General features: G+C 34.1%; 390 protein-coding genes, 1 tRNA gene, 4 pseudogenes and 1 riboswitch (2 of these 396 only partly in view). Of the genes and pseudogenes, 243 read left to right on the top strand and 152 right to left on the bottom strand.

Annotation, left to right across the window (positions count from 1 at the left end):
- From BSF42_RS02825 to BSF42_RS02810, 4 genes are all read right to left on the bottom strand, one after another.
- A protein-coding gene (locus BSF42_RS02825) for an exonuclease domain-containing protein (protein WP_095951597.1) crosses the window boundary here: on the bottom strand, window positions 1-1,165 show its 5' portion. It extends 197 nt beyond the left edge of the window; the window shows 1,165 of its 1,362 coding nt (coding positions 1-1,165); the start codon lies at window positions 1,163-1,165; its stop codon lies off the left edge, out of view.
- 74 nt (window positions 1,166-1,239) lie between these two features.
- Complete coding sequence (locus BSF42_RS02820) at window positions 1,240-1,899, bottom strand: YggS family pyridoxal phosphate-dependent enzyme (RefSeq protein WP_095951596.1); 660 nt, start codon at window positions 1,897-1,899, stop codon at window positions 1,240-1,242.
- A gap of 13 nt (window positions 1,900-1,912) precedes the next feature.
- A complete protein-coding gene (locus BSF42_RS02815) occupies window positions 1,913-2,800 on the bottom strand; it encodes a 3-hydroxyacyl-CoA dehydrogenase family protein (RefSeq protein ID WP_057118437.1) in 888 nt (295 codons plus the stop codon).
- A gap of 90 nt (window positions 2,801-2,890) precedes the next feature.
- Window positions 2,891-3,856: a Gfo/Idh/MocA family protein gene (locus BSF42_RS02810; protein ID WP_095951595.1), complete on the bottom strand. Its 966-nt coding sequence runs from the start codon at window positions 3,854-3,856 to the stop codon at window positions 2,891-2,893.
- A gap of 211 nt (window positions 3,857-4,067) precedes the next feature.
- On the opposite strand from BSF42_RS02810, the gene BSF42_RS02805 reads away from it, so the two are divergent.
- Window positions 4,068-4,709: a protein-L-isoaspartate(D-aspartate) O-methyltransferase gene (locus BSF42_RS02805; protein ID WP_095951594.1), complete on the top strand. Its 642-nt coding sequence runs from the start codon at window positions 4,068-4,070 to the stop codon at window positions 4,707-4,709.
- 26 nt (window positions 4,710-4,735) lie between these two features.
- Here the strand turns inward: BSF42_RS02805 and BSF42_RS02800 are convergent, their stop codons facing one another.
- From BSF42_RS02800 to smpB, 3 genes are all read right to left on the bottom strand, one after another.
- On the bottom strand, window positions 4,736-5,743 hold the full coding sequence (locus BSF42_RS02800) for a helix-turn-helix domain-containing protein (RefSeq protein ID WP_095951593.1): 1,008 nt from the start codon (window positions 5,741-5,743) through the stop codon (window positions 4,736-4,738).
- 83 nt (window positions 5,744-5,826) lie between these two features.
- Window positions 5,827-6,465 carry a hypothetical protein gene (locus tag BSF42_RS02795; protein WP_095951592.1) on the bottom strand — a complete coding sequence of 213 codons (639 nt, stop codon included), beginning with the start codon at window positions 6,463-6,465 and terminating at the stop codon, window positions 5,827-5,829.
- An 81-nt stretch (window positions 6,466-6,546) separates the two neighbouring features.
- Window positions 6,547-7,002, bottom strand: coding sequence for an SsrA-binding protein SmpB (gene smpB, locus BSF42_RS02790; RefSeq protein ID WP_095951591.1), 456 nt, complete (start codon window positions 7,000-7,002; stop codon window positions 6,547-6,549).
- A 144-nt stretch (window positions 7,003-7,146) separates the two neighbouring features.
- Between smpB and BSF42_RS02785 the strand changes: the two genes are divergently transcribed.
- Together BSF42_RS02785 and BSF42_RS02780 are read left to right on the top strand one after the other, a co-directional pair.
- Window positions 7,147-7,785 (top strand): outer membrane beta-barrel protein, encoded by a 639-nt coding sequence (locus BSF42_RS02785; RefSeq protein ID WP_095951590.1) that lies wholly within the window; start codon window positions 7,147-7,149, stop codon window positions 7,783-7,785.
- A 105-nt stretch (window positions 7,786-7,890) separates the two neighbouring features.
- A complete protein-coding gene (locus tag BSF42_RS02780) occupies window positions 7,891-8,112 on the top strand; it encodes a VF530 family DNA-binding protein (RefSeq protein WP_095951589.1) in 222 nt (73 codons plus the stop codon).
- A gap of 3 nt (window positions 8,113-8,115) precedes the next feature.
- On the opposite strand, the gene BSF42_RS02775 is transcribed toward BSF42_RS02780, so the two are convergent.
- From BSF42_RS02775 to BSF42_RS02765, 3 genes are all read right to left on the bottom strand, one after another.
- Window positions 8,116-8,670: a DUF3575 domain-containing protein gene (locus tag BSF42_RS02775; protein WP_095951588.1), complete on the bottom strand. Its 555-nt coding sequence runs from the start codon at window positions 8,668-8,670 to the stop codon at window positions 8,116-8,118.
- Window positions 8,671-8,781: 111 nt separating this feature from the next.
- Window positions 8,782-9,330 carry a GNAT family N-acetyltransferase gene (locus BSF42_RS02770; RefSeq protein ID WP_095951587.1) on the bottom strand — a complete coding sequence of 183 codons (549 nt, stop codon included), beginning with the start codon at window positions 9,328-9,330 and terminating at the stop codon, window positions 8,782-8,784.
- 3 nt (window positions 9,331-9,333) lie between these two features.
- Window positions 9,334-10,185, bottom strand: a complete 852-nt coding sequence (locus tag BSF42_RS02765; protein WP_095951586.1) for an aldose 1-epimerase family protein — start codon at window positions 10,183-10,185, stop codon at window positions 9,334-9,336.
- A 185-nt stretch (window positions 10,186-10,370) separates the two neighbouring features.
- On the opposite strand from BSF42_RS02765, the gene BSF42_RS02760 reads away from it, so the two are divergent.
- The gene (locus BSF42_RS02760; RefSeq protein ID WP_095951585.1) at window positions 10,371-12,641 is read left to right on the top strand and encodes a M1 family metallopeptidase; all 2,271 of its coding nucleotides are present in this window, start codon (window positions 10,371-10,373) and stop codon (window positions 12,639-12,641) included.
- Window positions 12,642-12,740: 99 nt separating this feature from the next.
- Here the strand turns inward: BSF42_RS02760 and BSF42_RS22405 are convergent, their stop codons facing one another.
- Window positions 12,741-12,908 carry a hypothetical protein gene (locus tag BSF42_RS22405; protein WP_172426639.1) on the bottom strand — a complete coding sequence of 56 codons (168 nt, stop codon included), beginning with the start codon at window positions 12,906-12,908 and terminating at the stop codon, window positions 12,741-12,743.
- Window positions 12,909-13,109: 201 nt separating this feature from the next.
- Here BSF42_RS22405 and BSF42_RS02755 point away from each other — a divergent pair, with 201 nt between their 5' ends.
- The 10 genes from BSF42_RS02755 (at window position 13,110) to argH (ending at window position 24,122) form a co-directional block, all read left to right on the top strand.
- Complete coding sequence (locus tag BSF42_RS02755; protein ID WP_026729464.1) at window positions 13,110-13,757, top strand: GNAT family N-acetyltransferase; 648 nt, start codon at window positions 13,110-13,112, stop codon at window positions 13,755-13,757.
- Window positions 13,758-13,812: 55 nt separating this feature from the next.
- Entirely contained in the window at window positions 13,813-15,006 is a 1,194-nt protein-coding gene (locus BSF42_RS02750) for an argininosuccinate synthase (RefSeq protein WP_095951584.1), read from the top strand.
- Complete coding sequence (argC, locus tag BSF42_RS02745) at window positions 14,999-15,976, top strand: N-acetyl-gamma-glutamyl-phosphate reductase (protein ID WP_095951583.1); 978 nt, start codon at window positions 14,999-15,001, stop codon at window positions 15,974-15,976. Before BSF42_RS02750 ends, argC begins: the two co-directional genes overlap by 8 nt.
- Before the next feature lie 80 nt (window positions 15,977-16,056).
- Window positions 16,057-17,196 (top strand): aspartate aminotransferase family protein, encoded by a 1,140-nt coding sequence (locus tag BSF42_RS02740; RefSeq protein ID WP_095951582.1) that lies wholly within the window; start codon window positions 16,057-16,059, stop codon window positions 17,194-17,196.
- 150 nt (window positions 17,197-17,346) lie between these two features.
- The gene (locus BSF42_RS02735) at window positions 17,347-18,540 is read left to right on the top strand and encodes a glutamate-5-semialdehyde dehydrogenase (protein ID WP_253250965.1); all 1,194 of its coding nucleotides are present in this window, start codon (window positions 17,347-17,349) and stop codon (window positions 18,538-18,540) included.
- Between the two features lie 218 nt (window positions 18,541-18,758).
- Window positions 18,759-19,520, top strand: coding sequence for a glutamate 5-kinase (gene proB, locus BSF42_RS02730; protein ID WP_095951647.1), 762 nt, complete (start codon window positions 18,759-18,761; stop codon window positions 19,518-19,520).
- Between the two features lie 83 nt (window positions 19,521-19,603).
- Entirely contained in the window at window positions 19,604-20,551 is a 948-nt protein-coding gene (locus tag BSF42_RS02725) for an N-acetylornithine carbamoyltransferase (RefSeq protein WP_095951580.1), read from the top strand.
- 102 nt (window positions 20,552-20,653) lie between these two features.
- Window positions 20,654-21,427 carry an acetylglutamate kinase gene (gene argB, locus BSF42_RS02720; protein WP_095951579.1) on the top strand — a complete coding sequence of 258 codons (774 nt, stop codon included), beginning with the start codon at window positions 20,654-20,656 and terminating at the stop codon, window positions 21,425-21,427.
- 204 nt (window positions 21,428-21,631) lie between these two features.
- Window positions 21,632-22,702: a M20 family metallo-hydrolase gene (locus tag BSF42_RS02715; protein ID WP_095951578.1), complete on the top strand. Its 1,071-nt coding sequence runs from the start codon at window positions 21,632-21,634 to the stop codon at window positions 22,700-22,702.
- A gap of 139 nt (window positions 22,703-22,841) precedes the next feature.
- Window positions 22,842-24,122 carry an argininosuccinate lyase gene (argH, locus tag BSF42_RS02710; protein WP_095951577.1) on the top strand — a complete coding sequence of 427 codons (1,281 nt, stop codon included), beginning with the start codon at window positions 22,842-22,844 and terminating at the stop codon, window positions 24,120-24,122.
- A gap of 81 nt (window positions 24,123-24,203) precedes the next feature.
- Here the strand turns inward: argH and BSF42_RS02705 are convergent, their stop codons facing one another.
- A complete protein-coding gene (locus BSF42_RS02705) occupies window positions 24,204-25,520 on the bottom strand; it encodes a T9SS type A sorting domain-containing protein (protein ID WP_095951576.1) in 1,317 nt (438 codons plus the stop codon).
- A gap of 266 nt (window positions 25,521-25,786) precedes the next feature.
- Here BSF42_RS02705 and BSF42_RS02700 point away from each other — a divergent pair, with 266 nt between their 5' ends.
- Window positions 25,787-26,785 (top strand): DUF2157 domain-containing protein, encoded by a 999-nt coding sequence (locus BSF42_RS02700; protein WP_095951575.1) that lies wholly within the window; start codon window positions 25,787-25,789, stop codon window positions 26,783-26,785.
- Window positions 26,782-27,948, top strand: a complete 1,167-nt coding sequence (locus BSF42_RS02695; RefSeq protein ID WP_095951574.1) for a hypothetical protein — start codon at window positions 26,782-26,784, stop codon at window positions 27,946-27,948. Before BSF42_RS02700 ends, BSF42_RS02695 begins: the two co-directional genes overlap by 4 nt.
- A 121-nt stretch (window positions 27,949-28,069) precedes the next feature.
- Here BSF42_RS02695 and ytxJ read toward each other — a convergent pair whose 3' ends face one another.
- On the bottom strand, window positions 28,070-28,459 hold the full coding sequence (gene ytxJ / locus BSF42_RS02690) for a bacillithiol system redox-active protein YtxJ (RefSeq protein ID WP_095951573.1): 390 nt from the start codon (window positions 28,457-28,459) through the stop codon (window positions 28,070-28,072).
- A gap of 201 nt (window positions 28,460-28,660) precedes the next feature.
- On the opposite strand from ytxJ, the gene clpB reads away from it, so the two are divergent.
- The 5 genes from clpB (at window position 28,661) to BSF42_RS02665 (ending at window position 34,670) form a co-directional block, all read left to right on the top strand.
- Entirely contained in the window at window positions 28,661-31,258 is a 2,598-nt protein-coding gene (gene clpB / locus BSF42_RS02685) for an ATP-dependent chaperone ClpB (protein WP_095951572.1), read from the top strand.
- A gap of 414 nt (window positions 31,259-31,672) precedes the next feature.
- On the top strand, window positions 31,673-32,557 hold the full coding sequence (locus BSF42_RS02680; protein WP_095951571.1) for a DUF808 domain-containing protein: 885 nt from the start codon (window positions 31,673-31,675) through the stop codon (window positions 32,555-32,557).
- A gap of 341 nt (window positions 32,558-32,898) precedes the next feature.
- Window positions 32,899-33,309 carry a hypothetical protein gene (locus BSF42_RS02675; protein ID WP_095951570.1) on the top strand — a complete coding sequence of 137 codons (411 nt, stop codon included), beginning with the start codon at window positions 32,899-32,901 and terminating at the stop codon, window positions 33,307-33,309.
- A 133-nt stretch (window positions 33,310-33,442) separates the two neighbouring features.
- Window positions 33,443-33,694, top strand: coding sequence for a hypothetical protein (locus BSF42_RS02670; RefSeq protein WP_095951569.1), 252 nt, complete (start codon window positions 33,443-33,445; stop codon window positions 33,692-33,694).
- A gap of 85 nt (window positions 33,695-33,779) precedes the next feature.
- Window positions 33,780-34,670, top strand: coding sequence for a carbon-nitrogen hydrolase (locus tag BSF42_RS02665; RefSeq protein ID WP_026729496.1), 891 nt, complete (start codon window positions 33,780-33,782; stop codon window positions 34,668-34,670).
- A gap of 330 nt (window positions 34,671-35,000) precedes the next feature.
- Here BSF42_RS02665 and BSF42_RS02660 read toward each other — a convergent pair whose 3' ends face one another.
- A complete protein-coding gene (locus tag BSF42_RS02660; RefSeq protein ID WP_095951568.1) occupies window positions 35,001-36,260 on the bottom strand; it encodes an OmpA family protein in 1,260 nt (419 codons plus the stop codon).
- A gap of 202 nt (window positions 36,261-36,462) precedes the next feature.
- Window positions 36,463-37,980, bottom strand: coding sequence for a choice-of-anchor I family protein (locus tag BSF42_RS02655; RefSeq protein WP_095951567.1), 1,518 nt, complete (start codon window positions 37,978-37,980; stop codon window positions 36,463-36,465).
- Between the two features lie 186 nt (window positions 37,981-38,166).
- Between BSF42_RS02655 and BSF42_RS02650 the strand changes: the two genes are divergently transcribed.
- The 3 genes from BSF42_RS02650 to BSF42_RS02640 all read left to right on the top strand — a co-directional run bounded on the left by BSF42_RS02650 (window position 38,167) and on the right by BSF42_RS02640 (window position 39,811).
- The gene (locus tag BSF42_RS02650; RefSeq protein WP_095951566.1) at window positions 38,167-39,207 is read left to right on the top strand and encodes an agmatine/peptidylarginine deiminase; all 1,041 of its coding nucleotides are present in this window, start codon (window positions 38,167-38,169) and stop codon (window positions 39,205-39,207) included.
- A 78-nt stretch (window positions 39,208-39,285) separates the two neighbouring features.
- A complete protein-coding gene (locus BSF42_RS02645) occupies window positions 39,286-39,531 on the top strand; it encodes a hypothetical protein (protein WP_141248425.1) in 246 nt (81 codons plus the stop codon).
- Window positions 39,521-39,811: a type II toxin-antitoxin system RelE/ParE family toxin gene (locus BSF42_RS02640; RefSeq protein WP_095951564.1), complete on the top strand. Its 291-nt coding sequence runs from the start codon at window positions 39,521-39,523 to the stop codon at window positions 39,809-39,811. The genes BSF42_RS02645 and BSF42_RS02640 overlap by 11 nt, the downstream gene beginning before the upstream one ends.
- 132 nt (window positions 39,812-39,943) lie before the next feature.
- Here BSF42_RS02640 and fahA read toward each other — a convergent pair whose 3' ends face one another.
- Window positions 39,944-41,227 (bottom strand): fumarylacetoacetase, encoded by a 1,284-nt coding sequence (fahA, locus tag BSF42_RS02635; RefSeq protein WP_095951563.1) that lies wholly within the window; start codon window positions 41,225-41,227, stop codon window positions 39,944-39,946.
- Window positions 41,228-41,336: 109 nt separating this feature from the next.
- Between fahA and glyA the strand changes: the two genes are divergently transcribed.
- The 4 genes from glyA (at window position 41,337) to BSF42_RS02615 (ending at window position 45,129) form a co-directional block, all read left to right on the top strand.
- Window positions 41,337-42,611 (top strand): serine hydroxymethyltransferase, encoded by a 1,275-nt coding sequence (gene glyA / locus BSF42_RS02630; protein ID WP_095951562.1) that lies wholly within the window; start codon window positions 41,337-41,339, stop codon window positions 42,609-42,611.
- Window positions 42,612-42,756: 145 nt separating this feature from the next.
- Window positions 42,757-43,350, top strand: a complete 594-nt coding sequence (locus tag BSF42_RS02625; RefSeq protein ID WP_095951561.1) for a tRNA-(ms[2]io[6]A)-hydroxylase — start codon at window positions 42,757-42,759, stop codon at window positions 43,348-43,350.
- A gap of 233 nt (window positions 43,351-43,583) precedes the next feature.
- Window positions 43,584-44,624, top strand: coding sequence for a GMP reductase (locus BSF42_RS02620; protein ID WP_095951560.1), 1,041 nt, complete (start codon window positions 43,584-43,586; stop codon window positions 44,622-44,624).
- 1 nt (window position 44,625) lies between these two features.
- Entirely contained in the window at window positions 44,626-45,129 is a 504-nt protein-coding gene (locus BSF42_RS02615; protein ID WP_095951559.1) for a GNAT family N-acetyltransferase, read from the top strand.
- 20 nt (window positions 45,130-45,149) lie between these two features.
- On the opposite strand, the gene BSF42_RS02610 is transcribed toward BSF42_RS02615, so the two are convergent.
- Entirely contained in the window at window positions 45,150-45,728 is a 579-nt protein-coding gene (locus BSF42_RS02610; RefSeq protein ID WP_095951558.1) for a pentapeptide repeat-containing protein, read from the bottom strand.
- Between the two features lie 158 nt (window positions 45,729-45,886).
- On the opposite strand from BSF42_RS02610, the gene aspA reads away from it, so the two are divergent.
- The 7 genes from aspA to BSF42_RS02575 all read left to right on the top strand — a co-directional run bounded on the left by aspA (window position 45,887) and on the right by BSF42_RS02575 (window position 53,932).
- The gene (gene aspA / locus BSF42_RS02605; protein WP_095951557.1) at window positions 45,887-47,296 is read left to right on the top strand and encodes an aspartate ammonia-lyase; all 1,410 of its coding nucleotides are present in this window, start codon (window positions 45,887-45,889) and stop codon (window positions 47,294-47,296) included.
- A 159-nt stretch (window positions 47,297-47,455) separates the two neighbouring features.
- Window positions 47,456-48,727, top strand: a complete 1,272-nt coding sequence (locus BSF42_RS02600; RefSeq protein WP_095951556.1) for a BamA/TamA family outer membrane protein — start codon at window positions 47,456-47,458, stop codon at window positions 48,725-48,727.
- Between the two features lie 130 nt (window positions 48,728-48,857).
- A complete protein-coding gene (locus BSF42_RS02595) occupies window positions 48,858-49,475 on the top strand; it encodes an outer membrane beta-barrel protein (RefSeq protein WP_095951555.1) in 618 nt (205 codons plus the stop codon).
- Window positions 49,476-49,640: 165 nt separating this feature from the next.
- Window positions 49,641-50,315 (top strand): response regulator transcription factor, encoded by a 675-nt coding sequence (locus BSF42_RS02590; RefSeq protein WP_095951554.1) that lies wholly within the window; start codon window positions 49,641-49,643, stop codon window positions 50,313-50,315.
- A gap of 1 nt (window position 50,316) precedes the next feature.
- Window positions 50,317-51,699 (top strand): HAMP domain-containing sensor histidine kinase, encoded by a 1,383-nt coding sequence (locus BSF42_RS02585; protein WP_095951553.1) that lies wholly within the window; start codon window positions 50,317-50,319, stop codon window positions 51,697-51,699.
- A gap of 83 nt (window positions 51,700-51,782) precedes the next feature.
- Window positions 51,783-52,505, top strand: coding sequence for a hypothetical protein (locus BSF42_RS02580; protein ID WP_095951552.1), 723 nt, complete (start codon window positions 51,783-51,785; stop codon window positions 52,503-52,505).
- A gap of 479 nt (window positions 52,506-52,984) precedes the next feature.
- A complete protein-coding gene (locus BSF42_RS02575; protein WP_095951551.1) occupies window positions 52,985-53,932 on the top strand; it encodes a bestrophin family protein in 948 nt (315 codons plus the stop codon).
- 244 nt (window positions 53,933-54,176) lie between these two features.
- Here the strand turns inward: BSF42_RS02575 and BSF42_RS02570 are convergent, their stop codons facing one another.
- Window positions 54,177-55,601: a PLP-dependent aminotransferase family protein gene (locus tag BSF42_RS02570; protein WP_095951550.1), complete on the bottom strand. Its 1,425-nt coding sequence runs from the start codon at window positions 55,599-55,601 to the stop codon at window positions 54,177-54,179.
- Window positions 55,602-55,793: 192 nt separating this feature from the next.
- On the opposite strand from BSF42_RS02570, the gene BSF42_RS02565 reads away from it, so the two are divergent.
- From BSF42_RS02565 to BSF42_RS02545, 5 genes are all read left to right on the top strand, one after another.
- Window positions 55,794-56,708, top strand: coding sequence for an EamA family transporter (locus BSF42_RS02565; RefSeq protein ID WP_095951549.1), 915 nt, complete (start codon window positions 55,794-55,796; stop codon window positions 56,706-56,708).
- Between the two features lie 251 nt (window positions 56,709-56,959).
- Complete coding sequence (locus BSF42_RS02560) at window positions 56,960-59,218, top strand: acyl-CoA dehydrogenase (protein WP_095951548.1); 2,259 nt, start codon at window positions 56,960-56,962, stop codon at window positions 59,216-59,218.
- Between the two features lie 238 nt (window positions 59,219-59,456).
- A complete protein-coding gene (locus tag BSF42_RS02555) occupies window positions 59,457-61,103 on the top strand; it encodes a DUF6377 domain-containing protein (RefSeq protein ID WP_095951547.1) in 1,647 nt (548 codons plus the stop codon).
- A 208-nt stretch (window positions 61,104-61,311) separates the two neighbouring features.
- Window positions 61,312-63,528, top strand: coding sequence for a glycoside hydrolase family 3 C-terminal domain-containing protein (locus BSF42_RS02550; protein ID WP_095951546.1), 2,217 nt, complete (start codon window positions 61,312-61,314; stop codon window positions 63,526-63,528).
- Between the two features lie 253 nt (window positions 63,529-63,781).
- On the top strand, window positions 63,782-64,909 hold the full coding sequence (locus BSF42_RS02545; RefSeq protein WP_095951545.1) for an acyltransferase: 1,128 nt from the start codon (window positions 63,782-63,784) through the stop codon (window positions 64,907-64,909).
- A gap of 1,494 nt (window positions 64,910-66,403) precedes the next feature.
- Here the strand turns inward: BSF42_RS02545 and BSF42_RS02540 are convergent.
- Together BSF42_RS02540 and BSF42_RS02535 are read right to left on the bottom strand one after the other, a co-directional pair.
- Window positions 66,404-67,510, bottom strand: a complete 1,107-nt coding sequence (locus tag BSF42_RS02540) for an NADH:flavin oxidoreductase (protein WP_095951544.1) — start codon at window positions 67,508-67,510, stop codon at window positions 66,404-66,406.
- A 6-nt stretch (window positions 67,511-67,516) separates the two neighbouring features.
- Complete coding sequence (locus BSF42_RS02535; protein ID WP_041518777.1) at window positions 67,517-67,819, bottom strand: helix-turn-helix transcriptional regulator; 303 nt, start codon at window positions 67,817-67,819, stop codon at window positions 67,517-67,519.
- A 289-nt stretch (window positions 67,820-68,108) separates the two neighbouring features.
- Here BSF42_RS02535 and BSF42_RS02530 point away from each other — a divergent pair, with 289 nt between their 5' ends.
- From BSF42_RS02530 to BSF42_RS02520, 3 genes are all read left to right on the top strand, one after another.
- A complete protein-coding gene (locus BSF42_RS02530; RefSeq protein ID WP_095951543.1) occupies window positions 68,109-68,597 on the top strand; it encodes a TlpA disulfide reductase family protein in 489 nt (162 codons plus the stop codon).
- Window positions 68,598-68,801: 204 nt separating this feature from the next.
- On the top strand, window positions 68,802-69,206 hold the full coding sequence (locus BSF42_RS02525; RefSeq protein WP_095951542.1) for a lysozyme inhibitor LprI family protein: 405 nt from the start codon (window positions 68,802-68,804) through the stop codon (window positions 69,204-69,206).
- A gap of 59 nt (window positions 69,207-69,265) precedes the next feature.
- Entirely contained in the window at window positions 69,266-69,739 is a 474-nt protein-coding gene (locus BSF42_RS02520; RefSeq protein ID WP_095951541.1) for a hypothetical protein, read from the top strand.
- A 1-nt stretch (window position 69,740) separates the two neighbouring features.
- On the opposite strand, the gene BSF42_RS02515 is transcribed toward BSF42_RS02520, so the two are convergent.
- Window positions 69,741-70,124 carry a hypothetical protein gene (locus BSF42_RS02515; protein ID WP_095951540.1) on the bottom strand — a complete coding sequence of 128 codons (384 nt, stop codon included), beginning with the start codon at window positions 70,122-70,124 and terminating at the stop codon, window positions 69,741-69,743.
- Between the two features lie 202 nt (window positions 70,125-70,326).
- On the opposite strand from BSF42_RS02515, the gene galA reads away from it, so the two are divergent.
- From galA to BSF42_RS02490, 5 genes are all read left to right on the top strand, one after another.
- On the top strand, window positions 70,327-73,149 hold the full coding sequence (gene galA / locus BSF42_RS02510) for a beta-galactosidase GalA (RefSeq protein WP_095951539.1): 2,823 nt from the start codon (window positions 70,327-70,329) through the stop codon (window positions 73,147-73,149).
- Window positions 73,150-73,397: 248 nt separating this feature from the next.
- Window positions 73,398-74,267: an AraC family transcriptional regulator gene (locus tag BSF42_RS02505; protein ID WP_095951538.1), complete on the top strand. Its 870-nt coding sequence runs from the start codon at window positions 73,398-73,400 to the stop codon at window positions 74,265-74,267.
- A gap of 192 nt (window positions 74,268-74,459) precedes the next feature.
- Complete coding sequence (locus tag BSF42_RS02500; protein WP_095951537.1) at window positions 74,460-74,876, top strand: cupin domain-containing protein; 417 nt, start codon at window positions 74,460-74,462, stop codon at window positions 74,874-74,876.
- 26 nt (window positions 74,877-74,902) lie between these two features.
- Window positions 74,903-75,307, top strand: a complete 405-nt coding sequence (locus tag BSF42_RS02495; RefSeq protein WP_095951536.1) for a cupin domain-containing protein — start codon at window positions 74,903-74,905, stop codon at window positions 75,305-75,307.
- Between the two features lie 98 nt (window positions 75,308-75,405).
- Entirely contained in the window at window positions 75,406-76,458 is a 1,053-nt protein-coding gene (locus tag BSF42_RS02490; protein ID WP_095951535.1) for an NAD(P)-dependent alcohol dehydrogenase, read from the top strand.
- Between the two features lie 242 nt (window positions 76,459-76,700).
- Here the strand turns inward: BSF42_RS02490 and BSF42_RS02485 are convergent, their stop codons facing one another.
- Window positions 76,701-77,288, bottom strand: a complete 588-nt coding sequence (locus BSF42_RS02485; protein ID WP_095951534.1) for a DUF4142 domain-containing protein — start codon at window positions 77,286-77,288, stop codon at window positions 76,701-76,703.
- Window positions 77,289-77,492: 204 nt separating this feature from the next.
- On the opposite strand from BSF42_RS02485, the gene BSF42_RS02480 reads away from it, so the two are divergent.
- From BSF42_RS02480 to BSF42_RS02460, 5 genes are all read left to right on the top strand, one after another.
- Complete coding sequence (locus BSF42_RS02480) at window positions 77,493-78,305, top strand: hypothetical protein (protein WP_095951533.1); 813 nt, start codon at window positions 77,493-77,495, stop codon at window positions 78,303-78,305.
- A 226-nt stretch (window positions 78,306-78,531) separates the two neighbouring features.
- On the top strand, window positions 78,532-78,771 hold the full coding sequence (locus tag BSF42_RS02475) for a Rho termination factor (protein WP_095951532.1): 240 nt from the start codon (window positions 78,532-78,534) through the stop codon (window positions 78,769-78,771).
- A gap of 41 nt (window positions 78,772-78,812) precedes the next feature.
- Window positions 78,813-79,907: a DNA topoisomerase IB gene (locus BSF42_RS02470; RefSeq protein WP_095951531.1), complete on the top strand. Its 1,095-nt coding sequence runs from the start codon at window positions 78,813-78,815 to the stop codon at window positions 79,905-79,907.
- 86 nt (window positions 79,908-79,993) lie between these two features.
- Window positions 79,994-80,155: a DUF1328 domain-containing protein gene (locus tag BSF42_RS02465; protein WP_095951530.1), complete on the top strand. Its 162-nt coding sequence runs from the start codon at window positions 79,994-79,996 to the stop codon at window positions 80,153-80,155.
- A 91-nt stretch (window positions 80,156-80,246) separates the two neighbouring features.
- Window positions 80,247-80,891, top strand: coding sequence for a DUF5661 family protein (locus tag BSF42_RS02460; RefSeq protein WP_095951529.1), 645 nt, complete (start codon window positions 80,247-80,249; stop codon window positions 80,889-80,891).
- Window positions 80,892-81,672: 781 nt separating this feature from the next.
- Here BSF42_RS02460 and BSF42_RS22400 read toward each other — a convergent pair.
- The gene (locus tag BSF42_RS22400; protein WP_172426638.1) at window positions 81,673-82,203 is read right to left on the bottom strand and encodes a hypothetical protein; all 531 of its coding nucleotides are present in this window, start codon (window positions 82,201-82,203) and stop codon (window positions 81,673-81,675) included.
- A gap of 189 nt (window positions 82,204-82,392) precedes the next feature.
- On the opposite strand from BSF42_RS22400, the gene BSF42_RS02450 reads away from it, so the two are divergent.
- From BSF42_RS02450 to BSF42_RS02440, 3 genes are all read left to right on the top strand, one after another.
- Window positions 82,393-82,965, top strand: coding sequence for a ferritin-like domain-containing protein (locus tag BSF42_RS02450; RefSeq protein WP_095951528.1), 573 nt, complete (start codon window positions 82,393-82,395; stop codon window positions 82,963-82,965).
- 64 nt (window positions 82,966-83,029) lie between these two features.
- Window positions 83,030-83,761: a DNA-formamidopyrimidine glycosylase family protein gene (locus BSF42_RS02445; protein WP_095951527.1), complete on the top strand. Its 732-nt coding sequence runs from the start codon at window positions 83,030-83,032 to the stop codon at window positions 83,759-83,761.
- Window positions 83,758-84,471 carry a DUF72 domain-containing protein gene (locus BSF42_RS02440; RefSeq protein WP_095951526.1) on the top strand — a complete coding sequence of 238 codons (714 nt, stop codon included), beginning with the start codon at window positions 83,758-83,760 and terminating at the stop codon, window positions 84,469-84,471. Before BSF42_RS02445 ends, BSF42_RS02440 begins: the two co-directional genes overlap by 4 nt.
- 116 nt (window positions 84,472-84,587) lie before the next feature.
- On the opposite strand, the gene BSF42_RS02435 is transcribed toward BSF42_RS02440, so the two are convergent.
- Window positions 84,588-85,088 carry a pyridoxamine 5'-phosphate oxidase family protein gene (locus tag BSF42_RS02435; RefSeq protein WP_095951525.1) on the bottom strand — a complete coding sequence of 167 codons (501 nt, stop codon included), beginning with the start codon at window positions 85,086-85,088 and terminating at the stop codon, window positions 84,588-84,590.
- Window positions 85,089-85,284: 196 nt separating this feature from the next.
- On the opposite strand from BSF42_RS02435, the gene BSF42_RS02430 reads away from it, so the two are divergent.
- Complete coding sequence (locus tag BSF42_RS02430) at window positions 85,285-85,716, top strand: response regulator (protein ID WP_095951524.1); 432 nt, start codon at window positions 85,285-85,287, stop codon at window positions 85,714-85,716.
- Between the two features lies 1 nt (window position 85,717).
- Here the strand turns inward: BSF42_RS02430 and BSF42_RS02425 are convergent, their stop codons facing one another.
- Window positions 85,718-88,927: a PAS domain S-box protein gene (locus BSF42_RS02425; protein ID WP_095951523.1), complete on the bottom strand. Its 3,210-nt coding sequence runs from the start codon at window positions 88,925-88,927 to the stop codon at window positions 85,718-85,720.
- A 210-nt stretch (window positions 88,928-89,137) separates the two neighbouring features.
- Between BSF42_RS02425 and BSF42_RS02420 the strand changes: the two genes are divergently transcribed.
- Window positions 89,138-89,479: a hypothetical protein gene (locus BSF42_RS02420; RefSeq protein WP_095951522.1), complete on the top strand. Its 342-nt coding sequence runs from the start codon at window positions 89,138-89,140 to the stop codon at window positions 89,477-89,479.
- Window positions 89,480-89,964: 485 nt separating this feature from the next.
- The gene (locus tag BSF42_RS02415) at window positions 89,965-90,795 is read left to right on the top strand and encodes a hypothetical protein (protein ID WP_095951521.1); all 831 of its coding nucleotides are present in this window, start codon (window positions 89,965-89,967) and stop codon (window positions 90,793-90,795) included.
- 59 nt (window positions 90,796-90,854) lie between these two features.
- Here BSF42_RS02415 and BSF42_RS02410 read toward each other — a convergent pair whose 3' ends face one another.
- A complete protein-coding gene (locus BSF42_RS02410; protein WP_095951520.1) occupies window positions 90,855-91,121 on the bottom strand; it encodes a SemiSWEET family sugar transporter in 267 nt (88 codons plus the stop codon).
- A gap of 388 nt (window positions 91,122-91,509) precedes the next feature.
- Window positions 91,510-92,358 (bottom strand): SDR family oxidoreductase, encoded by an 849-nt coding sequence (locus BSF42_RS02405; RefSeq protein WP_095951519.1) that lies wholly within the window; start codon window positions 92,356-92,358, stop codon window positions 91,510-91,512.
- 394 nt (window positions 92,359-92,752) lie between these two features.
- On the opposite strand from BSF42_RS02405, the gene BSF42_RS02400 reads away from it, so the two are divergent.
- From BSF42_RS02400 to BSF42_RS02380, 5 genes are read left to right on the top strand one after another with little or no spacing between them, the layout of a single operon-like run.
- Window positions 92,753-93,967: a response regulator gene (locus tag BSF42_RS02400; RefSeq protein ID WP_095951518.1), complete on the top strand. Its 1,215-nt coding sequence runs from the start codon at window positions 92,753-92,755 to the stop codon at window positions 93,965-93,967.
- A gap of 28 nt (window positions 93,968-93,995) precedes the next feature.
- On the top strand, window positions 93,996-97,562 hold the full coding sequence (locus BSF42_RS02395; protein ID WP_095951517.1) for a response regulator: 3,567 nt from the start codon (window positions 93,996-93,998) through the stop codon (window positions 97,560-97,562).
- 18 nt (window positions 97,563-97,580) lie between these two features.
- A complete protein-coding gene (locus BSF42_RS02390; protein WP_095951516.1) occupies window positions 97,581-97,946 on the top strand; it encodes a response regulator in 366 nt (121 codons plus the stop codon).
- A 7-nt stretch (window positions 97,947-97,953) separates the two neighbouring features.
- Window positions 97,954-98,763: a protein-glutamate O-methyltransferase CheR gene (locus tag BSF42_RS02385; protein ID WP_095951515.1), complete on the top strand. Its 810-nt coding sequence runs from the start codon at window positions 97,954-97,956 to the stop codon at window positions 98,761-98,763.
- A complete protein-coding gene (locus tag BSF42_RS02380; protein WP_095951514.1) occupies window positions 98,745-99,341 on the top strand; it encodes a chemotaxis protein CheB in 597 nt (198 codons plus the stop codon). Before BSF42_RS02385 ends, BSF42_RS02380 begins: the two co-directional genes overlap by 19 nt.
- Window positions 99,342-99,953: 612 nt before the next feature.
- Here BSF42_RS02380 and BSF42_RS02375 read toward each other — a convergent pair.
- Together BSF42_RS02375 and BSF42_RS02370 are read right to left on the bottom strand one after the other, a co-directional pair.
- Complete coding sequence (locus BSF42_RS02375) at window positions 99,954-100,715, bottom strand: porin family protein (protein WP_095951513.1); 762 nt, start codon at window positions 100,713-100,715, stop codon at window positions 99,954-99,956.
- Between the two features lie 9 nt (window positions 100,716-100,724).
- A complete protein-coding gene (locus tag BSF42_RS02370; protein WP_095951512.1) occupies window positions 100,725-101,846 on the bottom strand; it encodes a hypothetical protein in 1,122 nt (373 codons plus the stop codon).
- 235 nt (window positions 101,847-102,081) lie between these two features.
- Here BSF42_RS02370 and BSF42_RS02365 point away from each other — a divergent pair, with 235 nt between their 5' ends.
- The 5 genes from BSF42_RS02365 to BSF42_RS02345 all read left to right on the top strand — a co-directional run bounded on the left by BSF42_RS02365 (window position 102,082) and on the right by BSF42_RS02345 (window position 111,235).
- Window positions 102,082-102,405 (top strand): DUF6660 family protein, encoded by a 324-nt coding sequence (locus tag BSF42_RS02365; protein WP_253250962.1) that lies wholly within the window; start codon window positions 102,082-102,084, stop codon window positions 102,403-102,405.
- 304 nt (window positions 102,406-102,709) lie between these two features.
- The gene (locus BSF42_RS02360; protein WP_095951511.1) at window positions 102,710-105,844 is read left to right on the top strand and encodes an efflux RND transporter permease subunit; all 3,135 of its coding nucleotides are present in this window, start codon (window positions 102,710-102,712) and stop codon (window positions 105,842-105,844) included.
- A gap of 43 nt (window positions 105,845-105,887) precedes the next feature.
- Window positions 105,888-107,135 carry a TolC family protein gene (locus tag BSF42_RS02355; protein WP_095951510.1) on the top strand — a complete coding sequence of 416 codons (1,248 nt, stop codon included), beginning with the start codon at window positions 105,888-105,890 and terminating at the stop codon, window positions 107,133-107,135.
- A 2-nt stretch (window positions 107,136-107,137) separates the two neighbouring features.
- Window positions 107,138-108,406: an efflux RND transporter periplasmic adaptor subunit gene (locus tag BSF42_RS02350; protein ID WP_095951509.1), complete on the top strand. Its 1,269-nt coding sequence runs from the start codon at window positions 107,138-107,140 to the stop codon at window positions 108,404-108,406.
- Window positions 108,407-109,234: 828 nt separating this feature from the next.
- The gene (locus BSF42_RS02345) at window positions 109,235-111,235 is read left to right on the top strand and encodes a heavy metal translocating P-type ATPase (protein WP_095951508.1); all 2,001 of its coding nucleotides are present in this window, start codon (window positions 109,235-109,237) and stop codon (window positions 111,233-111,235) included.
- 65 nt (window positions 111,236-111,300) lie between these two features.
- Here BSF42_RS02345 and BSF42_RS02340 read toward each other — a convergent pair whose 3' ends face one another.
- From BSF42_RS02340 to BSF42_RS02300, 9 genes are all read right to left on the bottom strand, one after another.
- Complete coding sequence (locus BSF42_RS02340; protein ID WP_095951507.1) at window positions 111,301-111,699, bottom strand: tautomerase family protein; 399 nt, start codon at window positions 111,697-111,699, stop codon at window positions 111,301-111,303.
- A 36-nt stretch (window positions 111,700-111,735) separates the two neighbouring features.
- Window positions 111,736-112,386, bottom strand: coding sequence for a VOC family protein (locus tag BSF42_RS02335; protein ID WP_095951506.1), 651 nt, complete (start codon window positions 112,384-112,386; stop codon window positions 111,736-111,738).
- 221 nt (window positions 112,387-112,607) lie between these two features.
- Window positions 112,608-113,750 (bottom strand): cytochrome-c peroxidase, encoded by a 1,143-nt coding sequence (locus BSF42_RS02330; RefSeq protein ID WP_095951505.1) that lies wholly within the window; start codon window positions 113,748-113,750, stop codon window positions 112,608-112,610.
- 205 nt (window positions 113,751-113,955) lie between these two features.
- On the bottom strand, window positions 113,956-115,425 hold the full coding sequence (locus BSF42_RS02325; RefSeq protein WP_095951504.1) for a hypothetical protein: 1,470 nt from the start codon (window positions 115,423-115,425) through the stop codon (window positions 113,956-113,958).
- On the bottom strand, window positions 115,412-116,899 hold the full coding sequence (locus BSF42_RS02320) for a RagB/SusD family nutrient uptake outer membrane protein (protein ID WP_253250960.1): 1,488 nt from the start codon (window positions 116,897-116,899) through the stop codon (window positions 115,412-115,414). Before BSF42_RS02320 ends, BSF42_RS02325 begins: the two co-directional genes overlap by 14 nt.
- 1 nt (window position 116,900) lies before the next feature.
- Entirely contained in the window at window positions 116,901-120,257 is a 3,357-nt protein-coding gene (locus BSF42_RS02315) for a SusC/RagA family TonB-linked outer membrane protein (RefSeq protein WP_095951503.1), read from the bottom strand.
- Between the two features lie 7 nt (window positions 120,258-120,264).
- Window positions 120,265-121,374: a FecR family protein gene (locus BSF42_RS02310; protein WP_095951502.1), complete on the bottom strand. Its 1,110-nt coding sequence runs from the start codon at window positions 121,372-121,374 to the stop codon at window positions 120,265-120,267.
- 67 nt (window positions 121,375-121,441) lie between these two features.
- The gene (locus BSF42_RS02305; RefSeq protein ID WP_095951501.1) at window positions 121,442-122,041 is read right to left on the bottom strand and encodes an RNA polymerase sigma-70 factor; all 600 of its coding nucleotides are present in this window, start codon (window positions 122,039-122,041) and stop codon (window positions 121,442-121,444) included.
- Between the two features lie 1,009 nt (window positions 122,042-123,050).
- The gene (locus BSF42_RS02300) at window positions 123,051-123,656 is read right to left on the bottom strand and encodes a hypothetical protein (RefSeq protein WP_095951500.1); all 606 of its coding nucleotides are present in this window, start codon (window positions 123,654-123,656) and stop codon (window positions 123,051-123,053) included.
- Between the two features lie 159 nt (window positions 123,657-123,815).
- On the opposite strand from BSF42_RS02300, the gene BSF42_RS22395 reads away from it, so the two are divergent.
- Entirely contained in the window at window positions 123,816-123,959 is a 144-nt protein-coding gene (locus BSF42_RS22395) for a hypothetical protein (RefSeq protein WP_172426637.1), read from the top strand.
- A gap of 248 nt (window positions 123,960-124,207) precedes the next feature.
- Here the strand turns inward: BSF42_RS22395 and BSF42_RS02290 are convergent, their stop codons facing one another.
- The 6 genes from BSF42_RS02290 to BSF42_RS02265 form a co-directional block, all read right to left on the bottom strand.
- The gene (locus tag BSF42_RS02290; RefSeq protein ID WP_095951498.1) at window positions 124,208-125,557 is read right to left on the bottom strand and encodes a DUF3526 domain-containing protein; all 1,350 of its coding nucleotides are present in this window, start codon (window positions 125,555-125,557) and stop codon (window positions 124,208-124,210) included.
- Window position 125,558: 1 nt separating this feature from the next.
- Entirely contained in the window at window positions 125,559-127,010 is a 1,452-nt protein-coding gene (locus BSF42_RS02285; RefSeq protein WP_095951497.1) for a DUF3526 domain-containing protein, read from the bottom strand.
- A gap of 5 nt (window positions 127,011-127,015) precedes the next feature.
- Window positions 127,016-129,313: a TonB-dependent siderophore receptor gene (locus BSF42_RS02280; protein WP_095951496.1), complete on the bottom strand. Its 2,298-nt coding sequence runs from the start codon at window positions 129,311-129,313 to the stop codon at window positions 127,016-127,018.
- Window positions 129,314-129,340: 27 nt separating this feature from the next.
- Window positions 129,341-130,036, bottom strand: a complete 696-nt coding sequence (locus tag BSF42_RS02275) for an ABC transporter ATP-binding protein (protein ID WP_095951495.1) — start codon at window positions 130,034-130,036, stop codon at window positions 129,341-129,343.
- Window positions 130,037-130,257: 221 nt separating this feature from the next.
- Window positions 130,258-130,608 (bottom strand): hypothetical protein, encoded by a 351-nt coding sequence (locus BSF42_RS02270; protein ID WP_095951494.1) that lies wholly within the window; start codon window positions 130,606-130,608, stop codon window positions 130,258-130,260.
- Between the two features lie 151 nt (window positions 130,609-130,759).
- Window positions 130,760-131,194 carry a DUF1810 domain-containing protein gene (locus BSF42_RS02265; protein WP_095951493.1) on the bottom strand — a complete coding sequence of 145 codons (435 nt, stop codon included), beginning with the start codon at window positions 131,192-131,194 and terminating at the stop codon, window positions 130,760-130,762.
- A gap of 372 nt (window positions 131,195-131,566) precedes the next feature.
- On the opposite strand from BSF42_RS02265, the gene BSF42_RS02260 reads away from it, so the two are divergent.
- A complete protein-coding gene (locus BSF42_RS02260; protein ID WP_095951644.1) occupies window positions 131,567-132,316 on the top strand; it encodes a 4-hydroxy-tetrahydrodipicolinate reductase in 750 nt (249 codons plus the stop codon).
- Window positions 132,317-132,718: 402 nt separating this feature from the next.
- Here the strand turns inward: BSF42_RS02260 and BSF42_RS02255 are convergent, their stop codons facing one another.
- Complete coding sequence (locus BSF42_RS02255) at window positions 132,719-133,996, bottom strand: acetyl-CoA C-acetyltransferase (protein WP_095951492.1); 1,278 nt, start codon at window positions 133,994-133,996, stop codon at window positions 132,719-132,721.
- Window positions 133,997-134,236: 240 nt separating this feature from the next.
- On the opposite strand from BSF42_RS02255, the gene BSF42_RS02250 reads away from it, so the two are divergent.
- Window positions 134,237-136,636 carry a TonB-dependent receptor gene (locus BSF42_RS02250; protein ID WP_095951491.1) on the top strand — a complete coding sequence of 800 codons (2,400 nt, stop codon included), beginning with the start codon at window positions 134,237-134,239 and terminating at the stop codon, window positions 136,634-136,636.
- Between the two features lie 259 nt (window positions 136,637-136,895).
- On the opposite strand, the gene BSF42_RS02245 is transcribed toward BSF42_RS02250, so the two are convergent.
- From BSF42_RS02245 to BSF42_RS02225, 5 genes are all read right to left on the bottom strand, one after another.
- Entirely contained in the window at window positions 136,896-137,918 is a 1,023-nt protein-coding gene (locus BSF42_RS02245) for an LLM class flavin-dependent oxidoreductase (RefSeq protein WP_095951490.1), read from the bottom strand.
- A 120-nt stretch (window positions 137,919-138,038) separates the two neighbouring features.
- Window positions 138,039-138,446, bottom strand: coding sequence for a DUF1634 domain-containing protein (locus tag BSF42_RS02240; protein WP_095951489.1), 408 nt, complete (start codon window positions 138,444-138,446; stop codon window positions 138,039-138,041).
- On the bottom strand, window positions 138,433-139,269 hold the full coding sequence (locus BSF42_RS02235) for a sulfite exporter TauE/SafE family protein (protein ID WP_095951488.1): 837 nt from the start codon (window positions 139,267-139,269) through the stop codon (window positions 138,433-138,435). Before BSF42_RS02235 ends, BSF42_RS02240 begins: the two co-directional genes overlap by 14 nt.
- A 319-nt stretch (window positions 139,270-139,588) precedes the next feature.
- Entirely contained in the window at window positions 139,589-140,023 is a 435-nt protein-coding gene (locus BSF42_RS02230) for a DoxX family membrane protein (protein WP_095951487.1), read from the bottom strand.
- A gap of 155 nt (window positions 140,024-140,178) precedes the next feature.
- Window positions 140,179-140,733, bottom strand: a complete 555-nt coding sequence (locus BSF42_RS02225; protein ID WP_095951486.1) for a GNAT family N-acetyltransferase — start codon at window positions 140,731-140,733, stop codon at window positions 140,179-140,181.
- A 244-nt stretch (window positions 140,734-140,977) separates the two neighbouring features.
- Between BSF42_RS02225 and BSF42_RS02220 the strand changes: the two genes are divergently transcribed.
- The 6 genes from BSF42_RS02220 (at window position 140,978) to BSF42_RS02195 (ending at window position 147,112) form a co-directional block, all read left to right on the top strand.
- Entirely contained in the window at window positions 140,978-141,991 is a 1,014-nt protein-coding gene (locus tag BSF42_RS02220) for a zinc-binding alcohol dehydrogenase family protein (RefSeq protein WP_095951485.1), read from the top strand.
- 149 nt (window positions 141,992-142,140) lie between these two features.
- The gene (locus BSF42_RS02215; protein ID WP_095951484.1) at window positions 142,141-142,527 is read left to right on the top strand and encodes a DoxX family protein; all 387 of its coding nucleotides are present in this window, start codon (window positions 142,141-142,143) and stop codon (window positions 142,525-142,527) included.
- A gap of 291 nt (window positions 142,528-142,818) precedes the next feature.
- On the top strand, window positions 142,819-143,556 hold the full coding sequence (locus BSF42_RS02210) for a type II CAAX prenyl endopeptidase Rce1 family protein (RefSeq protein WP_095951483.1): 738 nt from the start codon (window positions 142,819-142,821) through the stop codon (window positions 143,554-143,556).
- A 36-nt stretch (window positions 143,557-143,592) separates the two neighbouring features.
- The gene (locus BSF42_RS02205; protein ID WP_095951482.1) at window positions 143,593-144,762 is read left to right on the top strand and encodes a sensor histidine kinase; all 1,170 of its coding nucleotides are present in this window, start codon (window positions 143,593-143,595) and stop codon (window positions 144,760-144,762) included.
- Window positions 144,762-145,469, top strand: coding sequence for a LytTR family DNA-binding domain-containing protein (locus BSF42_RS02200; RefSeq protein ID WP_095951481.1), 708 nt, complete (start codon window positions 144,762-144,764; stop codon window positions 145,467-145,469). Before BSF42_RS02205 ends, BSF42_RS02200 begins: the two co-directional genes overlap by 1 nt.
- 1,229 nt (window positions 145,470-146,698) lie before the next feature.
- Complete coding sequence (locus BSF42_RS02195; protein WP_095951480.1) at window positions 146,699-147,112, top strand: beta-hydroxyacyl-ACP dehydratase; 414 nt, start codon at window positions 146,699-146,701, stop codon at window positions 147,110-147,112.
- A gap of 16 nt (window positions 147,113-147,128) precedes the next feature.
- On the opposite strand, the gene BSF42_RS22620 is transcribed toward BSF42_RS02195, so the two are convergent.
- The 4 genes from BSF42_RS22620 to BSF42_RS02180 all read right to left on the bottom strand — a co-directional run bounded on the left by BSF42_RS22620 (window position 147,129) and on the right by BSF42_RS02180 (window position 150,303).
- The gene (locus BSF42_RS22620; protein WP_216360273.1) at window positions 147,129-147,593 is read right to left on the bottom strand and encodes a hypothetical protein; all 465 of its coding nucleotides are present in this window, start codon (window positions 147,591-147,593) and stop codon (window positions 147,129-147,131) included.
- A 24-nt stretch (window positions 147,594-147,617) separates the two neighbouring features.
- On the bottom strand, window positions 147,618-148,196 hold the full coding sequence (locus BSF42_RS22615) for a hypothetical protein (protein ID WP_216360272.1): 579 nt from the start codon (window positions 148,194-148,196) through the stop codon (window positions 147,618-147,620).
- A gap of 121 nt (window positions 148,197-148,317) precedes the next feature.
- Window positions 148,318-149,514, bottom strand: coding sequence for an NAD(P)/FAD-dependent oxidoreductase (locus BSF42_RS02185; protein WP_095951479.1), 1,197 nt, complete (start codon window positions 149,512-149,514; stop codon window positions 148,318-148,320).
- Between the two features lie 30 nt (window positions 149,515-149,544).
- Window positions 149,545-150,303: an AraC family transcriptional regulator gene (locus BSF42_RS02180; RefSeq protein ID WP_095951478.1), complete on the bottom strand. Its 759-nt coding sequence runs from the start codon at window positions 150,301-150,303 to the stop codon at window positions 149,545-149,547.
- Between the two features lie 338 nt (window positions 150,304-150,641).
- Between BSF42_RS02180 and BSF42_RS22315 the strand changes: the two genes are divergently transcribed.
- Entirely contained in the window at window positions 150,642-151,184 is a 543-nt protein-coding gene (locus BSF42_RS22315; protein ID WP_141248424.1) for a hypothetical protein, read from the top strand.
- A 96-nt stretch (window positions 151,185-151,280) separates the two neighbouring features.
- Here BSF42_RS22315 and BSF42_RS02170 read toward each other — a convergent pair.
- The 3 genes and pseudogenes from BSF42_RS02170 to BSF42_RS02160 form a co-directional block, all read right to left on the bottom strand.
- Window positions 151,281-151,733, bottom strand: a pseudogene (locus tag BSF42_RS02170) (transposase); the annotation flags it as partial.
- 116 nt (window positions 151,734-151,849) lie between these two features.
- Complete coding sequence (locus BSF42_RS02165; protein WP_095951476.1) at window positions 151,850-152,227, bottom strand: hypothetical protein; 378 nt, start codon at window positions 152,225-152,227, stop codon at window positions 151,850-151,852.
- 268 nt (window positions 152,228-152,495) lie between these two features.
- Entirely contained in the window at window positions 152,496-153,128 is a 633-nt protein-coding gene (locus tag BSF42_RS02160; protein ID WP_095951475.1) for a nitroreductase family protein, read from the bottom strand.
- Window positions 153,129-153,235: 107 nt separating this feature from the next.
- On the opposite strand from BSF42_RS02160, the gene BSF42_RS02155 reads away from it, so the two are divergent.
- Entirely contained in the window at window positions 153,236-153,592 is a 357-nt protein-coding gene (locus BSF42_RS02155) for a helix-turn-helix domain-containing protein (RefSeq protein WP_216360271.1), read from the top strand.
- Window positions 153,593-153,594: 2 nt separating this feature from the next.
- On the opposite strand, the gene BSF42_RS02150 is transcribed toward BSF42_RS02155, so the two are convergent.
- The 3 genes from BSF42_RS02150 to BSF42_RS02140 all read right to left on the bottom strand — a co-directional run bounded on the left by BSF42_RS02150 (window position 153,595) and on the right by BSF42_RS02140 (window position 155,353).
- Entirely contained in the window at window positions 153,595-154,068 is a 474-nt protein-coding gene (locus tag BSF42_RS02150; RefSeq protein ID WP_095951474.1) for a MarR family winged helix-turn-helix transcriptional regulator, read from the bottom strand.
- Window positions 154,068-154,556: a GNAT family N-acetyltransferase gene (locus BSF42_RS02145; RefSeq protein WP_095951473.1), complete on the bottom strand. Its 489-nt coding sequence runs from the start codon at window positions 154,554-154,556 to the stop codon at window positions 154,068-154,070. Before BSF42_RS02145 ends, BSF42_RS02150 begins: the two co-directional genes overlap by 1 nt.
- Window positions 154,557-154,759: 203 nt before the next feature.
- Complete coding sequence (locus tag BSF42_RS02140; protein WP_095951472.1) at window positions 154,760-155,353, bottom strand: hypothetical protein; 594 nt, start codon at window positions 155,351-155,353, stop codon at window positions 154,760-154,762.
- 239 nt (window positions 155,354-155,592) lie between these two features.
- Between BSF42_RS02140 and BSF42_RS02135 the strand changes: the two genes are divergently transcribed.
- Together BSF42_RS02135 and BSF42_RS02130 are read left to right on the top strand one after the other, a co-directional pair.
- A complete protein-coding gene (locus BSF42_RS02135; protein WP_095951471.1) occupies window positions 155,593-156,672 on the top strand; it encodes a nitronate monooxygenase family protein in 1,080 nt (359 codons plus the stop codon).
- 224 nt (window positions 156,673-156,896) lie between these two features.
- On the top strand, window positions 156,897-157,805 hold the full coding sequence (locus BSF42_RS02130; protein ID WP_095951470.1) for a DUF4440 domain-containing protein: 909 nt from the start codon (window positions 156,897-156,899) through the stop codon (window positions 157,803-157,805).
- A 199-nt stretch (window positions 157,806-158,004) separates the two neighbouring features.
- Here the strand turns inward: BSF42_RS02130 and BSF42_RS02125 are convergent, their stop codons facing one another.
- The 3 genes from BSF42_RS02125 to BSF42_RS02115 all read right to left on the bottom strand — a co-directional run bounded on the left by BSF42_RS02125 (window position 158,005) and on the right by BSF42_RS02115 (window position 159,411).
- Window positions 158,005-158,424, bottom strand: coding sequence for an arsenate reductase ArsC (locus BSF42_RS02125; RefSeq protein WP_095951469.1), 420 nt, complete (start codon window positions 158,422-158,424; stop codon window positions 158,005-158,007).
- A gap of 131 nt (window positions 158,425-158,555) precedes the next feature.
- Window positions 158,556-159,026, bottom strand: coding sequence for a DUF6428 family protein (locus BSF42_RS02120; protein ID WP_095951468.1), 471 nt, complete (start codon window positions 159,024-159,026; stop codon window positions 158,556-158,558).
- Window positions 159,027-159,084: 58 nt separating this feature from the next.
- Window positions 159,085-159,411: a helix-turn-helix transcriptional regulator gene (locus tag BSF42_RS02115; RefSeq protein WP_095951467.1), complete on the bottom strand. Its 327-nt coding sequence runs from the start codon at window positions 159,409-159,411 to the stop codon at window positions 159,085-159,087.
- Between the two features lie 137 nt (window positions 159,412-159,548).
- On the opposite strand from BSF42_RS02115, the gene BSF42_RS02110 reads away from it, so the two are divergent.
- From BSF42_RS02110 to BSF42_RS02045, 14 genes are all read left to right on the top strand, one after another.
- Window positions 159,549-160,853, top strand: a complete 1,305-nt coding sequence (locus BSF42_RS02110) for an alginate export family protein (protein WP_095951466.1) — start codon at window positions 159,549-159,551, stop codon at window positions 160,851-160,853.
- Window positions 160,854-160,952: 99 nt separating this feature from the next.
- Window positions 160,953-161,157: riboswitch (cobalamin riboswitch) on the top strand.
- A 113-nt stretch (window positions 161,158-161,270) separates the two neighbouring features.
- Window positions 161,271-163,319, top strand: a complete 2,049-nt coding sequence (locus tag BSF42_RS02105) for a TonB-dependent receptor (protein WP_095951465.1) — start codon at window positions 161,271-161,273, stop codon at window positions 163,317-163,319.
- Window positions 163,316-164,461 (top strand): DUF5074 domain-containing protein, encoded by a 1,146-nt coding sequence (locus BSF42_RS02100; RefSeq protein ID WP_095951464.1) that lies wholly within the window; start codon window positions 163,316-163,318, stop codon window positions 164,459-164,461. Before BSF42_RS02105 ends, BSF42_RS02100 begins: the two co-directional genes overlap by 4 nt.
- Before the next feature lie 4 nt (window positions 164,462-164,465).
- A complete protein-coding gene (locus BSF42_RS02095) occupies window positions 164,466-165,749 on the top strand; it encodes a cell surface protein (RefSeq protein ID WP_095951463.1) in 1,284 nt (427 codons plus the stop codon).
- 37 nt (window positions 165,750-165,786) lie between these two features.
- Window positions 165,787-167,028, top strand: a complete 1,242-nt coding sequence (locus tag BSF42_RS02090; RefSeq protein WP_095951462.1) for a hypothetical protein — start codon at window positions 165,787-165,789, stop codon at window positions 167,026-167,028.
- 4 nt (window positions 167,029-167,032) lie between these two features.
- Window positions 167,033-168,247 (top strand): hypothetical protein, encoded by a 1,215-nt coding sequence (locus tag BSF42_RS02085; RefSeq protein WP_095951461.1) that lies wholly within the window; start codon window positions 167,033-167,035, stop codon window positions 168,245-168,247.
- A 228-nt stretch (window positions 168,248-168,475) separates the two neighbouring features.
- Window positions 168,476-168,754, top strand: coding sequence for a hypothetical protein (locus tag BSF42_RS02080; protein ID WP_095951460.1), 279 nt, complete (start codon window positions 168,476-168,478; stop codon window positions 168,752-168,754).
- Window positions 168,755-168,933: 179 nt separating this feature from the next.
- Window positions 168,934-169,881 (top strand): DUF4465 domain-containing protein, encoded by a 948-nt coding sequence (locus BSF42_RS02075; RefSeq protein ID WP_095951459.1) that lies wholly within the window; start codon window positions 168,934-168,936, stop codon window positions 169,879-169,881.
- Window positions 169,882-169,983: 102 nt separating this feature from the next.
- Complete coding sequence (locus BSF42_RS02070) at window positions 169,984-170,622, top strand: NAD(P)H-binding protein (protein ID WP_095951458.1); 639 nt, start codon at window positions 169,984-169,986, stop codon at window positions 170,620-170,622.
- A gap of 176 nt (window positions 170,623-170,798) precedes the next feature.
- On the top strand, window positions 170,799-172,784 hold the full coding sequence (locus BSF42_RS02065) for a GAF domain-containing hybrid sensor histidine kinase/response regulator (protein WP_095951457.1): 1,986 nt from the start codon (window positions 170,799-170,801) through the stop codon (window positions 172,782-172,784).
- A 75-nt stretch (window positions 172,785-172,859) separates the two neighbouring features.
- Entirely contained in the window at window positions 172,860-173,225 is a 366-nt protein-coding gene (locus BSF42_RS02060; protein ID WP_095951456.1) for a response regulator transcription factor, read from the top strand.
- Entirely contained in the window at window positions 173,225-174,439 is a 1,215-nt protein-coding gene (locus BSF42_RS02055) for a YaiO family outer membrane beta-barrel protein (protein WP_095951455.1), read from the top strand. The genes BSF42_RS02060 and BSF42_RS02055 overlap by 1 nt, the downstream gene beginning before the upstream one ends.
- Before the next feature lies 1 nt (window position 174,440).
- Window positions 174,441-175,262 carry a hypothetical protein gene (locus BSF42_RS02050; protein WP_095951454.1) on the top strand — a complete coding sequence of 274 codons (822 nt, stop codon included), beginning with the start codon at window positions 174,441-174,443 and terminating at the stop codon, window positions 175,260-175,262.
- Window positions 175,263-175,276: 14 nt separating this feature from the next.
- A complete protein-coding gene (locus BSF42_RS02045; RefSeq protein WP_095951453.1) occupies window positions 175,277-176,710 on the top strand; it encodes a glycosyltransferase in 1,434 nt (477 codons plus the stop codon).
- Window positions 176,711-176,882: 172 nt separating this feature from the next.
- On the opposite strand, the gene BSF42_RS02040 is transcribed toward BSF42_RS02045, so the two are convergent.
- Genes BSF42_RS02040 through BSF42_RS02025 form a run of 4 tightly spaced genes read right to left on the bottom strand, consistent with a single transcriptional unit; the run spans window position 176,883 to window position 184,862 of the window.
- Complete coding sequence (locus BSF42_RS02040; RefSeq protein WP_095951452.1) at window positions 176,883-179,300, bottom strand: ABC transporter permease; 2,418 nt, start codon at window positions 179,298-179,300, stop codon at window positions 176,883-176,885.
- A gap of 1 nt (window position 179,301) precedes the next feature.
- Window positions 179,302-181,710, bottom strand: coding sequence for an ABC transporter permease (locus BSF42_RS02035; protein WP_095951641.1), 2,409 nt, complete (start codon window positions 181,708-181,710; stop codon window positions 179,302-179,304).
- Window position 181,711: 1 nt separating this feature from the next.
- A complete protein-coding gene (locus BSF42_RS02030; RefSeq protein ID WP_371614927.1) occupies window positions 181,712-184,150 on the bottom strand; it encodes an ABC transporter permease in 2,439 nt (812 codons plus the stop codon).
- Between the two features lies 1 nt (window position 184,151).
- Window positions 184,152-184,862, bottom strand: a complete 711-nt coding sequence (locus BSF42_RS02025) for an ABC transporter ATP-binding protein (RefSeq protein ID WP_095951639.1) — start codon at window positions 184,860-184,862, stop codon at window positions 184,152-184,154.
- 285 nt (window positions 184,863-185,147) lie between these two features.
- Between BSF42_RS02025 and BSF42_RS02020 the strand changes: the two genes are divergently transcribed.
- From BSF42_RS02020 to BSF42_RS02005, 4 genes are all read left to right on the top strand, one after another.
- Complete coding sequence (locus BSF42_RS02020) at window positions 185,148-186,497, top strand: sigma-54 dependent transcriptional regulator (RefSeq protein WP_095951451.1); 1,350 nt, start codon at window positions 185,148-185,150, stop codon at window positions 186,495-186,497.
- 1 nt (window position 186,498) lies between these two features.
- Window positions 186,499-187,833, top strand: a complete 1,335-nt coding sequence (locus tag BSF42_RS02015; protein ID WP_095951450.1) for a PAS domain-containing sensor histidine kinase — start codon at window positions 186,499-186,501, stop codon at window positions 187,831-187,833.
- Between the two features lie 118 nt (window positions 187,834-187,951).
- The gene (locus BSF42_RS02010) at window positions 187,952-188,545 is read left to right on the top strand and encodes a biliverdin-producing heme oxygenase (RefSeq protein WP_095951449.1); all 594 of its coding nucleotides are present in this window, start codon (window positions 187,952-187,954) and stop codon (window positions 188,543-188,545) included.
- Window positions 188,546-188,550: 5 nt separating this feature from the next.
- On the top strand, window positions 188,551-190,827 hold the full coding sequence (locus BSF42_RS02005) for an ATP-binding protein (RefSeq protein WP_095951448.1): 2,277 nt from the start codon (window positions 188,551-188,553) through the stop codon (window positions 190,825-190,827).
- A 230-nt stretch (window positions 190,828-191,057) separates the two neighbouring features.
- On the opposite strand, the gene BSF42_RS02000 is transcribed toward BSF42_RS02005, so the two are convergent.
- Together BSF42_RS02000 and BSF42_RS01995 are read right to left on the bottom strand one after the other, a co-directional pair.
- Window positions 191,058-191,945, bottom strand: a complete 888-nt coding sequence (locus BSF42_RS02000) for a DMT family transporter (protein WP_095951447.1) — start codon at window positions 191,943-191,945, stop codon at window positions 191,058-191,060.
- 86 nt (window positions 191,946-192,031) lie between these two features.
- The gene (locus tag BSF42_RS01995; protein WP_095951446.1) at window positions 192,032-192,550 is read right to left on the bottom strand and encodes a GNAT family N-acetyltransferase; all 519 of its coding nucleotides are present in this window, start codon (window positions 192,548-192,550) and stop codon (window positions 192,032-192,034) included.
- A 66-nt stretch (window positions 192,551-192,616) separates the two neighbouring features.
- Between BSF42_RS01995 and BSF42_RS01990 the strand changes: the two genes are divergently transcribed.
- Entirely contained in the window at window positions 192,617-193,480 is an 864-nt protein-coding gene (locus tag BSF42_RS01990; protein WP_095951445.1) for a LysR family transcriptional regulator, read from the top strand.
- Here the strand turns inward: BSF42_RS01990 and BSF42_RS01985 are convergent.
- From BSF42_RS01985 to BSF42_RS01955, 7 genes are all read right to left on the bottom strand, one after another.
- Complete coding sequence (locus BSF42_RS01985) at window positions 193,448-193,930, bottom strand: GNAT family N-acetyltransferase (RefSeq protein ID WP_095951444.1); 483 nt, start codon at window positions 193,928-193,930, stop codon at window positions 193,448-193,450. The two genes, BSF42_RS01990 and BSF42_RS01985, sit on opposite strands and share 33 nt — an antisense overlap.
- A 204-nt stretch (window positions 193,931-194,134) precedes the next feature.
- Entirely contained in the window at window positions 194,135-194,461 is a 327-nt protein-coding gene (locus tag BSF42_RS01980) for a multidrug efflux SMR transporter (RefSeq protein WP_095951443.1), read from the bottom strand.
- A 73-nt stretch (window positions 194,462-194,534) separates the two neighbouring features.
- Complete coding sequence (locus BSF42_RS01975; protein ID WP_095951442.1) at window positions 194,535-195,095, bottom strand: Crp/Fnr family transcriptional regulator; 561 nt, start codon at window positions 195,093-195,095, stop codon at window positions 194,535-194,537.
- A 152-nt stretch (window positions 195,096-195,247) separates the two neighbouring features.
- Entirely contained in the window at window positions 195,248-196,732 is a 1,485-nt protein-coding gene (locus BSF42_RS01970; protein ID WP_095951441.1) for a TolC family protein, read from the bottom strand.
- A gap of 3 nt (window positions 196,733-196,735) precedes the next feature.
- Window positions 196,736-199,852 carry an efflux RND transporter permease subunit gene (locus BSF42_RS01965; RefSeq protein ID WP_095951440.1) on the bottom strand — a complete coding sequence of 1,039 codons (3,117 nt, stop codon included), beginning with the start codon at window positions 199,850-199,852 and terminating at the stop codon, window positions 196,736-196,738.
- Between the two features lie 50 nt (window positions 199,853-199,902).
- The gene (locus tag BSF42_RS01960) at window positions 199,903-200,994 is read right to left on the bottom strand and encodes an efflux RND transporter periplasmic adaptor subunit (RefSeq protein ID WP_095951439.1); all 1,092 of its coding nucleotides are present in this window, start codon (window positions 200,992-200,994) and stop codon (window positions 199,903-199,905) included.
- A 231-nt stretch (window positions 200,995-201,225) separates the two neighbouring features.
- Window positions 201,226-201,585: a hypothetical protein gene (locus BSF42_RS01955; RefSeq protein ID WP_095951438.1), complete on the bottom strand. Its 360-nt coding sequence runs from the start codon at window positions 201,583-201,585 to the stop codon at window positions 201,226-201,228.
- Between the two features lie 230 nt (window positions 201,586-201,815).
- Between BSF42_RS01955 and BSF42_RS01950 the strand changes: the two genes are divergently transcribed.
- Window positions 201,816-202,175, top strand: a complete 360-nt coding sequence (locus BSF42_RS01950; RefSeq protein WP_095951437.1) for a nuclear transport factor 2 family protein — start codon at window positions 201,816-201,818, stop codon at window positions 202,173-202,175.
- 49 nt (window positions 202,176-202,224) lie between these two features.
- Window positions 202,225-202,449, top strand: coding sequence for a hypothetical protein (locus BSF42_RS01945; protein WP_095951436.1), 225 nt, complete (start codon window positions 202,225-202,227; stop codon window positions 202,447-202,449).
- A 352-nt stretch (window positions 202,450-202,801) separates the two neighbouring features.
- Here BSF42_RS01945 and pgl read toward each other — a convergent pair whose 3' ends face one another.
- The 9 genes from pgl to kaiC form a co-directional block, all read right to left on the bottom strand.
- Window positions 202,802-203,518: a 6-phosphogluconolactonase gene (pgl, locus tag BSF42_RS01940; protein WP_095951435.1), complete on the bottom strand. Its 717-nt coding sequence runs from the start codon at window positions 203,516-203,518 to the stop codon at window positions 202,802-202,804.
- A complete protein-coding gene (zwf, locus tag BSF42_RS01935; RefSeq protein ID WP_095951434.1) occupies window positions 203,499-205,037 on the bottom strand; it encodes a glucose-6-phosphate dehydrogenase in 1,539 nt (512 codons plus the stop codon). The genes pgl and zwf overlap by 20 nt, the downstream gene beginning before the upstream one ends.
- A 27-nt stretch (window positions 205,038-205,064) precedes the next feature.
- Window positions 205,065-206,474: an NADP-dependent phosphogluconate dehydrogenase gene (gene gndA, locus BSF42_RS01930; RefSeq protein ID WP_095951433.1), complete on the bottom strand. Its 1,410-nt coding sequence runs from the start codon at window positions 206,472-206,474 to the stop codon at window positions 205,065-205,067.
- Between the two features lie 988 nt (window positions 206,475-207,462).
- Window positions 207,463-208,536 (bottom strand): calcium:proton antiporter, encoded by a 1,074-nt coding sequence (locus tag BSF42_RS01925; RefSeq protein WP_095951432.1) that lies wholly within the window; start codon window positions 208,534-208,536, stop codon window positions 207,463-207,465.
- 218 nt (window positions 208,537-208,754) lie between these two features.
- Window positions 208,755-209,159, bottom strand: a complete 405-nt coding sequence (locus tag BSF42_RS01920; protein ID WP_095951431.1) for a response regulator — start codon at window positions 209,157-209,159, stop codon at window positions 208,755-208,757.
- 1 nt (window position 209,160) lies between these two features.
- Window positions 209,161-210,417, bottom strand: a complete 1,257-nt coding sequence (locus BSF42_RS01915) for an ATP-binding protein (RefSeq protein WP_095951430.1) — start codon at window positions 210,415-210,417, stop codon at window positions 209,161-209,163.
- A gap of 1 nt (window position 210,418) precedes the next feature.
- Window positions 210,419-210,718: a circadian clock KaiB family protein gene (locus BSF42_RS01910; protein ID WP_095951429.1), complete on the bottom strand. Its 300-nt coding sequence runs from the start codon at window positions 210,716-210,718 to the stop codon at window positions 210,419-210,421.
- Window positions 210,719-210,720: 2 nt separating this feature from the next.
- Window positions 210,721-211,014 carry a circadian clock KaiB family protein gene (locus tag BSF42_RS01905; RefSeq protein ID WP_095951428.1) on the bottom strand — a complete coding sequence of 98 codons (294 nt, stop codon included), beginning with the start codon at window positions 211,012-211,014 and terminating at the stop codon, window positions 210,721-210,723.
- Between the two features lie 5 nt (window positions 211,015-211,019).
- On the bottom strand, window positions 211,020-212,693 hold the full coding sequence (gene kaiC / locus BSF42_RS01900; RefSeq protein WP_095951427.1) for a circadian clock protein KaiC: 1,674 nt from the start codon (window positions 212,691-212,693) through the stop codon (window positions 211,020-211,022).
- Between the two features lie 840 nt (window positions 212,694-213,533).
- Here kaiC and BSF42_RS01895 point away from each other — a divergent pair.
- Complete coding sequence (locus BSF42_RS01895; protein ID WP_095951426.1) at window positions 213,534-214,577, top strand: beta-ketoacyl-ACP synthase III; 1,044 nt, start codon at window positions 213,534-213,536, stop codon at window positions 214,575-214,577.
- Between the two features lie 216 nt (window positions 214,578-214,793).
- Here BSF42_RS01895 and BSF42_RS01890 read toward each other — a convergent pair whose 3' ends face one another.
- From BSF42_RS01890 to BSF42_RS01850, 9 genes are all read right to left on the bottom strand, one after another.
- A complete protein-coding gene (locus BSF42_RS01890) occupies window positions 214,794-215,309 on the bottom strand; it encodes a hypothetical protein (protein WP_095951425.1) in 516 nt (171 codons plus the stop codon).
- A 98-nt stretch (window positions 215,310-215,407) separates the two neighbouring features.
- A complete protein-coding gene (locus tag BSF42_RS01885) occupies window positions 215,408-216,265 on the bottom strand; it encodes a helix-turn-helix domain-containing protein (protein ID WP_095951424.1) in 858 nt (285 codons plus the stop codon).
- A gap of 200 nt (window positions 216,266-216,465) precedes the next feature.
- Window positions 216,466-219,261, bottom strand: coding sequence for a pitrilysin family protein (locus BSF42_RS01880; RefSeq protein WP_095951423.1), 2,796 nt, complete (start codon window positions 219,259-219,261; stop codon window positions 216,466-216,468).
- A gap of 363 nt (window positions 219,262-219,624) precedes the next feature.
- Window positions 219,625-222,222, bottom strand: coding sequence for a S9 family peptidase (locus BSF42_RS01875; protein WP_095951422.1), 2,598 nt, complete (start codon window positions 222,220-222,222; stop codon window positions 219,625-219,627).
- Between the two features lie 23 nt (window positions 222,223-222,245).
- Window positions 222,246-224,225: a TlpA disulfide reductase family protein gene (locus BSF42_RS01870; RefSeq protein ID WP_095951421.1), complete on the bottom strand. Its 1,980-nt coding sequence runs from the start codon at window positions 224,223-224,225 to the stop codon at window positions 222,246-222,248.
- A 9-nt stretch (window positions 224,226-224,234) separates the two neighbouring features.
- Window positions 224,235-225,590, bottom strand: coding sequence for a RagB/SusD family nutrient uptake outer membrane protein (locus tag BSF42_RS01865; RefSeq protein WP_095951420.1), 1,356 nt, complete (start codon window positions 225,588-225,590; stop codon window positions 224,235-224,237).
- Between the two features lie 17 nt (window positions 225,591-225,607).
- Window positions 225,608-229,165: a SusC/RagA family TonB-linked outer membrane protein gene (locus tag BSF42_RS01860; RefSeq protein ID WP_095951419.1), complete on the bottom strand. Its 3,558-nt coding sequence runs from the start codon at window positions 229,163-229,165 to the stop codon at window positions 225,608-225,610.
- A gap of 177 nt (window positions 229,166-229,342) precedes the next feature.
- On the bottom strand, window positions 229,343-230,398 hold the full coding sequence (locus BSF42_RS01855) for a FecR family protein (protein ID WP_141248423.1): 1,056 nt from the start codon (window positions 230,396-230,398) through the stop codon (window positions 229,343-229,345).
- Window positions 230,399-230,473: 75 nt separating this feature from the next.
- On the bottom strand, window positions 230,474-231,019 hold the full coding sequence (locus tag BSF42_RS01850; protein ID WP_095951417.1) for an RNA polymerase sigma factor: 546 nt from the start codon (window positions 231,017-231,019) through the stop codon (window positions 230,474-230,476).
- Between the two features lie 457 nt (window positions 231,020-231,476).
- On the opposite strand from BSF42_RS01850, the gene BSF42_RS01845 reads away from it, so the two are divergent.
- On the top strand, window positions 231,477-234,542 hold the full coding sequence (locus BSF42_RS01845; RefSeq protein ID WP_095951416.1) for a PAS domain S-box protein: 3,066 nt from the start codon (window positions 231,477-231,479) through the stop codon (window positions 234,540-234,542).
- Between the two features lie 12 nt (window positions 234,543-234,554).
- Entirely contained in the window at window positions 234,555-235,013 is a 459-nt protein-coding gene (locus tag BSF42_RS01840) for a response regulator (protein WP_253250958.1), read from the top strand.
- 21 nt (window positions 235,014-235,034) lie between these two features.
- Here BSF42_RS01840 and BSF42_RS01835 read toward each other — a convergent pair whose 3' ends face one another.
- Window positions 235,035-235,226 carry a hypothetical protein gene (locus BSF42_RS01835; protein WP_095951414.1) on the bottom strand — a complete coding sequence of 64 codons (192 nt, stop codon included), beginning with the start codon at window positions 235,224-235,226 and terminating at the stop codon, window positions 235,035-235,037.
- Window positions 235,227-235,433: 207 nt separating this feature from the next.
- On the opposite strand from BSF42_RS01835, the gene BSF42_RS01830 reads away from it, so the two are divergent.
- The 8 genes from BSF42_RS01830 to BSF42_RS01795 all read left to right on the top strand — a co-directional run bounded on the left by BSF42_RS01830 (window position 235,434) and on the right by BSF42_RS01795 (window position 244,037).
- Complete coding sequence (locus BSF42_RS01830; protein ID WP_095951413.1) at window positions 235,434-235,802, top strand: hypothetical protein; 369 nt, start codon at window positions 235,434-235,436, stop codon at window positions 235,800-235,802.
- 325 nt (window positions 235,803-236,127) lie between these two features.
- Window positions 236,128-237,051 (top strand): hypothetical protein, encoded by a 924-nt coding sequence (locus BSF42_RS01825; RefSeq protein ID WP_095951412.1) that lies wholly within the window; start codon window positions 236,128-236,130, stop codon window positions 237,049-237,051.
- Between the two features lie 4 nt (window positions 237,052-237,055).
- Window positions 237,056-239,035, top strand: a complete 1,980-nt coding sequence (locus BSF42_RS01820; protein ID WP_095951411.1) for a TonB-dependent siderophore receptor — start codon at window positions 237,056-237,058, stop codon at window positions 239,033-239,035.
- Window positions 239,036-239,040: 5 nt separating this feature from the next.
- On the top strand, window positions 239,041-239,427 hold the full coding sequence (locus BSF42_RS01815; RefSeq protein WP_095951410.1) for a hypothetical protein: 387 nt from the start codon (window positions 239,041-239,043) through the stop codon (window positions 239,425-239,427).
- 32 nt (window positions 239,428-239,459) lie between these two features.
- On the top strand, window positions 239,460-240,335 hold the full coding sequence (locus BSF42_RS01810; protein WP_095951409.1) for an MbnP family protein: 876 nt from the start codon (window positions 239,460-239,462) through the stop codon (window positions 240,333-240,335).
- Between the two features lie 61 nt (window positions 240,336-240,396).
- A complete protein-coding gene (locus BSF42_RS01805) occupies window positions 240,397-241,413 on the top strand; it encodes a cytochrome-c peroxidase (RefSeq protein ID WP_095951408.1) in 1,017 nt (338 codons plus the stop codon).
- A 231-nt stretch (window positions 241,414-241,644) separates the two neighbouring features.
- Window positions 241,645-242,007: a BlaI/MecI/CopY family transcriptional regulator gene (locus tag BSF42_RS01800; protein ID WP_095951407.1), complete on the top strand. Its 363-nt coding sequence runs from the start codon at window positions 241,645-241,647 to the stop codon at window positions 242,005-242,007.
- Entirely contained in the window at window positions 242,004-244,037 is a 2,034-nt protein-coding gene (locus BSF42_RS01795) for a M56 family metallopeptidase (protein ID WP_095951406.1), read from the top strand. The genes BSF42_RS01800 and BSF42_RS01795 overlap by 4 nt, the downstream gene beginning before the upstream one ends.
- Window positions 244,038-244,129: 92 nt before the next feature.
- On the opposite strand, the gene BSF42_RS01790 is transcribed toward BSF42_RS01795, so the two are convergent.
- Window positions 244,130-245,587, bottom strand: a complete 1,458-nt coding sequence (locus BSF42_RS01790; protein ID WP_095951638.1) for an NAD(P)/FAD-dependent oxidoreductase — start codon at window positions 245,585-245,587, stop codon at window positions 244,130-244,132.
- Between the two features lie 158 nt (window positions 245,588-245,745).
- On the opposite strand from BSF42_RS01790, the gene BSF42_RS01785 reads away from it, so the two are divergent.
- The 3 genes from BSF42_RS01785 (at window position 245,746) to BSF42_RS01775 (ending at window position 247,387) form a co-directional block, all read left to right on the top strand.
- Entirely contained in the window at window positions 245,746-245,949 is a 204-nt protein-coding gene (locus BSF42_RS01785; protein WP_095951405.1) for a hypothetical protein, read from the top strand.
- 187 nt (window positions 245,950-246,136) lie between these two features.
- Window positions 246,137-246,814 (top strand): hypothetical protein, encoded by a 678-nt coding sequence (locus BSF42_RS01780; RefSeq protein ID WP_095951404.1) that lies wholly within the window; start codon window positions 246,137-246,139, stop codon window positions 246,812-246,814.
- A gap of 126 nt (window positions 246,815-246,940) precedes the next feature.
- Window positions 246,941-247,387 carry a hypothetical protein gene (locus tag BSF42_RS01775; protein ID WP_095951403.1) on the top strand — a complete coding sequence of 149 codons (447 nt, stop codon included), beginning with the start codon at window positions 246,941-246,943 and terminating at the stop codon, window positions 247,385-247,387.
- A gap of 101 nt (window positions 247,388-247,488) precedes the next feature.
- Here BSF42_RS01775 and BSF42_RS01770 read toward each other — a convergent pair whose 3' ends face one another.
- Window positions 247,489-248,712 (bottom strand): DUF763 domain-containing protein, encoded by a 1,224-nt coding sequence (locus tag BSF42_RS01770; protein WP_095951402.1) that lies wholly within the window; start codon window positions 248,710-248,712, stop codon window positions 247,489-247,491.
- Window positions 248,713-249,258: 546 nt separating this feature from the next.
- On the opposite strand from BSF42_RS01770, the gene BSF42_RS01765 reads away from it, so the two are divergent.
- Both BSF42_RS01765 and BSF42_RS01760 read left to right on the top strand, forming a co-directional pair.
- On the top strand, window positions 249,259-252,435 hold the full coding sequence (locus BSF42_RS01765; RefSeq protein ID WP_095951401.1) for a SusC/RagA family TonB-linked outer membrane protein: 3,177 nt from the start codon (window positions 249,259-249,261) through the stop codon (window positions 252,433-252,435).
- 12 nt (window positions 252,436-252,447) lie between these two features.
- Complete coding sequence (locus tag BSF42_RS01760) at window positions 252,448-253,872, top strand: SusD/RagB family nutrient-binding outer membrane lipoprotein (protein WP_095951400.1); 1,425 nt, start codon at window positions 252,448-252,450, stop codon at window positions 253,870-253,872.
- 126 nt (window positions 253,873-253,998) lie between these two features.
- Here the strand turns inward: BSF42_RS01760 and BSF42_RS01755 are convergent, their stop codons facing one another.
- Window positions 253,999-255,462, bottom strand: a complete 1,464-nt coding sequence (locus BSF42_RS01755) for a glycoside hydrolase family 125 protein (RefSeq protein WP_095951399.1) — start codon at window positions 255,460-255,462, stop codon at window positions 253,999-254,001.
- Window positions 255,463-255,771: 309 nt separating this feature from the next.
- On the opposite strand from BSF42_RS01755, the gene BSF42_RS01750 reads away from it, so the two are divergent.
- The 3 genes from BSF42_RS01750 to BSF42_RS01740 all read left to right on the top strand — a co-directional run bounded on the left by BSF42_RS01750 (window position 255,772) and on the right by BSF42_RS01740 (window position 259,026).
- Window positions 255,772-256,731, top strand: a complete 960-nt coding sequence (locus BSF42_RS01750; protein WP_095951398.1) for a YheT family hydrolase — start codon at window positions 255,772-255,774, stop codon at window positions 256,729-256,731.
- 275 nt (window positions 256,732-257,006) lie between these two features.
- Window positions 257,007-257,606, top strand: a complete 600-nt coding sequence (locus BSF42_RS01745; RefSeq protein WP_095951397.1) for a hypothetical protein — start codon at window positions 257,007-257,009, stop codon at window positions 257,604-257,606.
- A 130-nt stretch (window positions 257,607-257,736) separates the two neighbouring features.
- Window positions 257,737-259,026 carry a hypothetical protein gene (locus BSF42_RS01740; RefSeq protein WP_095951396.1) on the top strand — a complete coding sequence of 430 codons (1,290 nt, stop codon included), beginning with the start codon at window positions 257,737-257,739 and terminating at the stop codon, window positions 259,024-259,026.
- A gap of 166 nt (window positions 259,027-259,192) precedes the next feature.
- Here BSF42_RS01740 and BSF42_RS01735 read toward each other — a convergent pair whose 3' ends face one another.
- Window positions 259,193-261,820 (bottom strand): glycoside hydrolase family 3 protein, encoded by a 2,628-nt coding sequence (locus tag BSF42_RS01735; RefSeq protein WP_095951395.1) that lies wholly within the window; start codon window positions 261,818-261,820, stop codon window positions 259,193-259,195.
- A 280-nt stretch (window positions 261,821-262,100) separates the two neighbouring features.
- Between BSF42_RS01735 and BSF42_RS01730 the strand changes: the two genes are divergently transcribed.
- The 15 genes from BSF42_RS01730 (at window position 262,101) to BSF42_RS01655 (ending at window position 291,370) form a co-directional block, all read left to right on the top strand.
- Window positions 262,101-263,132: a LacI family DNA-binding transcriptional regulator gene (locus BSF42_RS01730; RefSeq protein WP_095951394.1), complete on the top strand. Its 1,032-nt coding sequence runs from the start codon at window positions 262,101-262,103 to the stop codon at window positions 263,130-263,132.
- Between the two features lie 324 nt (window positions 263,133-263,456).
- Window positions 263,457-264,164, top strand: coding sequence for an NUDIX hydrolase (locus BSF42_RS01725; RefSeq protein WP_095951393.1), 708 nt, complete (start codon window positions 263,457-263,459; stop codon window positions 264,162-264,164).
- A gap of 802 nt (window positions 264,165-264,966) precedes the next feature.
- The gene (locus tag BSF42_RS01715; protein ID WP_095951391.1) at window positions 264,967-268,056 is read left to right on the top strand and encodes a TonB-dependent receptor; all 3,090 of its coding nucleotides are present in this window, start codon (window positions 264,967-264,969) and stop codon (window positions 268,054-268,056) included.
- 12 nt (window positions 268,057-268,068) lie between these two features.
- The gene (locus BSF42_RS01710; protein ID WP_095951390.1) at window positions 268,069-270,009 is read left to right on the top strand and encodes a RagB/SusD family nutrient uptake outer membrane protein; all 1,941 of its coding nucleotides are present in this window, start codon (window positions 268,069-268,071) and stop codon (window positions 270,007-270,009) included.
- Between the two features lie 89 nt (window positions 270,010-270,098).
- Window positions 270,099-271,829, top strand: coding sequence for a glycoside hydrolase family 43 protein (locus BSF42_RS01705; RefSeq protein WP_095951389.1), 1,731 nt, complete (start codon window positions 270,099-270,101; stop codon window positions 271,827-271,829).
- A 138-nt stretch (window positions 271,830-271,967) separates the two neighbouring features.
- Window positions 271,968-273,200, top strand: a complete 1,233-nt coding sequence (locus BSF42_RS01700) for an SGNH/GDSL hydrolase family protein (RefSeq protein ID WP_095951388.1) — start codon at window positions 271,968-271,970, stop codon at window positions 273,198-273,200.
- Between the two features lie 77 nt (window positions 273,201-273,277).
- Window positions 273,278-274,954, top strand: a complete 1,677-nt coding sequence (locus BSF42_RS01695) for a sialate O-acetylesterase (RefSeq protein ID WP_216360270.1) — start codon at window positions 273,278-273,280, stop codon at window positions 274,952-274,954.
- Window positions 274,955-274,998: 44 nt separating this feature from the next.
- Window positions 274,999-277,527, top strand: coding sequence for a glycosyl hydrolase 115 family protein (locus BSF42_RS01690; protein WP_095951387.1), 2,529 nt, complete (start codon window positions 274,999-275,001; stop codon window positions 277,525-277,527).
- A 220-nt stretch (window positions 277,528-277,747) separates the two neighbouring features.
- Window positions 277,748-280,030 (top strand): glycoside hydrolase family 127 protein, encoded by a 2,283-nt coding sequence (locus tag BSF42_RS01685; protein ID WP_095951386.1) that lies wholly within the window; start codon window positions 277,748-277,750, stop codon window positions 280,028-280,030.
- A gap of 54 nt (window positions 280,031-280,084) precedes the next feature.
- A complete protein-coding gene (locus BSF42_RS01680; protein WP_095951385.1) occupies window positions 280,085-281,665 on the top strand; it encodes a glycoside hydrolase 43 family protein in 1,581 nt (526 codons plus the stop codon).
- A gap of 120 nt (window positions 281,666-281,785) precedes the next feature.
- A complete protein-coding gene (locus BSF42_RS01675) occupies window positions 281,786-283,729 on the top strand; it encodes a glycoside hydrolase family 97 protein (RefSeq protein ID WP_095951384.1) in 1,944 nt (647 codons plus the stop codon).
- Between the two features lie 647 nt (window positions 283,730-284,376).
- Entirely contained in the window at window positions 284,377-287,385 is a 3,009-nt protein-coding gene (locus BSF42_RS01670; protein WP_095951383.1) for a TonB-dependent receptor, read from the top strand.
- Window positions 287,386-287,397: 12 nt separating this feature from the next.
- Window positions 287,398-288,894 (top strand): RagB/SusD family nutrient uptake outer membrane protein, encoded by a 1,497-nt coding sequence (locus BSF42_RS01665; RefSeq protein WP_253250955.1) that lies wholly within the window; start codon window positions 287,398-287,400, stop codon window positions 288,892-288,894.
- A gap of 137 nt (window positions 288,895-289,031) precedes the next feature.
- Entirely contained in the window at window positions 289,032-289,994 is a 963-nt protein-coding gene (locus BSF42_RS01660; protein ID WP_095951381.1) for a glycoside hydrolase family 43 protein, read from the top strand.
- An 80-nt stretch (window positions 289,995-290,074) separates the two neighbouring features.
- Window positions 290,075-291,370, top strand: a complete 1,296-nt coding sequence (locus BSF42_RS01655; RefSeq protein WP_095951380.1) for a glycosyl hydrolase family 8 — start codon at window positions 290,075-290,077, stop codon at window positions 291,368-291,370.
- Window positions 291,371-291,515: 145 nt separating this feature from the next.
- Here BSF42_RS01655 and BSF42_RS01650 read toward each other — a convergent pair whose 3' ends face one another.
- Entirely contained in the window at window positions 291,516-292,259 is a 744-nt protein-coding gene (locus BSF42_RS01650; RefSeq protein ID WP_095951379.1) for an SDR family oxidoreductase, read from the bottom strand.
- Between the two features lie 104 nt (window positions 292,260-292,363).
- Between BSF42_RS01650 and BSF42_RS01645 the strand changes: the two genes are divergently transcribed.
- On the top strand, window positions 292,364-292,711 hold the full coding sequence (locus BSF42_RS01645; protein ID WP_095951378.1) for a helix-turn-helix domain-containing protein: 348 nt from the start codon (window positions 292,364-292,366) through the stop codon (window positions 292,709-292,711).
- 433 nt (window positions 292,712-293,144) lie between these two features.
- Window positions 293,145-294,308 carry a zinc-dependent alcohol dehydrogenase gene (locus tag BSF42_RS01640; RefSeq protein WP_095951377.1) on the top strand — a complete coding sequence of 388 codons (1,164 nt, stop codon included), beginning with the start codon at window positions 293,145-293,147 and terminating at the stop codon, window positions 294,306-294,308.
- A gap of 88 nt (window positions 294,309-294,396) precedes the next feature.
- Here the strand turns inward: BSF42_RS01640 and BSF42_RS01635 are convergent, their stop codons facing one another.
- The 4 genes from BSF42_RS01635 to BSF42_RS01620 all read right to left on the bottom strand — a co-directional run bounded on the left by BSF42_RS01635 (window position 294,397) and on the right by BSF42_RS01620 (window position 297,842).
- On the bottom strand, window positions 294,397-296,127 hold the full coding sequence (locus tag BSF42_RS01635) for an FAD/NAD(P)-binding protein (RefSeq protein WP_095951376.1): 1,731 nt from the start codon (window positions 296,125-296,127) through the stop codon (window positions 294,397-294,399).
- 109 nt (window positions 296,128-296,236) lie between these two features.
- A complete protein-coding gene (locus tag BSF42_RS01630; protein ID WP_095951375.1) occupies window positions 296,237-296,419 on the bottom strand; it encodes a hypothetical protein in 183 nt (60 codons plus the stop codon).
- A 67-nt stretch (window positions 296,420-296,486) separates the two neighbouring features.
- Window positions 296,487-296,768 (bottom strand): hypothetical protein, encoded by a 282-nt coding sequence (locus tag BSF42_RS01625; protein WP_095951374.1) that lies wholly within the window; start codon window positions 296,766-296,768, stop codon window positions 296,487-296,489.
- A gap of 237 nt (window positions 296,769-297,005) precedes the next feature.
- On the bottom strand, window positions 297,006-297,842 hold the full coding sequence (locus BSF42_RS01620) for a T9SS sorting signal type C domain-containing protein (protein ID WP_095951373.1): 837 nt from the start codon (window positions 297,840-297,842) through the stop codon (window positions 297,006-297,008).
- Between the two features lie 1,312 nt (window positions 297,843-299,154).
- Between BSF42_RS01620 and BSF42_RS01615 the strand changes: the two genes are divergently transcribed.
- The 3 genes from BSF42_RS01615 (at window position 299,155) to BSF42_RS01605 (ending at window position 303,017) form a co-directional block, all read left to right on the top strand.
- The gene (locus BSF42_RS01615) at window positions 299,155-299,853 is read left to right on the top strand and encodes a DUF1826 domain-containing protein (RefSeq protein ID WP_095951372.1); all 699 of its coding nucleotides are present in this window, start codon (window positions 299,155-299,157) and stop codon (window positions 299,851-299,853) included.
- Window positions 299,854-300,230: 377 nt separating this feature from the next.
- Window positions 300,231-302,042 carry a DUF6119 family protein gene (locus BSF42_RS01610; protein ID WP_141248422.1) on the top strand — a complete coding sequence of 604 codons (1,812 nt, stop codon included), beginning with the start codon at window positions 300,231-300,233 and terminating at the stop codon, window positions 302,040-302,042.
- Window positions 302,043-302,189: 147 nt separating this feature from the next.
- Entirely contained in the window at window positions 302,190-303,017 is an 828-nt protein-coding gene (locus tag BSF42_RS01605; RefSeq protein ID WP_095951370.1) for a DUF3800 domain-containing protein, read from the top strand.
- Between the two features lie 78 nt (window positions 303,018-303,095).
- On the opposite strand, the gene BSF42_RS01600 is transcribed toward BSF42_RS01605, so the two are convergent.
- On the bottom strand, window positions 303,096-303,497 hold the full coding sequence (locus BSF42_RS01600; protein WP_095951369.1) for a helix-turn-helix transcriptional regulator: 402 nt from the start codon (window positions 303,495-303,497) through the stop codon (window positions 303,096-303,098).
- Between the two features lie 183 nt (window positions 303,498-303,680).
- On the opposite strand from BSF42_RS01600, the gene BSF42_RS01595 reads away from it, so the two are divergent.
- The 12 genes from BSF42_RS01595 to BSF42_RS01535 all read left to right on the top strand — a co-directional run bounded on the left by BSF42_RS01595 (window position 303,681) and on the right by BSF42_RS01535 (window position 314,534).
- The gene (locus tag BSF42_RS01595) at window positions 303,681-304,241 is read left to right on the top strand and encodes a hypothetical protein (protein WP_095951368.1); all 561 of its coding nucleotides are present in this window, start codon (window positions 303,681-303,683) and stop codon (window positions 304,239-304,241) included.
- A gap of 410 nt (window positions 304,242-304,651) precedes the next feature.
- Entirely contained in the window at window positions 304,652-305,713 is a 1,062-nt protein-coding gene (locus BSF42_RS01590; RefSeq protein ID WP_095951367.1) for a serine hydrolase, read from the top strand.
- 2 nt (window positions 305,714-305,715) lie between these two features.
- Window positions 305,716-306,606 (top strand): class A beta-lactamase, subclass A2, encoded by an 891-nt coding sequence (bla, locus tag BSF42_RS01585; RefSeq protein WP_095951366.1) that lies wholly within the window; start codon window positions 305,716-305,718, stop codon window positions 306,604-306,606.
- 302 nt (window positions 306,607-306,908) lie between these two features.
- Window positions 306,909-307,289 carry a response regulator gene (locus BSF42_RS01580; protein WP_095951365.1) on the top strand — a complete coding sequence of 127 codons (381 nt, stop codon included), beginning with the start codon at window positions 306,909-306,911 and terminating at the stop codon, window positions 307,287-307,289.
- A 277-nt stretch (window positions 307,290-307,566) separates the two neighbouring features.
- A complete protein-coding gene (locus tag BSF42_RS01575) occupies window positions 307,567-308,151 on the top strand; it encodes a Crp/Fnr family transcriptional regulator (protein WP_095951364.1) in 585 nt (194 codons plus the stop codon).
- Window positions 308,152-308,238: 87 nt separating this feature from the next.
- Window positions 308,239-309,336 carry an SDR family oxidoreductase gene (locus BSF42_RS01570; protein ID WP_095951363.1) on the top strand — a complete coding sequence of 366 codons (1,098 nt, stop codon included), beginning with the start codon at window positions 308,239-308,241 and terminating at the stop codon, window positions 309,334-309,336.
- 379 nt (window positions 309,337-309,715) lie between these two features.
- Entirely contained in the window at window positions 309,716-309,952 is a 237-nt protein-coding gene (locus BSF42_RS01560) for a hypothetical protein (RefSeq protein ID WP_095951361.1), read from the top strand.
- A 271-nt stretch (window positions 309,953-310,223) separates the two neighbouring features.
- The gene (locus BSF42_RS01555; protein WP_095951360.1) at window positions 310,224-310,808 is read left to right on the top strand and encodes a TetR/AcrR family transcriptional regulator; all 585 of its coding nucleotides are present in this window, start codon (window positions 310,224-310,226) and stop codon (window positions 310,806-310,808) included.
- A gap of 58 nt (window positions 310,809-310,866) precedes the next feature.
- Window positions 310,867-311,919, top strand: coding sequence for an aldo/keto reductase (locus BSF42_RS01550; protein ID WP_095951359.1), 1,053 nt, complete (start codon window positions 310,867-310,869; stop codon window positions 311,917-311,919).
- Window positions 311,920-312,313: 394 nt separating this feature from the next.
- Window positions 312,314-313,033, top strand: a complete 720-nt coding sequence (locus tag BSF42_RS01545; RefSeq protein WP_095951358.1) for a hypothetical protein — start codon at window positions 312,314-312,316, stop codon at window positions 313,031-313,033.
- Window positions 313,034-313,433: 400 nt separating this feature from the next.
- Window positions 313,434-314,015: a Crp/Fnr family transcriptional regulator gene (locus BSF42_RS01540; protein WP_095951357.1), complete on the top strand. Its 582-nt coding sequence runs from the start codon at window positions 313,434-313,436 to the stop codon at window positions 314,013-314,015.
- Between the two features lie 147 nt (window positions 314,016-314,162).
- A complete protein-coding gene (locus tag BSF42_RS01535; RefSeq protein ID WP_095951356.1) occupies window positions 314,163-314,534 on the top strand; it encodes a helix-turn-helix domain-containing protein in 372 nt (123 codons plus the stop codon).
- Between the two features lie 182 nt (window positions 314,535-314,716).
- Here BSF42_RS01535 and BSF42_RS01530 read toward each other — a convergent pair whose 3' ends face one another.
- Window positions 314,717-315,370: an SRPBCC family protein gene (locus BSF42_RS01530; protein WP_095951355.1), complete on the bottom strand. Its 654-nt coding sequence runs from the start codon at window positions 315,368-315,370 to the stop codon at window positions 314,717-314,719.
- 566 nt (window positions 315,371-315,936) lie between these two features.
- Window positions 315,937-316,950: an SDR family oxidoreductase gene (locus tag BSF42_RS01525; RefSeq protein WP_095951354.1), complete on the bottom strand. Its 1,014-nt coding sequence runs from the start codon at window positions 316,948-316,950 to the stop codon at window positions 315,937-315,939.
- A gap of 294 nt (window positions 316,951-317,244) precedes the next feature.
- Here BSF42_RS01525 and BSF42_RS01520 point away from each other — a divergent pair, with 294 nt between their 5' ends.
- From BSF42_RS01520 to BSF42_RS01510, 3 genes are read left to right on the top strand one after another with little or no spacing between them, the layout of a single operon-like run.
- The gene (locus BSF42_RS01520) at window positions 317,245-317,730 is read left to right on the top strand and encodes a (2Fe-2S)-binding protein (protein WP_095951353.1); all 486 of its coding nucleotides are present in this window, start codon (window positions 317,245-317,247) and stop codon (window positions 317,728-317,730) included.
- Entirely contained in the window at window positions 317,723-318,742 is a 1,020-nt protein-coding gene (locus BSF42_RS01515) for a xanthine dehydrogenase family protein subunit M (RefSeq protein ID WP_095951352.1), read from the top strand. Before BSF42_RS01520 ends, BSF42_RS01515 begins: the two co-directional genes overlap by 8 nt.
- A gap of 27 nt (window positions 318,743-318,769) precedes the next feature.
- On the top strand, window positions 318,770-321,007 hold the full coding sequence (locus tag BSF42_RS01510) for a xanthine dehydrogenase family protein molybdopterin-binding subunit (protein ID WP_095951351.1): 2,238 nt from the start codon (window positions 318,770-318,772) through the stop codon (window positions 321,005-321,007).
- 56 nt (window positions 321,008-321,063) lie between these two features.
- On the opposite strand, the gene BSF42_RS01505 is transcribed toward BSF42_RS01510, so the two are convergent.
- A complete protein-coding gene (locus tag BSF42_RS01505) occupies window positions 321,064-322,047 on the bottom strand; it encodes a hypothetical protein (protein WP_095951350.1) in 984 nt (327 codons plus the stop codon).
- Between the two features lie 304 nt (window positions 322,048-322,351).
- On the opposite strand from BSF42_RS01505, the gene BSF42_RS01500 reads away from it, so the two are divergent.
- Window positions 322,352-322,729, top strand: a complete 378-nt coding sequence (locus BSF42_RS01500) for a response regulator (protein ID WP_095951349.1) — start codon at window positions 322,352-322,354, stop codon at window positions 322,727-322,729.
- Between the two features lie 146 nt (window positions 322,730-322,875).
- On the opposite strand, the gene BSF42_RS01495 is transcribed toward BSF42_RS01500, so the two are convergent.
- Entirely contained in the window at window positions 322,876-323,634 is a 759-nt protein-coding gene (locus tag BSF42_RS01495; protein ID WP_095951637.1) for an SDR family oxidoreductase, read from the bottom strand.
- Between the two features lie 28 nt (window positions 323,635-323,662).
- Window positions 323,663-325,843 carry a hypothetical protein gene (locus tag BSF42_RS01490; RefSeq protein ID WP_095951348.1) on the bottom strand — a complete coding sequence of 727 codons (2,181 nt, stop codon included), beginning with the start codon at window positions 325,841-325,843 and terminating at the stop codon, window positions 323,663-323,665.
- A gap of 476 nt (window positions 325,844-326,319) precedes the next feature.
- On the opposite strand from BSF42_RS01490, the gene BSF42_RS01485 reads away from it, so the two are divergent.
- Complete coding sequence (locus BSF42_RS01485) at window positions 326,320-326,919, top strand: ferritin-like domain-containing protein (RefSeq protein WP_095951347.1); 600 nt, start codon at window positions 326,320-326,322, stop codon at window positions 326,917-326,919.
- 155 nt (window positions 326,920-327,074) lie between these two features.
- Here BSF42_RS01485 and BSF42_RS01480 read toward each other — a convergent pair whose 3' ends face one another.
- Window positions 327,075-327,731 (bottom strand): DUF6766 family protein, encoded by a 657-nt coding sequence (locus BSF42_RS01480; RefSeq protein WP_095951346.1) that lies wholly within the window; start codon window positions 327,729-327,731, stop codon window positions 327,075-327,077.
- Between the two features lie 269 nt (window positions 327,732-328,000).
- Between BSF42_RS01480 and BSF42_RS01475 the strand changes: the two genes are divergently transcribed.
- Window positions 328,001-328,618 carry a hypothetical protein gene (locus BSF42_RS01475; RefSeq protein WP_095951345.1) on the top strand — a complete coding sequence of 206 codons (618 nt, stop codon included), beginning with the start codon at window positions 328,001-328,003 and terminating at the stop codon, window positions 328,616-328,618.
- Between the two features lie 170 nt (window positions 328,619-328,788).
- Window positions 328,789-329,334: a DUF4255 domain-containing protein gene (locus BSF42_RS01470; RefSeq protein WP_095951344.1), complete on the top strand. Its 546-nt coding sequence runs from the start codon at window positions 328,789-328,791 to the stop codon at window positions 329,332-329,334.
- A gap of 79 nt (window positions 329,335-329,413) precedes the next feature.
- Here BSF42_RS01470 and BSF42_RS01465 read toward each other — a convergent pair whose 3' ends face one another.
- Entirely contained in the window at window positions 329,414-329,974 is a 561-nt protein-coding gene (locus BSF42_RS01465; RefSeq protein ID WP_095951343.1) for a DUF4199 domain-containing protein, read from the bottom strand.
- Window positions 329,975-330,634: 660 nt separating this feature from the next.
- On the bottom strand, window positions 330,635-330,934 hold the full coding sequence (locus BSF42_RS01455; RefSeq protein WP_095951341.1) for a hypothetical protein: 300 nt from the start codon (window positions 330,932-330,934) through the stop codon (window positions 330,635-330,637).
- Between the two features lie 305 nt (window positions 330,935-331,239).
- Here BSF42_RS01455 and BSF42_RS01450 point away from each other — a divergent pair, with 305 nt between their 5' ends.
- Window positions 331,240-331,431, top strand: coding sequence for a cold-shock protein (locus BSF42_RS01450; protein ID WP_095951340.1), 192 nt, complete (start codon window positions 331,240-331,242; stop codon window positions 331,429-331,431).
- A gap of 88 nt (window positions 331,432-331,519) precedes the next feature.
- On the opposite strand, the gene BSF42_RS01445 is transcribed toward BSF42_RS01450, so the two are convergent.
- Window positions 331,520-331,789 carry a hypothetical protein gene (locus BSF42_RS01445; RefSeq protein WP_095951339.1) on the bottom strand — a complete coding sequence of 90 codons (270 nt, stop codon included), beginning with the start codon at window positions 331,787-331,789 and terminating at the stop codon, window positions 331,520-331,522.
- A 378-nt stretch (window positions 331,790-332,167) separates the two neighbouring features.
- Between BSF42_RS01445 and BSF42_RS01440 the strand changes: the two genes are divergently transcribed.
- The 10 genes from BSF42_RS01440 (at window position 332,168) to BSF42_RS01400 (ending at window position 344,671) form a co-directional block, all read left to right on the top strand.
- Window positions 332,168-336,199: a PAS domain S-box protein gene (locus tag BSF42_RS01440; RefSeq protein WP_095951338.1), complete on the top strand. Its 4,032-nt coding sequence runs from the start codon at window positions 332,168-332,170 to the stop codon at window positions 336,197-336,199.
- A gap of 274 nt (window positions 336,200-336,473) precedes the next feature.
- Complete coding sequence (locus BSF42_RS22390) at window positions 336,474-336,614, top strand: hypothetical protein (protein WP_172426636.1); 141 nt, start codon at window positions 336,474-336,476, stop codon at window positions 336,612-336,614.
- Window positions 336,615-336,751: 137 nt separating this feature from the next.
- On the top strand, window positions 336,752-337,540 hold the full coding sequence (locus tag BSF42_RS01435) for an SDR family oxidoreductase (protein WP_095951337.1): 789 nt from the start codon (window positions 336,752-336,754) through the stop codon (window positions 337,538-337,540).
- Window positions 337,541-337,766: 226 nt separating this feature from the next.
- Entirely contained in the window at window positions 337,767-338,573 is an 807-nt protein-coding gene (locus BSF42_RS01430) for a phytanoyl-CoA dioxygenase family protein (RefSeq protein ID WP_095951336.1), read from the top strand.
- Window positions 338,574-338,725: 152 nt separating this feature from the next.
- Complete coding sequence (locus BSF42_RS01425) at window positions 338,726-339,412, top strand: CDP-alcohol phosphatidyltransferase family protein (RefSeq protein ID WP_095951335.1); 687 nt, start codon at window positions 338,726-338,728, stop codon at window positions 339,410-339,412.
- Between the two features lies 1 nt (window position 339,413).
- The gene (locus tag BSF42_RS01420; RefSeq protein ID WP_095951334.1) at window positions 339,414-339,845 is read left to right on the top strand and encodes a GtrA family protein; all 432 of its coding nucleotides are present in this window, start codon (window positions 339,414-339,416) and stop codon (window positions 339,843-339,845) included.
- A 213-nt stretch (window positions 339,846-340,058) separates the two neighbouring features.
- Window positions 340,059-340,634, top strand: a complete 576-nt coding sequence (locus BSF42_RS01415) for a DUF4833 domain-containing protein (RefSeq protein ID WP_095951333.1) — start codon at window positions 340,059-340,061, stop codon at window positions 340,632-340,634.
- A 361-nt stretch (window positions 340,635-340,995) separates the two neighbouring features.
- Window positions 340,996-341,400, top strand: coding sequence for a hypothetical protein (locus BSF42_RS01410; RefSeq protein ID WP_095951332.1), 405 nt, complete (start codon window positions 340,996-340,998; stop codon window positions 341,398-341,400).
- Between the two features lie 398 nt (window positions 341,401-341,798).
- The gene (locus BSF42_RS01405; protein ID WP_095951331.1) at window positions 341,799-343,160 is read left to right on the top strand and encodes a mercuric reductase; all 1,362 of its coding nucleotides are present in this window, start codon (window positions 341,799-341,801) and stop codon (window positions 343,158-343,160) included.
- 8 nt (window positions 343,161-343,168) lie between these two features.
- Window positions 343,169-344,671, top strand: coding sequence for a BCCT family transporter (locus tag BSF42_RS01400; RefSeq protein ID WP_141248421.1), 1,503 nt, complete (start codon window positions 343,169-343,171; stop codon window positions 344,669-344,671).
- Window positions 344,672-344,677: 6 nt separating this feature from the next.
- On the opposite strand, the gene BSF42_RS01395 is transcribed toward BSF42_RS01400, so the two are convergent.
- Window positions 344,678-345,064, bottom strand: a complete 387-nt coding sequence (locus BSF42_RS01395) for a VOC family protein (RefSeq protein WP_095951329.1) — start codon at window positions 345,062-345,064, stop codon at window positions 344,678-344,680.
- Between the two features lie 229 nt (window positions 345,065-345,293).
- On the opposite strand from BSF42_RS01395, the gene BSF42_RS01390 reads away from it, so the two are divergent.
- Complete coding sequence (locus BSF42_RS01390) at window positions 345,294-345,485, top strand: cold-shock protein (protein ID WP_095951328.1); 192 nt, start codon at window positions 345,294-345,296, stop codon at window positions 345,483-345,485.
- A gap of 177 nt (window positions 345,486-345,662) precedes the next feature.
- On the opposite strand, the gene BSF42_RS01385 is transcribed toward BSF42_RS01390, so the two are convergent.
- Complete coding sequence (locus BSF42_RS01385) at window positions 345,663-346,367, bottom strand: SDR family oxidoreductase (RefSeq protein WP_095951327.1); 705 nt, start codon at window positions 346,365-346,367, stop codon at window positions 345,663-345,665.
- 239 nt (window positions 346,368-346,606) lie between these two features.
- Here BSF42_RS01385 and BSF42_RS01380 point away from each other — a divergent pair, with 239 nt between their 5' ends.
- Window positions 346,607-346,786: a hypothetical protein gene (locus BSF42_RS01380; protein WP_095951326.1), complete on the top strand. Its 180-nt coding sequence runs from the start codon at window positions 346,607-346,609 to the stop codon at window positions 346,784-346,786.
- A 202-nt stretch (window positions 346,787-346,988) separates the two neighbouring features.
- Here BSF42_RS01380 and BSF42_RS01375 read toward each other — a convergent pair whose 3' ends face one another.
- From BSF42_RS01375 to BSF42_RS01350, 5 genes are all read right to left on the bottom strand, one after another.
- Window positions 346,989-347,213 carry a hypothetical protein gene (locus tag BSF42_RS01375; RefSeq protein ID WP_095951325.1) on the bottom strand — a complete coding sequence of 75 codons (225 nt, stop codon included), beginning with the start codon at window positions 347,211-347,213 and terminating at the stop codon, window positions 346,989-346,991.
- A 481-nt stretch (window positions 347,214-347,694) separates the two neighbouring features.
- Entirely contained in the window at window positions 347,695-349,266 is a 1,572-nt protein-coding gene (locus BSF42_RS01370) for a Na+/H+ antiporter (RefSeq protein ID WP_095951324.1), read from the bottom strand.
- A 25-nt stretch (window positions 349,267-349,291) separates the two neighbouring features.
- Entirely contained in the window at window positions 349,292-349,450 is a 159-nt protein-coding gene (locus BSF42_RS01365) for a helix-turn-helix domain-containing protein (protein ID WP_371614880.1), read from the bottom strand.
- Window positions 349,451-349,559: 109 nt separating this feature from the next.
- On the bottom strand, window positions 349,560-351,101 hold the full coding sequence (locus BSF42_RS01360; RefSeq protein WP_095951323.1) for a hypothetical protein: 1,542 nt from the start codon (window positions 351,099-351,101) through the stop codon (window positions 349,560-349,562).
- A gap of 425 nt (window positions 351,102-351,526) precedes the next feature.
- Window positions 351,527-352,264, bottom strand: a complete 738-nt coding sequence (locus BSF42_RS01350) for a hypothetical protein (RefSeq protein WP_095951321.1) — start codon at window positions 352,262-352,264, stop codon at window positions 351,527-351,529.
- 442 nt (window positions 352,265-352,706) lie between these two features.
- On the opposite strand from BSF42_RS01350, the gene BSF42_RS01345 reads away from it, so the two are divergent.
- Window positions 352,707-353,843: a hypothetical protein gene (locus BSF42_RS01345; RefSeq protein ID WP_095951320.1), complete on the top strand. Its 1,137-nt coding sequence runs from the start codon at window positions 352,707-352,709 to the stop codon at window positions 353,841-353,843.
- A 392-nt stretch (window positions 353,844-354,235) separates the two neighbouring features.
- Complete coding sequence (locus tag BSF42_RS01340) at window positions 354,236-354,979, top strand: trypsin-like serine protease (protein ID WP_095951319.1); 744 nt, start codon at window positions 354,236-354,238, stop codon at window positions 354,977-354,979.
- A gap of 160 nt (window positions 354,980-355,139) precedes the next feature.
- Here BSF42_RS01340 and BSF42_RS01335 read toward each other — a convergent pair whose 3' ends face one another.
- Complete coding sequence (locus tag BSF42_RS01335; protein WP_095951318.1) at window positions 355,140-356,396, bottom strand: MFS transporter; 1,257 nt, start codon at window positions 356,394-356,396, stop codon at window positions 355,140-355,142.
- A gap of 681 nt (window positions 356,397-357,077) precedes the next feature.
- Between BSF42_RS01335 and BSF42_RS01330 the strand changes: the two genes are divergently transcribed.
- Genes BSF42_RS01330 through BSF42_RS22825 form a run of 3 tightly spaced genes read left to right on the top strand, consistent with a single transcriptional unit; the run spans window position 357,078 to window position 358,756 of the window.
- Window positions 357,078-358,040, top strand: coding sequence for a DKNYY domain-containing protein (locus BSF42_RS01330; RefSeq protein ID WP_095951317.1), 963 nt, complete (start codon window positions 357,078-357,080; stop codon window positions 358,038-358,040).
- A 25-nt stretch (window positions 358,041-358,065) separates the two neighbouring features.
- Entirely contained in the window at window positions 358,066-358,584 is a 519-nt protein-coding gene (locus tag BSF42_RS22830) for a hypothetical protein (protein ID WP_371614876.1), read from the top strand.
- Window positions 358,535-358,756 carry a helix-turn-helix domain-containing protein gene (locus BSF42_RS22825; protein WP_371614874.1) on the top strand — a complete coding sequence of 74 codons (222 nt, stop codon included), beginning with the start codon at window positions 358,535-358,537 and terminating at the stop codon, window positions 358,754-358,756. Before BSF42_RS22830 ends, BSF42_RS22825 begins: the two co-directional genes overlap by 50 nt.
- Before the next feature lie 110 nt (window positions 358,757-358,866).
- Here the strand turns inward: BSF42_RS22825 and BSF42_RS01320 are convergent, their stop codons facing one another.
- The gene (locus BSF42_RS01320; protein WP_095951316.1) at window positions 358,867-359,415 is read right to left on the bottom strand and encodes a TetR/AcrR family transcriptional regulator; all 549 of its coding nucleotides are present in this window, start codon (window positions 359,413-359,415) and stop codon (window positions 358,867-358,869) included.
- Between the two features lie 216 nt (window positions 359,416-359,631).
- On the opposite strand from BSF42_RS01320, the gene BSF42_RS01315 reads away from it, so the two are divergent.
- Both BSF42_RS01315 and BSF42_RS01310 read left to right on the top strand, forming a co-directional pair.
- Complete coding sequence (locus tag BSF42_RS01315; RefSeq protein WP_095951636.1) at window positions 359,632-360,690, top strand: NAD(P)-dependent oxidoreductase; 1,059 nt, start codon at window positions 359,632-359,634, stop codon at window positions 360,688-360,690.
- Window positions 360,691-360,708: 18 nt separating this feature from the next.
- The gene (locus BSF42_RS01310; protein ID WP_216360269.1) at window positions 360,709-361,134 is read left to right on the top strand and encodes a DUF2141 domain-containing protein; all 426 of its coding nucleotides are present in this window, start codon (window positions 360,709-360,711) and stop codon (window positions 361,132-361,134) included.
- Window positions 361,135-361,406: 272 nt separating this feature from the next.
- On the opposite strand, the gene BSF42_RS01300 is transcribed toward BSF42_RS01310, so the two are convergent.
- Window positions 361,407-362,828, bottom strand: a complete 1,422-nt coding sequence (locus BSF42_RS01300; RefSeq protein WP_172426635.1) for a PLP-dependent aminotransferase family protein — start codon at window positions 362,826-362,828, stop codon at window positions 361,407-361,409.
- Window positions 362,829-362,953: 125 nt separating this feature from the next.
- Here BSF42_RS01300 and BSF42_RS01295 point away from each other — a divergent pair, with 125 nt between their 5' ends.
- Entirely contained in the window at window positions 362,954-363,985 is a 1,032-nt protein-coding gene (locus BSF42_RS01295) for an NAD(P)-dependent alcohol dehydrogenase (RefSeq protein ID WP_216360268.1), read from the top strand.
- A 306-nt stretch (window positions 363,986-364,291) separates the two neighbouring features.
- Here BSF42_RS01295 and BSF42_RS01290 read toward each other — a convergent pair whose 3' ends face one another.
- Window positions 364,292-364,921, bottom strand: a complete 630-nt coding sequence (locus BSF42_RS01290; RefSeq protein ID WP_095951313.1) for a nitroreductase family protein — start codon at window positions 364,919-364,921, stop codon at window positions 364,292-364,294.
- 268 nt (window positions 364,922-365,189) lie between these two features.
- On the opposite strand from BSF42_RS01290, the gene BSF42_RS01285 reads away from it, so the two are divergent.
- The 5 genes and pseudogenes from BSF42_RS01285 to BSF42_RS01265 form a co-directional block, all read left to right on the top strand.
- Window positions 365,190-366,242 (top strand): DUF1852 domain-containing protein, encoded by a 1,053-nt coding sequence (locus BSF42_RS01285; protein WP_095951312.1) that lies wholly within the window; start codon window positions 365,190-365,192, stop codon window positions 366,240-366,242.
- A 30-nt stretch (window positions 366,243-366,272) separates the two neighbouring features.
- Window positions 366,273-367,304, top strand: coding sequence for a methionine synthase (locus BSF42_RS01280; protein ID WP_095951311.1), 1,032 nt, complete (start codon window positions 366,273-366,275; stop codon window positions 367,302-367,304).
- 166 nt (window positions 367,305-367,470) lie between these two features.
- Window positions 367,471-368,463 carry a bile acid:sodium symporter family protein gene (locus BSF42_RS01275; RefSeq protein WP_095951310.1) on the top strand — a complete coding sequence of 331 codons (993 nt, stop codon included), beginning with the start codon at window positions 367,471-367,473 and terminating at the stop codon, window positions 368,461-368,463.
- Window positions 368,464-368,693: 230 nt separating this feature from the next.
- Entirely contained in the window at window positions 368,694-369,146 is a 453-nt protein-coding gene (locus BSF42_RS01270; RefSeq protein WP_095951309.1) for an Lrp/AsnC family transcriptional regulator, read from the top strand.
- Window positions 369,147-369,264: 118 nt separating this feature from the next.
- Window positions 369,265-369,465 (top strand): annotated as a pseudogene (locus BSF42_RS01265) (OmpA family protein); the annotation flags it as partial.
- 75 nt (window positions 369,466-369,540) lie between these two features.
- Here the strand turns inward: BSF42_RS01265 and BSF42_RS01260 are convergent.
- Window positions 369,541-369,833, bottom strand: a pseudogene (locus tag BSF42_RS01260) (alpha/beta fold hydrolase); the annotation flags it as partial.
- A gap of 382 nt (window positions 369,834-370,215) precedes the next feature.
- On the opposite strand from BSF42_RS01260, the gene BSF42_RS01255 reads away from it, so the two are divergent.
- Both BSF42_RS01255 and BSF42_RS01250 read left to right on the top strand, forming a co-directional pair.
- On the top strand, window positions 370,216-371,055 hold the full coding sequence (locus tag BSF42_RS01255; protein WP_095951307.1) for an SDR family NAD(P)-dependent oxidoreductase: 840 nt from the start codon (window positions 370,216-370,218) through the stop codon (window positions 371,053-371,055).
- Window positions 371,056-371,128: 73 nt separating this feature from the next.
- Window positions 371,129-372,061: an AraC family transcriptional regulator gene (locus BSF42_RS01250; RefSeq protein WP_095951306.1), complete on the top strand. Its 933-nt coding sequence runs from the start codon at window positions 371,129-371,131 to the stop codon at window positions 372,059-372,061.
- Window positions 372,062-372,116: 55 nt separating this feature from the next.
- Here BSF42_RS01250 and BSF42_RS01245 read toward each other — a convergent pair whose 3' ends face one another.
- Window positions 372,117-372,524, bottom strand: a complete 408-nt coding sequence (locus BSF42_RS01245; protein WP_141248420.1) for a hypothetical protein — start codon at window positions 372,522-372,524, stop codon at window positions 372,117-372,119.
- A 1,360-nt stretch (window positions 372,525-373,884) separates the two neighbouring features.
- Here BSF42_RS01245 and BSF42_RS01240 point away from each other — a divergent pair.
- The 8 genes and pseudogenes from BSF42_RS01240 (at window position 373,885) to BSF42_RS01205 (ending at window position 384,398) form a co-directional block, all read left to right on the top strand.
- Window positions 373,885-379,023, top strand: a complete 5,139-nt coding sequence (locus tag BSF42_RS01240) for a gliding motility-associated C-terminal domain-containing protein (RefSeq protein WP_095951304.1) — start codon at window positions 373,885-373,887, stop codon at window positions 379,021-379,023.
- A 23-nt stretch (window positions 379,024-379,046) separates the two neighbouring features.
- Window positions 379,047-379,988: a type IX secretion system membrane protein PorP/SprF gene (locus BSF42_RS01235; protein ID WP_095951303.1), complete on the top strand. Its 942-nt coding sequence runs from the start codon at window positions 379,047-379,049 to the stop codon at window positions 379,986-379,988.
- A gap of 499 nt (window positions 379,989-380,487) precedes the next feature.
- Window positions 380,488-381,120: pseudogene (locus BSF42_RS01230) on the top strand (NAD(P)H-dependent oxidoreductase).
- A gap of 26 nt (window positions 381,121-381,146) precedes the next feature.
- Window positions 381,147-381,581 (top strand): MarR family winged helix-turn-helix transcriptional regulator, encoded by a 435-nt coding sequence (locus BSF42_RS01225; protein ID WP_095951302.1) that lies wholly within the window; start codon window positions 381,147-381,149, stop codon window positions 381,579-381,581.
- Window positions 381,582-382,004, top strand: coding sequence for an organic hydroperoxide resistance protein (locus tag BSF42_RS01220; RefSeq protein ID WP_095951301.1), 423 nt, complete (start codon window positions 381,582-381,584; stop codon window positions 382,002-382,004).
- A gap of 817 nt (window positions 382,005-382,821) precedes the next feature.
- Window positions 382,822-383,175, top strand: a complete 354-nt coding sequence (locus BSF42_RS01215; RefSeq protein ID WP_095951300.1) for an MmcQ/YjbR family DNA-binding protein — start codon at window positions 382,822-382,824, stop codon at window positions 383,173-383,175.
- 213 nt (window positions 383,176-383,388) lie between these two features.
- On the top strand, window positions 383,389-383,970 hold the full coding sequence (locus BSF42_RS01210; protein WP_095951299.1) for a hypothetical protein: 582 nt from the start codon (window positions 383,389-383,391) through the stop codon (window positions 383,968-383,970).
- Window positions 383,859-384,398 (top strand): hypothetical protein, encoded by a 540-nt coding sequence (locus tag BSF42_RS01205; protein WP_095951298.1) that lies wholly within the window; start codon window positions 383,859-383,861, stop codon window positions 384,396-384,398. Before BSF42_RS01210 ends, BSF42_RS01205 begins: the two co-directional genes overlap by 112 nt.
- A 189-nt stretch (window positions 384,399-384,587) precedes the next feature.
- On the opposite strand, the gene BSF42_RS01200 is transcribed toward BSF42_RS01205, so the two are convergent.
- A tRNA-Arg gene (locus tag BSF42_RS01200) sits at window positions 384,588-384,661 on the bottom strand.
- Window positions 384,662-384,776: 115 nt separating this feature from the next.
- On the opposite strand from BSF42_RS01200, the gene BSF42_RS01195 reads away from it, so the two are divergent.
- Together BSF42_RS01195 and BSF42_RS01190 are read left to right on the top strand one after the other, a co-directional pair.
- Window positions 384,777-385,289 carry an adenine phosphoribosyltransferase gene (locus tag BSF42_RS01195; RefSeq protein ID WP_095951297.1) on the top strand — a complete coding sequence of 171 codons (513 nt, stop codon included), beginning with the start codon at window positions 384,777-384,779 and terminating at the stop codon, window positions 385,287-385,289.
- A gap of 8 nt (window positions 385,290-385,297) precedes the next feature.
- Complete coding sequence (locus BSF42_RS01190) at window positions 385,298-386,068, top strand: hypothetical protein (RefSeq protein ID WP_095951296.1); 771 nt, start codon at window positions 385,298-385,300, stop codon at window positions 386,066-386,068.
- Window positions 386,069-386,075: 7 nt separating this feature from the next.
- On the opposite strand, the gene BSF42_RS01185 is transcribed toward BSF42_RS01190, so the two are convergent.
- From BSF42_RS01185 to BSF42_RS01170, 4 genes are read right to left on the bottom strand one after another with little or no spacing between them, the layout of a single operon-like run.
- Complete coding sequence (locus tag BSF42_RS01185) at window positions 386,076-386,726, bottom strand: response regulator transcription factor (RefSeq protein ID WP_095951295.1); 651 nt, start codon at window positions 386,724-386,726, stop codon at window positions 386,076-386,078.
- Window positions 386,716-387,498 (bottom strand): sensor histidine kinase, encoded by a 783-nt coding sequence (locus BSF42_RS01180; protein ID WP_095951294.1) that lies wholly within the window; start codon window positions 387,496-387,498, stop codon window positions 386,716-386,718. Before BSF42_RS01180 ends, BSF42_RS01185 begins: the two co-directional genes overlap by 11 nt.
- The gene (locus BSF42_RS01175) at window positions 387,471-388,118 is read right to left on the bottom strand and encodes a hypothetical protein (RefSeq protein WP_095951293.1); all 648 of its coding nucleotides are present in this window, start codon (window positions 388,116-388,118) and stop codon (window positions 387,471-387,473) included. The genes BSF42_RS01180 and BSF42_RS01175 overlap by 28 nt, the downstream gene beginning before the upstream one ends.
- Before the next feature lie 5 nt (window positions 388,119-388,123).
- On the bottom strand, window positions 388,124-388,555 hold the full coding sequence (locus tag BSF42_RS01170; RefSeq protein WP_095951292.1) for a hypothetical protein: 432 nt from the start codon (window positions 388,553-388,555) through the stop codon (window positions 388,124-388,126).
- Window positions 388,556-388,813: 258 nt separating this feature from the next.
- Here BSF42_RS01170 and BSF42_RS01165 point away from each other — a divergent pair, with 258 nt between their 5' ends.
- From BSF42_RS01165 to BSF42_RS01155, 3 genes are all read left to right on the top strand, one after another.
- Window positions 388,814-390,829: a hypothetical protein gene (locus BSF42_RS01165; protein ID WP_095951291.1), complete on the top strand. Its 2,016-nt coding sequence runs from the start codon at window positions 388,814-388,816 to the stop codon at window positions 390,827-390,829.
- 77 nt (window positions 390,830-390,906) lie between these two features.
- Complete coding sequence (locus tag BSF42_RS01160) at window positions 390,907-393,060, top strand: hypothetical protein (protein ID WP_095951290.1); 2,154 nt, start codon at window positions 390,907-390,909, stop codon at window positions 393,058-393,060.
- Complete coding sequence (locus tag BSF42_RS01155) at window positions 393,057-393,881, top strand: N-acetylmuramidase family protein (protein WP_095951289.1); 825 nt, start codon at window positions 393,057-393,059, stop codon at window positions 393,879-393,881. The genes BSF42_RS01160 and BSF42_RS01155 overlap by 4 nt, the downstream gene beginning before the upstream one ends.
- A 209-nt stretch (window positions 393,882-394,090) precedes the next feature.
- Here BSF42_RS01155 and pheT read toward each other — a convergent pair whose 3' ends face one another.
- Complete coding sequence (gene pheT, locus BSF42_RS01150; RefSeq protein ID WP_095951288.1) at window positions 394,091-396,511, bottom strand: phenylalanine--tRNA ligase subunit beta; 2,421 nt, start codon at window positions 396,509-396,511, stop codon at window positions 394,091-394,093.
- Window positions 396,512-396,785: 274 nt separating this feature from the next.
- Between pheT and BSF42_RS01145 the strand changes: the two genes are divergently transcribed.
- Entirely contained in the window at window positions 396,786-398,291 is a 1,506-nt protein-coding gene (locus BSF42_RS01145; RefSeq protein ID WP_095951633.1) for an aldehyde dehydrogenase family protein, read from the top strand.
- Window positions 398,292-398,508: 217 nt separating this feature from the next.
- The gene (locus BSF42_RS01140) at window positions 398,509-398,883 is read left to right on the top strand and encodes a DUF779 domain-containing protein (protein ID WP_095951287.1); all 375 of its coding nucleotides are present in this window, start codon (window positions 398,509-398,511) and stop codon (window positions 398,881-398,883) included.
- A 101-nt stretch (window positions 398,884-398,984) separates the two neighbouring features.
- Here the strand turns inward: BSF42_RS01140 and BSF42_RS01135 are convergent, their stop codons facing one another.
- The 5 genes from BSF42_RS01135 to BSF42_RS01115 form a co-directional block, all read right to left on the bottom strand.
- Window positions 398,985-399,908: an AraC family transcriptional regulator gene (locus tag BSF42_RS01135; protein ID WP_095951286.1), complete on the bottom strand. Its 924-nt coding sequence runs from the start codon at window positions 399,906-399,908 to the stop codon at window positions 398,985-398,987.
- A 72-nt stretch (window positions 399,909-399,980) separates the two neighbouring features.
- A complete protein-coding gene (locus tag BSF42_RS01130) occupies window positions 399,981-400,844 on the bottom strand; it encodes a bestrophin family protein (protein WP_095951285.1) in 864 nt (287 codons plus the stop codon).
- A gap of 218 nt (window positions 400,845-401,062) precedes the next feature.
- The gene (locus BSF42_RS01125; RefSeq protein WP_095951284.1) at window positions 401,063-402,373 is read right to left on the bottom strand and encodes a TolC family protein; all 1,311 of its coding nucleotides are present in this window, start codon (window positions 402,371-402,373) and stop codon (window positions 401,063-401,065) included.
- A 61-nt stretch (window positions 402,374-402,434) separates the two neighbouring features.
- The gene (locus tag BSF42_RS01120; protein ID WP_095951283.1) at window positions 402,435-405,533 is read right to left on the bottom strand and encodes an efflux RND transporter permease subunit; all 3,099 of its coding nucleotides are present in this window, start codon (window positions 405,531-405,533) and stop codon (window positions 402,435-402,437) included.
- A 123-nt stretch (window positions 405,534-405,656) separates the two neighbouring features.
- Window positions 405,657-406,715 (bottom strand): efflux RND transporter periplasmic adaptor subunit, encoded by a 1,059-nt coding sequence (locus tag BSF42_RS01115; RefSeq protein ID WP_095951282.1) that lies wholly within the window; start codon window positions 406,713-406,715, stop codon window positions 405,657-405,659.
- A 488-nt stretch (window positions 406,716-407,203) separates the two neighbouring features.
- Between BSF42_RS01115 and BSF42_RS01110 the strand changes: the two genes are divergently transcribed.
- The 4 genes from BSF42_RS01110 to BSF42_RS01095 are packed head-to-tail and all read left to right on the top strand — an operon-like array spanning window position 407,204 to window position 409,742.
- Window positions 407,204-407,803, top strand: coding sequence for a thioredoxin fold domain-containing protein (locus BSF42_RS01110; RefSeq protein WP_095951281.1), 600 nt, complete (start codon window positions 407,204-407,206; stop codon window positions 407,801-407,803).
- A gap of 29 nt (window positions 407,804-407,832) precedes the next feature.
- On the top strand, window positions 407,833-408,687 hold the full coding sequence (locus BSF42_RS01105) for a hypothetical protein (RefSeq protein WP_095951280.1): 855 nt from the start codon (window positions 407,833-407,835) through the stop codon (window positions 408,685-408,687).
- A gap of 51 nt (window positions 408,688-408,738) precedes the next feature.
- The gene (locus tag BSF42_RS01100) at window positions 408,739-409,083 is read left to right on the top strand and encodes a hypothetical protein (protein WP_095951279.1); all 345 of its coding nucleotides are present in this window, start codon (window positions 408,739-408,741) and stop codon (window positions 409,081-409,083) included.
- Window positions 409,084-409,142: 59 nt separating this feature from the next.
- Entirely contained in the window at window positions 409,143-409,742 is a 600-nt protein-coding gene (locus BSF42_RS01095; protein ID WP_095951278.1) for a PAS domain-containing protein, read from the top strand.
- Window positions 409,743-410,070: 328 nt separating this feature from the next.
- Here BSF42_RS01095 and recG read toward each other — a convergent pair whose 3' ends face one another.
- A complete protein-coding gene (recG, locus tag BSF42_RS01090) occupies window positions 410,071-412,179 on the bottom strand; it encodes an ATP-dependent DNA helicase RecG (protein ID WP_095951277.1) in 2,109 nt (702 codons plus the stop codon).
- A 229-nt stretch (window positions 412,180-412,408) separates the two neighbouring features.
- Here recG and BSF42_RS01085 point away from each other — a divergent pair, with 229 nt between their 5' ends.
- From BSF42_RS01085 to BSF42_RS01075, 3 genes are all read left to right on the top strand, one after another.
- Entirely contained in the window at window positions 412,409-412,822 is a 414-nt protein-coding gene (locus BSF42_RS01085; RefSeq protein WP_095951276.1) for a hypothetical protein, read from the top strand.
- Window positions 412,823-412,899: 77 nt separating this feature from the next.
- Window positions 412,900-413,439, top strand: coding sequence for a DUF1697 domain-containing protein (locus BSF42_RS01080; protein ID WP_095951275.1), 540 nt, complete (start codon window positions 412,900-412,902; stop codon window positions 413,437-413,439).
- Window positions 413,439-413,831: a DUF4348 domain-containing protein gene (locus BSF42_RS01075; protein WP_095951274.1), complete on the top strand. Its 393-nt coding sequence runs from the start codon at window positions 413,439-413,441 to the stop codon at window positions 413,829-413,831. Before BSF42_RS01080 ends, BSF42_RS01075 begins: the two co-directional genes overlap by 1 nt.
- Before the next feature lie 4 nt (window positions 413,832-413,835).
- Here the strand turns inward: BSF42_RS01075 and BSF42_RS01070 are convergent, their stop codons facing one another.
- A complete protein-coding gene (locus tag BSF42_RS01070; protein WP_095951273.1) occupies window positions 413,836-414,579 on the bottom strand; it encodes a diphthine--ammonia ligase in 744 nt (247 codons plus the stop codon).
- Window positions 414,580-414,667: 88 nt separating this feature from the next.
- Here BSF42_RS01070 and BSF42_RS01065 point away from each other — a divergent pair, with 88 nt between their 5' ends.
- From BSF42_RS01065 to BSF42_RS01055, 3 genes are all read left to right on the top strand, one after another.
- Window positions 414,668-415,375, top strand: coding sequence for a transposase (locus tag BSF42_RS01065; RefSeq protein ID WP_095951272.1), 708 nt, complete (start codon window positions 414,668-414,670; stop codon window positions 415,373-415,375).
- An 8-nt stretch (window positions 415,376-415,383) separates the two neighbouring features.
- On the top strand, window positions 415,384-417,444 hold the full coding sequence (locus tag BSF42_RS01060) for a M1 family metallopeptidase (protein ID WP_095951632.1): 2,061 nt from the start codon (window positions 415,384-415,386) through the stop codon (window positions 417,442-417,444).
- A gap of 168 nt (window positions 417,445-417,612) precedes the next feature.
- Window positions 417,613-418,512, top strand: coding sequence for a patatin family protein (locus BSF42_RS01055; protein WP_095951271.1), 900 nt, complete (start codon window positions 417,613-417,615; stop codon window positions 418,510-418,512).
- Window positions 418,513-418,604: 92 nt separating this feature from the next.
- Here BSF42_RS01055 and BSF42_RS01050 read toward each other — a convergent pair whose 3' ends face one another.
- Entirely contained in the window at window positions 418,605-419,126 is a 522-nt protein-coding gene (locus BSF42_RS01050; protein ID WP_095951270.1) for a hypothetical protein, read from the bottom strand.
- A 124-nt stretch (window positions 419,127-419,250) separates the two neighbouring features.
- Between BSF42_RS01050 and BSF42_RS01045 the strand changes: the two genes are divergently transcribed.
- The 5 genes from BSF42_RS01045 to BSF42_RS01030 all read left to right on the top strand — a co-directional run bounded on the left by BSF42_RS01045 (window position 419,251) and on the right by BSF42_RS01030 (window position 424,165).
- Window positions 419,251-420,018: a TSUP family transporter gene (locus BSF42_RS01045; protein WP_095951269.1), complete on the top strand. Its 768-nt coding sequence runs from the start codon at window positions 419,251-419,253 to the stop codon at window positions 420,016-420,018.
- A 235-nt stretch (window positions 420,019-420,253) separates the two neighbouring features.
- Window positions 420,254-420,403: a hypothetical protein gene (locus tag BSF42_RS22385; RefSeq protein ID WP_172426634.1), complete on the top strand. Its 150-nt coding sequence runs from the start codon at window positions 420,254-420,256 to the stop codon at window positions 420,401-420,403.
- A gap of 255 nt (window positions 420,404-420,658) precedes the next feature.
- Window positions 420,659-422,992: an ATP-dependent helicase gene (locus tag BSF42_RS01040; protein ID WP_095951268.1), complete on the top strand. Its 2,334-nt coding sequence runs from the start codon at window positions 420,659-420,661 to the stop codon at window positions 422,990-422,992.
- 31 nt (window positions 422,993-423,023) lie between these two features.
- Entirely contained in the window at window positions 423,024-423,521 is a 498-nt protein-coding gene (locus BSF42_RS01035) for a hypothetical protein (protein WP_095951267.1), read from the top strand.
- Window positions 423,522-423,544: 23 nt separating this feature from the next.
- Window positions 423,545-424,165 (top strand): L-threonylcarbamoyladenylate synthase, encoded by a 621-nt coding sequence (locus tag BSF42_RS01030; protein WP_095951266.1) that lies wholly within the window; start codon window positions 423,545-423,547, stop codon window positions 424,163-424,165.
- Window positions 424,166-424,335: 170 nt separating this feature from the next.
- On the opposite strand, the gene BSF42_RS01025 is transcribed toward BSF42_RS01030, so the two are convergent.
- The 3 genes from BSF42_RS01025 to BSF42_RS01015 are packed head-to-tail and all read right to left on the bottom strand — an operon-like array spanning window position 424,336 to window position 426,695.
- Window positions 424,336-425,169, bottom strand: a complete 834-nt coding sequence (locus tag BSF42_RS01025; protein ID WP_095951265.1) for an OmpA family protein — start codon at window positions 425,167-425,169, stop codon at window positions 424,336-424,338.
- A gap of 32 nt (window positions 425,170-425,201) precedes the next feature.
- Complete coding sequence (locus BSF42_RS01020) at window positions 425,202-426,221, bottom strand: glycosyltransferase family 2 protein (RefSeq protein WP_095951264.1); 1,020 nt, start codon at window positions 426,219-426,221, stop codon at window positions 425,202-425,204.
- Between the two features lie 21 nt (window positions 426,222-426,242).
- The gene (locus BSF42_RS01015) at window positions 426,243-426,695 is read right to left on the bottom strand and encodes a type I restriction enzyme HsdR N-terminal domain-containing protein (protein WP_095951263.1); all 453 of its coding nucleotides are present in this window, start codon (window positions 426,693-426,695) and stop codon (window positions 426,243-426,245) included.
- A gap of 103 nt (window positions 426,696-426,798) precedes the next feature.
- Here BSF42_RS01015 and holA point away from each other — a divergent pair, with 103 nt between their 5' ends.
- From holA to ettA, 3 genes are all read left to right on the top strand, one after another.
- Window positions 426,799-427,803: a DNA polymerase III subunit delta gene (holA, locus tag BSF42_RS01010; RefSeq protein WP_095951262.1), complete on the top strand. Its 1,005-nt coding sequence runs from the start codon at window positions 426,799-426,801 to the stop codon at window positions 427,801-427,803.
- 64 nt (window positions 427,804-427,867) lie between these two features.
- Window positions 427,868-428,050, top strand: a complete 183-nt coding sequence (locus BSF42_RS01005) for a CAL67264 family membrane protein (RefSeq protein ID WP_095951261.1) — start codon at window positions 427,868-427,870, stop codon at window positions 428,048-428,050.
- A gap of 68 nt (window positions 428,051-428,118) precedes the next feature.
- Entirely contained in the window at window positions 428,119-429,810 is a 1,692-nt protein-coding gene (ettA, locus tag BSF42_RS01000) for an energy-dependent translational throttle protein EttA (protein ID WP_035680920.1), read from the top strand.
- Between the two features lie 116 nt (window positions 429,811-429,926).
- On the opposite strand, the gene BSF42_RS00995 is transcribed toward ettA, so the two are convergent.
- Both BSF42_RS00995 and BSF42_RS00990 read right to left on the bottom strand, forming a co-directional pair.
- Complete coding sequence (locus BSF42_RS00995) at window positions 429,927-430,340, bottom strand: thiol-disulfide oxidoreductase DCC family protein (protein WP_095951260.1); 414 nt, start codon at window positions 430,338-430,340, stop codon at window positions 429,927-429,929.
- 283 nt (window positions 430,341-430,623) lie between these two features.
- A complete protein-coding gene (locus BSF42_RS00990; RefSeq protein WP_095951259.1) occupies window positions 430,624-432,789 on the bottom strand; it encodes a DNA mismatch repair protein MutS in 2,166 nt (721 codons plus the stop codon).
- A 200-nt stretch (window positions 432,790-432,989) separates the two neighbouring features.
- Here BSF42_RS00990 and BSF42_RS00985 point away from each other — a divergent pair, with 200 nt between their 5' ends.
- Entirely contained in the window at window positions 432,990-433,655 is a 666-nt protein-coding gene (locus tag BSF42_RS00985) for a uracil-DNA glycosylase (RefSeq protein ID WP_095951258.1), read from the top strand.
- Window positions 433,656-433,875: 220 nt separating this feature from the next.
- Here the strand turns inward: BSF42_RS00985 and BSF42_RS00980 are convergent, their stop codons facing one another.
- The 4 genes from BSF42_RS00980 to BSF42_RS00965 form a co-directional block, all read right to left on the bottom strand.
- Window positions 433,876-434,250 (bottom strand): DUF4258 domain-containing protein, encoded by a 375-nt coding sequence (locus tag BSF42_RS00980; protein ID WP_095951257.1) that lies wholly within the window; start codon window positions 434,248-434,250, stop codon window positions 433,876-433,878.
- A 36-nt stretch (window positions 434,251-434,286) separates the two neighbouring features.
- Window positions 434,287-435,486 carry an alanine dehydrogenase gene (locus BSF42_RS00975; protein WP_095951256.1) on the bottom strand — a complete coding sequence of 400 codons (1,200 nt, stop codon included), beginning with the start codon at window positions 435,484-435,486 and terminating at the stop codon, window positions 434,287-434,289.
- Between the two features lie 108 nt (window positions 435,487-435,594).
- Window positions 435,595-436,002: a tRNA (adenosine(37)-N6)-threonylcarbamoyltransferase complex ATPase subunit type 1 TsaE gene (tsaE, locus tag BSF42_RS00970; protein ID WP_095951255.1), complete on the bottom strand. Its 408-nt coding sequence runs from the start codon at window positions 436,000-436,002 to the stop codon at window positions 435,595-435,597.
- A gap of 91 nt (window positions 436,003-436,093) precedes the next feature.
- Window positions 436,094-437,647 (bottom strand): bifunctional response regulator/alkaline phosphatase family protein, encoded by a 1,554-nt coding sequence (locus BSF42_RS00965; RefSeq protein WP_095951254.1) that lies wholly within the window; start codon window positions 437,645-437,647, stop codon window positions 436,094-436,096.
- A 224-nt stretch (window positions 437,648-437,871) separates the two neighbouring features.
- On the opposite strand from BSF42_RS00965, the gene BSF42_RS00960 reads away from it, so the two are divergent.
- The 15 genes from BSF42_RS00960 to BSF42_RS00890 all read left to right on the top strand — a co-directional run bounded on the left by BSF42_RS00960 (window position 437,872) and on the right by BSF42_RS00890 (window position 452,648).
- Entirely contained in the window at window positions 437,872-439,101 is a 1,230-nt protein-coding gene (locus BSF42_RS00960; RefSeq protein WP_095951253.1) for an HD domain-containing protein, read from the top strand.
- 39 nt (window positions 439,102-439,140) lie between these two features.
- Window positions 439,141-440,184 (top strand): UDP-3-O-(3-hydroxymyristoyl)glucosamine N-acyltransferase, encoded by a 1,044-nt coding sequence (gene lpxD, locus BSF42_RS00955; protein WP_095951252.1) that lies wholly within the window; start codon window positions 439,141-439,143, stop codon window positions 440,182-440,184.
- Window positions 440,177-441,565, top strand: coding sequence for a bifunctional UDP-3-O-[3-hydroxymyristoyl] N-acetylglucosamine deacetylase/3-hydroxyacyl-ACP dehydratase (locus BSF42_RS00950; protein WP_095951631.1), 1,389 nt, complete (start codon window positions 440,177-440,179; stop codon window positions 441,563-441,565). Before lpxD ends, BSF42_RS00950 begins: the two co-directional genes overlap by 8 nt.
- 74 nt (window positions 441,566-441,639) lie before the next feature.
- On the top strand, window positions 441,640-442,425 hold the full coding sequence (gene lpxA / locus BSF42_RS00945; protein WP_095951251.1) for an acyl-ACP--UDP-N-acetylglucosamine O-acyltransferase: 786 nt from the start codon (window positions 441,640-441,642) through the stop codon (window positions 442,423-442,425).
- Window positions 442,426-442,562: 137 nt separating this feature from the next.
- Window positions 442,563-443,129, top strand: coding sequence for an elongation factor P (gene efp, locus BSF42_RS00940; RefSeq protein WP_029270178.1), 567 nt, complete (start codon window positions 442,563-442,565; stop codon window positions 443,127-443,129).
- 121 nt (window positions 443,130-443,250) lie between these two features.
- Window positions 443,251-444,180: a UDP-3-O-(3-hydroxymyristoyl)glucosamine N-acyltransferase gene (locus BSF42_RS00935; RefSeq protein ID WP_095951250.1), complete on the top strand. Its 930-nt coding sequence runs from the start codon at window positions 443,251-443,253 to the stop codon at window positions 444,178-444,180.
- A gap of 1 nt (window position 444,181) precedes the next feature.
- Window positions 444,182-444,544, top strand: coding sequence for a nuclear transport factor 2 family protein (locus BSF42_RS00930; protein WP_095951249.1), 363 nt, complete (start codon window positions 444,182-444,184; stop codon window positions 444,542-444,544).
- A gap of 86 nt (window positions 444,545-444,630) precedes the next feature.
- Window positions 444,631-445,503, top strand: coding sequence for a succinate--CoA ligase subunit alpha (gene sucD, locus BSF42_RS00925; protein ID WP_095951248.1), 873 nt, complete (start codon window positions 444,631-444,633; stop codon window positions 445,501-445,503).
- A gap of 178 nt (window positions 445,504-445,681) precedes the next feature.
- Window positions 445,682-446,110, top strand: a complete 429-nt coding sequence (locus tag BSF42_RS00920) for a hypothetical protein (RefSeq protein WP_095951247.1) — start codon at window positions 445,682-445,684, stop codon at window positions 446,108-446,110.
- 216 nt (window positions 446,111-446,326) lie between these two features.
- Window positions 446,327-447,073, top strand: coding sequence for a 3-oxoacyl-[acyl-carrier-protein] reductase (fabG, locus tag BSF42_RS00915; protein ID WP_095951246.1), 747 nt, complete (start codon window positions 446,327-446,329; stop codon window positions 447,071-447,073).
- 144 nt (window positions 447,074-447,217) lie between these two features.
- Window positions 447,218-449,245, top strand: a complete 2,028-nt coding sequence (locus tag BSF42_RS00910) for a hypothetical protein (protein ID WP_095951245.1) — start codon at window positions 447,218-447,220, stop codon at window positions 449,243-449,245.
- A gap of 91 nt (window positions 449,246-449,336) precedes the next feature.
- Window positions 449,337-450,122: a hypothetical protein gene (locus BSF42_RS00905; protein ID WP_095951244.1), complete on the top strand. Its 786-nt coding sequence runs from the start codon at window positions 449,337-449,339 to the stop codon at window positions 450,120-450,122.
- A 151-nt stretch (window positions 450,123-450,273) separates the two neighbouring features.
- Entirely contained in the window at window positions 450,274-450,696 is a 423-nt protein-coding gene (locus BSF42_RS00900) for a YgcG family protein (protein ID WP_095951243.1), read from the top strand.
- 3 nt (window positions 450,697-450,699) lie between these two features.
- Window positions 450,700-451,596 (top strand): LysR family transcriptional regulator, encoded by an 897-nt coding sequence (locus BSF42_RS00895; protein ID WP_095951242.1) that lies wholly within the window; start codon window positions 450,700-450,702, stop codon window positions 451,594-451,596.
- 74 nt (window positions 451,597-451,670) lie between these two features.
- Window positions 451,671-452,648, top strand: a complete 978-nt coding sequence (locus tag BSF42_RS00890; RefSeq protein ID WP_095951241.1) for a YeiH family protein — start codon at window positions 451,671-451,673, stop codon at window positions 452,646-452,648.
- Between the two features lie 4 nt (window positions 452,649-452,652).
- Here the strand turns inward: BSF42_RS00890 and BSF42_RS00885 are convergent, their stop codons facing one another.
- Window positions 452,653-453,603, bottom strand: a complete 951-nt coding sequence (locus BSF42_RS00885) for a glycoside hydrolase family 68 protein (RefSeq protein ID WP_095951240.1) — start codon at window positions 453,601-453,603, stop codon at window positions 452,653-452,655.
- A gap of 172 nt (window positions 453,604-453,775) precedes the next feature.
- Between BSF42_RS00885 and BSF42_RS00880 the strand changes: the two genes are divergently transcribed.
- Window positions 453,776-454,774 carry a zinc dependent phospholipase C family protein gene (locus BSF42_RS00880; protein WP_095951239.1) on the top strand — a complete coding sequence of 333 codons (999 nt, stop codon included), beginning with the start codon at window positions 453,776-453,778 and terminating at the stop codon, window positions 454,772-454,774.
- 79 nt (window positions 454,775-454,853) lie between these two features.
- On the opposite strand, the gene BSF42_RS00875 is transcribed toward BSF42_RS00880, so the two are convergent.
- Window positions 454,854-456,995 (bottom strand): LTA synthase family protein, encoded by a 2,142-nt coding sequence (locus BSF42_RS00875; protein WP_095951238.1) that lies wholly within the window; start codon window positions 456,993-456,995, stop codon window positions 454,854-454,856.
- 200 nt (window positions 456,996-457,195) lie between these two features.
- Between BSF42_RS00875 and BSF42_RS00870 the strand changes: the two genes are divergently transcribed.
- From BSF42_RS00870 to hisD, 4 genes are all read left to right on the top strand, one after another.
- A complete protein-coding gene (locus BSF42_RS00870; RefSeq protein ID WP_095951237.1) occupies window positions 457,196-457,858 on the top strand; it encodes a response regulator transcription factor in 663 nt (220 codons plus the stop codon).
- Between the two features lie 3 nt (window positions 457,859-457,861).
- Window positions 457,862-459,262, top strand: a complete 1,401-nt coding sequence (locus BSF42_RS00865) for a HAMP domain-containing sensor histidine kinase (RefSeq protein WP_095951236.1) — start codon at window positions 457,862-457,864, stop codon at window positions 459,260-459,262.
- A gap of 310 nt (window positions 459,263-459,572) precedes the next feature.
- A complete protein-coding gene (gene hisG / locus BSF42_RS00860; RefSeq protein WP_095951235.1) occupies window positions 459,573-460,430 on the top strand; it encodes an ATP phosphoribosyltransferase in 858 nt (285 codons plus the stop codon).
- 103 nt (window positions 460,431-460,533) lie between these two features.
- Window positions 460,534-461,373, top strand: partial view of a histidinol dehydrogenase gene (gene hisD, locus BSF42_RS00855; RefSeq protein WP_095951234.1) — the 5' portion only. 444 nt of this gene lie beyond the right edge of the window; 840 of the gene's 1,284 nt are visible here — the first part of the coding sequence; the start codon lies at window positions 460,534-460,536; its stop codon lies beyond the right edge, outside the window.

Below are 461,373 nucleotides of genomic sequence, written 5' to 3'. Positions count from 1 at the left end.
TTCGCCCTCTGTCGATCAAAATCATGTTTTTGTTTTCGAAACTATTTTCAGAAATAAACTGCTGTACTCTTAAATTATAAACTTCAGGAGTAATTTCGCCAACGCACGCGCCGTCGCATTCTTTAATTTTATATTGAAAACACTCTTTTTTGGTTTGATATAATCCTGTCAGTTTTTGACATAAATGATATTTTGCCGTGAATTTAAAAAGCGCGTTTTTACCTTCCTGCAAAGAAACAAAGGAGGTGATTTCTTTTTTGCGTCCGTCTGCTTTTTCTAGTTTTAGATTGATATAACCGTTTGCGTCTTTTTCGGCGTACAATGCAAAAGGGAAAAAAGATTTTTTCTGCGAACGATTGTGAATAGGACGATTTACTTTTACTTCCTGACTTTCTTTTAAAAGCGCAATTAATTCACTTCCAGTTTCGTCGTATGTTATAGTAAAAACTTCAGCTTGAATTCTTTTACTTTTAGTTGTAATTCCAGTAAAATGCTGGTTGATTCTCTTTTTTATATTTTGGCTCTTGCCAATGTATATTAATTTACCGCTTTCGTTATAAATATAATAAACGCCTGTTTTAGCTGGCATTAAGTTTAAAAGGTCTAGCAATTTTGGTGCGATTCCTTTTTCTACTTCCAATTTTATAAAATCTTTTACTATTGTTTTTTCGACATCTTTTTCCAAAAGCATTTTAAACAGCTTTGTGGTTGCCATTGCGTCTCCGCTTGCGCGATGTCTGTCGGCCATCGGAATTCCGAGTGCGCGCACTAATTTTCCTAAACTGTATGAGGGCTGTTCTGGAATTAATTTTTTAGCCAATTCTACGGTACAAAGTGTTCTGGCTTCAAAATCATAGCCTAAACGTCTGAACTCTGTTCGTAAAATTCGGTAATCGAATGAAGCGTTATGAGCTACAATAACGCAGTCTGATGTTATTTCAATAATGCGTTTTGCCACTTCGTAAAACTTGGGAGCAGAGCGTAACATAGCATTATTGATTCCAGTCAGCTTTACAACGAAAGGCTGAATCGGAATTTCAGGATTAACAAGGCTTATGAATTGGTCGACTACTTCGTGTCCATCAAATTTATAGATGGCGATTTCGGTAATTCCTTCTTCATTAAACTGGCCTCCAGTAGTTTCTATGTCTAGTATTGCGTACAAATTAAGTGTTCAGTCTCAGTTTTAGTATTCAGTTTTTTCGTAGAGACGCATTGTTGTGCGTCTTTACAGCGGTATTAACGTCCGCCAAAAATGCTGCTTCCAATGCGTATCATTGTGCTTCCGCATTCTATAGCTAATTGGTAATCTCCGGACATTCCCATTGATATGGTGCTCAGGTTGCAGTTTTCAGTTTTCAATTCTTTTATCGAATCAAAAATGAATTTTAAACGGGTAAATTCTTTTTTAATTTGGTTTTGATTTTTTGTGAAAGTTGCCATTCCCATTAAACCTAAGATACGAATATTTTTTAACTCTTTAAACTGCACAGAAGTTAAAAGTTCGTTTAATTCGTTCTCATCTAAACCGAATTTAGATTCCTCTTCGGCAATGTATATTTGAAGAAGACAATCTATTGTTCTATTGTGTTTTAAAGCTTGTTTATTGATTTCCTGTAATAATTTCAAACTATCAACGCCATGAATTAAACTCACATAAGGTGCCATAAATTTGACTTTATTAGACTGAACATGACCAATCATATGCCATTGAATGTCTTTTGGCATTTCTTCCCATTTCTCTGTCATTTCTTGGATTTTGTTTTCTCCAAAAATGCGCTGGCCAGCTTCGTAGGCTTGCAATAAGTCTGAAACAGGTTTAGTTTTTGAAACGGCAACTAATGTTACATGTTCAGGTAAACTTTCTTTAATTGTATTTAAATTCGATTGAATCGACATGATATTTCTTTTTTTATAAAAACTGCTTAGAGATTTTCTCTGCTTTTTTACTTTCGCTGTAATCGTAAAAACCTTCACCAGATTTCACGCCTAATTTTCCGGCTCTTACCATATTAACTAAAAGTGGGCAAGGAGCGTATTTTGGATTTTTGAAACCTTCGTACATTACATTTAAAATAGCAAGACAAACGTCAAGACCAATGAAATCAGCTAATTGAAGCGGTCCCATTGGGTGTCCCATTCCTAATTTCATTACCGTATCGATTTCATAAACTCCTGCAACTTTATTGTATAACGTTTCGATAGCCTCGTTTAGCATTGGCATCAAAATTCGGTTAGCTACGAAACCTGGATAATCGTTTACTTCAACAGGAACTTTTCCTAATTTTTCAGATAAATCCATGATAATTTTAGTTACTTCATCGCTGGTATTGTAACCGCGAATGATTTCAACTAATTTCATAATCGGCACCGGATTCATAAAGTGCATTCCGATAACACGTTCTGGATGCGCAACAACAGAACCAATTTGTGTAATCGAAATTGAAGAAGTATTGGTTGCCAAAATGGTATTATGAGAACAAGCTTCGTTTAACTGTTTGAAAATGTTTAGTTTTAGTTCCACATTTTCTGTAGCAGCTTCTACAACTAAATCAACACCAACAACACCGTCTTTAATATCAGTATAAGTAATAATATTGGTAATAGTTTTGGCAACATCTTCCTGTGTAATAGTGCCTTTTGCGAGCATACGGTCCAAATTGGCCGCAATAGTTGCCATTCCTTTATCTAATGATTTTTCTGAAACGTCGATTAGTTTTACGGTAAATCCGCTTTGTGCAAATGTATGGGCAATTCCGTTACCCATTGTTCCTGCACCAATCACAGCTATAGTTTTCATTTTATGTATTGGTATTATATTTATGATTTAGCCACGAATTCACCAATTATTTCGTGAATTCGTGGCTAATTTATTTTAAAATTACGTCTTTTATTTATCGAAACAATCAATAATTTGATAAGCAACACGTAAGGCATCTGTGGCTTGTTCAAGTGTTACAACAGGAGTTGTATCGGTATTAATTGCGTTTGCAAACGATTCTAATTCGTCCAAAATAGCGTTGTTTTGCTCTACATCTGGATTCGTGAAATAGATTTGTTTTTTTATACCTTCGGCATTTTGGAGAATCATGTCAAAATCTCCAGGAACTTCTGGCGCATCTTTCATACGAACTACTTCGCATTTCTTTTCTAAAAAGTCAACTGAAATGTAGGCATCTTTTTGAAAAAAACGAGATTTACGCATGTTTTTCATTGAGATTCTACTTGCCGTTAAGTTTGCTACGCAGCCATTTTCGAATTCAATTCGAGCATTGGCAATATCTGGAGTGTCGCTAATTACAGAAACGCCGCTGGCATGAATATCTTTTACTTTTGAATTGACAACACTCAAAATCGCATCAATATCATGAATCATTAAATCCAGAACGACAGGAACATCTGTCCCACGCGGATTAAATTCGGCCAAACGATGTGTTTCTATAAACATCGGGTTTTCGATCATGTTTTTTGTTGCAATAAAAGCAGGATTAAAACGCTCGACATGTCCAACCTGACCTTTTACATTGTATTCTTTTGCTAGAGCGATAATTTCTTCCGCCTCATCAACAGTGTTAGCGATTGGTTTTTCTATAAAGATATGTTTTCCTGATTTGATTGCTACTTTTGCGCATTTGTAGTGCGAAAGGGTTGGAGTAACAATGTCAATCACGTCGACAGCGTGAATGAGTTTTGCAATTGTGCTGAAGTTTTTATAGCCAAATTCTTTAGAGATTCTTTCGGCATTTTCTTGATTTTCATCATAAAATCCAACTAATTCGTATTTGTCAGATTGTTGTAATAAGCGTAAATGTATTTTACCAAGATGACCAGCACCTAAAACTCCTACTTTTAACATGAGAATGTATTTTAAACAAAAATAGAATTTATTTGTTGAATGTAAAAATGAATTTAACTAATTGTGAGTTGTGAATTATGAATTGCAAATTATCAGCTAGAGCTTTTGACTTTCTGCTTTTGACTTCGATGTTATTAATTTATTATTTAAAAATCAATATTTGATTTCCTTTTTAGATTCTTTACTTTTGCGAAAATAAAACCTACCCATTTTGAAAGACACTGCCAAACATCAAGGACTTCGTAATCAATTAGTAAGCACTTTAGAACAAAAAGGAATTACTGATAGAGCGGTTTTAGAGGCGATAAAAAAAATCCCAAGACACCTTTTTTTGAATTCAAGTTTTGAAGATTATGCTTATCAAGATAAGGCATTTCCTATAGGTGCGGGACAAACTATTTCGCAGCCATACACTGTTGCTTTTCAATCTCAGTTATTAGAAGTAAAAAAAGAGCACAAAATTCTGGAAATAGGAACGGGTTCGGGTTATCAAACTGCTGTTTTGTTTAACCTTGGTGCCAAAGTTTACACTGTTGAAAGACAAAAGGAATTATTTAAGCAGACTTCTATTTTGTTTCCAAAACTAAATATTCGTCCAAAGCATGTTTCTTTTGGAGATGGTTACAAAGGGTTGCCAAATTACGCACCTTTTGATAGTATTATAGTTACAGCTGGTGCACCTTTTATTCCACAGCCATTAATGGCACAATTGAAAATAGGAGGAAGACTTGTTATTCCGCTTGGCGAAGATGTACAGATTATGACTTTATTAATTAGAAAGAATGAAACTCAATTTGAAAAACATGAGTTTGGAGAATTTAGATTTGTTCCTTTATTAGAAGATAAAAATTAATACAAAGCCCAATTTATTGGGCTTTTTTATTTAACTGTTAAACTTATAGCTCGCTGTAGATTTTGTTTTTCAATTCTAAGAATGTAATTAATAAAAATACATTTATCATTCTTACTTTGACTTTCTTTCAAAATAGAAAAATATTCATTGATACTATTTTGATTTCCCTCAATTGAAGCATACAGATAATTGTTTTGAAGTAGAATCCAGTTTAAGATTAAATTCGCCATTTGAAGATTTCCATGATCAAAAGGATTAATTTCAAGTATTTTCAGATGTGCTTCAGTTGCCAGAATTATGGGATGAAGATTATTTTTATGTGTGTCATACCAATTAAAGAATAAATTCATTTCACGTATAACAAATGAATCATTTTTATATTTTCCTGAATTTTCAGATTCAATTCCCCTAAAAATTAGATTGTGAATTGTGAGAAATTCTTTTTCATTTAGATATACTTTCTTCTGACTTAAATCTTTGATGTAAGTTGTCGTTTCTTGAAAATTAATAGCTTCAAGATGATTTTGCATGCTTTTGCCTGTAATGGTTAATCCATCATTTATAACAGATTTAGTTTCTTCCAATGTCAAAGAATTTCCGTTTAGGCTGATACTTTTAAAAATAAATTCTAACTCTAATGTTTTTGAAATTTGACGTAATTCAAAATGATTGAAAGACTGAATTTTATTTTTTAAGATTTCAATTTCATCTAAAATAGTTTGAACAGAAGATATTATGATGGAGTTAATTTCTTTTTTATTGTTTTGAATTTCCTGTTCAGCCAGAAGTAGTGCTTTCAAAGCAAATTCTTCATCGCCAATTTCATAAAGAATTTTTTCTTTAAGCCAGGCAATCATTAAGGTTTCATAATCAATTTCTAAAAGTTGAGCGAGTTTTGAAATTTGATCTTTGGTTGGTTTTCTTGTTCCAGATTCAAATTTACTAATCAATGCCTGATCAATAGAAGCTAGCTGAGCTAATTCGCGGGTCTTTAAGCCTTTTTGTTCTCTGGCATTTTTTAAAAGCGATTTCATTTATGAAGAATTTAGTCTTGACAAATTTAGTCAATTTTGTAATACAAAAAAAGCAACATTTTGTTTGCTGCTTTTCTATTTGTTTATTTTGGTAAAGATCCGTCTTTTCTCATTTCCTTGACTACTGCCTGCATAATAGCATCAACTGTTTGGCCTAAATCTGTCACATATTGTGATTCTGTAGTTCCTGTCCAGATTAATTTGTTTTCTTTTAATGAAAAAATATTGGTCTCAACCATATACGAAGTTGTTTCTTGATAGTATCCTGGATCATAAAAGTTTGGAGAATACATTCCGTACCAATTTCCGAAACCGTATCCGTACATTCCTGTGTACATTCCGTCAAAACCTCCGTAATACATTCCAGTGTAAGTCCCCGGAACGTAAGTTGTTTCCTTTTCCTTGCTTACTAATCGCATTGTAATTACCCCGTCAAAATTTTCATCTTGAAGAATTTTCAGCTTCTGCTCCTTTGTAAGGTCTTTGGTGCTTTCGTTTAAGTATTGATAGGAAGTTTTGAAAATTTCGTTACCAGCAGCAATTCTATTTTCTGCAACTCTTCTTGAAGCTTCGTCTTTAACTAAAACGACAACTAAAACTTTTTTGAAATTTTCTTGAGAAACAGTGATTTTTGGATCTCTCCAGCTGTTAACGATAGAAGTATTACTTGCACAGCTAGAAAATATAACTACAGCGGAAAACAACAATAAGTACTTTTTCATATTTTACAGTTAAATGTTTACAAGTAAAAATAACTATAAAATATTAATAAATAGGTGTTTAAGTAAAATTAAAAAAGCTTTTTAATTAAAAGCTTTTTTAATTCGATCTAGATCACGTTTCGTATCTTGTTCTTTTAACGATTCACGTTTATCATAGTTTTTCTTTCCTTTACAAAGACCAATCTGTAATTTGGCTAAACCTTTTTCATTCGTAAATAATTTCAGAGGAACAATGGTAAGTCCCTTTGCCTGAACATTTTTATGGAGTGTTTTTAATTCTTTTTTATTCAAAAGCAATTTTCGCTCGCTTCTTGATTTATGATTGAATTGATTTCCAAATGAATACTCTTCGATATAAGTATTAATAGCAAAAAGTTCCATGCCACTGAATTCACAAAAACTTTCGGTAATGTTTGCTTTTCCTAAACGTATAGATTTAATTTCTGTTCCTGCCAAAACAATTCCAGCAGTGTACGTATCGATTATTTCGTAATCGAATCGGGCTCTTTTGTTAAGTATATTGACTGATTTTATCATGGTTGCAAATGTAAGACAAAATTGAAAAAAAATGTGGCAGTTAAATATAATTAAAGTTTTTTTTTAATCTATGATTTTAATCAGTCTTGAGCAAAAAGCTTACGCATAAGTTTGCCTTGTAATTTTAAAAAAAAACGAAATAAAATGAAAAAGATTGTAACATTAGTGAGTATGGTATTAATCGGTTTAACTGCTAAAGCTCAAGATTCGTCTCAAGGACTAAAAGGAGCATGGTTTGCAACCTCTCAATTCGGTTATCAACAAACGAAAAAGGCAGATGCTAAAAACACTACTTTGTCTGTGTTGCCAATTGTTGGCACATTTGTAACGCCTTCTGTTGCTGTCGGTGCGGGAGTTGGTTTTATTAACATTAAAGCAGAGTCTGATGCTGGAACTGCAGCTAAAACAAATCTATTTGTAGCGCAGCCTTTAGTTAGAAAATATTGGAATGTTGCGGGTTCACTTTATTTCTTCGGACAATTGGCAGTGCCTATTATTACTGGTAAAGAAAAAGAAAGCGAATTAAAAGTAAATCAAGTTGGTTTATCTTTATCAGGCGGATTTGATTATTTCGTAACTAAAAATTTCTCAGTAGAGTTTTCTTATGACTTAGCCAACTTTACATCGACAACAATTGATCCGAAAACGGGAGAAAAAACAACAGTTACAAATTTCGGTCTAGCACACGCAGCAAATGTAGATCCGTTTTACAATACAGCTTTAGGAGGAAGTAACCCAAATTTAACTTCTCCAATTTCTGTTGGATTTAAATTCTTATTCTAATTTATTCTTTATTTGATTACTGTAAATTCTATTTAGTAATTTTGCAAAAAAAGAAAGACCGTACTTTTTTAGAGTACGGTCTTTTATATAATTTAAAAAATTAAAATGCAAAATCAGTCAAAAGATCCTTTACACGGAATTACACTTCAAAAAATTCTAGAAACTCTAGTAGCTCATTATGGTTTTGAAACTTTGGGAGAGTTAATTCCAGTTAAGTGTTTTCAATCCAATGCAAGTATAAAATCTAGCCTTACTTTTTTAAGAAAAACAGATTGGGCTCGAAAAAAAGTAGAAGATTTATACGTAAAATCACTGCCAAAATTCTAGCTCTTATAATTTATACGAAATCATAACTCCTCCACGATAAGGAAGCCATTCACCACTTTTATTATAGTTAGGGGCTTTGTCATATCTTCCAGGAGTTCCGTCGTTATAATAGCCATGATAGAACCCTTGGTGCCAGCCGCCGCCAACAAAAAAGTCAAGTAAAAATTTATCACTTAATTTTAGGTTGTAACCTACAGTTGCTCCCAATCTATATCCAAAACCATCTTCGTATTTATTAGTATCCCAATAATTCCATTTTTGTAACTCGTATTTATCTGCACCTATGTGACCTCCAATATAGAAACCATTGTATTTCTCCTTAAAATGGTAACGAACTTCTGGAGTTACAGTAACAAATTTCATAGGATTGTTTCCGTTAAATGATTCCCAAAAAGAAGCCATAACGTCAACGCTAAAGGTCATTTTTTCTCCAATGCTAGTTTCAATTCCTATATTAGGGACTGCAAGTAAAGCGGTTGCACCATTAAATTTTACAAAAGTCTGACTTTGTAATTGCAGACAAAACAAAAGAACAATTAGGGCGGGTATTTTTTTCATAAAAATGTTTTCGATTCAAAACAGCTGTTTTTTAGCCAATTTCGAGCGCAAATATAACGTATAATGGCAAGGAACTATTGTGTAATAGGTTATTTTAACAAGAGTAAAAATCTATTTTTCTAATAATGAATATATTACCTTGTCTAAAAATTTCCCTTCATAAAATTCAGATTCTTTGAGATGAGCCTCTTTTACGAATCCGCATTTTTGTAATACTTTTTCAGATGCATAATTTTCAGGATCAATTACAGCTTCAATCGAGTGTAATTTTAAATTTTCAAATCCATACTTTATCAACACGTTTACAGCTTCGGGAATAATCCCTTTTCCATGAAATTCAGGTAATAACATATAGCCAATTTCGGCACGATAATTTTCAGGCTGCATTCTGTAATAGCCAATTATACCTAAAAGTTTAGGATTGTCTCGTAATGTAATTCCCCAGTTGATTCCAATATTTGTTTCTATTTTTTCTTCGATCATTGCAATGTGTGCCAGCGCATCGTCATTGTTTTTAACCAATGGTCTTGGGATATATTTCATAGTTTCTGCATTCGAACGTAATTCGAAAACTTCATTGACATCATCATTTGTAATTCTTCTTAAAACTAAACGTTCTGTTTCTATTACTGGAAAAGGATGGAAGTTAAATTCTAACATTTGTTATACTATTTTAATACTAAATTTTGAATAAAAGCTTTGAGTTGCTTCTAAAACTAAAACACCTTCTTTTTGAAATAAATCACCTGAATTATCTGCAGTATCAGAATAGCCAAACCAAGGTTCAATGCAAATAAAAGGTGCATTTTCTTTTGTCCAAATGCCTAAACTTGTAAAATCTTCAAAGTCAACCTGTACATAAGGTTTTGAGTCTTTAATAATGGTAAGTGAATTTGATTCTAATGTTTTAAAAACCAAAGCATCGTTTTCAAAAATTTTATAGTTTAACGGAACTAAATTTTCTGTCGTTTTCAATATTTCAGTTTTATCCGAAATTAAATCATTTTCAAGAAGATTATATTTTAAAGGTTCGTCTTTTTCGAATTTTAAAGCATAGTTTTCAAAATTACCAGGCAATGCAATTGCAGGATGAGCTCCAATTGAAAAAGGCATTTTTTCTTTTCCTTTATTATTAACTTTATATTCTATAGTTAAAGAATTTTCGTTTAAAATATAAATAAGCTGTAACTCAAATTCAAAAGGATACTTTTTTAAAGTTTCTTCGTTTGATTGTAAAGAAAATACAGCTTGGTTTTCGCTTTTATCAAGTAGTTCAAATTCCATATCACGAGCAAAACCATGACGGGATAAATTGTATTCGGTATTGTTTATTTTATAGGTGTTATTTTTTAAAGTACCAACAATTGGAAATAGAACAGGCGAGTGCTTTCCCCAGAAATCAGGGTTTCCTTCCCAGATGTATTCATTGTTTTGATTGTCTTTTATAGAAAATAACTCAGCTCCAGAATGTTTTATAGAAGCGCTTAGTGTTGAATTTGAAATAGTTGTAGTCAAAATAGCAAGTGTAAAATGAATATTTTTTATGTTGATGTAAATATATTTTATAAAATTTAGTTTTCTAATAAAATGACCGAAATTATTTTATTGATAAAATTTTGCTAAAATTGAATTTATGTTTGGAATTTTCTCTGTAAATAGCTTTTTTTTTCATTAATTTGCTACATAAACAGCTAAAAAATATGAAAAAGCAATGTGCAAAAGCCATTTTAACCGCGGCTTTATTTTTTGGGATTTCTTCAATCTGGGCGCAGCAAACCCCGTCAGCGACAGCAGCAAATCCGGTAAATAATTATAATTATCATGATGCATTTGGTCCGCATTTTTATACAAAAAATGCAACTACTACGCGTGCCGCAAGCGGTCAGCCTGGGCCAGAATACTGGCAGAATAGAGCCGATTACCAGATCACAGCAAAATTAAATGCAACTACAAATGAAATTGTAGGTACAGATGAGATTACTTATACAAATAATAGTCCGGATAAATTATCATTTGTATGGTTGAATTTAGATCAGAATTTATTTAAAGAAGATTCTAGAGGAAATGCTGTTGTACCTTTAACAGGAAGCCGTAACGGTGCTCAAGGGCAGGTATTTGATGGTGGAAACAAAATCAAATCGGTAAAAGTAACGGCTGTTGGAAAAAAGAAAACAGAAGTTGAAGCAAAATATATTGTTACAGACACAAGAATGCAGATTTTTCTTCCAGAAGAATTGGCAGCAAAAGGAGCAGCTGTAAAAATTAAAATCGAATTCTCATTCACTGCGCCATTTGAAGGTTCTGATAGAATGGGAGTTTTAGAAACTAAAAACGGAAAAATCTTCACTATTGCACAATGGTACCCTCGTATGTGTGTTTATGATGACGTAAGAGGCTGGAACACTGCGCCTTATTTAGGAGCTTCTGAGTTCTATTTGGAGTATGGTGATTTTGATGTGAAATTAACTGTTCCTTCAAATCATTACGTAGTGGCTTCTGGAGAATTATTGAATGGTCAGGAAGTATTTTCTGGCGATCAGTTCAAAAAATATAAAGAAGCATCTGACAGCGATAAAACTGTAGTTATTCGTTCGGCAGAAGATGTAGCAGCAACAGCAAATACAAACGCTGGAACAGAAAAAACTTGGCATTATAAAATAAAAAATGCACGTGATTTTTCTTGGGCATCTTCTCCAGCTTTCATTTTAGATGGAGCAAAAATTAACCTTCCAAGCGGTAAAAAATCTTTAGCCTTATCAGCTTATCCTGTTGAAAGTGCAGGGCAAGCAGCATACGGACGTTCTACAGAATATGTAAAAGCATCGATCGAGCACTATTCTAAACAATGGTTTGAATATCCTTATCCAGCTGCGACAAACGTTGCAGGAAATGAGGGCGGAATGGAATATCCTGGAATTGTATTCTGTGGATGGAAATCGAAAGGACAAGATTTATGGGGAGTTACAGATCACGAATTTGGTCATATTTGGTTCCCAATGATTGTTGGTTCAAACGAAAGATTATTCGGATGGATGGATGAAGGATTTAATACTTTTATCAATTCATTGAGCACAGCTGCATTTAATAATGGAGAATACAAAGAACCTGCATCAGATTTACATCAAGAAGCAGAATCTTTCACTCGTCCTGATTTAGAAACTATTATGAGTTCTCCTGATAATATGAAAGAAAAAAATATCGGTATGTTGTGCTATTTCAAACCAAGTGCTGGTCTTATTCTTTTAAGAGAACAGGTTTTGGGAAAAGAGCGTTTTGATACTGCGTTTAGAACTTATATTGAGCGTTGGGCTTACAAACATCCACAACCAGATGACTTTTTCAGATCTATGGAAAATGTTGCTGGTGAAGATTTAAGCTGGTTCTGGAGAAGCTGGTACGTAAATAACTGGAGATTTGATCAAGGAATCAACTCAATTAAATATGTAAAAAATGATCCTTCAAAAGGTGTTGTAATCACGGTTGAAAATTTTGATAAAATGCCAATGCCAATCGTTTTAGATGTTAAAACAAAAAGCGGAAAAGTTTCGAGAGTAAATCTACCGGTAGAAATTTGGCAGCGCAATAACAGCTGGTCTTTCAAACATAATTCAACAGAAGAAATTGAAAGTATAACTCTTGATCCTGATCACGTTTTCCCAGACAACAACGAGTCTAATAATGTTTGGACTGCTGGAAAAGGAAAAGTAGAGAAAGCTATTATAATTGATGGATTTGTAGGTAGTTATGTTACAGCTAAGTCGCCTTTGACTATCAATTTGGTAGATAGAAATAGTGTTTTAACTGCTGAACTTCCAAACTATCCTAATTTTTCTTTGGATCCTGTTCCAAATGAAAAAGATACTTTTGAATCGCCTAGAGCTGGATTAAGATTTAAATTTAACGAAGCTAAAACTGGTTTCGATATGACAATATTAGGAAATGGCCAAGTAATGCAATTTACTAAGAAATAATATTTAAACTTTTAAAATATTCAAAACCCGATAATTAGAAATAATTATCGGGTTTTGTTTTTGTGTATATTAACAAAACCAAAAAAAAATGTTAGAATTTTAATTTTTTGTTTTGGAAATAAAAAAATAGTGTACTTTTGCACCGATGAATAAAATAAGTTTACATACAACTTTTTTGTCACGGACAAACTCACCTAGTACTTCTCCCGAAGTACGGATACTATCTCTATAGTATTCACTGAGTTTTATAGCCGTATATTTATTCATATCCATTTTTCATTTTGAAATCACATAATTTGTCCATTGGACAAACATATCCTAAAAGTATTTATTATTTTGTAGATTTTCTTAATCAACTTTTTGATTTTGAGAATGTTACTTCTATTTTGCTTAATTTTATTGGATTCAATTCTAGATTTCAAACTAAACAGTATTCTTTAATTTTTAACTCTAACTTCAATTATTGAAATGAAGATCTCTATTGTGGTTACCCAGGAAGAACACTTCAAATTCGCACAAGAAATCTGCGATACGATAGAATCATCTGCCTTGCTGAGAGGTACAGGGATTGCTAAAAGAACTCCTGAGTACATTCAGAAAAAAATGTCGAATGGTGATGCAATGATTGCTCTGGCAGACGGGAAATTTGCTGGTTTTTGTTATATCGAAAGCTGGCAGCACGGAAAATTCGTGGCACATTCGGGATTAATTGTACATCCTGACTATAGAAGTTTAGGTTTGGCGAAAAAGATAAAATCAAAAGTTTTTGATTATTCTTTGAAGAGATATCCAGATGCTAAAATATTTGGAATTACAACGGGTCTTGCTGTAATGAAAATTAATTCAGAATTGGGTTATAAACCAGTTCCGTTCTCAGAACTTACAACTGATCCAAGCTTTTGGGCAGGCTGTAAAACTTGTACCAATTTTCCTATTCTGCAAAGCAAAGAAAACAAAATGTGCCTTTGTACCGGAATGTTATACGACCCCAAAGAAAAACAAAAAACACCGCCAAGACATCCTTTTAACGAGGCTGTTTTAAGCAGACTTAAAAAAATTAAGCAGGCTTTATTCTTAAACAAAATATTGTCGTTTATTTTTTTATTTAAAATTTAATCAAAAAGAAATCTCAAACTGCTACATACGAAAGTATTAGCCTAAATTATAAAAAATGAAAAAAGTAGTATTAGCTTATAGCGGAGGATTGGATACCTCGTATTGTTTGAAATATTTAAAAAATGAAAAAGGATACGAAGTTCATACTGTACTTGTTGATACAGGAGGATTTGACGCAGAAGAATTATCAGCTATTGAAAAAAGAGCTTACGAATTAGGAAGCGCACAGCACGCAAACCTTACAATCGTAGATAAATATTATGATAAAGCTATAAAATATTTGATTTTCGGAAACGTATTAAAAAACAATACTTATCCGTTATCAGTGAGTGCAGAGCGTGTTTTTCAAGCAATTGAAGCTATAAAATACGCTAAAAAAGTAGGAGCAAGCGCGATCGCACACGGAAGTACAGGCGCAGGAAATGACCAAATTCGTTTTGATTTAATTTTCCAAACTATTGCTCCGGAAATTGAAATCATTACGCCAATTAGAGATTTAAAATTATCAAGACAAGAAGAGGTAGATTATCTGGCTCAAAACGGAGTTCACTATTCTTGGGAAAAAGCACAATATTCGATCAATAAAGGACTTTGGGGCACAAGTGTTGGAGGAAAAGAAACTTTAACTTCAAGTCAGCCTTTGCCAAGTGATGCTTATCCTTCGCAATTACAAAAAGAAGGAGAAGAGAAAGTAAGATTGCATTTTGAACAGGGAGAATTAGTTGGAATAAACGGTAAAACGGATAAACCATCCAATAACATTGTAGCTCTTGAAAAACTGGCAAATGCTTACGCAATAGGTAGAGATATTCACGTTGGAGATACAATTATCGGAATTAAAGGAAGAGTTGGTTTTGAAGCCGCTGCTCCGTTAATCATCATTAAAGCACACCATTTATTAGAGAAACATACGCTGGGAAAATGGCAGCAATACTGGAAAGAACAACTAGGAAACTGGTACGGAATGTTATTTCACGAAGGTCAGTTTTTAGATCCAGTTATGAGAAACATCGAAACGTTTTTGCAAGACACTCAGAAAACGGTAAACGGAACTGTAACAGTTTCTTTAAAACCATACCATTTCTCACTTGACGGAATCGAATCTAAAAATGATTTGATGAACACAGGTTTTGGTCAATATGGAGAAATGAACAATGCATGGACGTCTGACGATGCAAAAGGATTTATCAAAATTCTAGGAAATGCACAAAACATATTTTCATCTGTAAATCAATTGGATCATGATTAATGTCGGAATAATTGGTGGTTCAGGCTACACGGCTGGAGAACTCATCAGAATTTTAATGTATCACCCAAAAGTAAACATCGATTTTGTTTACAGTACTACAAATGCTGGAAAACCACTTTCTGTGGCGCACCACGATTTGATGGGCGATATCGAAATGAATTTTACTGATGTCATAAATCCAGAAGTAAATGTGGTATTTTTATGTTTGGGACACGGAAAATCAATTTCTTTTTTACAAGACAATAAATTCGCAAGCCACACTAAAATTATCGATTTAGGAAACGATTTCAGATTGAATAAAGATGCTCATTTTGAAGGAAAAGATTTTGTGTATGGTTTGCCTGAATTGAATAAAGCAGAAATTAAAAAAGCAAATTATATTGCAAATCCAGGTTGTTTTGCTACAGCTATTCAATTGGCTTTGTTGCCTTTAGCAAAACATAATTTATTGAACAATGATGTTCATATTAATGCTACTACAGGTAGTACGGGCGCAGGTGTAAGTTTATCTGAAACTTCACATTTTAGCTGGAGAAACAATAATATGTCGCATTACAAAGCTTTTGAACACCAGCATTTAGGAGAAATTGGAGAAAGTTTAGTGCAATTGCAGGATGATTTTGAAAGCGAATTGCTTTTTATTCCAAATAGAGGAGATTTTCCAAGAGGAATTTTTGCAACATTATATACTCTTTCAGATGATAGTTTGGAACAATTGGTTGCTAAATACGAAGATTTCTATAAAAACGAACCTTTCGTGACAGTTACCACAACAAACATCAACATGAAACAAGTGGTGCAGACGAATAAATGTATCATCAGTTTATTGAAAAAAGGAAACCGGGTTTTAATAACATCAATCATAGATAACTTAACCAAAGGTGCTTCAGGACAAGCAATTCAAAACATGAATTTAATGTTCGGATTAGAAGAAACCACCGGTTTACATTTGAAACCAAGCGGATTTTAAATTGTTGATTATGTGGTTAATCGTTTATTCGGTTAATCGATTAAACAAATCAACGATTAAACAATTAAACAAAAACAAAAATGAACTTATTCAACGTTTACCCATTATATGACATAACTCCAGTAAGAGCTATCGATTGTACAATTTACGACGACAAAGGAGTAGAATATTTAGATTTATACAGCGGACATGGTGTGATTTCGATTGGACACACACAGCCAGATTATGTATCAAAATTAAAAAATCAATTAGACCATTTAGGATTTTATTCTAATGCAATTCAGAATCCTTTGCAGGTAGAATTGGCTCAGAAATTAGGAAAACTTTCAGGTTTAGAAGATTATGAATTGTTTTTATGCAGTTCTGGTGCTGAAGCCAATGAAAATGCTTTAAAATTAGCTTCTTTCCACAACGGAAAATCAAGAGTTATTGCTTTTGATAATTCTTTCCACGGAAGAACTTCTGCAGCAGTTGCCGTTACAGATAATAAAAAAATTGTGGCACCAATCAATGCACAGCAAGTTGTTACTTTTTTACCTTTAAACCAAATTGAATTAGTTGAAGCTGAATTGGCTAAAGGAGATGTTACAGCAGTAATTATCGAAGGAATTCAAGGAGTTGGAGGTTTAGACCAAGGAACAACTGAATTTTTTCAGGCTTTAGAAAAAGCGTGTAAAAAACACGATGTTGTTTTGATTTTAGATGAAGTACAATCAGGATACGGAAGAAGCGGGAAATTTTTTGCTTTCCAGCATCACGGAATCAACGCTGATATTATTTCGGTTGCAAAAGGAATGGGGAATGGATTTCCAGTTGGGGCGATTTTAATTTCTCCAAAATTTGAAGCAAGTTTCGGATTATTAGGAACAACTTTCGGCGGAAGCCATTTGTCTTGTGCTGCGGGAATTGCAGTTTTAGATGTAATGGAAAAACTAGATTTACAAAAGAATGTAAACGAAGTTTATGAATATTTCTTAGAGAAAATCAAAGAAGTTGAAGGCATCAAACAAGTAAAAGGAAGAGGATTAATGCTTGGAGTAGAATTTGATTTTGATGTTGCAGCTTTAAGAAAAAAACTGATTATCGAAAAACACATTTTTACTGGAAGTGCAAACAATAAAAATCTGCTTAGAATTTTACCTCCATTAACAGTAAAAAAATCTGATATTGATACGTTTGTAAAAGCTTTAAAAGAAAGTTTAGAAGAATTAAAAAACTAATTCTCGTTACATTAAACCTGACGGGTTTTTAAAACCCGTCAGGTTTAGAAACACAAAGTATAATATCCTAACAGGTTTCCAAAACCTGTTAGGTATCAATAAGTTTCGATAAAAAGAAACAACCAAAAAACAACCAACCAACTAGAAATTATGAATCCATTATCAATTGAAAAACGCAATGCGGTTTTGCGAACTATGGCAAAGCTGGTCGAGCAGGAGCGGAATGAGATTATCTTAACAAATCAGGAAGATCTTGCCTATTACGACGGTTCAGATTTAGCGATGGAAGAACGTTTAAAAGTAGATGATAAAAAAGTCGATGAGATGATTTTATCATTGAATCAATTGGCTTCTCAGGAAGATCCGGTTGGCGTTGAGCGTTTTCATTTTACACATGATAATGGAATAAAAGTTATAAATAAGACTGCAGCTTTCGGAACGATCTTAATTATTTACGAATCTCGCCCAGACGTTACAATTGAAGCGGGCGGAATTGCTTTTAAATCTGGAAATAAGATTTTATTAAAAGGTGGAAAAGAATCTTTACAATCAAATTTAAAGATTGTGAGTCTTTGGCACAAAGCTTTAGAAGAAAACGGAGTTTTAAAAGACTGGGTTGAATATTTAAATTTTAATCGTGCAGAAACTCAGGCTTTCTTAGAAAAACCAACTCAAAAAGTAGATTTAATTGTTCCAAGAGGAGGAGAAAAACTAATTGAGTTTGTAAAAGCACACGCAACCTGCCCAGTTATAGTAAGCGGACGTGGCAATAATTTTGTATACGTTCATAAAGATGCTGATACAGATTTGGCTTTAAAAATAATTTTGAATGCCAAAACATCTAAAATCTCGGCTTGTAATGCAGTTGATAAAGTTTTAATCGATTCTAAACTGCCAAATTTTGAAGGATTTACGGCTATTTTAATTGAAGAATTAAAAGAACATAAAGTTGAAGTAATCGTTGATAAATCTCTTGAGAATTTTGAAGATACAGAAACACTTCAAAATGAAAATATTTGGTACGAAGAGTTTTTAGATTATAAAATCGTAATCGGAACAATTGATTCTGAGGAAAATGCAATTGAAAAAATTAATAAATATTGCGGCGGGCATTCGGCAGTAATTATTACAAAAGATGATAAAGCTGCACAAGAATTTATGGATGCCGTAGATGCAGCAGCAGTTTACCAAAATGCTTCAACCCGTTTTACAGACGGTGGACAATTTGGTTTAGGTGGTGAATTAGCGATAAGTACAGATAAATTGCATCAGCGCGGACCAATTGGTTTACAGCATTTGGTTACAAATAAATGGTATGTATACGGAGAAGGGCAGATAAGATAATTTAGATTTTAGAGTGTAGATTTTAGATTGATTATTAACGATTTTTGATTTCAGATTATTGGAATTTGGTCCCGAGGCTTCGGGATAAAATTTGGAATTTATTTAAAGACAAAGCTTTGCAACTTATCATTTGTAAACACAAACAATAAAAAAACCTTGCGCCCTTTGCGCTAAAAATGACTTAGTGCCTTAGCGCCTTCGTGGCAAAAATAAAAGACATGGCAAAAAAACGGATTTTATTAAAAATAGGAAGTAATACTTTAACCAAAGAAACCAATCATATTTCGCGGGGAAAGATTGAAGACCTCGGAATGCAGATTGCAGCTTTAAACAAAGATTACGAATTTGTAATTGTAAGTTCTGGAGCCATCGCGGCGGCAAAACAATTTGTAAAGCTGGAAAGTAAAGGAAAAGAAATTGCATTGAAACAAGCCTTAGCCTCAATTGGCCAGCCTCATTTAATGCGGATTTTCCATGAAAATTTCAGCGATTTAGGATTATTGACATCGCAATGTTTATTGTCTTATTCAGATTTTGAAAAACAACAGTCGAAAGTAAATATTGTCAACACAATAAACGTTTTGGTCGAAAACAATTACATTCCGATTATCAACGAAAATGATACCGTTGCCACAGATGAAATTCGGTTTGGCGATAATGATAAATTAGCCGCTTTAACAGCCGTTCTTTTAAATGTTGATATTCTGATAATTGCCACTAATACAAACGGAATTTACACGAAAGATTCAATTCACGATGAAATTCCTGAAACGATCAAATTGGTAAATGATTTAAAAACTTTGGAAAAAGAAATTGGCGAATCAAAATCATCACACGGAACAGGAGGAATGCAATCCAAAATAGAAGCTGCTGGAATAGCAAAAGCAGCGAATATTGAAACTTGGATCGTAAATGGATTAAATGATAATTTTATTTTAAAAGCATTAAAAGACGAAATACCTTTTACTAAAATTGTGTAGAATGTTTATTTGTTTAATCGTTAATTCGGTTAATCGATTGATCAAATAAACAGTTAAACAAATAAACGATTAAACAAAAAAAAATGAACTATATTTCAATAAAAGACATTAACTCATTATCAAAATGGGTAAAAGGCGCATTAAAAATCAAAAAAAATCCGCTTAAAAATCAAAGTTTAGGAAAGAATAAGACTCTTGGAATGTTATTCTTCAATCCAAGTTTAAGAACGCGTTTGAGTACTCAAAAAGCCGCTTTAAACTTAGGAATGAACGTTATGGTAATGAATTTTACCAACGAAGGCTGGACTTTGGAGTTCGAAGACGGAGCGGTTATGAATTCTGGCGCTTCAGAACATATCAAAGAAGCTGCAGAAGTGGTTTCTCAATATTGTGATATTATCGCAATTCGTGCTTTTGCAGGTTTAGTAGATAAGGAAAAAGATTATGCTGAAACCGTTCTTTCAGGATTTTTGAAATACGCTACAGTTCCAATTGTCAACATGGAAAGTGCTGTTCGTCATCCATTGCAGTCTTTAGCAGATGCTATTACGATGGAAGAATTCAAAACCAAGCATAAACCAAAAGTAGTGCTTTCTTGGGCGCCTCATCCAAAAGCTTTGCCTCAGGCCGTAGCCAATTCATTTGTAGAAATGATGCAGCTGCAAAAAAATATGGATTTTGTAATCACGCATCCAGAAGGTTACGAACTAAGTCCAGAAATCACAAAAGACTGCACAATTGAATACAATCAAGATAAAGCTTTCGAAAATGCCGATTTCGTTTACGTAAAAAACTGGAGTAACTTCAACGATTACGGAAAAGTGACCAACAGCGATTCAAATTGGACCGTTACTGCCGAAAAAATGGCTTTAACCAACAACGGAAAATTCATGCACTGTCTTCCAGTTCGTCGTAATGTAATTGTAAGCGACGAAGTTTTAGATGGCGAAAATTCAATCGTAATAGAACAAGCGAATAACAGAACATATTCTGCACAATTAGTTTTACAAAAAATTCTGAAGAAATTGTAAATTTAGGTGCAAAGGCTCAAAGTGGCAAAGGTTCAAAGGTTTTACAGCCTTGAGAAAAAACTTTGTTCCTCTGAACCTTTGTCCCTTTGAACCTTGAAAGAAATGAACGTATCAGTAATAAAAATAGGTGGAAACATCATCGACAACCCAGCAGAATTAGAACAATTCTTAACCGATTTTTCTAAAATCAGCGGTTATAAAGTTTTAGTTCACGGCGGTGGAAAATCGGCGACTAAAATGGCGCAAAGTATTGGTTTGACTCCTCAAATGATTGACGGACGCCGAATCACCGATGCTCCGATGCTTGATGTTGTCGTGATGATTTATGCAGGAGAAATTAATAAAAATGTTGTGGCGCAGCTGCAGGCGAAAGACAATAATGCAATGGGATTTTCCGGAGCTGATGGCAATTTGATTCAGTCGGTAAAAAGAAATCATCCAACAATCGATTACGGATTTGTGGGCGATGTTAAGCAAGTCAATACTAAATTATTAGCCACTTTGTTGGAAACTGGAATCGTTCCCGTTTTCTGTGCCATTACACACGACAAAAATGGTCAATTGTTAAATACAAATGCCGATACGATTGCAAGCGAATTGTCAATTGCCTTATCAGAAGTTTTTGATGTTACATTAACTTACTGTTTTGAAAAACAAGGTGTTTTACAAGATTCTGAAGATGATTCATCTGTAATTACAGAAATTAACGAAGCTTTATATAATAAATTAAAAGAGGAAAAAGTAATCCATTCCGGAATGATTCCAAAATTAGATAATTGCTTCAATAGCTTGTCAAGAGGTGTTCAGAAAATCAAGATTGGGCATCACAAGATGTTGCAAAATCCAGATGTTTTGCATACAACGATTACATTATAAAAAGGTTGCCACGAATTACACGAATTTTTACGAATTAAATTTGAATAAAGAAATTAGTGCAAATTCGTGTAATTCGTGGCAAAAAAAATAGAATTGCGCTAGTCATTTTAAATATTAATTTAAGAAATTTGCGCAAATTAAAATTGTCACAGATTAATTAAAAACTTTGTGACTTCGTGCCTTCGCGGCAAAGAAACCATAACTATGAAAAATATTGCAACGCTTACCCAGGAAGCAATTAGTTTATTAAAAAGCCTGATTGAAACGCCTTCATTTTCAAGTGAAGAAGACCAAACGGCACTTTTAATAGAAAACTGGTTCAATCAAAACGAGATTCCTTTCAAAAGAGAAAACAATAATGTGTGGGCTTTCAATAAGTATTTCGACGAGAATAAACCAACACTTTTACTAAATTCACATCACGATACTGTAAAACCGAATCAGGCTTACACCAACGATCCGTTCAAAGCGATCGAAAAAGACGGTAAATTATTTGGTTTAGGAAGCAATGATGCGGGCGGCTGTCTGGTTTCACTTTTGGCAACGTTTGTACATTTTTACGAAAATCAAAATTTATCACATAATATTGTAATTGTGGCTTCCGCCGAAGAAGAAAGCAGCGGAAAAAACGGTTTAAACAGCGTTTTAAAACATTTACCAGAATTAGATTGTGCTATTGTTGGAGAACCAACTTTAATGCAACTGGCAGTAGCTGAGAAAGGTTTATTAGTTTTGGATGTAAAAGTAAAAGGAACTGCAAGCCATGCAGCACATCAAAACGATGATAATTCATTATACAAATCAATTCCTGTAATGGAATGGTTTAAAAACTATAAATTCGATAAAATCTCAGACGTTTTAGGTCCCGTAAAAATGACCGTAACGCAGATCAGCGCTGGAAAACAGCATAATGTAGTGCCGTCAGAATGCGATTTGGTTGTTGATATTCGTGTAACAGATCGCTACACCAATGCCGAAATTCTGGAAGTAGTAAAAGAAAACGTAAATGCCGAAGTAACGCCAAGATCAATGCATTTAAATGCATCGTCTATTCCAGTCGCGCATGGTTTGGTTCAAGCCGGACTCGCTTTAGGAAGGACAACTTACGGATCACCAACGCTTTCAGATCAGTCTGTTTTAAGCTGTCAGTCTTTAAAGTTAGGACCAGGAGAAACATTACGCTCCCATTCAGCAGACGAATTTATTTTTGTAAATGAAATAGAAGAGGGAGTCGATTTGTATATCAAAATACTAACAGATTTCTTTAAATTATAAGAAAAAGAAAAACCGCCACGAATTCACAAATTAATTTTTTACTATCTAAATCAGATATTAATTCGAATTAATTCGAAAAAAAAACGAAAAGATTTGAAAAAATAATTCGTGATTTCGTGGCGAAAAAAAAACATAACCTATGAAACTTTGGGAAAAAGGAATACCAACAGACAAACAAATCGAACAGTTCACAGTAGGAAACGATCGTGAACTGGATTTAGTTCTGGCAAAATACGATGCTTTAGGCTCTATTGCACACGCCAAAATGTTAGGTCAGATTGGTTTATTAACTGAGGAAGAAACAACTTCTTTAGTTGATGCATTAAACGATATTATCGCTGATATTGTAGTTGGAAATTTCGAAATCGAAGACAGTTTCGAAGATGTACATTCTAAAATCGAATATCTGCTAACTGAAAAACTAGGTGATGCAGGAAAGAAAATCCACACTGCGCGTTCACGTAATGATCAGGTTTTAGTTGACGTTCATTTGTATTTAAAAGACGAATTAAAAGCTATAAAAGAGCAAGTGAAAACATTGTTTGACTTGTTAATGGAATCTGCAGAGAAACACCAAAACGTTTTATTGCCGGGTTATACGCATTTGCAAATCGCAATGCCATCGTCATTCGGAATGTGGTTTTCTGCTTACGCTGAAAGTTTAATTGATGATGTCACCATGTTAAACGCAGCTTCAAAAATTGTAGATCAGAATCCGTTAGGCTCTGCTGCAGGTTACGGAAGTTCGTTTCCAATCAATAGAACATTTACAACAAAAGAATTAGGATTTGAAACGTTGAAATACAACGCTGTTGCGGCACAAATGAGCCGTGGAAAAGCGGAGAAAACCGTTGCTTTTGCGATGACAAGCGTTGCAGGAACTTTATCAAAATTTGCGATGGACGTTTGTTTGTATATGAGCCAAAACTTTGATTTTATTGGGCTTCCGGCGCATCTTACAACAGGTTCAAGCATTATGCCTCATAAAAAGAATCCAGATGTATTCGAATTAATCAGAGGGAAATGCAATAAAATTCAAGCGCTTCCTTATGAAATTACTTTAATTACCAATAATTTACCAAGCGGTTACCACAGAGATTTACAGCTTTTAAAAGAAGGTTTGTTTCCTGCAATTCAAAATCTTAAAGCTTGTTTGGATATTGCAATATTTTCTATCAAAGATATTACGGTTAAAGATCATATTTTAGAAGATAAAAAATACGATTATTTGTTCACGGTAGATACTTTAAACGAAATGGTAGTAGAAGGAATGCCTTTTAGAGATGCTTACAAAGCCGTTGCTGAACAGTTGGAGGCAGGAACATATAAATCTCCAAAAGAAACAAAACATACACATGAAGGAAGTATCAATAATTTATGTTTAGATGCAATTAAAGATAAAATGAAAGCAGCTTTTTAATATTGTAAATTGTGAAAAGTAAGATGTAAAATGCAAAAAGGTCATTGATTTGTTTCAATGACCTTTTTTTTATGGAATAATTTAGTTCTTTACAAGCTTAAAAGTTTTGCTTCTGTTTTCTAGTTGCACTTTACACACGTAAAAACCTTTAGCGAGATTTCCAACATTCAATTCTAATTTTTCATCAGGAGAAATACTTTCAGAATGTGTATATACTTTTGCACCATTAGAAGAAAATAAATTAACCTGAGCCAGTCCATTATCAGAACTTGAAAAATCTATGTTTAAAAGACGATTTATAACCGATGGATAATATTTAAGTTCGAGATTGTTTGTGTTATCATTCAATCCTAAATTGTTACAGCTCTTTGACAAAGCGCCTTGAGCAGTAACCTGAAGCGTTGCTCCAGCTCCGCAAGAAGAATTAGACACGAATCCCGCAACATTTGCAATAGCTAAAACATTATAGGTATAAGACGGTTTCGTAACAGCAGTTCCAGAATTTGCAGGAGCATTTAGACAATCTGTGAAAGCGACTCCAATTGTTCCGCCATCTGTACTAACGTAATTTTTAAAAGCAGTTCCAATTTTAGCAAAATCAGTTCCTTCAACATAACAAGTTGTGTTATTATTTCCGCCTCCCAATCCAATTGCCAGCGAACCAGAAACGGAAGTATTATAATAGCAGTTTAAAATATGAAGTTCTGCATTTCTTGCTCTCGGCATTCTTTCACGACAGCCTTCTGCCCAATAACAATTTTTAAAAGTAATGCTGTAATGACCATCAGCAGGAGCATCTGTTTTAGAAGAACCCACAAGATTTGTAAATCGATGATCGTCTGCACCGCCGGATCCGCCAGATTTTGGAGCTTTCAAATAAATAAATTTACACCAAGAAATAGTTACATTATCTGCCGTGCCTTTGTTATCAAAATTACCATCCATTCCGTCTTGAAATTCGCAGTGATCAACCCAGATATTTGTGGCTTCAGAAGTTAAATTATCATGTCCGTCAACATCGTACGCGCCCGGTCCTTCAAAAATTAAATTCCTAATGATAATATTACTAGAACCAGGTTTCAAATTTAAAATTCCAGAACCTGCTGCAGTCTGATCCAGATTTACTAGTCGAGCGCCAGGAAGTCCGATAAGGGTTTTATTATTTACCAATAAACTCGTGTATGAACAAGTAATAGTTCCCGAAACCAAAATGACTTGCGGAGTAGTTAATTTTAATTTTGCTGTTAAATCAGCGTAAGTAGACACTGTTACTGGAGATGTACTTCCTCCGCCAGTTGCTGAAGCTCCAAATCCTTCGGGTGAACTCATAAAATAATTTTGAGCAAAAAGAAAGGAGCAAGGCAGCAGAAGTGCCAATACTATAAGCTTTGTTTTCATTTCAGTGTGGTTTTTTGTGGTTTAAATAGTAAATGTAATCGATTGCACAAATGTAAAAGAATAAAAATAATTTCAAATTAATTTATCAAATAATTATACTATAAAGTTTTGATTATAAGAATTATAAGTGTTTTTTTTACACTATTGTTTTATATTAAATTACTAATAGTGAGAGTAAAACAATATTATGATGACTAAAAGGTTTAACTATAAGGAGAAAATTCATGCTAAATACATATATTTGATAATCACTTTAAATAGTATCAATGAAAAAATTTAAAGAGCAGTCGACTCTAAATCTTTTTGAGAAAGGTTTGATTACCGAAAATCAATTTGAAGAAGTCAAGGCTTATCGAAATTTGAACATCTTTTCTTTAAACGCCGAGTTAAAGCTATTTCTTTATTTATCTGTTTTATTATTTACCTCAGGAATCGGAATCCTGATTTACGAAAACATAGATACCATTGGTCATATTGCTATTCTTTCGCTTCTTTTGGTTGTAATAGCGTTCTGTTTTTTCTACTGTTTTAAAAATTCCAAAGGTTTTCAAAAAACAGAAACCACTTTCGAACATCCCGTTTTAGAATATTTAGTACTATTAGCTAATATTTTAACTTGTATTTTTATTGGTTACCTCCAATTTCAATATAAACCTTTTGGAGAACATTACGGTTTAGCGACTTTAGTACCAACCATAGTCAGTTTCTTTTGTGCTTATTATTTCGACAATAAAAGTGTTTTGACTATCGCTGTAACTGGTTTGACGGCTTACATCGGACTTTCGGTAACACCTCAGGATTTATTAAACGACAATGATTTTTATTCCAATGAAAGTTTAAGTTATTCTGCTGTTATGTTGGGAGTTTTACTGATATTGTGGACGATTTATAGTAATCGAATTTCATTAAAAACGCATTTTAGTTTGATCTTCCTCACTTTCGCATTACATATTATCAGTATCTCTTCTTTGGCCAATTTACTGCATCATTACAGTTTAATCTGGATGATTTTTGCGGTTATTTTAGCTGGTTCTACATTTTATTTTTACAAAATCAGCTACCAATTAAAGGCCATGTCTCTTTATGTTTTTATGATTGTGTATGGGTATATAGGTGCAAATATACTTTTGTTTAGGATTTTTGAGAACGTTGATTTTTCTAATATTTGGGAATTATTTCTTTTTCTATTGCCATTATATTTCATCGGTTCAATTGTAATGTTCATCAAATTAATTAAAAACTTTCATAAAGAAATTGCAGCATGATAGTACACAACAAACAGTTATTGAATAATGAAGCTTTGGTTGATGAGGCTGCAACTTTATACAAAGGTGGTTTTATAAGTAAGGAACAAAGAAAATTTATAGAGAAAGAACTACCCGTTTTTAAAAGTCAAGATAATATTTTAGTTCGAATAGGTTTCTTTTTGCTGGGATCTTTATTATACAGCTCAATATGCGGAGCGCTTTCTATTTTTGGAATAAGTTCTGAACGTATATATTTTGAAATATGCTTTTATCTTTTTACGATAATTGGTTTTGTGGGATGCGAAATGCTGGCAAAACAAAATTTTCGCAATCATGGTTTAGACGATGCGTTTATTTTAGGCACAATTATGAATCTAGGCGTAGCTATTGCCATTACAACAGAAGGATATGAAATGGTGATCGCTTTTTTTGTCGCTGTTTGTGCAATCTATATGTTTTTGAGATATCTGCATTTGCTGTCCATGTTGGTTTTCTGTTTTGCGATAACAGCTTTTTTATTTTTCGGAATGTTTGAATTTGGCGATATAGGAAAAACGATTCTGCCTTTTACAGCCATGATTTTTGCTGCTGTTTTTTATTTTCTAACAAAGAAATTAATCCATAATCTAAATGAAAGTTATTATTACAACGGACTTTTACTAGCCAACAGTTTCTGTCTGGTGCTGTTTTATCTTTCTTGTAATTATTTGGTAGTTAGAGAGCTTTCTGAAGAACTTTTAGGAACCGAAGTTAAACCTGGAACAGATATTCCGTTTGCATTTTTCTTTTACGGATTTACTTTCATTGTTCCAATAGTTTATTTGGTCCACGCCTTAAAAACAAAAGATAGAATAATGCTTTGGATCAGCTTTTTGGTAATTGCATTTTCAATTTATACGATTAGATTCTACTATGCCGTTTTGCCTGCAGAAGTAGCGCTGACTCTCGGTGGTTTGGTTTTATTTGTGATTGCGTACTTTTCTATTAAAAAATTAAAAGAAAAAGAAAGCGGTTTAACCTTTAAACCAGATCGAATCAATCATTCAGATACTCTTTTAAATGCTGAAGCTTTAGTTGTGGCTTCTTCATTTGGAATGAAACCAGAAGTAAAACCACAAGCTTCTCCAATGGAATTTGGAGACGGAGGCTTTAGTGGAGGCGGTTCTGGAGGAAGTTATTAAGTAATGGTAATTATTAATTGTTAATTGTGAAAAGTAAAATGTAAAATTAAAATGTGGGACATAAACTTTGTTTAGTTTACATCTCACATTTTACAAATATCATTTTAGATTTCACACTAAATTATATTTTGCTTTTCAATGCCTGTGCATCAATATCGCTGTGCGAAACATTGTAAACGGCTTTTCCGTTTTTGATTAAAATTAATTGCGGAGATTCATGATATACGCCGAATCTACTTGCAATTTCATTTGAAATATCACGGTGCGCGATCAAATCTAAGAAATAAGCATCAACAACTCCTTCAAGATCATAATCTCTTTCAAATTGTTTTAATGCCATTCGGCTGATACTGCATCTTGTGCTGTGTTTAAAGATTACAACAGGTTTTTCGATAGAAATTTCCTGAACTTCCATTAATTGAATAATATCTGTTAATTCTGTCCAGTTTACTTTACTTTTTGGAGCTTCTGAGTTCTCTGAACTTCCGAAGATTGAATTGAAAAAACTCATATTTGGCTTGTTTTATGACTTTTTGACATTTAAAAATGAGATAATTATCTGTTTTAGTGCCTTTTTGTCTGTTTTTTTGATATGGAATATAATTTGACTATTCCAGTACAAAGTTAGAATATTTGAGTTAAAAATGTATCTCAATAAATTGTAACTTTAATCTTATTGAATATCAAACAAATAAATCAAATCGATAAAAATATGAATATTAACAAGTTTACTATTAAATCGCAGGAAGCCATTCAGTTGTCGCAGCAATTAGCACAGCGAAACGGCCAGCAGCAAATTGAAAATGAACACATTTTCAAAGCTATTTTTGAAGTTGATGAAAACGTGGCGCCGTTTATTTTGAAAAAGTTAAACGTAAACGTGCCTTTGTTTTTACAAATTTTAGACAGTACAATTCAGAGTTTTCCAAAAGTTTCAGGAGGTGATATTTTACTTTCCAGAGACGCAAATAAAGCTTTGAATGAAGCTGAAATTATCGCACAAAAAATGAACGACGAATATGTTTCGATCGAACATTTAATCTTAGCCATTTTTGACTCAAAAAGTAAAGTTTCTCAGATTTTAAAAGATCAGGGAGTTACTGGAAAAGGTCTTAAAGCAGCAATCGAGGAATTACGTAAAGGCGAAAGAGTAACTTCGGCATCAGCAGAAGAAACATACAATTCGTTGAATAAATATGCTAAAAACTTAAACGAATTAGCACGTACAGGGAAACTAGATCCAGTTATTGGACGTGACGAAGAAATCCGCCGTGTATTGCAGATTTTGACTCGTAGAACAAAAAACAACCCAATGCTTATTGGTGAACCTGGTGTTGGTAAAACCGCAATTGCAGAAGGTTTAGCGCACAGAATTGTTGATGGAGACGTTCCAGAAAATTTAAAAGATAAAATCGTTTTCTCATTAGATATGGGGGCTTTGATTGCAGGAGCGAAATTCAAAGGAGAATTTGAAGAACGTTTAAAATCGGTTGTAAAAGAAGTAACTTCTGCCGAAGGTGATATCGTTTTATTTATAGATGAAATTCATACGCTGGTAGGAGCAGGTGGAGGAGAAGGCGCAATGGATGCCGCTAATATCCTGAAACCAGCTTTGGCTCGTGGTGAATTAAGAGCGATTGGTGCAACGACTTTAGATGAATATCAAAAATATTTTGAAAAAGATAAAGCGCTTGAAAGACGTTTTCAAAAGGTTTTAATTGACGAACCAGATACAGAAAGTGCAATTTCAATTTTACGCGGCATCAAAGAAAAATACGAAACGCACCATAAAGTACAGATTAAAGACGAAGCAATTATTGCAGCGGTTGAACTTTCGCAGCGATATATTACCAATCGTTTTTTACCAGATAAAGCAATTGACTTAATGGACGAAGCGGCTTCTAAACTTCGTATGGAAATCAATTCAAAACCAGAAGAACTGGATGTTTTGGATCGTAAAATCATGCAGTTGGAAATCGAGATCGAAGCCATTAAGCGTGAGAAAGAAGAAAGTAAGCTGAAGATCTTAGGAATGGATTTAGCGAATTTAAAAGAAGAACGCAACGAAATCTACGCCAGATGGAAATCTGAAAAAGATATTGTTGACGGAATTCAGGCTGTAAAACTGGAAATTGAAGACTTTAAATATGAAGCAGAACGTGCAGAACGTGAAGGTGATTACGGAAAAGTAGCTGAAATTCGCTATGGAAAAATAAAAGAAGCGCAGGAACGTCAAGAAGCTTTGCAAAAACAATTATTAGAGTTTCAATCTGGAACTTCTTTAATCAAAGAAGAAGTAACCAGAGAAGATATTGCAGAAGTTGTAGCAAAATGGACTGGAATTCCAGTTATGAAAATGCTTCAGACAGAAAGAGAAAAACTATTGCATTTAGAAGACGAACTGCACAAACGTGTAGTGGGGCAGGAAGAAGCAATTGAAGCGGTGAGTGATGCCGTTCGTAGAAGCCGCGCCGGTTTGCAGGATATGAAAAAACCAGTTGGAACATTCTTATTCTTAGGAACAACCGGAGTTGGTAAAACGGAATTAGCAAAAGCATTAGCAGAATATCTTTTTGATGATGAAAATGCCATGACGCGTATCGATATGAGTGAGTATCAAGAACGCCACAGTGTGAGCCGTTTGGTTGGTGCGCCTCCAGGATATGTAGGTTATGATGAAGGTGGTCAATTGACAGAAGCGGTTCGTAGAAAACCTTATTCAGTAATTTTGTTAGACGAGATCGAAAAAGCGCATCCAGATACATTCAATATCTTATTGCAGGTTCTAGATGAAGGACGTTTAACCGATAACAAAGGTCGTCTAGCCGATTTCAAAAACACAATTATTATCATGACTTCTAACATGGGAAGCCAGATTATACAAGAAAAGTTTGAGAATCTAAAAGGCGGTGTTGAAGCAGCTACAGAAGCAGCTAAAAACGAAGTTTTAGGATTATTAAAACAAACTGTTCGTCCGGAATTTATAAACCGTATTGATGAAATCGTAATGTTTACGCCGCTTACAGTTGAGAATATTTCAAAAATTGTAGGCTTACAGCTTAAAAGCGTTACCAAAATGCTGGCATTACAGGGAATTACTATGGATGCAACTCCAGAAGCAATTGCTTACTTGTCAGACAAAGGATATGATCCTCAATTTGGGGCAAGACCCGTAAAACGTGTGGTTCAAAGAGAGGTTTTAAATCAGCTGTCAAAAGAAATTCTGGCAGGAAACATAACAACAGAAAGCATTATTTTGTTAGATGCTTTTGATGGCAAATTGGTTTTTAGAAACCAGACAGCTAATTAATTTTTTCATTGTTACTCTTAAGAAAGCATCAGTAATTGTACTGGTGCTTTTTTTTATCCGTGAATTCTGAAACTTTTCTCCTTATTCGTGTAACAATTTTTCAATCAAAATAAATGAATTTTATAACTTCAAACAAATCAAGCAAAATTCAATTATTAATTTAAAAAAAAGAAGCTATGAATAATATATTTAGAGGTTTAATCGCAGGATACGGTGCAAAAAAGTTAGGTGGAGGATGTTTCGGAACTATTTTAGTTTTTATAATTATCTGGGTAATTTTAGGACAGTGCAGTTAATTTTTCTGCAAAACTACAATACAGAAAATTACGAATAAAAAGCAAATTTTTGATGTCAAATTGTTGGGAAGATTACATCAAAATGTCTAGATTCGCATCACTAAAATAAATTTAAAAAATGGCTTCAGGTTTTTTCGTTCTATTAGATGATATCGCAGCAATTATGGATGATGTTGCAGTAATGAGTAAAGTCGCTGCAAAGAAAACAGCTGGAATTCTAGGTGATGATTTAGCAGTAAATGCTGAAAAAGCATCAGGATTTGCTTCATCAAGAGAACTTCCGGTTTTATGGGCAATCAGCAAAGGCTCACTGCTTAATAAAATCATTATTCTTCCAATTGCGTTCTTGTTGAGTGCTTTTTTACCAGTTGCTATTATTGTCATTCTAGTTTTAGGAGGATTATTTTTAGCTTATGAAGGAGCCGAAAAAATATATGAATTTATATTTCCGCACAAACACGAAGAATCAGAAGGAATTACCGACGAAGTTTTAACCGAAGAAGAAATTCTTGCAGCCGAAAAAGGAAAAATTAAATCGGCAATTATAACCGATTTTATTCTTTCTGTAGAAATTGTAATTATCGCTTTGAGTACAGTAGTTGAAGAGCCCTTAATACAGCAAATAGTTGTAACTTCCATAATTGCATTAATTGCAACTATTGGTGTTTATGGTATTGTTGCGCTTATTGTTAGAATGGATGAAGCAGGTTATAAGCTTATAAAATTTAGTAAAAGAGAAAAAAGTATATCAAAATTTATTGGTAATATCTTAGTAAAAGCACTTCCATTAATTATTAAAAGTTTAACCGTAATTGGTACAATAGCTTTATTATTAGTTGCTGGGGGTATCTTCGTGCATCACATTCCATTTTTTCATCATTTAGCAGAAAAAATTAATATTCCTGCCATCATCAAAGAATTTACAATTGGACTTATTCTTGGTCTTGTAGTTTTAGCATTCGTTAATCTCTTCAAGAAGATTTTTAAAAGGAAAACAGTTTAAATTAAAACTAAATATATTTTAAATTAAAACATCAGTTAACGCTGGTGTTTTTTTTGTTTTATGAGCATAGTAATTCATTTTCAAAAGTACTTTTTGTCCCGCTATCCGCTATATCTTTTCCCTGCTAAAGGAGCAGGAAAAAGGATACCGCTTCTATCGGGGCTACGCAATATCTTTTCATTTTTATAAGATATAGATTCATTTTGAAAACTTTTTTTAATCAATAAGGTTTTGATTTATAAGTGTTTAATCTGTAAATGATTTTTTTAACATTTTTACCAAAGCAACCATTGCAACTTTGCCGCATCTTCATAGTAATTAACAATTAATTATTATTTTATATGAAAAGTTTTAGATTAAAATCATTTTTAGTAGTATTATTTTTATCAATTGCATTCATTTCATGCAGCAGTGATGACGATGACAAAACACCAGCTCCAACTACAAAAGCTGCATTAGTAACAGAAATTACAGGACCAGCAACAGGAAAAGTAAATGAAGAGCTTTCGTACGATGTTACTTTTGTAGCAGATAATGCTTGTGGAGAATTTGACAGAATTAGCGAAGTTTTAATTGATAAAGTTAAAGGGCTACAGGTTGAAGTAAAATACGCGTCAGAAGTTTGTACGCAACAAGTTCCATCACCAAAAAAGACTGTTTATAAATTTAAATCTGATACAAAGGGAACTTTCGAAATTAAATTCAAAAAATCAGAAACAGAATTTTTGATTCATAAAGTTTTCATAGAGTAAACGACTTGCTTAGTTGATTTTTTTTAGGTTGTAAAACCATTTTGCAGAAGTTTAATTAAAACTGATGTGAAATGGTTTTTTTTTTGTAGTTTTTATCTTATTATTATTTTTTAATAACCAATATATATCTTTAATGGAAAAAACAATAATTACAGAACTAAATGCAAAAACAATTTCTGTCTTAAAGAAGGTTTTACAGTTACAAGAAGAAAATCGTGAACAAATTAGGGAATTCTATAAGAAAGAAATTGTTGCTTTTTCAATTTTGGGTATTCCTATTAATAAAGTAGATTATAAGGAAGAGTTGAAAAATGCAAAATTGGAAATAATTAATGGAAACATAGTTAGTCAAGAAGAATTAGAATGCGAATCTAGGAGTTGGTAGTGTGTATAATGAAATGTTTTTCAATCTTAAAGATACTTTGCCATTCCTTTAAAAAGTATTATTTTTGCACTCTAAATTTTATGTCATGCCGAAAAGAAAATATAAAATATCAGTAATTCAGTTAAATCTGAATGACGTTGCCGAAAATAATCTAAAAAAATGTATCAGCTGGGTAAGAGATGCTGCAAGTCAAGGAGCAGAGGTTATTTTACTTCCTGAACTATATAGCAGTCATTATTTCTGCCAAAGTGAAGACGTAGACAATTTTGCATTAGCAGAACCACTTTACAGCACTTCATTTATTGCTTTCAGCGAATTGGCAAAAGAGTTAGGAGTAGTAATTATTGTTCCTTTCTTCGAAAAAAGAATGGCTGGAATTTACCATAACAGCGCTTATATCATCGATACAGATGGTACAGAAGCAGGTTTATACCGTAAAATGCACATTCCAGACGATCCGCATTTCTATGAAAAATTCTATTTCACTCCAGGTGATTTAGGTTTTCAAGCAATTGAAACTAAAAAAGGAACAGTTGGAACTTTAATCTGCTGGGATCAATGGTATCCAGAAGCGGCGCGTATTACAGCTTTAAAAGGAGCAGAGGTTTTATTTTATCCAACAGCAATTGGATGGCATCCAAAAGAAAAAGAACAATACGGAGAAAACCAATATGGAGCTTGGATGAACGTAATGAAAGGCCACGCGGTTGCAAATGGTGTTTTCGTTGCAGCTGCAAACCGAATTGGTCTTGAAAAATATATTGAAGGAACAGAAGGAATTCAGTTCTGGGGAGCTTCTTTCATTGCTGGACCTCAAGGTGAAATTTTAGCGCAGGCTTCTCATGATAAAGAAGAAATCCTAATTGCAGAAGTTGATTTGGATTTACAAGAAAATGTTCGTCAAAACTGGCCATTCTTCAGAGACAGAAGAATTGATGCTTTTGGTGATATTACAAAAAGAGCAATCGATAAATAATTTAATTTATTTAAAAGATAAAAAGGGCAAATGATATTTTGCCCTTTTTTTTGCTATCTTCTGAGAAGTGAAATGTTTATAGCAAAGAATAAATGTTTAAAAGATAAAGCTCCAGCGGAGCGACATGTTTTTACAATCAATTGCAGTCCGCTCCGCTGGAGCTTTTTTTCATTGTTTTGTAGAATTGCTATAAATATTTTGCTCCGCTGGAGCTTTAAATAAGTATTCAAAATCTAGTCTTTTTTTTTAACTCTTAGACTAATTTCTTTGTATAACAAAAAGGCGGTTTCAAAATTTTGAAACCGCCTTTTCTATATATAATATTTAGAATTATTTCACTTGGAAAGTAACTCTTCTCACGATTTGACGTGCCTCTTTAGAGTTTTTGTTAACAGAAGTATCTTCTCCGTTAGCAATCACGTTTAATCTAGAAGCATCGATTCCAGCGTTTTCAGCTACTTTTTTCACAGCTTCAGCTCTTTTTCTAGATAATTCTGTGTTGTAGTTTGTGTTTCCAATTTCATCAGCATAACCAATAATGTCAGCAGATTTCCCTGGATTGTTTTTCAAGTATTTCACTAAGAAATCAACACCAGATAAAGAAGCATTTGTAGGTTTAGATGAGTTGAAATCGAAGTAAACATTTACATAACCACCGTTAATTAATTCTTCAACAGTATTGTTTGTAGCGCTTCCACTTCCTTTCTTTTCGTAAGTTTTATCTAAATAGCTTTCTAACTCATCCGGCACACCATTTTGATTAGTATCAATAGATTGTCCTTTTGTGTTAACAGCTACACCTGCGATTGAATTTGGTTCTAAATCGTATAAATCAGCAACACCATCTTTGTCTGAATCTATAAGACCAGTTTCGATTAAGTCCACTCTTTTTTCCAATTCACCAATTCTGTCTTCTTCACCAACCCAGTCAGCATGTTTTTCGTTCTTACCTAGGTAGAAAGTTAAACCAACAGAAGCATTTAATAAAACACCATCAAAAGATCCAGTTGTTGTGTTACCCATTCCGTCAAAATTCCAGTTTTGTCTTCCATTAACAATTCCTGTAAGATCTCCAGTTAAAGCCACTCTGTTGCTTAATTTGATTTGTCCAGTTAAACCAGCGATTCCGTGAGCCATGTAATCTTGACCACCAAAACCTGTTTCAGTACTAATTTGTGCAACTCCAAAACCACCATGCGCCAAAAGACCAATTGTGTTTGTCCAAGTTTCAAAATTTAAAGCACGTCCAACATTTACAACTCCTTGTAAACTCGCTCTAACGTAACGGCTTTCAAAATCAGGAGTATCTTTTTTCTCTTTAAATTGATCGTATCCAACATCTAATTTCAAACCAAATTTTGGATTAAACATATATCTAACACCTAAATCTCCGTGAAAGAAGTTTGCAGATTCTGTAGCATAACCTGGAGTCATTGCTCTTGTAGGTTTGTTAACACCACCGTTAAGTTCGATAGACCACTTGTTGTATTCTTGATCTACACTTGGTGTGGTAGAAGTCGGAGCCATATTTTGTGCGCCTGCCGCAAAGGATAGTAATAATAAGGATACTGATACTAATTTCTTTTTCATGATATCAAAAATTAAATTGTTTTTATTTTAAACTCATGAGCAAAATTAAAGGTCGAATTTCAGAATCTGTTCTATATGGTCTTACATAATTCCCATCTTTTTACTTTTAATTATGTAAATACGTTAATATTAGCTTAATAGAAACCAAAAAAAAAGAACAAAATTCACATTTTGTTCTTTTAAGGATTTGTTAAATCTTGAATTATTTCAAATCTGGCTGAAAAATCTTTACAGTTCCGTCGCCTTCGCTGCTAACAACTAACAAGCTTCTTTTTGTTGGACTTTTAGATGCTGGAATAAATAAAATCCCCTCTGGAGCATCTCCAGTTTTTACAGTTTGTAAATATTGAGGTGAATTTGGATTCGTAACATCATAAGTCATAAAAGCATCAGATCTTTCAAGTCCAACGAACAAAATATTTTGAGTTCCCATTTTAACAGCCAGTACAGCTTCTGGTTCAGAACCTTTATCATCGCTTCGTTTGTCATCGTAAGTTCCTAATTCGTTCGTTTTTTTATCTATATCATTTTTACTGTCATAAACGATTTTTCCAGTATTTCCGTTCCAGATAGAAAAAGAACGAGCGCCAAAACTAACCATTTCGTCTAAATCACCATCTCCGTCCGTGTCTCCCATATCAGCAACAAGATTCAATCTTCCTAAATTAGCGTCAAGTTTTAAAGTAGCAGCGTCAGGAAAAACTGTTGCATCAAGTTTTAAGCTTTTCATACGCTTAATATCTGTATTAGCAGTATATTCTCTGGCATCACCTTCATTTGCAGTAACAAAATAAGGAACATTATTTGCAGAAAAGTGGCTGATAGCATCCGGCATATATATTCCTTTTACTTTCCATGGGTTAAAAGCAATCTTGTCATCACTGTCGCTTACATCAATAGCATCTTCAGCAGTATTAAAATCTTTTAAACCTAAAGGATAAATAGCCGTTATAGTTTTTGAAGTTAAGTCAACTTTTGCAACACCGTTATTTTCTTGCAGCGTAACCCAAGCCGTTTTAGAATCATCAGAAATAGTAATGTATTCCGGTTCGATGTCTTGAGCAAAGCTTTTAGCAGCCTTTGAAATTCTAAATCCCTCTTTTGCCAATGCAGCTGCCTGACCGCTGAAAGAAGCGAAATCCAGAGTCGTTACACTATAAGTACTTGTTTCGATAATAGAAATAGTTCCGTTTGGATCTTGTGAATAATCTGTATTTGGTTCCCCTTCATTAGCAGTCATAATATATTTTCCATCAGGAGAAAATGTAATCATATCTGGCAACGCTCCAACCGTAACTTGTTTGATTAAACTATAATCTGAAGTATTGAAAACAACTACTTTTCCGTTAGCCTGCTTATTTGCAGTAGATTCTAAAGCAACGGCAAGTTTTCCATCAAAAACAGAAACACTATTGGCAGCGCCTTCATAAGCAGCTAAATCAATTTTTCCAATTTTTGTTGGTTTTGTTGGATCAGTAATATCAATAACATCAATTTGGTTTACACCGCTGTTATTTACAGTGAATAATCTTTTTGTTTTTTCGCAGTATGCAGAGATTTCAGCAGCAGCTTCTCCACCAATAGTAATAGAACCAATTTCTTTAAAAGCTGCTGGATTCTCGTTTACAACAACTTCAGGTTCCGTGTTTGTGTTTTCGTCATTATTACAGCTTGCCATAATAAAAAGAGCAGCTAATAAGGAAATAGATAATTTTTTCATGTGTTAGTTTTTAGTTTCGGCAAAAGTAATTACAGCTCCTTTGTCAAATATTAAGGATGTATTATTTAATCTTTAACTTAATTTTTGCAAGATATTTTTTGTGAAATTAAATATGATTTTTATTCAATAGTTTTATAATCCTAACGAATGCTTATCTTTGTACACTTTCAAAATTAGAACCTCTTTATGTCAACAAATAATAGAAGATTTCCAGCAGAGTGGGAAAAACAACAAGGAATTGTACTTTGTTTTCCGCATAATGGCAATGACTGGCCAGGAAAATACGAAGCTGTTCAATGGGCTTTTGTAGAATTTATAAAAAAAGCAGCCACTTTTGAAACAGTTTTTTTGGTCGTAGCCGATGAAAAACTAAAAGAAAAAGTAGCCGAAATGCTTGAAAGAGCCCGCGTAAATATTAAAAACGTTTCTTTTATCATTCATAAAACCAACAGAAGCTGGATGCGTGATTCTGGACCTATTATCGTAAAAAATGGTTCAAAAAGAGAAGCTTTGAATTTTAATTTTAACGGTTGGGCAAAATATAAAAACTATCAATTAGATAAATTTGTTCCGGGTAAAGTTGCCGATTTTATTGACGTGCCATTAACTCAGGTTACCTATAAAGGAAAACCTGTAATCGTTGAAGGCGGTGCAATTGATGTTAACGGAAGAGGAACTTTATTGACCTCTGAAGAATGTTTAATGCACCCAACAATTCAGGTTAGAAATCCAGGCTTTACAAAAGAGGATTACGAAGCTGTTTTTAAAGAATATCTTGGTGTGACAAATGTAATCTGGCTTGGAGATGGAATTGAAGGCGATGATACACACGGACACATCGATGATTTATGCCGATTTGTAAATGAAGATACAATCGTTACAATTGTAGAAACGGATAAAAACGATTCTAACTACAAACCTTTGCAGGATAATTTAAAACGTTTGCAAAATGCTAAGTTAGAAGATGGAAAATCGCCTATAATTGTAGCGCTTCCAATGCCAAAACGTGTTGATTTCGAAGATTTAAGATTACCAGCAAGTTATGCTAATTTCTTAATTTTGAATAATTGCGTTTTAGTTCCAACATTCAATGACAGCAACGATAGAGTAGCTCTAAATATATTGGCAGAATGTTTTCCAGACAGAGAAGTAATCGGAATCAGTTGTATTGATTTCATCTGGGGATTTGGAACTTTGCATTGTTTGAGCCAGCAGATTCCAGCTTAGCTGCGAAGAAACAAAGCAGCAAAGTTTTAAATACAGTTGAAATTAGAAAAACTTAAATTTGAATTAAATATAAGAAAAATGGAAACAAAAGAATTAAGACGAAAACTCATAAATGATTTTGGAAAATTCATCGAAGACGATTCTAAACTGGAAATTTTAGAAAGTGTTTTTGATGCCATAAATCTCGAGGAAAAAAAATCAATTGTTCCAGATTCTCATTATGATATTGTTGCAGAAGAAAGAGAAAAATATATTTCAGGAGAAAATAAAACTAGTTCTTGGGAAGAAGTAGAAGAGCGATTGATTGCTAAATATGGTCTTTAATCTTAAAATTTTACCATTAGCAGAAAAAGAAATTGATAAATCTATTAAGTTTTACGAAAGCAGAAGTAAAGGTTTAGGCAAACAATTTCTATCTTATTTGAAATCTTATCTAAAAGTAATAAAGGCTAATCCGGAATTATTTGAAATAAAAAAGAAACCATATTATAGAGAATTGCCTTTGGTCAAATTTCCATTTGTAATTATTTATGAAATTATCGGAATCGATATTATTATTCATTCTGTATTTCATACTTCCAGAAGTCCTCAAAAGAAACCTTAATTTTATATTTGTGGTATCGAAAATTTCGGGATTTTGCAAAATTATTCAAAACATAAAAAAAGCTTGTTAGAAAATACTAACAAGCTTTTTTATTATATAAATACGTTACAATTAATGTGTTTTATTTTCTCTTCATGGTCTAATAAATGGAGGTAAAAGCTGACTTGCAACTTCTCCAAAACCAATTCTTACTTCGGCATTTTCGCAGAAACCTCTAATAATTACCGTGTCATTATCTTCAATAAACTTACGTTCACTTCCGTCATTTAATTTCAGCGGATTTTTCCCGCCCCACGTTAATTCTAACATAGAACCAAAACTGTCAGGAGTTGGTCCAGAAATAGTTCCTGAACCCATCATATCACCAGAATTTACGCGGCATCCGTTTGAAGTATGATGCGCCAATTGCTGGCTCATTGACCAGTATAAATATTTAAAATTAGATTTAGAAATTACAGTTTCTTCTGCATCTTCAGGTTTTAAAGAAACCTCTAAATGAATATCGAAAGCTTTCTTTCCTTTTGTCTGTAAATAAGGAAGCGGCGACGGATCTTGTTTAGGTCCTTTTGTTCTAAAAGGCTCCAAAGCATCCATAGTTACAATCCAAGGTGAAATTGAAGTTGCAAAGTTTTTTGCTAAAAATGGTCCTAGAGGCACATATTCCCATTTTTGGATATCTCGCGCGCTCCAGTCATTTAATAAAACCATTCCGAAAATATAATCTTCAGCTTCATATGTAGGGATATTTTCTCCCATAATATTCACATCGGTTGTAATAAAAGCCGTTTCCAATTCAAAATCTACTAAACGAGACGGACCAAAAACAGGATATTTTTCCCCTGCCGGCAACGTTTGTCCCATTGGTCTGTGAACCGGAATTCCAGACGGAACAATCGTAGAACTTCTTCCGTGGTAACCAACTGGAATGTGTAACCAGTTTGGAAGAAGTGCATTTTCTGGGTCTCGGAACATTTTCCCTACATTGGTAGCGTGTTCTTTACTAGAATAAAAATCTGTGTAATCACCAATTAAAACAGGTAATTGCATCTCTATATCGTCGATATTAAATATAACAATATCTCGGTCTTTTGTTGAATCTCTTAGCTGTGGATTGTTTTCGTCAAAGATCTCAGCGATACGATTTCGAACCAAACGCCATGTTTTTTTTCCGTCAGAAATAAAATCATTCAGCGTATCCTGCATAAACATATCATCTGTTAAATCTATTCCTTCAAAATAGTTTAATTGTTGTAAAGCCCCTAAATCTATAGCGTAATCGCCAATTCTTGTACCTACAGTAACGACATTTTCTTTGGTAAGAAACACACCGAAAGGGATATTCTGAATAGGGAAGTCGCTAGTCTCTGGCACTTCTAACCATGATTTTCTACTGGTATCGTTGGCGGTTATAGGCATGTTTAATGTTAATTATTTGTTGAAAAATTGTATGTCAAATATATCATAATCTAGCAGTTTGACAAACGTTTTTTTGTATTTTTGCGTGAAATTAACGAAAAACATAGAAATGCAACGCGACGAACAAATTTTTGATCTTATCCAAGAGGAAAAAGAAAGACAAATTCACGGACTTGAGCTTATTGCTTCAGAGAATTTTGTAAGTGATGAAGTAATGGAAGCAGCTGGTTCTGTTTTAACTAACAAATATGCTGAGGGTTATCCTGGCAAAAGATACTACGGCGGTTGCGAAGTCGTTGATGTTATCGAGCAGATTGCTATTGACAGAGCTAAAGAATTATTTGGTGCTGAATACGCAAACGTACAGCCTCACTCAGGATCTCAGGCAAACACTGCTGTTTACCATGCGTGTTTAAATCCTGGTGATACTATTTTAGGTTTCGATTTATCTCATGGTGGTCACTTAACTCACGGTTCTCCTGTAAACTTCTCTGGTCGTTTATACCGTCCTGTTTTTTACGGAGTAGATGCAGAGACTGGTCGTTTAGATTATGATAAAATTCAAGAAATAGCAACTAAAGAACAGCCAAAATTAATTATCGCTGGAGCTTCGGCTTACTCTCGTGATATGGATTTTGCTCGTTTCAGACAAATTGCTGACAGCGTAGGAGCAATCTTATTTGCTGATATTTCTCACCCTGCAGGTCTTATTGCAAAAGGATTATTAAATGATCCAATTCCTCATTGTCATATTGTTTCTACAACAACTCACAAAACATTGAGAGGACCACGTGGAGGTTTGATTTTAATGGGGAAAGATTTTGAAAACCCACAAGGTTTAAAAACTCCAAAAGGAGAAATCAGAATGATGTCTTCTTTATTAGACTTAGCTGTTTTCCCAGGAAATCAAGGTGGACCTTTAATGCACATTATCGCTGCTAAAGCAGTTGCTTTTGGTGAAGCGCTTAAAGATGAGTTCTTTACTTATGCAATGCAATTACAAAAAAATGCAAACGCAATGGCTGATGCTTTCGTAAAAAGAGGTTACAATATTATCTCTGGCGGAACTGATAACCACATGATGCTTATTGACTTAAGAAATAAAAATATTTCTGGTAAAGAAGCTGAAAACGCATTAGTAAAAGCTGAAATTACAGTAAATAAAAATATGGTTCCTTTTGATGACAAATCACCATTTGTAACATCTGGAATTCGTGTTGGAACAGCTGCAATCACAACTCGTGGTTTAGTTGAAAAAGATATGGAAACTATCGTAGCTTTAATCGATAAAGTTCTTACAGATCATACAAATGAAGATCTTATCGAGGAAGTTGCTGAAGAAGTAAACGAATTAATGAGCGAAAGACCAATTTTTGCATATTAAAAAATAGTCGTAAAGTCTTAAAGTCGAAGGTCAAAAGTCTTGAAATGGAATGTAAAATTCTATTTTAATTTTGATCTTCGACTTTTCTTTTTAGGTTTCTAATGACTTTATGACTTTCGACTTTTAAACTTTAAGACTTAAAAAAATGGGCGTACTAAGATTACAACTGCCAACCGACCCAAGATGGGTAAATATTGTTGAGAAAAACATAGAAGAAATTTTGACGGATCACGCTTGGTGCGAGCAAAAAGCGGCTACCAACGCGATTACAATTATTACCAATAACTCTGAACATCAAGATTTGGTAAAAGATTTATTGGCTTTAGCCAAAGAAGAAATCGATCATTTTGAGCAGGTGCATAACATCATCATCAAAAGAGGACTAAAATTAGGACGTGAGCGTAAAGATGATTATGTAAACGAATTATACCAATACATGAGAAGAAGCGGTGACGGAAGCCGTGTTTCTGGTTTGGTTGAAAGGTTATTATTCTCAGCAATGATCGAAGCCAGAAGCTGTGAACGTTTTAAAGTCCTTTCTGAAAATATTCAGGACGAAGAATTAGCTGTTTTTTACAGAGAATTAATGGAAAGTGAAGCGGGACATTATACCACATTCATTACATACGCACGCAAATACGGTACAGGAATTGATGTTGAAAAACGCTGGAGAGAATGGCTTGCATTTGAGGAATCTATTATTACTAATTACGGAAAAGGAGAAACGATTCACGGGTAGTTTTTAGTGTTCAGTTTTTAGTGTTCAGTCTCAGTCTCAGTTTTACAGTTGTCAGGCTGAGTGATAGCGAGGGTTCGGGAGAAATTCACGAAAATTAAAGAAATAAAAATCCGTTTAAATCGGCGTTTTCGCGAAAGCGAATCAGTTTAATCGGCGTTCATTTTTTAAGTTTTTATAATCTTCAATCTAAATTCTAAAATTCTTATATTTGAGAGTAACCAAAATCTTGAACCATGAGAATAGAAACCGACCTAAAATTAGGATTTAAAGACGTAATGTTTAGACCCAAAAGATCAACGCTCAAAAGCAGGTCGGAAGTTTCATTAGAACAAAACTTTAAATTTTTGCACAGCACAAGTTCTTGGACAGGAATTCCGATCATGGGGGCTAATATGGATACCGTTGGTACTTTTGAAATGGCTCAGGTTTTGGCAGGAGAAAAGCTTTTTACAGCAATTCATAAACATTATTCATTAGAAGAATGGAATAATTTTCTGCAAAAAGTAACTCCAGATTTTTACGATTATATTGCTGTAAGCACAGGAACAGGAAAAGAAGATTTTGAAAAAATCGGAAAAATAATTACAGCAAATCCGTCGCTGAAATTCATCTGCATTGATGTTGCAAATGGCTATTCAGAACATTTTGTACAATTTTTAAAAAAGACACGAAAACAATATCCAGATAAAATAATTATTGCTGGTAATGTAGTTACGGGAGAAATGACTGAAGAACTATTATTAGCGGGAGCCGATATAGTAAAAGTGGGAATTGGACCCGGTTCTGTGTGTACAACGCGTATAAAAACAGGAGTGGGTTATCCGCAACTGTCTGCTATTATTGAATGTGCCGATGCTGCGCATGGTTTAGGCGGACATATTATAAGTGATGGAGGCTGTACAACTCCGGGTGATGTAGCCAAAGCTTTTGGCGCTGGAGCCGATTTTGTAATGTTGGGCGGCATGCTCGCTGGACATACCGAAAGCGGAGGAGAACTAATCGAGGTAAAGGGAGAAAAATTCAAACAGTTTTATGGAATGAGCTCCAAAACGGCAATGGATAAACATTCTGGCGGAGTTGCTGAATATAGAGCAAGCGAAGGAAAAACAGTTCAAGTGCCTTTTAAAGGAGATGTAATTCACACTGTTTTAGATATTTTAGGAGGAATTAGAAGCACTTGCACTTACGTAGGAGCTTCAAGATTAAAAGAATTAACAAAACGCACGACTTTCATCCGCGTAAGCGAACAGGAAAATCAAGTTTTTACAAAATAATATGATTAAAATTACTGAAGCATCAATTGAAGATATTGCTAAAATTCAAAAGATTGCAAACATAACTTGGCCCAATACGTATGGCGAAATTTTAACTGCAGCACAATTAGATTATATGTTAGATCTAATTTATTCTACAGAAGCGCTATCTAAGCAAATTTTGAATAATGAACAGCTGTTTTATATGGTTTCAGATTCTGAATCAACAATCGGTTTTATTGGAATTGAGCACAATTATAAAAACGAAGCCATTACAAAAATCCATAAAATATACCTTCTGCCCGAAACACAGGGAAAAGGTTACGGAAAAATTGTTTTTAATTCGATTGAGAAATTGGCTTCAGAAAATAATTCAAAAGAACTTTTATTAAACGTAAACCGTTTTAATACCGCTTTAAATTTTTATAAAAAACTAGGTTTCGAAATTAAAGAAACAGTCGATATAGAAATTGGAAATGGGTATTTAATGGAAGATTATGTAATGGGGAAAGAAATCTTGAAATAGTTTTTCGGCAAACGGTTGTGTTAACTCACAACCACATCATGCTTAAACAATAAACCTTTTACCTGTTTCAAAGAAAAAATAGCTTTTTTAAGTTTAGTCTTCGATGGATCAATAGTATAATTATAACTCGTCTTAAAATCGGCTTTATTGGCGATGGCTTTATTAAACTCGGAACGATACAAGTCACAATTATCAAATACAACTCCTGTAAGATCTGCAGCCATAAAATCGACGGCAATTAAACTGCAATTGATAAAAGGGGTTCCTTTTAGTTTTAAGGTATAAAACTTTGAAAAATCCAAAATACAGTCATTAAAGCGAACTTCAAAAATCAGTTTATCGCACATAGCGAAATTTACTTCTTTAATTTCGCAGCGATTGAAAGTAACGGTTCTAAAAGCTACATAATTGATTTTAGACTCATTAAAAATGCAGTCATTAAAGACACAATCGATAAAAGTAACGGCTAAAAAAGTGCAGGCAGAAAAATTACAATCATTAAAAACGCAGCATTCAAAATCTTTAAAATTAAGATCGTCTTTGGCGTAAGTAATTGTATTGCATTCTTTATCAAGAAAATATTCGCTTTCTTTTTTCAACTCTGTTTTGATAATTATTTGAGGGTGAAAAGGTAATAATTTAGAACAAAATATTCTTTCTAAATCGGAAATGATTTTGATTTCATTCACATTTTTTATCCATAATTTGATGTAGCTTTACGCTTATTTTTTAAGTTAAAACGTATCAATTTTATTATATGGAACCAACAAGAAAGGAACATGATTTTTTAGGAGAACTAGAAATCCCTAATCATTTATACTACGGAATCCAGACTTTTAGAGCGGTAGAAAATTTTAATATCACCGGAATTCCAATTTCAAAAGAACCTTTGTTTATCAAAGCTTTAGGATATGTAAAAAAGGCTGCCGCATTGGCTAATAAAGATTGTAATGCAATAGATGCTAAAATTGCAGAAGCCATTTGTTACGGAAGCGATCAGGTTATTTCGGGTAAATTTGATAAAGAATTTGTAAGCGATTTAATTCAGGGCGGGGCAGGAACTTCAGTAAACATGAATGCCAATGAAGTAATTGCAAATATTGGTCTGGAATATTTAGGTCATAAAAAAGGAGAATATAATTTTCTGCATCCCAACAATCATGTCAATTGTTCGCAGTCAACAAATGATGCTTATCCGTCTGCATTTAGAATTGCGTTGTATTTGAAAATGGAAAATTTCATTAAAACTTTAGCAGGATTAGAAGTTGCTTTCGCTAAAAAAGGCGAAGAATTTAAAGAAGTCTTAAAAATGGGAAGAACGCAATTGCAAGATGCTGTTCCTATGACTTTAGGGCAAGAATTTAAAGCGTATGCAACCACAATTGGTGAAGATATCCAGCGTTTGAAAAATGCCCAAGAATTATTATTAGAAATTAACATGGGCGCAACAGCTATTGGAACAAAAGTAAATGCACCAGAAGGTTATCCTGAAATTTGTGTAAAATATTTAGCAGAAGAAGTTGGAATACCTTTGACGCTTTCGCCAGATTTAATTGAAGCAACGGTTGATACAGGCGCTTACGTACAAATTATGGGAACATTAAAACGTTCTGCAGTTAAAATTTCTAAAATTTGCAACGATTTAAGATTGTTGAGTTCAGGGCCGAGAACGGGTTTAAATGAAATTAATCTGCCGGCACGCCAGCCTGGTTCTTCAATTATGCCAGGAAAAGTAAATCCAGTAATTCCAGAAGTGGTAAATCAGACTTGTTTTTATGTAATTGGTCAAGATTTAACGGTAACTATGGCGGCAGAAGCAGGACAATTACAGCTCAATGTAATGGAACCAGTAATTGCTTTTGCTATGTTTACTTCGTTAGATTATCTTTCAAATGCTATTCAAACTTTAATCGATAAATGTATTAACGGAATCACAGCAAATGTGGACCATTGCTATAATATGGTAATGAACAGCATTGGAATCGTTACACAGTTGAACCCAATTATTGGTTACGAAGAAAGTGCCAGTATTGCAGGCGAAGCTTTAAAAACAAACAAAAGTGTACATCAAATTGCTGTTTTAGAACGAAAGCTGATTACTCAGGAAAAATGGGATGAAATTTATTCGTTAGAAAATTTAATACATCCAAAGTTTATTACAAAATAAGATATTTTTTAAAATCATATTTATAAGCCGTTAATTTCTTTAGCGGCTTTTTTCTTTCTAAAAAATCTGGTTTTAATTAAATTTAAGTTGTAAGGTTTTGAAAATTAGAAGTATATTTACGTTAGGTTGATGATTATTGCTAAAAATAAACTTTTTTAAATGGTGAAATTTTTTAAAAATAATGCCTTTCTATACAAAAAGTATAAAATCTTCGGGTTATTGTTTTTCATTTCATGTAGCCTGTTTTCTCAAGAAGAAATTTTAAATCCAGAAATTTGTCCTCCTAAAACCATTTTTGATATTTTTAAAAAGCATGACGACGCTTTGGTTGTTAAACCCACAAAAAACAATTTCTTTTTGGTAATTCCCGCAATTGGTTCTCAGCCCGCGACGGGATTTTTTTTTGGTGCAGTTGCGCAATATACTTTCAAGGGAAAAGAAGAAAAAGATAAATATTCGATTGCGAATGTTGGAATTACTTATACAGTGAAAAACCAATGGCTGGTGAATATCAAAAACAATATTCTGCTTAAGAATAATAAAATCTTTTTAAGCGGCGATTATCGTTTATATCTATTCTCGCAGCCCAATTATGGTTTAGGAACCGATATTATACCACATCGCAGTAAAAAAGAAAACTTTAGTATCGATTCTATCGCTCAAGATATGGATTACAATTATTTAAAATTTCATCAAACCGTTTCTTTTGAAGTTAGAGAGAATTACTATGTCGGAGGCGGTATAAACATCGATTGGTATTCGAATATTAATGACAAGGAATTAGATGTTGCAAATGGAAATTTGACTTATCATTATAACTACAGCCAAAAATACGGCTTCGATAATTTGGAATATTTTCTAAACGGAGTAAGTCTAAATTTGGTTCATGATTCACGAGATAATCAGGTAAATGCTTCGAGAGGCTGGTTTGCTAATATCAATTATCGTTTTAATCCTGTATTGTTTAAAAATCAGGATTACAGCAGCGTTTTGTTTGCAGAATACAAACATTTTATTCCAGTTTCGCATAAAAATCCGCACTATATTTTAGCCATTTGGACGTATGGACAATTTGTGACCCGAGGAAAAGTTCCGTATTTAAATTTACCGGCAATTGGCTGGGATCAAAGGAGCAGGAGCGGCGAAGGTTATACTCAGGGATTATTTAGAGGAAATGGACTAGTTTATTTATCTACAGAATTCAGGTTTCCTATTACTTGCAATCAATTATTAAGCGGTACTGTTTTTACCAATTTTGTTACTGCCAGTAATTCAGATACCAATCTTTCGCTTTTTAAATCTATTCAGCCTGCGGCCGGAGTTGGTTTAAGACTTTTAATTGATAAGGCGACCAAGACAAATCTAATTTTAGATTATGCGTGGGGAAATAATTCAAAAGCCTTTTACTTAAATGCTGGAGAAACATTCTGAATTGCTATAATATTTTAACTACCAATTGTTTAAGTTTTATTAATTAGCTTTTTTCTTTCAAAATATATGCATTTTTTGAAAGAAAAAAGCTAAATTTGATTTATCCATTTAACAAATCAAAATCAAAATTATGAAACAGTACAGTTTATTATTAGTTGCGTTTCTGTCGGTGATAGGAATGCAGGCTCAGGATGCAAGGTCTTTTTCGCTTAATTTGTATGGCGGTTATAATTTTTCAGACAAGCTGGATTACGATGGTTATTCTGCGACAATTGAAGACGGTTTTCAATATGGAGCAGGACTGGAGTATTTCTTTATACCAAACAACTCTATTGAATTAAAGTATTTAAGATCAGATGTTAAAATACCATTTTATGGTCCTGCTGGAAATCAATTAAATACGAATGATAAGGGAGCATTTAATTTCATTCTAGCAGGTTATACGTATTATTTTGATACAGGATCAAATCTGCTTCCTTATTTGGGTGCAGGTGCAGGTGTTGGAATTGTGGAATCGCCTCAGGGCGGAAGTGGCACATACTTTGCCTGGGATGTAAAGGGCGGGGTAAAAATTAAAACTGCTTCATCGGTCTCTGTAAATATTAATGCGTATTTGCAATCGATGTCTGCAGCAGTTGGCGAAAGTTATTATTGGTCTTATTGGGTTGGGCCAGTTGCAGTTGAAGATTATATTTCGACTTTTCAATTTGGCCTTGGAGCAGTCGTGAGTTTTAATTTCAAAAATTAAAAATTACAAGTTTAAATCTAAAATAGATAACAATAAGCAGGCTGTTTGGTCTGCTTTTTTTATGTATTGTCGTAATTGTTCATAATTAAATCATAATTTCTATCCGTAATAAGTACTATTTTTGAACTCAATTCTTATTTTTGTTGTATATACAACCTTCTCAACATGAAATTACTAATAGTCGAAGACGAACCAAATCTATTATCTATTCTGCGTAAAGGATTTGCCGAAAATAATAATGAAGTAAGTGTCGCTCTCGACGGTAAAACCGCTCTGGAGATGATTCATAATTATACCTTTGACGTTGTAATTTTAGATGTAATGCTTCCGGATATCAACGGAATTGAAATTTGCAGAAGACTGCGTGCCAGCAAGAATTTTGTGCCAATTTTACTTCTTACAGCTTTAGGAACTTCAGAAAATATAGTAACGGGTCTTAATGCCGGTGCCGATGATTATTTGGTAAAGCCTTTTAAATTTGGAGAATTAGATGCCAGAGTTAATGCGCTTTACAGAAGATCGCATCAGGAAACAGAAAAAATTGATACCATTACTATTGGTGATCTTGAAATAAACGGACGTGCAAAATCGGTAAAAAGAGGCAGTGAAAACATTGTTTTAACAGCAAAAGAATTTAAACTGTTGTATTATCTGGCAAAAAATACGGGTCGAATTGTTTCAAGAGATCAGATTTTAGATAATGTCTGGGATATTAATTTTGATATGAATACCAATGTTGTCGACGTATATATTACATATTTAAGAAGAAAAATCGATAAGCCTTTTGATAGCAAACTTATTCATACCATGAAAGGATTGGGCTATGTTATAAAACCATAAAATGGACATTAGAAAAAAAATTACTTTTAACTACGTTGCCCTTTCTACCTTTAGTACATCGCTGCTTTGTATCATTGTATTTTTCTTATTTAGAGAAAACAATCGCTATCACTTTTTAAAGCGTCTGGATGACAGGTCAAAAATTGTAGCTTCAATTCATTTTCAAAAAGATCCAGAGAAGATTAAATATTATAAAAATCTTCAAAAAAATGGTTTAGAGGAATTAATTGAAGAAGAAGAATACGTATTAAAAATAAACAGTCATAATAGTTTTGATTATAATACCAATCTTAACCTTCCTAATGCCTTTTACACTAATATTTTAAGCACAGGAAAAGATTCTTATGAGAAAGATAATAAATATTATTTAGGTCAGATTTTTGAAGAAAGCGGACAAAAATATATTGTAATTGTCGGCGCGAGAGATCGTAAAGGAAAAGACACAACAGTTTATATTGTCAAAATCATGCTTTTTGGAGGGATCGGTTTTGTAATTCTGGCTTTTCTTTTAGGCCGATTTTTAGCAAAACGTGTAATAAATCCTGTGGCAAGAATTACAAAAGAAGTAAAAAGAATTAGTGCTTCTAATCTTCATAATCGTCTTCCAGAAGTTAAAAATTCTGATGAAATCTCCGATTTGACTAATACTTTTAATAATATGCTGGACAGACTGGAAACGTCTTTTGAAATCCAGGCAAATTTTATTAATAATGCTTCTCACGAATTAAAAACGCCAATAACCACTATTATTGCTGAGGCAGAAATTATGCTGTTGAAAGAGCGTCAAGTGGAGGAATATGTCGAATCTTTAGAAAATATCTACAGTCAGGCATCAAGATTAGGAAACTTAACCGAAAGTCTGCTAAAACTGACGCAGACTGGTTATGATGGTCAAAAACAAGTTTCTGATATTGCTCGAATTGACGAATTATTAATGGATGTAAAATCGGATCTGGATAAAATATTTCCGGGTAACCGAGTGAGCATCATCCTTAATTTTGCACCAAAAGATTCTAATTTTCTATTGCTTCCCTGTAACAGACCGTTGCTGGAATTGGCAATCAATAATATTATTACCAACGGTGTCAAATACTCCGATAATAATGAAGTTTTCGTTAACCTTTCGGCAAATGAAGAAATGATTAAAATCACGATAAATGATATCGGAATCGGAATTCCGCCAGAAGATATTCCACATTTATACGAACCTTTCTTTAGAGGTAAAATTGCGGCTAAATATATAGGCTATGGTTTAGGACTGCCTCTGGCTTCCAAAATCATCAGAATGCACGATGGAGAACTACAGGTCCAGTCGGAGCAAGATAAAGGAACAATTGTTACGATTATCTTTAAAAAACTGAAGATTAAAAAATCTAATGTTTAATCTTAGAAAATTCTAATTTTAGATTAAGAAAGGTCTAATTAACGGATAGTTATTTTGTATGTATAAACTAAACGATTATACTTATGAAAAACTTTCTTATACCTACGACTTTAAAAGATGATACAATCTCGGCTGTTAAATCTGCGGTGAATCAGTCAAAAGATACTGAATCAGAAATTATTTTAGTATTAGTTTCAGAAGCTCCAGATACCTTTTCATCTTCAAGTTTTTTAAGAGAAATGAGATCCGGACTAACTAAGAGTCAGGAAGAGGTTCTGGAAACCTGCCGTTATATTATCGATCATACTCCAAATGTAAAACTGAAAGTTCATAATCAATACGGACTTTCGGCGCCAATTTTTAAGCGTCTTATTGAAGCTTTTTCTGTAAAATTGGTTATTCTAACCTATTCTTATAAACAAGAAACAAAGAGGATACACCAATATTTAGTTCAATTGGCAGGAAATCAAAAATGTCCGATTCTTCATTTAAGTACAGAGATCAACAAAGAAGTTTTCAGTAAAGCACTTTACGTAGAAAACTCCAGTAAAAGTATTCATGTTAAAGATGTACAGCAGTATTTAAGTGAAAATTTCTCATTCGAAATTGTTAGTCAGACGGCCAATTTTGAAGATAATTACGAAAATGTAGCGCCATTTTTATCAGAAGCAATTTCGAAGCATAATATCGATATGCTGGTAGAAACCCGAAAAGGCGAAAAAATCAAATTTAAAAAAGTCAAAAAAGAAAATGTTAATGAGAAATTGGGACTTCCAGTTCTTTCATTGTACGAAGAGGTTGTTTAGTTTTTTGGTTCTTTTTTAGTACTTAGTTATTAGTGATTAGTGATTAGTCCTTAGTCCTTAGTACCTAGTGATTAGTAATTAGTTTTTAGTTTTTAGATTTTAGTCTTGAGGGAATATTTATAATTCCTGAATTTAAAATCTAGAACAGATAAATAGTGTAAACTATTATTGAACTAAAGAGAATTACGAAAGTATAATCACTAACAAATTTACCAATCACAAATTACTAATTACTAATTACCAAGGACTAGGTACTAATCACTAAAGAATAATTATTAATTACCAAGGACTAGGAACTATCCACTAGAGACTAGGAACTAATTACTAGGAACTAATTACTAAGAACTAATTACTAAGAACTAATTACTAAGGACTAATTACTAAGGACTAATTACTAAGGACTAATTACTAAGGACTAATCACTAAGCACTAAAAAAGAACTAAAAAAAGACAGCAATATTTAATTTAAAACCGAAAATATGTTATTAAAGAAAAGAATACCAATGAAGTACGTTCTCGGGAAAATTAAGGTAGAAATTGTTCTGGTATTGGCATATACAGTACTATTTGAAATTTTTCATCATTATTTTATAAATCTTCCCGTAGATATTCCAATTGCGATTCCAACCATGATTGGAACCATTATTTCCTTATTACTAGCGTTTAAGTCCAATCAGGCTTACGACAGATGGTGGGAAGCTAGAATTGTTTGGGGAGCGGTTGTAAACGATTCCAGAACATTAATCCGTCAGGTTTTGACGTTTTATAAAGATCCTGATTTTTCTGTAGAAGCCAGCGAATTCAAAGAAAACTTTGCCAAAAGACAAATTGCCTGGTGTTATAGTTTGGGGCAGTCGCTTCGAAACAAAGATGCTGTAAAACCACTTGAAGGATTGATGAGTGAAGAAGAAATAAAATACATCAAAAATCATCAAAACGTTCCAAATGCGATTTTAATGCTGCATGCCAGAGATTTACGAAACGCTAAAAATGATAAGAAAATCAATACTTACCAGCAGGTGGAAATAGACAATACGTTGTCTAGACTTTGTGATGAAATGGGAAAATGTGAAAGAATTAAAAACACCATTTTTCCAACAACATACAGTATGTACATCCGATTGACATTGTGTTTGTTTATTTTGTTACTGCCTTTTGGATTAACAAGTGTTTTGAGCTGGTTTGCGATTCCGTTGATTACAGCAATTGGAGGAGCTTTCTTTTTGATCGAAAGAATGGCGATTCACTTGCAAGATCCATTTGAAAACAGACCAACAGATACGCCAGTTACGACTATCGCAAATACAATAGAAAAAAATATCAAGCAAATGCTGAATGAATACCAAAGCGAATTTGATATTCTAAACGAATTTGAATTGAACGACGAACCTAAGAAAGTGGAAAAAGGCGCTTATTTCGTCTTATAAAAATTTAATTTTGGTCTTCTTTTAATTGTTGGCTGGACAGTGTGTAGTTGCGCTGTCCAGTTTTTTTATTTATAAAAAAAACTCATAGTTCTGTCACTTCGACTGAAAGGAGAAATTAAAAAATATATTACCAACGCAAACATCTTAAACATAGCCCGCGGTTTTAACCGCGGGGATGCATAGAAGAATTTGATTGTGCTCCCGCGTTTAAAACCGCGGGCTATATTGATAATATTTGGATTTTTTACAATTGACTTTTCGCAAGTTTTCCTAGCGTTTGTATTGCCATTCTCACTTCGTTTGACCAAGGAAGCCCAAAACTCAAGCGCATACAATTTGAAAATTGATTTTGAAATGAAAAAATTCTTCCCGGTGCAATGCTGATATTGTGCTTTAAAGCCAAATGATAAAAAGCAGCAGTATCTATTTTTTTATCTAATTCGACCCACAGAAAAAAACCGCCTTGAGGCTGGCTGACCTTTGTTCCCGCAGGAAAAGATTCTAAAATAGTATTGATATAATTGGTACAGTTGCGATTTAAAATCTGACGTATTTTTCGAAGATGATTTTCATATCGGCCATTTTTCAAAAAATCACCAACAACTTCGTGCGTAATAGTAGGGTTAGAGATGGTGTGATACAACTTGGTTCTTAAAATTTCTTTTTTGAATTTTCCAGGAGCAACCCATCCCACGCGATAACCCGGTGCCAAAGTTTTAGAAACCGAACTGCACGAAAGTACAATACCGCTATCATCATACGTTTTACAACTCGACGGACGGCTGGTGCCAAAGTACAAATCACTGTGAATATCATCTTCAATTAAAGGAACATTATAAAAATCCATTAAACGGACAATTTCTTTTTTATGCTCGTTGGGCATCATACTGCCCGATGGATTACTAAAATTACTCATCAAAACGCAGGCTTTAACCTTATTAGAAGCAAGCGTATTTTTTACCGCTTCTAGTTCGATTCCTGTAGTCATGTTGGTAGGAAGTTCCATGACATACAAACCTAAAGATCTTGCCAGCTGAAGAATACCAAAATAAACAGGACTTTCTGTAATAATTGTATCTCCTGGTTTTGTCAACGTCAATAAACAATCTGAAATAGCAGAAATACAGCCTGGAGTTGTAATAATATCATCTTCAGTCAAAGAACCGCCCCAAGTAAAGGACCAGCGTGCAATTTCCTTTCGTAAATTACTATTTCCCTGAATTTCCTCATAACTCGTACCGCTGTTTGGAAGCTGACGCATTGCCTGAACCATTCCTTTATTCAGTTTTGCAATTGGAAGTAATTCATTTGATGGAAAACCAAGCGAAAGCATCGTAAGATCTTTTTTACGCATATCACCATAAACCAGATCAACTAAATCTTCACGCTCTATATTTTCAACGCTTAAAATTGGTGAACTTGAAGAAGGCTCTGCAATAACCCTTGCCGAAATGTTACTTACATAATAACCCGACTGTGGTCTTGATTCGATCAAAGAACGGCTTTCAACTTCGTAATAGGCTTTACTTACGGTACTCATGCTGTAACCCGTTTCTGCACAGACTTCTCGAATGGAAGGAAGTTTGTCTCCCACATTCAAAAGACCTGATTTGATCTGTTTTTCGATACGATCCGCAAATTGAAGATATAAATAGCTTGGGTTTTTCATATGAAGTTAATATTTGCTTTTTAATCGAATATGGTATCGCCATTTTTAATTTTGATTTATTACTTGGAATCATGGCGATTTCATAAAAAAATAAAACTGTTATGGTGCAATTTACAAAAACTGTATCTGTATTGCTGTTTTATTTTTTAGAAATTTGCTTCATCAAAATAAAACAATTCAAAAAGAAAGTTTGTGAAAACAACAAAGTATTACATAGCAGCAATTTCAGCCTTTATAGTTTGGGGACTTTTTAGTTTGGTTTTAAGGCCTATTCACGATTATCCTTCATTAGATATTCTGTTCTTTCGTGTTTTCAGCTGCGCGATTTTAATGCTTTTGATTGCTTTCCTATTTAAAAGAAAACAACTAAAAGAAACGATTGAAATCTTTAGAGGCTTGTCAAAATCAGAAAAAAGAAAATCGATTTTACTTAATATTGGCGGAAGTGCCTTTTTGATGGCGAATTGGTTTACATTCATTTATGTAGTGAATCATGTCAGCCTAAAAGCGGCTTCTCTGGCTTATCTTGTTTGTCCAATACTAACAACTTTACTTGCTTATTTTATACTGCATGAAAAACTGCTAAAAACACAATGGCTTTCTGTCGGATTAAGTATTTCGGGATGCTTGATTCTTTCCTATAGTGATATAATGGATATGCTTTTCAGCATCATTATTGGGCTAACGTACGCTGCATATTTGGTGAGCCAGCGTGCTAATAAAGGTTTTGATAAATTTGTTGTATTAACGTTTCATATCACATTGGCTGCTTTGTTTTTAGTACCATTTTATCCAAGTTATGGAGGGCCGGTTCCAACAGAATTTAAGTTTTATTTCTGTATTGAAACAATCGCAATCTTATTTACAATTGTACCTCTTTTCCTGAATTTGTACGCGCTTTCTGGAATCAATTCTTCAACAGTTGGAATGTTATTAAACATCAATCCGATGATTGCATTCGGATTGGCAGCCTTTGTTTTTAAAGAAAATATTAGTCCTTTACAAATTACAGCATACGGAATCATTTTTACTGCAGTGTTGGTTTTTAATTCACATCATATTTTTGCAATAAAGCAAAAATGGACGGCAATATCCAAAGGCTCTTAATAATTAGTTTTCATATTTTTTATTGGTTTAAAATCGAAAATTACCAGAATCTTAACAGGATGTTTAAACAGGAATGATTATTTTTCATTCCTGTTTTTTTATGCAGTAAAGCGTAAAAAAAGGGTTGTTACGAATTACACAAATTTTCACGAATTATATTTAGTTTTTAATTCCTTATTAAAATAAAAATTAGTGGAGAATTTGTGTGATTCGCGGCAAAGATAAAAAACAAACCGAATCCAAATATTGATATGAAAAATACCAAACTTCAAGCCTTTACTCCATTGTTTTATTTAGTGTGGTCAGATGATTTATTGACACAGAAAGAATTTGCTACACTGCATGAATTTATCAATTCGCTTAGTGTTTTATCAGAAGAAGAAAAAAAATATTTGCTTTCTAAAGCAGATATTTCGAATCCACCTTCGCGAAATGAACTCAAAGAATGGAAATTGGATATTGAAAAAAGCATTCAGGACAAATCTTCTATAAAATCGATTTTCGATATCGCAGATGCATTATCTGGAACAGAATTAGACCTATCTCCAATAGAATCTGATTTTATAAAATTAGAAAATGATTTAGGAATTTTAGGCGAAGAAGCACTTCAAAACTTCAAAACGAAAGCTGGTTCTTTTACTGCAGATTCTCATACCAACGCCTCTTTTGATATTCAGAAAATTACCAAAATTTTGGATGGAAAAGAAGCTGCAATTATTGAAAAAGTAAAATCGGTTATTTCGAGACCTGAATTTGCATATGAAACTTCAACCGATATCAATGTATTTAGAGAGACGGTTTACAAATGGTGTAAAATTTTAGCCGATGAAAATCTCGGAAATATGGCTTATCCAAAACGATATGGCGGCGGAGAAAATATAGCCGATTATTTTGCGATTATGGAAACGCTGAGTTACCACGATTTAAGTTTGGTAATAAAATTTGGCGTTCAGTTTGGACTTTGGGGAATGAGTGTTCAGTCTTTAGGAACAGAAAAACATTATGCTAAATATTTACAAGATATTGGTTCGCTAAAACTTCCAGGATGTTTTGCCATGACCGAAACACATCACGGATCAAACGTAAAAGGATTAGAAACTACAGCAACATACAATCATAACGAGCAGACTTTTACCATTCATACACCAAATAAAAATGCCCAAAAAGAATATATCGGTAACGCAGCAGTTCATGGGCAAATGGCAACTGTTTTTGCAAAACTGATTATTAATGATCATGATTATGGTGTAAATGCATTTGTAGTACCATTGCGCGATCCGAATGGAAATGTGGTAAAAGGTGTAACAATTGGTGACTGCGGTCATAAGATGGGATTAAACGGTGTAGATAACGGTACTATTAGTTTTGATAATGTTGTGATTCCGAAAGAAAATATGCTGGATCGTTTTGCATCGGTAAATGAAAATGGAGAATTCGAAAGTCCAATTCCAAGTGATAACAGAAGGTTTTTTACCATGTTAGGAACTTTAGTTGGAGGAAGAATCGGGATTCCGCGTTCAGCTTTGGCCGCTGCTAAATCTGGATTGACAATTGCCATTCGCTACAGCGATCAAAGAAGACAATTTGGACCAGAAGGCGGATCTGAGGTTCCGATTTTAAATTACAGAATGCACCAGCGCAGATTGCTGCCACCTTTGGCTAAAACATATGCCGTTCACTTTGCACTTCAGTACCTAACAAACAGATTCTTAAATAAAACGGAGGCTGAAATGCAGGAAATTGAAGCTCTTGCCGCTGGAATGAAATCGTATTCAACATGGAGCACGAGAGATATTCTGCAAGAATGCCGTGAAGCCTGCGGTGGAAAAGGCTATTTATCTGAAAACAGAATTGATGCTTTAAAAAATGACACCGAAATTTACACCACTTTTGAAGGTGATAATACCGTTTTGATGCAGCTGGTGGCTAAAAATCGTTTGTCAGAATTTAGAAAAACATTTGGTGAATTAGGCTCTTTGGGAATCATAAATTATGTTTATGAAAATGCTAAAACGGCATTTACAGAAAAAAATCCTATTGCAACCCGCAGAACAGATGATGAACATTTGCTTGACAGCGAATTTCATTTACAGGCTTTTGTACACAGAGAAAAAACTATTCTAGCGTCTGCAGCAAGACGTATTAAAAAATTAGTCGACGGAGGTTTAGAAGCTTACGATGCATTTAATGTCGTACAGCATCAAATGATAGACGTTGCGCAGGCTTATTTGGAACGCGTTGTTTTAGAGCAGTTTCAACTTGCGATAAAAGAAATTGAAGATCCAGAATCTAAGGCTATTTTAACGAAGCTAAATCAATTATATGCGCTTTCGCAAATTGAAAAAAATAAAGCTTGGTATTTGGAAGACGGATACATGGAAGCGGTAAAAACGAAAGCCGTTCGTAAAATAGTCAATCAGCTTTGCTGGGATATACGTCCAGATGCAGTGGCTTTGGTCAATGCATTTGACATTCCAGAGAGTTGTCTGGCTGCACCAATTGCAATTTAATATTAAAAAAAATAAGTCTGGCTTTGTCAAAGTTTTAAACCTTGGCAAAGCTTTTATTTTTGCACAAATAAGGAAAATGGAATAAAATTATTTATGCATAATTGATATATGCGATTTTTTATTTTATATCAAATATAAGAAAACACCCTCTTTTAAGTACATTTTTTCCCCAGCTAAATAAATCACTTTTTCTATTTTCACTTTGTTATATTTGTAATTCCCTTTATACTGACTCGACTTGAAAAGATATTTTTTATTTTTCTTAATTGCTATAATCAATCTTCCAGTTTTTGCATTGGATAATACTGATGCTATTTTAAAAGAACTAAATGATGCTATTAAAAATAAACAGCATTATGTAAAAATTAAAGAAGAGAGAATCCTGAACTTCAAGAAAATAAAATCAGATAATCTGACACCCGAACAAGAATATAATTACAACAAAGCATTATATCTGGAGTATCAAAAGTTAAACTCAGATTCGGCTATTCAATATGTAAAAAAGAATTTAAAAATAGCTGAACAGCTTGAAAGCAAAGAGCTTTTTAATTTAGCACAGCTGCAATTGGTAACGCTTTATTCTTCTTCTGGCAAATACCGCGAATCTGAAGCTATTTTAAAAAGTATAAATAAGAACAAATTGGCAGTTTCTTTACTTCCCAATTACTACATTTCATATCGTGAATTTTTCGAACATTATGCTGCCAATAGTTATAGTCCAGAATATCGAAAACAAATTGGAAAATATCGAGATTCGCTATTAAGTGTTCTAAAACCGAACACATTAGAATATCAAATTAATAGAATTCAGCAGGAAATTTTCATTCATAAAAAATATGAAAAATCCAAAAAGGAATTATTGACTTTATTGAACAATATAAAAGAAGAAAATCCGCAGTATGCAATGGTTACTTATTTGCTGGGCAAAATTTCAGAAGCCACGCATCAATTAGAATCAAGAAAAAAATACTACGCACTTTCTGCAACTTCCGATATTAAAAATGCCAATAAAGACAATGCCTCACTGCAAGAATTAGCATTGGTTTTTTATGAAATCGGCGATGTCGATATGGCGTACAAATTGACACAATCGGCAATTGAAGATGCACTTTATTGTAATGTTCAGTTTAGGACATTATTAATGTCAGAAGTTTATTCCATTATCAATACGGTCTATCTTGAACGCGAAGCACAGCGAAAAAGCGACTTACAAATCTATTTACTTTGTATAAGTCTGCTCTCTTTATTTTTATTGGTTGCCATTGTTTACGTTTATAAACAAATGAAAAAGGTTTCCAGAATTCGAACAGAACTATATGAAACCAGTCAAAAATTAGCCGAATTAAACAAAGATATCACCGAAAAAAACAGTCAGTTGCAAGAAAGTAACCTGCAATTGTCTGAATCTAATTTAGTTAAAGAAGAATATATTGCTCATTTTTTCAATCTTTGTTCTACTTATATCAACAAATTAGAAAATTACCGTATTATTCTAAACAAAAAAGCTGCCGCAAAACAGTTTGATGAAATTTACAAAATCTTAAAATCAACCACTCTAGTTGATAACGAGTTAGAAGAATTATACAAGAATTTTGATATTATCTTTCTTAACTTATATCCAACATTCGTAAAAGATTTCAATGCGCTTTTAATTCCAGAAGAGCAGATTGTCCTTAAACAAAACGAATTATTAAATACCGAACTTCGAATTTTTGCATTGATCAGACTCGGAATTACAGATAGTGTCAAAATCGCGGCATTTCTTCGTTACTCCTTAAGTACTATTTATAACTACAGAACCCGAGCTCGTAATAAAGCTGCGGTTTCGCGAAATGATTTCGAAGAAATGGTTATGAAAATCGGTTCAATATCATTGAAAGTGTAAATATTTATTTTAAAACTACTACTTTTTTTAGTGTATATTTTTTATTAAATTATTGTAAATCAATTATTTGAATTTTTAATTCACTACTTTTTTGTGTCTAAAAATGTAACATGTACTATAACGTTTTAGTTTTACAATATGATAGAAAAGTATTTTTTACGAAAACGTACTTTTATATTATAAACCTAATGCTTTAATAAATACTGTTATGTTTAAAAACGTTAAAACAATTGTTGTTTTACTTTTACTAAGTACTTTGGGTGCGAATGCCCAAAACAAAGTGCCCGTTTATCTTGATGATAAAAAGCCAATTAATGAGCGTGTAGAAGATGCACTTAAAAGAATGACAACTGAAGAGAAAATTGCCATGATTCATGCGCAGTCTAAATTTAGTTCTCCAGGTGTACAACGTCTTGGAATTCCAGAAAACTGGATGACAGATGGACCACACGGGATTCGTACAGAAGTAAAATGGGACGAATGGGATCAGGCAGGATGGACAAACGATTCTTGTATTGCTTTCCCGGCCCTTACGGCACTTTCATCAACATGGAACAAAGAATTGGCATCTTTATATGGTAAATCTATTGGAGAAGAAGCACGTTTCCGTAACAAAAACGTATTATTAGGTCCAGGTGTAAACATCTACAGAAGTCCATTAAACGGTCGTAACTTCGAATATATGGGAGAAGATCCGTTTTTAGCTTCTAAAATGGTTGTTCCTTATATTAAAGGAGTGCAATCGAATGGAGTTGCTGCCTGCGTAAAACATTTCGCTTTAAACAATCAAGAAACCAATCGTAATTCGGTTAACGTAATTGTTGACGACCGTGCATTATACGAAATTTATCTTCCAGCTTTTAAAGCCGCGGTTCAAGAAGGAGACGTTTGGTCCATTATGGGATCTTACAACAAATACAAAGGACAGCAATGCTGCCATAATGAATATTTGTTAAATGATATTCTTCGTGGAGAATGGGGTTTCAAAGGAGTTGTAGTTTCAGATTGGGGTGGAGTTAACGATACCAAACAAGCAATCCACAATGGTTTAGATATGGAATTTGGTTCTTGGACAAACGGACTTTCTTGGGGAACAAGCAATGCTTATGATAACTACTATTTAGCAAAACCATATTCTGAAATGATCAGAAAAGGAGAAATTGGAACAAAAGAATTAGACGAAAAAGTACGTCGTATCCTTCGTTTGTCTTTCTTAACTACAATGGATAGAAATCGTCCTTTTGGATCTTTTGGAACAGAAGAACATGCTTTAGCTGGTCGTAAAATTGCTGAAGAAGGAATTGTATTATTACAAAACACAAATAACATTCTGCCAATCAATCTTTCTAAAACAAAAAAGATTGCTGTAATTGGAGAAAATGCGATCAAAATGATGACTGTGGGGGGAGGAAGTTCTTCACTTAAAGCAAGATACGAAATTACACCGCTTGAAGGTTTAAAGAAAAGAATCGGAAACCAAGCTGAAATTGTTTATGCTAGAGGTTATGTTGGAGATCCGACAAGCAATTATAATGGAGTTATAGCTAAAGTTAGTCTAGAAGAAAAGCGCCCGCAGGCAGAGTTAACTGCTGAGGCTTTAAAAATTGCTAAAGATGCTGATATTGTTCTTTTTATCGGAGGTTTAAATAAAAGTGAAAACCAAGATGACGAAGGACACGATCGTAAACAATTAGGATTACCTTATGGTCAAGATAAATTAATCAGCGAATTAGCGAAAGTAAATAAAAACATTGTTTTCGTAAATATCTCTGGAAATGCTGTGGCAATGCCTTGGATTAAAGAAGTTCCGGGAGTTGTACAAGGATGGTTTTTAGGAACTGAGGCTGGAAATGCTTTGGCAAATGTTTTAGTTGGAGATGTGAATCCGTCTGGAAAATTATCGTTTACTTTCCCAGTAAAATTAGCAGATAATGGAGCTCACGCTTTAGGAGAATTTCCTGGCGGAGATGAAGTAAAATACAACGAAGGAATTTTTGTTGGATACCGTTGGACTGACAAACAGAAAGTTAAACCATTATTTTCTTTTGGACATGGATTAAGCTACACAACTTTTGCTTACGGAAAAGTAACATCAGATAAAAAACAAATTAATGCTGGAGATCAAATTACATTCTCGGTTAATGTAAAAAATACGGGAAGCAGAGAAGGAGCAGAAGTGGTGCAATTGTACATTACAGATGTTAAATCTTCTTTAGTGCGTCCTATTAAAGAGTTAAAAGGTTTTGAAAAAGTTTCGCTTAAAGCGGGAGAAGAAAAAACAGTAACTTTTACAATTGATAAAACAGCTTTAAGTTTCTTCGATGATAAAAAACATGACTGGGTTGCTGAATCTGGTGATTTTGAAGCAATCATTGGAGCATCATCAACTGACATAAAGTCTAAAGTGAATTTCTCACTTAAATAAGTTTTTTTATTTCTAAAAATTGGTTGGTTTGTAAAGCTGCAAGTGTAAAAATTTGCAGCTTTGCTTTTGTGGCATATTAGTTATATGATCTCTATAAGTAGAAAAAATTGAAGCCAAATTCGAAAACTTCTCCATCAAATACTTGCCAGATCAACCAAAAGCAGAATGGCTTAGAAACCACTTATAAATGATTGATATTTGTTAATTATCAATTATAAAATTAACCATTAACCATTAATAATTAACCATTATTATGAATGATATTAAACCAAAAAAGCATTACGAAATTCTAGACGGTCTGCGTGGTGTTGCAGCTATTCTGGTAGTAGCTTTTCATATTTTTGAAGCTTTTGCTGGAGGAAACCGTTTTGTACAAATTATCAATCACGGCTACTTAGCAGTTGATTTCTTTTTCCTCTTATCTGGATTTGTTGTAGCGTATGCTTATGACGACCGCTGGGGAAAAATGACACAATGGGAATTTTACAAACGCAGATTAATTCGGCTGCAGCCAATGGTAATTATTGGAATGGTCATTGGCGCCATTTTCTATTATTTCCAAGCATCTGATATATTGTTTCCAATGATTGGAGATATGGCCGTTTGGAAAGTTATTTTAACCATGATAATCGGCTTTACATTATTACCAATTCCGCCTTCTCTAGAAATTAGAGGATGGGGAGAAATGCACCCTTTAAATGGTCCGGCTTGGTCACTTTTTTTCGAATATATTGCCAATATCCTGTACGCCTTAATCTTTCGTAAATTTTCGAATAAAGTCCTGTCAGTTTTTGTATTGATATTTGCCGGACTGTTAATTAATTATACTGTTTTTGGACCAAAAGGTGATGTAATCGGCGGATGGTCGTTGAATTGGGAACAAATGAATGTTGGGTTTACTCGTTTATTATTCCCGTTTTTTGCTGGTGTTTTATTGAGTCGTTTAGGAAAGCTGCTACACGTAAAAAATGCTTTTTGGATTTGCAGTATCTTAATCACAATTGTATTGACGTTACCGAGATTTGGAGATGAAAACAATCTTTGGATCAATGGTTTGTATGAATCTTTCTGTATTATTTTAGTTTTTCCAATTATCGTTGCTATTGGCGCAGGCGGAGAAATTAAAAATGAATTTTCAATTAAAATATGTAAACTTTTGGGAGATATTTCATATCCAATATACATTACACATTATCCGTTAATTTATTGGTTTACAGCTTGGGTAGTCGATAATAAAGTTTCGATGAAAGACGGATATATGGAAGGAATCGGCGTTTTAATCGCCAGCATTATTATGGCATTCGTATGTTTAAAATTATATGACGAACCAGTTCGAAATTGGCTGCAGAATAAATTCCAAAAAAGAAAAGTTTCTCTTTAGAGGTTCAAAGGTTCAGAGTGGCATAGGTTCAAAGGAAAAGACTTTGTCACTATGAACCTTTGCAACTTTGAACCTCAAATAAAAATATTGAATCTCTTAATTTTGTTAGTTATAGATATTCAATAAAGGGATGAAACGTTATTGTTTCATCCCTTTATTTTTATAATTTGATATTGAAATTAAAATTTAGAAATATAGACATTCATAATCATTATAATAAAATGGATTTTTATGATGAAACATTCTAAAAATTATAGTTGTCCATTTTAAATTCTACTATTATTCTTTGTGGATATTCTTTGCGTAGACGCACTGCTGTGCGTCTCTACGATATACGATGGGGTTATTTATATCTTTTTAAACTTATTCTAAAAATTATCCTCCAAAAAAATAAACACACAATAATATTTAACACGTTGATAATCGTAGAGATGCACTGCAGTGCATCTAACACACAGTATGTCCGTCTAGAATTTAAGCCATTTGATGTAAATATTTTTTTGAATCTGATGTTGATGATTAAAAAAGGGATGAAAACAATGTGATAATGTTTCATCCCTTTTTAAATTCTAATTTATTCTTTGTCGATATAATTTGTGTAGACGCACTGCTGTGCGTCTCTACGATATACGATGGGGTTATTTATATCTTTTTAAACTTATTCTCCAAAAAATTAAACACACAATAATATTTCACACGTTGATAATCGTAGAGATGCACTGCAGTGCATCTAACACACAGTATGTCCGTCTAGAATTTAAGCCATTTGATGTAAATATTTTTTTGAATCTGATGTTGATGATTAAAAAAGGGATGAAACATTATCACAATGTTTCATCCCTTTTTAAATTCTAATTTATTCTTTGTAGATATACTTTGTGTAGATGCACTGCAGTGCGTCTCTACTACATACGATGGGGTTATTTATATGTTTTTAAAATTATTCTCCAAAAAATTAAACACACAATAATATTTCACACGTTGATAATCGTAGAGATGCACTGCAGTGCATCTAACACACAGTATGTCCGTCTAGAATTTAAGCCATTTGATGTAAATATTTTTTTGAATCTGATGTTGATGATTAAAAAAGGGATGAAACATTATCACAATGTTTCATCCCTTTTTAAATTCTAATTTATTCTTTGTAGATATACTTTGTGTAGATGCACTGCAGTGCGTCTCTACTACATACGATGGGGTTATTTATATGTTTTTAAAATTATTCTCCAAAAAATTAAACACACAATAATATTTCACACGTTGATAATCGTAGAGACGCACTGCAGTGCATCTAACACACAGTATGTCCGTCTAGAATTTAAGCCATTTGATGTAAATATTTTTTTGAATCTGATGTTGATGATTAAAAAAGGGATGAAACATTGTGATAATGTTTCATCCCTTTTTAAATTCTAATTTATTCTTTGTCGATATACTTTGTGTAGACGCACTGCTGTGCGTATCTACAATATATCATGGGTATAGATTTTATTATTCTAAAACTAATTCTCCCAAAGCTTCTTTACTAAAACCTTTCAATTGATCTGTTTTTCCAGCTTTAATTTTAGCTACCCAATTTGGATCAGATAAAAGAGGTCTTCCAACAGCAACCAAATCAAAATCGCCTCTGTCGAAACGTCTGTTTAATTCTTCTAGAGAAGTTGGCTGTGAACTTTCTCCGGCAAAAGCACCAAAGAAATCTCCAGAAAGTCCAACAGAACCAACCGTAATTGTTGGCACTCCAGTTACTTTTTTAGCCCATCCTGCAAAGTTTAAATCAGATTCTTCAAATTCTGGTTCCCAAAATCTGCGCTGCGAAGCGTGTATAATATCAACACCAGCATCTACAAGAGGCGTTAGCCAAGCTTCTAATTCCTGCGGATTTTTAGCTAGTTTATAATTGTAATCAGAAGGTTTAAATTGAGAAAAACGCATAATAACAGCGAAATCATTTCCCACTTGTTTTCTAATTTCTTTTACTACTTCGATAGCAAAACGGTTACGTTCCGGCAACGTTTTTCCACCGTAAATATCTTCACGTAAATTCGTTTCAGCTCTAAAGAACTGGTCTATCAAATAACCGTGTGCACCGTGAATTTCGATGGTATCAAAACCTAATCTTTTAGCATCAGCAGCAGCTTTACCAAAAGCCAGAATAGTATCTTCAATATCTTTTTCAGACATAGCAACTCCATTTCTAAAATCGGGACGGTTTAAACCAGACGGACCTTCAAAAGGAACAGGCGGCACCCATCCAGAATGATGGTTGTCCATAATTCCCATGTGCCAGATTTGTGGTCCCATTTGTCCGCCGGCAGCGTGAACTTCATCTATAACTTTTTTCCATCCGTTTAAAGCTAGATCTCCGTGAAAATGCGGTACGTTAGCATCATTTGATGATGAAGGTCTGTCAATAACAGTTCCTTCAGATAATATTAAACCAACTTCGCCTTCAGCTCTTTTTTGGTAGTAAGCAGCTACTTCATCAGTTGGAACTCCGTTTGGAGAAAAAGCGCGCGTCATTGGCGCCATTACGATTCGGTTTTTCAGATTTAACGTTTTTAAGTTAAATGGTGAAAACAGGTTGTTTGTACTCATAGTAATTTACAAATTAGATTGAATTAATTTACTGAGTGCTTCAAAGGCACCTTCGTTGCGTTTATAGTAAGTCCATTGTCCAACGCGTTTCGATTCTATAAAACCGGCACGTTGTAAAATAGACAGATATTCTGAAACTGTAGATTGCGTTAAACCAGCCTTAGCTTGAATCTGCCCAACGCAGACTCCGTGCTCAAATCCAGCATGCTGCAATTGATCAGGAAAGTTGATTTCTGGTTCTTTCAGCCATTCAAGCATTTGCAATCTGGACTTATTAGATAATGCTTTAAAGATTTCTATATTTTCCATGGTGCAAATATATCGACTTTTCCCGATATACCAATTAAGTAAAAAATATTTAGGATAATTTTATGATGAGAGGAGCTAAGTTTGAAGATTTAAGAAAGAAAAATTATATTTGCTTTTATGTGAATTCTAATAGACAATCTTATTATCCTTAGAAACGAAATATTACGTAAGGAAATCGTCAAATATTTAAGAATTACTTTGTGGAATTTCTAGTGTGATTCTTTGTCCCTCAGAATGACAAAACAAATTGATAAAATGCCCCAACAAACAAATAAAACTTAATCAAACTATGAAAAAAACTTTACTCATTTTAGGATTTTTGTGTTGTATATTAACCAATTCAAACGCCCAGGTTGTAGGAACTGATATTGGTGATATTGCTCCAGAAATTGATCTTCCGGATACAAAAGGAAATAATGTCGTACTTTCTTCTTTTAGAGGAGAATTGGTATTAGTAGATTTTTGGGCTTCATGGTGCGGACCTTGTATTAAAGAACAGCCTGCATTATTAAAATTACATAATGCTTACACTGGCAAATTCTCAATCTACAGTGTTTCTATGGACACCAAAAAACCGCTTTGGCTGGCAGCAATTGCAAAAGGGAAACTACCTTGGACACAAGTAAGCGACCTTAAATATTGGACATCTCCAGTTGTTGGTGATTATATGTTACAGTCTGTTCCTTTGAATTTTTTAGTAGATAAAAACGGAATTATCGTAGCCAAAAATATCCACGGAAAAGCATTACAAGATATGGTAAAAAGTATTGTGGAGTAAATTAAGTTGTTTTTGTTGCAGGCTTGATGACGTAACCGCAACGTTCGCTAAGATTTACGCTATGAATGCAAAGTTTATAAAGTTAGCGTGCTTTGCGAAACCTTTGCGCTCCTTGCGGTTAAATAACACAGAGTGAAGCAGTCTGAAACAAAGAAAACCTGAAACCTGAAACAAGGAAAAACCTGAAACCTGAAACAAAAAAATATGATTCAAAAAGCACTTTTATTATTGTTTATTTTGATTTCGATGAAATCTAATTCACAGACACTAGAAACAGTTTCAAAATTAAAATTGGAGTATCAAAAATGTTTAGATAAAGGGAACGCTATGAGTAATTGTTCTCATGCATATTACAACCAATCGGACAGTTTGCTAAATGTTGTTTATAAGAATTTAAAAACTAAAATAAGTCCAAAAGAGCAGACTAAATTGAAAAAAGAGCAGTTGGAGTGGCTTAAAAAGCGCGATCAATATTTTCAGCAAATATATGCTGATACCAAAAAGCAGGGCATTTTTACCGAAGGAAGCAGAGATTTTGATATGGTTATTTATGATGAAGAAGCCAATTATGTTTTTGCTCGAGTAAAAGAACTTATTCGGAAAATCTAAAAGAATGTTTTAAGCTACAAACATAAAGGTTTGCAAATCAAATTTCAAATTCGGAATTAATGGAATCAAAATTAAGCATCGATGAATTCCGATTCAGATTAAAAAACAGTACAGAACTTGGTTCTCCAAAAGTACTTGTGGGACAGTCAAGAATATTTCCTTTATCAGGACCAATAAAGCCCTTTTATGGATTTTTTGATGATAAAAGTTTCAGTTTAACTATAAATTCGGCAAAGTCCACGGCAGTTTTTCTTGTAAGGGGCAACTACGAGGATGTTAATAATAGACTTAAAGTAAATTATAGTGTAGAACCAATTAGCAAATTCCAAGCCGCTTGGGTGAAATTTGCTCCAATAGTTCTGATACTGGCCATTAATATCTTTTTTCTTTTTTTTGCAAAAGGACTCAGACGCGCGTCTACAATCGTTAATTTATTTTTACTTTTTATGGCCTTCTATTCCAGATGGAAAGAAGAAAGGAAAAGGAAAAATTTGGAAAGAAAATTTATCAGTATTTTTGAAATTAAACCCTAAATCAATTGAGTCTGTCTTCAAGATTTCTGACCCCTCCAAAATTACTTTTTAATAATTCCCTAATCTGAAATTGTGTTTTGTTACGGCTAAAATTCTGCCATTCCTTAAAATCAAAAATATGAATTTCTTTCGCATTCGGATTCGTAACAAACGAAAGTCTTGCAATAGAATACTTATAATATTTTAATTGATGCGATATATGGCGGTCAGGTACAACGACAAGAATCGTTTCCCATTCTAGAAAATTTTTCGGCACATCAGCTCTTTCGGTTAAACCTAAAGCTTCCATAAAGGCAATGATCTTTTGATCATTAAGCTTGTCAATTTTTTGATCAACGCGTTTAATGGTGCTAATAAGTTTATTTTCATCTTTTATAACACTCATAGTATTCTCTGTTTTTTTAAATTTCTACATAAAATTACATCAAATCAAAATCATTTCGAAAAGTATAGCCAATAGAATGATTCTAAATTTTTAAACACTATTTTTAGAAGCTTATTGTGTATGTTTTGATAAAATACTATTAATGTGTTTTCTCTAAAAGCATTATTTTTATCATTATTGAACTTTACTAACGACCACATCTATGAAAACTACCTCTCCGCAAAAAATTATTTTGTACATTTTTCTTTTATTTTCAATTAATGCCCTGGCACAAAATAAAACAGCCAGAGAATTAATTTTAATTGATAAGGACTGGAGGTTTTCATTTGGTCATTTGTATGATACCAAAAAAGATTTCGGACATGCAGAAGGTTATTTTTCCTATTTAACTAAAACGGGATTTGGAGATGGACCCGCTGCAAAAGACTTTGATGATCGCGCTTGGAGAAAATTAGATTTGCCACACGACTGGGCAGTAGAACAATCCTTTAGCGAAGGCGCCAGTTTCAGCCACGGATTTAAAGCAGCTGGTAAAAACTTCCCTGAAAAAAGCATTGGCTGGTATAGAAAAAAAATAAATATTCCCGAAAGCGATCTTGGAAAAACCATTTCATTAAAATTCGACGGCGTTTTTAGAAATTCAAAAGTGTTTTTTAACGGATTTTATTTAGGAACTGAGCAAAGCGGTTATAATGGTTTTGAATATGATGTAACGGCTTATGTCAATTATGGAAGCGAAAATACAATTGTTGTCCGCGCCGATGCTTCAATGGAAGAAGGATGGTTTTATGAAGGAGCCGGAATTTACAGACATGTTTATCTGCAGAAAACAAATCCGATTCATATTGCAGCAAATGGAACTTACATAACTACAGAACTTAAAAACAATGATGCATCAGTTACTGCCGATGTTACTATCGAAAATAAAGGAAATTACAAAGGTTCTATCGAAATCCTCCAGACCATCTTTGATGCTAAAAATAAACAGATTACAAATAGTACTGAAAATACACTGGCTCCAGAATTTTATAAAAAAACAGCTTATAGCTCCAAATTATATGTCAAAGAACCACTTTTATGGAGTGTTGATACACCAAATTTATATCGTTTAGTAACTGAAATTAAGCAGAACGGAAATACGATTGATCGTTATGAAACGCCATTCGGAATTAGGACTATTGAGTTTAATGCGGAGAATGGTTTTTTCCTTAACGGAAAACCGCTAAAATTAAAAGGAACAAATAATCACCAAGATCACGCAGGAATTGGAACGGCACTTCCAGATGAAATTCAGTATTATAGAATTAAAAAGCTGAAAGAAATGGGTTCGAATGCATATCGTTGTTCGCACCATCCGCCGACACCAGAACTGCTGAAAGCTTGTGATGAATTAGGAATGCTCGTAATTGATGAAACGCGTTTAATGGGAATTAACGATTATCATTTGAATGATTTAAAACGAATGATCGAGCGTGACCGCAACCATCCGAGCATTATCTGCTGGTCGGTTGGAAACGAAGAATGGAATATCGAAGGCGGAATTGCTGGCGAACGTATAACAAATGTAATGCAGGATTTTGCCAAAAGCATTGATGATACAAGACCTGTAACAGTAGGAATCAGCAGTGGTTTTAAAAGCGGTATATCTTCTGTAGTTGAAATTATGGGCTACAATTATCTCGGAAACGGCGATATTGATGCGCATAGAAATCAGTTTAAGCAACAGCCGGGAATGGGAACAGAGGAAGGTTCGACTTTTGCAACCCGCGGTATTTATTTTACAGATGATGCCAAACATTACCAAAGTGCTTACGACAAAAAGCCGCGCCCCACTTTTTATACGATTGAAGAAGGCTGGAAATTTTATGCAGAAAGACCTTATTTAGCTGGAGTATTTTTTTGGACAGGTTTTGATTATCGCGGTGAACCAACACCTTATGGATGGCCGTCGGTAACATCGTATTTTGGAATGATGGATGTTTGCGGTTTCCCGAAAGACAATGTTTTTTACCTGAAATCGTGGTGGGGAAAAGAGCCTGTTTTGCATTTGCTCCCACATTGGAATTGGAGCGGAATGGAAGGCAAAGAAATTGACGTTTGGGCGTATTCGAATTGTGATGAAGTGGAGCTTTTTCTAAACAAAAAAAGTCTCGGCAAAAAGAAAATGGAACAAAACGGACATTTAGAATGGAAGGTAAATTATGCGCCGGGAACTTTAGAGGCAATTGGTTATAAAAATGGAAAAAAAGTTTTAACTGAAGTTCAGAAAACCACTGGAAAAGCATTAAATGTAAAATTATCATTAGATAAAGAAAATGTTTTAAAAGGGAATGTTTCGGTGGTAACCGTTGAGATTACTGATAAAAACGGTTTACATGTTCCAACTGCAAACGACGAAATTGCTTTTTCAATTAAAGGCGGAAAAATTTTAGGCGTAGGAAATGGCGATCCAACTTCATTAGAAAACGATCAGTTTATTGATAACATGTCGTTAATTGCTATCAGTAATTTTATGGAACAAAAAGAAACAACTGCATCTTTACCAGAGAAACTACCAATCTATACTGAAAGTAATTGGGCAGAAGCCTTTAAAGATCGCGATTATAAAAAACAAGCTCCTTCGTATATTTATAAAGGACAATTTGAATTGAAAAATAACGCTTCTACAAATGTGGTGAGTTTCTTTTACAAGAAGATAGGAGTAGAAACAGTAGTTTTTATTAATGGAAATAAAGTAGAACCAAGTTCAGAAGATCTTCAAAAATATATTTTGAATACAGCTATTTTGAAAGAAGGAAAAAATACCATTCATATTGCCGCAACTCCATTACAAAAAATAAAAGACTGGGATGTTATGAATACAGATCCAGGAATTATTCAAGTAATAATTCCCGCAGAACCTTATAAAAGAAAACTTTTTAACGGCTACGCACAAATCATTATCCAAAAAGACGAGAATGCCAAAGAAGTTATTTTATCCGCTGCCGCGAAAGATTTACGAGCAGTAAGTTTGAGTGTAAAATAATTCTCTCGCAGATTTTGCAGATTGAGCTGATTCTTAAAAATTTATAGAAATCTCCTGAATCTGCAAAATCTGCGAGCAAAGAAAATAAAAACTTTGCGTCTTAGCGACTTTGCGCGATTATTTCAGCAAGCTTTAAAAAAACTTAGCGAACTTAGCGTAAACCTTAGTGCTTTTGCGGTTAAACCTCAAACCTGAAACCTGAAACTAAAAAACAAAATAATATTGTTTGATTTTCATAACTTTGCAAAATGAATAATCAGACAGAAACCCAGAATTGCGATTTTACTTCAGATTTAAAGCTGAAAGGTTTTAAGGTATATCAGATAAATGGAGATCAAAGTAAAATTCCCGTTTACAGTCGCAGGGATTTTTATAAAATCTGCATTAATACCAGTAAAAGCGTTATACAATACGCCGACCGCGGAATAGAAACCGACGGAACAATTCTGTTTTTTGGTAATCCGATTATTCCGTATTCTTGGGAAACTGTTTCAGAGAGTTACGAAGGATATGCCTGTGTTTTTACAGAAGAATTTCTAAGAGCAAAAGACCGTTCAGAAACCTTACATGAATCGCCTTTGTTCAAAATTGGAGGAACACCAATTTTTTCTTTAAATGCTGAACAAAAGGTTTTTATAGATTCATTATTTCAAAAACTGATCAAAGAATACGAAACCGATTATGTTTTTAAAGACGACTTAATGCGCAGTTACGTCAATTTGATTATTCACGAATCGATGAAAATGCAGCCTTCTGAGAATTTCTTCAAACATAAAAATGCATCTTCGAGAATTACGTCTTTATTCTTAGAATTATTAGAAAGACAATTTCCAATAGAAACCAAAAACGAACCCTTAGCATTAAAAACGCCGCAGGATTATGCACAAAGTCTTGCCGTACATGTTAATCATTTAAATCGTTCGGTAAAAGAAGTGACAGGAAAACCAACAACCGCACATATTACAGAGCGAATTATTGGCGAAGCCAAAGCTTTATTGCAGCATACGGACTGGAGTATTTCAGACATTGGTTATTCGCTTGGATTTGAATATCCGAGTTATTTTAATAACTATTTTAAGAGACTTACAGGAACAGTTCCAAAATCACTTCGAATGTAAATTGTTTCAATTTCATAATTTTTTGTTTGAATATTGTTATTTTTAAGAAACATTGTTGGCCTAATTTTGCCCTTGAAATTACAGTATTAATCTTTTATCAGTTTTTAACAGACTAAATAATACTTCATAAAGCGACTTCTAGCTTTCTCCAATTTAGTTTTCTGATCCTGATAATTCCAAAACGAAAAATTTATGAAAACATCAGACAATGAACATAATAATGCCATTTTTCCAAACGGAGATTTAGCGCCATCAGAATACTTTACAGGAAAAGCCTGGGTTAAAATGCTTGTTCCAAATGATCCCGTTTTAAACACTGCTGTCGGAAATGTTGTTTTTGAAGCCGGCGCCAGAAACAATTGGCACACACATCCCGGCGGACAAATTCTAATTGTAACCCACGGAACGGGATATTATCAGGAAGTAGGAAAACCAATTCAGTTACTGCAGGTTGGAGATGTGGTCAACATTCAACCTGAAATAAAACATTGGCACGGCGCTTCTCCTGAAGGTGAATTCACACATATCGCCATCAGTACTAATACAGAAAAAGGAATTGTGGACTGGCTGGAACCAGTAACTGATGAAGAATACCACAGTTTTAATTAAATCCAACTCAAAAAATAAGTAAATTTATGTCAACAAATTATTCAGCCGTTATCGAAGAAGGAAAAGTCCCTAGCACATATATGACGGGTGACGTTTCCTATAAAAAACAGAGCAGTGATATTCATCCTGAAAACACTGTAATTAAGGAAGTTACTTTTGAAGCCTGCGCAAGAAGTAATTGGCATAGCAACGCAGGTCTGCATATGCTGATTGCAAAAGAAGGAGTAGGATATTACCAAGAAAGAGGAAGCGCAGTTCGAATGCTTCATAAAGATGAAGTAGTTACCATTTTACCGGGAGTAGAACATTGGTACGGAGCAACTCCATTTGAAAAATTCTCTTACGTTGCCATTATCACAGAAATAGATAAAGGCCACGGAACCTGGCTGGAACCAGTAACCGATGGAGAGTATTTTCTTTTAAGCTACTAAGATTCTAAGGTTCTAAGATGCTATCCCGAAGCTTCGGGACTAAGTTTTTGAACCTGAAACTTGAAACCTGAAACAAAAAAAAAACAAAAATCTAAAATATGGAAACAAAAAGTATAAAAGCCTTTGGTACAGAAGCTGCCGAAGCACCATTGCAAACCTTAGATATTAAGCGTAGAGCGGTACAAGCACATGATGTAGAAATTGAGATTTTATATTGCGGTATCTGTCATTCAGATTTGCATTCTGCTAGAAACGAATGGCACGGAACGATTTATCCAATTGTTCCTGGGCATGAAATCGTGGGAAGAGTTGTAAAAGTGGGTGATCACGTAAAAAACTTTAAAGTAGGACAATTGGCAGGAGTAGGCTGTATGGTTGATTCTTGCAGAGAATGTGAGCATTGTAAAGAAGGTTTAGAGCAATTTTGCGATCCAGGAAATACATTGACGTTTAATTCACCTGACGTTCATTTGGGCGGACAAACTTTTGGAGGTTACTCTCAAAGTATTGTTGTAGATGAAAATTATGTATTGCATATTTCAGATAAATTGGATCTTGCTGGAGTTGCACCTTTATTGTGTGCAGGAATCACGACTTATTCTCCGTTAAAACACTGGAAAGTTGGTCCTGGTCAAAAAGTTGGAGTTGTGGGAATTGGCGGTTTAGGTCATATGGGAATAAAATTAGCAAAAGCTATGGGCGCTCATGTTGTAGTTTTTACCACTTCATTATCTAAAACAGAAGATGCAAAACGTTTAGGAGCAGACGAAGTAGTTTTATCTACAGATCCAGAACAAATGGCTAAACATGCCAAAAGCCTAAACTTTATTTTAGACTGTGTATCGGCAGAACATGATATCGATGCCTATTTAAATTTACTTAAAGTAGATGGAACACTTACATTAGTCGGTGCTCCAATGGAACCGCTTCCTGTAACCTCATTTAGTCTTTTAATGGGAAGAAGAAGTTTCTCAGGTTCCAATATTGGAGGAATCGCAGAAACTCAGGAAATGTTAGATTTCTGTGCAGCACATAATATCACAGCAGACATCGAAATTATCGGTGTAGATGAGGTAAATAATGCTTACGAAAGATTATTAAAAGGAGATATCAAATATCGTTTTGTGATTGATATGGCTTCTTTGAAGTAGGGGTAAAGGTTCAAAGGTACAAAGGTACAGAGGGGCAAAGGCTCAAAGTTGAAAAGGTTTAAAGTGACAAGTTTAAAATTTTGCGAAATTCGAAACTTAAAAAAAGGGACAAAGATTATCAAAATCTTTGTCCCTTTGTTCCTCTGAACCTTTGCAACTCAAAAGAAAAAAAATAAAACCCCTCAAGCAATTCAACTCTTGAGGGGTTTCTTAAAAATAAATAATAACCAATTAAATTTATTTTACTTTTTGTCTAGGTTTTGTTTTAGCAATTTAGCATGTTCTAAATGTGCTGTTAAACCCGCAATACTGTTTGATGCCCAAGTTTTTACATCTTCGTCATGTGCATCTTTAGAAGCATCTTGAAGTTTTTTAATCGCTTTTTCGTGACCATCGATCATCATATCGGCGAATTTTTTATCAAAATCAACTCCAGTTTTTTCGTTTAATTTGTTGTACTCTTCTTTTCCTTCTTCAGTTAAAGAAGTTGGTAAAGTAAAGTTTTTAGCTTTTGCTAAAGCGCTTACTTCAGAAGCTGATTTAGTGTGCTCATCAACAAGCATTTTACCAAATTTTTTCACTTCTGGGTTAGTACTTTTAGTTTGTGCTAGTTTTCCTATTTCGATTTCTGCTAGATTAATTTCTGCTTGATCTACTAAAAATTCAGAATCATCTTCTTTACTGTCAATAGAATCAAATTTAGCCTCGTTTGCATCTTCTGCTACTTCTTTTGGATCTTCTTGTTTTGTTTCGTTTTTACAAGATTGAAGGAATAAAATTAGTAATCCTACTCCTAAAATTGTTTTTCCGGCTAATAGTAACTTTTTCATGATTTTAATAGTTTAAATGTTATAATGTAAAATTATTCAGAACATGTAAGAAAATTTTACAGAATTTTTAAGGATTGTTATATGATTTAAATTAAAGTGTAGCGTATACGGTTTCCCGTAAAGAAAAATCATAATAAATGTTAATATTTGTTTTGTAAAAAGGTTGAACAAATTAAAAACAAGCTTAAATAATCCAAATCATATATGGGAAATAAAAAGGACAATCCGATTACACAGCTTTTATTGGGATTTTTTATCATTGGGTTAGCAGTGTTTTCGTATAGATTATTTGGCAGATTAGCTACCGGTGATAATAGTGCCATGTCTGTAGCCTGCGAATTATTTGGTAAATATCTGGTGTCTGCTTATTTGTTTATAATCGGAATTAAGACGGTTTTTGCGGGTATAAAAAGTACTATAAATAAAGAAGATGATGAGGAAATTGAATTAGAAGTAGATGATGATGATGATACTGCAGATGAAGAAATATCAAATTCTGAACAGCAAATTAATAATGAGCCTCAAAACATTACTGTAGATCTTAAAAACGAAGAATTTGGCGTAATTAAGACGGTTAACTATAAGACAGATATTATAGGTAACAAAATTAGAACGGAAATCAACACTCATATTGATTATACGAATTATGTTTCTGATGTAAAAAACAAACAATTGTATTTCGAAACTATAATCTATCTCATGATATTCATAAAAGAGAAAGATAAAAGTGTGGATATTGAGGCCAATAAATTTTATAGGCTGGCACTAGAAAATGTAGATGAAATCGAAACTTTAGATATAATAGAATTGGAAAAAAAGATTCTTGAGAATGTGCAAAAGTGTAGAATACAATTTAATGACGTTGAAGTGAATTCATTACTTAAAAACAGTGTGAATATTTTAAAAGGTAAATTTGCTATTAGTCCAAGTATAATCAGCTTATATTTTAATTTATTTGAATTGATGAAAATTCGAGTAGTAAGTAAAGAAGAATATTTCTATAGTTTATTGAACTAACATAAATGTAAAAATTTTTAAAATCCCAATTTCACAAGAATTGGGATTTTTTTTGCATCTAATATTCTAATATTTCAGTAAAACAGATTTTATATTTCCACTTTCACAATTCACATCCCACAAATATGAAATTTCAAACCATAATTCTATAACAGAATCGTCTTGCTTTTTGAAGAACTTTGACATATCAGATTTTAAGAAATGTCTAACCTTAAAAATTAGAGCCATGCCAGATCCAAAAATTAAGAATGAAGAACAATATGAGGCGCTTATAAAAAAAGGTTACAGTAAAGAAAAATCGGCACGAATTGCAAACACGCCTGATTCAGGAAAAAAAGGTGGAAATGCAAAACCTTATGAAGAATGGACAAAAGAAGAACTTCAAAAACAAGCCGCTATAGTAGGCATAAAAGGAAGATCTTATATGAACAAAAAAAGTCTGATTGACTCATTAAGAAATAACTAGAAATTGAACAAAACGATCTCAGTGATAAATAATTAAATACCATGAATGCAGCGAACAGAAAAGAAGTATTAATGAATCAGCTGATTAAGGCACCACATTTAGTAATCGAAAAACTAGACTTGGAATACATCAATGATAATCAGCTCACAATTGTTCGTTGTCGTGAAGGAGAAAATTTCGTCTATAAAAAAAATGGACGAAGTGTAAAAAGCAAAAATGAAATTAAACGCATAAATAGTCTGGTACTACCGCCCGCATGGGAAAATGTCCGAATTACCGATATTACAAACGGACACTTACAGGCAGTTGGAACAGATCTTAAAAATAGAAAGCAATATCGTTATCATCCAAAATGGAATCTGCTTCGAAACCAAACTAAATTTTACAAAATTGCAGAGTTTGGAGCTAAGCTTCCTGCGATTAGAAAACAAGTTGACAGCGATTTGGAACAAAAAGAATGGTCTAAGGACAAAGTTACGGCTTTGGTAATTCGATTAATGGAAGAGACACATATTAGAATTGGAAACGAAAAATATGCCAAAGACAATAAATCGTACGGACTTTCGACTTTAAGAAAACGCCACATAAACATCAATAGAAATTCACTTCGATTTGAATTTATTGGTAAAAAAGGAAAACAGCACACCATTACAACCCGAAATAAGCAATTGGTAAAACTGGTAAGCCGCTGTGAAGAAATTCCAGGCTGGGAAGTTTTTAAATATTACGATAAAAATGGTGAAAGAAAAGTGCTCGACAGTCATATGGTAAATGAATATCTTCACAATATTTCGGGAGAATATTTTAGTGCAAAGGATTTTAGAACTTGGGCTGCATCCATTATTTTCTTTGAAAGTTTAATGGAAATGGGAGTGACTGATGATGAAAAAGAAGCTAAAAAAAATGTCGTAGCAGCATTTGATTTAACGGCAGAAGCATTAGGAAATACCAGAAAAGTCTGTAAAGATTATTACGTTCATCCACTTTTGATTTCGACTTATGAAGATGGCTCTATTCAAAAATATTTTGATAAAGTTAAAAAAAGCCGAAGTACCAAAAAGTATTTTACAAAATCAGAAATCGCGTTTTCTGAACTGATCCAAAATTATGAGATCAATTTAGAATCTTCGTGTTAAAATAAAAAATAGAGTTACAGTATCTTTTAAAAAACTGAAAAGTTTGAAAAACAAACAAAATCATTATTAACTAAAAAACTATTATTATGTTACGTTGGACAGTCACATTCATTATTCTAGCCATAGTGGCGGGAATATTTGGTTTTGGTGGAATCGCCGCTGGAGCCGCAGGTATAGCTAAAATTTTATTCTTTATATTTTTAGTCTTATTCGTTATTTCATTAATCAGCGGAAGAACGAGAGTTTAATAAAAATAGCAATAAATAAAAGAACAAAAAAACGACACATTTATTTTGATAATGTGTCGTTTTTTGCAGTTTCAATAATAAAAAAACAGTCATGGGAACAAAGAGCGGCGCTTATCAGGATGTCTATATTAAAAGAGAAGACACGATGGTAAGTTTGAAAAATGATGTTACAGATTTTTGTGAAAAATATATAAAACCAGTTCACCCAGAAAACTGGGATTGGTCGGTTCGAGATTTTGATAATCCGGCAAACGATCCAACAGTTGCTGAGGCAAGAGCTATAGGAAATGTTGTTTTTAAAGATTTAAATGACAAAAAAGAAACAGATGTTGATCTTTCGACAATGAATAATGTTCATGCGATAAAAGCTTATTTGGATCCAAATAGTAAACACGAAGCTTTTAATATGGAAGAATTTGCTTTTGCATTAAAAGTAGAATTGGAACATGGAAAAATAAAAGATGTAAATGTTACCAATAACCATCCATTTTTGACGGCTATGATTGCACTGGCACACATGACCGAAAGTTTAACGTATTACAAAAGATTAAAAGTGATGGAAGCAGAGGGAGAAATCTATGAAATTCTCCGAAAACTGGAAAGTTCATCAGATAAAGAGAAATGGCATAAAGAATTGAGTAAAGCAGAACAAGAACTTAGTGAAGCGAAGGCCGGACTTGCAGAACGTCTGGCTAAAATGGACGATATTCCAGTATTGGAAATTATTGGAGATTAGTTGAATTTTAAACTCGAGAAAAAGAGGCTGTCTACATAGTAGACAGGCTCTTTTTTGATTTTAGGCTATTACTATAAAGACTGGGTTTCCCAGCGGAAAGATATCTTAAAACTTTAGCATTAACTCGCATTATCGTATTTTAACTATGAATAATTCATCTATTATAACCTTTGTCAAAATTTCAAACTCTGACAAAGGTTTTTTTATTTAAAATATTCATTTCGCAGGTCAAACATAGCCCGTGGTTTCAACCACGGGGACACAATATATAAATTGCCTTTCATGCGAACGCAATATAAATTCTCACTGTGGTTCAAACGACGTGTACACAATATCTAAATTCTGCATCAGTTCAAACCACGTGAAGGAAATATTATTTACTACATTTTACATGGTAGAAAACGACGCGACCTAAATATTATAAAAACATAGCCCGTGGTTTCAACCACGGGGAAACAATGTATAATTCTCCCTTTGGTTGAAACGACGTGAACGAATATATTAACTACGTCTCCCGTGGTTGAAAACGATGCAAAAGAAATAGATTATCTACATCTCCCGTGGTTGAAACGACGCGAACTAATATTATAAAACATAGCCCGTGGTTTCAACCACGGGCTATGTTTTATAATATTATGAATAAAAAATATAGATCTTTTCTTTTCTAATCTTTTGCCTAATCTCCAGCTTTTATTAGATTCTTGTTTGAATTAAAATCAACAAAAAAGAGACTGTCTATAAATAAACAGTCTCTTTTTTGCTTTCTAAAGCTTTTAAAAAATTATAATCTACGCGGGTCAGTATCAGGATAATCTTCTTTATCATCATTTTCCTGAACATCATCTTCGATATAATCATTTTCAATTTCATCTTCTTCCTCATCATCAATATCTTCCAAAACATCTTCAGTTTCATTGAAGTCGTTTTCAAAAGTATCTGCAGGATTATCAAATTCGTCATTTTCTACTTCTTCATCAAGATCTTCTTCGATGTATTCATCTTCGTCTTCATCGTCTAGATCATTTTCATCTTCCAATTCCACCTCATAGATAACATCTTCGTCATTGTCTTCAAGGTCTCTGTCGGTATGAAAATCATCGTTTAGATCGTCTAAATCATCGTCATATCCTTGATCTGGATTATGACTATCTCGAACGGTGTAACCGCGTTCTGCGTCTTCTGCTCTGCTTTTTTGAGTTTCACTTGTGTTTAAATCGTAAAGTTCCTCATTCATCACATTATTTCTGTCTGACTTATTCGGATTTCCAGGATCCCTAGGAAAAGTTCCGTTTCTTTTATCTGTAGTATTCATGATATTGAATTTTTAGTAATTTATATATACAAAACTAACTCCTAACAGCGTGGAATATCTTATAGGATTTTTTAAGGTAATTGTATAATTAACAGATGTTTAGAATGCAATTTAAACGCAAAATAGTATAACCAGTCTGATTTTGGACGTGCTACTTTTACCATGTTATTAATTATAAAAAATCACACCATGAAAACTACAGAAAGTAAAAAGACCACGTCTTCAAAAGAGACTATTAAAAAAGGGGTTACAAAGCCTAAATCAAATGCAGCTTCTGGATTAACCGAATTGTTCGAAGACGGATTAAAAGATATTTACTGGGCTGAGAAAGCATTAACCAAAGCTCTTCCTACAATGGTAAACAATGCTTCTTCCGTAGAATTAAAAGATGCAATTGACAATCATTTAACCGAAACAGAAGAACAAATTAAACGTTTAGAGGAAGTTTTTAAAATCATTGGAAAGAAAGCTACAGCCAAAAAATGCGATGCAATGGAAGGCTTAATCGAAGAAGCAAAGGGAATGCTGGAAGAAACTGAAGTTGGAGTAGTGAGAGATGCTGCAATTATTGCTGCAAGTCAGAAAATTGAACATTACGAAATCGCAACGTATGGTACTTTAAGACAGTTTGCTGAAACTCTTGGCCTACCGGAAGCAGCTACATTGCTGGAACAAACGCTTGATGAAGAAAAGGGAGCAGATAAAGTACTGACAGAAGTTGCTGTAAATGCTGTAAATCTCGAAGCAGCAGAAATTGAATAAAGAATTTAGAATGTACTAAAAGTGCAGTTTTCGGACTGCACTTTTTAATTTAAATATATATTTTATGCCCGAAGGTCCATCCATAGTAATCTTAAAAGAAGAAGTACAACAATTTACAGGACAAAAAGTGATTTCTGTTTCTGGAACTGCCAGTATTGATATTTCTCGCCTAAAGGATAAAACCATCATCGCCTTTAAAACTTGGGGAAAGCATTTTCTAATCTGTTTTGACGATTTCACAGTTAAAATTCATTTGCTAATGTTTGGAACGTATAGAGTTAATGAACGTAAGGAAACCAAACCGAGATTAAGTTTAGTTTTTGAAACGGGTGAATTAAATTTTTATACCTGTTCTGTCAAAATATTAGAAGGTGACATCAATTCACATTATGATTGGAGTGTTGATGTGATGAACGACGACTGGAATCCGAAAAAAGCGCAAATAAGTTTAGAAGAAATGTCAGATAAAATGATTTGTGATGTTATTCTGGATCAAAATGTTTTTGCGGGAGTAGGGAATATCATTAAAAATGAAGTTTTGTACCGTTGTTATATTCATCCAGAATCACTTGTGGGAGAAATTCCTCGAGATGATCTCAGCCAGATTATTGCAGAATGCTCTACCTACAGTTTTGAATTTTTATACTGGAAAAAGAAATTTGAACTCAAACAGCATTGGGAGGCTTATACCAAACCACTTTGTCTGCGATGCAATCTTCCGTTTTTGAAAAAGCAGACCGGCGAACGAAAACGGAGAAGCTTTTTCTGTACTAACTGTCAAAAATTATATAAATGAAAAATCAAGTATTAATAGGGTGCTCCAGTTTTTATAATAGTTTTTGGAAAAATATTTTTTATCCGCAAAATCTGCCTTCCAAGAATTGGTTTGACTTTTACTGCCAGCATTTTAACACGTACGAGTTTAATGGCAGTTTTTATAAGTTTCCAACGATAAAAATTTTTGAAAATTGGTATAATAAAACACCCGAATCGTTTTTGTTTTCGATTAAAGTGCCCAAAGAAATTACCCATATAAAAAAACTGAAGGATTGCGAAAGTCTGTTAAACGACTTTTATAATGTCTGTTCTGCCGGCATGAAAGAGAAATTGGCAGCGGTTTTATTCCAATTTCCTCCAAGCTACGTTTTTAGCACAGAAAAATTAGGAGATATTATATCAAGCTTAGATTACAATTTCCAAAATGTAATCGAATTTCGGCATGAAAGCTGGTGGAATGAGGAAGTTTGGAATTCTTTCAAAGAAAATAATATTACATTTTGCAGCGTAAGCCATCCTGATTTACCGCAAACTATTTTCAAAGATTTTCCATTGCTTTATCTTCGATTTCATGGTATTCCCAAGATGTTCCATTCTAGTTATTCTACAGAAGAATTATTGGATGTGAACCATAAAATTAATTCGAAAAAAGGATTTGCTTATTTTAATAATACTGCCAGTGAAGCTGGAATATTAAATGCCTTGGAATTAAAAAGAATGAATGTTTAGATTTTGTTTTAACCCCAAAGTCCGCAAAGATTTACGCAGAGTTCGCTAAGATTATTTTCTTTGCGAGCCTTTTCTAAATCTTTGCGGACTTTTAGGTTAAATACTTAAATTAAAGCTTACAATTTCAATGTTCCTTCAATTCCATCATCCATTGTTTTACCAGTAACATATGCGGCCGTCATTTTGGCAATTGCTACCATTTTCCCGTTTTTGTTGTTCCAGTAATATCCGTCTTCCGGAACTACTTTAATGACACTTAAATTTGGATCATTTTCGCCACCCGGCATCCAGACTTTTACAATAGGATCGTATAATTCTTTAATCGTTTCTCTATCATACTCAATAGTTGCTGTTCCGTGAAGCGTTAAAAACTTATCATGAGGTTCAGCAAAAAATAATTCTACTGTCGGATTTAAAGAAATCTCAGCATTGTGACTGCTGTTTCTGTCTGATAAAAACCAAAGCTGTCCTAAATCATCAATTTTCTGAACCGACATTGGTCGTGACTGCAGTCTGTATTCATTGTACGTACAAAACATGCAAGTTTTAATATTCTCTGCAAGATCTTTTATTTTATCTACTGCAAATTCATCTGTAAGGTCTTTATGATCGCCCATAACGTTATATTTTTAAATTAGTATTGTCTTTTATTCTATAAGTAAAATTGGTTATTTTAAATCTTTTCAGCTTATATAATTCAACTTATAAATTATGAGATTTCAATTTGTATTTTTTGTAAGAATTTAGACTGATATTGACTGGGTTAGATAAAAATATTTTATATTTGGCTATTAAAATGACACTCGAAAACACATGAAGAACTATACTATATTTTATACTGATGACGACGAAGATGATTTAAGCATTTTTGCGGACGCAGTAGAATCAATACCACAAAAAATAACGCTTCAGACTTATTCTGGAGGAGAGAAATTACTAGACGCAATTTTTAATCCGCCTCCAACACCTTATGTTGTTTTTTTGGATTTAAATATGCCTGGAAAAAACGGTTTTGATGTGTTGGAAGAAATTAAAAAATCTGGGGATAAAAAAGATATTCCCGTAGTAATTTATTCGACTTCCAGCGAGCCTGGAATTATTGAAAAATGCAGAAACCTAGGTGCTAATCGTTTCATTACAAAGCCTGTTCTAATGAAGGATATTATAAAATCAATAGAACACGCCTTGCAGATTGACTGGCATCAATTTGTACCAAATAAATCTAATTTTGTTTATAAATACTAACTTATTCCGATAAGTCAGGAATATAAATATTGAATTCAGAACCTTTATTTTGCTCGCTGGAAACCGTAATAATTCCTTTATGGTTTTCAACGATCTTTTTTACTATTGCCAGTCCAATTCCGGTTCCTCTATATTCGCTTTCGGTATTTAAACGCTGGAAAACTTCAAAAATTTTGTCTTTGTACGCAAGATCAAAACCAATTCCGTTATCCGAAACTTTGATATGATGGTACATTCTATCTTTAAATTCAGCATCTGGCAGTGAACTTCCTTTTACTAATTCTGATGTAATTTCTACTATTGGCGGGACATCTTTTCGTGAAAATTTTAAGCCATTTTCGATCAAATTATGCAGTAATTGTCTAAATTGAAACTGAATAAGGGTTGCTTCTCCCAAATTATGATATTCAATCACCGCCTGTTTTTCCTCAATTCGATCCGAAAAATCGCTTATTACTTCCTCAGTAATTTCGTCAATATTCACTACTGTAAAAACGCGGTCAGCAGAATTGGCTCTGGAATACGCTAATAAATCTTGAATTAAATTTTGCATTCTTTTCGCAGAAATTTCAATTCTGGTTAAATAGGTGCGGGCGCTTTCAGAAATATTCTGCTCATCCAAATCAGAAAGTCTGCTGGCAAAAGTCTGTATTTTTCGCAGCGGTTCCTGAAGGTCATGGCTCGAAATATAAGCAAACGACTGCAGTTCGATATTCATATTTACCAAGTCTCTGTTGGTCAATTCCAGCTGTGTAGTACGATCGATAATCTGCTCTTCCAATTGATTGGTAAAGTTTTTTTGATCTTCAATATCAGTACTGCTTCCAACCCACATTTGGATATTATTTTTTTCGTCTAATTGCGCAATCGCTCGGCTGAGCTGCCATCTGTATTCGCCGTCATAACGTTTAAAACGGTGAACAAATAAAAAGTCGTTTCCTGTCTTTACAGAATGCATCCAGAGTTTTACATTTTCCTCGCGATCATCAGGATGAACAATTTGCAGCCAGCCATTTTTTTCAATTTCCTCTTTTGATAATCCAGAGAATTTGAAAACAGTTTCATTAAAATAATTTAAATTCCCCAGCGTATCACTAGTCCAGATAAGCTGAGGCATAGAGTCGGCAAGAAGCCTGAATTTGGCTTCATTCTTCATCAATATCTGCTGAATATTTTTTTCATCTGTAATGTCCATTATAGTTCCTATCATTTTTACAGGATCCTTATTTTCATCAAAAAATATTCTGCCGTGTACTTTTATCCAGCTTATAGTATTGTCTAGTTTTTGAATACGCGCCTCGTATTTGTAAATGCTTGTTTCTAATGCTTTTTCAAAAGCTTCTACCAGAATAGGCTCATCTTCAGGAAGAACTCTTCCTCTAAGATCCTGATGAGAAATTTTTTGATCTTTTTCAAAACCAAAAAGATCCAGAATATTATCGCTGTAGATTATTTTTTTATTTTGAAGATTCAAGTCCCAAGTCGCAATTTCTCCAATCTCTGCAGCTAATCGTGCTCTTTCTTCGGCAGTTTCTACTTTTTTTCGGGCTTTAACTTTAGAAGTTACATCATTAACGGTAACCATAACGCCAGAAGCCTGCCCATTTTTTTCATAGAGTGCCGTATATTCATAATCAAGATAGAATTTTTTCAGTTTTCCTTTAATGTCGACGTAAGCAATTGCTTCATTTTCCTGTATGGTCTTTCCGTTCGAAACCACTTCATTCAATAATTCGGGATATTTTTGATTTTCTAATTCAGGAAAAACTTCCAATAGAGGTTTTCCAATGGTATCTTTCTCTTCTTTCTGCCAGATGGTTTTGGTCATAGTGGTATTAGCCATTTCGATAATATGGTTTTTGCCTCTAAAAATTGCCATTGCAATCGGAGATTCCATTACGATATTTCGAAATGCTTTTTCACTTTCAGTCAGTAAATATCTAGCTTTTACTTCTTCTGTAACTTCATAAGCCACAATGATGACACCAGTAATAACATTACTTTCTTCTTTTAAAGGATAAAAAACAAGATTAAAATAGCCTAATTCCTCTTTATTGTAACGATTTAATTTGACAGGAAGTTCATCTGTATAATAAGGAACGCCTGTTTCAAAAACGTTTTTCAATAAAGGCAATATGGTCTCTTTTGCTTCAGGAACCGATTCAAAAATGGGTTTCTCTAATACATCTTCTTCATTTTTATCAATGATATGCAGATAGGTACTATTAGCCATTTCGACAATCAAATCTGAACCTTTTAAAATACCAATTCCGAGCGGTAGTTGTTTTACGATGTTTCTAAAACGTTTTTCACTTTCTTCAACAGCAGTGCGCGAAAGTACCTGAAGCGTCACATCATTGGCAACAGCCAGAATACCAGAAATTGTTCCGTCAGATTCTTTTAAAGCTTCGTAAGTAACATTTATGAAATTGGTTACAGGTTTGCCTTTTCGGTTTAATTTTACAGGAAGTTCATTTGCGGTAAATGTCTCGCCAGTGGTGTAAACATTTTTCACAATTTCCTCTAAACCTTGATTGGCTACTTCTGGCAGTGCAGCGAAAACAGGTTTATGCAAAACTTGTTCTTCTGTTCGTTCCCAAATTTCGAGCATGAATTTATTGGCAATTTCTATAATATATTCTGCACCTCTAAAAATACACATCGCATTTGGAGCCTGAAGAATATTATTAAGATACCGTTTATTGCTTTCTTCCAGCTTTTTATGAATATTTATTTTATCCGTAGTTTCGTTGCAAATTACCAGAACTCCCGCTATTTTTCCATCATCGCCGCTTACGGGACTGTAACTAAATGTCCAGTAAACATCTTCCATTTGACCATTTCTGTAAATAGGCAGCAACTGGTCTTCGTGCCAGGTAGCTTCTCCAGTTGTAAGTACTTGATCGATTAAAGGTTGGATGAAATCCCAAATCTCCGGCCAGAATTCAGCACCTTTTTCGCCAAGAATTGCAGGATGTTTGCCATCGTTACCAAGACTTGGACGATAAGCGTCATTGTAAAAACAAATATGATCAGGTCCCCAAAACAAAAACATTGGGAATTTTGAGTTTAGTAAAATGCCTAAAGTCGTACGAAGACTTTGAGACCAAGATTCTACTGGGCCAACTGCAGTTTTACTCCAATCCTTGGCACGGGTAAGTTCTCCCATTTTGCCTCCATTGCCCAAAAAATCATAATTAGTAGTAATCATTAATGTGTTATTTATTATCTGATAATAAACGATTGTTTATTAATTATTTAAATGTAGTGATTCTAGCTTTAATCTAAGCTTTGCTAAAATTAATAAAAAATAAAATTTCACTGAAAGTGTATTTTTGAATGAGGTAAGATAAAAATCATTTGAGTTAATTTTATCTCTTATCAATACGGAAATTTGATAAACAGATTAAAACAAAAAGACATGAAACGAGAAGATTCAAAACACGAAATCGACTATATAAAAAGATATCAGGAAGATGGCTACACGACGAATTATTTATTCGAAAACGACAGTCTTATAAATTCTGAAACAAAAACAGTCTACAAACCAGAAGATATTTTTATTGTGGCACATCATCGTTATGAAGGGATGAGCGATCCAGATGATATGTCGATCTTATATGTAATAGAAACAAAAGATAATGGGAAAGGAACTCATTTATTAGGATACGGACCAACAGCAGATCTAGAAGAAGCGGAATTTTTTAAAGACATTCCAAAAGCTAACTATTCTAAAAACTCTGATGTTAATGAACTGAATTAAGAATAAAAATAGATTGGTATTTTTATTTTGCTGATGAGCAGTTGTTTCAAATTTATTTGGAGCAGCTGCTTTTTTTTTTTTTTTGAGGTTCAGAGGTTCAAAGGTTCAGAGGTTCAGAGAGGCAAAGGGGCAAAGGTTCAAGGTGTAAGGAGTAGAGCAGCTCAAACGTTTACAGCGTAAAAAAACCTTTGCACCTCTGTACTTATGAACCTTTGCCCCTAATGTACAGAAGTGCAGAGGTGCCGAGCTAGAAAGGTTCAAGCTGTAAGGAGTATAATAGCTCAAACGTTTTACAGCGTAAAAAAACCTTTGCACCTATGTACCTCTGAACCTTTGCCACTTAAGAAAATAATAATTATGAAATATCTCACGAAAATTGTATAAAGGTTTGACTGACAATATAAACGAAATTTGAATTAAGAAATTAAGTTTAAAACCAAAGTTAGTTTGTAACGACTAACACCTTTAATAAACCAAACCATACAATGAAAAAACTTTACATAAATACTGGAGGCTTTGATGCTGTTTTTAATAACCTTAAAGATAGTTTTGGCGGTGACTTATTAGTTACAGCTAATGAATACAAATTAACATTCAAATCAAGATGGGCAACTGGAAGCATTTCAGGAGTTCGTTTTGAAAAAGAAATGACCTATTTAAATTTTGATTTAACATTTAATCAAGATGTTAATTTAAGTATAGAATCAAATCCATTTTCGCCGGTATTTTTTGTGTATTGTGAAAAAGGAAACGTTGTACATAGTTTTGGTGCAAATGGAGAAATCAAATCTTTAAAAAAGCAGCAGTCTGGTATTATGAGTAATTCCTCATCTATCAACAGTGTTTTATACTTTCAAAGTCATCAGCATATTCAATTTTCATTAATTGGAATGCCTACGATTGTAGAGAGCAAAGAGGCAGGGTTGGATTATGCATCTCAAGTGAGAAAAATATTTACCCATGATTCTGGGAATTACATTTATATAGGTGCCGAAAATCAAAAAATAGGAGAAAAGTTTCAAGAACTTAAAACAATTCCGCAGCAGGGAACAGTTCGTTATTTGTTGATGAAAAGTATTTTACGTGAAGTTTTAGAACTGGAGATAGCGCAGCATAGTTATAATTATTTAAGCACATTTGATCCTATTGTAAATTTTGCATCTAAGCAAATTGGCGAGATCAAAAAACTTTCACATGTAAAATTAACTACCATTATGGCTCCGGCATTGTTTTTTAAACGAATGGTACAATCAAAAGCCTTAAAAGAAAAATACCATATAGAATTAGAACCATTCAATCAAAAATTAGCTAGCTAGTAAGCATACCATATTCTTCATTTTCAAAAAAACAGCTTTATCGAGCTGTTTTTTTATTTCTAAGATTTATCTTTTTCGTAATAGATAATAAAATAAACCATGATAAGGTTTAAGATAAATGAAACACTATTCGTGATTATAATGGGTAAATCGTTTTTCAAAATGCCGTAAACAATCCACACCGCAATTCCGAAAGTAAGTATAGCAAACATTTTAAGCGAAATTTCTTTTACTTTTTTAGTTTTCCAAACTTTCAAAATCTGCGGAATGGTGGAGATTGTTATGCATCCTCCTGCAAAAAGTCCTATAATGTCTATGTAGTTCATTTTTTTTAAGGTTCTAAGGTTCTGAGATGCTGAGGTTCTGAGGTTCTGAGGTTTTTTGGTTGAGTTCTCGCAAAGTCGCAAAGTTTTTATTGCCACAGATTGTAATGATTAAATTGATTTTTTCCTCATTTTGTCATCCTGAGGAACGAAGGATCACACAAGAAACTCTACAAAGATTGGCGATTCTCTTTGAAGAATATTGAATTTGATCCTTCGTTTCTCAGGATGACAAACATTGCGCTTAATTAATACTTTAAAAAAAAACTTTGCTCCCGAAGCCCCGGGACTGCGACTTTGCGAGATTAAAACAATTCAGTATAAAAAAATCTCCAAAATCTGCGAGAAACAAAAACCTTTGCAACTCTGGGAGATTTTAAAAAAAGCAATATTATGCCCCAACCAATTCTCCACCATTAATATGGATAAACTGGCCAGTAATATAACTGCTGTCTTCAGAGGCCAAAAACACATAAGCAGGCGCAACTTCAGAGGGCTGTCCGGCTCTCTCCATCGGATTATCTTTTCCAAAATCAGATAATTTATCAAAACTTGCTACAATAAGCGGTGTCCAAATCGGACCAGGCGCTACACCATTCACGCGTATTTTCCTCTGCGCCAGCATACCCGACAGCGATCTTGTAAAACTCACAATTGCGCCTTTTGTACTGGCATAATCGGCCAAATGCTCGCTGCCGCGAAAAGCAGTTACAGAAGTTGTATTAATGATTGTATCACCTTCTTTTAAATAATCAAGTGCTGCTTTGGTAATATAAAAATAAGGGTAAATATTGGTTTCAAAAGTTTTATGAAGCTGAGCAGCAGTAATTTTTTCCAGTTCTTTTTGAGGAAATTGTACCGCAGCATTGTTTACTATAATATTAATATCCTTAAATGTAGTATAGCATTTTTTGATTGCCGCCTTGCAAAACTTTTCATCTTTCAAGTCACCGCTTATTAAAAGGCATTCTCGTCCTTCTTTTTCTACCATTTCTTTCGTTTCACGCGCATCCTTATCTTCCTTTAAATATACAATGGCAATATTAGCGCCTTCTCGAGCAAAATGCACCGCAACACTTCTTCCAATACCGCTGTCGCCGCCAGTGATAAAAGCAGTTTTGCCTAGTAATTTTCCACTTCCCACATAATTATCTCTAATAATTTCCGGTTCAGGTTTCATCATGTGTTCATTACCAGGAAGATTTTGTTTTTGCTCAGGGAATGTTTTTGTTTTTTTCATGATTATATTTCTGTTTAGTACGTTTTATTCATTTTAAAGTTAGCCTATAGCCACAAGAACAGTTGCTTTAAAAGGTATTTTAATTGCCTCAATAAAACTAAAACAGAAGTTATTGTATGAAAATACGGTAATTTGTTAATGAAATTCAAATAACAAGAAAATTCTAAAGACTTAATAATCACATCAAAACTCACAAAATACAACCAAAGGTGGGAATTTTGTAACGAATTTCGATTTAGATAAAAAAGCTTCTCCTAATTTTTTTTATACATTTGAGAATTTACATATTGTTTTTAATAGATACTTATGTAAATCAGCAAAAAAATAAGAAAATTTTTAAATTCATTTTAAATTCAGGAATTTTGATTCACAACCAATTTAGCTTCAACACGGCATGGTATTAATTGTAGACGATATAAGGGCCAATATCATTGCCTTGAAAAAAACATTAGAGCTGCATAACATCGAAGTCGATAGTGCCGAATCTGGAGAAGAAGCGTTAAAGAAAATTCTAAAAACAGATTATTGTCTGATTATTATGGATGTTCAAATGCCGGGACTTGACGGCTTTGAAGTAGTTAAAATCCTTTCTGGAAACAAACGTACAAAAGACATTCCCGTTATATTTCTTTCGGCACTTAATACCGAAAAAAAGTATATTTTTAAAGGCTATGAAACTGGTGCAGTGGAGTATATCACCAAACCAGTCGATTCTGATTTGCTAATTTTAAAAGTAAAAACCTTCATAAAAATATACGAGCAGCAACACGAACTTAAAGCAATAAAAGACCTGCTTTCTAAAGAAATTAAAATTAGGAAAGAAGCACAGGATAATCTTGAAATTAAAATTGCGGAAAGAACGAAAGAACTGGTTCAAAAAAATGAAGAACTCGAACTTCGAAATCACGAATTACAGCAGTTTTCCTGGGTAGTTTCGCATGATTTGAATGAGCCAATCCGGAAGATTCAGATCTTTATTAAAATTATAAAGGACCTTTACTTAAAAACCGATGACAAAGCAATCGACTATGTCAATCGAACGATAAAATCGGCAGAAAGAATGCAGACCTTGATTACCGATCTTTTAGCGTATTCAAGACTTTCGGCACAAGTAAAACCAGAAAAAACAGATTTGAATGAGGTGCTGCAGGAAGTACTTTCCGATTTTGATTATCTGATAGAAAACAAAAATGCTGAAATCAAAACCAATGAACTTCCAACAGTAGACAGTATTCCAAGTCAGATGCGTCAGGTTTTTCAAAATCTGATTGGAAACGCATTAAAATTTTCAGGAAGCGAACAAAAACCGCTGATCGAAATTACTTCTGAAATTATCGCAGATAAATCATTTGAAAGTCCAACTTCGCCGGAAGGCAGTTTTTGCAGAATTACGGTAAAAGACAACGGAATTGGCTTTGATGAAATCTATTTAGATAGAATTTTTATTATCTTTCAAAGCTTAAACGACCGTATGACCTACGAAGGAACTGGAATCGGATTGGCAATTGCCAAAAAGATTATTGAAAAACATAACGGCTTAATTACCGCTAAAAGTAAACAAGGCGAAGGTGCAAGTTTTATAATTGTACTTCCGTTAACCCATAAATAACCAATAAACAAAATAGTACAGAATTTATATGGACAGTAATTTTAAAAGAAATTTACTAATCAGTTCGTCGATTTCCCTGCTGATTTTAATGATTAGTTCGACTGCATCTTTTTTAAGTATAAAAAGTCTTCTTGACAGCAATGCCTGGGTCAACCATACGCAGGATGTTATTTATAATTTAAATACTGCTTCATCTATTATCACAGATGCTCAAACGAGTATGCGGGGGTATTTAATTAGTGGTAATAAAGAGTATTTAGAAGAACATTACAACGCAGAAAAAGAAGTTAATACTTATTTTGAAAAGTTGGATGAATTAACTGTTGATAATCCTGCACAGCAAAAAAGACTAAATGAGTTAAAACCGCTTCGTGCTAATTTTTTCAAATATCTTCACAATCAAGTTGTAAAAAAACAGCTAGGAGGCGCGAATGTTACCTTTGATCTTCAAGAAGGTAAGAAGATGATGGACGAACTTCGCAGCAAATTTAAAAGTATTGAAAAAAGCGAACAAGTTCTGCTAAAAGAACGTATCGCAAATTCGGAACGATATGGGAACTACAGTTTTGTTTTAATTATTGTTGCTTTTATAATTGCAATGATTATTACAGTTGTATTTTTTGCAAGAATTCTAAAAGATCATAATGAAAGAGCGCTTTTACAAAAAGAATTAGAGCGCAAAGATGTTGAAACTGCCGAGAGATTAGAAGTAATCAGCGGAATTGCAACACAAATTTCTGCTGGGAATTATGATGTTCAGATTGATGATAAAAAATCGGACACTTTAGGCGCATTGGGTGCTTCGATTCATAATATGAAAGATTCGTTAAAAGATTCTTTCGAGTTATTATCCCAAAAAGAATGGTTGCAAACAGGTATTGCTTCTTTAAATGATAAAATGCTGGGTGAAAAAACGATTCAGAAATTATCAAAAGACGTAATTGAATTTTTATGCCAATATACCAATAGCAGCGCTGGGGTTTTATATGTTATAGATGGAGAAGAATTGACTGTTTCTGGTGGATACAGCTATATTCCAAGTAAAAATAGAGAACGAATCAAAAAAGGCGAAGGCTTGATTGGTCAGGCCATAACTTCTGGAAAAATGTTGGAATTGAAAACATTATCTCCAGATGATATTCAGATAAATTATGCTTTAGGGCAAATTAAACCAACACATATTGTTGCGGTTCCATTACTAGATTTTAAAGTAGAAGGAGCTGTAGAATTAGCCAGCATTTACGGATTCTCTCTACTACAGCTGGAATTTTTGAACATGGTTTCCAATAATATCGGAATTGCCTTAAAAGCAACTCAGAACCGTAAAAGAGTGATGGAACTCTTGGAAGAAACCAAATCACAGTCTGAAGAACTTCAAATTCAACATAGCGAACTAGAAGCTATAAACGCAGAATTAGAAGCACAAACTGAAAAATTACAAGCTTCTGAGGAAGAACTTCGCGTACAGCAGGAAGAATTGGAACAAACCAATGAAGAGCTGTCCGAAAGAAGTGTTTTATTGGAAGAAAAAAATACAGAAATTCAGAAAAAATCAGAAGCTTTAGAATTAACTACACGTTATAAATCGGAGTTTTTGGCTAATATGTCACACGAATTAAGAACACCTTTAAATTCGATTTTACTATTGAGCCGTTTGTTGTCTGAAAATAACAACAAAACAATGATCAATGAAGAAATTGAATTTGCTAAAGTAATCCAGAGTTCAGGAAACAGCTTATTAGGATTAATCGACGAAATTCTTGATTTATCTAAGATTGAAGCGGGTAAAATGGATTTAGAATTCTTGGATGTTTCGACTAAAGAAATTACAGACAACCTTCATAATTTATTTTATCTTGTTGCTAAAGAAAAAGGAATCAATTTCGAAATTATAACTAAAGATGCACCAATTGTCATTAAAACAGACAAAATGCGTTTGGAGCAGATTCTGAAAAATTTAATTTCAAATGCTATTAAATTTACTGAAAAAGGTACCGTTAGTATCGAAATTAAAGTGAATACAGATGATGATAAAGTTATTTGTTTCATTGTAAAAGATACCGGAATCGGAATTCCGTTAGACAAACAGCCGTTGATTTTTGAAGCTTTCCAACAAGCCGATGGTTCAACTAAACGTAAGTACGGCGGAACAGGCTTAGGATTGTCAATCAGTCGAGAATTAGCTAAATTATTGCGAGGAGAAATTACACTGCATAGTAAAGTAAGCGAGGGAAGTACTTTTACATTATGTCTTCCAGTATTAGGTTTTGCGATCAATAAAATTTCAGTAAATAAAATTTTAGAAGCAGAAGTAATTGAAGAGGAAACAGAAGAAAAAGAGGTAAAACCAAAATACATCAGCGAAGTTATTCCTGCAGAAATCGAAGATGACCGTGATTCAATTGTCGAAGGAGATAAAGTAATCTTGATTGTAGAAGACGATATTAATTTTGCGAAATCATTATTGGCTTTTACGCAGAAAAAAGGATACAAAGGAGTTGTTGCGGTAAGAGGAGATTACGCTTTAAATTTTGCTTTAATCTACAGACCAGTCGGAATTTTACTTGACATCGAATTGCCAATTAAGAGCGGTTGGGAAGTATTAGAAGAATTGAAAAATCATTCTCATACCAAACATATTTCGGTTCATATTATGTCTTCGCATAAATTGAAACAAGAAAGTTTGTTAAAAGGAGCGGTAGATTTTTTAGACAAACCCGTTGCTTTTGATAGAATTCCAGAAGTTTTTATGCGAATTGAACATATCATCAACAAAGAATCTCAAAAGGTTTTAATTATAGAGGATAATGCGCAGCACGCAAAAGCACTGGCTTATTTCTTAGAAACTTACAATATCAATTCAGAAATAAAAAGCGATGTATCTGAGGGTTTAACGGTTTTGACTGATAAAGATGTAGACTGTGTAATCCTAGATATGGGAATTCCAGATAAACAGGCTTATCAAATTCTAGACGGCGTTAAGAAAAGCCCAGGATTAGAGAATCTGCCGGTAATTGTATTTACAGGAAAAAGCTTGTCGATTAAAGAAGAATTAAAAATTAGAAAATACGCCGATTCTATTATCGTGAAAACGGCACATTCTTACCAAAGAATGCTGGATGAAGTCTCACTTTTCCTTCACTTAGTAGAAGAAAAGAAACAAGGAGACAGCAAAAAAGAAAGCCACAAAAAACTGAATTCATTAAACAATATTCTATTCGAGAAAAAAGTATTAATTGTTGATGACGATGTTCGTAATATTTATTCGCTTTCTAAAGCTTTAGAAGCATTTAAAATGACGGTTATTACGGCTTTTGACGGAAAAGAAGCGATCAAGATTTTAGATGAAAACCCAGATACAGATGTTGTATTGTTAGATATGATGATGCCAAATATGGATGGTTACGAAACAGCAGAAAAGATCAGAAGTAATCCTAAATTTCTTAACTTAGCAGTAATTGCTGTAACAGCCAAAGCAATGACGGGCGACAGAGAAAAATGTATCAAAGCAGGAGCTTCGGATTACATTACAAAACCTGTCGATGTAGATCAGTTGTTATCGTTATTGCGAGTTTGGTTATATGATAAAATCTAATCTTTAAAAATACTGTAAATGGAGAAGAAAAAAGTATTGATTGTAGATGACGATTCTAGAAATATTTTTGCTTTAGTAAATACTTTAAAAGCAAAATCCTTTGAGTGTTTATCTTGTTTAAGTGCTGAAGAAGCTTTAAAAATTTTAGCAAATGACAGTTCAATAGACGCTGTTTTAATGGACATGATGATGCCCGAAATGGACGGTTATGAGGCAATTCCGCTTATAAAAGCAATTCCGTCACAAGAAGCTACTTTTGTAGTTGCCGTAACCGCACAGGCGATGGCAGGAGATAGAGAAAAATGTATAGAGGCTGGGGCAGATGCCTATATCTCAAAACCCGTAGATGTTGATAAATTATTACAGATCTTGGGTGAAATTTAAATGAATTATGATTGAAGATATTGAATTAGAAACTCTTATAAATGAAGTTTACGAATATTACGGTTTTGATTTTGGAAGCTATTCCAGAGCCTCACTTAAAAGACGTGTAAATAGAGTTTTTTATTTAGATGGATTTAAGCATTTTCACGAGTTTTTATCAAAAGTCAGAAGAGATCCCGAATACTGTAAAAGAATGATCGATGAAATAACGGTCAATGTTACAGAAATGTTTCGCGATCCGTCATTTTATTTGACACTTCGAAAAGAAATTCTGCCTTTATTGGGAACAAAACCATTTATCCGAATTTGGCATGCAGGATGTTCTACAGGCGAAGAAGTCTATTCGATGGCTATAATGCTGCAAGAAGCAGGTTTATTGCATAAATCGATATTGTATGCAACAGATATTAATGCAACGGTTTTAGAAACGGCAAAAAGCGGTATTTTTCCACTTAGAATGATAAAAGATTATGCAGATAATTATAGAGATTCTGGCGGACAAGAAGACTTTTCAGATTATTACATAGCCAATTATGGTTTTGCAAAGTTTAATGAAAGCCTTTCTGAAAAGATGGTTTTTTCGCAGCACAATTTGGTTTCAGACACTTCTTTTAATGAGTTTGACCTTATTTTGTGCCGTAATGTTTTGATTTATTTTGATAATAATCTGCAAAAAAGAGTTATAAATCTTTTTGATGACAGTCTTGCAACCTTAGGTTTTCTGGCACTTGGAACAAAAGAAACAATCAAATATTCTATCTCTCCATCGAAATACAAACAGTTTGAAAAAGAGAAAATATGGAGAAAAATAAAATAATAGAAAATTGTAAAGTACTCATAATTGGAGGTTCAGCGGGAAGTTTGCAGGTATTATTACATATTTTGCCTTTCGTAGAAAATTCAATTTCTTTTGCTATTGTCATTATCGTTCACAGAAAAAATTCGGACGGACAAACGCTCGAAGATCTAATTAATTTAAGATCAGGAGTAAAAGTTAAAATAGTTGAAGATAAAATAAAACTGCAAAAGGGTTTCATTTATATAGCACCTTCGAATTACCATTTACTATTTGAAAAAGACGAAACACTTTCCTTAGATACTTCAGAAAAAATAAATTACAGCAGACCAAGTATTGATGTTTCTTTCGAATCTGCAGCCGAAATATACGGCTCGCATCTAATCGGAATATTACTTTCTGGTTCTAATTCTGATGGAACTGTTGGGTTAAAAGCGATTCAGGCCGCGGGTGGAAAAACGGTGGTTCAAAATCCGCTTTCAGCAGAAATGTCTTTCATGCCAAATAATGCGATTTTACACACCAATCCCGATTTTGTTTTGAATACGGAAGAAATACTTGAATTTATAACTAAGATAAATAAAGAAGCTGCTGAGTAATTTCATTCACGGCGATTTTGAAAAATCCTCAAAAGATTTTAAAAATAAACGATATGTCGTCCCTCCGGGACTTTATTTATAATTAGATAAATTATGCTATAAATATTTCGCTTCTCTGAAGCTTTTCGGTTAATAGCGATCTAGAATTATTCTCAAAGAACAAAATAAGAAATAATTAGATGAATTATATATAATATACCTTCTCTAAAGCTTTTCGATTTTGAAATAGTAATCTATAATTATTCTCAAAGAACCAAATATTTGTAGAGATAATTAGATGAATTATATATAATATACCTTCTCTAAAGCTTTTCGGTTTTGAAATAGCGATCTATAATTATTCTCAAAGAACAAAATATTTGTAGAGATAATTAGATAAATTATATATAATATAATTTATCTAAAACTTTTTATTTATATGGATTAGAAAGTTACTCCGAAAAGGAAGAAGTATTTGTATTAATAATTACTAAAATCATCCAATTAAGGTTAGTCCCATAGGGACGAAATATTTATAGAAATATTTTGTAAAATCAGCAATAGCTCCAGCGGAGCGAAATTTGATATTTAATTCGAAATGCCTTTCTTTAACTATACCGAAAATAAAATAATTTATTTTTTTTCATCTTCAGGCAATATAACTTTATTCATTTCGGCATCTTTTTCAGCTCTTCTTTGTGCAGCTTTTCCTTTTCCAATTGGAATTCCTGCTGTTAAGTATAAAGAACGGTTGTAGACGTTTGGACCATCACCTTTCAGAACAGGAACTAATCCGTAATAGTATTGAACGGTAACATTTAATCCGTTGCCAACATTCATATGATAGCCCGTTCCTAAAGCGATTCCTGCATCTATAACCCGAATCTGATCTCTGATTTTTTTCTTATATGTAACATCGTTATCATTAATCTTGTTTGTAAATTCATCAAAAGCAGAAGCCAGCAATCCTAATTGAGGTCCAGCTTTGACATATATTCTATTTTTAAATTGGTGTTTAATTAAAATAGGAACATTAAAATAACGAATTTCCCGATTTACACTTCCGCCTTCAAAAGTATTATCCAAGTTTACATCCTCTAAAGAATAAACAGGAATATGCCGTGCACCCATTGGCGATTTAACGATTACGCCTGTATTAATCATCCACGCGGGATTTTGTCTGGATCTAATATCAAAGTAAAACCCAAGATTAAAACCAGGATTAGTTCCTGAACTATTAAGATCAGATATATCCGAAAGATTAATACCGCCTTCGAGACCAAACTCTAAAAAAGGAGAATTAAGTTTGTCTCCAAAAATTAAGGAAATTAAAACCTGAGAACGTACAGAAGCCATGCTCAAGAGCATAATTAGTAATAGTAAACCCTTTTTCATAGTACCAGATTAAAGTCTAAAACGATATTGAAGACCACCTAAAAATTGTGTGCGGCTTCCTAAAAAACCAGCTTCAAACCTAAACATTATATGTTTATTGTATTGATATTGAGTTCCCATAATAAAGTTCCACATATCTTTTGGAGCTTTCTGAAGAGAGTATTGCACTGATGAAGATTCCGCCGTACTCAAAGCTCCGTCTAAAGTTGTTAGGAAAGTTCCAGCTCGTTCCAGCGCACGGTTTGCAGTATCATGTTTGGCCGTATTTACGGGATTTGCCTGTTGTGCAGGAGTTAACCCATTCCACCAATTATCGACACTTGTTTGGTTTTCAGAAACTTTTGTCAGTCCATCATCCACTTTTGTCTGTGCATTAGTTAGATCAAATATATCTGATAAAGGAATATTTCCATTGGTATCTCCTGAAATATGAACTCTGAAACCTCCAACCCAAAAAGCAATGTTTTCATCTTTTTTATGAAATTTAAATGTTTTTCCCAAACGAGGTCCAAAGACATACGAAAAGGCAGGTTTGTCCAGCGAACTAATATCGGTCCAGGCCATATTCATATCTAATGCCAGCCAGCCCCCGCCAATTCCAATTGTGGGAGTCATTCCAAATCCAAAAGTAGTGGCATTAAAATTCGCTTTAGTGCTGAATGAAGCTACCTGAGACCAATTATTATCAGCATCTGGAACCCAAATACCCGCATTAATTTTTGTTGCAGTATTTGCTTTACCAAAAATACCATAGATATTTAAAAATGGAAGCAGCCATATATCTGGTCTGATAGTTAAGGCACCAGCTTCTACAGAAGATTTATCAAAACGAACAATTTCATCTAAATTATAAAGCGGACCATTATTAAATCCCACTTCCAAGTCATTTATATTTATTTGAGAATCCTGCCAAAAATAATTTATAGACAATCCGGCAGAATAGGGAAGATTATAACCTTTTTGGGCAACTTTTTCTCCCCAGATGGGCAGGGCATACGGATAATCTTCGATTTTTAAACTGTCTTTAAGTACTTGATTTTTTTCTCCTACGATTTTATCGGTATAGACTTGACCGAAAAACGGAACACTAAATAATAAGAAAAAGGCTGATATTAGTTTTTTACATTTCATTGATTAGAGTGTTGAATTGATTAAATAAAACTGCTTGAAATAATGATGTACTAATGTATTCTGAGGGAATTTCGGCTTATCTTTTGACTTACTGGAGTATAGAATATATGTTTATTAGTGTTAAAGTTAACTAAAAATTCTTTTGGTGAGAATTATTTTTAAATAAAAGTAATTTATAATCAGTGATTTATAATATTTTTTCTAACGAAAGGAATAATGTACTATTTTTACAGTCATGAAATGGATAGCAATACTAATGTCAATTTACTTGATGGCACTTTCAAATATGCCCTGCGCAGACATGGAAGTGAATAGTGCTATGCATAAAACAGCTCAATTTTCATCAGAAGAAAACCATTCTCATAATAAAGACAACGATTTATGTTCTCCATTTTGTGCCTGCAATTGCTGCGGAGCACAGGTTTTAAGTTACCAATCTGCTGTAAGTTTTGATTTTCCTGTAGCTTACAATCTCATTTTAAAATCTTTACCAAGTTATAATTCTGTTTTTACTTCCAATTTCTACGGAAGTATTTGGCAGCCACCTCAAATAGCATAATGATGCTCGGTTAATTCCGAGTTAGAGCGTTGTGGACTTTCCACAAATTTATCAGACAAATTCTTGTCTAGTTTTTTATGGATCAATTCGAAAAACGGAGAGAAAAATTACCACGGAGCACGCAAAGTTTTTTACTATTTTAATTGAAGTAAAAAAACAAAGTTCACAAAGCCTTGCGGACTTAAATTTTGCAAACTCTACTTAAATCGTAGTGAACTCTGCGGTAAAAAATAGTTAGGACATACTATTTTATTTCTCCACAACATTTAGAGACGATCCTTTTTCACGTCATTATAGTATTCAAATGTTAGATAAAATCATTCAGTTTAGTATACGAAACAAATTCGTTATACTATTATTTACCCTCGTTTTAATAGCGTGGGGAAGTTATTCGCTTAAAAATCTGCCGCTTGATGCCTTGCCCGACGTAACTAATAATCAGGTACAGATTATTACTACGGCGCCTACTTTGGCAAGTCAGGAAGTTGAGCAGTTAATTACCTATCCTTTGGAAAGAGCTGTAAAAACAGTTCCAGAAATTATAGAACTGCGCAGTATTTCCCGTTTCGGATTGTCTGTTGTCACAGTTGTTTTTGAAGACGATGTAGATATTTACTGGGCTCGCGAACAGATTTTCCAGCGTTTAAAACAAGCCGAAGAAAACATTCCTGATTATGTAGATTCACCAGAATTAGCGCCCATTACAACAGGTTTAGGCGAAATTTACCAATATGATGTTTACGCCAAAAAAGGTTATGAAAATAAATACAGCGCAGTCGAATTAAGGACCATTCAAGACTGGATTATTATTCCGCAGCTACAGGGAATTAGAGGCGTTGCAGACGTAAGTACCTGGGGCGGAAAACTAAAACAATATGAAATTGCTGTAAACCCCAATATGCTTAATAGTCTGGGCGTTACAATAACTGAAATTTTTGATGCCTTAGAAAAAAACAATCAAAACACAGGCGGTGCTTATATTGAGAAAGATCAATACACCTATTTTATCCGCGGAGTTGGAATGGCAAAAGGCGTAAAAGATCTTGAAAATGTAGTCGTTAAAAATCGTAACGGTTCGCCGGTCTTAGTGCGCAATGTGGCTCAGGTTCGCGAAGGCGTTGCTTTACGTTATGGTGCTTCGACAAAAGACGGAAAAGGAGAAATTGTTTCTGGTTTGGTTTTGATGCTAAAAGGCGAAAATTCCAGTGCAGTTGTAAACAGGATTCACGAGAAAATGGCTCAGATTAACAAAAGCCTGCCTGAAGGAGTTGCCGCAGAAGCCTTTATTGATAGAGGAAAACTAGTTGATAATTCCATAAAAACAGTCGCGAAAAATTTATTAGAAGGCGCTTTAATCGTAATTTTTGTATTGATTTTATTTCTAGGAAATCTTCGTGCGGGATTAATTGTGGCTTCCGTTATTCCATTAGCGATGTTATTTGCTGTTATTTTAATGAATGCCTTCGGCGTAAGCGGGAATTTAATGAGCTTAGGCGCCATAGATTTCGGAATTATAGTGGACGGCGCGGTAATTATTGTAGAAGCCACGATGCATCATCTTCAGAAATTAAAAAACAAAAAAGAACTGACTCAGGATGAAATGGATGAAGAGGTTTACAATTCCGCTTCTAAAATACGAAATAGTGCAGCCTTTGGAGAAATCATCATTTTAATTGTCTATCTGCCAATTCTTGCTTTGATAGGGACAGAAGGCAAAATGTTTAAACCAATGGCGATGACGGTTAGTTTTGCGATTATTGGGGCTTTTATTCTTTCTCTAACCTATATTCCGATGATGAGTGCTTTATTTCTTTCTAAAAAGACAGAACATGCACCCAATTTTAGCGATCGAATGATTGCCTGGCTGGAGAATCGTTATATGCCATTTTTAAATAAAGCACTAAAATTTAAAAAGGTTGTCCTTTCGACCGCCATCGGATTATTTGTTTTTGCTTTTGTGATTTTCCAAAATATGGGAGGCGAATTTATTCCCACAATCGAAGAAGGAGATTTAGCCATTAATGCTACCATTATGACTGGAAGTTCGCTGACGCAAATGGTAGAAACGACTACAAAATACGAACAGCTTCTAAAAGCTAAATTCCCTGAAATCAAAACCATTGTTACCAAAATTGGAAGCGGTGAAATTCCAACTGATCCAATGCCCATTGAAAGCGGGGATTTGATTATTGTTTTAAAAGACAAAAAGGATTGGAAAGGAAAATACCATAATTGGGAAGAATTGGCCAATGCGATGAAAGAGGAAATGGAAATAATTCCAGGTGCAAATATCGAAATTTCACAGCCTATTCAGATGCGTTTTAACGAATTAATGACAGGAAGCCGATCTGATATTGCTATTAAAATTTTTGGAGACGATTTGGAGATTCTAGACGCTAAAGCAGCAGAATTAATTTCGAAGATAAAAGCCGTCGAGGGAATTGGAGATCTAAAAGCCGATAAAGTAACGGGTCTGCCTCAAATTACCGTAAAGTACGATTACGATAAAATTGCATTGTACGGACTCAATATTTCGGATATAAACCAGATCATCCGTTCTTCATTTGCGGGAGAAAGTGCTGGGAAAATATATGATGAAAGCAAAAGGTTTGATGTCGTGGTACGAATGGACGAGAACAATCGTGCCGATATTACAGATGTCAGCAATTTGTTTATTCCGCTTCCAAACGGACAGCAGGTACCGCTTTCTCAGGTTGCTTCGGTAGAATACGAGCAAGGTCCGGTGCAAGTCATCCGCGAAGACGGAAAAAGAAGAATTACTGTTGGATTAAATGTTCGCGGGAGAGACATCAAAAGTGTTGTTGAAGAAATTCAGGCAAAACTAGATAAAAGCTTTAAACTTCCTGCAGGCTATTATGTCACATACGGCGGACAGTTTGAGAATTTAATTGAGGCATCTAAAAGACTTTCGGTTGCATTACCAATTGCTTTGGGGCTCATTTTAGTGCTTTTGTATTTTACTTTTAAAAGCGTCAAACAAGCTTTATTGATTTTTACGGCAATTCCGTTATCTGCAATTGGAGGCGTTTTTGCGCTTTCGCTGAGAGGAATGCCGTTTAGTATTTCTGCCGGAATTGGTTTTATAGCCTTGTTCGGAATTGCCGTTCTAAACGGAATTGTATTGATTTCTTATTTCAATCAATTGAAAACAGAAGGGGTTTTAGATCCGCTGCAAAGAATTCTTATCGGAACCAGAACCAGATTACGTCCAGTTTTAATGACAGCTGCCGTAGCTTCTTTAGGATTTTTACCAATGGCATTATCTACAAGCGGTGGGGCAGAAGTACAGAAACCTTTGGCAACTGTCGTAATTGGCGGTCTTTTCTCAGCAACTTTATTGACCTTAATTGTTTTACCGATTTTGTATTTAATGCTGGAGAGATTTAACCGCAAAGATTTTAACCGCAAAGAACGCTAAGGTTTACGCAAAGAACACAAAGAAAAATTTAATAAAAGTTACAATGAATTCAATATATAAAATCAGCGCAATTCCCTTTGCGAACTTTGCGATAAGTCTTTCGCGAACTTTGCGTTTAATTGTGTTTCTATTAGCAAGTACAGTAGCATTTTCACAGAAATCGATCAGTCTTGAAAAAGCAATCGAACTCGCCAAATCAAACAACATCGATTTAAAAATTGCCGATAAGGAAATCGAAAAACAAACCATTTTAAAGAAAACAGCTTTCCAGCCCGATCCGCTGCAAGTGCAGTATCAAGGAGGGCAGTTTAACAGCGCCGATTTCGATCACAATGTTTCGGTACAGCAGTTTTTTCCGTTAGGAAATGTTACAAAAGCCAATAGACAATTACAGGAAGAATTGGCGAAATTGGCTGAAAAACGAAAAGCATTGTCTTCTTATGAAATAGAAAAAGCTGTGACTTTGGCTTATTATCAATATTTGTATGGAATTTCGATTCAGAAGTTAAACTCAGAATTAAATGAAATTTATACCAAATTTCTAAAGAACGCCGAACTCCGTTTTAAAACTGGGGAAGGCGGGAATATAGAAGTGATAAGCGCTAAAGCGAAAGTGAAAGAAATTGAAACCCAAAAAGCACAATTAGAATACGATTTAGCGATTTATCAGAAACAGCTGCAGTTTTTTGTTCAGACTACTCAAAAAATTATTCCAGAGGAAAGTACAACGCTTCAATATGCTTTTGTAGAAAGTAAAGATAATTCGAAAGCCGCGCTTTTAATAACCGATTTTTATGAACAGCAGATTTCAGTTTATCAAAAGGAAGCAGGAACTTTTAAAGCTCTGAGAACCCCAAAAGTTGGTTTAGGCTATTTTGCTCAGACTATAAACACAGAATCTTTATTTCAGGGTTTTACCGCCGGACTGCAGATACCGCTGTTTGGAGGCGTGAATACAACGAAAGCGAAAGCATCTGAAATTAGTATCTCGCAGTCGCAATTGGCTTTAGATAAAAGTAAAATGATCTTAAACCTGCAGCAAGAAGAATTGCAGCATAACTTCTTGAAACAGCAGAAAAACTTAGCGTATTACCAAAATGAAGGATTGCAATATGCCAATCAGATTATCGAAACGGCACAGAAAAGTTATGCCAATGGCGATATGAGTTATTGGTCGTATATCAGTTTTTTAAATCAGGCAATTGATATAAAAAAACAATATGCAGAAGCGACCCACAGCTACAACCAAAGTGCTATCGAACTTCAATTTCCAACCATCAAAAACAATTAAAAATGAAAATAGATTTAAGAGCAGATTTAACCGCAAAGTTCGCAAAGATATTTACGCAAAGTTCGCAAAGTTTAATTTCCTTGCGTGTCTTGCGCTTTGCCCTTGCGTGCCTTGCGGTTACCTTAATCGCATGCAATAAGAAGAAAACCGAGGAAATTACTAAAGAAGAAAAATCGCAGACCGAAGTTTCTTTAACCGAATCCCAATATAAAACGGTCGGAATTGAAACTGGATTTGTAGAAGACCGAAACCTCAATAAAATCATAAAAGCCAATGGTTATACTACAGTTCCACCGCAGAATTCCGCAGAGGTTTCGACTTTAATTGGCGGAACAGTAAAGGATATTTATGTTTTAGAAGGAACATTTGTAAATAAAGGAAAAGTTTTGGCAACGATTCAAAATCTGGAAGTTATTGAAATGCAGGAAGATTACCATTCTGCTATTGCCAATGTTGAATACTTACAGTTAGAATACAACCGCCAGAAAACGTTGAGCGACGAAAATGTAAATCCGAGAAAAATATTTCAGGAAGTAAAAGCCAAATTAGCAGCCGAAAAAGCCCGCGCGCAGGCAGCAAAAAACAAGCTGGATGCATTGCATGTCTCGACTAAAGGAAGTACTTCTTTAGTCCCAATTGTTGCACCAATAAACGGCTATGTAGGGAAAATCAATATTGCCAAAGGCGCTTTTGCCAATACAGGAGTTTCGCTTTTTGAAGTGGTCGACAACAGTCAGATGCATTTGGATTTGAATGTTTATGAGAAAGATCTGGGATCAATTTCGGTAGGTCAAGTAATTGATTTTGTATTGACCAACCAGTCAAACAAATCAATTAAAGGAAAGATTTTCGGAATCAATAAATCATTTTCTAACGAAAGTAAAACCGTTGCTGTACACGCTAAAATTGATCCCGCCGACGCAAAAGGTCTTATTCCAGGAATGTATGTTTCTGCCAATATCAATATTACAAACGCAACGGTTCCAGCTCTGCCGAAAGATGCCGTTGTTAGAAATGCTGACAAGTATTTTGTTTTTGTACAAGAGGAAAAACATACCAAAGAAAAACACGAACATACAGCAGCTGAAAAAGAAGAAAGCCATGAAAATGAAATTCATTTTAAAGCTTTAGAAGTAATTCCTGGCACAACAGATTTAGGTTTTACAGAAATTAAGTTTGTTGATAAGATGGAACCCAATGCTAAAATTGTTACGAAAAACGCTTTTTATCTGCTTTCAGCAATGAAAGGCGGAGGAGAGCATGAACATTGATTTTTTTTTAAGGTTCTGAGCAGCTAAGGTTCTAAGATTCTGAGTTTTTTTGACGGCGAAATTTGCTCGCAGAGTCACAAAGGTTTTTTAAAGAATTAAATTGAATTGCCTCCAGCTTTAGCTGGAGGTGTAAATATGAATAAGAAAGAGAGGCTTTAGCCAAAATGCGAAAGTTTGGCTAAAGCCATTACACTTAAAATTTAAGTAACCTCCAGCTAAAGCAGGAGGCAATTCAAATAGAAGCTGCTCAATTTATATCTTACGTAGAAATCACACAAAACGAGAAAAATCATTTTTATCCTTTTAATCTGTGGCAAAAAACGCTTTTAATCTGCTTTCAGCAATGAAAGGCGGAGGAGAGCATGAACATTGATTTTTTTAAGGTTCTGAGCAGCTAAGGTTCTAAGATTCTGAGGTTTTTTGACGACGAAATTTGCTCGCAGAGTCACAAAGGTTTTTTAAAGAATTAAATCGAATTGCCTCCAGCTTTAGCTGGAGGTGTAAATAAATAAGAAAGACAGGCTTTAGCCAAAATGCGAAAGTTTGGCTAAAGCCATTACACTTAAAATTTAAGTAACCTCCAGCTAAAGCAGGAGGCAATTCAAATAGGAGCTGCTCAATTTATGTCTTACGTAGAAATCACACAAAACGAGAAAAATTATTTTTATCCTTTTATCTGTGGCAAAATAAAAAACTTTGCGCCTTAGCGTTTTTGCGAGATTATAACATTTTCACTTAATGCTAATTGCCACAAATTGCTTAAATTTAGAACATTATTTAACAAAGTTTCAACTTGAAACTTGAAACAAAAAAACTGAAACTTCAAAAATGATACATCAAGATAAAGAAGTAAAAAATATAAAAAGCAAACCCAAACCATCCTGCTGCTGTTCTCACGACGAACCTGTACATATTGAGAATGACGGACACGACCATGACGGACACAATCACGAGCATAATGTAGAAGGCAGTTTATTTAAGTTGTTTCTTCCCGCCATAATTTCCTTTGCTTTATTACTGATTGGAATTGCTTTTGACAACTATTTTCCTCAAACTTGGTTTACAGGATATGTAAGAACGATTTGGTATGCTATTGCTTATCTTCCAGTTGGGCTTCCGGTTTTAAGAGAAGCGTATGAGAGCATTATAAAAGGAGACGTTTTCTCAGAATTTTTCCTGATGTGTATTGCGACGATTGGTGCATTTGCAATTGGCGAATATCCAGAAGGAGTAGCCGTAATGTTGTTTTATACAATTGGAGAAACATTTCAGGGAATGGCGGTTAGTAGAGCAAAATCCAGTATTAAAAGTTTACTAGACCAGCGCCCAGATGAAGTCCATATTTTAGAAAACAATACTGCGGTAAAAGTAAAAGCAAAAGAGGTGCAGATTGGAGCTGTTATCCAGATGAAAGCAGGAGAAAAACTAGGTTTAGACGGTGAATTATTATCAGATTCTGCTTCGTTTAATACCGCAGCATTAACGGGAGAAAGCAAGCCCAATACGAAAAAGAAAGGCGAAACCGTTCTGGCTGGAATGATAAACGGAAATACAATTGCTGAAGTCAAAGTAACAACCGCATATAGCGATAGTAAATTATCTAAAATATTAGAATTGGTTCAAAATGCTACAACAAAGAAAGCGCCTGCTGAACTTTTTATTAGAAAATTCGCCAAAATCTATACGCCAATTGTAGTGTATCTGGCAATTGCAATTTGTTTAGTGCCAATACTTTTTGTAGATAATTATGTTTTTAGCGACTGGTTGTACAGAGCTTTGGTTTTCTTGGTAATTTCTTGTCCTTGTGCTTTGGTTATCAGTATTCCGTTAGGGTATTTTGGCGGAATCGGCGCGGCGAGTAAAAACGGAATTCTCTTTAAAGGCAGTAATTTCTTAGATAGTATTTCGACGATTCAGAATGTTGTGGTTGATAAAACGGGAACAATGACCGAAGGTGTTTTTAAAGTTCAGGAAGTTATTATAAAATCCGATTTTGATAAAGAAGAAATTCTGAAACTGGTAAATGCTCTAGAAAGCAGAAGTACTCATCCCGTCGCAACAGCAATTCACAATCACGTGGGACCAATCGATGCTGTAATTGAATTGAAAGATATTGAAGAAATTTCCGGACACGGATTAAAAGCTTTTCATAATGGAAAAGCATTTTATGTTGGGAATTTCAAACTTCTGGATAAATTTAATATTAGTTATGATATTGATCCATCTTCAGTAGTATATACCACAATTGCGATTGCTTATGACGGGAAATTTGCAGGTTATCTGACAATTGCAGATGAAATTAAAGAAGATGCTCAGGAAACCGTTTCAAAACTAAAATCATTAGGAGTGAAGCTAACCATGCTGAGCGGTGATAAAACGAACGTTGTCCAATTTGTTGCTGATAAATTAAGAATTTCAAATGCTTTTGGTGATTTACTTCCAGAAGACAAAGTCAATAAAGTAAACGAAATTAAAGCCAAAAACGAAACTGTAGCTTTTGTGGGCGACGGCGTAAACGATGCGCCTGTAATTGCTCTAAGTACTGTTGGAATCGCGATGGGAGGTTTAGGAAGCGATGCTGCAATCGAAACCGCTGATATTGTTATTCAGGATGATAAACCAAGCAAAATTGCAATGGCAATTAATATTGGGAAACAAACCAAAAAGATAGTCTGGCAGAATATTACACTGGCTTTTGTCGTAAAAGCTTTTGTACTAATTCTTGGCGCAGGCGGGCTTGCAACAATGTGGGAAGCTGTTTTTGCCGATGTTGGTGTTGCTTTACTAGCGATTTTAAATGCGGTTAGAATTCAGAAGATGCGGTTTTAAATGATAAATTTAAAAGCAAAAGCCCAATTCATTCTATTTGAATTGGGCTTTTACTTTTAATGAATTTACTTTTTCAAATGTTTCTGTTCCTGAATTTCGCCATTTCCAAAAGACCAATTTTCAAGCCCATTATTTTCTAAAAGAATGATAATTACATTATTAATTAGAATGGAGGTTGTTGAAGAAATTCTTGTTCCAATTTGATGATAGAGCTTCTTTTTTTGTTCCAGTGTTCTACCTTGTCCTGCTGTTATTTGCACATATATTATTTCATCAGAATGTGAGATTCCGAGATAACTTTCTGGATATTTTATTTGATGAGTTTCTAATTCTTCAATTACATGGAAATAATCAGCTTCAGGAATATGAAATTCTTCTATTAAAGATTGATGGACTGATTGTGAAATAGTATTCTTTGTTTCCAACGAAAGTTTCTTCGGTAAACTGATTCGGACAAATGGCATTTTTAGGAGTTTTAATTTTGATAAAAATAAGGAATATTAAAGTTTTAAATCTATAGTTGTTCCCTTGTTTTCTAATTTAATTGCTGTTTCGTTACTTTCAGAAGGAGTTTGAGTTGGATACCAGCTTCGGTTTGGTTTTACCAAAATAAGCAGGCCTTCGTCATCTCCAATAGCGGAAAAAAATTCGCTGTTATCATTTTTAGAAAAGAAGTTTAATCCGTATTTTTCAATTAACTGATTTCCCAATGCAAGCGGATTTTCGTTCACGATTCCGATCTCGCTGATATTTAAAATGGATTTAGAACTGAATTCTTCTGTCTGAGAATTATTAAGATCGTGTCTAGCGATAAACTCTAATAAATTTCCATTATTGTCGTAGAAATACACGGCATTGGCATTCCAATTTTCAAAATTGGCAATTACATTCTGATCTTCAATGACAATTAGATCTATTTTGCTTTTACACCATTTTATAGCTTCGTCAAGTTTGTTTTCGGGAATATTAAAAGCAAAGTGATAAATAGAATTAAATTGAGGATTTTCAACGAATTCTAAAATGGAATTTCCGGCTTTAATTGTTACTGAATTTGAACTTTTTTCTAAGATTGTCAATTCTAAAACATCTTTATAATATGCAGTAGTTTTTTGAATATTGTTGGTTTGAATTTGGATTTGTTCTAATTTCATAATGGTATTTTTTATTGAAGAAAAAAAGCTTCTTTCGTTTATAACAAATTTAAAGAATGCTTAACGAGTTTTGATTAATGAGGTATTTTATACTTCGATGAAAGTATAGCAAAATAATATTATTTTTAGTTTCTTTTTATATAAAAAAGCCCACTCTCATAAAGAAAACGGGCAAAATATATTTGAAAATAGTTGGGGCAAAATACAAATCATTCACTAAATTATTTCGGCATTTCTGGAACCATAATTCTTCTGGTCGGCGTACTTAAAGTTTCGATAAAAGCCAATAAATCGCTTATTTCTTCTTTACTTAAATTCAACTTTCTAAGTGCAGGATCTACTTTCGGAATTAGAGAATCTCTTGGAGTTCCCAGATATTTTTTCTGAACCGGCGATGGATTTCCTAAATTGTACAATTCGACAACATCCAGCAAAGTTGGAAAATGACCGTGGTGCATCCAAGGTTTTGTATTTGCGACTTCTCGAAGCGTCGGCGTTCTGAATTTTCCAATATCTTTTACATCTTTTGTCACATTATAACGACCGAAGTCTTCATTTTTTGTTCCGAATAAAGTCTGTCCGTCGTTATGAAATTGATTGTCGCTGAAATAAGGCGTATTATGACAATTGATGCATTGCGCTTTGGTTCTAAATAAATGCATTCCTTTAACCTGCTGATCTGTATAAATTTCTGATTTCCCGCTCACAAACTGGTCAAACTTACTTTTCGGACTATTGATTGATCTTTCAAACGTAGCGATCGCATATTGAATTCGCTCTAAAGTCACTTTTTTATTTCCAAAAGCTGCCGTAAATAAAGCATTATAGCCTTTAATTTTAGCGATTTTATCAACCGCAATTATGAGTTTTTCATTCATTTCCAACGGATCCGAAACAGGAAACTGCGCCTGATCTTCTAAGCTTGAAGCACGTCCATCCCAAAACAAAGAAGTGGCGTACGCCGAATTCAAAATTGTCATAGAATTGCGTTTTCCAGTCTGGCGGTCATGTCCAAACGAGCGCGTCAAATTATCAGTCCATCCCAATTCTGGATTATGGCATGAAGCACACGCAATTTGTCCGCTTCGCGATAACCTCGGATCAAAAAACAAAATCTTCCCCAAACTTTCCTTTTCCTTAGAATACGGATTGTAAGCAGGATAAGGAACAGCAGGAAGCACTCCAATATCGTGAAATTTAGATTTATCAATACTTTCATGTAATTCCGCAGCAGGCCATTTTGAAGCGTCGCCACCAGAATAAATTCTTCGTAATTCCTGAATATCAATGTAATCTGGTTCTTCAATGCTTTTATAGGCCGTCAAACTCAGCAGGAATAGGAGAGGGATAATTAGCTTTTTCAATTCTTTTTTATTTTTTGTTTTTTGTTTTTTGTTTTTTTTGTTTCAAGTTTCAGGTTTCATGTTGTTGCAGAACGTGAAACATGAAACATGAAACATGAAACATGAAACATGAAATTTGTTTTTTTAGACACCAAAAGCTTTGTCAAAGTTTTAAACTTTGACAAAGCTTACTCATCGCAGCTGAAAACTGCGACTGAATACAAAACTAAAGCGTAACTTCCTTAGGGCATTCGATAGTTAAAGGAGTTGGTTTGGTGTAAACTCGGTTATTATACATTCTGTATTGCGTCGAAACTGTTCCTCCAAACAGTTTGTCGTTTGTTAATTTTAGTTCAAATGAAATTTCATATAGACCGTTGCTGATTTCTTTATAGGTTCCCTCACCAGAAATCGCGATTTGGTAGGTATTTGCTGCGCTGGAGCCAATTGTAATGTCCTGCGGAATTACCAAAACTGTTCCTTCGGTTTTACTGTTTCCGTTTGCAGGGAAAAATTCTAAAGCTGAGGTAATATTAAATCCCGGAGAAATTGCGGCAGAATTACTTTCGTTAGAAAACCATCTTTTTAGACCGAAAGAATTTATTGTATTAGTTCCGCTCGCCACATTAAATCCAATTTTGAAAGCATCATGATATACATCATCATTAGGGTTTGCGGTTCCTTTATCGCTGTAAAGAATCGCATTTTCGTTGTCTTTGGAAACAATAATAGGGAAAGTTAAAGCATTAAAAGTCTGCCAAGTACAATTTCCGTTGTTGTTGAACCAATGTTCTCCGTAGGTTAAATAAAACGCATTGGTTGGATCTGTAAATTTCGATGCAGGATATGCCTGAACATCTCTTGGGGATTTAATTGGTTTTACAATGTTCAAACTAATATTTCCAGTTGCTATATAATTAGGAGTGTTTACTAAAGTGATTTTGGTTTCATAACGGGCATCATCATTTTGAATATCCTCCAAAAGAGTGAAATGATACGTTATTGAACTTCTGTTATTACCGTAATCATCATGAGTTAAAGAATATTCAAAACCGTTTTGGAATTTAAAAATAGGATTGTTTTCAATTTCTGACGGAATAAATCCGTTAGGGAAATTGACTTTAAAATCAATTTTTTCTCCAACTTCACCTTTTATTACAAACTGATTTACTGGAAAAGTATAAGTGGTACTAATTTCACCTAAAGTAATTGTAAAAGCATCATTTAATGCATAAGAATTTAAGTTTCCAATGTGAATTGACGGATCTGATGCATTTTCCAGTTTTAATGAAATGGTTTGTTGGCCTGCCCATCTTTTTTCAAAAGAAACAAAAATGGTATCCGTTAATTTATTTCCCTCAAATAATAACTCTGTTGCAGGATTCAGACTAAAACTGTTTACATCTCCAGATGTTGCTGCACTAAAATTGACTTTAACAGGAGATTTTAAAGTTGTCGAAGTCAAAGTTACCGGCACTTTTAAAGTTTTGATAGACTTGTTTTCGTACGTGCTTATGGGCAGTGCAGAGGTGTTTTTTGAAGGATATTCTAATGGTATGTTACTTGTGCTTACCAAAAAGTTAAACCTCACAAAAGGATCAGTACTTGTAGTATCTAATCTGTAATCGTCTTTTGAGCAAGAAACTAATATTGCAGCAATAATGCTGATTGTAGCTATAAATTTAATACGATTCATTTTGTTTTAAATTATGGTTAAGGTTAAGGTTACTTTTTGGAATTGGCAGAATATATTTTGGTGAAGGATAGTTGATACTGCAAACTGATGATAAACAGCCGTCATTTCTAGAAACATCCTTATGATTTCTGGCGATATCAAAAAAGGAATGACCTTCAAAGCAAAGTTCTTTTCTTCGTTCCAAAAATACAGCATCTTCCAGATTCTCAGAATCTTTTACCGCACTAGCATTTGCTCTGGCTCTAATAGTATTGATGTCTTTTTTGGCTTGATCTGTATTGTTAAGCTTTAAGGCAGCTTCTGCTCGAATTAAATATTGCTCACTTAGTCTAAAAGCGACATATCCCGGATTTCCTTGGAATTTTTTTGTGAAATAATAGTTTAATTCTACTGGCTGCAGATTAACCAAGGTTGTTAATGGCTGTATCAAAAATAATTGTTTACGGATATCTGAAGTTTCATATAGATCAATTAAATCTTGTGAAGCTACATACTTTGAAAAAGTTGTACTATTGGTATAACCAAAATAGGATGCTGGTGAAATGCTTGCTGTGGATTCTTCATTTCGTGATAATGTAAATTCCATTAAAATTTCAGAAATCGGAAGATCTGGTTGATCCCATTGAGCAATATAATTCGCTGATTCAACTAAACTTACACCAGAATTTGAGATGACATCATTTGCTGTTTCATAAGCTTTCTGCCAGTCATTTTTAGACAAATATACTCTTGATAATAAAGCTTTTGCGTTATTTTTATTGAAATAACTATAAGAAGGTCCGTTTAAAAGAATATTTTCAGAATATAGGTTTACAGCACTTTCAATATCTTCAATAATATGGGAGTAGGTACTTGCAGCAGTTTCTCTAGAAGCATATTGAAGTCCATTAGTGATAGATTTCGTATTGTAAACAATTCCTAAATGAGAAGCATCTGAAGTATAACTGTAATTTTGACTGTAAAATTCGCTTAATAAAAAATGCATATAGGCTCTTGCTGTCAAAGCTTCAGCTTTTATCTGATTTTTTTCGGCTTGTGTTGCATCTTTTAAGGCATCTACAAATTCTATAATTAAATTTGCTTCATTGATAACCTCGTAACCACCGCTGTAAAAACTAGCTAGATTAGAAGCCAAAGCCTGATCATTAAAGGAATAAAAACCTTCTATAGCAGTAGGGACAGTAATTATTCCATTTCTACTTTTATCAGTAGAATAGGTGGGTGAAAATTTCAGGTTGCCTCCTTGCAGCTCTGAATATACTACAAAAGTTGGGCTCGTATGAATTTCCCTAATATCTAAATAGAGTCCGTTTAGCGCGGCCAAAACTCCTTTTTTACTTCCTAACTGTTCATTAATAGAAGTTTGTGTACCAGGTTCTTGTTCTAAAAAGTCACTGCAGCTTTGAAGTGCACAAAGCAGCATTAAAATAGCAGGAAATTTTAATATTGTAATATTTTTAAAGTATTTCATCATTTTAAAATTTGGTGTTAATGCCACATGAAATAGTTCTGGCTTGTGGATAGGTATAACTAAATTCTCTGATGCCATTCAATCCAGAAGGGCTTTTCTCTTTGTACCAGTACAATAAATTCGAAACATCTGCAAATACAGTTAAGTTGTCAAGAAAAGTATTTTTTACAGGAACATTATAACTTAGATTGATATTGCTGATTTTAATATACGTAGCATCAAAAACATATTTACTCATATTAGGGATCAAAGTATTATTACCCGGAGAAGGCTGCGTAACATTATCTCCTGGATTTCTCCAATAATCATAGGCGTTTACAGACATATTTCTATTGGATGTGATTCTGTATTTACCAATAATATCATCAGTAACTAATTTGTCTCCACCCCATTGAAAAGCTCCAGTTATAGATAAGGTGATACTATTATTTAATGAAAATCTATTGCTAAAACCTCCAAATGCTTTAGGCTGTGTATTTCCAATTGGTTCCCAGTCTGCATTTGTAAATAATTGATTATAAGTTGCAGAATCGTAAACCTGACCATTTTTTCTAATAAGATCTCTACCTGTGGCAGGATCAACACCAATCCAGTTAACTCCCCAAATTGTACTTGTGCTGTATCCGATTTTTTGTGCCAAAGCAATATTCGCCTGAGAATAATCGCTTCCTAAACCTAATAAATCGGTGACTTTATTTTCTACTGTTGAAATATTGAAAGAAGTTGACCATTTAAACTTTCCTTCTTGTAACCATTTTATTCTAGTAGTAAATTCAAAACCTTTATTATACATGCTTGCAGCATTTAATTCTAAAGTATTATAACCATTTTCTACCGGAATATCTCTGGCAACAATCAAATCAGATAAATCATCGTAATAATATTCTAATGATAATTCGATTCTATTAAATATGTTAAAGTCAACTCCTGCGTTGAATTTCGTATTTTTCTCCCAGCTTAAGTTTCCATTTGGTGCATCACTTACAGTTGCATAGTCTTCGCCATTATATCCATTTTGAGAAAAATTATACAAACCTTTTGAACGGTAAGAACCAATTCTTGAATTACCAGTTGATCCGTAGCTTAGTTTTAACTTCAAAAAATTAACCCAAGAGTTCGTTTTTAAAAAGTCTTCATTGCTGATTATCCACGCTAAACCGGCACCACTGTTTAAAGCTACATTCGTATCGTCTCCAAAAACAGAACTTTCGTCACGTCTAATATTTCCTAAGAAAAAGTATCGTTTTTTATAGTTGTAGTTAAGCTGAGAAAACAAAGAAACTCTTGATCCGTTGCTGATCTCATATCGATAAGACTGTTTAGCGTAGGTTTCGTCTGCAGCCGTTAAAAGATTATCATCTTGTATTGCATCTGAAATTGCATTAACCACATTCGGATTAACAAAACCTGTAGCTGCAGCATAGTTAAATCTTCCTTTTTCTTCTGCTAGTTCAAATCCTAAGACACCATCTACGGCATGATTTTCGGTTATTTTTTTGTCAAATAATACTTGACCCTGCCAGTTCCATTTGGTAGACTTACGTTCATTTGTGGCTCTTCTGCCCCAATTCGGATAAGTCTGTCCATCTAAAAGGAAAGTACCGCTGTTTCTGCCGCTTTCATTTTCTCCAGAAAAATAACGATCCTGTTCTTTGTCTTTGTAATCAATTCCAAATAAGGTCTGGAATTTTACAGCTTTATTTAATTCATAACCTAAATTAAGACTTCCTAATACACCGTAAGTATTGGTTTGATTTGTATTTTGAGCAATTGCTGCCAACGGATTTCCTCCGGTTGCTCCTGTTACTCCAGATAATGAGTAAGATCCATCTGCGTTATAAGGCGACGTTGTTGGAATGTAGGCATACGAATAATAGGTGTTAGGAGCATCTTTTTTGATGTAACTTGGATTTAAGGATACATTTACATCCCATTTATCTTGTCTGTAACCTAAATTGATTCCTGCATTTAATTGTTTCGTTGTATTGCCTAATTGCGGCTCATCAATATCTAAGTAACTAATATTGGTTCTATACGAGAATTTAGAATTTGCTCCAGAAACATTAAAATTATATTTATTATAAATTCCCGAGTTATTTAATAAATCAAACCAATCTGTATTTACTCCGTTATAGGTAAGAAGCGCACTGCCAGGAGAAGTGTTTCTTAAATATTCGTTTCTCATTTCAGTGTATTGCTCGCCATTTAAATATTTTATCTGATTTATAGCAGACGAAACTCCCAGCTGATTTGAAAAACCAAATTTAGTTTTACCAATTTTTCCTTTTTTAGTAGTAATTAAGATTACTCCATTGGCTCCGTCTGCACCGTACAGACCAACTGCAGCAGCATCTTTAAGAACCGTAAAAGTTTCAATGTTTTCTGGTGCTATTTGCGCTAGAGGATTAGATAAATCTTCAGAAAATGCCGACTGTCCATTAAAAAAAGAACTGTCAATATAACTTTCATCAGACATAATAACTCCGTCAATAATTATTAAAGGTTGCGTAGAAGTACCAAAAATTGTTGTTCCCAGAGGCTTTAAGCTTCCCTGACCACGAATGTTGATTTTTACAGGTCCGCCAACTCCAGACGTATTTTCTATTAAAACACCTGCAATTTGTCCTTCAAGCATTTTATCCACACTCTCTGATGCTTGTTGCACCGGAATATCTTTGGCTTGTAAAGTGGAAATACTCCCAACAATTTCTTCTTTTAATTTAGTAGTTCCATAAGATGAAGTAATCACAACCGGATTTAATTCATCAGCCGCTTCCTGAAGATAAAAAGTAAACTGTTTTTTGTCTTCGGCTTTTTGTGACTGAGGTTCCATTCCTAAAAATCCAACTTCAAGAATTAGATTCGGAATATCATTTCCTTTTAACTCATAAACAAATTTTCCGTTGAAATCCGTAATAGCGCCCATTCCAGTACCTTTAATACGGATTGTTGCTCCTGGAAGCGGTAATTTGTCTTTTGCATTATAAACAGTTCCGCTTATAAATCTTTGTGTTTCCTGCGCAGAACCTGAATCATTATTAGAGCTTGAATTCGTCAATAGAACCTGTTTCTTATGAATGTAAAAAGAGATATTCTTTCCTTCAAATAACTTCGTTAAAGTCGTTTCCAAAGATGCATTATCTACATTAATATCGGACAATTGTTCGGCATCAATTTTTCGGGCATTATAAATAATTCGAAAATCAGTCTGTTGTTCAATCGATTTGATAATAAGACTTATAGGTTTGTTTTTTACATGTAATGTAATGGTTTTATTTTGGGAAAAAGCTGAAAAACAGGATAAAAGAAAGCCTAAGAAAAATAGAATTTTTCTTGAATTGGGATGTATCGTTAATGTCATGTTTTATTTAGTTATGGAAAATTGGTGTAATAGTAATGGTGTTTTCTTTAATAGAATAATTAAAAGGTGTGTCACGTTTTAGAAGATCTAAAATATTGGCGACACTAGATTCACTAATTTTTATTGAACCTGTAAAACTCTGTTTGGCCAAAACAGCATTTTCATTGATAATTTCAACGTCGTAGGTGCGTTCAATAATTTTTGCAATGGCAGCAAATGGGGTATCCTTGAATGCAAGTTCGCCTTGAGTCCAAGCTTCGTAAAAAGAAACATCAACAGTTTTTGTGACGATTTTCTTAGACTCGCTCTGCCACACAGCCATTTGAGATGGCTTTAGCAAAACAGCGTTTATAGAATTACTTTCTTCACACATCTGAATACTTCCTTCAACCAAAACACTACTCACAGTTTTGTCTTCTGGGTAAGCACTCACATTAAATCTTGTCCCGAGAACCTCAATAGCCGCTTGATCAGAATGTACAATAAACGGATGCTCTTTATCTTTGGCAACCTCAAAAAAGGCTTCACCAGTTAAATAAACATTTCTTTTGCCGTTAATTCCAAATTGTTCCGGATAGCGAAAAGTAGTTCCAGAATTTAAACTTACAAGGGTACCATCTGAAAGTTTAAGTTTGAATCTTTTACCGTAAGGAACTTTAAGCGTGTGATATAAAACCTCCTTATCGAGAACTTTTCCGAAGTATACAATTCGATCAGAAAATTTTCGGGCGATCAATTCGCCTTTGTCGTTTACTAAAGCGTTCTCCTCTTTATGCGTAAAATATTCTAATCGTCCATCGCCTAATTCCAGAACAACTTCTTTAGAATCTGCTGTTCTTTCATTAAAATAAAAAGCAAGCCTTCCTAAACCAAATAAAACCACAAGAATGGCCGCGTATTTAAAATACTTTCTGGTATTGTTTTTTGGTTTAAATGAAATTACCGGAGTGGTATCACGTGAAATAGTTCCAGTAAGTACTGTTAAGGCCCAAGTCTTTTTTAAAGTTATAAATTGCTTTTTGTTTTCTTTTGAGGAATCAATCCATTCAAAAAGTTGTTGAACTTCTTGTTCTGAAGCTTCATTAGATAAGTATTTATAAATTAGTTCCGATGTCATAAATGCGTTTTTAAACTTCTCGCTATAGTAAGTACACTTCAGAATTAAAATACCCTACCTTTTATTCTTAATTATTATAAATAAGGATAAAGATCAGAAACAAATAATCCGATAATTTGGTCTTTAAAATCTTCAAAGCCTTTGTCATATGGGCTTCTACAGCTTTTAAAGTAACTTCCATTTCTTCGGCTATCTCTGCATTTTTTTTATTCTCAAAGCGTTTTTTTATAAAAACTTCGCGAGTTTTGGGCGGTAATTCATTTATGGATTCCTGAATAATGCGCTCCAATTCTGTTAATTCTAATGTGTCGAACTGAAGCGAATTTAAAACTTCGATATCCAACTCTCTTTCTTTGTGGTTAAGCAGGTCATTCTTAAATTTATCCTTCACTTTATTGTGGCGAATTAAATTCAAGCATTTTGATTTGGCATAGGTAAATAAGAAAGCTTGGATTCCGTTAATAGATTCTACGCTTTCTCTGTTCTGCCATAAGTGTAGTAAGGCTTCTTGAGCAAGATTTTCAGCTTCGTCCTGATCATAAATAAACTGAACGCTGAAAGATTGGATTCTCCTAAAATATTTATTGTAAAAAAACTTAAATGCAGTTTCGTCTCCTTCTTTAAAGGATTTGAAAAGATCTAATTCGAAACTGGCATTGTGGTTCATTAAACGAAATTTACTTTGGAAAAGCAATATTAAGTAAATTTTAAAATCTACTCAGATTTGCTGCGAAAGCGGCAAATATAAAAGTTTATTTATATTAATTCTAAATAAAATATAATTATTGAATGTTTGGAGAAATTTTATTCAGAATAGGTTTAGAAATGTTTTTTACCGCAAAGGTTTCTTTTGATATGCTGGGGTATTTTACCGCAAAGAGCGCAAAGATTTTTTGATATGCTAGGGCTATTTTAACGCAAAGCACACAAAGGTTTTTTTGATATGCTGGGTTTTACAAAAACACAATACCGAAGCCTCGGCACGCAAAGCTTTGAGTAAAAACTTTGAGAACCATTTGAAAACATAGCCCTAGGTTTCAACCTCGGGAGACATGTTGGTGGTGAATTGATGACGTTCATTGGTTGTGCATAATAAACCATTTGAAAACATAGCCCGAGGTTTCAACCTCGGCAGACATGTTGGTGGTGAATTGATGACGTTCAATTGGTTGTGTATAATAAACCCTTTCAAAACATAGCCCGAGGTTTCAACCTCGGGAGATATGTTGGTGGTGAATTGATGACGTTCATTGGTTGTGTATAATAAACCTTTTCAAAACATAGCCCGAGGTTTCAACGTCGGGAGACATGTTGGTGGTGAATTGATGACGTTCAATTGGTTGCTTATAATAAACCTTTTCAAAACATAGCCCGAGGTTTCAACCTCGGAAGACATGTTGGTGGTGAATTGATGACGTTCAATTGGTTGTGTATAATAAACCTTTTCAAAACATAGCCCGAGGTTTCAACCTCGGGAGACATGCGTGGATAAATTTCATTACGCTCCAATGGTTGAAACCATTGGCTATGTTTACCATTTTCGGGAATCTTTGCGAACTTTCACCGTAAAGTAAATTATCCTTAAAGCTTTGAATAGGATCTTTGCGAACTTTGCGTAATTCTTTGCGAACTCTGCGGTTAAAAAAACGTTCCTAAATTAGTCGCAAAGAAAAAAATCAATTAACGATCAGTTCTATATTTTCAGATAATCTTTCCGCCAATTCAGGTTTGTCACTGTTACTTATTATCCACGGAACGAGTTTTCCTTTGGCTATAATTTTTTCCTTAGAATAAACTAAACTGAAATATTCTCGTGGATCTGTAGAAGATTTTACGTCCTCAGAATAATATCTTGATTTTTGTAAAGAAGGATATTTATCTAATAAATAATCGTTTATGGTAAAGGAAGAACTCCCTTTGTACAAATCTTCAGGTAAAATGGGTGTAATTGTAACTTTCTGAATACTTTCTTTTAAATCCTTATAAGCTTCTTTTTTAGTCGAAAAACCAGATCGTATTTTATCCTTTTCAGATAACTGGCGAATCACAGAAAGTCTCACATAATCGCCGTTTATTTCAATTACTTTAAAAATAAAATAATTGGTCTGCATGCTCTGACTTCCGTTTGAACCTCTTTGTTTGCTGAAAATAAAACTGCCTAGCTGTAATTTATGTTCGGGTGTGTTAATCGCTTTTTTCCATTTGTACGGATTGTAAACCAATTGTCTAAAGGCATATAAAATGATAATAATAAGAAGACCTGCAAAAAGTACTTTTTTCATGGAATGGAAATTTCATTAAAAATACTAAAACGGGGGTATTTTAACGCAAAGCACACAAAGGTTTTTTTGATATACTGGAGTATTTTACCGCAAAGAGCGCAAAGGTTTTTTTGATATGCTAGGGGTATTTTACCGCAAAGGGTGCAAAGGTTTTTAGATATGGAGGGCTTTATAAAACATAATCCCGAAGCTTCGGGACGCAAAGCTTTATGTAAAAAACTTCGCGAACTTTTGAAAAACATAGCCCGAGGTTTTAACCTCGGGAGATATGTTGGTGGTGAATTGCTGACGTTCAATCATTGAATCCATTGGTTGTATACGATAAACCTTTTGAAAAACATAGCCCGAGGTTTCAACCTCGGGAGACATGCATAAATTCATTGCGCTCCAATGGTTGAAACCATTGACTATATTTGCCATTTTTGGGAATCTTTGCGAACTTTCACCGTAAAGAAAATTATCCTTAAAGCTTGTCAAAAAAAACTTTGCGAACTCTGCGTAAACCTTTGCGTTCTCTGCGGTTAAAAAACACAGTATTATCGGTCAAAAAATTAAACAGCTTTTCTGTTTAAATTCCTCCATCCCAAAACAATCAATAGTAAATTGAAAATTAGTAATGGCAAAAATGCCTTAGCAAAACTTATTTGAGTTGGATCATTAAACGTTTCAACTTTAAAATCATCCCATTTTTGAGCATTTACAGGAGCATCTGAGAAGATTTTTGGATAAAAATGCAATCTCATTTTTTCATGGAAATGCTGTGTTTCTTTTAAAAATAAAAGCTGATTTCCTAAATCGGCGTGGGCAATTTCATTTAGTTGTAACTGCGTATGAAGCGTGGGAATAAATTGTGCAATTCTCTGGCTGGCAAGATTTCTCTGTTGCAATTTGGTTTCCAATTCGCGAGATTCTACAGCCGATTCGTCGTCGCCCATTTGCTGCATAGCGTAATACCAAAGCCAGCTGAATTCTTTGTCTGCCGGAATCTTATATTCTCTAAACTGAGGATAATGTTTGTAAAATTTATCAACAGTTTCTTGTTTATTCATATCCCATTTTTCATGATACGCATTTCGCTGTTTCAAAGTCAATTCTAAAGCTTCTGGAACTTTATACTGATTTACGATATAAGCGTTAATTCCTGCAGGAACAATGATAATTAAGAATAACCAAATCGTTAATAGTAAAACAGCATTAAAATTGGAATGTTTTTGCAGCGAAACAATAAAGAAACATACTGAAAACCAAAATAAGATATATAATATTCCCAATCCGTAGAAGATGAAAAAAGTTTGATCCAACGGAATATTTAAGAATAAAACGGCAGCCAAAAATAAAATAGTAAACAATGCGATTAAACTCAAAATCCTGACATAGAATAACTTTAGAATATAAAGAAAAGTGTTTTGACTTTGCGTTGCTACAATTTTCCAAGTTCCGCTTTCTTTTTCTTCAGAAATAAGATTATACGAAAAGGAAATTATTAAAAGCGGAAAAAGATAAATCAGCACAAAACTAAAATCGATATTTCCTGACAGAAGATTGTTCGGATTATTGAGTTCTGCATCGTATTTCTGACCTTCTAGACCACGAATCGTAACGCTTTGAATAGAAGGATTAACATCGCGCTGTCCGATTGCTAAACTGTTTATAGGCAATGTTTTATTGACTAATGAAAACTTGATGTAATACAATAAAAGTCCGATTTCGTCTTTATGAAAAGAGGCATTTCGGGCAATGTGTTCTTTCTGATAAAGGGAAGCTTCGCGAATATTATTCTCTTGCTTATCCTGAAACTGTTTTCCAATTAAAAGACTTATAAAACCAATGCACAACAAAAAAAGCAGCCCAATTTTGGTTCCTTTAGATCGAATGAAATTTTTAAAGAGTAATGCTAACATATTAAATGGCTTTAAGTTTTTTGGATGCGATTCTGATTAAAATGAAAAGCAGTGAAATCCAGAGAATAATTGAAATAATCGAGATAATTTCGTTTTTAAGAACCGTTCCGATTTTCTTAGGCTCATAATGAAATTCTTCTACATCGGCCCAATGTTCTTTACCAATTGTAAGTGGTTTATCGTTTGGTCCGGGCTTTTTATTGCTGATGTATTTAATCTGCAGTCCATTCATTTTCTGCGCCATGGCATAACGATAATCTTCAGCTTGTTTCTGAAAATCGATATACGATTCGTAATCCGTGTTAGATAATCCCATCGATAAATTTTTCATTGCGATGTAGGGATTCAAAAAGGAAACTGTTTTCGAAAAACTATTCTGTTTTTTATAAATTTTTAGAAGTTCAGCCAAATGTTCGTTGTAAATTTTGGAGCTGATTCTTTCCCCTTCGGTCATGATATAACCAGAATAATTGAAAGGAAGTTTTTGTACCGAATCGACTTTGTAAGCGCGAAGAAGCGAATCTTTTATCGCTTTATAATGCGGATCATTAGGATTATGACTGTCTCCTTGTTTCAAAATATCTTTTTCGATATCACTGTTAAACTGAATCTTAGATGGTGCTTCGTAAATGTAAGCTCCAATCGCCTGCGTGGTTCTTGGCAGAATAATGGTAAAAAGAAGCCAAATTCCAATAAGTGTGATCAAAGCTTTCTTAGAGGTTTTGCTTACTGCCGAAATTAAAACTGCAATAACACAGAAGAATAGGAGATAAGCCAAATGAAAAAGGATAAACAAAAGCATTTTTGCGGTTTCGTCTGCAGTAATGCTAAAATCTTGAAGGAACAGCCACACTAAAACCAAAACAATAATTGTTGGAATAAAAAGCATCATGATTACACTTGCAATTCCCAACGTTTTTCCAATTAAAAGCTGTTTCCAATTGATGCCCTGCGTTAAAAGGATTTTTAAAGTTCCATTTTCACGTTCATACGCGACAGCATTAAATCCGAGGAAAAAAATGAGAAGCGGTAGCAAAACCTGCAAAACCATGGCAATACTGATTTCGCCAAAACGAAGCATACTGTTAGAAAAACCAGCTTCAGAAAAATTGGCTGTATTTTGTTTGTGAGCTTCAAGGAAAATCGCATTTCCAAAAAATGGTTCCATTCCGAACTCGAAAACGCTTAATGGGGTACTTTTTCTAAAAGCAAAATTTCCGTAATGTGCCATTCTATGCGGATTTTTATCTGGATTTTTCAACCAGTCCTCTCTAGATTCGTGCTGGTATTTTTCGCTCGTTTCGTTTTGACTTATGTAATTGTCCCAGCCCGTAAATGCTGCATATAATAGTAAAATACCAATGAAAATGGTAATAATATAAACAGCCGAATTTTTAAAAATAGAATTCTTAAAATGTTTGGCTATAAGGATTTCTGTGTGAAATAATTTCATATAAATTAAAATTTATAAGTTACGGTAATGCTCACGTTTCTTGGACTTCCAGGAAACAAACGCAGATAATTCTGCGCGCCTAACCAATAGGTTTTATTAAGAAGATTGCCTGCGTTTACAGCAATCTGCATATTGCTTTTATTAGGTTTGTAATAAAGAGCGGCATCAAAAATGGTAAAATCAGGCAGTGTAAAATCTCTTGTAAACCAAGGCACTTTACTGCTTTGATACTGCATTCCCAAACCAATTCCGAAATCATCTAAAGCAGAATCAGAAGCGAAGTTGTAACGTGTCCACAGATTCGCACTGTTTTTTGGCGTATTCTGCTTTCTTTGACCAATTAATGAAATGTTGGCATCATTGGTAATTTCCGCATCGATGTAACTGTAAGAAGCGTTAATCTGCCAGTCTGGAGTAATATATCCAGCCAGATCACATTCAAAACCACGGCTTCTTTCAGAACCTCTGGTTACTAGTAAATCTGGATTTGCAGGATCATTAGCATTCATTAAAATATTTCGCTGCTTGATTTCGTAAACCGCGGCATTAAAACTTACCGTATTATTAAAGAAAACGGCTTTCATACCAAACTCTTTCAAATCACTTTCCAGCGGTTTAAAAAGGCTTCCCGCCGATAAACTTCCTGTTTGAGGCATCAGAGTCGTCGTATTGGACTGTGGCTGATACCCTTCTAGATAAGTAGTATAGACATTAATTTCATTATTGATGGCGTATGTCACACCAATTCGGGGCAGTAAAGCCGATTTTTTAACTGTAATTTCATTATTGGTTTTATAATTCGTAATGTCTTCAAACCATTCGTTTCGAAGTCCCAATAAAAAAGTGAATTTTTCCCACTGGATCTGATCCTGAATGTAAACTGCATTTGTCGTGGTAAGAGCAGACGGAAGCGCTGTACGAACATTCATAACATAATTCTGCGTGTTTCTTAATGCGTAAGACGGATTGTTTAAATCAAAGAAATTGACATTTGGTTTTGGCAGTACAACGCCGTCTACCGTTACCGTTTTATAATTAGAAGCATTTGCAGGAACAAAAGAACTAGCAACAGTTCCGTCATTTAATAAATAACCTCTTGCTGCATTTTGCCCGCCGCCAATGTTTTTATTCCAACTGCTTAAATCATAACCCGTTAATAGTTTATGATTGAGTTTTCCTGTTTTAAAATCAAAATTAAAGTAAGCACTCAAATTGTCAACATCCCAATATTGCTGGCGTTGTACAAACTGCATCATAGCCAGACTTGTAACTGGCTGATTGTTCATATCTACAGCAAAACCATTTGTTGTACGGTGCTCCTGCAGGTTTTCTGTCCATGTTTGTTTCATGTAAGAAGCATTAAAACCAATTTTAGATGAGAATTTATGAGCTAAATTAGTCATCAAAATCATTTCTTTCGATTTAAAATAATCTCCAGAAGCTCCCAAATTCAGGCTGATTGGGGTTTTATTTAAATCAGTTTTACCTGCAACAGCGCCAAAAATAGGCTGACCGCGGTCTAAAACTCCAGTCATGTCACTTAAAATCAATTCGGTATTTATCGCCGTTTTTTCATTCGGAATATAACTGAAAGAAGGAGAAATCAAAAATGACTTATTATTAACCAAATCACGAAATGATTTCGCTTCCTGATACGCTCCGTTTACACGATATAAAAGAGTTTTGGATTCATTTAAAGGGCCTGTAAAATCTAATGTGCCGCGTAACGTACTGAAACTTCCAACGGTTAGACTAACTTCTTTTCGGTCTACTGCCAAAGGTTTTTTCGTCACCATATTAATGCTTCCGCCTGGGTCAACAGAAGAAAAGGTAGCGCTCGATGGTCCTTTTATAACTTCAACGCGCTCGATATTACTCGTTAAAGGCTGTAAAAAGTAATATTGACGCGTTCGCATTCCGTTGATAATCTGTCCTTCTTCATTTTGACTTATCCCGCGAATCGTATATTGATTGTAATAACTCGCCGGAATTACACCGCTGGCCATTTTTACGACATCGGCCAGATAAATGGCGCCTTTATCGGCAATTAATTCTTTGGTTATAGTCGAAATAGACTGCGGAATATCTTTATTTAAAGCTGCCGTTTTCGTTGCAGAAAAAGAGTAATCGCTGTTATATTTTCGCGTCGAGCGTCCAATAATTTCAACCGTTTGCAATTCATTTCGCTTGGCTTCCAGTTCCAAAGAATCTTTAATAATGCTGTCTCTGACTTTTCCGTTATTTTGAGCATTTAGAATCGAGAAAGTACTTACTATAAATAGCAAAGAAAATATATGTTTCATTTTATAAATAGAAATCAACGTTTCCTTTTAAACCGTTTGTAAATACAAATCTTCCAATTCGTTTGCAGAGATTTTAGAGGCCTCAATTACGGTAACCAAGTTTCCCTGCTTCATAATTCCGATGTGAGAAGCCACTTCACGCGCTCTGAAAATATCGTGGGTTGCCATTAAAATTGCAGTTCCATCTGCCGAAAGTTCCTTTAATATTTGAGAAAATTCATTAGAGGCTTTCGGGTCCAAACCACTTGTTGGTTCGTCCAATAAAAGTACTTTAGCCTTTTTAGCGATTGCAATGGCAATTCCAACCTTTTGGCGCATCCCTTTAGAATAACCGCCAAGATTTTGATCGTGTGCTTTGGTTTGCAAACCGGCCTTGTTTAAGAAATATTCGAGTTCGCCTTTTGAATATTTAAATCCTGCCAGCGAAGAGAAAAATTTAAGATTTTCCAGACCCGTTAAATTCGGATAAAGCATTACTGTTTCTGGAATATAAGCGACAAATTCTTTAGTCGTTTTTGCATTTAATGTAACGGGAATATTGTTGATGGTTAAAGAACCTTCAGAAGGTTCAATAAAACCTAAAAATAAATTGATAGTGGTCGTTTTTCCAGCACCGTTCTGCCCTAAAAGAGCAAATATTTCACCTTCTTTAATAGTTAAATTTAAAGCGTTCAAAGCAGTGTAATCACCATATTTTTTGGTTAGATTTTCAGCTGTAAGCATAATTATATTGATTTGGATTTTTGTGAATAAAAACAGATCTCACAGCCTATAAAAAGCTGGAATTCTTTAAAAATATTAATGGAAGTTTACAAAGGTGTATTCGCGAAAGCGCAAGTATCAAATGAATATGAAATTCTATCTTGAATTAAAAACCAGAAGAAAATATTTTCCTTTTAATTTTAAAAAGCAAAAAAAATGAAGCGCTAAAATAAACTTGTAAACTAAAGTAGAGCAGGAGGTGCCCTTAAAGCAAATAAACTGCCTTTGAAGAATGTGGAAACCGATTTGGTATAAGTAAATACAGGTTTCGTTTCGATTTTTATCTTTTGAAAAAGCACAGCTTCAGCAGCATTTGGAATAAATGTACTAAATGCAAAATGACACACATGACATTGGTTGTCAGTAGTATGACTATGCGTTATTTCTTTCTGATTGGCACTGGTATGATGCTGGCACGGTTTTTCTGAAAGCTGTTTGAAAAAATGCTCGTAAGAGTGCACCGTCTGAAACAGCATTGCGCACAATACTGCAAAAGATGCTAAGAAATTTACAATTACGATTCTCTTTTTCATTAGTGGTATTTCTGTGCCAAAATTTAAGTATCTAATACTGAAATATTTAATCGCAACAGTGTTGCAAATATAGTTATCTTATTTTTAAATGCTGTAAAATGCTATATTTTTTATAATAAATTTTAATATAAAGCCTTTAAAGACAACCAATTCACAGGTTATTGTATAAAAGCTGCAGGGTATGGAAATCAGATGATCCGTCAAAATATTTATGCAGGACTTCTTGAAAAATAGGTTCTGAGTTCTGAACGCTTGCAAATAACGTCATGCAGGATTGCAGTTTTTCAACATCAGTATTTCCGAATATGTCGGTTACGGTGTCTTCTTCTTTTTTGATTAATTCGGCTGTGATTTCTACAAGATGTTTTCCTAAAATTGGGTGTTCTAGAAAAGCAATTGCTTCATCTGCATTTTTGATTTCGTAGAATTTCGAAGTATCACTCGAACCCATTCCTTTAATTTGTGGAAAGACAAACCACATCCATGGAGATTCTTTTTTACCATTTTTAATTTCGTCCAAAGCTGTCAAATACAATTTGTTCTGAGCATCTAAAAAACGAAGCAATTCATTGTTGTTGTAGGCCATTACTTACTGCTGTTTATTTGGGGGTTCTGGCGATAAATCTACTGAAAATAAGTTTACTTATATATTACCAAATTCTTTTTTTTGTGGTATTTTTTTATGTCAAAAAGAAGCTGTAAAACGATTTTAAAAGGTGAATAATTACAGTTGAAATATTTCACGAGAAATTTTAATTAATAAATAAAAACGTATTAATGATGCCGTTTTTTGTTATAAAAATCATTTTTTACTAGAATTTCTGTTGTGATTTTCCTATTTTTACTAAAATAGCAGTTATAAAACTGTTTTTATAAATTAAAATTTGAATTGATATTTACCACTTTACAATATCAATTTTTCTAACGGGCACTTCGCTCATTTAAAAAACAAATGCTTATGAAAATAGGATTAATCGGATTCGGAAAAACTGGAAAATCAGTTGCTTCAATATTATTAGAAAATAAAAAATTCTGCCTAGAATGGGTTTTAAGACAAAGTACAGTGTTGGAACACAGATCGGTACCAGAGTTTTTTGGAGTGCAGTCAGACGAACCCGGCCTAATCTATTCTAGTTCCAAAACTTCAATCGATGAATTGTTAGAAAAACATCCGGTTGATGTAATTATCGATTTTTCTTCTCATCAGGGAATTTATACGTATGGCGAGGCAGCTGCGAAAAATAACGTAAAAATCATTTCGGCAATTTCACATTATAAAGAAAAAGAACTTCAGTTTCTAAAAAAACTGGGACAGAAAACAACTGTTTTTTGGTCTCCAAATATCACTTTGGGCGTTAATTACTTATTATTTGCTGCCAAATTTTTAAAGAAAATTGCTCCGTGGGTTGATATTGAAGTAAATGAAGAGCACTTTAAAGCAAAAGAAGGAACTTCTGGAACAGCTATAAAAATTGCTGAAGCTCTGGATGTTGACAAAGAAAATATCAATTCGGTACGTGCTGGAGGAATTGTTGGAAAACACGAAGTTATATTTGGCTTTCCTTTTCAAACGGTTCGAATTATACATGAATCAATTTCCAGAGAGGCTTTTGGAAATGGTGTCATCTTTGTTGCCGAAAACATAAAAGAAAAAGAAAACGGCTTGTATAATTTTGAAGATATTCTGACGCCTTACTTTACGGTTTGATAAAATTAAAAATTAAAAATTAAAAATTAAAAATTAAAAAATCTCTTTAATCTCCAAAATCTGCTGGAGAACGAAATAAGTAATCAGTATTTAAAATAGTAAAGCTTTAGATGGAATAATATAATTACTCTTTTACTGACACCACTGGAATCCGATTTATTTATGGTCGATGGAACAGATGATTATCGCATCAAAATTGTTTCTGAAAATAATGCTGTGACCGCAATTAAAAGGATTTATCGCGATAGGCAGGAAAGATTATTTAAGAAAGATTAAATTTTATGTCAGCTTTATTATAAAAAAAGAATCTGCCAAATCTGCTAAATGTGTGAGTAATTTTTTACTCGCAGATTTAGCGGATTTTGCAGATTTTTATAAAGTAAATGATTTCTAAATAAGATGTTATTTTTCGATTATCATTGTAACTCCTTGTCCGCCGGCCGCGCAAATAGAGACAAAACCCCTGCCAGAACCTTTTTCGTTAAGCAATTTTGCCATTACGCCAATAATTCTGCCGCCCGTTGCAGCAAAAGGATGTGCTGCAGCCAGACTGCTTCCTTTTACATTTAGTTTTTCCCTGTCGATAGCTCCTAAAGTTTTCTTCAAACCAATCGATTGACTGAGTTCAGGACTTTCCCAAATTTTTAAAGTAGCTAAAACCTGTGCAGCAAAAGCTTCGTGAATTTCATAATAATCAAAATCCTGAAGATTTAATCCCGCTTTTTCGAGCATTCTCGAGGCTGCAAATAAAGGTGCTAATAAAAGATTCTGCTGGTTTTTGACATACTCGATCGCCGCAACTTCTGCAAACGAAATATAAGCTAATATAGGAAGTCCCTGTTCTTTTGCCCATTCTTCGCTTGCAAGTAAAATGCAAGAAGCTCCATCTGTTAACGGGGTGGAATTTCCAGCTGTCAAAGTTCCGTTTGCTTTATCGAAAGCTGGATTTAATTTGGCTAATTTTTCAAGCGTACTGTCTTTTCTAAGATTATTATCTTTTTCTAATCCGTTGAAAGGCGTAATCATATCATCAAAAAATCCTTCGTCGTATGCTTTTGCCATATTCAAATGACTTTTTAAAGCAAATTGATCTTGTTCTTCTCGAGATATTTTATAATGTTTTGCTGTAATTTCAGTATGCCCGCCCATAGAAAGTCCAGTTTGTGATTCTTCGTTTTTTGGAACTAACGGACTAAAATCTTTCGGTCTAAGTTTTAAAAACAATTTGATTTTTTCTCCTAAAGATTTCGCTTTCCTCGCATCTAACAATACTTTTCTAAGTTTTTCGCTGACAGCAATCGGCATATCACTAATAGAATCTACACCGCCAGCAATTCCAGATTCAATTTGTCCCAGAGCAATTTTGTTGGCAATATAAATGGCACTTTCAATTCCAGTATCACAAGCCTGTTGTAAATCGCATGCTGGAGTAGCGGGGTCTAGACTGGTTTGCATGACACATTCACGAATCAAATTGTTATCATAAGTATGTTTTATAACTGCACCGCCGGCAACTTCGCCTAATAACTTTCCCTTTAAATTGTATTTATCGATAAGTCCGTTTAGTGAGGCCGTCATCATTTCTTTGTTTCCAACAGAAGAATAAGCCGTATTGGCTCTTGCAAAAGGAATTCTATTATAACCTACAATGGCTATTTTTCGTATTGTATCTGGTTTCATATCAGTGCTTTTAGTGAATTTTAGGTTGAGTTTTTGGAATTATAAAGATAAAAATAGAATTCGGTTTAATACTTAATCTACATTACTATTATCAGGAAATAACTTAAAATTTGCGCAGTTTCAATTTAATTTTATTGCTAATTTATTACAAAATGTTAGATTTATTTAGAATGAATAAAAATAATTTGGAAAAGTTAAGATTAGAACATACTTTTGATCCGAAATTTTAAATAAACCAAAATGAAAATAGTTTTTAATCCAAGAATTTACATTTTTATGTTGTTTTTCAGCTCATTAAGTATGATGGCGCAACAGCTTGGAAATATAAATGGAAAAGTTTCTTTAAGCGGCAATAAACCAGCAGAAAATATTTCTGTAAGCCTAAAAGGAACTAAGTATTCAGATGTGACCAGCGAATCAGGATATTTTGAAATCAAAAATGTGAAACCAGGACCTTACACTATCGTTATAAAAGGTGTCGGTATACAAAGTATAGAAGACAATATTGTAGTGAGTTCAAAACAAACTACAACAAAGAATTTTTCACTTTCAGAAAGTCAGCAGGATCTTGATGAAGTAGTCATTACTAAAAATAAATACAAGCAAGACAAACCTTCAATGTCTTTGCGTCTTCAAACTCCAGTGTTAGAAATTCCGCAAAACATACAAATTGTAAGTGCTCAAACATTAAAAGATCAACAGATTACGAGTATGAGCGACGGAGTAATTCGCAACGTGAGTGGTGCCGTTCGTTTAGAACACTGGGGCGATTTGTATACCAATATCACAATGAGGGGTTCGCAAATTCAGGCTTTTAGAAACGGTTTTAATGTGGTTTCTTCTTTCTGGGGACCTTTAACAGAAGACATGAGTTTTGTTGACCATATCGAATTTGTAAAAGGACCAGCTGGATTTATGCTTTCCAGCGGAGATCCTAGTGGTTTGTATAATGTAGTAACAAAAAAACCTACTGGGGTTACAAAAGGAGAGGTTAGTGCTTTAGTAGGAAGTTTTGATTTCTACAGAGTAAGTATAGACCTCGATGGTAAACTGGATAAAAAAGGAAAATTATTGTACAGATTTAATGGTGCGGCTCAAAAAAAAGGATCTCATCGTCCGTTTGAGCACAATGACCGTTATGTTATTGCACCAGTTATTTCATATCAATTTGATGATCGAACAAAATTAACTTTTGAATATAATTTTCAATATGCAAATATGACAGAAGTTGGTTCTTACTATGTTTTTGGACCAAAGGCAGGCGGTTATGCTACTATGCCCCGTGATTTTACCATGACGGCGCCAGGTTTACCAGATACCAATATTCAAGATCACAGTGGTTATTTACAATTCGAACATAAGTTTGATGATAACTGGAAATTGACAGCTCAGACTTCTTATTTCAAATATATGCAGCAAGGATACAGTTCTTGGCCATCTGCAGTAGGACCAGCAACAACTCCAAATGGAGATATTAGTAACGGTGAGATTATTAGAAACGTTGGTATCTGGGATGCGGATAGTAATATGTTTCTAGGCCAGATTTTTGTGAATGGAAAATTCAACACTGGTGGTGTTTCTCATAAAGTTTTGGGAGGTGTAGATTTAGGAGACAAAGATTATATGGCAGATTGGGGACAATCTCATGACCTTGATACCGCTGATAATCCTTTTAATATTTTTAACCCAAATTACGGAACTCCTTCGAATGGTTTACCGCAATTTGATCATGATACGCCTTTAAGCCAAAGGGCAGGAGGACTTTATGGTTCAAAATATGCAGCTGGATATATTCAGGATGAACTTGGTTTTTTTCAAAACAGATTAAGAGTAACACTTGCAGCAAGATATACGTGGATTAAACAGACTAACAGCTATGACGACCCACAGGAAGATAGTCATATAACGCCACGTTTCGGAGTAAGTTATTCGATTACGAAAGACTTGGCAGTTTATGGATTATATGATCAAGCTTTTACACCGCAATCTGGAGTTGTTAGAGATGGAGAGTTGAAGCCTTTAACAGGTAATAACGTAGAATTTGGTATTAAAAAAGATTGGTTTGATGGTTCTTGGAATACTACTTTGTCTGTTTATAATATTTTGAAAAAGAATGAATTAACAGCTGACCCTTTAAGTACGCCGTCTAATCCAACAAAAATTGTATTAGGTGAAAAAAGAGCGCAAGGGTTTGAGTTTGATCTAAGAGGGAAATTATTTGATGGTCTTAACCTGATAGCAAATTATGCTTTTACAGAATCTACTGTTACAGAATCTAATGTAGAAGGGATTAATGTAGGAGATGTTGTTCCTGGATATTCAAAACATACTGCAAATGCTTGGTTAAATTATACCATTCAATCTGGTAAAATGAAAGGATTTGGCGCTTCTATTGGTGGGACTTTCCTTGACGGACGTCAAACTGATACATGGGGTGAAGGTCTTGAAAAATTACCGTCATATTTTAAATTGGACGGAGGCTTGTCTTACGAAATAGGAAAAGTTAAAGTTACGGCAAACGTATTTAATATTCTCGATAAATATCTATACAGCGGTTCTTACTATGAGTGGTTACAAGCTTACTATTGGCAGTCTGAGCCCGGAAGAAATGTTAGAGTTGGTGTAACTTATAAATTTTAAGGTACTGAGGTTCTGAGATGCTAAGACTATAAGTTTAATAGGCTTTTGAATTGCCTCCAGTTTTAACTGGAGGTGTAAGTTTTGATTACAAAAAAGGCTTTAGCCAAACTATTGAGGTTTGGTTAAAGCCTTTTACTTTTCTTAATATTCTCATACAGCTAAAGCTGATACATCCAATTATTTCGAAATTGTGATTTAAATTTCATAAATAATAATCTGCTAAATCATTTTACTCTGTGAAATCTGCGGCAAAAAAAAACTATCCCTTCTTAATCAAAGGAATCAGTTTTGTTCCAATTAATTCAATAGCGCTCATTAATTGTTTGTGGGTTAATCCAGCGTTGTCCATTTGAAATGTAAATCGATCAACACCTCCAAGTGCTTCACTATGACGTAGAATTTTCTCTGCAGCCCTTTCTGGACTTCCCACAATTAAAACACCCAGATCATCAATTAATCCGTCAAATTTGTCTTTTGTTACTGGAGGCCAGCCGCGTTCTCTTCCTAATTTGGTCCATAATTCGGCATAACCTGGATAATAATCTGCGATCGCATTTTCTGTTGTGGTACCGATATATCCTGGCGAATGCAATCCAACTTTTAATTCTTCTGGTTTATAACCTGCTGCTTGTCCAGCCTGACGGTATAAATCGATTAAAGGTTTAAAACGATGTGTTTGTCCGCCAATAATGGCTACCATTAACGGAAGTCCTAACGAACCCGCTCTAACAAAAGATTCGGGTGTTCCGCCGACTCCAAGCCAAATCGGTAATTTTTCTTGTATAGCTCTCGGATAAACAGGAAGATTATGGATAGCGGGACGAAATTTTCCTTCCCAAGTAACAAATTCATTGTCACGAATCTGTAAAAGTAAATCTAGTTTTTCGCTGAAAAGCGCATCATAATCATTTAAATTATAGCCGAAAAGAGGATATGCTTCAATAGAAGAACCACGCCCGACTACAATTTCTGCTCTTCCTTTGGAAACCAAATCCAAAGTAGCAAAACTTTGATACACCCGCACAGGATCTGCAGCACTTAAAACGGAAACCGCACTTGCTAATCTTATATTTTTGGTTCTTGCCGCCGCCGCACTTAAAATAACAGCTGTGGCAGAATCTAAAAACTCTTTTTTATGATGTTCTCCAATCCCGAACACATCAAGGCCGACTTGATCTGCAAATTCAATTCTCTGCAGTAACTGTTCCATTGCGTCAACACTGCTTAAAGTATTGTTATCGCCATACATTGCCGAAGCAAAACTGTCTATTCCTATTTCCATATATGTTTTTTTTTTGAGGGCTTTAAGCTTTAGGCTTTAGGCTTTAGGCTGTAAGCTATAAGCTATAAGCTGTAAGCATTGGAAAGCCTATAGCCTATAGCCTATAGCCTACAGCGTCAATCAATGTGAGAAGCCGAATGAAATACTAATAATAATGATTACAATAACGATTAAAGTAATCCCTACATATAAATAATCTTTTTCCAATAAAAAGGAAAACAACGACAGTAAAACCCTTAAAACGGGTGTTAAAAAGAGTAAAATAATCCCCGTAAAGATTAATGATGCACCATCTCCCTGAATTGCTCCTTGATAAATATCGGCAATCACTTCAAATATATTGCGGTCGTTTTCCTTAAAAACAGAATAATCTTCTATCTGGGTGCCATTGTGCATTAAATACACGATACCGCCCATAAAAGCTACTGCTAATGAAATCCAAACGCCATAACGAAGCAAGTTTCCTATGATTGTCTGGAAATCTTTTTCTCCAAATTTTTCTTCTTGTACCATGTTAGATTTTTCCATTAAGTCCGCTATAAATCATGTTTACTGCCAAAACAAAAATGAGGCAGGCAAAAAAGATTCTCAATTTTTTCGGATTTGTTCGTACTAATATTTTCGCTCCGGCCATTGCCCCAAACAAAACACCAATTACAACCGGCATACAAATTCCAGGTTCAATATATCCTTTTTGAATATAAATTACAGAACTCGCCATTGCTGTAACCCCCATCATAAAGTTACTCGTTGTAGTTGAAACCTTAAACGGAACTCTCATAATATTGTCCATTGCGATTACTTTAAATGCACCAGAACCAATTCCTAGTAAACCAGACATCATTCCGGCAATTCCCATCATACTGAAACCGCCCAAAACATTTTTGGTTCCGTAACTAATGATTTCGCCGTCATGTGCAGGATAAGTGCCTTCTAGTTTTAATTTTTTAGCCAGCGGACTAGATTCTAACACAATATGTTCTTCTTTTTTTCGAAGCGAATTAATAGCTGAGAAAATCAGTGTTAAACCAAACAAAACCGCTATGAAAGAAGTAGGAGCGATAGTCGAAAGCAGCGCACCGCAGACAGCACCAATTGTCGTAGCGATTTCGAGAAAAATCCCCATACGCATGTTGGTAATTCCTTCTTTTACATAAGCTGCAGCAGAACCTGAAGAAGTTGCAATAACAGAAACCAAAGCGGCTCCAATTGCATAATGAATGTCGACTCCGAGAATAATTGTAAGAAGCGGAATGATTATAATCCCGCCTCCCAAGCCTGATAATGAACCGATAAAGCCCGCTAGAAAAGCGCCAAGAATCATTATAAGCGTAAAGGTAAGTATTGTCATTAAGATATGTTTTTGTATCTGCTAATTTACGAATACAAATTTGTTCAAAGCAGTATAATGACCTTAAATATACCTTAAAAATTAATTGTTAATGGCTGGTTGTTAATTGTTGATAGTTTGTCGTTGATTGTTAATTGCTAATTGTTTGCAATTCGTGTGTCAACTTTGTCAAAGTTTAAAACTTTGACAAAGTTTGCGTAAAGTCAACCATCAGTCATCAGTCATCAGTCATCAGCCATCATCCATCAGCCATCATCCATCAACCATCAGCTATCAAGAATTAACAATTAACAATTAACCATTAACCATTAACAATTATCTAAATCCTATTATCAACAGCATAAGCCGTTTTACCAATATTAGCCAGCAGAAGAGCTGCGGCCGCACTGGTCCAAACAGAATAATCAAAAGGAGCTTTGAATGAAACCGAAACTGCCATGGCAAAACCAAAAAGAAACATTAAAAAAGTTGTTCCTAAAGCAGCAAGTCGGGTTTTAAAACCGAATAATAATAAAAGGCTCAGTAAAACTTCAAAGAAAGTCGCGATCCCGCCTAGAACTTCTGCAGTAGATTTGCTTGCAAAAGAATTAAGGGTTTGGGTGTAAATTACAAAGTTTTCCCAGTTTCCCCAGACAACTCCGTTTGAGCCTGGTGCGCCCCAAATTCCAAATCGATCAGCAACGGCTGAAAGCATTGTGATTCCTAAAACTATTCTTAAAATTAAACCTGCTTCTAATATGGTTATGTTTTTCATTCTAACGTATTAATTTGTATTCAATAATTAAACGAATTCTCCTTTCAAAATACAGAAAAGTCGTCTGGTTATTTTTTAATAACGACAGAATCAACGCCAAATTGTTCAAAATAGCCGATAAAATGCATAATCGACAGCAGAACCAAGTTTTAATTCTAACTTATTTGAAGATGCTCAAGCTTCTTTCCAACTAAAGTTTTTTGTCCCACAACTTTAAATCCGAGTTTTAAATAAAGTTTTTTTGCCAGCGGATTTTCTTCTTCTACCAATAATCCTAAAGTCTGTTTATTCGTCTGTACATATTCGGTAATCAAAAAATGAAGTATTTGAGAACCAATTCCTTTTCCCTGATGATTGGGATTTATGCCCAAAGAATCGATATAGAATTCGCCCGCTTCGGTTTCAGATTCAGGATTAAATTCAGGATTATAATGATCTCGAACGTATTCAATTATTGGTTTTCGTAACCTTTCGATGTCTTCACCTTTATATATATCTACTGCACCAATGATTTCGTTATTTTCTTCGGCAATATAACAGTTCTCATACGAGTACTGATTGTTTTCTCTTTCAACGAAGTATTGCAGAAAGTCTTTCGCGGCAGCGTACTCTTCTTTTTTGATAAACTTATAAATGATATCTTCCATTGCCAATAATAATATAGGAGCAAGGTATTTGGAGTCGGATTTTTTGGCTTTTCTGATATGCATTTTTAAGATGTTTAATAAAACAAATTTAAAGTTTATTTAAATGTGTAGTGCTTTGTCAAAGTTTAAAACTTTGACAAAGCTGCCTAGTCTTCAAAATACATAAAGCTATGTGTAAAATTTAAAAGCTAAATCTGCGTGACAAAAAGTCAAATTTTTACCAATATAGTATAGAAATATACCACAATTAAGATTTAAACAGCTCGTATCTTTGTTATGTTATTAAAATTAAAAAACTCGTAAACATATGAAAGCTATAGGATTCAAAACATCATTACCGATAGAAAACCCAGAAAGTTTTATTGAATTTGAAACTGCAAAACCCATACCTGGCGCTCGCGATTTATTAGTAAAAATTGATGCGATTTCAGTAAATCCAGTCGATTTTAAAGTTCGTCAGAGCAGTGCAAAAGATACAGTTTTAGAAACACCAAAAATTATTGGCTGGGACGCTGTCGGGATTGTGCAGGCAGTTGGAGAAAAAGTGACCTTATTTGAAGTTGGAGATTTGGTGTATTATGCTGGAGATATTACTAAACAAGGAAGTAATGCCGAATATCAAATTATAGATGAAAGAATTGTAGGCAGAAAACCAACATCATTGAGTATTCAGGAAGCGGCAGTTATTCCGTTAACAGCTTTGACAGCTTGGGAAATTTTGTTTGACAGAATTAGAATCAGCGCTGAAAAAGACAAAGGAAAATCAATTTTAATTATTGGCGGCGCAGGCGGAGTGGGTTCCATTGCTATTCAATTGGCAAAGAAAATCGCTGGGTTAACTGTTATTGCAACAGCGTCGCGTCCGGAAACAATTGATTGGTGCAAAAAGCAGGGAGCCGACTTTGTAGTAGATCATAAAGATTTGATTTCTTCTGTTCGCAAAGCTGGTTTTGAGCATGTTGATTTTATTTTAGATTTTGTAGACACCAATGCTTATTGGGATAGCATGGTTGAATTAATTAAACCCCAAGGACATATCGCATCGATTACTGGAAGCAGTGAACCAATTATTTTAAATAAATTGAAAAGCAAAAGCGTTTCTTTTTCTTGGGAATTGATGTACACCCGTTCGATGTATCAAACTGAAGACATGATTGAACAGCATCATATTTTGAATAAAGTTGCCGATTTATTAGATGAAGGGATTTTGAAAACAACTTTAAATGTAACACTAAAAGGATTTACAGCTGAAAATGTAAAAAAAGCACACGAGCTTTTGGAATCGGGCAAAACGATTGGAAAAATTGCCATTAAATTTTAAGTCTTTTTTGAAATAGCGCGTAGAAGTGCTTAAAGTATTTATTTAGAATTATTTTAAATAATACGTTTTGCAACATAACAAATTTTTGTATTTTCGTTGCCTTGCAAGTCAAAATGTAAGTAAATTTTAAACCCAAAACTTAAATTGTTATGATTTCAAAAAACACAGACTTAGGATTATTAGTATTGCGTATAAGCGTTGGTGGATTGATGCTTTTTCATGGTATTGCCAAACTTATTCATGGTATTTCATTTCTGGTTGAAAATATGGGGGCATTTGGATATGCTGTCTACATTGGTGAAGTTTTAGCACCAATCGCTATTTTATTAGGATTCAGAACGAGAATTGCTGCTGTTCTTTTGGCAATAACTTGTGTAGTGGCAATTGCAACAGCTCACGCTCAGGACATTTTCTCAATCAGCGAACACGGAGGTTATGCAAACGAATTACTGATGCTGTATCTTTTAGGTGCTGCAGCCTTGTTTTTTACTGGTTCTGGTAAATATGCAGTTTCCTATTCTAATAAGTGGGACTAAATTATTTCAATTAAAATATACAATTTGTATAGAGCCCTGAACTATTTGGTTTGGGGCTTTTTTATTTTAATTAAAAATTAAAAATTAAAAATTAAAAATTTGAACTATCTACCTTTAACCATTAATTATCAATTAACTATTATCTATTAACAATTAACAATTATCAATTTAACTCTTATCGGATAAAATAACAATTTCACGGAGAGAAGTATAGGTTCTACCGATCGTACTTTTAATTTATAGACTCCAGATATACTTTTGATCAAAATTAAAACCTTAAAAATCAAAAATATGTCACCACTAACACCGTTTATCTGGATCTTATTAATATCTCCGTTACTTATTATCGCTTATTTCAAAACTGAAAAAACAAACTTTAAATACCTAGCACTTTTCATTCTTTATTTCCTTGCCGATATGTCGCTGCAGTATTACGGAAAAGAATTATTGCCCTTAGACTCTTTCGGATTAAAATTCAATTGGTCCGGAAAAACCTTGAGTTTCGCTTTATCCTTAATTGTGCTGTTTTCGGTTTCTAAAGAAGAAAGAATCAAAATCGGATTTACCTCTCGCACTAATTCAAAAAGCGCTTTAAAATTGGGCTTATTAGTATTCATAGGCTTTACTTTATTTGATATTGTTTTTAAGCTGATAATATTTCCAAAAGGCGGTGCATTTGATTTCGAAACCTTTGCTTTTCAAGCGACTATGCCGGGTTTAACAGAAGAAATCGCTCTTAGAGGAATTTCGTTATGGCTTCTAAACAAGGCTTTTGTACCAAAATGGAATTACCGAGGTGTCCAATTAGGATGGTCGTTCGTGATTATTACCATTTTATTTGGAGTTTCGCACGGCGCTGTTCTGGATCAGAACTTTCATTTAAAGTTTGATGTAATCACAATCGTATATCTTACTCTAATTTCGTCTTTTAGTGTAGGTGTTTTAAGATGCTTTTCTGGAAATCTGATGTATTCAATTTTGGGACATAATACGATTAATTTGATCAATGCGCTCATTAGAATTTTATAAAAAGTTATATTTGAAACTGCTTTACAATTGTATTATATGCCAAATGCCACATCTGCTTCTGGATACTTTTTAGACAAAGTTGCCTCTTTAAATTTCGATCAGTTTTTTACTAAAAGAAATCGGGTCTTACTGCACATTTTCATGTGGTCAGCATTCTCTATATTGTTGTTTCTGAGTTATGTAATTGGTTATCATTTGGTCTATTTTGAAGCTATTCTGTTGACGATCCGAATGGCTGTAGTGAATATGGTTGTATTTTACATGTTGTTTTATCTCTTGCTGCCAAAGATTTTTTCGGGAAGTAAAACTAGAATTATAATCCTGTTCGCACTGCTTTTTCCAATTTCGATCTTTGTCTGGATGGCGGCAACATACTTTTTCTCGTTGTTTTATAATGCTTTAGGCCTCGAAATAACTTTTGGTGAATTGAAAGGTGTAATTAAAATGAGTGCTGAGCAGACTTTTTTGCAGGCAGTTTCATTGAAAAGAATGCTTTCGCAGACGATTATAATCATTTCGCTTCTTTCTCCTTTTTGTTTTGCTAAGATTTTGGTTGAAATTACTAGACTTTACAATAAGAAATTTCAAATACAGAAAGAAAAAACTGCTTTGGAAATTCAGAATATCCAAATCGAAAAAGACTTTCTGAAAGCACAGCTTAATCCGCATTTTTTGTTTAATACTTTGAATAATTTGTACGGCTTGACGGTAAGAAAAGACGATTTGGCGCCAGAATTAATTCTGAATTTGTCTGATATTATGAGTTATACTTTGTACGAATCGAATACCGAAATCGTTCGTCTCGAAAAGGAATTGGATTTTATAAAGAATTATATCGCTTTAGAAAAAATGCGTTATACGGATGAAACCGATATCCAGATTACGATAGAAGGAGAAAGACAAACAGCCGGACTTTTCGTCGCACCGCTTCTCACTTTTACCTTTATAGAAAATGCTTTTAAATACGGATTAAAAAACGCTTCAAATGCATTTATAAAACTCGCTATTAAAATTGAGGGCGATACTTTTTATTTTTGTTTAGAAAATGATTTTGACGAAAGTCTAACGAATAAAGAGTTTGGTGGCATAGGAGTGGAGAATGCCAGAAAACGCTTGGAATTGTTGTATCCAGAACAATATGAATTAGAAATAAAAAGACTTCAAAATTCCTTTAAAGTCGATCTGAAAATAGTTTTAAGAAAGTAATGGAAAAGTTAAAATGCATTGTAGTAGACGATGAACCAATTGCAAGAGATATTGTAGAGTCTTTTATTGGCGAAATTCCATTTTTAGAATTAGAATCTTCATTTGCAGAACCGGCAAAAGCTTTAGTATACCTGCAGGAAAACACAGTTGATATTATTTTTAGTGATATCGAAATGCCCAAATTTACGGGATTAGAATTGGCACAATCGCTTACAAACCCTCCTGTAATTATATTTATAACGGCACACCGCAATTTTGCTTTGGACGGATTTGAAACCGGCGCGGCAGATTATCTGGTAAAACCCGTTCGTTTTGATCGTTTTCTAAAAGCGGTAAACCGAGCCAAAGAATACCTTTCGCTCAAAAAAAATGCAGCAATACATCAAGTCAATTCCGATCGGATTTTTATTAAATCAGAAGGGAAATTGATTAAAATTCTGCTCAGCGAAATTCTATATGTAGAAGCACAGGGAGATTATTTAAAGTTTGTAATCAATGGCGCTTCGTACACCATTTTAGGTACATTAAAAGCAATGGAAGAGGTTTTGAAACTCCCAATGTTCTTTCGCGTACAGCGTTCTTTTATCTTAAATCTAGAAGCCGTTCGAAGCCTGAACGGAAATGTAGTCGAATTAATCGACGGAAAAACAATTTCTGCTGCACTCAATAAAAAGGAAGAGCTATACCAATTGCTAGGAATTAAGTAGTTTTTACCGCAAAGTACTATTTACAATTTAAAAGCAGAATTTTTATCATAACTAGGCTTTAGATAATGATGAAAAAAGGTTTTTTAGATACAGTAATAATTAAAGTTATTAATTGTAATCTAATACTTTATATGATTCGATTTAATATATTGGAATATATGTTTATACGTTTTTAATATATACTGTTTAAAACAACTTAATTGGCAGAATATTTAACTGTGAAAATAACTAATCTTACGAAAAGGAATTGCTTTTTGGATGCTTCTAATTACTCAAAATAGCTTCAAAATAGGAAGGGAGTTGTGTTGTAGTTTTTTTTTTGTCAATTTTCTGCTTCCAAAGTAATTTTAAGTGTGTTTTTTAAGGAGTTTAAAGTGAGATCTAAAATTGATTTTCTTTCGCTTTAATCAAGCGTAAGATTAGATGTGTTTTCGATGTTGTTTTGTTAATTCTTAGTTATAAATTTTCTCTATAGTGGTTATTTAAATAATTGACTTTTAGGTATTAATATTCTTTTGTTTTAATTAAAAGTTTAAGTATAAAAATTGAACATAAATTTCATAGCATGAAACTGTTTTACGTTTTAATCTGCTGTTTTTAAGAGAAAAAAATGGCTAAAAAGAAGTCTAAAAATACTTTTGGTAATTGCACAGCTTTTCTGTAATAATCAAATTTATTTTGCCCCAAATACAAATCGCAAAAGATTATTGATTTGAGAAGTTTTCCTGATTGAAATTCGGCGGATTTTACTGTAAAAATTAAGACGCTTTTGTGTAAAAGTTAATGGAACTTAAATTTTAGATTATCTGAATTGTTTTAAGTCATTTTAAGCCTTTAATATTTAATTAAAAGGCCCGAAGTCGGTTTTATTGTTTTCGTTGATTAAAGTAATTAAAATACAGCTCCAGTAGTTTGTTGATACCTTTTTCTATAACAGAATTAAATTCATAGTCTATCTATTTTTAGTATTAACGATATTTCGCCAAAGAAAAAGCAGGAATTATCAATAAAATTTCAAAGACAATAAAATCGAAGCTGACGTGGTAAATTTTGTTCGCTTAAAATAATGATTCTGATGATTTTAGAGTTAATAACGAGAAAATCGATGTGTAAAAATATCTCTTTTATTTGGGAGTTACTGCCCGTTTTTAATTTGTATTTAGTCGAGATATGCCTTAAACTATTGTCTATTTCGGTTCAGATTCGTAAATTGTTGAAAATTACAAAACATGAATCCAAAAATAGAAGATTTAATTCCGCACAGAGCCCCATTTTTATTTGTTGATGAAATTATATCTTACACCACCGAAACAATTATCGGTTTAAATACTTTTACGCAGGAAGACAGCTGGCTTCAAGGAAGTTCTACAGATTTTAACTACGTTCCAGGAACTATTTTGATTGAAGCAATGGCACAATGCGGAGGCGCCGGTGTAAAGTTACTAGGTATTGCAGATGGTGTTTTTGGCTTGGTGAGTATGGATAAAATTGAATTCTTTGCGGGTGTTGAATTTGATAAACTGGTTAAATTTGTAGTAAAGAATATCCGCTTAAGCGAAAAAATTATAAAGCAATCTGGAGAAGCTTTTTCAGGAGATCAATTGATTATGAAAGGTGAATGGATGTGTGTTAAACTTCAATGATTTTAAAACAAAAAGATTAGAAAGCTTCGCCAATTCTAAAATAAACGCCCCAGTCTCCTTTGCCCACTGCACCATCTAAACCTACATTAAATTTTGATTTTTTAAACGGATTGTAGCGGTATCCAACTCCAGCGCCTGGATAAAGTTTCCAGTCAAAGCTTGGAGTATCAGAACCGTAAATAGTGGCAAGACCTGCAAAGCCAACGAGTCCCATTTTTTCTCCAAAATTGTAACGATATTCCCCTTGAATATCTAATAAACCAGAACCGCGGTATTTGCCTTCAGAATAGCCTCGAATATCAGTACCGCCAATAGTGCTTTGCTGTTCAAAAGCTACATTACCGAGTCCGAATTTGCCGTATAAACGAACAGCAATCACGTCTTTATCGTTTCGGCTGGGAAAGTATTTGTTGGCCTGCAGTGAAACACGATTGGAAGCCAGCTCATTATCTAGGAATTTCGGATATGTTGACCAGTCCAATCTAATTTTATAGCCTTTAGTAGGTTAATAAACAGCATTTCTCGTATCGTATAATAAATTTACAACCAAAGCATTACTGTGCGAAATGGAAGATGGCGAAATATCATCTTCATAAACCGTATTATAATAGGCGTAAGTGTAGGAGAGGCCCGCGTAAAACTGTCCGAAAACCTTGCGTTGTCCGCCAATACTTAGAATCGTGGTTTTGGTTCCGTAATCGTAAAAATCGGGCTGATCAATATCATCTACAAAAAATTGCGAATTCTGATTTCCTGTAAAAAAGAACAATTTCAAACGCCATTTATCTTCATTCAAATACCATTTGTTAAAGAAAGCCAAGAAATAAGATTTGTTTGTCGTGTAAATGGCTGACATTCCAGATAATGATTTTGGCGCAATGGTATCCGTATGATTTATCCTGTACATCGCCATAGGAATGGCACCAAACATAAAATCAAGGTTTCGATTGTAACTTAAATACGGCATTACTCTTAATTCTATTTTCTTTTCTTTTGCTTTTTTAGGAACAGAATCATTTGTGTTTTGTCCAAAAGAAAATGTAATGAAAACTGCAAAAAAGACAAGGGAAAGAAGATGCCTCATAGTTATAAATTTTGTAGTGAAACTTATATTCTGGCTGTAAAAATTTTTAAATCTTACTATTTGTGGTGCTTGTAAATTTAATTAAAATAAATGTAATTGATTGAAATAAAATAGATTATGTTTAATTTGTTCTTTTGAAAATGGAAACTAGCTGGGCTAAAGCATTTTTAGAATGAATACGTTCACCATTCTCCAGAGTATCTTTTGTAGCGATTGCAGCTCGTTCGAGCATTCGTTTTTCAAAATGGTAAAGAGCAGTTTTTATGCCATTAAATTGATCACTAGTTAGAAAATCAGCCAATTCAGCCGCATCAAGCAGGGCAAGATTAGCTCCTTTACCAGCAAATGGAGGCATGCGATGCGCGGCGTCTCCAATCATCGTAATATTATGTTGGGTTTTCCAAGTTTGATTTACAGGAAAATAATACTGCGGACGCGGGATAAAATGCAATTCACTGCTCTTAAAAAGTTCATGCCATTTCGGACTCCATTCAGAATAGATCTCTTTAAACCATTCAAAAATCTTTTGATTGTCTTTAAAATCTAAATCATTTTCTGCCAGCCATTTCTCTGGTATTTTACTGCTTAGCAGAAACATGAGTGATCCATCGCCTTTTGTGCCGTACATGATGGTTTGTTCGTTGCTGAGAGCTAGTACTTTCCCGCCTTTCGAAAACTCAAAAAGATCTGGAGCATTTTGTTGGGCGTTATATATCGTTCCTTCAATCATCGTAATTCCAGAATAAATCGGTTTTTCTGTACTTAGATAAGCACGAACTTTAGAATTTGCGCCATCTGCAGCAATTACTAAAGCGGCAAAAACAGTATTTCCGTTTTTAAAATGTAATTTCCAGCCCGTATTTTCTTTTTCCATAGAAAGAAACTGGCTGTCCCAAACCATAGTTTCAGGCAGAAGTGAATTCAATAAAATGTTTCGAAGCACGGCACGGTCTATTTCTGGACGCGGTTTTGAAATGTTTTCCAGCGAATCTTTATTGGTTTCTGAAATGGATTTCAGAGTTGCTTTTTCGATATTGTGTTCATCAAAATGCAGTTGAAAATCTTTATCCAGAATACGCGCTTTACTCGCATTGGGGCGAATATTAGCGTAAAATTCATGTAATAGATTGGCTTGTTTCATGGCTTTTAAACCTGAATCTTCATGTAAATCTAGTGGAGAACCTTGTACGCGAACTTCCTGATTGAAGTCTCTTTCATAAACTTTTACATTAATGTTTTTCATTTGTAAAAGTCGGGCAAGGAGTAAACCGCCCATTCCGCCGCCAACAATGGCAACTTGTTTATTTTGTAAATGCATAGTTTAATTTTTAAAATCTACGCAGCAAAATTATTGTGACGAAAGCGCTGATAATAGTATAAATCGGTCATTTTTGTTCTGAAACAATTCTTTCGGAAGCGAGCCTGAAATTTTTTTGATCTCTTTTATAAAATGCGTTTGGTCTGAAAAGTTTTCTTCTGGAAAAAGTTTTCCCTTTGCAATATGTTCCAATGAAGCTCGAAAACGCAGAATAGAGCAATATTCTTTTAGTGAAATTCCGAAATAATGCTGAAAATAACGGTTAATCTGACGGCTGCTCCAGTTGGATTGTTCAGATAAATCTTTTACACTCATCGCTCCTTTGGTTTTATAGATGAGGCTGAATAGCTTCTGTTTTCGACTGTCTAGCTCTTTTACTAATAAGGATTCAAGTTTGAGTGACGCCTTTTGGCAGAACAATTCAAAGTCTTCTAAATCATTTTTATTGAAGTTCCAAAAATCAGTTTCCAATGCTTTCGCAGAATTTACAAGAGCTGCGATAGATTCATGAAGAATATATTCAGCTGCAGGAAGTTTAAAACTAATTACAAAAGACAGGCTGTTGGCAGGAATTCTCCCTTTTTCGTACTGTTTTGTTCCTAAGCCTAAAAGCGTAATTCTAAAAGCTTCGTCCGATGATTCAAATAAGGATAAATCAATGCGGCCGTCAGGAAGACCAATTGTTTCTAAAGTTTGATCAGATATATTACGGACAAACCAAAAGCTGTCCACAAAATCGGAAAGATTTGGACTGGGCTGCATTGATTGGTATTCTAAACTGTCGTGCATTTTAATAGAAACATAGATTGGCGCTGACTTTTAAGAAAGCAAGACGAAATTATGCAAAATGCTGTTGATTTCTTTACAATCAACCGACTTTTTAAAGGCTCGTAAAAGCTTTTTTGTCTTTTGAAAATGAGGGATAAAAAACTTAACATTGAATAACTTGTTGTTTTTTAGCTGTTTGCGGTTGGTTTTTAGTGGTTATTAAAAACTTAACATTGGCGAATGTGTATTTCCATCTATCTTTGATTATTATTTTTTAATGTTAATTTAACAATTTGGTAATATTAAAAATTAGCATAATTCAAATTTGATTATAATAAATTCTAAAAATTAAGATAATAATGACGAAAAACGTACTTACGAATGAGCTCGATCAAGAGGTAGATGCTAATCCAGTTATTTCTACAGAAGAAAACGAGCAAAATCCAACTTTAAATTCGGAAAACGAATCAGTTGCAACTGAGGAAATTCCAGAACCAAAGGCAAAAACAAAAAGAGCTCCTAAAAAAGCAAAAGAAACTACTGAAATTGTGACTATTGAAGAAACAAATACAGACGAGAATGCGGTATCGCTAGAAACTGGGGAGCCGGCAGAAGAAAGTGAAAATAAATCTAAAACTAAAAAGAAGGACAAAAAGATGAAAGAAAAAGAGAAAAAACAGGTAGCTGAGAAAAAAGATAAACTTAAAAAGAAAAAAGCGGCCGTAGCTAAGAGAAAAGAAAAAGCGAAAGACAAAAAGAAAGAAAAAGCAAAAAAAGCTAAACTTAAAGCAAAAGCTAAAAAGAAAGACAAAGCCAAAAAAGCAAAGGATAAAGCTAAAGCAAAAAAGATTGCTAAGAAAAAAGCAAAAAGATCTAAAGCAAAAAAGAACAAGAAAAAGTAATGTTTGATTGTTAAAGGTTAATTATGAATGATGATTTTAATTTTTAATCTTTAATTTTTGATTATTAAAAGACAAAAAGTGCCTCTAATCAGAGGCACTTTTTGTCTTTTTCTTTATCATGAGAGTATCAATTTTTTGAAGAAATTCAGGATCAAATTCAGAATAGGCTCTTAGTCTGTATTTTTCATCTCTAATTTTCATAACCAAACGTATTTTTTGTACCATCAGCCATATGGGCTCGTAACGTTTGTGTCCTAAGAGGTATTGAATTTTTAGAATAGACATTTTTCTATGGGTTAATGTCATTAATTCGATGCAGATCATCCAGTAACGAATAGGTAAGTTGGAGTTTTCCATGACCGTTCCGGAACGAAGGCTGATTCTGCTGCCACATTTTTTGCATTGAAATTTTAAATCATTTCTTCTAAAAGAATGCGCGTCATGACTGCATTTTCTGCACGTGATACCATTTTCTAAACGTTTATTTTTAAGCTCTTCAATACAAGTAGCTTCGTCTGGATATTTTTCAAAGTAGGTTCTCAGCTCCATTTACAGCTTCTTTTTTTTTCTAAATATATAACTTTTATAGAAGTTTGAAACTGCTGTATAAAAAAAAGGAACATTCAAATTGAATATTCCTTTTTTGGGGTAAAAAATTACAGGTACTACAGTTTCGTCGCTATTTCTTTTTTGTATTTATTTAAAATAGATTTCGTCATTCCTAAATTGGCTTTAGTAGAGTCTACTGCTAAATAAATAAAATACTGCTGATTGTCTGATACATCAATAATATGCATTTGAGTACTAAGGGTAATCATAATGTTGTCAACTACTTGACCTTGTAGATTTAAAGCCTTAATTGCATTCATTTTTGCTTTCACTACTTCTAGATTGTAAGCCGATGCTAATTCAGGATCAAAATCTGCAAGAACAGAATGAGAATAATATGACATACCACTTGCGATTTCAGCTACAGAAACGGCGATAAAACCAGGGACGTTTTTCTTTAGGTCTTCACCAAATTGGGTTAAAAAATCTGACATAATGTAGAATTTTATTGTGTTGTAAATAAGATTGAATTGTTTTGGATGAGCAAAATTAATTATAACATATTATTTAATTATCCGCCTTGCGTACCTATTTTTATTTGATGCGTAAAAAAGGAGCTGTTGAAAGATTACACTTTTTAAAGATTTATCGAATTAAAATTTATTTCGTCTGGAAATGAAATGTTTAAAATAAAAAATTGCTTCATAAAAAGCATTATCTGCAATTTCAGAAGCAATTTTAACAAAGAAAAAAATATTCTTTTTATTTGATTTCTGTAATAAATTCGTCTTGTGGTGTTCTCACTTTTTTCAAGTTTACCAGCCAGTCGTTAGCTTCGTCTCTATAACCAAGAGGTAAAACTAAAACACTTTTAAGACCAAGTTCGCTTAAACCTAAAAGTTTATCCACTTCAGCAGGAATAAAACCTTCCATTGGTGTAGTGTCAACTTGTTGTTCTGCCGCGGCAGCTACAGCGACACCAAATGAGATATAAGCTTGTTTTGCTGCGTGATTAGCATGCCATTCTTGACCAAGAGGTTCGTACATTCCCCAAAGTCTTGCTTTGTATTCGTCCATTGCATCTGCAGGAATTCCTCTTTCAGCAATAGTTCTGTCAAATACAGCAGATATTTTTTCTAAACTGTAACCGTCCCAAGCAGCCCAGATTAATACGTGAGAAGCATCTGTAACCTGACTTTGGTCAAAACTTACCGCTCTTAGTTTTTCTTTTAATTCTTGGTTTGTGATTACAAAAACTTTGTACGGTTGTAATCCAGAAGAAGAAGGAGCCAATTGTGCTGCTTCAAGAATGTAATCTACTTTTTCTTGCGGAACAGCTTGTCCGTTCATTTTTTTTGTAGCGTAACGCCACTTTAGTGCATCTATTAAGGCCATTTTTTTCAATTGATTAAAATTCTATCCAAATGTAAAAACTTTAAGTGTATTTTTGTCATCTTATTACCAAAAGTAACTGTAACATCGAGGTAACTCACTAACATTTTATGATAAAAGAACCAGAATACGATCAAAAAAAATGTACACAGCATATTATGTCAGTGCATGATGCCATGTATATCTTGAACGGAAGATGGAAAATTTCCATTATAGCCTCCTTATGTTTTAATACTTTACGATTTAGCGATTTACTGCGCGAAGTCGAAGGGATTTCGGGTAAAATGCTGAGCAGGGAATTAAAAAACCTCGAAGAAAATCAATTGGTTACACGAACAGTTTTAAAAACACAGCCCATAACAGTCGAATATGAATTGACGGAATACGGGCATACTTTAAAAGAAGTAATAGAATCTTTGGCGAAATGGGGATATAACCACCGAAAAAGAATTACCGGTAAACAATAATATCAGCTTTTGAGTTCAGATATTCTCTGAAAGAAACCTTGATTGGCTAGCTTTTGTTCTGCCTCTTCAATGGCTTTCAGGAGATTGTTTTGATTATCGCTGATTTCGTTTAAGGTATTCTTCATAACGCTCCAAACCGGCTGCATTTTCACCACCAATTCTTTTCCTTTTGGGGTAAGAACAATCAGTCTTTTTCTTTCGTCTAATTTGTCTTTTTTCGAACTGATGATTTTTTCTTTTTCCAATTCCTTTAGCAGACTTATGGTTGAAGGATGGCTGTAACCAATTTCTCCCGCTATTTCTACAACGCTGAGCATTTCTTTGATATGAAGCGTATAAATAACAGGAAACCATTTAGGTTCAAAATCAATATCATAAGATTTGTAAACAAGTGCTCCGTCCTTTCGCAATTGCTCGCTCAGGCGTTGTAATCGGGTCGAGAGGGCTAATATGCCTATTTCATCAATTATATTCATTACTTCGAATTTAGCTGCAATTGGCAGAATACATTATCTGGTTTCATGATTGGGAAATCTACAGGCAGGGCTTCTTTCGGAATCGTTACAAAATGGTTCTTTTCGTAAAAACGCAAAGCCGCCTGCAATATCGTAACAGTTCCTAAATATAAGTTTTTAATCCCATTTTCTTTGCTGTAAGCAATTAATTGCTCCAATAAATGCTGGGCAATAGCAAATTCTTTTCCCCGGTATTCCTTCTTTACAAACATTTTTCTAATAGCTCCGGCTTCAGGACTGAATTTTACCAAAGCAATCGTTCCCACTAGTTTTTCATCAATAAAAGCACCTAAAAAAGTTCCTCCAGGTTTAAAATAAAAATTCTCAATCTCCAATAAATCTGGCTGATCTTCGATAGTAATAGGAACATTAAACTCTTTTTGCTGAATATTTAAAATCAGGTCTACGATTTCTTTTTCGTATTCATTTTGTATGGGCTGAATCTGCATTTTTGTTTGAAATTTTATATAGGTACAAAACTACGTAGTTAACTACATATAAACAAATAAAAAACTGCTGAAGTCAGCAGTTTTAAGTGTTTTTTATGATAATTTATTCAAAAGGCATTACAAATATTATGTTTGTTAATGCAAGTGAAACGCCTTTTACGAGGATTAAATCTATAATTCTATGTGTTTAAAAAATAAATAAATTATTCTTTAACTAAAACAATGACAGCTTTATAACCTGTACCAACATTCCATTCGCTGGCAGAAATAACAGCGCCTTTGTCATCGATAACTTTAAATTCGGCTGTATTTGGCGAAGCAAAACCTTCGTTTAAGGCTTCAATGTCAATTTTGTTGATTCCTTTAACCAAATTTATTTTCACGCTTTTAAATTCACCATCCAAAGAAACTTCAGGTTCAATAACTTTATCGTTCAAATATACTTTTACTTTATCGCCATCAACAAAAGCAGCATCGCGGTACATAACCGTAGAAGTAACAGCATTGGTATTGACGTTTCCTAAAAATTGATTTCTTCTATAAAAAATCCCTTCAACATTTGATTCCTGTTTGTACAGGTTTGTATCTTTAAAAAGTTCATCTGGATTAACCTGTAATGGCGCAGGTTTCTCTACAATTGCCGGCGGATTTTCTTTTGGAGAAACCTCTCTCGGCGGGATCACTTCTTTAACGGCAGGATCTTTTGCCGGAATTGCCTTGAATTTATTATTTAATTCTTGAGCGTAAATCTGCACTGAAAAAGAAGCAAGGGCAGTTATCAAAAATATTTTTTTCATACTTTGTAAATATTAATCTTGGGGTATAATTATTAAAAATTAGACGAATTATGTCTTTCTATATAAACATTTTATGCTGGTAAATATTGTATTATTTAGGAATAATTGTAGAAAAATTAACTTCTATTAGTCTCAAATTTATCTTTTTCTATAAAAAACTGACTTACCTTTATATTATTATAAAGTCTTGAAATACGGGGCTGTCAGCAGATTCGCTTTCGCATTAAAAATCAAAAGTTATGGAATGGAAAAATAATTTAACCGATCTATTCAAAATCGATTATCCAATTATACAAGCGCCAATGCTGGGCGTTACAACTCCAGAAATGGCAGCATCGGCTTCAAATGCAGGTGTTCTGGGATCGCTGGCACTTGGAGATCTTCCGGCAGAAAAATGCATCGAATTAATAAGAGCGACAAAAATGTTAACAGATAAGTCTTTTGCGGTAAATATTTTTGTGAATAAAATTGATGTCATCACACCAAAATTGGAAGCAGTTTATGAAGAAACCAAAGCATTTTTAAAAGACTTTACAGCAAAATCTGGATTATCGGCAGATTTTCCGCTTTTAAGCGAAATAAAATTAACAGATTATCACGATCAGATTGAAGTAATTATTCAAGAAAACTGTCGCATTGTAAGTTTTACTTTTGGGAATTTAGATACCGCAAGTATTTCAAAATTAAAAGAAAATAATGTGCTTTTAATTGGAACATGTACATCTGTTCAGGAAGCTGTAATGCTCGAAAACAGCGGTATTGATATTATTTGCGTTCAGGGAATTGAAGCGGGCGGGCATAGAGGAAGTTTTCTCGAAGAAACTATTCCGCAAATAGGAGGGCTGTCACTGCTATCGCAAGTAACTGAAAATGTAAAAACACCCATAATTTATGCGGGCGGGATTTATAATGCCAAAACGCTATTGGCGGCTACAATGCTTGGCGCAGATGGTTTTCAAATTGGAAGTCTGTTTTTAGGTTCAAATGAAAGTGCTTTACAAGATTTTGAAAAACAGCGTCTTAGAAATTTAAAAGAAAATGAAATTGTGCTGACTAAAAGCTTTTCTGGCAGATACGCGCGAGGAATTAAAAATGCTTTTATCGAAAAAGTGGAAGATACAACCTATATTCTTCCTTATCCATATCAAAATAAATTGACGGCAGAATTGAGAAAAACAGCTAAATTGACTAAAAATCCAGATTTTGTAGGTATTTGGGCAGGACAATCTATTAATGGTTACAGCGAAATTTCAACAGGAACTCTTATTAGAAACTTGATTGAAGAAACGGAGCAGTTTAGTTTAAAGTCTAAAGTCTAAAGTCTAAAGCCTAAAGTCAAAAGGCTAAAGTCAAAAGTCAAAAGTCTAAAGTCTAAAATCTAAAATCTAAAATCTACAATCTACAATCTAAAATCTAAAGTCTACAATCTAAAGTCTACAATCTAAATTCTACAATCTAAAGTCTAAAATCTAAAATCTAAATATTTTTATATTACTGATTGTTAATGTTTTATATTTGTGTTTTGAATTAAATACAAATCGATATGATTAAATTTAGTTTTACCTTTTTTCTTTTTGCATGCGGTGTTTTTGCACAAGAAAATAAAATAAATGCCACTATTCAGAAGCAGATTGAATTGTATAATTCGTCTTTTGCAACCGCTTTAATTGGAGGCAATGCCGATGCTTTGGCAAAAGCATATACAGACCAAACTATTTTTATGCCAGAACACAGCAGGCAGAGAACAGGAAACAAAAGTATTTCTGATTTCTACAAACAATGGCTAAAGCAGGCTAAAGTTACTTCGTACCAAAGAACCATTTTAGAATTGCAGGATTTCGGAGATTATGTTTTGGAAATCGGAAATTTTACCGAAAATTTGGAACGTGAAAACTTAAAACCATACACTTATGAAGGAAAATATATGGTTTTATGGAAAAAAGTTTCCGAGAATAAGCCCATGACAATTGCTGCAGAAATATGGGGCTCAGACACTTATTTTGATGACAGATTTATTCCCGAAATAGAGGATTCGGCAGTTCCTGTTACAAGAGAATTTGTATCATCTGATAAATTAACTTTGGAAGTAATAGAAAGAAACGCTTCGATAAAACAATTGGTAAAGAATAGGTTAGGGGGCGAACATGCCAAAATGTTTATGCCAGATGCGATGTATTTAACCTATTATACTCCAATTTTATCGGGCGAAAAAGATATTACAGCCTATTTTACAGAACACGAGAAACCAGGTACAGTAAGCATCGATCAAATTTCAATTAAGACTTCTGGAGTTATTGTAACTAAAAAAGCAATAGTAGAATTTGGTTATTACAGCGTCGATTGGAGTGATGGAGATAAAAGCGGCAATGTAAAAGGAAAAAGTATAAATGTTTGGAAAAGAAATAGTAACGGACAATTAATGCTTTATAGACAAATGGTAAATCATGATTAATTGAAATATTTTTTAACCAAAAGCCCCAGCGTGGTAAAATATTTATAGAACTTAAATTCGACAAAAGAAAAAAGTTCCAGCGGAGCGACACATTTTTTTTAATTTATATGTCGCTCCGCTGGAGCTTTAGATTGTAGGTATTTATTCTATAAATATTTCGCTTCTTCGAAGCTTGTAAAAATAGAAATTATAGCCCTTTTCAGTTTAAGTTATTATTGACAAAAGCCTCGCAATAGTCTTTTATTAATTGTCGAACGCTTCTAAATTGTTCCATTATTTCTAAATCTGTTCCCGTTGCTTTCGCAGGATCTGGGAAATTATAATGAAATTTATACGCGTTCGTTGGAAAAAACGGACAGCGTTCTTTAGCATTATCGCAAACCGTAATTACAAAATCAAAGTCGATCGTCTTGTATTCATCAATATTATTAGAAGTGTGATTCGAAATGTCAATTCCGTCTTCCAGCATTGCTGCAACAGCTTTCGGATTTACGCCGTGAGTTTCAACGCCAGCGCTGTATACAACTGCTTTATCTCCGGCAAAATGCCTCATATAACCTTCTGCAATCTGGCTTCTACAGCTATTTCCCGTACAAAGTATTAGTATTTTTTTTTCCATTTTTAAACGAATAACCAAATGATGTTGATGATACAAAATTTGGGTTCAAACCCAAAAACGAGTTGTAACACAATAACAGAAGTGGTAATGATAATTGGTTTTTTATATGTAATGATCAGCTTTTTCATTGCTTAACAGCAGCCAGAATTTGGTGTACAGTAAGAAGCATTATCGGTTGCTTCTCTTAGAATTATTTTTTGCTTTTCTGTTGGAATACCGCATGCATCTTGTGCCAAACAAGCCGTTGTTTTGTTTTTAAGGACAAAGTTTTTTCCATTAAAATCCAGATCATACTTGCCAATAGTTACGTTTTGATATTCTACTTCTATTTCAAGATCTTGAATATGAAGCTTATCTTCGGAAAGTGTAATAATATGCAATAATTTATTTGGTTTCAGGCGATGCTCAAAATCGTCTGCATTCCAAAGCTGAAAGTTTACCACTTCTTCATTTCTGATCACGCCTCCACAGTCTATAAAGTTCTTTTTAATAATTCCAACTTCTGTTACGTGGAAATGTTCAGGAACAAAAGTGCCGTCTTCTAATTGAAATTCAACATTTTCTAATGTTGGTAAAATTTGTTTTACTTCTGATAATTTCATGTTGTTTTTATTTAATCGTTTTAATGCAATATTGCGATATATCTAGTCAAAAAAATGCTTAACAGCATTTTGATTTTGAAATAGTCTGAGTGATATTTAAAAAATAAGTATTTAAAATGTCTATTGTTTTTTCATCAATACAATAGCAGATAGAATTTCCAGAAATATTTCCTTTAATGATGCCTGCATTTTTTAACTCTTTCAAATGCTGGGAAACCGTAGGCTGAGCAAGCGGCAGTTCGTTTACAATATCGCCGCAGATACATTCATTGACTTTTAATAAATATTCTAGTATGGCGATTCTGGCAGGATGTCCCAATGCCTTAGCTATTACAGCAATTTGATTTTGTGCATCTGTAAAGTGTTCTGTTTTAGTCGCTCCCATAATTTATTATTTAATATTGCAATATTACGATAATAAAATTGAAAGTAAAGCATAATTATTTAGAAATAAAAAAAATCTGATCATAGAGATTACTATACTATTATATTTGTATAGTAATTCTATCGGTCAATATTTAAATGAAATTCAACGACTTATTTAAAACTTTTTTCGTCTTATTCTTCTGTTTAGCCATTATAGGTAAAGTAAAGGCGCAGGAAAAAAGCAGTTTTTCGCAGCAATTTCAAATGAATATTGAAATACGTCCACGAGCAGAATACACTTCAAATTATATTCTTCCGCCAAATGACTCAATCGATCCCTACTTTTATATTACACAGCGAAATAGAATTTCAATGCAATTTACTAGTGAAAAATGGTTTGTAAAATCTGACTTACAGGAAATTCACGTTTGGGACAAAGAAAATTCTAATTCAAAAGTCGGCAGTATAAATTTTTATCAATTGTTTTTTGAAACTAAATTTAGAAACATAAATTTTCGTTTAGGAAGACAAAGTATTTTATTAGATAATGGAAGGTTATTTTCTGATGCTCCTTGGGCACAGCAGGGAAGATCGCATGAAGGAATTCGAATTATGAAATATTCTCAACATTTTGCTAATGATTTTTTCTTCTTATTTACACGAAACTATAATACAAGTTTTGAAACTGCTTATTCGCCCGTAACATCTAATAGATACAAATATATGCTGGTGTATAATTTTAGTTACAATTGGAATAAAAACTTCACTTTTAATTCACTAAATACAGTTGATTTTTTAGAAAAGACTAATTCAGAAACTTTGTACGCCCGCGCCACTGCAGGCGGAAGAATTGAGTTTAAAAAGAAGAACTGGTATTACACTTTAAACAGTTATCTGCAGTTTGGACAAAATCAAAAAGGACAGGATTTGCTGGCGTATTATTTGCAGCCCGAAATTAAGTTGTCTCTTTCAAAAGCGACATGGCGCTTAGGAGCTGAAATCATTAGCGGAAGCAGTTCTCAAACTAATATTGAAAATTCTAGAGATTTTGACGTTCTGTATGGCGTTACTTGGAAATTCAACGGCAACATGAATATTTTTACTCGTTTCCCTGCGGATGTTGGAGGCAGAGGTCTTGTAAATCCGTATTTGTTTGCATTGTTCCCGTTAAGTTCAAAATTATCGATTCGGTCAGATTTTCACCTTTTTTACACCCAATATCCTTTGTTAGATAATAACAATCAGGAAGTTTCTAAATTTCTCGGATTTGAGAATGATTTTTCACTAAAATATATTCCTATAAAACAATTGGAAATCAACGGTGCTTTTTCTTTTTATAAATCTACAGATTCGATGCAATATCTTCCAAAAGTGCAGGACGATACTAAATTAGCGCTTTGGAGTTATGTAATGGTTTCGTATTCTTTTAATGCCGTTAATTCGAAAAAATCCAGAAAATAAACTTTTAAGAGCCTGCTTTTTAAAGGCTTTTGGCTTTTTCAAAATCGGCTTTAACCACACTTAGAAAAAATTAAAAATCATTTTTATAAAGATAGTTATATCTTTGCGCCTGATTTTGGTCTGTTTTTTCATCAGAAAAAATAGTTAAAAGGGAATCAGGTGCAAATCCTGAACAGACCCGCTACTGTAAGTTCTACACCAAGTCTTTAAACATTTACTAATGCCATTGCCCCGCTTTGCGGGATGAGAAGGCCGTTTAAAGATGGAACAAGTCAGGAGACCTGCCACGATCACATAGTTTAAAACTTTCGTGGTATGAAGTTGATAACAAAGATAATAGCCAGCTGTTTTGCAGCGGGGCTAATTCTACGTTTATGTAATTACTGCATCACTGAAAGTTTATTTAATTAAATAGTGATGTATAATTTAAAGAAAACTTTTTTCGCAGCTTTTATTTTATTTTTTCCTTTTTGGCTTCATTCGCAGGTTGTGACTGATAGTTCGCGGGTTTTAAAAGAAGTATTTTTAAAAGGAAAACCGTATCAGGAAGTTATTCCGGTACAAAGTCTTTCGGGCGTTCTGCTCGAGAATCTGGCAAGTCATACTGTGGCTGATGCGCTTCGCTATTTTGCTGGAACTCAAATCAAAGATTATGGTGGTGTGGGCGGTCTAAAAACCGTTGATGTGCGTAATATGGGAACGCATCATGTTGGTGTTTTCTATGACGGAATTCAACTGGGAAATGCTCAAAACGGCGTGACAGATCTTGGAAAATATTCGCTTGACGATATGGAATCGCTCACCATGTATAATGGACAAAAGAGCGAAATTTTTCAATCGGCAAAGGATTTTGCTTCGGCCTCTGCCATTTATATGAAAACAAAACGTACTGTTTTTGCTGGTTCGAAAAAAACAAATTTGCTGGTTCGCTACAAAACAATGTCAATCAATTATCATGATCCTTCTTTTAGATGGGAACAAAAACTGAGCGACAAAGTAAGTATGAGTGTCAGTTCAGAATATATAAAGTCCAATGGACAGTATAAATTTCGATACAAAAGAAAAAATCAGGACGGCACTACAGCTTACGATACAACAGCCACAAGATGGAACAGCGATATTGAAGCGCTCCGATTTGAATCTGGTGTTTACGGAAAAATAAATAAAGGATCTTGGGATGCTAAAGTATATTATTACGATTCAGAAAGAGGTGCTCCGGGTGCAATCGTAGAAAATAAGTTTTCAGATGGTTTTAGGCAGTTCGACAAGAATTTTTTTGGGCAGGCTTTTCTAACTAAAGATGTTTCTGAAAAATATAAATTTCAAGTAAAAGGAAAATTTGCGTACGATTACACGCATTACATTGCCAGAGATACGACAAACGTTTTAGGTGAAACCGTAACCGAAGGCGCACAGTCTGACGACAGCTATTTCCAGCAGGAAGCTTACTTCTCTGCCGTTAATATGTACAGCATTTTATCTACTTGGGATGTTTCGCTGTCAACCGATTTTCAATACAATAAATTAAATGCAACACGAAGAGGAATTCAAACTCAATTTTCTTTTCCACAGCGTTATACAGCGCTAGTTTCTTTGGCAAGTTCGTACCGATATGAAGGTTTTAAAGTTTTAGGAAATGTCCTTGCCACCCGCGTTATCGAAGAGGTAAAGTTCAACGCCCAAGCACCAAATAAAACCGAAATGACACCTGCTTTGTTTCTTGGTTATACTCCTTTTAAGAAATACGATTTCAATTTGCGCGCATTTGCAAAACGAATTTTCAGAATGCCCACTTTTAATGATTTGTATTATACAATGGTTGGTTCGAGTACGTTACGTCCAGAATACATGAACCAATATGATATTGGTTTTACATATAACTTCCCCGTAAGGGAAAGCTTTTTCGATAAATTTTCTATTCAGGCAGATGGATATTACACTAATACAAAAGACAAAATTGTAGCCGCGCCGACAGGAAATTTATTCCGCTGGATGATGACCAACATCGGACAGGTAAAAGGAAAAGGAATTGAAACGGTTGTAAACATAGCCGCGCATATTGATAAAGTAAATCTAAATGCAAACTTGACTTATACCTATTCTCAAAGTCAGGATTTTACCAAATTTTCAGGTTTAGAAATGTCTTCTTACGGCGATCAGATTCCGTATACGCCGTGGCACAGCGGTTCTGGAATTCTAAACGCCGGCTATAAATCGTGGAATTTCAATTACAGTTTTATATATGTTGGAAAACGCTATAACGGAAATGTCAATAATATTAAAGTGAATGAAGTACAGCCTTGGTACACACACGATTTGGCAGTTCAAAAGTCTTTTACTTTTAATACATACAAATTTAATGGAACTGTAGAAATGAACAATGCTTTTAATCAGCAGTATGAAGTGATTTACAATTATCCAATGCCAGGCCGAACATTCAAATTTATAATCAGTTTTGAGTTATGAAAAAGAGAATTATAAAAATAGTATTTAGTTTTTTAATAGCCTTTTCGCTTTACTCGTGCAGGGAAGACGAAACGATATTTCTTTCCTCAGATGTAAGTGTTGCGCCTCCGCGAAGTGATGGGAGCATCGAAGGTTTTTATCTTCTTAACGAAGGCAATATGGGAATGAACAGAGCGAGTATAGACGTATTCAATTACCGAACAGGAAACTATACTACAGATGTTTATTCTGAACGAAACCCAGCAGTTGTAAAAGAACTTGGCGATGTTGGAAACGATATTCAAATCTACGGTAACAAGGTTTATGCCGTTATCAATGTTTCAAATAAAGTTGAAGTTTTAGAAAAATGGACAGCCAAACGCATCAAGAAAATTGATATTCCAAATTGCCGTTATGTTACTTTTTACAAAGACAAGGCGTATGTGAGTTCGTATTCTGGACCTGTAGCGATAGATCCAAATGCAGAAATTGGTTTTGTTGCAGAAATAGACACGACTTCATTAGAAATTAAGAGAAAAGTTACGGTTGGTTATCAGCCCGAGCAAATGGTGGTCCATAACGGTAAATTATATGTTGCCAACTCTGGCGGTTACAGAGTTCCAAATTACGATAGAACGATCTCTGTTATTGATCTTGAAACTTTTACAGAAATCAAAAAAATAGATGTCGGCATCAATTTATACAGTATGGAAATTGACAGCCGAGGTGATATTTATGTGAGTTCGAGAGGCGATTATTACAACACACCCTCTAATCTTTTTGTAATTGACACGCAGACAGACGAGAAGAAAATGCAGCTCGATATTCCTGTTTTAGGAATGTGTCTGGTCGATGATCTGCTTTATTATTATAGTGTTTCGTGGAGTTATCTCACTAACAGTAATAAGATTATGTACGGTATTCTCGACACTAAAACCAAAAAAATAATAAGCGATAAAATTATTACTGACGGTACAGACAAAAAAATCATGATTCCGTACGGACTTCAGGTAAATCCAGAAACCAAAGAAATATACATTACCGATGCGCAAAACTATGTTGTAACGGGATATATCTACTGTTTTACGCCCGATGGAAAATTAAAATGGAAAACTACGGCAGGAAATATTCCCGCGCACATTGCCTTTATAACTAAAAAATAAAAATATGGATAAAAGACTTTTAAAATGTTTTAGGACACTGCTATTTGCTTTTGCATCAATTGCGCTCACAAACTGCTCTGGCGGTGATAGCGGAAGTGAAACAGGTGTAGAAGAACCGCAGACAAACGAATATAAAGCACAGCGTTTTACAATAACGGCGATCAGTCCCAAAACAAGTACAAGTGCAGATGCCGTTTACAATTGGGAGATTGAAAGTGTTTCTTCTGAAAATTATTCGCTGGTAAATACAACATCAAAAGAAGCCTTATTTGCAGCAACAGCAGAAGGAACTTATGAATTTAAAGTCGTTATAACAGACAAGGGAACTACTCAGACCCAAAAAGTTACCATTGCTGTAACTGCCGAGACGAAAGAATTAAAAAGTTATATCGCTAAAGTATTTGAATTTAAACCCGCTCCGGGACAATTTGTAAATGATCTTCCGGTGGCTAATGATGGCGACACAGCCGAAAGAATTTTGACCAGAGCCAATTCCTACTTGGCCAAGAAAAACGGAGATCTTATTTCGCTAGGCGCTTTTGGCGGCTATGTGGTTTTTGGTTTCGATCACAGCATTGTAAACTTAAAAGGGAAGCGTGATTTTAGGGTTTTAGGAAATGCTTTTTGGGCAGAAGCCAATCCGAATCCGAATTCGGAATTGCGAGGCGGAAGCAGTGAAGCCGGCATAATCATGGTTTCATACGATAAAAATAAAAACGGACTTCCAGATGATGAATGGTTTGAAATTGAAGGCGGTGGCCATAAAATGGAAAAGACGATTCGCAATTATGAGATTACGTATCATAGACCAGATCCCAATAAAATCCCGGTTCCAGGCGGCGGAACCGGAACTGTTCTTTTTACCGATATGGAATATATCTATTGGAAAGACAATCAGGGAAAAGAGGGATTTCTGGCGCAAAACAATGCTTACAATCATTCCTTAGAATATTGGCCAAAATGGCTGAAAGATCAAGCCACGATTACTTTTAAAGGGACAAGATTACCAGATAATGCAGTAGACGAAAGTGGTAACGGAAGTTATTTTGTCCAATATGCTTTTCTATACGGTTATGCCGATAATGCTCCTAACAATGACGACGATTCTGCTATAGATATCGACTGGGCAATGGATCAAAACGGAAAAAAAGTACAGCTTCCGGCAATCGATTTTGTAAAAGTCTACAACGGATTGAATCAGCAGGCGGGTTGGCTTGGAGAAACTTCGACAGAAATTATGGGCGCTTCAGACTTACATCTCTTAGGAGAAAATATTCCTACGAGATAATTTAACTAGTATCAAATCAAATTATTATATCCAAATTATGAAAAAAAATGTTACCCGATTTTTATTACTCGCATTTGCGTTCGCCTTTATTGGCTGCAACAGTGATGACAAAGCAGATGAAAATGCGAATACCATTGAAATTACACTTCAGGAGAAATTTGAAACACCAACTTTTACGGTTTTAGATATTACAGCTTCTGATGCTGGTGCGACTGCTAACTACGAATGGATTATGACTAAAAATCCAGTAAACCAAGTCACAGATTCTATTGTAGGAAACACTAAAGACTTAAGATTTACAGCTATTTACGCAGGTTCTTATGAATTTACCTTAAATGTTACGGCAGCTAATAAAAAAGGAACTAAGAATACAATTGTCAATGTAACAAACGAAACCGCGAATTTTAATCCGTATATCACCCGCATTTTCGATTTTGACCCAGCGCCGGGAATGTTTGCCAATGATATTTACAAAGAAGGCAATTCTAAAGAAGATGTAATGAAAACAGCTTTAGGAAGAATCAGCGAAACCAATGTAGGCTATTTATTAGACTTAGGAGGTTTTGGAGGCTCTATTGTTGTGGGATTCGATCACACTGTAGTGAATGTTCCTGGAACAAGCGATTTTAGAGTGTATGGAGGAGATGTTACCAATTCTGCAGTTGCCAAAGCAAATCCGCCAGCACCTGGATTGATATATGTCGCCTACGATAAAAATAAAAACGGAAAGCCAGATGCAGACGAATGGTATGAAATTGTTGGAAGTCAGCATGCGAAATCAAATACCGTTAAGAATTTTAAAGTTACATATCATAAAAAAGCAGCAGGAGAACCTTTGGTTACCTCAAGTGCACTTTTCTTAGATTATGAACACGTATTCTGCGAAAATAATCAAGGTGAAACTTTCTATTTGGCAAGACCAAGAAGTAGAAAAGAATTTTATCCATTGTGGGCTTCTCAGACTTCAGTTAGTTATGAAGGATTGAAATTGGATGTTGATTTTACGCCTTTACGTCCAAACCAAACTACATTATGGTATTCTACACCTCCAGAATGGGGATATGTAAATGCCGTAAATCCAGATATCGATATTGACTGGGCAGTTGATAAAAACGGAAACAAAGCAAATCTTCCCGGTATCGATTTTATAAAAGTAGTGAACTGTGTGAGCGAACCAATGGGACTCTGCCAGCAGCAATCTTCAATGGCGACTGTGTTTGCAGGAGCGGGCGACCTTCATATATTAAAAAAATACAATTTAAAACAAGTAAATAAATAAGACCATGAAAAAGTATTTAAAGTATAGTTTATTGCTAATTGCTCTTGTTTCTTTTTATTCCTGCAGTAACGACGATTCAAAACCAGAAGTAATTATAGAAGAACCGGCTAAAGATCCAACAATTGCTATAAAACTAGCTTCAGAGTTTGCAGTGCAGCAATATAATGTTGCAGCAATAACTCCAGAAGTCACAATCGAAAATGGAGAAGGAAAAACTGCAGCATACCAATGGTCTGTTAAAGTGACGGATAAAGACGGAGCAGTCAAAGATTCGATTATTGGCGACAGCAAAACGTTATTATTTATTACGCCAAAAGCTGCTGATTATGTAGTAGACTTTAAAGTTACAGTTGATAAAATTGTAAAACAGGCTGCTGCCAAAGTTACCGTTTCAGAAACTGGAAAAACATATACGGCAAAAGCATTGACGCTTATCGATTTTTTGCCTGCACCAGTTTATAATGTAGGTGCTTACACTACAAAAGAAGAATCTTTTACGCAAACTCAAGCAGCTTTAAAAGAAGGTGGTTCTGTTAATTTGGGGACATTTGGGGGATATATTGTAACCGCTTTTGACCATACGGTTATCAATGCTTTTGGAAAACGTGATTTTACTGTTCAGATGGCAACAGGAACTACTGCCACTAAATATTCTCCAGTAAGTATCGCAGTAGCTTATGATGCGAATAAAAATGGTGTTGCAGATGAAAATGAATGGTATGAAATCGCAGGAAGTGAATACCATAAATCGACAACAGTTAAGAATTATGAAGTTACTTATAAGAAACCAAACGCAGCCGCAAGTCCAGTAGCGGGCGCAGCAAGTTGGCAGTACGATACGGCTTATCTTCTTTGGACGGACAATAAAAATGGTTCTGGTACAATTACAAGAACATACAACCGCAGACGAAATAATTATTTCCCAGCGTGGGTAGGAGATAGCTATACTTTAAAAGGAACAAAAGTATTTATACCAACAAAAGATGTAAGCGACGGTGCTGGAACAACCTACAATGTTGGAACTTTTGACTGGGGTTACGGCGGTATTAAAGATCCTTCAATAGATATTTCTTGGGCTGTGGACAAAGACGGAAAGAAAGTGCATTTGCCAGGAGTAGATTTCGTAAAAGTCTATGTGCCAACGTTTACGACATTGGGCGCTAACGATTTATTGACGAGCATTTTTGAAGAGGTTTCAGATTTAAATTTTCCGAAATAATAGATAGTGATTAGTGATTAGTGATTAGTGGAAAGTGATTAGTGGAAAGTGATTAGTGATTAGTGGAAAGTGAATGGTGATTAGTGATTAGTGATTAGTGAATGTGAAAAGTGAAAAGTGAAAAGTGACCAGTAACAAAAAACAAAAAACAAAAAACAATAAACAAAAAACAATAAACAATAAACAATAAACAATAAACCTGACTATTAACCCTAAATTTTATAAATCATGAAAAAAGTAGTTTATTTTTTGACCTTAGGTCTAATGCTGGGATTTTCATCCTGCAGCAGTGATGACGATGTTTTAAATAGTGGAAGTGCTGATGCAGTACTAAAAACTTCATCAGCAACAGCAAAAACAGCCGTTACAGATCCATCAATAGGAACGACGACGACCCTTAATCTTACAAGTGCTTTATTGAGCAGCGGTATTACAACAACGGGTGGAAAGTACTGGCAGAATACTTATGTTTCTAATACTAATTTGAATGTAGATATTAGTGATTAGTGATTAGTGGAAAGTGATTAGTGATTAGTGATTAGTGATTAGTGATTAGTGATTAGTGGAAAGTGAATGGTGATTAGTGATTAGTGATTAGTGAATGTGAAAAGTGAAAAGTGAAAAGTGACCAGTAACAAAAAACAAAAAACAATAAACCTGACTATTAACCCTAAATTTTATAAATCATGAAAAAAGTAGTTTATTTTTTGACCTTAGGTCTAATGCTGGGATTTTCATCCTGCAGCAGTGATGACGATGTTTTAAATAGTGGAAGTGCTGATGCAGTACTAAAAACTTCATCAGCAACAGCAAAAACAGCCGTTACAGATCCATCAATAGGAACGACGACGACCCTTAATCTTACAAGTGCTTTATTGAGCAGCGGTATTACAACAACGGGTGGAAAGTACTGGCAGAATACTTATGTTTCTAATACTAATTTGAATGTAGATATTTTTACATTTTCGCACACTGCAACGTCGGCTGGTTATAATTATTGGGACGGATTTATTGTTTCAAACGTAAATGATATTACAGATTATGGCTCTGGTGCAGCACCAGGCGGATCAGATGGATGGGTAGCTCATCAATGGGGAACTATGGCAGGAAGCGGTTTTGGAACTTCTTCTACAATTACGCCTGGAACACCTGGAACTTCGGGAGATCCTTACATTGTGGCATATTGGTCTAGTTATTTAGATCCTGCATCGCCAGAAGGAACTACTTTTTCAGAATCAGATTTTTCTAACTGGATTAAAATTGGAAACACGGGATTATATGAAGTTCTGGGATTAAAAATCAATATTCATCCTTGGCCTTATTATGGTTGTTTGTATGGAGACGGATTTGCACAAGCTTTTGGAACTGGAGATCATTTTGAATTATTAATTTACGGTGTGAAAGCAAATGGACAAATTACAAATCCAATTACACATTCTTTAGCAGACTATACTGGCTCATCGCTGGTAATGCCAACAGGCTGGGTAAATGTTGATGCTTCTGATCTTGAAGAGTTAGGAGAAGTTCAATATTTGGTTTTCCAAATGGCTTCATCAGATTCAGATCCAATTTATGGTATGAATACGGCAGCTTATTTTTGTTTAGATAAACTTTCTGTAAAAAGAGTTGACTAAATTTAGACCATCATAAATTTAGTTAAACAAACCCCTTTACTTATTTGGTAAAGGGGTTTTTCGATTAAAGAGTATTATATTTACTTGTAAAACGATTTAATTATGAAAGCATTAATAATTGGAGCAACAGGCGCAACGGGAAAAGAATTGGTCGAACAGCTTTTAGAAGATAGTAGTTATACTTCGGTTTCTATTTTCGTAAGGCGTTCCTTTGGGAAATCAAATCCAAAACTTACGGAACATATTGTTGATTTTTCAGATGTCAATTCCTTTCAGGATTTAATTACTGGAGATGTTCTTTTTTCTTGTCTCGGAACAACCTTAAAAGATGCAGGTTCAAAAGACAATCAGTGGAAAATTGATTTTGAAATTCCAGCAGCATTTGCAGCTTCCGCTAAAAAAAATCAAGTAAATTCGTTTGTATTAGTTTCAACTTACGGAGCTTCATCAAAAAGCAGTGTTTTTTATTCTAAAATGAAAGGAAAGCTTGAAGAACATATACGTGACCTTCAATTTCCTCAATATATAATTTTCAGGCCAGGACCATTAATCCGTCAAAACACAGATCGTTTGGGCGAAAAAATTTCAGTAAAAATTCTGAAAGCACTAAACGCAATGGGTCTTTTTAAAAATCTGAAACCAATTTCAACAGCATTTTTAGCACAGAAATTAGCCAAAGCTCCAAAAATACTTCCTAAAGATACTGTAACACTGGAACTGGATCAAATTATCGAATTGTAATTTTTTTATAGGAATTAGAAAACATTCCTGTAAAAATTTCGTATATATAGCAATATATACCTGTACAAAATTAGATTAGAGCTTGTAAATCAATAAAAAGGAGATTTGAAACCCAAAAAAAGGAGACAAATCTCTTATTTTAAATTTATCTTTGTACGCTTTACCTACATAATACCATGAATAACAATTTCCCCATCCCAGAAAACGAATTACAACGTTTAGCCGCTTTAAAACGTTACAATATATTAGATACACTTCCTGATCATGCTTTTGATGATGCCACAAAACTTGTGTCGTACATCTGCGGTGTCCCTATTGCTCATATTTCCTTTATAGACGAGAGCAGACAATGGTTTAAATCTGAAATAGGCGTTGGTGTTTCAGAAGTACCTCGTGAAATTTCTTTTTGCCGTTATACCATTTTAGATACCAAAATGGTCGAAATAAAGGATACTCATTTAAACGATCAGTTTAAGGAAGATCCTAATGTTACAGGCGGCTTCAATGTGAGATTCTATGCTGGAGTTCCAATTACAACACCTGATGGATATAATATTGGAACGCTGTGCGCTATAGATCATATTGCAAAAGAACTCAATGAAAATCAGCGAAATGCACTTTCAATTGTTGCCAAACACGTGATGGCTCAATTAGAATTAGGGACAAAAAATATTCAATTAGATGCTCAAAAGAAAATTGCAGAAAAAGCGGTTCTTGCAAGAGACAGTTTTGTAGCCAATATGAGCCACGAAATTAGAACGCCTTTAAATGCCGTAATTGGTTTTACTGATCTTTTAGCGCAGACAGAACTGGACGAAGTACAGCGTGATTATATCGAAAGTGTACAAATTGCAGGAGAAAATCTGCTTTTGATTGTAAATGACATTCTGGATCTTTCTAAAATTGAATCTGGAAATTTAGCAATCGATTCAGAGCCTTTTAATTTAAAAAAGACACTTAAACACGCTTATAATTTATTAAAAGTAAAAGTTCAGAAAGAAGTAGATTTTAATCTCTTTTTAGATGCAGAAATGCCCGACGTTGTGGTTGGTGACCAAGGAAGACTGAACCAGATTTTGGTTAATCTTATAGGAAACTCACTTAAATTTACAAATGAAGGCGAAGTAACCGTTTCTGTAAAAAAAATGGAGGAAACAGAAGATAACTACACACTGAAGTTTTCTGTAAAAGATACCGGAATTGGGATACAAAAAAATAAACTTACGACTATTTTCGAACGTTTTACGCAAGGTGAAGATAGTACCACACGTACTTACGGAGGTACGGGACTTGGTCTTAATATTGTAAAGCAGTTGATAGAATTGCAAAATGGCGAAATCTACGTTAAAAGTGAACTAAACCGCGGTTCTGAATTTTCATTTATACTTACTTATAAAAAGGCTCAGGATAGAGAAACAGCACCTAAACTAATTTCTAAAAATGATCTTGGTCATTTAAAAATACTACTTTGCGAAGACAATGTTTTGAATCAGAAACTGGCAAAAAGTGTAATCAATAATTTTGGTTTTGATCTGGATATTGCACATAATGGCGAAGAAGGAATTGAACTTTTGTCTCAAAATAAATATGATTTGGTTCTAATGGACCTTCAAATGCCGCTTAAAGATGGGTACCAGACAACAGAATACATTCGTAATGAAATGAATTCGTCTATTCCTATTATTGCCATGACCGCGCACTCTTTGGTTGGAGAACAGGAACGCTGCTATAAAGTAGGAATGAATGCTTATGTACCAAAACCTTTTAAACAGGCAGTTCTTTTAAAAGCGATAAAAACGGTAATGAATCCAGATAAAGAAGTTCACCACAAAAGGACTGTAGATCTCTCTTTTCTAGACGAAATGGCTTGCGGCGATACCGATTTCAGAAAAGACATGATTGATCTTTTTATAGAGAAAATTCCAAATCAAACAGCGCAGCTCGAAGAAGCATTTCACAATTCCGATCACGATACTGTGAAAAAATTGGCGCATAATATGAAATCCAGCTTAGATATTTTTATGCTTACAGACCTTAGCAATTGTGCGGCTATAATTGAAGAAGAAGCTTCTGCAGGTCAATTTACCAGCGAAACTTTGGATAAAGTCAATATTTTACATTGCGGTATTATCGAAGTCGTAAAAATTCTGAAAGAGCTATGATAAAAGAGAAATAAGCTCTAGCTTTACAATAATGATGTTATAATAAAAGTTTGCCCCAAGAAAAAATATAAAAAAATGAGAATTATTTTAGCAGAAGATAATGACATCCTACGCAAATCATTATCTTTTTTCTTAGAGTCTAAAGGATTTAGTGTTGACCAGTTTTCTGATGGAGAAGAAGCATTACAAGCTATACAAAACAATCCATACGATCTAATCCTGACAGATATAAATATGCCCGGTAAAAGCGGCATGGAAATTACGCAATACGTTAGAGAGCATATTAGCGCAGAGACTCCCATAATTATACTGACATCTTCTGGTGTAGAACAAACCGAACTAGATTCTTTTGACATTGGCGCAAACGAATTTATTGCTAAACCTGTGAGTCCGGCCGTGCTTTTGGTGAGAATTAATAAATTACTAAATAAACGTTTCTAATGAAGTTTATATATTATTCAATTTTAATGCTTTTTATTTCGTCTATTGCAATTGGACAAGAATTGTCTATTGATGAAACGCTGGCGAATGTAAAACGGGAGGTTGAAAAAGAAAACTACGAAAAAGCATTAGCATTAATTGAGCCTTTACGTGCCAAATTTCCTGAAAATGAAGATGTCCAAGTTTATACTGGACGTATTTACAGCTGGAAAAAAGACTATAAAACGGCAGTAAAGATTTTGTCTCCAATGGCAGACCGAGCAAATCCGAATGCAGAAGCTTTACAGGCACTTGTTACTATTTATTTTTGGTCGGAAGATTATGAAAAGTGTATTGCATACTGCGATAAATATCTGGCAATTGATCCAAAATCGATTGATGTTTTAAAGATAAAAGCAACTTGTCTCGAAAAACTGAACCGCGACCAAGAAGCATTAGATTTAATCGAAAAATTCTCTTCTATAGATAATAGCACACAGGCTTTTAGAGGAATCCGAACATTGATCGGACGTAAAGCAAAAAATGCTGTATCTGCTTCGTATTTAAATATTTCGACATCAGAACCAGGACTTTCTCCATTTCATTACGGATATGTAGAATATTCACATAAATTCAGCAAATCCGCTATTGTCGGCCGTGCCAATGTAGGAAATATTGGTGATGATACCCAAATGTTATTTGAAGCCGATTATTATCAAACCTTTTCCAATAAAAGTTATTTATATGCAAATGGAGGCGTTTCTACAGGCGAAACGATATTTCCTGTCGCAAAAGCAGGTTTAGAATATTACTTTGCACCACACAAAAAGTTTGATTACTCTTTGGGAGCAAGATTTATGCATTTTGAAACAGATGATATTACTTTGCTTACAGGTCAACTGGCTTATACTGCAGGAGTTTACACAGTGGCTTACAGACCGTATTATGATACAACAAACGAGTTGTTTTCTCACGTTTTAAGTTTACAAAAAGTAAATGAAGAAAAAGAACGTTTGATTAGATTCGAACTGCAATACGGAAATGTGCCGTATTTGTATCTTTATAATAGCTTTACACAGCCCTTAAAAGCTTATAGAGCAGGAATTCAGTACCAGCATCGTTTTGGAGAATCCTTTTTTGTTCGCCCAATTTTCCTGTATGAGCGCGAAGAATATGTTCCGGGAGAATATAGAAACAGGTTTAATTTACAGTTAATTGTAACCAAACGTTTTTAATATGACAGAAATCTGGGAATCATATAAAAATGGAAATTGGGAAGTGCCTTTTCTAACTTTCGCCATATACATATTTGTATGTGCATCATTTATTTTGTACTTGTTTATTGTAGCAAGCCGAAATACAAAAATAAAAAAAGAAAGACTTCGCACCGAATACGACAAAGAGATTAATCAGCTCATGACATCGGTGATTTTTGAGGATGCTTCCTTTGCAGCTATCAAAGAAAATAAAAACTTTTTGGTGCTTTTGGACACTTCCTTTTTTAGAGAAGTACTGACGGAGTCAATTATCAACCTGCACAAAAATTACGAAGGCGTTTATGCACAGAAATTGGAACAATTTTACAAAGATTCTAATCTCATAAAAGGGTCATTTAAAAAGCTTAAGAGCCTGAAATGGGAAGTAAAATGCAAAGGAATTACAGAATTGGCAGAATTCAATATAATTGATGCTTTCGATAAGATTATAATCTATTCTAAAGCGAGAAATAAAACCTTAAAAATTACTGCCATAAATGCTTGTATTAAGCTTGCAGGAACAAACAGCATTATATATCTCGTAGAACATCCAGACCCAATCGACGAGTGGACCCAGCTGAATATTATCGACGCTTTTAAAAGACACGATGTTGGCGACACCGAAGGAATTGAGCATTTATTGGAATCACAAAATACAACTGTTATAGCGCTTGGATTAAAGCTGATAAAAGAATTAAAGCTCACACAGAAAATTCCTTTTGTAGCACAACTGGCTGAAAAAGCGCCAAATACAATGATAAAATACGAAGCCCAAAGTATTCTGCAGACATTAACAGTATAAATTTATAAAAACAAATGACTTTTTTTAATACTGAAATAACATGGTTCTTAGATGTGTATATCCTGCTGATTTTGGGATATGCGATATTGATCATGTCTTCGTATCTAATTTTAGCCTATCTCTCTACAAAAGAGCTTAGAAGTTACCTCAAAAAAAATAGCTTTGTAGATTATAACGTACTTCTTACCAGCGAATTTGCACCAAAACTGTCACTTATTGCGCCTGCATACAATGAGGGTTTAACTATTCAAGAAAATGTAAAATCACTATTATCTCTTAATTATAATAATTATGAGGCCATTTTAGTGAATGACGGGAGCAAGGATAATTCGATGGAAATCCTGATTAAAACCTATGATTTGGTTTTGACGGAACTGGATATTCATCCTAAAATAGAAACAAAAAAGATTAAAGGAATCTATAAATCCAGAAATGCAGCCTACAAAAAATTGATTGTAGTTGACAAAGAAAATGGAGGTAAAGCCGACGCGTTGAATGTTGGACTTAATATTGCCGAAAATCCTTATGTTGTTTGTATTGATGTCGATTGTATTCTCGATAAAGATTCACTTTTAAAACTCGCAAAACCATTTTTAGAATCTCAAGGAAAACGAATTATTGCCACTGGCGGAGTTGTTCGAATAGCCAATCAATGTGTGATTAAAAACGGACGTTTGGTTGAGGTTAATATTCCAGACCGAATGCTGCCTAGAATTCAGGTTTTAGAATATCTAAGGGCTTTTCTTTTAGGAAGAATGGCGTGGGGAAGATTGGATGGTTTATTGCTTATCAGCGGTGCATTTGGAGCATTTGACAAAGAAGTAGCGATATTAGCCGGAGGTTACAGTACAAAAACCGTTGGCGAAGACATGGAATTGATCGTAAGAATGCGCCGTTATATGCTGGAAAACAAACTTCCGTATGCCGTTAGTTACATTCCCGATCCGCTTTGCTGGACAGAAGCTCCAGAAGATTTTACGATTTTTAAAAAACAACGCAGCCGCTGGATGCGAGGAACAATAGAAACACTTGGTATTCACAAAAAAATGTTCCTGAATCCGAAATATAAACTGTTAGGAATGTTGAGCGTACCATATTGGACCTTGTTTGAGTTTTTAGCTCCTGCAATTGAATTTATTGGTCTTCTAATAACTATTTTGTTTATTATTTTCGGTCTGTTAAACTGGCATTTCTTCTTTTTGCTTTTGCTATTTGTATATTCTTTTGCTGTTTTCTTTTCAGTTATCGCTTTATTCAGTGAAGAACGAACCTATCATAAATATCCAAAACAAATTGATTTCTTTAAGCTTCTTATGGCCGCTTTTATAGAGCCATTGTATTTTCATCCGCTTACTGTTTATGCTGCATTAGTTGGTTATAAAGAAAAAATTATGGGAACCAAAGGCTGGGGAGAAATGACGAGAAAAGGATTCACGAAGAAAGAGTGAGTTTAATTATTAATTGTTAATTGTTAATTGTTAATTGTTAATTGTTAATTGTGAGTTGTTAACTAGATTTTTTTGTATTGATATTCATATTGACATTGAAATTGATTTTTAAAACTATATAAAAAAAGCGTTCGCCTTGGCGAACGCTTTTTGGTTTACTATACAGAAATCTTTATTCGTATTTTAAGTATTTTAAAACATCAACTTTTGTGGCTTGATAGGCTTTTGTTAAAACAATGCATAGCGTTAGAAATAGTAAAATAACAAAAGAAAATAAAAACGGCAGCACTGGAATTTCAATTCTAAAAGCGAAATTATTGAGCCATTTTTGCAATAAAAAATAAGCTGGAAAAATGGCGATTAGAAATCCAATTGCACAATACAAAACATATTGTTTTGATAATTCTTTCAATAAAATATTGGTTTCTGCTCCTAAAGTTTTTCGAATCGCAATTTCTTTCATTCTCCTCTGAATCGAATAAGAAGCTAATGCAAATAATCCAAACAAAGCAATAAGAATGACTACAACATTCAATAAAGAAAATAAATTTTTTTGCTTGACGTACGATTCGTAAGTTCTGGCGTATTCCTTATTTACGAAATCATATTTAAAGGGATATTCGGGATCTACTTTTGACCATAATTTTTCTATGCTTTCAATTGTCTTTCCTGAAGCATCAAGTTTTAATTTTATAAAAACTTTGTTGATATCATGTGACATTCCCAAGGTCTTTAGGTGATAGAATGAAATTGGAGGTACTTTCATTTCTGGGCTTAATAAATTAAAATCCTTAACAATACCAATAATTTTTAATTTTTGATTTCGTATCAATAATTCTTCTCCAATCGGATTCTTAATATTCATCAACTTTAAAGCACTTTCGTTTATAATCACCGAATTAATAGTGTCTGAAGCTAGTTTTCTGTCAAAATTTCTTCCTTTGATAATTTTGATATTCAACATTTCAAACATGCCAAAATCCAAGGCTATTGTTCTCTCCTTAAAAAGTTCATCTTTATATAACACAGGATTAATAAAATTGTCAGAACCATCAAAAGAAATAAGACCGGTTGAAATTTCTTCGACACCTTTTATTTTGCTTAATTGATCCTTTATAAGACTGTATTTACTGTAGATATTTTTTTCTGCATTTTCTCCCTCATAATCGGAAGAAGGAAAGTTTAATGTTACAGAAATTACCTGATTTCCTTTAAACCCAAGATCTTTATTTTGTAAATATTGAATTTGTTCATAAACAATATAAGATCCAATTATAAAAAAGGCAGCAATTGCAAATTGAAAAATAAGCATTCCATTACGCAGCCAAATTCCGTTTTTACTTCTTCCAAAATTTCCTTTCAAAACTTTTAAAGTTTCAAAATTCGCTACATAAACCGCAGGAAATAGTCCTGCAGTAAATACGGTAATTATAAAAATTAAAAGCAGCTGCCAGTAAAATTGATTTCCAAGAAGTATAAGGTCTTTATTTAAGAAATTATTGTAATAAGGCAAGGTTATTTCTACAATTACTAATGCCAGTAAAATTGAAAAAGAAGTTGTTATAATAGTTTCAAAAATAAATTGACAGATAATATTTCTCTTAGAAGCCCCGGTAATTTTGCGCACTCCAACTTCCTTCGCTCGTTTTACTGCATTTGCGGTGGCGAGATTGATGTAATTAATTATTGATAAAATGAGAATCAAAATTGATAACCCCATCATAATCATTAAAAATTGATAATTGCCTCTGCCTTCAGGATAACCATCTGTTATAGAATGTAATCTGGATTGCGAAAGCGGTTCTAGTACAACATTAAAATAACCTACTTTCTTTCCCATGTCCTCAAACGTAAAACCTTCTTGTTTTGCTAAACGTTTAATGAAATCATAGTTATAGATTCGTTCCAGTTTTTTTCTTGTATTTTCAACTTTTGATGGATCTTTAACTTTTAGCAATAATTTAAAAACAAAGGGATTTATTATCGAGGAGTTTACGAGTTTATCCATTTTATTGATGATAACATTTGGCGCAATGGATGAGTTTCCCGGAACTCGATAAACTGCCCTAACAGAAAATAGTTGATCGAAACATTTAATTTGTTTTCCAATTGGATTTTCGTTTCCAAAGATTCTTTTTGCAATATTATCTGAAATTGCAATGCTAGAATCGTCTTTTATGGACGAAATCGCATCTCCCTTTAAAATTTCAAAAGGGAAAAAGGAAAAAAAGTTATGTTGCACATTAATGATTTTATCTACAAATTCCTTCTTCCCTTTGTAAATAATTTTATTTTTTTGATACCAATCATCCCCATACATTATGGCTTCAATATTTGGATCTGCATCCAGGGCAGGTTTTAAAAATAAGGCACAATCTGACCAAGACGTCATATCTTTCAATTGCACCAAAACCTGATAAACATTGTCTTTCTCTGGATTCCAAGAATTGTAATTTTTTTCGTCGTTCCAGTAAAGAAGCGCGAAAATCAAACCTGCAATTCCTACAGATAATCCGAGAATATTAAGAGCAGTAAAAAGTTTACTGTTCTTTATTTGATAGATAAATATATTTGTCCAGTTTCTTAGCATCTTACTCGTATTTTAAATATTTTAAAACATCAACTTTTGTTACTTGGTATGCTTTGGCGAGAACTATTGTCAGTGTTAGAAACAGCAGCGAAACAAAAGCAAGAATAAACGGCAGTACGGGAATATCAATACGGAAAGCAAAATTCTCAAGCCATTTTTGCAATAAAATATAAGCAGGAATAATTCCGATTAAAAAGCCTATAATACAGAACACCACATATTGTTTAGATAGTTCTTTCAGCAGTGTATTCGTTTCTGCGCCAAGTGTTTTTCTGATGGCAATTTCTCTTAACCTTCTTTCCATAGAAAAAGAGGCGAGTGCAAACAATCCGAAAACAGCAATTAGAATTACAACGACATTTAGCAAGGCTAATAGATTTCTTTGATCTTCATACTTTCTGTAGGTTTTGGCGAAGTTTTTATCTACAAAATTATATTCGAAAGGATATTCAGAATCCACTTCTTTAGACCAAAAAGTCTTTAGAGACGAAATGGTAGTTGAAATATCTTTTTTCGCAAGCTTTACAGAAATGTATTCTATATTACCCTGTGTCCATTTCTGAGTATTTATATGAAACAAAATCATAGGATTAATTTCATTGTCTAAGCCAGAATAATGAAAGTTTTTGACGATTCCCACAACGGTATATTTGTGGCCGTTCCATTCGATTACCTTATTCACAAGACCTTTTTCCTGCAAAGCTTTGGCAGCGACTTCATTCAGCAAAACGTTAGAAATAGTATCCGAGGCAAGCTTTTCTGTAAGCGCTCTTCCTTTTATAACTTTTATTCCCAACATTTCAAGCATTCCAAAATCAAAGCCGATTTGCTGAACGACAGTAACTTTATTGTTGTTATATAAGCCTCCTTTTGAAACTTCATTTTCCCCAATAGAAAATGCCCCGGCAGAAACAGCTTCGACACCGTTGATTTTTTCTATTTCCTGTTGTATGCTTTTGTATTCTGCAAATTTACCTTTACCTCTTTGTTCTCTAAAAGCGATATTCATTACCTGGGATCCAGTAAAACCCAAATCTTTTTCTACCATAAAGTTGACCTGCTGGTAAACTATAGCAGAGCCGATGATGAAAAAGGCTGCAATGGAAAATTGTATAACCAGCATACTGTTTCGCAGCCATATTCCGCTTTTACTGCGAGAATAATTACCTTTTAAAACATTTAAAACTTCAAAATTTGAAATGTAAACTGCTGGAAAAACGCCGCATACAAAAATCACGATTGCAAAGATTATAGCGAGCTGCAGGTAAAATTCTGATCCGGCTAGAACTAATTCTTTGTTTAAAAAGTGATTGTAAAATGGCAAAGTAATTTCAACAAGTACGAGCGCCAATAATATTGCAAATAAGGTAATTAAAGCGGTTTCAAATACAAACTGAAAAACGATTTGCAATTTCGTTGCGCCAACAATTTTTCTAACACCAACTTCTTTTGCACGTTTTATGGCATTTGCCGTGGCTAAGTTGATATAATTTACGATTGATAGCAATAAGATTAATAGGGATAGACCCATTAATATTTGTAAAAACTGGAGATTTCCGGTTCCTTCCGGAAATGGATAATTTCCCTTATAAAGTCTTGAGTTTTCAAATGGGATTAATTTAACTTTGAAGGGTTCCCCGAACTTTTTTATAAATGCTTCAAGTGACAGGCCTTCTTTTCTCGCTTGCCTCTTGTAGTTTTTTTCGAGAAACAATTGTTCCAGACTTTTAACGACTAGCGGAGCATTACTTTTCTTTTTTAATTTTAGAACTAAACCAAAATTAAAACCCCAATGGTCTTTTAAATGTTCCAGATTTTCTTCGATGAGGTTCGTCACTGCATTCGGCATTACAACTGATTTTCCGGGTATTCGATAAACACCGCGAACAACAAAAATTTTATCAGCGTATTTTACTTGTCTGCCAACAGGGTTTTCATTTTTAAATAAACGAAAAGCAGTTTCTTCAGAAAAAACAATGCTTTGCGGATCGTGCAGCGCACTTTTTGCATCGCCATATTTGAATTCAAATGGAAAAAAAGAAAAGAAACTATTTTGGGCAGAAAATATTTTGTCTACTAATTCTATTTTGCCATTATGCTGTATTGTTTCTTTCGTGTATTCGGTATCAAAATAGCAGTAATTTTCTAAATACGAAGTAGCTGCTTTTATTGCCGGCGCGATAATAGCAGAGTTTGCAGGAAATACATTTCCATCTCCAAGATCATTCATAACGATAAATGTTTTATCATTAGAAGAATTCCAATCATCATAAGAATGTTCGTCGTTCCAATAAAGAATAGCAAAAATCAAACCTGCAATTCCTATGGATAATCCTAAAACATTTAGAATCGAAAACAGTTTATTGTTTTTGATATGGTATATAAATATTCGTATATAATTTTGAATCATTTTATTCGTATTTAAGATATTGTAAAACATCAACCTTTGACGCTTGATACATACGTGAAAGCACCACGGCCAGCGTTAAAAATAATAGGGCAATGAAACCAATAAGAAACGGATAGACAGAAATCTCTATTCTAAAAACAAAATCTTCAAGCCATTTATTCAGCAGGTAATAAACTGGAAACAAAGCCAGTAAATAACCAATAAGACAAAAGATTATGTATTGTTTAGAAAGTTCTTTTAGTAAAGCGGCGGTTTCGGCACCCAGCGTTTTTCTAATAGCGATTTCTTTCATTCGGTTTTGTATGGAATAAGAAGCCAAAGCAAAAAGTCCGAAAAGGGCAATTAGAATTACAATTACGTTTAAGAGCGAAAAAAGACGACTCTGTTTGATGTATTCTTTATAATTTCTCGCATAAGCTTTATCGACAAAATCGTAATGAAAAGGGGAGTCGGCATCTATGTTTTTCTGCCAAAACTTCTCCATATTGCCAATCGTATTTGTAATATCATTTTGGTTGATCTTTACGAATATTTGATTGACATTCAGGTTCGTCCAGTCTATTGTTCTGAGATGAAAAAATACCATGGGCGGAATTTCGGCTTTTGGTCCCCAAAGATTAAAATCTTTTACAATACCAATTATTTTGACTTTTTTATTATTCCAATTTACGATTTTGCCAATCGGATTTTTTTCATCCATTAACTTTAAGGCTTTTTCATTCACCAGCATAGCATCAATGCTATCAGATGCAATTGCAGGGTCTAAATAACGGCCTTGACTCAACTTAATTTTCATCATTTCGAGCATTCCATAATCGACAGCTATATTCTGACCCAGAATAGTTTTGTCCTTATAATTAAAAGTCGATGATATACTGCTCCCGGTCGCAAATGAAATTACACCCGTACTAACCTGCGAAACGCCTTTAATTTTAGAAATTTCCTGCTTAATGGTTTGGTATCTTCTAAAGAGTTTTTCATCTGCTTTAGCATCATTCGGGTCAAAAAAAGGTTTTTTATATTTAATTTCTAAAACCTGATCTCCTTTAAAACCTAAATCCCGTTTATTCAGATAATTAACCTGCTGGTATACAATGTAAGATCCTATCATGAAGAAAGAAGCAATCGAGAATTGTAAAATCAGCATTCCATTTCGGAGCCAGACACCGCTTTTGCTTCTGCTGAAATCTCCTTTCAGAACTTTCAGCGTTTCAAAATTCGAAATGTAAATTGCAGGTAATATTCCAGCCGCAATGATTGTAACAACAAAAATAATCACAAGCTCAAGGGCAAACAGATATCCAGAAATGGTTAAATTCTTTTCTAAAAAATTATTATAAAAAGGCAGTGACAATTCTACCAAGACTAAAGCGAGCAAAATTGCGAAAGAGGTTGTAATCACCGTTTCAAAAATAAATTGCAGGACAATATTACTTTTAGAGGCGCCTACAATTTTTCTAACACCAACTTCTTTGGCTCTTTTTATGGCATTTGCAGTTGCTAAATTGATGTAATTGAACAAAGACAAAATCAATATTAAAAAAGACAATGACATCATAATCATCAAAAATTGATAATTGCCCTGACCTTCTGCATAACCGTCAATTTCCGAATGTAATCTGGCATCTTTTAGCGGTTCCAGCTGGACTTTAATATCATCTTTTCCATTTTTCTTAATCCAGTTGGCAATTGAAATCCCTTCTTCTTTTGCCCATTTTAGAGAACGGTTTTTAAAGAACAAATTGTTCATTTTGGCAGTCACTTTATCCTTGTCATCCGGATTTTTTAATTTTAGTAACAATCCCATATCAAAAGTTCCCCAATTGTCTTTATGTTCCCGAATTCTCTCTGCTGTAAAATTGGTAATTGCATCTGGTGCCAGAGAAGATTTCCCAGGAACGGTATAAATTCCTGTTACGATAAGTTTTTTATCATAAAAAGTCACCGTTTTGCCGAGTGCATTGACAGTTCCAAATAGATTTAGCGCTGTTTTTTTAGAAATGGCAATACAAGTTTCATCTTTTAAAGCCGTCTGACTATTTCCTTTAATAAAATCAAAAGGAAACATCTCAAAGAAAGTTTTTTGTGCATTTATAGTATTAAAAACGCCTTTTTTGTTTTGGTATTGAATTGTTTTTTCGGCATACCAATTATCTAAATAACAATAACTTTCTATCTCCTTAAAATCGGTTTTAAAATAACTTTCAAATGTCAGAACATTAGTTCCCCATGTATTGGTCGGACTTACTTTACTTAGAGATTGAAAAACGACATCTTTATTAGGATTCCAGTCATTGTAGCTTTGTTCGTCATTCCAATATAAAATCGAAAAGATCAAACCAGCAATTCCAATACTCAAACCCAAAATGTTTAAAGCGGTAAAGAATTTGTTGTTTTTGAGATGAAAAATAAAAGTATTAATCCAGTTTTTCAGCATCATTCTAGTTTTTAGCAGTTACCAAAACATCTACATTTCTATGATTTAGTTTTTCGGAAAGAATCATTCCGTCTTTCATTAAAATCGTTTTCTGCGAAAAAGAAGCATCATAGTCAGAGTGCGTTACCATTAGGATTGTAGCGCCGTTGGCATGAAGATCTGTTAATAATTCCATTACTTCATTTCCGTTTTTACTGTCCAGGTTTCCTGTTGGCTCATCGGCTAAAATAATTTTCGGATTATTTATTAAAGCTCTTGCCACGGCAACACGTTGCTGCTGACCGCCAGAAAGTTGCTGCGGAAAGTGTTTTAAACGATGTGAAATTCCTAATTTGTCTGCAATCGCATTTACTTTTTTCTTTCTCTCAGCAGAAGGAATGTTATTGTAAATCAGCGGTAATTCGATATTATCATAAACCGATAATTCGTCAATTAAATTGAAGTTTTGGAAGATGAATCCGATGTTTTCTTTTCTGGCTTTTGATTTTGGTTTTTCTTTTAAACCAACCATTTCCTGACCAAGAAGCTCGTAACTTCCTTCCGAAGCGCTGTCCAAAAGTCCGACAATATTGAGTAAAGTCGATTTTCCGCTTCCAGATGGCCCCATAATCGAAAGAAAATCACCTTGGTTAATTGTTAATGAAATTTCGCTTAATGCTTTGGTTTCTAATTCTTCTGTTCTAAATACTTTTGAAAGCTTTGTAATAGTAATCATAAATGATGTTTTTGGTTTTTGATTGATTTTCTTTTTAAAATTTAATGCTTTCAAAAGTGAAAGAAACAAGTTTGAAAATTAAGACAATTTACATTGTAATTTGTACCTAATTATTTTGTTATTTTAACTTCCGAAAGGCTTTAATAATTAACGATTTACCAGTTTTAATGTGATTTTCATGCCAATAATTTAAACGTTGTAACTGCTTTGTTTTTAATGTTTTATTTATTGAAAAAAATCTGAACTGTCCACAAATGGACACCTTTCGTCCAAAACCGAACAATAATGAAAAAGACAAACGCTTCAATTTTAATCATCGACGATCAGGAAGACATACTTTTTGCGTCGAAAGTCTACCTAAAAAAGTATTTTGAAACCATTTATACACTCAATAATCCAAAAAATATCGTCGAATTATTGGCAAAAAATAATATAGATGTTGTTTTATTAGACATGAATTATAGAATTGGTTTTGAAGATGGGAGAGAAGGTTTGTACCTGCTGAAAGAAATCAAAACGCTTTCGCCAAAAACAGTTGTCATTTTAATGACCGCCTTTGGAAAAGTAGAAACCGCTGTTGAAGGTTTGAAATCGGGTGCTTTTGACTATATTTTGAAACCTTGGGAAAATAAAAAACTATTAGAATCTGTAAAACAAGCCTTAGATAAAGCTCGTAAAGAACAGCGAAAAGTTAAAGAAGTCGAAATTAAAAATGACTTTTTTGCGGGCAATTCTGAGATTATCAAAAAAGCATATTCTTTGGCAGATAAAGTTGCAAGAACAGATGCTAATGTTTTGATTTTAGGCGAAAACGGAACAGGTAAATTCGTTTTGGCGCATCATATTTATTCGCAGTCAGAAAGAAAAAACCAGCCTTTTGTTGCCGTTGATTTAGGTTCTTTAAATTCTAATATTTTCGAAAGCGAATTATTTGGTTATGCTAAAGGCGCTTTTACCGATGCGAAAACAGATACGCCCGGACGTTTTGAAATGGCGCAGAACGGAACTATTTTTTTGGACGAAATAGGAAATGTACCGCTTCATTTACAATCGAAACTTCTGCAGGTTATTCAAACCAAAACGGTGACGAGATTGGGCGAAACAAAACCAAGACCTTTAAACGTTCGAATTATTACGGCAACCAATTTAGACCTGAAATTGGAAGTGGCTGATAAAAACTTCCGTGAAGACTTGTATTATCGTATAAATACGATGGAAATTATCTTGCCTCCGCTGCGAGAAAGAAACGAAGATAAGATTCCGCTTGCCGAATATCTTTTAGATAAAATGATTGAAAAGTACGGAAGAGACGAAATTTCTTTTGATAAAAAAGTGCTGGAACAAATTGAAAAACATGCTTGGAACGGAAACATCCGCGAAATGGAAAATAAGATCGAGCGCGCAGTGATTCTCTGCGAAAATAATACCATTACGGTTTCCGATTTAGATTTAGAAATCATAACGCCTTATGACGAAAATCCAGATGATATTCAGCTTTCATCTGTTGAAAAAGCGACGGTAGAAAAAGCACTTCTTAAAAATAATAATAATATTAGTAAAACGGCAGAAGAATTGGGACTTTCAAGAGGTTCTTTGTACCGTCGTTTAGAGAAATATAATATCAATATCAACTAATATGTTTAAGACTTTACAAACCTATAAACTTCTTTTTCTGCGATTAGTTTTGATCGTAGCTGGAATTGAATTTTCGATTTATTTTTTTAAAATTGATCTGCTATTTACAGGAGTATTCGGCCTCTGCATGGTTTTTTTAATGGTTCGGGAAATGTATTTTTATGTTCGAAATTTTGTAACGATTTATGATAAAACAATCGCTTCGATGCTGCAGAACGATTTTACATCAGATTTTTCCAAACATAAATTTAATAAAAGCTACAATGATTTATTCAGCCTTTATGAAACGCTGAAAAACAAGCAGAACGAGCAGATTTCAAAAGATATTATTTACCGTTCGATTTTAAATAATATCGAAACAGGCGTTATCATTCTGCAAAAACAAGAACAGGATTGGAATGTTTTTTTAATGAACGATTATTTTTCGAGTCATTTTAATGTGCCAAAAGTATCCAAATGGAAATATCTGAAAAACCAGTTACCAGCTTTATGTGAAATCATTGAAGAGGATGATTTCCACGAAATTAAAACAGCGATAGAAATCAGTATAAACGAACAGCACAAACAGACATTTGTTTTACAGGCATCGCGCACAGAGATTTTTGAACAGGATTATTTTATTGTTTTAATAGATTCGATTCAGAATGTGGTCGAAAAAAAAGAAAAAGATGCGTGGATCAATTTGATGAAAGTGATTTCGCATGAACTTCTTAATTCGATAACGCCAATTCGTTCCATCTGCCAGAATCTGCAGGATTTAGTGGAGCAGGATTCGCTTTCTACAGAAGATTTAGACGACATCAAAACCAGTGTTGAAACAATGCTGCGACGAAGCGATCATTTGCAGAAGTTTGTTGAAGGTTATCGAAAACTGGCGATGCTGCCTTCTCCAAAAAAGGAAAAAATAGAACTTCAGGATTTAATTGAAAATTGTCTTCAAATCATGAATCCGTTATTTAAAAAAGCGAATATTGAAGTTGAAAATTCAATTACTCTTAAATACCAAATAAACGTCGATCAGCAGCAGACAGAACAAGTATTGATTAACTTATTGACGAACTCGATAAATGCTTTAGAAAATAACATTCAAAAGCAAATTATAATTTCGGCAGAAGCCAAAGAGAATCGGGTTTTTATCAAAATTGCCGACAACGGAAAAGGAATTGAAAAAGAGATCGAAGACAAAATATTCCTTCCTTTTTTTACCACTCGAAACGAAGGGGCGGGGATAGGGTTGACATTATCAAAAAACATTATAGAAGCACATGGAGGTTATATTCTCTATAAAAATGAGAAGGAAAAAACTGTTTTTGAAATTTGTCTTATCGAAGAATAATTACAAATAATACTTTGAACTGACAAAGCTGTATTTTTAAAATTATTACTAATGTTTTTTTTCTAAATTTGTAGAAAGAGTTGCCATAGACTCCCTCCAAATAAGTAATAGCAAAATAATGAATACAAATTCAACAACAGTAGCTTCAGGTTTTCTTAATGATTTGAAAACGAAGACTGCTGCCTCACATAAAAAATTAGAAGAACTTCCTGTTTCCATGTCAATTATGTCGCCAGATATGAAAATTGAGGAATACGCCAAATATTTAAATCTAATGCATGATGTTCATGCTGATACTGAAGAAAATGTTTTCCCATTATTTTCTGGACTATTAGAAGATTTGGAAAAAAGAAGAAAAAAACAGCTTATTGAGGCTGATCTTTCTTTCTTAAATTATGAGGTGACAAATTCTGAAAAAGTTTTTAAGACCGAAAATATTTCTATTCCTTTTGCGCTTGGAATTTTATATGTTGTTGAAGGTTCTACACTTGGCGGCAGATTTATTTTAAAGAATGTTTCAAGAGTGCCGCAACTTTCTACAGATAAAGGCGTTTCTTATTTTAATGGTTACGGAGATAGAACTGGAAGTTTTTGGAAATCTTTCCTGAATTTTCTAGCAGCATACGAACAACAACATAATTGTGGAGATACTATTATAGAAGGAGCTGTATTTGCTTTTGATAGTATTTATAATCACTTTGAGAGCAGATAAAAAGAATGAAGATTAAAGATATAGTTAATCGGGACATTGTTAATTTGACCAATTGCGAGCACGAGCCTATACATATACCGGGGCAAATTCAGCCTCATGGTTTTTTAATTGGTATTAATTTACAAGGGAAGATTGATTTTTGTTCAGAAAACATCTCTTCTTATTTTGAACTACTTCATAGTCAGGTTTTAGGTAAAGATTTTAAAGAGATTTTTGGCTCTATTGCCGAAGAAGAAATTTCAGCATATATTAAAGGAGATGAAGTTCAGGACGCTTTTCCGTTAGAGATAAAACTACTTGGAAGGTTATTTCAAATTAATATTCATAAAAGCAGTGATATTTATGTGCTGGAAGCGGAGTTGTTATTTACTGACAAAGAAGGGCTTGCTGATGTTTACAAACAAACGATTCAGTTTGTCAGTCAAATGAATAAAACGCAATCTCTTAAAGATTTGTGCGCACTTGTAGCTCATGGAACCCGTGAAATTACGGGTTATGATCGTGTAATGATTTACCGTTTTGATGAACAGTATAATGGGGAAGTGTATGCAGAAGACTGTCATGAAGATTTAGAACCATTTCTGGGACTGCATTATCCGCATACCGATATTCCCGCACAGGCGAGAGAATTATACATTAAAAATCAGCTCAGATTAATTGTTGATATTAATTATAAACCTGTTCCAATTTTTACTGTTGACGATAAAGAAAACAAAAATCTGGATTTAAGCCTTTCGATATTGCGAAGCACATCGCCAATTCACGTAGAATATCTAAAGAATATTGGTGTTGGCGCTACGCTTACAATCTCTCTTATTCATCACGGAAGATTGTGGGGATTAATTGCTTGCCATCACTATTCAGAAAAAAATATTTCTCCAGAAATTAGACTTGCAGCAAAATTGCAGGGCCAATTTATTACTTCTCAGATAGATATTAGACAATCTAATGATGAGAACGTGAATGCTCAAAAAACAATTGAAGCAGTAGAGCAATTAACAGGTCTTGAACTGCCGATTCTACAGCATTCATTAGATATGATAATTAATACTCCTCAACTTTTAAACGTTTGCAACGCATCAGGAGTTTCTCTTTTATATCGTGGAAAAATCTATAAAAATGGAGTAACACCGTCTGATGAAGAAATTATATCGTTAACGGAAATTATTGAGAATAAAACAGAGAGCGATATTTTTGTAACCAATAAAATTAGTGATGATTTTCCAGAAGCAGCAGAAAATTCTAATGTCGCTGGTATTATTTATCATTCTCTTGGAATTAATTCTAATATAATTTGGTACAGACCAGAAACTATTTTAGAGGTTAATTGGGGAGGAGATCCAGAGAAGAGTATTATTCATGACAGTAATGGACTTCATCCTAGAAATTCATTTGAAATTTGGAAACAAATTATTAAAAACCAAAGTATTAAATGGGCAAAGTATGAGATTAACAGCGCTGCCCAATACGCACATAGTTTGCATAATCAGCTAATTTTGATTATGTTGAGTGAAGAAGAGGAAAAGTACCGTAATCAAAGCGAAATCTTAAGAGAAACCAATTCAGAACTTGAAAATATCAACTGGATTAGTACACATGATTTACAGGAACCATTGCGTAAAATTCAGCTTATTACTTCTAAAATGCTTTCAGAATTGGATGTTATTTCAACAGAATCAATTTCAAATTCTTTACAGCGCGTTTCGAAATCTGCCAATAGAATGAGCGGTTTATTAGAAGATATTCTAAAGTACACGCGAATAAAAAATACGAGAGATAAATTGCAGGAAGTAGATTTAAATAAGGCTTTAAAATCTACAATTAAGGAAATGCATGAAAGTATTGCAGAAAGTAAAGCTGTTATTGAATACGAAAACCTGCCGGAAGTGCATGCCATTGGTTTTTTAATGCGCCAGTTGTTTATCAATCTGCTTCAAAATTCATTAAAGTATGCTGCAGCAGATAGAGTACCAAAAATTGTAATAACTGCTTCTCAAGAGGCTGTTTTAATACATGACAGGTTTAAAGTATACTGCCACTGGGTTCGTTTTTCGGATAACGGAATTGGTTTTGAACAAAAGTACGCTGAATCTATTTTTAAAGTTTTTACAAGACTTCACAATCAAGAGCAGTATACCGGTTCTGGTGTTGGGCTGGCGTTGTGTAAAAAAATTATGCAGACCGTTGGAGGCGACATTCGAGCAGAAGGAAGACCAGGCGAAGGTACAGATATAGTACTTTATTTCCCTTGTGATCCTGAAGACACGCTTTTGCCTATATAGATAGGTTTTAGAGATCGTTAATATTTTTTTTCACGCAGATTTAAACAGATTTAAGCAGATTTCAAATTAGAATAATCTGTGTTAATCTGCTTAAATCTGCTAAATCTGCGTGAAACTTTTATATAAATATTATTTGTTTTCTCCCGCTGATTAAACAGATTCAAATTAGAATAATCTGTGCTTATCTGCTCAAATCTGCTAAATCTGAAACTTTTTTATGAATAATATTATTAGTTTTTCTTAGCCAAAACTTTGAATTTCGGATTTTTAAAATTTACTTCGGAAATAATTGTTGCAGCAAAAATCAAACTTCCACCCAAAAGCAGACGCCAAGAAAGGTTTTCTCCCAAAATAAAAAAAGCGCCGATTGCACCAAAAACAGGTTCAAATAAATAAATTACTGCCACGCGTTCTGCAGATAGATAACGCTGTGAAATATTCGAAACTGTGTACATATAGGCAGTAGAGAAAAGCGCACAATAAACTACACCCATCCAAAATGTATCATTTTTAGGAAACCAAACCGCTTGAGAATCTGTAATCGCCAGACAAAAAGTGAAAAGTGCACAAAAAGCAAACATAGGAACAATGGAATATAAAAGATTTTTTGAAGCCGAATGTTTTTCAACAGCAATGAGATAAACGGCAAAAGCAAATGCGCCCGCAATAGTAAATAAATCACCGATATTGATAGTAAACTTGTCTTGTATCGCTATAATAAATAACCCCGTTAGAGCTGTCAACGCAGCGATCCATATTTTTAAAGAAGCATTGGTGCGGTAAACCGTCAACTTCATCAACGGAATAATAATAACGGTTAATCCTGCAATAAAAGAACATTGTGAAGCATCTGTATATTTCAATCCAACAGTCTGCAGCTGAATGCCTAAAAACATTGGAAAAGCTAGAATAGCTCCGGTTTTAATCGCTTCTAAATTGGTATCTCTTACGTACTTCCAAAAAATAATGGTTAAAACAATTACAGCCAATAGAAAACGATAAAACAAAAAAGTGTTTGGTGAATACTCCCCAATAGCCATTTTTGTAATAGAATAGGAGATACCCCAAAATGCAGTTCCTATGATTAGTAAAATTAGTAAAAGTTGTTTTCTTTCCATTTTGTTGAAGCAATTATTGCTATGTTTATTTTAAATGTGAAGCCTTTATCGACAGCAAAACTTTGCAGCTAATGTATCAGTAAAAATTATAAAACTTTCTTCATCAGTAAATCGGTTTGTTCGTCGTTACCCAATTTGAAAATATGAGTATTAAACTGAACAAAACCATTTTTAGTATAAAAACTTACCGCTCTAAAATTCTTTTCCCAAACGCCAAGCCATATATAGGATGCATTAACTTCTGAAGCAGTTTGCATCGCCTGCGCATAAAGAGCCTGAGCGATCTTTTTGCCATGAAATTCTTTTGCTACATAAATACGCTCAATTTCGAGTGCATTATTTTCTTGTTTTTCGGTTTGTGCGTCGCCTGTATTTAATTTTAAATAACCAATCACTTTGTCATCAAGCTCTGCCAGATAAAAATGAGAATTTGAATTGCTAAGTTCTAATGATAGTTTTTCTGAAGCGAAACTTTCATTCAAATATTTAATCATATTTTCTTCCGAATTTACGTCTGCAAATGTTTCTGAAAAAGTTTGTCTTCCAATAGCTTGAAGTACTGTTATATCATTAATTGAAGCTTTTTTTATTTTTAAAGTATTCATCTTCTTTGTTTTTTTTAATGCATTAAAACTTCTTTTTTATTCTTAATAAATGCGTAAATTGCATCAATGGATTTACAGCAAATTAAATATTTTCTAGCGTTGTCACGCGAACTTCATTTCTGGAATACGGCTGGGAAAATGAATATTACCCAGTCTGCATTGAGCCGTCAAATTCAATCACTTGAAAATCAGCTTGGCGTTCAGTTGTTTGAACGCAACAAGCGCAATGTTAAACTCACGGCTGCGGGTCAGTTTCTAAAAGAAAAGTGGGAAGTCGAAATGAGTAAACTGGAATTTATTCATCAATCGGCTCGCCAGATTCAGCTGGGTGAAAGCGGTACCATTACGATTTCACATCCCGATTCTATTTCGGCTTCGCTTATGCCTGATATTTTATCTCGTATTTCCAATGCTTTTCCAAAACTTAAAATCAAATTGGTTCAGGTTCTGTATGAAAATCAGCAGGAATATCTTCAAAATTATAAAATCGACTTAGCAATTACCAGAGATATAAATAACTCCCGCGATATACGATCAGAAAAAATACATACCGATAATTTAGCGATTGTGGTTCCTGAAAATCATCCGTACCGAACTCCTGAAGATCTTACGAAAGAAACGCTTGCTTCTCAAAAGTTCATATTGCCAACTAACGATGAAGGCAGTAGTTACAGTGATTTGATACAACGTTTATTCAATTCTTTTGAAGATGCACCAGAAGTGTACCTTCATTCCGAATTTGGATCAGCGATTATTGCGTTGGTTCGAAAAGGACTCGGAATTGCCATTCTGCCAGATTCTTATCTTTTCCATGAAATCTCAGGAATCCGATTTATAAAACTTCCCTTAGAAACCGATTTGTATATCAATTGGAGAACCGAAGATCATAATCCAGTTTTAGCCAATGTTTTGAAACTGATTATTCCCTAAATAGTAAACTCGCAGCATTTCGATATGCGGAATTCCGTCTTCGTCATAAACTTCGCCTTGTTCTACAAATCCAACAGATTGATAAAATTTAGACAAATGGTATTGCGCACTAATTCGGATCGGGCCTTCGCCAAATTTTTCTTCGCATCCAGCAATAGTTGCTTCCATAATTTTTACACCTAAACCTAATCCGCGGTGTGTTTTTGCAATTACTACTCTTCCAATCGCAATTTCTTTATAAGATAAACCAGCAGGAAGTAAACGTGTACAGCCCGCCAATTCATTATCTACATAGTACAAAAGGTGCAAACTTTTTTGGTCTTTATTATCTAAATCCAAATACGGACAGTTCTGTTCTACTACAAAAACTTCACTTCGTAAACGTAATAATTCGTAAAGTTCTTGATTGGTTAATTCCTCAAATGATTTTATGGTATGGCTAAATTTCATAGGTATTATAATGCTTATTTTTTGACAAAGATAAAATCTAGAATAATGATATAAAATGCTATTTTTTTATCATGTGATGCTGAAAACGCATTATTATAATCGATTCATAAAAAAAACGAAATTCAATATTTCGCTTATTTCGTTATGTAGAAAACTTTGTCAAAGTTTCAAACTTTGACAAAGTTGCTGTGTAAGTTATTTAGATTAATGGGAAACCGCTTTTAAACCAACAATAGATCCCACTAAGGTTGCCAAAAAGAACAATCTCCAGAAAGCAGCTGGTTCTTTAAAAATAAAAATACCAACTAATACAGTTCCCACAGCGCCAATTCCTGTCCATACGGCATAAGCGGTTCCAAGCGGAAGAGTTTCGGTTGCTTTCATCAATAAAAGCATACTTAGCGTTAAAGAAATAAAAAATCCAATATACCAATAATACATTTCTGTTCCTGTAGTTTCTTTTGCCTTTCCTAGACAGGCTGCAAAAGCAACTTCAAATAAGCCCGCAATGATTAAAATAATCCAGTTCATATCGTTAAAATTTTGAGGTGCAAAGTTCCTTTATGAAGTTCGGAAAAAATTTAACAAATGATAAAAAATAAATTTATTTTAATTCCGCTCTTATTCGGCTTAAACTCACTTGTGTAATGCCCAGATAAGAAGCGATATGTCCCAATTGTACTCTTTGAAGCAGTTCAGGATGATCTTTCATCAATTCAAGATAACGTTCCGAAGCGTTTTTGAATTGTCTAGAAATCAAGCGTTCTTCTGTTTTGATCAATTCTTTTTCGGCAAATTTTCGTCCCCAATTGGCAATGTGAACGTCTTCGCTGAACAGCTTTCTTAAGTTTTCTGTTTTTAATTCGTATAATTCACAGTCTTCCAAAAGTTCAATCGTTTCATATCCAGGTTCTTCTTCGACATAACTTTTCATAGAAATTACGGTTTCGCCTTCTTTTCCAAACCAAAAAGTAACTTCATTATCCCTTTCAATAAATGCTCTGACCAATCCTTTTTTTATAAAATAAATATTCGGTTCTATTTTGTTGGCTCTGAGTAAAATATGCCCTTTCGGAAAAGTTATTTCCATAGCATTTTTTTGCAAAGCCAGTTTAGACTGCTCTGGAAGTTGGTAAATAGAGTCAAGAATAGCAGTAATATCCATCTATATATTTTAGGAATTGGGAATAAAGATAGTAGTTGTAACGACCAACAGAAAATTTCAAACAAAAAAAATCCCATCTGCCGAAACAAATGGGATATAAAACTGCAATCTTGATGAGCTAAAAAAAGAGCAATTTTTGACCAATATATAAACTAATTAATTCCTCCGCCTAAAGCCTTGTACAATAGCACTTGAGAGTTGGCATTTCGTAACTGAATATCAACAAAATCTAGTTCTGCCTGCAATTTATTTTTTTGTGCATTGATGATTTCAAGATAGTTGGCGTATCCGCTCAAATACAAATCGTTGGAAACATTAACTGCGATTTCGAGATGATCGATTTCTTTTAATTTGTATTTCAAAACATCTTCAAAAGCTTCATTTCGATGCAGTAAAGCGCTTAATTCGTTAAAAGCCGTTGTTACCGCATTTTGATATTGAAGAAAAGAGATTTCCTGTCTTCTGTTAGAAACATAAAATTCCTGTTTGATCTGTCCTTTATTGAAAACAGGCGCTGTTATTCCGCCTAATAACTGCCAGGCGAAAGATCCTGCATCAAAGAAAGTGCTGAAAGAAAACGAATTAAAACCTGCATAACCGCCCAGATTAACGGTTGGAAAAAAAGCTGCGCGTGCCGATTTCGCGTCAGCGTTGCTTGCCAGTAATTCGAAATACGCTTCAGCAACATCAGGTCTTTTATGGATAATCGAATCTACACTTATTTGTTGGTTTAGAACCTCTAAATGTCCCGATAAAAAATCGGTGCTTCGGTCTATTTTTCCGCCGTATTCACCCAAAAGAGTCAATAAAGCTTTTTCCGTCTGATCAATGCTTAAATTCAATTCAGAAGCTTGTGCATGAATGTTATTGTTTTGTGCATTAAACTGTTGGACCGCCAATTCTGTAGCTTTTCCAACCGATCTTTGGGCAGAAACAATATCAAGCGCTCTTTCCTGTGTTTTTAAATTGTCATTATAAATCGCAGCTTGTTTGTCTAATGCAATGAGTTTGAAATACAAATCGGCTGCGTCGCTTAAAAGTCGGGTCTGCAATAAACGCATTCCTTGCTGCGAAGCAAAGAAGCGTTGCTGCGCGGCTTTTTTACGATTGCTTAATTTCCCCCAGATATCCGCTTCCCAAGAAACTTTTCCGCCTAAAAATAGGCTGGGAGTAACATCTTCATTGATTCTTTGTTTATCGGTAATATTTTGTGAGAAGTTAGTATCAAAATTACCAACGCCGTCCATTGTATATTTTCCGTAGCGCGTTCCAGAAGCATCTGCCACTAGATCTAAAGAAGGAAGCAAGGCGAGTTTCGCTACTTTTAAATGCGAATTGGCAATCAGGATTCTTTCCTGCATAATTAGATAATCTGGATTTTGAGCAACGGCTTTTTTTAGCAATTGCTCTAATTTCGGATCTTTAAAAAAGTTTTCTGTTTTTAATGGAATAAACGGTGCAGCATTATTTGCACTGTCTTTTCTCTTCGCATCAAAATTCTCAGGAAGTTTTGCCGCAGTCAATTTATCGCTGACTTTTGGCGCTGAACAAGCCGTCAGAAGTAATACGGAGATTACTACTAAAGCATTTGTCCTGTTGTTTTTTACTATTTTATATGGATTTAATATCTCTTTCATTGTTTAATTTTTATTCATTGCTTTTTCAAGTTTGGCAAACAAAATGTAAAGTCCTGGAATAATCACCAGACCAAACACAGTTCCAATCAACATACCGCCCGCAGCTGCTGTACCAATTGAGCGGTTACCCACGGCACCCGCGCCAGAAGCGATACAAAGTGGAATCAACCCTGAAATAAAAGCAAAAGAAGTCATCAAAATAGGCCTGAAACGTAGTCTTGCTCCTTCAATCGCAGCTTCTGTAATGTCTCGTCCAATTTTGTTTTGTGCCATCGCAAATTCTACAATCAAAATGGCATTTTTGGCGAGCAGACCAATCAGCATGACGAGTGCCACCTGCGCGTAAATGTTATTGTCTAATCCAACTATTAAAAGAGCAAGATAAGAACCAAAAACTCCGACAGGAAGGCTTAATAATACTGGGAACGGGAGCAGTAAACTTTCGTATTGCGCCGCCAATAATAAGTATACAAATAGTATACACAAAGCAAAAATGTAGATCGTTTGGTTTCCAGAAAGAATTTCTTCACGCGTCATACCAGACCATTCTAGTTCAAAGCGGCTTGGAAGTTTTTCTGCAGCGATTTTTTCTACGGCTGCAATCGCTTCTCCAGAACTATAACCTTCTGCAGGTTCTCCGTTAATCATCGCCGACATATACATATTGTATCGCGTAAGTACTTCTGGACCGTAAACTCTTTCTAATTTGATGAAAGTAGAGAATGGAACCATTTCGCCTGCATCATTTTTTAAATACATATCCAATATACTTTCCGGATTTTTACGGAACTGCGGACTTGCCTGAACCATTACTTTATACATTTGAGAAAAACGGATAAAATTGGTCGCATAAAAAGAACCCAGCATGGTCTGCAAAGTCGCCATCGCATTGTCTACAGAAATTCCTTTTTTCGCCGCAAGATCATAATCAATATGAATTAAATATTGCGGGAAAGTGGCATCAAAACTGGTAAAAGAGTTTTGTATTTCTGGCGAAGCATTTAATTCTTTAATGAAATTTTTGGTCACTTCATCTGTATTTGCAATGCTTCCTCCGGATTTATCTAATAATCGTAGTTCGAAACCACTTGTATTACCAAAACCAGGAACGGTCGGCGGTGCAAAGATTTCAATTTGGGCATCAGAAATACCTTTTGTTTTTTCGCTTAAAAGCGCAATAAATTCGGTTACAGAAATATCACGATCGCTCCAGTCTTTTAGGTTAATCATTCCCATTCCGTATGAAGCACCAGCGATTTCAGTAACAATACTGTATCCGGCAAGAGTGGTTACATTGTCGACACCTTTAATTCCTTTGGCAACACGGGTAACTTCATCCAATACTTTTTCAGTACGCTCTACAGTTGCTCCCTGAGGTGTTGTAACGCTCACATAAACCATTCCCTGATCTTCTGACGGAATAAATCCTGATGGTAAAAACTTGCTTGTTCCCCAAGTTAAAAGGCAGAAAAGAACTAGTAAACCAACGGTAATCGAAGTTCGATCTGCAAATTTCACCAATACTTTAATGTATTTTGAAGTTATATTGTCAAACCAATTGTTGAATTTGTGGAAGAAACGATCCATTAACGATTTCTTTTCTTTGTTCGGATCGTGCGGTTTCAGCATAATAGCACAAAGGGCAGGAGTAAGGGTAAGGGCGTTGATTCCCGAAATAACAATACTAATCGCCATTGTCAGGGAGAACTGCCTGTAGAAAACCCCGACCGGACCGCTCAAAAATGCAACTGGAATAAATACCGCAGCCATTACAATTGTAATTGCAATTACGGCGCCCGTGATTTCTTTCATAGCGCTTATGGTCGCTTCGAGAGGCGCCATATGTTCTTCGGAGATTTTAACGTGAACGGCTTCGACGACAACAATGGCGTTATCTACCACAATTCCGATGGAAAGAACCAATGCAAAAAGCGTTAATAAGTTGATCGAGAATCCCATCATCGACATGAAGGTAAATGAACCAATAAGCGCGACAGGTACTGCCAATACTGGAATTAAAGTTGATCTCCAATCTTGCAGGAAAATAAAAACTACAAATGCTACTAAAAGAAAGGCTTCAATTAATGTTCTCAAAACTTCATGAATAGAAGCGTCAAGAAAACGGGAAACGTCATACGCAATATTAAATTCCATTCCCGGAGGAAAAGAAGATCCTTTTAATTCTGCCATTTTTTCTTTTACGCTCGCAATAACTTCAGAAGCGTTAGAACCCGGACGTTGTTTCAACATGATTGATGCTGAAGGCTTTCCGTCGGTTTTTGAAACCATTCCGTAACTCATCGAACCAAATTCGATTACAGAAATATCTTTTAATCTCAATATCGTTCCGTCAGAGTTGGCTCTTAAAGGGATTTCTTCATATTGTTTTGGTTCGAAGAATTTTCCTCCGTACTTAATTACGTATTGTAACTGATTATCAAGCTGTCCTGATCCTTCGCCCACTTTACCTGGTGCAGCAGAAATGTTTTGTTTTTGAAGGGAATTGATCACTTCATTTGCCGAAATATTATAGGAAAGCATCTTTTGCGGATCCAGCCAGACACGCATCGAATATTCTCTCTGTCCCATAATTTCGGCACGACCAACACCATCAATACGTTTTAATTCCTGAAGGATATTAATATCTGTAAAGTTGAAGATAAACTGTTCATCCTGAGTTTTGTCTGTACTCGTAATGTTTAAGTACATCAACATACTGTTCACCTCTTTTTCGGTGGTAACTCCGGCTCGAATTACCTCTTCAGGAAGTTCATCCAATATTGTGGTTACACGGTTCTGCACGTTTACAGCCGCTAAATCGGGATCGGTTCCGACTTCGAAGAAAACCTGAATTAACGTTAAACCATCATTAGAAGTTACGGTCGACATATACGTCATTCCCGGAACACCATTTATGGCCCTTTCTAACGGAAGCGCGACGGCATTGGCAGAAACCTCTGCATTGGCTCCTGTATATTTGGCCGTTACGGTTACCGAGGGCGGTACAATATCTGGAAATTGGGTAATGGGAAGCTGGAACAAAGCCAGTAATCCCAAAAGAACTATCATAACCGAGATGATTAATGACAATATTTTTCTTTTGATAAATAACTCTATCATTATTTTTTTTTTAGATCAATAATTAAATAACTGTTTTACAACTCGATAAACTACGTTTGTTTGATGTTGATTTTATCGCCGTCTCTCAATGACTGCGTACCTTCCTGAACAATTAGGTCATCGCTTTTTAGACCGTCGTTTAGGATATAAACATCATCAAGAGTACTTCCAATTGTAACATTGGTCATTTTAACTACTCCATCTTTTTTTACCAGAAATACATATTGTTTGTCCTGAATAGAAAAAACAGCTTTCTGCGGAATTAATATTGCATTGGTTTTAGGTTCTGAAATAATCAATTTTCCAGAAGTTCCGTGCTTGATAAACCCCTGCGGATTATGAAATTTTGCTTTGTATTGAATAGAACCGGTTTGTTTATCGATATCTCCATCTGCAGTTCTTAGTTCGCCTTTTTGATCGTAAACCAATCCGTTTGGCAGTACCAGTTTGATATCGCCCTGTGTATTAAGGGTTTTGTCTTCCATCATTTGGAAATACGTATTCTCTGGAATAGAGAAATAAGCGTAAACGTCATCCAATTGAGAAACGGTTGTCAATAAAGAACCATTTTCGACTAAACTTCCTTCTTTAAACGGAATTCTATCTACCGTTCCGTCATATGGCGCGCGGATTGTGGTAAAACTAATTTGCTGGTTGATTGCTTTTTTTTCTGCAGCAGCGTGAGCCAATTTCGCAGAAGCGGCATCATTTTTTGCTTTAGATAATTCTAATTCTTTGTCGGCAATTACTTTTTTATTGAAAAGGGTTTGCGCTTGTTCTAATTCTACCGTTGCAATTCTTAAGTCGGCTTTTGCGCTTTTGTAAACGGCTTCGGCTTTTAGAAGCTGTATTTGAAGTTCGACATCACTTATTTTAAATAAGATTTGTCCTTTTTTTACTTTTTGTCCTTCGCTCACATATACTTTTTCCAATAAACCTGGAATTCGTACATGAATTTCTACGTTGTTTTTAGCATGAACATCGGCAACAAATTTGCTCGAAATAATGGTGTCTTTTAAGGTGACTTTATAAACAGGAAGTGTTTTTATGTTGTTGGAATTCTTTTTTGACTTATCGCCGCACGAGACTAAAACAAGCAAAGATAACGTGAATAAAAGGAATGGATTTTTATAAATAGTCATAATTAGGTTTTAAAAAATTATATAAAAATATAGGCTCCCTAATGCGAGAAAAGGGAGTTGAATTTGATTTTAAATATTGAATTTAGGAGTGTTTTCGGTTGACTTCCTTTTTGGATAGAAGTGCCGTTTTACGAAATGTTTTTATGCCAATAACAGTTCATACGCAGTTTATGCACACGAAAAATTGTTTCAGATCACTCTGAAAAGATAAAAACAAACAAATTTGAAGGTCTAGAACAATTGGTACAAATGAAGGTAAGTATGCCTTTGAATCTGGTATATTGAAGCTATACCATATATTAAGCTCTTTTTATAAAGCTTAAAGTTTATTAAATTACTAAGATAAGGAGCTTTGATCGTACTTTGTTCTAAAGTAGTCGCTCTGGATTTTATTTTCTTTTTGAGTTTGTAATGAACTTCCAGATTTTTTGTAGAAGAGAAATCGGAAGAATTAACTAATAAATCGTCTGCTGTAACACTGTCATGTGTAATACACGTACTTAAATGTACCGGCTGTTGATACGTTTCGGTGCCTCTAAAGAAAGAAAGCAGCGAAAGTAAAACAATATATATGAACTTAATAGGTTTCATTTACAGCACAGCAGGATTATAGTGTTATCTCAAAAAAAAGGCTTATAGTTGTTGATGGTGCGCCAAATATAGCAATTTGAAAAGTAAGGATTCTTAAAATTTTTCTAAAAAGGATTAAAATTAAAAATATGATAATTTTAAAAGTTGATTTTTAGAGTTTTAATTTTTATTCCGATTTCTTTTTAGGAAGTTATTTCTATCTTAGTTCAATCAATTAAAAAATTAGAATCATGTCCAATCAATTCCAAGATGTAATTAGAAAAGCTTACAATGCTTTTAATGAAAGAAATATTGATAAATGCTTATCCACGATGCAGGAAGATGTTCAATGGTCAAAAGCGTGGGAGGGCGGCTATATAAGCGGTCATGACGAAATCAGGCACTATTGGACGAGACAATGGTCTGAAATAAATCCGAAAGTAGACCCCGCTGGTTTTGTTGAAAGAGATAATGGAAGCTTGGAAGTTTTAGTAAAGCAAAATGTGAAAGACCTTCAAGGCACTCTGATTTTTGACGGATTGGTAAAGCATGTTTATACTTTTGAAGATGGGTTGATAAAGACGATGGATATTGAGTTGGTTGAAAATTAGTTTTAAAAATGAAAAGAATTCGATTTTTTAAATTTGATAATTAAATATAGTGACAGACCTAATTGCAGTTTCATTAGTAATTGCAGCTGTTGGCGCTTTTATTTATACCACACGATTTAAAGGAAAGGGAATGCCAAAAGTTGGAATAAAAAGAGATAATCCCTCAGATTATTTTAAAGACTATTATAATTTGAAGTTATATTTGACTTCTATATTTTTTATTTTTCTAGGCATCATTATTTTAATTGCAATTTTTATATTAGAATTGTTGTAAAACAAAAAGTTTCTACATATGAATGATATCAAAAATGTGAAGAAAAAGAAGAACTGGCTTAAAATATTTATTGAAAATTTGCTGGATTTTATTTTGAAGTAGATTATGAAAAAAAAATGTATTTTTATTTTTATTTGTGATGCTTAATACTTCATTGCGTATATTTTGTGCTCAGGAAGCAGTCGCTTTGGTAGACTTTCACGCAGATTTAGCAGATCTAAGCAAATTTGCGCAGATTTTTTTAATAATCTGTTAGATCTACCTAAATCTGCAAAATCTGCGTAAAAAAACAAAAAAATAAGGTTTACACTTTTCAGTTTAAACCTTATAAATATATCGTAGAAATGATTTCTTAGTTCGTTCCAGCAGCAACTTTATCTACCAAAAACAATAAATCACCTGAAACAGGTTTGATCAATTGCATTGGATACAATGTTGGATTGAATTCTCCACTAGTAACTTCCTTTAAAGCATGCGTTTTTTTCTCTCCAAAAGCCACTACAATGATTTTTGCAGCTTTGTTGATCAATGGAGCAGTAAGTGTGATACGGTGCATTTTTTGAGCTGCTAAATAATAAGCGTCAACCCATTTGGTTTGTTCCTGTAAAACAGCCTCACCTGGGAAAAGAGAGGCAGTGTGTCCGTCGTCTCCCATACCCAATAAGATCAGGTCAAATTTTCCTTCTTCGCCCAAAACCTTTCTGATAGTCTGTTCGTAAGTAGCAGCATATTCTTCTGGTGTCACGCCGTCTTTGTACATTTCAAAGATATTTTCCTGCGGAATAGGAACGTGGCTTAATAATGTCGAATAAGACATTTTAGCATTGCTCAAATCATCATTAAGCGGTACCCAGCGTTCGTCGCCCCAAAAAACATAAACTTTAGTCCAGTCTATTTTGTCTTTGTACGTATCTGAAGCTAAAAGTTTGTAAATTCCTGCAGGAGAAGAACCTCCTGTAAGAACAACAGTAAATTTACCTTTTCCTGCAATTTCTTTCTGCGCATATTCCACAAAAAGATCTGCTGCAGTAGTGTTTATTTCTTCTGTATTATTGTATATCTGTACCATCTAAAACTTCTTCTTTTTTAACATTTTGTGTGTTCGGAATCCAAGCGTGTCCTTGACGCGCCAACAGTTCGTCAGCTTCTTCTGGTCCCCAGCTTCCTGCTTTGTAATTTGGGAAATTGGTTGGTGCCGTAGTTTTCCATACCTGCTGAATTGTATCAATTGCATCCCAAGCCTCTTCTACCTGATCCCAACGCATAAATAGAGTTGGATCTCCTGCTAAAGCATCTGCTAACAAGGTTTCATAAGCTTCTGGCGACATTGTAGAACAGGCGAAATAATCAAATACCATTTCTGCTGGTCTTAGAGCCAGTGATAAACCTGGTTTTTTGGTCATAAACTGCAATTTGATATCCATTGCCGGCTGAATATTAATAATCAATCGGTTTGGTGTCATGCCTTCTTTTCCGTAAGAAAATGCAGAATGAGGCACTGGTTTGAACTGGATAATAATTGAAGATTGTTTTTCTTCCATTCTTTTTCCAGAACGCAGGTAAAACGGAATTCCCTGCCATCTCCAGTTGTCCAGATATATTTTCATTGCCACATAAGTTTCTGTATTAGAATCTGGTGCAATTCCTTTATCCTGACGGTATCCTGGAACTGGTTTTCCATTGATCGTTCCAGCATCGTATTGACCTCTTACAATGTAATGATCTACTTCTTCTGGTTTAATACGACGAATCGATTTTAAAACATCTGCTTTTCGGTTACGGATATCATCTGCTTCTAATGATGCAGGCGCTTCCATAGCCGTCATACATAAAATTTGAAGCAAATGGTTCTGAATCATATCTTTTAAAGCTCCAACACCCTCATAGAATCCGCCTCGTTCTTCAACGCCGACTTCTTCTGCTACGGTAATTTGGACAAAATCAATAAAATTACGGCTCCATAAAGGTTCAAACATCGAATTTCCAAAACGGAAAGCCAAGATATTCTGAACGGTTTCTTTACCCAAATAATGATCAATTCTGTAAATCTGTTCTTCTTTGAAAGTCTGCGAAAGCATTTCATTCAGTTCAATTGCAGAAGCTTTATCGTAACCAAATGGTTTTTCAATAATAATACGATCCTGCTTAGCATTCGCCGCAAGGCCAATTTTCTTGATATTACTAGAAATTGTTGAGATGAAAGAAGGTGTAATCGAAAGATAGAAAAGACGATTGGCACGTTCGCCAAAAGCCAGATCAAAAGCGTTGATTTTTTCGTTTAATCCGATATAAGATTCTTCTTTATCAATATCAAGGCTGTGATAAGTGATATGAGAAAGAAACTTTTCCGTTTCTGGATCAGAAAGACCTTTTTTTCTTGAAAATTCATTTAGGTTTTCCAAGACATAACTGCGAAAATCTTCATTGGTTTTTTCTGCTCTTCCAAGAGCAATAATCTGAAACTTTTCAGACATACGTCCGTCAAGGTACAGATTTTGAAAAGCGGGAAAGAGCTTTCTTTTCGCTAAGTCTCCGGTTCCTCCAAAAATAACAATGATTGTTGGATTTTTAAGTTTATTTTTAGTCATTGTGTGTAGTTGTGTTGCTTTAATTTCTTATTCAGCCCATTGTGTATGGAAAACGCCTTCTTTGTCGGTACGTTCGTACGTATGAGCTCCGAAGAAATCGCGCTGTGCCTGAATTAGGTTTGTTGGAAGATTTGCTGATCTGTAAGCATCAAAATAAGCAAGTGAATTCATTAATCCTGCCACAGGTAATCCTTTTTGAACCGCAAACTGAATAACAGCTCTCATTCCAGCTTGGTTTTCATTTAGTTTTGAAGCAATTCCAGCATCTAAAAGTAAATTTGGCAACCCTGCTTTTGTACCGTAAGCTTTTCTGAAATCTTCTAAAATGCTGGCACGAATAATACAGCCTCCACGCCAAATTTTGGCAACAGTTTCTAAATTTAATCCGTAATTATATTCTTTAGAAGCGGTATGAAGCTGCGCTAAACCTTGTGAATAAGTTACCACGATAGACAAATACAAAGCCGATTTTAAAGCAGCGATTGCTTCGCTCGTGTTCACATCAGCTGTTTCGCTATTCCAAACTAATTTTTCAGAAGCTTTGATTCTTTCTGGTTTGGTTTTAGACATATCGCGCATAAAAACTGCGGCATCGATAGTAGGAACTGGAACTTGCAAGTCCATTGCATTTTGCGAAGTCCATTTTCCTGTCCCTTTAGATTTAGCCCAATCCGAAATTTTATTGATTAAAAGACCTCCGTCTGTATCTTCTTGTTTCAGGATTTTTCCCGTAATTTCGATCAAATACGATTTAAGATCGTGAGTTTGATTCCATTCGTCAAAAGTTTTTTGAATTGTGGTATCATCCAGATTATAACCTCTTTTCATCAGGTCATAAATTTCAGAAATCAACTGCATGATTCCGTACTCAATTCCGTTGTGAACCATTTTTACGTAGTTTCCAGCAGAACCATTTCCAAGATATTCTACACAAGGTTCTCCGTCAACTTTTGCAGCAATTGCCTCAAAAATAGGACGAAGTCTTTCATAAGCTTTTTGATCTCCTCCAGGCATCATAGCAGGACCGAAACGAGCGCCTTTTTCGCCGCCAGAAATTCCCATTCCGAAGAAGTGGATTCCTTTCTCAGATAATTCTATAAATCTTCTGTCTGTATCGGTAAAATAAGTGTTTCCGCCGTCAATTATAATATCTCCTTTGTCCAAGTGAGGCAATAAACTTGCAATTGCGCTGTCTACTGGTTTTCCAGCTGGAACCAATAACATAATTGCTCTTGGCTGCTGAATAAGTTCAACAAAATGTTTTACATCTGTTGTTGCTTCAATAGTATGGTCGGCATCAGCTTCTTGTTGAAGAGAATTGACTTTTTCGGTATCTAAGTCTAAACCTGCTGCTGCAAATTTATTGCTGGCAATATTTAAAAGTAGGTTACGGCCCATTACACCAAGTCCTACAATTCCAAAATCAAATTTGTTCATAGTTTTCAATTAACTAAATTATTAGAAAGATGTTTTTCGCAGAAAAAAGTAAGAGAAAGCATGGTAATTCTTTTTCATTCAATGTTTTGCAGAAAAACAAAGTGTATTTTAATCTTACATTTCAAAATGTAGAGCGCTAAGTTAGAGAAAAATGATGAAAAAGTATGCGATAAATAGTCGTCTTTAAGGCTTTATTGTGATACTTTTTATGTGTGTAATTTACGTTTATTTTTGTTTTGGGATGTTGGTTAAAGTATATTTTAAATATATTATGAAATTGTTTAAACACATAGTGACATAGTTTTTGGGGTTTTGAAAAGGCGTTTCACTTGCTTTAATGAACATAGCGATGTGTTTTTTTAAGCTTTGTCAAAGTTTTGAACTTTGACAAAGTTGGCGTTCCATTATAGTTGCTTGCCAATCTTTGCGGAGTTTCTAGTGTGATCCTTCGTCCCCTCAGGATGACAACTTTGTGGCATTCCATTCTAGTTGCTTGCCAATCTTTGCGGAGTTTCTAGTGTGATCTTTCCGCCGTAAAGGATGACAAACTGGAAGTAAAAAATTCCAAATCCCAATTATGGTAAAGGAAATTCCAATCCCGAAGCCTTGGGATAAAATCCAAATTCCAATTTGAATTCAGGGCGGAAAAAGTCAAAGAAATACCGCAATCTTGTCATCCTGATGGAGGAAGACACGAGCAATAGCGAACTGGCGAAGCAATCACACTAGAAGCTCGACAAAGATTGAGGAATTACTTTGCGGAGTAACGCGTGTGATCCTTCGTTGCTCGAAATGAACTAAAAGAAAAACATTCTTAAAATAACTTTGAGAAAGTTGTTAATCCTGCTTATGCAAAGCTATGTGTGAGAAACTAGTTTCTTTTACTATTCTTTTTTCAAAAATCTAAAAAAAAAAACTATGCTTCTATGTGTTTAATTACACTTGAAAAAGCTGTTATAGCAATTCCAAATAACTTTACACTAAACTTTTAAGGATAAATCATTAAAAACATAAAGGCAAAAAGATTGACTAACAGCACAACTCCGTAAACGATATTTGATTTTCCTTTGCTTAAAGAAAGCATTACGGTGAAAACAGATAAGGCTAAAAGTACAATAGATTTAATATCCAAACCCAAAACAATCGGCATATCCATTGCAATACAAACCGCTGCAACACTCGGAATCGTTAATCCGATACTGGCTAGGGCAGAACCTAAAGCCAAATTTAAACTCGTTTGAAGTCTGTTTTTTCTGGCTGCGATTATAGCCGCAATTGCTTCTGGTAATAAGATAATTATAGCGATGACAACTCCAACTAAAGATTTCGGAAGATTGTAACCCACAATAATCGTTTCGATAGTAGGCGAGAGGGTTTTGGCCAATAAAACCACAATTCCTAAACTTACTAATAGAAAAACTAAACTGGTATAAAACGTTTTATTGTTGATTTCAATTGGGTGCGTTTTAGCTTCGCCATCGCCTCCGTTTGTTAGAAAATACTGTCGGTAGCCTTTTGTTTGTGCGAATAAAAAAGAGCTGTAAATAACAAGGCAGGCAATAGAAGCAAAGATAAGCTGTGGTGTGGAATAATAAGAACCGTGAACGCTCTCCGTAAAAGTGGGAAATACCAAAGTAAATACGATAATAGAAATCAGTGAAACCAAACCAATTGTTACAGAAGAAGTGGAGAAATTCTGTTCGTAATGTTTGATGCTTCCAATAAGCAGACAGAGTCCGATAATTCCGTTTAGAATAAGCATTGTTGCGGCGTAAACGGTATCTCTCGCCAGCGAAGCGGCTTCTGAACCTTCAGAAAGCATTAATGAGATGATGATTGAAACTTCAATAACGGTAATCGATATTGCCAAAATAATGGTTCCGTAGGGTTCTCCAACACGTTCTGCAATAATTTCCGAATGATGGACGGCAGACATGACACTGAGAATAAGCAGGATACTTGCAATAATTTGAAAAATACTGCTGTTATCGACAAGTCCGCTAAAAAATAGAACCCAGGAAAGTACAGGAATAATGATTGTCCATTGAAGTAATTGTTTCATTGTTGTTTTTTTAGAAATATTTTATAGCACGATTAGCCACTAGAAAGTATCAGAAATGGCTTTTTAGTTTTTTGTAATATAAGGCTTTTATTGCTAAAAATAAAGGCAACAAGGTATTAAAAGTATAATTCTAATGTAATTTTAATCCTGTGGAAATAAAAAAAACTGCACTATCAAGTTTTAAATTGATGCTGCAGTTTTGTTTTTATTGTTGAAATTTAATTCTCCATTATGCTCAGAATTTTTTTCGGAATTTCGGCGAAAGCCTCAAAAGTATATGGTTTAATAAGATATGCTTTTACGCCCAGATCGTCACATTTTTCTTTGTAAGACGGATTTATACTCGTCGAATAAACAAAGCACGGAATATCTTTTAAATCAGAATTATTTAAAATTTCCTGTAAAGCTTCGATTCCGTCAACAAGCGGCATATTGATATCGGTCAGAATAACATCGGGATTTTCGTTTGAAGAATCTTTTAGATAATTCAGCAGTTCCTCTCCGTTGGCAACGAGACTTACTTTGCTGAAACTTGGGTTTTTAGAAAAAGTTTCCGTAATAACGTCTGCGTCGTCGATGTCGTCTTCGGCGATTATGATATGTAAATTATACTTTTGTGGCATTTTAGAGAATTGGGAAATAAAGATTAAATATTGTGCCTTCGTTCAATGTGCTTTCAACTGTAATATTACCAGAATGATTTTCCATAATTTTTTTACAAATTGCAAGACCAATACCGTTTCCTGAATATTCATTTCGGGCATGAAGGCGTTGAAAAATAGTAAAGATTTTAAGAAGATGGCTGGTTTCCATACCAATACCATTATCTCTTATCAGAATGTGGACAAATTTACTATTTTGATCTGGTATTTCCCCATTTAAATTTTCCTGCTGGTAAATTTCTATTACTGGCTGCGTGTCTGCTTTGCTGTATTTAATCGCGTTGGCGATCAAATTTGAAAAAAGCTGACGCATCTGCACTCTCGACGCTTTTATTATCGGTAATTTCCCCGTTTTGATGCTCGCACGTTTATCAGAGATTATAATTTCAAAATCCTCAATGACTTCAGAAATCACAGTTTCTAGATTTATTTCTGTTCGTTCTTCCTGCGCGGTATGCGATGAATATTGAACTAGATCATCAACCAGTGAATTTAATCGCAGCGCCGAAAGTTTCATGACATTGATCGCTTTAGTATCTGCATCAGTAAAATAACTTCCGTCGATACGACTGGTATTCATAACGATTTTTCGCAGCGGCTCTTTAAGATCGTGAGAGATTACGTGAATAAACTCTTCTAGATTGCGATTTGTTTTATTTAATTCGTTTATTTTTCCTTCTAAATCTCTATGATGGCGTATTAGGGTTTCTTCATGTTTCTTTTTCTCGGTTAAATCTGTAACGACTATTCCAATCGCTTCAACAGAAGGTTCGAGATCTGTTAAGGCAATATAAGCAGGAAAGACAATTTCTGTGCTGTCATATTTAAAAACGATTTCATGTGTGGTAATACCATATCGAAGCGCCTCAATTAAGGCAGTAAATTGTTTCGGATTTTCAAAATATTCGTAAAGATACGTCCCAATTATTTTTTCTGATGAAATACCCACCAGTTTAGCAAAATGTTCGTTACAGTACAGTATTAATCCGTTTCGTGAAATACTCAATGCGCCCTGCCCAAATTTTTCAATAAGAAGACGATAGGTGTAATCTGCAGTTTCTAGAGAATAAAGTTCAGGAACTCCGTTACTCGTTACTACAAGCGCATCTACATCACCTTGTTTTATGGCATTAACAATGCTGTTTGATTCATACAGTTCTTCCTTCAATGATTCAATTTCTGCCAATAATGCTGCTATATTTTTTTTGTTTCCCTCCAAATTATTCTCTTATATTAAGTATGTATAATACTTTTTCTTTGTCTGATAAATCACCTAAAATGATTCTTTTAGGTTCAGGATGTGTTTTGATCAGCGTAGGAATTGCTACGATCTGATGAAACACAGCCTGCTCTTTATCACGGCTGATATCTATTATTTCTAATTCATAATTATTGGCGAGATACGTGTCGCAGATACTGCGCAAATTCTCGATCGCATGCCCTGATTTAACAGACATACCGGAAACAAAAAGTAAAAATTTATGTTTGGTTGTACTTGTGCCATCAGATGAATCTTCCATGATTAGGCTTTTATAGGTTTGATATTCAGTCCTACAAGTACTCTTTCTTCATTAGAAAGGTCACCTATTATTTTACGAATAGGCTCAGGGAATTTTCTCACCAATGTAGGTACAGCCAAGATTTGATCGCCTTCTGCCAATTGCGGATTTTTCAGCAAATCGATAATTTCAATGCTGTATTTTCCTTTTAGATATTCTTCGGCATACTTTTTTATGTTCTCGAGCGCCTTGATCGATTTTGGCGTTTGCCCTGCTATATACAGCAGTAATTGCCATTCGGCTACTTCTTTTTTCATTTTATTTATTTTTTCTTAGAAGACAATTTAGCCTGTAATTCTTCTGTTGCTTTCAGGATACTTAATTCTTCTTCTGCCGATTCAAATTCTGTTCTTAATGACTCAATATTCGCTTCAAGAACTTTGCGTTTACGCTCAATTTCACGGTCTTTTCTGTTAATTTCGTTTTGAAGCTTAATATCAGAAATGGTTTTCTTGAACTGATGCGATTGTCTCGCTGCGCCCGTTAGGATTCCCTGCGGACCTAATTCTACATCCAATAATTTTATTCCGTGACCAGTGATAACAAATTCTCTGACTTGGTTAGAGTGACCCATTCCTCTAGATTTGATAATAAAGATACCGCGGTTTCTTTCGCCAACGCCTTCCATATCGCGCACCGTAATCCAAGTGTCAACCAAAGACGAAACCGATTCTTCTGCCAAATCAGGTCTAAAACTGTCTGTCTGTTTGTTTAAAGACGTAAACATGGCCGTAATATTGTTGGCTTTCAGCATATCAATTAAACGTACCAGCATCGAACGCACTTCGTGTTCGCTACCTACCGAAATTAGGTTACTAATTGGATCAATAATGATTGTAGTAGGCTGAAATTCTTTAATTAATTTTCGAAGCGTAAGCAAATGCAGTTCAAGTCCATTTAACGACGGACGTGAAGAATGAATTTGCAAAATACCTTTTTTGATGTGTTTTTCCAGATTTACACCAATCGATTTCATGTTACGCACCAATTGCTGCGGCGATTCTTCAAAAGCAAAATAAATTGTTTTTTCGTTCTTTTCGCACTGTTCATTGGCAAAGTAACACGCAACCGTTGTTTTGGCTGTTCCTGCTGTTCCAGAAACTAAGATATTGCTGCCGCGATAAAAACCACCACCATGAAACATATCGTTTAAGCCTGGAACCCCTGTCGGAATTACATCTGATGAAACTTCATTGTCCAGTTTTAAAGAGGTTATAGGAAGTACAGAAATTCCGTCTTCGTCAATTAAAAAAGGATATTCGTTTGTTCCATGTGTTGAACCTCTATATTTTACAATACGAAGTCTTCTGGTCGAAACCTGTTCAATTACACGATGATCCAGCACAATTACACAATCTGAAACGTATTCTTCCAATCCTTGACGTGTCAAAGTTGCTTCTCCGCGTTCTCCCGTAATAATTGCTGTCACGCCTTTAGTTTTGAGCCAATGGAATAATCTTCGCAACTCAGCTCTTAAAATGGCCTGATTGTCAAGACCAGCAAATAAAGATTCGATTGTATCCAGAACAACACGAGTTGCTTTTATAGAATCGATGGCGTGACCTAATCGAATAAATAAGCCGTCGAGATCGTATTCTCCCGCTTCTTCAATTTCCGATCTTTCGACACGAACATGATCTACTACAAGCTTTTTATCTTTTTTAAGTTGTTCTAGGTCAAAGCCAAGCGACTTTACGTTTAGGGTAAGGTCGTCCGAAGGTTCTTCAAAAGACATGAAAACCCCGGGTTCGTTGTAATCTGTAATTCCTTTAATAAGGAACTGCATCGACAACAATGTTTTTCCACAGCCGGCACCACCGCAGATTAAAGTAGGACGTCCCTGCGGAAATCCTCCATCAGTAATCTCGTCTAGTCCGTCAACTCCAGTAGGAGTTTTTGGAAATATAAAACTATGTGATTTTGTTTTTTCTTGCACGATAATAAAATTCAGTATTAACTCAAATATACGTTTTCCTGCAAGACTTACAATGAATTCCTACTAAGATTTAACAGCTGTTTAATGAAGTTTTAAAGGTAAATTAAGAAAAATTGACTCGAAATAGGAATAAATGAAGAAAATTTTACCAAATACCTATAATATTAACGTTGATATTTAACAGTAATTTTTGGGTTTTGGCGGGAAATGGGTTTTTTGGGTGGAGGGAATGTTAATTTTATGGGTTTTAGGCTTTATAATGAAGTTTAGCTGATAAAAGAATTTGGGTAATCATTTAATTTAAATAAAATAAAACCGTCAAGTTGATTTTTGGGAACAACTATCTTGAAAAAAGAATAAACCTAATTCAAATCCAAGTAATATTTTTGTAATTTTCTTATGAAACCGAGTGCCTTAGCCCTGATGGCAGCGGCATCCTTTTGTGCCGGTCCCGAGGCTTCGGGAGGCACAAAAGATATAGCGGACAGCAGGAAGCAGCTCCTTAAAACTAGGATACTATTTAATCGCTATTTTACGATCAAACCAGATGATTTAAAAGATTAACAACAGATAATTTTTTATGAATTTGACATGGAAAATGGGTTGGAAGACGTAAAAAACTTGTAAAAGCGGCTAAAGTCAAATGCGGATAGCGATGAAATTAAGAAAGAAAATGCGAATTATGAAACAGAAATCTTAATTGTCATGTTACAAAGGTATGGTTTTTGCTGTTCTTGGCGCATAAAAGTAAAACTGGGATAATACCATAAGGATTAGAGATGACTTTGTAATCGTTTCCGAATTTTTAGTGTTATTTTTGTACCGTTAAAATTCCAAAAAATGAATGCAGTTATAACAGCTATAGGTGGCTTTGTGCCATCATCAATCCTAACAAACAAAAAAATTTCAGAAACTGTTGATACATCTGACGAATGGATCGTAAAAAGAACTGGAATTAAGGAACGTAGAATTGCAGACGATAACACGGCAACATCTGATCTTGCCGCTGCTGCAGTTGAAAATCTTCTTGAAAATTATAAAGTAGACCGCGAGGAAATAGAAGCTTTGCTGGTTGCTACAGCTACTCCAGACCATATTTTAGCACCAACAGCAAGTATCGTTTGCGAGAAAAGCGGGCTTGTAAATGCTTTCGGAATTGATATGAATGCGGCTTGCAGTGGTTTTTTGTATGCACTGGAAATGGGCGCAAATATGATCGAAAGCGGTCGTTACAGTAAACTGATAATTGTTGGAGCAGATAAAATGAGCTCGATCGTAGATTATGAAGATCGTAATACATGTATTCTTTTTGGAGATGGAGCGGGAGCGGTTTTGTTGGAAAAAACAGAATCTGGAAACGGTTTAATGAAAACGATTTTGAAAACAGACGGAAGCGGTGTTTCTTCTCTTGCAGTGCCTGCGGGAGGTTCTAGAACTCCAATTTCGATGCAGAGTCTTTTGCACAGAACACATTATTTAAAACAAGACGGTGCTTTTGTATTTAAAAAAGCGGTGTCTTCTATGAGTCAGGTTTCGCAGGATGCTTTGGCTAAAAATGAATTACAGGCAGACGAAATTGACTGGGTAATTCCGCATCAGGCTAATTTAAGAATCATTAATGCGGTTGGTGAAAGTTTGAATATCGATGCTGAAAAAGTAAAAGTAAATATCGAAAGATACGGAAATACAACATCTGCAACGGTTCCGTTATGTTTATGGGACTTCAAAAATGATTTTAAAGAAGGTCAGAATTTATTGATTACTACTTTTGGAGCAGGATTTTCATGGGGCGCAACCTGCTTGAAATGGGGAGTTATGCGTGACGAAAAAACTGCCAAAATAAGTAAAAATACCACAGAAAAAAGTGTCGTAATGGCACATTAATATAAGTGTATTGATTTTTCGATACAATTTTTGGCATAGCGACAAAGAAAGGATCACATAAGTAACTTCGTAATTATCGAGTTTCTTCTGTGATCCTTTTTTTTTAGAAGGATTATCCTTTTTAATTAATTAATTAATTAATTCTATGGCTTAAAAAACTTTGAGACTCTGCGACTTTGCGAGACTATTTCTTTACAATCTTAAAAATCTTGCTATCTATTTATTACCACTAATTTCTTTTCTCAAATAGATTTGCTTTTGATTCCTTTCCTCTGAATTATTCTCTTCAAAATCAAAATTCGTATAACCTATCGAAGCTAAAGCTTCTTGTAAAATAACATCAAATTCAAAGAGTTTGACCCAGATTAGATCATGTTTTCTTTGCATAGCAATTACTTCGGCGCGATTGATTAAAAGCAGGATTTCTTCGGCATCAGTGTAAACGATATGTTCTACGCAAATAGGTTTTTCGGCATCGATATTTTCATTAAAAATTCGGGAAGAATTTAATTGAATGAAAGACGACGGCGTTTCCTCTTCATAAACCATTAAAATTTCAATAGAAAAATCATTTTGTATTTTGAAAAGTTGTGGAATCGAAAGTTTTTCGGCGGCGTATTTTTCGCCATCGGCAGAAGATGGAAATAAATTAGAATAGAATTTTTTGGCTTCGCTTTCCATCCAAGAAGCGGTTTCCATTATGATAACTACAAATTGTGCTTTTTTTGACATGATTTTTTATTTATAAAACTATCTAGCAAAAATCTGATAATTTGTTTTAAAAATAAAGGTTCAAAAGTCTGATATGTTCGTCAGAAAGTCGGTTTTGTTTATTTATTGTTTCGGTATTCTAATGGCGAAATTCCAGTTTGAGTTTTAAAAAATTTACCAAAAACAGATTGATTAGAAAAATTCAAACTATCGCTGATCTGATTGATGGTTAATGACTTGTTGTGCAGTAAAACTTTAGCTTCGAGAATTATCATATCGTCAATCCACTCGCGGGTGGTTCTGCCACTGTTGTTTTTAATAACTTCCGAGAGGTATTTCCGACTCACATTTAAACAATCGGCGTAATAAGAAGGCGATCGGTGTTTAATAAAATCCTTTTCCAGAATTTCTTTAAATTTTTCGAATAAAGGATTTAGAATTTCAGTTTTCGAACTGGCATTTTTTATAGTATCCAATTCAAATGTCAAAATGTACAAATAACTTCGTAGAATAGAAGCTTGATGAAGGTGTTCCGTTAAGAGTGTTTCTCCAATTAAATTAAAAAGCTTTTCAAATTTGGGTTTCGTATTTTTTGTTAAAGGAAAAATATGCTTATCGCTGTTTTCGAAAAAATCATACTGAGAAAGAAAAAAAATATTGGCTTGATTTTCAAGAAAAAACTCAGGCTTAAAAAAGATAATATCCATTACAATTTCTTCGCTGTTTTTGGTAAAACTCCGAATCACGTTTGGACCAATCGCAAGTATTGCAGGCGCTTCAACCACTATTTTATGGAGTCGGGTCTGCATGACAATGCTTCCTTTTTTGAGAAATTCTATAGCATAACTTTCTGCACGATACGGAATATCTATATACGGATGATCCTGAATCTGAACATAGAAATAGTCTTTGTTATTGATTTCATCTGTAAACAAACTTTTATGATGTTCGAGTGAATAAGTGCTGATTTTGCTCATTTCTAGGATACTTCTCTAAAGGTGGTTTTATTCAAATATAAGTAATTGAAGCTGTTTTATAAGCTTTAAAGAATGTTTTTTGAGCTGCTAGAATAATAAAGGCTGTCTTGTGGACAGCCTTTAAAAACTAATTAAAATAAAAACAAAAAAATCGATAAGAATATTCTAACTCTAACTACAATTGAGCTTAAAACTGATTCTTATTTTGCTTTCATCAGCACTTGTACACTGTTTGATTTATTTAAAGCATTTACTGTAAATTCTTTTAAATCTTTTGCTGTAATGGTGCTTAATGTACTTTTAAGAAGTTCAGTGTCCAGAGGTGCTTCATCGTTACGAACGTAAGATGTTAAGGCACTCAGCCAATAACTGTTTTCTTTAATTTGTTCCTGATAATTTTTAGTAATCGATTGTTTGATGTCTTCGAGCATGTTTGCTGGAATATTTTCAGTTTGTACTCTCGAAAGTTCCGCATGTACAATTTTTACCAAAGCATCTGTTTTATCTGGATTACAATCGAAATTGATTTCTAACGAAAATAATGGAGCAGGGGACTGCGATAAATTTGCTCCAACCTGCACGCCGTAACTGCCGCCTTCTTCTTCGCGAATGGTTTCTAAATAGCGTTTTGTCAGCCATTCAGACAACATATAACTTAAAATTTTATTTTTTTTATTGAAGGTAACTTCTTTGTTTTCTAAATGAAGATAAACCGTTGTTTTTGGGGTATCCATCGTTCTGAAAATCGTTTTTTCGGTTTTTCCGTCTTTCATGAAAATCTTATGATCAACGTATTTTTCTGCTTTTTGATTGGAAGGAATGTTTCCTAAGTAAGTATTTATTAAAGCAATATCTTTTTCTGAGATGTTTCCAACAAATAAGAAAGTAAAATCTCCTGCATTAGAAAAACGCTCTGTGTAGAATTTTTTAGCCTTGTTTAAATCAAATGCATTAATGAAATCCTGCGATAACAACCAGTTACGTTTATTGTAATTGCTGTTTAAAACCGAAATGGTATCGCTTAATGCCTTTTCGTTGCTGTTTGGAGCATTATTTAATTTGTTTTGATACTGCTCTTTTATTTTATCAAAAGTGCTGGCATCAAATCTTGGATGTTGAAAATACAAGTAAGTAAGCTGTAACAAAGTAGTAAGCGATTCTTTGTTGCTGTTTCCGTTAAATCCTTCGTATAAACCTCCAATAAAAGGAGTTACATTTGCCGTTTTGCCTGTAAGTTTCTTTTTTAGATCGGTAAATTTATAGTCGCCTAATCCAGAATAAGCCGCTACAGCCGATGCAATTTGAGCAGAAGGAAGATCCTGCCAATCTACAAGTGAGTTTCCACCCGCACTGTAAGCCGAAAACAAAATTTGATCCTTGCTTAAAGTCGTTGGGTAAATAATAACTTTTGCACCGTTTGCCAATGTGTATTGTTTCGCATTCGCGAAAGCTTTAATGTCAGTTGTCTTTACAATTGGTTTTTCTGTCAATTGCTCTTTTACCAAAGAAGCCGTTAATTCTTCTTCTTTGTAAGGTTCCAGTTTAGTATTTGAAATGGCTTTGATTGCATTCCAATATTCATTTGCTTCAGGAAATTTTGTTGTGGCATCTTCTGGAGCAGAACCCGACAATACTAAATTTTCTTTTGGTTTTAAAGCTCTGAAAACGGTGTTTACTTGTTCTAAAGTAACGTTGTTCAGGAAGTTATTAATCCATTTGTATTCCTCGTCCATTGTCATTACTGGATTTGCTTCTAAGAAATACAACTGAAGTTGTTCTGCCCAGTATCCGTTGCTGATTTTGTCTTTATTGGCTAAACGGTTGTCATAACTGCTGCGCATTTTTGTTTTTAAACGGTCTAATTCCTGTTGTGTAAATCCGTTTTGTAATGCTCTTTCAAACTCACGATATGCCTCTGTAAAAGCTTCTAGGAATCTGCCTTTTTTTGGAGTAATGTGAAGCGAAAATTTGCTGTCTAATCGCGAAAGATTGTCATTTGAAATTCCGAAAGATAAACCCGCAGTTTCATTATTAATACTATATTCTCCAAAACGCGTATTCATTATTTGCATCGCAAGGCTTTCCTGCATGCTTTTGGTCATTTCGGCATCATCTTGAACCAAAGGTTTTGGCATCGTGTACGAAAGTGAAATTCCAGAGCGTTGTAATTCTTTATCGGTTGCCAAAACATAACGGTTTTCCTTTTGAACGGGAATCTTTTCGTATTCTCTTTTGTTGATTTTCGTTGGTTTTGGTATTGATCCGAAAATCTCTTTCACTCGTTTTTCAATTAAAGCGGCGTCAATATCTCCGACAATAATCACAGCTTGATTTTGAGGCTGGTACCACTTTTTGTAATAATCTCTTAAAACTTGATATTTGAAATTATTGATGACATTTAAATCTCCAATTACATTTCGTTTAGCGTATTTAGAACCTTCAAATACTACTTTGTCTATTTTTTCGCCTGCTCTGTAATCAGCATTTCTTCTGGTACGCCATTCTTCGCGAATTACACCTCTTTCGGCATCAATTTCATTATCAGCCAAAAGCAAAGATCCAGACCAATCGTGAAGCACATACATGCAGGAATCTAATAAAGTACGGTTGTCCGCTGGAACATTGCTGATGTTGTAAACGGTCTCATCATAGGCTGTGTAAGCATTAATGTCTTTTCCAAAAGAAACACCCTGCTTTTCGAGCATATTGATAATTCCTTTTCCTTTAAAATGTTCTGTACCGTTAAATGCCATATGCTCTAGAAAATGCGCCAATCCGTCCTGATCATCATTTTCTAAAATAGCGCCTACATTTTGAACAAAATAGAAGTCGGCTCTGTCTTTTGGCCATTCGTTGTGCATGATAAAATACTGCATTCCGTTTGGCAGTGTTCCGTGTGCAATTGTTTTGGGCAGCGGAAATGTTGTTTTAAATTGCGCTGAAACCTGGGTTAAACCCAAGATAAACAAATGCGCTAGAATTAATTTTGCTTTCATTGTTGATTGTTATTGTTCTTTTTTTTGGATTGAATTTTGGTTTTAAAAAGGTGTAAGAAGTTCCTGCTGTTGATTTGAAGGTCTCATAAGAAACTTTCGAATAACAGTTGTTTTAAACACAAAGAAACATAGCATGGAATTCTTAAAAAGACGTTTCACTTGCATTAATACATCCCGTCCCCAAGTTTCGGGATCGGGACTATGTGTGAGAAACTAGTTTCTTTTTATATACTTTTTATTCATTTCTAAATATAGATCTAAGTTTCAATGTGTTTGAAATTATGTGAAATCAAAACTTTGTCAAAGTTTTAAACTTTGACAAAGTTGAAACCGCTAATTATTAAAATTGTTTAATGATTTATATTAAATCCAGTCTGGTTTTGCTGTACCTTTTAGGTAATAATCAAAATACTGCTGCATTTTGCTGGTCCAGTCTTTTTTGTTTGCTGCATCATCTAAACTATGTCCTTCTTTTTTGTAGTTCACCAATAAAGCAGTTTTTCCTAAACGGCGAAGTGCAAAAAATAAAGACTGCCCTTCTTGATAAGGCACTGCACGGTCATTATCATTGTGGAAGATAAGTACAGGAGTTGTAATTTTTTTAGCAGAAAAAATAGGGGAGTTCTTAATATAACCATCTAGATTATCGTATAAAGAACTTCCCATACGATATTGATCGGCTTCGTATTTAAACATAGTCGAGATTCCGTTTGAGCGCATTACAGGATAATTCGCCGTAAAATTACTTACTCCAGAACCTACAATTGCACAACTGAAAACGTCTGATTTTGTCAATAAAAATGAGGTTTCGTAACCGCCAAAGCTATGTCCTTGAATTCCAATTTTTCCTTTTTCGGTTATACCTTGTGCAATTAAATAGTCAACACCGCTGATCACATCATTGTAAACACTGTTTCCAGGATCACCGTACGTATAATGCACGTCTGGTTGAAAAATAATATAACCTCGGCTCACAAGAGTTGGAATATTGATGTTTGAAGTACTAACCTCAGGAGCTTGATACACATTAAAATCTTCCGTATGTTTTTCGTAAAAATGAACAATTACAGGATATGTTTTTTTGCTGTCATAATTTTCTGGAAGGTACAAATTACCTTGATTTTCTTTTCCACTAAAGCTTTTCCAAGTCACTACTTTTGAAGTTCCCCAAGCATAATCTTTCTGCTGTGGATTGATGTCGGTAATTTTTTGCTGTGAACTAAAATTAGACGTTCCCCACCATAAATCTGGGAATATGGTATAACTTTCTTTGGCGAATAATAGACTTGAATTATCTCCAGAAACGGTCTCAACTCTTACATTATATTCTGGGTTTGCAAATACTTTTGTTACGGATTTGTTGTTGGTTAATGTATAAACTCCTTTTGATTTATGTACAATATCAAAACCTATAAACGTAATTGCTTTTTTATTGTCTAAGTCGCCGATATAACCCGATTCGTTATAACGAAGTTCAACATTGTTTTTTCTTCCGTAACCCTGTGTTATGGAATATACCTTTTTCTGATTGGTAAGATCAACTGCCCACAAATCAAACTGATCGTAGAGAACAACTGTATTTCCGTTGTTTAGCCAGCCTGCGATTCCATAAGCTGTATTGGCAGATTTCATATCTACATTGTCATTAGAAACAGGATAAGGAATTTGTGAACTTATGTTTTTAAACTGCATTGCAGCGCTGTCAAAAACGGTCCAGACTTTTTGTTTTTCATCATAAAAAACAGCAAAACTTCCCTGCGGATTCAAAGATATACCACCAAAAACACCTGTCAGCACTTTTGTAGATTTTCCAGTCGAAGCGTCAATCCAATAAATATCATTACGTTCGTTAAAAGTCCAGTCAACTTCTACCACATAAGGTTTTTTATCAATAGCAAAAATGCCTTTAAAATTGCCAGATTCTGGAATAATTACTTGGTCAAATTCACCAACTGATGCAACTTTAACAACCTTCTTATTTTTGATGTCGTAAAGAAATTTTGGTTCGCTTGGAAGTGTTTTTGAATTTCGCAGCATTTCCTGTCTGCGCTCCATACTTCCTTGATTGGATCTCCAAATTTCAATATTTGATTTGGCGATCTGAGTATTTTCTGAACGCTTGTTAGAGTTTACTAATAAGCTAATAAAATTGCTGTTTTCATTTAATCCGTAAGCAGCTTTTGAAATTGAAAAATCAGGATCATTTAAGGCAATATCATTATAATTGAAAACTTCATGAGCTGCATTGGTGTTCAGATTAAAATAATATACCAGATTAAAATCGGAGCTGTTAGCACCTTTTAGAGTAAAACTACCGCCGTTTTCTTTTTCATTTAATTGAAAGTCACCAAAATCGGCAGCATTTCCGCTGTAAACAGTTTCTTGTTTACCGCCTGGAATTCCGTGTTTTAGATATGCTTTATCTTTTTCAATCTGAACATACACCATCGATTTGTTCTTTAAAAAACGAGACGATTTTGTATTGTTTATAGAAATACTGTCATTGCTTTCTAAATTATAAAAAACCACACGCTGCAGAAAAAAATCTCCTTTAACAGCTTCTGGTCGTGAATAGTATAAGAAATCTGTTCCTTCAAGTGCATTTGTGTAATGTTTGCTTTTCCACAGTTTTTTTGTACCTGTTTTTAGGTTTTGCAAAAGCGTGCTGTCATTTTTGCTGTACTGAATCCAGTCTTTTTTACCGATGAATTTTAAATCACTGATAGCATTTAACTCCAAACGTTTTCCCTTTGGAGCTTCCTGAATTATAATCTGTTTTTTATTTTCTTTTTCTTCATCTTGAAATAGGGTGCTATAAGACATCCATTTACCATTATAGGATAAAGATTTGCTGTTGATTCTCTGCCACGATTGGTAAGCAGATTCATCGACCGTTTTTTTCTGTGCAGATAAGCTATGTACACTCAGTGCGAGTGTACATAGTAAAAGTATATTTTTCATATTTTTTGATTTTGAAAAAGAACTTATTCTTTCTTTAAAACATTAATAACCTCTGTAAGTTCATCAACAAGTTGTCCTGGGTTTCCAGAATATCCTTCAGATGTAAAACAAATCTGTCCGTTTTTGATGACTACTTTTCTAGGAATGCCGCTTGACTTAAAGATTGCTGCGTATTTAGAAAACGATTCGTTATTCGTTCCCCCGCCTTTTTTCATTAAATCAAAATAAGTATCCAGTTTTAAACCTTTTTCTTTTAAGTAAGCCAATGCTTCTTTTTTGTACCCTTCTTTGGTTTCTTGAGTGCTAATGAAATAAATTTCAACGTCTTTATCGCCTTTGAAGTTGTTTACCAATTGCTGCATTGCTGGAAATGCTTTTTTGCAAGGGCCGCACCAAGTTGCCCAAAAATCAATTACTATAATTTTACCGCTGTCCAAAGCCAGTTGTTTTACTTTTCCGTCTGCTGCCTGTACTTTAATTGCCGGCGCAGGAACTGGGTTCATCAAAGCGATCTTTTCGTCAGGCTTGTTTTCTTTTTTTAATTGCTCCAGATAAGCAGGAAAATCAGCTTCTTTTTTTCCTTCTTTTAAGTACGCTTCTTTCAATTTAGCTGTTGATGCTTCAGATAAAGTGTTGGCTCTTGCCGCAATTTTTAAAACATCAATAGTTGGTTTGTTTAATGCTTCTAAGGCTTTTACATGAATATCGTTTACACTTGCTTTTTCATAACGTTTTGTAAATGGAAGCAATTCAAAAGTTTCTACAATTTCTTTGTATTTTTTCAGCATATCGTACATACGAATCTGAATCACTAATTGATCGTTAAGCCTATCCTTAGCATTTTGATTTGCTTGATTTGGTGACCAGTAAATTCCCTGCATGTATGACAAGTCGTTTACTTTTTCCTGCATTAGTTTAATCATTGGTACAGCCATTGTTTCGATAACGGCAGCATCAACTGTTTTTAAATACAATGCTTTAGAGATATTTTGGTGATAAGCATCATTCAAATTCGCAAAATTCATAGTTGGAATCAAAGCCAAAATGCTTTTGTAATCTTTGGTCTCAAAATAATATCCAAACTGCATTTTTACGATATTATCATAGAAATATTTTTGAGAATCAGGCACATCAGCATTGTATGGAAAATCAGCTAAAAACTGATTAATTACTTTGTTTCTCTCTGCCACATCTGAAATCGGCATAATTTTTTGATAGGCTCTGAATCTTAAAAAAGCCCCTTTTGGAAATTGCTTTTGAATAACAGTTTCAAGAGAATCTGCTTTTGCTTTGTCTTTTAGTTCAAATAAATAAATATTATGCGCTTTAAGATAAACTTCTTCTGGTAATCCGTTCATTTTTTTTGTAAAATCGCCTAAAAAACGACTTCCTAATTCTTGAAATTTTTCTGGTTTTTGCACTTTTAGCACTTTAAAATACGTGTCAAAAAATTCAGGAAACCTATTGCCATTAGAAGCTACTTCTTTTTTTAACCAATATTCTGTAGCATCTCCATCGATGGTAAAATCTTTAAAATAACCACCAAACTGAGAATTAAAATCTTTGTTTCTAAAGGTTGCCCAAGCTAAATCTGCTCCAGGCATTTTTACTTTTGGTTCTTTAAAAACCACTAAAAGATATCCGGTATCCTGTCCAGTATCTGTTACAATTCCGTTATCTGTGTTTCCATAAAATTTGAAAGCCATAAAAGCGCAGTTTTTAGGAACAGTGTAACTTACATTCCAGACAACACCGTTTTTCTTCATTTTAAGGTCTTCGATTTCCCATCTGTAATCGTTAAAAACATAGGCATAACCATTAATTTCTTTGATGTTTTCCAAAGGCCCGCCTTTTGCATCGTAAGTCATACTTAAAGCCATTCCCGGAGTGGGAACGTCTGCCATTCCTTGTAATCTGGTTTTAACTTCCTGAGCAGAGATCTGTAGGGTAAAGGCGCAGAACACCAATACCAATAATTTGATATTTAATATTTTTTTTAACATTGCAGTGTTTTATTTCCCCAGTTCTGGGTTTAAGTCGATATAATTTTGATTGATTGGGAAAACATATCCATCGCTGTTTGGTGCAAGGGTATAAGTCTGGCCTTTAAAAACTCTGGTATAGGTCTTTTGATAAGCAGGATCAAGATTTAATCTTTTTTGATCAAACCAGCGGAATCCTCTTCCTATCAATTCTTTTTGTCTTTCTGTTAAGGCTAAATTTAAAGCTTCGGAATTTGTCGCAGCGCTGAGTTGATAGGCTGTTCCGTCTTTGTATCTTTTTGCTCTTAAAATATTGAGATAGTCTACAGCATTTTGAGCTTGTCCTAATCTGGCAGAACATTCTGCAGCAATTAAATACATTTCAGGAACTGAAACTCCAACATTTATTCCGTTAGTGTAACTGTACGTATAGATTCCAAAACCTCTTCCTGTGTGAGCAGGGTAGAAGTTAGTTCCTGGCGCAGTGTAATAGTTATAACGTAAATCATCAGCGCTGAAACTGCTTAACAGCTCTGTAGACAATGGCGCGCCATTATAAGTAAGCAGTAAAGTTTTAGAAAATATAACTTCTGGATTCTGAATCAAAACGGGATAGCTGAAACCAGAAGCAAATGTTTTTAGATCGATTAAACCATTTTGCATTTCTAAAGCTTTTTGTGCATTGTCCAGACTTAACTGATACGATCCCATGTACAAATACGTTCTGGCAAGTAATGCATAAACCGCTCTTTTGGAAGGAAGAACATTGAACTCTGGTGTATCCTGAATATCATTTGCTAATGCGCTTTTTAAATCAGAGATGATTTGATCGTAAACTTGACCAACTGTACTTCTTTCTAAAGAAGAAAATAGTTCTGCTGTCAGCAATATTGGAACTGCTTTTTCTGAATTGGCAGATTTTGGGTCAAATTGCGGTCCATAGGTATTTACCAATTGTAAATAGGCAAATGCTCTGTGAACAAAGGCTTCAGCATAAATTTCTTTTTTTTCTGCATCTGTTCCTTTTTCGCTGCTCATTACACCATTTATAATTACATTACTGTAATAAATGGCTTTATATAAACCATTCCAATCAGAATCTCCTTGAGACGGATCATAGATTTTGTCCTGCCAAGTGTAACTGTTTCCCCAAATGGTTGAAACCCCATTTTGGTACGTTGTTGGAAATTCTACATCTGCATTTGCAAGCAGATAAATTCCTCCTGCTACAGTCATGCTTTCGTAATTGTTAGCCAAACCTCTGTAATCAGAAGTATATTTTAAGATTCTGTTGTTTCCTACTGGTTCTACTTCGACATAATCTCTACAAGAGTTAAATAAAAGTACAGGCAGGAAAATATTTAGTGTGAATTTTAGAAATTTCATAAAATCTATTTTTTAAATTAAAAACTACAATTAAACTGTAAAGTATAATTACGCTGTGGTGCAAGTGTATTATAGTTATTGTTTGATAAGTACTGAGGATCAATATTCTGATCATTTTTAACCCACAATAATCCTAAATTTCTTGCTGCAAAATTGAAACTCAAAGACTTTATAAAAGTTTTGTCTAAAAATTTTGAAGGAACGTTGTAGCCGAATGAAATTTGCTGTAATCGAATGTTATCGGCAGGAAGCACATTGATGTCGGCCATTTGATAACGGTTCAAACTGTTGTAACTAATGTTAGTCAATCCAGGAACATTTGTAAATGCTTCGTCACCAGCTTGTCTCCAACGATCTGCAACCAATTCGTCTTTAGCCACAGCACCGTATTGAACGCCTGAATAAGTAGGATAATTTTGCAATACAGAGTTTCTAAATACGTGCCCCATGAAATAAGTTATCTGAGCTCCTAATGTAAAATTGTTATAAGATAAATTATTCATAAAACCTCCAAAATAGGGAGCAACAGTAGTTCCCATATATTTTAAATCCTCTGGAGCAACTGCAGAAATACCTTGAGATGGTGTTATAGTAGTTCCGTCATTTTTAAAAATAGTAGACTGTCCTGTAGCATCAAGTCCTGCCCATTTGTAAGCATATAAAGAGGTTAAGGGTTTGCCTTCTATTTGTCCCGAATTAATATACTGATTAGTAGTGGTGGCTTTAAAACGAGAATCTGAAACCTCATTTGTATTGTAAGCAAAGTTGAAATTACTAATCCATTTAAAAGCTTTGTTTATTATAATTCCGCCAATATTTACGTCAACTCCATGTCCGTCAAGTGTAGCTGTATTATAATTTAAATAACTCCATCCATAGGTTGGATTGTAAGGAACATTGGTTAAAATATCATTCGATTTTTTGTAGTAAAGATCCACACTTCCGCGCAGGCGGTTATTAAAAATTCCATAATCTAAACCAAAGTTCAATGTTGTTGTTGTTTCCCATTTAATCTCAGCATTTTCTGGTAATGAAATATATGATGTTGGCAATTGAGTATTGTAATCAATTGATCCAACGCCAATAATAGCACTATTACTTCCAAAACCTCCACCAGGAGCACTTCCTGCTTTACCATAGGTTACCCTTGTAGATAAGTTATCCAGCCAGCTTACATCTCTTAAGAAAAATTCCTTGTTAATATCCCATTTTGTCCCTACAGACCATAATGGCAGCGCTCTGTTTTTTCTTGAAGCACCTAATAAGTTGTAATCATCAAAACGTACACTTCCTGAAATGTGGTATTTATTCATGAAATCATAAGAACCTAAACTATAATAAGACAAATAACGGTCTCTGAATTTGCTGATACTGTTATCAGAAGTTCCTATGTAAGTCTGCCATCCATAAATTGTAGTATAATATACTGTAGGGTTTACAGATGAACCTGAGTTGGTGTCAGTATCATAACCATAAAATCTTTGGCCTGATCCTTCTCTTCGTTCTTCTCTTACTTCTGAACCAGCTAAAAAGTGCAGGCCGTTATTCTCGTTGAAATTTTTATTAATATTCATCTGAAAACGCATACTCTGCGAATCATTTTCAGCATTTGAGTTATATAAATATGCTCCAACTGGAATACCATAAACTAATTTTCCAGCTGTGTTAACAGAAGTTGCTTCATTGATTGCGTTTCTGCTGTAATAGCTGTCCAGCTCACTCAATGATCTGGTTTTATTTGAAATTTTAGTATACATTCCAGATGCTTCAAAATTTAACCAATCGTTAACTGTTGCCGTTAAACTTGCATTCAGCCTTATGTTGGCGCCTTTTGTAACTACGTTAGAGTAGTTTATTTCATCCAGATAATTGTAAGTCCAAGGCAGATATCCTTTATCTTCAAATCCTTTCGCTATTTCGGGTCTGAAAATAATATAGCGATCGATGCCGTTTCCATTTTCGTCAGCAATCATGTCATAAGGACGTAAAGCCGTTGTTGAAACATTTGACAAAGCCTCGTTTGCCACAGTATTGGTTTGATAACTTGATGAAACGTAGTTAACACCAGTATTTAATTTCAGGAAACTTTTCAGCTGAAAGGAATTGTTTAGTGTTACATTGTAAGACTTAGATTCATTACCAATCATAGCTGCCTGATCTTTATTATAACCTAAAGACAAGTAGTACGTGCTTTTATCGCTTCCTCCGCTTACAGACAAATCATACTGGGTAGTGGCAGAATTTTTTAATAAATATCTGTTTATTTGACCCAGATTATCATTTTGCGACAATTGGTTTAATAATTGGTCTCTTTCGTTAAGGGAAATTTCTCCTCTTTGTTGTCTAAACATGATTTGCTGTGCAGCACTTGGATTTTTTGCCTGCCAGTTATTAAAGTCATCCGCTGCAAATCCGCCGGCAACCAAATCTTTTTCATAGTCTATATACTGAGCCGTATTCATGACGCGCAGTTTTCCTAAATCTATTTTCTCACCAATTGTAGTTGCGGTGCTGAAATTTATTGTAGGATCATCTTTTTTACCTTTTTTAGTAGTTACAACAATTACTCCATTTGCAGCACGTGAACCCCAGATAGAAGCCGCGGCAGCATCTTTTAAAACGGTAATACTTTCTACATCATCTGGATTTAGATAACTTAAAATTGAAGAGCCTGGTACACCTCTTCGGCTGAATTTAAAATCATTGTCAGATTGTGGAAAACCGTCAATAACTATAAGCGGCGGACTACCGCTATAACTATTTGTTCCTCTAATAGTGATGTTTCCACTTCTTGGATCCACATTTACACCAGCCATTTTTCCTTCCAGTCTTGAGGCAATATCTACGGTTGGAACTTCAGCAAGTTCTTTGGCGCCTATTACTTCAAAAGAACCGGTTACTCTTTCTTTTGGAAGAGCAGTATAACCATTAGAGGCTTGAATTTCAACGCTGTGAAGTTCTAAAACATCTGCGATAAGTGTTGCACTAATAGTTCTTTTATTATTAACAGGTACAGTCAAAGTTTTATATCCCAGCGAACTAAAAACAATAGTATCATTTGGTGAAACATAAATTCTGAAATCACCTTTAGTTCTGGTTATGTCCCAAAGTTGTTTTCCTTTTAAAGTAACATTTACACCAACCAGCGGAGCACCTTTTTTATCGGTTACTGTTCCTGTTAGTTCATAATCTAATTGCTCTGGTTTTTTCTTGTTTCTTTTTACAACAACCTGTTTGTCAATAATATCATAAGTTAAATTATTGTTTTTTAAGGCATTGTTTAAGATTTCTTCTAAAGTCGCGTCTTTGTCCAATGTAATAGTATTGGCAGATTTAAGCACATCATCATTGTAGAAGAAAACATAATTGGTCTGTTTCTCTAAAATAGAAAAAACATCAATTAACGGCGTGTTCTTGAAACGAACATGTATTTTATTTTGTCCTAAAGAAGGGTTCGCATATAAACTACACATACTTATCCAAATAAATGCAGTAACAGATCTCATAAGCAGCAGATATAGGTAATAGTGGTTTCGTCCAGAAAAATACTTTTCTGAATTATGTTTTTTATTCATAATTTTGTTTTGATTTAAAGAGATAGTCAATTAGCGTTGACTTTCAGTTTTACACTGCCAAAAGATGCTTCCAACATCTTTTGGTTTTTTTTTGGTTAGTTTTTACAAATAAGGTTGATATGTTTATTTTGGTCTTATTTCATAGGCTTTGGTGGTTTTTAGAATTGATTTTTTTATTTATTTAATTGTAATAGTTCTTTGGTTGGCGTTAACAGTACAGTTGTTATTGGTAATGCTTGACAAAGCAGCAGCCAATGAATTAAGGTTTTCATTTAAAGCAAAAGATCCTGAATAATCTGCCTCTAAATTTAAATCTGCCCCTTTAATAAAATCGATTTTATAATATTTTGAAAGTTTATTTAAAATAGTATTCAAAGACTGGCTTTTGAAAGTAAAATAACCTTCACGCCAAGACAATATTGATGCAACATCTTTTCGTTCTACTTTAAGCTGTTTCTTATCTTTACTAATAGTAGCAATCATTCCAGGCGTTAAGTCTTCCTGAAGTTCCTGATTGTTTAAGAATGCTTTTTTGGTGTACGTAATTCTAACTTTTCCTTGTAATAAAGCCGTTTGAACAGTTTCATCTTCTGGATAAGAACTTACATTAAACACCGTTCCAAGTACGCGGACATTGCAATCTTTTGTTTTTACAAAAAAGGGTTTTGTTTTATCATGAGCGACATCAAAAGCAGCTTCACCAGTTAAATAAACCTCACGGATAGATCCTTCAAATTGAGTAGGATAAATTAATGAAGAACCAGAGTTCAGCCAAACTGTTGTTCCGTCAGTCAAAACGATCTGTGTTCTTTTACCGTAAGGAACTCTAACTGTATTAAATGCAGAAGCGCTGTTTGAATTTGTGTTGATAGCTTGTTTTCCAACAGTAACTTTGTCACCATTTTTTCCATAACTAATAATTGAACTGTCTTGTACCGCAATAGTCTGTTGATTTTGTAACACAAGAGAAATATTCTCTAAATCTATATTAGAATCGGTTGTTTTAGTTTCGGCGGCAAAACGTTCCAAATCGGTTTGAGGTTCGCTTTTTGGAGTTTGGTTTATAAGTAAAGTGACCAGTAGTGCAATACTAGCAACAGCAGAAAAGGCAAGAAATCTTTTATTTCTCCTTTTTCTAGATTCTTTTTGCTGTAATTCTATTAGGCCAAGATGAATTTTACCCTTTAAGGATTCTTTTTCATCATTTGATATTTTGTTGAAATTAATTTTCAAGGCGATGTTTTTATGGGGTCTATATTTATAAGAGAACAACTCTTTGAAAACATAGACAAAAAAAATAACCTTTTTTTAAAGTTTTTTTCTGAGTTCTTTCAAACATCTGTAAATCAATGTCCTGGAGGATTCAATGGAGATGCCTAAAACAGAAGCAATTTCTTCATAAGGCTTGTCTTCGTTAAATCTTAAGAATAAAGCTCTACGCTGTTTTTCGGTAAGTTCTTCCATCGCAAAAGCCAGTTTTGAGTTTAGCGCTGTAGTATTTTCTTCTTCAATTAAAGTATCCTCAAAAGAAAGTTCTTTAAGTATAACTTCATCGTAATCAGAGTTTATGGAAAAAGTTTTCTGAGAAGCTTTGTGTTTTTTTAGAACATTTCTTTGTGTAATTTTAAATAAATACGATTTAACGTTTACACTTTCGGCAAGTCCGCTTCGGTATTTATAAATATCTAAGAAGACATCATGAATGGCATCTTTAGCAATCGAAGATTCGTTAGTATATTGTAAAGCAAAAGTAAGTAAAACATCAGCATAGATATCATATAGCTTTTCAAAGGCGGTAATATCACCTTTTTTAATCTGCTGCCATAAAAAAATATCTGATGTGGTATTCTCCATTTAAGGAATAAAATTGCTTGAGTTTTGGAACAAATCTATAACTTTTATCAGTTGATAAGATAATATTTCGAATATTTCGCATGATTTTGAAGTTTTTTGCCGAAAAAATAGCGATAATTTTGTTAAAATTTAATTTTAAGATAAACCTGTGTCATCAGAAGTTCTTTGTGAATTAATGGTAAAGAAATGATTTCTAAACCTTAAACAATAGTACACTAAATAAGGGGAATTTTCGAAAACTATTTATTTACTAAAATTGTAGCATAAAAGAAGGGTTTTTATTATATTTGATTAAGGAACCTTCGCAGCAGCAATAACACCAAAAATTATTAGTTAATTGTCCTAGTTACTCCTTGTATTCCCAGCCAAATAATGCAAATAACCAATTAACACCAATACAGATAAAATTGACAATTAAAAAAGTTACAAACCAAAAGTCTAGGCGTTACGCATTACAATGGAGTTAATAAATAATTCAGATCTCTTTCAAGCCGTTTTTAACTCTGTACCCAATGGTATTGTAGTTATAAAGTCTTTATACAATGATAAAGGAAAAGTAGAAGATTTTTCGATTCTGCTTCTCAATAATTATATGCTTAAATGGGTCGATAATGTGAACTATGAAGGCAGACGGTATAGTGATATATTCCCGAATGTCAATGAAACTAATGTTTTTGAAGAGTTAGTTAGAACTGCAGAAACAGGAGAAACTTCCAATTTTGAGCAATGGTATGAAGGTATCGGATTTAAACATTGGTTTCGATTTACCGCTGTAAAGCAGGGTGATCTCCTCATTATTTCAACAAAAAACATCACAGAAAAAAAGCAGGCAGAAACAGCATTAAAAAACGCACTTATTGTTGCAGAAAAGCAAAAACGACTTTACGATTCTGTTATAAACAATACACCAGATTTGGTCTATGTATTTGACCTAAATTATAAATTTACGTACGCTAATAAAGCCTTACTTACTATGTGGGGCAAGTCGGCTGAGGATTCTATTGGGCTTGGTTTACGCGAGAATGGCTATGAAGAATGGCATGCATTAATGCACGAAAGAGAAATTGATTATGTAGCGGCCGAAAGAAAATCAATTCGAGGAACAGTATCTTTTCCGCATGCAGAATTAGGAAAACGTGTTTATGACTACATTTTTGCCCCCGTTTTTAATGAAAAAGGAGAAGTTGAAGCCATTGCTGGAACAACCCGCGATATTACAGAGATAAAACTGGCAGAAGAAAAACTGCAGCAAAGCGAAACTCGTTTTCGCAGTATGATTGAGCAGTCGCCAATCGCCATGCTGCTTTCAAGAGGTGAGGAGGTTATTATTGAAACCATCAATAAGCCGATGCTTAAATTCATGAATAAAAGCAGTACAGATGAAGTTTTAGGAAAAACAATGCTTGATGCTTTACCAGAACTAAAAGGACAGACAGCACTGCAAATTGTAATTGATGTGCAAAGAACCGGAATTCCATTTCGAGGAGAAGAACAGCCTGTCGATTTAGTAATAAATGGTAATATAGAGCGTCGTTATTTTAATTTCTCCTACGATTGTATAAAGGATACAGAAGAAAAATTGACAGTTTTACATGTCGCAGTTGACGTTACAGATCGAGTACTGGCTAGAAAAAGACTGGAAGACAGCGAAAGCAGGTTGAAATCTGTGATTGACCAGACTCCAGCGGCGACATTAATTTTAAAAGGAGATAATCTTGTCATAGAACAGATTAATAAGCAAATGCTGCAGCTTATTGGCAGAGGAGAAGAAATTGTTGGTATGCCATTAATTGACGTTCTTCCAGAATTAGAAGGACAATATGTTTGGGAGCAGGTGCAGAATGTTTATTATAAAGGAATTGCCTTTAACCAAAGTGAAGTTCTTGTTCCGCATAATCGTACAGGTCAGTTAGAAAACTATTTTTATAACCTGGCATATCGTCCTTTGATAGAAGAAGGAAAAATAACAGGAATGATTCAAGTGGCGGTCGATGTGACCCAGCAGGTGGTGGCCCGACAAAAAATGCAAGAAAGTGAGAACCGTTTTCGAGCTTTGGTTAATGCCTCGTCAGATGTGGTTTACCGCGTAGATGCCAATTGGAATATGATGCGAAGCATGCATGGAGTAGGCTCAGTTTCAGATTCTGAAGAACCTGTTTCCAAATGGTTAGAAAGATTTTTTCATCATAGTGATCGCGAAAAAGTAACTAGTTTGATTGCTAAATCTATTGCAGATAAAACTATTTTTCAACTAGAACATAAAACGACTCACAAAGATGGCAGCGTTGGCTGGACATTTTCTAGATTGGTTCCTATCTTAGATGAGCAAAACAATATAATGGAATGGTTTGGTGCAGCGAGTGATATTACTTCGCAAAAACAACTGCAGCAAATTATTAAAGATAGTGAGGAGAAATTTAGACAACTCGCAGATCTGGTTCCTCAAATTATTTGGACAGGTAATCCAGATGGGTTTGTAGATTATTATAACAGACGCTGGTACGAATATACTGGATTTGATGAAAATGGATATGGTGATTCAAGCTGGGTGCCAAAAATGCATCCAGACGATGCTGATTTTGTTCAAAAGGAGTGGTACGAAAGTGTTAACACTGGTATTTCGTATCAGTTGGAATTCCGTTTGAAGAATGGAGCTACGGGCGAATACCGCTGGTTTTTAAGTAAAGCACTGCCGATAAAAGATAAAAAAGGTGTTATTACAAAATGGTTTGGCACCTGCACAGATATTCACGAACAAAAGACTATTACAGAAAAATTAGAAAGTCTGGTTGTAGAGAGAACCAAAGAATTACAGCGTTCTAACGATGACTTACAGCAATTTGCGCATGTTGCATCTCACGATTTAAAAGAGCCGGTTAGAAAAATAAAAACATTTGTAGGCCGCCTTGAAGAGCATTTAAACGGAAAGTTAGACGAATCTACTTCGAGATATATTGATAGAATTCATGTTGCATCTGACCGTATGTTTAATATGATTGACGGGGTTTTGTCTTATTCTAAAATCAACGCAGACTCGCAAAAAACGACTTTAGTAGATTTAAATGAAATTATAAAAAATATAGAAATTGATCTGGAAGTATCTTTACAGAAAACTGGCGGAAAAATTTACAGCCAAAATCTTCCCGTGTTAGAAGGAGCATCTGTGTTGCTTTATCAGTTATTTTATAATCTGATCAATAATTCTATTAAATTTGCAAAGAATGGTGTACATCCTCAAATAAAAATTACAGCAGAAAAAATCATTCAAAAGGGAAAAAACACAGCTGTAATAACTTTAGAGGATAACGGAATAGGTTTTGATAACGATCAGGCCGCACAGATTTTTGAAACGTTTACACGTTTGAATTCTAAAGATCGTTATGAAGGAACAGGATTAGGATTGTCACTTTGTAAAAAAATTGCAGAGCGTCACGGCGGTACTATTACTGCTTCTGGAGCTCGCGACAAAGGAGCTGTATTTGTGATAACACTGCCGATAGAGCAGATCGAAAATGATATTTAAATTATGGAAAAAATGACAATATTGCTAGCCGATGATGATATGGACGACACAGAAATGTTTTGCGAAGCATTAGCTGATGTAGATGAAAGCATAATGTGCCATTGTGCCATAAATGGAAGTGAAGCCATAAAAATGCTTAACGAGTTAAAAGAACTTCCAGATATTATTTTTCTGGATCTAAATATGCCCATTATGAATGGCTGGGACTGTCTGAAATTTTTAAAATCAGACGATCGCTATAAAAATATACCGGTGATAATGATTTCAACGTCATCACACAAAAATGATTTGGACACAGCAACCAGTTTGGGAGCTATTTGTTATTTTGTTAAACCAAATAATTTTAATGATTTAAAGCATGCTCTTAGATCTATTACCACTAATATTCAAAAGGGACTAAAAGAAGTAATCGCAAGTCTTCATACCGAAGGTTTTCGACATCTTTTCAGTTGTGAAGAAAGTAATTTATAAAATACACATCAAGAAATGTGACTACATAATTTGATGTGTATTTTCATTTGGATCTGAATCAGGAACAGGCGGAGTTTCAATTTTATCGTCCCAATGTCCCCAATCTCCTTTGTACGATCTTAAGAATATTAATTCGTCATTTTCTCCAACGAATAAAATTGTGCTGCAAGGAGATTTCTCTTCTTTTCTAGTATTCATTTTTGTAGTTTCCATGGCTGTGAGGGTATCAAGTTAAGTAATGTCAAAAGTAAATAGACTCGGAATCAATTTGTTATATAATAACTCAAAATAGTTGTCAAATTTTCATTTTAACATCTTAAACAGGAAGCTGGCAATTAGTTTTTTCTAAAAATAAAAAAGCACTTTTAGTTAAAATAAATACAAAATTGTACGTACTTTTGCTCAAAAAGCAACAAACAGTTGAAAAGGTTAATCATCATAGCACTTTCTATTTTAATTTTATCGCCATCATTTGGCAGTCTGTTTGTATATGCATCATTCAAAATCAATCAAAAAGAAATAGCCCAAACCATTTGCGTACAGCGTAAATTGGCATTTAACAGCTGTAACGGACGATGCGAACTTCAAAAAAGCATCAAAAAATATTCTGATAACGAAAGAAAAATGCAGGACAGCTTAAAAGAAAAATCTGAGCTTGTTTATGTTCAAAATTCCATTGAAGTTGATTTTAATATCATTCCTTCAATTGAATCACAAGATAATACCACTACTTTATTCGAAAAGAAACCAATTGGAGCTTCTAATCTTACTTTTCATCCTCCAGTCTAATTTTTAAAGATCACTATTTCAGTTTAATTTAGTTAAAAATTTGACGTCGTTGTTATACAATGATGCAAAACAATGTAATATACTTTCATATTAATAGCGATATGAATTTACCGCAAAACTTGAGTTCTAATTAAGAACGCTGTTTGATTTACATTTCTTTTTTACTTCAAATATTGATCAGTCCTCCTAATTAAAAATATACTTTGAATGTATTTTTAATGAAACAATCCTATTAAAATTTTCACGGCATTTTTGCTTGTTTTAGATTTCAGAATCTGATGGCATTGTGCTGCATTTTAAACAGTTTTTCTAACATTCATTACAAATGAAATCTTTTAAATTTCTAGTCATTGCACTCTTTTGTGTGATTTCTTCCTGTACAATAGACAAAACAGATTACGAAGCCGAAATTGGCTCTGAAGTTCCAGAATATAACGAGTTTAAAGAAGCTGTTTCATTTACCAGCGGTACTTACAAAATAAGCATTGAAGCGCTAAACGGTACTTTTTATAAAGGTTATAATGAACTTCATCTCAAAATCAGCAATACACAAAACAATCAAAATGTAAGTTCATCAGCAGTTACTTTTTTACCCATTATGAGTGCTGCTGACGGAAGCAAAACTTCTTGTCCGCACGAATACAATCTGGAATACGATACCGTAAATAAATATTTCGTTGGATATTCTGTATTCACCAGTGAAAGTATTACAGCAGACAGCTGGAAATTATATCTAAGTTTTACCGCTGATAATCAGAAATATGAGATTAATAGAGAAGTGGCTGTGGCAAAGCAGAGCAATAAAAATCTCAATATGACCACTTTTACAGGGAAAGATAACGAACAGTATAGTATTGCATTAATTGCCCCTCAAAAACCAACCGTTTCAGAAAATAAATTGACGGCAGGAATTTATAAATACAACAAACCGACCACTGCAGCGGGAACTTTTCCAGATCCTTCTCAATTTTCTTATTCAGAAGTAAGCGGTTACACTTTAAAATTAGATCCAAGAATGCCCGAACCGTCAATGGGAAATCATTCTTCGCCAAACAATCAGGACCTGACACAGCAAAATGATGGTTTGTACCACGGAGTTGTCAATTATACGATGACAGGAAACTGGACATTGAATTTAATTATGATGAATCAAAATGGACTGATTATCAAAGGAACCGTAGTTCCAACAGATTTTACGCCCGGAGTTGAAGGTGTAAAAAGTGAACTTTATATTGATACATTATTCTAAAAACATGAAATATATAATAATGTTACTTTTTTTGGGATTGTCTGTAACAGCTCAAAACACTCATGCACATCACGACAGCATTAAAAATTTAGAAGAAGTACAAGTAAAAAGCGCGGCTAAAAAGAAAATAGAAACCGAAATGAAAATGGCCGTTTCGGTTGATGAATTTTTGTCATCATCAGATAATATCAGTTTTATCAAACGAGGCGCGTACGCTTGGGAACCACTGCTAAATAATATGAGCAGTGAACGCTCTACGGTTACGATTGACGGAATGCATGTTTTTGGTGCCTGTACCGATAAAATGGATCCGATAACGTCTTATGTAGAAAGTAATAATCTTTCGACAATTGATATAAAATCGGGGCAGGAAGGAAGTCTTCACGGCGCAACTGTAGCAGGAAGTATCGATTTAAAAAGAAAAAGCACGCCGTTTGGTCTCGCTAAAAAATGGAACGGCGCCTACCAAACTGGATTTGAGTTTAATAATAAGCAGTTTTTTAATCTTGGAAATGTCTCTTATTCAGGCGAAAAATTTGTAGCCGACGGAAGTATTTCCTATAGAAAAGCAGACGATTATTATGATGGAAATAATGACGAAGTAAGACATTCACAATATAAAAAGTTCAACACTTCATTGGGTTTCGCCTATAAAACAAGTGATTTATCGGCGGTAAGACTGGATGCGATTTTTGATATGGCAAAAGATGTCGGCTATCCTGCCTTACCGATGGATTTATCGCTTTCGCGCGCGCTGATTACATCGGCTTCTTATAAACAATTATTTGAAGAAGGATTAATAAAAGTTGTCGATACAAAAATATATTTTAATGCAATTGAGCATTATATGGATGATACCACTCGTCCAGAAAACCTAGTTCATATGGATATGCCGGGCTGGAGTACAACTTACGGATTGGTTTCTAAAGCAAATGCAAAGAGAAATAATTATTCGTCTGAAATACAGTTGAATGCTTACGATAATTTGTCCATTGCAGAAATGAGAATGTATCCGCAGGATCGAAGTAATAGAACCATGTTTGCTTACAGCTGGCCGTGGGTTACGACTCGTTATGCAGGATTATCTATGAATAATTCCTGGGATCTTTCAGAGAAAAGTCAGGTGAATTTAGGAGGTTCTTTGGGGGTAAATTATAATTACTCCAAATATGTAGAATTCAACTGGATATTTCATCCCGGCGCACCGCAGGAAAAAACAAGATTTTTACCGAGTCTTCACGCAGGTTATAATCTGGATATTGATCATTTTAATTTTTCTGTTGGAACGGGTTACGGACACAGAGCGCCTTCGGTTTCTGAAGGTTACGGATATTATATCTACAATAGTTTTGACCGTTACGATTATATCGGAAATCCGAATTTGAAAAATGAAATTTCGTATGAAGGAAATGCAAGCGCAGGTTTTAAAAACGAGAGATTAAGTATTCAGGGAAAAATAAATTACTTCTACATTGAGAATTATATCATTGGAAGGATTTTGAGTATGGGAAGTCCGATGAACTATCAATCTGTTGGTGTAAAAGGGTATACTTCATTAGATTATGCAACACTTTTAAATATGTCATTGAATGCGAGTTATGATATTTTACCGCATTTACATTGGAAAGGAACGCTTACATACGCACGCGGAATGGATGATAAAGGAGGAAATCTGCCTTTTATTCGTCCGTTGAGTTATCAGACTTCGCTTCATTTTATGCATAAAAATTTCGGAATCCAGACTTCTGTAAATGGTGATTTTGAGCAGATTAATTACAGTCCAGAATATGGAGAAGATTTAACTTCAGCCTATACAATTTGGAATATTTCTGCCAATTATAGTTTCAAAATCAATAAAGTAAAAACCGTTGTGCAAGTTGGAGCAGAGAATTTATTAAACGAATATTACAGCACTTATGCCGACTGGGGAAATATTCCAAGAATGGGACGTAATATTTTCACGTCTTTAAAATTCAACTTCTAATAAAAATGAAAAAAGTTTTTAGTTTCACAATGACAATGCTGTTTCTGCTGGTTTCTTTCCAGCAGGGATTGATTATTGTACACTTTAAACTCAATCAGAAAAATATTGAACAGGAATTTTGTGTCAACAAGGCAAAGCCAGAAATGCAGTGTCATGGTAAATGCCATTTAAAGAAAGAATTAGAAAAATCTGATCCTTCCGATTTGGAACTTACCAGCATTGGCAAAAAAATTGACATCGCATTGCTTTCAAGTTTTGATTTTACAATTCCTGTTGTAAAATTTATAAATTCTAATAAAGTATTAACTTATAGGGAACTGGAACTATTAGAACCTTGCCTCGAGATTTTTGTACCGCCGCCTATTTTATTATTGGTTACCTCGCTCAATTAATAAAATAGAAATACAAAAATTAAATTAAAGAAATGAAAAATTTTAAAAAATACCTTTTATCAGCTGCTGCTGCAATAGCTTTCGTATCCTGTTCAAGTAATGATGACAATCCTGTTGCAAACAATGTAACATTGGAATTTGATAATACTTTTAAAAATACAACTATTGTTTTGGGCAATGCGGCGTCTACTTCTGCTACAGTAAATACTTCTGCAGCAGGACAAGTTCATCATTTTTCGGAGTTGAAATATGTAATCAGCAACATTCGTCTTGTAAAAGATAACGGAGATGAAGTTCCGTACAACGTAAATGATTTAGATAAAGGAGCAGCTGTAATTGATCAATCAAAAACGGCAACGTTAAGTTATGTTTTGAGTAATGTACCAGCTGCAACTTATAAGCAGATTAAATTTGGTTTAGGGATTAAACCAGAGCAAAATACTTTAGATCAGGTAAGATTTCCTAATTTTTATGCTGCAGCTGGAGCAAATGATACTGCAATGATGTGGGAATGGGGAAGCGGTTACCGTTTTACAAAGGTAGAAGGTTTTTATGATACTGATAATAAAGCGATGTCTATTCATACTGGAAGCACTGTCGCAGGTAAAAACGGAACTCCATCAAGTTACACGCAAGGTGTTAATGCTTACAGAGATATTACGTTGAACTTGACAACAAATGCAGTGGTAGGAAGTGCAGCTCCAAAAATCAAAATTAAGGCAGATTTTGATAAAATGTTAAGCGGAAAAGTGAATACAATTACTTTATCTACAGGAACTGGCGATAATGACAATGCGACGCCAAACGTTCATACAGCGGCTCAAATGGTAAAATTTGTGGATAATTTGGGTGGGAACGGATCAAGCGATATTACAGGAATGTTTTCTGTTACAAGCGTACAAAACTAAAATTATATTTTCAGAACCGTCTGATATTTAAATAGGCGGTTCTGTTTTAAATTCATTTATAATGAAAAAAATAGCTGGCTTTGTATTGCTTTTATTGTTGTTTACGTCTTGTAACAACGATGATTCTGATATGATTTCTATTAATAATCCCGAAGTTTCACTGAATATTCCGTCTGGATTTCCAGAGCTTAATGCTTTTGTAAGTCAAAACAAACCGACGAAATACGGCGTAGAATTGGGTGAAATGCTTTTTTCTGAAAAGCGATTTAGTGCAGATAATACCATTTCCTGCTCCAGCTGTCATATTCAGGAAAATGCTTTTGCAGATCAACATGCACAAGCGGTCGGAATTGAAGGCAGAATTGGACTTCGTAATACGCCATCCATTCAAAATTTAGCTTTTATGAAGTTTTACAATTGGGATGGAAGTAAGCTCCAATTGGAGAATCAGCCGTTGGTTCCTATTATAACGCATGAAGAAATGGATTCGTCTATTTTGGAAGTTATTGGTAAAATCAAAGATGATGCGATTTACAAAGATTTATTCAAAAAAGCATTTGGAGATGAGGACATTACGCCAGACAGAATTTTTAAAAGTATTGCCCAGTTTGAATACACTTTAATTTCTGCTAATAGCAAATATGATAAAGTAAAACGAAATGAAGCCTCTTTTACCGAAAGCGAATTGCAGGGATATCAAACCTTTCAACAGAAATGCGCAAGTTGCCACGGTACAGAATTGTTTACAGATCAAACTTTTAGAAATATTGGATTTCCCATAAATACGGATACCAATGAAGCTGGACGCGGCAGGGTAACAGGCATTCCTTCTGACTTTATGAGTTTTCGTGTTCCTACTTTAAGAAACATAGAATACACGGCTCCTTATGGGAGTTTTGGACAATTCGCTACTATAAAATCTGTTTTGGATTATTTTGATAATGGTGTTTTGGATGCAGAAAATTTAGATCCGATTTTTAAAAATAATGACAAAAGAATTCAACTTACAGATCAAGAAAAAACAAATCTTATTGCATTTATGAAAACTCTTAGCGATACAGAATTTGTAAAAAAGTAAATCACTGTTAGGATTTCTGAAAAAGGAAAAATAGAAAAAGCTAAACTTATGAGGTTTAGCTTTTTTTTATTCATATAGTTGAAAATTAAGGATTTGTGTTTGTTTTTTTGAATTAAAAGAAAAATTTTTTTCTCAGTGTTTTCAGGTATTTACTAATGTATTAGTTAAAAAACTAACAAATTAGTTTGTCTACTAATTAATTAGTAGTATCTTGCATCAAAATATTTAACCATGATAAAATTAGCGAAACGAGAAGAACAAATCATGCAGGTGTTTTGGGATTTGGAAAAAGCCTTTATAAGAGATATAATTCCATTGCTTCCAGATCCGAAACCACATTATAATAGTGTAGCAACAATTGTAAAGATCCTTGCAGAAAAAGGGTTTTTGAATTATGAAACTGCTGGAAATATGCATTGCTTTTTTCCCATTATCAGTAAGGAAGAATACCAGCAATTTGCTTTGAAGGATATTGTAAGTCAATATTTTGATAACTCGTATCCTAGAATGCTTGCTTTTTTTGCAAAAGAACAAAAACTTTCAGAAAAGGAATTAGACGAAATAGTCAGCATCATTAAAAAAGAAAAGATATGATACCTTATATTTTATACACAGCACTAATTCTGTCAGCCTGCTTTATATTTTATAAACTGCTGCTGCAAAAAGAAACTTTCTTTCATTTGAATAGGTATATATTGCTGAGCTGTATGGTATTGGCTTTTATTCTACCTTTGGTTCCTGTGCCACAGCAATTGTCTTTGAGAAAAACTACTGCTGAAAAAGACATAACACTAACTAAAACTGTTGATGACAACGCTGTAAATACATCTGCAGCAATTGAAAAAACACCAGCACGGCCAACAATTGTTGAAGAAACAAAACAAGTAATCAATGTTGAGTTCCTTTTACAATGTCTGGTCTATTTATACTGGTTTGGAGTTGTAATTTTTGGTCTGAATTTTTTAATGCAGGCAGTTATATTGCTTTTTAGAGCCAATTCTAAATCGGTAATTCAAGATGGTAAATTTCGTATTGTAGAAATAACGGGTGATAAAGCCCCTTGTTCTTTTGCTAATAATATTTTTATCAATCCCGAAAAATACGAGTGGGAAACGTATAATCAAATTTTAGATCACGAAAAAATTCATATTGAGCAGAAACATACTATTGACCTTCTGCTGGCAGAGATTGTTCTTGTTTTTCAGTGGTTTAATCCTTTTGCGTGGCAGTGGCGAAAAGCATTGGAGACCAATCTTGAATTTTTAACAGATGATCAAATGCTGCGACAAGATAAAGTTGAAAAAGAAAGTTATCAATTCAGCTTACTAAAAGTTGCAGCGCCGCAATTTCCTTTGAGTCTTACAACTAATTATAATCAATCATTATTAAAAAAACGAATCATCATGATGAACTCAAAAAAATCAAATGTGCACACCACTTGGAAATATTTTTTCCTAGTGCCGCTAATGGTGCTTTTTGCCTGCCTTTTTAATCAACCGGCAGCGCAGAGTCAAACTCTAAATTCTGGCGGGGAATCTAAACAAGATACAGCTCTTGAAAACGGAATGAAAACAGATGGAAACTGGTTTGCTGTTATCAAAGGCAGTACCATAGAAATTACTTTTAAAAGCGATGAAAATGACAATTCTTCGAGTACTTTTCAATTGAGTGAGATTAATAATCTACCAAGAGATAAGCAGGGTGAGTTTACTTTAAAACGTGAAGCTGGAACAATGCATTTTACAGGGAAATTTGAAGGAGACCGCGGCATGGGAACCTATAAATTTTCAGCAGACAAAGACTACCGAACAACAATGAGCAAAGAAGGCGTTGATTTGAAAAATGACGAAGATTTTCTTGTTTTCTTTATGATTAATGTCAAAGTGTCTTATGTACAAATGCTTAAGAAAAACGGATACAACGATTTAGACAAAGATCAAATTATTCCTCTTGCCGCTTTAGATGTGAACGAAGCTTATATTGCCTCTATTAAAAAAGCAATTCCAGATATTGATTTGGATAATCTTGTTCCTTTTAAATCATTAGGAATAGACAAAACTTTTATTGAAGAAATAAAAAACTCGGGTTATAAAGATGTTTCTGCAAGTAATATTATTGCATTAAAATCGCAGGGAATTGATGCTAAATATATTAATGATTTCCGCTCGGCTAAAAATGAAAGCAAAAACGAAAATAATGGAGAAAACACAGTTAGCAGCAGTGAAGATGATGATGACGACGATATTATTGCCTTTAAAGCTTTAAATATCGATAAGGCTTTTGTTGATTCCTTTAAAAAGATAGGTTATACTAATATTTCAAACAGCGATCTTATCGCGATGAAATCGCTAAATGTAACGCCAGAATATGTAAAAAGTTTTCAAAATGCAGGCTACAAAAACATTGAAGCTGAAAATTTAATTGCATTAAAATCACAAAATATAACTCCAGAATTAATCAAGGAATACAAAAGTCTTGGTTTTGATAATTTAGACTTAGAAGAAGTGGTGGGAGCAAAAGCTACAGGAACTACGCCATCTTTTATTAAATCGATGCGATCAAAAGGACATGACTTTAAAAGCCTGGAGAAATACATAGCCTTAAAAGCTCTTGCTAATAATTAAAAATTAGTACAAAAAAATCAATCAAGTTGTAAGACACAAAAGCCCAAACCGTAATAGGAATGGGCTTTTGTCTTTTTTATAAATATTGTTTTTTAAATGTCTTTTTTCTTTAAACAACGTCCTCTTGGTTCATCGCCTTCATGAAGTACAACCTCAGAGTGCAGGAATTGAGCGGCATCTGCAGAATCTTTTACTTTTACCGCACTGCGTTCCAGCATTTCAGCTTCGAATTCCTTTAAAACACTTTCTCTAATTCCAGCTTTTCGCCATTGAGATAATGGTTTGCATTTTTTTGAAATGCCTCGAGCCAGTGTAAGTGCATCTAATAAAGCTTGATTGGCACCTTGTCCCTTGAACGGACTCATTGGATGCGCCGCATCACCAATTAAAGTTACTGGACCCGCATTATTGAGAAATGCTGCTTGAAGTAAGTCTCGATCATAAACAGGATATCCAGAAATTTTATCTGCGGCGGTAGCCTTCAAAATCTGCGGAATAGGATCGTGCCACTGCGTTCTTCTGCAGGCTTCTTCTTTTAATGCCTGCGGTCCTTGAGCACTTAATTCTTTCGCTTCTTTTTCGGACATCGGAAAACTGAGCTGCCACATTATGGAGTCAGAAGTATAAGGCATCATATAGATTCGTTCGTTGCCATTTGCAGTTTGAAATACGGTAGCAGAATCTAATAGAGAACTCGTAAAACCTTCTAAATTTTTTAGAGGACAAATTCCGAGTATCACAATGCAATCCAGATAACGCAGCGGACTAGCGGCATCGCCAATCACGAGTTTGCGAACAGAACTGCGGATACCATCGGCTCCAACAACAAGATCTGCTTTAAAACTCTTAATTTCTCCATTTACATCAAAATTAAGATTTAAGCTTTGATCTTCGCCTGGTTTAAAATCAATTAATTGATGTCCCCATTTTACAGTATCATGACCGCCAAGCTGTTCCAACATGGCTAATCGCAGCGATTGTCGCGCAATATGCATATTCGTGCGTTTGACAGTGGTTTTTGCTGTAGCTTCCAGCCACTTTCTAATTCCCCATTCTCCAATTACTTTTCCATCTGTGGTGTGAACTAAATGTCTTGTCGAAATTACTTTATCTTCTAAAGAAAAAACACCCAGTCCTTCAATGGCTTTGCTTGCCTGCTGTAAAGTAAGCCCATAGCCTTGAGATCGAGCAGCAAAATTAAGATCACGCTCGTAAAGTGTAAATGGAATGCCGCGATGCAGACAGGCTAGTGCCAAGGCCACACCTCCAATTCCAGCGCCAATAATAGCGACTTGTGGATAATTTTCTGCATCAGCGATAGGATGACTTTCAGCAACGGTTAATCCAGATCCGTTACAGTTTAAACAGGTATAAAGATGTGCTTTAGGACGAACAGGAGCTCTTCCTTCGCCATTTGATTTTTCAAACTCATCAAGTGCTGTTTGATATTCAAGTCGGATTTTCTTGCTCAGTCTGCGGCTTTTTTTACCTCTTCCTTGACATTCTTCGCAAATAGTCCAGCTGGTTTTTTCTATTTCATTTTTTTTCACTTTCACTTTTTTAGCACTGATCTTTAATAGATGCAAATTTAAAGTAAAAGATTCCTGATGCAAATGATATGGTGGTATTTTATAACTTTTAAAAATGATTATATAAGTGTTAAGTGCTGGCAGTGAAGTAATTTAGTAAAAATTAAAACTTAGAAATTATGAAAGCAAATAATCAAAATCAGAATATCACTAAAAATAGTAATTCTGATAATCGAAGCGATCGAAGTGATATGAGAAAACATCAATATAAAGATCATGATGAAGTTTTAACAAATGATGAAAATTATGATGTTGATACTAAGAAGTTTAAAGGTGAAGAACCTGACTTTGACGATAAGTTAAATAACGAAGAAAAAAAATAAATTGTAAAAAGTCCCAAATTCTATTTGGGACTTTTTAATTTGCCATATTTCAATTAATTGGATTTTCTTTTACATTTTGTGGATAAAAATTGAGAAGTTCAAAACAACTATGCGACGATTTTTATAGATTTGTAATGTTTATTTTCCAAAAACATCCTTTGGGAAACAATTATAAAATTTAAAAACAATGAAATCTGTCACTTCGATATTTTTATTTTTAATCTTTGCCTATTCCAATTCTTATTCCCAATTAAGTTCAGATAAAATATTCGAAAGCTTTAAACAAGGAGAACGCACCAATTGTTCATCCATTGCTTTCATTAAGGCTTCATTAAACGTTTACGGATTGGATAATCTCTTTACAACCGAAAAAATAAACGATAGTTCACTAAAAATTACCTTAAAGAATAATGCATCATTTAATTTAAATAATGATGAAATTAACACCGCTAAAATTTCTGCAGGATTCGTATATATTAAAGACAATTGCGACACAGAAAAAATAACCGATTATGCTATTTTGACCTACGCAGTAATGGCAAAATACAAACAGATTGTTGATAAAGAAGCAACTTTTGAAAAAGCTTTAGAAGATTTAGAAGACGGTACGGTGTACACTCCGACGATTTATAAATATTTAGGTTTTTCTGTAGGCAAACAAATTCAAAAATTAAAAAGAGAGTCTGGAAGCGAATATTGCGGTGTTGTGGCATGGTCAAAAGCTCATGCAGTGTTTGTGTGTGAGGAGTTTATGGATTATTACGGCAACAAAAAAAGTATTTATATCAAATATCCGGGACGTTTTAGAATAATAAGGCCTGCTGAAGAAATGGCAAATATTCCTAAAATAGTTCAGTCGTATTAATAATCTCAATTACAGACTACTACAGTGCTTATTGTTAAAGTTTTCAAAAAAAAAGAAAACAATAAACTTGTAATTTAACTTAATTTATATATTTTTGTTTTAATCAACAACCCAATTTACATAAAAATGAAAAGCAACATTACTTTATTATTAAGTTTACTTTTCTTCTTGACAACTGGTGCTATATCAGCACAAGCAAAAAATGCCCCAAGAAGTATTATCAGTACAACAGCTATTATCCGTAAATACCACGATCAAAAAGAATTAAGCGGTATGCAAAAAGGAGAACTTTTGGAATTGTACATTGAACGTATTAAAGTTTTAGTAAAAACTTTACCTTACATCGCTTTGGTTACTAAACCAGGTGTTACAATGTCAGACTTAGGTATTCCAGATGATAGTGATCATAAAAAGATTTTAGATAACCAAGCAGTTGGTACTACAACTTTCTTAGATACTACAGTAGATTTTCAAAGAAAAATGATGCCGTATTCCGATAAAGGAAATCTTATTGCTGCAATCTTATTTTATGAAGGTACATTAAAATCTTTACACGAATTCAACGATTTGTAATATTTGAAATATTTCAGACTAAAATTTATAAACCTCTAAGATCATCTGATTCTAGAGGTTTTTTTCGTTTAATGCTTTTATGAAGTTTGCAGTTTTAATCCTTAAAACAATTCAAGCTGATTGTTATTTGGATTGATAGGTTTCTTTTTAGGAGGTTTAGCATCTCCAAAAATGGTTTTTCCTCCATACAAGTGCGATTCATTTCTTTCTTTTTGAATCAGTGCATCAAAATTAGAATTGGGTGTAAAATTCTGTTCTGCTTTTCTAGAGATTTCAGACAATTTTTGAATAGCATTCATTTTATCAGAATTACCAATTTTAGCGCGATTTATAGCTCTCTGTAAAGTATCAATCGTTTCATCGTATATTTTTACAGGCACAGGAAATGGATGTCCGTCTTTTCCTCCGTGAGCGAATGAAAAACGGGCAGGATCTTCAAATCGGGTAGGAGTGCCGTATATTACTTCGCTTACCAATGCTAACGACTGCAAAGCTCTTGGTCCCATTCCCTTTAAAAGTAATAATTCTTCAAAATCTTCTGGTTTATTCTCATGCGTTGCCCAAAGCATTGCGCCAAGTCTTTTCATATTTACATCTTCCATTCTAACATCATGATGCGCCGGCATTGCGAGATACTGCATTTCTTTCATGATTTTTGTTGGAGATTCTTTGCATAATTCTAAAATACCATCTCTTGATTTTGAGGCCGCCTGAGCAGTAAGATTTAAGATACTGCCTTGATTTTCGCCATAAATAAAAGTATGAGGTTCTTCTATAAAAGATTTTAAATCCTGTGAGTGCCAATGGTACCTTCTGGCTGTTTGAGAATTAGGGTTCATTCCCTGCTGAATAACAGCCCATTGTCCTTTATTATCTACAATAAAACTGTGCTGATACAATTGAAAACCATCCTGAATTGCTGTATTGTCTACTTTCGCAGTAAGTCTGCTGCAGTTAGCTAAATTAATACCATCAAGTCCCGTTTTTTCGCCTACAAATAAAAGTTCCTGTGGTGTTAACATGGAATATTTTCCCTTACCGCCGCAAATATAAATTCCCAATTCTTTTGAATGCGGATTTACAGATTTTTTTAACGCTCCAAGTACAGAAGTTGTAATTCCAGACGAGTGCCAGTCCATTCCCATTACCGCACCAAAACTTTGAAACCAAAAAGGATTACTCAGCTTGCTTATAACCTCAGCAGTAGAAAATTCCATTGCAATAGTTTCGACAATTGCAAGACCGAGTTTAGCCATTCGTTCGGAAAGCCATAATGGAACTTGTCCATAATGTAGTGGAAGATCAGCTGTACCAGAACGCTTCATTTGATAGTATTTCTACAAAAATAAGCAAAAAAATGCTTTTGATGGTTTAATCGGTTTTAATCTTAAAGAACTTATTTATAATTTTTATTCTTTCAGCTAAAAAAAATCTTACAGAATGCTGGAAATTCCTAAATCTATTAACTGACTTGTTTTTAATGATTTGAAATTACTAAAACGTTTTTGTTAACATTTTTTTTTCAAAAAATTAAATTAAAATTTGGGAACTTCAATTTTTAATTTACTTTTGTTCTATCAAATTAGTAGAGTTTAAAAATGTATTGTAAATATTGAGATTAGAATAATTTACTCTTTCTAAATGATTGAAAAAAAAATCTAAAAGCCCTGAAGAATTGAAGTATTGCATAGGCCAAAAATAATAGTAATCAAAAAAAAAAAAGAAATGAAAAAACGAATGTGCTGCAGATAAAACATTTCTGTTACGGCAGAAATTGCAAAGCTTAAAGAAATTGTACATCTCTATAAGGAAATCGAAAGTAGAATAAGTTCATTTTGGAATCTCCTTATTTTTTAAACTAAAATAAAATAATGAAAAAAAAATTAAATAGATATATCTGGTTATGTGTTTTTTTGATTTCCGTAGGAGTTAAAGCTCAAGAAACCAAACCCTTAATTCAGTCCAAACTTGAAGGAACAGTAGTAGATGCTGTTACTAAGGAGCCTGTTATTGGCGCTTCTATTAATATAAAAGGAACTACGCACGGAGTTCAAACAGATTTTGATGGTAAATTTTATTTTCAAACGGGCCAAAAATTTCCTTATACTTTAATAGTTAGTTATTTAGGTTATAAAAAAGCAGAAGTTGTAGTCGATAAAAATGCTGTGGTTATTGAACTTACTGAAGAACAAAATCAATTATCAGAAGTTGTAGTGACTGCGCTTGGTATCTCAAAAGAAAAGAAATCTTTAGGATATACAACTCAAGCACTTAAAAATAAAGATATTGCAGAGACAAAAGAAACTAACTTTTTAAACAGTCTTAGCGGAAAATTAGCGGGAGTTCGTATTACCAATTCTCAAGGAGATATGGGATCTTCACGTATTATTATTCGTGGAGAAACTTCTATTGCAGGAAATAACCAGCCGTTATTTGTAGTAGATGGAGTTCCTGTAGATAACTCGCAGTTAGGAAGTGTTGGTGGAGCTACTCGTGACTTTAAAAATGCAATTGCCGATTTAAATCCGAATGATATTGAAACCTTAACAGTATTAAAAGGACCTAATGCGGCGGCTCTTTACGGATCACGTGCGGCGCATGGTGTTGTTTTGATAACTACTAAATCTGGAAAAAGTCAAAAAGGATTGGGAATTACTTTAAATTCTGGAATAACGATTTCTCAAGTTGCTACATTACCAAGTTTTCAAAATACATTTGGACAAGGATCTAACGGAAGATTTAGCTTTGTAGATGGTAAAGGAGGCGGTGTAAATGACGGTGTTGATGAAAGCTGGGGCCCAAGAATGGACGGACGTCTTATTCCACAGTTTTTCTCAAATGGCGAGGCGGTACCTTTTGTTGCGCATCCTAATAATGTAAAAGACTTCTTTAATACTGGTGTTACTTATGATAATAGTATTTCTGTTGCCAGATCTGACGAAAAATCTGATTTCCGTTTAGGGGTAAATAACCAAAAACAATTAGGAACTGTACCTAATAGTGAAGTAAACAAAACAAACTTTACAATCAACACGAATTACCAAATCTCAAAAAATGTAAAAGTTGGGGTAACTGGTAACTATATTACAACTAATGCTCCAGCTTTACCTGGTGGTCCGTCTGGAAACCGTGCTGCTGGTGTAATGCTGCAGTTCCTTTGGTTTGGGCGTCAGGTCGATATCAATCAGCTGCAAAGCAATAGAGATGTGAACTGGAACAACAGCTACTACAGTAATCCATATTGGAATGCTTATTATAATACTACCAGCCAGCAGCGTAACCGTATAATTGGTGACATTCATTTGGATGCAAAATTGGCTGAAGGACTTAATTTTAAATTCCGTACAGGAGTTGATTATTATAATGATCGTAGAAAGTACACCATTAAATATGGTACAAATGGAACACCTTTCGGATCTTATGCCGAAGATGCTTACACTGTAAACGAGCAAAATACAGAAGGTATTTTTACTTATACTAAAAATCTAAATGATGATTTTAGTTTAGATGCTCTTGCTGGATTCAATATCCGTAACCACAGTGACGCAAACAACTATCAAAAAGCACCGCGTCTGGCTGTTCCAGATTTGTATACACTAACGAATTCTAGAGATCCATTGACTTCTTCAAATTATTTGTCAAGATTGAGAGTTTACAGTGCTTATGCTTCTGCACAATTAGGATATAAAAATTATGCATATTTAAACCTTACAGCTCGTAATGACTGGTCATCTACATTGCCAAGCAGTAACCGTTCTTATTTCTATCCTTCTGTTAATGGAAGTTTCATTTTATCTGAAGCATTTAAGCTTAAAAGCAATACGCTTGATTTCTTAAAATTACGCGGAGGATGGTCTGAAGTTGGAAATGATGCAGATCCTTATCAATTGGCAACGGTTTATAATTTCCAAACAGCATTTGATGGAAATCCAATTCAAACCTCATCACAAAAGAAATTAAATGAGAACTTGAAACCTGAAACAACACGCTCAACCGAAGTAGGTTTGGAAGCTTCGTTCTGGAAAAACAGACTGCATTTTGATGTTGCTTACTATAATACAAATAGTTTCGATCAGATTTTGGAGATTAAAACAACGGCATCAAGTGGTTATAACTCTCAGTTAATCAATGCAGGTAAAATAAACAATAATGGTATAGAAATTCAATTGGATGGAAGCCCTATTCAAACTGAAAACTTCAAATGGAATATTGGTGCCAATTATTCTAGAAATAGAAGCAAAGTAGAAATTTTGGATTATGCAAAACAGATTCAAAACTATACAATAGGTTCTTCTGGAGGTGTTGATGTATTAGCTTCTGTAGGGCAGGCTTACGGAGCACTTTATGGAACTGCTTATCTGCGTGACGCCAGCGGAAATATCGTAGTAGGAGCAAATGGTTTACCAAAAGCCGATCCGACAAAGAAAGTTTTAGGACATTATACACCAGACTATTTAGCAGGTGTAACGAATACATTGACTTATAAAAATCTTGAATTATCATTTCTTGTTGATGCAAGTGTAGGAGGTGAAATTTTCTCTGGAACAAATAGAACAGGTACTTATACAGGAGTATTGGCTAGTACGCTTCCAGGACGTGGTGCTGAAAATGGCGGATTAAATTACTATTTGAATGGTACTACCAAAACTTTAGTAACAGGAACTCCTCCAGCAGGAACGACGGTTTATGATGACGGAATGATTTTTAACGGGGTATATGATAATGGAAATCCAAACACTCAAGTTATTAGTGCTCAGGAATATTACAAAGCTTCATACAACATTAGTGAAGCTTATATCTACAGCTCAACTTTTGTAAAAATGAGAGAAATAAAACTAGCTTATAATTTCAATAAGTCATTTGCTAAAAAACTGGGATTAGAGGGAGCAAGTATTACAGCTGTTGGTCGTAACCTATTCTTTATTTACAAAGATGCACCAAATATTGATCCTGAAACAGCTTTCAATACTGGAAATGCTCAAGGTTTGGAGAGTTTATCTCTGCCAACTACCAGAAATTTCAGCCTTAATGTTAATTTAAGATTTTAAAAACACAAAATCATGCTAAAAAAACTATTATATACAACACTATTTGCATTGACATTGACCTCGTGCAGTGATACTCTGGATGATATTAATAAAAATCCAAATGCAACTGAAACACCGTTGGCACCTTATCTGTTAACAGGAACATTAAAGCAGGGCGCTGATTTATATTGGGGTTCCACAAACAACTTTGACTCGTCTTTATTATTTGTACAGCATTGGGCAAAAATCCAATATACTGAACCAGATAGATACGATGTTTCGAATACTTCTTTCACTTCTTTGTGGAATACGGGATATGCAGCCTTAATTACAGATTTGAACACAATTATAAATTTCCCAGATGCACAGGCAAATTCAAATTATAAAGGAATTGCATTAACGCTTCGTTCATGGACATTTTTATTGTTGACAGATGCTTATGGAAGTATTCCTTATAAAGAAGCAGGTCAAAAAGTAAATCCGGCGTATAATACTCAAAAGGAAGTTTATACAGGATTGTTAGAAGATTTAAAACAAGCTCAGACTTTATTAAATGCATCAAACGGTACTGTTACAGGTGATTTGGTTTATAAAGGAGATATTTCTAAATGGAAAAAACTGGTGAATTCACTTCGTCTGCGCATAGCGCTTAGAATTTCGGATAGAGAACCAGATTTAGCTAAACAGACGGCTATTGAAGCTACAGCTGATACAGCAGGAGTATTAAGCAGTAATAATGACACTTTTAAGTTTACATATATCAGTTCACCACAGCAAAATCCAGCTTCAGCCTGGTTTGAAACTCGTGACGATTATCGTATCTCGAAAACAATGGTTGATAAATTAAAGGAGTTTTCCGATCCGCGTTTACCCGTTTATGCGCAGCTTCCGTCTGATGCAAGCGTAGGTACGTATGTTGGAGGAGCTAACGGATTATCAAACAGTGATGCCAATAGTCAAGGTTTTGCTAAAACTTCAAAACCAGGAACTTATTTCTTGACTTCAACATCGCCGGCGGTTATTGCTTCTTATTCTGAAACATTATTTAATCTTGCCGAAGCTGCTGCCCGTGGTTATATTGCAGGAGATGCAGAACAGTTATATAAAAATGCAATTACGGCATCTTTCAATCAATTTGGGATTACAGATGCGGCGGTTATTTCTAATTATTTAAATCAGGCTTCAGTGAAATACGATCCGTCAAATTATGCTAAATCAATTGGTACACAAAAATGGATTGCCTTTTTCGGACAAGGTCTTGATGCTTTTACAGAGTGGAGAAGATTGGACTATCCAGTTTTGACTGCTGGTCCTGCTACAGTTTTAGATGGACAGATTCCTTCGCGTTTCTTCTATCCGGGAACAGAGCAGTCATTAAATGGAACCAGCTACCAAGCGGCAATAGCTGTTCAAGGAAAAGACTTGCTTACTACCAAACTTTGGTTTGATGTCAAATAGACATACTAGAAGAATACTTTTAAGTTGTCTTATGAAAACTAACTGAAAAAGTACGAATTAAAAAAAAACGGAACAAAAGTAATTTTGTTCCGTTTTTTTGTTTTTAGCAGTCTTAAATTTGGAAGATTATAAGTTTTTATCTTTCAGAATATGAGGGTAATTAGTACTTGTATGCACAATCATTTCACCAAATAATGTATTGGCCCACGCAAACCATTTTCGGGTAAATTTGGTTACATCATCTTTATGAAATGATTCATGGATGAATCCCGTATCGGCATTGGTTTTAATCAAAGTGCTGATACATTTCTTGATTTCATTTTCATCTATACTGGTAATCGCTCTCAATACAATACTCATGGGCCAGATAGTGTCTACACCTGTATGTGGCCCTCCAACGCCTTCTCCGGCTGCGCCTTTATAGAAAAACGGATTATTTTCTGATAATACCAGTTTTCTTGTATTAAGATACAAAGGATCGTTAGGAGCAATCGCACCCAAGTAAGGCAGAGACAATAAAGAAGGAACATTAGCATCGTCCATCATATGAAAACTTCCGTATCCATTAACTTCAAAAGCTATAATTTTTCCAAATTTAGGATGATCAATAATTCCATGTTCTTTCAATCCATTTTGAACCTGTTCTTTAAGTTCTGTGGCTTGACGAACCAAATCATTATCTTTTAAAGCTGGGAGAGAAAATATTTCAATCAAATAACCTAATATTTCGATGGCAAACATATTGCTCGGAATCAAATAACCAAATAAAGTAGAATCGTCACTTGGCCTGAAAGTGGAAACAATTAAGCCGCATGGTTTTACAGGGTATCCATAGCCAGCTAACGGAACTCCGTCGGTAGCCCATGCAGTCTGACGCTGAAAGCTGTATGGTCCGCCTTTTCCATCCATTCTTTGCTGCTCTTTAAACGTTTTTAGAATCAGCTTCATGGCGTTTTTCCATTGTTCATCAAACATAGAAATATCTCCTGTTTCTTTCCAGTAGCCATGAGCTAATCGCACCGGATAGCATAAACTGTCGATTTCCCATTTTCGTTCATGAATTCCAGGTTTCATTTCCGTTATATCATTTTTCCATTCACTTTCTTTATTGAAGTCCTTATAAAATGCATTTGCATACGGATCCAGTAATATACATTTTGTCTGACGGTTTATTACGCCTTTTATCAATTCGGCAAGTTTAGAATCTTCTTTCACAAAAGGAATGTAAGGCCAGATCTGCGCTGTACTGTCTCGAAGCCACATCGCATCTATATCTCCAGTAATAACGTATGTATCAGGTTTGCCGTTTATGATCTCAAATTCTACTGTCGTATCTAATGTATTTGGAAAACAGTTCTCGAACAGCCATGCCAATTCTGGATTTGCGATTTGTTTTTTGATTTTTACAATTGCAGCTTCAACAGCTTTACTGGTAAACTTTCGCTGTTCAAGCGGAGGCCTCTTGGTTATAAAATCTTTTAAAGGAAATTCAAATAGATTCGAATCAAATCCAAACGCATCGGTTTGAATGGCAAATAATCCTGCTGAAAATAGCCCGGCATTTTTTATAAATTTTCTACGAGACTGCATATGTTATAATTTTTGAAAAGAATTAAGACTAACCTAAAGATACTGTAAACTTTATGGCATTATAAATTAAGCAAAATTTTTTACCGCGTGATTTAAAATTTAGACCAATGGCAGCTGCAGAACCTTAAAGGGAATGCTTTAATTTTAAAATAAAGAGTTTCCGCGATAATTTGCAAGGAGTTTCGAGTTTTAATAAAAATGGATCAATTTATAGCGTACATTCATAAAAATGAAATAAAAAATGACAGTTTTAAATTACATATTGATTGATTTGTTAAATTTGTATAAAGCACCAAAAACTTTCTAATCATGCCAGTAATTGAACAATCAGAATATAACTTCCCTTCGATTATGCATAGGAACAGGCATATTTCTACTATTTATGCTGCTTTATTTAAAAAGTTCGAAGTTCCCGGCTATACAAGAGAAAAACTGGAACTGAATGACGGAGATTTTATCAATATCGATTTTATTATAAATGATCCTAAAAAAGCAGTGATTTTATGTCATGGTTTAGAAGGTGATTCCCGCAGAACTTATAACAATAGCTGTGCAGCATATTTTCAGCAGCAGGATTTTTCAGTTTTCGCATGGAATAATCGCACTTGCGGAGGAGAAATGAACCGACTTCCGAGATTGTATCATCACGGTGCAGTTGATGATCTGGACGAAGTGGTTCAGTTTGTTTTAAAAAAAGGATTTGAAGAAGTTTATTTAATTGGATATTCAATGGGCGGCGTGCAGCTCTTGAATTATTTTGGATGGACAAAACTGGATGAACGCATTAAAGCCGGTGTATCTATTTCGGTGCCTACTCATATTGCAACAAGTGCAGCCGTATTGAAACAAGGTTTTAACAGAGTCTATTTAAAGAATTTTACAATTGATATCAAACGAAAACTGAAATACAAAGCGGCGCAGTTTCCTGATTTTATTAACAGTGATCAAATAGACGGCATTACTTCTTTTGACGAAGTAGATCATTATTTTACAGCACCGCTTCATGGCTTTGCGAGTCGCGACGATTACTACCAGCAGGTCTCTCCAGAATTTTCCCTTAAAAATATTACAACTCCAGTTTTAATTATTAATTCTCTGGATGATCCTTTTTTAGGAGAAAGATGTTATCCGAGAGCTATAGCCCAAGATAGTGCATACGTGTATCTTGAAACTCCCAAGTATGGAGGACACTGCGCTTTTCCGCTTCGAAATTCAACTTATTCCTATGCGGAGACAAGAGCTTATGAGTTTTTTCAATCCTATAAATAGTTTGAAGATATATTGCTGAGTTGAGATAACAAAGGCCCTGTAAGACATTTTACTTTCTAAATTTATTTTTTGAAACAAGTATTTTTTTATTTGGTAATCCAAAATTAAATTAATTTTAAAAGTATTCCTGCATTTTAAAAGTTAGTTATTTTAAAATCAAATACTCAAACTGAGTATAAACTTATACTATTTATTATCATAAAATAACCATGAAATCAGGTATTGTTTTTCGTATCTGCCCTTATTAATTTTGTTATCAATCAAAAAAAGAGATAATGATAGATAACAGTATAAATGCTTTTTTAGTAAAGAAAGCAGCATTTTTAAAAAATAAAACAGCAGTTTTTGTAAAACACATTTTGTATGTATCAATTTTAGCGGTACTATTTTCTGCTTGTTCAAGTGATGAAGGCGGATCGGATAAAGCAGAATCTGACTATTATTTTAAAGCCACTCTTGATGGTCGAAAAATAGACTTTTATACCGTAAACTTTCAAGGCGGCGGTAACGATAATCGTTTTGAACAAATTGTAATTGGAGGATATGAAGCTCCTTTCTCTAAAGCTGGTGAGCTGGCACCGCCATCATTAGATTTTGAAATATGGAAACAGGGAGGTGATATTACTGCGGGTACTTATTCGACACCTACAGATCAAGAAATGGTTGCACGATATGCTGTTCAAACAAAAGACGGAACTATTCTTTACAGCACACGAACAGCAGATGATATTTTTACAGTAAAAATTGAATCTATAAGTAAAAGTGGTATCAAAGGTACATTTTCTGGAAAAGTTCGAAATTTAGATTCAGGCGTAGCAATAGAAATTACAGAAGGTACTTTTAATCTTCCTTATTTAGATATAATTAATCCATAAGTAAGTGTTCTGTAAATTGAAGTCTGGAAAACCTACTTTTCCCAAAGAAAATAAAAACTTTTATATTAATTTGGTTACTAAACTGAACAAACAAAACCAATTTATTCTCCATTAATTATAGTTTACTTGTATGAAATTATATGCACTTATTTTAACATTCAGTCTCCTTTCACTTACTGCATTTTCTCAAAAGATGGTTGAGCCCGGCAATAAGTCTGTCAACACCAAATACATAAAGCCTCAAAAATCCCTTTTTACCGTATATTATGTTAAAGACACAAGCTGGGTAAAGCAGGGATTGGTAACTTATGATATTGTTTTAACGAACAATCAATTGAGTTTAACCAATTCGTACACTCCAAAAGACAATTCATTTAGTACAGTCCGTACCAGTGTAGCAGATGCTCAAACTCTTAAACCGATCACTTACATTAGTGATGCTAAAGAAACAAAAGTAGATCTCAACTTTGGTGAGAGTATTACAGGAAATTATTATTCTAAGAAAACCAAAAAGAATAAAAAACTGAATCTGCATCCTAAAGAGGTATTTTTTGACTGGGTTTGGACTGATCATCTAATTGGAACACTGCCATTAGATGTAGGCTATAAAGCGCGTTTTCCTCAGTTTTACTATAACGATGATTCGGGTGTATTTGTAGAATACTACACAATCAAGGAAGTCAAAAGTTTTGTTTACAACTCTCCGAGAACGGGTAAGCACGATGCGTGGCTGGTTACGGTTTTAGAAGAAACTTCAAATGCCATTTATAATTATATTATAGACAAAAAAGACCATCGTCTTTGGCAGCGCGAAATGTCTATGGGTAAAGGAATGTGGGAAATTACAACCAACGAGGAATTGGATTATCAGCCTATTAAAAACAAATTCGACAAAGATCAGGTGGCCAGACAGATTTCTAAAGGAAATAGTGTGATTATCGGTACAGCTTATGCAAAATCAAATTCTGGTAAGAAATTAGGTGGATTGGTCAATGTCGCTAAGAAACAATTTGCGCCAAAGGGCACAGAGATTACACTTTTTCCAAGTTCTGCCTATTATGACGAATGGGTCGAAGTCAACAAAAAAATCCGTAAACAGAATAAAATGCCAGAAGTGCCTTTGGACCGTGATTTTGGATATTCCATCAAAAAAGCGAAAGTCTATGATGATGAAGGACATTTTGAGTTCGCAGATCTAATGCCGGGTACCTATGTGGTAATGGCCAGTTTTGATTTTTCTAACTCTTATAATTACTCTTATGTATCTGGCTATACAAATTATTATAACTATTGGGGCTATACCGGTTCTACAACAAATTACGGCACAGCAAGACAGTCTTATGTCGATAAGGCAAATATTGAAAAGCGCATAACGATAGATAAGGATGGAGAAAAAAAAGAAGTCAACTTAAAAGAGTAGTTTTGGTCTTTGGTCTATTGTCTTGTTCATTCTTTTAGTTTTTTTTTAAGCTCCCATGTTAGTATTAACCTGGTAAATCAGTAAAAATGAAATGCATGTTGATTTATAAATAGGAGAGAAGGAAAGTTTTTAAAAGTGTTCTATTTATTTAGGATATTAGTAACTGTTATTTTTCAATTTGAATAATTTGAGAGGCTGTATTATTCTTTATCTGTTGTTTTTCATCAGGCTGACATCCTCCAATTGAAACTTTAATTTTACCATCATATTGTTTTAAAGTGCCTTCTGATGTAACATAAGAAAGATCTTCAGGAGAAAGATTGAAAGTAATTATGATGCTTTCACCAGCTTTTAAATTAAATCGTTCAAATCCTTTAAGGCTTTTTAGAGGTGCCTTTATTGTAGAATCCTGATTGATTACGTACAGCTGTGTCACTTCTTCTCCTTCTATTTTTCCAGAATTTGTCACTTTAACAGAAATGGAAACTGACTGCCCTTTTTTTATTTTGGAAGGAGCTTTTAGATCACTGTATTTAAATGAAGTATAACTCAGTCCATATCCAAAGCCATATAATGGAGTTCCTTTAAAGTATCGGTAGGTTTTATTATCCATACTATAATCAACAAAAGAAGGCAAATCTGAGTCGCCTTTGTAAAAAGTAACAGGCAGTCTTCCTGCAGGATTATAATCACCAAAAATAACATCGGCTGCCGCAGTTCCTGCGGATTGTCCGCCATACCAGATGTTAAGTATTGCAGGAATATTTTCTGCTTCCCACGGAATAGCTATTGCGCTTCCCGTCATCATGGCAAAAATCACTGGTTTTCCCGAAGATTGAAGTGCTTTTAAAAGTTTGGTCTGTACATCAGGAAGTAAGATAGAAGTGCGGTCTCCTCCTTTAAATCCAGGGAAATCCACAGGCATTTCTTCTCCTTCGAGCTGTGGTGAAATACCGCCGGCAAAAATAAAAGCATCTGCATTTTTATGACGTTCAATTAAATCTGCAAAATTAGTTTTTACAAAATTACCTGTCTGCAGCGATACTTCTGCTTTTCCTTCTCCCTGCCAATATTCAAGTACTATTTTATAAACCGTATTTTTTTTCGTTTCCAGTTTAAAAGTTTTTTCTCCCCAGCGATTCTTCTTCCAAGCGTCTACAACTTCTTTTCCATTTATTAGAAAGCGATAACCGTCATCTGCTTTAAGTTCAAAAGTAACAGAACCATCCTGATCTGCTGTATAGTTTGTAGTGTAACGGGCAGAGAAGTGATTTGCTTTAATATTTTTAATAACAACTTCTCCTTCCTGCCAGAAATTATTTATTTCCGACTCGCTTCTAATTGCTTCAGGTTTTCCTGAAAGACTTATATTGTTGAAATATTCTGCCTTAAATCCTTGTTTTCCTTCATAAGAATAGTGTTTTTTTAGATCTCTATAGACTAATAATGTATCATTTGTAAAGTTGATGGCTTTCTCATAAATCACCTCTGTATCAGGGCTCACTTTTTCTTTTATACCTTGTAAAACAGTGGTAAGTTTAGATGGAGTACCATTATAATTTCCTAATATAGAAATAGCATTATCGGCGTTAGGGCCCAGCACTACAATCTTCTTCAGTTTTTTGCTTAGCGGAAGAATGTTGTTTTCATTTTTAAGCATCACGATCGATTGTCTAGCCATTTTTAAAGCATGCTTTTGATGCTCCTCACTTTCTAAAACGGAAGATGGAGTCTGAGCATATTTAACCATTGAGACAGGATCAAACATTCCAAGTCTGAAGCGGATCATAAAAAGGCGTTTTACAGAAATATCGATCTGTTTTTCGCTTATTTGACCATTTTTAACCGCTTGTACGAGTGCTTTATAAGCATCTGTTCCACAGTCAATATCCGTTCCATGCAGCACAGCGTCCGCTGCCGCCGATGCGGCATCAGGATGTGTTTTGTGATTCTTAAAAAAATCATCAATCGCCCAGCAGTCTGAGGTAACATAACCGTCAAATTTCCATTCTTTTCTTAAAATATCATTCATTAAAATATCACTAGCACAACAAGGCTGCGTTCTAAAAGCATTGTAGGCACACATAACTCCAGCTACTTTAGATTCTGTTATTAATTTTCTAAAGGCGGGAAGATAAGTGTCCCAAAGTTCATATGGTGTTACGTCAACATCAAAAGTATGTCTCAAAGATTCCGGGCCGCTGTGTACGGCATAATGTTTTGCGCAAGCCGCCGCTTTTAGGTATTTTGGATCATCTCCCTGCAGGCCTTTTACAAAAGAATCGCCCAAAACAGCCGTTAAGTAAGGATCTTCGCCATACGTTTCCTGTCCGCGTCCCCAGCGAGGGTCCCTGAAAATATTAATGTTTGGAGTCCAGTAAGTCAGTCCCAAGTAGCGTTCGTTGGTTCTATTAAGTTCAACCGCCTTATTGTAGATTGCCCTGCCTTCAAGAGCAGAATAATCAGCCATTTTAAAAAGAGAATTTTTATCAAAAGTTGCAGCCATTGCTATAGCCTGTGGAAAGACAGTCGTTTTAAAAGGGGTTCTTGCGACACCATGCAGCGTTTCGTTCCACCAGTCATAAGCAGGAATTCCCAGTCGAGGTATTGCAGGAGCAGCATTTAACATTTGTGCTACTTTTTCTTCTAAAGTTAGCTGGCTTACTAAGTTTTCCACTCGCTCTTCAAAAGTGAGATCGGTATTCTGAAATGGAAATTTTGCTATTTTGTTTTGTGCCGAACACCAAAAAGAGAGCAGTATCAGAATGTGATATTTGATATTTTTTATTTTCATAAGAGTACTTTTTTAATAATATCAAGGAATGTTAGTGGTCAAAATTTTATTTAAAAACAAATACAACCGATTGCGTAAAGAAAAGAAAAATTACTTTAACTTAAAATTTTTAATCCAAAAAAAACACATTATAATGTTTTATTGCTTTTTTTTTATGATAAATATCGACATTTATATTGTGAGTGAATTAATTTTTTAAAGAAAAAAAGAAATGCTATCCCTAGTTGTACTGTTCTTTTGTTCTTAAATTATGTATATATTTACGACTAATTATATAGTAATGGAAGAACATAGACATGTAACGATTTATGATATTGCGGAAAGACTCAATCTCGCCACATCTACGATTTCACGCGCTTTAAAAGACCATCATAGTATCAGTGATAAGACTATTAAGAAGGTAAAAAAGACAGCCGAGGAAATGGGTTTTGTTCCAAATACGCTGGCGGCAGGATTAAGAGGTAATAAATCTAAAACCATTGGTGTTTTAATTCCAACGATTACCCAGCCTTTTTTATCATCATTAATTAGTGGTATTGAAGTAACTGCCAGAAAATCTGATTACTCCGTTATTATTATGCAGTCGCATGATTCCCATGAAGAGGAAGTTAACATGGCCAAATCGCTTTATAGCAGCAGAGTCAGCGGTGTCATTTGTTCTTTGGCAATGGAGACAAAAGATACTTCTCACTTTGAGCAGTTTTCAAATAATAATATTCCGCTAGTATTTGTTGATCGTGTTCCAAAGGGTTACAATACTTTTAGGGTTGTAATTGATAATTACACAGCAGGTTATAAAGCAACAAAACATCTTATTGATCAAGGATGCAAAAGAATAGCGCATATGACTACGAGCGCAGAATTTGGCAATCTTTATAATGAAAGAAAAAGAGGTTATATGGATGCTTTGGCAGAGCATGGACTGCCATTGAAAGAAGAGTTTATTATAAATCTGAAAGCAATGACGTACGATGAGGGAGTTAAGGCTTCTAACAAACTTTTTGGTTTGAAACCTCCACCTGATGGACTTTTTGCTCCAGGAGACATTCTTGCAGTAAGTGCTGTACAAACAGCAAAAAAGAGAGGGATTAAAGTACCGCAGGATTTTGCTGTAATTGGTTTTAATAATGATCCTATTTCAGAGATTATAGAACCTAATATTTCTACTATAACACATCCTGCGGAGAAAATGGGAAAAGCGGCGGCTAATATTGTTATTGATACTATAAAATCTGCTAAAGAGGAGGAAGCAAAAGAAATAACGTTTCTTAATACAGAGGTGCTTATTCGAGAATCTTCAAAAAAAATATAATTCTTTTACTTTAAAGAAAACTGCTGCTGCATTATATGTAACAGCAGTTTTTTTGTGTTCACTCAAATCTAACGGCAATTTTACACCTCTTATTTTAAGAGTAAAACTAAAAAATAAACCCATTGTTTTTTTAAATCAAAATTCTTTGTACTTTAGCACAACCGATTGTTTTGTGTTTTAATTTTTAATAATGTATTTTTTTAATAAATAAATTGATAATTATTCTATTTCAAATACGTATACATGATTTTTGTGTAATATAAAAATAGAAATCATTTAGAAGATGGTTCAGTTGTAATTAAGAGATGTTTTAATTTATTTTCTATGAGAAAAGAAGAATCAGAAAAGGGAAAATTCTGCAATTCGTATTATGAAAGCAAGATAGAAATTGACTGTGTTGTATTTCGATTTGAAGAGAAAAGCCTAAAAGTTTTACTAGTCAAAAAAGAAAATGATTTCGGAAATGTTGAGTGGAGACTGCCTAATTGTACTATGGAACAGGGCGACACGATAGGTACAACTGCACAAAAAGTTTTAAAAAAATATATTTCTGAAGATAATTTCTTTCTAGACCAGTTAAAAGCCTTTGATTATAATACAGCATTATCATCTAAGGAAAAGATTTCAATTGGATATTATGCAATGGTTTGTAAAAAAGCTATGGACGATCAAGAGTCAAATTCAGATATAATGTGGATTGATGTTCGTAACACAACCTGCCTAGAAGAGAAATATAAGATGATTTTAGACTTTAGTATGATAGAACTAAAAAAGAATATCTGCTGTAGTGCAGTAGGTTTTAATCTTCTGCCTGAAAAATTTACTTTACTTCAGGTTTTTAATTTGTATGAGGAAATATTAGGTGTGACAATCAATAAAACTAATTTTAGAAGAAAGATTTTGCAGAGAAAATTGGTGCGGGGATTAGATGAAAAAGAGCGGGGAATGTCAAACAGAGCTGCTGAGTTTTATATTTTAACTGTACCAAAGGATGAAATATTTTGGAATGCAAAATTTAATTTTAATTTTTAAAAAGGTTTTTATAAAAACGTGCTACTTTGTAATTTTATATTTTAAGGGAAACTTCTATAGTAATAAAAAACCAAGTACTGCCATTTTGATATTTATTGATTTTAATTGTAAAAAGGTTATCGTAAATAGATTTGAATTTTTATGTTTTAATGTTGTTGATAGCCTAAGAACGTTATAACTCTAAAAGCAATTAATATTTTCGGAGTGATATCTTTAAATTTTTATTCTAATATAATGTAGAACATTGACTTAAAATGTTTTAATACTATTTTCACTACTACTTATTATTTAATTCTATTTTATAACTCTTTTCACTCCTTATTAAAAGTTTTTTTTTGAACAATCGATTGTTAAAAATAAAATTTTGATATTTAACTGTTAGATTTTCAGTAATTTATTTTAAATGTACGATTTTACTGGGAATCTAGTACTCTCTTCTGATTTACGACTGATTGAAACTGTGGAAATTTAAAAACTTATAAAATAAAATATCCAATTTTGTCTTTTTTATGTTTTCTTTAAGATTATCGACTAAACATAATATTTTTAGCAAATTTCACTACAACGTTGTAGTGAAATTTATTATATTGTTATTTTTTTTGGTTTAATTGTGTGATAACTGTTTTTTTTAAAGCTATTTTTTTTATAATTTATAATTAAAAACTACACAACCGATTGTGTTTGAAATATATTTTTTTATATTTGTGGTATGTACACTTATAAAAATCCACATTTTTGACTTTAAAGTGTATAAAAGAAAGCTTACTAACAAAAACCAATTTTAATAATTAAATCCATTTTTATGACTAATTTTTTTATTACAAGTAAATCGAAGCACTTAAAAGGCTTCGGTTTTTTGATCCTGCTGTTTTTGCTCTCCATCCAAGTGAAGGCGCAATTAACAGTTACAGGACAAATTTCAGATGCAAATGGTCCAATTCCTGGAGTGAACGTCAATTTAAAAGGAACAAAAACAGGAGTAAGCACCAGTTTCGATGGGAACTATAGCATAAATGCTCCTTCAAATGGTGTCCTTGTTTTTAGTTTTATAGGTTTCAAAAGCAAGGAAGTTGCTGTTAATGGACAAACTAAAATCAATGTGGTTTTAGAAGAAGACTCAAATAATTTGAAAGAAGTGGTAGTAATTGGATATGGAACCCAAATTAAAGAGGCTGTTACAGGATCAGTTGCTTCACTAAGTGGAAAAGAATTAAATGAAGTGCCCGCTGCTAATATTACGCAGGCTTTACAAGGGAGACTTCCCGGGGTCGAAATGACACAGACTTCCTCAAAACCTGGTGCTGCTATGCAGATAAGAATACGCGGAACAAGATCACTTACAGGAAGTAATGATCCTTTAGTGGTACTAGACGGCGTTCCTTTTGCAGGTTCGATAGGAGATATTAATCCTGCTGATATTAAGTCGGTAGATATTTTGAAAGATGCCTCCGCTACAGCTATCTACGGTTCTCGTGGAGCTAATGGTGTAATCTTAGTTACTACTTTAAAAGGGAAAAAAAATCAGAAAGCCACCTTTACATATAATGGTTTTAGTGGAATCAAACAGGTTTTTTCAAAGTATCCTATGATGGATGCATCAAAATTTGCAGCCCTTCGTGACTACTCAGGTTTATATGTGGATGGTGTCGGCGAGTCAAGAAATGTAAACACGGACTGGCAGAATTTACTATACGGTTCGGGAGAAATGATCAGCCATGATGTAAGCGTTTCAGGAGGGACCGAAACAGGAGCTTATAATGCTGGTTTAGGATATTATAAAGAGGAATCGGTTTTACCTGGTCAAAGTTATGAGCGCTTCAGTCTTAGAGCAGGACTTGATCAGCAGATAAATAGATCAATCCGCATTGGGTTTAATACAAACAGTAACTACACAGCTTCGAGAGGAGATAATATTGGGACTGGAAATATTTTAGCAACCTCGCCTCTCGCAGATCCATATAATCCTGATGGAACTTTAAAAAGAACAGTCAGTATGGCGGCTGATGATCAATGGGTTTATACCAGAAAATCCATAGAAAATCTTGGAGATTCGTATGTTAATCTGACAAGAGCTTTTAGTTCCTACAATAACATATTTGCAGAAGTTAAAATTCCGGGGATAGAGGGACTAAAATATAGACTTAATACGGGATTGAATTTACGTACATCCAATTCAGGTTACTATGAAGGACAAGGTGTGTTTGATGTAAATCCAGCGACTTTATCAAATGCAGCTATCAGCAACGCATGGTCAACACAATGGCTTCTTGAAAATTTGATTACGTATGATAAAACTTTTGCTCAAAAACATACTGTAAATTTTGTGGGGCTGTATTCAAATGAGCAATATACTGGAAATAGTTCTAGAGTAACCAGAAATGGAATTACTTCTGATGCATTTCAATTCTATAATTTAGGACAGAGTGAAGAAGAAGCAGTTATAAATCCTGCAGATCAGGATTATACGCAATGGGGATTAACTTCTTATATGGCTAGGTTAATGTATTCTTATGACAACCGTTATTTTATATCTGGAACAGTTCGTTCTGATGGTTCTTCAAGGCTTTCGCCGGGTAATAAATGGGTGACTTATCCTGCTGTTTCTGCTGGATGGACTATTTCAAATGAATCATTTTTAAAAGACAGCAAAAAAATTAATTTATTAAAATTACGTGCTGGTTATGGTGAAACCTCAAATCAAGCAGTTGCTCCTTATGCTACATTAGGAGCGTTGAGTACCAGACCTTACAATTTTGGAAATACGAACTCAACTGGTGTATATGTGACAGAGCTTCCAAATCCAAATTTAGGCTGGGAGTTTTCTACAACATGGAATTATGGTTTGGATTTTGGGTTTTTTAATAATCGCTTATCAGGTACAATTGAGTACTACAAAACAAATACAAAAGATTTATTGCAAAGAGTTGGACTGCCGGCTACCTCTGGTGTCAGCGGTTATGTGGCAAATGTGGGAGAGACCGAGAATAAAGGTTATGAAATTTCTTTAAACGGTGTTATTCTTGACAATCCTAACGGATTGAGCTGGACAGTAGGGGTTAACTTTTATAAAAATGAAAATAAGCTGGTAGCCTTAGCTTCGGGAGCAAGTCGTGACGAAGGTAACAATTGGTTTGTTGGTTATAATATTAATTCTATTTATGACTATGAAAAGACAGGAATCTGGCAGGAAGGAGATCCTTATATGTCTATTTTGGAACCAGGACCTACAGGCATTAACCAGCAGGGAACAGTTGTTGGGTCAATAAAAGTAAAATATACGGGAGAGTATAACGCAGATGGTTCGCCAACACGTGCAATCAATGCTAGTGATAGACAGATTATTGAAACTGATCCAGATTTTCAGGGTGGATTTAATACTAATTTAACTTATAAAGGTTTTGATTTTTCTGCAGTAGGTGCATTTAAAAGTGGAGGTGTCTTAATTAGTACACTTTACGGAGGTGCCAGTTATCTTAATTTATTGAATGGAAGAAGAAGTAATGTCGATGTTGATTATTGGACTCCAGATAATAGAGATGCGGAGTTCCCTAATCCGAGAGGTATTAGAAGCGGTGATAATCCGAAGTATATATCAACAATGGGTTATTTTGATGCATCTTATATAAAAATCAGAGCGTTGACATTAGGATATACTTTAGATAAAGATTTTATAAGAAATTTAGGGATTGATAATTTGAGACTTTATTTTACTGCACAAAATCCGTTTGTGCTTTTCTCTCCCTATCATGACAAATCGGGAATGGATCCAGAGACCAATTCATTTGGAGACGAAAATCAGGCTGTAGCTTCCTACCAGAGAAGATTTTTGGTTATTGGTACTAATACTCCTACGACTAGAAATTATTTATTTGGACTCAATTTAACCTTTTAATCATACATTCACATGAAACGCTATATTATAAAAAACTTAATTATAGGAGCTGCAGTAGTACTATCCTTATCAGGCTGTTCTGATATATTGGAAGAAAAGCCGCATGATTTTTATGAACCAAATTATTTTAAAACAGAACAGGGCGTTATACAAGGACTGACATCCCATTATGCCCATTTGCGATGGATTTACGGACAAGCTTACTTTTACAATGCATGTCAGACAGGGACAGATGAAGCTACTTATGCACAGAGTGCCGACGGTAATTTTAAAGATCATGATTTGTCTGGCGTAGGAATTATAAATCCAAATTCAAGCCGTTCAGATGTTTTGTGGAACAATTCCTATTATGATATTAATACAGCAAGCGGTATTATTGAAAACGGGGCTGCAGTTGGTATTGCGCCTAATCTTATTGCCGAATCAAAATTTTTTAGAGGTTTTGATTATTTTTTATTGGTACAGACATTTGGAGGTGTGCCATTGGATTTAGGAGCAGGAGAGTTAAAATTTAACAGCAAACCTTCAAGAAGCTCAAAACGTAATACAGTTCCAGAAGTATATACAAAAGCAGTTTTTCCAGATTTAACAGCAGCAGTAAATGAATTACCTGATGCTCCTAGATTAACAGGTACTGCAACAAAAACGCTGGCTCGTTTAATTTTGGCCAAAGCTTATTTAACATATGCTTGGTGGTTAGAAAATCCAAACAATATACCTACTTATCCAGATGCTCCTAGAACCGATCCTGATGGTCATAATGCTCAGTGGTATTTTCAGCAAGCTTATGATTTAGCATTACAAGGAATTAATAACCCAGGACCTTATGGATTATTAGAATCTTTTTATGATGTAAATACAGGTTCAAATGATCGAAATAAGGAAGTAATGCTTTATGCAGATCGTACGCAGGATAGTGAATATTACAATGGATCGAGTTTAACTTATGGAAACGGCGGTGCTCCAGATAACTTTGCAGGATGGATGGTGACTTGGAATTATACTGCTATTAGAAGTAAGAATGGAAGTGCCGCAGTTTCATCTGTACAGCGTGAAGCGAATCAATTTTTAGGACGTCCATGGACAAGAATGGTACCGCCTATTGAAGTTTTTACAAAAACCTTTGCAGATAAAACTAATGATTCCAGATACGACGGAACCTTTGCAGCCGTATTTCGCGGGAATTGGAATTTACAAGGAACAGGCTTAACAAATGTTGCAACTTTAACAAATGCAAATGGACTAACTATAAAACCTGGAGATGCCGTTTTAACCTTCTTAAATGAAGAACCAACATCGCCTATAGCTTATCCTTCTGGACAGGGAGACAGCGGTGTTGGTGCCGGAGTACTGCCAGGGAGAGCTGATTATGTAATTTCTCCAAATGGAATAAGCAGAATTGTTTATCCTGGTTTTTGGAAATTGGGGCCATATCGTACAGATAACGCTGGAGGATTAGGACAGCCAAATGCAGCAAGTACGAGACCATTTCCAGTAGCAAAATTTTCTGAACTTTACTTTGTTGCGGCAGAAGCGGCAGTAAAAGGTGCAACAGGAACTCTAAGTGCAAGAACGCTTATAAATGTTATTAGAGCAAGAGCTGGTAAATGGCGCTGGGATAATAATGGAAACACAGCCAAAGTGCTAGATAACAGTGCAGCGATGACCGCTGCAACTCCTGCAGTTATTGACATAAATTACATACTTGCCGAACGTTCTCGCGAACTTTTTGGTGAGGGATACCGCTGGTACGATTTGGTGAGAACACAAAAATGGAATGAGCTTGCCGGAGAATATTCTATAGGAGGATCCAATTATGGACAGCATACGCCGGAAAAGGTTACCAGAACTATTGATGCTTATCATTATCTGAGACCAATACCTCAAGGCCAGCTGGATGGAATGGAAATGTCTCCAGCCGAAAAAGCAACATATCAAAACCCTGGTTACTAAGTTAAATTAAGTTGAGTTAGTTGAAAGCCGAGAGTAATTCTCTCGGCTTTTTAATAATTCTTTCAATTGATTAAAATAAATAATAAACAATGATTACAAGAAAAATACTTTTTTTGTTCACAATAGGATTTTTATGTTTTTTCTCTTTAACAGCGCAGCAGAAAAATTCAAAGAAAAAAGCACACAGACAATTTCCTGTATTTTCCAATGTCGTATATCAGGGAGATGATGAGATTTACAAAAAGAATCCGTTAAATGCTGATGAATTTTATTCTCCAATTCTTCAGGGATGTTATCCAGATCCAGCTATTACAAGAAAAGGCGACGATTATTACATGGTTTGCTCTTCGTTTGCCATGTTTCCGGGAGTACCAATTTTTCAGTCCAAAGATTTAGTAAATTGGACTGATTTAGGAGGAGTTTTAAATAATGTTTCAGAATTTAATCCGCATGACACTGGTATCAGCGCAGGCGTGTACGCACCAGGAATTACCTACAATCCTCACAATGGTACTTTTTATATGATCGTAACAGCATTTACTGGTAATATGGGAAACATCATTGTAAAAACAAAAGATCCTAAAAAAGGATGGGGAAGCCCAATTAAACTAGCTTTTAACGGAATAGATCCTTCTATTTTCTTTGATGATAATGGAAAAGGTTATGTGGTACACAATGATGCTCCTGATAAAGGAAAAGAATTATACAACGGACATCGTGTGATTAAAGTTTGGGACTACGATTTAGAAAAAGATCAAGTGATTCCGGGGACAGATAAAATTATAGTAGACGGCGGTATTGACCTTTCTAAAAAACCAATATGGATAGAAGCTCCGCATTTGTATAAAAAAGACAATCTTTATTACTTAATGTGTGCCGAAGGAGGTACAGGAGGAAATCATAGTGAGGTTGTTTTTAGTAGTAATAGTCCAAAAGGACCTTTTAAACCGTCATCAAATAATCCGATTCTTACTCAAAGATATTTTCCTCAAAACAGAGCCAACAAAGTAGATTGGACAGGACACGCGGATTTGTTTCTTGGCCCAGATAATAAATATTATGGCGTATTTTTAGGAATTCGTCCAAACGAAAAAGACAGGGTAAATGCAGGACGAGAAACATTTATACTGCCGGTAGACTGGTCAGGTACTTTTCCTGTTTTCGAAAATGGCTTAGTACCAATGGAACCAAAATTAAAAATGCCAGCTGGTGTAGTAAACAAAACTGGCAGAGATGGTTTTTTCCCTAACGGCAATTTTACATTTAAAGAGAATTTTACTTCAGAAAAATTAGATTACAGATGGATAGGATTAAGAGGCCCGAGAGAGCATTTTATTTCTATTGTTAAAAATGGTTTACAGATTAATCCATTTCCAGTAAATATCAAAGAATTAAAACCAACTTCTACATTATTTTACAGACAACAGCACAATACTTTTTCTTTCTCCACCATATTAAGGTATAAACCAGAATCGGAAAAAGATCTGGCAGGGATTGTATGTCTGCAGAATGAACGCTTTAATTATGTTTTTGGAATAACTAAAAAAGGAAAAGATACTTATATATTGTTGGAAAGAACAGAAAATGGAAATTCACAAATTATAGCAAGTGCAAAAATAGACATTAAGGACACAGTACGCCTAGAAGTTAAAGCTTCGGGAGACAAATATCAGTTTACTTATGCATTAAATGGAGTTGATTTTCAAAATTTAGGAAACGCTGTCTCAGGTGATATTCTTTCAACAAATGCCGCAGGAGGATTTACAGGAGCTTTGGTAGGTTTGTATGCGACTGCATCCAATGATGCACAGCCTAAATAGAAAATAAAAAACAGCAAATGCTCAATATTTTGGTTTGAAGCATAATTTAGGAGAACGGGCTTTTTTTTAAGCATTAATTCGCAGAAGCTTTTTTGGTTTTTGAAAAAAATATAATGTTTTAAATTTTAAAATATAAATATGATCATAAGATATTTAAAATATATATTGTTTGTACAGTTTTTCGTTTTAGTAATGGGATGCAAAACCAATCAGACATTGGTAAAATCTTCTAAAAAAGCAGCTGATGTAAACTGGGTTGGATCATGGGCCTGCGCACAAATGCTAGTAGAAACAAATAATATGCCCCCCGATCCTGGCTTGGCCGAAAACACCCTTCGTCAAATTATAAAAGTTTCGATAGGGGGAGATAATATCCGACTGCGTTTTTCAAATTTATTTAGTGATCAGCCTACAGTATTAAAAAAGATCAGCATTGCCAATGTAATTAATGCTCCGGCAATTGATAAAAACACGCAACAAATTCTCAGTTTTAATGGAAATCAAGAGATAACTTTAAATCCAGGGCAGGACGTATTTTCAGATGTAGTGAATTTTCAATTAAAACCAGGTCAGCTGCTTGCAATAACCATTTATTATGGCGCAGCATCACAAAAAACATCAGGACATCCCGGATCTAGAACAACATCTTATATTTTAACTGGTGACAATGTCAATAATGCAGATTTTTCAGATGCTGTGAAAACAGACCATTGGTATTCAATTATGGGACTGGATGTAATGGCATCAAAAGAAACATCTAATATTGTTTGTTTAGGAAACTCAATTACAGATGGACGCGGCTCTGGAACAAACAAACAAAATCGCTGGACAGATATTTTAGCGGCTCGACTGTCAGCAGACAATACAACCAAGCATATTGGAGTCTTGAATTTAGGAATAGGAGGGAATTGTGTTGTAAAAGGCGGACTTGGCCCTACCGCATTAGACCGTTTTGACCGTGATGTACTGTCGCAGGCAGGTACAAAATGGCTCGTGATTTTAGAAGGAATAAATGATATAGGAGGAATTAAACGGGCAGAAGATGCTCCTGTAAAAGCACAGGAAATTATAGACGCCTATAAAGTTATGATAGAAAAAGCACACGCCAGAGACATAAAAGTTTACGGCTGTACTATTCTCCCTTTTCAAAAATCATTTTACGACGCACCTTTTAAGCAGGATGCAAGAGATATAGTAAATGCATGGATTCGAAACAACTTTGACGCAGTAATAGATTTTGACAAAGAAATGGCTTCTGAAGCAGATCCTAAAACCATTTTGTCTAATATGCATGATGGCGATTTTTTGCATCCTAATGAGTTGGGATACAAAAGAATGGGTGAAGTGGTAGATCTAAATTTATTTAAGTAAACAGATTTCAATTCCATTCATTTAAAAGATATAGGAGCCAGCTTTTTTGGAAGTAAAAATAAATTTAATAAGATATTATGAAATCAATAATTAGATTTTTCGTAGTTACAATTCTTTTTTTTATAGCGCAGAAAGGACATTCTCAGGATCCAAATTTTCATGTCTACTTAAGTTTTGGCCAGTCTAATATGGAAGGTGCAGCCCCCATAGAAGCTGAGGACAAGATAAATGTAGATCCTCGTTTTCAGGTTTTGCAAGCAGTCAGTTGTCCCGATTCAGAACGTGAGATGGGCAAATGGTACACAGCTATACCACCATTGTGCCGATGTAAAACTGGACTGACACTGACCGATTATTTTGGAAGGACAATGACTGCCAATCTTCCTAAAAACATAAAAATAGGAGTTATAAATGTTGCGGTGGGAGGATGTAAAATAGAACTTTTTGATAAAGATAATTTTGAAAATTACATGAAAACAGCACCAGATTGGATGCTGGGAATGATCAAAGAATACAATGGAAGTCCGTATGCAAGACTTGTAGAAATGGCAAAAATTGCGCAAAAGAAAGGAGTTATAAAAGGAATTTTACTGCATCAGGGAGAATCTAACACGGGCGATACACTATGGCCCAAAAAGGTCAAAATAGTGTATGAAAATTTGATGAAAGATCTGAACTTAGATCCTAAAAAAGTGCCTTTACTTTCTGGAGAAACGGTTAATGAAGACCAAAACGGTAAATGTGCAAGTATGAATAAAATCATTGCAACATTGCCTCAGACAATTCCAACGTCTTATGTAATTTCATCAAAAGGCTGTATTGCTGCTTCAGACTTACTGCATTTTACTGCAGCTGGATATAGAGAATTAGGAAAGCGCTACGCAGAAAAAATGATTTCATTATTAGGTTATAAATCTGACAATCCAAATGAACCTTTTATAGTTCAGGCACCAGTTGGTTTTGATCAGTTAGACACAGCAGTTCCAGCTGGAAAAATAGAAACGGTAAGTTATGATTCAAAAACAGTTGGAACAGTTAGAAAAGCAACTGTTTATACACCGCCGGGATTTAATAAAAATACAAATTACCCTGTTTTATACCTTTTGCATGGAATTGGAGGAGATGAAAAAGAATGGTTGAACGGAGGAAGTCCGCAGATTATATTGGACAACCTTTATGCAGCAGGAAAATTACAGCCGATGATTGTTGTAATGCCAAACGGCAGAGCAATGAAAGATGACAGTGCTTCGGGAAATATTATGGCGCCTGATAAAGTACAGGCATTCACAGATTTTGAAAAAGATTTATTGAAGGATTTAATTCCTTTTATTGAAAAAAAATACAATGTTTTTAAAGACAGGGAACATCGTGCTATTGCCGGATTATCTATGGGCGGAGGACAATCGCTTAATTTCGGTTTAGGTAACTTAGATAAATTTGCCTGGATAGGAGGGTTTTCATCGGCTCCAAATACGAAGAAAACAGAAGAGCTGGTTCCTAATCCACAAGAAACAAAAAAGAAACTTAAACTTCTTTGGATTTCCTGCGGTGATAATGACTGGCTGATTGAAAATAGCAAACGCACCCACGATTATTTATTTAAAAATAATGTGCCTCATATTTATTATATCGAACCTGGAGTTCATGATTTCAAAGTATGGAAAAATAGTTTATATATGTTTTCGCAGTTACTTTTTAAACCTGTTGACGAATCAAGTTTCGCAAAATATACCATTTTAGGAACTACAGATTAATCGAACATACATAATACCAAATAGCCTTAAATAATAGCTGCCAAATGAAAAATTATTCTAAATTTATAATTACCATAATTATTATTTTACTGAGTACTATCTCAAAGGCTTCCCAGCCATTTATAACAGAAGACAGAAGCAACAGCGTTATGGTGCTGAATGAAAAGGCAGTGTCACTTTCTTTTTTTGTAAACTCAGGTTTGGATTCAGGAATTTTACGTGCCGTGAATAATCTTCAATCTGATTTCGAAAAAGTTACGGGTCAGCGTCCTGTCGTTTTAAATCAAAATCCAAATAATTCATCACCGCTCATTATAATTGGAATGATAGGATCTAATTCCGTTATCGACGATTTAGTAAAACAGAAAAAAATAGAAGGAAAAGAACTCAAGGGTAAAAATGAAAAATTTATTATACAACATGTTAAAAATCCGTTTCAAGGTGTACAAGAAGCGCTTGTAATAGCAGGAAGCGATAAACGAGGAACTATTTATGGAATTTATGAATTATCCAGACAGATTGGTGTTTCGCCTTGGTATTACTGGGCAGATGTACCCGTAAAGCATAAAGATAATATTTACTTCATTAAGGGAGTTTATACAGAAGGAGAACCAGCTGTAAAGTACAGAGGAATTTTTCTTAATGATGAAGCACCCGCTTTAAGCGGATGGGCAAAGGCTTCGTTTGGTGGTTTTAACAGTCGTTTTTATGAGAAAGTTTTTGAATTAATACTTAGACTTAAAGCCAATTACATCTGGCCGGCAATGTGGGGAAATGCATTTTATGACGATGATACAGCCAGCGGGCCTCTGGCAAATGAAATGGGAATAGTTATAGGAACTTCTCATCATGAGCCGATGGCTTTGGCACAAACAGACTGGCGCCGCTACATTAAAAAAAATAATCTGCCCAATATTTGGGATTACTCCAAAAATAAGACGGTTTTAGACGAGTTCTGGAAAAGCGGAATCCAGAGAAGTAGAAATTGGGAAAAACTGGTAACTATCGGAATGCGAGGCGATGGAGATGAAGCAATGAGCGAAGATACAAACATAAGCCTGCTGGAAAATATAGTAAAACAGCAACGCAGAATTATAGAGAATGAAACCGGTAAAAGTGCAGACAAAACACCTCAGTTATGGGCTTTATATAAAGAGGTTCAGGATTATTATGATCAGGGAATGCGTGTTCCTGATGATGTAATTCTTTTGTTTTGCGATGATAATTGGGGGAATGTCCGTAAACTTCCAGATCTTTCCAAACCCTTGCATAAAGGCGGATACGGAATGTATTATCATTTTGATTATGTCGGCGGGCCAAGAAATTCAAAATGGATTAACATAAGTCCAATTCAAAGAGTTTGGGAACAGATGAATCTCAGTTACGAAAACGGGGTTGATAAAGTATGGATTGTAAATGTAGGTGACTTAAAACCAATGGAATTTCCAATCAGTTTCTTCTTAGACATGGCTTGGAACCCTGAAAAATTTAACTCACAGAATCTTTTCCAATATACAGAAAGCTGGGCATCGGAACAGTTTGGGAACAAATTTTCTAAAGAAATTGCCAGATTATTAAATACATATCCAAAATTTAATCGTCGTGTCACACCAGAGATGTTGGACAGCAAAACATATTCTTTAGAAAATTATAATGAATTTGAAAGCGTTGTTAATGACTATAAAAATTTAGCACTAGGCGCATACAGAATTTATAACGAACTTCCTAATGAATATAAAGATGCTTATTTTCAGTTGGTTTTATATCCAATTGATGCCTGCTGTAACCTTTATGAAATGTATTTTGCACAAGCAAAAAATAGTAAACTGGCGGAAGAAAAAAATAGTCTTGCCAATTATTATGCAGATCAGGTCAAAGCTAAATTTGAAAGAGATTCTATTCTTCAAAATAAATACAATAATGAAATTGCAGCAGGCAAATGGACTCATATGATGGATCAGATGCGAATAGGGTATAAAGCTTGGCACGATACTCCAAAAAATATCCTTCCAGATGTAAAGTATTTATCAGATAGCGAAATCATCGTGTCAAAAGTATTTAAGGAAAAAGATGGTTATGTAGCTATTGACGCAGAGCATTTTTCGAAAATGAATAATTCAAAAAATACACATTGGGAAATAATTCCAAATTTTGGAAAAACATTAAGCGGTATTACCACATTTCCACAAAATAGTTATCTTGGTACAGAAGATAATGCCTTTGTAGAATATGAAATTAATTTTGCTTCTACGGGAGAATTTACTGTAGAACTTTTGCTGGCTCCAACACTTAATTTTAACAGTAATAAAGGACTTCGATATGAAATATCTTTTGACGGAGAAAAACCGCAGCTTGTAAATTTTAATGGACATTATAAGGGAGAATTAGGAAAGTGGCAGGCCGAACATATAATTCATTCGGCAACAAAACATAAGATTCTGAAATCAGGAAAACATACACTTCGATTCAGAGTTTTAGATCCTGGAATCGTACTTCAAAAGATATTGATCGATACAGGCGGGTTAAAACCTTCTTATTTAGGAGCTCCAGAAAGTGAAAGAATTACCCAATAAATCTGCAGAATCATACTTTAGGTGTTACTTTTTTCTAGAAGAAAGAATATTGAAAATGAATAAAAAAACGAAAAAACAGGTATTAAATCTGCTGCTTTTCTTTGAGCTTTTAATATTCACTCAAAAGAAATTGGATTTAAAGCTTTGGGAAAACGCATCATCAATAGAAAATGGGACATATATTTTTTATATTAAATAATTTCAAAACTAAAATCTTACAATGAAAACTAAAATTTTGTTTTATCTATTCGCCTTATTGATGTGGGTCGAAGTGTCGGCTCAAATGCAGTTGTTCAGTTTAAACGAAGTAAGATTAAAAGACAGCCCATTCAAAAATGCTCAAGATGTAGATCTTAAGTATATTTTGGATTTAGATCCAGATAGACTTTTAGCGCCCTATTTATTGGAATCTGGTCTTCCAACAAAATCTGACCGTTATGGTAATTGGGAAAGTATAGGGCTTGACGGTCATATTGGCGGACATTATCTTTCAGCATTATCTATGATGTATGAATCTACAGGAAATAAAGAGCTTAAAGACAGATTAGATTATATGCTGTTAGAATTGGCGCGCTGTCAGGATAAAAATGGTAATGGCTATGTAGGAGGGATTCCACAAGGTAAAGTTTTCTGGGATCGAATTCATAAAGGAGATATTGACGGAAGCAGTTTCGGATTAAACAATACTTGGGTGCCTATCTACAACATACATAAACTTTTTGCAGGTCTAATCGATGCTTATCAATATACTGGCAGTAAAAAAGCAAAAGAGATTTTAATAAATCTAGGAGATTGGTTTATAGAATTGATTCGTCCGCTTTCAGATGAGCAGATTCAGAAAGTTTTGGCAACAGAGCATGGAGGTATAAATGAATCTTTTGCCGATTTGTATCGTATTACTAAAAATAAAAAATACCTTCAAACTGCTGAAAAGTTATCACATCAGGCTTTCCTAAATCCGCTATTAAATAAAGAAGATAAACTAACAGGTTTACATGCCAATACACAAATACCTAAAGTCGTTGGTTTCGAGAAAATTGCTGTTCTTACTGATAATAAAGAATGGTCAGATGCCGTACAGTATTTTTGGCAGAATGTAACTCAAAAGCGTACTGTTGCATTTGGAGGAAACAGCGTTGCAGAACATTTTAATCCCGTAGACGATTTCAGCGGAATGGTAAAGTCAAATGAGGGACCTGAAACCTGTAATTCGTATAATATGGAGCGTCTTGCAAAAGCTTTGTTTCTAGATAAAAATGATGTGCATTATCTCGATTTTTACGAACGGACACTTTACAATCATATTCTTTCCAGCCAGCATCCAGAAAAAGGAGGGTTTGTTTATTTCACGCCTATCCGCCCAAATCATTACCGTGTTTACTCTCAGCCCCAAACAAGCATGTGGTGTTGTGTAGGAACCGGACTTGAAAATCATACCAAGTATGGAGAATTAATTTACAGTCATTCTCAAAATGATCTTTTTGTGAATCTCTTTATTCCTTCGGTTTTGAAATGGGAAGAAAAAGGAATAGAGCTGGGACAAACCACAAAATTTCCATATGAGAATCATACAGAATTAGTCCTAAAACTAAAAAAAACAAAAACCTTTGCATTGAATATCCGTTGTCCAAAATGGGCAGAAAATTTTGAAATATTAATTAATGGAAAAAAGCAGCTGATAGTCGCTAAACCATCACAATACGCTGCGATTTCAAGAAAGTGGAAATCGGGAGATAAGGTAACAATCAGATTTAAAACAACCACACACTTAGAAAATCTGCCGGATGGCTCAAATTGGAGTGCTTTTGTAAACGGACCAATTGTATTGGCTGCCAAAACTTCAACAGAAGGATTAGATGGTCTATTTGCAGATGACAGCCGCATGGGTCACGCTGCAAAAGGAAAATATATGCCGCTTGATAAAGCTTATGCACTGGTTGGAGAAAAAGCAGATTATACTTCAAAACTTGAAGATTTAGGAAACTTAAGATTCCGATTAGATTCTTTAGAATTAGAACCTTTTTTTGAAATACACGATGCCCGTTATCAAATGTATTTTCAAACTTACTCGAAAGAAAATTATAAGGAAAAGCAGGAATTACAACAAAAACAGGAGGCCGAAGCTCTGGCATTAGAAGCCAATACAATAGATAAAATAAATTGTGGAGAGCAGCAGCCAGAAGTAGATCATTTGTATAAAGGTGAAAAAAGTAATTCAGGTTATGAAGACGGAAAGTTCTGGAGGAATACCAACTCCTATATTTCTTATCAAATGCTGAACAAAAATAGTCTTGGGCGATTTTTACATATCAGCGTTTTGGATGAATTCAAAAACGATAACATAACTATTTTGATTAATAAAAAACCAGCTGTATTAGCTTCTCGAGATAAAAAAAATATCAAAATAAAAATAGACGGCAAGGAAGTACTGAACATTAAAATTTTAGCAAAAGACGGAAAGATAAGTCCAAAATTCGATCAGCTTAGAATTACAGCGAATTAGTGATAGATAACATTTCAGCTTCATATTTTAAGAAAAACCAAAAATAAAAACGGGATGAAAGCGAGTAGAAATTTTATTTATGCTGTTCTGGCAATTACATTAACTATTTTGACAATTCGGGCTCAAAAAGGCAAAGCTCAGAACCCTATAATTTTTGCAGATGTTCCTGATTTATCTATAATTAGGGTTAAGGATGTCTATTATATGAGCAGCACAACAATGCACATGAATCCTGGCGTGCCTATTATGAAATCTAAAGATTTAGTGAATTGGCATCTGGTAAATTATGCGTACCAAACTTTAGAAGATAATGATGACCGCCTAAATTTAGATCACGGTAAAAATGACTACGGCAGAGGTTCATGGGCGAGTAGTCTGCGTTTTCATAATGGTGTATATTATGTAAGCACTTTTTCTGGAACTACTGGTAAAACCTATATTTTTTCTACAAAAGATATTGAAAAAGGGCCTTGGAAAAGAATTGTTTTAAGCAATTCCTATCACGATCATTCCCTTTTCTTTGATGATAATGGAAAAGTTTACCTTATCTGGGGCGGTGGCAAACTTCAAATTATAGAGTTAAAAGAGGATTTATCAGAAGTTAAAGAAGAAACCAAAAGAGTTTTAATTGAAAATGCCAATGCACCTGCGAAAAGCGATATAATGCTGCCAGCAGAAGGATCACAGCTTTTTAAAATAAAAGGGAAATATTATTTGTTTAATATTTGCTGGCCAAAAAACGGCATGCGGACCGTAATTATACATAGAGCTGATTCGATCACAGGTCCTTGGGAAGGGAAAATTGGACTTCAGGATTTAGGCGTTGCACAGGGCGGACTGATTGATACTCCAGACGGCAGGTGGTTTTCGTATTTATTTAGAGATGCGGGAGGTGTAGGTCGTATTCCTTATGTGGTTCCTGTAAAATGGGAAAATGACTGGCCAATATTGGGCGATAATGGTAAAGTGCCAGAAAATTTAAACCTTCCAGCTAATAAAAGTCTTATTCCCGGAATTGTCAATTCAGATGAATTTACGCGAAAAAATGGAGAAAGTGATCTGCCGCTGGTCTGGCAGTGGAATCATAATCCTGATAATTCGCATTGGTCTGTCAAAAAGCGAAAAGGTTATTTAAGATTAAAAACATCCAAAATAGACACCATTTTTACGCAGGTAAAAAACATTTTAACGCAGAGAACTTTTGGTCCTGTATGTTCAGGATCTGCTATGCTGGAGCTTTCAAATATGAAAGAAGGAGATTTTGCAGGACTTTCGCTGCTGCAAAAAGATTTTGGTCTTGTCGGAGTAAAAGTTGATAATGGCAGTAAAAGAATTATCATGGTAAATACAGAGAATGGTAATCCAAAAGAGATAGAAAGTGTTCTATTAATTCAGGATAAAATCTATTTTAAAGCCGAATGTAATTTTAAAAGCCAAGCAGACCAAGGAAGATTTTATTACAGTTTAGACGGAAAAAAATGGACAAGTATAGGAAAACCTATAAAGTTACCGTATACACTTCCTCATTTTATGGGCTATCGATTTGGGTTGTTTAATTATGCTGCGAAAGCAACAGGCGGTTATGTTGATTTTGATTATTTCCGTATTGATGATAAAATTTCAGAAACGAATTAATTCCATCTAAAGGTTTCGAGTACAATTTAAAAATATAAGAAATTTGAATTTAACGTTTTTCAAATAAAGAGCTTTAAGCATTTTAAATCCTTAGTAAAAAAGATAAATCCACAAAAAATCATGAATCTTAAAATTTTTATATTCTTATGTTTAGTAAGTTTTTTTAAACTAAACGCCCAGTCAACAGTGAAAAGTCCAGATGGAAAACTTACAGTATCAGTCTCTGTAAATAATGGAATACCGCTGTACAGTGTTACATATAATGAAAAAACGTTTATCGAGAAATCTCCTCTTGGTTTAAAAACCAATGCTGGTGATTTTAGTTCTGGATTAACTTTAGAAACAAATGTTACTCAGAATAAAATTGACGATGTTTATCAGCTGCAAAACATAAAACAAAGCAGTGTCCATTATAAGGCTAATGAAGCTGTTTTTTCATTCATAAAAGAAGGAAAATCCGCTATTGATGTGATTTTTAGAGTGAGTAATAATAATGCAGCATTTAAATATAAATTATATCCACAAAAAGAAACACTTTCCTGCGTTGTCCAAGAAGAGGTTTCAGGTTTTTTACTGCCAAAAGGAACCACTTCATTTCTTTGTCCGCAAAGTAATCCAATGACCGGATTTGCCAGAACAGCTCCCAGTTATGAAACCTCATACACGCTGGATGATGTTCTTGGAAAAAATGGCTTGGGAAATGGTTATACATTTCCGTGTCTGTTTAAAGTAAACAATAATGGATGGGTTTTAATTTCAGAAACCGGTGTTGACAGCGGTTATTGTGCCAGCAGGTTAATAGGGCATGAGAAAGGCTTATATACCATTGGATTTCCGATGAAGGGAGAAAATAACGGAAATGAGACAAGTGAACCAGGGATGTCGCTTACGGGAGAAACGCCATGGCGTACTATTACAATTGGAGAAACACTTGCGCCAATTGTGGAGACTACCATTCCATTCGATTTAGTTAAACCTAAATATGAAGCCTCAAAAGAATATCAATATACAAAAGGCACTTGGAGCTGGATTATGAAAATGGATAACAACACCATTTTTTCAGTACAAAAGGAATATATTGATTTTAGTGCTTCGATGGGATATAAAACCATTTTGATTGATGCACTTTGGGACACACAGATTGGCCGTGAAAAGATAAATGAATTAGCAGTTTATGGTGAAAAAAAAGGGGTAGGGCTCTATTTGTGGTACAACTCTAATGGATATTGGAATGATGCTCCACAGGGACCAAAAGGATTAATGGATAATACAGCAGTCCGACGCAGAGAAATGGCATGGATGAAAAGCATTGGAATAAAAGGAATTAAGGTTGATTTTTTTGGCGGTGATAAACAGATAACCATGAAATTATACGAAGATATCTTAACAGACGCCAATGATTTTGGAATACTGGTTATTTTTCATGGTTGTACTTTACCACGCGGATGGGAACGTATGTATTCAAATTTTGCTTCTAGTGAAGCTGTTTTGGCCAGCGAAAATTTACATTTTGGACAGCAAAGCTGTGATAACGAAGCGGTAAGTGCAGCAACACATACTTTTATTAGAAATACAGTAGGAAGTATGGATTTTGGAGGAAGCGCTTTAAATAAATTCTATAATAGTGATAACATTGCAAACAAAGGTTCCAAAAGAATGACCTCTGATGTATTTGCTTTAGCAGCTTCGGTTCTTTTTCAAAGCGGTGTACAGCATTTTGCCTTAGCACCAAATAATCTTTACGATGCCCCAGACTGGGCTGTAAAATTCATGAAAGAAGTACCAGTAGTTTGGGATGAGGTTCGCTTTTTAGACGGATATCCAGGCAGGTATGCAATACTAGCTCGAAGAAAAGGAACAAAGTGGTATATAGCTGGAATAAATGCTGAGAATAAAATATTGAAGACAAAATTAAAATTAGAAATGTTTACTTCTGGGACGACAGTCAACTATTATACCGATGATGAACAGTTAAACGGTAAAGTAAGTGCTTTGAAAATAAATAAAAACAAAGAAATTGAAATAAAAATACCTCATAATGGAGGGATGTTACTAACGAATTAAATTGATTTTTTATAGCGTATCAAAAGAGTATTGAAGTATTTCATTTAGATAAAAAAGCCAGCTTTAAATTTTAAAGCTGGCTTTTTTGTATAAATGCAGGAAACATTTAAATTCTAGTGCTTTCTATAAAATTGAATAGTAATATCCTTTCTTTTAAATTTTTTAAATATTTGATCTTCATTTTTTTATATTTTTAGCAACCGATTGTTGTTTTTTATTTTATAATCTAGAAAGACGTGATATAAATTACAATAAAACAGTGATTTAACTTTTTTTAACAAGTTTTTACATCATTTGTATATTAATTCCATCTGTTTAAGATGATTTTTTATTATTGTATTTTTTTTATAAAATCTATCAATTGACTACTGAATTATTATTTTTCATTTTAAATTAATTTTTAAAATAAATTATTCTTATTTTTTTGCTTATAAAAATATTTTAAATGTTTTTATATGCTTATTTTTTTATTTATAATTTAAAAATAATATAATGCAACCGATTGTTTTTATTATTGTTTTTTTATATTTGTTAGCGATATCACTTCCATATTTTTCAATTTATGATTGAATAAAAAACTATAAACCCTTAGTAGAATTAGAAGAATTAAACCATTAACTATTTAAACCAAACTAAAACAAACTAAAATGAAGTTAAAACTTAAAATTGCACTAATTGGGCTGCTTATAGCAGGCAGTCAAAGCATATTGGCACAATCAAAGACCATTCATGGCGTGATTACCGATCCTTCAGGATTTCCATTGCCGGGTGCCAGTATTAATGTAGAAGGTACGCAGAATAGCGCATCAACAGATTTTGACGGTAAGTACTCCTTAAGTGGAGTTAGTCCTACCGATAAAATAACGTATTCCTTTGTTGGATTAATTTCACAAACTATTACAGTAGGCGAAAGAAATTCAATTAATGTTACTCTAATTCAATCCACACAAAATTTAAATGAAGTTGTAGTTGCTTATGGTACTCAAAAAAGAACAAAAATTACAGGAGCAGTGTCAACTGTGAGTTCTAAAGATATTGCTGCCGTACCGCTTACTAATGCTGAATCAGCTTTACAAGGACGCGCCGCAGGGGTAACCGTTGTAAATGGTGCGCCGGGTTCCAATCCTACGGTTAATATTCGTGGTCTGGCAACTATGGGAAACAGTGCTCCCTTGTATGTAATTGACGGGGTTTTAACTGGCAACCTTTCTGGGCTGAGCCCCAATGATATCGAGAGTATATCTGTTTTGAAAGATGCCTCTACTACAGCCTTATACGGTTCTAAAGCCTTTAACGGTGTTATTGTTGTTACCACTAAAAAAGGAAAAAAAGGTCCGGGACAACTTACTTTTAGTACTTACGTTGGGGGACAAGAAGTAACAAAAAGATTTAATGTTTTAAATACCCAGCAATATCTTCAATATGCTAAAGATTTGGGAAGTGATTTAACGGCAAGAGCAGCTGAATTTGGGAACATAAACACCAATTGGCAGGATCAGATTTTTCAAACCGGAATTATGCAGGATTACAATTTGAGTTTTTCAAATGGTACAGAGAATTCGACAAGCCGTTACTCTGCAGAATATTTAAAACAAGAAGGAGCTATTGTTAATACAGGTTTTGAGCGTTATTCTTTTAGAGCAAATAATACACAGGACATTGGTAAATTAAAAGTAGGAAGCAACATTGGAGTGTCATTCAGCACTATTAATCCAGAACGTACTTCTGGAGGAAGAACATTATTAGAGCACGCTATTAAAATGGCGCCCTATTTCCCAATTTATAATGAAAATAATTTAGGCGGTTATCAAGGCCCTAGCGCTATTGATGGAAATGATGCAGAAAATCCTGTTCGTGTTGCTAATTTAGGATATCAGAAAATTAATAACTTATCTGTAATTGGAAATATCTTCGCCGAATTAGAAATTTATAAGGGATTGAAATTCAGATCACAAGTTTCTTTAGATTACTACACAAGCAAAGATCATACTTTTGTTCCGAGTTTTCAGGACGGTTCTTATCACAAGCAGGCATTTTCTGCAACAAACGAAACAAATTCTCAAGGACAGACTATCGTTTTTGATAATAGTTTAACTTATAAAACTACTATCGCAAACAAACACAATCTGGAAGTTTTAGGAGTTATTACTAAAATTGATGGAAAATCACAAAATCTCGCAGCCGGAAGCCGTTATTATATTTCAGACGAAATTGATCAGCTGCGTTATAACGAAGGAAGTCTAGGATCTGCCAATTTTGAAGAAAAAAACATCGGATATATTGCCCGTATTAACTACGATTATGAAGATAAATATATTCTAGCTGTATCAGGACGAAGAGATGCTTCTTCTCGTTTTGGGGCTAATAATCGCTGGGGGAATTTTTATTCTGTTGCCGCGGGCTGGAATATAGCTAAAGAAAGTTTTATGCAAAATTCTATTTTCAGCACATTAAAACTGAGAGCTAGTACTGGAACAACAGGAAACGATAGAATTGACAATTACCAATACAGCGCTACTTTACTGGCAAATTATAATTATCCAATTGGAGGACAAAATGCACCAGGGGTTTCTTTGGGAGTTGCGGCTAATCCAAACTTAAAATGGGAGTCAAAACTAGACAGAAATATAGGTGTAGATTTTGGTTTTTTTGATGAAAAACTAACGGGTTCATTTGAATATTTCAACAATAAAAGCAGTGACATTCTTTTTGCAGTTCCACTAGCGGCTTCTGTTGGGTCTGCTGGCGGGGGAACTCAAATTCAAAATATTGCAGATGTAAAAGTAAGCGGTTATGAAATCTCGCTTGGTTTCAACGACAGAAAAGGAGACTTTACGTGGTCGGCTGTAGCCAATTTGGGAACAAGTAAAAATGAAGTGGTGAGTTTAGCGCCGGGAGTAACAAGTGTATTAGGAGGGCCTTCTGCCAGAGCAGGTTTAGAGAATTTTTCCAGATTAGAAGTAGGTCAGCCATTATTTTACTTTTACGGATACCAAACTAATGGAATTTATCAAAATCAAGCAGAAGTAGACGCTGTTTTTGGACCAGGTCAAACTACTATAAAACCTGGTGATATTAAAATTGTGGATCGTGATGGTAATAGAGTAATCAATTCAGATGATAAAACAAACATCGGAAATCCATATCCTGATTTTACTTACGGTTTAAACCTTAATGCCTCATATAAAAATTTTGATTTCAATTGTTTCATATCAGGAGTTCACGGAAACGATATTTATAATGCGAATACTTTTGATCTAAAAGGAATGAACCGCTTATTTAATGCCGGCACCGATGTTTTAGACAGAGCAATTGTTGTAGATGGTGTTGTTACAAATCCTTCAGCAACATTGCCAAGAGCCCAGGGAGCAGATATCAACTGGTCTTCGGCAAATCAGCGTTACATTGAAGATGGTTCTTATACAAGATTAAAAAATATTGCCTTAGGATATACATTATCAGGAGACTCATTTAAAAGTTATTTTTCAAAAGCAAGATTCTATGTAAGCGGGCAGAACCTTATTACCATTACAAATTACTCAGGTTTAGATCCTGAAATAGCACGTGCCGACGCAAATGCAAATTCTGCAGGTATTGATTTAGGAAGATATCCACAGCCAAAATCGGTAATTTTTGGAATTGATGTTACATTTTAATATTTAAAAAAGATGATGAAAAAAATTAAATATATACTTATAGTACTGTCTGGAGTTTTAACCATAACTTCATGTGACACCAGCGAATTAGAATTAACTAATCCCAATACTTTATCGCCTGATACTTTCTTTAAGACCGAAGCACAGGTGCAGTCTGCCGTAAATGCTTCATATGCAAATCTTCAGACAAGAGGACTTTATGGCAGAAATCTTTTCTTCGCCATGGATCTTATGGGACATGATGCTCTAGGAAACCCGCAATTAGAAGGAAACAAGAAACCTTTCCAAGATTTTTCTTTTAACGGAGGAAATGATATTATTCAATATTATTGGGAAGCTTGTTATATAGGAATATCGAGAGCTAATTTTGTACTCGATAATGAGCAGAAAATCAATGCTCTTCCAATTTCTGTTTTATCTCAGGAAAAAAAGAACAAATATTTAGGAGAAGCTCATTTTTTAAGAGCATACTATTATTTTCTATTAGTAAGACGTTTTGGTGATTTACCAATTTATAAATCAGGTACTATCATCGGAAACGCAAGAAGCCCTAAGGCAGAGGTATATGCTTTGATTGAAGAAGATCTTGTATTTGCATCACAAAATCTGCTGCCAAAAGCATCAGAAGTATCAGGAAGAGCAAATAAAGAAGCGGCTTATGCACATTTGGGTAAGGTATTGTTATATCAAAAGAAATATAATGAAGCTTTAGCTGCGCTTAATAATGTGACAAGTTACAGCCTAGAAGACAAAGGTAATTTCTACAACAACTTTATGGAAGAAACAGAACATGGTAAAGAATCAATTTTTGAGATAGAATTTGACGAAAAAAATGGAACTGGAGATCAATGGGGAGCTGTTGGCGACAGCGGTGGAACCGGCTTTGAGGAGTCTACGCTTAGAGGGCAGGAATATGGAAATCTCAGCTGGTACAATGTCTATCCATCAGATGATCTTTTAGATTCATATGAAGCAGGTGATAACCGTTTTGGAGATACTTTTTATGTGCCAGGATCATCTTATTTAAAAGGAACGAAGGTAATGGTAGCAAGTAATTTTACTACCTCTGCAGGTATTAGAAGAGCGGGCTGGAAAAAATATCAAAACTATTACACAAGAGAAGATGAAGCAACACGATCAAGCATTAATTTTAAAGTAATGCGTTATGCAGATGTATTGCTTATGAAAGCAGAATGTGAAAACCAAAGAGACGGAGGTTCCCAGACAGCAGCGATAGCATATATCAAAGAAGTTCGTGACAGAGCAAACTTGACAACTACTATTGCACCGGCAAAAGAAGCTGTTTTTGCCGCTATTGTTCACGAACGTCAAGTAGAATTTGCAGGAGAACAATCTCGTTTTGATGATATTATAAGATGGGGTATAGCAAGTACTGTTTTGCAGGGAACAGGTTTTACTGCGGGGAAAAGCGAATTATGGCCAATACCAAACAGGGAGACATCTTCTAATCCTAAAATAAAACCAAGTGATAACAATCCTGGTTATTAAGATAATTTAAATTTTGGTTAGTTTAAGTTAAGTTAGTTTTTTTGATAAACAGCGCATTTAACTGCGCTGTTTATTGTTTACACCAAGACGGTTGAAAATCAAGTTACATTTTCGAATTATTTTAATTAAATCAAAAAATGAAAAATTCAAGTAAAATTTTGTTTGTGTTCTTTTGTTATTTATTTACGCTAAATACAGAAGCGCAAAATCCTATTATCAAAGACATCTTTACTGCAGATCCTGCTCCTCTAGTTTATAAAGGAATCTTGTATTTATATACAGGGCATGATGTAGCAACGCAGGAAGATACCAATTATAAAATGGCCGACTGGCATGTTTTTTCTACAACAAATATGAAAGACTGGAAAGACCACGGTGCGCTGCTGTCACCCGGCACATTTTCTTGGGCAACAGGAGATGCTTATGCGGCTCAGTGTATTGAGAGAGATGGAAAGTTTTATTGGTTTGTTTCTACATTTCATAAAAAAGACGAAGTAAGCCAAGGCGGAGCAGCAATAGGCGTAGCAGTTTCAGACCGCCCTACAGGTCCTTTTAAAGATGCAATTGGAAAAGCGCTTATAATAAATGAAATGACAACAGATATGAAATACGCTTGGGACGATATAGATCCAACTGTTTTTGTTGATGATGATGGACAAGCTTATATGTTTTGGGGTAACGGAAGCTGTAAATGGGTAAAGCTTAAAAAGAACATGATAGAGGTAGATGGGGCGATTACCATTTTTAAACCTAAAAATTATATTGAAGGACCTTGGGTGTATAAAAGAAAAGGACTTTACTACTTAGTATATGCGAGCGAAGGGACAAAGCCAGAAATGATAGAATACAGCACTGCAAAGAATATAACGGGGCCTTGGAGCTATCAAGGAATTATTCAGGAAAATGTAGAGAATAGTTTTACCACACATCCCGGCATTATTGACTATAAAGGAAAATCATACTTTTTTTACCACAACGGGAGTTTGCCAACTGGAGGCAGTTACAGGCGATCAATTTGTGTAGACGATATGCATTATAATAAAGACGGTACTATTCAAAAAATAGTACAGACTACCGAAGGTGTAAGTAAGATAAAGTAAAAAAGCAGATTTAATTTTTCTAATTAAACGAAAGATACCAAAGTGCACATTTTTTTAAATTAACTAGTAAAATAATAAACATGGTTATAGCTAAAGATTTTACAAATAAATACCTGATTAGAACTCGACTTCTGCTATTGATTTTTGTATTGATTATTCCGCTTTTGGTCATTAGTCAAAATAAAAAGAAAGCAGAAAAATCAGAATTTAAAAGACCTGAATACCGTAATCTTTTTAAAGAAGCAGGTTACAGTCAAATTGATATCGACAAGAAATTGGCTAAAGCTTATTATGATATTTTTGAAGGTCCAGATAAAGTTTATTTTAAAGAAGGAGATTCGTTAGGATATGTCTCCGATGTTAAAAATAAAGATGCCCGTACCGAAGGAATGTCATACGGAATGATGATCGCCGTTCAACTCAATAAAAAAGATGTTTTTGATCGTCTCTGGAGATGGTCTGTTAAATATATGCAGCATCAGGATGGTCCAAGAGAAGGTTATTTTGCCTGGAGTGTAAATCCGCTGACCAAAAAACAGAATTCTCCTGGTTCTGCTTCAGATGGAGAATTGTATTATATAACCAGCCTGCTTTTTGCTTCCAATAAATGGGGAAATAATACAGGAATTGATTATTACAAAGAAGCTAGAAAGATCTTAGATGCGATGTGGAAAAAAGATGGTACAGGTAATGTTCATAATATTATTAATACCGAACATAAGCAGATTTCTTTTGTTCCTGAAGGTGGTGGTTACAATTGGACAGATCCTTCTTATCATGTTCCTGCATTTTACGAAATATGGGCATTATATGCCAAAGACGGACACGAACAGTTTTATAAAGAATGCGCCGATGTTTCTCGTAATTTTTTACATAAAGCCTGTCACCCTGTAACAGGTTTAAATTCAGATTACACCGAGTTTAGCGGCGAACCGCATCCAACTCCTTGGATGCCGCCAGCATTTCGATACGATTCCTGGCGCGTTCCTATGAATGTTGCGATGGATTATACTTGGTATGGAAAAGATAAAAAATGGCAGGAAGAGTATGCGGCGAAATTTCAAAATTTCCTGCGATCAAAAGGGTTAGATACTTATGAAGATCAATTTAATCTGGATGGTTCTGCTCCTGATTTTATTCTCCAGGCTGGTCCTGTTAAAAAACTAAGACATTCCATTGGGTTAGTAGGAACAGCAGCTACAGCATCATTGGTAAACAAAGATAAAGCAAGTATAGATTTTGTTCACGCTGTTTGGAACGCCAGACTTGAGCCTTATGACGACGGTTACTTTGATCCTTATTATGACGGATTAATGTATCTCTTCAGTTTGATGCATTTAAGTGGAAACTACCAAATCATAGCTTCAAAGGGATAATTAAATTTTAAACTTTAAGAATATGAAACCGTATAAAATTCTTATAGATGTTTGTTTTATAAGGCGGATGAAAAAAAATGCTAAATCATTTGATTTAGCATTTTACTTTGAATAAGATCAACTTTGATATTAGATAGCAATCAATTTATTTTAGAGCGTAATTTATGTACCCTCCATCTGCCAACAGCTCTGTTCCAGTGATAAAACTTGCATCGTCTGAAGCGAGAAACAAAACTGTTTTCGCGATTTCTGCGGGGTCGCCTAATCGCTGCATTGCAGTAGCACCTGCTAGGAATTCTTTAGCATCTTCGGGCACAACTTTATGAAGTCCCGGTGTAGAAACTGGGCCAGGACTCACGATGTTGACACGAATTTTTCTTCCTGCTAATTCATTGGCAGCGATTTGCGCGATTTTATTCAAGGCTCCTTTAGTAGCAGAATAGATACTACTTCCTAAATTTGCTGCCGTTGCAACTGTTGATGATGTAAATATTACTGATGAACCTTCTCCTAAATGAGGAAGTAGTTTTTGAAGTGTAAAGAAATGACCTTTAACATTCGTATTAAACTGGGCATCAAAATCGGCTTCAGTCACTTCTTCGATTGAGGTAAATTTTGCTATTCCTGCATTTAGAAAAAGCGTGTCCAATTTATTTCCGCTTTCTGCAAAAGTCTTTTCCAATAGGGAAAGATCAGCTAAGTTTGCGGTATCACAAACTATCGTTTTTAAGTTTGGACTGTTAATTTCTGTGGCCGCGTTAGTAAGGTTTTCACTATTTCTTCCTGTGATCCAAACGTTTGCGCCTGATTTTATAAATTCTTTTGCTGTTGCTAATCCAATTCCTGTAGTTCCTCCTGTAATGAGAACATTTTTGTTTGTGAAATTCATTTTACTGTATTTTAAAATTATACTGGCAAAGTTAGTTCAGACAAGTTTATTATTGTTACTTTGTAACCAAAAGTAACAGTAACGTTTGAGTAACAAGGTAACGTATGAGTAACGAATGTCAGATTGAACACAAAAAAGAGATAATGGCAGTCCATGATACAATGGATATATTGAATGGAAAATGGAAAATTTCTATAATTTCATCGATCTGTTATCACAATAAAAGAAGGTTTACAGATATATTAAATGATGTAAATGGAATTTCGAATAAAATGTTAAGCAAAGAATTAAAAGACTTAGAGATCAATAAACTGATTAAACGCACGGTTCTGGACACGCAGCCCGTTACAATTCATTATCAGCTGACGGAGTATGGGTTAACATTAAAAACGATCATAAATGATCTTGCCGAATGGGGATTAAAACACCGAAAAGTAATTATAGAAGGTTAATACATTACTTTTTAAAATGGAAAACTAGAAAGGAATCCGTTATAACGGACATATCTTTTGATTTAGTAATTCAGGCGGAAAAAATTACGAGACTGACGAAGCTATGTTGTTAAAAAACTAAAAGCCCAGTCGCAACTGCTCCAAATGAAAGGAGTAAAAAATAAATAAATAAGCCGTATATGCGTAGAAAAGTATTCATATCTAATTGATTTACAAGCAAATTTCGGAAAAAAAGTATGTGTCTGTTTTATATAATTTTATGATTTTTTTTATAATATTTTTTTGAGTCTTTAACATAATTCAAAATATAAAAGATAAATGTAGAACAGATTTGATATAGTGTGTTTTAATTGTAAGTATTTTAAATTATTCTGTAAAATTAACTCTTTAATTAATAGTTACTTAGCGATCTATTAATTCTAAAAAGAGTATTATGAAAGCAGCAGTTATTCACGGACCAGGTTCCGTTAAATACGATACAGTAGAGGATCCAAAAATCAGTGCACAGGATGATATTATTTTAAAAGTTACTTCGACGGCAATATGCGGATCAGATCTGCATATTTATTCAGGAGCTATGCCGACTTCTCCCATGGTGCTTGGACACGAATTTATGGGAATAGTAGAGGAGACGGGATCGGCGGTTACTCATCTAAAAAGAGGAGACCGTGTAGTAGTTCCTTTTCCAGTGGCCTGCGGGAATTGTTTTTTCTGCGATCACGATGTGCCGGGAAATTGCGAACACAGTAATCCAGAAAATTACGGACCTGAGGGAGGAATCCTGACAGAAAAAGGAGGAGCTCTTTTTGGATACACCGATCTTTATGGCGGTTATGACGGAGGTCAGGCACAATATGTTCGAGTACCGTATGCCAATTACGGACCACGCGTAGTTCCAGACAATCTTACCGACGAGCAGGTACTTTTCTTGACAGATATTTTTCCCACAGGATACACAGGTGTGGACTGGGGAGAAGTTAAAGGAGGGGAGACTGTTGCTATTTTTGGTTCTGGGCCAGTGGGAATTATGGCAGCCAAAAGTGCCTGGCTAAGAGGAGCAAGACAAGTGATTATTGTGGATACGCTGCAATACCGTTTGGATAAAGCCAGAGTTTCTACCGGAGCGACCACTATTTTATGGGAAGATCCAAAAGATGTAGTGGAGCATATCAGATCACTTACCAATGGACGCGGTGCGGATGTGTGTATCGATGCTGTCGGATTTGAACCCGAAAGAAGCCTAACAGATAAAATTAAAGCAACTATTAATTTTGAAAAAGGTTCGATAAAAGTGCTGGAAGCGTGTATGAGCGCTGTTAGAAGAAGCGGTATTGTTTCTGTTCTTGGTGTTTATCCTGTTAACTATGATAATTTTCCGCTCGGACAATTTTTTGATAAGGGAATAATCCTAAAAGGCGGACAGGCTCCGGCACACAAACATATCGACAAACTTTTGGAATATGTGGTACAAGGCAAAGTACAGCTTGATGACATTATTACGCACAGGCTTCCTTTATCTGAGATTTCACATGCATATAATATCTTTAATAAAAAAGAAGACGGCTGTGTAAAAGTAGTCCTTGATCCGTGGAAATAATAAAATCTAATTTCCGGCTAAAAAAAGACATCTGTATTTTATGCAGATGTCTTTTTTTTAGCCAAGTTGATTTTTATAAATTGATTTTTCAGATTTCCTGTTGCTGCAAAATATCCTCTACAATGCGCATCGATGCGGCTTCGCAAAAGTCCAGACCTGAATAATCAGGGTTAAGGCCTCCCATATAAGGCACTGCCATCAAATAGATGTTTTTATTGTAAGCTCCATACTGGTCAATGATCTGAAAATTATCATTAATTGCTATTCCCGAAACCTGCATAAAATAATCTCCTTGAGCATCTTTATCAACAGGCAGAACTCCTTTACTGAAAGCATTTTGTCCTTCTTCTGCCGATTTAAATTTCAAGCGGGCGGGACTAACTGCATTTTGGGAAAGCAGACTTTTAAAAGGAAAATCGCTGTAGGACAAATGCGGTTGTCCAACACAATCGATAAATGTTTTATAATAAATAGACTGTGGCGTATCATTGTCATCTGTAAAGTTGTAAAGAATTCCGCCGCCACTCTGTGGTTCAACGATACTTTCAGAACCTACAGGAACAAGATCTAATACGCCAGCCTGATGAAGTGCCAAAAGTTCGGAGCACGATTTCTGCGGAACAAATGCAATTATAATTGAAATAAGCGGCATGAGTACTTTCTGAAGGCGCTGCATATCTTCGGCAGATAAATATTTAGCAGGATGATTCACTGCAAAACTAAGTACGGCAAGCATTTCTTTCCAATAAACCGACTCCTGTCTTTTTATAGATTTCTCTGCCTGCGTATATTCTGCTCTCAAAAGCTGAAACGGTTCAAGACGTTCGCGAAGTTCCATCATTTCATCTACAAAACCTTCGATCGAAAGACCTTTGATTCGTTGGTAAAATTCAGGATCTTTCTCACGGAAAATTTCTTTAAAATCACGCTCAAAAAGAAAATCTAATGATAAAAATCCATCGTTTTCTTTTCTGTGTGCATCAATTTCATCCGCTGTTAGGAGGGAGTCATTAGAAAGATGAGAGTCTTCTAAGTGAAAACGCACCGCAGGAAGCATACCGCTTCGAGAATGCATCATGATTTTAAATGCTTCATTATTGGGTAAAGGTTCAAAACAAAGAGTGCCGTCAGCAGATTCTTCAAATGCTCCATTATGTCGTGCAAGCGTTCTTATGGCATCAATTGCCGTAAGAGAAGACCCTTTTACTGCGATGGGATGATTGAGACGCAGCGCCAGTTTTTGAGGAGGATAAGGCGCATCATAATACCCTGGTATAGTGCCCTCATAACGTATAGGCCAGTTATGCCCCGTACAAATCACTGCAAAATCAAATTCTTTATTTTCCTGCTGTACTGTTTCGATGGTTACAGTTTCATTTACAGTATTATAGCTTATATCTGTAACTGTACTTTTAAAATGTATTCTTGTGGTAATTCCAGCTTCAGAAGCTGCTTTTTGAAGCAGTTCAAACTGACCTGAAAGATAGTGCCCAAAAAGAAGGCGAGGTACGACTTTATATTCATTAAACCTGTCAGGATCAATTTTAAACCTTTCCAATAGAGCGGCAGGAGCAGTTTTGATCCATTCAGACATATGGTTTACGATGGTAGGGATTTCATTATCCGATACATTGGTCACATGCTCATCGCTGGCACCTTCAATGCTATACGGCATTCCTGATCCAAGTTCTGCTTTTCTCTCAAAAATATCAATTTCAAAATTATTTTTTCCAGATTCTATAAGTCTTTTGTAGACAAAAAGGCCGCTGGGACCTCCGCCCAAAATGGCAATGCGTTTTTTTATTTCTTTAGTCTCCATTGAATTTTATAAGTATTGAATAGAATTATTGGACAGATTTCATATCGTAAAATCCGATAATTAGTTGATTTTTTGTTTGAGTATTATCTATTTGTGACAAGCTGAATTTCTATTGATCTTCTGCAGGAACCAAAACCGAATCCATGAATTTTCCGGTTATGATAGTTCCTTCTTCGTCTTCCCATTGGGTGATGACGTTTTCAATTAGTTCCGGCTCAAAATCGATTACTTTCATAACAGGCCCGCCAAATTCCTGACGTACTTCCTGTCCTTTTTTAAAATTGATATCCATGGTGTTTATTGTTTTAGTTTGCTTATTAAAAATTACAATTAAATGCAAATTTGTACTATCTCATTATTTAGTTTTTCATTTGAAAAGTGCCTGGGTGCTCTTCATTTTTATCGTATTCTCCCTGCAGCTTATCATTTAAATTTTCGTCATCCCAATCAAATTCTGAATCAAAATTATCTTCAATTTCATCATTACGATCTCCAAGTTCCAAATTGTAATGACTGCTCGATAAAGATGCTGTGTAGCCAGCTTCACGGTAATCTTCATAATTTAACAAAAGTTGTTCTTCGTAAGAGGTCATATTATCTGAAAATTCGCCAGAGGCATAAAAGTAGTTTTGGAATGTCATAGTAATTCAATTTAAGTTTATAAATAACCAAGTTTCATATTTTAATCCCTTTTCAATTGGATAAATTAAAAATACAATAACCTGCACAGCTGATTTTATATAATTCAACACTTGAGTTTGTCAAATTTTCATTTCCTGCTATTTATAGTTGGTTTAATAGCAATTTTAAACCATAAAAAAAGGCCGGCGAATTCTTGACGATATTCGCACGGCCTAAAGTTTTTTTTATTTATTAAACTAGAAGATCACTTTCTTGGTAATTGTACTTCCATTGTCCAATGTCGTTCTAACCAATAAAATTTGGGCTCCCGATTGAATGCTTGAAATTTCCAATTCGGATGTTCCTATTTTTTGGCTGCTGAAAAGTAATTTTCCAGTGATGTCGAAAACAGAAACTTCTTTTAAAGCAGCTTGGTCAGATTTTAATCTAATTGTTTTATCCTTTGATGAAACGATAAGATTCTGTTTAATATTTTTAAAATCATCTACTCCTAGTTTACCATCAGCACTGTAAGTGATAACAAAACGATCTGCAAAAACACCAATCATAGTAGAGAAGGTATAACCGCCGTTTTTTAAATTATGAATAGCGCCGGTTTCTTTATCATGTAAATAAATATTTTGGTTTATTAAGTCGCCATCAGCGTGATCAATAGCTATAGTCATATCTCCTGATGTGCTGGTTCTATAGCCTAGAGGAACTGCATCATACGGATCAAATGGCAGGGCACGTCCTTGAATAACCAGTCTTTTACGTTCATTAATACTGTAAAAATCAGCAGGCTTATATGCATCCATGGTAACAGCATCATAGTTTTGATCCCATCCGTTGGTAGCTCCCGTTACATAGGCGATCAAAATCTGTTTAAAAACACCATTAGTATTGGTTAAATTAAGCCACACCCTGTGTCTCTCTATTTCAAAAGTACTAGTAGGTTTTGCTAAGGAGTCAACCTCAATGTTTCGAAAGGCAATGGCTCTCGTATTATCAGCGCAATAAGTAGAAATAGTGTTTGCTTGAACAACTGCATGAATTGGAAAAAGCAATAAAGATGAAAGTAGAATTTTTTTCATAATATGATAATTTAAATATTAATAGAGAGGTACGCTGATACCCTGTTACTCAATTTTTTTTAAATATCATCAAGCGAAAAGACGGACACAGATTAGTATCCTGAAACTAAAAATACCGATAAAGTAAAGAGTAGTTTTTTTTCCTTAATGATGAATTTTAGGTTTATAATTTATTATTAGTTGATTTTGATCAGAAAAAAATGATGTTTAGTATATTTTAAATTTTAGTCTTACACCGATTTTTTTTGCTTTTAGCCGATCAATTATTTTGTTTTATAAGAATATCATTATTATTTTTATAATTGAAAAACATATAAAATGTAATTTTATCCGGAGGTTATAAGTAGTTTTTTAATGTCATATAATTCGCTTTAAGTTTGTAAAATTGTGTACCGCCTTATTTTTCGGGGGAACAAGTTAAAAGTACAATAACCACCACCACTGCTTTTATATAATTTCTCGCCGACTTTACTAAATTCTCATTTTTCAATAAATTCAGTTTTTATTTTGAATCTAAAGGCAAACCAAAATATGATGTATTAAATGTATATTCAATTTCTTGCTTTACGTCGATATTTTATACCGTTGGTCGATTAATTATTAGCTTAAATTAAGAATTTATTTATAATCAAAAAAGTTAAAAATTCTATTAAATGTAATTTTAACACTTTTTAATTGTTGAATTTATTGGTCTAAACAAGAAAAAAGTATTGGAAGAGATCGCAAAATTTAAAATGAGGACTTTAAAACTCCTGAAAATCATTAAATTAAGTAAGATTTTTCTATTGTGATTGTTTAAAGTTAGCGCGTCATTATCAAAATGTTTTACCGATTACATATTAAAAGTTAATTTTAGAAAATTAATCCGAATATTTAATATGTAATACTAAACTTATATTTTTACCAGCATAAATTTGGTTAAAAACTAAGAAAAAACGGAATAACGAGGTATAAGGGAAGAGAATGTGTACCGGAAAGAATATACTTTGAATATTTTTTCTATTTTAAAATAAAGGATTAATACTGTAAATTGAAATTTGACGGCGTATTAATAGGGTATCAGTCTGCTTCAGTTCGCAGAGCCAGGCACCAACGGTACGATTGTATTGACTTCTTTTTTCAAGAAAATTATATAAGAATAACTTGGGTATAATTTTGAAAATTTTTGAAAACTATTCTAATTAACAGATTCAACATATTAAATAATAGCAGTTAAAATATCCCTGCAAAAAATTAAACTGATAAAACACGAAACTGACTACTATTATATATTTTTGTAATGCATGAAGTAAATAGCTTCATATATTATATTATGAGCAATACATTTTCTGAAAATAGCCAAATTGGAATCGTATCTACTTTCTCTGAGCTTGTGCAGACCAGTTTTAAAGGAGAAATGAATGCGCTTTGCTGGCACAGAAATTTGGATGGCGATTTTAACGAGATTGTAAAACAGCTTCGTTTAAAAGAAAATATAACCGAAGTTTATCCAGAAGATCTGCTCGCCCTGCAACTATCTGAAAAGGGGAGTACGGCAAGGGAAATAATTTTAAATGATTTAAAATTATTGACCGATTTTGGTGCTTCGCCCTCGCTTAATTTACTGAAGTGTTACGAGCGTGATGATGAATTTGATTTCATATCGACAGATGTGTATTCGTTTCATGTAGATCGTTCGCCCATTGCAACAGATACTTTTTTATGCACCTATCACGGCGCGGCAAGCGATATTGTTTCTAATTCGCAGGCAGAACAAAAAATCCTAATTCCAGAAATTCGAGCAAAGCTGAAAGAACTTCATGACGGACCAGCTGATGAATTTGAAGATTTCTTAAAGGAAAATTATTTTGATCTGCATTATCAATTACTTGCAGATGCTGAACCAATTAATTTAGGATTAGGACATCTTTGGCGACTGGCTGTAGATCATCCAAAACAACAAGTACAGCCTTGTATTCATAGGGCGCCAATAGAAAAGGAAGGGGAGTATCGGTTGTTGTTGATTTGTTGAGGGGAAATAGTTGGGATGATGGAGTTGAGGAAAGCTTTTCTTATTTTTTGCAACCACTGCTGTGCGAAGTCTCCCGACTTCTTACCCGTTCCAACATTCTATAATGTGATGCTATTACTTTTACAAACTTCCCTTTGTTTATTCTCTATGCGGGTGCGAATTCAGGAGACATTCGCACAGCTTTTCATAAGAACTCTTTGGGGAGCGGGGTTAACTTTTGAAAAATCTACCTAATATATAAAACTTGCCAAAATCAAGAACCAGTATAAATACGTATTGCAAATTATTTTTTAAATTATTTCTTTGTTAAGGTTTTCCGTAATAAAATTATGTTTTTATTAATTTTATTTGTGTATAAACAACTAAAATTTCATTATATGAACATAAATAATAACTCAGAAAATGCTGAATATGAAATAAAGATTTTTCAAATTGATAAATCATTTTATGAATTTAAAAAGCATAATCTTACGAACAATAATCAGATTATTAATTACATTATTAACGAACATCGAATAAAAGTTAAAGATCTTGACAATTATAATAAAGATATTGTTCCAATATTAATTGATGGAGTTGATTATTTTACTTATGTTTATAATGAAGAGGAAAAGGATTCATTTTGGAAAAAGTTTATACCAGAAAGCCTATCAAACAACTTAGTATTTAAAGTTCAACAACTTTCATTTGCAATGTTTGCAAGCATTGAGAATAATATCTATGCTATTGTCGGTGGCGGAGGAAGCAGAGTTATTATTCGTTATCAAAATCATAGATTTGGATTGGACTTCTTTGAATTTATAACTGATTTAAATGAAGATGTAATTTCAATTGAAACAAGAGGTATTTCAGGTAAACTAACAAAAAGGAAAGATATTTTTAAAGATGGTTTAAAACTGATTGATATCTTAAATTTTACAAATATTCCAACAAAAATAAACATTGTTTTAAAGCAGGAAATTAAAGATAGTGTTTTTGATTTCATCGAGTTTGACAATCGAATTACTACCATTGAGATTGGCTCGTATTTTAATATAAAGTATAAAATACCTTTCGAATCATTACACCAACTCTTTAAAAAGATAAATGAAATCTCTAAATCAGAAACTAAAAAAAACTTAACTTCTTTTGTAGAGGTTACAGATAAAGGAATTGTTTCAAATATTTATAGAGAACAACTTTTATTATTATTATTTGAAAATATGATGGATTTATTTTCTCCAGCGAGAGGTGAGAGTCCAAAAAAACTAGATATTGAATTTGTTCACCCGTCCAAGGTTCAAGAATTTTATGAAGCCGAATTTTATATATTTAAATTTAAGGGAACACGCAATGGACATCATTTTCAAAATAGAAAAAAATTATATTATGATGGACTAAAATTAGTTTATGATAGCTTAGAAAATTTCAATTTAATAGAATTTAAAAAAGTAATTTCTGGTTTGCATTTATATGGAATGCGAAAAAATGATTTTATAACTCATGCAATGTTTATAGATCATATTGTTTGTGAAATTAATGTTGAAAATAGACCAATTTTTCAAATTGATGCAAAATGGTTTAAAGTAGAAAATGATTTCACAAAGACAATTAATGATATATGTTCAAGAATGATAGATAACAACTATTTAAATTCGGGAATAATCACCGAAAAGTGGGACGAAATTGAGGATGAAGATACTTATAATAGAAAATATCATTTACAAAATAATTATTGGGTTTTAGATAAAGCAATAGGTCAAAATATTGAATTATGTGATATTATGTATGAAGATGATAATACAATATATTTTATTCACGTTAAGAATGGATTTGATGCAAAAATTAGGGATTTAAGTAACCAAATTCAAATATCTGCAAGTAGATTTATGAATGAGAGAAATTCTGGAAGTGAAGATTTTATTTCATCGGTAGTTGACGCTTATAATAGCAAGCAAGTAAATTCTGATCGGCTTATCGACAAAGATAGCTTTATAAATAAATTCAAGACAGGCGGTAAAAACATACAATTTGTAATGGCTTTTAAATCAGAATTAAAGAAGATCCCACACATAAAAAATAATGTTGAAAAAGTTCAATCCAATATAGCAAAATATTCATTAATTCAATGTGTTAGAGAAATGAATATGTTAACTTTTCCAATAAAAATTGTGGAAATTGAAAAAACTATAAATCTTTTAGAAAATTAGTATAAGAATGCAAAAGGGATTTAGGCATTGATTTAATATTGGTATATATTTGTAAATATTATCTTAGATGTGTCCATTCGGTTAAATCGTTTCTCACACTTCACAAAGCCATGGCATTAGTAACAATTCTCTAAACGCTTAATAGACATGAAGACATTTTACGCTGATGATACATACTGCAAATCGGACAAAGCCGATAAAACGAATCGTATTCATCTTTTCGGCGGTATTCTAATTAATAAAACTGACGAAACAAGATTGCTTGAAATCATAAGCAATGCTAAATCAAAATATACACATCCAAATTTACCGATGAAATGGAATTTTAAAGACACGGTAATAAAAGATAAATTTCAAGAATTCAATAGACTTGATGAATATAAAACTATGCTTGCTGACTCAAATTCTTGGCGCAAAGAAATAATTAAAAATTCTCTCGAATTAGATTATACAATAGTTTGTGGAATCATTGAAAGTTTTTCAGATGATATGAAATTGGCAAAAAAATCTAAACCAGAATTTCTAAAATATTCTTTTGAAAATCTTTTGATGCGTATAGGAATAGATGCTATGAACAAAGATTACGAAACATATGTTATTGTAGATTGGCCACCCGACGGTAATCCTCAACCTTTAGTCCAAGCGTATTATCGATTATTTCATCAAGGAAAATCTTCTGCAGGAACTCCAATAAGATGTGGGAAATTGTCAGATTGTAATTTCTTCCATTCACTTTTGTTTGCAAAATGTAATCACAGTCCACTTTTACAATTCAGTGATTTAATAATTGGTTCTTTAAAAGATTATTTAGAAGCTAAACTTTCAAAACGTCAAAATTTATTTGCTACAGAAATTTTTGAACTTCAAAAATGCAAAATTAGATTCGGAAATGGGACTATGCTAGGTTATGGAATTATTCCTCCTAGTGGTAACCAATCTTTTAGAGGGAAAATTAAAAGAATTCTAGAAGAATAAGAACTGATCCTGAACAAACTAATGTAAGCAAAAAAAAGAGACTCGAAGGTCTCTTTATAGAATAATATATTATAATAATTATTTCCCAATTAATTTCTCAAGCCTAACCATCATTTCATCTTTCTCCTTCAACATACGCTCGTACAAAGCAATTTTTTCTTCATGTAATTGGATAATCTTTTCAATTGGATTATAATTATTAATCACAAAACCAATTGCGCTATCGTTGTTATTAAATGTATTAGCAATCACATTTACAGCCTGTTCCTCATCAAAATTCTGAAAAGCTTCCACAGGAATTTTTAATGCATTTGAGATTTGATCCAAAATATCATTTTCAATTACATCTTTTTGCTCCAGCATAGAAATTTTCTTTTGGTTCCAGTCATTTCCCAGATCAAAAGCCAATGCTTCTTGTTTTATGCCAAGCATTTCTCTGAAGCGTTTTACGTTTCTTCCCTGATGTATTTTCTGTTCCATAATGAATATAAATTTTTCTAAAGGCTCAAAGATAAAGCCATTTGGATTAAAAATCCTGAATTTCAAAGATAAAAAAATATCCCATAAAACATTTCTTTTGTCAGAATATTATATCCGCTTTTTAGAATAGATTATCTTTTTGAAACAATAGAATTTCGCTGTTGAGTTTTAAATATACTTACAATGAAAAAAAATAAAACAGCGTTCGGAACTAGCCTTTGGGCGGGGATTGAGACAGGAAATCCGTTTAAGGCAATTACAGCCGTTTTTGACTTTGCAGATCTTGATTATTATAAACAAAATTTAACCGAAGCGGTAATTTACAGCTATAAAACAAAAGTGTATGAACAGGAAAACCCTTCGAATGGTTTTATCTTTTATATTGTTTTCAGCTCTTTTGTAAAAGTTTGTTACTGCCTGAAAAAGAAAAGCAAAAAATGGAAAGTTGGAGCGTCTATTCAGTCGGAAACCCAATTTCATTTTACTTCGTTGACGAAGGAAGAATACGATAATCCTTTTATGGTATTTCAAAAAGCATTTGAAGAAAAAACACTGAAAGAATTTGAATTATTTCTATGTCAAATCCTGGAATTTTCATTGTCTCCCTTTGCCGGAGATCCTGAATCTGACTTGACGACGCCTTATATTCATTTAATAAAAATGCTCGATGCAGTAGAACTAATAAGAGAAAGGGGAGTGGAGAAAATCAAGAAAATTAGTTTGCAAACAAATGGACATTCTTGAAAACTATTTTAAGGAAATTGTTGGGATAATCTAATTTAGAAAAGCCTTCTTTAATACTTGAAAACCGAATTTATTTATCGAAATAAACAACAAGAACTACCTTTAAAAGTGGATTTATAAAATTGTTAATTTTATTTTGTTAGCGGGAAATTACGCACAAGGAAATTTACATATCTTTACGAGAAATCTGTAAATGCCACCACAGTAATTAAACCAGCTATCCAAAATTCTAAATGACAAATTAATGAAAATTGTTCTTCACCAGCCTAAAAATTCCATTCTTAAAAAATATACAGAAGGTTACTATTTTATGGTCCACGATTATTCTCATCGACCCTTTCACTATCTCACATTTCCAAACAATTTTTTACTATAAACCTATATTTTAAATCTTATTAGAGAAAAAATAAATGAAACAAATTTTCAAACTTGCATTTCTTGCAATCATCATTGTATTTACAAGCTGCAGCGTATGGGCACAGCAAAAAGATAATTACGCAGCAAAAATTGACAGCTTACTAAAAGCCAAAAGTCCAAGAGATTTTAACGGAGTAGTTTACATTCAGCAAAACGGAAAATTGAAATATGCAAAAGCATCTGGATTTAATGATTTCAATAAAAAAACGCCGCTGCAAATCGACGATAAATTCTCTACCATGTCGATCGCAAAACAATTTACGTCTGTACTTATTTTGCAGCAAGTAGAAAAAGGAACGATTGATTTACAAACACCTATTCGTAAATATTTACCAGATTTTAAATATTCGTGGGCAGATACGGTAACGGTTCATCAACTGCTTAACAATACCTCTGGATTAACCAGTGAGGATGTAGACAAACCTTTAAAATTTGCTCCGGGAACAGCTTTCAGTTACTCAAATATGGGTTACTATGTAGCAGGACAAGTTCTGGAAAAGCAAAGTGGTAAAAGTTTTGAAGAATTAGTAACTGCCTTATTCAAAAAATGTAAAATGAATAACAGCTATTATCCGAGCGAAACAAGCAGCAAATTTTTGACGAAGGGACACTTAGTAAAAAAAGATGGAACGATAAAGCAGTTTGAAAAAATCAGCTTTACACCTGACCATTATTGGGGAAGTCATTTAATTGTAACCGCACCCGATTTGGCAAAATGGAATGAATGTTTACACAACGGTAAACTGCTAAAACCAGCTGCTTATAAAATGATGACAAGCTATACGATCACCAATGCGCATATACTTTTTAGTGAAAAACCAATTGGTTATGGATACGGATTGCGAATAAATGATAAAGACAGCGTATTAGAAATTGGACACACGGGTTTTCATCCAAGTGAAGGATTTACGGCCGTCAATCTATATTATCCTAAATCAAATACAAGCGTTACTGTTATGGAGAATCAGGCGTATGAAAATTTTGATATTGCTTATTATTTTGAACAGCAAATTAGAAAAATTATTAGAAAAAGTGAGCTTTTAAAACAAAATTAGATATGAAAAAAAATCTATTTCTGTTGTGTATTTCTTTTTTTTCGCTTCAAACGTTCTCTCAAACTTCGGCAGATCTTAGAAAAAATATAGAGCAGATAATTGCTTCAAAAAATGCAACGGTAGGAGTTTCCATGAAAGGAATTGAAGATAAAGATACATTGAGTATCAATGGCACTTTAAATGCACCCATGATGAGTGTTTTTAAATTTCACATTGCATTGACAGTTTTAAATCAGGTTGATAACGGAATTTTGAAATTAGACCAGAAATTTTTCATTAAAAAAGAAGAGTTGCTTCCAGATACCTGGAGCCCAATGAGGGAGGAATTTCCAGATGGGAATAGAGACTTTACTTTAGATCAGTTATTAAGATATACTGTTTCGCATAGTGATAATAACGGCTGTGATATTCTTTTAAGAATTATTGGAGGAACCCAAACTGTTCAGAAATTTATAAACAAACAAGGCATTACAGACTTTGTGATAAAAGTTAATGAACAAGAAATGTCAATTTGGGAAAATCTTTACTTAAATACGACCACACCGCTGGCAACAACAGAACTGCTTGAGAAATTTTACAAAGGACAAATTCTGAAAAAAGCGACCACAAAATATCTCTATCAATTAATGGTAGAAACATCAAGAGGAAAGACCTGGATGAAAGCTGGACTTCCTGCAAATACCGAATTGGCGCATAGAACAGGAGTTTCTGGAACCAATGATGAAGATCTGCGAGTTGCAATGAATGATATAGGAATTGTAAAACTTCCAAATGGGAAACATTTTATACTTTCTATTTATCTAAAAAACATCACGGAAGAAATGGAAGACACTGAAAAAATAATTGCAGCTATTACAAAAGCAGTTTGGGATTATAATGTAAAAAAATTATAACTGTTACAATACTATTCAACTATAACTTTAGACAGATGGATTGCTCATTCTAAAAAATGGGCTAATGGAAACTATGAATAGGTAAAAACCAACAAAAATTAAAAAACTCCAAAATCATTTAATTTTGGAGTTTTTTGTATAATGCAATTACTGCCTTCTACGTTTTCAAAACAAGAGAGAAGAGACGAAGGACAATTGAATATAAATATATTATCAGTAGTAATTATCATCAATTTTTAATACTTTCGCACAGCATTTTAGGATTTGCCCTAAACAAAGAATCTCGAGAAAAAAATATATATATGCCATACAAGAATATACTACTTATTGATGATGACAGCGATGATACTCTTTTTTTCATTGAGGCTGTCAATGCTGTAAATAGAGAAGTCGAGTGCAGAACAATGCTTAATCCTGCGAAAGCGTGGGATGAGTTACAGGCTTTAGAGGAACTGCCAGATATTATATTTTTAGATTATAATATGCCTATGGTAACCGGACTGGAATTTATAAAGCGCATGCAGGCAGTAGAGCGCTTAAAGCATATTGAGGTTATTGTACTTTCTACACCACCAGAAGAAGTAATGGTGCCTTGGCTGGATAGAAACAATACACCAGTAAAATATATAAGTAAACCAACCAGTATCGAAGAACTTACAGAGATACTGAATGAATTGTTATAATATAGTATTATAATAATTTGTGAAGTTTTTAAATAGTGATACTCTAATCTTACAAGACAAAGTGGATCTGCAGTAAAGTAATAATACTGTTAGATCCATTTTTATTAAGGTTTGATTATTTGTAATGAGGCGCTGTAAGATTTCTTTATTTCTTTCTTGGTTAATTTTTTTTTGATTTTGGCTGGCAATTTTCAAAGTCTAACTTTTTACAGTGATAAAGAGATAAATACCAAAATATGGTACCTTTGTTTGCCGCTTTTAAAAAGAAATACTGGATATGTACGATATATTTTTCAAACATCTTGAAAAAAAGATTCCGCTAAAGGAATCTGAAAAGGAACTGATAAAGACTTTCTTTTTGCCTAAAAAGCTAAAGAAAAGACAATTTTTAGTGGTCGAAGGTCATCATTGTACTTATATGACATTCGTGTCGAAAGGTCTTTTAAAAGCGTACAATGTTGATGAAAAAGGGAATGAACATATCAACCAGTTTGCGCCTGAAGGCTGGTGGACCTCAGATATGAATAGTTTTTTTAGCGGAGAAGTTTCTTTTTACAGTATTGATGCCATGGAAGATTCGGATCTTCTAGTAATCACCAGTAAAGATTTTGAAAACTTAACTTTGCAGATTCCTATTATGGACCGCTATTTTAGACTGCTTTTTCAGAATAGTTTAATTACAAAAGAACGAAGATTAATAAGTTCCAATACTCATAATGCCGAAGAAAAGTACCAGCACATTTTAAAAAACAACCCCGATTTAATAAAACGTGTTCCCCAGAATTTACTGGCATCTTACCTTGGTCTTTCTGCGGAAACCCTCAGCCGTCTTAAAAAGAATGTGAATCTTGGTGAGAAATAATTGATTTAGATCAAGTCGTTTTCTTGTTTTATATCATCTTTACGAATATGGGTTTAGATTTAATTTTGTAGAAAATAATAGTAAAATATGGATTCTCAACAATTAAAATCTAGTACAGCTGGCAATATCGCTTTAGTTGTAGGCGCAACAGGAATTACAGGAAGCAATCTGGCTTTAAAACTTATAGAAAAACAATGGACTGTTTTTGGACTTTCACGCAATCAAAAAAATGATATTGAAGGATTACTTCCAATTGCAGCCGATCTGCTCGATCTAAAGTCTTTGGAAACTGCACTAAAGGATGTTTCGCCAACGCATGTTTTTTTTACTACTTGGATGCGAAAGGACACCGAAGAAGAAAATATCAGGATTAACAGTGCTATGATTCGAAATCTGCTGCAGGTTTTATCTTTAAAAAAAACCGTTCAGCATGTTTCTTTAGTGACAGGTTTAAAGCATTATCTAGGTCCGTTTGATGCCTATGCAAAAGCAGGAACACTGCCAGAAACACCACTAAGAGAAGAAATGCCGAGATTGGATCTGCCTAATTTTTATTACGCCCAAGAGGATGAAGTTTACAAGGCTGCGTTACGAGATGGATTTACATGGAACGTACACAGACCACATACCGTAATTGGTAAAACTATTGGCAACGCCATGAATATGGGGACAACATTGGCAGTTTATGCCAGTATTTGTAAAAAAGAAGGTCTTCCTTTGATCTGGCCAGGATCTGAAGCACAATGGAACGGACTATCGGATGTTACGGATGCTAAAATTTTGGCAGAACAAATCATTTGGGCAGCAACAACAAATGAAGCTCATAATGAAGCTTTCAATATTACCAATGGAGATGTTTTTAGATGGAAATGGTTATGGCCAAAAATTGCTGAATGGTTTGAGATAGATTTTGAAGGTTACAATGATACAATTAGACCGCTTGAAACATTATTAAGTAAGAAGCAGCCAATTTGGACTGAAATTGTAAACCAGCATAATTTGGTAGAAAACGATTTAAATAAGTTAGCATCGGCATGGCATACAGATCTTGATCTTGGACGCCCTTTAGAGGTTATGACTGATATGTCCAAAAGCCGGGAACTTGGATTTTCGGTATATAAAAGCACTAAAAATTCCTTTTTTGATTTGTTTTCTTTGTTAAGAAACGAACAAATTATTCCATAAATAAGATAGATAATTATAGAGACTTCGCGGCAGGCATCTTTTTGATGTTATGCTGCGGAGTTATTTATAGAATAGTTGGCATACATTTAAACATGAAAACGAAAACAATAATAATCACAATTTTATTACTTTTATAACGGTAATGTTGGCTGGTGGCGGACACGGGACATACTTGCCTGCAAGAATATTTTATCCTTACACAATGATAATTTCCGAACTGCAAGATATTATTGGAATTCTGGCACTAATATTAGCAATAATTGAAATTCCGATTTATGTCTATATTTGGATAAAAAGACCGAATTGGAAATGTTATGTGATTGGAATGCATGTTGTTGGAATTCTAATCGCTTTTACTATAAAATCAAATTCTTTCTAAATGACAAAAATTATTTTTCTTTTTTTTATTATAACTTTTATAGGAGTCTATTTCTATTTTGGATTTTACCAAGATTATAAAAGAAATCCAAAAGAATATATTAGAACAATAATAGGAATGCCTCTGGGGATTTTTGCAAATACATTTGGTTGGAAAAATCTTGACGCTAAATTGAAAAAATGGGCGAATTTAGAACAAGAACAAAAAACGAAATTCAAAATCAATAAAGAAAAATAAACGCCTGCCAACACACGCTACAAGCAATTTGGTCATTTGGCTTAATGGAAAAATTGGTTTGTATTTGGAAGATTTGGCGAATCCGAAAGATAACGTTGATTTAGTCCCAAACTGCTTGTAGCGCGAGAACGATAACTACTAATTCCATTACTAAGTTTTTAGCATATTTAAATAAAGCTGTTTTTTGTGATAGTTAATTTTTTGTTAAAGTGATTTTTAATTATGTACCGAATGGTACATAATTATATCTTTGCTCTATAAATAATTTAAAATGGCTGGAAGACCAAAAATATTCGACGAACAGGAAGTAATTTCGAAAGCCTCTCAAATCTTTTGGGAAAAGGGTTACGAAGCTGCATCTGCCGAAGAACTTTTAAAAGCTATGGGAATTGGAAAAGGAAGTTTCTACCTTTTTTTTAAAGGAGGTAAAAAAGAACTTTATGAAAAATCACTGCATCAGTTTGCGGGTAATTTGCTTTCAACATTACGAAAAGAAATTGCCGAAAGTGAAAATCCATTTGAATATTTAAAATCTACTTTTCTGAAACTCTCAGACAGTAATAATAAAGATAAAGCGAAAGGCTGTTTCATGGGAAATGCTTTGGTAGAAATGGCTGCGAAAGATCAATATGCCCAAGAGGTAATTACCAGACAGCTCTTTGAACTTGAAAAAATATTTACTGATGTTATTCAGACCAGTAAAAATAGAGGCATTATCAAAACAGTTAAAAGTGCCGAACTTATAGGAAGCCATCTGCTTAATTTATGGAATGGAATAAATGTTACCAAACGAATGAACATGGATGATGCTTCATTGGCGGCTCTTATAAAATTTAATTTTGAAATAATCGAATAAACTTTTTTTTAATCAATTTTGTACTAATTAGTACAAAAATAATTTAAACTCTTACATTATGAAATACAAAATTTTTGGACAGAAAACCGGACTTAGAGTTTCGGAACTGGCATTAGGAACAGGAAACTTTGGAACACGCTGGGGACATGGTTCTGACGAGGAAACCTCTAAAAATATTTTTAATACATACGTTGAAGCGGGAGGTAATTTTATTGATACGGCAGATGGTTATCAGCTAGAACAGTCAGAAGAAATTCTAGGAAATCTAATTAAAGACAAACGCCATGATTTAATACTTTCTTCTAAATTCTCAACAGGAGGTTCGACACTGCTGACTACTGGAAACAGCAGAAAGAATATTATTCATTCTGTGGAACAAAGCTTAAAACGACTAGATACCGATTATTTGGATATTTATTGGGCTCATATTGCAGACGGACAAACTCCAATTGAAGAGATTATGAGAGCCATGGATGATTTAGTGCGTCAGGGTAAAATTTTGTACACCGGATTTTCAAATTTCCCAGCGTGGAAGATTGCCAATGCAGCACTTTTGGCCGACCTTAGAGGCTGGGCTCCAGTAGCTGGAATACAAATAGAATATAATCTTATTGAAAGAGGAGCTGACCGTGAATTACTTCCTATGGCAGAATCATTGGGTCTTGGAGCTGCTTTTTGGTCACCTCTTGCAGGTGGAACCCTTACTGGGAAGTACCGTTCCAACGTTCAAAATGAACCATCAAGACAACAGGCGTGGGGCGGTGCATTATTAAAAGGCGAAACAGGAAACAGGGAAACAGAAATTTTAAACGCACTGGAAAGCATGGCAAATGAAAAACAAGCTAAAATATTAGACATTGCGTTAGCATGGCTGAGACAAAAACATGATAATACTGGACTTTCTACAGTTACAATTTTAGGACCGCGTAATGAACAACAGCTTGCAGATAATTTAAATTCATTAGCTGTAACACTTTCTCAATCAGAAATTGAACTTCTCAATACACTCAGCGATTTTGATCTAGGCTATCCTCATAACATGATTTCAGCAACTCAAGCGAATATTTTTGGGGCAAGCACTGGAATTGTCGAAACAAAACGTAAAATTTAATTCTTTTGGTTCTAAATTTAAAACAGTACTAAAAATTGATTTTTTAGTACTGTTTTAAAAAAAAATCAAACCATTTTTTTAGTTTATTACTTCTTTTTCATTGGGATTTCCTTTTATTTTTAAGATTCTTAGTGGTTTGAACTTATTGTTATTCAAGACTATCAATTTTTCGTTATTTACGATGTAATATTTTTGCGTAAAAACACTACTAAAATATCTATTAAAAATGGAAACAAAATAAGGAAGACGTAAAGGAACAAAAATATTTTAATGTTTTTTTTTGTTATATCGTATTCTATTTTAATTTTACTGAGGCGGCAAAATGTTATTATGCGTTATTTGAGAAATTTGAATCTCTTACCGATAATGCCGAATTTGAATTAATAAGCACTTAATGATTTATAACAAAGAAAATTTCCCTAAAATAGCTTCTCAACGTAGTTTGGCAGCTACCATATTTGTTTATCTGCTTTTTGGACTTTTATGTATCGCAATGCTTGCTTTATTTATTGGAATTCCGTTAAGTATGCAGCTGGAACACAATAGTCAATTATCTACCAATGAGATCATCTTTAACCTAATTTATTTTCCTATTGTGCTTTGGGGAATTTGGGCTTTCTACAAAAATTATAGGCGTCAAAAACTTAAAAAAGTTATCCTTATATCTGTAGATAGAAATGGCTTACATCATCACCAATACGATGGCATTGTTCAGAGTATTTTGTATAAGGATCTAGAACACAGTGCTGAAACTTATGTTAGCGATATTGATAGAAGTATTGGAACAAAATATTCTCAAGGATATATTTTTGGTTTTAAAGAAGGCAAACAAATTCCCATTCATTTTTCTAAACCTGAAAATGGACTGACTTATATCCCGAAAAACAAATATCACCTAATTGGTCATTTTTTGCAGGGCGTTACTTTATTTTCACCCCATTTAAAAATTTCTAAGGCTGTCTATGCTGACTATTTTATAAATCCCGCCACTTTTGAAGTCAATAAAAAAGCCCAAGTAATTACGTATTTATTAGTTTTTGTTTTATTTCTGATCATCTTGATCGCAATCGATTTATTTACAAAATACACTAGCGGCTTTTCGATATTGTTTTAAAAACAGAATAAAACAAAAGCAGTAAAAGTGCGAGTGGGTAGATTTCTAATGTCAATTTTACGATTATTACTTGTTTTTGAAATAAGACTGAAGAGTATGGAGAGATTTACAGAAAAGCGAGAAATTAGTGTAAGGATTTTTTTCTCTTAAAATTTGTTTATTTCTTTCAGCATAAGTTTTGTTTTTCATAAGCTAATTTCAATAGAGTATCATTAAATATTTCTGATCGAGCCATTCTAATTTTTTATGTAAAATACTTTTCTCAACTGGATCTTAAAGAAACAAGCAGTTTTTAATTTTACAACCTTTCCATATTTATATCAGATTAAAATAAGGAAGCTTTTCTTAGCGTTATATTTGTCAACACTGCTATAACGTAGAGAAAAATAAGGTCGAGAAAATGAACAATAATTTTGAAAGCATAAGGAAACTGATACTGCATTATACTGAGATAGATGATCTGGAATGGAAGATGTGCAGTGATATGTTTACTGTCAAGCAGATCAAGAAAAAGGAAATAATTCTTTTCCAAGGAGAAATCTGCCGCAATATATATTTTGTTGAAAAGGGCCTGCTTCGCATTTATTTTATGGACCACAATGATGATGAAAAAACATTTCATTTTGCATTAGAAAATACTTTCGCCACAGACTACCAAAGCTTTTTAAAAGAGACTTCAGCAGATTTTTACATTCAGGCTCTTGAAAATACTACAGTCATTGTCATTACATTTGAAATGCTGCAGCTGCTTTATAAAAATCTTCGCAATGGAGAAAAATTAGGAAGACTCATCGCAGAGGATTATTTTTTCTTAATGAACAGTAAAATCAAAGCCCTTTATACGGAGACACCTCTACAGCGATATAACAGTATGAACGCTAATTTTCCAAAAATACTCCTGCGCGTGCCTCAGCACTACATTGCATCTTATCTTAACATAAGTCCCGTTCATTTAAGCCGTCTTAAGTATGATGCCGATTAAAATAGGGACAAATGTTAACATATGTTATTGCACTTTTTTTTCTTGAAACTTAATTTTGCAGGTAGATAAAATTAATTGAAAATTCAGCAGTTTTCTCTTGATTTTTTTAAAGTATCAGCCCGTATCAATCATTAAAAAAAACATGGAATGTCAATAGGTAATAAGATAAAAAGTATCAGGGAATTAAAAAACTATACTCAGGAATATATGGCAGATCAATTAGGAATAACACAAGCTGGTTACAGTAAAATTGAGAAAGGTAAAACAAGTGTAAGTTTTGAGAAACTTCAAAAACTGTCTTTAATTCTAGATTTGCCAGTGGAAAATATTATTAATTTTGAAAGCCAGAAATATTTTAATCCAAACAACAAAAGTGAAAAAGAGCAGAGCCTTAAAACCGACAGTCGATTAGAGTTGGTTAAAAGACTTTATGAGGATAAAATCATACTTTTAGAGAAGCTTCTCGGTAATACGGATAGAGAGCTTCAGATCTACAAACAAAAGTTTGGATTACTTTAAATAAGTAAAGTATCGATCTATAAATTAATTTATGAGAAAAACTGAATAATGAATCATCTTAGATCTTTAGCGCTTGTTTTTAGAAGTGTTTAAGTAAGAATAAAAAAAAACTGTAATAATAAGATATTACAGGTTTTTTCAATTTTGAAATTAAAATTTTAAGATTTTGTTATAAAGAGGATCTAAAGAGATTCTATATAAGCCTTAAAATTATTAATATCGTCCTTAACTAGTTTTTCAAAATACGGATTTAAAAACTTTGCAGTGCTTTCGCCAATAGTTCCTAGCGGCGCGTGATAAGATATCGTAACATCAATTTCCGTTGCATTTCCTTTTGGCTGGAAAGTAACTTTTCCTGCATTTTTAATAGAGGAATCTTCTTCAGACTGCCAGCTGATCAGTCGGTCTTGTTCATCTTTCACAATCGAAGCGTTCCATGAGATACTTCCTATTCCCGCCGGACCTTTTGCAGTCCATTTGGATGTGCTTGGACTTATTGTTTCCACCGATTCAAGATGGTTCATGAATTTTGGCAGGTTTTGCAGATCACGCCAGAAGTTATATACCTCGCTGACTGGTTTATTAATTACGCTGTTGATCCTGATATTCACATTGGAAGCCTTATCATTTTTGAGATGATCCACCGCATCGTAAACAGGACAATAGCCCGAAATCCCTCGCAGAAGCATAGCGCCTCCGGTTCCTGCCTTTGTAATACTTCTGTCTTGCTGTGACAATCCTTTATATAAAAGATAAGCCCCACTGGTAACCATTAATATTCTCTCCAATGCTGAAACATTGGTTTTAAGTTTCGGTAATGATGCTGTTGTTTCCATAATTTTAAATTTTTAAAATAATTTGTAGTAATTTTTATCAATAACTAATGCGACAACTTTTTAGACAATTTTCCTATTTATCCATCATCATAACTTTACTTTAAAAAGTCTTTGATTAGTTTAAAAGTGTTCTGCAGTTAATTAAACTCAAATCTAGTAAGTGATTCATTTATAAGGTTATAACTTGAAGTGCGAATTTTATAAGATTGCCAGTATAAGTTTGTTTATGGACTTATACATTCAATGTAAACTGCTTATAATAATGTAATTAATAGCACGTAAAGTATAAGTTTACTGTTTGATCCAATTTTAAATTTGTATAATAATTTTAAAAAAAATCTTACCATGTATATTATATATCACAATACAAATGTCGCTGACAGCGCTAGAACATCTACCAAGAAAAAAATATTTAAAATAACTTCATCAAGAACAAATGAAAAAACATCTAATGAGGTTAGGAAGCCAGTATTGAGGATAGTTTAAGTAACCCGAATTTCTGTAATATGACAAACCGTCTGCAATCACCTGTGCAGACGGTTTGTTTACCAAATCTTATCTCATATTTATGGGTTTCCCTCACCGCCGCTTGATCCGTAAATTTGTCCTGTTGCATAGCTGGCATCTGGAGCGGCAAGCTGGACATAAATCGAAGCAAGTTCAACGGGCTGGCCTGGTCTTTCCATTGGCGTTTGGGAGCCGAACTGTTTTAATTTTTCCATGGTGGCACCTCCGCTTACCTGAAGTGGAGTCCATACAGGTCCTGGTGCTACACCATTCACCCTTATGCCTTTTGGCGCAAGCTGCTTCGCTAGGGATTTAATGTAATTGGTAGTAGCGGCTTTTGTCTGCGCATAATCATATAAATCCTCTGTCGGGGCATAGGCCTGCACAGAACTAGTTCCGATGATAGATGATCCAGGCTTTAGATGAGGCAGCGCCGCTTTTATAATCCAGAAAGGAGCATAAATATTGGTTTTCATAGTAGCATCAAAATCTTCTGTTGAGATGTCCAGGATAGAGGCATGAGTCTGCTGGCGCGCCGCATTATTAACCACAATATCTAATCCTCCAAGAGCTTTTACAGCTTGCTGTACCAAGGAGCTGCAAAAAGCTTCATCACGAAGATCTCCCGGTATTGTGGCAGCTTTTCTTCCTTCGGCTTTAATCAGCTGGATAACTTCCTTAGCATCTTCTTCCTCTGTAGGGTAGTAATTGATGACAACATCTGCACCTTCTCTGGCATAAGCAATTGCAGCTGCTCTTCCCATGCCCGAATCACCTCCCGTGATTAGTGCCTTCATTCCTTTTAACCGCCCAGCGCCTTTATAACTTTTCTCCCCGTGATCAGGGCGGGGATCCATTTTGCTTACAAGTCCCGGCCATGGCTGTGACTGTTCTTTAAAAGGAGGGCGTGGATATTTAGTTTTTGGATCTTCAGGCTCAACAGAACCTTTTTCTGAACCTTTTTCGTCCATTTTAAAATCTGCTCCCAAAACAGGAGTAAAAGCCGTAGTCAGGCAGATGGCTCCCATGCCTGTAATGGCTGAGCGTCTGGAAATTGTTTTTTTAGTGCTCATAATAAAAGTGTTTAAGATTACTCTATTATTTCTTTCGTTAAATAGGATTCTAAAATTAAATAGACTGACAGTCAGAATTTTACATCATTTGCTGTTTGACTTATATAAATTTACTACATTATAAGTGGTAATGTTTTGAATAATAAGACATTAATGATTGAAATTCTGTAAACTGGTTTACGAATCCTATAAGTTTTCAGTACGAAAAGGATCGTACTTTAATGTTGCAGAATTCTGGAGCGTTCTCAGCAGTGTCTGCTCATTTATTTTGTTATAATTAAATAAACGCAAGTCATGATAGAAGAGAATAAACATACGACTAGTTTAAATATAAATGGTCATCTCTATGAGCTCGAGCTCGAGCCATGGGTATCCCTGCTGGATGTGCTCAGGGAACATTTGCAGCTCACGGGAACCAAAAAAGGATGCGATCACGGCCAGTGCGGTGCCTGTACCATTCTTGTGGACGGTAAAAGAATATTGAGTTGTTTAACACTTGGAGTAATGAAAGACGGCTCCCATATTACAACAATCGAAGGAATCGCCGCCGGAGAAAAACTACATCCGATGCAGCAGGCATTTATCGATTATGATGCTTTTCAATGCGGCTACTGTACACCAGGACAGATCTGCAGCGCTGTCGGCATGCTCGAGGAGAATAAAGCCTTCTCTAGGGAAGAAGTTCAGGAATTAATGTCTGGTAATCTTTGCCGCTGTGGTGCCAGTAAAGGTATAATTGATGCAGTTATGGCAGTAAAGGAAGGAGGATATCATGAATAATTTTTCATATACCAAAGTTTCTTCTCCCCAAGATGTTTTTAAGGAAATGGATGGAGATATTAGAAATAAAATAATAGCAGGGGGTACCAATATAACTGATCTGCTCAAATATTTTATTACAAAAGCTGATAAGCTCGTTGATATAAACCCAATAACACAGTACAATTCTATTATAAGGCTTGATGATGGTGGCGTAAGAATCGGTGCCCTTCATACTAATGCACAGACTGCCTATGATCCAATCATAGAAGAACGCTATCCTTTATTGTCAAAAGCAATTCTGGCAGGCGCTTCTGCACAAATTCGAAATATGGCTACTAATGGAGGCAATTTGATGCAGCGCACCAGATGTTATTATTTTTATGATATAACCACGCCCTGTAATAAAAGGGATCCAGGATCTGGATGTTCTGCCCTTACAGGTTATAATCGCATCCATGCCATTTTAGGGCAGAGTGAAAACTGCATAGCGGTTTTTCCTTCCGATATGTGTGTTGCTCTGGCTGCTTTAAACGCGGTAATTAATATCAGCGGTCCTGATGGAGAGAGAGCACTTCCTTTCGCTGCCTTTCACAGACTCCCGGGGGATACTCCTCAAATTGATAATAATCTCAAGCATGGTGAACTTATAACCAGTATAGATCTTCCGCCAGCAGGATTTGAGAAAAACTACTGCTATCTAAAACTTCGTGACAGGAGTTCTTACTCCTTTGCCCTAGTTTCCGTGGCATCTGCATTTAGACTTGAAAATGGAATTATCGAAGAAGCCCGAATTGCCCTTGGCGGTGTTGCTAATAAACCGTGGCGTATTGTTGAAGCGGAAGATTTTTTAAAACAGAAACAGCCCTCACGGGAAAACTTTTCTAAGGCTGCCGAAATTATTTTAAACGGCGCTAAGGGATATCAGCACAATACCTTTAAAATTGAGCTGGCCAAAAGAGCGATTGTCCGAAGCTGTCTTATGGCATTAAATCCGGAGACACAGCGCCCGGGGGCAAAACCTTCAAGATAAAATACCAGCAATTAAAAGAAAGAAGCAATGACAAAATTACCCGCAATAGGAAAACCAGTAAGCCGTTTAGAAGGCCGTTTAAAAGTCACAGGAAGCGCGAAATATGCCGGGGAATATCCCGCCGAAGAACTCCTGTACGGATATGTGGTAAACAGCACCATTACCAAAGGTAAAATAACGATTATAGACACCTCAGATGCAAAAAAACATGACGGAGTCATTGAGATTTTTACTCATGAAAACAGACCTTCAACAGCTTGGTTTGATTTCCAGTATGCCGATATGGATGCTCCGCCCGGTACTGTTTTCAAGCCTTTAAAAGACAATGATATTAAATATAACGGCCAGCCGATTGCGCTGGTCGTGGCCCAGAGTTTTGAGATGGCCCGATATGCAGCGACTCAAATTAAAGTGGCATATAAAGAAGAAAAATTCGAAACGGACCTGCAGGCTAATTTAAGCAGGGCAAGAAAACCTAAAAAAGGTCTGGCATCCCTGCTTAAACCACCGCCTCCAAAACCAACAGGTAATTTTGAAACGGCTTACACCGCTTCTTTTGTAAAGAGTGAGGGAGAATTCAGCCATGGAACAGAACACCACAATCCGATGGAAATGTTTGCCACAACTGTTATTTATGAAGGCAGCGGCAAACTAAAAATATATGATAAAACTCAGGGAACCATCAATTCGCAAATGTATGTGGCGAATGTTTTTGGTCTAAAGATGAAAAACGTCCAAGTAATAGCGCCTTTTGTAGGAGGAGCTTTTGGTTCGGGACTTCGGCCTCAGTACCAGCTGTTCATGGCCGTTATGGCATCACTTGCTTTAAAACGAAATGTACGCGTTACCTTGGACCGTGCTCAGATGTTTACTTTTGGCCACAGACCCCCGACACTGCAGACGACCAGATTTGGTGCCGATAAGGATGGAAATGTAAATGCTATATATCAAAAGGCAGTAGGAGAGACCTCCCGATTTGAGGATTATGTTGAAATAGTAGTCAATTGGGCTGGTATGCTTTATCCTGCCTCCAATACGCTTTTGGAACATGAACTTATTCCCTTAGATGTATATTCACCCCTTGATATGCGTGCCCCGGGGGGAAGTACAGGAATGCATGCCGTTGAGGTTACAATGGATGATCTGGCTTACCAGTTAAATATAGATCCCGTTGAATTAAGGCTTATTAATTATTCTCAAAAGGATAAAAGTTCCGATAAAGAATATTCCAGTAAAGAACTTAGGGAATGTTACCTGCAGGGTGCACAGAAATTTGGATGGAGCCAAAGAAATCCACAGCCGCGCAGTATGAAACGAGGCAGCAAACTTGTTGGTTATGGAATGGCAACAGGAATATGGGATGCCAACAGATTGATGGCCAGGGTAAACGCAGTTATGACAAGTGATGGAAAAGTGGAAATAAAAAGTGCTGTAACTGATATAGGCACCGGCACCTTGACCATTATGACCCAGATTGCCTCTGATGAACTGGGACTTCCTCTTGACAGCATTACATTTTCATACGCCGAGAGCCAAATGCCTTTTGCGCCGATACAAGGAGGTTCGTTTACTACCGCTACAGTCGGGCCAGCCGTGAAGGCGGCGTGCAGGGCATTAAATAAAAAAATATTTAATAAAGCCAGAAAGTTACAAGATTCCTTATTAAGTGAGGTAAACTTTGACGAGGTTATTTTCAGCGATGGTTTTATATATGTGAAAAGTAAGGATGAGTTAAAATACAGCGTCAAAGATGTTTTAACTCTCAGTAATATAAAAGAAATCAAAACAACCAATACTGCAATGCCTAATCCGCTTACCTATGGAAAGAAAGCTAAAGCAGTGCACAGCGCTGTTTTTGTTGAGGTTGAGGTAGACGAGGAATTGGGTATAATTGAAGTTAGAAGGGCAGTGACGGCCGTCGCGGCAGGAAAGATTATTAATCCTAAAACGGCAGAAAGCCAGATATTAGGCGGTATGATCTGGGGAATCAGTAAAACACTGCACGAAGAAACTATTCTGGACAATCAGTTTGGGAAATACATGAACACCAATTTTGCCGAGTATCATATACCAGTTCATGCCGATATTCACGATCTAGATGTTATTTTTGTTAAGGAAGAAGATAATTTTGTCAATGACCTAGGTGTGAAAGGTGTCGGAGAAATCGGGGTGGTCGGAATGCCTCCGGCTATTGCAAATGCAATATTTCATGCGACAGGAAAGCGTGTAAATGAGCTCCCGATTCATTTTGATAAACTCTTATAAATAATTTAATTCTAAAATAAAAGAGCCGCATATTAGAACGCGGATCTTCTTACTGGTTATTTTTCAATTTGAGTTTTAGAAGCAATCATACGAAACAGTGGTTCATATTTTTGAATATGCAGATCGAGATTTTTGCTACTCTCAACAGGCCCTATACTTCCCTGAAGGCAGTATAATTTACGGTTTTTAGTGAACATAAACTGCAGCATTCGTACTTTAGCTTTCTCATGCACAGCTTCCTCCACGTCAATCATCACCGCAGGTATGCCGTCAATTCTTACTGATTCAGTGCGGATAAGATTAGCTTGCGGAGGAAGAAGCTCAGCAGCTGATTTTTCGTTAAGTACAAACTGCTCATCGGCAGGCAGATCATATACTAGGAGCAGTATTTTTTCATTGCCTCTTCCGTGAAAGCTTGTGAACTGCTGTACAGTTTGGGACATTGCGGCTTCCTCGGCCAGCCAGCTCTTGGGAACAGAGATTTGAAGATCGGAATCAGATGCTTTTGGATGGTCTTTTGTAGTAAAGGTCTCGATATGCCCATCAACAATTTCCTGATGAGGTTTATCCTGATAGGCAAATGAAATAATGCCTTTTGACAACACTGTATCCTTTAAGGAATGTGGCCGGTCTTTTATGATTTCCAGAAAATCCCTTGCATGCTGTTCTTTTTCTATTGGAATATTGAACTGTTTAATAAGCAGTGAATCGATGCGGTTTTGCAAAACTATGAAATCCTGCTCAGGCAGTTCTTGCTTTAAAAAGAGCTCAATATTCTGCTCTGCACGCGAATGTAAAAAAGAAGATTTCTTTTCTGCTGTCTTAATATCACTCTTTAGGGAGGGAAATTGTTTAGCAATATGCTCTAGTGATGCACTTTGTCCTTTGAGAAAAGCGTACGTTTCAACAGCAAGTACCACTTTTGGTGAATACTTCTGCTGGGAGAAGCATATTATAGGAAATATACAGTACAAAAGTAGCAACATTGCTCTACTTTTGTATAAATATCGTTTTATTTCAAAATATATTTTAGTCTGCATCTTAATTTTTTAGTCAAATTATTAAATATCAGCAACTTAATTTTTTTAAAAAGTCAAAAATCAGAATATGTACAGAAATTTACTTATATAATATTGTTCGAATATTATATAATTTTCAGTTTAAATAAGTAAGGTTAAAAGTACTGACAAATTGATAGGTTAATAATGCCAAGAAAAAGGATTTGTTTAAGAATATATTTTCAGTAGTTTTTTTCATTAAACTCCTGAAATCCCAAACCTAAACAATTTTAAATTCGTAACTTAGTGCATATGTCTGTATAAGGACATTATTTAAAATTATGTTATGGCTTATAAAAATATTTTATTGATCGATGATGATCGGGAAGATGCAGAGCTGTTCATGGAAGCTGCTGATACATTGAACAAAGGAGTCTGCCTGCGATGGGCTTTTAACCCTGCGGCAGAATTTGATCATCTGCTTGTGACAGAGAATCTTCCGGATCTTATTTTTTTGGATTACAATATGCCCCGTATGAATGGTCTTGAGCTCCTCGAAAAGCTTAAAGCAGAAAAGCGCCTTGCCAATATTCCTGTAATTTTGATTTCAACTCCTTCTGAAAATTTTGCAGATGAACTGGTGCGCAGTGAAAAAATTATAAAATACATCAGCAAGCCCACCAGTTACAAAGAACTTATTGTTATACTGGATTCTTTATTGTAGGATTGTAATGCAATATTGAGATCTAATATTAAAAATAAAATTGATGCTGTTGTATTTTTTATACCCAATTTCTCAGCTATATCCTAACTAAAAACACCTGCGTAAATGCAGGTGTTTGTGTATATATGTTGACTTTATTACTAAGATTAGATAATCTGGAGATGCGGACGTATCTGCATGGTGACAATATCGCATCTTTTTGGCTGGGACAAACAGAACAGTGTGCTCATCGCAATATCGTACGCTTCCAGCATTTCCAATTTTTCTACCTTTTGCTTTTGTACTTTTTTTGGATCGGTCTGCATATCACTTGTTACTGCTCCAGGTTCAATAAGTGAAACTTTAATTCCAAGCGGATTTAACTCCTTGCGAAGCGAGGTGCTGAAACCTCGAATAGCAGATTTTGTAGCCACATAAATGGTGCTTTGGCCAGTTCGGCTTTCGGCGCTCATTGAGCCAATATTGATAATATGTCCTGATTTCTGTTTTTTCATTCTTGATGCAGCTTCCTGGGCGAAGGCTAGATAGCCAGTAATGTTAGTATCTACAACATATTTATAGTCCTCATAAGTTTCACCAGCAATTCCAGGTGCTCCCAATGCGGCATTGTTGATTAAAATATCAATACCTCCGAGTTCAGTATCTGCTATTTTTAATATTTTGTCAATGTCTTTTTTCTTAGTGACATCCGCCGGAGTTCCATAGACCTCACTGTCTGGAAATTGTTTTTTTATATCCGCCACAGCATTTTTGAAATCTTTAGGATCTCTTCCAAAAATAAGAACACGTCCGCCAAGGGACACGAGCACATCGGCAATTGCTTTTCCTATTCCGGTTGTTCCACCAGTCACTACAATTCTTTTGTCTTTGATATTTTGTCCAAAGTAATTTGTCAATTTTTCCATTATTTGTTTTTTATGTATTAAGTAAATATTACGACTCAATTTTAACTGTACCATTTCCTGCAATTCTGTATTCCTGCATTTTGGTACTTTTTTTAAAAGGTTTAAGAAGTTCGCTATCCTGAAATACTTTCATTTTGACAGCAGGAGTTCCCAGTTTTAGTATTTTCAAATTGCAGTACATTGTTTTATCACCGTTTAGATGGATGTTGATTGTTTTTCCTCTTTTGGTATAGTGGTGGGGATAATCTATAAAAAGCATAAAATCATCATTGATTTTGATATACTGTCTTGATACTACGCCAAAAGCCATTCCAGCACCGTAAACCTCTTGTCCGACCTGACCGCTGTGTTCCCAGCCATTGTATAGATCTTCTAAAGGAATCCACAAATCAGCCTGGAGTTCTCCTGTTTTAACTTCTTTGGAAAGCATTTCTTTGGGCAGTTTCGGTGGATAATAGTAGGCAATTCTGTTAACAGCATATTTAATAAATTCGGGAAGCAGTGTTTTAACGGCTGGCAGAATCTCTACATCTTTGGCTTGATTTAAATATTCTGATAAAGCAGCATAGACTTCCAACTCTTCATAAGCTGCAGTATACGGCGCATCATTTAACGGAAAGATGGAGAAGAAATTAGTGTAATTTTGACCAAAGCCATAGCGGCAGTCATACAACTGTACATTTTTAAAGAGTCCCGTAAGACAGGTATTGCTTAAATCAAGATATAGTTTCTTATGGGTTATTTTATATAATTCAAGTAAAGCCCCAGCTGCAAAGGCAGTGTTATTAGCCTGATATAAGATATTAATACCCAGATCGGCTAATTTTTTGGCTGCTTTTTCAGCCTCACTCAGATAGCGTTTCTCCTTGGTTAACTTAAAAACCAACAGCATTAAGTGCGCATAGGCACCAGGCACATCTCTTTCTCCGCCAGCGCCGGGAGCTGTTTCTTTTTTGATTATTTCCAAAGTCTGCATATCATAAAAAACCGGCCAGGAATATTTAAAATGATGGGCTGTTTTTATGACATAATCAATGGAATCTAACAGGAGCTTTTCTGCGATTTTATCCCCTTGCAATGAAAGTCTTGCTAAATTCATCAGGGGATGATGCAGATACCAGGAATCCATCACCATTTCTTTTTTATGTTCTTCTGAATGATCCAGTGTGTCTGCCAGCGCAGGAAGCCATCTGTTTATGCAGTTAATTTTGGAATCGTAAAAAGCGGGCAGTCCGTTTGTTAGTGCATCGCAAAGAGGCTGTTTTTCACCGCTCCATTTTTCAAATTCCTTAAATGGAGTCAGTACTGCCAGTTGCACCATGCTTTCAGCAGGAGTGTCGTAGTCGCACAAATAGGCATTCAAGTAAGCATTTCCATTTTTCTGTGTCCACGCTCCTTTATTGTACGTTAAATCTGTAATTACCTGCTGAGCGATATCCGGCCAGTTGTGATATTCAATTGCCGGCTGCTGCAGTACTCTGTATATTTTGACTAGGTTGTTTAAAAAATGCTCACAAACTAAGGATGTTTTCTCTACAATTTCAGTATCCAGTACTACATAGGCATCTGAGAGTATAAAAGGTCTGCCCGAAGGAAGAGGTTCTTTATCGGTAACGGGGAGCTGAAAGCCAATTTCTGGCCAGCTGCCACCCACGGTGTTTTTAGATTCTGTCTGCGTAGCTTCGCAGTATGCAGATAATGATGTCAGGTTCTGAAAATAAAATAAAGATCCTGTCTGAGGTTTAGTAACACTTACAAACAGCAGTCCAGATCGGGATCCGAACTGTTCCATATGAATTTTTCCAGCAGTGTTTTCTACACTTCCATTTTTTGTAAGAGGTATTATATCTCTTGGCCAGAATGGAATCATCAATGGTATATTTGCCGTAAAAGAGGTTGTATAATGTAATATCGGAGTGAGCGAATCTGGAAAATCTACGCGGATCTCGTAACTGCCCAGTCTTGAGTTTAAAACAATCACGATAGTATCTTCGTCATCAAAAATATTATTGATCTCAAAGCAGCTGTTCATCGCGAAAGCCGTCCGGAAAGCTATTTTTCCACTATTTGGCAGTATCGCCACAATCCAAAGGGAATCTCCAGTATTGTAGAATTGATAGGTGTAATCATGGATTTTTCTCTCTAAAAAGATTTCACTATTTTCAATATCTGCCTGAGCAGCTGCGCTCCAAGGGGTAACAGTATGCATAATGATAAGTTTTAGTTTAAAAAAAATGACTTCCAGTGAATAATGGATTAAAGAGTCAGGCCGTCTTTCAGTCTAAAATCAAAAATCCTGACATCAAATATTTAAAGAGCGAAAAATAACTCAAGTTAACAGAATACGCTTCTATAATATTGATTCAGAGTAAATTTCCGTAATATCTCTTTTGTTTCTTTATATAATTTTTTGATTTTTTTATAATATTTTTCCAGTATTTAAAGATTATTAAATGGACCACCTAATTAAAGTTTTTTTAGATGGCACAAAAACTGATGCACTTTTAGGCAAGTATTTTTTTGATGACAGCATAGTATTTCTGTAAAAGCATAAAAACTTAAAATTTAAATGTGTTAAAGTATTGGTATTCAATATTTAAATACTGTAAATTTTAAATGTAAAACTGTAAAAAAGCAGTATATGTGATTTGTAAATTTGGCTTATTAACTATAAAACATCATATTATGAAAACTGCCATAAAAAAAACAGCGGCCGTTAAAAGCAAAACCAGCACTGCAGGAAAATCTGCAGCATCAAAAGCATCAGTAAAAGCGAAACCTTCTGCAGCTGATGGATTAAGAGAATTATTTGTGGATTCGCTTAAAGATATTTACTGGGCTGAAAAAGCACTAGTAAAAGCACTTCCAAAAATGGCCAAAAATGCCACATCTGAAAATCTAATTAATGCCATCAATGAGCACCTAGCTGTAACGCAAGAGCAGGTAGCAAGACTGGAAGAGGTTTTTAAATCAGTAGGAGAGAAAGCGGCAGCTAAAAAATGTGATGCCATGGAAGGGCTTATCAAAGAAGGCGAAAGTATTATGGAGGAAACACAGCCAGGACCTGTAAGAGACGCAGGAATTATTGCTGCCTCACAAAAAATCGAGCATTACGAAATTGCCACCTATGGAACACTTGCTGCCTTTGCAACGACTTTGGGAGAGGATGATGCTGTACTTCTTTTGGAAAAAACGCTTTCTGAAGAAAAGCAGGCCGATGTGACACTAACTGAAGCCGCTTATAATACGATTAACTTCGACGCAGACAACGAAGATCAGAAATAGGAACTACTCAGTAGTAATCTTGATTGTCGGAAAACCTGTACCTTCTTTATGATGGTGCAGGTTTTCTATTTTTCTTCAAAATTATCTTATAGCAGATCTTGCACTTTGAAAAGATTTCTAATTTTTAAATAGTTCATTGTAAGGACGTTTGCATATTATTCTCCCGTTTCGCTATTTGGAGCATCAACTGGTTTGGATTGCGGAGAACCGATCTGGCGCAGGTAAATGGACAGCATTACAATGGCAAATACCGAGAGGAATTCGCTCTGCCAGTTCTGAAAAGACTCAAACCAAAATCGCGAATCACCGATATATGCTGCAGCACTTTCCAACGGGAGTCCTTTAAGGGAAAGCTGTTGGTTTTCATCTTTAAGACTTCCGTAGAAATGAATTCCGAATGAAATGAAGAAAAGTAGTAAAAGAGAAATGGTAAGTGAGTGTTTATAGACAGCCAACAGCCATCCACCTTTTTTGACCGGCCAAGGCGCACCTTTTCGACGAGAAGAAGGTTCCCTGTCGACTTCTTCCTGCTTGTCAAAATCCTTCGATTCCGATGAGCCTTTCTGCTGCAGAAAAATGGTAAGGATCACAAAAAGCGCCATTTGCAGAAATTCACTTTCCCAATTCTCAAAAGTTGATTCTAGAAAATGTCCCGTGCTGAAATAGCCTGCAAGTGTTACAGCGACACCGCCTTGTTCAAGAATTTCCTTGTTATGTTCTTTGAAGCCAAATATAATCTGGCCTATAAGCGTGAAGATAAATAGAAGAAAAAAGACGATGGAGAGTCCGTTATTACGAAGGAATGTTTTCATGGCTTTTGATATTAACTAAGCAAATTTCAGAAACACTTACACCGTTTTGTTATATCTTTCAGGGTATAAATTGCAAAATTTAATTCATCTGAGGGAAACTGTCTGTTTTATAATTTACTGCTTCCTAAATCACATCTGATGTGCCTCGAATACACTTATCTGAAAAAGAGATTTAGAAACCAGATACTGATAAATATTGTAAAAACTGGACCAGTCAAAAGCTCTGGTTGCCGACTAACTTTGTACTGCAATTTTAATCAATTTGAGCGATGTCAAAATTTCATCTTCACACGCAGCAATTAGTTCAGGGCGAATTCACAGCCCGTAAGGTAAATATAGCCTTTGTATTTCAAGTAAATTGTCCGGGCTGTTTTATATATGGCATTCCTATTATGAATCAGCTTTACGAATCCTTCAAAGACAAAGTGGGCTTTATTGGTGTAGCTACTGCTTTTGAAGACTTTGAATATAATAATGAAGCAAACTTAAAATTATTATTAGAAAGCGGTGAACTGGTTGGAGAAACCAAAAAGTATTACCAAACAAATTACCAGCGTTCTTCCTATTTGGATATTCCGAAATTTCCTGCTGCTTTTGATCGTATGATAACTGCCGAATCATTTATTAATTCAGGTACGATACAATTACTATTGAACACTGTTCCTAACATTTCCAGTTTTTCTGAAAGGGAAAAAGAGCTTTTAATAATGAAAATTAAATCCTACTATTCGCAGATATCATTTTTAGCAGAAACATTCACGCTAAATCAGCTGCAGGGCACTCCTTCATTTATTATTTTTGATAATAAATATGAAATCCTTGCGCAGTATTTTGGTCATCAAAGTGAGGATGTTTTAAAAATGAAACTAGAAGAAATGCTGGACTGATTTTTTTTTTATTACATACAAGTTTGGGATTAATACATTTTAAAGAGCTGTAGTTTTTTTGATTATATTTGATAGTGTAAGTTGTTAACTAATTAAATATTAGTTTTTTATATTTATAAATAAAAACACAACACTATCAAATAAATATAAATCTTTAAACGTCTTCAGCAATGATTTATGAAATAATTCAAATAATTACAGAGCAGGTAAATAATTATTTGGATCAAAACGGACTTGAAAAGAGCGTAGTAGCTGGAAATATTGCCTGGGCAGAAGTCCAAAAAAACACCTCAGCCGCTTTAGAAGACAAAACAGTATTGACCCTGATTCGAATAGAGGAAGATAAGGCGCTCAAAAACATACCTAATTACGTAGCTGAAAGTTCAAAAACATTGTACAAAAGCAATGATCAAAGCATTATTCTCTATCTGATTTTCAGTGCCAATAGAAACGCTTATGTTAATTCACTAAATGAAATTTCAAAAATCAATACCTTTTTCCAAGAAAAAAGTCTTTTCACGCAAGCAAATACGCTCTACAGCAATGCAAATGACGTAATGAAAAACATTAAGAGTTTTAGATTTACTGTGACAGTTTATACACCTGAATTTGAAGAATTGAATCATATATGGGGAACATTAGGAGGCAGGCAGCTGCCTTCACTACTCTATAAGGTGAGCCATGTAGAAATGGAATTCAACAGCACTCAGGTTTGATACATGAAATTCGTCAAGTCGAGTAAAATTAGGTATATGCTTTTCGGATTTAGATTAACAATAGCACTCTGGCGTATTTTTACATTACAGCTAATGGGCTTTCGTGATTTGCAGTAGTATTTCTAGTTTTGTTTCGTATAAAAAGAAGAGAAATCAAAGCGATTAAAACCGGTAAAATAATTACAGAAGGAATTGCGGCTGATAGTCTAAATAAATTTGCCTGAGCTATAGGCGAGGTTTTCATTTCTTTCAAAACTGCTGTTATTTTATTTTGCGGCGTATGAACAGTCATTAAATCTGCTTCTTTTAAATTAACCACGGCATCATACCAGTCTGGATTAATGTAATGATGATAAATGTATAAGAAAGGATCGTAAATTAAATAGGAAACAAAACCGACCAAAACAGCAAGTGCAATTCTTTGAAAAATAGTTATCCTATAGTAATCAGTATGTTTTTTTATTATCCAAAAAATCATAAATACAGGCAGTAGAATTATAGCGATGTCAAAATACTGCCCAATATTTAAATACGTCGTATCTAATTTTGTGAGCCACATTAAAGTAGTGTAGAGACAGAAGCAGAGTCCCATTATAATTCCTTGTTTAATTCCCGATTTAAAAAACATTGTCTTTGTCATTAGTATTGATTTTTAGATTAAAAATTTGAATTGGAACTCCATGACTGGCATTAGCTTCTATCTTCAGAGAATACGAAAAGATTTTTAAAACGGATTTTAAGTAATCTACGTTAGGTCTGACACCAAATATGATGAAGTAATAGAATAGGATTAACATTCTATTTGACGCTTTATTTTCAAAATGTTTCAGTTAATAATTTATTTTTAGAAAAAAAATAAATATTGTGTCGTTAAATTAAATCTCAAATCAGCAAATCAATTTGTAGCTGCTGAAACAGGACTGTAATCTGTAATGGTTTTTGGGAAATTGAAATATTGAATTTCAGTCAAGATGATAATGCAGAGGGTTTTTCAGCTATGAATATATATCTGACAGTATTCAGCTGCGGAAGAACAGCAAAGAAGATTTTTATAATAGTACTATAATGAACTGTAAACTCATTATCCTTAAAAGTATTAGGAGAAAAAAATGCTGTGAGTAGTTAACGATGACAAATATTTTGACAAGCAAACAATACTGCACGGAAATAATTCAAACAATAATTTTTCAAATTTTAGTAAGCTTTGGTTCTTACGCTTCGGTAAATTATTTAAGGTTTAAATCTATCCTTGCGACTAGGCGGGATGAACCATTCGAACAGCTCCGTTGAAAACTATTGTCTAATAATAAGTTGATTCTAAGTACGGGTCATAGATAGCCACATCCCACTGATTATCATCAAATTGATCTGTAAGGTCATCTTCAGATTCTGGATCAATTGTACTTTCGTTTTCGCTTTGGTCATTGGAAGCCCATAAAAATTCACAATCGAAGTCTGGCTCATCATCATATTTTTGATATAAGTCTGTTAAAAGATTCTCGAACTGTGTTTCAGGCTGCAATGAGAAATTGGTCTCTGATTGAACTTCAATTTTTTTAGCTGATTGGATAACTGAACTGTTAGCTGCTGATAATTTCATAATTTAATTAAATGGTGATTGTATAAATTTATTTTTTTTCAAAATTAGCGGATGACTCTGCTTTTTAATTTATACAATTTTGCTGTGGCGTTATATAATTAATTATGCAATGACCTTTTGAGTTTTAGTCAGTTATAATTACAAGTAAATAATGATATTTAATCTTCATAAATGCCTGTCTATGTTTTATATAATTTTTACTTAATGTTATATAATTCCCATAAAGCAAATAAAAAAGGTTTTTAAATCTTTGGTTTACAATTAAATATCCTACATTTATTTTCGAAACAGTAATTATTTATAAGATGCAAGAAGGTACAGTAAAATTCTTTAATGAAGAAAAAGGTTTTGGATTTATAACACCAAAAAATGGCGGGAGTGAAATCTTTGTTCACGCTACAGGTTTGTCGGAGACTATCCGCGAAAACGATGAAGTTCGCTATGATATTGCGGATGGTAAAAAAGGACCTAATGCAATAAACGTTGTGGTAGCGTAATTTTCAATTGTAAAAAATTAAAAAGCACCTCTCTTGTGACAGGTGCTTTTTTTGTTTCAGAACTTTTGTAATTCTTTGCAGAAATTAATCAGGCAATTTCCTCTTTGGGTTGCTGTAAACTTTCCATCTGGGATTTTAAAACATCTTTGTACTTTGCAAGCCCTATACCCACAATAGGCACAGCCAGCGATCCAATCATTGACGCTGCTTTAGTATTTCCATTTTTATTGAGGTAAGATGATAGAAGCAAACTTCCTACTGCCCCAAGAAGAATTAATTCTCCGGGAACATCAGCAATTTTATTTTCTATAAATGTTCTGATTTCCTCCAGATTTTCCTGATTTATTAAGTTTTCCATAAATAGCTAGTATTAATAATTGTACGTTTCTTTTTATTTAAAATTACAGGTATAGCGGTATTTTTGATTTACAGAATTGAAAAGACAGATTATATAATTAACAGCAGCATAGTGGTTCGCTAAATGTATTAAGAAAATACACAAATAGTATATTTTACAGTAAATAACCATGAAATTACGTATTGTATTTCGTTATCGTAAAAGTATTGGAAACAAAATTCCAGTTGTTTTTTACAAGCAGTAAGATTATCGAACGGTATAAATCTGGTAAAGTTTAAATGAATTGCAGAAATAAAAATATGATCAGATGCAAGATTAGTACTAGGTAAAAAATTAAAAAAACTTTATCTTTCCACTTTAAACAAAAAAAATTTCGAAGTGGGGCTAAATAAAAGAGAATCTGAATTTCTATTTTTAAAGAATGGAGGAGAAGCGGGAGCCCTTGTGAGGGAAATGGAATGGAAGGAATCTTCTTTAGGAAATATAGACCTCTGGCCTGAAAGCCTCCGTACATCACTCGGAATTATGCTGCGTTCCAGTATCCCTATGTTTTTGGTGTGGGGAAGTGAAAAAACTTTTTTTTATAATGATTCATTCCGCCCCTTTCTAGGCACTAAAAATCATGATGCATTAGGTAAAGTTTTAACGGAAGTCTTAACTCCAGAGTGGAAGATAGCTGTTGGCGCAGTGAAAGCTGTACTAGATCAGGATGAGGTTATACCAGAATCCAATATTACTGTGAATGTGAACAGGAATAATGTGTTGCAACAGGTGTATCTTACAGCCTCTTACAGTGCTGTTTTTAGTCAAAATCATACTGCCGAAGGAGTTTTGGTGACTTGTATCGAGAATTCAGCAGTTATCCCCAATATAGTAGCGTCAGGATCAGTACGCTCACAGCTCAATAGTATACTGATGCAGTCCAATGCAGGAATTGCTCAGGCCGATAGTACTGGACGTGTTATAGAAGTAAATGACCATTACTGTGAAATGCTGGGATATAGCCACGAAGAAATACTGCAGATGAATATAGGACAGCTTACGCACCCTGATGATTATCAGCGTAATCAAATACTTTTGCAGGATTGTATTTCAAATGGAAAAGATTTTACAATTACCAAGCGTTATGTCTGCCGTGATGGTTCGCAACTTTGGGTAAGTAATAGCATTTCGGTCGTATCAGATTCTGAAGGGAAAAAATATATAACAGCCATTGCTATTGATATCACTGCTGAAAAAGAAAAAGAAGAGCAGCTGACAGCTAGTGAACAGCGTTTTAAAACCCTTATTAATAAAGCGCCGGTAGGTACAGCGTTATTAAAAGGAAGTGAATTTTATATTGATCTGGCTAATGATGTTATGCTGGATTACTGGGGTAAAGACAAACAGATCATCGGTAAGAAATTAACAGCTGTATTTGAGAAGCCTTCCAATGAGGAATTTTATAAAATAATTAGTGAAGTCTATAATACAGGAAAAGAATATAAAATTAGCGGCTACGAAATCCAGACAGGATTGGGTAGTGAACAGTATTTAGATTACTCCCTTACACCATTAGTGAACCAAACGGGTGGTGTTTATGCTGTTTTAGTGATGTCCTTTGATGTTACTGCTTCCATAAAGGCACAGCAGGATATCACCGCGAAGCAGAACGAACTTGCGGCTATATTTGAACAGTCACCTGTAGGTATTGCCACAATCAGCATAGACAAGGATTTGGTATTTCAAAGTGCCAACACTTTTTATGGCGAATTAGTAGGGCGTGAAGCAAATTCGTTAATTGGAAAACCGTTGCTCGAGGCGCTTCCTGAACTAAAGGGACAAGGTTTTGATGAGCTGCTCCGCGAGGTCATACGCTCAGGTAATGCATACACGGCCAAAGAAGTTGAAGTAGAACTGAAGCGCGAAGGACAGCTTACAAATATCTATGTGGATCTTACGTATCAAATCCACCGAAATGCATCGGGAGAAGCCAATAGTGTTTTAGTGGTAGCGGTTGATGTTACACAGCAGGTCCTAAACCGTCGTGAGGTCGAGGAAAGTGAAACCAGATTACAGAATTTGATTGCGGCTGCTCCTGCGGGAATCGGTTTGTTTGTCGGCCGTGATCTTATTATAGAATATCCCAACCAGACTTTTATAGATATCGTAGGGAAGGGGCCTGGAATTAACGGACTGCCTTTAAGGGAAGCCATGCCGGAACTCATTACCGAAGGGCAGGCTTACCTTAAGATACTCGATGATATTTTTACAACAGGAGTTCCTTTTATCTCGCCTGCCTCATTGGTTAAAATAGTGCAGAACGGGGTGTTGAATAATAACTATTATAATATTTCTTATACACCTATTCGCAACAAATCAGGAGAAATTTATGCCATTTTAGACATTGCTATTGACGTGACCCCGCAGGTTTTGGCACAGAAGGCAATGGAAGAGAGTGAAGCCCATTTACAATTATTGAAAGACACTGTTCCTGCTATGATTTTTTATCTGGATCAGCAGCAAAGGTACCAAAGCTATAACAGTGTTTTTATGGACTGGTTCTCCGTTGGGGAAAACGAAGCCATTGGTAAGACAGTTAAAGAATTCCTTGGGGATGCAGCCTATGAAAAAACACGTACTCATCTCGATATAGCTTATAGCGGGAAGCAGGAGAAATATGAGATGTTTGCGCCCTCCAGAATGGGTGAAAGAAGATGGCTGAGCATTGTGTATACGCCGCATAAAAATAATGAGGGAACCGTAATTGGAATGATTGTACATGCGATGGATGTCACACAGAGCAAGTTAACGGAAATTGCACTTCGCGAGAGCGAATCTAAACTTCGCTCGGTATTGGAAGCCGCTCCAGTTTCTATTAGTTTATTTGTAGGGGATGATCTTATTATTGAGAATGCAAATGAACCTTTTATAAAAAATGTAAGTAAGGGCGCTGCCATAGATGGAAAGTCTCTTATGGATGTCTTATTACAAGAAAGTTCACAACAATATATAAAAGCCGTTCAGAATGTATATCAGTCGGGAGTTAGTTTCAGTGCTAGTGGGACAGCAGGTATACATACCACGGAAACAGAGCCTCATTATCACAACATCAGTCTCACACCTTTATTGGACAGTGACGGAAAAGTGTATGCAGTGCTTCATGTAAGCTCGGATGTGACAGCCGAAATAAATGCAATGAAAAAAATAGAACAGGCCGAAGCCGCACTTCGATCTGCTGTTGAAGTGGCGCAGCTCGGAACTTGGTCAATGGATGTAGCTACGCAAATTACTACGGTTTCACATCGTCATGCGGCTATGTTTGGACTCACAGCTACAACACTGCCATCACAAAAGGTACGGGATTTGATAAAGTCTTCTGATCACAACAGGGTAATGGAAGCTTTTTTTGCAGCCCAAAAGCCGGGTTCCAATGGAAAATATGAAGCAGAATACAGAATAATTCATGGAATTACGGGACAGGAAAAGGTTATTCATGCCGTTGGGCAGACCTATTTTGATCTGGAGGGAAAACCTGTAATGATCAGCGGAACGGCTCAGGATATTACAATTCACAGGGAATTACAGCTCGAACTGGAGAGTGAGGTTCAGCTCAGAACAAAAGAGCTCGCTATGGTACTGCAGGATCTGCAGGCATCCAATACAGATCTTGAACAATCTAATTACGCTTTAAAACATTCTAACGAGGAACTAGCACAGTTTGCCTATGTAGCGAGTCATGATCTTCAGGAACCGCTCCGGAAAATTCAAATTTTTGCCGGATTATTGCAGGAAGGAAAATCCAGCAGGGATCCCAAAATAATGGTGGAAAAAATTGCTTTATCTGCGGCACGTATGAGCCAGCTGATTTCCGATCTGCTTAGTTTCTCACGTCTTATCGAACCTGAGAAAAGGTTACATTCGGTTGATTTGACCGCTGTACTTAAAAGTGTTCGTGATGATTTTGAACTGGTGACTGCTGAGAAAAATGCTGAGATAGTAGTTGAAAATCTTCCTGTAGTCCAAGCAGTCGGCCTGCAGATGAATCAGCTTTTTTATAATCTGATGAGTAATGCTTTAAAATTTACCGATCCGAATAAATCGCCTCGTATACAAATAAGTTCGGTTTTGGTATCCCATGACTATGCCGCGCAGTTCACCGATTCTCCTTTAATACCAGGGAATTACCATCATATCTCGTTTACTGATAACGGAATTGGATTTCAGAATGATCATCGTAACAAGATTTTCGAAATTTTTAAAAGACTTCATGGGCAGACTATTTTTCCAGGAAGCGGTATTGGTCTGGCATTGTGCAGAAGAATTGTTCTAAACCACCACGGTGTATTGTATGCAGAATCTGAAGAGGGTAAAGGCAGTACTTTTCATATCTTTCTTCCCGATCTTGAAGAAGAAAAAAATAACATTTAAAACCTGACTTAGTAATTGAGCTAGTATTTTTTGATAGAGACGCGTGAAATAATTTGGGCATTTGAAGATTGATGAATAACGTATTTATTAATTTACATATTAGAATAACTATTTTGCTTTGGCTCATTTTAAAGTTTAAAAATATTTTAACACTCCTATTTTATAAAAAGAGTATGACGTTTTAATTATGAAAAATTGGATTTCGATCATGTAAAAGTTTTTCGATAAGCTGTTTTAATTTTGCAGCAGTAAGTAATGAAAAATTAATAATAGAATGAAAACGTTTAAAAGAAAAGAAAAGAGCAAAATAGATCAGGCACAGCAATCGTTTAAAATAAAAAACAGAATTATCAATACGATGGTTTTCTCCATTGTGTCATTTATTGCAATTCTGTTGATTTGTAAAATTGCATAACCACTTCCTTTGTAGGTTATGTAACTCATCTTGATTTGTATGTGATAAACAGAACTTCATTTATCGCTTATATTTAATAATAAGTCACAACCAACGGTTTAGAATTAATCTTTATATTTGATTATTAAAATACTATAATGAGCGAAAAAACTAAACCATATGCCTTAATTACTGGCGCCAGCGAAGGCATTGGAAAAGCTATTGCTTATGAATTGGGTAAACAAGGTTATCCATTATTGCTTGTTGCAAGAAGTGAAGAGAAGCTAAAAGTATTATCTGGTGATCTCCAAGCTAAATATGGCATCAACGCGTTTGTTTTATCAGTTGATCTTTCGATAAATGGTGCATCGCTAAAAGTAACCGATTGGATAAAAATGAATAATTATCCATTAGGCATCTTAGTTAACAATGCGGGTTATGGTGTGTGGGGTGATTTCAGTCACTCTGCTCTAACGGATCAGCTCGGCATGATGCAGCTTAATATGAATGTAGTAGTAGAACTTTCACATTTATTAGTTCCCATACTTTTACAAGAAAACCAAGCATATATTTTAAATATATCGAGTACTGCTGCATACCAAGCTGTACCTACGCTGGCTGTTTATTCGGCTACTAAAGCTTTTGTTTTATCATTTACGCGTGCCTTACGTTTTGAGCTTTCCAAAACTTCCATTTCAGTAACTTGTTTTAGTCCAGGTCCGGTAGATACTGGTTTTGCTTCGAGAGCTGGTTTAGATGCCTTTAGCAAAATGGCTGAAAAGTTCAATATGCAGCCTGATGAGGTTGCAAAAATGGCAGTAAAAGCGATGTTCAACAAAAAATCAGAAGTTATTCCGGGTTTTACCAATATCATTTCGGTTTATGCCAACCGTATACTACCAAAGGCATTTATAGAAAAAACTGCAGCTGGAATTTATAAAATTTAATTTTTTCAAAAAAAAAATAAAAAAAAATCTTTGCAAATGAGAAATTATATTACATTTGTATAAATGTCTACTAATTCCATAGAGTATGTCTAATAAAAGAAATATGTTTAATTTATCTGAAAACCGAATGCACGCAAACATGCGAATGTGTTGCTGTTGTTGCTGTTGCAAATCTCTTAGATAAAATTTCAAACATTATTATTTCATTTATTAAATATATAGTATCATGGTATCTTCTTATAAAACTTTTACCCTTACTGAGCAATTAACTGCTGAGCAAATCAACTTTTTTAACAAATATGGTTTTATCCATTTCAAAAAATTTATAAATCCAGAAACGGTTTCATCTATCATTGATGCCTCGAAACAAGTAGAGCAAAAATGGATTGACAATGACCTTCAAAAAGTAAATGGTGTTCCAATCAAATACGGAAAAGATTTAGATGGTTCTCCTATTGTGCAGCGTTTTGCTTTTATCAATCAACATCATCAAGCCTTGAGCGGTCTTTTACTTGATCCAAGATTCAATAGTTTATTACCATTGGCAGGCGAGGGAGCAAGATTAGGTACTGAGGAAAAAGACGGAATGGTTTTCAATCATTACATTAACGGACCAGAAAGTAAGTTTACAAAAATGGGCTGGCACACTGATGGTTTGCGAGATATTTTTTATGGTGGGAAATTAAATCCGATGTTAAATGTGGGTATTCACTTGAGCACTTTACAACCCGAAAACGGCGGCCTTAAAATCATTCCGGGTACTCACAAACAAAGTATTTATCAAATGCTTTTTCGTAAAAAGTACTTTTTAGATAATAAACCTGATCCACAGGAAGTATCTATTAATCCAGAAGCTGGAGATTTAACCATTCACGATGGCCGTTTGTGGCATAGAGTGGCAGAATCAACTATCCGTGGCGAAGAGAGCAGAAGGAGAGTTATTTATGTTCCAATTATAGCAGGGAAATACGCTCCTAAAGATGAGAACAGTCCAACAGTTTTCTATCAACGTTTTGCAGGAATTGTTAAATAATATGCTGATTGTCCTCGCATTTAGTTATCTGGTTAGATCAGGTAAGCTAAAAAGAACCACCGATTTTTTTAAAAATACGCAAAGAAAAATAAAATTAAAAATTACCAAACTGGAATTGGATATACTATAAGTTTATAAATATTGGGTTATTAATGGGAAAAGAAACACATATTGAAGGTTATAGTGAAATTGCCCAAAGAACATTTTCAGACCGTAAGCGAACTAATATTTTAAAAAGGGCTGAACAGTTAACGATTGTATTTTTGCTTCCAAAGGTGCCTCAATTCATTTCGCCAAACGTACTGACTTTAATTGGCACGTTCGGTTCTGCATTGGTTTTTTTAGCTTTTGTTTTAGGTACTTATTTAGCAAAATGGTATTTGCTTTTGGGTATTATTGGTTTGGGTATAAATTGGTTAGGCGATTCTTTAGACGGAAGATTGGCTTATTACAGAAATATTCCACGCCGTTGGTATGGTTTTGCACTCGATATTATTGCCGATTGGATCGGTATTGTACTTATAGGTTTTGGCTACTATATCTATGCTGAAAACGGCACACAAATAGTAGCCTTTGCTTTTGTTGCACTGTATGGCTGGTCGATCATTATCACTCAGTTGCGCTACAAAATTACAAATGAATACAATATAGATTCGGGCTTTGTTGGCCCAACAGAACTTCGGTTTATTATTGTTTTCATTTTAATTATCGAAGTTTTATTTCCCGGATCAATTACCTATTTGGCAGGCTTAATCACTATTATATTACTTATAATTAATATCATAGACAGCTTAAAACTTTTGAAGTTGGGCGATTTAAAAGATAAAAACCAAGACTGATATGTTCAGTAAAAAATCCATTTTCACTTTTCTACAAGCACAAGTTGCGGCATTTTTAGGTGGCATTACTGATTATGGATTAATGATTTTATTGACAGAGGTGTTTCAATTGCATTTTACTTTTTCTATTCTAATATCTGGAACCGTTGGTGCCATTGTCAATTTCAGCATCAATAGATTTTGGGTGTTTAAAAATCAATCTGGTTATAACAGCCCTATAAATAGTCAGCTTTTTAAATTTGCGTTGGTGGTGTTGGGAAGTATTTCCTTAAAATCATTTGGTACGTTTTTTTTACAAAAAGTATTTCAAATCGATTATAGAATCGGAAGATTGATTACGGATAGTTTTGTTTCTTATGGATTTAATTATCCACTGATTAAATATTGGGTTTTTAGGGTAAACGAAAAACAGAATGTAATTGAATCAAATTAGTGTATAAATAATTATGGCAAATCAAATCCGTTTTTATCCGCGTTTTTACGAAGTAAATTTGCTTTATCCGCGTCAAATTAGACGCTGATTTTACTGATTCGCTAAAGCAAAAACGCTGATAAAAACGGACTTTTCTAATTACTTTCCTGATTAAACCTTTAGATAATTTTATAGTTTTTCCCTTAATCTAGGTGTTATAAAAAAATTTCGTTTATGAATAAATTGCCATTTAATTTTACAAAATCACTACTCGTTATCACGATCTTAGTAAATATAATTTCCGGAAATGTATTGGCACAACTCAAAAATCCATCACCATTACATTTCCCAACGCCTAAAAATATAGACAATATGCTGTTTTACATTCAGCGAGACCCAAATATAAACACTGCTATTTATGCCATAAACTACCTGGAAAATGGACAAATAAACAAAAGCAATCCTATAAAAGCGTATTGGATTCGATATGCGGAGAAAGGAGAAAAAAAAGATTTTAACTATCTACAACGCAAATATGCATACGGAATAGAAAGTAAAACTGTAAATAATGAGGAGTTTGAACTTCAATTTGTATCGTATAAAAAGTTACCCTTAACCTTAAAAAAGATAGATTCAGATCAGAAATATCATGTTTTTGTAAGTGTAAATCAGAAAAAAATACAAGTAGAAAAAATATTTGTGCGCATTGAAGGAGGTTCTTTTTGGTTACCCAATGTAAGATATGCCGAAGTTACCGGAATTGATGTTTCCTCAAATAAAATAATTACGGAAAGGATGTTGTTGAAATGAGATAGCTATTTTGTATTGCTCCTGCTGAGGCGAAGTCTCGCGACTTCGTACCCGTTGCAACATTCTATAAAGTTGCAATCACTTTTATAAACTTCTCTTTGTTGATTCTCTATATGGGTGCGAAGTAAGGAGAAATTCGCACAGCTATTCATAAGAACTCTTCAGGGAGCGAGGTAAAAATTAACAATCTAAATAAATAAAATCCCAGCCACCAACAGCTTGGCAAGATTGCGAGTTTTGTGGTAAATTCACATTTACGTTTCGCAAGAAATCTTATCTTAGCAGAAAGTACTCGGTTACGAAATTCGCAACCTCGCCAAGCGCAAGAAAGTTGGTAGTAATACTTTAGAACCTAAATGTAATGACAATAGAAATAACAATTGCAATTGTCGGAATTGTAATAGCTTTAGCTACATATTTACAAGGACAAAAACCAACAGAAATAAAGTTGCCCGAGCCGAAAGAGGAAATAGAAAACTTGAAAGTTCATTTCTTAATGAACCAAAAGTTATCACTAGAAATACAAGAATTTTTAGAAAATTATATTGTTGAAAATAATGCTTCTGAAAAGCTACTTTTTGAAAATATGAGCTTCTCAAAATATCTTAATTTTGTTCGTGAAGAACATGAAAATGGCTTGTCTGAAAAAGCATATAAAATGATTTCACAACAACTTACAAGACCCATTATTGCAAGTATGTTATTGTCATTACAAAATCAAAATAATAATTTAGTTATGGTAAAAAATACGCTTAATACTTTGTGAAATGGTAATGTTTCCCCCGCTCTCCAAATTGTTCTAATAAAAAAATGCGCAAATGTCTCTGACTTTGCGCATTTTTTTTGTCTCTTATAAATAATAGACCTGACAAAAGTCTCCCGACTTTTTACGATTACTTTTTAGGCGATGGCTTCTTTTTTCCCAGCCCGGCTCCCTGTGGCGAATGCATTCTAAAGGATGTTATAAGCTTATCACTATTTTTTATTGTATATAAATTATTGTACTTTTAATTAGTAACTTACAGTATAAGTAAAACAGCAGTACTTAAATTATAAGGCGATACGTTTTTTAAAAGTCATGAAAAAACTGCTGAAATCTGCTGGGTTAGCTTATTATGAAATGCAGGCAGCATATTGTAAGACGATAATAAAGAACTAATAAGTATGAAAGAATTTGATTATATCATTATCGGAAGCGGCCAAGCGGGGATTCCATTGGCATTTAGTTTATCCAAAAATGGGAAGGTGGCTATTGTTGAAAAAAGTTTTGTGGGAGGGACATGCGTGAATAACGGATGTATTCCGACCAAAGCTTATGTGGCCAGCGCGCGAAGAGCTTGGGACGCTTTTCATGGTGATGATCTGGGTATTGAAATTCCTGAGGGAACAAAAGCTAATCTCAAAAAAATTAGGGCGCGTAAAGATGAGCTGGTTGCCGAATCGCGTTCCAATATAGAAGAAGCAATTAAGAGAGATAAAAATATTACGTTATTTAAAGGGGAAGCTCATTTTTTAAGCAATTTCGAAGTTAAGGCAGGAGAAATAATTCTTACAGCAAAAAAGATATTTATAAATGTAGGGGCAAGGGCAGTGGTTCCAGAAGAATATCATCACATTACCTTTTACACCAATGAAAATATTATGGAAATCACCGATCTGCCAAAGCATTTAATAATCATTGGGGGAAGCTATATTGGTTTGGAATTTGCCCAGATTTTTAGAAGGTTTGGCTGTGAGGTCACCATTGTGGAGCGCAGCGGACAATTAATAAGCAGGGAAGATGAAACGGTAAGTGATGCTGTGGCTTCAATTATGAAATCGGAGGGCATCAATCTTGTTTTTAATGCTAAGGAGATTACAGCTGAAGAAGACACTAAAGGAGTTGTAACAATAACAATTGGCAGTAAGAAAATAAGTGGATCACATTTACTGCTCGCCATTGGACGCACTCCAAATTCCGATACCTTAAAATTGGAGAATACAGCGGTCAAATTGGATAAGAATAATTATATAAAAGTCAATAATTACTGCCAGACCAGTGTTGATGGAATTTTTGCCATAGGAGACTGTAACGGGAGAGGGGCTTTTACCCATTCTTCGTATAATGATTTTCAAATTGTAGAGAGTTTTCTTTTCAAGGATAAAAAAAGAAAAATCAGCGATAGAATTACAACCTATGGATTGTTTATAGATCCGCCGCTAGGCAGAATAGGCATGACCAAGAAAGAAGCTCTGGAAAAAGGATACGAAATTCTAGTGGGATACCGCCCCATGACAAAAGTAAATCGCGCTAAAGAAAAAGCAGAAACGGCAGGTTTTATGGAAGCGGTAATTGATGCCAAAACCAATAAATTTTTAGGAGCCTGTGTTTTAGGAACCGGCGGAGATGAAATTATCAATGGCATTACCAACTTAATGTATGCTAAAAAGCCGTATACCGTTCTGCGGGATTCGGTACATATTCATCCTACGGTAAGTGAACTTATCCCCACGATGTTACAGGATTTAAAACCCATTGCTAAATAAGAAGTATTTTGATTTCAAAATTATCCAGCCATTTTCGGGCAAATAATATACTCTTTTACGGGTTGCTTTTTGGAGCAGTCTTCTTTATCAGTGGTATGCTGGCACCAGCTTCTTTACTGGCTGTTTTAAATGAAATAAACCAGCAACTGCTTTCGGTTTTTAGCACCTATTATTTAGTGCTTGGACTTTTTATAGTGCTTGCCTGCTTAGTAATTTTATTTTCTCCTATTGGCAGTAAAAAATTAGGAGCAGGGAAGCCTTCTTATTCCTATTTCAGCTGGATTGCCTTATTGTATAGTACGGGAATGGGCTCAGGTTTATTACTTCGAGCGGTGCAGGAGCCTGTTTATTACTTTAACAATAGTCCTGTCAGCACCGCAAATGCAGCACAAACAGCGCTTCAATATACCTTTTTTCACTGGGGTTTTACCCCTTGGGCCATGTACAGTTTGTTTGGCTTGCTGGTGGCACATAATCTGTATATAAAAAAAGCACCTAATTTACTGCACGCCATAGTTCCTAGTCTGAATAATCGTCTCCTGCAATTCGGCGCTGTACTTTTTATTGTACTGATTACTATTACAGGGGTAATTGCTTCATTAGGATTGGGAACAGCACAGCTTATCGGCGGACTTAATTATACTTTTGATACTGGACTTGATACTTGGTTTTTATTATGCAGCGTATTGGTAATGGGATCTTTTGCAACTTATTCAGCATCTACGGGAATCACTAAAATGATTAAATTTTTAGCTGATTTTGATTTTGTTTTTTCCATTATTTTAATGCTTTTCGTGGCGTTTTTTGTTAAATTCAACGTTTTGATCACCCAGAGCTTCTCTGCCTTTTATCAGTATGTAATCCATTTTTTTGAAATGAGCCTTGCCGCAGGATCATACACTGCCAAAGGAAACTTTACGCAGGACTGGACGGTTTTTTACTGGGCTTTCTGGCTTGCCTGGGTTCCTTTTACTGGGATTTTCATTGCCCGAATTTCCAAAGGCAGAACCATTAAGGAATTTTTGATTGCTACAATCCTAGTACCTGCCTTAGCAACAATGATATGGTTTTCGGTATTTGCCTCTTCGGCTTTTGAAATTATACATGGAGGAAGCAGTACAGAATTTGACAACGTATTTACCTCTTTATTTGTTTTCTTGGAACATCTGCCGCTTCATCAAGTTACATTTTTTCTTGCAGGACTTTTGGTTGCTATTTCTATTATTAATTCGGTGGACTCGGCCATTTTTGTTTTGGGAATGATTAGTGATGAGGGTAAGGAGAATCCTTCTAAAAGCCATAAAATTATCTGGGGCATTATAATTACAGCTACAGCTCTGGGACTTACAAGTCTGGGCACCAATGAGCTCCTCAATGGAATCAGTAGTCTGTTAATCATTATGGTGCTTCCTTTTAGTTTTTTGTATCTGTATTGTATTATACTGTTTTTTAAAAAGAATGTTTTTATAAAACATGGTAAAACAGGATCAGAGAAGAAAGAAGTAAATTAAATTCCTTCATAAGGGATAGCCAATTTCCCAGATATGTCCAAAAGGATCTTTTAGCTTTCCTATTCTCCAGTCTTCTTCTGTTGTTATGGGACAAATTACCGCAGAACCGTATTTTACTGCATTTTCAAATATTTTATCTGCATTTTCACTCTCTAAAACTATTCTAATTGGCGAATTGAATGGCTGGCTGATAGTTTGACTACCATCACAGGGTTCTTCGTCGCTTAGATAAAAAGCAGCACCTTCAATTGTAATTACTGATGATATTTTATTATTTTCAAGCGTATATCTGTTTGATTCAACAGCCCCAAAAGCATTAGTATAAAAGTCAACTGCTTTAACAGCATTATTTACTATAAGAAAAGGTTTGATATTAGTTTTGATTCCTGTCATCTGAAATGAAAATTAAATAAGTTAATGATTCCATTATCTATAGACTATAAAAATAATAAATAGTACCCAATGCTTGACATTAATGGAAATAAAGTAAGCTGAACACATCAGAATTCACTCCAAATAAAAAGTTTAAATACCCCGTATTTTGTAAACTTTAAAATAAAATTCATTAATTCAGTTGGTTGTCATTTTAAAGCATTACATTTGAGGAATTAAATATATTAAAATGCAAGAAGGTACAGTAAAATTTTTCAATGAAGAAAAAGGATTCGGATTCATAACTCCAAGTAACGGAGGAAGCGAAATTTTTGTTCATGTTTCAGGTCTATCAGAAAATATCAGTCAAAATGATGAAGTACGATATGATGTTGAAGAAGGCCGTAAAGGTCCAAACGCAGTAAACGTAGTGTTAGCATAATTATACTATAAAATTTAAAAAAAAAGCGTCTGCTCCCTGCAGACGCTTTTTTTTTAACCAAAATTCTCAGAATCCATTAAAAGAGATTTCGTATTTTGAGTTAAACGCGCATCAATAAAAAAAGCTTGAGAGAAATCTCAAGCTTTTTTATTGTTTTTAATCGAAAGAAAATTGAAATTATTTGGTTTTTGTGGGACGGACTTCTATTTTGCTCGGCAGTACATTTGGATTCATTTTCAGCAGGTCTACGATCATCTGCCCGATATCCGAGGGCTGGATTTTCCACTTATCATCTTCGCTTGGAGTATGGCCGTTAAAGTTGGAAGCAACCGATCCTGGCATAATAGTGGTGCACTTGACATCATAATCACGCAGATCCAGCATGGCCGCCTGGGTAAAACCAACCAGTCCGAATTTTGACGCATTGTACGCTGCGCCTTTAGCAAAGAAATTGGCTCCCGCCAGCGATGCGATGGATATGTAATACCCTTTGTTCTCTTTAAGCTGTGCTGCGGTCGCTTTCAGGGTATGGAAAGCCCCTGTCAGATTGGTGTCAATCATCGTGTTCCAGTCCTCCAATGCCATTTCGTCTATGGGCGCAAATTTTCCCACTCCTGCATTAGCAATCACAATATCGAGTTTTCCAAATTTAGATACAATCTGCTGGACGGCTTTTACTTCGTTATCAAAATTTCTGACATCAGACTCAAGTACCAGAACGTTCTGTTCTCCTAGTATCTGGTGCGCCTTTTCCAGCGCCTGTTTATCTCTTCCTGAAATGGCTACTTTTACTCCGTTTTTTACCAGTGCTTCTGCAATACCGAAACCGATGCCTTTTGCAGCGCCGGTTATATAGGCTGTTTTGTTTTCTATGTTCTGCATTTTTATAAGATTTGTTTAAGTTTTTTTTATTGTCTGTAAGCTTGAAGTTGATCTATGCTTTGTTTTTAAAGAAGGCGTTTTATAAAAATACGATAACAGGATTATATTTCGTAATATTCTCTTGAAAAGTTAAAGTTTAATGAGTCAGGATTCGTTGTTAAGAACCAAATATTTCACTAACTTTAAATCAAATTAACATTTAAAGGGATTATTTTCAAATTATCTAAATAATTTAAATTATGAAAACGCACTTAAATTCAAAAGTTATAGTACTGCTGTTGTTGACTCAATTTCTATTTTCATGTAAAAATAATATAAGTGCGGGAGTTGGCAGTGACGGAAAAAGTCTTGACTCGACGGCAACAAATTTAGATACGACTACTGTACCAAAAAAGAATTCAAAAGCAATAGAAGAATAATGCAGTGTACGCCGATTATTTTATCGCAAAATTTAATACGTTTAGAATTGGGATAATATCTATTTATTAGCATAGTTTTTCTATAGACCAAAGTAAAGACAAGCGTATCTGTGCCTTCAACTATTCCAAAAAACAATTTACTTATTCAAAAAGCCTGCAGTATTTTTATGCTGCAGGCTTTATATTTTACTATTTAGGTGTATCAGCTTGACTTTTTTAAAGTATACAGTCCGCCTGCCAAAAGAGCTGCTGCTGCTCCGAGATAAAGAAAACCCTGCATTTGGCCTGATTCGTTTGATGCGTCAATTTTAAGGCCTAAAAAGTTAATTTCTTTAGTGCTGTCTGCCACTCGGTTTAATCCCACATAGCCTGCAGCCAGACTGATCGCTATAAGTACAATACCCACTATTTTTGCTGTATTCATCATTTTTAAATTTAATGTTTCTTAAATATAAGAAAAATAATTTAGGTCTGGAAATGGAGAAAGTAAATGCTGTTGCAATGCAGGGGTCTGCCAGATGTGTTTTAGGATGATTTTATCAAGGGAGGCCAGATGGAGCGATTAGTTTAGTAAATAGAAGATTGAGTAACTTAGTTAGTTTTGGTTTGTGTATTTTTTCTTGTTTTTTATATTATTTAGTATTGTTTTGGTCGGTGAATGGGACGATGGCTGAGTGGCTTGTAATTTTGAAATGTAGATTTATTTGTGAGATGTCGCAAAGAATTAATGATTTAGGATTGCGGCAGGAATTAGAGAGGATTCGAACTTTAAGCTTTTGGAAATGCCAAGTGCTATGATTTTTCCACAAAATTTGATCGTAAATTATCTTTCAACGACCTTGGCATTTTTTGGCTAAATTTAAAGCAGATCCAGATTAAAGAAACAAATATTATTGTTTGCAAAATATCTAAATGAACCGCAGTTTTTCTTCTTCAATATCCAGATAATGCATTTGCCTTCTTATGACAGCTTCATCTAAAGTCTGATCTTCTTTATTTTTATTTATTAACCATTTTCTCTGCTGGTTTAATAAATCAAGATAGATATCTTTTAGCTCCGTTCCAATGGATTCATCATCAATTCCATTACTATGCTGCTCCCATTTTTGAATTAACTGTTGTAATGAGGGATTGTTTTGAATCTGATCACTGTACTTAACCCTTAAATAATCGGAAGCGTGTTCTGCTAATTCCTTTCGCAATAGATTAAAAGCTAGATCACGAGGTAAATCATCATCAATTTTAAATTTAATTTTTTTGATGAAATAAGGAAGTGTCAACCCCTGAATTAATAAAGTCAAAAGAATAACAATAAAAGTGATAAATAGTATAAGGTTACGCTGTGGAAATCCATTACCATTATTTAAATAAACCGGTATAGATAATGCTGCGGCCAATGAAACAACACCTCTCATTCCGGTCCATCCCAATATAAAAGGTGTTTTAAAACCAGGATTTCTACTATCGGCAACAGTAATGAAATTACGGGCAATTAGAGTAACAATTACGGCGCCATATGAAGATAATATGCGACTAATTATCAAAACAAATGTAATTAAAATACCATAACCAATTGCTGTTGCAATAGTAACTTCTTCAAGACCTCTGGTAATTTGGGGCAGATCCAGTCCAATTAGCATAAAAACTAATCCGTTCAATATAAAGCATAAACTTTCCCATACATTTATTCCCTGCAGACGAGATTTACTGCTAAGAAAACGATGCCTGTTATTAGACAACAGTAAACCACCGCTTACTACAGCTAAAACACCTGAACTATGTACCTCTTCAGCTGCGAGGTATATGATATAGGGGGTAAGCAGCGATAAAACGATGTCTGCATTAGCATCAGTAGGTAAATACTTATGGGCTTTCATAAAGAGCCATCCTATCAATAAGCCAATTGTGACACCACCAAAAATCATCCAGCTGAAACTTAGTGCAGCTTTGTAAAAAATAAACTGCTGGGTGGCAACGGCAATCATTGCAAACCTGAAAATAATTAAAGAAGAGGCGTCATTCAATAAACTCTCTCCTTCTAATATAGATGAAATTGTTCTTGGTAATTTAACAAACTTCAAAATAGCGCCAGCACTTACAGCATCTGGAGGCGACACAATGCCGCCTAATAAAAAACCTAATGCCAGTGAAAAACCAGGGATAATATAATTAGCCACTAACGCTACTGAAAGTGCGGAGAGAAAAACAACTACAAAAGCAAAGCTGGTAATAATGCGCCGCCAGCGCCACATTTCTTTCCATGATATTTTCCAAGCCGCTTCATACAATAATGGAGGCAGGAAAATAAAAAATATAAGTTCAGGCTCAATGTTTACAACAGGTACGCCAGGAATAAAACTTATAGCCAATCCCGCTAAAACTAGCAGTACAGGATATGCAACTTTTATTCTATTAGCAAGCATAATGAGCAATAAAATAACGATTAATATGCCTAAATAAAAAGGGAAATTCTCAAGCATTCTTTTTTGTTTTATAAGGTAAAACTTAGTTTAAGTTTCTGTATTCAATAGGTGTAAAACCTGTATTCTTTTTAAACATTCTATTGAAATGCTGCGGGTATTTAAAACCTAGTTCAAATGCTATCTGACTGACAGATTTAGCGGTATAGAAAATGCGTTCTTTGGCTAAGTTAATTAATTTCAACTGAATATCTTTGATCATCGCGACCCCGAAATTGTAAAATGGATAGGCAGTCGATAAATGGTTTCTTTTACCAAAATTTGCACACGTTTTGTATTTGAATATACTTTTTTTAATTATCGCAGAATGAACCAATTTGTTTTAAATGCCTTTCGGTCTGGTATTTATTAAAGTTGTCCCATTTTGGAGCGGTACTTGTTTTTTGTCCATACATAGCATCCAGGCAAATGTTGTTGTCCTTGTATTTTTCATGTAAAACAGCCAAAATTTTAAAGAAAAATTCATCCAGCATGATGATGGCTTCAAATTCTGATTTTAATGTACTGTAATTAGCATCTGACGGATTTAATAGATGCAGTAAATTTAATAGCTCATTCTTTTCTTCCTCATTGATTTGAGTGGTATAACCCGTTTTTAATGTTTTAAAGACGAGGTTATTCCAAGCTTTGCTGTCATGTCCCCATTGTACATCAGGCAGGTTTAGGGAATGTTCGCAAATTAGAATAATAGAAAAAAGAACATCATTTAAATACTCCGCCGGGAATTCGTCAAAGCTTCTGAATTCGAAACCGCTCTGGTACATTTTTTCCTGATTAAAATCAAGCCCGACTTCCGAAAGCATTTCATATTCCATGTCGGCTTCAATCTGATCGCGCCACCAGATATTTTCCTCTTTTGTAAACTTCAGCAGTTTTCTAAAATTGTCAACCTTATAGGTTAGAATTTTACCTTTTGGCATTGCTTTATTATAGGTTCCAACACCAATGTAACGGGACATGGCATTTCGCATTGAACCCAAAGTGAATTTTTTGTCTAAACTATATTTATCACTGATTACGCCCATAATATCAGGGCTTCCGAGTGTGGATATGAAAAAAGGCTCAAACCACTGTAATAGATAAATGGCGTTAGCATGTGTTTTTTCAAAATCATTGTAATCCACAATTCTGCTGTCTTCTGTTAATGACGGTAAGGTGATATGAAAATGGTAGGTTCCGTTATTGAACAAAACCAGGTTTTCCTGATTGGTCATAAACATATTAAGGCCGTTGTTGTAATCCGGAAAATTTAATTTTCCGTTTAATACAGAAGATTCGTTGATTTTATCCAAAAATAGTTTTTTGGTCGCTTTCAATTCTTTGCAAGAATCAGTAATTGTTCTGTTTTCAAAATATTTGGTTACAAATTCAATAGAATCACCATCAAAATGTACAGATCCCATCGTTTTGTTTCTTTGGGTAATCATACTCTGAATATTGTATGGCTGATCTTCAAGGAAAAGTTCCATGATTGATTTGCCTAGATATTCCGGATTTTCAATCGGTTCTGCCATCGTTTCACCGGTTTCTGTATCGATTACTGCTTTTACTGGTGATAATGTCTTGTGCTGATAATTGATATCGAGCTTTTCCAGCGAATGACTGTTCATCATTCGGCTTACTTTATAGTTTTCAGTCAGATTAAAAGCTTTTTTCAGCATAGGAGCCAGGCTTTCGGGTTTATAGCATTTTCTGTAATCAATACTATATTTTTCAAAGCCGATTTTTTCTTGTATAAATTCACCAGAAACTATTAGGGGTTCTTCAAACTGCATGTAGGTTTCGTTTTCCAATCCTATTCCCCAATAATATTTTTTTGTCTGATTGTCTTTCATTTATACTTACTTTCTTTTTTAAGGTTATTTTAATTTATAAAGTCATTTTTATTCAGGAATACAAATTCAATCTGTTAAAACCAGAGACAAGAAACCTATAACGGATTAAGCACATTGTTGCCTCCATTATAAAAGTTTTCGTTTACTTTTAAAAATATAGGAATTTATATTTTAGATTTTTTGCAATTTATCGACTGAAACATCAATTTAGAAGTAAAATTTTATAGTAGGGTTATAAAATTACTTTCGTTATTAATCACTTTTGTATCAATAATTTAGGCACGAGAATAGCTAAATCACAATTTTTGCTGTTCTTGTTTTTTCTAAGTTGCAAAAGTAGTCTTTTATTATCGTATTTCCAAGTAGTTAACTTGTTGGTAATCAATATTTCTTTTGAATGTCTAAGAGTATATCGAATTGCGTTTTTATTCGTGATAAAAAAACACATAGGAGGAATACAAATCGTCATTCCACCAGTCTTTTCTAACCTCCGAAAAGTAATTGTAATTCACTTTTCCTGCCTGTGACTGCAGCGGATATAGGACAACACCATTTTCGCGATATGCCTTATAGAGCTCTGTTTCAGGAACCACTGGAACAATGTGTCCAGAGAGGCCTTTTTCTTTTCTTTTGGCACAGATTATTCCAATGCCGCCATGGATATTTACCTTCTGCTGGATTTCTTCCGCTGTAAACATTTTCTTCCATCCAAAATTTGGTCCCCATTCTAAAAACCAGTCGTGTATGGCACTGGAATAGATGCGTTCCACAGTTTGTCCAAAAACAGCTTCTACATCTTGTCCCTGTATAATTTTGTCAAGGGATTCGGGAGTCCACCAAACGGTTGGAAGATATACTTTGGCGAAATAGCAGTAATCATAAGAGTATACATTGCAATACGTGTCTTCTACAGTTCTTTGATATCTAAGACTCGTTTCAACGTCCAGTTTATCAATTATTCGGGCAATACTTTCTTTTTTACTTGCTGTATCTGTCAGGTCCCTGTAAGGAATGGAAGAATCCATGATCGGTTTTTCTTTCATTTCCATAGAATCCAGCCGCGATTGCAAATCTGGTAGCAAATTGGCTTCCTTTATTTGAATATTCGATAGTGTATGATCATTTAAAGGTAACGATGCTGCTGTTAAAGTATGTTTTTCCATCTTGACTGCTTAAATTAATTGACCTCACGCTGCTAAATTGATTAACAATACAGCGAAATTTGGTTAGCCAGCGGGTAAATATAAGGATTTTAAGTTGCTAAAGAGTTTTAGAAAAAGACAAATTACAGAAATTGCCTGCTTCTGCCACAAAACTTAATTTGCAAGTTTTAAACATAGTTAAAAGTCCTAGACGTAGTATTTATCAGCGGGAAGCATTCAATTATTTTATCAAATTATTTTAGAATATTAGAATATTTTATAAAGTGTATCTTAAAAAAATCCTTATGGTGATTTATAATTGAAAAAGTATATATTTGAAAAATAAATAAAGTGTAATACTTATCACACATATCTACCCAAATCTGGGTCGCTTTCTGTTGGTTTTTATCATACATATTAAATAGATTGTGCCTTATTACTATATAACTTCTATAAATACAAAATGAAAAAAATAACCTTATTACTTCTTACATTATTCATTACAAATTTTAACAATGCTCAAAACACAGTTCTTGACAGTTTAGTTCAAAAGAATGGTTTTCCTTTCCAAGTTGATAAAAACATTTCCTTTCAGGGAAAAGGATGGGATGTTTTGCTAAACGAAATAAAGCAATCTAATTCTGTTTTGTTGGGAGAAATTCATTTTACAAACGAAATTCCTTATTTTACAAATGCTATTATCAATGAGGTTAAGTTTGACAACTATTTTCTTGAGGTTGATCCTTATTCTGTAGATTTAATCGAAACAAAAATTAAATCGCTGTCTACTGAACAACTTAATTCTTTTGTTAAAGAATATTATACAAACTTCTCTTTTTTGGAGTATGAACCCGAATTTGCGTTGTTTAAGAATTTAGTTAAACGCGGCACCAAAATATATGGTGTAGAGCAAATGAGCGTTTCTGCAGATCAAATGATAATTTCGAATTTAAAAGAAACTTCGAAAAATAAAAAAGCGATTGCGATATATGACCAAATGATTCATAATTCGAAACTAGCTGCATCTAAAGAAGGTTTGGAAAAATACTATATGCTCTCTGAGGATTGTCTTCAAAAATTAGATCTGCTGCTGCAGTTAAAACTTTCTGACAAAGAGCGAAAACAAATTGAAGCATTTAAGTTAAGCAGAGAGATTTATACTAAAAGAAGTCATCCGTTAAGAATTCAATTGATGAAAAACATCCTGCTGACCCAAATGCCTGATTGGAATAACAAAAAAAATCTTTTCAAATTTGGTGCGAACCATATGCCAAAAGGGGAAACCATATTAACAAAAACCGATTTATATGATATAGGCAGCTTAATTTCTAATATTGAAGAGGCAAATTTTAGGAAATCGTTGCATATAATGGTTGTAGGAAAAGGAGAAGACGAAAATGACAATAGTAGTTTTAAATCTTTTCTAAATTTAGTAAAAGATGAACAATGGTACTGTTTTGACTTAAGACCTTTAAAGAAATCTATTTTACAAAACAAGCTAAAAACAGATGATATATATTTATCGAGAGTTATAAAGGGTTATGATTATCTTATTTATATTCCTAAAGTAACTAAAAGTAAAGATATCTCGATAGAGTAAGAACGCACAACCGCCGTTTGTCCTTGCTGACACGAGGGTCTCGCTTTTGAACGCAGTAAGACGTTGACAAATTCGAGTAAAACAATAAAAGCTTCAGAGAAATCTGAAGCTTTTATCGTTTTAGCGGGAAAGGGATTCGAACATTCGAAAAAACATCTAAATTAAAATAGATCCAAAGTGTCGAACTAAACTAGTCAGTAGTTGATTTTACAGAAGTTCAAGTTTTGAGAACGGTAAATACGTAAAGAACGGATTATAATCTACTGGAAATTAGTATTGTATATGTGCGCATCTCTTATGTCTTTTAAAAATTGTTTTTCTATATTTGAATAGCAAAAACGAAATGGAAGTTTTTGCATTGGCTGATAGTAACCTCTAATTTTGGCAGTATTATGAAATTTAACCTTTTTTCTGCTATTGTGATTTTGTGGACAGTGGCTTGCTGCGGACAGAAGATTTCTTCAAATAAAGTATTTAAAGAAATAGCTCTGGTAAACAAGATCGAATTTATAAACCCGAAATATGACCAGCCAAAATTTAGCTGCGGCTTTCTTATAAAATATAATAACGAAACATTTGCTGTAACAGCAAAACATATACTTAAAATTATTAAGCCCGAAAGTATGACAACCCTGTCATTGGAAAGCTATATTAAAAATTGGGTATTATACCCATTAAACAATACGTCTGAAATTGTAGTTTGTGATAAATTATTAAATGAAGACAAATCTGAGTTATTGGAAGCCAAGTCAACTTATGACAATGACTGGCTGGTATTTTCGATAAAACAAAATTCTTCCAGTATTACACCTTTGGAAATAAGAAGCACTCCTTTAATTCAGGGAGAAAAATTATATGTTGCTGGCTGGACCAGAACGATGGAAAATGGCCCTCAAAGGGTATATGAATTTGAATATTATAAAACAATTTCAAATCGCATTTTAGTAAAAGATATTCTTGTGCCGGAGAAATTCGGAGGACTCAGCGGGGCTCCATTAGTAGATGAAAATGGTTTACTTGTTGGAATTGTCTCAAATGGGACAGTTGATCCAGATTCAAATAAAAAGTTTTTCTCTCCATGCTCCGTAACGAATTTAGTAACTTTTATGGAAAATAGAAAACATGATAAAAAATAAGCCTGTCCTGTAAAAGCGCTTAGAGCGGTCCTGCTGGTTTTTGGTAAATCATACCCAGAAAATAAAAGTATAAGTAGGAGGGCGGCAGTATTATAGATTAGGTGTTTTTATTTCATTTAATATCCAAATTTGTGTCTTTTTTAGATGGAAACGCTGCAACCTAATTGTCATCAATCATATCAATAGTTTTTGGATGCAGGCTTACCAGTTGTAAAACGATTGCAGTCAAAACTACGAATAAGAGCAATACAAAAACGTGTCTCATCCCTCCATTGTCAGCGGCTTTTCCTAAAAACTCCGTGATAACAGCTCCGGCCGAAATACCTGCAAAATTCATAATTCCATATCCCGTAGCCCTGTAGCGCGGAGCAACAAACTGGCAGAGAATAGGCATATTGTTGGTGTCGTATATTCCAAATCCAAGTCCAAAAAGGACAGCACCAAAAACAATAGCTGCTGTGTCACAGCAATACCCAAATAAAAACAATGCCGGGATGGTAAGAGACAATCCAATTGAACTGGTGTAAATTCTTCCTTTAAGATGTTTCATCACCCATTTGTCTGAAACGGCGCCTCCAATCAATACGCCAAAAAAGGAAGACATCGAAATGGTTACCGTTGCAATGGGCCCGGCAAGGGACATATCTAAATGTAAAGTTTCAGTAAATAAGGTGGGTAACCAGTTTTTGGCCGCCCAGCCTGGTAAACTTGGTGCAGAGAAATAAAAGAGCAAAACCCAAAAGGAGATATTGCCCAGTAACATTCCTAATCCTTTGTACAGCTGTTTGAATCCATTGGCGAGAGAGGACTTTTTGGCGCTATCAAAGAAGTACGTTTTCTTTTCTTGTATAAAAAACAGCAGTATTAAACTATAAAAAACACCCAGTAAACCTACGGAGTGAAAGCTGAAATGCCAGGAAAAATGCTTAGAAATAGTGGCTCCAAAACCACCGAGCGCCTGTCCTAAATAAATTCCAGTGGTATGAATCGCAATGGCAAATGAGCGTGTTTTTTCCTGATGATAATCTGCAATTAAAGATAAGGCAGCTGGAATATAAAAGGCTTCGCTGAAACCCATAATGCCCCGCAGGATATAAATCTGATTGAAAGTTGCGGCATATCCCATTGCCATAGTCACCCCTGACCAGATAAAAAGACTGCCTATGATTATTCTTTTGCGATTAAACCGATCGGCTATAATTCCGGAAACAGGGCTCATAATGGCATAAATCCAAAGGAAAACAGCCATTAAAAGTCCGAAATTTTCAGCTTTAGCCAATTCAGGAATGTCAACCATCATCGCGGATTTCATAGTAGAGAGCAACTGCCTATCTAAATAATTCAATAAAGCAACAAACCACAGCAGGCCGACAACAATCCATGGATAGGATTTTTTTTCATTCAATTTTGCAATCATTCTCTTTTTTCAAAATAAAGGCCGAATATACGAATTCAAACCCAGTAGCAAAGAATTGTTTTTTACCTGTTACTGGTTTGTTTAATCTAGCAGTATCGATGCGTTTTTATATCCCATTTTGTGTTTTGTTTTATCTAGAATGTTTTTTAATTGGTACAGATTTTCTGTTTTTATTTTGGCCGATGATGGGGGGGAGATGGCTCGGAGAGGTTGGTTAATTTGAGAGGGAGGAATATTTAATCGTCATTGAATTTTCTAATGAATTGATAAGATTTGTAAGATGCAGGTCAGAGTCATAACTCAAATTAAAAGACATTTTGAAAATTTGCAGTGAAAAAAAAGATATATTTGAAAATAAAATGTGTGAAGTTTATCACATATATCTGCCCAAATTTGAATGGCTTTGTGTGGTTTTGTTACATATATATAAGCAATTTTCAGTACGTATAAATTTATGAGAAACTTCTTTTTAATTTTAATTTCATTGATAATCCTCTCTTGTAAAGACACAAATTCTTCTAGAGTGCAAGAAGAAAAATCACATATGAAATCACATATGAAATTACATGAAGAAATGGATTTGCAAAATTGTTTTTAACCGGAAAACCTCGCATCTTTAGTCCCCAATCTAGCCAAGCGCCAAGACGTTGTTGGCAATTATAACAGACACATATACCAAAAATGACGATCAAAAAAGTAATTTTTATAGTTTTAACAATTTCAGCTTTGACAAGTTGTAAACGTGGATACAAAGTTGAAAATGGCAAAGTATATTATGAATATTGGAATGAGGGAAGTGGACAGGGAAAAAGTTTAATTGAACAAGCAGATGCAAAAACTTTTCAAGAATTAACATTTGACTGCGATTGCGACTTTGAGTTTGGCAGGGACAAAAATCATTTGTTTATAGACGGAGAACTTATAAAAAATATTGACACAAACACTTTTAAGTTTATTGGAAACTATATTTTCCGTGACAAAGATTCCGCTTATTTTTTTGGATTTTATGACAACATAAACAATTGCGTAATTAAGGGGATTAATCCCGACAAAATAAAATTGATTAAGTATCCTTGGTCAAAGGCTGATAATTTTTTAATTCACGGAGGAGATGCTGTAAAGATTGACGATCTAAATGATTTTGTTCCTATTGACGATGATTGGGGAAAGACAAAAAAATATATAATTAATAACAATCAAATTCTATACGGAGCAGACGCAGCAACTTTTAAAATTACAGGTTCTTTTCAAGGTAAAGATAAAAACTTCAATTACGAGTTCGGTATTATTAATGAAGATGATTTCAAAAAAACAAGTTACAAGAAATTTGATTTTGACAAGCCTATTTGTGAATATGAACCAATAGTCTTTTATGATATTTATGACAGTTTGGTTTCCTATAAAGAAGACCAAAATGAAAGAATTGAAATTGTAGAAAAACTAAAATCAAAAGGTTTTTCAGTTAAAAATACTAGATATTCAAATTGGTCAGACCAATCAAAAATTATCAGCGTTACTTTGACAAATAACAAATGTAGCTGCATTGTTGAGAAGCTTTACCGTTACGATTATTCACTGCCTTCTGAAACTGAAAAGATATTTAAAGTAACAGAAAGAATTCATTGTATACCGAAAGAAAAGTAGAACAAAAAATTACTACTGCCATCAGGTGCAGCAATGGACTTATGCACTCGCTGTTCCCCATGATCAGATACTGGGACCGGAATCAGGAACGGGATATGCGCTCTTACTGCATCCTGATTTTCTCTATAGACATCCTCTTGCAGCGACAATTAAAAATTATGGTTTCTTCTCATATGCTGTTAACGAAGCGCTGCATCTTTCAGAAAGAGAAGAAAAAAATAGCGTTGAAATTATTGAAAAAATTGATACGGAATACCAATTCATCGATAAACACACACAAGATATTATTCTTTCTCAAATCGATTTGTTATTAAATTACAGCAATCGTTTTTACGAGAGACAGTTCATTACGAGAAAAGCGGTAAACCACGATCTGCTTACTAAGATGGATGAGTTATTGAACGAATGTTTTGAACAAGAACAAACACAGAAAAATGGAATTCCATCAGTTGATCTTCTGGCTAAAAAGCTGAATTTGTCATCCTATTATTTAAGTGATACGCTCACTTACAGGGCAGAGTGCACAGCAGCATATTCAGGATAAACTGATTGAAAAGGCAAAAGAATATCTTTCGCTGACAAATTTATCGGTTGCCGAAATTGCTTATCGGTTAGGTTTTGAATACCCGCAGTCTTTTAATAAACTATTTAAAAAAAAATTAAATGTCTCTCCGCTGGAGTTTAGGCAAGGTTTCCATTCCAGAATAAAACAGTAATTTCAGGTTATTCGTTAAGGCAAGATTAACCAGTTCGTTTTTAAAATCGGTGATACGTGTTTACTTTGCTTTGAGCGATTCGATTAGAAATTGATGGGTTGTAAAAAGTGCTATAATTTATTGAGTTTATTTACCAGATAACTTATCATTTGTGCAATACTATCAGCAGGAATAGAGAAATCATTTTCGATCCAATTTTTGATAACAGCAATACTTCCTTTTTCGCCAAATTGGTACGCCATTTCAGCAAAAGGCTTTACTTCGTCAGTAAGTTCTATTTGATTTTCAACTGGAAAATTATTTCGAACACTTCTCAGGATTCGCGACAGAATTCCGCTTCCATCCGCTTTGGTAAACACAATTTTACTCATCTGCTTATCGTTTTCCAGTAACTGGCAGCTGAGCAGTATCACATCATCCATATTGGTGCTTTTACGCAAAACCGTTGAGAGTTTTTCAAAAACATCATCTTCTATTTCAAGCAGTATATCCAGCGGAATATTATAATGCCGATAAAATGTATTGCGGTTAACATCGGCTGTTTTACACAGTTCGGTTATGGTAATTTCGCTTAATTCTCTATCTTCCAGTAAACTAAATAATGCCTCACGCAATATTTTTTTAGTATACTGAACCCTTCTGTCTTTTCTTAAATCCATCACAAATTATTTTACATGCGCTACAAAAACATTAGTCTTTGTTCGCTAATGTACAGTAGTATCCTTTTTTGAAGCAGCAAATACTTTCTTCTTTAATAGTTTTACGTAGTAATCAAAAAGAACATAAAGTTCAATATTGAACATATTGTATAACAAATATAGCTTTTTAATCAAAATTTAATCGGATTGAAAAGGACTAATGTTAAATTAAAAAAAATGGAAAATAAGATATCACGAAAAAAAATACTTCTGACCGGTGCATCTGGAACTGTAGGATTTGAAACTTTACAGCATCTGGTTCAGTATACGGATTATGAAATAACAGTTTTTGATTTAAAAACCCAAAATTCGATAAAAAAACTGGCTCCCTTTCGATCTCGTGTAGAGATTATATATGGCGACATCAGTAATAGGGAAGAAGTGCTAAAAGTTACCCAAAATAAAGATGCAGCGATCCATTTGGCAGCAGTTATTCCACCTCTTGCAGATATAGATCCAGAGATGGCTTACAGTGTCAATGTGAGAGGGACAGAAAATCTTATTTACGCTTTAGAGAAGAATTCACCAGATTGTTATTTGATTTTTAGTTCCAGTATTTCAGTTTACGGTGATCGGATGAAGAATCCCCAGATAAGTATCACTGATATTTTGCAGCCCAGTCCCGGTGATCAATATGGAGAAACAAAGGTGTTGTGTGAGTCGTTAATTGCGAAATCCAAATTAACATGGAGTATTTTTCGTCTGGCTGCAATTATGGGAAACCATAAGATATCCAAATTGATGTTTCATATGCCGCTGGATACACCAATGGAAATCTGCACGCCAAAAGATACGGGCAGAGCTTTTGCTAAAGCAATTGAAAACCAAAAAAAACTAGAGAAGCAAATATTCAACTTGGGAGGGGGAGAGGATTGTGTTATTACTTATGGATCTTTTCTAGACAAAATGTTTGCTGAATTTGGCTTAGGCGAAGCTGATTTTCCAGAAAAGGCGTTTGCAGAAAAAAATTTTCACTGCGGGATTTTAAAAGATGGGGAAGATTTAGATAATATTCTAGGTTTTAGACAGCAAAATTTGAACGATTATTTCGGGATGGTCCGCCAGAAAATTCATCCTCTCCAAAAAAAGATCACCTTTATTTTTAAAAGTATTATAAAAAAATGGCTGCTCTCACAATCAGAACCCTATCAGGCCTTTAAAAAAGGGAATGTAAAAAAAATGAATCACTTTTTTAACCCATTAGAGAAAGAGAAGCTAGAAAAGGTTCTATTATAAATCCTAAAAATATTACTTATGAAAATTAAAATGATAAGCTTAATAGTACTTGTAACAGTCAATTCAGCACTGTTTGCACAACATAATTTCAGCGTTGAAGTATCGGGCGTAGAACCCGGCAAAGGATCTGTTTTTTTTGGATTGTACGATAAAGAGAAAGGCTTTCTTGATAATGCGTCACAGATTGCCACCGGAAAAGTAAAAGCTTCAGAAAATAAAGTGGTCTACACGTTCAAAAACCTACCGGATGGCGATTATGCTATTGCTGTTTATCAAGACTTGAATAATAACGGAAAATGTGATAGAAATATGATTGGTTATCCGACAGAAGGATTTGGATTTTCTAAAAATTATAAACCAAAATTCTCAGCACCTAATTTTGATGAGGTGAAAATTGCAATTAACCAGTATGCTAAAACCAGTATTGTATTGATTGTTAGATAGAAGAGCCTTGCTCATTTATGGGAATTACTTTTGGCAGTGTGGTGATCTCGACAGGACAAATTTCTATAAATTTTATGAAAGATTTAAAGAGATTTGCTTACTAAAGGTAGAGCATCTCTTTGATTGGGTTCAGCAATATAGTTTAGATGTCCTGCTGGGGATTGGTGGAAAATCTATTGCTTTCTCAAATGATTTTCGAGAAAGCATTATGGTATAATTTATTAAAAGAAAAAAGCCAATCTTAAATTCTTGTGGTAGAAAAGATATCAATTCTAAAGATTTGATGCAGCAATATCTCCAAGGTTTTTAATGGCAATTTCAATTTTATTGTTCCATAGAGGGCAATAATTTAATCTAATAAAGTTTTCATAATATTCCAATGAAGAAAAGATATGACCAGGACAAATGCCTATTCCTTGATTCAGTGCCTCCTTCTGAAATTCGAATGCATTAAGACCGGCCGGGAGTTCAATCCAGATACTTAATCCTCCTTTGGGGACAGCAAGTTTTGTTCCATGGGGGAAATATTGATTAATCGCCCCAATATATTTTATCATTTGTCCCTGCAGATCATTACGCATTTTTCTGATATGCTTATTATAAAAACCACTTTCTAAATATTTACCGATAGCATCCTGCAAAATTCCGTTGGTCGATATATTAGAACCAAATTTTAATTTTTCAATATTTAGATGATGTTTTCCCGCTGATACCCAGCCTATCCGGAAGCCTGGTGCTAGTGTTTTTGAGAAAGAGTTACAATACAAAACATTATCATAATTATCATATGCTTTTGCAGGATAGCTCTTGGTAATTCCAAAGGACAATTCTCCAAGGCAGTCATCTTCTATCATCGGAATATTTTGCCTGCCTAATAATTCAACAAGTCGAATCTTATTTTCTTCAGACATACCACTTCCGGTAGGATTATGGCAGCGAGGCATAAAAATACATGCCGCTACCTTATTATTGGCTAAAGCAAATTCCAGATCATCGATACATAAACCGTTTTGTGGATCTACTTTGATTTCAAGCGCTTTTAATCCACGGCGTTCCAAACTTTGAAGAATTCCGTGATACGTAGGCGATTCAACTGCTATAATATCTCCCTTACTCGTAATGGAATCAAGACAAAGATTGATAGCTTCCATACCGCCATTTGTAACTAATATTGTATCGGGCGATAGCGGTTTTTCCCATTCAAGGGAAAGAACTGATATTTGCTTGAGAAGGTTAGGGTGGCCATCAACAAGAGGATACTGAAAGTTGTCATTACCTGCCTCGCTAAGGGATGCCTTTACTGCTTTGTTAAGACTTGTTATGGGAATAAATTCATTTACTGGTGCAAGGATCGAGAAATTTACTATACCATTTTCTTTGGCATTTTTCATCATGGCAACCGCCATCGCCGTAATCTCAACATTTGCCGGCAGCATCGGTCGTGATTTTGTTTCAGGTATTTTTAAAGAAGAACCCAGTGAATTTATTATATATCCCGACCGGGGACGGGAAATGATTAAGCCTTTTGCTTCCAGTAAGGAGTACGCCTGAAATACTGTATTCAAACTTACTTTCAAATCTCTTCTAACCTGACGTACAGACGGAGCTTTATCTCCGGGTCTTAGCTGCAGAATATTTATATTCTCTTCTATTTTTTGGGCAACCTGTTCATATCGAAAGCTTTTAACTGACATAATTTCTCTCGTTTTAAAAATTGATGAGGCAAAGATATAAAATCTGATCTCATTTTTTTTATAAAATCTGATTCTGTTCTTGTGTTCATAATAGTTGGATATTTGCATCATAAAATGTTTAAGATATGACACCACAAAAAAACACAATGAAAGCCTGGCAATTAAAAGGGTTTGGTTTAGATAATTTGAAATTAGAAGATATTGCAGTACCAACTCCGGGGGCAAATGAAGTTTTAATAAAAGTCGGAGCAGTTTCGCTAAATTTTAGAGACAAAGCGATTGTTGATGGAATTTATGAACCGGATATGGTACCCAATCCTTTAACACCGGTATCTGATGCTGCCGGAACAATTGTAGAGATTGGGGCCGATGTAACACGATTTAAAGTAGGCGATAGGGTAACTTCTCATTTATATTCAAAGTGGATCGAAGGGGCGCCCGCTCCTAATGAGCCAGATTTCTGTTTTGGTTCTCCGCTGCCTGGAGGTTTGGCAGAATATATGATTATTCACGAAGAATCCGCAGTCTTAGCACCATCTACTTTGACTGATGAAGAAGCATCTACTTTGCCAATCGCAGCACTTACAGCTTGGTACTCTCTGGTTACCTATGGTAACTTGCAAAAAGGAGATTCGGTTTTGATACAAGGTACCGGAGGCGTTTCAATATTCGGTATTCAGCTTGCAACTGCTTTTGGGGCAAGGGTTATTGTTACAACAAGCAGTAATGAAAAAGGCGAATGGGCCCGCAAGCTCGGTGCTCAGGAAGTAATTAATTATGTCCAAACTCCAGACTGGGCTTCTGAAGTAGTTAGATTAACAGATGGAAAAGGTGTTGATCAGCTATTGGAAGTAGTGGGGGGAGATGGATTAAACGATTCTGTTAAAGCGACAAAAGTTACCGGACAAATCTCAGTTATAGGATTCTTAGCGGGGCAGACCACCGATCTTAACTTAATGCAGGTGATTTTCAGACAAACCAAAATTCAGGGTATCGCAGTTGGAAACCGATCTGCGTTCGAGGAAATGAATAAAGCTTTTGACCAGTATAATATTAAGCCTGTTGTAGATAAAGTATACCGATTCGAAGAGGCTATTGAAGCGTATCAGCACTTGGCAAAAGGAGCATTTGGAAAAATTGTTATTAAAATTAGTTAATCAGCAGACATCAAAATAGATAAATAAAAAATAACTAAACTACTGACTTCTATTGTGTTTACTATGCCTACAATTACCAGAAATTAATTTCCCCTGTTAAAATTTTTGCTATTAACATCCCACTAAAATTCAGTGTGAAGTTTGTGTGAAGTTTTGATTTTTTTTGGATATATAAGGACTAAACGCAAAGAGAGACTCAAAAAAAAATCCCATTTCGCAAGAAATGGGATTTTAATTTTTTGTGACCTCGACGGCACAAATTTCTATAAAATTTATGGACGATTTGAAGAGATTGGTCTTATAACATTAATAAACTTTCGTTATCATTTCATCTATAGGCAAACGAACTTTTTTCATAGTTGCCATGTAATCTTTTTCCAAATCACGGTATCCTAAAGCAAGGATAACTGCAGCATGCAATCCTTTCTCTTTCAAACCCAAAACTTCATCGATAATAGAAGCATCAAATCCCTCGATAGGAGTGGCGTCCACTTTCAATTCTGCCGCAGCAATAAGTGCAGTTCCTAGGGCAATATAAGCCTGTTTGGCCGCCCAAAAGGCTTTTTGTTCTGCGTTAATAGCACTGAAATAGGAATGAAGTCCATTTTTAAATCCTGATAAGGCACCAGCATCAAGACCTCTTTGTTTTTCTGTCATTGCCATGTAATCATCAATGTAAGTCGAAGTCATGTCATTAAATGCGGCAAAAACCAACAAATGAGAGCAAGAGCTAATTTGTCCGTTATACGAATTAACACCTAATTTCTTTTGGATTTCGGGATCGCTTACAACAAAAACACGGTAAGATTGCAGACCGCAAGAAGATGCTGAAAGATTTATAGCCTCTAAGATCTGATCGACCTTTTCTTCTGTTACTTTAATGTTACTGTAAGCTTTTGTGGCGTAGCGCCATTTTAAATTTTCTATCAAATTCATTGCTATGTCTATCTTAAATTTTGGCAAATATAAATGATATTGTTTTCTTTTTTCGAGTTTTTGAAGCGCTCTGAGAAACTCCAAGTCAATCATCTTGGGTTACTAAAGAATATTTATCTGTTTTCTTTCATTATTATATTTAATTAAAGATTAATAATCTTTAAAAATATATATTAAAAGAATAATTAACTGAATTTATGTTTAAATAAAAATATTTAATCTTTTATATTCAAATTTGCAGGGTAAAAAAACTAAACATTATCATCAGATGAAAGCGAATATACACGAAGATAGGGGAATAAACGAAAATCAAAATATTGAAAATACCCAGAATATAATCCAGAATGATTTTGCATTCACACTAAAGAGCACTTGCTTAGATGAAAACTATCACCCCTCAAGTCAAACGCGTTTGACAACCAATTTTGCAAACTTGGCAAGAGGAGCCAGTCGCCAGCAAAACTTACGTAATGCCTTAAATATGATTAACAATCGATTCAATGCATTGGCTCATCTGAATAATCCAAAAGGGGATCGTTATCGTGTAGAACTTGAAATCATTACAGTAACGATGAATATTGATGATAAGAACGGTATTAACAATCTCCCGATGATTGAAGTTTTAAAAACAAATATTATTGACCGTAAGACTGGCCAGCAAATCGAAGGAATTGCCGGAAATAATTATTCCTCTTATGTTCGGGATTATGATTTCAGTATTTTATTGATCGAGCACAATAAAAATAAATCTACTTTTTCTATTCCTGAAAATTTTGGTGATTTGCACGGAAAACTTTATAAGTGTTTTGTGAGTTCTTCCACTTATAAAGAGCATTTTAAGAAGTCACCGATTATTTGTCTCAGTGTATCAAGTAACAAAACTTATACTCGCACTGAGTATCAGCATCCGGTTCTGGGTTTTGAGTATCTGCAGGATCAGTATTCTATCACTGATGAATATTTCTCTAAAATGGGCTTAAAAGTTCGTTTTTTCATGCCTGCTAATAGTGTGGCACCGATGGCTTTTTATCATTCCGGAGATCTGCTTGCCGATTATACTGATCTTGGATTAATCAGCTCAATAAGCACGATGGAGACTTTCCAGAAGATTTATCGCCCTGAAATTTACAATGCAAATTCAGTGGCTGGAAAAATCTATCAACCTAATCTTAAACACGAAGATTATTCACTGACCCGCGTGGTTTATGACCGCGAAGAGCGCAGCCGACTGGCTTTTGAACAGGGTAAATATGCAGAAGAGCATTTCATTAAGCCTTACAAAAGTCTCCTGGAACAATGGTCTGCTAATTTTATCCTTTAATTGATTACAACGCATTAATATTATACTATTATGAAGAAATTATTATTACCTACCTCTATTGTTGGAAGTTTACCTAAACCTGCTTGGCTTGCGCCACCCGAAAAACTTTGGTCACCATGGAAATTAGAAGGCGATCAGCTGCTGGAAGGGAAACAAGATGCTTTACGCATTTCTCTGCAGGAACAGCAATTGGCAGATCTAGATATCATTTGCGACGGTGAGCAGACACGCCAGCATTTTGTAACGACTTTTATCGAGCATTTAAGCGGTGTAGATTTTGAAAATCGTAAAACAGTAAAAATCCGTAACCGTTATGACGCGAGTGTTCCAGTGGTTGTAGGTGCGGTTGCACGTCAAAAAGCAGTTTTTGTTGAAGATGCTAAATTTTTACGTAAACAGACTAACAAGCCTATAAAATGGGCATTGCCAGGCCCGCTGACAATGGTAGATACCTTGTACGACGACCATTATAAAAGCCGGGAAAAATTGGCGTGGGAATTTGCGAAAGCACTCAATGAAGAAGCAAGAGAACTTCAAGACGCAGGGGTAGATATTATCCAGTTTGATGAACCTGCATTTAATGTGTTCTTTGATGAAGTAAACGATTGGGGAATGGCAGCATTAGAAAGAGCCATTGAAGGTTTACATTGTCAAACTGCGGTTCATATTTGTTATGGTTATGGAATACAGGCAAATACTGATTGGAAAAAGACATTAGGTTCAGAGTGGCGACAATATGAAGAAATTTTTCCGAAAATTCAAAAATCTAAAATTGATGTGGTGTCTTTAGAATGTCACAACTCTAATGTGCCTTTAAATTTAATGGAACTTGTTCGCGGTAAAAAAGTAATGGTAGGTGCCATTGATGTGGCAACCAACACTATCGAAACACCAGAAGAAGTAGCTGCTACCCTGCGTAAAGCTCTAGAGTTTGTAGATGCCGAAAATCTTTACCCTTCTACAAACTGCGGTATGGCCCCGCTATCTAGAGATGTAGCCAGAGGCAAGTTAAGTGCTTTAAGCGCAGGAGCAGAAATTATACGCAAAGAACTTGGGATTTAGTTCTCAATGTATTAATTTGAATATGGTTTTGTTGTTTGAAGCCTGCTGACCGTAGAATTTAACAGATCGACTCTGCAAACAGACTAATGAATCTAGAGAATCCACGTTTATCTGCGTAAAATATTTTATAATCTTGACTCCACGGAGGAATAATATTTAAAACACATTGAAGAAATTATTAGAAGTATTAAAAAAAGCAGGTTTCGACGGTTTCCTGTTAATGATAGCCACCATGATTCTGATGGCTTATTTTTTACCAAAGCCAGGCATGGTCAAAGAACCTGTTTCACTGGAGGAGATTGCCAATGCTGGGGTTTCCTTGATTTTCTTGTTTTATGGTATGCGATTGAGTGTAGAGAAACTAAAAGCCGGACTTTCCAACTGGAAAATGCACATTGTCGTCCAGTTGACAACCTTTTTATTTTTTCCGCTCATTGTTTTGGCATTTCGCCCGTTGTTTGTCAATAACGGCTACGAGCTGCTTTGGCTGGGTGTATTTTTTCTGGCAGCTTTACCTTCTACAGTATCCTCTTCCGTGGTCATGGTTTCCATCGCCAAGGGAAACATTCCCGCAGCCATTTTCAATGCGAGTATTTCCAGTTTGATCGGAGTAGTCGTTACGCCACTCTGGGTTGGGCTGTTTATAGCTTCTGCGACAGGGGATTTTGATGTTACTCAAATCGTCATAAAGTTGATTCTTCAAGTCTTGCTGCCTGTCATCATTGGCATAAGCCTCAATTCCCGTTTCGGCGGCATTGCCGAAAAATACAAGAAACAGCTCAAATATTTCGATCAGGCAGTTATTCTAACGATTATTTACACGTCGTTTTGCAAGTCATTTTCCCAACATCTTTTTGAAGGCTTCACCGCCCTTGAACTTGCTGGACTCGCTGCAGGAATGATGGCGTTGTTTTTTGCCGTATTCTTTTGTGTCGGACTACTCAGCCGTCTGCTTGGTTTTTCAGATGAAGACCGTATTACGGTCTTATTCTGCGGGTCTAAAAAGTCATTGGTACACGGCACCGTTATGTCAAAAGTACTTTTTCAGCACAGTACTATCACCGGCATCGTATTGCTGCCGCTCATGCTTTATCATGCCTTGCAATTGATTGCAACCAGTATCATCGCTCAGGGTATGGCTCGAAGAAAAGAAGTATAATTTTATTGATGACTTAGCCCTTTATCTTTTTTAGATAAAGGGTACCAAGGATAATGCTACCTGCTATAAAATAATGTATTTTAGATTTTTATACTGTGAAGATAAAAGTTGCAGTATGTTATGTTTTTAACTTGTGCAAAATAAGATTTTTGTGTTGTTTTTAGTTATATTTGAAGAATTTTATTCTGTTTTAAAAAAAATAAATTAAACCTGTTTAAAGTAAACATTCTATGGAACAAATAGACGATATTGATCTTCAGTTATTAAATATACTTCACGATAATTCTAAATATACTGTAAAAGAGCTTGCTAAAAAGGTAAATCTTTCGGCATCGCCTGTTTTTGAGCGGATTAAAAGATTGGAAAACAGTGGTTACATTAAGAAGTATATAGCCCTGCTGGATGCAGAAAAACTAAACAGGGGTTTCATTGTTTTTTGTAATATCAAACTTAAACAGCACGATCGCAACATCGGGAATCAATTTGTTAGTGATATTATGAAAATAGAAGAAGTTGTGGAATGTTATAATATTTCAGGTGATTACGATTTTTTAATGAAAGTTTCTGCCAAAGACATGAAGCATTATCAGGATTTTGTGTTTAATAAATTGGGATCAGTTGAAAGTATAGGGAGTACCCAAAGTACCTTTGTTATGTCGGAGATAAAAAATATGTATGGATAGTTCCGCGATGGCTTATTTATTTGAAATTCGCGTTAGCTTTTGTGGACTTCGAAACATCGTTTAGCTCCGATTAAATCTCAAATAAAGCCACTTTTAGATTGTTTATTTCAAACAGTCTAAGTTGTCTGACAGAAGAGCAAAATCTTCTAAAAATTGGATTGTAAGTCAACGGACTGATCCTTCTAGAATCAAAGCACAAGGTTTTGGTGAAACAGAATTAGTAAATAAATGTTCAAACGGCGTTAATTGTTCTGAGACAGATCATCAGCTAAATAGAAGGACTGAATTTATAATTGTGAATCCCAAGGTAATCAAGTAAATTTTATAGAACCACGACAAAAAGCCTGAAAAATCTAGATTTTTCAGGCTTTTTGATAGAAAGGAATTTATTATTTTAAGATTTAATAAATTCTAGAATGTCGTTATTGATTGTTTGTGCTTCTGTAGTATTCCATGAGGAAATCCTGGATACGAAATTAGTTTTCCGTTTTTCAAAAGTTTTGCTGCTCTTGGTGCCTGGTCAAAAGGAACAATTTGATCGTCTTCTCCATGGAAAACCAAAACCGTAATATCTAAACTCTTAAGATCTTCTCTAAAATCTGATTCAGAGAATGCTTTGATTCCATCGTAATGCGCTAAAACATAACCCATCATTGCCTGACGCCACCAATTGTGCTTGATTTCTTCCTGAATGGTTTTCCTTCGCGGTTCTGTGTCAGTTTTATGCTGTTTATAGACAATGGAAAAAGCAAAATCAATCGAAGATAGAAGTGTTGGTGCAGAGACTTCTCAAAAAACTTTTGCAGAATGATGGAGCTGTCTTGTGGAGTTAGGAAAATATATTACAGAGTCAGAGAAAAAAAGTTTTTGATTTTTATATTGTCAAAAGAATAAAAAGTCTCCATTAATGTATCACACAGTAGTACGATTTATTAATCACAAGGACAAAATCCACATAAAATTTGTGTTAGATCAACCTCGTTTAGGTTACAAAATCCCCCATTATGGCTAAAATTTTCCAGCCGGGATTTGGCAATTTTGTCCTAGTTAATTTTTTAAAAAAAATATTATGGAAAACGTAAAGATAAATGGGCCAAAGATATGGTTTGTAACGGGCAGCTCAAGAGGGTTTGGAAGAGTTTGGACTGAAGCGGCACTCCAGCGGGGAGATAAGGTAGCGGCTACTGCAAGGAATATTGACAGCATTGCAGATTTCAAGGATAAATACGGCGACAATGTTTTGATTCTGCCCCTTGATGTTACCAATGGAGAGCAGGTGCAAAAAGCAGTAAAAGCTGCACATGAGTATTTTGGAAGATTGGACGTTGTAATTAACAATGCTGGCTATTCATTAGTAGGTACAGTGGAAGAAGCCAAAGCAGATGATATTCTAGCTATGTATAAGACCAATGTGCTGGGGCCGGTTTCTGTTATTCAGGCAGTTTTACCTATTATGCGCGCGCAGGGTTTTGGGCATATTTTAGGAACTTCAAGCAGTTTGGGGCATTATACAGTGCCTTTAATAGGTTATTACTGCTCTTCGAAATGGGCATTTGAAGCTATATACGAAAGTTTGGCTGTGGAGGTTAAATCTTTTGGAATCCATGTTTCCATTATTGAACCTGGAGCTTACGCAACAGAATTTGGAAGCGAAAATTCACTCCAATTTTCAGAAAATCTTCCTGAATATGAAGCAGTCCGAAATATGGTTTTTGAGAATATGGGCAAAATGCAGCGGGGCAACCCGGACGCTACTGCGAAAGCGGTCTTGCAGTTGGTGGATACCAAGAACCCGCCACTGAGGATGTTTTTAGGCAGTCACAACCTGGAAGAAATTCGTCAGGTTTATTCCGATCGCATTAAAGTCTGGGAAGCATGGCAGGACGTAGCCGTTGCTGCGCAGGGTTAATCAGTTAAATTTAAGCAGCAGACGGGTTCTGTTGCTTTTTTATTTTCTTAATTTGCAGTATCAAAAAAATATCATGGCAAAAAAAAATACCACTCCACGTAAATTTGCATCTCTGGCTGAAGGGCTAAAAGCTTTCGGCGGACCGCCCCCGCAGCATCCTTTAATTACGGTGCTCAATGGGATAGATTCCAGCGTAGAGTTTAATCCCCCGGAAGAAAGCCATGTCTTAAGTTATTATAAGATAGCTTTTCGTCCCAATATTGGAGGTTTGCTGCGTTATGGACAGACCCATTTTGATTATAATGAAGGCGGTCTTTTTTTTGCATCTCCCAATCAGATCCTGGCCCCGGACGAAAATCAGTCAAAAGAGCCGGGATGCAGCGGCAGGGAAGCGGTGATTTTGATGCATCCTGATTTTTTAATGCATTCTCCTTTGGCTGCAAAAATCAAAAGATATCAATTCTTCTCGTATGCTGTCAATGAAGCTTTGCATTTATCTGATAAGGAAAAACAAATTATTTTAGGTCTTATCAGAAATATTGAAGAGGAATTAGAAAACAGAATCGACGAGCTGAGCCAGGATGTAGTTTTGGCCCAGATTGAGTTGCTGCTAAATTATGCGCAAAGGTTCTATAAGCGTCAGTTTATTACGCGTAAAACAATAAACAATACACTGCTTGAGAAGTTTGAACAGTTATTGGAAGATCATTTTGGGGATGAAAGGCAGTCTGATAAAGGCATTCCCACAGTACAGTTTCTGGCTGACAGCCTGGCGATATCTCCGGGTTATCTCAGTGATATGCTGCGAACTTTGACCGGACAAAATGCGCAGCAGCATATTCACGACAAACTGATTGAAAAAGCCAAAGAAAAACTTTCCAACACTGATTTATCAGTTTCCCAGATTGCTTATGAACTTGGTTTTGAACATCTTCAGAGTTTTAGTAAATTATTTAAAAACAAGACCAGCCAGACGCCTTTAAAGTTCAGGGCGAGGTTTAACTGATATACGTTCAAAATATTTTGGAAATTATATTAATTATTTATCAAATCTCCTTGCATTAAAATTTTCGCTGAGAAGGTTTAATATTACGCGGTGCACCATGATCTGTCTCATCTCTGATTAGTTCATCGTTTTTAAGCTCCTCATTGCCAAGTTCTCCTATTTCGAATTCCTTATTAAGGGGATTGTCCTGATCTGGTTCAATGGTTTTAAAGGGTTCACTTTCAGTTTCATCATTCTCCGATGTATCAATTTCAGTTTCAAAACCTTCAGACGGATCATTATCTATAAGATCCTTTTCAATATCCTGTTCCGTTATATCTTTCGATTCACTTTCCGATTCATTGTCAAGATTCTCGGAATCATAAGGATTGTTGTCTGGATTGTTTCTTTGCGGGTCAGTGTCTGCATTTTGAAAATTCTTGTCATTCTGAGCGTAATTTTCCGGTGTATCTGAATTCATCATTTTATTTTTTTAAATTAAATTTTTTCCATCGTTTTTTTAAAGGAGTGTCCTGTACAACTTTGCCTGTATTGCCGTGCTGATTTAAGTTTGTACTTTGTCAAATTTAAAAAAGATAGTATCATTTTTTTTTACAGAATAATGATTTCCATTTACAAAATAGCGATCAGATAATCAGTCAGTCGGCACAATTGAAAATTAAAACGAAAGAAACTTTGAAGAAAATAATCTTCGAGGAATAATGCAATTTGCATATAAGGAATTGTCGTGACATTGAAGCAACAAGTAGCTCTTGCTTCTTAGCGGTATTACCCAGAAGATTGTGCAAGTAACAATTTGATTTAAAGTTTGTATTATGAATACAATTCTAAAAGCTGCTATATATTCTAAATAAATATTATTTATCTCAGTAAATTTTGTCTACAGTGCGGACACAATTGGATTGTGTTGAGTGGTTTTTATTATGAAATTTTCTTTCGACTTGTAATGGGAAGCTGCACATTCGAACTTAAAGTCGGCAGCCTTAGTACTTATATATTTATAATTCCTCTAAAATTGATGTGCGACGATTCTGCCGCAAAACTTCGAATGGTATACAATTTTCAAATCCGCCTTTAGTTTTTGTGTACCAAATGGTATCAAGTCCATCTCTATTATGATACAGGTAAAACACATAGTTAAGCTGTGTCCAAATTTGAAGAAAAGTGTTTTCTAAAGCGCTTGCCTTTTTTATGGATTGCCGGTAATGGCAATTACTTTTTTTTTGTTCAAATTATTATAGTAGTTACTAAAGCCAGGGTCTCGTAGAGCTTCGTAAATAATCTGATTTTGTTTTGCTATGTTTCAAGGTTTAGGAAATTCTTTAACGCCAAAGTATCCTTATCAAAAGATTTCTCCTGAAGCAGTAAAGCTTCAATATCTTTAATTTGGTTTTGGCGCTGCTGCTAGTTTCATTGGTTTATTTTGTGAATATAATTGCATCACAAAAAGAAATGAGATGAGGTAATATATTTTTTTACAAAGCATAAGCTTATTGTCAGAGGTTGATGATTTTGGATCGTGAAAATAGTAAAAAAAAAGTTTTTGATTTTATATTATTATATGCAACCTATTGATTTTAATCGATTTTAAGTTAAAAATGTCCCCCAATTTGTCCCCCCTTATAATTTTTTAAGAATACTAATGCAGTCTATTTTTACAGAAATATTTATGATTGTTTTGCAAGTGTTAATAAATGCAATTCCTTCTTAAATTAAATTCTATTTAAATCTTTTTAGACACAAAATCACTACTGTCTTGATTCCAAATGATAGTAATGGTTTAAGAAAAACCAATACTTGCCACAAAACCTACCTACTGGAATATGAAAAAACTTTACGCTCTACTTCTTTTTTTATTTACAATTTTTCAAGTTCAGGCTCAGTGTAATTTATCGCTTAGTTCTACACTTCCAACTAGATGGGTTAGTGGGAATAACGGAGCGATGTTTGATATTACTACAGGAGCAAATCCTATTACAGTCACTGGTTTTGATATGCATTTTGCTGGTGGTGAAACAACCCCTTATGAAATATATTATAAACTAGGATCGCATACTGGTTTTGAAAACACGTCTGCTGCTTGGACAAATGCTGGATCAGCTCTGGCTGTAAGTAGCTGGGCTTTTAATCTTGTGCCAGTTCCAATTTCATTGAGTATTACTATACCGGCAAATACTACTTATAGTTTTTATATTACTTCAACAAGTGGTGGTGTTGTATATATAGAAGGCGATTCAGGTTCTACTACTATATCTAATAGTGATATTACTGTCGGAAATCCTACAAGGATATCTTATCCTTTTGGAGCTGGAGGTATTGTTGTAGCGACTTCTAATATTCTTGCTAAAGTTAATTATTACATCACAGGGTCTTCACAAGCAACCATAACCACCACAGGAATACTTACCGAACTTTATACTAAAGCTATTTCACAAAATGCTAGTTTACCTTATACAGCTACAACTGGTACACCTGTTAGTTATAGTATAAATTGGGATGCTGCTGCAAATACAGCAGGTTTAGCCGATCAAGCCAGTACTAACTTTACATTTACTTCGGGAGCTGGAAATTTAAATACTATTACCATACCTGCCAATCTTGCAGCCGGTACTTACAGAGGAAATTTAACAATTAGAAATGCTGGAAATTGTACAAATGTGACTCCCCAGCCTATCACCTTAAAGATTAATGAACCATTTACTTGCCCAGCAGATATTACTGTACCAAATGATGCAGGACTATGTGATGCTGTTGTGAATTATACGCTGCCAGTGGCTATTACTAAAAAATTAAATGTTCTTGTTCTCGGGGGAACTTATGAGTCAGATGTTAGACAAAAATTATTAAGTACAAATCAATTTAATACTGTAGATGCTATTAATATAAATGCTTCGACTCCAGATTTAGTTACTTTAAAAAAATATGATGCCTTATTATTATATACGTTTAGCAATGCACTTAATTCTACGCAGTTAGGAAATACACTTGTACAATATATTGATGGAGGAGGAGGAGTGGTTGATGCAGCTTATGAAGCTACATTTTCACATATACTAGGAGCATATGATACAGACCTATATAGAGTAATTAGAACAAATAGTTCTAGTGGTAAAAGCGGACAAGTTAGTTTAGGGACTATAGAATTACCAAGTCATCCTATAATGAAAGATGTAATCTCGTTTGATGGAGGAACTTATAGCTTTAGAAATGATTCAAATGTTCTTACTCCAAATTCTTATGTAGTAGCAAGATATAATAACAATGAAATGTTAGTTATGGCTAAAGAAAATGTTGGTCCTTTAGCTGCAAGGAGAGCTTGTTTGAATTTTTTCCCACCTTCATCTAGTGTAGGATCAGGCTTATGGAATCCAACTACAGATGGAGCAAAACTTATGGCTAATGCCTTAAAATGGGTTGGAGGTAAAGCAACTCAAACTGCAGGTTTAGCATCAGGAGCTGTTTTTCCTGTAGGGACAACAACCAATACCTTTGAATATACAGATACAAATGGCGATATACAAACCTGTAGTTTTGATGTTACAGTTAATGATACCGAAGCGCCTGTTGCGGACTTAGCTAGTTTACCAACAATCACAGCACAATGTGAAGTAACAAGTATCACCGCACCAACTGCAGCTGATAATTGCATAGGAGCGGTAACCGGAACAACGACGACGACTTTCCCAATTACAGCTTCAACAACTGTAGTCTGGACGTATACAGATGGAACTAATACCTCGACTCAAAATCAAACCGTAACTATAGCCGATACAATGGCTCCAGTTGCCGACGTTGTTACTTTATCCACAATTACAGCGCAATGTGAAGTAGCAGGTATCACAGCACCAACTGCAACTGATAATTGCATTGGAGCGGTAACCGGAACAACAACGACGACTTTTCCAATTACAGCTTCGACTACTGTAGTCTGGACGTATACTGACGGAACTAATACCTCGACTCAAGATCAAACCGTAACTATTGCCGATACAACTGCACCAGTTGCTGACTTGGCTAGTTTAACAACCATTACAGCACAATGTGAAGTAGCTGGTATCACAGCACCAACCGCAACTGATAATTGCATTGGAGTGGTAACCGGAACTACGACGACGACTTTCCCAATTACAGCTTCGACTACTGTAGTTTGGACGTATACAGATGGAACTAATACCTCGACTCAAAATCAAATAGTAACTATAGCCGATACAATGGCTCCAGTTGCGGACTTGGCTAGTTTAACAACCATTACAGCACAATGTGAAGTAGCAGGTATCACAGCACCAACTGCAACTGATAATTGCATTGGAGCGGTAACCGGAACAACAACGACGACTTTTCCAATTACAGCTTCGACTACTGTAGTCTGGACGTATACTGACGGAACTAATACCTCGACTCAAAATCAAATAGTAACTATAGCCGATACAATGGCTCCAGTTGCCGATGCAGTTACTTTATCCACAATTACAGCACAATGTGAAGTAGCAGGTATCACGCCGCCAACTGCAACTGATAATTGCATAGGAGCGGTAACCGGAACAACGACAACTATTTTCCCAATTACAGCTTCGACCACAGTAGTCTGGACGTATTCGGATGGAACCAATTCAAGTACCCAAAATCAAATAGTAACTATTGCCGATACAACTGCACCAGTTGCTGACTTGGCTAGTTTAACAAGCATTACAGCACAATGTGAAGTAGCAGGCATCACGCCGCCAACTGCAACTGATAATTGCATAGGAGCGGTAACCGGAACTACGACTACGACTTTCCCGATTACAGCTTCAACTACTGTAGTCTGGACGTATACTGACGGAATTAATACCTCGACTCAAAATCAAACGGTAACTATTGCCGATACAACTGCTCCAGTTGCTGACTTGGCTAGTTTAACAACCATTACAGCACAATGTGAAGTAGCAGGTATCACAGCACCAACTGCTACTGATAATTGCAGAGGAGTGGTAACCGGAACTACGACAACTACTTTCCCGATTACAGCTTCAACTACTGTAGTCTGGACGTATACTGACGGAACTAATATCTCGACTCAAAATCAAATAGTAACTATAGCCGATACAACTGCTCCAGTTGCTGACTTGGCTAGTTTAACAACCATTACAGCACAATGTGAAGTAGCTGGTATCACGCCGCCAACTGCAACTGATAATTGCATAGGAGCGGTAACCGGAACAACGACAACTATTTTCCCAATTACAGCTTCGACTACTGTAGTCTGGACGTATACTGACGGAATTAATACCTCGACTCAAAATCAAACGGTAACTATTGCCGATACAACTGCTCCAGTTGCTGACTTGGCTAGTTTAACAACAATTACAGCACAATGTGAAGTAGCAGGTATCACAGCACCAACCGCTACTGATAATTGCATAGGAGCGGTAACCGGAACAACGAAAACTACTTTCCCAATTACAGCTTCAACTACTGTTGTTTGGACTTATACTGACGGAACTAATACCTCGACTCAAAATCAAACCGTAACTATAGCCGATACAATGGCTCCAGTTGCCGACGTTGTTACTTTATCTACAATTACAGCACAATGTGAAGTAGCAGGTATCACAGCACCAACTGCAACTGATAATTGCATTGGAGCGGTAACCGGAACTACGACAACTACTTTTCCAATTACAGCTTCGACTACTGTAGTCTGGACGTATACTGACGGAACTAATACCTCGACTCAAGATCAAACCGTAACTATTGCCGATACAACTGCGCCGGTTGCCGATGCAGTTACTTTATCTACAATTACAGCACAATGTGAAGTAGCAGATATCACAGCACCAACCGCTACTGATAATTGCATTGGAGCGGTAACTGGAACAACGACGACTACTTTCCCGATTACAGCTTCAACAACGGTAGTCTGGACGTATACTGACGGAACTAATACATCAACTCAAAATCAAACTGTAACTATTGCTGATACAACTGCGCCGGTAGTTATTACCAAAAACATTACAATTCAATTGAATTCATTAGGAAATGCTGTAATCACTACAATGGATATTGACAATGGTTCTACAGATAATTGTGGAATAGCATCAATGGCTTTAGATAAAAACATTTTCAATTGTTCTAATGTGGGAGTAAATACAGTATCGTTAATCGTTACAGATACAAGCGGAAATTCTGCTTCACAAACAGCAAGTGTTCTTGTAGAAGTAGTTCCAATAGTAAACGTTTCTAATTTATCGCAGCAGTTTTGCGCAGTTGATAAACCATTAGTTTCAGATATCTCAATACCGTATAACGTTTTAAATTGGTTTGCAGATCCTTTGTCAACACAGGTACTTTTACCTCAAGAGGCTTTACGTTCAGGAATTTATTATGCAGAAGTTTCAATTAACACCTGTAACACCAGCCGTATTCCTGTTACTATAATCGTAAATGACGAGGCATCTCCAAGTGGAAATGCAATGCAATATTTCTGCAGGGAGAATGAAGCAGTAATTTCAGATCTTATCACTAATGAAAAAGAAATACTCTGGTATGATACCGCATCAGGAGGTGTTCCACTAGATAGTTATGTCTTATTAGAAGATAAACATAAATATTACGCTTCTTACTTTGGTGAAAAATGTGAAAGTTCTAAAAGATTTGAAGTAGAAGTCGTTTTCAATTATTGCGAAGTCATTATACACAATGGAATATCTGCAAACGGAGACGGAAAAAATGATTACTTCAATATTGAGGGAGCATCAACATTTAAAGATAATCAACTTGAAATTTTTAATAGCTGGGGAAGCATAGTTTATGAAATTAAGAATTATGGACAAGCAGATAATTTATTTAGGGGGTATGCTAATAAGGGAACTAGACTCGGAAACGGTTTGCTTCCATTTGGGACCTATTACTATGTATTTAGTTTCACAAATCAAGAAAATAAGCGAGTAATCAAAAAAGGTTTTTTACACTTGAACCCTTAATCCTAATCTGAGAAAATTAAAAAATGAAATTCAATTATATAATTATAGTATTACTATTACTGGTTTTATCTTCTGCACAAGCGCAGCAAGAAGCCCAATTTTCGGATTACAAACTCAATATGTCAAGTTTTAATCCTGCTTTCGCCGGTTTTTTTGACGGAAGCGTTCTTTTAATTCACAGATCGCAATTTGTTGGTTTTGAAGGAGCTCCTGAGACTCAAAACTTAAATGTCAATATTCCGATTTCTATGTATATGGGAACGGGTTTTGATGTTATTAATGAAAATATTGGAGTAACCCAAAAACTAACAGCCACTGTTGATTATTCTTATACTATTTATACCAGCGATTATAATATGATTACTTTTGGTTTAAAGGCAGGTTTAAGTAATCTTAATATTGATTTAAATAGACTTGACATAGGTGATGACGACGATTTAAGTTTCCAAAATAATATTAATAATGAAGTTTCGCCAAGGATTGGTGTTGGTTTTTTATACAATACACCAAGCTGGTTTCTCGGACTCTCAACTCCTAATTTTATTAAAGAAAGATTTGATCCTTCTATTAAAAGTTCTACTATATCCGCCAATTCGCAGTTTTATTTAACAACGGGATATCAAACAGCTATTAATGATCAGTTGTTATTTAAGCCTTCTATACTGGCAAGAGCAATAAAAAATGCACCGTTTATTTTTGATATTGCTTTTAATTTTGAGTTACAGGAAAAGTTCCGTTTTGGAGTCTCTTACCGCTGGGATTCTGCTATTACTGCAATGGCTGGACTTAATTTTTTAGAAAACTTTCAAGCAGGTTACGCCTATGATCAAAATATAAATGGTTTAGGAGCTTATGCACCAGCATCACATCAGTTTTATTTAAAATATACATTCAAAAAAACAAAAGATATTCGCAGAGAATGCACTTGTAGTTTTATTAATTCATCAAATGATATTGGTTTCTAAGTTTTGAATTTGCAGACAAAAGGAGAGGGAAAAGTTAAGTTGGGTTTTTCAAAAGGTTTCCAACCTAAACTTAATTAGACCTTTATTTTTCTGAATTTCTAGTTTACAAGATAGGCATGTGCTACGATTCTGCTGCAAAACTTAAACTTGTGCAATATTTTTATAAAAGCCTTAGTTTTTGTGGCAGAATTTATATCAAATCCATAAGTAGTGTACTAAGTTTCTGCCACAAAACTTTAGAGGTATAATATCTTTAAAAAACCGCCTTAACTTTTGCCGCAAAAAGGTATCGAGTCTATTTCAATTAGCAGTTGCTGGATAAAAGTGGCAGTAACCTGTCCGAATAAATTAGCATTTATAAATTTTTAAAAAGAAGAGTGCTTCATCAAACATATTTTTATGAATTAAATTGCGCGCAATTTAATTGTTTTGTAACTTTACTTTTGTATTGGTTAGAAAAAATTAGAATCAGATTTTTAATTTATAAAATAATAAAACAATGTCGTTAATTGAAGATTTAAACTGGAGACATGCCGTAAAAGCGTATGACTCATCAAAGAAAGTATCGGAAGAAGATTTACATAAAATATTAGAAGCTGCAAGACTGGCTCCGACGTCATCAGGCCTGCAGCCTTTTCGCGTAATTGTTGTAGAAAATCAGCAGTTGAAAGAGCGGATGGTAAAAGGTGCATTAAACCCAGAAGTAATGAGAGATTGCTCTCATGTATTGGTTTTTGCAGCGTGGGACAGTTACTCGAATGAGAAAATCGACAAGGTTTATGATCATCACACTGATGTTCGCGAATTACCAAGAGGCCGTTTCAGCAGTTATACCGATCAGATAAAGTAGATCTACGGAGCACAAACTCCTGAAGAGCATTTTATCCACACAGCAAGGCAAACCTATATCGCATTAGGTCTGGCAATGGCTCAGGCAGCTGAAATCAAGATTGATTCTACTCCGGCTGAAGGTTTTAGCAGTGAAGCGGTAGACGAGATTTTGGATCTCAAGGCCTTAGGTTTGAAAAGTGTTACGCTTTTATATCTCGGTTACAGAGACAACGAAAAGGACTGGCTCTCGCATATGAAAAAAGTTAGAATTCCTATGGAGGAATTTACTATCAGAAAATAATATTTTCTTTCTTTATTGTCATAGATATGGAAAATCACCATCCGCTCCAATTAGAAAACCAGCTTTGTTTTCCAATTTACGTTATCGCAAAAGAAATTATAAGTTTGTACAGGCCATTTCTCGATGAGCTTGATATCACCTATTCGCAGTATCTTGTGATGATGGTGCTTTGGGAGAAAGATTGCTTGACTGTCAATCAGATCGGCGAAAAACTCTATCTAGACAGTGGGACCTTAACTCCGCTTTTGAAAAGACTTGAAGTAAAGGGTTTTATTATCAGAAAAAGAAAAAAAGAAGATGAAAGGGTGGTTGAAGTTTTTTTAGCTGATAAAGGAAGAAATCTACAGCACAAAGCGTGTGAGGTTCCGGCAAAAATGCAGGAAAAACTGAATCTGACAAAAGAAGATCTACTGGAACTCAAAGAAACTGTTCAGAAAATTTTAAATAAAATTCAAAAATAAATGAAAACATTATATACAACCAGTGTTACCGCAAAAGGCGGAAGAAACGGACAGGTAAAAAGTGAAAACGGAATTCTTGACCTGGAGGTAAGAATGCCTAAGGCTCTGGGCGGAGCTGATGATAATTTTACTAATCCAGAAATGCTTTTCGCGGCAGGATATGCAGCCTGTTTTGACAGTGCATTGAATTTGATAATTAGTAAATCTAAAATTGAAACTGGTGAAACATCTGTCACTGCGCAAGTTAGTATCGGGCAGAATCAAGACGGCGGTTTTGGTCTTGCTGCAGTACTCGATGTCAATATCCCAGGAGTTTCTATTGAACAGGCACAGGAATTGACAGAAAAAGCGCATCAGATCTGTCCTTACTCAAATGCAACCAGATCTAACATTGAAGTTAAGCTTACGGTGGGCAATAAATAAGATTAAATTGCTTTAAATTACATCTAAAATCTGCTTCTTTCGAGGCAGATTTTTTTATTTAATCAGGATTGGGAATTTAAATAGCTGGGGGTAATGATGGATGGAAAGAAATGAATATAATGTCGACAGTAAATTCATTATCCAGCAATGTATAATAGAGATCAAGAGCTGAGAGGTGTGCGATTTAGATTTGGCAGATGCAATGTGGTTCTCCAACTGTTTTTATTACGTTATTAAGATAAGTATGTTTGTATCAAAAAACTTAAAATCAACTTTATTGAATTGTCTGCATCTTTGTGTCTTTTTGGAATAGAGATCGTACTGGCGCAGGATGAAAAGAAACCATGGCGCATACTTTGCAGTTTTAGTAAAAAAGAATTAAAAAGCCTCGATTATTATTAATCAGTCTAAAATATTGACTATAAGTTATTACAAAGTTTTTCAGGCTTATTACAGTTCAGCAGTACTGCTCTTTGATATAGTTTTATTTTGTTATAAAATTGTACAGGAATTAGAGGCAAGAACTGTCTTAAAATTGGAACTTTTTTTCCACTAAAAATTTAGTTTGGTCATGAAACACAAAAATATACTATTAGTCAACGATATAAATGATGACGCAGAGATTTTTGTATTAGTGCTCAACGCTATTAGTAATAAAATTAGATCAACAGTAGAAGAAAGTAGCACAGATTTCATTTCAGAAACCAATCTGAAATGAAATTTGTACCTTTCTAGATTCCTTAGGAATTACGTTAATGAACACAAGTATTCGGTTATAATTAAAATAGTAAATTAATATGAATGTTGAAGATTTAAAATGAATATTGAACAATTTCGTGACTATTGTCTATCGTTTGAACAGACATCAGAAAAAATGCCTTTTGCAGGATTTTTCAGGAATTCAAAATCCATTCTTGTATTCTATGTAAAAAACAAAATTTTCTGTCTTTTAGATATTGATTCATTTGATAGTATCACTATCAAATGTGATAGTTCGAAAATTGAAGAATTAAAAGAAAACTACAGCGCCATTAGCAAGCCATTCAATCTCAGCCATAAGCATTGGGTCAGTGTTAATTTTAATGAGGATATTTCAGATGATGAAATAAAGTTAATGGTTGAAAAATCTTATGATTTGGTTGCTAAATCAATAGCTAAGAAAGATCGGTAATATTTTTATCACCATATCAGCCCCATTAGCATACTTTTTCTTCAAGTTATTCTATAAAAAAAAGATCTATGAAATTTTTTTATCGCAGTTTTGAATTAATTTAGTGATTCAAATATATTTTACTGAAAATGATCTTCGAATTTACAACAGTCCATGGTTTTGATTTTATTACATTTTTTGCAAACATATTAATGGTACTGTAGAGATAATTTCATGGAAATCCCAAATACAGTGGGAGAAGGCGATGTGCGTAAAGTTGGATTTGGAAGTGCTTTTAAATTAACGATACATCGGTATACATTGGAGGAAGATTTAATTATCAAACGAAATCCCTCTCCAGAGACCAGTACTGTACGCACTTTTTTCTTTTATAATACCAAACAGGATCTTGAAGTAAAATATGAGAATGAAGAGAATATACCATTTTCTCAAAAGAATGATGCTTCAATACTCTTATCTACAAATGACTTGAGGACAGAAATCCGTTTTCCTGCCAACAATAGTATCCAATATGTTGTAGTTGCAATTGCTGCTGATAGACTGCGTGCAATTCTGTCTATTGAAAATCCCAATAGTACAATAAAAACGATTACCGCAGAAAACGCTTCATTTCTTTTTTTCGAAAGTCTGGATACTGAAATGCAATTGCTTCTAAAAAATATTGTATCTTTTGATATAATGCAATCGAAGCCGGTTTTGATGGTGTCGAACTGCATGCAGCGTTTGGGTATCTGCCAAACCAGTTTTTATCTGAAAGTGCAAACCTGCGAACTGATGAATATGGCGGGAGTATAGAAAACAGGAACCGTTTCGTGCTTGAAACTATGCATGAATTAGTTACCGCTATCGGGAGTGATAAAGTTGGCATAAAGCTATCGCCAACAGTCTATTGTAACAATATTGAAAACAGCGATCCTGAAGCACAATTCAAACCATTGATAGAAGCTTTGAATACATTGCCACTGTCATATATTCATCTGATGAATGGGATGTTGCCTTTGGATAATTATCCCAACTATCCAAAAAACGGCATAGAAACTTTTGGCAGTATAAGCAAACATCTGGTGATCGCAAATGCAGGGTTCAATAAAGAAACCGGAGAGGCAGAACTTGAAAAAGGGATTGCTAAAATAATTGCGTATGGTTCACTTTCCTTGCCAATCCAGATCTGCCAAGAAGATTTGAATTATATGCAGAGTTCGATCAACTTGATCATGCAATAATGTACGGTGGAAGTGAGTACGGATACACAGATTATCCTTACCTTAAAGACTGATATTAATTGTCCATAGTTAAGTGGCGACTATGAGGCGTGGAATATTTACTATAATAGAGCTGACGCCTTAGGTATTCTAAAAAAGAAAATAAAAAAAAGGCGCCAATTGTCTTCAATTGGCGCCTTTTGGCTGTAGTGACCTCGACTGGATTCAAACCAGTAACCTTCTGAGCCGTAATCAGATGCGCTATTCAGTTGCGCCACGAGGCCTTTTTTGTTTTCAATTCAGCTATTTTTCGTAGCTTTGTTGATTGCTTATTGCGGGTGCAAATATAGGCATAAATGTGAGATAAACAAGCAAAAAATAACAGAAAAATAAAAAAAAATGAAGATTGAAAATTATATACGTGATATTCAGGGGTTTCCTAAAGAAGGAATTTTATTTAAAGACATCACTCCATTACTAATTAACCCCGAAGCACGCAAAAATTGCCTTAAAATTCTGCTGGATTCTCTAAACGGACAAAAAATTGATAAGGTTGTAGGTGCAGAATCTCGTGGTTTTTTCTTCGGAATGTTATTGGCGCAAGAATTAAATGCTGGATTTATCCCTGTCAGAAAACCTAAAAAACTTCCATACGAAACAATTTCAGCTTCTTACGAATTAGAATATGGTTCTGATAGTTTAGAAATGCATACCGATGCTATTCAAAAAGGTGATCGTGTTTTAATTCACGATGATGTTTTGGCAACTGGCGGAACAGCAAAGGCCGTTTGTGAATTGGTTGAAAAATTAGGAGGCGAAATTGTACAATGTAATTTTTTAATGGAGTTGACTTTCCTTAACGGAAGAGAAAAAATTAAAGATTATCCTATATTCGCCGCATTAACCTATTAAATACCTACATGAAATTATTATATTCTATTGCGATCCTCGCTTTATTATCTTCTTGTACAGAAAAAAATAAAACGGGTAACGATAAGCCAGATGTTATATCTCAAACAGAAAAAGAAGTTTCAGATACGATTCTTAAATCTGCTGATGATTACAAAAGCGATTTACGGCCTAATGAAAAATTAAAACTCGATCAGGTATATTCGGATCGTGCTGAATTTGTAGAATTTAATGACGGCGGAGATTATTCGTATGTTGTTATTAAAAAAGATCATAAAACAATTGCCTTAACTACAAATGAAGGAGAAGGCTCTTCTTTTACTAGAGGAGATATTTTTGAAGTAAAGTGGAAAATGGATAGCGTTTATATCGCTGGTGAAGGTGAAAAACTTGAAATTACGGAATGGTTTGTAAGTGCTGAAAAAGTAAAAGACGGATCGGTAAGTCAATTTAGAAAAAAATACAAAAAGCCTATTAAATATTATTGGAGCGGAGAAGAGCATTACACGGTTGATTACAAGGACTATTTGTATACTTTGGTAGAATATTATTTGGCAAATTCAAAGAAAGAATTGGTTAAATCTAATATTCAAAGCCCTGATGCAAGTTTAACTTATTCAATAGAAGATGGGGAAAAAAATGGACGTTCTTATACTATTTTAGGGATTTCTAATGAGTTTGAAAATAGAACGAGTATTATTCAATGGCTGTATTTAGACAATGAAAATAGAAAATTGTATGAATACGATTTAGGAAATGATAAATTAATAGAGTTTAATTAATGGCTGCTTAAACTAAAACAATTTTGTGCTTAATAGCATAAAGTACAAGTCCGATTCGGGTTTTTATTTCAAGTTTGTCAAAGAGTATTTCGCGATAACCGTCGATAGTTTTTGGACTTAAACACATTTGTGATGCGATTTCTTTATAGGTCATTTCCGTGCAGGCGTGTTTGATAAAAACAATTTCTTTTTCTTTTAAATTGATTTTTTTATTGTCGCTATTCACTTTGTTTATGAGCATTCCTGAGACTAATTCTGTGAAATAAAAACCTTTTTCGATTACACATTCTATTGCTTCTTTAAATATTTCGGGAGACGTGTCTTTTAGTAAATAACCTTTGGCGCCGTTGGTAATCATTTTAATGATAATTTCGTCGTCGTCGTTGACAGACAAAGCAATTACCTTTAGATCTGGCCTGTTGTCTTTTAGCCATTTCATCGTACTTAATCCGTCCAAAACCGGCATGTTTACATCTAGTAAAACAAGATCGATTTGAGGCGGCGTATTTTCTTCTATATAGTCAATAAAGACTTTTCCGTTTTCAAAACGTTTTATGACTTCGTATTCACCAAAACTTTTAAGCAGCAGTTCAAGAGACTGGGAAAAAAGTAAATGATCATCTACAATTATGACTTTATTTTTTGAATTAGTTTTCATGGTCTTGTGTTAAAGGATATTCGATTGTTACGCTCGTTCCTGTTTCGTCAGAATTCATAATTAAGTTAGCTCCAATTAATTTGGCTCTTAATTTCATGTTATTCAATCCTAATCCCGAATTTGATTTTTTGAGATCATATCCAATTCCAAAATCTTTTAATTTTAGCCTGAAAATGGAATCAGTAGTTTCAATATGAACATCAAATAAATCGCTTCTGGAATGTTTTAAACTGTTATGAAGTGCTTCTTGAAAAATCCTGTAGATAATTAATTCGTGTTCTTTATTTATTTCTGGAACTGTCCCAATTAAATTAAAATTGCATTTGATCTTTTTTAGCTTTTTAATTCTTTCCAAATCCTGCTGAATAGCTTCTAAAAAGTTGTTTTGAAGTAAGTTATCTTTGTTTATAATGCGGGAGAGAATCCTTAATTCATCTAAAGACTTAGCCAAAACAGCTTTCATGTCTTTGAGTTCACTGATCTGAACATTTTTATTGCTGATTGAAATATTCAGCTGCATAATGGCGACAGAGATAATCTGGCCGATATTATCATGCAATTCTTTACTAATTTCAGATAATGTCTGGTCTTTTATTTCAATTCGGGTTTTCACCAATTCCGATTGGAAATACAAGTCAGCTTCCATTTTCTCTACCACAAAGTTGTTTTTCTTTTTCAAAAAATAAAAGAAAATAATAACTATAACGACAAGCAGGGTAAAGAAAACAATACCCAGAGAAATCACTAATAATTGTATTTCTTTTCGCTCCATATAAATCCGATTATAAAACAGCTGTGTGCCAAAAAATTTAAAATAAACAATACTAGACTAAATATCGATTCGTCTTGTTTAATTAAGAACCAATTGATAGCCAGCATAAAAGGTGTAAAAGGAACATGGAAAACCAGTATTCCTAAAATATACCAGAAAAAGACCGATTTTTTAAAGTTTAATATCTTTTCTGAATTAAAAATCTCTATCAAATACAAGCAGGATAATATCAATACTAATAAAACGCCAATGGCAAAACTATAGGTAAATGAACGGTTCATGTCTTCTTTGAAAAATAAATAATTCAAGAAAAAAGAAACGATAAACAACACAAGAAAAATAGCTGCCGAAACGCGATGATTAATTTTGGTCAATAAGGCTCTTAAAAGTAAAATATAGGCAGAAAAACTGGCGAACATATAAAAATTGTAAACGTAAAAGTTCAGCAAACCCGTCCACTGGGTAAAATAATAGCCTACAATTTCGGTAATGATTGAAAACCAGATTAAAAGTACTAAAAATTTAGCTTTATTGCCAGGAAGTTTTGGTAACGAAAATAAGCCAACGATTCCTGATAATAAAGCCAGATAAATGATATAAGATCTTAAAAATTCAAACATAGTTTTTAATATAATAAGCTTGGAGGTCTTCCGATGTTTCCGTAATTCATTGGATCTAAACTCTGTATGTCTGAAGAAACTGCTTCTTGTACTAAAGCGAAACTTTGAATTTTTGCCGTATTATTTTCTATTTTTTTTCCTGTCGGAACTAAAAATAAAGTCGTTAATCCAGCTTTTTCTCCATGTTTTTCATCGTCGGGATAAACTCCAAAATAAAAACGTATTCCGTCTACGTTATAACCATCTTTTGCTCCATTAGTTTTGATATAATGAATATAGTTTTCTAATTCTTCCAAAGAATACCAAATGGCATTAGCATCTTCTTTTTGTGATTTTCTTGCTGTAAGTGAAGCTTTTTTGTTGTTGTAGTTCACATTTAATTGTCTAGCAAATTCTTTTGTAATTAACTGACTCGGTTTTGCAGGAGGATTTTTCATGATTATTATTGATTTATTGGTTAAGGGTTTAGTTAACAGTATTTTGAATTCTGTTGAAGACAAAATTATCTCAAACCTCAAGTTTGAACAAGGGGAAATTCACCCTTTTTTGATTAGGTAAATTTATTTAAAAAAATGGGTTAAAGTGCTGTTACATAATAATTTATAAAAATTGAATTTTACATCGTCAGTTTTCATGTCAAAACGGGCATTCAAAAATGTAAACCTCATTAAGTAATTAACTAAAATTTTTAAATTATGTCACAACCAACACCCCTAGGTTATCCTCATGCAGGAGCCGGAACAGTAGAAATTCTTTTAGAAAAAGAAGATGGAGCAGATTTCGCAGTTCTTTTTTCACCAGATCCTAACAATATCTTATTAAGAGATGCTGGGCTGCCAATGCAGTTTTATTATTATCCAAAGTACCCAAGACTTTCAAAACACCCTGACGGAAGATTTAAATTTGCCATGCAGGTATTTAAATCAGAAGGAGATTCTTCAACTGTAATTGGTGCCGAAGGTCTGGAAGAGGAAGCTGGAGCGTATACTACCTTGACTAGTACCATAGATCTGCCTGAAGCTTTATTGAAAAAAGCTATTGACAAATTAAAGGTAAGACTCAACAGTGATTACAAAAACCACAGAAAATCAACACTTTTTGGTTTGTTTTCTTTCTTAATTGGTGTTGATAAAGATTTTAATTCGACTAATGTTCGACCAATTCAATTAACACAGAATAATATTGCCATGCATGTTGTGGGCGAAAAATCACCAAATAATCCGTTTGGCGGCGCAAATCCTTGGACGTTTAATATTCAGGGCGAAGGAGCGGGAACAACTTTCGGATTAGGAGATAATGCGCTTTCTGTATTAATGGGAAGAAACAGCGCTTCGCTGGTAAAAAATGCACTAGAAATTGGAAGCAACAATCTTGTGGTAGAAAACAATATTAAGTACAAAGCCTATATGCCAAGTACCATTATTAAAACAACAATTGACGTTAAAAAAGTACATACTTACTTTTCTGCTAAAACAAGCGTAAGCTGGTCATTTGTGGATTTAAACTGGGAACACGAATACGAAAAAATACTTACAGAAGGTGGGATTACCAGTGAAGTAATTACAGATGAACAATTCTCAAATGAAGAAAAGAAAAAGGTTGAAGATTCGCTGCTGCAAAAACAGAGAGAATTTGCTTTTGAAATGGTTAAAAAACAAATATTTGATGCGCCTGAAAAACAATTTACGCCAGTATCGTCTCCAGAAAAACCAAATGGATTCTTCAGATTGTTTATGGGACTTGGAAGCGTAGGAATGAATCTGAAGTCTGGAAGTCAGATTCGTGCGGTCAAATTTACAGATGAAATTAAATTCTCAGCCATTCAGGTTTTAGATTCAAAAATCAGCGGGAATCTTACGCCTTTGACTTTAAAGTCTGGTGCAGAAGCAAAAGCCGATTTGAAAAATTATATTACTGAAATTCAGTTGGATGAAGATTTTTCTAAAGTTCAGGTGGTCGCATCTTTAAATGGTGGTTTGATTAAACTGGATAAAGACAGCGATATTGTCAATGACAGTCCGGTAAGTCAGGTTTCTATAGAAGTTGGATATCCAGATTCTAAAGGCAAGTTAATCTGGAAAAGTTCTGGTAGAATGATTGCTCCAGAAGGAACTCCGTACGTAAAAAATACCAGCAGATCGGGTAAAGAAATCGATGCGATTTTCCCTGCAACCTGGAATGATAAATCAAAAGAAAAGAATGCTTTTGTATTTGATTTTGTCAAAAATAATGGTTCAACCAAAATTAAAGTTCGTCAGGAAGTAATGTACGAGAAAGATAAGAGGATCAAGCTAAAAGATACCACCAGAGAGTTTGAATTTGAAGGGACAAAAATATTCGTACCGCTTCCTATTCAAAACATGATCAATTACACTTTGTCTACAGAAGAACTTTACGATTGCGACACACTTGAAGTAACGTTAAAAGTCGATAAAATGCCTTCTAAAAAATTCAAATTTAACGTTGATAATTTCGAAGATGCCATTCCGTACAGAGCGTGGTATGAGTTGGATTACACCATTAAACCTACCGAGTATAAAGTGAAATATACTTGCGCCGGCAAAATTGGCAAGAAATCCAAAAAGGTTTCTATTTCAACAGATTATATCAAAATTGATTATCAAGAAGGAGACGTTTTGTTTGAAATTCCAACAGGAACAGACACTCAAAATGCGGATATCGAGAAAATCAGAGCTCCATTTATGGAATAATTTTTTTGAGATATTTTACAAAAGGGACGTAATGTCCCTTTTGTTTCATAAGTCAGTAATCATTAAACCAAAACACCATGCCAGATTTAAATACATTTAAACTCGAAGGAACCAAATTAGTTCCTATAAACCGATTTAATCTCGAGCCCGCCAAACCTAGTACGGTTTTTACCGCAGCAACAGTTAAAAGGGAAAATGAATTTAGGGTAATTGAGCATCCCATAATTCATTCTATTGATATAAAACCAATCTTAGTAACTTTTCCGTTAGAGAATTATTTACCTCTAATTGAAGGGAATAATGCTGTTACGGAGAATGATTTCTTTAAGGATTATTTTAAAAATGAAATCACTTTATTTTTTCCAGACGTGGAACTGGAACCGAGTAATGGAACTGTTTTTTATTATGAAAATATTCCAGATAGGTCAGGAAATAAAGGAGGACTTCTTGGAAAAGTAACTTTGAGATACAGTCTCAAAAACAAGCTTTTACAGTTCAATCAAAAAAGTATTACTTTAAATCTGAGGGAAGCGGTTTTAAACTTAAAAGTAAATCGGGATTTTGTCAAAATAAACGGAATCGTAAATACAGCAGCACAAGAAATTCAGTTTGATTTGATTGACGAAGCTGTAAAAATTGCATTCTTAAATTTAGTTTCAAACCTAAATGATTTGAAATGTAATATTGATCTTTTTTTTGATTTTAAGGGATATTCTAAAATCAAGAAAAATTTTCTTTTTGCCAGAGATATTTCAATTTTAAGAAGCCAGGATATTGTCAAAAAGGATCTGACTTCGCCCAAAACCACTTTACAGCCCAAAACAAAGCTTATAAGCAGTCCGTTAATGGTAAGAGCTGATTTAGGTTTAAAAGTACCGCCTAAGACCGTTATATCAGGAATTCAGCTGGAAAACAGCATTAAGACTGATGTTCAGGAAGAATGTGTAAAAAGCACTTTTCTGCTCAAAATCAATAAAACACTAAGTTATCCAATTGGTACCGATCCAACAATTAGTTTGTACAAAACTATTGGAGGCGGATTTGTAAATATTCCTTTCAATCTAAATGAAGATTTTTCTCAGTTCAAACAGATTTTTGTAACGGGCTTTAATTTTAATAAACTTTCGATTTATAAATCGATGGTACAGCCAAATACTTTTCTGCTTATTGCAAAAGTTTACAGTTTGTCTAAAGATTTGAATACGATGAAGCCTTGTATTTCGACCATTTTTCATGCGTATGAAGAAGGCGCGGGAACTGCCGAAGAAATCTCAAAAATCAGTTTTCAGTTTGCGATTGGTCCGAACTTTTCCGATTTTGATTTGGCCAAATTGAAAATCGCTTTACTGCAAAATAATTTTATTGATGGAGAGGCAGAAGATTATTTTGATAAAGTGCAGTTTTTATTTCCAAATGATATTTCAGCCGAATATGAAGTAAGCGGGAATTATTTTCTACAGCAATCGGATATTACGACGGACGGAAAACATTTTTTATTCAATCTTTCAACCGAAAATTTGTCTGAAGCCAGTATTATGATTAATGCTTTAAATAATACGATTACCCAATTTGCCAATATCAATTTTAAACACAAGGAAATAAAAGATTCGAGTATTATAGAATTGAATATCGAGCAGACTATCGGTGAAATTCTCGAAACGTTAATTGATAATAGTACAAACAAAATACAAATCAATAACCAATCGATTTCAAATTGTAAACTCAATTCTATTTTGCTGGTTTACAGTAAAAATGCAGTATATTTGAATAGTATTTTCTTTAAAAATTATCCGCAGCTTATTAGTAATGATACTAAACTTTTAGATTTTTCGGCAGTTAACCCAAATACTTCCAGCGAGTTAAAGAATGTTTTTTTTGATTTTGAAAACATAGAAAACATTAGTTCCGAGTTTAGTCAGGTCGTTTCGCAGTCCACGGCCTACAACAGATACATACAAGTTCAGATAAAAGGCCAAACAGCTTCTACAAGCAGAATTACAATTGAATTAACCATTCAGGATACGGGAAGCAAATTTGCTGTGGAACGTTTAAAGTCTGAATTTTCGACTCCCATATTGTTCAATTTTATTATAAAAAACACATCGAACAATACTACTTTGATCTCTTATAAAGTCAACTATTTTGATAAAAATGATAATCTAATTGGAAGTAAAAATGAAGTTTTTGATTTCTCAAAAGCATCCATAATCACCATAAATAAAAAATCATGAGAACGATAAAAGCAGGCGTAAGGTCTCCAGAAGTTTATTATTTAAATGAGCTTTTGGCAAAATTAAAATACAGTGTAATTGTTTCCGATTATTTCGGAACAGCAACAGATAAAGCAATTAAAGATTTTCAATCTAAGAATAATCTCGTTGTCGATGGTGTAGTGGGATTAAAAACCTGGTCGTCACTTTTGGAGAAAAGTAAAAATGGTTTTTCATCTAATACTAAATTACTTTCAGAACAAGATTTGATTGATTTTTCTAATCAATTTAATCTAGAATTGGCGGTTGTAAAAGCGGTAAACGAAGTAGAAAGCAACGGAAAAGGTTTTCTAATTGATGGACGCCCGAAGATTTTGTTTGAAGGACATATTTTTTGGCGTGAACTGGAGAAAAGAGGCTTCAATCCAAGATCGTTTATGAATTCAAATAATCAGGATATTTTATTCGAAAACTATACTAAAAAGCATTACGTCGGCGGAACAGCAGAATATACTCGTTTGGAAAAAGCGAGAAATCTGGGTCAGGATAAAAAAATAAAAGATGCGGCAAATAGTTCTGCTTCGTGGGGATTGTTTCAAATTATGGGGTTTAATGCGCTTTCTATTGGTTATAAAAGTATCGACGAATTTGTAGAAAAAATGAATCAGAACGAAGGTGAACATCTTAAAGCTTTCGGTTTATTCCTTGAAAAAAACAATCTGATATCGCTTCTTAGAAATAAAAACTGGGCTTCTTTTGCTTTAAAATATAATGGCCCAGCCTACAAAACCAATAAATATGATGAAAAGCTAATGAAAGCGTATCAGAAATATTCTAAATGAATATTTATAATTAAAAATTGAGAATTAAAAATTAAAAATTTACAGCTTTGAGTAAATTTAACCGCAAAGGGCACTAAGAATTTCCGCAAAGGTTCACAAAGCTTTTAGGTTAGAAACTTGAAACCTGAAACCTGAAACAAGAAAAAAAACAAAAACCCGACAAGATCTTCAAGACCTGTCGGGTTTTTTATTTTAAAGGAACATATTTCTTATCTTAAAACTGCACCAAGCTCAGTTTCAAAAGTCTGTTGTAATTTAGACATGATTTTATCAATTTGAGAATCGGTCAGCGTTTTGCTGTTATCTTGAATGGTAAAACTCAAAGCGTATGATTTTTTACCTTCTGGTAATTTATCACCTTGATAAACATCAAATAAATTAATGTCTTTTAAAAGTGCTTTTTCTGTTTGTTTTGCCAAATTAAAAATACTTTCGTACGTAGTTTTTTCGTCAATTAGTAAAGCTAAATCCCTGCGAACTTCTGGATATTTAGGAATTTCAGTATACTTGATTTTTCCAGTAATGATTTTTAAAACCAAATCCCAGTTAAAATCAGCGTAATAAACATCCTGTTTGATGCCGAAATGTTTCAAAATAGGCTTTTTAATAACACCCATTTCAACCAAAATATCATTGTTATACGTAATCGCTGTTCCTTCAGAGAAAATATCAGAGTGAACTGGCGCATTCGAAATCTTTTCAATTCCTAAACGAGATAAAATTGCTTTTACATATCCTTTCAACAAGAAGAAATCTGTTGTTTTTTGAGGACTTGCCCAGCTTTCTTTATTTCTGTTTCCAGAAATTAATAAAGAAAGGTGTTTGTGTTCTTCAAATCCGTTTAAGTATTTATGATAGGTTTTTCCAAATTCGAACAATTTCAAATCTGAATTTCTTCTATTAATGTTATAAGAAACGGCTTCTAATCCAGAAAACAATAAAGACTGGCGAAGTGTTGCTAAATCACTGCTCAACGGATTCAACATCGAAACATTATGTTCTTCTTTTAATGAAGTCGATAATTTCGCGTAAGCAGCCGTTGTCAATGAATTCGCCATCATTTCGTGGAAACCTTGAGAATTCAATTGAGAAGCAATTGTATTTTGTACTTTATAATCTTCAGTTCTTGGAGAATTAGCTACAGTCGCATTGAATTTCTTTGAGAAATTAATGTTGTTGTAACCATAAACTCTTAAGATTTCTTCGATAACATCAATTTCACGCTGTACATCAACACGGTAAGCTGGAATCGTTAAGCCTAAACCAGAATCAGAAACGCTGTTTACTTTAATATCTAAAGAAACTAAAATCTTTTTAATAGTATCTTTTGAAATTTCCTGCCCGATAATTTTAGATACATGGCTGAAATTCAATAAAACAGAAAAATCTTCAACTTTTTTAGGATAAACTTCCACAACATCAGAAGTAATTTTTCCGCCCGCTACTTCCTGAATTAAAAGAGCTGCACGTTTTAAAGCATATTCTGTAATCGTTGGATCAATTCCTCTTTCAAATCTAAAAGAAGCATCTGTACTTAATTGATGTCTTTTTGCTGTTTTACGAATACTTACCGGATCAAAATAAGCACTTTCTAGAAAAATGGTTGTAGTACCTTCAGAAACTCCAGATTTTTTACCTCCAAAAACTCCCGCAATACAAAGCGGTCCTTTTTCGTCGCAAATCATTAAGTCTTCTTTGTGTAATGTTCTTTCAACATCATCAAGAGTAACAAATTTAGTTCCTTCTTCAACTGTTTTTACAATGATTTTTCCGTTGATTTTTGCAGCGTCGAAAGCATGTAAAGGCTGTCCTAATTCATGTAGAACATAATTCGTAACGTCAACAATATTATTTTTTGGAGTTAATCCAATAGCTTTTAAACGATCTTGCAGCCAGCTTGGAGATTCATGAACCGAAATTCCAGAAATAGTTACACCGCAGTATCTTGGCGCTAAATGAGTATCTTCAACATTTACATCAATTTTAAGCGTTCGCATATCTACTCTAAAATTGCTTACAGAAGGCGTAATCAATTCTATGTTTACACCACGCTGCAGCATTCCAGCTCTTAAATCACGAGCAGTTCCATAATGACTCATCGCATCGGCACGGTTTGGTGTTAATCCGATTTCAAAAACTTCGTCATTTGCAATTTGAAATACTTCAGAAGCAGGAGTTCCGGGAACAAGATCATCAGCAAGAACCATAATTCCGTCATGACCATTTCCTAATCCTAATTCATCTTCAGCACAGATCATTCCATGGCTTTCCTGTCCGCGGATTTTTCCTTTTTTAATGGTAAATTCTGCCCCCTCTTTATCGTACAAAATAGTTCCTATTGTAGCAACTGGTACTTTTTGTCCTGCAGCTACGTTTGCAGCGCCGCATACAATTTGTACAGGAGCTTCTAAACCAATATTAACTGTAGTAACATTCAATCTATCGGCATCGGGATGTTTTTCGCAAGTAAGAACGTGTCCAACAACAACTCCTTCTAATCCTCCTTTTATAGATTGGTATTTTTCGACAACTTCAACTTCCAAACCAAGATCTGTAAGTAATTCTGAAGTCTGCTCAGATGTCCAATCTGTTTTAATAAATTGTTTTAACCAGTTGTAAGATATTTTCATTGTAACTTTTTTATTCTTAAGTAAGGTTACAAATATAAGGATTGCGCTTTGGAGTAAGAAAAAAAATGTTTGGTTTTTTCTTGCTGTTTTTTATCTGTGAAAAAACGTTCTATACTGAGTTTTTGATAATTTATGTATTAAAATTTTATTAATAAATTATTATAAAAGACTAAAAAAATCGAATGTGTAATTTTTGTGCTACAAGATGAACGAAAAGTGCTATTCTGTTTCTTATTATGAAGGTAAATTTGGTGTAAATCAAAAAAAGAATATTATGAGCACCGCAGCAAAAAGACCTGAATTTAAGGCAAAATACGATAATTATATTGGTGGAAAATTTACAGCACCAATTAAAGGAGAATACTTTGATGTTATTTCTCCAATAGATGGAAAAGTATTTACAAAAGCAGCACATTCTAGTAAAGAAGATTTAGAATTGGCTGTAGATAAAGCTTATGAAGCATTTCAAACGTGGGGAAAAACTTCTGTTACAGAAAGAAGTATTATACTAAATAAGATTGCACAAAAAATTGAAGACAATTTAGAGTATATAGCAACAGTTGAAACTATTGATAACGGAAAACCAATTCGCGAAACACTTGCAGCCGATATTCCGCTTGCAATAGATCATTTTAGATATTTTGCCGGCGTAATCCGCGCCGAAGAAAGTTCGATTGCCGAACTGGATTCACAAACTGTTTCCATCGCATTAAGCGAACCTCTAGGTGTTGTTGCGCAGATTATTCCGTGGAACTTCCCAATCTTAATGGCGGTTTGGAAAATCGCTCCGGCGCTTGCAGCAGGAAATACAATCGTTTTGAAACCGGCAGAAAGCACACCAGTTTCTATTATCATTTTAATGGAATTAATTGGAGATCTTCTTCCACCGGGAGTGCTGAATATTGTAAATGGTTTCGGGGCAGAATTGGGACGTCCGTTAGTAACCAACAAAAAAGTGGCTAAAGCAGCATTTACAGGTTCAACAACTACAGGACGTTTGGTAATGCAGTACGCAACCGAAAATATTATTCCGGTTACTTTGGAATTAGGAGGGAAATCTCCAAATATTTTCTTCCCGTCTGTTGCAGATCATGATGATGATTTCTTTGATAAAGCAGTTGAGGGTGCGGTATTGTTTGCTTTAAATCAAGGTGAAATTTGTACATGTCCATCCAGATTATTAATTCATGAAGATATTTACGACAAGTTTATTAAAAAAGTTATCGAAAGAACCGAAGCAATCGTAGCTGGAAATCCTTTAGATAAATCGACTATGATTGGTGCGCAGACTTCAATTGTGCAGAAAGAAAAAATCATGTCGTACATTAAATTGGGTAAAGAAGAAGGTGCAGAACTTTTAACTGGAGGTGACGAAAATAAATTGGGAGGCGAATTAGAAGGCGGTTATTACATTAAACCAACATTGTTTAAAGGACATAATAAAATGCGAATTTTTCAGGAAGAAATTTTCGGACCCGTTTTGGCTGTTACGACTTTTAAAACTACAGAAGAAGCAATTGAAATTGCAAACGATACTATGTACGGCTTAGGTGCGGGAGTTTGGACGAGAGATGCACACGAAATCTATCAGGTTCCAAGAGCGATTCAGTCAGGTCGTGTTTGGATTAACCAATACCATTCGTATCCTGCAGGCGCGCCATTTGGAGGTTACAAACAATCTGGAATTGGTCGTGAAAACCACAAAATGATGTTGAGTCAATACCGTCAGACTAAAAATATGCTGATTTCTTATGATAAAAAGAAACTAGGTTTCTTTTAAAATAAAATATCAAAATCCTGGAGGATTCTTAGGAAATGAAATGTGATGTATGGGGCGTTAAGCTGTAAATCTTAATGGCATTGCACGAACTTACTCCAGGCAATTTTGATTTAATTCCAGTCGAGTTAGTGTTTGATTGAAGTGAAAACTTAAATAGTTGGTTATGTTAAAACAGTAAGCTCCTAAAAAAGCTTGCTGTTTTTTAAATTTTAAAGTTATGATTAGAAGAATTGATGCCACAGAAAAAGCAGTTGACCTGATAAATATTCTAAAAGAAAAACATGGCGATTTGATGTTCTATCAAGCAGGAGGATGCTGTGAAGGCACACAACCGCAATGTTTTGAAAAAGGAGGTTATTATCAGCGCATGGGAGACGTTTGTATTGGTGTGATTGAAAATACCGAATTTTGGGTAGACAAAGATTTATTCGAATATTGGAAACATGCCCATTTTACATTAACGGTAATTGATGCTTTTGGTGTTGGAGGTTTTTCGCTGGAAACGCCTTTAAAGAAAACATTTCAAATAGAATATAGAATTTTTACTCCAGAAGAAGAAAAAGATTTAGAACCAGTGACAAGGATTGAGTGAATTGTTGTTTCAAGTTCCAAGTTTCAAGTTTCAAGTTTCAAGTTTCAAGTTTCAAGTTGAAAACCTTAGACCCTCAGCATCTCAGAACCTCAGTACCTTTATTAATTAATAAATAGTAGCTGATACTGTTTCGGTGTAATTCCTTCGTATTTTTTAAATAATCTGATAAAGTAATTCGCGTCTTCAAAACCCGCTAAATAACAAACTTCGTTGATTTGCAGTGTCGGATTCTTCAATAGATTTTTGGCACATTTTATCTTTTCATTCAGAATATATTCAATCGGACTCATTCCGAGTTCGCGTTTAAAGAAACGGTAGAAAGAAGTTGTGCTCATGCAGGCTTTTTCGCTGAGCGTTTTCAAATTCATATTTTCCTTCAAATTCTGCTTGATATATTCCGTAACTTCTGTAATTGGATTATTAGATTCAATAAATGTTCCTTCATCCAAGGATTTTACGGTCTGCGTTTGAATAATTCGAATCAACAATTCTTTTAGGGTCAAATCGGCTAAAATATCTTTGGTGATCGAGGTACTCATACATTCCTTAATCAGCTTATTGATCGTTGCCGCCATTTCGACATTGTTGTAGAAGAAATAATTCTGATAGTTTAACTGCCAAAACATATTATTTCCCTCTTTTGGATACTGCTCATTTAAGAAGTTTAAAATCTCAGTAATTTTTTCCTGATCAATTGCTAAAGCTAGACATTGTGTAGGATTGTTTTTTGATGCTTCTGGGAAATCAATTTTCATTTCTACGTTTGAAGGAACAATAACAGTTTCACCCGGCAGATACTCAAATTCTGGATCATCAAAAAGATGCATTACTTTTTTGCCTCGAAGCATACTGGTAACAACCAAATCATTGAATTTTAACGGAACCATTTTAGTCGATTCATACGTTTCAAATAAATTTAACTCACAATGATTAAGATTGTAAATAGTTCTATTTTCAACAAGAGTCTTCAACGATTTTTCTTGTGATAACTGAAGCGGGTTGACTAAAAATCGTTGATTGTTCATTAAACTTAATTTTTTGGTGAAAGACCTAAATTTAAGCAAAATAAGAATATAAATAACAGCTTTAACGTTTTATTAAATCAGCTCTTCAACGTGTTTTTTGATATTTTCTGAAATCTTTTTTGTTGGAAGATCATTCTCGTCGTCTCCAAACGGATCTTCGATTTCCTCTGCAATAAGTTCTAAACTGGCTAAAACATAAAAGATAAAAACCACAACCGGAGCCACAAAATAACCCAAACTTACAGAATACCCAAATGGCAGTGTCATGGTATAAAAGAAAATGAATTTTTTTATAAAAGCACTGTAAGAGTAGGGAATAGGGGTGTTTTTGATGCGCTCACAAGCACCGCAAATATCGGTAAAAGCAGTTAATTCGTCATCTAATATAATCAGCTGATCGCCTGTAATCTTTTTTGCATCATACAAATCATTAATTTTATGATACATTATTCTTTTTAACTGGTTGGGTTTGTGTTTGTGATGATCAATATCCAAATCGACATCTTCAAAAAGCTGTTTGCTGGTTTCATCATCTTTCAAATGTTTATGCAAAACATCGGCATACATCGGAATGTATTTTCTAAAGAACTTCCTGTCGTTTTCATCTTTTAAAATTGCGGAAAGTTTTATGGCAAAATTACGGCTGTTATTTACAAGCTGTCCCCAAAGTTTACGGCCTTCCCACCAGCGGTCATAGGCTGTATTGGTTCTAAAAACAAGCAAAAGCGAGATTACAAAACCCAGCATTCCGTGCATAATAGGAATATTGTGAATGTAATCGTTTTTCGTCACTTTAAAATATTCGACTTCAAGATAACCTACAACTGCTGCATATATGCCAATGGCAATTATAATTGGAAACAGTTTACGAACGGTATCAGACTTATGAAAATGAAAAATAAAAGTAAACCAGTCTTTGGTATTATAGGAAATCATTTAAGTTTGTTTTGAAACAAATTTAAATTAAAAATTAACTATTTGGTTAAAATAGAAAAAATATTCTTAACACATAGAATCATAGTTTTTCGTTGAGTATAAAAAAGGCGTTTCACTAATTTAAACACACATAGCGATATGTATTCAAATTAGTGAAACGCCTTTTATAAAGTTTTCGTTTATTTTTTTATACTTTAAAATTAATTAAAGAAAACAAGTTAAAAAGTAATGTTTCCTGCTAATTCTTTTAGGGCAATTTCAGATAGTTTAGCTTCATATTGTGCATTGCTGTAGCGCACTTTTGCATTGACATAATTCAGCTGAGCGGTTCTGAAATCTAAAGTTGTAATAGTTCCAATTTTAAATTTATCAAGTGTAATGTCTAGATTTTGTTTTGCAATAGCTTCGTTATTTTCTTCTAGTTCAATTAACTCAAGATTGGTCATATAAGTTTGAAAAGCGGTGCTTAATTGTGTATTTAAAATCAGGCCTTGCTGTTCGATCGCAATCTGCGTATTTTCAATCTGCATTTTGGCAACTTTCTCATTTCGATGCTGATTAAAACCATCAAAAATATTCATAGTCGCATTAAAACCGTAGTTTAAACCTTTTGAAGTGTTTTCGCTGGTAAAACCTAAACTGGATTCGCTTTCAGAAAAATTATAACCTGTAGTTAGTCGCAAAATGGGGTAGCGGTCTGCCTTTACTTGTTTGAGCTGCAATTCAGCAATACGTTTATTTATTATTTGCGATTCAAGTGCTGGATTTTGTTTTTGGGCTAATTCCATCAAATCAACCAAAACCAATTTATTATCAACTACAACCTCGTTAGTAACTCTAAAATTAATCTGAGGATCTCTGGCTAAATATTGATTCAATAATATTTTTGCATTTGCGTACGATTCTTTTTGTCTCAATAAAGCAACTTGATCTGAATTTAAATCCACTTGCGCGTTTAAAACTTCAAGTTTAGAAGCTTTTCCAATGCTGAATCTGTTTTGGGCTAAAGTCAATCTTTGTTTAGAAATTACAATTGTAGTATCCAAAGCCGATAATTGATGCTGCTGTTGTACTAAATCATAATAAGCAGAGTTTACCTGACCGATTTTAACTAAGATAGTTCTCTTCAGTTCGGCATCGCCAAGTTTCTGAAGTTCTTGTAATTGGTCAAATCTGGCGAACATTTTCATTCCGTCAAAAACGGTCCAGCCTAAGCTTACGCCGTAATTTAAACTATTGTTTTTAGCGTTGTTTAATGTGGTCGATGTACCATCCTGACGAACTTGTGTTGAATTCGTAAGATTGTTATTATCAACGACAGAAGCCGTGGCAGTTGGCAGCATTCCGGCATTTCCTATCGTAACATTTGTCTCGCTTATTTTGGAATTATTTTTGGCTATTTTAATTTCAAAATTATTTTCCAAAGCTATAGTCATAGCCTGTTCAATAGTCAGAACTTCCTGTGCATTCGCCTCAATAATGCAGGCGAACAGAATTAGTAAAGTGCAGTATATTTTTTTGATATTCATTTTTATTTTCTTTTACCAGCTCATCACGACTTTTGCAATAAAATTCGTGATTTTTTGGTTTCTATTTTATACTTTCTTTTTCGTATTCGTCAATATGGTCAAATTCTGGATAATGTTTTCTAGCCCTAGACCACATTAAATAAATAGCAGGAATTACAAAAAGCGTTAAAGCCAATGAAAAAATGGTTCCTCCTACAATTACAACTCCCATACCAATTCTACTAGTTGACGCAGCTCCAAGTGACATTGCAATTGGAAGTGCTCCCAAAGCAATTGCCAAACTGGTCATTAAAATTGGACGTAAACGCGCTTCTGAAGCTTCTAAAATAGCTTCTAATTTTGGTTTCCCTTGTTCGCGTAACTGGTTCGCAAATTCGACTATCAAAATACCATTTTTGGTTACCAGACCAATTAACATTACGGTACCAATCTGGCTGAAGATATTCCAACTCTGATTGAATAACCAAAGTGAAAATAAAGCTCCTGCAACCGCCATTGGAACAGTTAGAATGATAATAAACGGATCAATAAAACTTTCAAATTGTGCGGCAAGAATTAAGAAAATAAGCAATAAAGCCAATCCGAAGGCGAAAGAAGTATTCGAGCTGCTTTCTACGAAATCTCGAGATTCTCCACTTAAATCGGTTGTAAAAGTTTCGTCTAAAACTTTAGCTTTAATTCGGTCCATTTCTTTAATTCCGTCTCCCATACTTTTTCCTGGAGCCAAACCTGCAGCAACAGTTGCCGACATATAACGATTGTTGTGGTACAATTGCGGTGGATTACTCTGCTCGTAAACTTTGACAACGTTATCCATTTGAATTAATTCTCCGTTTTTGTTTTTTACAAACATCGAAGTCAAATCCAAAGGTTTTGATCTGTCTTTTTGATCAAACTGACCAATTACTTGATATTGTTTTCCATTTTTAATGAAATATCCAAAACGCTGTCCGCTTAACGAAAGCTGTAAAGTCTGTGCAATATCAATAATCGAGATCCCTAAACTTTCTGCTTTTGCACGATCAATTGAAACATTGATTTCGGGTTTGTTAAATTTCAAATTCACATCAGTAGTAGAAAAAACATCACTTTTTCCCACTTCGTTCATAAAAAGAGGGATTTTTTCTCTCAGTTTATCAAAAGTTGGAGCTTGAATAATATATTGAATAGGAAGACCTCCACGTCTGTTTACGGCAATTGTAGGCTGTTGAATTACAGATGTTTTGGCATCAGGATATCTTTTAGTCCATTTTGATAATTGATCAGCAATTTCTTTTTGAGATCGTTCTCTTTCTTCTGGATTCTTTAATGAAAGTCTGATAAAACCAGAATTCGCTGCAGAACCTCCCGATCCAGGAGCTGTTATAACAAGACTTACTTTCTTTTCTGGAATAGAATCGTCAACCAGCTGTGATATTTCCTGCATAAAACGATTGGTATAATCATAAGAAGAACCTTCAGGAGTAGTCATACGCATGGTTACAGAACTACGATCATCATATGGAGCAGTTTCTTTTGGAAGAATGGTGAAAAATAAATAGATAATTCCAAAACAAACAATTAGAATTGGAAAACTGATCCATTTCTTTTCCATAAATTTAGAAAGCGCTTCAGCATAACCGCTGTTCATTTTTTCAAAAAATGGTTCTGTTTTAATGTAGAATTTAGATTTTTTCTGTTCGCCGCCTTTCATTAAATATGCATTCAGCATTGGCGTTAAAGTCAAGGATACAAAGGCAGAAATCAATACGGCCGCACCAATTACAACTCCAAATTCCCTAAAGAGTCGGCCAACAAAACCTTCTAAGAAAATTACGGGTAAAAATACCGAGGCAAGTGTTACCGAAATGGAAATTACGGCATAGAAAATTTCATTAGAACCTTTAATAGCTGCTTCAATAGGCGACATTCCTTCTTCGACTTTTTTGAAGATATTTTCGGTAACCACAATTCCGTCATCGACCACTAAACCTGTAGCCAAAACAATAGCTAAAAGTGTTAAGACATTTATAGAGAATCCTAAAAGCCACATAACAAAGAATGTAGCAATTAACGATACAGGAATATCAATTAAAGGTCTGAACGCAATTGCCCAGTCTCTAAAGAATAAGTAAATAATTATAATTACCAGAAGTATCGAAATTCCTAATGTTTCGACAACTTCTAGTACAGATTTTTTTACGAATTGTGTATTGTCAAGCGCAATATTAAGTTTGATATCTTTGGGTAAATCATTTTTTAGAGCTTCGTATTTTTTATAAAACTCAGACGAAATATCCAAATAATTGGCTCCTGGCATTGGTACAATTGCTAATCCAATCATTGGCATTCCAGAAGAGGTTAGTCCAGTTTCGATATTTTCTGGTCCTAATTCGGCTCCGCCGACATCGCTTAAACGAACGATTTTATCACCGTCTGTACGAATGATAATATTATTGAATTCTTCTGGTTTGGATAAGTTTCCAATTGTTTTTACCGTTAATTCAGTATTGTTTCCAGTTAATTTTCCAGATGGTAATTCTACATTTTGAGCATTAAGTGCAGCGCGCACTTCGGCCACGGTACAACCGTACGCCGCAAGTTTTGATGGATCGATCCATAAACGCATTGCGTACCTTTTTTGTCCCCAAATTTGTACGGCGCTTACTCCAGGAATAGTCTCTAAACGCTGTGAAATAACGTTTTCTGCATAATCACTTAATTCTAATGAGCTTCTGGTATCACTTTGAACCGTCATTGAGATGATAGATTCACTATCAGCATCTGCTTTAGAAACAACCGGCGGTGCATCAATATCCTGTGGCAAATTCCTGATTGCCTGCGAAACTTTATCACGAACATCGTTTGCAGCTTCTTCTAAATCTTTGTCAAGATTAAATTCTATAGTGATATTGCTGCTTCCTTGATTACTAGAAGAAGTAATATTTCGAATTCCGTCAATTGCATTTACCGCTTTTTCAAGAGGTTCGGTAATTTGCGATTCAATAATATCAGAATTGGCACCAGTATAATTGGTACGAATAGAAACCTGCGCAGGGTCAATAGAAGGAAATTCTCTAACACCTAAAAAGGTATAACCAATAAAACCGAATAATATGATTAGTAGATTCAGTACTATGGTTAAAACAGGTCTTTTTATGCTTGTAGTTGATAAACTCATTTATGGTTTTAGATTTTAGTCCCGAAGCCTCGGGATTGATTTTAGATTTCAGATTTGTTGCTAAATCTTACCGGTATCTTTAATCTATATTCAAGTCTTTTGACTTACGACTTTTAGCTTTAACTATTTTACTTTAACTTTAATCGGTGCTTCGTCTTTTAATGACATTACACCGCTTGTAATTAAAGTATCACCTGCTTTTAATCCTGACAAAATCAAAATGGAAGAATCAGTTCTTGTGGTAGCATCAACCATAACTTCTTTAGCTTTTCCCATGTTGGCTACAAATACTTTTTTACCATCCTGAATTGGTACTATTGCCTGCGAAGGAACTACAATCGCATCTTTAATTGTATTTAAAGGCAGTTTTACTTCAGCAAAAGTTCCTGGGAAAAGTTTTCCGTCGGTATTGTCTGCAATTGCACGAATTTGAAGTGTACGTGTCGCAACGGCAACTTCAGGTTCGATAGCATAAATTTTGGCATTATATATTTTAGTAGATCCCGAAACAGTAAAATCGATTGTTGTTCCAGATTTTACCTGCGCTGCGTATTTCTCTGGTATAGAAAATGTGATTTTTAATTTTCCAGTATTAACCAACTTTGCAACCAAAACAGTTGGAGTAATGTAGGTTCCAGGTGAAATATTTCTTAAACCAATTTTTCCTGAAAAAGGCGCTCTTACAGATGTCTTAGATATTTGCGCACGTATTAATTGGCTTTGTGCTTGTGCAGAAGCAAGATCTGCTTTTGCAATGTCTGCCTCCTCTTGGCTTATAGCTTCTTTTTGAAGTAAAAGTTTTGCTCTTCTTTCATTTTCTGCAGTTAAACCTTCTCTGGTTACAGCTTGTCGTAACTGCGCTCTTAATTCTATATCATTTACTTTTAGTAAAACTTGTCCTTTGGTAACGTTGGTTCCTTCACTAAAAAATATTCCTTCTACAATTCCTGAAACCTCACTGTGAATTTCTACCTGTTCATTTGCTTCAATAGATCCTGAAAGTGATAAATTATTATCAAAAGTATCCGTTTTTATTACGATTCCGTTAACAGTTGTGGGAGTGTTTTTATCGCCAGATTTTTTATTATCGTCGTTTTTACTTTTGTTAGATACCACTCTATAAGCAATAAAGCCTCCTATGGCTACTATTAAAAGGGTGTAAATGAGGTGTTTTACTTTCATAAAAATTGAAGTGAATATGGTTTTAGGTCTGCGTTTTTAGTAAGTAGCAAATTTAACTTTTTGTTGTGAAATCGAAAGATGTTAGCTTTTATTTAACACTTGTATCTACAAAGGTTTGCATTTAGACTGCAAACGGAGTAAAAGGTTTAATAAAAGATTATATTTTTTTAATTAAAAGCTAGAATCCACAGGATAATTTAGTTTTGAAGAGAATCATAAGTTGAAAATGTGTGAGGTCAGACTTTTTCTACGCTAAGATAAAATTTAAGTATTTTGTCTGATTTTTTTTGCACTTTAACGATTTTATTTGTAACATTGATATGTTAAACAAAACAATCAATTTGCACGATAATGTTGATCTTATAAAAGTTTTTTTTGTTAAAATGTGTTTTTAGGAGTTGTTTTTTAAGTTTTTTAGAGAATATTGTTAATAATTATATTAACAACTGTTTATTTTTTTTTGGTTAAATTAATACGAAAAATGATTTATGAAGAAAAAATTACTTCTATTTTTATGGTTTACATTTTTACTTCTTTCCATTGGTTATTTGTTTTGGCAGAATGAGTTCAAATACAGTCTTCCTACGCCACTACCGCAAAATTATCACCCTATTGCAATGGGCTCTAAAGTTGAATTAGGACCTTGCTGCGCATTCGACAACAAACCTGTATTTATACATTTCTTTAATCCAGATTGTCCGTGTTCGCGCTTTAATGTACCACATGTTAGCGAGCTAATTAAAAAATACGGCAGTCAGATTAATTTTAAAATTGTAGTGTTAAACAAAAAGAAACATTTTACAATTGATGAAATTCAAAAAAAGTTTGATGCTCAAATTCCTATTTATTTTGATGAAGCAATTGCAGCGAAATGCGGTGTTTTTTCGACTCCACAAGCGGTTTTACTAGATTCTTCGCGTACTTTATATTATAGAGGTAATTACAACAAAACGAGATATTGCACTGATGCTAAAAGTAATTATGCACAAATGGCAATTGATTCTCTGTTACATAAAAATTACAAACCTTCGTTTAATGCTTTTGCCCTGAGGGCATACGGATGTTCGTTACCAAATTGTACTAAATAAATCTCACCTAAATCAAAAAACTGAAACCTATGAAAACAAAAGCTAGTTTAAATGAACAAGATTATCTGCACAGTTTTATGTCAACAATGACGCAGAAATCGGATACGATTATTAATTATGTGCTTGCCGTTTATTTTCTTCTCGGAATAGGATTATCTTTTAAATATGACACTTTCGAAATTGGAGTAGGAGTGGGAACGCTAAATCTTTTGGCCTATTATTCGGCTAAATTTTTTATGAAGAATTCTAAGTTTTACCAATATGTTTTATCGGTTGTTCTAGCGATTTTTATGGCTCAGTATATTTATCAGATGCATGGAATGTTTGAAATGCATTTTACGGTATTTATAGCCAGTACAATTTTAATTATTTATCAAAACTGGAAACTTCAAATACCGCTGACTCTTCTGGTTGTGATGCATCACGCAGGATTGGCATATTTGCAAAACTTCGTTTACAATGACGCAAACGGTCTCCAAGTTTATTTTTCACAAGTAAATTTTGATATAGAAACACTTCTTATTCATACCATTTTGGCTGCTGTTGTGTTTTTTATGAATGGATATTGGGCCTATTATTTTAAGGAACATAGTGAGAATCATATTTCTAAAATTTCAGACGAATATGAATTGGAAAACATGAAACTGGCTTCTGCTAAATACAGTTCTATGTCGGCTACAAAAGATTATAATGATTTTATTCATAGAACAACATTGGATTTGAAACTTCCTGTAAACTCAGTTTTAAAACTAATTGATGTTTCAAAAGGACATACCGATAATGATAAATTGCTTACTTACCTTGAAATGATGAGAGAAAGCGCCAAGAAAATTGACGATTTAGTGAATGATATTCATGTGAAATCAACAAGCAGCAGGAGTTAGATTTTTAAAAACCAACTTCCAACTACATATTAATTTTTTAAACCTGCTGCAATGTTTAAGCATGATTTTCCAACTGCAGTTCCAACGCTGCATAATTTAAAAAAAACTATTGATCATTTTTTAAGTGATAGTATAACACTAAATTCCATCGATAAGATTGGCGCTGCATCTGAATTTGAAGCAGAAGTTAAGGAGATTTTAAAAGGATATAGAGATAATTCTCAAGTTTATAATCTTGATTTTCAATATAGAAAACTAATTCAGATTATTACAGATATTCACAATCTAAATCTGGCGGTGAATAATGAGATTCCAGAATGGCTTGAAAGCGAATTAGAAATGGTTTTTCATAAAATCAGAAATATTCTGCTTGTTTTAGAAATCGAATTAAATTAAAAATTTTAAAGATTCATTTAATAACTATTGAATTGTAAATTAATTTAAATGTAAAATTTATGGATACCAGATTTAATCGTCCAACACCTTCAGATCGAGAAGTAGATTGGAACAAGAATAAAGTACTGCTGAGTAAGACCGACAAAAAAGGGACAATTTTATATGCCAATGAAGACTTTATAGATGTTTCTGGTTATGATGAATTTGAGCTTGTTGGTCAGCCTCACAATATAATTCGCCATCCTGATATGCCAAAAGTGATTTTTAAATTCTTATGGGACAGCATTAAATCGAGCGAAAACATTCATGTTATTATAAAGAACATGGCTAAAACAGGTCGTTTTTATTGGGTTGTAACCAATTTTAAAATTATCGCAGATACTGACGGAGAAATTGTAGGTTTCTTTGGAACAAGAAAATCTGTTCCAAACGAAATTATCGTAAAATTTATCGAACCTTTATATAAAAAACTTTTACAGATTGAAGAAACCAGTGGTGTACAAGCTTCTGAAGAATATTTGGTTGGTTTTCTGGAAGAACGAAAGAAAACCTACATGGAGTATATCGATCATTTGATTGCTACTGGAAAAGATGATAAAAATAAGATAAGCAAAGGTTTATTGAGCGGATTGTTTTCTAAAAGTCCGCCCAAAAAATAATTTAAAAACATAAATATGCTTCATTGTATCAATTCGGATATTCAATAAAAATTTGCACCCCAACAAATCTAAATCACCTGAATATTGAAAACTTATGGATTTAAGGCAGATACAGTGAAGTATGTTTTTTTTTTTAAGGTTCTATCCCGAAGCTTCGGGACTGAGGAGCTAAGGGGTAAAGGTTTTTTTGTTTTCATTAGTCTTCGACTTCGCTCAGAATGACAATCAAGTAATAAGTTGCATTATAATACCTCACAACCTCAGAATTTCAGAATCTTAGTACCTCAGTACCTCAGTAACTTAGCATCTCAGAACCTTAGTTCACTCCCTAAGAAATATAATTCCAAATATTTTTCTTTTTGGTCAATTCGATGAAAATAGCTTTAAGTACAGCGTGCTCCGGTTTTTGTAATGCCGAATCTTCTTTTAAGATTTTCATGGCATAATTTCGCGCCACAGATAAAATGTCTCTGTCTCTTACAATATCTGCAATTTGAAGGTTCAAGACACCACTTTGCTGTGTCCCCATTAAGTCACCGGGACCGCGAAGTTTTAGATCTACTTCGGCGATTTCGAAACCATCATTAGTCTGAACCATAGTTTCCATTCGGGTTTTACTGTCAGAACTTAATTTATGACTAGTCATTAAGATGCAATAACTTTGTTCAGCGCCACGACCAACGCGTCCACGAAGCTGATGCAATTGCGAAAGTCCGAATCTTTCGGCACTTTCTATAATCATAACGCTCGCATTCGGGACATTTACACCAACTTCAATTACCGTTGTCGCAACCATAATATTGGTTTTTCCTTCCGAGAAACGTTTCATTTCGGCATCTTTATCGGCAGGTTTCATTTTTCCGTGCAGAATTGAAATAGCATATTGCGGAAGAGGGAAATCACGTGAAATACTTTCGTAACCGTCCATTAAATCCTTATAATCCATTTTTTCAGATTCCTGAATAAGCGGATATACAATATAAATTTGTCTTCCTTTTGCGATTTCATCTCGAAGAAATTTCCACACTTTCAAACGATTCGAATCAAAACGATGTACGGTTTGAATTGGTTTTCTTCCCGGCGGTAATTCATCAATTACAGAAATATCTAAATCACCATATAAACTCATTGCCAAAGTTCTCGGAATTGGCGTTGCAGTCATTACTAAAACATGAGGTGGAATTTCATTTTTTTTCCACAATTTAGAGCGCTGTTCTACACCAAAGCGATGCTGTTCATCAATTACGGCTAAACCTAAATTTTGGAATTTTACTTTATCTTCTAATAAAGCGTGTGTTCCAATTAAAATTTTCAATGTACCGTTTTCAAGTTCTTCATGAATAATTCTTCTTTCAGAAGTTTTAGTAGAACCCGTTAATATTCTGATATTGATATTTAAAGTATTTGCAAATTCAGACAAACCTAGAAAATGCTGATTGGCTAGAATCTCAGTCGGTGCCATTAAACAAGCTTGAAAACCGTTATCCATCGCAAGAAGCATGCTCATAAAAGCAACAATTGTTTTTCCCGAACCAACATCACCCTGAAGCAGGCGATTCATTTGGGCATTACTTCCCATGTCTGTCCGGATTTCCTTAATTACTCTCTTTTGAGCATTAGTCAAATCAAAAGGAAGATGATTTTTATAAAAGTCATTAAATAATTCTCCTACTTTGTCAAAAGGATGACCTTTAATCTTATGTTTCCGAATAAGATTTTTGGTAATTAATTGAAGCTGGATAAAAAATAATTCCTCAAATTTTAATCTGAATTGCGCTTTCGCTAAAATATCGACGCTCTTTGGAAAATGAATATTAAATAAAGCTGCTCTTTTCGGAATCAATTTTAATTCTTCAATCAAATAAGGCGGAAAAGTTTCGGTAAATAAAGCCTGGGTTTCCAAAAAAAGCTGTTCCATCAGCTTGTTGATGGTACGATTTGAAATTCCCTTATTCGTCAAGGCTTCTGTTGAAGGATAAACTGGCTGCATTGCAGAACGCAGACTTCTTTCATGTTCTGCCAGCAACTCAATTTCAGGATGCGCCATACTAAATTGGCTTCCATATAAAGAGCATTTTCCAAAAATAACCAGCGGTTCATTAAGCTTTAAGCTTTCGCGAATCCATTTATGACCTTGAAACCAGTTTAAGTCAATCTGCCCTGTGTCATCCACGAAAGTGGCAACAAGACGTTTTTTGTTTTTGGCAAATTCGACCGTTTTAATATTAATTATTTTTCCAATAATCTGAACCTCCGAACCTGTATTCTGCAATTCGTTAATCTTATAATATCGCGTACGATCGATATAGCGATTCGGAAAAAAATTGACTAAATCTCCATATTTATGAATGCCCAATTCCTTACGCAGTAACTGACCACGGCTTGGGCCAACACCTTTTAAGTATTCAATTGGAGTTTCAAGAATATTATTAGACATTAAAATATTTTAGATGGTTGATTTTAGATTTGAGATTGGGAAAAATTGGTATTTGGAATTTTTAGATTGGAATTTAATTTGAAAGCGAAGATAAATCTTAATTAGGAAATTTGAAAATGAATTATAATTTCAAGTCCAATATTAACTTATCATTAAATTGCTTAAAGCAGACGCAACCATAGTTATCAAGTAATATCTTACTAATAGTTAAACCTTAAAAACTATAAAAATGAAAAAAATTGGACTTTTAATTTTAGTGCTTATTTCTGTGGCTGCTTGCTCAAGTGACGATCGTTCTGATGAAAATACGAGATATACAGGAACTGATTACTATGGGAAATGGGTAAGTATTGATGATACTGCAGAAGGCTGGAGCGACCATTATGTCTTTAATAAAAACAATACTTTTACGAGAGTAAAAACAGTTAATGGAGTAACTGCAAATCTATCAGGAACTTTTGAATTATTTACCCGTGAAGACAAACCTAATTTTCAATTAACGTATTCGGAACCTTCAAATTTGATCTACAGTTGTTCTAGTGGTTTTGGAGGTAAAAGTGAACTTTTATATATTTTAGATGGCCATTTAGAAAATTCGGCGAAAATGTGCGATTACCAATTAACATATAAAAAAGAAAAATAAAAAACGTAAGTTTGTTTTTGGTATTTAAAAGTATTCGATTTTAAAATTGAATACTTTTTTCTTTTAAAAAAATGATAATGATAACACATTTAGCACTTTTACGCGGAATCAACGTTTCGGGGCACAACATGATGAAAATGGAAGCTTTAAAAACAATGCTGGAAAATATTGGTTTTCAAAATGTCCGAACGTATTTACAATCTGGAAATGTGTTTATTGACAGCGAAGAAGATGCTTCGAAAGTAGGTTTTATGATTAAACAGGAAATATTTAAAGTTTTCGGACATGAAGTTCCTGTGGTTGTAATTACAAAAGCAGATTTGGAATCTTGCTTTGCTAATAATCCGTTTTTGAAAGAGAAAGATATAGATTCTAAAAAACTATATGTTGCTTTTGTTTCGACGGCTTTAAAGAAAGAAAATATAAACGATTTAAAAATCAGTCAGTTTAAACCTGACGAAGCTAGTATTGATGAAAATAAAATTTTTATAAAATACGCTGTTGGCGCAGGAAAAACCCGTTTTGATCAAAAATATATCGAGAAAAAATTAAATGTAACAGCCACAATTAGAAACTGGAACACAGTTACTAATCTTTTAAATATGTATTCAGAATAATGAAAAAACTACTAATTATTTTTTGCGTGTTTCTTTTAAATAATTCAGTAACAGCTCAAAATAAAGCTGTTGTTAAAGAAGAGGTTTTCAGTTCTTTTTTAAAGAAATTTAAAGAAAGTAAAGATTTTCAATTGAGCAGAATTAATTTTCCTCTAACAGTAAAAATGAATAATGACGATTTTGAACAGGTTGATTATGTAATTGCTAAAAATGATTATAAAATGATCAAACTTGATGATAAGGGAAGCGACTATGAACAAAAAAATGTTCCAAAAAATAGTACCGTTATTATAAAGCAACGAGGCAAGGATAACGGAATTTTCGTAGAATATATTTTTATTCAAAAGAAAGGTTTGTGGTATTTAAAAACCTGGGTTGATATGTCGACTTAATATCTTATTTCTTTATCAAATCACAATACCAAAATCCAAAATCGAAAGCGTCGCTAGTACTGGTATCACAGGCAGTATTTGAACAATCTTCGGTTTTAGGTCTTTCGTATTTTCTATACACAATTTCACCAATTTCAAAATCAATTGGTTCTGAAAAAATAGGTCCGTCAAATGTAAACGTATGAAATTCGCCGTTTTCGCCGCAGACATCAACATTTTCTGGTAAATCATTGATGAAATCCTGATCTATAATCCGGCCGACGAAACTTTTATCTAAATAGCGTTCGTTTACACAAACTACAATTGTTTTAAAACCTAAAGCAATAAATTCTTGAATTAAATCTTTTGTTTCAATTTTCCAAAGTGGAAAAACACCTTTAAAACCTGCTTTAGCCAATTGATCTTCGCGATATTTACGCAAATCTTCCAAGAAAATATCACCAAAAATAGAATGTGTAATGCCTTGATTTTTTATATCTGTCAGGGTTTCAAACATTATAGTATCATAAACTTCCATCGTTGGCATTTCGGGAATTTGAATGATTTTTAAAGGTAAACCAATACTTTTGGCTTGTGCTTCTAATAATTCAACTCGAGCGCCATGCATGGAAATGCGCTGGTATTGCTGGTTTACGCTCGTTAATAGATATTCAATTTTAAAATCAGGATTTTGAAGTATTTTGTATAAGGCAAGAGCAGAATCTTTTCCGCTGCTCCAATTAAATATGGCTTTTTGAGGTACAGACACGATTTGGTATTTTATACTGTAAACATACAAATTTCATTCTATTTGTTTGTGAAAGGTTTGTAACTTTGGGAATTTACATGCCAGAATAATGACATTATATAAAGAAAAGTTTAAAACCGATTCTAATAGACTGAGAAATTGGGATTATTCTAGTGAAGCAGTTTATTTTATTACGATAGTTACAAAAAATAGAGAATGTCTTTTTGGAACTATTGCAGAAGGAAAAATGATTTTAAACGAAAATGGAAAGATTATTGAGACTGAACTTTTAAAATCTATAAAGATTCGTAAAAATTGGTTTTTCCATAATTGGATAATTATGCCAAATCATATTCATTTATTAGTTGAAATACAATCAACGAACGTTTCTACTGTAGAGACGCACAGCAGTACGTCTACGCCCAGCATATCGACAACGGAATGTGATAAATCGGAATCAGAAACAAATTCCGAATTTTTACCCGAAGCGTATATCGTAAAGACGCACAGCAGTGTGTCTACGTCCAGCACATCCACAAAGGAATTTGACAAATCTTTGTCGACAAACGTTGCGGAGACGCACTGCTGTGCGCCTCTACAGAATCAATCTGAATCAAAATTTTTCCGAAAATCCAATTCAATTTCGTCATTTGTTACAATTTTTAAATCGGTTACAACAAAAGAAATAACCAGTTCAGAATCAATATGGCAAGCAAATTTTCATGATCATATTGTTAGAAATTACAAAACATTCGATAAAATTTATTCCTATATTAAAAATAATCCAAGATCTTGGGAAACAGATTCTTTAAAATGAAATTTTCAATGAAATACATCTTTCTATTATTTACCGGATTTATTTTTGCACAGCAAACTCAAAACGTTGATTTTAAATCTGTTTCTGCACAATTGTTACTAAATTCAAAAGAAAAAACAGTCTCTGGTTCGGTTGATTTCCAATTCGAGGTTTTAAAAGATTGTGATACAATTTCGCTTGACGCAAAAAACATGGAATTTTCGAATGTCAAAATCAATGATAAAGAGGTTAAATTTATAAATACAACGAAACAGTTAATATTGATTTTTCCTTTTACTAAAAGTCAGAATCATTTGACTTTTACTTACATAGTAAAACCAAAACAAGCCTTATATTTTGTTGATATAGAAAACGAAGAAGTGCAAATTTGGACGCAAGGACAGGGAAGATATACCAGTAATTGGTTTCCGAGTTTTGATGATGTGAACGAAAAGCTGATTTTTAATTTAGGAATTACTTATGACGCGGCATATCAAGTCGTTTCGAATGGTGTTTTAAAAGAAAAAGCAGTAAACGGAAATCAAAATCATTGGCAGTTCCAAATGCAAAAACCAATGAGCTCGTATTTGTTAATGCTCGCGATTGGAAAATTTGACAAAAAAGAATTCAAATCTAAGAGTAAAATACCGTTGGAATATTATTACGAACCAAAAGATTCAGATCGTTTTGAACCAACGTATCGTTATTCCAAACGAATTTTTGATTTCCTAGAAAAAGAAATTGGCGTAAAATATCCATGGCAGATTAACAGACAGATTCCTGTTCGAGATTTCTTGTATGCAGGAATGGAAAATACTACGGCGACACTATTTGCAACCCGATATGTGGTGGATTCGATAGGATTTTGTGATCGAAATTATACCAACGTCGATGCACACGAATTGGCGCATCATTGGTTTGGAGATTTAATTACTGCAGAAAGTAGTACGCATCATTGGCTTCAAGAAGGATTTGCGACTTATTTTGCGTTGCTGGCAGAAAGAGAAATTTACGGAGATGATTATTTTTATTCAAAATTGTACGATACGGCTCAACAAATAAAATTTGCTTCACGAACCGATACAATTCCAGTTTTAAATGCTAAAGCAAGTTCGCTGACTTTTTACGAAAAAGGAGCTTGGACATTGTTTGTACTGCATGAATCTATTGGAGACAAGGCGTTTAAAAAAGCCATAAAAAGTTACCTGAATAAATATGCGTATCAAACTGTAAATACTCAAAATTTCTTTGACGAAATTAAAAAAGTATCTGATTTTGACGTGGATAAATTTCAGAAAACCTGGCTGGAATCGACTGCTTTTGATACACCTACAGCAAATGTTTTGCTGAGTAAAAATAAAACCATTCAGAAACGATTGGAAATTGATAAGTTGAAAAAAACACCTTTGGCAGACAAAATAGATATTTTAACTAAAACATTAGAATCTGATGTTTATCCATCTGTAAAAGAAGCGGTTGTTGGTCAATTGGAAAATGAAAAGTATGAGTCAAAGAAAGCATTACTGCTTTTAGCGATGCAAACAAATAATATTCAGGTTCGTCAAAATGTAGCTCAAACGTTAACGAAAATTCCAGAAGATTTTAGGTTGAATTACGAAACACTTTTAGATGATAAATCCTATCAGACGCAGGAAATAGCGTTGTATTGGCTTTGGAGAAATTTCCCAGATCATAGAACAGAGTATTTGGATAAATCTAAAAACTGGATTGGTTTTAACGATTATAATCTCCGTACCTTATGGCTTTCACTGGTTTTATCAACGCCAAATTACAGTAGTGAACAAGAATCTTTAATTACTGAATTGGTTTCGTTTTCATCAACTAAATATGAAGCTACAACGAGACAAAATGCTTTAGAAAAGTTAATTGCTTTTAAAATAATCAACGATCAGGTTTTGAGTAATTTAGTTGGTGCAACTACGCATCATATGTGGCAGTTTTCTAAGTTTGGAAGAGATACAATTCGTGTTCTTTTAAAAAATCCCGAAATGCGTGCTTCATTTAATAGAATTTTGCCTAATTTGACCCCCGATGAACAGTTCCAATTGAATCGTTTGTTGAAAGAGTAATTTGGAGAATTAGAGGAAAGAAGCAAGAGAAAAGATTGAAGGGAATAGAATATAGATAATAGAATATAGAAAATAGACCAAAGGAGCGAGTAAAGATTAAACCAATAGAAAGTCTTTGCTCTTTATTCTTTTTTCTATTCTCTAAATAAAAAACCTACATTACAATTTATGAGAGCATTGGTTATTTCTGGTGGTGGCAGTAAAGGCGCATTTGCCGGCGGTGTTGCACAGTATTTAATAGAAGAAAAAAGACACGAATACGATTTGTTTTTAGGAACTTCAACAGGAAGTTTGTTAATCCCGCATTTAGCTCTCGGTCATATTAAAAAAATTCACTCCGTGTATACTAATGTTACTATGGCAAGTATTTTTAATATTTGTCCGTTTGTAGTAAAAAATAAAGATGGAGTAGATATTGTGACCATTAATCACTTCAATGTTATACGCCAATTTTTTAAAGGCAAACGAACTTTTGGAGAAAGTAAAGGTTTGAAAAAATATATTAAGAATAACTTTTCTTTGTCAGATTTTAATAATCTGAAAAAACTGAAGACAGATGTTATTGTTACGGTTACCAATTTTACTACAAATGAATCTGAGTATAAATCGGTAAAAGATTGTACGTATGAAGAATTTTGCGAATGGTCTTGGATTTCGAGTAATTATGTTCCGTTTATGAGTTTGGTGGAGAAGAATAATTTCGAGTATGGCGACGGAGGATTTTCAAGTTTGGTTCCGATACGTGAAGCGATTAACCGAGGCGCCACTGAAATAGACGTAATTGTATTAGAAACAGAAGTCAATACAACCAAAACTGTTATTGGTAAAAACCCATTTTCATTGATGATTGATTTGTTCCGAATCGCTTTAGATCAAGTCGAAAAACATGATATTGCTATAGGAAAACTTATGGCAAACAATAAAGATGTGAAGCTTAACTTATATTACACACCTATAAAACTGACAGATAACGCTTTGATTTTTAATAAAGATGTTATGAAAGAGTGGTGGGAGCAAGGTTATGAATATGCTCAGAATAAGTCGGAAGTTATGAGTGATAATAAGTGATTTTAGATTGTCGATTTTAGATTGTCGATTTTAGATTTTAGCTTGATTTCTCATAATCTAAAATCTAAAATCTGAATTCTAAAATATTTTTTCTACCACATTTCAGCAACTTCACTTTTTATATATCCTAAAGCAGCATTACTTGGAGATTGTTTCTCTAGTAAATCATTCAAAATTACTTCACGCAATTTATCTGCATTGTCCACTTTATCGCTCATTGCTACTTTACGTATCATTTGAATAGTTGCGTTTTTTGCTGTTGCAATAATCGTCCAGCATTCGTCTGACATATATATCTGCTGTGTCAGATTATGTTCAAATTCTTGCTCGATTTGTTCGATCACAAAATTTTCGTAATCGTGTTTATTTTGAGAAATAGGAGAAATGCGAATTAATAATTTTGTCAAATTAATACGTTCTAAAAATAAAGTCATACGCTCGTATGCTTGTAAACGTATTGGAAGCGATTCCTTATGAGCTTGTTTGTTTAGCAAAAAAGCACGTTTTCTGTCATTGTTTTTAATGTGCAGTTCAAAAAAACGATATGCTACAACTCCTGTAACTAACGCTGGTAAAGTATAACTCGCAAGTTCTATTATTTTGTTGAAATCCATTTGAATAATTTTTAAGCAAAAATATACTTTTTGACGAAAAATCCACTTTAAATTTGTGGTAATAAACAAAAAGGAAACTGTATTTTTGCAGCTTGCTTTTTAATACAACTGAAATACAGTTTTGATGGATTCCTATATCATATTTTTTCTTTGTTTAGCGGCTTTTGCTGCAGGTTTTATTGACGCAATTGTGGGTGGCGGCGGACTAATCCAGACTCCAATGGGATTAATTTTATTACCCAATCTTCCCGTTTCGACTGTTGTGGGAACATTGAAGATTCCAGCTTTCAGTGGAACGGCTTTTGCAGCTTTTCAATATTTGAAGAAAGTGGTTATTCAATGGAAATTGTTGATCATAATGATGTGTCTGGCAGTTCCCTCGGCATTTTTAGGTTCTACGATATTAACAATGGTAAGTAACGATTTTATGAAACCACTTTTGCTTGTGGTTTTGTCGCTGCTTTTTATATATACTTACGCAAAGAAAAACTTCGGACAACATGTTGCAAAAGATCATTCTGCAACGACACAAATAATTTATGCGGTTGTTATTAGTATTATAGTTGGTTTTTACGACGGATTTATTGGACCAGGAACTGGAAGTTTTTTTGTAGTTGCATTTATTGCGCTTCTGGGTTTTGATTTTCTTCACGCTTCCGCTAATGCGAAAATGGTCAACTTGGCAACGAATTTTGGTTCCATTTGTTTGTTTATGATTAAAGGAAAAATCATTTGGTCAATTGCAATTCCGATGGCAGTAAGCAATGGACTTGGAGGCTGGATGGGCGCAAAACTAGCGATTAATAAAGGAAATGGTTTTATTCGAATTTTCTTTTTGGTTGTGGTCGTAGGAACTTTGATACGCTTTGCTTATGATGTGTTTTTTAGGTAAGGAGCTATGGTTCTATCCCGAAGCTTCGGGACTAAGATGCTAAGATTTTTTGAGTTGCCGTTGCTTTTAACAAACGTATCTTTGAAAATTAAATAGGCAAGGCTTTAACTAACTTCATCATTTTGGATGAAGCCTTGAATGCATTACCCAACCAACCGTTGGTTAAAACCGACGGCTATTCATTTTAAGAGTTTTGTGTAATTTTTTTTTAACGGAGAATTGAACTTTTAAAATTATGGAAAGTATAAATAGTATAAAAATGAATGAAATTTTAGAGAACTTTGAAGATATTTCTGAAAACTTTTCTGGTGAAACTCTAAACGAAGAACTTCAAAAAAGTGAGGATGATAAAAGCTGGCAGAGTTATTTCTTTTTCAGAGTTTAAAGAGAAATTGAAAAAAGGTATAATATTTAATTTTTTTTGAATATTTAAAAGAAGCCAATTGTTTGAGTCTAGCCCCGATTGAGGCGTTATCCTCGTAGTGAAACGAAGAGATAAAGCCGAAAGCGGGAAACCATGTTAGAAAAAATGCCAATTGTTAAGCTTCAAAAATTAAAAAACTTAGCATCTCAGAACCTCAGAATCTTAGTAGCTATTTAAAGTATTAATTCTTAATTTTGCCTAAAAGGAGAAAATTACATGCAGAAATATATTGACCAGCTCAACGAAGCGCAGAGGGCGCCTGTTTTAAAAAAAGACGGGCCAATGATTATTATTGCTGGTGCAGGTTCGGGAAAGACCCGTGTTTTGACAATTAGAATTGCTTATTTGATGGCTCAGGGTGTTGATGCTTTCAATATTTTGTCGCTGACTTTTACCAATAAAGCGGCCCGCGAGATGAAACACAGGATTTCGGATATTGTGGGTGCGAGTGAGGCAAAAAATCTTTGGATGGGAACTTTTCACTCTATTTTTGCGCGTATCCTGCGTGCAGAATCGGATCACTTGGGTTATCCTTCCAATTTTACTATTTATGATTCTCAGGATTCGGCGAGATTGATTTCTTCGATTATTAAAGAAATGCAGCTGGATCGTGATATTTATAAACCAAAACAAATTTTAGGCCGTATATCGAGTTATAAAAACAGCTTGATTACGGTTAAAGCGTATTTTAATAATCCAGAATTGGTTGAAGCCGACGCAATGGCGAAAAGGCCAAGGTTGGGAGAAATATATCAGCAGTATGTTGACCGCTGTTTTAAGGCGGGTGCAATGGATTTTGATGATTTGTTGTTGAAAACAAATGAGTTGCTGACTCGTTTTCCAGAGGTTTTGGCGAAGTATCAGAATCGCTTTAGATATATTTTGGTGGATGAGTACCAAGATACAAATCACTCTCAGTATTTGATTGTTAGGGCTTTATCTGACAGGTTTCAGAATATTTGTGTGGTTGGAGATGATGCGCAGAGTATTTATGCGTTCCGTGGTGCGAATATTAATAATATTTTGAATTTCCAAAAGGATTATGAGGGCGTAATAATGTTTCGTTTGGAACAGAATTATCGTTCGACGCGAAATATTGTGGAAGCGGCAAATACGGTTATGGAGCATAATAAAACCAAACTGGATAAAGTGGTTTGGACTGCGAACGAATTTGGACCAAAAATTAAAGTTCACAGGAGTTTGACAGATGCTGAAGAAGGTCGTTTTGTAGCGAGTACGATTTTTGAGCAGAAAATGCAAAATCAGCTTCATAATGGATCTTTTGCGATTTTGTATCGTACGAATGCGCAGTCGCGCGCAATGGAGGATGCATTAAGAAAGCGTGATATTCCGTATAGAATTTACGGTGGATTATCGTTCTACCAGCGTAAAGAGATTAAGGATGTTTTGTGTTACTTACGTTTGGTTTTGAATCCAAAAGATGAGGAAGCATTGATTCGTGTGATTAATTATCCAGCTCGTGGAATTGGCGACACAACGGTAGAAAAATTGACGATTGCGGCAAATCATTACAAACGTTCGATTTGGGAAGTAATGGTGAATATCGATAAAATTGATTTGAAACTAAATACCGGAACAAAAAATAAACTGAAAGATTTTGTAACGATGATTCAGAGTTTTCAGGTTATCGATCAGAATCAGGATGCTTTTTACATTACAGATCACGTTGCTAAAAAAACTGGTTTGGTTCAGGAATTAAAGAAAGATGCTACGCCGGAAGGAATGGCTAAAATTCAGAATATAGAAGAGCTTTTAAACGGTATTAAAGATTTTACCGAAGGACAAAGAGAAATTGACGGAGCAAGAGGCGCGCTTTCTGAATTTATGGAAGATGTGGCCTTGGCAACAGATTTAGATAAAGATACGAATGATGATGATCGCGTCGCTTTAATGACGATTCACTTAGCAAAAGGACTGGAATTTCCGCACGTTTTTGTGGTGGGTATGGAAGAAGATTTGTTTCCGAGTGCTATGAGTATGAGTACGAGAAGTGAATTGGAAGAAGAACGTCGTTTGTTTTATGTAGCGCTAACGCGTGCAGAACATCAAGCGTATTTGACTTACGCTCAGTCTCGTTACCGCTGGGGAAAATTGACAGACAGTGAGCCATCTCGTTTTATTGAAGAAATTGACGGACAGTTTCTAGAATATCTAACTCCGGCAGAAACTAATTACCGCTATAAATCGCCAATCGATGGTGATATTTTTGGTGATGTTGACAAATCTAAACTCCGATTAGCAAAACCAATTGGAGGAACGCCTCCAAAACATGTTACAGATAATAATCCGAAACCAGATCTAAATATCAGAAAGTTAAAACCTGTAGGAACGAATCCGAATGCAAGTGCACCAAATTTGTTTGACAGTAAATTGACTGTTGGAAATATCGTAATGCACGAGCGTTTTGGAAAAGGAGAAGTTGTTAATCTAGAAGGTGTTGGCGCTGATAAAAAAGCAGAAATCAAATTTGAAGTGGGAGGAATTAAGAAATTACTTTTGAGATTTGCTAAACTTGATGTGGTAGGGTAGGAAATTAAAAATTAAAAATTAAAAATTAAAAATGATTGATAAGACGCTCTTAAAGAAACTTAATTTTATTGAAATTTATCAGTTTTTTGGAGGCATTGTAGGGATACTGTTTATGACATATTTAATTTTTACTACTAATGTTATTGAATATAGAGGACCTTTTTATATTCAGCTTATTATGCCATTTTTATTTTTTGCTTTTTGTACTTATTCCGCATGGGTATTAAATAAGAAAAAATACTTGAGAGGATTAAATTTAGTTATCATTTCTTTAATTTTACAACTAATTGGTTTTGAAATTTATGGTATCTATTACACATCAGTAAATGGAATTGCGGTAAATTTTACTTTAGATTTAACTAATGATATATTCACTGGTTTTGATTTTCAATTCTCTCAATTTTTATTAGCATTTCGAGAAAGTGAAAGTATTTTTCATTTAAAGTTAAATTTACTAGCTATTGCAATGTTGTTATTTGTTTGCAAAATTTTAAAGGAATTTAAGAGAAGTCTTTATTCTATTATCTAACATCTTTATTCTTAATAAAAAAAATGGCTGAATTTATAAAAATATATCCTGATAAACCTAGTGAAGCGGCAATTGCAAAAGTTGTAAAAGTGCTTCAGAATGGGGGATTGGTAATTTATCCAACGGATACTGTTTACGGTTTGGGTTGTGATATTACCAATTCGAGAGCGTTGGAAAAAATTGCAAAAATAAAAGGAGTTAAACTAGAGAAAGCTAATTTCTCGTTTATCTGTCACGATTTGAGTAACATATCAGATTATGTACGTCAGATTGATACTTCGACTTTTAAAATATTAAAAAGAGCTTTACCTGGGCCGTATACTTTTATTTTGCCTGGAAATAATAATCTTCCAAAAGAGTTTAAAAAGAAAACTACGGTTGGTATTCGTGTTCCGGATAATAATATAATCTTAGAAATTGTACGTCAGTTAGGAAATCCAGTTGTTTCTACATCTATACGTGATGAAGATGATGTGATTGAATATACTACAGATCCAGAATTGATTTTTGAGAAATGGCAGAATCTTGTAGATCTAGTAATCGATGGCGGCTACGGAGATAATATTGCTTCTACAATTATTGATCTTTCTGAGCATGAGCCGGTTATTGTAAGAGAAGGAAAAGGCGATATTGATATTTTGTAAATAAATACTTTAATTGTATAAAAGTTTAAAAATAATACCTAACTTTATTAAAGTTAAAATTTAGTTAGTTATTTAAAATAATGTTATTCTTTAATTACAGAAATTAAGAATACAAAAAAGCAGGTCAATTGACCTGCTTTTTCTGTTTTTTATAGAATTTAAAACAAGGATTATTTAGCTTGTTTTTTCATTTCTTTTTCAATCATATCATAGAATTGATCGATTTTTGGCATAACTACGATACGAGTTCTTCTGTTACGTGCTTTGTTTTCAGCAGTATCATTAGCAACTAATGGGACATAAGAACTTCTACCTGCAGCAATTAATTTAGCTGGGTTTACTCCAAGATCGTTTGTTAATACACGAACTATAGAAGTAGAACGTTTCACACTTAAATCCCAGTTGTCTAAGATAATTCCGTTGCTTTTGTAAGGAACATTATCAGTGTGTCCTTCAACCATACATTCGAAATCTGGTTTGTCATTAACTACTTTTGCAACTTTTGCTAATACACCTTTTGCTGCATCAGTTACGTCGTAGCTTCCGCTTTTAAATAATAATTTATCAGCGATAGAGATAAATACAACTCCTTTTTCAACATTGATTTCGATGTCTGGATCGTTGATTCCAACTGCTCCTTTTAAGCTTGTAACTAATGCTAAAGTAACACTGTCTTTTTTAGTTAAAGCATCTTGAAGTCTAGAGATTTTTAAATCTTTTTCTTTTAAACTTTCAAGAGATTTTTCAAGATTCTCAGCACCTTTAGTTGTTAAGATAGTTAAATCTTTAGAGCTGCTGATTAAATCTTTGTTATGTTGTTTGTAGCTGTCCGCTGTAGCAGCCAATCCAGCTTTTTCTTCTAAGCACGTGTTTAATTTTACAGTACAAGAGTTTAACAAATCTTGAGTCTCCTTGTTCTTAGCTTCTAACTCAGCATATTTCTTTTTAGAAACACATGATGTTAGTGCCATTAATACTGATAGTGCGATAACTATTTTTCTCATAAATTTAATTTTAATTAGACTTGATTACAAATTTAGTTTTTAATATTTTGAATACTGTTAAAGATTTCTTTAAATAAAGTCAGTTTCCTTATATAATAAAGGAAAACGATGCTTTTAACCATATAGTATTGCTGTATCTGAAAATCTTTTCTTTTTCCGATATATTTTAAAGATAAACAATAAAATGAAAAATGTGCCTTTAAAACGGCAAAAGTATGTCCAAATTTTCCTTGTGTAAGGAAACGCATACCTGCAATACCATCCAAAATCATACGAAAGAAAATCACAAAAAATAATCTTCTTCGAGGTAGATTTTTGACCATCATTAATAATGAATTTCTAAAATTCAGATAGGTCTTTTTTGGATTTCCCTGTTGTAATGTTGCTCCTCCAACATGGTAAACCACTGAGTGATAATTGTATTTAATAATATGCCCTTCGTTAGAAGCGCGCCAGCATAAATCTATTTCTTCCTGATGCGCAAAAAAGCTTTCGTCGAAACCTCCAAGTTCATGAAAAACATTTTTTCTGATGAAAAAGCAAGCACCCGAAGCCCAGAACAATTCGCAATTATTATCGTATTGTCCATTATCTTTTTCGATTGTTTCGAAGATTCTGCCTCGACAGAAAGGATAACCAAATTTATCTATAAAACCGCCTGCTGCACCAGCGTATTCGAAATATTCTTTGTTTTTAAAATCAAGGATTTTAGGCTGAATAATTGCGGTTTGTTTTTCATTTTCAAAAGTCTCAAGAATTGGTTTCAGCCAGTTTTCTGTTACCTCAATATCTGAATTGACCAATGCATAAATTTCTGCATCAATATGTTTTAAGGCATCATTGTAACCTTTTGCAAAGCCATGATTTCCTGTGTTTTTTACAATCTTAACGGTAGGGAAATTTTCTGTAACAAATTCAATAGAATTATCTGTAGAATCGTTATCAGCAACATATATAGATGCTCCTTCTGAAAACTGAATAACAGACGGTAAAAACTGCTCCAGCAATTTTACCCCGTTCCAATTTAAAATGACAACTGCTATTTTATCCAAAAGTATATTAATTATTTATTTTTAATGGTTTTCTTTATAGTCAGGCAGGTTTCTTAAAAACTCATATTTTTCGTTTTCAAAATCCATTTGACAATAAAAATGGTTTAGTCCGTTTGTGACATTCAAAAACCGTGCCTGCATTGTCATATTATAACGGGCAATTTGATCAAAAGTTGCCTGAGAGATTTTAACTTCTGGCGCTTTACACTCTACTAGTATATGTATGGTGCCGTCTGAATTGAATACTACAACATCGTAACGTTTTCGTAATCCGTTGACGGTTAAAACTTTCTCTACGTTTATAAGTGACTTTGGGTATTTTTTTTCATGCATTAAATAATGAACAACGTGCTGGCGAACCCATTCTTCAGGCGTAAGAATTATAAATTTTTTCCTGATTTCATCAAAAATAGACACTTTATTTTCGCTATTTTTGAATCGGAAAGTATAAGCAGGGAAATTAAGTTTTAACATAAAGCAAAAATATAAAATAGTTTCAGGTTTCTCCCGAAGTCTCGGGATAAAGTTTCAAGTTATTGAAATTCGACCCTAAAACCTGAACTTGAAACAAAAGTAGATGGACGAAGTAGTAAAAATTGTTAACGATATAAAAGCCGGAAATATTAAACCAATTTATTTTTTAATGGGTGAAGAACCTTATTATATAGATAAGTTATCCGAATATATTGAGCAGAATGTTTTAGCTGAAGAAGAAAAAGGATTTAATCAGACAGTTTTGTACGGAAGAGATGTTTCTATTGATGATATTGTTTCAACGGCCAAGCGCTATCCTATGATGGCTGATCGTCAGGTTGTTATTGTTAAAGAAGCTCAAGATTTATCTCGTACAATTGATAAGATAGAATCGTATGTAGACAATCCGATGGAAACTACGGTTTTGGTTTTCTGTTACAAATACAAAACACTTGATAAACGTAAAAAAGTTACTAAACTATTAGCGCAGAAAGGTGTTGTTTATGAAAGTAAAAAGTTATATGAAAATCAAGTAGGAGACTGGATAAAACGTGTTTTAGCAGGAAAAAAATATACAATTGATCCCAAAGCGAATGCTATGCTGGTGGAATTTTTAGGAACAGATTTAAGTAAAATTAATAATGAACTTGAAAAACTACAGATTATTTTACCAAAAGGGACTATGATTATGCCTGAGCATATCGAGGAAAATATTGGTTTTAGTAAAGATTATAATGTTTTTGAACTTCGAAAAGCAATAGGCGAACGCAATCAGCTAAAAGCCTATAAGATTGCTGAAAATTTTGCTCATAACCCGAAAGAATATCCTTTGGTGATGACAACAGGACTAGTGTTTGGATTTTTTATACAACTTTTAAAATATCACGGACTAAAAGATAAAAATCCAAAAAATGTTGCGGCGGCAATTGGTGTAAATCCGTATTTCTTGAAAGAATATGATTTGGCCGTAAAAAATTATCCAATGAGAAAGGTTAGTCAGATTGTTGGAGCTTTGCGTGACATTGATGTTAAAAGTAAAGGTGTAGGGGCCAATGCTTTACCACAATCAGATTTGTTAAAAGAAATGCTGTATAAAATATTTAATTAAGCCGTTAAAATTCACGATATTTGCCTTTCTAAAAATTTTACTACTTAAAAATAATTACACAATTATGGGAATGAATAAAAATACCGTTTTAGGATGGGCTACTTTTATAATGGTACTTATGGGATTGTTACTTATAGGTCTTGGTATTTTTAGATACAGTGATGTTTCAGGCTGGGGATTTGCTGCTGTTGGAGTTGGTTTTTTTGCTAATGCTTGGGTTTTCAATGCTTTGAAAGGAAGGGTTTAGAAAAATCAATTACAATTACAATAGCAAATTTCAATAATAATTAAGAATAATAAATAAAAAATATAAAAATGTCAGACGATAAGAAAGTAATTTTCTCAATGCAGAAATTGAGTAAAACCTATCAAGGAGCAGACAAACCTGTTCTTAAAAATATTTACTTGAGTTTCTTTTACGGAGCAAAAATTGGTATTTTGGGACTTAATGGTTCTGGAAAATCTTCACTTTTAAAGATTATTGCTGGAGTAGATAAGAACTATCAAGGGGATGTTGTTTTCCAGCCAGGTTATACTGTTGGATATTTAGAGCAAGAGCCAATTCTTGATGATTCTAAAACGGTTATCGAAATTGTTCGAGAAGGAGCAGCTGAGACTATGGCAGTTTTAGAAGAATACAATCAAATTAATGATTTATTTGGTCTTGAAGAAAATTACTCAGATCCAGATAAAATGGATAAGTTGATGGACCGCCAGGCAGCATTACAAGATAAAATTGATGCTCTTGGTGCTTGGGAAATCGATACAAAATTAGAAATTGCAATGGATGCTTTGCGTACTCCAGAAGGAGATACGCCTATTAAAAACCTTTCAGGAGGTGAGCGTCGTCGTGTAGCTTTATGTCGTTTGTTATTGCAGCAACCAGATGTATTGTTACTTGATGAGCCTACTAACCACCTTGATGCTGAGTCAGTTCTTTGGTTAGAGCAGCACTTAGCGCAATATGCAGGAACTGTAATTGCTGTAACGCACGACCGTTATTTCTTAGATAACGTTGCCGGTTGGATTTTGGAGTTAGATAGAGGTGAAGGTATTCCGTGGAAAGGGAACTATTCTTCATGGTTAGATCAAAAGTCAAGCCGTATGGCTCAAGAAGAAAAAGTGGCTTCTAAACGTAGAAAAACTTTAGAGCGTGAGTTGGAATGGGTTCGCCAAGGTGCAAAAGGCCGTCAGACAAAACAAAAAGCTCGTTTACAGAACTACGACAAATTGTTAAATGAAGATCAAAAACAATTAGATGAAAATCTAGAAATCTATATCCCGAACGGACCTCGTTTAGGAACAAATGTTATTGAAGCTAAAAATGTTGCCAAAGCTTTTGGAGAGAAATTATTATATGATAATTTGAATTTTACTTTGCCACAGGCTGGTATTGTTGGAATTATTGGACCAAATGGTGCTGGTAAATCTACTATTTTCAAAATGATTATGGGAGAACAAGCTACTGACAGCGGAGAATTTTCAGTTGGTGAAACAGTCAAAATTGCTTATGTAGATCAGTCTCACTCTAATATTGATCCAAATAAATCTATCTGGGAAAATTTTGCAGATGGCCAAGAATTAGTAATGATGGGTGGAAAGCAGGTTAACTCAAGAGCTTATTTATCTCGTTTCAACTTTGGAGGTGGCGAGCAAAACAAAAAAGTTTCTATGTTATCTGGTGGAGAGCGTAACCGTTTACACTTAGCAATGACATTAAAAGAAGAAGGTAACGTACTTTTACTGGATGAGCCTACGAATGATCTTGACGTGAACACACTTCGTGCATTGGAAGAAGGTTTGGAAAATTTTGCAGGTTGTGCTGTAATTATTTCTCACGACAGATGGTTCTTAGATAGAATTTGTACACACATCTTAGCTTTCGAAGGAGATTCTGAAGTATATTTCTTCGAAGGAAGTTTCTCTGATTATGAAGAAAATAAAAAGAAACGTCTTGGTGGTGATTTAACTCCAAAACGTTTGAAATACAGAAAGTTAATTAGATAACTATTGGTTAATTTTCAATTTTTAAAATCCCAAATTCCGAATTATTGGAGTTTGGGATTTTTTATTTTTTTTAGTTTGTCATTTCAGAAATGACAATATTTTATGAAATTGACATTTTACAAAAACTTAGATTTCAACTCCGGAGTAGGAATCATGCAGCTTTCTTTTTTGCCATACCAGTTGTATCTGTTTTTGGCAATATAATCGTAAATAAAGTCACTGATAAAAATTGGAACAATTCTAAAAATTGGAATTAATTTCCAAAAGCCTCCAAAGTTTTTTGCTATTTCAATGGCTGCCGAAGATTTATAAAAATAAGCTGTGCCAGGATCGTACAAAATTATACTGTCCATTTTTGAAAAGCTAATTCCTAAATGTTTACAAATCGAAATTCCTAATTCTGATTGCAATGCCACAAATCTGAATAGATCTTTTTTGTCCTGCTTGATAATAAATTGTACGGCGGAGTTACAGAGATTGCAAACTCCGTCGAATAGAATTATTTTTTTATTTGTTTGAAGGTTTTCCATTATGGAATGTAAAGTTTTGTACTATACTCTCAAACGTAGAAAATTATTGATATTGTGTTTTTCTTGTTTTTTATAGTACTATTTAATAATTCTATTGAATTATCTTTTTTAATAAATTTAATAGATCAAAATTGACTTTAATAAATTATTTATAATTGATTTTTAAAAAATATCGACCTCTTTTGTTGTAATATTTAAAAACGCTTCTTAAAAGGCTTTATTTCAATTTTATTCAAATATTAACACTTTTAAGATCTGAAAACCGTGACTGTGACTGAAAACTTTATTTTTTCGCCGCTTCAACCAATTCCAATTCATCCAAACTTACTTTAGATGTAAAAATTCCATAATTTACAGTTGCCTTATTTTTTTCGATCGAATCTATACTTCCAACAGATCTTCCGTCGAGCATTCTTACTCGGTCACCAATTTTCAAAATTGGTCTTGGTTTTTCTATTACCGGTTTAAGTTTCTTCTCTTTTTTCTCTTTTCGTATTTCTTCAACCTTTACAGAAACTTCAGCAATAATTTCTTTTTGCTTTTCAACTTTTGCTTTAGCTTCTTTCGGAGTTGCTTTTTTTCGTTTTGAATTTTCGATTTCAACAATTTTCAATAATTCGCCAATTAGCTCTTTTTTGTTTTTGTTATTGAAATATTTTTCAGCGATGTCATCAACTTTTTGTCCTATATATATAATCTTCTGATTACTGTCGTACAATTCTTGATAGCTTTCTAATTTTTGCTGAATTCTCGTATTGATGTTTTCCATCTTTTTACTTTCTTCACGAGCACGAGTTTCTTCTTCTTTTAAATTCAGAGAAGTTTTTTCAAGTTTTGATCTTTCTTTCTGAAGTGTTGCAATAGTTTTATCGAAACGAACTTTTCCAACTTCAATTTTCTTTTTTGCACGATTGATCAATCCAAACGGAATTCCATTTTTCTGAGCAACCTCAAATGTAAATGAACTTCCAGCCTGACCTAAAGCCAATTTGTACATGGGTTCTAATGATTTTTCGTCAAACATCATATTCGCATTTGTTGCGTATGGCAATTCGTTAGCCAAAATTTTTAAATTGGAATAATGCGTTGTAATAATTCCGAAAGCTTCACGATGGTAAAATTCTTCTAAGAAAATTTCTGCTAAAGCGCCACCCAATTCAGGATCAGAACCAGTACCAAATTCGTCAATTAAAAACATGGTTTTCTTGTTGCATTTCTTCAAGAAATAATTCATGTTTTTTAGTCGATAACTATACGTGCTTAAGTGGTTTTCAATAGATTGATTATCACCAATATCTGTTAATATTCTATCGAACAAGAAAGTTTCACTCCTTTCGTGAACCGGAATTAAAATTCCAGATTGCAGCATCAATTGTAATAAACCAACCGTTTTTAAGGAAATGGTTTTTCCTCCGGCATTTGGCCCAGAAATTACAATAATTCTATTTTCTTGTTTTAGTTCAATTGTCTGCGGATGCGTAATTTCTTTTTTTTGTTTGTTATTCAAATACAAAATAGGATGATACGCTTCTCTAAAAAATAATCTTCTGTCTTCTGTAATTGTTGGTAAAATTCCGTTAATGCGATTAGCATATTTTGCTTTTCCGGCAACAACATCTATATCACTCAAAAAGTCTTGATATTCAATTAGTAAAGGAAGATATGGACGAATTACATTCGATAAATTCTTTAGAATTCTAGTAATTTCTTCTTTCTCCTCATATTCAAGATTGGCTAACTCACGAGAATATTTTAAAGTAGCTTCAGGTTCGATATATGCAATACTTCCAGTTTTAGAACTCCCTAAAATTGAGCCTTTTACCTTACGGCGATACATGGCAAGAACTGCTAAAACGCGACGGTTTTGAACAAAACTTTCTTTAATGTCATCCAGATATCCTAAGCCATTATACTGAGTTAAGGCAACACCAAAACTTTGGTTTACTTTTCCGCGGACCAAGTTCATATTTTGGCGAATACTTAATAAAGCGGGGGAGGCGTTATCTTTTATTTCGCCATATTTATCGACGATTGCGTCAATAGCCGAAATTATATCTTTGGTCAATTCTACACGCGAAGCTCTTGCATTAAGATTCGGATAATAATCATCGAATTTTTTTAAGAAACTCAATAATACATTTGCGGTTGCAGAAAGATTAGCAATTTTTCTAAAACTTCCTACTTCCAGGAAACTATCTTCAATTGCTAAAAACTTAATTTCGTGCGTGATGGCGTCAAATCCGTGATTCGGAATGGCATTATTATTTTGAAAAGAAGAAACATATTCTGATGTCTGCATTAAAGACTGCATCAATTCTTCTTTATCTCTAAATGGTTTTATTCGTAAAGCCTTTTCTTTTCCAATGTCGGTGTTGCATCCATCTGAAATGGTTTCGAGAACTGTTGGAAATTGTAAGTCTTGTAATGTTTTATCGGTAATACTGATCATTTAATTTCTTTATGAAAGTAACAGCAAAAGTACGAAAACATTCATCAATTGTGAATTGTTAATTATTAATTATAAGTGATAAGTTATGAATTATCCGTTTTTTCATTGGCTTTCATTTTTACTTATAGTTTTGACTTTGAATTTCGACTTTTGACTTTTTGATTTTAAGTATTTATTTCTGAAATTAGCATAAAAAAATTATGGACGTAAAAATGCATTCTTCTTGGAAACCAGTTTTGAATGAAGAATTCGAAAAACCATATTTCAATACATTAATTGATTTTGTAAAATCTGAATATGCTGCTAAAGTTTGTTATCCTAAAGGGAATCAGATTTTTTCAGCTTTTGATCACTGTCATTTTGATGAAGTAAAAGTGGTGATCATAGGTCAAGATCCTTATCACGGACCTAATCAGGCCAATGGTTTGTGTTTTTCTGTAAACGATGGAATCCCGTTTCCACCATCACTTCAAAATATATTCAAAGAAATTCAAACGGATTTTAATATACCGTTGCCGAATACTGGAAATTTAGAACGCTGGGCAGATCAAGGTGTTTTTCTATTAAATGCGACTTTGACAGTTCGACAATCGGAAGCAGGAAGTCACCAAGGAAAAGGCTGGGAAAAATTCACGGATGCTGTTATCAAACAAATTTCTGCTGAAAGAGAAAATGTTGTCTTTTTACTTTGGGGTGGTTTCGCTCAAAAGAAAGCAGCTTTGATTGATGCCTCAAAACATCACATTTTAAAATCGGGACATCCTTCGCCATTAAGCGCAAATAGAGGATTTTGGTTTGGAAATAAGCATTTTAGCCAGACAAATGAATTCTTAAAATCAAAAGGATTGAAGGAAATTGAATGGTAATTTGTTAAAAGAGACAAAGTTTTAGAGTGACGAAGAAGCAAATAAAAAACTTTGAATTTTTGTGGCTTTTAGAAATATTTTAGTGAAATAGGATTAAATTTAATGTTGTTGTTATTTCGAGGAACGAGAAATCACACTAGAATTTCCGCAAAATAAAATTCAGTCTTTGTAGAGCTTATAGTGTGATTTCTCCTTTTAGTCAAAATGACAAATCTTGCTGTTATTTTTTGATGATTTCTTCTAAAACAGCTTTATTTTCATAATTCACCACTTTTAGAATAATTTCTTGATTTTTTACGGTTTTACCTTCTATGATATAAAGTTTTCCTTTATTCATTGGAACATTGCTTTGATCGAAGTCAACATCTCCGTAAGTCAAAGTATTTTTGATATCGGCTGTATCAACCCATTTTTCGTTTAAGGTCTGAATTGCTTTTTCTGAATATTGAAAAGGTTTTGTTCGAAGATTATTTAGAACTCGGGCATTTGGGAAATAATTACAACGGGTATCTTTTCCACTAAAAACAAGAGCTACAAAAAAACAGCCCATAATAAGGCCAATTAGGTAATATGCAAAACGGTGTACGAACTTCATGAAATAAAATTTTTGCAAAGGTACATTAAAGTTCCTTTAGAATACAAGTAAATTAATATCGTTATCTGGTAAATCAAACCATTCGGCAATGGCTTTGTTTGTTAGGATTCCGTGATAAAGATAAATACCGTTTTTAAGACCTTTATTGCATCGAATTGCACTTTCTAAACCACCATCTTCGGCTATCTGATGCAGATATGGTGTTAAGATGTTACTAATTGACAATGAAGCAGTTTTAGAATATCTTGAAGGTATATTTGGTACACAATAGTGTAAAACATTGCTTTTTATAAATGTCGGTTTTTCGTGAGTTGTAACTTCTGAAGTTTCAAAACAACCACCTGTATCAATGCTTACATCAACAATAACGGCACCTTTTTTCATGTGTTCCACCATAGTTTCTGTAGCAACAATCGGGCAGCGTTCTTTTCCGCGCATGGCGCCGATAGCCACATCACAACGTCTTAAAGCTTTTAATAAGGCTTTCTGCTGAATGGTTGAAGTGAAAATTCTTTGGCTTAAATTATTTTGTAAACGACGTAATTTTGTGATTGAATTATCAAAAACTTTGACATTTGCGCCCAAACCAATTGCGGTTTTTGCTGCAAATTCTCCAACTGTTCCAGCTCCTAAAATAACAACTTCAGTAGGAGGGACGCCAGTAATATTGCCGAATAAAAGTCCTTTTCCAAATTCATTTGTAATCATTAGTTCAGCCGCGATAAGGATAGAAGCTGTTCCAGCGATTTCGCTCAATGATTTTACAGCTGGATAAGAACCGTCTTCGTCTTTAATATATTCAAAAGCTAATGCTGTGATTTTCTTTTGCGCTAAAGCTTCAAAGTAAGCTTTCTTTTTAGTTTTGAGCTGAATAGCTGAAATAATAACCGTCTCAGGATTAATCATTTCAATTTCGGCTAAAGTCGGCGGTTCTACTTTTAATAGAAACGGACAGCCAAAAACTCTTTTTGTGTCTTTTGTAATTTCTGCACCCGCATCAGAATATTCTTTGTCGGTATAGCTAGAACTTTCTCCAGCTCCAGACTCAATCATAACACGATGACCTGCATAAGTCAGAGAGTTTACAGCATCGGGAGTCAGACAGATCCGACGTTCCTGATAGCTTGTCTCTTTAGGGATTCCAATAAAAAGTTCTCTTTTAAAACGACCAACCTCAAGTTTTTCTTCTTGCGGTATTAATTGTTGTTTTGTAAATGGAGTTAACGTGATTGACATGGGTGGCACAAAAAATTAAGAGTACAAATTACGTAAAAAGATTTAAATTTAATGCAAAAATTCTGCTAATACTATAAGATGAGAATGTTAAGAAATCTTTACAAGGTTTTAAACTAAATTTAAATTTCTTTTACCGTCTTCTAGCAATTCAATTGTAATGGTCGAAGTTTCTTCTGGAAGCAGATTTTCAATTTTCTCAGACCATTCGATAAAACACCAACTTCCAGAATATAAATAATCGTCAACACCCATATCGAGTGCTTCGGTTTCTTTGTTTAATCTGTAAAAATCAAAATGATAAACGATTTGATTGTCAGTTGTGTAATATTCGTTAACTAAAGAAAAAGTTGGACTGCTTGTTGCATCCTGAACTCCTAAACTTTTACATAACTGCTTAATTAAAGTAGTTTTCCCCACGCCCATTTCTCCATTAAAAAGAATGATTTTTTTAGGGTTTGAATCTAAAATCTGCTGGGCAGTTTGTTGAATTTGATCTAAAGAAAAAACGATGTTCATTATTATTTTTATTTTATTTAAGTCTCAGTCGCAGTTTACAATCTCAGTTAAACACTGAAAACGGATACTTCGACTGAGACTGAAAACTTTTTTATTTCGGGTTAAAAACCAAGAACGGAATAATCATTTCTTCTAATGAAATTCCGCCGTGCTGATACGTGTTTTTGTAATAACTCACATAATGATTGTAGTTGTTTACATAAGCCAGAAAAAAATCATTTTTGGCAAAAATAAACGAACTACTCATATTTATTGCAGGTAAACCAATTGTTTTTGGCTCTTTTACGACATAAACATCTTTTTGTTCATACGTTAAACTACGTCCAGTTTTGTAACGCAAATTTAGACTTGTATTTTTATCTCCCACAACTTTCGACGGATTTTTTACATTAATTGTTCCGTGATCTGTTGTTAGGATTAATTTAAAACCTAAAACTTGTGCCTGCTGAATAATTTCTAATAAAGGTGAATTTTTAAACCAGCTTAAGGTTAAAGAACGATATGCCTTGTCATCTGAAGCTAATTCCTTTACCACTTCCATTTCGGTTTTGGCATGCGAAAGCATATCTACAAAATTGTAAACCACAGTTACTAAGTCGTTTCCTTTTAAAGCTTTGAAGTTTTCTGCAAGCTTTTTACCAGCAGCATAATTGGTGATTTTAAAATAATCTTCTTTAAGATTCAATCCCAAACGTTTTAATTGAGCTGATAAAAACTCTGCTTCATAAAGATTTTTTCCGCCATCTTCCACATCATTTTTCCAATATTCAGGGAATTTTTTTTCCATGTCTAAAGGCATCAAACCTGAGAAAATAGCATTTCTAGCATACTGAGTCGCAGTTGGAAGAATAGAATAATAAGGAACTTCTTTTTCCAGCTTGTAATAATTCGAAATTACTGTTTCAAAAGATTTCCATTGGTCGTAACGAAGATTATCAATTACAACAAATAAAACAGGTTTGTCTTTCTTTTTTAATTCTGGAACGACTAATTCCTTAAATAAAGTATGAGATTGAATTGGTTTATCTGCTTTTGGTTCGAACCAATCTTCGTAGTTTCTCTCGATATATTTTCCGAATTGCGAGTTTGCTTCTACTTTTTGAGATTCCAGAATTTCGATCATCGCCTGATCATTAATATTTTCAAGCTCTAACTCCCAAAAAAGTAATTTTTTATACAATTCAACCCAGTCTTCATAAGAATTAACCATTGCTAATTCCATTGCGATTTTTCGGAATTCCTTCTGATAATCCAAAGTTGTTTTTTCAGAAATCAGTCGAGAATGATCTAAATTTTTCTTCAAACTCAATAAAATCTGATTTGGATTTACTGGTTTAATCAAATAATCAGCGATTTTAGAACCAATGGCTTCTTCCATTATATATTCTTCTTCACTTTTGGTAATCATAATCATAGGAATAGCTGATTTTTTCTCTTTCATTTCAGAAAGTGTTTCCAGTCCGCTCATTCCGGGCATGTTTTCATCCAAAAAAACAATATCGAAATTATCTTCTTCAAATAATGTAATAGCGTCAAGTCCGTTATTGCATGTTGTAACTTCGTAATTCTTTTTTTCTAGAAATAATATATGGGGCTTTAAAAGATCGATTTCATCATCGACCCAAAGTATTTTTATCTTATCCATAAACAAATTTTATTTTTACTGCAATTTAAAGTTATAGAACTTAAAAAGTATTAAAAATAGTATAAAGTTCTGAAAGTTCAACTATGATTTTATGGTGATTTTTTACATTTTTAAATCTAGTATATTGACAGTCATTATAATCTTGGTATTGATTTTAAAATAAAAAACTCCAAACTCTTTATTCTTATTTACTTATATTTGTTGACCAAAAAAATAACCCGATAGTGACTCAGATCAACAAATTAAAAATATTCAACGATCCTATATATGGCTTTATCACGATTCCGAACGAGCTGATTTACGATTTAATCCAACATCCATACTTTCAGCGTCTTCGCCGTATCTCTCAAATGGGATTGTCGTATTTGGTCTATCCAGGCGCGAATCACACACGTTTTCATCATGCATTAGGATGTATGCATTTAATGCAGAAAGCAATTGATACGCTTCGTTTTAAAGATGTTGTGATTTCTCCAGAAGAAGAAAATGCTTTATTAATAGCCATTTTACTTCATGACATTGGGCATGGGCCATTTTCTCACGCAATGGAAAGAAGTATTGTGGAAGATGTTCATCATGAAGCCATATCATTATTATTTATGAATCAGCTGAATGAAGAATTTGGCGGTAGATTGAGTTTGGCAATTCAGGTTTTTAAAGGAGAATATCACAGAAAATTCATGCTGCAATTGATTTCAAGTCAGTTGGATATGGATCGAATGGATTATCTGAAACGTGACAGTTTTTATACTGGAGTTGCAGAAGGAAATGTGAATTCTGAACGATTGATTCAGATGATGAATGTTGAAAATGATGTTTTGGTTATTGAAGAGAAAGGAATTTATTCTGTAGAAAAATTTCTGCTTTCGCGTCGATTAATGTATTGGCAGGCTTACTTGCATAAAACAAGTTTGGTTGCCGAATTAATTTTAATGAAAACATTAAAGAGAGCTAAAGAATTGACTTTGAAGGGAATTAACTTACCTTGCAGTGAACCGCTTTCGTATTTTATGCATAATAAGGTCACTTTGTATGATTTTGATGCTGAAAAACTTGATTTGTTTTCGCAGCTTGATGATTTTGATATTATTAGTGCTTTGAAAGCTTGGCAGAAACAAGACGATTTTGTTTTAAGTACATTGAGCAAAATGATCATTAACAGAGATTTATTGAAAATAAAGTTAAGTGCAGAGAAAATTTCAATGGAGGAATCCCAATCGTTGAAAGAACAGTTTGCCAACTTGCACCATATTACACAATTAGAAGCCGGTTATTTTATTTTTAGAGGAAAAATTAAAAACCAAGCCTATAGTAAAGAAGCAGAACCCATTCGAATTTTGAAAAAAGATAAAACAATTGAGGATGTTGTTGAAGCTTCTGATCAGCTGAATTTGAAATCGTTATCTAAATTGGTAACAAAATATTATATCTGTTTCCCAAAACAACTTATCTAAAATTAACATTTAAAATCTATTTTTTATATTTTTGTCGCGATGAAATTTACAGCAGAACAAATAGCAGGAATTTTAGAAGGAGAAGTTGTTGGGAATCCCAATGCAGAAGTTTCTAAGCTTTCTAAGATAGAAGAGGGCGAGGAAGGATCGCTTACTTTTTTGGCTAATCCAAAGTATATCAACTATATATATACAACAAAAGCGACAGTTACAATCGTTAACGACAGCTTTGTTCCTGAACAGGAAATTACTACTACTCTAATAAAAGTAGAAGATGCTTATGCAGCGTTTTCTAAGCTTTTGCATTTTTATAATCAGGTTAAATTAAACAAAACAGGCATCGAACCGCAGTCTTTTATGTCTGAAGGGACTAAACATGGAGAAAATCTGTATTTAGGAAGTTTCAGTTATGTAGGGCAGAATGTTGTTTTGGGAGATAATGTAAAAATTTATCCAAACAGCTTTATTGGTGATAACGTTGTTATTGGCGATAATGTCTTCATTTTTGCTGGTGCCAAAATTTATTCAGAAACCGTAATTGGTAATAATTGTACCATTCACTCTGGAACTATAATAGGTGCAGATGGTTTTGGTTTTGTACCAAATGAAGAAGGTGTTTATAGTAAAGTACCACAAATTGGAAATGTTATTATTGAAGATAACGTTGATATTGGTGCAAATACTACAATAGACAGAGCTACTCTTGGTTCTACAATAATTAGACAAGGAGTAAAATTAGACAATCAGATTCAAATTGCTCACAATGTAGAAATAGGAAGAAACACTGTAATTGCTGCACAGAGCGGCGTTGCGGGTTCTACTAAAATTGGAGAAGGATGTATGATTGGCGGGCAGGTAGGTATTGCAGGACATTTAATTATAGGTAATAATGTGAGACTTCAGGCACAGTCTGGAGTTGCAAGGAATATTAAAGATGATGAAATTCTGCAAGGAACTCCATCTCTTGGATATACAGATTTTAATAAGTCGTATGTTCACTTTAAAAATCTGCCTAAAATTGTGTCTGAAGTTGAAGAATTAAAAAAACAAATAATAAACCCAAAAAATGGAAATAATGGTTAAACAGAAGACCATCAAGAATGAAATTTCACTAACAGGAGTTGGATTACATACTGGAAAAGAAGTTACAATGACTTTTAAACCTGCTCCCGTTAATAATGGTTTCACTTTTGTAAGAGTAGATTTGCAAGGCCAGCCAGTAATTGAGGCTGATGCTAATTATGTTGTTAATACTCAAAGAGGTACAAATCTTGAAAAATTAGGAGTGAAAATTCAAACACCAGAGCACGTTTTAGCTGCTGTAGTTGGATGCGATTTGGATAATATCATTATTGAATTGAATGCCTCTGAACTTCCTATTATGGATGGTTCATCAAAATATTTTGTTGAAGCAATCGAAAAAGCTGGAATTGAAGAACAAGATGCAAGCCGTAATGTTTATGTTGTAAAAGAGGTTATCTCATTTACAGACGAAGCAACCGGAAGCGAAATTCTTGTTATGCCAAGCGATGAATATCAAGTTACTACAATGGTAGATTTTGGCACAAAAGTTTTAGGTACTCAAAATGCTACATTAAAAAGCCTTTCAGATTTTAAACAAGAAATCGCGAGCTCAAGAACTTTTAGTTTTTTACATGAATTAGAGTCATTGTTAGAAAACGGACTTATTAAAGGTGGTGATTTAAATAATGCAATTGTTTATGTAGATAAAGAGATTTCTGAGTCTACAATGGAGAATTTAAAGAAAGCATTTGGTAAAGAGGAAATTTCTGTAAAACCAAATGGAGTTTTAGATAACTTGACATTACATTACCCAAATGAGGCAGCAAGACATAAATTACTTGATGTTATTGGAGATTTATCTCTTATTGGAGTTCGTATTCAAGGGAAAATTATTGCAAATAAACCAGGTCACTTTGTAAACACTCAGTTTGCTAAAAAATTGGCTAAAATTATTAAAATAGAGCAGAGAAATCATGTTCCTACTTATGATTTAAATCAAGAACCCTTGATGGATATTCATAAAATCATGGCAATGCTTCCTCACAGACCACCATTTTTGTTGATTGACAGAATTATTGAAATGTCTGATCGTCATGTTGTTGGTTTGAAAAATGTAACTATGAACGAAAATTTCTTCGTAGGGCATTTCCCTGAAGCACCAGTAATGCCAGGAGTTTTAATTGTTGAAGCAATGGCACAAACAGGAGGTATTTTGGTTTTAAGTACAGTTCCAGATCCGGAAAATTACTTAACTTATTTTATGAAAATTGACAATGTAAAGTTCAAACATAAAGTATTGCCAGGAGACACTTTAATATTTAAATGTGAGTTGATTTCTCCAATCAGAAGAGGAATTTGTCATATGCAGGCAAACGCTTATGCAAATGGTAAATTAGTAACTGAGGCAGAATTAATGGCACAAATAGCAAGAAAACAATAATAAATTATCAAATTTATTGTTTAGGTTTGTTGCCTGAAATTAGAATATTTTAATTAAAAATATAAAACATACAGATGAATCAACCATTAGCATATGTTCATCCTGGCGCGAAAATCGCTAAAAACGTTGTAATAGAGCCATTTACAACAATTCACAATAATGTTGTTATTGGTGATGGTACTTGGATTGGTTCAAATGTGACCATTATGGAAGGCGCTCGAATTGGTAAAAATTGTAATATTTTTCCAGGAGCTGTTATTTCTGCAGTGCCGCAAGATTTAAAATTTGGAGGTGAAGATTCTCTTGCTATTATCGGTGATAATTGTACTATTAGAGAATGTGTAACTATAAATAGAGGAACAATTGCATCTGGTCAAACGGTGATTGGAAACAATTGTTTAGTAATGGCTTATGCGCATATTGCTCACGACTGTGAAATTGGAAACAATGCAATCATTGTTAATGGTGTTGCTTTAGCAGGTCACGTCGTTGTTGGTAATCATGCTGTTATTGGAGGTTTAGCTGCTATTCATCAATTTATTCATATTGGAGATCATGCCATGATTTCTGGTGGATCTTTGGTTAGAAAAGACGTTCCTCCGTTTACAAAAGCGGCAAAAGAGCCATTATCTTATGTTGGGATAAACTCAGTTGGTTTAAGAAGAAGAGGTTTCAGTACTGAAAAAATTAGAGAAATTCAGGAAATCTATAGAATTTTATACCAAAAGAACTACAATACAACACAGGCTTTAAGTATTATTGAAGCCGAAATGGAAGCTACTCCTGAGAGAGATGAAATTTTGGATTTTATCAGAAATTCATCACGAGGAATTATGAAAGGTTATTCAGGGAATTATTAATTTTAGAGTTTAGATTTCTGATTTTAGATTTCTAACCTAAAGATTAAAAAATAAAATTATCAAAAAAATGAAATGATAGATTGATTCTCTATTTAGAATCTAAAATCTACATTCTAAAATCTAAAATAAAAAAACAAATGGCATCTACATCAGATATTAGAAACGGATTGTGTATTAAATTCAATCACGATATTTATAAAATCGTTGAATTTCTTCACGTAAAACCTGGAAAAGGTCCTGCTTTCGTAAGAACAAAATTGAGAAGTTTAACTACAGGAAGAGTATTGGATAATACATTTTCTGCAGGTCACAAAATAGACGATGTGCGTGTAGAAACGCATAATTATCAATTTTTATATGCTGAAGGAGATGAATTTCATTTTATGAATACGGAATCTTTTGAGCAAATTTCTTTAAATAAAAATATTCTGGATGCTCCAGGATTATTGAAAGAAGGAACAAGTGTAATGGTTCAGGTAAATACTGAAACTGATTTGCCTTTATCTGTAGATATGCCATCTTCTGTAATTCTTGAAGTTACATACGCTGAGCCGGGAGTAAAAGGAAATACAGCTACAAATGCTACAAAATCTGCTACGGTAGAAACTGGAGCATCTGTAAACGTTCCGTTGTTCATCAACGAAGGTGATAAAATTAAAATCGATACAGCTTCTGGGAATTACATGGAGCGTGTAAAAGAGTAGTTTCTTAATTAAGATAATTTGACAATGAGTCAATTAGATAATTTGTGAATGGACATAATTTTTGTATATTCATATTCTAATTGACTCATTTTCTAATTGACAAATTTTCTAATTATAATATATGAAATTTCCAAAGAGTCATTCTTTACAAGAAATTGCAAATTTGCTTAACTGCAAATTCATTGGTGATAAAGACTTTCAAGTTTTAGGCATGAACGAGATTCATGTTGTAGAACCTGGTGATATAGTTTTTGTTGACCATCCAAAATATTACGATAAAGCTTTACAATCGGCAGCTACAATTGTTTTGATAAACAAAGAAGTGGAATGTCCAGAAGGTAAGGCACTTTTAATTTCTGATGATCCATTTAGAGATTTTAATATTCTAACCAAACATTTTAAACCTTTTCAATTTGCGAATGTGGCGATTGCACCATCAGCAGAAATAGGAGAAGGTACTATAATTCAGCCCAACAGTTTTGTGGGTAACCATGTTAAAATTGGAAAAAACTGCTTAATTCATTCTAATGTATCTATTTACGATCATACTATAATTGGTGATAACGTAATTATTCATGCTGGAACTATTTTAGGCGCAGATGCTTTTTATTACAAAAAGCGTCCAGATGGTTTTGATCAATTAGTTTCTGGCGGAAGAGTAGTCATTGAAGATAATGTTGGTATTGGCGCACTTTGTACAATTGACAAAGGGGTTACGGGTGATACTACAATTGGTGCAGGAACAAAATTAGATAATCAAGTGCATGTTGGACATGATACGGTTATTGGAAAAAAATGTTTGATTGCATCACAAACTGGTATTGCCGGCTGCGTGATTATTGAAGATGAAGTGACAATGTGGGGTCAGGTAGGAACAACGAGTGGTATTACAATTGGTACAAAAGCTGTTGTTATGGGACAAACCGGTGTGACAAAATCTGTTGAAGGAGGAAAATCGTATTTTGGTACTCCAATTGAAGAATCTAGAGAAAAATTGAAACAACTTGCCAATATTAAGAAGATTCCTGAAATTTTAAGTAAATTGAAGTAATATGTCTATTAAAGAATTTGTTCAGAAATTTTATAAGTCCGATGCCTTAATTGATAGCGAAATTTTAAAAACATATCTGCATCCTGATGTTGTACTGGAATGGAACAGCAGTAAAGGTTTTATTCAAATGGATTATGGTTCGATACTGGAAATGGCCAATGAACTTAGCCGTGCTTATGTGCGTTCTAAAGTGAGAATTAGTCATATTATTAGTGAAGATGACTTAGTATCAGTACGTTATTCTCATTTTGTAAAAACGATAGAAAATCCAAGAGAAGAAATGCTTTTAGCACATTTTTCTACGATTTGGCAGATCAAAGATGATAAACTTTACAGAGGTTATCAAATGAGTCAATTTTCTTAATATTTTTTTGACAATAAAAGAGGCAAAATACATTACAAAACCTTATTTTTGCAACACAAATTTAAAAACTACATAAAATATATATCATGAGTGTTTTAGTTAATAAAGATTCCAAAATAATTGTTCAGGGATTTACAGGAAGCGAAGGAACTTTCCACGCTTCTCAAATGATTGAGTATGGTACTAATGTTGTTGGAGGTGTAACTCCAGGAAAAGGTGGAACCAGCCATTTAGAACGTCCGGTTTTTAATACAGTAAAAGATGCTGTTGATCAAGCTGGTGCTGATACTTCTATCATTTTTGTTCCGCCAGCTTTTGCTGCTGATGCAATTATGGAAGCTGCTGATGCTGGAATTAAAGTAATTATTGCTATTACAGAAGGAATTCCTGTAGCAGATATGATTAAAGCAAATAATTATGTTAAAGAAAGAAATTCAAGATTAATTGGTCCAAACTGTCCAGGAGTTATTACTCCAGGTGAAGCTAAAGTTGGTATTATGCCAGGTTTCGTTTTCAAAAAAGGAACTGTTGGTATCGTTTCTAAATCTGGAACTTTAACTTACGAAGCTGCTGACCAAGTTGTAAAACAAGGTTTAGGAATCACTACAGCAATTGGTATTGGTGGAGATCCAATTATTGGAACTACTACAAAAGAAGCTGTAGAATTATTAATGAATGATCCAGAAACTGAAGTAATCATTATGATTGGTGAAATTGGAGGTCAATTAGAAGCTGATGCTGCTAGATGGGTAAAAGCTGATGGTAACCGTAAACCAGTTATTGGTTTTATCGCTGGAGAAACTGCTCCTGCTGGTAGAACAATGGGTCACGCAGGTGCTATCGTTGGAGGTTCTGATGATACTGCTGCAGCTAAAAAACAAATTATGAGAGACAACGGAATTCACGTTGTTGATTCACCAGCTGAAATTGGTAAAAAAGTAAAAGAAGTAATTGGATAATTTCCAATCCCGATCCCGGAACTTCGGGACGTGACAAAAAAAATAAATTCCAAAAAAGTCTCAATATTTTGTTGAGACTTTTTTACATTTTTAAAATGATTGGAATATAATTTAAAAACTTAGCAGCTTAGTCCCGACAGCTATCGGAATAAATATTAAGAAGCTTAAAAATAGAAAGATGAGTAAAGGATTAGAAAAATTTAAAGTAAGTAATAGTTTTACTTTTACTGTAAATGATAGTTTAGAAGAAGTTTGCAATGCTCCAGAGGGGAGTGCAGGAATTTTTATCGTTTATGCTGTTGCAGCAGACGAAAAAGAGTTAATTATGGTTGGTTCTACTGGAACTGTACAAAATGACGGAACTTTAAAAAGCAAGAATGGCGGACTTTATGATAAAATCGTAAACGGTCACCAATTTGCAAAAACAGGAAGAAAATATTCTTGGCCGGCGCAAATGAAATTAGAAAATATAGAATCTCTTGAAGTGGTTTGGTATGAGACTTTTAACGCAGATGTAAAAGCAATTCCAACAGCTGTTGAAGGAGAAGTTTTGCAGAACTTTTTAGATCAAAGCACTAAATTGCCTAGATGGAATGTAGCATTCTAGTATTTTTTCAATAGAATAAAATTTTAAGTCTTACTAAATTTAGTAGGGCTTTTTTTTATGCAATATTTTAAACTTTATAATCTTAAGTAATTTATTTGGTATTGTTTTTTGATTTATAAATCAGTAAATTCCATATCAATTTTTATAGCACAAATTTTATTAAACGCCCAAATACTCTATATTTGTATTTCAAAAAATAAAAACGAATACCTTAATATGAAATTACTAGAAGGAAAAGTTGCAATTATTACTGGTGCAAGCCGTGGAATCGGAAAAGGAATTGCTGAAGTTTTTGCTAAACATGGAGCAAACGTTGCTTTTACATACAGCTCATCTGCAGCATCTGCAGAAGCTTTAGAAGCTGAATTAAACGCTTTAGGAGTAAAAGCAAAAGGTTACCAATCAAATGCTGCAGATTTTAACGAAGCACAAACTTTTGTTGATGCTGTTTTAACAGATTTCGGAACTGTAGATATCTTAATCAACAATGCGGGAATCACAAAAGACAACTTGTTAATGCGTATGTCTGAGGCAGATTTTGACCAAGTAATTGATGTAAACTTGAAATCGGTTTTTAATATGACAAAAGCGATTCAAAAAACTTTCTTAAAACAAAGAGCAGGTTCAATTATCAACATTAGTTCTGTTGTTGGAGTTTCTGGAAATGCAGGTCAAACAAATTATGCAGCTTCTAAAGCGGGTGCAATTGGTTTTACTAAATCTGTAGCTTTAGAATTAGGTTCTCGTAACATTCGCTGCAACGCAATCGCTCCAGGTTTTATCGAAACAGAAATGACTGCAAAATTATCTGAAGATGTAGTTAAAGGATGGAGAGAAGGTATTCCGTTGAAACGCGGCGGAACTACAGAAGATGTAGCAAATGCTTGTCTTTTCTTAGCCTCAGACATGAGCGCTTACATTACAGGACAAGTTCTTAATGTTTGCGGAGGAATGCTAACCTAAGCTACTGAGATTCTAAGTTGTAAAGGTTCAAAGGTTTTTAGTATTCAGTTTATTCTGATTCTAGGATAAAGCTGAACACTTTAAGTCAATATCGACTTCTTAAATCTGATCACTAAAAAACTGCTTACTGAATACTAAATAAACATGACGACAAACACGATTCTTTTATTATTGCTTTCTTTAGTAATCGCTGGTGGTTTATCGTACTTACAATATTTTTTTAAAGCCAAAAGTAAATCCAATGTGATGATACTTTTGGCTTTTTTACGTTTTCTGGCCATCTTCGGATTATTGGTTTTATTGATAAATCCCATCATTTCTAAGAGTTCGCTAGAAATTACAAAAACACCTTTGGCAATTGTTGTCGATAATTCAAGTTCTATTGCTGCTTTAAAATCAGATAAAAAAGCAGTTGAATTGTACCAAAAACTAATTTCGAATCCTGCATTAAAGGAAAAATTCGATATTCAGTCGTATCAATTTGATAACGATTTTAAAACTTCAGATAAATTTGATTTTAGAGGCAATCAAACCAATCTCGATGAAGCAGCGAAAAACTTAAAAAGTATTAATAAAAACCTGATTTTTCCAACGGTTATCATTACCGATGGAAATCAAACTACAGGAAACGACTATGTGTATCGTTTTGATCCTGTCAATAAAGTTTATCCTTTGGTTGTGGGAGATACAACCACGTTTTTTGATTTAAAAATCAATCAGCTTAACGTAAATAAATACGCCTTTCATAAAAATAAATTTCCTGTTGAAGCTTTTCTGCAATATGCCGGTACTAAAACAGCTAATGCCGAATTTACCATTTCGCAGGGAAATACAATTGTAGCAAAAGAAAAGATTTCATTTTCAGCTTCAAAAAAAACAGCTTCATTAAACTTGCTTTTACCGGCAGATAAAGTGGGTTTACAAATTTATAAAGCGAGCATTCAATCTTCATCAAAAGAAAAAAACAGCTACAACAATATCAAAAACTTTGCTGTTGAAATAATCGATCAAAAGTCAACTATTGCGATTGTATCCGCTATAAATCATCCCGATATTGCGGCTTTAAAACGTTCTATAGAAGTTAATGCACAACGTAAAGTAATATTAGTTAAACCAAATCAAATTAATGATTTACAAGATGTTTCTGTTTTAGTTTTATATCAGCCAACAACAGCTTTTAAAGCAATTTTTGATAACAATAAATTAGCAGGGACAAATACCTTTATCATAACAGGAAATAACACCGATTTCAATTTCTTAAACCAGCAGCAAAATAATTTGATCTTTAAAATGAGCAATCAGCGAGAAGATTTTCTTTCTGAATTCCATTCTGATTTTAATCAATTTGCAATCGAAAATATTGGTTTTGAAAATTTCCCGCCTTTACAGAATTTATTTGGAAGCATCAGCACAAACGGAAATGTATCGGTTTTACTTTCCTCAAAAATCAGAAACGTTGCGACAAATGCTCCATTATTGGCTTTCGCCGAAAATCAAGGAAAAAGAACCGCTTTTCTTTTAGGAGAAAACAGCTGGAAATGGCGTTTGCAAAGTCATATTGATAATCAATCTTTTGAAAAGTATGATATTTTTATTGATAAGATTATTCAATATTTAGCTTCAACAACTTCTAAAAAATCTTTAGTAGTAACGCATGAAAGCTTCTACAATTCTGGAGAAGAAATCATTATCAACGCGCAATATTTCAATAAAAATTACGAGTTTGATGAAAAAGCCAGACTTACAATTAGTGTTGTAAATGCTGTGACCAAGCAAACCAAGAATTATGATTTACTAAAAGGAAGTAATTCTTTTTCAGCTAATTTAGAAGGACTTCCAGCAGGAAAATATAATTTTGCAGTAAAAGAGTTAAATTCAAATACTACTTATGCCAGTCATTTTGAAATTCTGGATTTTGATATCGAAAAACAATTCGTAAATCCAGATGTTCTAAAATTACAGCAATTAGCACAACAAACTGGTGGAAAAGCCTTTTTTGAAGACCAAGCAGATAATTTGATTAACACACTTTTAGAAAATAAAGAATACAAATCGATCGAGAAAAATATAACGGCTAAAACTCCAATCATTGACTTGGTTTGGTTATTGATTTTGATTGCTGTTTTATTGACTACAGAATGGTTTGTAAGAAAGTATAATGGATTGCTATAATAAAGTTGCAAAGGTTCACAGATGCAAAGGTTCAAAGGTTTGCTTGAACTTGAAAGAATTATTTTATTGAATAAATATAAAATATCAAAATATGTTTAATCCTTTTAAAAGTAGTAATAAAGAAGATGTTGTCTTTAATAAATTTAAAAAACAGCTTGAAAGTAAAGGCTTAGCTATTAATTCTATTGATAAAGATGGATTTATTCATATAAGCGTAGAAGAATCAGATTTAAAAGTTAGTCTAGACAATGTTAGAAGGAATTATGAGAGAGATTCAGATAATAGTCATATTACTGATTTAGTTGATGTAATCGTTTCTCATTTATCAAAAAAAGAAGATTGGAAAAATATAAAGGATAAAGTTTTTATTCAATTTTTTCCAAATGACTTTGAGTTTGATAACTTGTCATATGAAAAAGTAACTAATGAATTTAGCAAAGTTTTTGCACTAAATCTGAATAATGGTTTTTCATTTGTAACTACAGATGATTTGTCAGATTGGAAAATAGATTTTGAAGAATTAGAAAAGCAAGCTGATCTTAATTTAGGAATAATTCTAGATAAAGTAAAGATCGAATTTGAAGATATTGAGAATCATAAACTGGGGATGATCAATCTTGAGGAAGTAGCTCTTAAAAGCTCTTGTCTTTTTTCTTCTAAAATTAAAAATCTTGTTCAAAATACAATTGGTTTTCCATTTTACGCAGTGATTCCTGTAAGAGATTTTTGTTATATTTTTGCTGAAGAAGATTTTGAATATTTCTCTCAACGTCTTGGTTCTGTTGTTCTTGAAGAATATAATGGTTCTGGCTATCCAATTACAACTGAAATATTAAAGTTTTCAGAAACAGGAGTTGAAGCAATTGGAAAATATTAAATAACAAATTGGAGTCAAAATGAAGAAAATCACTTTTTTAGTATTTTTGTTTTCAGTTATAATTTGTGCAGTTGGTCAGACCAATGAAAAATTGAAATCGAGTTCTGTAAAAGAAAATCTAGCGGAATACAGATAGGTCTTTTGGGATAGTTTGCCTAGCCCGAAAGGTTGGACAAATGATTATGAAGGAATTTTTTCGAATAATGAGAAAGAAATTTTAAATAATCTAATAAGGGATTTTGAAAAAGAAACTACAATTGAAATTGTTACAATAGATACCGTTAAAACTTCTAAAGATAAATTTGAAGCGTTATCACTTCACATTGCTAAAACTTGGGGTGTTGGAAAAAAAGGAAAAGACAATGGAATTTTAATTGGGCTTTCAAAAGGATATAGAAAAATCCGAATAGAACTTGGTAATGGAATTTCAAAAATACTGTCAGAACAAGAAACAAAAGAAATCATTGATCACGATTTTATTCCCGAATTCAAAAAAGGAAACTATTACCAAGGAATTCTTAATGGGATTACAAAACTGATGGAAGTTTTAAGAACAAAAATCAAAAAGGAATAAATTATGGATTTCAGGCTAAAAGTATTCTACACTGTTGCGCTCCGCCTTAATTTTACTAAAGCGGCAACAGAATTGTATATCACGCAGCCGGCCGTTTCCAAACACATTCAGGAACTCGAAGAAAACTACAAAACCAAGCTTTTTGAACGAAATGGTTCTAAAATTGCGTTGACACCAGCGGGTAAAATTCTACTAAAACATACTAAAAGTATTTTTGATATTTATCGCGAAATAGATTTTGAAATGAGTTCGTTCAATAAAGAACGCCAAGGGTTACTGAGACTTGGTGCAAGTACAACAATTTCGCAATATATTATTTCTCCAGTTTTAGCTCATTTTCATCAAAAACAAAAAGATATAAAAGTCAATTTGCTGAATGGAAATACAGAACAAATCGAAAATGCGTTAATTAATAAAGAAATCGAGATTGGAATTGTTGAGGGGCAATCTAAAAATCAATCCATTAAGTATATTCCGTTTTTAAAAGACGAATTGGTTTTAGTCTGCAGTAACAAAAATCCGTTTGTAAAACAAAATGAAATTTCATTAAACGATTTAAAATCAATGAAATTCATTACTCGAGAACGCGGATCAGGAACACTTGAAGTTATAGAATTTGCTTTGAAAAAAGCAGGTTTAAAATTTTCAGAGCTGCAGATCGAAATGCAGTTGGGAAGTACCGAAAGTATAAAGTCCTACTTGCTTAATTCAGATTGTTTTGCTTTTATGTCCATACATGCCGTTAGTAAGGAATTGAAAAACAGAGAATTGATCGTTTTAGATGTAGAAAAATTAGCAATAGAAAGATCGTTTTATATTATTACTCTGGTAGGAAAATCGGATTCATTATCAGAATTGTTTATTCAAAATTTAGCATCACATTATAACCTGAAGTTATAGTCTATCGCAAATTACAATTGGTAATTGTTGTATAAACTGCGGAACTTTGCAGAGTAAATATCAATTACCTTATTTTGAAAACTAAACAACACTCCGCTTCACAATTATTTGAAATCAATCATTTATTGCAACAGGCACTTTTTGCTGCGGTAATTTTATTATGCTTGTTTTCGATTATTTCTCCTCCAATTGCACTTTTACTTGGAGTTGTATTAGTGAATGTTTTCGGAAATCCATTTGCTGCATTCAATCGCAAAGCCATTACGTCTTTACTGCAGTTTTCAGTGATTGGTTTAGGATTTGGAATGAATGCTCATAGTGCAGTTTCAGCTGGAAGAGAAGGTTTTATTTTAACCGTTTTTTCAATTTTCAGCACTTTAATCTTCGGTTTATTACTTGGAAAATGGCTGCAAACAGATAAAAAAACATCACATTTAATTTCTTGCGGAACAGCAATTTGTGGCGGAAGTGCCATCGCAGCTATCGCCCCAGTCATCAAATCAGATGAAAATCAGACTTCAATTGCTTTGGGGGTGATTTTTATCCTAAACTCTATTGGATTGTTTGTGTTTCCGTTTATTGGTCATCAATTGGATTTATCTCAAAAAGACTTTGGTTTGTGGTGCGCCATTGCAATTCATGACACCAGTTCGGTTGTTGGAGCTGCTAATAAATATGGAGCAGAGGCTTTGCAGGTTGCAACAACAGTAAAATTAGCGAGAGCTTTATGGATAATTCCAATATCACTTTTAACGGCTTTCCTTTTTAATAATAAATCCCGAAGTGTCGGCGCAAGAATTAAGATTCCTTATTTTATAGGTTTATTTATTGTGGCAATGTTAGTAAATACCTACATACCCGCAATTGGTGCTTTTACAACACCTATTGTAAATATTGCCAAAATTGGTTTAACGATTACTTTGTTTTTAATTGGTGCAACTTTAAACTTTACCACTTTAAAAGCGGTAGGAGTAAGGCCGTTGCTTCAGGGAGTTTTGCTTTGGATATTTATTGCTGTTTTAGCTTTATCATCAATTATTTATATGAGTTAATACGTTATTTTACATTTGAAAATTTCACAGTTGGTTTACCGATCATTTTATAAGTTTTTCCTTTAAAGGAGAAACGTCTTTCGATCGCAAAATCAAATTGAGTTTTAGTTTTTGCCATTTCCGCTATTTCTTCTGGAAGTGTTGCTTCAAATTCATCTTCAGCTTTTGCATTTTTATTAAAAGAGCCATTAGTTGTAATGATAAAATCTCTAAAATGTTTTTTAGCAGCATCCTCGACAACAGTATAAGATCCCGACCATGTTATACTCGCAACATTGGCCAAATGGTAATTAGGAACTTCCATAATAGGCTGGTATTTACCATCTAAACCAGCTACTAGATAGAGATAACCCTCATAAGGACCGCCCGCACCGCCGTTAATATGTGATAAAGTAAAAGCAAATTGGTCTTCTCCAATTTGTACAAGTTTAGGAGTGGGACATTGTGCAAAAGCGCCGAAAGCTGCAACTGCCGGCTGAAAAAATTTCATTTCCCAAACTTTACCCTTTTTGGCAAACTTGGCTAAGCCTAATAATCCGCCAGAGAAACGACCAGTTTGTAAACCGTCTTCATCATGTGTTGAATGATTGAACGCCATTATTTTAAACTCATTGCCCTTTGAATCTGAGAAATCAATATTAGCAAGAATTCGTGTGGCAACGCCATTTTCATACGGAAACATTTGATCTCCTTCTACGCCATTTACATCTACGAAAGGAGCATGCTTACAAGTTTTACAGCTCCAGCTAACAAAAGTATTTTTGTTTGCAAGATGGTATAATTTTCCAGGAAACAATTTTTGCATTACTCTTTCAGGGTTAAAAGGTTCCGAAAATCGGATCGTTCTGGTAGAATTTAAAATACTATCGCTGACATTTTTTGGTTGTACATCAATTTCTTGGGCGAAACAAACAGAGGACAGAAAAAAGAGGATATGTAAAAATGGAAGACGCATATTTCTAAGATTTAATACATTAACAAACATACGAAAGAAAATGATTAGAATAAACGAATAACAGTTTTATAGCTTAAATACCTTTAAAAATTAAATTAAAATAATCTTAGAGCGTTGTCTTTTAAATTATCTGTAAATAAGGTAAATTTGCACCTCAATTAAAAAAACAAAAATGAAAAAATTCAAAATGAGACCAAAACTAATCGGCTTTCTTGTATTAGGTATTGGTTTTTTAACTCTTTCATGGGGAATTGTAGGTCATGAAAGAATCAACAAGGCAGCTGTAATGGCATTACCACATCCACTTCAGACTTTCTTTTATAATCACATTGATTTTATTACACAGGAAGCTTCTGTTCCAGACATTCGTAAATATGCCTTAAGTTATAAAGAGGAAGGTCCAAGACATTATTTCGATATGGAAAACTTTGGTTCTGCTGATACTTATCCAAAAACGTTAGAAGAAGCAAAGAAAAAATATGATGCTAAATTTTTAAGCGATAACGGAATTTTACCTTGGTATATTGAAGATATGATGGCAAAATTGACCAAAGCTTTTAAAGATAAAAATAGAGCAGAAATCTTATTTTTGGCGGCAGATTTGGGGCATTACATTGGTGATGCGCACATGCCATTGCATACATCTGCAAATCACGACGGGCAATTAAGCGATCAAAAAGGAATTCATTCTCTTTGGGAGAGCAGACTTCCGGAGTTATTTGCTAAAAATTACAAATTAAATGTTCCTTATGCTCATCATTATGATGATGTTCACAAAGCAATTTGGGATATGATTAATGATACACACAGTTTAGCACAGCCTTTATTGGATATTGATAAAAAACTAAGAACGGCTACGCCAGAAAATCAAGTTTTTAAAATGGATGCTGACGGAAAAGTGATGAAAAGTAAATATAACACAGCTCTTTTTTCTGATGAGTATGCTAAAAAACTACACGAGCAGCTAAACGGAATGGTTGAAAGCCAAATGAAAAAAGCAATCACAGCAACGGCAAGTTTCTGGTATACGGCTTGGGTCGATGCTGGAAAACCTGATTTAAGTGATTTAGATTCTCCAGAAGTAACAAAAAGAAATAGTAAAGCGCTGAAAGAAGACTGGGATCTTTTTCAAAAAGGAGATTTATTCGGATTGAGAAATCAGAATGATTAGATTTTTTTTCAAGTTTTAGGTGAACTTTGAAACTTAAAAAAGCCTCAAGTATATAAACTTGAGGCTTTTTTTATTACTCTTAGCGAACCTTTGCGTATAACTTTCTGTTCTTTATGGTTTGGCCTAAATCTTTTATTTGATATTCTTTCTCTTTTAATACATAAGAGGCAGATTGATAATAGGAAATAGTTTCGTCTATCAAATTTTTATTAGCAGCCTTTAGAGGAATTTCATCATAATATATCTGAAATTCAGATTTAATTCCCGCTTTATTATTGGTTTTTAATTGAAATTGTTTAATCTGTTGTTTTGGAGATAAAATAGTCAAAACGTTATCCTTTATTAAACCTAAATCTTGGTAAGTTGCTATAAATGCTCTAGGCTGATAATCGGAGTTTAAAACATCCTGTCCAAAAAACTTGCTTTTATAGTCAAAGTTAAGTAATCCAAATAATGTTGGCATAATATCAATTTGCGACATCAATTTAGTATATTTTTCAGGTTTTAAATCTGGAGAATAAATCAAAGCTGGAATTCTATATTTATCCAAAGGAAGTTGTGTTTTTCCTGCAGATGAAGCGCAATGATCGGCAACAATTACAAAGACAGTATTTTTAAACCAAGGCTGTTTCTCCGCTTTATTAAAAAACTGACGAAGTGCATAATCGGTATATTTTACACCGCCGTCACGAGATTTAATATTTCCGGGAATATCAATTTTATTGTTAGGATATGTAAATGGTCTATGATTACTTACCGTCATGATATGATTAAAAAACGGTTTGTTTTGCTGTACTTCAGTATTCATCACCTTTATTGCCTTATTATACATATCTTCATCACAAACTCCCCAGACATTCGAAAATGTAATTTCGTTTGCAGCAAAACTTGATTTGTCAATAATCTCATAACCGTTTCCAGAATAGAAATCTTGCATATTATCAAAAAAGGAATCTCCGCCGTACATGAATTTTACAGTATAACCTTTTTCAAGAAAAACAGAACCAGTAGAAAATTTGTTTTTATTGTCGTCTCTTTTAACGACACTTTCTCCAGCGGTAGGAGGCAGGCACAAAGTTACCGCTTCAAGACCGCGTACAGTTCTGTTTCCTGCCGCATAAATATTGGTAAATAACAAGCTTTTTTGAGCCAGACTATCTAAAAAAGGGGTAATATTCTGCTTATTTCCGTACATTTTCATGAAATCTGCACTTAAACTTTCAACTGTAATTAAAACTACATTTTTATGTTTTTCAAGTGAATCATTATTTATTTCTCTCGAAGTGTTTTGACCTGATATTGCTGGAAATTGTTGTTTTAAAAGTGCAAATGCTTTTTGGTTTGGAATCGTTTTATAGAATTTAAAATAATCTAATTTATTGTTCTGGAAAGCCAGATAGAACTTATAAATCCCATTTGACTGTAATTCATTTACAAATATGTTTTTTGAATTTTCTGTTTTGGCCAAACTCGGAATTGCTAGTAAAGAAGCTGTAAACAATAATCCGTAAACGGCAGTAATTTTAAGTTTTTCGGCGAAATTAGGAATCTCCTCTATATAATTTCTAGAATTTTTTATAATGATGAAAGTGATAATTCCTGTAACTATAAAAAGAGCTGAAAATATAGGAACAACAGGATAAGACTGCATAATATTGCCAATTACTTCATTGGTATAAATTAAATAATTAACAGCTATGAAATTGTATTTTACACCAAATTCGTTCCAAAAGAAAAACTCACTTATTGCATTTTGAAGAATCAATAAAACATAAAGAAAAATAACAAAAGTAAAAAGCCAGAATCTGATTTTGGTGCGATATTTTGGTAAAAAAAGAAAGAGTCCAAAGAAGAGCGTTTTGATTGAAACAAAAATCAAAACGATTTTTGGTAAAGCGCCTCCGTACTCATCAAAAATGCTTTTACCAGAAGCGATATAAATTAAAAGAGCAATAAAGACAGCAAGTATAAGATATCCAGATGGTTTATTATATTTTGAATTTGAAATAAAAATAAGATAAAGCCAAAGGAAAATTGAAGCTGTAACAAATACAAAAAAGTCTGAAATCAAACCTAATGTAAAGATTTTCAAGCTTTCAGCAATTGTAAAAGAACTTTGTGTAATTGGATGAAACAAAAGAACAATTCTAAGTATGAAACTTACAATAAAGTACAATAAGGCGAGATTGTAAAAAGGCGAAAATTTTTTAGAAAAAGTCATCTCATTATTTTTTTACAAAATTAATTTCGAATCATTAATGGGAGATTAAGTTAGACTTTTACCTTGCTTAGTGTTATCTTAAAGTTTGCTTAAGATGCTGATTTTCTTTCTGTACTTAAGTTCTGAATCATTTTCTGATTTCAAAATATCCTATCTTTGGAGTACAAAAAAGAAATGCGAATCTTAATCAAATACGATAAATGCATATTTTAATAGTTGAAGACGAGTTAGGTATTGTTCAGTTTTTAAAACAAGGTCTGCAAGAAGAAGGTTACCAAGTAACTACTTCAAATGATGGATCTAAAGGTTTTGAACTGCTTCAGAATCAAAAATTTGATTTGATTCTTTTAGATTGGATGCTGCCAAAAATTAACGGACTTGATCTTTGTAAAGCGATTAGAGTGAAAGACCAAACTACTCCGATCATCTTTTTAACTGCAAAAGATACCGTTCAGGAAACAATCGAAGGGTTAAAAGCGGGAGCAAACGATTATATTAAAAAGCCATTTAGTTTTGAGGAATTAGTAGAACGTATTAAAATTCATTTTAGAAATAAAAAACAAGACGAAAGATTGACTCTCGGAGCCATAACTATTGATTTATCAAAGCATATTGTTTTAAATGGAGAAGAAGAGATTTCATTAACCCAAAGAGAGTTCGAATTACTAAAGTACTTAATTGAGCATAAAGGAAAAGTCTGTACAAGAAACGATATTTTAAAAGATGTTTGGGATATCAATTTCGAATATGATACCGGTGTAATTGATGTTTTTATGAATGCCATTCGCAAAAAACTGAATCTTAAAATTGAAGAAGATTATATAAAAACTATTCGCGGCATTGGGTATATCGCCAATGATTAACAAATGACTTCATTATCCTTTAAAAATAGAATTGCATTAAATTACATTTTGACAACAGGACTTTTGGTTCTTGTTGCTTTTTCGGCTATTTATTTTATTGTAAAACTTACCGTTTACAATCATATTGATGAAAATTTAAACATTGAAATTCAAGATCATTTAAGAGAAATCAAAATTGAAAACAAAAAAGTAATTTTGATGGATACTGAAGAATGGGAAGAACGGGAGCATAACTCAGTAGATGTAAACCCTGTATTTGTCCAGTTTTTAGATCTGAATAAAAAAATTATCGAAAAGTCGCCTAATTTAAAAAATGAAAAACTAATTTTTCATGAAAACAAAGCGCATTTTCAGCTTTTTGATACTCATTTATTAGGAAATAAAATTCGCCAGATTCAGGTTCCACTTCATATAAAAACAAAGAAAATTGGTTATTTGATTATTGCGATGTCACTTTCAGATTCTTCAAAAGTCTTAAAGAACTTGCTGGATACTTTGATGATTACATTTCCTATAATTCTTTTATTGCTATTCTTTCTTGCTCGATTTTTTGCTGGACGAAGTATCAAACCAATAAACGATATTATTGATACTTCTAGAATTATTACAAAAGACAATTTAAAAACAAGAATGCCGCTTCCTAAAACACGAGACGAATTGTTTACATTGTCCAAAACCATCAACAATTTATTAAATCGTATTGAAGATGCAATTGAGCGTGAAAAACAATTTACATCTGATGCTTCGCATGAGATGAGAACTCCTTTAACCGTTATTAAAGGAACACTTGAAGTTTTAATACGTAAACCTAGAGAAAGCAAGGAATACGAAGAAAAAATAAACTATTGTATTAATGAAGTAGATCATCTGAATTCATTGGTTGATCAACTGCTTTTAATGGCTCGTTTTGAAAATCAGAAACAGAATATTAATAAAGAAAACATCTATTTAAATGCAGTAATTTTAGATGTTCTCACTTTAAATGCAGAGAAAATTAAATCTGGAAATATCAATATAATATTAGATGCTCCAGAAGAATTTTATGTTTATTCTGATAATTATTTAGTAGTTACAATTCTTCGGAATATAATTTCGAATGCGGTAAAATATTCCAATTCTAACAGCGAGATCAAGATTTCGTTATCAAGAGAAAAAAACAAAATTAATTGCATTATATCAGATCAAGGGATCGGAATTGCAAAAGAGGATTTAGATTCTATTTTGAATCCATTTTTTAGATCAGATTCTTTAAACCATGCAGAAATTAAAGGAACAGGCTTAGGTTTGTTTATTGTAAAAAGAATGACAAATCTACTGCAAATTAAATTTAAAATAGAAAGTGAAATTGGTAAAGGAACAAGAGTTTTATTGGTTTTTGAAGAATATAAGAATTCTTTAAAGTAATTTTAAAATTATTGTATATAAAGTCGTCTCAAACGTTTTTTAACAATAAACTATCGTTAAGTTAAAATAAAAATTGCTTTTTAATTAATTTATCTATTATATTTGCAACCGAATCAAAGAAGTAAAACACAAAACAAATCATGATTTCAATTCAATTACATCATCATCATTTACATTATTGCTCTCAAGCGATGTGTTAATAGTATGCATGTAAATCATCATATTTTAAAACCCGTTTGAGTACATCAAACGGGTTTTTTATTTCTAACTCTTTGTACTCAAGCTATAACCAACAAACAACTAAAAAAAAATGAGTACTTTAAAAATTGCAATTCAAAAATCGGGACGTTTAAACGAAGACAGCATTCAAATCTTAAAAGACTGCGGTATTTCGATCAACAACGGAATCGACCAGCTAAAAGCAGAAGCTTCTAATTTTCCTCTTGAAGTTTTATATCTAAGAAATTCAGATATTCCACAGTATTTAATGGATGGAGTAGTAGATCTGGCAATTGTTGGCGACAACCTTTTGGTAGAAAAGGGAAAAGGAATTGAGGTAGTTCAAAAATTAGGTTTTTCAAAATGCAAAGTTTCTGTTGCAGTTCCTAAAACCTTAGAATACAATTCAATTCAGGATTTAGCAGGTTTAAGAATCGCAACTTCGTATCCAAATACAGTAAACGAATATTTCAATTCATTTGGCTTAAGTGTAGATATTCACCAAATTTCTGGTTCTGTAGAAATCGCGCCAAACATTGGTCTTGCCGATGCTATTGTAGATATTGTTTCTAGCGGCAGCACTTTATTCAAAAACAACCTAAAAGAAGTAGAAGTGATTCTGAAAAGTGAAGCGGTTTTAGCCGTTTCTCCAAAAGTTTCACCAGAAATTCAGAAACACATTGACACTTTAAAATTCAGAATTCAAGCTGTTTTAAGAGCTAGAAATTCAAAGTATATCTTGATGAACGTTCCAAACGACAAAATTGATGCTGTTGGGAAAATTCTTCCCGTATTAAGAAGTTTAACCGTTCTGCCACTAGCTCAAGAAGGCTGGAGCAGTGTTCACTCGGTAATTGATAAAGATACTTTTTGGGATGTAATCGATCAATTAAAAGAGGTTGGGGCAGAAGGAATTTTGGTTTGTCCAATTGAGAAAATGGTTCTTTAGGGCTTTGCCCTCTGTAGGCTTTAGGCTGTAAGCTTTAAGCCAAAATAGACAAAGTTAAGAAAGCTTAAAGCCTATAGCTTAAAGCATAAAGCAAGAAAAAAAAATGAATAAAATAAACAATCCAAAACCAGAAAGCTGGTCAGATATATTAAAGAGACCAACTCAAACTATTGATGATATTGAGGTTACGGTAAAAGAAATCTTTAAAGAAGTACAGAAAAAAGGCGATGAAGCTGTTGCAAAATACACTTCAATTTTTGACGGCATTTCTCTGGATAATTATGAAGTTTCGAAGGAAGAAATAACCGAAGCAGTTAATTTGATTCCCAGTGAGTTAAAAGAAGCTATAGAATTAGCAAAAAATAACATTTATAAATTTCACAAAGCGCAGAAAACAAGTCGTGTTGAGCTTGAAACAATCGAAGGTGTAAGCTGCTGGCAGGAAAAAAGACCGATTCAAAAAATTGGTTTGTATATTCCAGGCGGAACAGCGCCTCTGTTTTCAACGGTTTTAATGCTGGCTGTTCCTGCTGAAATTGCTGGATGTAAAGAAATCGTATTGTGTTCGCCACCAGATAAAACAGGAAAAATAAATCCAGCTATTTTATATGCGGCAAATTTATGCGGAGTAACAAAAATTTTAAAAGTTGGCGGTATTCAAGCGATTGCAGGAATGACATTTGGAACACAATCTATTCCAAAAGTGTATAAGATTTTCGGTCCTGGAAATCAGTTTGTGACGGTGGCAAAACAATTGGCGACACAATTTGGAGTTGCGATTGATATGCCTGCTGGTCCATCAGAATTACTAATTGTTGCCGATGATACTGCAGTTCCTGCTTTTGTAGCATCAGATTTATTGTCGCAGGCAGAACACGGAACAGATAGTCAGGTTATTTTAGTTTCGACTTCAAAAAAACTTATTGATGAAGTAGAAAAGGAA

Origin of the sequence: Flavobacterium sp. ACN6, from assembly GCF_002304005.1 — a bacterium.
Classification (GTDB): domain Bacteria; phylum Bacteroidota; class Bacteroidia; order Flavobacteriales; family Flavobacteriaceae; genus Flavobacterium.
Note: the sequence above shows the minus strand (reverse complement) of the source record. Positions and strands in the feature narration are given on the sequence as shown.

Bases quoted from the DNA above. Each gene is read 5' to 3' on its own strand.
- BSF42_RS02820 (WP_095951596.1), bottom strand. From the start codon at position 1,899: ATGTCGATTCAATCGAATTTAAATACAATTAAAGAAAGTTTACCTGAA.
- BSF42_RS02815 (WP_057118437.1), bottom strand. From the start codon at position 2,800: ATGAAAACTATAGCTGTGATTGGTGCAGGAACAATGGGTAACGGAATT.
- BSF42_RS02810 (WP_095951595.1), bottom strand. From the start codon at position 3,856: ATGTTAAAAGTAGGAGTTTTAGGTGCTGGTCATCTTGGTAAAATACAT.
- BSF42_RS02800 (WP_095951593.1), bottom strand. From the start codon at position 5,743: ATGAAATCGCTTTTAAAAAATGCCAGAGAACAAAAAGGCTTAAAGACC.
- BSF42_RS02795 (WP_095951592.1), bottom strand. From the start codon at position 6,465: ATGAAAAAGTACTTATTGTTGTTTTCCGCTGTAGTTATATTTTCTAGC.
- smpB (WP_095951591.1), bottom strand. From the start codon at position 7,002: ATGATAAAATCAGTCAATATACTTAACAAAAGAGCCCGATTCGATTAC.
- BSF42_RS02785 (WP_095951590.1), top strand. From the start codon at position 7,147: ATGAAAAAGATTGTAACATTAGTGAGTATGGTATTAATCGGTTTAACT.
- BSF42_RS02780 (WP_095951589.1), top strand. From the start codon at position 7,891: ATGCAAAATCAGTCAAAAGATCCTTTACACGGAATTACACTTCAAAAA.
- BSF42_RS02775 (WP_095951588.1), bottom strand. From the start codon at position 8,670: ATGAAAAAAATACCCGCCCTAATTGTTCTTTTGTTTTGTCTGCAATTA.
- BSF42_RS02770 (WP_095951587.1), bottom strand. From the start codon at position 9,330: ATGTTAGAATTTAACTTCCATCCTTTTCCAGTAATAGAAACAGAACGT.
- BSF42_RS02760 (WP_095951585.1), top strand. From the start codon at position 10,371: ATGAAAAAGCAATGTGCAAAAGCCATTTTAACCGCGGCTTTATTTTTT.
- BSF42_RS22405 (WP_172426639.1), bottom strand. From the start codon at position 12,908: ATGAATAAATATACGGCTATAAAACTCAGTGAATACTATAGAGATAGT.
- BSF42_RS02755 (WP_026729464.1), top strand. From the start codon at position 13,110: ATGAAGATCTCTATTGTGGTTACCCAGGAAGAACACTTCAAATTCGCA.
- BSF42_RS02750 (WP_095951584.1), top strand. From the start codon at position 13,813: ATGAAAAAAGTAGTATTAGCTTATAGCGGAGGATTGGATACCTCGTAT.
- argC (WP_095951583.1), top strand. From the start codon at position 14,999: ATGATTAATGTCGGAATAATTGGTGGTTCAGGCTACACGGCTGGAGAA.
- BSF42_RS02740 (WP_095951582.1), top strand. From the start codon at position 16,057: ATGAACTTATTCAACGTTTACCCATTATATGACATAACTCCAGTAAGA.
- BSF42_RS02735 (WP_253250965.1), top strand. From the start codon at position 17,347: ATGAATCCATTATCAATTGAAAAACGCAATGCGGTTTTGCGAACTATG.
- proB (WP_095951647.1), top strand. From the start codon at position 18,759: ATGGCAAAAAAACGGATTTTATTAAAAATAGGAAGTAATACTTTAACC.
- BSF42_RS02725 (WP_095951580.1), top strand. From the start codon at position 19,604: ATGAACTATATTTCAATAAAAGACATTAACTCATTATCAAAATGGGTA.
- argB (WP_095951579.1), top strand. From the start codon at position 20,654: ATGAACGTATCAGTAATAAAAATAGGTGGAAACATCATCGACAACCCA.
- BSF42_RS02715 (WP_095951578.1), top strand. From the start codon at position 21,632: ATGAAAAATATTGCAACGCTTACCCAGGAAGCAATTAGTTTATTAAAA.
- argH (WP_095951577.1), top strand. From the start codon at position 22,842: ATGAAACTTTGGGAAAAAGGAATACCAACAGACAAACAAATCGAACAG.
- BSF42_RS02705 (WP_095951576.1), bottom strand. From the start codon at position 25,520: ATGAAAACAAAGCTTATAGTATTGGCACTTCTGCTGCCTTGCTCCTTT.
- BSF42_RS02700 (WP_095951575.1), top strand. From the start codon at position 25,787: ATGAAAAAATTTAAAGAGCAGTCGACTCTAAATCTTTTTGAGAAAGGT.
- BSF42_RS02695 (WP_095951574.1), top strand. From the start codon at position 26,782: ATGATAGTACACAACAAACAGTTATTGAATAATGAAGCTTTGGTTGAT.
- ytxJ (WP_095951573.1), bottom strand. From the start codon at position 28,459: ATGAGTTTTTTCAATTCAATCTTCGGAAGTTCAGAGAACTCAGAAGCT.
- clpB (WP_095951572.1), top strand. From the start codon at position 28,661: ATGAATATTAACAAGTTTACTATTAAATCGCAGGAAGCCATTCAGTTG.
- BSF42_RS02680 (WP_095951571.1), top strand. From the start codon at position 31,673: ATGGCTTCAGGTTTTTTCGTTCTATTAGATGATATCGCAGCAATTATG.
- BSF42_RS02675 (WP_095951570.1), top strand. From the start codon at position 32,899: ATGAAAAGTTTTAGATTAAAATCATTTTTAGTAGTATTATTTTTATCA.
- BSF42_RS02670 (WP_095951569.1), top strand. From the start codon at position 33,443: ATGGAAAAAACAATAATTACAGAACTAAATGCAAAAACAATTTCTGTC.
- BSF42_RS02665 (WP_026729496.1), top strand. From the start codon at position 33,780: ATGCCGAAAAGAAAATATAAAATATCAGTAATTCAGTTAAATCTGAAT.
- BSF42_RS02660 (WP_095951568.1), bottom strand. From the start codon at position 36,260: ATGAAAAAGAAATTAGTATCAGTATCCTTATTATTACTATCCTTTGCG.
- BSF42_RS02655 (WP_095951567.1), bottom strand. From the start codon at position 37,980: ATGAAAAAATTATCTATTTCCTTATTAGCTGCTCTTTTTATTATGGCA.
- BSF42_RS02650 (WP_095951566.1), top strand. From the start codon at position 38,167: ATGTCAACAAATAATAGAAGATTTCCAGCAGAGTGGGAAAAACAACAA.
- BSF42_RS02645 (WP_141248425.1), top strand. From the start codon at position 39,286: ATGGAAACAAAAGAATTAAGACGAAAACTCATAAATGATTTTGGAAAA.
- BSF42_RS02640 (WP_095951564.1), top strand. From the start codon at position 39,521: ATGGTCTTTAATCTTAAAATTTTACCATTAGCAGAAAAAGAAATTGAT.
- fahA (WP_095951563.1), bottom strand. From the start codon at position 41,227: ATGCCTATAACCGCCAACGATACCAGTAGAAAATCATGGTTAGAAGTG.
- glyA (WP_095951562.1), top strand. From the start codon at position 41,337: ATGCAACGCGACGAACAAATTTTTGATCTTATCCAAGAGGAAAAAGAA.
- BSF42_RS02625 (WP_095951561.1), top strand. From the start codon at position 42,757: ATGGGCGTACTAAGATTACAACTGCCAACCGACCCAAGATGGGTAAAT.
- BSF42_RS02620 (WP_095951560.1), top strand. From the start codon at position 43,584: ATGAGAATAGAAACCGACCTAAAATTAGGATTTAAAGACGTAATGTTT.
- BSF42_RS02615 (WP_095951559.1), top strand. From the start codon at position 44,626: ATGATTAAAATTACTGAAGCATCAATTGAAGATATTGCTAAAATTCAA.
- aspA (WP_095951557.1), top strand. From the start codon at position 45,887: ATGGAACCAACAAGAAAGGAACATGATTTTTTAGGAGAACTAGAAATC.
- BSF42_RS02600 (WP_095951556.1), top strand. From the start codon at position 47,456: ATGGTGAAATTTTTTAAAAATAATGCCTTTCTATACAAAAAGTATAAA.
- BSF42_RS02595 (WP_095951555.1), top strand. From the start codon at position 48,858: ATGAAACAGTACAGTTTATTATTAGTTGCGTTTCTGTCGGTGATAGGA.
- BSF42_RS02590 (WP_095951554.1), top strand. From the start codon at position 49,641: ATGAAATTACTAATAGTCGAAGACGAACCAAATCTATTATCTATTCTG.
- BSF42_RS02585 (WP_095951553.1), top strand. From the start codon at position 50,317: ATGGACATTAGAAAAAAAATTACTTTTAACTACGTTGCCCTTTCTACC.
- BSF42_RS02580 (WP_095951552.1), top strand. From the start codon at position 51,783: ATGAAAAACTTTCTTATACCTACGACTTTAAAAGATGATACAATCTCG.
- BSF42_RS02575 (WP_095951551.1), top strand. From the start codon at position 52,985: ATGTTATTAAAGAAAAGAATACCAATGAAGTACGTTCTCGGGAAAATT.
- BSF42_RS02570 (WP_095951550.1), bottom strand. From the start codon at position 55,601: ATGAAAAACCCAAGCTATTTATATCTTCAATTTGCGGATCGTATCGAA.
- BSF42_RS02560 (WP_095951548.1), top strand. From the start codon at position 56,960: ATGAAAAATACCAAACTTCAAGCCTTTACTCCATTGTTTTATTTAGTG.
- BSF42_RS02550 (WP_095951546.1), top strand. From the start codon at position 61,312: ATGTTTAAAAACGTTAAAACAATTGTTGTTTTACTTTTACTAAGTACT.
- BSF42_RS02545 (WP_095951545.1), top strand. From the start codon at position 63,782: ATGAATGATATTAAACCAAAAAAGCATTACGAAATTCTAGACGGTCTG.
- BSF42_RS02540 (WP_095951544.1), bottom strand. From the start codon at position 67,510: ATGAGTACAAACAACCTGTTTTCACCATTTAACTTAAAAACGTTAAAT.
- BSF42_RS02535 (WP_041518777.1), bottom strand. From the start codon at position 67,819: ATGGAAAATATAGAAATCTTTAAAGCATTATCTAATAAGTCCAGATTG.
- BSF42_RS02530 (WP_095951543.1), top strand. From the start codon at position 68,109: ATGAAAAAAACTTTACTCATTTTAGGATTTTTGTGTTGTATATTAACC.
- BSF42_RS02525 (WP_095951542.1), top strand. From the start codon at position 68,802: ATGATTCAAAAAGCACTTTTATTATTGTTTATTTTGATTTCGATGAAA.
- BSF42_RS02520 (WP_095951541.1), top strand. From the start codon at position 69,266: ATGGAATCAAAATTAAGCATCGATGAATTCCGATTCAGATTAAAAAAC.
- BSF42_RS02515 (WP_095951540.1), bottom strand. From the start codon at position 70,124: ATGAGTGTTATAAAAGATGAAAATAAACTTATTAGCACCATTAAACGC.
- galA (WP_095951539.1), top strand. From the start codon at position 70,327: ATGAAAACTACCTCTCCGCAAAAAATTATTTTGTACATTTTTCTTTTA.
- BSF42_RS02505 (WP_095951538.1), top strand. From the start codon at position 73,398: ATGAATAATCAGACAGAAACCCAGAATTGCGATTTTACTTCAGATTTA.
- BSF42_RS02500 (WP_095951537.1), top strand. From the start codon at position 74,460: ATGAAAACATCAGACAATGAACATAATAATGCCATTTTTCCAAACGGA.
- BSF42_RS02495 (WP_095951536.1), top strand. From the start codon at position 74,903: ATGTCAACAAATTATTCAGCCGTTATCGAAGAAGGAAAAGTCCCTAGC.
- BSF42_RS02490 (WP_095951535.1), top strand. From the start codon at position 75,406: ATGGAAACAAAAAGTATAAAAGCCTTTGGTACAGAAGCTGCCGAAGCA.
- BSF42_RS02485 (WP_095951534.1), bottom strand. From the start codon at position 77,288: ATGAAAAAGTTACTATTAGCCGGAAAAACAATTTTAGGAGTAGGATTA.
- BSF42_RS02480 (WP_095951533.1), top strand. From the start codon at position 77,493: ATGGGAAATAAAAAGGACAATCCGATTACACAGCTTTTATTGGGATTT.
- BSF42_RS02475 (WP_095951532.1), top strand. From the start codon at position 78,532: ATGCCAGATCCAAAAATTAAGAATGAAGAACAATATGAGGCGCTTATA.
- BSF42_RS02470 (WP_095951531.1), top strand. From the start codon at position 78,813: ATGAATGCAGCGAACAGAAAAGAAGTATTAATGAATCAGCTGATTAAG.
- BSF42_RS02465 (WP_095951530.1), top strand. From the start codon at position 79,994: ATGTTACGTTGGACAGTCACATTCATTATTCTAGCCATAGTGGCGGGA.
- BSF42_RS02460 (WP_095951529.1), top strand. From the start codon at position 80,247: ATGGGAACAAAGAGCGGCGCTTATCAGGATGTCTATATTAAAAGAGAA.
- BSF42_RS22400 (WP_172426638.1), bottom strand. From the start codon at position 82,203: ATGAATACTACAGATAAAAGAAACGGAACTTTTCCTAGGGATCCTGGA.
- BSF42_RS02450 (WP_095951528.1), top strand. From the start codon at position 82,393: ATGAAAACTACAGAAAGTAAAAAGACCACGTCTTCAAAAGAGACTATT.
- BSF42_RS02445 (WP_095951527.1), top strand. From the start codon at position 83,030: ATGCCCGAAGGTCCATCCATAGTAATCTTAAAAGAAGAAGTACAACAA.
- BSF42_RS02440 (WP_095951526.1), top strand. From the start codon at position 83,758: ATGAAAAATCAAGTATTAATAGGGTGCTCCAGTTTTTATAATAGTTTT.
- BSF42_RS02435 (WP_095951525.1), bottom strand. From the start codon at position 85,088: ATGGGCGATCATAAAGACCTTACAGATGAATTTGCAGTAGATAAAATA.
- BSF42_RS02430 (WP_095951524.1), top strand. From the start codon at position 85,285: ATGAAGAACTATACTATATTTTATACTGATGACGACGAAGATGATTTA.
- BSF42_RS02425 (WP_095951523.1), bottom strand. From the start codon at position 88,927: ATGATTACTACTAATTATGATTTTTTGGGCAATGGAGGCAAAATGGGA.
- BSF42_RS02420 (WP_095951522.1), top strand. From the start codon at position 89,138: ATGAAACGAGAAGATTCAAAACACGAAATCGACTATATAAAAAGATAT.
- BSF42_RS02415 (WP_095951521.1), top strand. From the start codon at position 89,965: ATGAAAAAACTTTACATAAATACTGGAGGCTTTGATGCTGTTTTTAAT.
- BSF42_RS02410 (WP_095951520.1), bottom strand. From the start codon at position 91,121: ATGAACTACATAGACATTATAGGACTTTTTGCAGGAGGATGCATAACA.
- BSF42_RS02405 (WP_095951519.1), bottom strand. From the start codon at position 92,358: ATGAAAAAAACAAAAACATTCCCTGAGCAAAAACAAAATCTTCCTGGT.
- BSF42_RS02400 (WP_095951518.1), top strand. From the start codon at position 92,753: ATGGTATTAATTGTAGACGATATAAGGGCCAATATCATTGCCTTGAAA.
- BSF42_RS02395 (WP_095951517.1), top strand. From the start codon at position 93,996: ATGGACAGTAATTTTAAAAGAAATTTACTAATCAGTTCGTCGATTTCC.
- BSF42_RS02390 (WP_095951516.1), top strand. From the start codon at position 97,581: ATGGAGAAGAAAAAAGTATTGATTGTAGATGACGATTCTAGAAATATT.
- BSF42_RS02385 (WP_095951515.1), top strand. From the start codon at position 97,954: ATGATTGAAGATATTGAATTAGAAACTCTTATAAATGAAGTTTACGAA.
- BSF42_RS02380 (WP_095951514.1), top strand. From the start codon at position 98,745: ATGGAGAAAAATAAAATAATAGAAAATTGTAAAGTACTCATAATTGGA.
- BSF42_RS02375 (WP_095951513.1), bottom strand. From the start codon at position 100,715: ATGAAAAAGGGTTTACTATTACTAATTATGCTCTTGAGCATGGCTTCT.
- BSF42_RS02370 (WP_095951512.1), bottom strand. From the start codon at position 101,846: ATGAAATGTAAAAAACTAATATCAGCCTTTTTCTTATTATTTAGTGTT.
- BSF42_RS02365 (WP_253250962.1), top strand. From the start codon at position 102,082: ATGAAATGGATAGCAATACTAATGTCAATTTACTTGATGGCACTTTCA.
- BSF42_RS02360 (WP_095951511.1), top strand. From the start codon at position 102,710: ATGTTAGATAAAATCATTCAGTTTAGTATACGAAACAAATTCGTTATA.
- BSF42_RS02355 (WP_095951510.1), top strand. From the start codon at position 105,888: ATGAATTCAATATATAAAATCAGCGCAATTCCCTTTGCGAACTTTGCG.
- BSF42_RS02350 (WP_095951509.1), top strand. From the start codon at position 107,138: ATGAAAATAGATTTAAGAGCAGATTTAACCGCAAAGTTCGCAAAGATA.
- BSF42_RS02345 (WP_095951508.1), top strand. From the start codon at position 109,235: ATGATACATCAAGATAAAGAAGTAAAAAATATAAAAAGCAAACCCAAA.
- BSF42_RS02340 (WP_095951507.1), bottom strand. From the start codon at position 111,699: ATGCCATTTGTCCGAATCAGTTTACCGAAGAAACTTTCGTTGGAAACA.
- BSF42_RS02335 (WP_095951506.1), bottom strand. From the start codon at position 112,386: ATGAAATTAGAACAAATCCAAATTCAAACCAACAATATTCAAAAAACT.
- BSF42_RS02325 (WP_095951504.1), bottom strand. From the start codon at position 115,425: ATGAATCGTATTAAATTTATAGCTACAATCAGCATTATTGCTGCAATA.
- BSF42_RS02320 (WP_253250960.1), bottom strand. From the start codon at position 116,899: ATGATGAAATACTTTAAAAATATTACAATATTAAAATTTCCTGCTATT.
- BSF42_RS02315 (WP_095951503.1), bottom strand. From the start codon at position 120,257: ATGACATTAACGATACATCCCAATTCAAGAAAAATTCTATTTTTCTTA.
- BSF42_RS02310 (WP_095951502.1), bottom strand. From the start codon at position 121,374: ATGACATCGGAACTAATTTATAAATACTTATCTAATGAAGCTTCAGAA.
- BSF42_RS02305 (WP_095951501.1), bottom strand. From the start codon at position 122,041: ATGAACCACAATGCCAGTTTCGAATTAGATCTTTTCAAATCCTTTAAA.
- BSF42_RS02300 (WP_095951500.1), bottom strand. From the start codon at position 123,656: ATGAAAAAAGTACTTTTTGCAGGTCTTCTTATTATTATCATTTTATAT.
- BSF42_RS22395 (WP_172426637.1), top strand. From the start codon at position 123,816: ATGGAGGGCTTTATAAAACATAATCCCGAAGCTTCGGGACGCAAAGCT.
- BSF42_RS02290 (WP_095951498.1), bottom strand. From the start codon at position 125,557: ATGTTAGCATTACTCTTTAAAAATTTCATTCGATCTAAAGGAACCAAA.
- BSF42_RS02285 (WP_095951497.1), bottom strand. From the start codon at position 127,010: ATGAAATTATTTCACACAGAAATCCTTATAGCCAAACATTTTAAGAAT.
- BSF42_RS02280 (WP_095951496.1), bottom strand. From the start codon at position 129,313: ATGAAACATATATTTTCTTTGCTATTTATAGTAAGTACTTTCTCGATT.
- BSF42_RS02275 (WP_095951495.1), bottom strand. From the start codon at position 130,036: ATGCTTACAGCTGAAAATCTAACCAAAAAATATGGTGATTACACTGCT.
- BSF42_RS02270 (WP_095951494.1), bottom strand. From the start codon at position 130,608: ATGAAAAAGAGAATCGTAATTGTAAATTTCTTAGCATCTTTTGCAGTA.
- BSF42_RS02265 (WP_095951493.1), bottom strand. From the start codon at position 131,194: ATGGCCTACAACAACAATGAATTGCTTCGTTTTTTAGATGCTCAGAAC.
- BSF42_RS02260 (WP_095951644.1), top strand. From the start codon at position 131,567: ATGAAAATAGGATTAATCGGATTCGGAAAAACTGGAAAATCAGTTGCT.
- BSF42_RS02255 (WP_095951492.1), bottom strand. From the start codon at position 133,996: ATGAAACCAGATACAATACGAAAAATAGCCATTGTAGGTTATAATAGA.
- BSF42_RS02250 (WP_095951491.1), top strand. From the start codon at position 134,237: ATGAAAATAGTTTTTAATCCAAGAATTTACATTTTTATGTTGTTTTTC.
- BSF42_RS02245 (WP_095951490.1), bottom strand. From the start codon at position 137,918: ATGGAAATAGGAATAGACAGTTTTGCTTCGGCAATGTATGGCGATAAC.
- BSF42_RS02240 (WP_095951489.1), bottom strand. From the start codon at position 138,446: ATGGAAAAATCTAACATGGTACAAGAAGAAAAATTTGGAGAAAAAGAT.
- BSF42_RS02235 (WP_095951488.1), bottom strand. From the start codon at position 139,269: ATGACAATACTTACCTTTACGCTTATAATGATTCTTGGCGCTTTTCTA.
- BSF42_RS02230 (WP_095951487.1), bottom strand. From the start codon at position 140,023: ATGAAAAACATAACCATATTAGAAGCAGGTTTAATTTTAAGAATAGTT.
- BSF42_RS02225 (WP_095951486.1), bottom strand. From the start codon at position 140,733: ATGCATATCAGAAAAGCCAAAAAATCCGACTCCAAATACCTTGCTCCT.
- BSF42_RS02220 (WP_095951485.1), top strand. From the start codon at position 140,978: ATGAAAGCTATAGGATTCAAAACATCATTACCGATAGAAAACCCAGAA.
- BSF42_RS02215 (WP_095951484.1), top strand. From the start codon at position 142,141: ATGATTTCAAAAAACACAGACTTAGGATTATTAGTATTGCGTATAAGC.
- BSF42_RS02210 (WP_095951483.1), top strand. From the start codon at position 142,819: ATGTCACCACTAACACCGTTTATCTGGATCTTATTAATATCTCCGTTA.
- BSF42_RS02205 (WP_095951482.1), top strand. From the start codon at position 143,593: ATGCCAAATGCCACATCTGCTTCTGGATACTTTTTAGACAAAGTTGCC.
- BSF42_RS02200 (WP_095951481.1), top strand. From the start codon at position 144,762: ATGGAAAAGTTAAAATGCATTGTAGTAGACGATGAACCAATTGCAAGA.
- BSF42_RS02195 (WP_095951480.1), top strand. From the start codon at position 146,699: ATGAATCCAAAAATAGAAGATTTAATTCCGCACAGAGCCCCATTTTTA.
- BSF42_RS22615 (WP_216360272.1), bottom strand. From the start codon at position 148,196: ATGAGGCATCTTCTTTCCCTTGTCTTTTTTGCAGTTTTCATTACATTT.
- BSF42_RS02185 (WP_095951479.1), bottom strand. From the start codon at position 149,514: ATGCATTTACAAAATAAACAAGTTGCCATTGTTGGCGGCGGAATGGGC.
- BSF42_RS02180 (WP_095951478.1), bottom strand. From the start codon at position 150,303: ATGCACGACAGTTTAGAATACCAATCAATGCAGCCCAGTCCAAATCTT.
- BSF42_RS22315 (WP_141248424.1), top strand. From the start codon at position 150,642: ATGACGAAAAACGTACTTACGAATGAGCTCGATCAAGAGGTAGATGCT.
- BSF42_RS02165 (WP_095951476.1), bottom strand. From the start codon at position 152,227: ATGTCAGATTTTTTAACCCAATTTGGTGAAGACCTAAAGAAAAACGTC.
- BSF42_RS02160 (WP_095951475.1), bottom strand. From the start codon at position 153,128: ATGGCCTTAATAGATGCACTAAAGTGGCGTTACGCTACAAAAAAAATG.
- BSF42_RS02155 (WP_216360271.1), top strand. From the start codon at position 153,236: ATGATAAAAGAACCAGAATACGATCAAAAAAAATGTACACAGCATATT.
- BSF42_RS02150 (WP_095951474.1), bottom strand. From the start codon at position 154,068: ATGAATATAATTGATGAAATAGGCATATTAGCCCTCTCGACCCGATTA.
- BSF42_RS02145 (WP_095951473.1), bottom strand. From the start codon at position 154,556: ATGCAGATTCAGCCCATACAAAATGAATACGAAAAAGAAATCGTAGAC.
- BSF42_RS02140 (WP_095951472.1), bottom strand. From the start codon at position 155,353: ATGAAAAAAATATTTTTGATAACTGCCCTTGCTTCTTTTTCAGTGCAG.
- BSF42_RS02135 (WP_095951471.1), top strand. From the start codon at position 155,593: ATGGAATGGAAAAATAATTTAACCGATCTATTCAAAATCGATTATCCA.
- BSF42_RS02130 (WP_095951470.1), top strand. From the start codon at position 156,897: ATGATTAAATTTAGTTTTACCTTTTTTCTTTTTGCATGCGGTGTTTTT.
- BSF42_RS02125 (WP_095951469.1), bottom strand. From the start codon at position 158,424: ATGGAAAAAAAAATACTAATACTTTGTACGGGAAATAGCTGTAGAAGC.
- BSF42_RS02120 (WP_095951468.1), bottom strand. From the start codon at position 159,026: ATGAAATTATCAGAAGTAAAACAAATTTTACCAACATTAGAAAATGTT.
- BSF42_RS02115 (WP_095951467.1), bottom strand. From the start codon at position 159,411: ATGGGAGCGACTAAAACAGAACACTTTACAGATGCACAAAATCAAATT.
- BSF42_RS02110 (WP_095951466.1), top strand. From the start codon at position 159,549: ATGAAATTCAACGACTTATTTAAAACTTTTTTCGTCTTATTCTTCTGT.
- BSF42_RS02105 (WP_095951465.1), top strand. From the start codon at position 161,271: ATGTATAATTTAAAGAAAACTTTTTTCGCAGCTTTTATTTTATTTTTT.
- BSF42_RS02100 (WP_095951464.1), top strand. From the start codon at position 163,316: ATGAAAAAGAGAATTATAAAAATAGTATTTAGTTTTTTAATAGCCTTT.
- BSF42_RS02095 (WP_095951463.1), top strand. From the start codon at position 164,466: ATGGATAAAAGACTTTTAAAATGTTTTAGGACACTGCTATTTGCTTTT.
- BSF42_RS02090 (WP_095951462.1), top strand. From the start codon at position 165,787: ATGAAAAAAAATGTTACCCGATTTTTATTACTCGCATTTGCGTTCGCC.
- BSF42_RS02085 (WP_095951461.1), top strand. From the start codon at position 167,033: ATGAAAAAGTATTTAAAGTATAGTTTATTGCTAATTGCTCTTGTTTCT.
- BSF42_RS02080 (WP_095951460.1), top strand. From the start codon at position 168,476: ATGAAAAAAGTAGTTTATTTTTTGACCTTAGGTCTAATGCTGGGATTT.
- BSF42_RS02075 (WP_095951459.1), top strand. From the start codon at position 168,934: ATGAAAAAAGTAGTTTATTTTTTGACCTTAGGTCTAATGCTGGGATTT.
- BSF42_RS02070 (WP_095951458.1), top strand. From the start codon at position 169,984: ATGAAAGCATTAATAATTGGAGCAACAGGCGCAACGGGAAAAGAATTG.
- BSF42_RS02065 (WP_095951457.1), top strand. From the start codon at position 170,799: ATGAATAACAATTTCCCCATCCCAGAAAACGAATTACAACGTTTAGCC.
- BSF42_RS02060 (WP_095951456.1), top strand. From the start codon at position 172,860: ATGAGAATTATTTTAGCAGAAGATAATGACATCCTACGCAAATCATTA.
- BSF42_RS02055 (WP_095951455.1), top strand. From the start codon at position 173,225: ATGAAGTTTATATATTATTCAATTTTAATGCTTTTTATTTCGTCTATT.
- BSF42_RS02050 (WP_095951454.1), top strand. From the start codon at position 174,441: ATGACAGAAATCTGGGAATCATATAAAAATGGAAATTGGGAAGTGCCT.
- BSF42_RS02045 (WP_095951453.1), top strand. From the start codon at position 175,277: ATGACTTTTTTTAATACTGAAATAACATGGTTCTTAGATGTGTATATC.
- BSF42_RS02040 (WP_095951452.1), bottom strand. From the start codon at position 179,300: ATGCTAAGAAACTGGACAAATATATTTATCTATCAAATAAAGAACAGT.
- BSF42_RS02035 (WP_095951641.1), bottom strand. From the start codon at position 181,710: ATGATTCAAAATTATATACGAATATTTATATACCATATCAAAAACAAT.
- BSF42_RS02030 (WP_371614927.1), bottom strand. From the start codon at position 184,150: ATGATGCTGAAAAACTGGATTAATACTTTTATTTTTCATCTCAAAAAC.
- BSF42_RS02025 (WP_095951639.1), bottom strand. From the start codon at position 184,862: ATGATTACTATTACAAAGCTTTCAAAAGTATTTAGAACAGAAGAATTA.
- BSF42_RS02020 (WP_095951451.1), top strand. From the start codon at position 185,148: ATGAAAAAGACAAACGCTTCAATTTTAATCATCGACGATCAGGAAGAC.
- BSF42_RS02015 (WP_095951450.1), top strand. From the start codon at position 186,499: ATGTTTAAGACTTTACAAACCTATAAACTTCTTTTTCTGCGATTAGTT.
- BSF42_RS02010 (WP_095951449.1), top strand. From the start codon at position 187,952: ATGAATACAAATTCAACAACAGTAGCTTCAGGTTTTCTTAATGATTTG.
- BSF42_RS02005 (WP_095951448.1), top strand. From the start codon at position 188,551: ATGAAGATTAAAGATATAGTTAATCGGGACATTGTTAATTTGACCAAT.
- BSF42_RS02000 (WP_095951447.1), bottom strand. From the start codon at position 191,945: ATGGAAAGAAAACAACTTTTACTAATTTTACTAATCATAGGAACTGCA.
- BSF42_RS01995 (WP_095951446.1), bottom strand. From the start codon at position 192,550: ATGAATACTTTAAAAATAAAAAAAGCTTCAATTAATGATATAACAGTA.
- BSF42_RS01990 (WP_095951445.1), top strand. From the start codon at position 192,617: ATGGATTTACAGCAAATTAAATATTTTCTAGCGTTGTCACGCGAACTT.
- BSF42_RS01985 (WP_095951444.1), bottom strand. From the start codon at position 193,930: ATGAAATTTAGCCATACCATAAAATCATTTGAGGAATTAACCAATCAA.
- BSF42_RS01980 (WP_095951443.1), bottom strand. From the start codon at position 194,461: ATGAACTGGATTATTTTAATCATTGCGGGCTTATTTGAAGTTGCTTTT.
- BSF42_RS01975 (WP_095951442.1), bottom strand. From the start codon at position 195,095: ATGGATATTACTGCTATTCTTGACTCTATTTACCAACTTCCAGAGCAG.
- BSF42_RS01970 (WP_095951441.1), bottom strand. From the start codon at position 196,732: ATGAAAGAGATATTAAATCCATATAAAATAGTAAAAAACAACAGGACA.
- BSF42_RS01965 (WP_095951440.1), bottom strand. From the start codon at position 199,852: ATGATAGAGTTATTTATCAAAAGAAAAATATTGTCATTAATCATCTCG.
- BSF42_RS01960 (WP_095951439.1), bottom strand. From the start codon at position 200,994: ATGACTATTTATAAAAATCCATTCCTTTTATTCACGTTATCTTTGCTT.
- BSF42_RS01955 (WP_095951438.1), bottom strand. From the start codon at position 201,585: ATGAAACCTATTAAGTTCATATATATTGTTTTACTTTCGCTGCTTTCT.
- BSF42_RS01950 (WP_095951437.1), top strand. From the start codon at position 201,816: ATGTCCAATCAATTCCAAGATGTAATTAGAAAAGCTTACAATGCTTTT.
- pgl (WP_095951435.1), bottom strand. From the start codon at position 203,518: ATGGTACAGATATACAATAATACAGAAGAAATAAACACTACTGCAGCA.
- zwf (WP_095951434.1), bottom strand. From the start codon at position 205,037: ATGACTAAAAATAAACTTAAAAATCCAACAATCATTGTTATTTTTGGA.
- gndA (WP_095951433.1), bottom strand. From the start codon at position 206,474: ATGAACAAATTTGATTTTGGAATTGTAGGACTTGGTGTAATGGGCCGT.
- BSF42_RS01925 (WP_095951432.1), bottom strand. From the start codon at position 208,536: ATGAAACAATTACTTCAATGGACAATCATTATTCCTGTACTTTCCTGG.
- BSF42_RS01920 (WP_095951431.1), bottom strand. From the start codon at position 209,159: ATGCCACAAAAGTATAATTTACATATCATAATCGCCGAAGACGACATC.
- BSF42_RS01910 (WP_095951429.1), bottom strand. From the start codon at position 210,718: ATGGAAGATTCATCTGATGGCACAAGTACAACCAAACATAAATTTTTA.
- BSF42_RS01905 (WP_095951428.1), bottom strand. From the start codon at position 211,014: ATGAAAAAAGAAGTAGCCGAATGGCAATTACTGCTGTATATAGCAGGG.
- BSF42_RS01895 (WP_095951426.1), top strand. From the start codon at position 213,534: ATGAATGCAGTTATAACAGCTATAGGTGGCTTTGTGCCATCATCAATC.
- BSF42_RS01890 (WP_095951425.1), bottom strand. From the start codon at position 215,309: ATGTCAAAAAAAGCACAATTTGTAGTTATCATAATGGAAACCGCTTCT.
- BSF42_RS01885 (WP_095951424.1), bottom strand. From the start codon at position 216,265: ATGAGCAAAATCAGCACTTATTCACTCGAACATCATAAAAGTTTGTTT.
- BSF42_RS01880 (WP_095951423.1), bottom strand. From the start codon at position 219,261: ATGAAAGCAAAATTAATTCTAGCGCATTTGTTTATCTTGGGTTTAACC.
- BSF42_RS01875 (WP_095951422.1), bottom strand. From the start codon at position 222,222: ATGAAAAATATACTTTTACTATGTACACTCGCACTGAGTGTACATAGC.
- BSF42_RS01870 (WP_095951421.1), bottom strand. From the start codon at position 224,225: ATGTTAAAAAAAATATTAAATATCAAATTATTGGTATTGGTGTTCTGC.
- BSF42_RS01865 (WP_095951420.1), bottom strand. From the start codon at position 225,590: ATGAAATTTCTAAAATTCACACTAAATATTTTCCTGCCTGTACTTTTA.
- BSF42_RS01860 (WP_095951419.1), bottom strand. From the start codon at position 229,165: ATGAATAAAAAACATAATTCAGAAAAGTATTTTTCTGGACGAAACCAC.
- BSF42_RS01850 (WP_095951417.1), bottom strand. From the start codon at position 231,019: ATGGAGAATACCACATCAGATATTTTTTTATGGCAGCAGATTAAAAAA.
- BSF42_RS01845 (WP_095951416.1), top strand. From the start codon at position 231,477: ATGGAGTTAATAAATAATTCAGATCTCTTTCAAGCCGTTTTTAACTCT.
- BSF42_RS01840 (WP_253250958.1), top strand. From the start codon at position 234,555: ATGACAATATTGCTAGCCGATGATGATATGGACGACACAGAAATGTTT.
- BSF42_RS01835 (WP_095951414.1), bottom strand. From the start codon at position 235,226: ATGGAAACTACAAAAATGAATACTAGAAAAGAAGAGAAATCTCCTTGC.
- BSF42_RS01825 (WP_095951412.1), top strand. From the start codon at position 236,128: ATGAAATCTTTTAAATTTCTAGTCATTGCACTCTTTTGTGTGATTTCT.
- BSF42_RS01820 (WP_095951411.1), top strand. From the start codon at position 237,056: ATGAAATATATAATAATGTTACTTTTTTTGGGATTGTCTGTAACAGCT.
- BSF42_RS01815 (WP_095951410.1), top strand. From the start codon at position 239,041: ATGAAAAAAGTTTTTAGTTTCACAATGACAATGCTGTTTCTGCTGGTT.
- BSF42_RS01810 (WP_095951409.1), top strand. From the start codon at position 239,460: ATGAAAAATTTTAAAAAATACCTTTTATCAGCTGCTGCTGCAATAGCT.
- BSF42_RS01805 (WP_095951408.1), top strand. From the start codon at position 240,397: ATGAAAAAAATAGCTGGCTTTGTATTGCTTTTATTGTTGTTTACGTCT.
- BSF42_RS01800 (WP_095951407.1), top strand. From the start codon at position 241,645: ATGATAAAATTAGCGAAACGAGAAGAACAAATCATGCAGGTGTTTTGG.
- BSF42_RS01795 (WP_095951406.1), top strand. From the start codon at position 242,004: ATGATACCTTATATTTTATACACAGCACTAATTCTGTCAGCCTGCTTT.
- BSF42_RS01785 (WP_095951405.1), top strand. From the start codon at position 245,746: ATGAAAGCAAATAATCAAAATCAGAATATCACTAAAAATAGTAATTCT.
- BSF42_RS01780 (WP_095951404.1), top strand. From the start codon at position 246,137: ATGAAATCTGTCACTTCGATATTTTTATTTTTAATCTTTGCCTATTCC.
- BSF42_RS01775 (WP_095951403.1), top strand. From the start codon at position 246,941: ATGAAAAGCAACATTACTTTATTATTAAGTTTACTTTTCTTCTTGACA.
- BSF42_RS01770 (WP_095951402.1), bottom strand. From the start codon at position 248,712: ATGAAGCGTTCTGGTACAGCTGATCTTCCACTACATTATGGACAAGTT.
- BSF42_RS01765 (WP_095951401.1), top strand. From the start codon at position 249,259: ATGAAAAAAAAATTAAATAGATATATCTGGTTATGTGTTTTTTTGATT.
- BSF42_RS01760 (WP_095951400.1), top strand. From the start codon at position 252,448: ATGCTAAAAAAACTATTATATACAACACTATTTGCATTGACATTGACC.
- BSF42_RS01755 (WP_095951399.1), bottom strand. From the start codon at position 255,462: ATGCAGTCTCGTAGAAAATTTATAAAAAATGCCGGGCTATTTTCAGCA.
- BSF42_RS01750 (WP_095951398.1), top strand. From the start codon at position 255,772: ATGCCAGTAATTGAACAATCAGAATATAACTTCCCTTCGATTATGCAT.
- BSF42_RS01745 (WP_095951397.1), top strand. From the start codon at position 257,007: ATGATAGATAACAGTATAAATGCTTTTTTAGTAAAGAAAGCAGCATTT.
- BSF42_RS01740 (WP_095951396.1), top strand. From the start codon at position 257,737: ATGAAATTATATGCACTTATTTTAACATTCAGTCTCCTTTCACTTACT.
- BSF42_RS01735 (WP_095951395.1), bottom strand. From the start codon at position 261,820: ATGAAAATAAAAAATATCAAATATCACATTCTGATACTGCTCTCTTTT.
- BSF42_RS01730 (WP_095951394.1), top strand. From the start codon at position 262,101: ATGGAAGAACATAGACATGTAACGATTTATGATATTGCGGAAAGACTC.
- BSF42_RS01725 (WP_095951393.1), top strand. From the start codon at position 263,457: ATGAGAAAAGAAGAATCAGAAAAGGGAAAATTCTGCAATTCGTATTAT.
- BSF42_RS01715 (WP_095951391.1), top strand. From the start codon at position 264,967: ATGACTAATTTTTTTATTACAAGTAAATCGAAGCACTTAAAAGGCTTC.
- BSF42_RS01710 (WP_095951390.1), top strand. From the start codon at position 268,069: ATGAAACGCTATATTATAAAAAACTTAATTATAGGAGCTGCAGTAGTA.
- BSF42_RS01705 (WP_095951389.1), top strand. From the start codon at position 270,099: ATGATTACAAGAAAAATACTTTTTTTGTTCACAATAGGATTTTTATGT.
- BSF42_RS01700 (WP_095951388.1), top strand. From the start codon at position 271,968: ATGATCATAAGATATTTAAAATATATATTGTTTGTACAGTTTTTCGTT.
- BSF42_RS01695 (WP_216360270.1), top strand. From the start codon at position 273,278: ATGAAATCAATAATTAGATTTTTCGTAGTTACAATTCTTTTTTTTATA.
- BSF42_RS01690 (WP_095951387.1), top strand. From the start codon at position 274,999: ATGAAAAATTATTCTAAATTTATAATTACCATAATTATTATTTTACTG.
- BSF42_RS01685 (WP_095951386.1), top strand. From the start codon at position 277,748: ATGAAAACTAAAATTTTGTTTTATCTATTCGCCTTATTGATGTGGGTC.
- BSF42_RS01680 (WP_095951385.1), top strand. From the start codon at position 280,085: ATGAAAGCGAGTAGAAATTTTATTTATGCTGTTCTGGCAATTACATTA.
- BSF42_RS01675 (WP_095951384.1), top strand. From the start codon at position 281,786: ATGAATCTTAAAATTTTTATATTCTTATGTTTAGTAAGTTTTTTTAAA.
- BSF42_RS01670 (WP_095951383.1), top strand. From the start codon at position 284,377: ATGAAGTTAAAACTTAAAATTGCACTAATTGGGCTGCTTATAGCAGGC.
- BSF42_RS01665 (WP_253250955.1), top strand. From the start codon at position 287,398: ATGATGAAAAAAATTAAATATATACTTATAGTACTGTCTGGAGTTTTA.
- BSF42_RS01660 (WP_095951381.1), top strand. From the start codon at position 289,032: ATGAAAAATTCAAGTAAAATTTTGTTTGTGTTCTTTTGTTATTTATTT.
- BSF42_RS01655 (WP_095951380.1), top strand. From the start codon at position 290,075: ATGGTTATAGCTAAAGATTTTACAAATAAATACCTGATTAGAACTCGA.
- BSF42_RS01650 (WP_095951379.1), bottom strand. From the start codon at position 292,259: ATGAATTTCACAAACAAAAATGTTCTCATTACAGGAGGAACTACAGGA.
- BSF42_RS01645 (WP_095951378.1), top strand. From the start codon at position 292,364: ATGAGTAACGAATGTCAGATTGAACACAAAAAAGAGATAATGGCAGTC.
- BSF42_RS01640 (WP_095951377.1), top strand. From the start codon at position 293,145: ATGAAAGCAGCAGTTATTCACGGACCAGGTTCCGTTAAATACGATACA.
- BSF42_RS01635 (WP_095951376.1), bottom strand. From the start codon at position 296,127: ATGGAGACTAAAGAAATAAAAAAACGCATTGCCATTTTGGGCGGAGGT.
- BSF42_RS01630 (WP_095951375.1), bottom strand. From the start codon at position 296,419: ATGGATATCAATTTTAAAAAAGGACAGGAAGTACGTCAGGAATTTGGC.
- BSF42_RS01625 (WP_095951374.1), bottom strand. From the start codon at position 296,768: ATGACATTCCAAAACTACTTTTATGCCTCTGGCGAATTTTCAGATAAT.
- BSF42_RS01620 (WP_095951373.1), bottom strand. From the start codon at position 297,842: ATGAAAAAAATTCTACTTTCATCTTTATTGCTTTTTCCAATTCATGCA.
- BSF42_RS01615 (WP_095951372.1), top strand. From the start codon at position 299,155: ATGAGCAATACATTTTCTGAAAATAGCCAAATTGGAATCGTATCTACT.
- BSF42_RS01610 (WP_141248422.1), top strand. From the start codon at position 300,231: ATGAACATAAATAATAACTCAGAAAATGCTGAATATGAAATAAAGATT.
- BSF42_RS01605 (WP_095951370.1), top strand. From the start codon at position 302,190: ATGAAGACATTTTACGCTGATGATACATACTGCAAATCGGACAAAGCC.
- BSF42_RS01600 (WP_095951369.1), bottom strand. From the start codon at position 303,497: ATGGAACAGAAAATACATCAGGGAAGAAACGTAAAACGCTTCAGAGAA.
- BSF42_RS01595 (WP_095951368.1), top strand. From the start codon at position 303,681: ATGAAAAAAAATAAAACAGCGTTCGGAACTAGCCTTTGGGCGGGGATT.
- BSF42_RS01590 (WP_095951367.1), top strand. From the start codon at position 304,652: ATGAAACAAATTTTCAAACTTGCATTTCTTGCAATCATCATTGTATTT.
- bla (WP_095951366.1), top strand. From the start codon at position 305,716: ATGAAAAAAAATCTATTTCTGTTGTGTATTTCTTTTTTTTCGCTTCAA.
- BSF42_RS01580 (WP_095951365.1), top strand. From the start codon at position 306,909: ATGCCATACAAGAATATACTACTTATTGATGATGACAGCGATGATACT.
- BSF42_RS01575 (WP_095951364.1), top strand. From the start codon at position 307,567: ATGTACGATATATTTTTCAAACATCTTGAAAAAAAGATTCCGCTAAAG.
- BSF42_RS01570 (WP_095951363.1), top strand. From the start codon at position 308,239: ATGGATTCTCAACAATTAAAATCTAGTACAGCTGGCAATATCGCTTTA.
- BSF42_RS01560 (WP_095951361.1), top strand. From the start codon at position 309,716: ATGACAAAAATTATTTTTCTTTTTTTTATTATAACTTTTATAGGAGTC.
- BSF42_RS01555 (WP_095951360.1), top strand. From the start codon at position 310,224: ATGGCTGGAAGACCAAAAATATTCGACGAACAGGAAGTAATTTCGAAA.
- BSF42_RS01550 (WP_095951359.1), top strand. From the start codon at position 310,867: ATGAAATACAAAATTTTTGGACAGAAAACCGGACTTAGAGTTTCGGAA.
- BSF42_RS01545 (WP_095951358.1), top strand. From the start codon at position 312,314: ATGATTTATAACAAAGAAAATTTCCCTAAAATAGCTTCTCAACGTAGT.
- BSF42_RS01540 (WP_095951357.1), top strand. From the start codon at position 313,434: ATGAACAATAATTTTGAAAGCATAAGGAAACTGATACTGCATTATACT.
- BSF42_RS01535 (WP_095951356.1), top strand. From the start codon at position 314,163: ATGTCAATAGGTAATAAGATAAAAAGTATCAGGGAATTAAAAAACTAT.
- BSF42_RS01530 (WP_095951355.1), bottom strand. From the start codon at position 315,370: ATGGAAACAACAGCATCATTACCGAAACTTAAAACCAATGTTTCAGCA.
- BSF42_RS01525 (WP_095951354.1), bottom strand. From the start codon at position 316,950: ATGAGCACTAAAAAAACAATTTCCAGACGCTCAGCCATTACAGGCATG.
- BSF42_RS01520 (WP_095951353.1), top strand. From the start codon at position 317,245: ATGATAGAAGAGAATAAACATACGACTAGTTTAAATATAAATGGTCAT.
- BSF42_RS01515 (WP_095951352.1), top strand. From the start codon at position 317,723: ATGAATAATTTTTCATATACCAAAGTTTCTTCTCCCCAAGATGTTTTT.
- BSF42_RS01510 (WP_095951351.1), top strand. From the start codon at position 318,770: ATGACAAAATTACCCGCAATAGGAAAACCAGTAAGCCGTTTAGAAGGC.
- BSF42_RS01505 (WP_095951350.1), bottom strand. From the start codon at position 322,047: ATGCAGACTAAAATATATTTTGAAATAAAACGATATTTATACAAAAGT.
- BSF42_RS01500 (WP_095951349.1), top strand. From the start codon at position 322,352: ATGGCTTATAAAAATATTTTATTGATCGATGATGATCGGGAAGATGCA.
- BSF42_RS01495 (WP_095951637.1), bottom strand. From the start codon at position 323,634: ATGGAAAAATTGACAAATTACTTTGGACAAAATATCAAAGACAAAAGA.
- BSF42_RS01490 (WP_095951348.1), bottom strand. From the start codon at position 325,843: ATGCATACTGTTACCCCTTGGAGCGCAGCTGCTCAGGCAGATATTGAA.
- BSF42_RS01485 (WP_095951347.1), top strand. From the start codon at position 326,320: ATGAAAACTGCCATAAAAAAAACAGCGGCCGTTAAAAGCAAAACCAGC.
- BSF42_RS01480 (WP_095951346.1), bottom strand. From the start codon at position 327,731: ATGAAAACATTCCTTCGTAATAACGGACTCTCCATCGTCTTTTTTCTT.
- BSF42_RS01475 (WP_095951345.1), top strand. From the start codon at position 328,001: ATGTCAAAATTTCATCTTCACACGCAGCAATTAGTTCAGGGCGAATTC.
- BSF42_RS01470 (WP_095951344.1), top strand. From the start codon at position 328,789: ATGATTTATGAAATAATTCAAATAATTACAGAGCAGGTAAATAATTAT.
- BSF42_RS01465 (WP_095951343.1), bottom strand. From the start codon at position 329,974: ATGACAAAGACAATGTTTTTTAAATCGGGAATTAAACAAGGAATTATA.
- BSF42_RS01455 (WP_095951341.1), bottom strand. From the start codon at position 330,934: ATGAAATTATCAGCAGCTAACAGTTCAGTTATCCAATCAGCTAAAAAA.
- BSF42_RS01450 (WP_095951340.1), top strand. From the start codon at position 331,240: ATGCAAGAAGGTACAGTAAAATTCTTTAATGAAGAAAAAGGTTTTGGA.
- BSF42_RS01445 (WP_095951339.1), bottom strand. From the start codon at position 331,789: ATGGAAAACTTAATAAATCAGGAAAATCTGGAGGAAATCAGAACATTT.
- BSF42_RS22390 (WP_172426636.1), top strand. From the start codon at position 336,474: ATGAAAACGTTTAAAAGAAAAGAAAAGAGCAAAATAGATCAGGCACAG.
- BSF42_RS01435 (WP_095951337.1), top strand. From the start codon at position 336,752: ATGAGCGAAAAAACTAAACCATATGCCTTAATTACTGGCGCCAGCGAA.
- BSF42_RS01430 (WP_095951336.1), top strand. From the start codon at position 337,767: ATGGTATCTTCTTATAAAACTTTTACCCTTACTGAGCAATTAACTGCT.
- BSF42_RS01425 (WP_095951335.1), top strand. From the start codon at position 338,726: ATGGGAAAAGAAACACATATTGAAGGTTATAGTGAAATTGCCCAAAGA.
- BSF42_RS01420 (WP_095951334.1), top strand. From the start codon at position 339,414: ATGTTCAGTAAAAAATCCATTTTCACTTTTCTACAAGCACAAGTTGCG.
- BSF42_RS01415 (WP_095951333.1), top strand. From the start codon at position 340,059: ATGAATAAATTGCCATTTAATTTTACAAAATCACTACTCGTTATCACG.
- BSF42_RS01410 (WP_095951332.1), top strand. From the start codon at position 340,996: ATGACAATAGAAATAACAATTGCAATTGTCGGAATTGTAATAGCTTTA.
- BSF42_RS01405 (WP_095951331.1), top strand. From the start codon at position 341,799: ATGAAAGAATTTGATTATATCATTATCGGAAGCGGCCAAGCGGGGATT.
- BSF42_RS01395 (WP_095951329.1), bottom strand. From the start codon at position 345,064: ATGACAGGAATCAAAACTAATATCAAACCTTTTCTTATAGTAAATAAT.
- BSF42_RS01390 (WP_095951328.1), top strand. From the start codon at position 345,294: ATGCAAGAAGGTACAGTAAAATTTTTCAATGAAGAAAAAGGATTCGGA.
- BSF42_RS01385 (WP_095951327.1), bottom strand. From the start codon at position 346,367: ATGCAGAACATAGAAAACAAAACAGCCTATATAACCGGCGCTGCAAAA.
- BSF42_RS01380 (WP_095951326.1), top strand. From the start codon at position 346,607: ATGAAAACGCACTTAAATTCAAAAGTTATAGTACTGCTGTTGTTGACT.
- BSF42_RS01375 (WP_095951325.1), bottom strand. From the start codon at position 347,213: ATGATGAATACAGCAAAAATAGTGGGTATTGTACTTATAGCGATCAGT.
- BSF42_RS01370 (WP_095951324.1), bottom strand. From the start codon at position 349,266: ATGCTTGAGAATTTCCCTTTTTATTTAGGCATATTAATCGTTATTTTA.
- BSF42_RS01360 (WP_095951323.1), bottom strand. From the start codon at position 351,101: ATGAAAGACAATCAGACAAAAAAATATTATTGGGGAATAGGATTGGAA.
- BSF42_RS01350 (WP_095951321.1), bottom strand. From the start codon at position 352,264: ATGGAAAAACATACTTTAACAGCAGCATCGTTACCTTTAAATGATCAT.
- BSF42_RS01345 (WP_095951320.1), top strand. From the start codon at position 352,707: ATGAAAAAAATAACCTTATTACTTCTTACATTATTCATTACAAATTTT.
- BSF42_RS01340 (WP_095951319.1), top strand. From the start codon at position 354,236: ATGAAATTTAACCTTTTTTCTGCTATTGTGATTTTGTGGACAGTGGCT.
- BSF42_RS01335 (WP_095951318.1), bottom strand. From the start codon at position 356,396: ATGATTGCAAAATTGAATGAAAAAAAATCCTATCCATGGATTGTTGTC.
- BSF42_RS01330 (WP_095951317.1), top strand. From the start codon at position 357,078: ATGACGATCAAAAAAGTAATTTTTATAGTTTTAACAATTTCAGCTTTG.
- BSF42_RS01320 (WP_095951316.1), bottom strand. From the start codon at position 359,415: ATGGATTTAAGAAAAGACAGAAGGGTTCAGTATACTAAAAAAATATTG.
- BSF42_RS01315 (WP_095951636.1), top strand. From the start codon at position 359,632: ATGGAAAATAAGATATCACGAAAAAAAATACTTCTGACCGGTGCATCT.
- BSF42_RS01310 (WP_216360269.1), top strand. From the start codon at position 360,709: ATGAAAATTAAAATGATAAGCTTAATAGTACTTGTAACAGTCAATTCA.
- BSF42_RS01300 (WP_172426635.1), bottom strand. From the start codon at position 362,828: ATGTCAGTTAAAAGCTTTCGATATGAACAGGTTGCCCAAAAAATAGAA.
- BSF42_RS01295 (WP_216360268.1), top strand. From the start codon at position 362,954: ATGACACCACAAAAAAACACAATGAAAGCCTGGCAATTAAAAGGGTTT.
- BSF42_RS01290 (WP_095951313.1), bottom strand. From the start codon at position 364,921: ATGAATTTGATAGAAAATTTAAAATGGCGCTACGCCACAAAAGCTTAC.
- BSF42_RS01285 (WP_095951312.1), top strand. From the start codon at position 365,190: ATGAAAGCGAATATACACGAAGATAGGGGAATAAACGAAAATCAAAAT.
- BSF42_RS01280 (WP_095951311.1), top strand. From the start codon at position 366,273: ATGAAGAAATTATTATTACCTACCTCTATTGTTGGAAGTTTACCTAAA.
- BSF42_RS01270 (WP_095951309.1), top strand. From the start codon at position 368,694: ATGGAACAAATAGACGATATTGATCTTCAGTTATTAAATATACTTCAC.
- BSF42_RS01255 (WP_095951307.1), top strand. From the start codon at position 370,216: ATGGAAAACGTAAAGATAAATGGGCCAAAGATATGGTTTGTAACGGGC.
- BSF42_RS01250 (WP_095951306.1), top strand. From the start codon at position 371,129: ATGGCAAAAAAAAATACCACTCCACGTAAATTTGCATCTCTGGCTGAA.
- BSF42_RS01245 (WP_141248420.1), bottom strand. From the start codon at position 372,524: ATGATGAATTCAGATACACCGGAAAATTACGCTCAGAATGACAAGAAT.
- BSF42_RS01240 (WP_095951304.1), top strand. From the start codon at position 373,885: ATGAAAAAACTTTACGCTCTACTTCTTTTTTTATTTACAATTTTTCAA.
- BSF42_RS01235 (WP_095951303.1), top strand. From the start codon at position 379,047: ATGAAATTCAATTATATAATTATAGTATTACTATTACTGGTTTTATCT.
- BSF42_RS01225 (WP_095951302.1), top strand. From the start codon at position 381,147: ATGGAAAATCACCATCCGCTCCAATTAGAAAACCAGCTTTGTTTTCCA.
- BSF42_RS01220 (WP_095951301.1), top strand. From the start codon at position 381,582: ATGAAAACATTATATACAACCAGTGTTACCGCAAAAGGCGGAAGAAAC.
- BSF42_RS01215 (WP_095951300.1), top strand. From the start codon at position 382,822: ATGAATATTGAACAATTTCGTGACTATTGTCTATCGTTTGAACAGACA.
- BSF42_RS01210 (WP_095951299.1), top strand. From the start codon at position 383,389: ATGGAAATCCCAAATACAGTGGGAGAAGGCGATGTGCGTAAAGTTGGA.
- BSF42_RS01195 (WP_095951297.1), top strand. From the start codon at position 384,777: ATGAAGATTGAAAATTATATACGTGATATTCAGGGGTTTCCTAAAGAA.
- BSF42_RS01190 (WP_095951296.1), top strand. From the start codon at position 385,298: ATGAAATTATTATATTCTATTGCGATCCTCGCTTTATTATCTTCTTGT.
- BSF42_RS01185 (WP_095951295.1), bottom strand. From the start codon at position 386,726: ATGAAAACTAATTCAAAAAATAAAGTCATAATTGTAGATGATCATTTA.
- BSF42_RS01180 (WP_095951294.1), bottom strand. From the start codon at position 387,498: ATGGAGCGAAAAGAAATACAATTATTAGTGATTTCTCTGGGTATTGTT.
- BSF42_RS01175 (WP_095951293.1), bottom strand. From the start codon at position 388,118: ATGTTTGAATTTTTAAGATCTTATATCATTTATCTGGCTTTATTATCA.
- BSF42_RS01170 (WP_095951292.1), bottom strand. From the start codon at position 388,555: ATGAAAAATCCTCCTGCAAAACCGAGTCAGTTAATTACAAAAGAATTT.
- BSF42_RS01165 (WP_095951291.1), top strand. From the start codon at position 388,814: ATGTCACAACCAACACCCCTAGGTTATCCTCATGCAGGAGCCGGAACA.
- BSF42_RS01160 (WP_095951290.1), top strand. From the start codon at position 390,907: ATGCCAGATTTAAATACATTTAAACTCGAAGGAACCAAATTAGTTCCT.
- BSF42_RS01155 (WP_095951289.1), top strand. From the start codon at position 393,057: ATGAGAACGATAAAAGCAGGCGTAAGGTCTCCAGAAGTTTATTATTTA.
- pheT (WP_095951288.1), bottom strand. From the start codon at position 396,511: ATGAAAATATCTTACAACTGGTTAAAACAATTTATTAAAACAGATTGG.
- BSF42_RS01145 (WP_095951633.1), top strand. From the start codon at position 396,786: ATGAGCACCGCAGCAAAAAGACCTGAATTTAAGGCAAAATACGATAAT.
- BSF42_RS01140 (WP_095951287.1), top strand. From the start codon at position 398,509: ATGATTAGAAGAATTGATGCCACAGAAAAAGCAGTTGACCTGATAAAT.
- BSF42_RS01135 (WP_095951286.1), bottom strand. From the start codon at position 399,908: ATGAACAATCAACGATTTTTAGTCAACCCGCTTCAGTTATCACAAGAA.
- BSF42_RS01130 (WP_095951285.1), bottom strand. From the start codon at position 400,844: ATGATTTCCTATAATACCAAAGACTGGTTTACTTTTATTTTTCATTTT.
- BSF42_RS01125 (WP_095951284.1), bottom strand. From the start codon at position 402,373: ATGAATATCAAAAAAATATACTGCACTTTACTAATTCTGTTCGCCTGC.
- BSF42_RS01120 (WP_095951283.1), bottom strand. From the start codon at position 405,533: ATGAGTTTATCAACTACAAGCATAAAAAGACCTGTTTTAACCATAGTA.
- BSF42_RS01115 (WP_095951282.1), bottom strand. From the start codon at position 406,715: ATGAAAGTAAAACACCTCATTTACACCCTTTTAATAGTAGCCATAGGA.
- BSF42_RS01110 (WP_095951281.1), top strand. From the start codon at position 407,204: ATGAAGAAAAAATTACTTCTATTTTTATGGTTTACATTTTTACTTCTT.
- BSF42_RS01105 (WP_095951280.1), top strand. From the start codon at position 407,833: ATGAAAACAAAAGCTAGTTTAAATGAACAAGATTATCTGCACAGTTTT.
- BSF42_RS01100 (WP_095951279.1), top strand. From the start codon at position 408,739: ATGTTTAAGCATGATTTTCCAACTGCAGTTCCAACGCTGCATAATTTA.
- BSF42_RS01095 (WP_095951278.1), top strand. From the start codon at position 409,143: ATGGATACCAGATTTAATCGTCCAACACCTTCAGATCGAGAAGTAGAT.
- recG (WP_095951277.1), bottom strand. From the start codon at position 412,179: ATGTCTAATAATATTCTTGAAACTCCAATTGAATACTTAAAAGGTGTT.
- BSF42_RS01085 (WP_095951276.1), top strand. From the start codon at position 412,409: ATGAAAAAAATTGGACTTTTAATTTTAGTGCTTATTTCTGTGGCTGCT.
- BSF42_RS01080 (WP_095951275.1), top strand. From the start codon at position 412,900: ATGATAACACATTTAGCACTTTTACGCGGAATCAACGTTTCGGGGCAC.
- BSF42_RS01075 (WP_095951274.1), top strand. From the start codon at position 413,439: ATGAAAAAACTACTAATTATTTTTTGCGTGTTTCTTTTAAATAATTCA.
- BSF42_RS01065 (WP_095951272.1), top strand. From the start codon at position 414,668: ATGACATTATATAAAGAAAAGTTTAAAACCGATTCTAATAGACTGAGA.
- BSF42_RS01060 (WP_095951632.1), top strand. From the start codon at position 415,384: ATGAAATACATCTTTCTATTATTTACCGGATTTATTTTTGCACAGCAA.
- BSF42_RS01055 (WP_095951271.1), top strand. From the start codon at position 417,613: ATGAGAGCATTGGTTATTTCTGGTGGTGGCAGTAAAGGCGCATTTGCC.
- BSF42_RS01050 (WP_095951270.1), bottom strand. From the start codon at position 419,126: ATGGATTTCAACAAAATAATAGAACTTGCGAGTTATACTTTACCAGCG.
- BSF42_RS01045 (WP_095951269.1), top strand. From the start codon at position 419,251: ATGGATTCCTATATCATATTTTTTCTTTGTTTAGCGGCTTTTGCTGCA.
- BSF42_RS22385 (WP_172426634.1), top strand. From the start codon at position 420,254: ATGGAAAGTATAAATAGTATAAAAATGAATGAAATTTTAGAGAACTTT.
- BSF42_RS01040 (WP_095951268.1), top strand. From the start codon at position 420,659: ATGCAGAAATATATTGACCAGCTCAACGAAGCGCAGAGGGCGCCTGTT.
- BSF42_RS01035 (WP_095951267.1), top strand. From the start codon at position 423,024: ATGATTGATAAGACGCTCTTAAAGAAACTTAATTTTATTGAAATTTAT.
- BSF42_RS01030 (WP_095951266.1), top strand. From the start codon at position 423,545: ATGGCTGAATTTATAAAAATATATCCTGATAAACCTAGTGAAGCGGCA.
- BSF42_RS01025 (WP_095951265.1), bottom strand. From the start codon at position 425,169: ATGAGAAAAATAGTTATCGCACTATCAGTATTAATGGCACTAACATCA.
- BSF42_RS01015 (WP_095951263.1), bottom strand. From the start codon at position 426,695: ATGTTAAAACTTAATTTCCCTGCTTATACTTTCCGATTCAAAAATAGC.
- holA (WP_095951262.1), top strand. From the start codon at position 426,799: ATGGACGAAGTAGTAAAAATTGTTAACGATATAAAAGCCGGAAATATT.
- BSF42_RS01005 (WP_095951261.1), top strand. From the start codon at position 427,868: ATGGGAATGAATAAAAATACCGTTTTAGGATGGGCTACTTTTATAATG.
- ettA (WP_035680920.1), top strand. From the start codon at position 428,119: ATGTCAGACGATAAGAAAGTAATTTTCTCAATGCAGAAATTGAGTAAA.
- BSF42_RS00995 (WP_095951260.1), bottom strand. From the start codon at position 430,340: ATGGAAAACCTTCAAACAAATAAAAAAATAATTCTATTCGACGGAGTT.
- BSF42_RS00990 (WP_095951259.1), bottom strand. From the start codon at position 432,789: ATGATCAGTATTACCGATAAAACATTACAAGACTTACAATTTCCAACA.
- BSF42_RS00985 (WP_095951258.1), top strand. From the start codon at position 432,990: ATGGACGTAAAAATGCATTCTTCTTGGAAACCAGTTTTGAATGAAGAA.
- BSF42_RS00980 (WP_095951257.1), bottom strand. From the start codon at position 434,250: ATGAAGTTCGTACACCGTTTTGCATATTACCTAATTGGCCTTATTATG.
- BSF42_RS00975 (WP_095951256.1), bottom strand. From the start codon at position 435,486: ATGTCAATCACGTTAACTCCATTTACAAAACAACAATTAATACCGCAA.
- tsaE (WP_095951255.1), bottom strand. From the start codon at position 436,002: ATGAACATCGTTTTTTCTTTAGATCAAATTCAACAAACTGCCCAGCAG.
- BSF42_RS00965 (WP_095951254.1), bottom strand. From the start codon at position 437,647: ATGGATAAGATAAAAATACTTTGGGTCGATGATGAAATCGATCTTTTA.
- lpxD (WP_095951252.1), top strand. From the start codon at position 439,141: ATGAAATTTACAGCAGAACAAATAGCAGGAATTTTAGAAGGAGAAGTT.
- BSF42_RS00950 (WP_095951631.1), top strand. From the start codon at position 440,177: ATGGTTAAACAGAAGACCATCAAGAATGAAATTTCACTAACAGGAGTT.
- lpxA (WP_095951251.1), top strand. From the start codon at position 441,640: ATGAATCAACCATTAGCATATGTTCATCCTGGCGCGAAAATCGCTAAA.
- efp (WP_029270178.1), top strand. From the start codon at position 442,563: ATGGCATCTACATCAGATATTAGAAACGGATTGTGTATTAAATTCAAT.
- BSF42_RS00935 (WP_095951250.1), top strand. From the start codon at position 443,251: ATGAAATTTCCAAAGAGTCATTCTTTACAAGAAATTGCAAATTTGCTT.
- BSF42_RS00930 (WP_095951249.1), top strand. From the start codon at position 444,182: ATGTCTATTAAAGAATTTGTTCAGAAATTTTATAAGTCCGATGCCTTA.
- sucD (WP_095951248.1), top strand. From the start codon at position 444,631: ATGAGTGTTTTAGTTAATAAAGATTCCAAAATAATTGTTCAGGGATTT.
- BSF42_RS00920 (WP_095951247.1), top strand. From the start codon at position 445,682: ATGAGTAAAGGATTAGAAAAATTTAAAGTAAGTAATAGTTTTACTTTT.
- fabG (WP_095951246.1), top strand. From the start codon at position 446,327: ATGAAATTACTAGAAGGAAAAGTTGCAATTATTACTGGTGCAAGCCGT.
- BSF42_RS00910 (WP_095951245.1), top strand. From the start codon at position 447,218: ATGACGACAAACACGATTCTTTTATTATTGCTTTCTTTAGTAATCGCT.
- BSF42_RS00905 (WP_095951244.1), top strand. From the start codon at position 449,337: ATGTTTAATCCTTTTAAAAGTAGTAATAAAGAAGATGTTGTCTTTAAT.
- BSF42_RS00895 (WP_095951242.1), top strand. From the start codon at position 450,700: ATGGATTTCAGGCTAAAAGTATTCTACACTGTTGCGCTCCGCCTTAAT.
- BSF42_RS00885 (WP_095951240.1), bottom strand. From the start codon at position 453,603: ATGCGTCTTCCATTTTTACATATCCTCTTTTTTCTGTCCTCTGTTTGT.
- BSF42_RS00880 (WP_095951239.1), top strand. From the start codon at position 453,776: ATGAAAAAATTCAAAATGAGACCAAAACTAATCGGCTTTCTTGTATTA.
- BSF42_RS00875 (WP_095951238.1), bottom strand. From the start codon at position 456,995: ATGACTTTTTCTAAAAAATTTTCGCCTTTTTACAATCTCGCCTTATTG.
- BSF42_RS00870 (WP_095951237.1), top strand. From the start codon at position 457,196: ATGCATATTTTAATAGTTGAAGACGAGTTAGGTATTGTTCAGTTTTTA.
- BSF42_RS00865 (WP_095951236.1), top strand. From the start codon at position 457,862: ATGACTTCATTATCCTTTAAAAATAGAATTGCATTAAATTACATTTTG.
- hisG (WP_095951235.1), top strand. From the start codon at position 459,573: ATGAGTACTTTAAAAATTGCAATTCAAAAATCGGGACGTTTAAACGAA.